General features: G+C 69.7%; 407 protein-coding genes, 1 tRNA gene, 3 pseudogenes and 1 riboswitch (2 of these 412 cut by a window edge). Of the genes and pseudogenes, 205 read left to right on the forward strand and 206 right to left on the reverse strand.

Translation table 11 applies throughout. The features are described 5' to 3' along the window. The 3 genes from ACQP2O_RS03325 to ACQP2O_RS03335 all read right to left on the reverse strand — a co-directional run. Nucleotides 1–249: the 5' portion of a hypothetical protein gene (locus ACQP2O_RS03325; RefSeq protein ID WP_433179730.1), read on the reverse strand. It extends 39 nt beyond the left edge of the window; the window shows 249 of its 288 coding nt (coding positions 1–249); its start codon is at nucleotides 247–249; its stop codon lies beyond the left edge, outside the window. Nucleotides 250–298: 49 nt separating this feature from the next. After that, nucleotides 299–841: a hypothetical protein gene (locus tag ACQP2O_RS03330; protein WP_433179732.1), complete on the reverse strand. Its 543-nt coding sequence runs from the start codon at nucleotides 839–841 to the stop codon at nucleotides 299–301. 171 nt (nucleotides 842–1012) lie between these two features. Continuing rightward, nucleotides 1013–1462, reverse strand: coding sequence for a hypothetical protein (locus ACQP2O_RS03335; protein ID WP_433179734.1), 450 nt, complete (start codon nucleotides 1460–1462; stop codon nucleotides 1013–1015). A 396-nt stretch (nucleotides 1463–1858) separates the two neighbouring features. Between ACQP2O_RS03335 and ACQP2O_RS03340 the strand changes: the two genes are divergently transcribed. Beyond that, nucleotides 1859–2719, forward strand: coding sequence for a hypothetical protein (locus ACQP2O_RS03340; RefSeq protein ID WP_433179736.1), 861 nt, complete (start codon nucleotides 1859–1861; stop codon nucleotides 2717–2719). A gap of 113 nt (nucleotides 2720–2832) precedes the next feature. Here the strand turns inward: ACQP2O_RS03340 and ACQP2O_RS03345 are convergent, their stop codons facing one another. The 3 genes from ACQP2O_RS03345 to ACQP2O_RS03355 form a co-directional block, all read right to left on the reverse strand. Beyond that, a complete protein-coding gene (locus ACQP2O_RS03345; protein WP_433179738.1) occupies nucleotides 2833–3054 on the reverse strand; it encodes a hypothetical protein in 222 nt (73 codons plus the stop codon). Nucleotides 3055–3113: 59 nt separating this feature from the next. Next, nucleotides 3114–3476 (reverse strand): helix-turn-helix domain-containing protein, encoded by a 363-nt coding sequence (locus ACQP2O_RS03350; RefSeq protein ID WP_433179739.1) that lies wholly within the window; start codon nucleotides 3474–3476, stop codon nucleotides 3114–3116. Between the two features lie 346 nt (nucleotides 3477–3822). Further along, nucleotides 3823–5031 (reverse strand): ROK family protein, encoded by a 1209-nt coding sequence (locus ACQP2O_RS03355; RefSeq protein WP_433179741.1) that lies wholly within the window; start codon nucleotides 5029–5031, stop codon nucleotides 3823–3825. 131 nt (nucleotides 5032–5162) lie between these two features. Between ACQP2O_RS03355 and ACQP2O_RS03360 the strand changes: the two genes are divergently transcribed. The 5 genes from ACQP2O_RS03360 (at nucleotide 5163) to ACQP2O_RS03380 (ending at nucleotide 9624) form a co-directional block, all read left to right on the forward strand. After that, a complete protein-coding gene (locus tag ACQP2O_RS03360) occupies nucleotides 5163–6194 on the forward strand; it encodes a substrate-binding domain-containing protein (protein WP_433179743.1) in 1032 nt (343 codons plus the stop codon). A 66-nt stretch (nucleotides 6195–6260) separates the two neighbouring features. Next, a complete protein-coding gene (locus ACQP2O_RS03365; protein ID WP_433179745.1) occupies nucleotides 6261–7235 on the forward strand; it encodes an ABC transporter permease in 975 nt (324 codons plus the stop codon). Further along, nucleotides 7232–8008: an ATP-binding cassette domain-containing protein gene (locus tag ACQP2O_RS03370; protein WP_433179747.1), complete on the forward strand. Its 777-nt coding sequence runs from the start codon at nucleotides 7232–7234 to the stop codon at nucleotides 8006–8008. Before ACQP2O_RS03365 ends, ACQP2O_RS03370 begins: the two co-directional genes overlap by 4 nt. A gap of 36 nt (nucleotides 8009–8044) precedes the next feature. After that, on the forward strand, nucleotides 8045–8929 hold the full coding sequence (locus ACQP2O_RS03375; RefSeq protein WP_433179749.1) for a sugar phosphate isomerase/epimerase family protein: 885 nt from the start codon (nucleotides 8045–8047) through the stop codon (nucleotides 8927–8929). Further along, nucleotides 8926–9624, forward strand: a complete 699-nt coding sequence (locus ACQP2O_RS03380) for a nucleoside/nucleotide kinase family protein (protein WP_433179751.1) — start codon at nucleotides 8926–8928, stop codon at nucleotides 9622–9624. The genes ACQP2O_RS03375 and ACQP2O_RS03380 overlap by 4 nt, the downstream gene beginning before the upstream one ends. A 76-nt stretch (nucleotides 9625–9700) precedes the next feature. On the opposite strand, the gene ACQP2O_RS03385 is transcribed toward ACQP2O_RS03380, so the two are convergent. After that, nucleotides 9701–10591: an SCO6745 family protein gene (locus tag ACQP2O_RS03385; RefSeq protein ID WP_433179753.1), complete on the reverse strand. Its 891-nt coding sequence runs from the start codon at nucleotides 10589–10591 to the stop codon at nucleotides 9701–9703. A gap of 81 nt (nucleotides 10592–10672) precedes the next feature. Here ACQP2O_RS03385 and ACQP2O_RS03390 point away from each other — a divergent pair, with 81 nt between their 5' ends. Beyond that, nucleotides 10673–11503, forward strand: a complete 831-nt coding sequence (locus tag ACQP2O_RS03390) for an NAD(P)H-binding protein (RefSeq protein WP_433179755.1) — start codon at nucleotides 10673–10675, stop codon at nucleotides 11501–11503. A gap of 93 nt (nucleotides 11504–11596) precedes the next feature. Here the strand turns inward: ACQP2O_RS03390 and ACQP2O_RS03395 are convergent, their stop codons facing one another. Together ACQP2O_RS03395 and ACQP2O_RS03400 are read right to left on the reverse strand one after the other, a co-directional pair. Next, on the reverse strand, nucleotides 11597–12538 hold the full coding sequence (locus ACQP2O_RS03395; RefSeq protein WP_433179757.1) for a hypothetical protein: 942 nt from the start codon (nucleotides 12536–12538) through the stop codon (nucleotides 11597–11599). Between the two features lie 74 nt (nucleotides 12539–12612). Then, the gene (locus ACQP2O_RS03400) at nucleotides 12613–13077 is read right to left on the reverse strand and encodes a protein-tyrosine phosphatase family protein (RefSeq protein WP_433179759.1); all 465 of its coding nucleotides are present in this window, start codon (nucleotides 13075–13077) and stop codon (nucleotides 12613–12615) included. Between the two features lie 197 nt (nucleotides 13078–13274). Here ACQP2O_RS03400 and ACQP2O_RS03405 point away from each other — a divergent pair, with 197 nt between their 5' ends. From ACQP2O_RS03405 to ACQP2O_RS03425, 5 genes are all read left to right on the forward strand, one after another. Further along, complete coding sequence (locus tag ACQP2O_RS03405; RefSeq protein WP_433179761.1) at nucleotides 13275–14246, forward strand: DUF5954 family protein; 972 nt, start codon at nucleotides 13275–13277, stop codon at nucleotides 14244–14246. 12 nt (nucleotides 14247–14258) lie between these two features. Beyond that, nucleotides 14259–16199, forward strand: a complete 1941-nt coding sequence (locus ACQP2O_RS03410) for a protein kinase domain-containing protein (RefSeq protein WP_433179763.1) — start codon at nucleotides 14259–14261, stop codon at nucleotides 16197–16199. 57 nt (nucleotides 16200–16256) lie between these two features. Continuing rightward, nucleotides 16257–17552: a VWA domain-containing protein gene (locus ACQP2O_RS03415; RefSeq protein WP_433179765.1), complete on the forward strand. Its 1296-nt coding sequence runs from the start codon at nucleotides 16257–16259 to the stop codon at nucleotides 17550–17552. 2 nt (nucleotides 17553–17554) lie between these two features. Further along, on the forward strand, nucleotides 17555–18364 hold the full coding sequence (locus ACQP2O_RS03420) for a hypothetical protein (RefSeq protein ID WP_433179766.1): 810 nt from the start codon (nucleotides 17555–17557) through the stop codon (nucleotides 18362–18364). Between the two features lie 115 nt (nucleotides 18365–18479). Further along, nucleotides 18480–19922 (forward strand): serine hydrolase, encoded by a 1443-nt coding sequence (locus ACQP2O_RS03425; RefSeq protein WP_433179768.1) that lies wholly within the window; start codon nucleotides 18480–18482, stop codon nucleotides 19920–19922. 105 nt (nucleotides 19923–20027) lie between these two features. On the opposite strand, the gene ACQP2O_RS03430 is transcribed toward ACQP2O_RS03425, so the two are convergent. Continuing rightward, nucleotides 20028–20723, reverse strand: a complete 696-nt coding sequence (locus ACQP2O_RS03430; protein ID WP_433179770.1) for a DUF998 domain-containing protein — start codon at nucleotides 20721–20723, stop codon at nucleotides 20028–20030. A 532-nt stretch (nucleotides 20724–21255) separates the two neighbouring features. Between ACQP2O_RS03430 and ACQP2O_RS03435 the strand changes: the two genes are divergently transcribed. After that, entirely contained in the window at nucleotides 21256–22977 is a 1722-nt protein-coding gene (locus ACQP2O_RS03435; protein WP_433179772.1) for an ABC transporter ATP-binding protein, read from the forward strand. A gap of 35 nt (nucleotides 22978–23012) precedes the next feature. Next, nucleotides 23013–24053 carry a trypsin-like serine peptidase gene (locus ACQP2O_RS03440; protein WP_433179774.1) on the forward strand — a complete coding sequence of 347 codons (1041 nt, stop codon included), beginning with the start codon at nucleotides 23013–23015 and terminating at the stop codon, nucleotides 24051–24053. A 53-nt stretch (nucleotides 24054–24106) separates the two neighbouring features. Here the strand turns inward: ACQP2O_RS03440 and ACQP2O_RS03445 are convergent, their stop codons facing one another. Both ACQP2O_RS03445 and ACQP2O_RS03450 read right to left on the reverse strand, forming a co-directional pair. Next, nucleotides 24107–24877 (reverse strand): L,D-transpeptidase, encoded by a 771-nt coding sequence (locus ACQP2O_RS03445; protein WP_433179776.1) that lies wholly within the window; start codon nucleotides 24875–24877, stop codon nucleotides 24107–24109. Nucleotides 24878–24968: 91 nt separating this feature from the next. Further along, nucleotides 24969–25502: a hypothetical protein gene (locus ACQP2O_RS03450; protein WP_433179778.1), complete on the reverse strand. Its 534-nt coding sequence runs from the start codon at nucleotides 25500–25502 to the stop codon at nucleotides 24969–24971. Nucleotides 25503–25917: 415 nt separating this feature from the next. On the opposite strand from ACQP2O_RS03450, the gene ACQP2O_RS03455 reads away from it, so the two are divergent. Then, a complete protein-coding gene (locus ACQP2O_RS03455) occupies nucleotides 25918–27201 on the forward strand; it encodes an alpha/beta hydrolase family protein (RefSeq protein WP_433179780.1) in 1284 nt (427 codons plus the stop codon). A gap of 36 nt (nucleotides 27202–27237) precedes the next feature. On the opposite strand, the gene ACQP2O_RS03460 is transcribed toward ACQP2O_RS03455, so the two are convergent. The 7 genes from ACQP2O_RS03460 to ACQP2O_RS03490 all read right to left on the reverse strand — a co-directional run bounded on the left by ACQP2O_RS03460 (nucleotide 27238) and on the right by ACQP2O_RS03490 (nucleotide 33702). Further along, nucleotides 27238–27681, reverse strand: coding sequence for a MarR family winged helix-turn-helix transcriptional regulator (locus tag ACQP2O_RS03460; RefSeq protein WP_433179782.1), 444 nt, complete (start codon nucleotides 27679–27681; stop codon nucleotides 27238–27240). Then, nucleotides 27678–28097, reverse strand: a complete 420-nt coding sequence (locus tag ACQP2O_RS03465) for an SRPBCC family protein (RefSeq protein WP_433179784.1) — start codon at nucleotides 28095–28097, stop codon at nucleotides 27678–27680. Before ACQP2O_RS03465 ends, ACQP2O_RS03460 begins: the two co-directional genes overlap by 4 nt. 144 nt (nucleotides 28098–28241) lie before the next feature. Further along, on the reverse strand, nucleotides 28242–30269 hold the full coding sequence (locus tag ACQP2O_RS03470) for a glycosyltransferase family 39 protein (protein WP_433179786.1): 2028 nt from the start codon (nucleotides 30267–30269) through the stop codon (nucleotides 28242–28244). Between the two features lie 36 nt (nucleotides 30270–30305). Continuing rightward, nucleotides 30306–31133, reverse strand: coding sequence for a dolichyl-phosphate beta-glucosyltransferase (locus ACQP2O_RS03475; RefSeq protein ID WP_433179788.1), 828 nt, complete (start codon nucleotides 31131–31133; stop codon nucleotides 30306–30308). A 130-nt stretch (nucleotides 31134–31263) separates the two neighbouring features. Then, nucleotides 31264–32523: an alginate lyase family protein gene (locus ACQP2O_RS03480; RefSeq protein ID WP_433179790.1), complete on the reverse strand. Its 1260-nt coding sequence runs from the start codon at nucleotides 32521–32523 to the stop codon at nucleotides 31264–31266. Between the two features lie 147 nt (nucleotides 32524–32670). Beyond that, complete coding sequence (locus ACQP2O_RS03485; protein WP_433179792.1) at nucleotides 32671–33144, reverse strand: carboxymuconolactone decarboxylase family protein; 474 nt, start codon at nucleotides 33142–33144, stop codon at nucleotides 32671–32673. A gap of 108 nt (nucleotides 33145–33252) precedes the next feature. Continuing rightward, nucleotides 33253–33702, reverse strand: coding sequence for a YfbM family protein (locus tag ACQP2O_RS03490; protein ID WP_433179794.1), 450 nt, complete (start codon nucleotides 33700–33702; stop codon nucleotides 33253–33255). A gap of 170 nt (nucleotides 33703–33872) precedes the next feature. Here ACQP2O_RS03490 and ACQP2O_RS03495 point away from each other — a divergent pair, with 170 nt between their 5' ends. Then, entirely contained in the window at nucleotides 33873–35060 is a 1188-nt protein-coding gene (locus ACQP2O_RS03495) for an FAD-dependent oxidoreductase (RefSeq protein WP_433179796.1), read from the forward strand. 47 nt (nucleotides 35061–35107) lie between these two features. Here ACQP2O_RS03495 and ACQP2O_RS03500 read toward each other — a convergent pair whose 3' ends face one another. From ACQP2O_RS03500 to ACQP2O_RS03525, 6 genes are all read right to left on the reverse strand, one after another. Further along, nucleotides 35108–35863 (reverse strand): hypothetical protein, encoded by a 756-nt coding sequence (locus tag ACQP2O_RS03500; RefSeq protein ID WP_433179798.1) that lies wholly within the window; start codon nucleotides 35861–35863, stop codon nucleotides 35108–35110. After that, entirely contained in the window at nucleotides 35860–36171 is a 312-nt protein-coding gene (locus tag ACQP2O_RS03505) for a PadR family transcriptional regulator (RefSeq protein WP_433179800.1), read from the reverse strand. The genes ACQP2O_RS03500 and ACQP2O_RS03505 overlap by 4 nt, the downstream gene beginning before the upstream one ends. A 129-nt stretch (nucleotides 36172–36300) precedes the next feature. Continuing rightward, on the reverse strand, nucleotides 36301–36624 hold the full coding sequence (locus tag ACQP2O_RS03510) for a type II toxin-antitoxin system PemK/MazF family toxin (protein ID WP_433179802.1): 324 nt from the start codon (nucleotides 36622–36624) through the stop codon (nucleotides 36301–36303). Continuing rightward, the gene (locus ACQP2O_RS03515) at nucleotides 36621–36890 is read right to left on the reverse strand and encodes a hypothetical protein (RefSeq protein WP_433179804.1); all 270 of its coding nucleotides are present in this window, start codon (nucleotides 36888–36890) and stop codon (nucleotides 36621–36623) included. The genes ACQP2O_RS03510 and ACQP2O_RS03515 overlap by 4 nt, the downstream gene beginning before the upstream one ends. Nucleotides 36891–36983: 93 nt before the next feature. Further along, a complete protein-coding gene (locus ACQP2O_RS03520; RefSeq protein ID WP_433179806.1) occupies nucleotides 36984–37589 on the reverse strand; it encodes a hypothetical protein in 606 nt (201 codons plus the stop codon). Nucleotides 37590–37602: 13 nt separating this feature from the next. Then, on the reverse strand, nucleotides 37603–37902 hold the full coding sequence (locus tag ACQP2O_RS03525) for a hypothetical protein (protein WP_433179808.1): 300 nt from the start codon (nucleotides 37900–37902) through the stop codon (nucleotides 37603–37605). 233 nt (nucleotides 37903–38135) lie between these two features. Between ACQP2O_RS03525 and ACQP2O_RS03530 the strand changes: the two genes are divergently transcribed. Further along, a complete protein-coding gene (locus ACQP2O_RS03530) occupies nucleotides 38136–41333 on the forward strand; it encodes a BTAD domain-containing putative transcriptional regulator (RefSeq protein WP_433179810.1) in 3198 nt (1065 codons plus the stop codon). Nucleotides 41334–41499: 166 nt separating this feature from the next. On the opposite strand, the gene ACQP2O_RS03535 is transcribed toward ACQP2O_RS03530, so the two are convergent. The 8 genes from ACQP2O_RS03535 to ACQP2O_RS03570 all read right to left on the reverse strand — a co-directional run bounded on the left by ACQP2O_RS03535 (nucleotide 41500) and on the right by ACQP2O_RS03570 (nucleotide 50421). Beyond that, on the reverse strand, nucleotides 41500–42897 hold the full coding sequence (locus tag ACQP2O_RS03535; RefSeq protein WP_433179812.1) for an aldehyde dehydrogenase (NADP(+)): 1398 nt from the start codon (nucleotides 42895–42897) through the stop codon (nucleotides 41500–41502). After that, nucleotides 42897–43853: a hypothetical protein gene (locus ACQP2O_RS03540; protein ID WP_360899014.1), complete on the reverse strand. Its 957-nt coding sequence runs from the start codon at nucleotides 43851–43853 to the stop codon at nucleotides 42897–42899. The genes ACQP2O_RS03535 and ACQP2O_RS03540 overlap by 1 nt, the downstream gene beginning before the upstream one ends. An 11-nt stretch (nucleotides 43854–43864) precedes the next feature. Continuing rightward, a complete protein-coding gene (locus ACQP2O_RS03545; protein WP_433179814.1) occupies nucleotides 43865–44869 on the reverse strand; it encodes a zinc-dependent alcohol dehydrogenase in 1005 nt (334 codons plus the stop codon). After that, a complete protein-coding gene (locus ACQP2O_RS03550) occupies nucleotides 44866–46023 on the reverse strand; it encodes a mandelate racemase/muconate lactonizing enzyme family protein (protein ID WP_433179815.1) in 1158 nt (385 codons plus the stop codon). The genes ACQP2O_RS03545 and ACQP2O_RS03550 overlap by 4 nt, the downstream gene beginning before the upstream one ends. A gap of 11 nt (nucleotides 46024–46034) precedes the next feature. Further along, nucleotides 46035–46898: a carbohydrate ABC transporter permease gene (locus tag ACQP2O_RS03555; RefSeq protein WP_433179817.1), complete on the reverse strand. Its 864-nt coding sequence runs from the start codon at nucleotides 46896–46898 to the stop codon at nucleotides 46035–46037. Next, the gene (locus tag ACQP2O_RS03560) at nucleotides 46895–47842 is read right to left on the reverse strand and encodes a carbohydrate ABC transporter permease (RefSeq protein ID WP_433179819.1); all 948 of its coding nucleotides are present in this window, start codon (nucleotides 47840–47842) and stop codon (nucleotides 46895–46897) included. The genes ACQP2O_RS03555 and ACQP2O_RS03560 overlap by 4 nt, the downstream gene beginning before the upstream one ends. A 78-nt stretch (nucleotides 47843–47920) precedes the next feature. Next, nucleotides 47921–49246 carry an ABC transporter substrate-binding protein gene (locus ACQP2O_RS03565; protein ID WP_433179821.1) on the reverse strand — a complete coding sequence of 442 codons (1326 nt, stop codon included), beginning with the start codon at nucleotides 49244–49246 and terminating at the stop codon, nucleotides 47921–47923. Between the two features lie 137 nt (nucleotides 49247–49383). Next, nucleotides 49384–50421: a LacI family DNA-binding transcriptional regulator gene (locus tag ACQP2O_RS03570; protein ID WP_433179823.1), complete on the reverse strand. Its 1038-nt coding sequence runs from the start codon at nucleotides 50419–50421 to the stop codon at nucleotides 49384–49386. A gap of 178 nt (nucleotides 50422–50599) precedes the next feature. On the opposite strand from ACQP2O_RS03570, the gene ACQP2O_RS03575 reads away from it, so the two are divergent. The 7 genes from ACQP2O_RS03575 to ACQP2O_RS03605 all read left to right on the forward strand — a co-directional run bounded on the left by ACQP2O_RS03575 (nucleotide 50600) and on the right by ACQP2O_RS03605 (nucleotide 59165). Beyond that, on the forward strand, nucleotides 50600–52105 hold the full coding sequence (locus tag ACQP2O_RS03575) for an alpha-N-arabinofuranosidase (RefSeq protein WP_433179825.1): 1506 nt from the start codon (nucleotides 50600–50602) through the stop codon (nucleotides 52103–52105). A 177-nt stretch (nucleotides 52106–52282) separates the two neighbouring features. Next, nucleotides 52283–53413 (forward strand): multiple monosaccharide ABC transporter substrate-binding protein, encoded by a 1131-nt coding sequence (gene chvE / locus ACQP2O_RS03580; RefSeq protein ID WP_433179827.1) that lies wholly within the window; start codon nucleotides 52283–52285, stop codon nucleotides 53411–53413. Nucleotides 53414–53478: 65 nt separating this feature from the next. Further along, on the forward strand, nucleotides 53479–55026 hold the full coding sequence (gene mmsA, locus ACQP2O_RS03585; RefSeq protein ID WP_433179829.1) for a multiple monosaccharide ABC transporter ATP-binding protein: 1548 nt from the start codon (nucleotides 53479–53481) through the stop codon (nucleotides 55024–55026). Beyond that, complete coding sequence (gene mmsB, locus ACQP2O_RS03590) at nucleotides 55023–56267, forward strand: multiple monosaccharide ABC transporter permease (protein WP_433179831.1); 1245 nt, start codon at nucleotides 55023–55025, stop codon at nucleotides 56265–56267. Before mmsA ends, mmsB begins: the two co-directional genes overlap by 4 nt. 98 nt (nucleotides 56268–56365) lie before the next feature. Beyond that, nucleotides 56366–57304, forward strand: a complete 939-nt coding sequence (locus ACQP2O_RS03595) for a LacI family DNA-binding transcriptional regulator (RefSeq protein WP_433190916.1) — start codon at nucleotides 56366–56368, stop codon at nucleotides 57302–57304. 27 nt (nucleotides 57305–57331) lie between these two features. Beyond that, a complete protein-coding gene (gene galT / locus ACQP2O_RS03600; RefSeq protein ID WP_433179833.1) occupies nucleotides 57332–58384 on the forward strand; it encodes a galactose-1-phosphate uridylyltransferase in 1053 nt (350 codons plus the stop codon). A 109-nt stretch (nucleotides 58385–58493) separates the two neighbouring features. Beyond that, a complete protein-coding gene (locus ACQP2O_RS03605; protein WP_433179835.1) occupies nucleotides 58494–59165 on the forward strand; it encodes a TIGR04222 domain-containing membrane protein in 672 nt (223 codons plus the stop codon). A gap of 4 nt (nucleotides 59166–59169) precedes the next feature. Here ACQP2O_RS03605 and ACQP2O_RS03610 read toward each other — a convergent pair whose 3' ends face one another. From ACQP2O_RS03610 to ACQP2O_RS03640, 7 genes are all read right to left on the reverse strand, one after another. Further along, the gene (locus tag ACQP2O_RS03610) at nucleotides 59170–60567 is read right to left on the reverse strand and encodes a S41 family peptidase (RefSeq protein ID WP_433179837.1); all 1398 of its coding nucleotides are present in this window, start codon (nucleotides 60565–60567) and stop codon (nucleotides 59170–59172) included. Nucleotides 60568–60680: 113 nt separating this feature from the next. After that, nucleotides 60681–61430 (reverse strand): SDR family NAD(P)-dependent oxidoreductase, encoded by a 750-nt coding sequence (locus ACQP2O_RS03615; RefSeq protein WP_433179839.1) that lies wholly within the window; start codon nucleotides 61428–61430, stop codon nucleotides 60681–60683. Between the two features lies 1 nt (nucleotide 61431). After that, the gene (locus ACQP2O_RS03620) at nucleotides 61432–61911 is read right to left on the reverse strand and encodes an SRPBCC family protein (protein WP_433179841.1); all 480 of its coding nucleotides are present in this window, start codon (nucleotides 61909–61911) and stop codon (nucleotides 61432–61434) included. Further along, nucleotides 61886–62281 (reverse strand): ArsR/SmtB family transcription factor, encoded by a 396-nt coding sequence (locus ACQP2O_RS03625; protein ID WP_433179843.1) that lies wholly within the window; start codon nucleotides 62279–62281, stop codon nucleotides 61886–61888. Before ACQP2O_RS03625 ends, ACQP2O_RS03620 begins: the two co-directional genes overlap by 26 nt. 77 nt (nucleotides 62282–62358) lie before the next feature. Beyond that, the gene (locus ACQP2O_RS03630; protein ID WP_433179845.1) at nucleotides 62359–63357 is read right to left on the reverse strand and encodes a DnaJ domain-containing protein; all 999 of its coding nucleotides are present in this window, start codon (nucleotides 63355–63357) and stop codon (nucleotides 62359–62361) included. Beyond that, complete coding sequence (locus ACQP2O_RS03635) at nucleotides 63354–64100, reverse strand: hypothetical protein (protein ID WP_433179847.1); 747 nt, start codon at nucleotides 64098–64100, stop codon at nucleotides 63354–63356. Before ACQP2O_RS03635 ends, ACQP2O_RS03630 begins: the two co-directional genes overlap by 4 nt. Before the next feature lie 174 nt (nucleotides 64101–64274). Beyond that, the gene (locus tag ACQP2O_RS03640) at nucleotides 64275–65087 is read right to left on the reverse strand and encodes an SAM-dependent methyltransferase (protein WP_433179849.1); all 813 of its coding nucleotides are present in this window, start codon (nucleotides 65085–65087) and stop codon (nucleotides 64275–64277) included. 200 nt (nucleotides 65088–65287) lie between these two features. Between ACQP2O_RS03640 and ACQP2O_RS03645 the strand changes: the two genes are divergently transcribed. Continuing rightward, the gene (locus tag ACQP2O_RS03645) at nucleotides 65288–66706 is read left to right on the forward strand and encodes a hypothetical protein (RefSeq protein WP_433179850.1); all 1419 of its coding nucleotides are present in this window, start codon (nucleotides 65288–65290) and stop codon (nucleotides 66704–66706) included. 118 nt (nucleotides 66707–66824) lie between these two features. Here ACQP2O_RS03645 and ACQP2O_RS03650 read toward each other — a convergent pair whose 3' ends face one another. Then, on the reverse strand, nucleotides 66825–68288 hold the full coding sequence (locus tag ACQP2O_RS03650) for an FG-GAP-like repeat-containing protein (protein WP_433179852.1): 1464 nt from the start codon (nucleotides 68286–68288) through the stop codon (nucleotides 66825–66827). A gap of 317 nt (nucleotides 68289–68605) precedes the next feature. Beyond that, on the reverse strand, nucleotides 68606–69442 hold the full coding sequence (locus ACQP2O_RS03655; protein WP_433179854.1) for a class I SAM-dependent methyltransferase: 837 nt from the start codon (nucleotides 69440–69442) through the stop codon (nucleotides 68606–68608). A gap of 80 nt (nucleotides 69443–69522) precedes the next feature. Between ACQP2O_RS03655 and ACQP2O_RS03660 the strand changes: the two genes are divergently transcribed. From ACQP2O_RS03660 to ACQP2O_RS03675, 4 genes are all read left to right on the forward strand, one after another. After that, nucleotides 69523–70155, forward strand: a complete 633-nt coding sequence (locus ACQP2O_RS03660; RefSeq protein WP_433179856.1) for a TetR/AcrR family transcriptional regulator — start codon at nucleotides 69523–69525, stop codon at nucleotides 70153–70155. Between the two features lie 131 nt (nucleotides 70156–70286). Continuing rightward, nucleotides 70287–73661, forward strand: coding sequence for a phosphodiester glycosidase family protein (locus ACQP2O_RS03665; protein WP_433179858.1), 3375 nt, complete (start codon nucleotides 70287–70289; stop codon nucleotides 73659–73661). A 500-nt stretch (nucleotides 73662–74161) separates the two neighbouring features. Beyond that, a complete protein-coding gene (locus tag ACQP2O_RS03670; RefSeq protein WP_433179860.1) occupies nucleotides 74162–74527 on the forward strand; it encodes a hypothetical protein in 366 nt (121 codons plus the stop codon). A 111-nt stretch (nucleotides 74528–74638) separates the two neighbouring features. Further along, a complete protein-coding gene (locus tag ACQP2O_RS03675) occupies nucleotides 74639–75268 on the forward strand; it encodes a GOLPH3/VPS74 family protein (RefSeq protein ID WP_433179862.1) in 630 nt (209 codons plus the stop codon). Nucleotides 75269–75670: 402 nt separating this feature from the next. On the opposite strand, the gene ACQP2O_RS03680 is transcribed toward ACQP2O_RS03675, so the two are convergent. Continuing rightward, complete coding sequence (locus ACQP2O_RS03680) at nucleotides 75671–76951, reverse strand: ankyrin repeat domain-containing protein (protein WP_433179863.1); 1281 nt, start codon at nucleotides 76949–76951, stop codon at nucleotides 75671–75673. Between the two features lie 99 nt (nucleotides 76952–77050). On the opposite strand from ACQP2O_RS03680, the gene ACQP2O_RS03685 reads away from it, so the two are divergent. Next, nucleotides 77051–78559, forward strand: a complete 1509-nt coding sequence (locus ACQP2O_RS03685; RefSeq protein WP_433179865.1) for a glycoside hydrolase family 76 protein — start codon at nucleotides 77051–77053, stop codon at nucleotides 78557–78559. Nucleotides 78560–78817: 258 nt separating this feature from the next. Next, nucleotides 78818–79468, forward strand: coding sequence for a choice-of-anchor C family protein (locus ACQP2O_RS03690; protein ID WP_433179867.1), 651 nt, complete (start codon nucleotides 78818–78820; stop codon nucleotides 79466–79468). A 69-nt stretch (nucleotides 79469–79537) separates the two neighbouring features. Here the strand turns inward: ACQP2O_RS03690 and ACQP2O_RS03695 are convergent, their stop codons facing one another. Continuing rightward, the gene (locus tag ACQP2O_RS03695) at nucleotides 79538–80824 is read right to left on the reverse strand and encodes an MFS transporter (RefSeq protein ID WP_433179868.1); all 1287 of its coding nucleotides are present in this window, start codon (nucleotides 80822–80824) and stop codon (nucleotides 79538–79540) included. Between ACQP2O_RS03695 and ACQP2O_RS03700 the strand changes: the two genes are divergently transcribed. After that, the gene (locus ACQP2O_RS03700) at nucleotides 80762–81271 is read left to right on the forward strand and encodes a TetR/AcrR family transcriptional regulator (protein WP_433190918.1); all 510 of its coding nucleotides are present in this window, start codon (nucleotides 80762–80764) and stop codon (nucleotides 81269–81271) included. The genes ACQP2O_RS03695 and ACQP2O_RS03700 overlap by 63 nt on opposite strands. Nucleotides 81272–81334: 63 nt before the next feature. Here the strand turns inward: ACQP2O_RS03700 and ACQP2O_RS03705 are convergent, their stop codons facing one another. Then, a complete protein-coding gene (locus ACQP2O_RS03705) occupies nucleotides 81335–81859 on the reverse strand; it encodes a hypothetical protein (RefSeq protein WP_433179870.1) in 525 nt (174 codons plus the stop codon). A gap of 377 nt (nucleotides 81860–82236) precedes the next feature. Here ACQP2O_RS03705 and ACQP2O_RS03710 point away from each other — a divergent pair, with 377 nt between their 5' ends. The 4 genes from ACQP2O_RS03710 (at nucleotide 82237) to ACQP2O_RS03725 (ending at nucleotide 85154) form a co-directional block, all read left to right on the forward strand. Beyond that, nucleotides 82237–82497: a hypothetical protein gene (locus tag ACQP2O_RS03710; RefSeq protein ID WP_433179872.1), complete on the forward strand. Its 261-nt coding sequence runs from the start codon at nucleotides 82237–82239 to the stop codon at nucleotides 82495–82497. Between the two features lies 1 nt (nucleotide 82498). Continuing rightward, the gene (locus ACQP2O_RS03715) at nucleotides 82499–82744 is read left to right on the forward strand and encodes a hypothetical protein (protein ID WP_433179874.1); all 246 of its coding nucleotides are present in this window, start codon (nucleotides 82499–82501) and stop codon (nucleotides 82742–82744) included. A gap of 114 nt (nucleotides 82745–82858) precedes the next feature. Further along, on the forward strand, nucleotides 82859–83257 hold the full coding sequence (locus tag ACQP2O_RS03720; protein WP_433179876.1) for a hypothetical protein: 399 nt from the start codon (nucleotides 82859–82861) through the stop codon (nucleotides 83255–83257). A gap of 184 nt (nucleotides 83258–83441) precedes the next feature. After that, nucleotides 83442–85154: a protein kinase domain-containing protein gene (locus ACQP2O_RS03725; protein WP_433179877.1), complete on the forward strand. Its 1713-nt coding sequence runs from the start codon at nucleotides 83442–83444 to the stop codon at nucleotides 85152–85154. Between the two features lie 47 nt (nucleotides 85155–85201). Here the strand turns inward: ACQP2O_RS03725 and ACQP2O_RS03730 are convergent, their stop codons facing one another. Further along, nucleotides 85202–85732, reverse strand: a complete 531-nt coding sequence (locus ACQP2O_RS03730; RefSeq protein WP_433179879.1) for a hypothetical protein — start codon at nucleotides 85730–85732, stop codon at nucleotides 85202–85204. A gap of 114 nt (nucleotides 85733–85846) precedes the next feature. Further along, the gene (locus ACQP2O_RS03735) at nucleotides 85847–86329 is read right to left on the reverse strand and encodes a cupin domain-containing protein (RefSeq protein WP_433190920.1); all 483 of its coding nucleotides are present in this window, start codon (nucleotides 86327–86329) and stop codon (nucleotides 85847–85849) included. Nucleotides 86330–86567: 238 nt separating this feature from the next. On the opposite strand from ACQP2O_RS03735, the gene ACQP2O_RS03740 reads away from it, so the two are divergent. Continuing rightward, complete coding sequence (locus ACQP2O_RS03740; RefSeq protein ID WP_433179881.1) at nucleotides 86568–87158, forward strand: HD domain-containing protein; 591 nt, start codon at nucleotides 86568–86570, stop codon at nucleotides 87156–87158. A gap of 45 nt (nucleotides 87159–87203) precedes the next feature. Here the strand turns inward: ACQP2O_RS03740 and ACQP2O_RS03745 are convergent, their stop codons facing one another. Beyond that, the gene (locus tag ACQP2O_RS03745) at nucleotides 87204–88151 is read right to left on the reverse strand and encodes an NADP-dependent oxidoreductase (protein ID WP_433179883.1); all 948 of its coding nucleotides are present in this window, start codon (nucleotides 88149–88151) and stop codon (nucleotides 87204–87206) included. Between the two features lie 104 nt (nucleotides 88152–88255). Here ACQP2O_RS03745 and ACQP2O_RS03750 point away from each other — a divergent pair, with 104 nt between their 5' ends. Continuing rightward, nucleotides 88256–88669, forward strand: coding sequence for a winged helix-turn-helix transcriptional regulator (locus ACQP2O_RS03750; protein WP_433179885.1), 414 nt, complete (start codon nucleotides 88256–88258; stop codon nucleotides 88667–88669). Nucleotides 88670–88719: 50 nt separating this feature from the next. Here the strand turns inward: ACQP2O_RS03750 and ACQP2O_RS03755 are convergent, their stop codons facing one another. Then, nucleotides 88720–90120: an MFS transporter gene (locus ACQP2O_RS03755; protein ID WP_433179887.1), complete on the reverse strand. Its 1401-nt coding sequence runs from the start codon at nucleotides 90118–90120 to the stop codon at nucleotides 88720–88722. Between the two features lie 255 nt (nucleotides 90121–90375). On the opposite strand from ACQP2O_RS03755, the gene ACQP2O_RS03760 reads away from it, so the two are divergent. From ACQP2O_RS03760 to ACQP2O_RS03780, 5 genes are all read left to right on the forward strand, one after another. After that, nucleotides 90376–90957 (forward strand): hypothetical protein, encoded by a 582-nt coding sequence (locus ACQP2O_RS03760; RefSeq protein ID WP_433179889.1) that lies wholly within the window; start codon nucleotides 90376–90378, stop codon nucleotides 90955–90957. Nucleotides 90958–92021: 1064 nt separating this feature from the next. Continuing rightward, on the forward strand, nucleotides 92022–92972 hold the full coding sequence (locus ACQP2O_RS03765) for a hypothetical protein (protein ID WP_433179891.1): 951 nt from the start codon (nucleotides 92022–92024) through the stop codon (nucleotides 92970–92972). A 304-nt stretch (nucleotides 92973–93276) separates the two neighbouring features. Further along, a complete protein-coding gene (locus ACQP2O_RS03770) occupies nucleotides 93277–94902 on the forward strand; it encodes a restriction endonuclease (protein WP_433179893.1) in 1626 nt (541 codons plus the stop codon). Between the two features lie 121 nt (nucleotides 94903–95023). After that, a complete protein-coding gene (locus ACQP2O_RS03775; protein ID WP_433179895.1) occupies nucleotides 95024–95155 on the forward strand; it encodes a hypothetical protein in 132 nt (43 codons plus the stop codon). Between the two features lie 168 nt (nucleotides 95156–95323). Next, nucleotides 95324–96475, forward strand: coding sequence for a hypothetical protein (locus ACQP2O_RS03780; RefSeq protein ID WP_433179897.1), 1152 nt, complete (start codon nucleotides 95324–95326; stop codon nucleotides 96473–96475). A 511-nt stretch (nucleotides 96476–96986) separates the two neighbouring features. Here the strand turns inward: ACQP2O_RS03780 and ACQP2O_RS03785 are convergent. After that, nucleotides 96987–98540 (reverse strand): DNA/RNA helicase domain-containing protein, encoded by a 1554-nt coding sequence (locus ACQP2O_RS03785; RefSeq protein WP_433179899.1) that lies wholly within the window; start codon nucleotides 98538–98540, stop codon nucleotides 96987–96989. A gap of 193 nt (nucleotides 98541–98733) precedes the next feature. Further along, a complete protein-coding gene (locus ACQP2O_RS03790) occupies nucleotides 98734–100821 on the reverse strand; it encodes an AIPR family protein (protein WP_433179901.1) in 2088 nt (695 codons plus the stop codon). 226 nt (nucleotides 100822–101047) lie between these two features. Between ACQP2O_RS03790 and ACQP2O_RS03795 the strand changes: the two genes are divergently transcribed. From ACQP2O_RS03795 to ACQP2O_RS03815, 5 genes are read left to right on the forward strand one after another with little or no spacing between them, the layout of a single operon-like run. After that, nucleotides 101048–104596, forward strand: coding sequence for a DEAD/DEAH box helicase family protein (locus tag ACQP2O_RS03795; protein WP_433179903.1), 3549 nt, complete (start codon nucleotides 101048–101050; stop codon nucleotides 104594–104596). Beyond that, nucleotides 104593–106029 (forward strand): restriction endonuclease subunit S, encoded by a 1437-nt coding sequence (locus tag ACQP2O_RS03800; RefSeq protein WP_433179905.1) that lies wholly within the window; start codon nucleotides 104593–104595, stop codon nucleotides 106027–106029. The genes ACQP2O_RS03795 and ACQP2O_RS03800 overlap by 4 nt, the downstream gene beginning before the upstream one ends. Before the next feature lie 2 nt (nucleotides 106030–106031). Beyond that, on the forward strand, nucleotides 106032–107513 hold the full coding sequence (locus ACQP2O_RS03805; protein WP_433190922.1) for an N-6 DNA methylase: 1482 nt from the start codon (nucleotides 106032–106034) through the stop codon (nucleotides 107511–107513). 42 nt (nucleotides 107514–107555) lie between these two features. Next, nucleotides 107556–109019 carry an HsdM family class I SAM-dependent methyltransferase gene (locus ACQP2O_RS03810; RefSeq protein ID WP_433179906.1) on the forward strand — a complete coding sequence of 488 codons (1464 nt, stop codon included), beginning with the start codon at nucleotides 107556–107558 and terminating at the stop codon, nucleotides 109017–109019. Continuing rightward, the gene (locus ACQP2O_RS03815; RefSeq protein ID WP_433179908.1) at nucleotides 109016–109654 is read left to right on the forward strand and encodes a hypothetical protein; all 639 of its coding nucleotides are present in this window, start codon (nucleotides 109016–109018) and stop codon (nucleotides 109652–109654) included. Before ACQP2O_RS03810 ends, ACQP2O_RS03815 begins: the two co-directional genes overlap by 4 nt. 516 nt (nucleotides 109655–110170) lie before the next feature. On the opposite strand, the gene ACQP2O_RS03820 is transcribed toward ACQP2O_RS03815, so the two are convergent. The 7 genes from ACQP2O_RS03820 to ACQP2O_RS03850 all read right to left on the reverse strand — a co-directional run bounded on the left by ACQP2O_RS03820 (nucleotide 110171) and on the right by ACQP2O_RS03850 (nucleotide 114656). Next, the gene (locus tag ACQP2O_RS03820) at nucleotides 110171–110902 is read right to left on the reverse strand and encodes a DUF6082 family protein (protein WP_433179910.1); all 732 of its coding nucleotides are present in this window, start codon (nucleotides 110900–110902) and stop codon (nucleotides 110171–110173) included. Between the two features lie 24 nt (nucleotides 110903–110926). Next, nucleotides 110927–111529, reverse strand: a complete 603-nt coding sequence (locus tag ACQP2O_RS03825) for a DUF6879 family protein (RefSeq protein WP_433179912.1) — start codon at nucleotides 111527–111529, stop codon at nucleotides 110927–110929. Next, complete coding sequence (locus tag ACQP2O_RS03830) at nucleotides 111522–111791, reverse strand: hypothetical protein (protein WP_433179914.1); 270 nt, start codon at nucleotides 111789–111791, stop codon at nucleotides 111522–111524. Before ACQP2O_RS03830 ends, ACQP2O_RS03825 begins: the two co-directional genes overlap by 8 nt. A gap of 247 nt (nucleotides 111792–112038) precedes the next feature. Next, entirely contained in the window at nucleotides 112039–112653 is a 615-nt protein-coding gene (locus tag ACQP2O_RS03835; protein ID WP_433179916.1) for an HNH endonuclease, read from the reverse strand. Continuing rightward, nucleotides 112650–113255, reverse strand: a complete 606-nt coding sequence (locus ACQP2O_RS03840; RefSeq protein WP_433179917.1) for a hypothetical protein — start codon at nucleotides 113253–113255, stop codon at nucleotides 112650–112652. Before ACQP2O_RS03840 ends, ACQP2O_RS03835 begins: the two co-directional genes overlap by 4 nt. A 166-nt stretch (nucleotides 113256–113421) precedes the next feature. Next, the gene (locus ACQP2O_RS03845; protein ID WP_433179919.1) at nucleotides 113422–114102 is read right to left on the reverse strand and encodes a hypothetical protein; all 681 of its coding nucleotides are present in this window, start codon (nucleotides 114100–114102) and stop codon (nucleotides 113422–113424) included. After that, nucleotides 114099–114656 (reverse strand): hypothetical protein, encoded by a 558-nt coding sequence (locus ACQP2O_RS03850; RefSeq protein ID WP_433179921.1) that lies wholly within the window; start codon nucleotides 114654–114656, stop codon nucleotides 114099–114101. Before ACQP2O_RS03850 ends, ACQP2O_RS03845 begins: the two co-directional genes overlap by 4 nt. Before the next feature lie 765 nt (nucleotides 114657–115421). Here ACQP2O_RS03850 and ACQP2O_RS03855 point away from each other — a divergent pair. Further along, entirely contained in the window at nucleotides 115422–117014 is a 1593-nt protein-coding gene (locus ACQP2O_RS03855) for a phosphodiester glycosidase family protein (RefSeq protein WP_433179923.1), read from the forward strand. A 121-nt stretch (nucleotides 117015–117135) separates the two neighbouring features. Here the strand turns inward: ACQP2O_RS03855 and ACQP2O_RS03860 are convergent, their stop codons facing one another. Continuing rightward, nucleotides 117136–119562, reverse strand: a complete 2427-nt coding sequence (locus tag ACQP2O_RS03860) for a lamin tail domain-containing protein (RefSeq protein ID WP_433179925.1) — start codon at nucleotides 119560–119562, stop codon at nucleotides 117136–117138. A gap of 325 nt (nucleotides 119563–119887) precedes the next feature. Continuing rightward, complete coding sequence (locus tag ACQP2O_RS03865; protein ID WP_433179927.1) at nucleotides 119888–120148, reverse strand: hypothetical protein; 261 nt, start codon at nucleotides 120146–120148, stop codon at nucleotides 119888–119890. 160 nt (nucleotides 120149–120308) lie between these two features. Here ACQP2O_RS03865 and ACQP2O_RS03870 point away from each other — a divergent pair, with 160 nt between their 5' ends. Continuing rightward, nucleotides 120309–120797: a hypothetical protein gene (locus tag ACQP2O_RS03870; RefSeq protein WP_433179929.1), complete on the forward strand. Its 489-nt coding sequence runs from the start codon at nucleotides 120309–120311 to the stop codon at nucleotides 120795–120797. 315 nt (nucleotides 120798–121112) lie between these two features. On the opposite strand, the gene ACQP2O_RS03875 is transcribed toward ACQP2O_RS03870, so the two are convergent. From ACQP2O_RS03875 to ACQP2O_RS03895, 5 genes are all read right to left on the reverse strand, one after another. After that, nucleotides 121113–122033: a hypothetical protein gene (locus ACQP2O_RS03875; RefSeq protein WP_433179931.1), complete on the reverse strand. Its 921-nt coding sequence runs from the start codon at nucleotides 122031–122033 to the stop codon at nucleotides 121113–121115. A gap of 50 nt (nucleotides 122034–122083) precedes the next feature. Further along, complete coding sequence (locus ACQP2O_RS03880; RefSeq protein ID WP_433179933.1) at nucleotides 122084–122992, reverse strand: hypothetical protein; 909 nt, start codon at nucleotides 122990–122992, stop codon at nucleotides 122084–122086. A gap of 15 nt (nucleotides 122993–123007) precedes the next feature. Further along, the gene (locus tag ACQP2O_RS03885) at nucleotides 123008–123358 is read right to left on the reverse strand and encodes a DUF6317 family protein (protein WP_433179935.1); all 351 of its coding nucleotides are present in this window, start codon (nucleotides 123356–123358) and stop codon (nucleotides 123008–123010) included. Next, nucleotides 123351–123779, reverse strand: a complete 429-nt coding sequence (locus ACQP2O_RS03890) for a hypothetical protein (protein WP_433179937.1) — start codon at nucleotides 123777–123779, stop codon at nucleotides 123351–123353. The genes ACQP2O_RS03885 and ACQP2O_RS03890 overlap by 8 nt, the downstream gene beginning before the upstream one ends. A gap of 366 nt (nucleotides 123780–124145) precedes the next feature. Further along, a complete protein-coding gene (locus tag ACQP2O_RS03895; RefSeq protein ID WP_433179939.1) occupies nucleotides 124146–124328 on the reverse strand; it encodes a hypothetical protein in 183 nt (60 codons plus the stop codon). 308 nt (nucleotides 124329–124636) lie between these two features. Between ACQP2O_RS03895 and ACQP2O_RS03900 the strand changes: the two genes are divergently transcribed. Beyond that, entirely contained in the window at nucleotides 124637–125857 is a 1221-nt protein-coding gene (locus tag ACQP2O_RS03900) for an exonuclease domain-containing protein (RefSeq protein WP_433179941.1), read from the forward strand. 19 nt (nucleotides 125858–125876) lie between these two features. Here ACQP2O_RS03900 and ACQP2O_RS03905 read toward each other — a convergent pair whose 3' ends face one another. The 4 genes from ACQP2O_RS03905 to ACQP2O_RS03920 all read right to left on the reverse strand — a co-directional run bounded on the left by ACQP2O_RS03905 (nucleotide 125877) and on the right by ACQP2O_RS03920 (nucleotide 129654). Then, on the reverse strand, nucleotides 125877–127568 hold the full coding sequence (locus ACQP2O_RS03905) for an ABC-three component system protein (protein ID WP_433179943.1): 1692 nt from the start codon (nucleotides 127566–127568) through the stop codon (nucleotides 125877–125879). Continuing rightward, the gene (locus ACQP2O_RS03910) at nucleotides 127558–127809 is read right to left on the reverse strand and encodes an ABC-three component system middle component 6 (protein ID WP_433179945.1); all 252 of its coding nucleotides are present in this window, start codon (nucleotides 127807–127809) and stop codon (nucleotides 127558–127560) included. The genes ACQP2O_RS03905 and ACQP2O_RS03910 overlap by 11 nt, the downstream gene beginning before the upstream one ends. Further along, complete coding sequence (locus ACQP2O_RS03915; protein WP_433179947.1) at nucleotides 127793–128782, reverse strand: ABC-three component system protein; 990 nt, start codon at nucleotides 128780–128782, stop codon at nucleotides 127793–127795. The genes ACQP2O_RS03910 and ACQP2O_RS03915 overlap by 17 nt, the downstream gene beginning before the upstream one ends. Nucleotides 128783–128943: 161 nt before the next feature. After that, nucleotides 128944–129654 (reverse strand): hypothetical protein, encoded by a 711-nt coding sequence (locus ACQP2O_RS03920; RefSeq protein WP_433179949.1) that lies wholly within the window; start codon nucleotides 129652–129654, stop codon nucleotides 128944–128946. A 283-nt stretch (nucleotides 129655–129937) separates the two neighbouring features. On the opposite strand from ACQP2O_RS03920, the gene ACQP2O_RS03925 reads away from it, so the two are divergent. Then, nucleotides 129938–131506 carry an alpha/beta fold hydrolase gene (locus ACQP2O_RS03925; RefSeq protein ID WP_433179951.1) on the forward strand — a complete coding sequence of 523 codons (1569 nt, stop codon included), beginning with the start codon at nucleotides 129938–129940 and terminating at the stop codon, nucleotides 131504–131506. 76 nt (nucleotides 131507–131582) lie between these two features. Here ACQP2O_RS03925 and ACQP2O_RS03930 read toward each other — a convergent pair whose 3' ends face one another. Beyond that, nucleotides 131583–133382: a hypothetical protein gene (locus ACQP2O_RS03930; protein WP_433179953.1), complete on the reverse strand. Its 1800-nt coding sequence runs from the start codon at nucleotides 133380–133382 to the stop codon at nucleotides 131583–131585. Between the two features lie 155 nt (nucleotides 133383–133537). Beyond that, complete coding sequence (locus ACQP2O_RS03935; protein WP_433179955.1) at nucleotides 133538–134155, reverse strand: hypothetical protein; 618 nt, start codon at nucleotides 134153–134155, stop codon at nucleotides 133538–133540. 240 nt (nucleotides 134156–134395) lie between these two features. Here ACQP2O_RS03935 and sigJ point away from each other — a divergent pair, with 240 nt between their 5' ends. The 5 genes from sigJ (at nucleotide 134396) to ACQP2O_RS03960 (ending at nucleotide 139380) form a co-directional block, all read left to right on the forward strand. After that, entirely contained in the window at nucleotides 134396–135289 is an 894-nt protein-coding gene (gene sigJ / locus ACQP2O_RS03940; RefSeq protein ID WP_433179956.1) for an RNA polymerase sigma factor SigJ, read from the forward strand. Between the two features lie 344 nt (nucleotides 135290–135633). Next, entirely contained in the window at nucleotides 135634–136764 is a 1131-nt protein-coding gene (locus tag ACQP2O_RS03945; protein WP_433179958.1) for an NAD(P)/FAD-dependent oxidoreductase, read from the forward strand. 320 nt (nucleotides 136765–137084) lie between these two features. Next, the gene (locus ACQP2O_RS03950; RefSeq protein ID WP_433179960.1) at nucleotides 137085–137816 is read left to right on the forward strand and encodes a hypothetical protein; all 732 of its coding nucleotides are present in this window, start codon (nucleotides 137085–137087) and stop codon (nucleotides 137814–137816) included. Further along, nucleotides 137816–138157: a YciI family protein gene (locus ACQP2O_RS03955; RefSeq protein ID WP_433179962.1), complete on the forward strand. Its 342-nt coding sequence runs from the start codon at nucleotides 137816–137818 to the stop codon at nucleotides 138155–138157. Before ACQP2O_RS03950 ends, ACQP2O_RS03955 begins: the two co-directional genes overlap by 1 nt. Nucleotides 138158–138207: 50 nt before the next feature. Beyond that, on the forward strand, nucleotides 138208–139380 hold the full coding sequence (locus ACQP2O_RS03960; RefSeq protein WP_433179964.1) for an RNA polymerase sigma factor: 1173 nt from the start codon (nucleotides 138208–138210) through the stop codon (nucleotides 139378–139380). A 105-nt stretch (nucleotides 139381–139485) separates the two neighbouring features. On the opposite strand, the gene ACQP2O_RS03965 is transcribed toward ACQP2O_RS03960, so the two are convergent. Then, nucleotides 139486–139971 carry a hypothetical protein gene (locus tag ACQP2O_RS03965; protein ID WP_433179966.1) on the reverse strand — a complete coding sequence of 162 codons (486 nt, stop codon included), beginning with the start codon at nucleotides 139969–139971 and terminating at the stop codon, nucleotides 139486–139488. Between the two features lie 297 nt (nucleotides 139972–140268). Here ACQP2O_RS03965 and ACQP2O_RS03970 point away from each other — a divergent pair, with 297 nt between their 5' ends. The 6 genes from ACQP2O_RS03970 (at nucleotide 140269) to ACQP2O_RS03995 (ending at nucleotide 146970) form a co-directional block, all read left to right on the forward strand. Then, nucleotides 140269–140682 carry a hypothetical protein gene (locus ACQP2O_RS03970; RefSeq protein WP_433179968.1) on the forward strand — a complete coding sequence of 138 codons (414 nt, stop codon included), beginning with the start codon at nucleotides 140269–140271 and terminating at the stop codon, nucleotides 140680–140682. A gap of 669 nt (nucleotides 140683–141351) precedes the next feature. Beyond that, nucleotides 141352–142806: a hypothetical protein gene (locus tag ACQP2O_RS03975; RefSeq protein WP_433179970.1), complete on the forward strand. Its 1455-nt coding sequence runs from the start codon at nucleotides 141352–141354 to the stop codon at nucleotides 142804–142806. A gap of 52 nt (nucleotides 142807–142858) precedes the next feature. Beyond that, nucleotides 142859–144007: a S8 family serine peptidase gene (locus ACQP2O_RS03980; protein ID WP_433179972.1), complete on the forward strand. Its 1149-nt coding sequence runs from the start codon at nucleotides 142859–142861 to the stop codon at nucleotides 144005–144007. A gap of 16 nt (nucleotides 144008–144023) precedes the next feature. After that, nucleotides 144024–144392 (forward strand): hypothetical protein, encoded by a 369-nt coding sequence (locus tag ACQP2O_RS03985; RefSeq protein ID WP_433179974.1) that lies wholly within the window; start codon nucleotides 144024–144026, stop codon nucleotides 144390–144392. Nucleotides 144393–144421: 29 nt separating this feature from the next. Next, complete coding sequence (locus tag ACQP2O_RS03990) at nucleotides 144422–145543, forward strand: hypothetical protein (protein WP_433179976.1); 1122 nt, start codon at nucleotides 144422–144424, stop codon at nucleotides 145541–145543. Between the two features lie 602 nt (nucleotides 145544–146145). Beyond that, entirely contained in the window at nucleotides 146146–146970 is an 825-nt protein-coding gene (locus ACQP2O_RS03995; RefSeq protein WP_433179978.1) for an NAD(P)H-binding protein, read from the forward strand. A gap of 466 nt (nucleotides 146971–147436) precedes the next feature. On the opposite strand, the gene ACQP2O_RS04000 is transcribed toward ACQP2O_RS03995, so the two are convergent. Beyond that, a complete protein-coding gene (locus ACQP2O_RS04000; protein WP_433179980.1) occupies nucleotides 147437–148069 on the reverse strand; it encodes an NYN domain-containing protein in 633 nt (210 codons plus the stop codon). 306 nt (nucleotides 148070–148375) lie between these two features. On the opposite strand from ACQP2O_RS04000, the gene ACQP2O_RS04005 reads away from it, so the two are divergent. Further along, entirely contained in the window at nucleotides 148376–149191 is an 816-nt protein-coding gene (locus ACQP2O_RS04005) for an SAM-dependent methyltransferase (protein ID WP_433179982.1), read from the forward strand. An 11-nt stretch (nucleotides 149192–149202) separates the two neighbouring features. Here ACQP2O_RS04005 and ACQP2O_RS04010 read toward each other — a convergent pair whose 3' ends face one another. Beyond that, on the reverse strand, nucleotides 149203–150048 hold the full coding sequence (locus tag ACQP2O_RS04010; protein WP_433179984.1) for an SAM-dependent methyltransferase: 846 nt from the start codon (nucleotides 150046–150048) through the stop codon (nucleotides 149203–149205). A 137-nt stretch (nucleotides 150049–150185) separates the two neighbouring features. Here ACQP2O_RS04010 and ACQP2O_RS04015 point away from each other — a divergent pair, with 137 nt between their 5' ends. Next, nucleotides 150186–151094 carry a helix-turn-helix domain-containing protein gene (locus ACQP2O_RS04015; protein ID WP_433179986.1) on the forward strand — a complete coding sequence of 303 codons (909 nt, stop codon included), beginning with the start codon at nucleotides 150186–150188 and terminating at the stop codon, nucleotides 151092–151094. Here ACQP2O_RS04015 and ACQP2O_RS04020 read toward each other — a convergent pair whose 3' ends face one another. Continuing rightward, a complete protein-coding gene (locus ACQP2O_RS04020) occupies nucleotides 151095–151541 on the reverse strand; it encodes a hypothetical protein (RefSeq protein ID WP_433179988.1) in 447 nt (148 codons plus the stop codon). 225 nt (nucleotides 151542–151766) lie between these two features. Between ACQP2O_RS04020 and pabB the strand changes: the two genes are divergently transcribed. From pabB to phoA, 4 genes are all read left to right on the forward strand, one after another. Next, the gene (gene pabB, locus ACQP2O_RS04025) at nucleotides 151767–154286 is read left to right on the forward strand and encodes an aminodeoxychorismate synthase component I (protein WP_433179990.1); all 2520 of its coding nucleotides are present in this window, start codon (nucleotides 151767–151769) and stop codon (nucleotides 154284–154286) included. 117 nt (nucleotides 154287–154403) lie between these two features. Beyond that, nucleotides 154404–157127, forward strand: coding sequence for a helix-turn-helix transcriptional regulator (locus tag ACQP2O_RS04030; RefSeq protein WP_433179992.1), 2724 nt, complete (start codon nucleotides 154404–154406; stop codon nucleotides 157125–157127). 548 nt (nucleotides 157128–157675) lie between these two features. Continuing rightward, complete coding sequence (locus tag ACQP2O_RS04035) at nucleotides 157676–158947, forward strand: serine/threonine-protein kinase (protein ID WP_433179994.1); 1272 nt, start codon at nucleotides 157676–157678, stop codon at nucleotides 158945–158947. A gap of 453 nt (nucleotides 158948–159400) precedes the next feature. Beyond that, nucleotides 159401–160759: an alkaline phosphatase gene (gene phoA / locus ACQP2O_RS04040; protein WP_433179995.1), complete on the forward strand. Its 1359-nt coding sequence runs from the start codon at nucleotides 159401–159403 to the stop codon at nucleotides 160757–160759. Between the two features lie 91 nt (nucleotides 160760–160850). Here phoA and ACQP2O_RS04045 read toward each other — a convergent pair whose 3' ends face one another. After that, nucleotides 160851–161645 (reverse strand): mechanosensitive ion channel family protein, encoded by a 795-nt coding sequence (locus ACQP2O_RS04045; RefSeq protein ID WP_433179997.1) that lies wholly within the window; start codon nucleotides 161643–161645, stop codon nucleotides 160851–160853. A gap of 155 nt (nucleotides 161646–161800) precedes the next feature. Between ACQP2O_RS04045 and ACQP2O_RS04050 the strand changes: the two genes are divergently transcribed. The 3 genes from ACQP2O_RS04050 to ACQP2O_RS04060 all read left to right on the forward strand — a co-directional run bounded on the left by ACQP2O_RS04050 (nucleotide 161801) and on the right by ACQP2O_RS04060 (nucleotide 166023). Beyond that, complete coding sequence (locus tag ACQP2O_RS04050) at nucleotides 161801–163009, forward strand: RNA-guided endonuclease InsQ/TnpB family protein (protein ID WP_433179999.1); 1209 nt, start codon at nucleotides 161801–161803, stop codon at nucleotides 163007–163009. 417 nt (nucleotides 163010–163426) lie between these two features. Further along, nucleotides 163427–164689 (forward strand): cytochrome P450, encoded by a 1263-nt coding sequence (locus ACQP2O_RS04055; protein WP_433180001.1) that lies wholly within the window; start codon nucleotides 163427–163429, stop codon nucleotides 164687–164689. 11 nt (nucleotides 164690–164700) lie between these two features. Beyond that, on the forward strand, nucleotides 164701–166023 hold the full coding sequence (locus ACQP2O_RS04060; RefSeq protein ID WP_433180003.1) for a GH39 family glycosyl hydrolase: 1323 nt from the start codon (nucleotides 164701–164703) through the stop codon (nucleotides 166021–166023). A 31-nt stretch (nucleotides 166024–166054) separates the two neighbouring features. Here ACQP2O_RS04060 and ACQP2O_RS04065 read toward each other — a convergent pair whose 3' ends face one another. From ACQP2O_RS04065 to ACQP2O_RS04115, 11 genes are all read right to left on the reverse strand, one after another. Beyond that, entirely contained in the window at nucleotides 166055–166594 is a 540-nt protein-coding gene (locus ACQP2O_RS04065; RefSeq protein WP_433180004.1) for a hypothetical protein, read from the reverse strand. A 193-nt stretch (nucleotides 166595–166787) separates the two neighbouring features. Beyond that, nucleotides 166788–167234 (reverse strand): hypothetical protein, encoded by a 447-nt coding sequence (locus ACQP2O_RS04070; RefSeq protein ID WP_433180006.1) that lies wholly within the window; start codon nucleotides 167232–167234, stop codon nucleotides 166788–166790. A 312-nt stretch (nucleotides 167235–167546) separates the two neighbouring features. Next, the gene (locus ACQP2O_RS04075; RefSeq protein WP_433180008.1) at nucleotides 167547–167903 is read right to left on the reverse strand and encodes a hypothetical protein; all 357 of its coding nucleotides are present in this window, start codon (nucleotides 167901–167903) and stop codon (nucleotides 167547–167549) included. Between the two features lie 43 nt (nucleotides 167904–167946). After that, the gene (locus ACQP2O_RS04080; protein ID WP_433180009.1) at nucleotides 167947–168498 is read right to left on the reverse strand and encodes a hypothetical protein; all 552 of its coding nucleotides are present in this window, start codon (nucleotides 168496–168498) and stop codon (nucleotides 167947–167949) included. 155 nt (nucleotides 168499–168653) lie between these two features. Then, nucleotides 168654–169037, reverse strand: coding sequence for a hypothetical protein (locus tag ACQP2O_RS04085; protein WP_433180011.1), 384 nt, complete (start codon nucleotides 169035–169037; stop codon nucleotides 168654–168656). Nucleotides 169038–169370: 333 nt separating this feature from the next. Then, entirely contained in the window at nucleotides 169371–169787 is a 417-nt protein-coding gene (locus ACQP2O_RS04090) for a hypothetical protein (protein WP_433180012.1), read from the reverse strand. Then, nucleotides 169784–173377, reverse strand: coding sequence for a hypothetical protein (locus ACQP2O_RS04095; protein WP_433180014.1), 3594 nt, complete (start codon nucleotides 173375–173377; stop codon nucleotides 169784–169786). Before ACQP2O_RS04095 ends, ACQP2O_RS04090 begins: the two co-directional genes overlap by 4 nt. Continuing rightward, the gene (locus tag ACQP2O_RS04100) at nucleotides 173374–174141 is read right to left on the reverse strand and encodes a polysaccharide deacetylase family protein (RefSeq protein WP_433180015.1); all 768 of its coding nucleotides are present in this window, start codon (nucleotides 174139–174141) and stop codon (nucleotides 173374–173376) included. The genes ACQP2O_RS04095 and ACQP2O_RS04100 overlap by 4 nt, the downstream gene beginning before the upstream one ends. Continuing rightward, complete coding sequence (locus ACQP2O_RS04105) at nucleotides 174134–175051, reverse strand: glycosyltransferase family 2 protein (protein ID WP_433180017.1); 918 nt, start codon at nucleotides 175049–175051, stop codon at nucleotides 174134–174136. The genes ACQP2O_RS04100 and ACQP2O_RS04105 overlap by 8 nt, the downstream gene beginning before the upstream one ends. Then, nucleotides 175048–176247, reverse strand: a complete 1200-nt coding sequence (locus tag ACQP2O_RS04110) for a GNAT family N-acetyltransferase (protein ID WP_433180019.1) — start codon at nucleotides 176245–176247, stop codon at nucleotides 175048–175050. Before ACQP2O_RS04110 ends, ACQP2O_RS04105 begins: the two co-directional genes overlap by 4 nt. Beyond that, the gene (locus tag ACQP2O_RS04115) at nucleotides 176244–177290 is read right to left on the reverse strand and encodes a glycosyltransferase family 2 protein (RefSeq protein ID WP_433180021.1); all 1047 of its coding nucleotides are present in this window, start codon (nucleotides 177288–177290) and stop codon (nucleotides 176244–176246) included. Before ACQP2O_RS04115 ends, ACQP2O_RS04110 begins: the two co-directional genes overlap by 4 nt. Nucleotides 177291–177641: 351 nt before the next feature. On the opposite strand from ACQP2O_RS04115, the gene ACQP2O_RS04120 reads away from it, so the two are divergent. Beyond that, complete coding sequence (locus ACQP2O_RS04120) at nucleotides 177642–178493, forward strand: HemK family protein methyltransferase (RefSeq protein ID WP_433180023.1); 852 nt, start codon at nucleotides 177642–177644, stop codon at nucleotides 178491–178493. A 13-nt stretch (nucleotides 178494–178506) separates the two neighbouring features. Here ACQP2O_RS04120 and ACQP2O_RS04125 read toward each other — a convergent pair whose 3' ends face one another. Beyond that, a complete protein-coding gene (locus ACQP2O_RS04125; protein WP_433180025.1) occupies nucleotides 178507–179457 on the reverse strand; it encodes a phosphotransferase family protein in 951 nt (316 codons plus the stop codon). A 261-nt stretch (nucleotides 179458–179718) separates the two neighbouring features. On the opposite strand from ACQP2O_RS04125, the gene ACQP2O_RS04130 reads away from it, so the two are divergent. Genes ACQP2O_RS04130 through ACQP2O_RS04140 form a run of 3 tightly spaced genes read left to right on the forward strand, consistent with a single transcriptional unit; the run spans nucleotide 179719 to nucleotide 182118 of the window. Beyond that, complete coding sequence (locus ACQP2O_RS04130; protein WP_433180027.1) at nucleotides 179719–180153, forward strand: SigE family RNA polymerase sigma factor; 435 nt, start codon at nucleotides 179719–179721, stop codon at nucleotides 180151–180153. Next, on the forward strand, nucleotides 180150–181265 hold the full coding sequence (locus ACQP2O_RS04135; RefSeq protein ID WP_433180029.1) for a hypothetical protein: 1116 nt from the start codon (nucleotides 180150–180152) through the stop codon (nucleotides 181263–181265). The genes ACQP2O_RS04130 and ACQP2O_RS04135 overlap by 4 nt, the downstream gene beginning before the upstream one ends. 49 nt (nucleotides 181266–181314) lie before the next feature. Then, nucleotides 181315–182118 (forward strand): oxygenase MpaB family protein, encoded by an 804-nt coding sequence (locus tag ACQP2O_RS04140; protein WP_433180030.1) that lies wholly within the window; start codon nucleotides 181315–181317, stop codon nucleotides 182116–182118. A gap of 2231 nt (nucleotides 182119–184349) precedes the next feature. Here the strand turns inward: ACQP2O_RS04140 and ACQP2O_RS04145 are convergent. The 3 genes from ACQP2O_RS04145 to ACQP2O_RS04155 form a co-directional block, all read right to left on the reverse strand. Next, nucleotides 184350–185114 carry a crotonase/enoyl-CoA hydratase family protein gene (locus tag ACQP2O_RS04145; RefSeq protein WP_433180032.1) on the reverse strand — a complete coding sequence of 255 codons (765 nt, stop codon included), beginning with the start codon at nucleotides 185112–185114 and terminating at the stop codon, nucleotides 184350–184352. 10 nt (nucleotides 185115–185124) lie between these two features. After that, nucleotides 185125–185898 carry an SDR family NAD(P)-dependent oxidoreductase gene (locus ACQP2O_RS04150; RefSeq protein WP_360887611.1) on the reverse strand — a complete coding sequence of 258 codons (774 nt, stop codon included), beginning with the start codon at nucleotides 185896–185898 and terminating at the stop codon, nucleotides 185125–185127. Between the two features lie 85 nt (nucleotides 185899–185983). Further along, nucleotides 185984–186478: a hypothetical protein gene (locus tag ACQP2O_RS04155; protein ID WP_433180033.1), complete on the reverse strand. Its 495-nt coding sequence runs from the start codon at nucleotides 186476–186478 to the stop codon at nucleotides 185984–185986. Nucleotides 186479–186556: 78 nt separating this feature from the next. Here ACQP2O_RS04155 and ACQP2O_RS04160 point away from each other — a divergent pair, with 78 nt between their 5' ends. Beyond that, nucleotides 186557–187234, forward strand: coding sequence for a response regulator transcription factor (locus ACQP2O_RS04160; protein ID WP_433180035.1), 678 nt, complete (start codon nucleotides 186557–186559; stop codon nucleotides 187232–187234). Continuing rightward, nucleotides 187231–188901 carry an ATP-binding protein gene (locus ACQP2O_RS04165; protein ID WP_433180037.1) on the forward strand — a complete coding sequence of 557 codons (1671 nt, stop codon included), beginning with the start codon at nucleotides 187231–187233 and terminating at the stop codon, nucleotides 188899–188901. Before ACQP2O_RS04160 ends, ACQP2O_RS04165 begins: the two co-directional genes overlap by 4 nt. Before the next feature lie 195 nt (nucleotides 188902–189096). On the opposite strand, the gene ACQP2O_RS04170 is transcribed toward ACQP2O_RS04165, so the two are convergent. Together ACQP2O_RS04170 and ACQP2O_RS04175 are read right to left on the reverse strand one after the other, a co-directional pair. After that, the gene (locus ACQP2O_RS04170) at nucleotides 189097–189675 is read right to left on the reverse strand and encodes an MBL fold metallo-hydrolase (protein WP_433180039.1); all 579 of its coding nucleotides are present in this window, start codon (nucleotides 189673–189675) and stop codon (nucleotides 189097–189099) included. Between the two features lie 177 nt (nucleotides 189676–189852). After that, entirely contained in the window at nucleotides 189853–190584 is a 732-nt protein-coding gene (locus tag ACQP2O_RS04175; RefSeq protein ID WP_433180040.1) for an SDR family oxidoreductase, read from the reverse strand. A gap of 343 nt (nucleotides 190585–190927) precedes the next feature. Here ACQP2O_RS04175 and ACQP2O_RS04180 point away from each other — a divergent pair, with 343 nt between their 5' ends. From ACQP2O_RS04180 to ACQP2O_RS04190, 3 genes are all read left to right on the forward strand, one after another. Next, nucleotides 190928–191776 (forward strand): LysR family transcriptional regulator, encoded by an 849-nt coding sequence (locus ACQP2O_RS04180; protein WP_433180042.1) that lies wholly within the window; start codon nucleotides 190928–190930, stop codon nucleotides 191774–191776. A 318-nt stretch (nucleotides 191777–192094) separates the two neighbouring features. Further along, nucleotides 192095–193045 carry a prolyl aminopeptidase gene (gene pip, locus ACQP2O_RS04185; RefSeq protein WP_433190924.1) on the forward strand — a complete coding sequence of 317 codons (951 nt, stop codon included), beginning with the start codon at nucleotides 192095–192097 and terminating at the stop codon, nucleotides 193043–193045. 183 nt (nucleotides 193046–193228) lie between these two features. Then, on the forward strand, nucleotides 193229–194662 hold the full coding sequence (locus ACQP2O_RS04190) for a glycoside hydrolase family 18 protein (RefSeq protein WP_433180044.1): 1434 nt from the start codon (nucleotides 193229–193231) through the stop codon (nucleotides 194660–194662). A gap of 127 nt (nucleotides 194663–194789) precedes the next feature. On the opposite strand, the gene ACQP2O_RS04195 is transcribed toward ACQP2O_RS04190, so the two are convergent. Continuing rightward, nucleotides 194790–195167 carry a MerR family transcriptional regulator gene (locus ACQP2O_RS04195; RefSeq protein WP_433180045.1) on the reverse strand — a complete coding sequence of 126 codons (378 nt, stop codon included), beginning with the start codon at nucleotides 195165–195167 and terminating at the stop codon, nucleotides 194790–194792. A gap of 114 nt (nucleotides 195168–195281) precedes the next feature. On the opposite strand from ACQP2O_RS04195, the gene ACQP2O_RS04200 reads away from it, so the two are divergent. Then, complete coding sequence (locus ACQP2O_RS04200; protein ID WP_433180047.1) at nucleotides 195282–196355, forward strand: alkene reductase; 1074 nt, start codon at nucleotides 195282–195284, stop codon at nucleotides 196353–196355. Between the two features lie 18 nt (nucleotides 196356–196373). Here the strand turns inward: ACQP2O_RS04200 and ACQP2O_RS04205 are convergent. Together ACQP2O_RS04205 and ACQP2O_RS04210 are read right to left on the reverse strand one after the other, a co-directional pair. Continuing rightward, nucleotides 196374–196790 (reverse strand): annotated as a pseudogene (locus tag ACQP2O_RS04205) (zinc-binding dehydrogenase); the annotation flags it as partial. Beyond that, nucleotides 196750–198390 carry a carboxylesterase/lipase family protein gene (locus ACQP2O_RS04210; RefSeq protein WP_433180049.1) on the reverse strand — a complete coding sequence of 547 codons (1641 nt, stop codon included), beginning with the start codon at nucleotides 198388–198390 and terminating at the stop codon, nucleotides 196750–196752. The gene ACQP2O_RS04210 and the pseudogene ACQP2O_RS04205, both read right to left, overlap by 41 nt. Before the next feature lie 362 nt (nucleotides 198391–198752). Between ACQP2O_RS04210 and arfB the strand changes: the two genes are divergently transcribed. Continuing rightward, nucleotides 198753–199181, forward strand: a complete 429-nt coding sequence (arfB, locus tag ACQP2O_RS04215; RefSeq protein WP_433180050.1) for an alternative ribosome rescue aminoacyl-tRNA hydrolase ArfB — start codon at nucleotides 198753–198755, stop codon at nucleotides 199179–199181. A 230-nt stretch (nucleotides 199182–199411) separates the two neighbouring features. Beyond that, nucleotides 199412–200869: a DHA2 family efflux MFS transporter permease subunit gene (locus ACQP2O_RS04220; RefSeq protein WP_433180052.1), complete on the forward strand. Its 1458-nt coding sequence runs from the start codon at nucleotides 199412–199414 to the stop codon at nucleotides 200867–200869. Nucleotides 200870–200977: 108 nt separating this feature from the next. Here ACQP2O_RS04220 and ACQP2O_RS04225 read toward each other — a convergent pair whose 3' ends face one another. The 3 genes from ACQP2O_RS04225 to ACQP2O_RS04235 form a co-directional block, all read right to left on the reverse strand. Next, on the reverse strand, nucleotides 200978–201310 hold the full coding sequence (locus ACQP2O_RS04225; RefSeq protein ID WP_433180054.1) for a chorismate mutase: 333 nt from the start codon (nucleotides 201308–201310) through the stop codon (nucleotides 200978–200980). Between the two features lie 195 nt (nucleotides 201311–201505). Continuing rightward, a complete protein-coding gene (def, locus tag ACQP2O_RS04230; protein WP_433180056.1) occupies nucleotides 201506–202036 on the reverse strand; it encodes a peptide deformylase in 531 nt (176 codons plus the stop codon). 58 nt (nucleotides 202037–202094) lie between these two features. Then, on the reverse strand, nucleotides 202095–202985 hold the full coding sequence (locus ACQP2O_RS04235; protein WP_433180058.1) for a DivIVA domain-containing protein: 891 nt from the start codon (nucleotides 202983–202985) through the stop codon (nucleotides 202095–202097). 278 nt (nucleotides 202986–203263) lie between these two features. Here ACQP2O_RS04235 and ACQP2O_RS04240 point away from each other — a divergent pair, with 278 nt between their 5' ends. Beyond that, on the forward strand, nucleotides 203264–203791 hold the full coding sequence (locus ACQP2O_RS04240; protein ID WP_433180060.1) for a gamma carbonic anhydrase family protein: 528 nt from the start codon (nucleotides 203264–203266) through the stop codon (nucleotides 203789–203791). A 255-nt stretch (nucleotides 203792–204046) separates the two neighbouring features. Here the strand turns inward: ACQP2O_RS04240 and ACQP2O_RS04245 are convergent, their stop codons facing one another. Together ACQP2O_RS04245 and ACQP2O_RS04250 are read right to left on the reverse strand one after the other, a co-directional pair. Beyond that, entirely contained in the window at nucleotides 204047–205213 is a 1167-nt protein-coding gene (locus tag ACQP2O_RS04245) for a CU044_5270 family protein (protein ID WP_433180061.1), read from the reverse strand. Then, a complete protein-coding gene (locus ACQP2O_RS04250) occupies nucleotides 205206–205790 on the reverse strand; it encodes an RNA polymerase sigma factor (RefSeq protein WP_433180063.1) in 585 nt (194 codons plus the stop codon). Before ACQP2O_RS04250 ends, ACQP2O_RS04245 begins: the two co-directional genes overlap by 8 nt. 184 nt (nucleotides 205791–205974) lie before the next feature. Here ACQP2O_RS04250 and ACQP2O_RS04255 point away from each other — a divergent pair, with 184 nt between their 5' ends. Together ACQP2O_RS04255 and ACQP2O_RS04260 are read left to right on the forward strand one after the other, a co-directional pair. Then, on the forward strand, nucleotides 205975–211272 hold the full coding sequence (locus tag ACQP2O_RS04255) for a hypothetical protein (protein ID WP_433180065.1): 5298 nt from the start codon (nucleotides 205975–205977) through the stop codon (nucleotides 211270–211272). A 132-nt stretch (nucleotides 211273–211404) separates the two neighbouring features. Then, nucleotides 211405–211563, forward strand: a complete 159-nt coding sequence (locus ACQP2O_RS04260; protein WP_433180066.1) for a hypothetical protein — start codon at nucleotides 211405–211407, stop codon at nucleotides 211561–211563. 97 nt (nucleotides 211564–211660) lie between these two features. Here the strand turns inward: ACQP2O_RS04260 and ACQP2O_RS04265 are convergent, their stop codons facing one another. Further along, nucleotides 211661–211942: a metal-sensitive transcriptional regulator gene (locus tag ACQP2O_RS04265; protein WP_433180068.1), complete on the reverse strand. Its 282-nt coding sequence runs from the start codon at nucleotides 211940–211942 to the stop codon at nucleotides 211661–211663. Between the two features lie 226 nt (nucleotides 211943–212168). Between ACQP2O_RS04265 and ACQP2O_RS04270 the strand changes: the two genes are divergently transcribed. Continuing rightward, nucleotides 212169–212786, forward strand: a complete 618-nt coding sequence (locus ACQP2O_RS04270; RefSeq protein ID WP_433180070.1) for a DUF47 domain-containing protein — start codon at nucleotides 212169–212171, stop codon at nucleotides 212784–212786. 34 nt (nucleotides 212787–212820) lie between these two features. Further along, nucleotides 212821–213852: an anion permease gene (locus ACQP2O_RS04275; RefSeq protein WP_433180072.1), complete on the forward strand. Its 1032-nt coding sequence runs from the start codon at nucleotides 212821–212823 to the stop codon at nucleotides 213850–213852. A gap of 78 nt (nucleotides 213853–213930) precedes the next feature. Here ACQP2O_RS04275 and pstB read toward each other — a convergent pair whose 3' ends face one another. The 5 genes from pstB to mshD form a co-directional block, all read right to left on the reverse strand. Beyond that, nucleotides 213931–214707, reverse strand: a complete 777-nt coding sequence (gene pstB, locus ACQP2O_RS04280; RefSeq protein WP_433180074.1) for a phosphate ABC transporter ATP-binding protein PstB — start codon at nucleotides 214705–214707, stop codon at nucleotides 213931–213933. Nucleotides 214708–214720: 13 nt separating this feature from the next. After that, entirely contained in the window at nucleotides 214721–215599 is an 879-nt protein-coding gene (gene pstA / locus ACQP2O_RS04285; RefSeq protein ID WP_433180075.1) for a phosphate ABC transporter permease PstA, read from the reverse strand. Further along, nucleotides 215596–216573: a phosphate ABC transporter permease subunit PstC gene (gene pstC, locus ACQP2O_RS04290; RefSeq protein WP_433180077.1), complete on the reverse strand. Its 978-nt coding sequence runs from the start codon at nucleotides 216571–216573 to the stop codon at nucleotides 215596–215598. Before pstC ends, pstA begins: the two co-directional genes overlap by 4 nt. 107 nt (nucleotides 216574–216680) lie before the next feature. Further along, nucleotides 216681–217781, reverse strand: a complete 1101-nt coding sequence (gene pstS / locus ACQP2O_RS04295) for a phosphate ABC transporter substrate-binding protein PstS (protein ID WP_433180079.1) — start codon at nucleotides 217779–217781, stop codon at nucleotides 216681–216683. Nucleotides 217782–217982: 201 nt separating this feature from the next. Then, a complete protein-coding gene (gene mshD / locus ACQP2O_RS04300) occupies nucleotides 217983–218879 on the reverse strand; it encodes a mycothiol synthase (protein ID WP_433190926.1) in 897 nt (298 codons plus the stop codon). Nucleotides 218880–218997: 118 nt separating this feature from the next. Here mshD and ACQP2O_RS04305 point away from each other — a divergent pair, with 118 nt between their 5' ends. After that, the gene (locus tag ACQP2O_RS04305; RefSeq protein ID WP_433180081.1) at nucleotides 218998–219792 is read left to right on the forward strand and encodes a hypothetical protein; all 795 of its coding nucleotides are present in this window, start codon (nucleotides 218998–219000) and stop codon (nucleotides 219790–219792) included. 51 nt (nucleotides 219793–219843) lie between these two features. Continuing rightward, a complete protein-coding gene (locus ACQP2O_RS04310; RefSeq protein ID WP_433180083.1) occupies nucleotides 219844–220161 on the forward strand; it encodes a hypothetical protein in 318 nt (105 codons plus the stop codon). Between the two features lie 82 nt (nucleotides 220162–220243). On the opposite strand, the gene ACQP2O_RS04315 is transcribed toward ACQP2O_RS04310, so the two are convergent. After that, nucleotides 220244–220954: a winged helix-turn-helix transcriptional regulator gene (locus tag ACQP2O_RS04315; RefSeq protein ID WP_360887521.1), complete on the reverse strand. Its 711-nt coding sequence runs from the start codon at nucleotides 220952–220954 to the stop codon at nucleotides 220244–220246. Between the two features lie 137 nt (nucleotides 220955–221091). Here ACQP2O_RS04315 and ACQP2O_RS04320 point away from each other — a divergent pair, with 137 nt between their 5' ends. The 9 genes from ACQP2O_RS04320 (at nucleotide 221092) to ACQP2O_RS04360 (ending at nucleotide 226021) form a co-directional block, all read left to right on the forward strand. Continuing rightward, nucleotides 221092–221346 (forward strand): MoaD/ThiS family protein, encoded by a 255-nt coding sequence (locus ACQP2O_RS04320; RefSeq protein WP_433180085.1) that lies wholly within the window; start codon nucleotides 221092–221094, stop codon nucleotides 221344–221346. Between the two features lie 108 nt (nucleotides 221347–221454). After that, the gene (locus ACQP2O_RS04325; protein ID WP_433180087.1) at nucleotides 221455–222159 is read left to right on the forward strand and encodes an LmeA family phospholipid-binding protein; all 705 of its coding nucleotides are present in this window, start codon (nucleotides 221455–221457) and stop codon (nucleotides 222157–222159) included. 34 nt (nucleotides 222160–222193) lie between these two features. Beyond that, nucleotides 222194–222709 (forward strand): sigma-70 family RNA polymerase sigma factor, encoded by a 516-nt coding sequence (locus tag ACQP2O_RS04330; RefSeq protein WP_360887961.1) that lies wholly within the window; start codon nucleotides 222194–222196, stop codon nucleotides 222707–222709. Then, on the forward strand, nucleotides 222706–223416 hold the full coding sequence (locus ACQP2O_RS04335; RefSeq protein ID WP_433180089.1) for a zf-HC2 domain-containing protein: 711 nt from the start codon (nucleotides 222706–222708) through the stop codon (nucleotides 223414–223416). Before ACQP2O_RS04330 ends, ACQP2O_RS04335 begins: the two co-directional genes overlap by 4 nt. A 205-nt stretch (nucleotides 223417–223621) precedes the next feature. Further along, the gene (locus ACQP2O_RS04340; protein ID WP_433180091.1) at nucleotides 223622–224038 is read left to right on the forward strand and encodes a thioredoxin family protein; all 417 of its coding nucleotides are present in this window, start codon (nucleotides 223622–223624) and stop codon (nucleotides 224036–224038) included. Between the two features lie 149 nt (nucleotides 224039–224187). After that, the gene (locus ACQP2O_RS04345) at nucleotides 224188–224271 is read left to right on the forward strand and encodes a putative leader peptide (RefSeq protein ID WP_364393238.1); all 84 of its coding nucleotides are present in this window, start codon (nucleotides 224188–224190) and stop codon (nucleotides 224269–224271) included. 55 nt (nucleotides 224272–224326) lie between these two features. Further along, complete coding sequence (locus ACQP2O_RS04350) at nucleotides 224327–224749, forward strand: DUF4395 domain-containing protein (RefSeq protein WP_433180093.1); 423 nt, start codon at nucleotides 224327–224329, stop codon at nucleotides 224747–224749. 82 nt (nucleotides 224750–224831) lie between these two features. Further along, nucleotides 224832–225671 carry a sulfurtransferase gene (locus ACQP2O_RS04355; RefSeq protein ID WP_433180095.1) on the forward strand — a complete coding sequence of 280 codons (840 nt, stop codon included), beginning with the start codon at nucleotides 224832–224834 and terminating at the stop codon, nucleotides 225669–225671. A gap of 41 nt (nucleotides 225672–225712) precedes the next feature. Then, on the forward strand, nucleotides 225713–226021 hold the full coding sequence (locus ACQP2O_RS04360; protein ID WP_433180097.1) for a DUF1416 domain-containing protein: 309 nt from the start codon (nucleotides 225713–225715) through the stop codon (nucleotides 226019–226021). Between the two features lie 57 nt (nucleotides 226022–226078). Here the strand turns inward: ACQP2O_RS04360 and ACQP2O_RS04365 are convergent, their stop codons facing one another. The 5 genes and pseudogenes from ACQP2O_RS04365 to ACQP2O_RS04385 form a co-directional block, all read right to left on the reverse strand. Continuing rightward, nucleotides 226079–226885 (reverse strand): hypothetical protein, encoded by an 807-nt coding sequence (locus tag ACQP2O_RS04365; protein ID WP_433180099.1) that lies wholly within the window; start codon nucleotides 226883–226885, stop codon nucleotides 226079–226081. Nucleotides 226886–226888: 3 nt separating this feature from the next. Continuing rightward, a complete protein-coding gene (locus ACQP2O_RS04370; RefSeq protein ID WP_433180100.1) occupies nucleotides 226889–227215 on the reverse strand; it encodes a hypothetical protein in 327 nt (108 codons plus the stop codon). A 36-nt stretch (nucleotides 227216–227251) separates the two neighbouring features. Further along, entirely contained in the window at nucleotides 227252–232561 is a 5310-nt protein-coding gene (locus tag ACQP2O_RS04375; protein WP_433180101.1) for a hypothetical protein, read from the reverse strand. A gap of 474 nt (nucleotides 232562–233035) precedes the next feature. Continuing rightward, on the reverse strand, nucleotides 233036–233263 hold the full coding sequence (locus ACQP2O_RS04380; RefSeq protein WP_433180103.1) for a hypothetical protein: 228 nt from the start codon (nucleotides 233261–233263) through the stop codon (nucleotides 233036–233038). Nucleotides 233264–233524: 261 nt separating this feature from the next. Continuing rightward, a pseudogene (locus tag ACQP2O_RS04385) lies at nucleotides 233525–233614 on the reverse strand (transposase); the annotation flags it as partial. Between the two features lie 204 nt (nucleotides 233615–233818). Here ACQP2O_RS04385 and ACQP2O_RS04390 point away from each other — a divergent pair. Next, nucleotides 233819–235999, forward strand: coding sequence for a WD40 repeat domain-containing protein (locus ACQP2O_RS04390; protein ID WP_433180105.1), 2181 nt, complete (start codon nucleotides 233819–233821; stop codon nucleotides 235997–235999). Between the two features lie 147 nt (nucleotides 236000–236146). Here the strand turns inward: ACQP2O_RS04390 and ACQP2O_RS04395 are convergent, their stop codons facing one another. From ACQP2O_RS04395 to ACQP2O_RS04415, 5 genes are all read right to left on the reverse strand, one after another. Further along, on the reverse strand, nucleotides 236147–236689 hold the full coding sequence (locus tag ACQP2O_RS04395) for a hypothetical protein (RefSeq protein ID WP_433180106.1): 543 nt from the start codon (nucleotides 236687–236689) through the stop codon (nucleotides 236147–236149). 28 nt (nucleotides 236690–236717) lie between these two features. After that, a complete protein-coding gene (locus ACQP2O_RS04400; RefSeq protein ID WP_433180107.1) occupies nucleotides 236718–246410 on the reverse strand; it encodes a hypothetical protein in 9693 nt (3230 codons plus the stop codon). Between the two features lie 71 nt (nucleotides 246411–246481). Further along, the gene (locus ACQP2O_RS04405) at nucleotides 246482–247108 is read right to left on the reverse strand and encodes a hypothetical protein (RefSeq protein WP_433180109.1); all 627 of its coding nucleotides are present in this window, start codon (nucleotides 247106–247108) and stop codon (nucleotides 246482–246484) included. Between the two features lie 3 nt (nucleotides 247109–247111). Then, nucleotides 247112–251065, reverse strand: a complete 3954-nt coding sequence (locus tag ACQP2O_RS04410) for a protein-glutamine glutaminase family protein (protein ID WP_433180110.1) — start codon at nucleotides 251063–251065, stop codon at nucleotides 247112–247114. Between the two features lie 129 nt (nucleotides 251066–251194). Further along, the gene (locus tag ACQP2O_RS04415) at nucleotides 251195–251476 is read right to left on the reverse strand and encodes a hypothetical protein (RefSeq protein ID WP_433180112.1); all 282 of its coding nucleotides are present in this window, start codon (nucleotides 251474–251476) and stop codon (nucleotides 251195–251197) included. Nucleotides 251477–251681: 205 nt separating this feature from the next. On the opposite strand from ACQP2O_RS04415, the gene ACQP2O_RS04420 reads away from it, so the two are divergent. After that, complete coding sequence (locus ACQP2O_RS04420) at nucleotides 251682–252998, forward strand: hypothetical protein (RefSeq protein WP_433180114.1); 1317 nt, start codon at nucleotides 251682–251684, stop codon at nucleotides 252996–252998. On the opposite strand, the gene ACQP2O_RS04425 is transcribed toward ACQP2O_RS04420, so the two are convergent. From ACQP2O_RS04425 to ACQP2O_RS04435, 3 genes are read right to left on the reverse strand one after another with little or no spacing between them, the layout of a single operon-like run. Further along, nucleotides 252916–253617 (reverse strand): hypothetical protein, encoded by a 702-nt coding sequence (locus ACQP2O_RS04425; protein ID WP_433180115.1) that lies wholly within the window; start codon nucleotides 253615–253617, stop codon nucleotides 252916–252918. The two genes, ACQP2O_RS04420 and ACQP2O_RS04425, sit on opposite strands and share 83 nt — an antisense overlap. Next, nucleotides 253614–254195 (reverse strand): hypothetical protein, encoded by a 582-nt coding sequence (locus ACQP2O_RS04430; protein WP_433180117.1) that lies wholly within the window; start codon nucleotides 254193–254195, stop codon nucleotides 253614–253616. The genes ACQP2O_RS04425 and ACQP2O_RS04430 overlap by 4 nt, the downstream gene beginning before the upstream one ends. Beyond that, complete coding sequence (locus ACQP2O_RS04435; protein ID WP_433180119.1) at nucleotides 254192–254794, reverse strand: hypothetical protein; 603 nt, start codon at nucleotides 254792–254794, stop codon at nucleotides 254192–254194. Before ACQP2O_RS04435 ends, ACQP2O_RS04430 begins: the two co-directional genes overlap by 4 nt. Nucleotides 254795–254906: 112 nt before the next feature. On the opposite strand from ACQP2O_RS04435, the gene ACQP2O_RS04440 reads away from it, so the two are divergent. The 4 genes from ACQP2O_RS04440 (at nucleotide 254907) to ACQP2O_RS04455 (ending at nucleotide 267269) form a co-directional block, all read left to right on the forward strand. Further along, the gene (locus ACQP2O_RS04440) at nucleotides 254907–256220 is read left to right on the forward strand and encodes a S8 family peptidase (RefSeq protein WP_433180120.1); all 1314 of its coding nucleotides are present in this window, start codon (nucleotides 254907–254909) and stop codon (nucleotides 256218–256220) included. Nucleotides 256221–257802: 1582 nt separating this feature from the next. Beyond that, nucleotides 257803–265962, forward strand: coding sequence for a hypothetical protein (locus ACQP2O_RS04445; protein ID WP_433180122.1), 8160 nt, complete (start codon nucleotides 257803–257805; stop codon nucleotides 265960–265962). A gap of 31 nt (nucleotides 265963–265993) precedes the next feature. Beyond that, the gene (locus ACQP2O_RS04450; RefSeq protein WP_433180124.1) at nucleotides 265994–266536 is read left to right on the forward strand and encodes a hypothetical protein; all 543 of its coding nucleotides are present in this window, start codon (nucleotides 265994–265996) and stop codon (nucleotides 266534–266536) included. 16 nt (nucleotides 266537–266552) lie between these two features. Beyond that, nucleotides 266553–267269 carry a hypothetical protein gene (locus ACQP2O_RS04455; protein WP_433180126.1) on the forward strand — a complete coding sequence of 239 codons (717 nt, stop codon included), beginning with the start codon at nucleotides 266553–266555 and terminating at the stop codon, nucleotides 267267–267269. A gap of 27 nt (nucleotides 267270–267296) precedes the next feature. Here the strand turns inward: ACQP2O_RS04455 and ACQP2O_RS04460 are convergent, their stop codons facing one another. Both ACQP2O_RS04460 and eccCa read right to left on the reverse strand, forming a co-directional pair. Continuing rightward, nucleotides 267297–267728, reverse strand: coding sequence for a YbaB/EbfC family nucleoid-associated protein (locus ACQP2O_RS04460; protein WP_433180128.1), 432 nt, complete (start codon nucleotides 267726–267728; stop codon nucleotides 267297–267299). 39 nt (nucleotides 267729–267767) lie between these two features. Beyond that, nucleotides 267768–271739, reverse strand: a complete 3972-nt coding sequence (gene eccCa, locus ACQP2O_RS04465; protein ID WP_433180130.1) for a type VII secretion protein EccCa — start codon at nucleotides 271737–271739, stop codon at nucleotides 267768–267770. 145 nt (nucleotides 271740–271884) lie between these two features. Between eccCa and eccD the strand changes: the two genes are divergently transcribed. From eccD to ACQP2O_RS04505, 8 genes are all read left to right on the forward strand, one after another. After that, a complete protein-coding gene (eccD, locus tag ACQP2O_RS04470; protein ID WP_433180132.1) occupies nucleotides 271885–273261 on the forward strand; it encodes a type VII secretion integral membrane protein EccD in 1377 nt (458 codons plus the stop codon). Nucleotides 273262–273272: 11 nt separating this feature from the next. Further along, nucleotides 273273–274679 (forward strand): type VII secretion protein EccB, encoded by a 1407-nt coding sequence (gene eccB, locus ACQP2O_RS04475; protein ID WP_433180134.1) that lies wholly within the window; start codon nucleotides 273273–273275, stop codon nucleotides 274677–274679. 383 nt (nucleotides 274680–275062) lie between these two features. Then, nucleotides 275063–275380 carry a WXG100 family type VII secretion target gene (locus ACQP2O_RS04480; RefSeq protein WP_433180136.1) on the forward strand — a complete coding sequence of 106 codons (318 nt, stop codon included), beginning with the start codon at nucleotides 275063–275065 and terminating at the stop codon, nucleotides 275378–275380. A 30-nt stretch (nucleotides 275381–275410) separates the two neighbouring features. Beyond that, nucleotides 275411–275701 (forward strand): WXG100 family type VII secretion target, encoded by a 291-nt coding sequence (locus ACQP2O_RS04485; RefSeq protein ID WP_433180138.1) that lies wholly within the window; start codon nucleotides 275411–275413, stop codon nucleotides 275699–275701. Between the two features lie 164 nt (nucleotides 275702–275865). Further along, nucleotides 275866–276300 carry a hypothetical protein gene (locus tag ACQP2O_RS04490; RefSeq protein ID WP_433180140.1) on the forward strand — a complete coding sequence of 145 codons (435 nt, stop codon included), beginning with the start codon at nucleotides 275866–275868 and terminating at the stop codon, nucleotides 276298–276300. 27 nt (nucleotides 276301–276327) lie between these two features. Next, the gene (locus tag ACQP2O_RS04495; RefSeq protein ID WP_433180142.1) at nucleotides 276328–277488 is read left to right on the forward strand and encodes a hypothetical protein; all 1161 of its coding nucleotides are present in this window, start codon (nucleotides 276328–276330) and stop codon (nucleotides 277486–277488) included. A 101-nt stretch (nucleotides 277489–277589) separates the two neighbouring features. Continuing rightward, a complete protein-coding gene (locus tag ACQP2O_RS04500) occupies nucleotides 277590–278921 on the forward strand; it encodes a S8 family serine peptidase (protein WP_433180144.1) in 1332 nt (443 codons plus the stop codon). Nucleotides 278922–279022: 101 nt separating this feature from the next. Next, nucleotides 279023–280138 carry a hypothetical protein gene (locus ACQP2O_RS04505; RefSeq protein WP_433180146.1) on the forward strand — a complete coding sequence of 372 codons (1116 nt, stop codon included), beginning with the start codon at nucleotides 279023–279025 and terminating at the stop codon, nucleotides 280136–280138. Here ACQP2O_RS04505 and ACQP2O_RS04510 read toward each other — a convergent pair. The 3 genes from ACQP2O_RS04510 to ACQP2O_RS04520 are packed head-to-tail and all read right to left on the reverse strand — an operon-like array spanning nucleotide 280092 to nucleotide 281769. Further along, nucleotides 280092–280550, reverse strand: a complete 459-nt coding sequence (locus ACQP2O_RS04510; protein ID WP_433180148.1) for a hypothetical protein — start codon at nucleotides 280548–280550, stop codon at nucleotides 280092–280094. The two genes, ACQP2O_RS04505 and ACQP2O_RS04510, sit on opposite strands and share 47 nt — an antisense overlap. Further along, on the reverse strand, nucleotides 280547–281167 hold the full coding sequence (locus tag ACQP2O_RS04515; protein WP_433180149.1) for a hypothetical protein: 621 nt from the start codon (nucleotides 281165–281167) through the stop codon (nucleotides 280547–280549). The genes ACQP2O_RS04510 and ACQP2O_RS04515 overlap by 4 nt, the downstream gene beginning before the upstream one ends. After that, on the reverse strand, nucleotides 281164–281769 hold the full coding sequence (locus tag ACQP2O_RS04520; protein WP_433180151.1) for a hypothetical protein: 606 nt from the start codon (nucleotides 281767–281769) through the stop codon (nucleotides 281164–281166). The genes ACQP2O_RS04515 and ACQP2O_RS04520 overlap by 4 nt, the downstream gene beginning before the upstream one ends. A 102-nt stretch (nucleotides 281770–281871) precedes the next feature. On the opposite strand from ACQP2O_RS04520, the gene ACQP2O_RS04525 reads away from it, so the two are divergent. From ACQP2O_RS04525 to ACQP2O_RS04565, 9 genes are all read left to right on the forward strand, one after another. Next, nucleotides 281872–282258, forward strand: a complete 387-nt coding sequence (locus ACQP2O_RS04525; RefSeq protein WP_433180153.1) for a hypothetical protein — start codon at nucleotides 281872–281874, stop codon at nucleotides 282256–282258. Between the two features lie 177 nt (nucleotides 282259–282435). Next, a complete protein-coding gene (locus tag ACQP2O_RS04530; RefSeq protein ID WP_433180155.1) occupies nucleotides 282436–284370 on the forward strand; it encodes a hypothetical protein in 1935 nt (644 codons plus the stop codon). A 300-nt stretch (nucleotides 284371–284670) separates the two neighbouring features. Next, the gene (locus ACQP2O_RS04535) at nucleotides 284671–284856 is read left to right on the forward strand and encodes a hypothetical protein (protein ID WP_433180157.1); all 186 of its coding nucleotides are present in this window, start codon (nucleotides 284671–284673) and stop codon (nucleotides 284854–284856) included. 643 nt (nucleotides 284857–285499) lie between these two features. After that, nucleotides 285500–292969, forward strand: a complete 7470-nt coding sequence (locus tag ACQP2O_RS04540; protein WP_433180159.1) for a hypothetical protein — start codon at nucleotides 285500–285502, stop codon at nucleotides 292967–292969. Between the two features lie 297 nt (nucleotides 292970–293266). Continuing rightward, the gene (locus ACQP2O_RS04545; protein ID WP_433180161.1) at nucleotides 293267–294250 is read left to right on the forward strand and encodes a phosphotriesterase family protein; all 984 of its coding nucleotides are present in this window, start codon (nucleotides 293267–293269) and stop codon (nucleotides 294248–294250) included. Beyond that, nucleotides 294250–295740, forward strand: coding sequence for a class I adenylate-forming enzyme family protein (locus ACQP2O_RS04550; RefSeq protein ID WP_433180163.1), 1491 nt, complete (start codon nucleotides 294250–294252; stop codon nucleotides 295738–295740). Before ACQP2O_RS04545 ends, ACQP2O_RS04550 begins: the two co-directional genes overlap by 1 nt. A gap of 56 nt (nucleotides 295741–295796) precedes the next feature. Beyond that, nucleotides 295797–298670, forward strand: coding sequence for an ATP-binding protein (locus ACQP2O_RS04555; protein WP_433180165.1), 2874 nt, complete (start codon nucleotides 295797–295799; stop codon nucleotides 298668–298670). Nucleotides 298671–298746: 76 nt separating this feature from the next. Continuing rightward, nucleotides 298747–300573 (forward strand): hypothetical protein, encoded by a 1827-nt coding sequence (locus tag ACQP2O_RS04560; RefSeq protein ID WP_433180167.1) that lies wholly within the window; start codon nucleotides 298747–298749, stop codon nucleotides 300571–300573. Nucleotides 300574–300584: 11 nt separating this feature from the next. Beyond that, nucleotides 300585–300920 (forward strand): DUF5955 family protein, encoded by a 336-nt coding sequence (locus ACQP2O_RS04565; protein WP_433180169.1) that lies wholly within the window; start codon nucleotides 300585–300587, stop codon nucleotides 300918–300920. A 7-nt stretch (nucleotides 300921–300927) separates the two neighbouring features. On the opposite strand, the gene ACQP2O_RS04570 is transcribed toward ACQP2O_RS04565, so the two are convergent. Next, entirely contained in the window at nucleotides 300928–302154 is a 1227-nt protein-coding gene (locus ACQP2O_RS04570) for a hypothetical protein (protein ID WP_433180171.1), read from the reverse strand. Between the two features lie 327 nt (nucleotides 302155–302481). Between ACQP2O_RS04570 and ACQP2O_RS04575 the strand changes: the two genes are divergently transcribed. The 3 genes from ACQP2O_RS04575 to ACQP2O_RS04585 all read left to right on the forward strand — a co-directional run bounded on the left by ACQP2O_RS04575 (nucleotide 302482) and on the right by ACQP2O_RS04585 (nucleotide 305111). Beyond that, nucleotides 302482–303045 carry a thermonuclease family protein gene (locus ACQP2O_RS04575; protein WP_433180173.1) on the forward strand — a complete coding sequence of 188 codons (564 nt, stop codon included), beginning with the start codon at nucleotides 302482–302484 and terminating at the stop codon, nucleotides 303043–303045. Nucleotides 303046–303119: 74 nt separating this feature from the next. After that, nucleotides 303120–303515 carry a VOC family protein gene (locus ACQP2O_RS04580; RefSeq protein ID WP_433180175.1) on the forward strand — a complete coding sequence of 132 codons (396 nt, stop codon included), beginning with the start codon at nucleotides 303120–303122 and terminating at the stop codon, nucleotides 303513–303515. 171 nt (nucleotides 303516–303686) lie between these two features. Further along, nucleotides 303687–305111, forward strand: coding sequence for a metallophosphoesterase (locus ACQP2O_RS04585; protein WP_433180177.1), 1425 nt, complete (start codon nucleotides 303687–303689; stop codon nucleotides 305109–305111). A 10-nt stretch (nucleotides 305112–305121) separates the two neighbouring features. Here the strand turns inward: ACQP2O_RS04585 and ACQP2O_RS04590 are convergent, their stop codons facing one another. The 4 genes from ACQP2O_RS04590 to ACQP2O_RS04605 form a co-directional block, all read right to left on the reverse strand. Further along, nucleotides 305122–305484, reverse strand: a complete 363-nt coding sequence (locus tag ACQP2O_RS04590; protein WP_360889327.1) for a DsrE family protein — start codon at nucleotides 305482–305484, stop codon at nucleotides 305122–305124. A 10-nt stretch (nucleotides 305485–305494) separates the two neighbouring features. Then, entirely contained in the window at nucleotides 305495–306145 is a 651-nt protein-coding gene (locus ACQP2O_RS04595; RefSeq protein WP_433180179.1) for a GIDE domain-containing protein, read from the reverse strand. Nucleotides 306146–306287: 142 nt separating this feature from the next. Then, nucleotides 306288–307067 (reverse strand): GIDE domain-containing protein, encoded by a 780-nt coding sequence (locus ACQP2O_RS04600; protein ID WP_433180181.1) that lies wholly within the window; start codon nucleotides 307065–307067, stop codon nucleotides 306288–306290. Nucleotides 307068–307076: 9 nt separating this feature from the next. Further along, nucleotides 307077–307802 carry a GIDE domain-containing protein gene (locus tag ACQP2O_RS04605; protein ID WP_433180183.1) on the reverse strand — a complete coding sequence of 242 codons (726 nt, stop codon included), beginning with the start codon at nucleotides 307800–307802 and terminating at the stop codon, nucleotides 307077–307079. Between the two features lie 87 nt (nucleotides 307803–307889). Between ACQP2O_RS04605 and ACQP2O_RS04610 the strand changes: the two genes are divergently transcribed. Further along, a complete protein-coding gene (locus tag ACQP2O_RS04610) occupies nucleotides 307890–308375 on the forward strand; it encodes an FABP family protein (RefSeq protein ID WP_433180185.1) in 486 nt (161 codons plus the stop codon). A gap of 36 nt (nucleotides 308376–308411) precedes the next feature. Here the strand turns inward: ACQP2O_RS04610 and ACQP2O_RS04615 are convergent, their stop codons facing one another. After that, complete coding sequence (locus ACQP2O_RS04615) at nucleotides 308412–308957, reverse strand: YciI family protein (protein ID WP_433180186.1); 546 nt, start codon at nucleotides 308955–308957, stop codon at nucleotides 308412–308414. 353 nt (nucleotides 308958–309310) lie between these two features. Between ACQP2O_RS04615 and ACQP2O_RS04620 the strand changes: the two genes are divergently transcribed. The 3 genes from ACQP2O_RS04620 (at nucleotide 309311) to ACQP2O_RS04630 (ending at nucleotide 311242) form a co-directional block, all read left to right on the forward strand. Next, nucleotides 309311–309727, forward strand: a complete 417-nt coding sequence (locus ACQP2O_RS04620; protein ID WP_360889313.1) for a Fur family transcriptional regulator — start codon at nucleotides 309311–309313, stop codon at nucleotides 309725–309727. 10 nt (nucleotides 309728–309737) lie between these two features. Continuing rightward, the gene (locus ACQP2O_RS04625) at nucleotides 309738–310700 is read left to right on the forward strand and encodes a YgfZ/GcvT domain-containing protein (protein ID WP_433180188.1); all 963 of its coding nucleotides are present in this window, start codon (nucleotides 309738–309740) and stop codon (nucleotides 310698–310700) included. A gap of 89 nt (nucleotides 310701–310789) precedes the next feature. Beyond that, nucleotides 310790–311242 (forward strand): hypothetical protein, encoded by a 453-nt coding sequence (locus ACQP2O_RS04630; protein ID WP_433180190.1) that lies wholly within the window; start codon nucleotides 310790–310792, stop codon nucleotides 311240–311242. Here ACQP2O_RS04630 and dtd read toward each other — a convergent pair. Then, on the reverse strand, nucleotides 311239–311676 hold the full coding sequence (dtd, locus tag ACQP2O_RS04635) for a D-aminoacyl-tRNA deacylase (RefSeq protein ID WP_433180192.1): 438 nt from the start codon (nucleotides 311674–311676) through the stop codon (nucleotides 311239–311241). The two genes, ACQP2O_RS04630 and dtd, sit on opposite strands and share 4 nt — an antisense overlap. Before the next feature lie 100 nt (nucleotides 311677–311776). Between dtd and ACQP2O_RS04640 the strand changes: the two genes are divergently transcribed. The 3 genes from ACQP2O_RS04640 to ACQP2O_RS04650 all read left to right on the forward strand — a co-directional run bounded on the left by ACQP2O_RS04640 (nucleotide 311777) and on the right by ACQP2O_RS04650 (nucleotide 313924). Beyond that, the gene (locus ACQP2O_RS04640) at nucleotides 311777–312601 is read left to right on the forward strand and encodes a 3-keto-5-aminohexanoate cleavage protein (RefSeq protein WP_433180194.1); all 825 of its coding nucleotides are present in this window, start codon (nucleotides 311777–311779) and stop codon (nucleotides 312599–312601) included. A 692-nt stretch (nucleotides 312602–313293) separates the two neighbouring features. After that, nucleotides 313294–313542 carry a hypothetical protein gene (locus ACQP2O_RS04645; protein WP_433180196.1) on the forward strand — a complete coding sequence of 83 codons (249 nt, stop codon included), beginning with the start codon at nucleotides 313294–313296 and terminating at the stop codon, nucleotides 313540–313542. 25 nt (nucleotides 313543–313567) lie between these two features. Continuing rightward, nucleotides 313568–313924, forward strand: a complete 357-nt coding sequence (locus ACQP2O_RS04650; RefSeq protein ID WP_433180198.1) for a YbaB/EbfC family nucleoid-associated protein — start codon at nucleotides 313568–313570, stop codon at nucleotides 313922–313924. Nucleotide 313925: 1 nt separating this feature from the next. On the opposite strand, the gene ACQP2O_RS04655 is transcribed toward ACQP2O_RS04650, so the two are convergent. Further along, the gene (locus ACQP2O_RS04655) at nucleotides 313926–314786 is read right to left on the reverse strand and encodes a hypothetical protein (RefSeq protein ID WP_433180200.1); all 861 of its coding nucleotides are present in this window, start codon (nucleotides 314784–314786) and stop codon (nucleotides 313926–313928) included. A 222-nt stretch (nucleotides 314787–315008) separates the two neighbouring features. Between ACQP2O_RS04655 and ACQP2O_RS04660 the strand changes: the two genes are divergently transcribed. Further along, nucleotides 315009–315929 carry an asparaginase gene (locus ACQP2O_RS04660; protein WP_433180202.1) on the forward strand — a complete coding sequence of 307 codons (921 nt, stop codon included), beginning with the start codon at nucleotides 315009–315011 and terminating at the stop codon, nucleotides 315927–315929. Here the strand turns inward: ACQP2O_RS04660 and ACQP2O_RS04665 are convergent. Continuing rightward, nucleotides 315926–317581: a DUF2207 domain-containing protein gene (locus ACQP2O_RS04665; RefSeq protein WP_433180204.1), complete on the reverse strand. Its 1656-nt coding sequence runs from the start codon at nucleotides 317579–317581 to the stop codon at nucleotides 315926–315928. The genes ACQP2O_RS04660 and ACQP2O_RS04665 overlap by 4 nt on opposite strands. Nucleotides 317582–317763: 182 nt before the next feature. Between ACQP2O_RS04665 and ACQP2O_RS04670 the strand changes: the two genes are divergently transcribed. The 5 genes from ACQP2O_RS04670 to ACQP2O_RS04690 all read left to right on the forward strand — a co-directional run bounded on the left by ACQP2O_RS04670 (nucleotide 317764) and on the right by ACQP2O_RS04690 (nucleotide 321343). Beyond that, complete coding sequence (locus ACQP2O_RS04670; RefSeq protein WP_433180205.1) at nucleotides 317764–318750, forward strand: neutral zinc metallopeptidase; 987 nt, start codon at nucleotides 317764–317766, stop codon at nucleotides 318748–318750. A 317-nt stretch (nucleotides 318751–319067) separates the two neighbouring features. After that, on the forward strand, nucleotides 319068–319913 hold the full coding sequence (locus ACQP2O_RS04675; RefSeq protein ID WP_433180207.1) for a neutral zinc metallopeptidase: 846 nt from the start codon (nucleotides 319068–319070) through the stop codon (nucleotides 319911–319913). A gap of 144 nt (nucleotides 319914–320057) precedes the next feature. Continuing rightward, nucleotides 320058–320444, forward strand: coding sequence for a helix-turn-helix domain-containing protein (locus ACQP2O_RS04680; RefSeq protein WP_433180209.1), 387 nt, complete (start codon nucleotides 320058–320060; stop codon nucleotides 320442–320444). 8 nt (nucleotides 320445–320452) lie between these two features. After that, nucleotides 320453–320836 (forward strand): hypothetical protein, encoded by a 384-nt coding sequence (locus ACQP2O_RS04685; protein WP_433180211.1) that lies wholly within the window; start codon nucleotides 320453–320455, stop codon nucleotides 320834–320836. A gap of 171 nt (nucleotides 320837–321007) precedes the next feature. Then, on the forward strand, nucleotides 321008–321343 hold the full coding sequence (locus ACQP2O_RS04690; RefSeq protein ID WP_360889273.1) for a DUF2516 family protein: 336 nt from the start codon (nucleotides 321008–321010) through the stop codon (nucleotides 321341–321343). A 12-nt stretch (nucleotides 321344–321355) separates the two neighbouring features. Here the strand turns inward: ACQP2O_RS04690 and ACQP2O_RS04695 are convergent, their stop codons facing one another. After that, nucleotides 321356–322081 carry an SGNH/GDSL hydrolase family protein gene (locus ACQP2O_RS04695; RefSeq protein ID WP_433180213.1) on the reverse strand — a complete coding sequence of 242 codons (726 nt, stop codon included), beginning with the start codon at nucleotides 322079–322081 and terminating at the stop codon, nucleotides 321356–321358. A gap of 50 nt (nucleotides 322082–322131) precedes the next feature. On the opposite strand from ACQP2O_RS04695, the gene ACQP2O_RS04700 reads away from it, so the two are divergent. Next, on the forward strand, nucleotides 322132–322860 hold the full coding sequence (locus tag ACQP2O_RS04700; RefSeq protein WP_433180214.1) for an alanyl-tRNA editing protein: 729 nt from the start codon (nucleotides 322132–322134) through the stop codon (nucleotides 322858–322860). 127 nt (nucleotides 322861–322987) lie between these two features. Here ACQP2O_RS04700 and ACQP2O_RS04705 read toward each other — a convergent pair whose 3' ends face one another. The 3 genes from ACQP2O_RS04705 to ACQP2O_RS04715 all read right to left on the reverse strand — a co-directional run bounded on the left by ACQP2O_RS04705 (nucleotide 322988) and on the right by ACQP2O_RS04715 (nucleotide 325672). After that, complete coding sequence (locus ACQP2O_RS04705; protein ID WP_433180216.1) at nucleotides 322988–324433, reverse strand: LamG-like jellyroll fold domain-containing protein; 1446 nt, start codon at nucleotides 324431–324433, stop codon at nucleotides 322988–322990. A 105-nt stretch (nucleotides 324434–324538) separates the two neighbouring features. Next, complete coding sequence (locus ACQP2O_RS04710) at nucleotides 324539–325132, reverse strand: hypothetical protein (RefSeq protein WP_433180218.1); 594 nt, start codon at nucleotides 325130–325132, stop codon at nucleotides 324539–324541. A gap of 180 nt (nucleotides 325133–325312) precedes the next feature. Continuing rightward, nucleotides 325313–325672: a hypothetical protein gene (locus ACQP2O_RS04715; protein ID WP_433180220.1), complete on the reverse strand. Its 360-nt coding sequence runs from the start codon at nucleotides 325670–325672 to the stop codon at nucleotides 325313–325315. 9 nt (nucleotides 325673–325681) lie between these two features. On the opposite strand from ACQP2O_RS04715, the gene ACQP2O_RS04720 reads away from it, so the two are divergent. Next, nucleotides 325682–325858, forward strand: coding sequence for a hypothetical protein (locus ACQP2O_RS04720; protein ID WP_433180222.1), 177 nt, complete (start codon nucleotides 325682–325684; stop codon nucleotides 325856–325858). A gap of 159 nt (nucleotides 325859–326017) precedes the next feature. On the opposite strand, the gene ACQP2O_RS04725 is transcribed toward ACQP2O_RS04720, so the two are convergent. Both ACQP2O_RS04725 and ACQP2O_RS04730 read right to left on the reverse strand, forming a co-directional pair. Further along, nucleotides 326018–327046 (reverse strand): ArsR family transcriptional regulator, encoded by a 1029-nt coding sequence (locus ACQP2O_RS04725; RefSeq protein WP_433180224.1) that lies wholly within the window; start codon nucleotides 327044–327046, stop codon nucleotides 326018–326020. 184 nt (nucleotides 327047–327230) lie between these two features. Next, a complete protein-coding gene (locus tag ACQP2O_RS04730) occupies nucleotides 327231–327851 on the reverse strand; it encodes a TetR family transcriptional regulator (protein WP_433180226.1) in 621 nt (206 codons plus the stop codon). A gap of 72 nt (nucleotides 327852–327923) precedes the next feature. On the opposite strand from ACQP2O_RS04730, the gene ACQP2O_RS04735 reads away from it, so the two are divergent. Further along, nucleotides 327924–330182, forward strand: coding sequence for an MMPL family transporter (locus ACQP2O_RS04735; RefSeq protein WP_433180228.1), 2259 nt, complete (start codon nucleotides 327924–327926; stop codon nucleotides 330180–330182). An 11-nt stretch (nucleotides 330183–330193) separates the two neighbouring features. On the opposite strand, the gene ACQP2O_RS04740 is transcribed toward ACQP2O_RS04735, so the two are convergent. Next, the gene (locus ACQP2O_RS04740; protein ID WP_433180229.1) at nucleotides 330194–331414 is read right to left on the reverse strand and encodes a cytochrome P450; all 1221 of its coding nucleotides are present in this window, start codon (nucleotides 331412–331414) and stop codon (nucleotides 330194–330196) included. Nucleotides 331415–331616: 202 nt separating this feature from the next. Here ACQP2O_RS04740 and ACQP2O_RS04745 point away from each other — a divergent pair, with 202 nt between their 5' ends. After that, nucleotides 331617–332762, forward strand: a complete 1146-nt coding sequence (locus ACQP2O_RS04745; RefSeq protein WP_433180231.1) for an epoxide hydrolase family protein — start codon at nucleotides 331617–331619, stop codon at nucleotides 332760–332762. A gap of 12 nt (nucleotides 332763–332774) precedes the next feature. Here ACQP2O_RS04745 and ACQP2O_RS04750 read toward each other — a convergent pair whose 3' ends face one another. Further along, entirely contained in the window at nucleotides 332775–333647 is an 873-nt protein-coding gene (locus tag ACQP2O_RS04750) for a polysaccharide deacetylase family protein (RefSeq protein ID WP_433180233.1), read from the reverse strand. A gap of 95 nt (nucleotides 333648–333742) precedes the next feature. Between ACQP2O_RS04750 and ACQP2O_RS04755 the strand changes: the two genes are divergently transcribed. After that, nucleotides 333743–334627, forward strand: a complete 885-nt coding sequence (locus ACQP2O_RS04755) for a LysR family transcriptional regulator (RefSeq protein ID WP_433190929.1) — start codon at nucleotides 333743–333745, stop codon at nucleotides 334625–334627. Nucleotides 334628–334775: 148 nt separating this feature from the next. Then, nucleotides 334776–335405 (forward strand): hypothetical protein, encoded by a 630-nt coding sequence (locus tag ACQP2O_RS04760; RefSeq protein WP_433180235.1) that lies wholly within the window; start codon nucleotides 334776–334778, stop codon nucleotides 335403–335405. A 107-nt stretch (nucleotides 335406–335512) separates the two neighbouring features. On the opposite strand, the gene ACQP2O_RS04765 is transcribed toward ACQP2O_RS04760, so the two are convergent. Continuing rightward, complete coding sequence (locus ACQP2O_RS04765; RefSeq protein WP_433180237.1) at nucleotides 335513–336430, reverse strand: NAD(P)H-binding protein; 918 nt, start codon at nucleotides 336428–336430, stop codon at nucleotides 335513–335515. Nucleotides 336431–336545: 115 nt separating this feature from the next. On the opposite strand from ACQP2O_RS04765, the gene ACQP2O_RS04770 reads away from it, so the two are divergent. After that, a complete protein-coding gene (locus ACQP2O_RS04770) occupies nucleotides 336546–337484 on the forward strand; it encodes a LysR family transcriptional regulator (RefSeq protein ID WP_433180239.1) in 939 nt (312 codons plus the stop codon). Between the two features lie 239 nt (nucleotides 337485–337723). On the opposite strand, the gene ACQP2O_RS04775 is transcribed toward ACQP2O_RS04770, so the two are convergent. The 3 genes from ACQP2O_RS04775 to ACQP2O_RS04785 form a co-directional block, all read right to left on the reverse strand. Further along, complete coding sequence (locus ACQP2O_RS04775; RefSeq protein ID WP_433180241.1) at nucleotides 337724–338509, reverse strand: hypothetical protein; 786 nt, start codon at nucleotides 338507–338509, stop codon at nucleotides 337724–337726. Continuing rightward, the gene (locus ACQP2O_RS04780; protein ID WP_433180242.1) at nucleotides 338506–339423 is read right to left on the reverse strand and encodes a DNA-processing protein DprA; all 918 of its coding nucleotides are present in this window, start codon (nucleotides 339421–339423) and stop codon (nucleotides 338506–338508) included. Before ACQP2O_RS04780 ends, ACQP2O_RS04775 begins: the two co-directional genes overlap by 4 nt. Before the next feature lie 149 nt (nucleotides 339424–339572). Next, nucleotides 339573–340097, reverse strand: a complete 525-nt coding sequence (locus tag ACQP2O_RS04785) for an ATP-binding protein (RefSeq protein ID WP_433190931.1) — start codon at nucleotides 340095–340097, stop codon at nucleotides 339573–339575. A 112-nt stretch (nucleotides 340098–340209) separates the two neighbouring features. Here ACQP2O_RS04785 and ACQP2O_RS04790 point away from each other — a divergent pair, with 112 nt between their 5' ends. From ACQP2O_RS04790 to ACQP2O_RS04800, 3 genes are all read left to right on the forward strand, one after another. Beyond that, nucleotides 340210–341019, forward strand: a complete 810-nt coding sequence (locus ACQP2O_RS04790; protein WP_433180243.1) for a helix-turn-helix domain-containing protein — start codon at nucleotides 340210–340212, stop codon at nucleotides 341017–341019. Between the two features lie 181 nt (nucleotides 341020–341200). After that, on the forward strand, nucleotides 341201–342040 hold the full coding sequence (locus ACQP2O_RS04795; RefSeq protein WP_433180245.1) for a sulfotransferase domain-containing protein: 840 nt from the start codon (nucleotides 341201–341203) through the stop codon (nucleotides 342038–342040). A gap of 23 nt (nucleotides 342041–342063) precedes the next feature. Next, nucleotides 342064–342516 (forward strand): MerR family transcriptional regulator, encoded by a 453-nt coding sequence (locus tag ACQP2O_RS04800; RefSeq protein ID WP_433180247.1) that lies wholly within the window; start codon nucleotides 342064–342066, stop codon nucleotides 342514–342516. A 6-nt stretch (nucleotides 342517–342522) separates the two neighbouring features. Here the strand turns inward: ACQP2O_RS04800 and ACQP2O_RS04805 are convergent, their stop codons facing one another. From ACQP2O_RS04805 to ACQP2O_RS04820, 4 genes are all read right to left on the reverse strand, one after another. Then, nucleotides 342523–345420, reverse strand: coding sequence for a type 2 lanthipeptide synthetase LanM family protein (locus ACQP2O_RS04805; RefSeq protein ID WP_433180249.1), 2898 nt, complete (start codon nucleotides 345418–345420; stop codon nucleotides 342523–342525). A 34-nt stretch (nucleotides 345421–345454) separates the two neighbouring features. Beyond that, complete coding sequence (locus tag ACQP2O_RS04810; RefSeq protein WP_433180251.1) at nucleotides 345455–345646, reverse strand: DUF6229 family protein; 192 nt, start codon at nucleotides 345644–345646, stop codon at nucleotides 345455–345457. Between the two features lie 273 nt (nucleotides 345647–345919). After that, nucleotides 345920–346837 carry a M56 family metallopeptidase gene (locus tag ACQP2O_RS04815; RefSeq protein ID WP_433180253.1) on the reverse strand — a complete coding sequence of 306 codons (918 nt, stop codon included), beginning with the start codon at nucleotides 346835–346837 and terminating at the stop codon, nucleotides 345920–345922. Nucleotides 346838–346842: 5 nt separating this feature from the next. Then, nucleotides 346843–347202 (reverse strand): BlaI/MecI/CopY family transcriptional regulator, encoded by a 360-nt coding sequence (locus ACQP2O_RS04820; protein WP_433180255.1) that lies wholly within the window; start codon nucleotides 347200–347202, stop codon nucleotides 346843–346845. Between the two features lie 231 nt (nucleotides 347203–347433). Here ACQP2O_RS04820 and alaS point away from each other — a divergent pair, with 231 nt between their 5' ends. Continuing rightward, nucleotides 347434–349974, forward strand: a complete 2541-nt coding sequence (alaS, locus tag ACQP2O_RS04825; protein WP_433180256.1) for an alanine--tRNA ligase — start codon at nucleotides 347434–347436, stop codon at nucleotides 349972–349974. A gap of 49 nt (nucleotides 349975–350023) precedes the next feature. On the opposite strand, the gene ACQP2O_RS04830 is transcribed toward alaS, so the two are convergent. The 4 genes from ACQP2O_RS04830 to ACQP2O_RS04845 all read right to left on the reverse strand — a co-directional run bounded on the left by ACQP2O_RS04830 (nucleotide 350024) and on the right by ACQP2O_RS04845 (nucleotide 354354). After that, nucleotides 350024–351595: a hypothetical protein gene (locus ACQP2O_RS04830; protein WP_433180257.1), complete on the reverse strand. Its 1572-nt coding sequence runs from the start codon at nucleotides 351593–351595 to the stop codon at nucleotides 350024–350026. 289 nt (nucleotides 351596–351884) lie between these two features. Continuing rightward, nucleotides 351885–352592, reverse strand: a complete 708-nt coding sequence (locus tag ACQP2O_RS04835; protein WP_433180259.1) for a hypothetical protein — start codon at nucleotides 352590–352592, stop codon at nucleotides 351885–351887. Between the two features lie 109 nt (nucleotides 352593–352701). Then, nucleotides 352702–353538: a class I SAM-dependent methyltransferase gene (locus tag ACQP2O_RS04840; RefSeq protein ID WP_433180261.1), complete on the reverse strand. Its 837-nt coding sequence runs from the start codon at nucleotides 353536–353538 to the stop codon at nucleotides 352702–352704. A 51-nt stretch (nucleotides 353539–353589) separates the two neighbouring features. Then, entirely contained in the window at nucleotides 353590–354354 is a 765-nt protein-coding gene (locus ACQP2O_RS04845) for an SDR family NAD(P)-dependent oxidoreductase (protein WP_433180263.1), read from the reverse strand. 92 nt (nucleotides 354355–354446) lie between these two features. Here ACQP2O_RS04845 and mshA point away from each other — a divergent pair, with 92 nt between their 5' ends. From mshA to ACQP2O_RS04865, 4 genes are all read left to right on the forward strand, one after another. Continuing rightward, nucleotides 354447–355703: a D-inositol-3-phosphate glycosyltransferase gene (gene mshA / locus ACQP2O_RS04850; RefSeq protein ID WP_433180264.1), complete on the forward strand. Its 1257-nt coding sequence runs from the start codon at nucleotides 354447–354449 to the stop codon at nucleotides 355701–355703. A gap of 11 nt (nucleotides 355704–355714) precedes the next feature. Then, a complete protein-coding gene (locus tag ACQP2O_RS04855) occupies nucleotides 355715–356242 on the forward strand; it encodes a YbjN domain-containing protein (RefSeq protein ID WP_433180266.1) in 528 nt (175 codons plus the stop codon). Between the two features lie 110 nt (nucleotides 356243–356352). Further along, nucleotides 356353–357168, forward strand: coding sequence for an SAM-dependent methyltransferase (locus tag ACQP2O_RS04860; RefSeq protein WP_433180267.1), 816 nt, complete (start codon nucleotides 356353–356355; stop codon nucleotides 357166–357168). A gap of 16 nt (nucleotides 357169–357184) precedes the next feature. Then, nucleotides 357185–357931: a phosphoglyceromutase gene (locus ACQP2O_RS04865; protein WP_433180268.1), complete on the forward strand. Its 747-nt coding sequence runs from the start codon at nucleotides 357185–357187 to the stop codon at nucleotides 357929–357931. Between the two features lie 65 nt (nucleotides 357932–357996). On the opposite strand, the gene phoU is transcribed toward ACQP2O_RS04865, so the two are convergent. Continuing rightward, complete coding sequence (gene phoU / locus ACQP2O_RS04870; protein WP_433180270.1) at nucleotides 357997–358659, reverse strand: phosphate signaling complex protein PhoU; 663 nt, start codon at nucleotides 358657–358659, stop codon at nucleotides 357997–357999. Between the two features lie 153 nt (nucleotides 358660–358812). Here phoU and ACQP2O_RS04875 point away from each other — a divergent pair, with 153 nt between their 5' ends. Then, entirely contained in the window at nucleotides 358813–359991 is a 1179-nt protein-coding gene (locus tag ACQP2O_RS04875; protein WP_433180271.1) for a sensor histidine kinase, read from the forward strand. Continuing rightward, a complete protein-coding gene (locus tag ACQP2O_RS04880) occupies nucleotides 359991–360677 on the forward strand; it encodes a response regulator (protein ID WP_433180273.1) in 687 nt (228 codons plus the stop codon). Before ACQP2O_RS04875 ends, ACQP2O_RS04880 begins: the two co-directional genes overlap by 1 nt. A 136-nt stretch (nucleotides 360678–360813) precedes the next feature. Here ACQP2O_RS04880 and ACQP2O_RS04885 read toward each other — a convergent pair whose 3' ends face one another. Continuing rightward, on the reverse strand, nucleotides 360814–361686 hold the full coding sequence (locus ACQP2O_RS04885) for a hypothetical protein (protein WP_433180275.1): 873 nt from the start codon (nucleotides 361684–361686) through the stop codon (nucleotides 360814–360816). 182 nt (nucleotides 361687–361868) lie between these two features. Continuing rightward, complete coding sequence (locus ACQP2O_RS04890) at nucleotides 361869–362588, reverse strand: hypothetical protein (protein WP_433180277.1); 720 nt, start codon at nucleotides 362586–362588, stop codon at nucleotides 361869–361871. Nucleotides 362589–362874: 286 nt separating this feature from the next. Here ACQP2O_RS04890 and ACQP2O_RS04895 point away from each other — a divergent pair, with 286 nt between their 5' ends. Both ACQP2O_RS04895 and ispF read left to right on the forward strand, forming a co-directional pair. Continuing rightward, nucleotides 362875–363357 carry a CarD family transcriptional regulator gene (locus ACQP2O_RS04895; protein WP_252778128.1) on the forward strand — a complete coding sequence of 161 codons (483 nt, stop codon included), beginning with the start codon at nucleotides 362875–362877 and terminating at the stop codon, nucleotides 363355–363357. A 25-nt stretch (nucleotides 363358–363382) separates the two neighbouring features. Next, a complete protein-coding gene (gene ispF, locus ACQP2O_RS04900) occupies nucleotides 363383–363844 on the forward strand; it encodes a 2-C-methyl-D-erythritol 2,4-cyclodiphosphate synthase (RefSeq protein WP_433180280.1) in 462 nt (153 codons plus the stop codon). Between the two features lie 327 nt (nucleotides 363845–364171). On the opposite strand, the gene fahA is transcribed toward ispF, so the two are convergent. Together fahA and ACQP2O_RS04910 are read right to left on the reverse strand one after the other, a co-directional pair. After that, the gene (gene fahA, locus ACQP2O_RS04905; RefSeq protein WP_433180282.1) at nucleotides 364172–365377 is read right to left on the reverse strand and encodes a fumarylacetoacetase; all 1206 of its coding nucleotides are present in this window, start codon (nucleotides 365375–365377) and stop codon (nucleotides 364172–364174) included. Between the two features lie 55 nt (nucleotides 365378–365432). Next, a complete protein-coding gene (locus tag ACQP2O_RS04910) occupies nucleotides 365433–366854 on the reverse strand; it encodes a DUF2637 domain-containing protein (protein WP_433180283.1) in 1422 nt (473 codons plus the stop codon). A gap of 175 nt (nucleotides 366855–367029) precedes the next feature. On the opposite strand from ACQP2O_RS04910, the gene cysS reads away from it, so the two are divergent. The 3 genes from cysS to rlmB all read left to right on the forward strand — a co-directional run bounded on the left by cysS (nucleotide 367030) and on the right by rlmB (nucleotide 370254). Further along, nucleotides 367030–368421 (forward strand): cysteine--tRNA ligase, encoded by a 1392-nt coding sequence (cysS, locus tag ACQP2O_RS04915; protein WP_433180285.1) that lies wholly within the window; start codon nucleotides 367030–367032, stop codon nucleotides 368419–368421. Nucleotides 368422–368585: 164 nt separating this feature from the next. Continuing rightward, nucleotides 368586–369287 carry a Clp protease N-terminal domain-containing protein gene (locus tag ACQP2O_RS04920; RefSeq protein ID WP_433180286.1) on the forward strand — a complete coding sequence of 234 codons (702 nt, stop codon included), beginning with the start codon at nucleotides 368586–368588 and terminating at the stop codon, nucleotides 369285–369287. Between the two features lie 49 nt (nucleotides 369288–369336). Next, nucleotides 369337–370254, forward strand: a complete 918-nt coding sequence (rlmB, locus tag ACQP2O_RS04925; RefSeq protein ID WP_433180288.1) for a 23S rRNA (guanosine(2251)-2'-O)-methyltransferase RlmB — start codon at nucleotides 369337–369339, stop codon at nucleotides 370252–370254. Here rlmB and ACQP2O_RS04930 read toward each other — a convergent pair. Next, nucleotides 370245–371159, reverse strand: coding sequence for an SDR family oxidoreductase (locus ACQP2O_RS04930; protein WP_433180290.1), 915 nt, complete (start codon nucleotides 371157–371159; stop codon nucleotides 370245–370247). The two genes, rlmB and ACQP2O_RS04930, sit on opposite strands and share 10 nt — an antisense overlap. Beyond that, on the reverse strand, nucleotides 371156–371770 hold the full coding sequence (locus tag ACQP2O_RS04935) for a TetR/AcrR family transcriptional regulator (protein ID WP_433180292.1): 615 nt from the start codon (nucleotides 371768–371770) through the stop codon (nucleotides 371156–371158). Before ACQP2O_RS04935 ends, ACQP2O_RS04930 begins: the two co-directional genes overlap by 4 nt. A gap of 134 nt (nucleotides 371771–371904) precedes the next feature. Here ACQP2O_RS04935 and ACQP2O_RS04940 point away from each other — a divergent pair. Beyond that, nucleotides 371905–371980 (forward strand) — tRNA-Thr (locus ACQP2O_RS04940). A gap of 296 nt (nucleotides 371981–372276) precedes the next feature. Here ACQP2O_RS04940 and ACQP2O_RS04945 read toward each other — a convergent pair. Together ACQP2O_RS04945 and ACQP2O_RS04950 are read right to left on the reverse strand one after the other, a co-directional pair. After that, complete coding sequence (locus ACQP2O_RS04945; RefSeq protein ID WP_433180293.1) at nucleotides 372277–372666, reverse strand: hypothetical protein; 390 nt, start codon at nucleotides 372664–372666, stop codon at nucleotides 372277–372279. Nucleotides 372667–372715: 49 nt separating this feature from the next. After that, complete coding sequence (locus ACQP2O_RS04950; RefSeq protein WP_433180294.1) at nucleotides 372716–373087, reverse strand: antibiotic biosynthesis monooxygenase family protein; 372 nt, start codon at nucleotides 373085–373087, stop codon at nucleotides 372716–372718. Nucleotides 373088–373441: 354 nt separating this feature from the next. Here ACQP2O_RS04950 and ACQP2O_RS04955 point away from each other — a divergent pair, with 354 nt between their 5' ends. Further along, the gene (locus ACQP2O_RS04955; RefSeq protein WP_433180296.1) at nucleotides 373442–374617 is read left to right on the forward strand and encodes an alpha/beta hydrolase family protein; all 1176 of its coding nucleotides are present in this window, start codon (nucleotides 373442–373444) and stop codon (nucleotides 374615–374617) included. Between the two features lie 71 nt (nucleotides 374618–374688). On the opposite strand, the gene ACQP2O_RS04960 is transcribed toward ACQP2O_RS04955, so the two are convergent. The 7 genes and pseudogenes from ACQP2O_RS04960 to ACQP2O_RS04990 all read right to left on the reverse strand — a co-directional run bounded on the left by ACQP2O_RS04960 (nucleotide 374689) and on the right by ACQP2O_RS04990 (nucleotide 381848). Continuing rightward, nucleotides 374689–376263 (reverse strand): protein kinase domain-containing protein, encoded by a 1575-nt coding sequence (locus ACQP2O_RS04960; protein WP_433180298.1) that lies wholly within the window; start codon nucleotides 376261–376263, stop codon nucleotides 374689–374691. Between the two features lie 9 nt (nucleotides 376264–376272). Further along, nucleotides 376273–377892, reverse strand: a complete 1620-nt coding sequence (locus ACQP2O_RS04965) for a serine/threonine-protein kinase (RefSeq protein ID WP_433180299.1) — start codon at nucleotides 377890–377892, stop codon at nucleotides 376273–376275. Between the two features lie 229 nt (nucleotides 377893–378121). After that, nucleotides 378122–378490, reverse strand: coding sequence for a DUF559 domain-containing protein (locus ACQP2O_RS04970; protein ID WP_433190933.1), 369 nt, complete (start codon nucleotides 378488–378490; stop codon nucleotides 378122–378124). Nucleotides 378491–378577: 87 nt separating this feature from the next. Beyond that, nucleotides 378578–379618 (reverse strand): annotated as a pseudogene (locus ACQP2O_RS04975) (zinc-ribbon domain-containing protein); the annotation flags it as partial. 49 nt (nucleotides 379619–379667) lie between these two features. Beyond that, nucleotides 379668–380258 (reverse strand): hypothetical protein, encoded by a 591-nt coding sequence (locus tag ACQP2O_RS04980; protein ID WP_433180301.1) that lies wholly within the window; start codon nucleotides 380256–380258, stop codon nucleotides 379668–379670. 328 nt (nucleotides 380259–380586) lie between these two features. Next, on the reverse strand, nucleotides 380587–381249 hold the full coding sequence (locus ACQP2O_RS04985) for a VC0807 family protein (RefSeq protein ID WP_433180303.1): 663 nt from the start codon (nucleotides 381247–381249) through the stop codon (nucleotides 380587–380589). After that, nucleotides 381246–381848: a TetR/AcrR family transcriptional regulator gene (locus ACQP2O_RS04990; protein ID WP_433180304.1), complete on the reverse strand. Its 603-nt coding sequence runs from the start codon at nucleotides 381846–381848 to the stop codon at nucleotides 381246–381248. Before ACQP2O_RS04990 ends, ACQP2O_RS04985 begins: the two co-directional genes overlap by 4 nt. 230 nt (nucleotides 381849–382078) lie before the next feature. Here ACQP2O_RS04990 and ACQP2O_RS04995 point away from each other — a divergent pair, with 230 nt between their 5' ends. Further along, nucleotides 382079–383587 carry a serine/threonine-protein kinase gene (locus tag ACQP2O_RS04995; RefSeq protein ID WP_433180306.1) on the forward strand — a complete coding sequence of 503 codons (1509 nt, stop codon included), beginning with the start codon at nucleotides 382079–382081 and terminating at the stop codon, nucleotides 383585–383587. Nucleotides 383588–383648: 61 nt separating this feature from the next. Next, nucleotides 383649–384041, forward strand: coding sequence for a VOC family protein (locus ACQP2O_RS05000; protein ID WP_433180308.1), 393 nt, complete (start codon nucleotides 383649–383651; stop codon nucleotides 384039–384041). Here the strand turns inward: ACQP2O_RS05000 and ACQP2O_RS05005 are convergent. Next, complete coding sequence (locus ACQP2O_RS05005) at nucleotides 383981–384706, reverse strand: helix-turn-helix domain-containing protein (protein ID WP_433180310.1); 726 nt, start codon at nucleotides 384704–384706, stop codon at nucleotides 383981–383983. The two genes, ACQP2O_RS05000 and ACQP2O_RS05005, sit on opposite strands and share 61 nt — an antisense overlap. A 212-nt stretch (nucleotides 384707–384918) precedes the next feature. Between ACQP2O_RS05005 and ACQP2O_RS05010 the strand changes: the two genes are divergently transcribed. Beyond that, nucleotides 384919–386178 (forward strand): epoxide hydrolase family protein, encoded by a 1260-nt coding sequence (locus tag ACQP2O_RS05010; RefSeq protein ID WP_433180311.1) that lies wholly within the window; start codon nucleotides 384919–384921, stop codon nucleotides 386176–386178. A 176-nt stretch (nucleotides 386179–386354) separates the two neighbouring features. Here the strand turns inward: ACQP2O_RS05010 and ACQP2O_RS05015 are convergent, their stop codons facing one another. The 6 genes from ACQP2O_RS05015 to ACQP2O_RS05040 form a co-directional block, all read right to left on the reverse strand. Next, nucleotides 386355–386819 carry a luciferase family protein gene (locus tag ACQP2O_RS05015; RefSeq protein ID WP_433180313.1) on the reverse strand — a complete coding sequence of 155 codons (465 nt, stop codon included), beginning with the start codon at nucleotides 386817–386819 and terminating at the stop codon, nucleotides 386355–386357. Nucleotides 386820–387044: 225 nt separating this feature from the next. After that, on the reverse strand, nucleotides 387045–387902 hold the full coding sequence (locus tag ACQP2O_RS05020) for a hypothetical protein (protein WP_433180315.1): 858 nt from the start codon (nucleotides 387900–387902) through the stop codon (nucleotides 387045–387047). After that, nucleotides 387844–388191 (reverse strand): hypothetical protein, encoded by a 348-nt coding sequence (locus ACQP2O_RS05025; RefSeq protein ID WP_433180317.1) that lies wholly within the window; start codon nucleotides 388189–388191, stop codon nucleotides 387844–387846. Before ACQP2O_RS05025 ends, ACQP2O_RS05020 begins: the two co-directional genes overlap by 59 nt. Then, nucleotides 388188–388727, reverse strand: coding sequence for a DUF4365 domain-containing protein (locus ACQP2O_RS05030; RefSeq protein ID WP_433180318.1), 540 nt, complete (start codon nucleotides 388725–388727; stop codon nucleotides 388188–388190). The genes ACQP2O_RS05025 and ACQP2O_RS05030 overlap by 4 nt, the downstream gene beginning before the upstream one ends. Nucleotides 388728–388968: 241 nt before the next feature. After that, entirely contained in the window at nucleotides 388969–389751 is a 783-nt protein-coding gene (locus ACQP2O_RS05035; protein WP_433180320.1) for a DUF4097 family beta strand repeat-containing protein, read from the reverse strand. A gap of 105 nt (nucleotides 389752–389856) precedes the next feature. Beyond that, nucleotides 389857–392127 (reverse strand): S8 family serine peptidase, encoded by a 2271-nt coding sequence (locus tag ACQP2O_RS05040; RefSeq protein ID WP_433180322.1) that lies wholly within the window; start codon nucleotides 392125–392127, stop codon nucleotides 389857–389859. Between the two features lie 334 nt (nucleotides 392128–392461). Here ACQP2O_RS05040 and ACQP2O_RS05045 point away from each other — a divergent pair, with 334 nt between their 5' ends. Continuing rightward, a complete protein-coding gene (locus ACQP2O_RS05045; RefSeq protein WP_433180323.1) occupies nucleotides 392462–392704 on the forward strand; it encodes an SHOCT domain-containing protein in 243 nt (80 codons plus the stop codon). A 29-nt stretch (nucleotides 392705–392733) separates the two neighbouring features. On the opposite strand, the gene ACQP2O_RS05050 is transcribed toward ACQP2O_RS05045, so the two are convergent. From ACQP2O_RS05050 to ACQP2O_RS05060, 3 genes are read right to left on the reverse strand one after another with little or no spacing between them, the layout of a single operon-like run. Next, a complete protein-coding gene (locus ACQP2O_RS05050; protein WP_433180325.1) occupies nucleotides 392734–393321 on the reverse strand; it encodes a MarR family winged helix-turn-helix transcriptional regulator in 588 nt (195 codons plus the stop codon). A gap of 47 nt (nucleotides 393322–393368) precedes the next feature. Next, the gene (locus ACQP2O_RS05055; protein ID WP_433180327.1) at nucleotides 393369–394583 is read right to left on the reverse strand and encodes a calcium:proton antiporter; all 1215 of its coding nucleotides are present in this window, start codon (nucleotides 394581–394583) and stop codon (nucleotides 393369–393371) included. Between the two features lie 51 nt (nucleotides 394584–394634). Then, nucleotides 394635–395453, reverse strand: coding sequence for an SAM hydrolase/SAM-dependent halogenase family protein (locus ACQP2O_RS05060; protein ID WP_433180328.1), 819 nt, complete (start codon nucleotides 395451–395453; stop codon nucleotides 394635–394637). A gap of 99 nt (nucleotides 395454–395552) precedes the next feature. Between ACQP2O_RS05060 and ACQP2O_RS05065 the strand changes: the two genes are divergently transcribed. From ACQP2O_RS05065 to ACQP2O_RS05075, 3 genes are all read left to right on the forward strand, one after another. Further along, a complete protein-coding gene (locus tag ACQP2O_RS05065) occupies nucleotides 395553–395852 on the forward strand; it encodes a DUF3263 domain-containing protein (RefSeq protein WP_433180330.1) in 300 nt (99 codons plus the stop codon). A 394-nt stretch (nucleotides 395853–396246) separates the two neighbouring features. Further along, on the forward strand, nucleotides 396247–397062 hold the full coding sequence (otsB, locus tag ACQP2O_RS05070; protein ID WP_433180332.1) for a trehalose-phosphatase: 816 nt from the start codon (nucleotides 396247–396249) through the stop codon (nucleotides 397060–397062). Nucleotides 397063–397144: 82 nt separating this feature from the next. Further along, nucleotides 397145–397558: a hypothetical protein gene (locus tag ACQP2O_RS05075; protein WP_433180333.1), complete on the forward strand. Its 414-nt coding sequence runs from the start codon at nucleotides 397145–397147 to the stop codon at nucleotides 397556–397558. 120 nt (nucleotides 397559–397678) lie between these two features. Here the strand turns inward: ACQP2O_RS05075 and ACQP2O_RS05080 are convergent, their stop codons facing one another. Then, nucleotides 397679–398230, reverse strand: a complete 552-nt coding sequence (locus ACQP2O_RS05080; protein WP_433180335.1) for a PadR family transcriptional regulator — start codon at nucleotides 398228–398230, stop codon at nucleotides 397679–397681. Nucleotides 398231–398271: 41 nt separating this feature from the next. After that, a complete protein-coding gene (locus ACQP2O_RS05085) occupies nucleotides 398272–400275 on the reverse strand; it encodes a protein kinase domain-containing protein (protein ID WP_433180337.1) in 2004 nt (667 codons plus the stop codon). Between ACQP2O_RS05085 and ACQP2O_RS05090 the strand changes: the two genes are divergently transcribed. Further along, nucleotides 400274–400825: an RNA polymerase sigma factor gene (locus tag ACQP2O_RS05090; protein WP_433180338.1), complete on the forward strand. Its 552-nt coding sequence runs from the start codon at nucleotides 400274–400276 to the stop codon at nucleotides 400823–400825. The genes ACQP2O_RS05085 and ACQP2O_RS05090 overlap by 2 nt on opposite strands. Here ACQP2O_RS05090 and ACQP2O_RS05095 read toward each other — a convergent pair. Further along, on the reverse strand, nucleotides 400816–402246 hold the full coding sequence (locus tag ACQP2O_RS05095) for an alpha,alpha-trehalose-phosphate synthase (UDP-forming) (protein ID WP_433180340.1): 1431 nt from the start codon (nucleotides 402244–402246) through the stop codon (nucleotides 400816–400818). The genes ACQP2O_RS05090 and ACQP2O_RS05095 overlap by 10 nt on opposite strands. A 213-nt stretch (nucleotides 402247–402459) precedes the next feature. Then, nucleotides 402460–402627, forward strand: a riboswitch (SAM riboswitch). Between the two features lie 15 nt (nucleotides 402628–402642). Between ACQP2O_RS05095 and thrC the strand changes: the two genes are divergently transcribed. From thrC to groL, 4 genes are all read left to right on the forward strand, one after another. Further along, a complete protein-coding gene (gene thrC / locus ACQP2O_RS05100) occupies nucleotides 402643–403887 on the forward strand; it encodes a threonine synthase (RefSeq protein WP_433180341.1) in 1245 nt (414 codons plus the stop codon). Continuing rightward, complete coding sequence (locus tag ACQP2O_RS05105) at nucleotides 403884–404162, forward strand: MoaD/ThiS family protein (RefSeq protein WP_433180342.1); 279 nt, start codon at nucleotides 403884–403886, stop codon at nucleotides 404160–404162. Before thrC ends, ACQP2O_RS05105 begins: the two co-directional genes overlap by 4 nt. Before the next feature lie 403 nt (nucleotides 404163–404565). Continuing rightward, nucleotides 404566–404766 carry a cold-shock protein gene (locus ACQP2O_RS05110; protein WP_360889047.1) on the forward strand — a complete coding sequence of 67 codons (201 nt, stop codon included), beginning with the start codon at nucleotides 404566–404568 and terminating at the stop codon, nucleotides 404764–404766. A gap of 432 nt (nucleotides 404767–405198) precedes the next feature. Then, a complete protein-coding gene (groL, locus tag ACQP2O_RS05115; protein ID WP_433180344.1) occupies nucleotides 405199–406830 on the forward strand; it encodes a chaperonin GroEL in 1632 nt (543 codons plus the stop codon). Between the two features lie 137 nt (nucleotides 406831–406967). Here the strand turns inward: groL and ACQP2O_RS05120 are convergent, their stop codons facing one another. Next, nucleotides 406968–407468 (reverse strand): HXXEE domain-containing protein, encoded by a 501-nt coding sequence (locus tag ACQP2O_RS05120; protein WP_433180346.1) that lies wholly within the window; start codon nucleotides 407466–407468, stop codon nucleotides 406968–406970. 59 nt (nucleotides 407469–407527) lie between these two features. Between ACQP2O_RS05120 and ACQP2O_RS05125 the strand changes: the two genes are divergently transcribed. From ACQP2O_RS05125 to ACQP2O_RS05135, 3 genes are all read left to right on the forward strand, one after another. Next, on the forward strand, nucleotides 407528–408100 hold the full coding sequence (locus tag ACQP2O_RS05125; RefSeq protein WP_433180348.1) for a TetR/AcrR family transcriptional regulator: 573 nt from the start codon (nucleotides 407528–407530) through the stop codon (nucleotides 408098–408100). A 34-nt stretch (nucleotides 408101–408134) separates the two neighbouring features. Continuing rightward, nucleotides 408135–408725 carry an LURP-one-related/scramblase family protein gene (locus ACQP2O_RS05130; RefSeq protein ID WP_360889035.1) on the forward strand — a complete coding sequence of 197 codons (591 nt, stop codon included), beginning with the start codon at nucleotides 408135–408137 and terminating at the stop codon, nucleotides 408723–408725. Nucleotides 408726–408806: 81 nt separating this feature from the next. Next, the gene (locus ACQP2O_RS05135; RefSeq protein ID WP_433190935.1) at nucleotides 408807–409718 is read left to right on the forward strand and encodes an EamA family transporter; all 912 of its coding nucleotides are present in this window, start codon (nucleotides 408807–408809) and stop codon (nucleotides 409716–409718) included. Nucleotides 409719–409728: 10 nt separating this feature from the next. On the opposite strand, the gene ACQP2O_RS05140 is transcribed toward ACQP2O_RS05135, so the two are convergent. Next, a complete protein-coding gene (locus ACQP2O_RS05140; protein WP_433180350.1) occupies nucleotides 409729–410427 on the reverse strand; it encodes a TetR/AcrR family transcriptional regulator in 699 nt (232 codons plus the stop codon). Nucleotides 410428–410546: 119 nt separating this feature from the next. Between ACQP2O_RS05140 and ACQP2O_RS05145 the strand changes: the two genes are divergently transcribed. Both ACQP2O_RS05145 and ACQP2O_RS05150 read left to right on the forward strand, forming a co-directional pair. Beyond that, the gene (locus ACQP2O_RS05145) at nucleotides 410547–410999 is read left to right on the forward strand and encodes a nitroreductase family deazaflavin-dependent oxidoreductase (protein WP_433180352.1); all 453 of its coding nucleotides are present in this window, start codon (nucleotides 410547–410549) and stop codon (nucleotides 410997–410999) included. Nucleotides 411000–411181: 182 nt separating this feature from the next. Beyond that, nucleotides 411182–412399, forward strand: coding sequence for an RNA-guided endonuclease InsQ/TnpB family protein (locus tag ACQP2O_RS05150; RefSeq protein ID WP_433180354.1), 1218 nt, complete (start codon nucleotides 411182–411184; stop codon nucleotides 412397–412399). A gap of 15 nt (nucleotides 412400–412414) precedes the next feature. On the opposite strand, the gene ACQP2O_RS05155 is transcribed toward ACQP2O_RS05150, so the two are convergent. The 3 genes from ACQP2O_RS05155 to ACQP2O_RS05165 all read right to left on the reverse strand — a co-directional run bounded on the left by ACQP2O_RS05155 (nucleotide 412415) and on the right by ACQP2O_RS05165 (nucleotide 415960). Beyond that, nucleotides 412415–414070: a DNA repair helicase XPB gene (locus tag ACQP2O_RS05155; RefSeq protein WP_433180355.1), complete on the reverse strand. Its 1656-nt coding sequence runs from the start codon at nucleotides 414068–414070 to the stop codon at nucleotides 412415–412417. 73 nt (nucleotides 414071–414143) lie between these two features. Continuing rightward, the gene (locus tag ACQP2O_RS05160) at nucleotides 414144–414599 is read right to left on the reverse strand and encodes a hypothetical protein (protein WP_433180357.1); all 456 of its coding nucleotides are present in this window, start codon (nucleotides 414597–414599) and stop codon (nucleotides 414144–414146) included. A gap of 74 nt (nucleotides 414600–414673) precedes the next feature. Continuing rightward, entirely contained in the window at nucleotides 414674–415960 is a 1287-nt protein-coding gene (locus ACQP2O_RS05165; protein ID WP_433180359.1) for an MFS transporter, read from the reverse strand. A gap of 77 nt (nucleotides 415961–416037) precedes the next feature. Here ACQP2O_RS05165 and ACQP2O_RS05170 point away from each other — a divergent pair, with 77 nt between their 5' ends. Next, complete coding sequence (locus ACQP2O_RS05170; RefSeq protein WP_433180362.1) at nucleotides 416038–416790, forward strand: AraC family transcriptional regulator; 753 nt, start codon at nucleotides 416038–416040, stop codon at nucleotides 416788–416790. A 66-nt stretch (nucleotides 416791–416856) separates the two neighbouring features. Further along, nucleotides 416857–417282: a pyridoxamine 5'-phosphate oxidase family protein gene (locus ACQP2O_RS05175; protein WP_433180364.1), complete on the forward strand. Its 426-nt coding sequence runs from the start codon at nucleotides 416857–416859 to the stop codon at nucleotides 417280–417282. 139 nt (nucleotides 417283–417421) lie between these two features. Here the strand turns inward: ACQP2O_RS05175 and ACQP2O_RS05180 are convergent, their stop codons facing one another. From ACQP2O_RS05180 to ACQP2O_RS05190, 3 genes are all read right to left on the reverse strand, one after another. Further along, nucleotides 417422–417997 (reverse strand): hypothetical protein, encoded by a 576-nt coding sequence (locus ACQP2O_RS05180; RefSeq protein ID WP_433180366.1) that lies wholly within the window; start codon nucleotides 417995–417997, stop codon nucleotides 417422–417424. A gap of 526 nt (nucleotides 417998–418523) precedes the next feature. Further along, on the reverse strand, nucleotides 418524–420866 hold the full coding sequence (locus ACQP2O_RS05185) for a helicase-associated domain-containing protein (protein WP_433180368.1): 2343 nt from the start codon (nucleotides 420864–420866) through the stop codon (nucleotides 418524–418526). A 176-nt stretch (nucleotides 420867–421042) separates the two neighbouring features. Beyond that, nucleotides 421043–422296 carry an MFS transporter gene (locus ACQP2O_RS05190; protein WP_433180370.1) on the reverse strand — a complete coding sequence of 418 codons (1254 nt, stop codon included), beginning with the start codon at nucleotides 422294–422296 and terminating at the stop codon, nucleotides 421043–421045. A gap of 254 nt (nucleotides 422297–422550) precedes the next feature. Between ACQP2O_RS05190 and ACQP2O_RS05195 the strand changes: the two genes are divergently transcribed. From ACQP2O_RS05195 to ACQP2O_RS05205, 3 genes are all read left to right on the forward strand, one after another. Further along, nucleotides 422551–423345, forward strand: a complete 795-nt coding sequence (locus ACQP2O_RS05195) for a MarR family winged helix-turn-helix transcriptional regulator (RefSeq protein WP_433180372.1) — start codon at nucleotides 422551–422553, stop codon at nucleotides 423343–423345. Then, nucleotides 423342–424166, forward strand: a complete 825-nt coding sequence (locus ACQP2O_RS05200; RefSeq protein ID WP_433180374.1) for an ABC transporter ATP-binding protein — start codon at nucleotides 423342–423344, stop codon at nucleotides 424164–424166. The genes ACQP2O_RS05195 and ACQP2O_RS05200 overlap by 4 nt, the downstream gene beginning before the upstream one ends. 76 nt (nucleotides 424167–424242) lie before the next feature. Further along, entirely contained in the window at nucleotides 424243–425058 is an 816-nt protein-coding gene (locus tag ACQP2O_RS05205) for an ABC transporter permease (protein ID WP_433180375.1), read from the forward strand. A gap of 132 nt (nucleotides 425059–425190) precedes the next feature. Here ACQP2O_RS05205 and ACQP2O_RS05210 read toward each other — a convergent pair whose 3' ends face one another. Both ACQP2O_RS05210 and ACQP2O_RS05215 read right to left on the reverse strand, forming a co-directional pair. Then, entirely contained in the window at nucleotides 425191–425808 is a 618-nt protein-coding gene (locus ACQP2O_RS05210) for a TetR/AcrR family transcriptional regulator (protein WP_433180376.1), read from the reverse strand. Nucleotides 425809–425914: 106 nt separating this feature from the next. Next, nucleotides 425915–426325 (reverse strand): hypothetical protein, encoded by a 411-nt coding sequence (locus tag ACQP2O_RS05215; RefSeq protein ID WP_433180378.1) that lies wholly within the window; start codon nucleotides 426323–426325, stop codon nucleotides 425915–425917. 242 nt (nucleotides 426326–426567) lie between these two features. Here ACQP2O_RS05215 and ACQP2O_RS05220 point away from each other — a divergent pair, with 242 nt between their 5' ends. Continuing rightward, the gene (locus tag ACQP2O_RS05220) at nucleotides 426568–427191 is read left to right on the forward strand and encodes an HAD family hydrolase (protein WP_433180380.1); all 624 of its coding nucleotides are present in this window, start codon (nucleotides 426568–426570) and stop codon (nucleotides 427189–427191) included. A 45-nt stretch (nucleotides 427192–427236) separates the two neighbouring features. Then, on the forward strand, nucleotides 427237–427623 hold the full coding sequence (locus ACQP2O_RS05225; RefSeq protein WP_360888983.1) for a cold-shock protein: 387 nt from the start codon (nucleotides 427237–427239) through the stop codon (nucleotides 427621–427623). 68 nt (nucleotides 427624–427691) lie between these two features. On the opposite strand, the gene ACQP2O_RS05230 is transcribed toward ACQP2O_RS05225, so the two are convergent. Beyond that, on the reverse strand, nucleotides 427692–429059 hold the full coding sequence (locus tag ACQP2O_RS05230) for an MFS transporter (protein ID WP_433180381.1): 1368 nt from the start codon (nucleotides 429057–429059) through the stop codon (nucleotides 427692–427694). Between the two features lie 60 nt (nucleotides 429060–429119). On the opposite strand from ACQP2O_RS05230, the gene ACQP2O_RS05235 reads away from it, so the two are divergent. The 3 genes from ACQP2O_RS05235 to ACQP2O_RS05245 all read left to right on the forward strand — a co-directional run bounded on the left by ACQP2O_RS05235 (nucleotide 429120) and on the right by ACQP2O_RS05245 (nucleotide 434305). Next, nucleotides 429120–429932, forward strand: a complete 813-nt coding sequence (locus ACQP2O_RS05235; protein WP_433180383.1) for a DUF3027 domain-containing protein — start codon at nucleotides 429120–429122, stop codon at nucleotides 429930–429932. Nucleotides 429933–430336: 404 nt separating this feature from the next. Continuing rightward, nucleotides 430337–433606, forward strand: a complete 3270-nt coding sequence (locus ACQP2O_RS05240) for a sacsin N-terminal ATP-binding-like domain-containing protein (RefSeq protein ID WP_433180385.1) — start codon at nucleotides 430337–430339, stop codon at nucleotides 433604–433606. Nucleotides 433607–433666: 60 nt separating this feature from the next. Then, a complete protein-coding gene (locus ACQP2O_RS05245; RefSeq protein WP_433180387.1) occupies nucleotides 433667–434305 on the forward strand; it encodes a LysE family translocator in 639 nt (212 codons plus the stop codon). 45 nt (nucleotides 434306–434350) lie between these two features. Here the strand turns inward: ACQP2O_RS05245 and ACQP2O_RS05250 are convergent, their stop codons facing one another. Continuing rightward, nucleotides 434351–434950, reverse strand: coding sequence for a TetR/AcrR family transcriptional regulator (locus ACQP2O_RS05250; protein WP_433180388.1), 600 nt, complete (start codon nucleotides 434948–434950; stop codon nucleotides 434351–434353). Nucleotides 434951–435033: 83 nt separating this feature from the next. Here ACQP2O_RS05250 and ACQP2O_RS05255 point away from each other — a divergent pair, with 83 nt between their 5' ends. The 3 genes from ACQP2O_RS05255 (at nucleotide 435034) to lepB (ending at nucleotide 438723) form a co-directional block, all read left to right on the forward strand. Further along, nucleotides 435034–435879, forward strand: coding sequence for an NAD(P)H-binding protein (locus ACQP2O_RS05255; protein ID WP_433180390.1), 846 nt, complete (start codon nucleotides 435034–435036; stop codon nucleotides 435877–435879). A 445-nt stretch (nucleotides 435880–436324) separates the two neighbouring features. Further along, nucleotides 436325–438259: an ABC transporter ATP-binding protein gene (locus tag ACQP2O_RS05260; protein WP_433180392.1), complete on the forward strand. Its 1935-nt coding sequence runs from the start codon at nucleotides 436325–436327 to the stop codon at nucleotides 438257–438259. After that, on the forward strand, nucleotides 438259–438723 hold the full coding sequence (gene lepB / locus ACQP2O_RS05265; protein ID WP_433180394.1) for a signal peptidase I: 465 nt from the start codon (nucleotides 438259–438261) through the stop codon (nucleotides 438721–438723). The genes ACQP2O_RS05260 and lepB overlap by 1 nt, the downstream gene beginning before the upstream one ends. Nucleotides 438724–438821: 98 nt before the next feature. Here lepB and ACQP2O_RS05270 read toward each other — a convergent pair whose 3' ends face one another. Further along, a complete protein-coding gene (locus ACQP2O_RS05270) occupies nucleotides 438822–438992 on the reverse strand; it encodes a hypothetical protein (RefSeq protein WP_433180396.1) in 171 nt (56 codons plus the stop codon). Nucleotides 438993–439191: 199 nt separating this feature from the next. Between ACQP2O_RS05270 and ACQP2O_RS05275 the strand changes: the two genes are divergently transcribed. Further along, nucleotides 439192–439737 carry a TlpA family protein disulfide reductase gene (locus ACQP2O_RS05275; RefSeq protein WP_433180398.1) on the forward strand — a complete coding sequence of 182 codons (546 nt, stop codon included), beginning with the start codon at nucleotides 439192–439194 and terminating at the stop codon, nucleotides 439735–439737. Nucleotides 439738–439773: 36 nt separating this feature from the next. On the opposite strand, the gene ACQP2O_RS05280 is transcribed toward ACQP2O_RS05275, so the two are convergent. Then, complete coding sequence (locus tag ACQP2O_RS05280; protein ID WP_433180400.1) at nucleotides 439774–440139, reverse strand: winged helix-turn-helix transcriptional regulator; 366 nt, start codon at nucleotides 440137–440139, stop codon at nucleotides 439774–439776. A gap of 56 nt (nucleotides 440140–440195) precedes the next feature. Between ACQP2O_RS05280 and ACQP2O_RS05285 the strand changes: the two genes are divergently transcribed. Next, nucleotides 440196–441029, forward strand: a complete 834-nt coding sequence (locus ACQP2O_RS05285; protein ID WP_433180402.1) for an MBL fold metallo-hydrolase — start codon at nucleotides 440196–440198, stop codon at nucleotides 441027–441029. Between the two features lie 82 nt (nucleotides 441030–441111). Here ACQP2O_RS05285 and ACQP2O_RS05290 read toward each other — a convergent pair whose 3' ends face one another. Then, nucleotides 441112–441369, reverse strand: coding sequence for a DUF2530 domain-containing protein (locus ACQP2O_RS05290; protein ID WP_433180404.1), 258 nt, complete (start codon nucleotides 441367–441369; stop codon nucleotides 441112–441114). 310 nt (nucleotides 441370–441679) lie between these two features. Here ACQP2O_RS05290 and ACQP2O_RS05295 point away from each other — a divergent pair, with 310 nt between their 5' ends. The 3 genes from ACQP2O_RS05295 to thpR all read left to right on the forward strand — a co-directional run bounded on the left by ACQP2O_RS05295 (nucleotide 441680) and on the right by thpR (nucleotide 444034). Beyond that, complete coding sequence (locus ACQP2O_RS05295; RefSeq protein ID WP_433180406.1) at nucleotides 441680–442114, forward strand: MarR family winged helix-turn-helix transcriptional regulator; 435 nt, start codon at nucleotides 441680–441682, stop codon at nucleotides 442112–442114. 2 nt (nucleotides 442115–442116) lie between these two features. Beyond that, entirely contained in the window at nucleotides 442117–443358 is a 1242-nt protein-coding gene (locus ACQP2O_RS05300; protein ID WP_433190937.1) for an MFS transporter, read from the forward strand. A 133-nt stretch (nucleotides 443359–443491) separates the two neighbouring features. Then, nucleotides 443492–444034 carry an RNA 2',3'-cyclic phosphodiesterase gene (thpR, locus tag ACQP2O_RS05305; protein ID WP_433180408.1) on the forward strand — a complete coding sequence of 181 codons (543 nt, stop codon included), beginning with the start codon at nucleotides 443492–443494 and terminating at the stop codon, nucleotides 444032–444034. 42 nt (nucleotides 444035–444076) lie between these two features. Here thpR and ACQP2O_RS05310 read toward each other — a convergent pair whose 3' ends face one another. The 3 genes from ACQP2O_RS05310 to ACQP2O_RS05320 all read right to left on the reverse strand — a co-directional run bounded on the left by ACQP2O_RS05310 (nucleotide 444077) and on the right by ACQP2O_RS05320 (nucleotide 446262). Then, nucleotides 444077–444922, reverse strand: a complete 846-nt coding sequence (locus tag ACQP2O_RS05310) for a phosphoribosylaminoimidazolesuccinocarboxamide synthase (RefSeq protein WP_433180410.1) — start codon at nucleotides 444920–444922, stop codon at nucleotides 444077–444079. Nucleotides 444923–445069: 147 nt separating this feature from the next. Next, on the reverse strand, nucleotides 445070–445810 hold the full coding sequence (locus tag ACQP2O_RS05315; protein WP_433180411.1) for an SDR family NAD(P)-dependent oxidoreductase: 741 nt from the start codon (nucleotides 445808–445810) through the stop codon (nucleotides 445070–445072). Nucleotides 445811–445818: 8 nt separating this feature from the next. After that, nucleotides 445819–446262 (reverse strand): nuclear transport factor 2 family protein, encoded by a 444-nt coding sequence (locus tag ACQP2O_RS05320; RefSeq protein ID WP_433180413.1) that lies wholly within the window; start codon nucleotides 446260–446262, stop codon nucleotides 445819–445821. A gap of 352 nt (nucleotides 446263–446614) precedes the next feature. Between ACQP2O_RS05320 and ACQP2O_RS05325 the strand changes: the two genes are divergently transcribed. Continuing rightward, complete coding sequence (locus ACQP2O_RS05325) at nucleotides 446615–447253, forward strand: hypothetical protein (RefSeq protein WP_433180415.1); 639 nt, start codon at nucleotides 446615–446617, stop codon at nucleotides 447251–447253. Nucleotides 447254–447508: 255 nt separating this feature from the next. Continuing rightward, complete coding sequence (gene secY, locus ACQP2O_RS05330; RefSeq protein ID WP_433180417.1) at nucleotides 447509–448807, forward strand: preprotein translocase subunit SecY; 1299 nt, start codon at nucleotides 447509–447511, stop codon at nucleotides 448805–448807. Between the two features lie 73 nt (nucleotides 448808–448880). Here secY and ACQP2O_RS05335 read toward each other — a convergent pair whose 3' ends face one another. Together ACQP2O_RS05335 and recD2 are read right to left on the reverse strand one after the other, a co-directional pair. Next, nucleotides 448881–450647: a hypothetical protein gene (locus ACQP2O_RS05335; protein WP_433180419.1), complete on the reverse strand. Its 1767-nt coding sequence runs from the start codon at nucleotides 450645–450647 to the stop codon at nucleotides 448881–448883. 157 nt (nucleotides 450648–450804) lie between these two features. Then, complete coding sequence (gene recD2 / locus ACQP2O_RS05340) at nucleotides 450805–453024, reverse strand: SF1B family DNA helicase RecD2 (RefSeq protein ID WP_433180420.1); 2220 nt, start codon at nucleotides 453022–453024, stop codon at nucleotides 450805–450807. A 168-nt stretch (nucleotides 453025–453192) separates the two neighbouring features. Between recD2 and ACQP2O_RS05345 the strand changes: the two genes are divergently transcribed. From ACQP2O_RS05345 to ACQP2O_RS05355, 3 genes are all read left to right on the forward strand, one after another. Continuing rightward, nucleotides 453193–454224, forward strand: coding sequence for a hypothetical protein (locus ACQP2O_RS05345; RefSeq protein ID WP_433180422.1), 1032 nt, complete (start codon nucleotides 453193–453195; stop codon nucleotides 454222–454224). 16 nt (nucleotides 454225–454240) lie between these two features. Next, nucleotides 454241–456196 (forward strand): hypothetical protein, encoded by a 1956-nt coding sequence (locus tag ACQP2O_RS05350; RefSeq protein ID WP_433180424.1) that lies wholly within the window; start codon nucleotides 454241–454243, stop codon nucleotides 456194–456196. A gap of 231 nt (nucleotides 456197–456427) precedes the next feature. Then, nucleotides 456428–457042, forward strand: a complete 615-nt coding sequence (locus ACQP2O_RS05355; RefSeq protein WP_433180426.1) for an SMI1/KNR4 family protein — start codon at nucleotides 456428–456430, stop codon at nucleotides 457040–457042. 554 nt (nucleotides 457043–457596) lie between these two features. Here the strand turns inward: ACQP2O_RS05355 and ACQP2O_RS05360 are convergent. Beyond that, nucleotides 457597–458001: a hypothetical protein gene (locus ACQP2O_RS05360; protein WP_433180427.1), complete on the reverse strand. Its 405-nt coding sequence runs from the start codon at nucleotides 457999–458001 to the stop codon at nucleotides 457597–457599. Between the two features lie 182 nt (nucleotides 458002–458183). Here ACQP2O_RS05360 and ACQP2O_RS05365 point away from each other — a divergent pair, with 182 nt between their 5' ends. Continuing rightward, complete coding sequence (locus tag ACQP2O_RS05365; RefSeq protein ID WP_433180429.1) at nucleotides 458184–459536, forward strand: hypothetical protein; 1353 nt, start codon at nucleotides 458184–458186, stop codon at nucleotides 459534–459536. A gap of 191 nt (nucleotides 459537–459727) precedes the next feature. Further along, entirely contained in the window at nucleotides 459728–460645 is a 918-nt protein-coding gene (locus ACQP2O_RS05370; protein ID WP_433180430.1) for a hypothetical protein, read from the forward strand. Nucleotides 460646–460699: 54 nt separating this feature from the next. On the opposite strand, the gene ACQP2O_RS05375 is transcribed toward ACQP2O_RS05370, so the two are convergent. Continuing rightward, a protein-coding gene (locus tag ACQP2O_RS05375; protein ID WP_433180432.1) for a Dyp-type peroxidase crosses the window boundary here: on the reverse strand, nucleotides 460700–461373 show its 3' portion. The gene runs 661 nt beyond the window's last position; 674 of the gene's 1335 nt are visible here — the last part of the coding sequence; its start codon lies off the right edge, out of view; it ends in the stop codon at nucleotides 460700–460702.

Consider the following 461373-nt stretch of genomic DNA (forward strand, 5'->3'; position numbering starts at 1 on the left):
GTCCCCGGCAATCTCGGAATCGGTCACGGACTGCTCACCCGGGCCGGGCAGCCGCTGGCGCGCACGACCTCCGACCTTCGTCCCGCTGATCCGCTGGCCGACCGAAGTGCGGTTCTGCCCCTTCAGTAATGCTTCCAGCCCACCCCCGACCACCACGAACGCGACCGTCGCCGCAGACCAGCGGGCGGCCCAGTGCTGGGTGAGCATTCCCGTGGTCACGTTCACGGCGGCGGCCACGGTCAGGCTCACCGTTCCGGTAATCCAGTGCTTGAGCCTCGAACCCACCGAAATGCGCCTCTCAGGCGAGATCGCCGTATCCCCCTGCGGACCACACGTGATGCCGGAAGTCACTGATCGGCATGAGCGTGCGTACGGGAAGGTCGAACCCGGCAGGAGATGCGACGAAGAACACTCCGTCGCAATGGCCGCAGTAGTAACCGAGATTCCACGCCTGACGGGCCTTGGGCAGGCCCTCTTCGACTCGCTTGTCGCGGCTCCGGTGAAGGACGAAGCTGCGCACGGCCACAACGGCTGCGAGTGCGAAGATCGCCGCTAAGAGAAAGAAGACCGTACGCGTCGTCGAACTCGTTTTGGCCGCGACCACCACCGAGATCACCGCGTCGGCGGCGTAGAACAACGCCCAGAGCGCCTGGCCGGCCGCACCTCCCGTGGCGGGAGCCGGCGTGAGCTCGCGCACGATCCGGCGCTCGCTGGTGACGTTGATGCTGCTCCGCGTCTTGGCCGCGAATGCGCGGACCTGCATGCCGCCGGTCACTCGCACGGTGCCGCTGTCGACGGTGCCTTTCGTGTCCGTGGTGCCAGTGCGCGGAAGTGAGCTCACCTTTGTCACGTGAGCGGTATCTCCGTGCTGCGGGCAACTCGTGTCCATGGCCTTGGGCGCCTTCCTCTCCGATGTCCAGCGCCGCCGATGTATTCAGGGGCTATGGATCACACACTGACGGCTCGCCCGCCGGATGGAAAGGGCCCTTCATGACCTCCGGTCAACCAACGATCAATCAATCAACGGACGTAAGCGGGTACGGCGGAAGATGGCCACCGCGCCGACGGCTGCGACCAGCGATACCAGCATGAGAGGCGCGCGTATCGCGTACTCGCGCATGACGCCGATGCTGTTCGCGTACGCGATCGTGGACGGGTGCCGCGGATCGTAGACGACGGCGAGCTTCTCACCGATGCGTGCGTACTTGCACCCGGAGAACTTTTCCACCTCTGGCGTGCCGTTGCTCCGGTCGACGAAGGTGATGTCGCAGGAGTTGCCCGTAGATCCCAGCACGTCGGCCGTGACCCGGACGCCGTGGTGTCGGAGCAGTTCGGCGTGCCGCAGGGCGTCGCGGATCGCGAGGGTCGGCAGTGTCACCGCGATGGCGGCGAAGACGAGACACCACAGCCAGTTGGCGGTGGAGCGACGGGTACGGATGTTTCCAGCCGGTCGTACGGCCATGGTGGTTCTCCCTGCGCCCTGCCCTTCCGGGACGGACCTACTCGGGTCCGTGGTCCGGAAGGCTCTCCACCGGCGCCGACCCCGAATCGCTCGTGACGCCACCGAGGACTAGGCTCCGTTCGGGCATCTGGAACGTGCCGCGTCTCGTTCCGACGCCGTGTCACCGTACCGCACCGCGGATGCGCCATTCGGGTGAGGAGACCTATGACCATTCCCCCTGACGGTCCCGGCGGTTACGGTGGCCCTTCCGACCCTGGAAACCGGGCACTTCGCCGAGGTCAGGGCGGGTTCGGTCCGCCGGACAACAGATATCAGCCGTCGATGCCCGGCCCACCCGTTCAGTCGGCGCCCGCGCGCGACCTCGGGCCGGCGCCGCGTCGCTCGCGGGTCGGATTGGTGACACAGTTCGTACTGCAGTTCATCTACATTCCGCTGTGGGTGCTGATAGCCGTCGGCCTGACCGTCCTGGCGATCTGGGCCGACAGCACCTCCAACGCCAATGTCGGCCCGCCGGGGGCCGTGTTCGGCTTTGCGAACGCCGCGATCTCCTGGCGGCGCTTCCGCGTCGAATGGAGCGGTCGCGCCACCGACTGGGAGCCGTTCACCGACGACTTGCTGACGGAGCGTTTCTCCCGCGGCGAGAAGAACAGCGGCTGGAGTGTGGCCACGCTGCCGCCGAACGGTGTCCGACGGGCCACCACGGACCTGCCCGTCCGCTACTACCGTGGCCTGAGCCCGGCCCAGGTCGAGCACCTGGCCCGCCTGCAAGGCTGGTCGGTGGACTGGGCGAGCGCCAAGTCGGCGCACAGGCTGTGCTTCTTCCGCCTCATGCCGCCTCCGGAGCAGGTCGGAGTCCCCCACCCCTATGGGCCATCGCCCGCACCCGGCATGCCGTGGGGCCCGCTGTCCTTCCGGGTGGCGATGCCGCTGCTCACCTGGGTCTTCATGCCGCGATTGCGCGCCCTGGAACTGCGCCGCAACCCCGACGCCTACCTCACGCACCTGCGGAAGTACCTCCCTGAGCGGTTCAAGACCGAACTGGCGCGGGACCCGCGCAAGAACTACCAGGCCGACGAGGCCGGCCGGATCCTGCGCCGGGTCAGCGTCAGCACCTGGCACTTCCGGGGCGCCGGCGCCCAGGCCGTGCTCCGGGTCGCCGCCGAACAGGGGTGGCAGCTCGACCACTCGTTCCCGGCCGAGCCGGGGACGACGCTGCACCTGTGTCGTTTGGACGACCTCGCCCGGCAGCGAAGCTGACGCCCTGGGGGAGTGGCACGATGTGCTCCATGCCGATTCGTCGGATCGGGACCGTGAACTTTGCTGATCGTCGTGGCGTCCAATCGGAAAAACCGGAAGGAGACCATGCGATGTCACACGACGGCGGCGGGTACAGCGGAGGCCATCACGGCGGGTTCGGTGGTCACCACCACGGCGGGTTCGGCGGCCATCATCACCACCACGGTGTCGACGGCAACGGTGGTCCAGGCGTTCCCTTCGTCAACGTCGGCGGCAGAAGGCGAAGCGATGTGCGTGGCGTCGTCATCTTCGTCGCCATCATGGCCGTGGCGGCTGCGGGATTGCTCATCGCTCACTCAGGCTGAGGCACCCCCGCCCAGTTCAACATCGCCCTGCGGCAACGATGGCATCGGCTTTACGGCTGGTCCGACGGTCCCTCGGCTTCCCTTCGCTGCTCGGGATCAAGGTGACGGTAGATCGTCGCGCGGCTCACTCCGAGGTTGGCGGCGATGTCGGCGACCGTGTTGACGCGCCTACCGTTCTTGTCGCGTTGCTCGTACATCTGTCGAACGATCGCTGTCTGCCGGTCGGTCATGGCCGCAGGCCGGCCACCACTACGACCGCGCCAGGCGAAGTACGCATCGCTGCCCTCCGGTAGGTAGATAAGCGCCAGGCCGGCGGCGGACGTGACCAGCGCAACGATGTACGTGACCACAAGATTCGCTGGTCCGAAAACGGCGAATACGTTGAGGACGCAGTTCAGCACGGCAAGGATCAAGAGCGCTATCCGGGCTCTGGGCCGGCCCCCACCCGCCCTTAGAGCGAACCACCCAAATGCAAGCAGCCAGATCGGGTACGTCACCGGCCCACCGACCTGATGGGTCGCATCCGCGTAGTTCACTGCGTAGGCGCACGCGGACACTCCGAGGAGAACAATGCCCGTAGTGACCCACCCAGGCCTGCGGACACGCACTCCGGCCGGCCTCGTCGATTCAGAATTGTCCCGGTCGTGCAGCGAACTGCTCATGAGGCCTCCCGAACCGCTTTGTGAGTGACCCGAACGCACCACCCACGAGATCGCACCACGCCATCATCCCGTGAAGAGCCGGGACCCGTCCCGACATTCACCCGGCCGCGCGTTCCACCAGTTCTTGGACACGCTGGGGCGTGTAGATGCCGTCGACGAGAAGCTCCGCCAGGCCGAGGATGCCGGCGCTGGGGTCGAGCTCACTGCGGACGATCTGCAGGTTGCGGGTGGCCAGGGGGAGTGAACGCCGGTAGACCACCTCGCGGATGCCGGCGAAGAGCTGCTCGTCGGTGTGGGCGAGCTGGCCGCCGATGGCGATGACGCGCGGGTTGAAGAGATTGACGGTGTCGGCTATCGCGCCGCCGAGGATGCGGGCCGCGCGCCGGGCGAGTCGTACGGCGACGAGATCGCCGCTGCGGATCAGTCGTACGGCGTCGTTGACCGTCGCCACCTCACGGCCGGCGTCCTGAAGGTCGCGGACGAGAGCCCAGCCCCCGGCATAGGCCTCGACACAGCCCGCGTTGCCGCATCGGCAGATCGGTGGCTCGGTGACGTCTTCGACGGTCACCTGGATATGACCGACATCACCGGCGGCGCCGTCCGCCCCCCGGTGGACCTGACCGCCGGCGATAAGGCCGGTGCCGACCCCCGTACCGATCTTGACCATGAGCAGGTGCGCCACATCGGGATAGCGCAGGCGCTGCTCGCCGACGGCCATCGCGTTGACGTCCTTGTCGACCAGGACCGGGCAGTCGTAGCGACGGATGAACCATCCGGGAATGTCGTAGCGGTCCCAGCCGGTCATGATGGGCGGGCTGACCACCCGGCCGGTGGCGAAGTCGACGGGGCCGGGAACGTCGATGCCCACGCCGAGCACGCTCTCTTCGGCGTGCTGGGTCTCCTTGAGCATCTCCGCGAAAAGCCCGTGCACCAGAGTGAGGATGGTCTCCGGACCGCTCGTCACGTCGGCGTCGGCCGCTCGCTCGGCGCGGACCGCGCCGCCGAGATCGCACAGGGCGGCGCGCAGCCCGGTCGCGCCGACGTCGGCCACCAGGAGCACACCGCGGTCCCGGTTGACGACGAACTGGCTGGCCGGTCGGCCTCGAGTGCGGGCCTCCTCCGGCGCCGGGACCAGCAGTCCCGCCGCGAGCAGGCTGTCGAGACGCTGGTTGACGGCCGTACGGGACAGTCCGCTGAGGCGCATAACGTCGGCTTTCGTCAGCCCTCCGCGGACGTCGCGGAACAGGCTGAACACCTCGCCGTGACTGACCCCCGCTCGTAGGGCAGCGACGTTATCTCCGCTCACGTGATCACCTTACCGACGCGCTCCTGGAGACAAAAGTATGGCATGTTTCGACTTCTAAAGTCGAAACGAGGGTTGTCGGGATCCCAAAGTGTCCGTATGTTCGTCACACTGAAGGCGAAAGGAGCGCTCCGATGCGAGTGCAGGAGACGGCAGGCCGCCGGATCGTCGCGGTGACGGCCGTTGCGACCGTCGGTGTACTGGGGCTTGGGGCCTGCGGTTCCAGCGGTTCCGGCGGTTCGGGTGGCGGCGCGAAGGTCGCCGCTGTGATCAAAGGTCTGGACAACCCGTTCTTCCAGACCATGAAGCAGGGGATCGACGAGCAGGCCCGGGCGGGCGGGGTCTCGACGACTGTGCAGGCAGCGAACGCGATCACCGACACGACGGGGCAGGCGGACAAGCTGAACGGTCTCGCCGGTCAGCCCTACTCCTGCTTCATCGTCAACCCGATCTCCGGCACCAATCTGGTGCAGGGGCTCGCCAAGATCGCCGCGCTCAAGAAGACGATCGTCAACATCGACAGCCCGATCGACGCCAAGGCGGCCAAGAGCGCGAAGGCGGCCCCGGCCACGTACATCGGCACCGACAACGTCCAGGCCGGGAAGATGGCCGGCGAGCAGATGGCCCGGATGGTCGGCTCCGGGGGCGACGTCGCCGTCGTCGGCGGCATCGCCGGAGACGTCACCAGCGGCGCGCGGATCACGGGATTCGGGCAGGGAATCGGCCCGAAACTGAAGGTCGTCCAGACCGTCGCCGCAGACTGGGATCGGCAGACCGCGCTCACTGCGGCGACCAACGTCCTGCGTGCCCACCCCAGCCTGAGCGGCTTCTTCGTCGCCAACGATGACATGGGGCTCGGTGTGGCGCGAGCCATCGCCAACGCCGGCAAGACCGGCAAGGTGAAGGTCATCAGCGTCGACGGCATCAAAGACGCCCTCCAAGCGGTCAAGAGCGGTTCTCTCGACGCCACCGTCGCGCAGTACCCGTACGCGATCGGCCTGATGGGCGTCGAGGCCTGCCAGGCCGCGGCCAAGGGCAAAAAGCTGCCCGCGGACGTCAAGGCCCCGGTCGAGCTGGTCACCAAGGCCGACGCCGACAAGGCCCTGGCCGTCACACCCAAGCCGTTCGGTTCGTACGACGATCCGTTCAAGGCACTCGGCAAGTAAGTGCGGCCCCGCGTCCCGGGCGAGAGCATTACACCCCGGGACGTCGTCGCGACAAGAAGGACGGAAATGGCAGACGCACAGCTCGCGGTGCCCGGCCGCGACGCCGGGTCCACGCGACTACGGGATATCGGCTTCTGGGCCGAGTGGGCGGCCCTCATCGGACTCGTCGTCCTCGTGGTCGTCTTCCAGAGCCTGAACTCCACATTCCTGAGCACCGGCAACGTGGAGTCGATGCTCGTGGCCGCCGCCATTCTGATCATTCTGGCGGTCGGTCAGACGTTCGTGATCACCACCGCCGGCATCGACCTGTCGGTCGCCTCCACCATGACCCTCGGCGCGGTCGTGTTCGGCCAGGCCTACACGAGCGGCTGGGGACTGCCGCTGTCCGTCGTCGTCGCCGTCGCCGCCTCGACCGTCGTCGGCCTGGTGAACGGAACGCTCATCGCCCGGGGGAAGATCGCCGACTTCATCGTCACGCTCGGGACGCTCTCGGCGGCCTCCGGGCTGGCGCTGATCCTGTCCAACGGCAAGCCGGTGACGATCGTGGACCCGTTCCTTCTGCGGCTGTCCACCGGCGGCCTGGGGATCTTCGGGTGGTCGTTCATCATCGCCGTCGTCGTCGCCGTCCTCGCGCACGTGGTGCTTTTTCACAGCCGCTTCGGCACACACGTGCTGGCGACCGGAGGGGCACCGGAATCGGCCACGGCCATGGGCATCAGCACCCGCCGGATCAAGATCGCCGTCTACACGATCTCCGGAGTCCTGGCCGGACTGGGCGCGATTCTGCTCGTGGCCAGGGTCGGCGCCGCCGAGCCCGCGGCCAACACCTCGTTTCTGCTCAACTCGGTCGCCGCCGTCGTGCTCGGTGGGGTCAGCCTCTTCGGCGGGCGCGGCACCATCACCGGCCCGGTCATCGGTGCGCTGCTGCTGACGGCACTGGTCAACGGGCTCACTCTGCTGGGGGTCTCCCAGTTCTACCAGCCCCTCGCCGTCGGCATCGTCGTGGTGCTGGCCGCACTCATGACGAGGTTCCAGCGATGACCGCTCAGCCAACGCCGGCCGGCACGGCCGGAGGCGTCCTGCTCGAATGCGAGAACGTCTCCCTGTCCTTCGGCAACGTCCACGCGCTCGTCGAGGTCTCCCTCACGCTGCGCCAAGGCGAGATCACCGCCCTGGTGGGCGACAACGGCGCGGGCAAGTCCACCCTGGTCCGCTGTATCTCCGGGATCCACCGGCCCGCCGGAGGTCGCGTTGCCCTCGACGGCCGTACGACCGCCTTCCGGTCCCCCGAGGACGCGCGCGAGGCCGGCATCGAGACCGTCCACCAGAATCTGGCGCTCGTGGAGGACCTCACCGTCTGGCAGAACCTGTTCCTCAACCGGGAACTCGTCCGGCGGCTGGGTCCGATCGCCATCCTCGATCGCAAGGCCATGCAGGCTCGCGCGCAGGAGATGGTGTCCACACTGGCGGTGAACGTCCCCGCGGTGCGGTCGCGCGTGCGGAGGCTGTCCGGCGGCCAGCGCCAGGCGGTGGCCATCTGCCGGGCGGCCGGCTTCAGCTCCCGGCTGGTCATCATGGACGAGCCGACGGCGGCCCTTGGCGTCCAGGAGACCGCCCGGGTCGAGGAACTCATCCTCAGACTCCGCGATGAGGGACACGCCATCCTGCTCATCAGTCACGACTTCGCTCAGGTCATGCGGCTCAGCCAGCAGGTATGGGTCATGCGCGCGGGCCGCTGCGTCGGCGGCCGCCGTACGGCCGACACGACGGGCGAGGAGATCGTCGCCCTCGTCACCGGTGCCAAGAGCCACTGATCCCACTCCGCCACCACCAGAAGGAACACAACCCGTATGACCGCGCAGACCACGCGAAACCCCATCGGCGTGCACGCCCTCGTCTGGGCCGGTGACACCTCGCCCTCATCGCTGGCCCATGCGATCGAGAAGACCAAGGCCACCGGTTTCGACCTGCTCGAGCTCTCGCTGCACGACTCGGTGAACCTCGACGTCGAGGCAGCGCGTGAGAGCCTACGGGCCGCGGGCCTGGGCGTGGCCTGCTCCCGTGGCCTGGCCTTCGACGCCGACATCTCAAGTGAGGACGGCGCGGTCGTCGAACGCGGCGAGAGACTACTGCAGGACTCCCTCGCCGTCACCGACCGGCTCGGTGGCACCCACTTCACCGGCGCGCTCTACAGCGCGCTCGGCAAATACGACAGGCCGCTCAGCGACGCGGGCCGCCGCAACGTGGTGGCCGTCCTGCGCCGGCTCGCGCAGGACGCCCGTCGGCGGGGCATGACCCTCGGCATCGAGATCTGCAACCGCTACGAGACCAACGTCGTCAACACCGCCCACGACGCGCTCGTCCTCGCCGACGACATCGGCGAGGACAACGTGCTCATCCACCTCGACACCTACCACATGAACATCGAGGAGGACGACCTAGTCCGGCCCGTGCACGAGGTCGGAGACAGGCTCGGCTACGTGCACATCGGCGAGAACCACCGCGGCTACCTCGGCTCCGGGCACCTGGACTTCACCTCGTTCTTCCACGCCTTGGCCGACGTCGGCTACCGGGGGCCCATCACATTCGAGTCCTTCTCCTCCGCCGTGGTGATGGCCGGACTGTCCAACGATCTGGCGATCTGGCGCAACCTCTGGTCGGACGGTGAGGACCTGGCACGGCATGCCCGCGGGTTCATCGCCGGTCACCTGGCCGCGGGCGGGGATCTCCGATGACGCTGGATGAGCTCACCACCCGCGCACGTTCGCTCCTGACGGGCGGCCATCGCGTCGTCCTGGGGATCGCCGGCCCCCCTGGGGCCGGAAAGACGACCTTCGCCGAGCATCTGGTCGGGCTGTTGCGCCGGACCCCGCCCGATGGAGCAGAGCCGGGCCAATGGGTGGCGCACGTGCCGATGGATGGCTTCCACCTCGCGGACGTCGAGCTCGATCGCTTGAGGCGGCGTGACCGTAAAGGCGCCCCGGATACCTTCGATGTCGCCGGTTACGCCGCGCTGCTCCGCCGGCTCCGCGCGGACGAGGATGAGGTCGTCTACGCGCCCGCGTTCGAACGGGACCTCGAGCAGCCGATCGCCGGCAGCATCCCCGTACCACGGGCCGCCCGGCTCATCGTCACCGAAGGGAACTACCTCCTGCTCGGCGACGGTCACTGGCCACGCGTACGGCGACAACTCGACGAGGTCTGGTACTGCGACCTCGACACGGACGAACGCCTACGCCGCCTCATCGCCCGCCACGAATGCTTCGGCAAGGACCACGAAGCGGCACTGGCCTGGGCGACGGGCACAGACCAACGCAACGCCGACCTCATCGCCGAGACCCGCCATCGTGCCGACCTCGTCATCCCCGACCCGGTCCTACGCGCGATCGACGATCGCGCCTTGAGAGCGGCAACGCCATCCGCTCCTTGACGTAGCGGTCCATCCTCGACGGCCGGACCGGACCGGGTTCACGCCGCGGGATCCGGGCCGTTCTATTCGGCGATGGTCACCATTTGGGGGGCTGGACGGTGGCGATGCCGAGCGTGTTGGTGCCGGGCAGGAGACCGGACAGGAGCGCGGCGGTGAGGATGGGGTTGTTCACGTCGACGAGCCGGTCGATCTCGGTCTCGCTCAGTGCCGTCCAGGCTCCGGCGGCGAGCCGGTCGGTGAGCCGTTCGACCTGGTCGCGGCCCTCGAGGCCGAGGTCGGTAGCCTTGCCGTCGGCGTCGATCCAGCCGCGCGACCGCAGCCGGTCCGCGGCCGCCTCCCACTGCTCGGAGGTCCACTGTCGGCTGTCGAAGGTCTCGACGGGGGCGGCGCCGATGGCGGCGAACGAGACCAGGGCCTCGCACGGGTCCAGGCCATTGGTGAGCAGCGCGGCGACATGTCCGTCGCCGCGCTGTTCGCGGATGATGGTGACCGCCTGCCACAGCACCAGGTGCGGCTCGTCGGGCCAGGGCAGGTCGGCGTTGCCCGCCGCCAGGGGCCGGCCGGCGGTGTCGGCGGCCTCGGCGACCCTGCGTACGAGCCGGGCGGCCTCCGCGAACCCGGCCGTGCCGATCTGGTCGCCCATCAGCCTGCGGAACAGCCGGTCGACCCCGCGCAGCCTGGCCGCGCGCACCTGCTCGGAGGTCGCGATGGTCCACGCGGGGGTGACGTGCTCGGTGACCATCTGCGGGCTGAAGCTGTAGAAGGCCGATGACACGCGTTCCGGGCCGGGCGCGCCGAGGGGCGCCGCGCGCAGCGGGAAGTAGGTCGGCCATCGGGTCGCCACGTCGTACCCGAGGGCCGCGAGTTCCTCGAACACTTCGGGCGCGTAGTAGACCAGCGCGTGAATCGGCTCGAACTGCTGCCACATCCGGCGTGCGGTCTGCAGGTAATAGGTGTCGGGCGTCATGGTGCACATCCTGGCTCACGGCGGCACGCGGTGTGGTCTCATGTGGATGATCTTGTCGACGGCGACCCATCGGAGGTCGAAATGATCTTGGTAACCGGAGCGACCGGCAATGTGGGCTCCGAACTGGTGAGTGCGCTCGCCGCTGGGGGACAGCGGGTCCGCGCCCTCGTCCGCGACCCGGGGAAGGCGGCGCTGCCGGCGGGCGTCGAGCCCGTCGTCGGAGACCTGAACCGGCCCGAGACCATGACGGACGCGCTGGCCGGGGTGAGCGCGGCCTTCCTGATGCCGGGATACGCGGACATGCCGGGCCTGCTGGCACGGGTCCGCGAGGCCGGGGCGGAGCGCGTGGTCCTGATGTCGGGCGGCTCGGCCGGAAGCGGGGACCTGAGCAACGCGGTGTCCCGCTACATGATCCTGTCCGAGCGGGCCGTCCGGGAGTCGGGCCTGCCGTGGACGTTCATCCGGCCTCGGGCGTTCATGTCCAACGCCCTTCGCTGGCTGCCCCAGCTCGCGGCCGGTGACGAGGTACGGGTCCCGTTCCCCACCGTGCGGGCCGCCGCCATCGACCCGTACGACATCGCGGCGGTCGCGGCGCGGGCGCTGGTGACCGGCGAGCACGAGGGCCGGATCCATGTGGTGTCGGGCCCGGAGTCGCTGCTGCCCGCGGATCAGATCGCCGTGCTGGCCAAGGTTCTCGACAGGGACCTGCGCTGCGTCGGCCTGACCGACGAGGAGGCTCGAACCGAGATGGAGGCGTCCATGCCGGTCGAGTACGTCGACGCCTTCTTCGACTTCTACGTCGGCGGCACGCTCGACGAGTCACCGGTCGAGCCGACCGTGCAGGAGGTGACCGGACGGCCGCCCCGTACCTTCGAGCAGTGGGCGCGGGCCCACGCCGACGCCTTCCGCTGATCCACCGAGCACCGCGCAGCCGGAACGAAACAACGGGGCCCGGCCGGGCACCGCCCCGCGCCGGGCGGATGCGGCCGGGCCCCGCGTGGACCGTCAGCGGAGCTTGTCGAACGTCACCGATCCGCCGAGGTTCTCGTCGTCGGTACCCCAGATCGCCTGGCCGCCGGGCAGCGCGACGATGCCCTCGACCTTACGATCGTCCTTCTTGGTGAACTTGCGCAGCGGCTTCAGGCTCGCCGTCTTCTTCAGGTGGAGTACGGGCGTGCGCCCTCCCTTGATGGTCAGTTTTCCGGCGTTGTAGACGGCCGAGCTGAACGGGCCGTTGTCGTCGTTCGGGTCCTGCGCCGACGACACCAGGACGGTGCCGTCGCTCAGCACCTTCAGGTCGCTGACGTGCCGGACCTCGTTCGCGCTCGGGAACGGCACGGCGAACTTGGCCTTGTCGGCGGTCGCGCCGATGTGCAGGCTCGCCTTGCCGACCGTCGCCGCAGCGGTGCGGACGACGGCCTTCTCGGAGTTCTTACCACGGGTCGCCCACACGGCGAAGATCTTGCCGACGGTGTTGCGGTACAGCGCGAAGCTCTCGTAGTTGTCGCCGCTCTTCCGGTCCGGAAGGGAGACGGGCGAGCCCTGGACCGTGGCCGTGCCGCCGGCGATCGCGACGTGGTACGCCGTGCCCTCACTGGCCAGCGCGATGTAGTGGTTCTTGCGTCCCGGGACGGCGTCGATCGCCTCCACGTCCTTGGGGAGAGGACCCTTCCAGGCCAAGGGGGTGACGACCGGGGCCTTGCCGGGCCTGAGCCGTACGGTGGAGATCCGGTTCTGTCCGTCCGCCTTGTTGTCGCGCACGATGACGACATCCGCCCGGTTGCGGCCGACGGGCGCGCCCGCGACGAGGGCCATGCCGCTCACGCCGCCGGTGATGTCCGTGCCGACGCGCTGCCAGGCCAGCGACTGCGCGGCCTGCGCGGGGAGGGCCGTCGCCAGGACGGCGCCGAACGCGGCGGTCGAAACGATCAGTTTGTTCATGATCACGAACGGGATGGTAGACGACCTGGTTTCCCTTTGTGTCGGGTTCGTGCCGTTCCGTGGTGAACGTCGGTCGAACGTCACGCGTCCGTTGCCGGACGCGATCCGCTTGACGTGGGCACGAAACGGGTGACGTAGCGGCGTTGCCAGGGCGTTTCGACGGCGCGCTTCGCGTAGTGCTCCCGGACGTACGCGACCGCCTCCTGGCCCGGTACCCCGTCCAGCACGGCGAGGCAGGCCAGCGCGGTCCCGGTCCGTCCGACCCCGCCGCCGCAGGCGATCTCGACGCGCTCGGTCTCGGCGCGCGTCCAGGCCTCGCGGAACGCGTCCACGGCGTCGGCGCGGTCGGACGGCAGCCGGAAGTCCGGCCAGCGCAGCCATCGCGTCTCCCAGGCGACGGACGGCGGTTCGTGGCCAAGGAGGTAGAGGCCGTACGTGGGCGCCGGTCCGTCCGGGAGCGGGCGGCGGAGTCCCCGGCCGCGGACGAGCCGGCCCGATGGCAGTCGGAGTACGCCCACGGCGGTGGGCTCCCACGTATTGATCATGGAACGAGAATAGCGTTCGCTTCTCCGGCTGGTGTCTCTTATCAGGTATTAAGCGGATATATTTCGCGAATCCGTCGTTTCTCGGAAAGGCTGCATTTTTGGGGCCAATGGCGGTGTGAGCTGCGGTGATGGAGCTGCTTTACCGCTGATTCGGCGAAATCGATGCGGGCCGCGGAATCTGCGGTAAGGATGGGGGCATGTCCTTTCCCTTAATGCCGGGGTTCGACCACATCAATGTGGTCGCCGACCTCGACCCGGTCGCCGCGATGCGGGACAGCGACCTCGGGGACCGCATCCGGATGTATCCCAAGCTCCTCCCCGCCGGTGCGCCCGACTTCGGGTACGCCGTGCAGCGGGGCACCGAATGGCGCATCGGCTGCGTCGGGGCGATGGATCCCGAAGGCGCCCGCTACAGTCTCGCCGCCGGCCTGCGCATCGAGGCGAAGGAGCGGGAGGAGGACCCGGAGGTCGCCCGCACGATGCGCGCGGTGGCCGATCGGCTCGACCCGGAGGACGGCAAGCAGCTTCCGAAGGACGAGTGGGAGATCGGTGACCGTCGTTTTCGCGTGATCCGGATCGAGAAGTTCACCCTCATCGGACGCCGGGTGATGGAGCCGCCGAGAGCGACCGACACCGACCCTCCGGACGAGGCGCGTTTCCTGGAGGACCACCTCATCGACCCGCCGGCGCCGGCGGGGCAGTGGGAGGCGCAACTGCGGTTGAACCTCGTCGGGCACCTGCCCATCCCCGGCACGGTGCCCGAGACGGTGGAGCTCGAGGCCCGCCACGCGATCCGCACCCATCCCGGTGTGGTCCTCCTCCCGCCCACCTTCACCGTCGTCGAGATCAAGGGGGACACCTGGGACCCTCTCACCGGCGCGGACGGTCCCGACCAGGCACGCACCCATCTGGCGAGGTACTTCAGCGAACTGCTGCCCCGGCTCCTGGAATTCCAGGGCGAGCCCGCCGAGCCCGAGGAGATCGCCGAGTGGGAGGACGCCGCGGAGCGGATCGAGGCGATGAGCGGGCCGGAGTTCGCCGTGCTGGACCGCAGGTTCCGCATCGTCCGCGTCTCGCGGATGCTCCGCGTCGGCAGGGACGGCCCGGAGGGGCCGCGCCCGTCCGACCAGGAGCGGTACGGCATGCACGGGACCCAGTCACGGTCCTGAGCATCCTCGCGCGTGCCGCCGCGGCCCGAGGTCGCGAATCACGGTGCGATCGCCGGTGGTGGCGCTACCTTGATCATCATGGAGTTCGTCTCGGCGCCGACCCTCGCGGAGTCCGTCGACAGGGATGGCCCGTTGCCGCCGGTCAGGGTCGCCGCGATCGGGCTCGCGTTGCTGGAGGTCCTGGACGAGGCACATCGAACCGGCGTCGTGCACGGTGACCTGAAACCCGCGAACGTCACGCTGCTGCCGGGCGACCGGATCGAGCTTGCCGACTTCGACCTCGCGCGGATCGCCGGCCACCCGGCCCCGACCCGCACCGGAACACTGTTCGGCTCACCCGCGTACATGGCGCCGGAACAGGTCCGGGGAGACCGCGGGGACGCCGCGACCGACTGGTGGGCGCTCGGCGCCACGCTGTACTACGCGGCCGAAGGCACGGCCGCGTTCGAACGCGACAGGTACGAGGCCTCCATCGCCGCCGTGCTGAACGAGTCGCCACCGCCACCGAGAAGGGCGGGCACCGACCTCGCCGCGTTGTTCTCCGCGCTGCTCGACAAGGATCCTTCGCAGCGCCCTGGATCGGCGTACATCCGTACGGTGCTCGAACGGGTCGCGTCGGGCGAGGCGACGTCCGAGCCGGCGCCGGAACCACCACTGGTGCCACCGCCCGCGTCGGAGTCGCTGACGACCGGGATCGGCCGGGCGATCGAGAACGTCATCCAGACCGGCGCCATGCCGGTACCGCGGGCGACCGTGACACGGAATGCGCCCGGACCGCCGCCCGGTGGCAGACGTGCCGTCCGCCGCAGCCTGCTCGCGGCGGGTGCGACCGCGCTGGTCGCCGTGGTCGTGCTCGGGGTCGGCGCGCCGCGTTGGCTCGCGCATGACCGCCACGGCGAGCGTCCGGCGGGCCGTCATGGCGCGTCTTTGCCTCCGGCGACCCGATACGGCGCGTCCGCGCCTTCGGCGTCCCGCCCGCCCTCCCCGGGCACCGCGATCCGCCGTTTCCAGGCGTGTCACGCTCGGCCGGCCGGTGTCACCTCGACGGCGGTGACGACCGTGAACGGCCATCCGGCGATCGTGGCCGGTTGCGGTGACGACACCGTGAAGGTGGCCGATCTCGAGACCGGCGCGCTCGGCCGCTCGTTCACCGCCCCTGGCGCGTTGAGCGTGCAGTCGGTCGCGGTGGGCGTCGTCGACGGCCGGCAGGTCGTCGTCGCGGGTACGCAACTGAGCGGCGACGGCAACGACTACATCCGGATGTGGGACCTGACGACCGGCTCCGAGACCGGAAAGACCTTCACCGGTCACACGAACGGCGTGACGTCGGTGGCGTTCGGCACGGTGAGCGGCCGGCAGGTCGTCGTCTCCGGCAGTTTCGACACGACCGTACAGACCTGGGATCCGGCCACCGGCAGGACCGTCGCTCCGCAACTCGACACCCACGCGGAGGTGATCTCGCTGGCGTTCGCCAGGCTGGAGGACGGCCGGCAGGTCGTCGCCGTGGGCGGTTACGGATCGGCTCTGCGGCTGTTCGACCGGACTTCGGGACGCCAGATCGGTGCCACCTTCACCGGGCACAGCGCCCATGGCAGTGAATACGTCACCTCCGTGGCGATCGGCGCCATCGGCGCACGTAAGGTCGTCGTCTCCGCCGGTGACGATTCGACGATCCAGGTCTCGGATCTGCTGACCGGTGAAAGGATCGGTGCCCCGACCCGGATGGCCGCCCACGCGGTCGCCGTCGCCTCCCTCGGCGGTCGGCAGGTGATCATCGCCGGCGGCACGGACCGCACCGTACGGCTGTGGGACCTCGCCACCGGAAAACCGGTCGGCGGCCCGTTCACCGGCGATTCCGTGGTCTCGTCGCTGACGACCACGACTCTCGACGGCAGGCTCGTCGCGGTCGCCGGGTACGAAGACGGCTCGGTGTCCGTCTGGAGTCTCGGCTGACCACCCGGGCCGATCTCCCGATTTAGTACGGCGATTGATGATCATTAGGATCCTCGGGTGATCATCAGAAGACGGTTCGCGGCCGGCCTGCTGTGCCTGCTGGCCGCCCTGGGGATGTTCGGTGTTCCACCCGCCTCCGCCGCCAAGGCCGGCGCCACCGAGCCGCCCAAGGTCGAGCTGGTCCTGGACGTCAGCGGCTCGATGCGGGCCAAGGACATCGACGGGCGAAGCCGGATCTCGGCGGCGCAGCAGTCCTTCGACGAAGTGGTGGACGCGCTGCCCGGCGAGACGCAGCTGGGCATCCGGGTGCTCGGATCCCGCTACCGCTACCCCGGCAGCCCCAAGACCGTCGGCTGCAAGGACACCCAGCAGATCAGCCCGGTCGGCCCCATGAACAAGACCGAGGCGAAGGCCGCGATCGCGACGCTGCGGCCCACCGGCTGGACCCCGATCGGGCTGGCCCTGCGGGCGGCGGCCAAGGACCTGGGCGCCGGGGAGACGACCCGGCGGATCGTCCTCATCACCGACGGCGAGGACACCTGCGCGCCGCCCGACCCGTGCGACGTCGCCCGCGAGCTCGCCGCGCAGGGCATCCACCTCGTCATCGACACGCTCGGCCTCAACCCGAACCAGAAGGTCCAGCAGCAGCTGACCTGCATCGCCAACGCGACCGGCGGAACGTACACCACCGTCCAGCACCAGCAGCAGCTCACCAGCCGGCTCAACCAGCTGGTCCGCCGCGCGGGCAGCACGTACCAGAAGACGCCACGGCAGGTGGCCGGGGGCGCGCAGTGCGCCAACGCCCCGGTGCTGTCGCCCGGTGTCTACACCGACCGCGAGCAGTTCGGCGAGCACCGCGTCTACCGGGTGCCCGTCTCCTCCGGGCAGGAACTGCGCGCCTCCGTGAGCGTCGCGCTCGACCGCAGGCTGAACCCGGACTACGGGGTGCTGCTGCGGGCGACGTCCCAGGACGGCCAGGAGCTCGTCCGTGGCACGGACGCGGGCAGCGGGCGTACCGACGTCCTGTCCACCGGCCTGCGCTGGTCCGACCAGCGCTCCGGCGAACCGTCCGGTCAGGACGCGTCCGCGTCGCCGTCCACGAGCGCGTCCCCGGCGGGCACCGTCTGCCTGGTGGTGAGCAACTCCTTCTCCGCGCCTCCCGGGGTACGGACGGCCCCCGGCATGCCGCTGGAGCTCACCGTCGACGTGGTGCCCTCCTCGCCCACGCCGAGCGGCCCGGACCTCGGCCGCGGCTGGCTCCTGCTCGTCGTGCTCGGCGTCGCCGGCCTGGTCGCCGGGCTGATCCTCGGCTGGCTCAACCGCTGGCGGATCGCCATCTGGAAGGAGAACTGACCGTGCGCGTAACGCCGCTTCTGACCCTTCCGGTCGCGACGGCCACGCTTGCGCTGGCCACCGCCGGGCCCGCCTTCGCCGGCGGCAAGGCGTCGCCCAAGCCCCACAAGACGATCGGCACCGCCGGGACGTCGTTCCTCACCGCGACCACCGTACGGCCCGGGCAGACCGCGCGGCTGTCGGCGTCGACCGGTGACTACCTGTACTGGCAGTTCGCCGCGGCGGCGGGTCAGACCGACCAGGTCGCCGTGACCGTCACGCTGCCGTCCGAGACGTCCCAGTCCGGGGCGGCGACCTGGACCGTCGACGTCTTCGACGGCCTGCGCCGCCGCCAGGCGTGCACCGAGGGCCCGCAGTCCGCCAACACGCAGCAGGGCACGGCCAAGATCGAACTGCACTGCGCGCTGCGGCAGATCCGCTCCTGGGCCGAGCCCTGGTCCAGCGACCCGCTGCCGGGCACCTACTACGTCCGGCTGTCGGCGGTCGGCCTGCCGGATCAGGGCGCCGGCCTGCCGGTCGACGTACGGCTGCGGATCACTGCGCGGAACGGGAACGCCGAGCCGTCCGGCGCGCACCTGAAGGCGCCGTTGGCCCCCGCGGTCAACCCGGGAAGCACCACGGCGCCGGAGGCGGCGCCCTCGGCGGAGCCGTCGGCCGTCAGTTCGGCGCCGAAGCCGCTGCAGCGCGCCAAGAGCTGGTTCTCCTGGCCGTCGACCCGGTGGTGGTGGACGATCGGCGGCGGCGTGCTCGCCGCGGCCCTGGGCGTCGCCGGCTACAGCCTGACCCGCCATCCCCGGCGCTGGTTCTCCTGATTCGCCGACCCGGGCGGGCGCGCTCGTACGGCTCGCTCGCCCGGGCGTTGTAACAAGATCGTCGAAATCCAGGTTTCGGTCATGGTCAAACGATCTCTTCGTTACCGTAATGATCATGCCAACATCTCGGATCTGGGGGCGGAGCCTTGTCGGTTTCGTCGCTGTCGGCGCGCTGATGGGATCGGCCTGCTCGCCGGCCCAGCCGGTCAAGTCCACGAGCGCCGACACCTCCGCCAAGTCGATCGCGACCACGCTGCAGCAGACGATGGACGGCCTGAAGTTCCAGGAGGTCCTCGACACGGCTCCGGTCACGACGAGTGCGCAGGCCCGTACGCTCAAGGCCCACTCCGTGGACAAGGACGCGCAGACGCCGAAACAGCGGGCCCGCCTGCTGGCCGCCGCCGACGACGCCAAGCCGATCTCCCAGCAGCCGCAGCTCGACGCCACGGTCATCGAGCTGGACAAGCACAACCGGCCCGTGTCGTCCGGCACGGTGCTGATGAGCCCGCAGTACCCGCACGGCAAGGTCGTGTCGGTCGACAAGAACTTCCACACCAGCGACGTGCGCTGGCGGCAGTGGGACGACTCCGGCTGGTACACCAACCACGCGCAGGGCACGATCGACGTGGTGCCGGGCCGGGAGAACGCCTCGACCGACTTCATGCTGCCCTACCCGGCCTCGGTCCTGAAGCTGATGATCAACTTCGGGGTGCTGCGGCTGGTCGACAAGGGCGTCATCAAGCTCGACGACACCTACAGCTACCAGCCGACGGCCACCAGCAGCCTGTGCGGCGGAGCCACCAGCAGCACCATCCGCCAGTACGTCGACGACTCGCTGACCTGGTCCTCTAACCCGGCCTCGTGCGCGTTGATGAAGATGCTGTGGGACCACAACGCCGTGGACGACCTGAACCAGACCTTCCAGGACCTGGGTCTGGAGACGCTCCAGGTCAAGGGGACCAACGCGGCCAACGGCGGGCACTGGAGCAACCCGGTGACGATGAGCTCCCTCGACACCGCCAAGCTGCTCACGCTCATCAACGGCGCGCCCGGCAAGGTCTGGACGGCCCCGAACGGCAAGGCCGTCACCCGGAACGTGCTCAGCGCCTCGTCGCGGGAGTTCTTCAAGAAGGAGCTCGGCGACCAGGGCATGAACGACGTGCTGTCCACCTCGAACTGGTGCGGCGCGGACTACCCGGCCCCCGGAATGCCGCAGGTCGTCCCGCAGCGGTGGATCGCCGCGGACGGCAGCGTGACGGTCGACGGTGACGCCTACCAGCACGACGTGCGGCCCTGCAACGCCAAGGCCGAGGTGACCTTCGCCCACAAGACCGGCCTGGTCAGCAACTCCGGCAGCGACGCCGGAATCGTCCGCAACCTGCCCGGCAAGAACGGCCGCAACTACATCATCGCGGTCTTCTCCAACCTCGGGAACCAGTACATCGACCCCAACCGCCCGCCGACGGCCCCGGGCGCCCACCCGGTCGCCTACAGCGAGAAGTACGCCCAGCTCGGCCTGGCCATCGACAAGTACGAGGCCGCGAGGCACGGCCGGTAGTACCCGGCACTGACCAAGCGGTATGACGGCCGCCGTGCGATCGCACGGCGGCCGTCCGGCATTCGAGCCGGCGAGGCACGCCCGCCATCTCATGGGTCATCGAGGTCAGCGATGCCGGGCGGCCTGCCTGACGGGCCAAGAATCACCTGTTCCGCGCAGAACGGCGATGGCCGTGATCACCAGCCATGCCTGCAGAGCGAAAACCGCAATGCGCTCTGTGCCGCCCATTCCAAGGCCGAGATAGGTGCGGTTGAAGTGGAGAATCGTCGCAGCGAAGGCGAGGGTTCCGAGGGCCAGGGTCGGCACCTGAAGGGCCCTGAGCGGTCCTCTGCGGAAGGCCGGCCCGGCGACGAGCAGACCGATGTTGCCCCCGCCCATGATGAACAGTGCACCGAGTATGTGCACGTTGAGGTCGACGTCGGCGGGGCGCACCCCCGCGAGGAGATATCCACACGCGCCGATGACGATCAGCACCCGCGCGCTCACCGATGCGAACCCCTTCCCCCAGCACCGGGCGGTCAGGAAGACGCCGAGGATGATGAGCAGTGCGGTGATCGCGCATGATGTGTCGAGCAGCGTGTGCAGCGGCGAACAGATATAGCGAACAGGCGGATTATCGGCGGCATCGGTGTTTTTGCAATAGACATTTCCCAGGTCGCTGATGTTGTTGTTTCGCAGACTGTACGGGGTATGCCACGCCAGCTGCGCCACGATGTTGGCGAGCGTGAATACCAGTGCGCCGGCGATCCAAGAGATGGCGCCGACTCGGATTGCGGCGCATCGGCGCGTCGTGAAGGTCATGACCGCGATGCAATCATCGACGCGCGCCGGCGCCATGAGTGCTGTCGCCCAATCTCAGGTAGGGCTGGCCACCATCTGATGCATAGCGTGAGGGGGAAGGTCTTGCCGCCCGGCGGCCGGGTCCGGACCAACACGGATCGGAAGGTTGATCAGGGCGTCTCGTGGGCCGAGGCGGCCCCGGGGGCGGGTGCGTGTCCGGTCTCAGGACGCGTCTCAGCCGGATCTTAATCGGTTCTCATGTTCGTCTTCAGGGACTCTCAATCGAGGCCTCTAATGTCTTTCTCGTAAGCGCCGAAGGGCGACGGAGAAAGAAAGGGCTTGGAAATGAGCTTCCGCAAGATCGTGCCGGTTCCCCCCAAGAAGAAGCCGGCTCCGAAGCCGCCGCGCAAGCACCACAAGAAGCACTGCAACCCGCATCCCGCGCCGCAGCCCAAGCGCTGACCAGCGTTAACGGGGGGTAGGGGAGTCGGCGGGCATGGCCTGCCGGCTCCCTTTTCTCGTGCCCTGAGAAGTGCTCTGAGAAGAGGGAAAAATGCATCGGACGCCCGTTGCGTCGAGTCCTTCCGGTGTCTCCGCGAAGGACGCGTTCCGTCGATTCTGGCCGTACACGCGAGGGATCCGCCGGTGGCTGGTCGTCGGCGCGCTGCTGCTGATTCTGTCGGCGGCCTGCGAGGTCGTCGCGATCTGGCTGTTCGGCGACATCACCGACCGCGTGCTGGCGGCCAAGGACCTGCATGCCTTCTGGACGCCGGCGCTGATCTGGCTGGAGGTCGCGGTCCTGACCGGCGTCGCGACCTTCGGCGGGAGCTACCTGACGGCCCTGGTCGGGGAGCGGTTCCTGCTGCGGCTGCGCGACGCCGTCTTCGCGCACATCCAGCGGCTGTCCCCGGACTTCCTCGACAACCGGCGGCTCGGCGACCTCATGGTCCGTCTCACGGGCGACATCGAGGCGATCGAGCAGTTCGTCGCGTCCGGCGTGATCCAGACCGTCACCGCGGCGGTCAGCGCCGTGTTCTTCGCGGGCGCGGCGCTGTACGTCCGCTGGGATCTGGCGCTGGTGTCGTTCGCCGTCGCGCCGCTGTTCTGGGTCGCCGTGCGGAACTTCACCTCACGCTTCCGGGACGCCGCCGTACGGGAGCGGGAGAGCAGTGGGGCGATCACGAGCGTGGTGGAGGAGAGCCTGTCGAATCAGGCGCTCGTCCAGGCGTACAACCGGGAGCGCGCCGAACGGGGACGGCTGCACCGGGAGGGGCTGTCCTGGCTGGAGGCCAAGATGGCCGAGACCCGGCTGGCGGCGCTGTACGAGCCGCTGGTGCAGGTCATCGAGACGGTCTGCGTGCTGGTGGTGCTCGGCTTCGGAGCGTGGGAGCTCACGGCCGACCGCGTCACGCTGGGCGGCCTGCTGTCCTTCGCCGCCTACCTCGGCTACCTCTACCCGCCGATCCAGAGCCTCGGCCACGTCAACCTGATCGCCTCGGAGGCGACCGCGAGCGCCGAGCGGATCGTCGAGCTGATGGAGACCCGGCCCGCGGTGGCCGACCGCCCGGCCGCCCGCACCCGGGCCGCGCGGCGCGGACGGGTGGCCTTCGACGACGTCACCTTCCGGTACCCCGGCGCCGACCGGCCCGCCCTCGCGAACCTGTCATTCCGCGCCGGCCCCGAGGAACTCGTCCTGCTGACCGGGCCGAGCGGGTCGGGCAAGTCCACGATCACCAAGCTGCTGCTGCGCTTCTACGACCCCGAGGCCGGGCGGATTCGCCTCGACGGCGTCGACATCCGCGAGTTGTCGCTGGCGACCCTGCGCGACACGGTGACCGTGCTACAGCAGGAGACCATGCTCTTCCCCGGCTCGGTGCGCGACAACATCGCGTACGGCCGGGCGGGCGCCACCGACGAGCAGATCGTCGCCGCCGCGCGCGCCGCGGACGCCCACGACTTCGTCAGCGCGCTGCCCGACGGCTACGACACCCTGGTCGGGCAGCGCGGCCGGCTGCTGTCCGGCGGGCAGCGTCAGCGGATCGCCATCGCGCGGGCGATGGTCCGGGACGCGCCGGTGCTGATCCTCGACGAACCGACCACGGGCCTGGACGCGCCGACCGCCCGCCGGGTGCTGGAGCCCCTGCGGCGGCTGATGGCCGGCCGTACGACCATCCTCATCACGCACGACCTGCACCTGGCCCCCGAGGCCGACAAGGTCGTCACCCTTCGCCCCATTTCGACCGTTGATGATCCACAACTCGCGCGTTTGTCATAAGCTGCCCGATCACATCCCCCTCGCAAGGAGTGTCATTGGGTTCCCCCCGACTCATGGGCGGCGTCACGGCGGTCGCGGTCCTCGGCACGGTCGTGTCCGGATGTTCCTCCGCCACCTCGGCGCGGCCGCAGTCCGCCACGGTGACGCGCTCGGGCCCCGCGGCGGTCCAGTACGCGGACGATGACGCGAAGGCCGCCGCGTACTGGACACCGGAGCGCATGAAGGCGGCGAAGCCGCTCGCGGACGAGGCCGGTTCGGCCGCCGAGCGAACGCTGAGCGCCACGGCGCAGCCCAAGGGCGGGGCGCCGGTGACCCTCGACCCGGTTCTGCCGTCGGCCGCAGCGACCCGGACCACCTCGGGCGGCGTCAGCGCGGCCGGGAAGAAGCAGGCCACGTGGAAGCGCGGCGGACTGGTCGCCAAGACGGCGGGCAAGCTGTTCGGCAAGGGTGACGGCGGCAGCGGCTTCGTCGCCTCGGCCAACGTCGTCACGAGCAAGGACGGCGACGTCGCCCTCACCGTCGCGCACGCCCTGCGCACTCCGACGGGCAAGTGGACGACGAACCTCGTCTTCGTGCCGGGCTACAAGAACGGCAAGGCACCGTACGGGAAGTTCGCCGTGCGGCGGGCGTTCGTCCCCGGCGAGTACATGAAGAAGGACAGTGCCGGGAAGTGGGTGAAGGACCGGCGGTACGACTTCGGGGCCATCGTCCTCAAGCCCCTGAAGAACCGTAAGATCCAGTCGGTCGTCGGCGGCCAGGGCATCGCCTTCAACACCCCGGACCGGCCCACCGGCTACCTGTTCGGCTACCCGGCCAACGGCAACAAGGGCCAGACCCTGCAGTACTGCAGCGGTGCCCAGGTCACGGACCCGACCGGCGTCATGCCCCACGGCATGGCCTGTGACATGAACGGCGGCTCCAGCGGCGGCCCCTGGCTCAAGAAGTTCAACGTGACCAAGGGCAGCGGCTACCAGATCTCCGTCCACGCGGCGCACACCCCGAAGAGCCTGATCAGCTATGGGCCGTACTTCGGCGCCAGCGTGCTGGCCACCTTCCGCGCCGCCGAGAAGGCGTGACCGGCTGAGCCGGCCGGGGCCCGCCGTCCGTGCGGCGGCCCCGGCGCCGGGGGTCAGGCGCTGATCTGCACCGGGGTGCCGAGCGGCAGCATCTTCGCCATCTTGGTGATGACGGGGTTGCCGACGCGGACGCAGCCGTGGCTGACGGAATTGCCCAGCGACTTCGGCTCGTTCGTGCCGTGGATACCGATGATCGGGTCCTGGCCCTCGAACTGGGTGAGCTTCGTCGAGTAGCCGTTCAGGCCGTAGGCGTACGGTCCGTACGCCCCCTTGGGGTTCGGGGCCTGGAGGAGTTCGGCGATGTAGTAGCGGCCGCCCGGGGTTGGGGTGTCGGCCTTCCCGATCGCGGCGGGCGTGTCGATGACCGCGCGCTTGCCCTGGTAGACCTTGACACGGTGCGCGCCCTGGAGGACCTGCACCCAGTAGCTCGTCTTCGTGGTCGTGACGTCCTTCTCGGCGATCCAGCCCTGGCTGCCGTTCGGCGGCACCGGCAGCATGACGTGCAGCCAGCCGGGCTTGCTGCCGATGACCAGGAAGACCCGGGTGACGCCGTCCGGGTTGGGGTTCTGCAGCCGCATGCTCGGCGACGCGTCCCCGGGATTCGAGAAGATCTCGACGGTCTTCGAACGCGCGGTGGCGATCGTGCTCGGCGCCTCGCCCAGCTTCGCCGGCTCCGCGTCGGCCGCCTGGGAGTTCGCGCCCGCCGGAGCGCTCTTGTCATTGTGGGCAGAGCCGCCGCCGCAGCCGGTCAGCGTGATACCGAGGGCGACGCCGATCGCGGCTGCCGCCCAGCGGGGCCCCGATACGGCCGAGCTGATGGACATCGGTTCGGCTCCTTAAGAAGGATCGTGACGTGGATGGTAGGCGGACGGCCCGGGAACGCGCCTTCCCGGGCCGTCTGCGAACGTTCGGTCGTCAGCCGGTGAACTTCGGCTGCGCCTTGACCGGCGTCGCCGGACGCGCCTCGCCCGAGGGAGCGGTGGTCGTCGGCGACGGCGTCGCGGGACGCGCCTTCGTCGGGGCCGGCTTCGGGGTGTGCTTCTTCGGCGGCGCCGGGTTGCCCGGCTTCGACGGCTTCGGGGCGCCGGCGCAGTGCTTCGCGCCGAACGCGCCGTGCCGCTGCCAGACGGGCAGGTCGCCTCGGTCGGGACGGTACGCCACGACCTTCACGATCGAGGCGTGGGTCGGCAGTGCCACGCTGCCGCCCGCCGGTGCCTGGATCTTGGTGGGGCTCTGGCCGCCCTTGTCGTCGGACCAGGTGAAGGGCACCGCGCCCCAGCGGTTGGGGTTGGTGACCATCCAGTTCGGCTGGCCACTGGTGCCGCACTTCGCCTCGAGCCGGAGCGCGGGGTCGCGGTCGTTGCAGGCCCACGCGGGGGAGGCGGTCATCGTCGTGACGAGCGCGGCCGCCGTACCGGCAAAGGTCAGTGTCGCCTTGTTCAGGCGCATGCAGGACCTCCAGTAATGGAAGTTAGGTCGATGTGCGCCGTGAGGCTCATCCATCAACGGCGCACGCGGCACACTATCGGTCAGATACCACCTATGTCTCATTTATCAACGATGCTTTACCTTTAATCCGGACATCGAGCTCTATCTCCGCTGGATCCCCTGTGACAGTGGCGTTGCAGCGCGTCACGAACCCGTCCTCACAAGCGCCGAATTGCTGCCATCAGCGGTTGACCAGGGGTTTTCTGCATGCTTTGTGATATGTCTGACTCTCGGTCAGAATGGACGCCCTCGTGACGGCGAGATGGCCGAAAGCGCCATGGGAGGTTACGCGGACCCGGTCAGGGGGTCTGGGTACACCGCCTCACTGGGGTCTACCGGCTGGGACGCGATCGGCCGCGTCCGTAGCGTCGGCGGCATGAGATCACTCGTCAGCCGGCGAGGCGTCGCCCTCGCCACGACCGTCTGCGCCGGACTCGCCCTCACGGGATCGGCGCTCACCCCGATCCGTGCGACCGCCGCGCCGGCGGGTGCCCGCCCGGCCGCCGAGGCCTTCGCTCCGGCCACCGACCGGGGCACGCTCGCCGCGCCGCCCGTACACCTCACGACCCTTTCGGCCGCCGAGGTGCGCACCGCGCTGGCCAAGGCCGGGTTCGAGCAGGACTCGGTCCGGTACGGCGTTGCGTTGTACCGCCTGCTCTACCGAACGGTGGACGCCGACGGCCGGCCGACCGTCGCCAGCGGTCTGATCGTCCTGCCGCGCAGCGGCGACCGCAGGCCGCGCATCGTGTCGTTCACCCACGGCACCCAGAGCTACAAGGAAGACGCCCCTTCGATCGGCAAGGACGACTTCTCGTCCTCGCCGGCGATGACGTTCGGCGCCGCGGGCTTCGCCGCCGTCACCCCGGACTACCTCGGGTTGGGCGAGGGGCCGGGCACTCACCCGTGGATGGACGTCCCGTCGGAGACCACCGCGTCACTGGACATGCTGCGTGCGGCCCGCGCCTTCATGGCCGGCCGGGGAATGGTCCCGCAGCGGCGGGTCCTGGTCACCGGGTTCTCCCAGGGCGCGTCGGCGGCACTCGGGCTCGCCCGGGCGCTCCAGGACGGCGCCGACCGCTGGTACCGCCTCGGCGCCGTCGCGCCGATCAGCGGCGGATACGCCTTCCGCGACGCCGAGCTCCCGGCGCTCCTCGCGGGTAAGGAGATCCCGCCGAAACTCGGCGTGGCCTACACGACCTACCTGCTCGTCTCCTGGAACCGCCTGCATCACCTCTACGACTCTCCCGGCGAGGTGTTCCAGGCGCCGTACGCCGGCAAGGTGGACCGGCTGTTCGACGGGACGACCCCGGGCCAGGAGATGCTCGCCGCGCTGCCCGGCAGCCTCGACGAACTCCTCACCTCGCGCGGCCGGGCCATGCTCGAACACCCGACCGGAGCGTTCGCGAAGGCGCTGCGCGTCGCCGACGGGACGTGCACGGGCTGGGTTCCGCGCGCGCCCATCCGCCTGTACTACGCCGCGGGCGACGAGCAGGCCGTCACCGCCAACACCGACCACTGCCGGGCGGCGTTCCGCGCGAGCGGAGTGAACCTGACGCCGATCGACCTCGGCCCGACCGACTACCAGGGTTCCCGTCACCTCGGGACGGCGGTGACCGGCACCGCGGCGATCGTCGACTGGTTCACCCGCCTGCCCGCCTGAGCCGTGCGCAGCCTCCGGCAGGTCGCGCCAGGGACGTCACGAGTCCGGCTCGTCCGGCGGCGCGGCCAGGGGGCGGAGGATTCCCAGCAGTGTCGCCGTGTCGGGCACCCGCTGGAAGAACTCCGTGTCGGCCGCCTCGACCGCGGTGATCGCCGCCTGGGCCGCCTCGGCGCCCCGCTCGGTGACCCGCAGTCTTCGGGCCCGGGTGTCGGCGGGGTCGACCTTCCGCTCCAGGAGGCCCTTCTCCTCGAGCTTGCGCAGCACCTGCGACGTCATCTTGATATCCGTGGCGGCACGCCGGGCGAGGGTCAGCTGGTTGGGCTCCTCGCCGTGGGTGTTCAGCCACCAGGTGGTGGCCAGCAGGACGAACTGCACATGGGTGAGGCCGAGTGGGGCCAGGGTGGCGGTCATCTCCCGCTGCCAGCGCAGCGTGACCTGCCAGAGCAGGAACCCGGGGCTGTCGTCGGGATGGGACGTCATCGGGCCTCGGCCAGCCGGACCAGGGCCGCGACGGTCTCGGGGAAGTCGCCGGTGATGGCCGGGCCGAGCTGCGGACCGACCTGGTCGGCGGCCGGTCCGTCGATCTCCGTGCGGTAGACGATCCGGCTCCGGCCGTCGGCGAGCGGCTCGACGCGGTGCACGGTCGTGACGGTGAAGTCGCCGGCGTCCATCTGGTCGACGAACAGCGCGTTCTCCTCCACCTGGACCAGCTTCAGCAGGACCGGCTCGTCTCCGTGGGGCGTCATGGTGATCTGTGAACCGACCGCGAAGGCACCGTCGATCTCCACCTTCTCGATGTCGGCGTTCCAGGACTGCCAGCCGGGCACGTCGGACCACAGCCTCCAGATCGCCTCTGGGGCCGCGACCGTCTCCGCGCTGTGCTGGTACTCCCACATGTCCGTACTCCGTTCGATGAGAGGGCGTGGTCGTAATTTAGTCTTCGCGCAGACTATCTGTCCACCCAGTATCTTCCGGAAAAGCCGCGGCCCGGTGTCCACAGGTTGTGGACACCGGGCCGCGGATCCGTACGGGCGAGCGCGTCAGCCGTTGTAGCGGTACAGCGTCTGGCCGCTGCCGGTCGAGCTCGACGTGCTGCCGCCGTACTCGGTGGCCTTGACGACCGTGAGGTTCTTCTTGATCCAATCGGTGACCGTCGTGTTCCCGCCTCGGTTGTCGCCGCCGAGGAGGACGTAGCGCAGCTTGCCCTCCGCGAGGTACTGCTTCAGCTTCGCGACCGTCATGGCCGGGTCGCTGCCGGTGAAACCGCCCATCGCGATGACCGGTTCACCGGTCTTCAGGATGATCGACGAGGCGCTCTGCGCGCTGGAGACCGCGACGAGCCAGGTCGCGCCGCCTCGATTCTTCTCCAGGTACGAGATCAGCGATGTGCTCACGTCACCGCCGGGCCCGCCGCGCGCTGCCATGCCGCCCGACGGCGCGCCGCCGCCCTGGGGCGCCCCACCACCCGTGGGGGGCTTCATGCCGGTGGGCATCGAACGGCCGCTCATCCGCGGCCCGCCGCCCATCCCGCCCATGCCGCCCGCGGTGGCCGGTCCGGCCGTCGGGTTGGTGCCGTTCTCGCCGGTTCCGCCGAACGCCGTCGTGGTGGCGTACGCGGCGGGCCCGGCCAGGGACCCGACCAGGCCGACGGCCGCCGCGCCCAGGGCGAGCCGGGTCCGGGTACGCGGCGCGAGGCGCGCGATCACGAGTCCGGCCACACCGGCGACCGTGGCCGCCGCGACCAGCCAGGCGACCCACGGGTGCCAGCTCGGCGTACGGCGCAGCACGACGAACGCCCACCCGCCGGTGACGGCGAACGCGAGCGGCAGCGCCCAGGACCAGCGGCGCGGGGCCTGGTACATCGCCACCGTGCCGGCCCCCACCAGTGCGGCCAGCGCGGGTGCCATGGCGGTCGAGTAGTACGGGTGGAAGGTGCCCTGCGCGAAGCTGAACACCGCGTAGTGCACGGCGAGCCAGCCGCCCCACAACAGCAGCCCCGAGCGGGCCCGGTCGGTGCGCGGCGCACGGCCGCGCAGGGCGACCGGCACGACGAGCGCGATGACGGCGAACGGGATCAGCCAGGAGATCTGCCCGGCCATGATCTGGTTGAAGAGCCGGCCGGCGCCGGACGTGCCGCCGAAGTTCGCGCCCTGGCCCGCACCGCTGCCGCCGGCCGAGGCGCCGAAGATCCGGCCGAGGCCGTTGTAGCCGATGACGAGGTCCCAGACCGTGTTGTTCGTGCTGCCGCCGATGTACGGGCGGTCGCTCGCCGGCCACCGGTCGACGATCAGCATCCACCAGGCGCTGGACACCGCGAGTGTCACCCCGGCGGCCGCCAGGTGACCGATGCGCCGGACCGTCGAGCCCTTCGCGCACAGCAGGTACACCAGCGCGAAGCCGGGCAGGACCAGGTAGGCCTGCATCATCTTGGTGTTGAACCCGAGCCCGACGAACGCCGCGCAAACCAGCAGCCGGCGCAGGCGGCCGGACTCCAGCGCCCGCTGCAGCGCCCACGCGGCGAGCACGAGCAGCAGGACGAGTAGCGTGTCGGGGTTGTTGTCGCGGTCGATCGCGACCGTGATCGGCGTCAGCGTCAGCACGAGCGCCGCGATCAGCGCCGCGCGGTACCCGAAGCTCCGGCGGACGGTGGCGTACAGCACGGCGACGGCGGCGACGCCCATGACGACCTGCGGGCCGACGAGGCTCCAGCCGTTGACGCCGATCACCCGCGCGACCAGTGCCGAAATCCACAGCGCCAGCGGCGGCTTGTCGACGGTGATGTAGTTGCCGGCGTCCAGGGATCCGAAGAAGAAGGCCTTCCAGCTGTGCGCCCCGGACAGGACGGCGGCGGAGTAGTAGGAGTTGCCGGACAGGGACCAGACCCGCCAGCCGTACAGGACCGCGGCCATTGCGAGGATCGCCCACAGCGCCGGGCGCGCCCAGCGCTCGAGCGGGTCCCGGTCGTACGGGCCGGGGGCGCGCTGCCGGTGCCGTGCGGCGGGATCGCGGGTCATCGGGGCGGCGGGCGGGGAGATGTGCGTCGTGGACGGGGGCATGTGCGTCGTCATCCGGGTGGGTCTTCCTGTGCGGAGGGAGGGTGGGGGTCAGGCCGCGGCGCGGACGGCGGCGGGCCGCCGCCGGGACGGCACCGGGGCGCGGAACTCCCCGCGCCGGAGGCGCCGGCGGACCCGGGCGATGCCGCGCAGGTCGTCCAGTGCCGTCTGGACGATGTCGACGCGGCTGTCGGGGTCGTCCACCCAGTCGACCGGGACCTCGTGGACGCGCAGGTCGCTGCGTTCGGCGAGCACGAGCAGTTCGGTGTCGAAGAACCATGCCTGGTCCTCGACGAGCGGCAGCAGCGCCTGGACGATCTCGGTACGGCCGGCCTTGAACCCGCACTGCGCGTCGGAGAATTTCGCGCGCAGCGTCGTACGCAGCAGGAGGTTGTAGCAGCGGGAGATGATCTCGCGCTTCGGCCCACGCTCGACGCGGGCGCCACGGGCCAGGCGGGAGCCGATCGACAGGTCGCTGTGCCCCGACACCAGCGGCATGACCAGGGGCAGGAACCCGTCGAGGTCGGTGGACAGGTCGACGTCCATGTACGCGACGACGTCGGCGTCGCTCATGCCCCACACGTGCCGCAGGGCGCGGCCCCGGCCCTTCTGGTCCAGGTGGACGGCGCGGACGTGCGGCAGGTCCTGGGTGAGCCGCATGGCGACGTCCCAGGTCCGGTCGGTGCTGGCGTTGTCGGCGATCGTGATGCGGAAGGCGTACGGGAACGTGCCGGTCAGGTAGGTGTGCAGCCGGCCGACGCTCTGGGCGAGGACGTGTTCCTCGTTGTAGACCGGGATGACGACCTCCACCAGGACGTGGGACGACCTGCGGAGGGGACGGACGGGCATGTCCTGCGCGGTGAGGGTGAAGTCGCTCATGGCATCCACGGTCGTGAATCGCCGTGTGAACGGGCTGACACGTCCATGAGGTCTGCGTGAGAGCTCGGCCGCGGTGATGCGGCCGAGCTCTCACACGGCCTTCATCAAGCCCCCGGAAAGATGAAAGCCCCTATCGGGTGAAGGCCAGCGTGCCGAAGCCGAGCTGGTCGAAGCCGCCGCTGTTCGGGCCGTAGTTCCCGCCGCCGCCCTCGGGGCGCACCTTGGCGGCCATCGCCTTGGTGAACGGCGCGTGCAGGCCGCGGCGGCGGACGTAGTGGTTGTAGACCATCGCCCAGATCGGGCGGACGATGCCGCGAGCGGAGGGCGACACCTCGGTCTGGGTCAGGGTGCGTCCATGCGTGTTCGCCGCCCCGGACTTCCAGGTGTACGGCGTGAACGGCACGTCGTGCCCGAGGTTGTACTTGGCGACGTACTCACAACCCTTGAGGAAGCGGTTGTCGTCGTAGCCGTACAGGTCGTACCCCTGGTTCCACGCCATCTCGCAGAACGTGCCCATGAGCCCGATCCCGAGCGTGGCGTGCCCCTGGTCGCGCCCGGCCTCCTGCCACTGGCCGAGACCGCCCGGGTGGAGGTACGGGACGGCGTGGCGGATGGACCCGTTCCCCGCACCCGACTTGAAGTAGGTCACCGCCTGCCGCACCTTGGCGTGGTCGTCGCAGAGGATCCCGATGGCCAGCACCGAGCACATCGCCGTCAGGTCCCAGTTCGCCCAGTAGTTCGTGATGAACGCGCCGTTGTGGTGCTTCAGGAAGTCGTCGTTCATCGGGTAGAAGACCTCGCGCATCATCTTCTGGAATCGCGCGAGGTCGAAGCCGGGGTAGCCGCGCATGAGCTCGGCGGCGTTCGCGAACTGGTAGCCGTAGATCCCGGCGGCCAGGAACCGGTCGGCGTTACCGCTCACGGCCTTCAGGGTCGCGGACCAGGCGTTCAGGATGTCGCGCGCCGCGTCGCCGTGCACGCGATCCCCGGTGATCTTCCAGCGCAGGGCGTTCTGGTAGGCGGCGTGGATGTCGTTGTAGAGGAGGACGTAGTTCTGCGGTGAGCCGCCGCGGTACACCGTCGCCTGGGGGCGCGCCTTCCAGCCGCTGCGGGAGTGGGAGTTCGCCTCGAGGACCTTCCAGCCCGCCTGCCACGGCGCGGCGCCCGCGCGTACCTTGGTCCGCATCCGCTTGAGGTCGGCGCTCGTATGCAGCAGCCCCGGGTGGGCGAACCGCTTCGCCGGGGCCTTGGCCAGCTTCGCGCCCACGTTGCCGGCCGACGCGTGTCCGCCGTCGAGCAGCCCGGCTCCCGCGACACCGGCCACGCCGGCGACCGCCAGCCCACCCGTCAGACCCAGCACGCTCCGCCGACTCATCCGGCTCTGCACCATGATGTCTCCTATGCGTGTCGATGCTCTCGCTCAGGAGACGAGCCGGCCGCCCGGCGATAACCGTTTTTGACAGCCCCCGCCGGATCTCCCGGCGGAGGCTGGACGGCAGTGCCCGGGGCGTGTGCCGCTGGTGCGGGCGGCCCCTCGTTATCCGAACTGGCCGGGCTGGTAGTCGCCGGCGGGCTGCTGGATGATGACGTTCCCGCGGTTGAAGGCGTTGATGAGGGCGATGGCGCACACCAGGGCCGCGAGCTGGTCCTCGTCGTAGTACTTGGCGGCATTGGCCCAGGCGTCGTCGGTGACGCCACCGGCGGCGTCGGCGAGGCGGGTGCCCTGTTCGGCCAGTTCCAGAGCGGCGCGCTCGGCGTCGGTGAAGACCGTGGCCTCCCGCCAGGCCGCGACCAGGTTGAGGCGCGTCGAGGTCTCCCCGGCATGCGCGGCGTCCTTGGTGTGCATGTCGACGCAGAAACCGCAGCCGTTGATCTGACTGGCGCGGAGCTTCACCAGCTCCTGCGTCGCGGCCGGCAGCGTCGAGTCCGCGAGCATCCTGTCCGCCGCGACGAGGTGCCTACCGAACTTCGCTGCGACCCTGTTGTGGAAGACGTCCAAGCGAGCACTCATGGCGCACTCCTGTGTCGTTGTTTCCGGTTACACCTCTTTCGACGAAACAGCTCGGCAACCTGTGACGTGGGGTGTCTCGCCACCTGCCGACCGGCGCGCATCGATGAATCAGCAGCTGAAGCTCCGGATCGCCGCGCCACCCGAGGCGGCTGTCGTATGGAAGAACTCGACCAGCGCCCGGTGGTGGTACTCCAGATAGTCGAGGCTGTCGTCATTCCAGACCCGGGGGTAGACGTCCTCCTCGGTCATCTTCTTCGGGTCGTAGTGACCGGCCAACGCCTCGAACGGCGTCGCACCGAGGGCCCGTGCGGTGTCGGCGACCATGTCGTCGTCCCAGCCGAAAAGGGTGCAGCCCTCATCGATGAGATGGCCGTCCTCGTACAGATCGACATCCACCTCGGCCGCGTCCAGCAGGAACTGGATGCCGGCCCAGGCCTTGTCGAGATAGCAGGACGGCAGACTCTCATCGAACAGATAGTCCTCCGCCCACTCCGGATCCGCGATCGCCCGGTCCAGCTCCTCCGAGGTCACTCGAGTGAACGAGAGGACCATGCTCATGAATCCACCACTCTCCGATCGGCCACCCGAATCGGAGCCGAGTGTTCCATGCCGCGCAGACACCCCTATAGGTCCATGTACTACAACGTGTAGTACTTTGGCGGTGCCAGCGGGCATCGCGTGAGCTTCGCCTCCACGAGGCGGGCGTTTCGGCTTGGAGGTGAGGGCCGGTGGCTGAGCGGCTGACGGCGATCGTGGTGGGCGGCGGAATCGCGGGGCTCGCCTCGGCCATCTCGCTCGCGCAGGCGGGTTGGGCGGTCACGGTGCTGGAGCGTGCACCGGCCTTCGGGGAGGTCGGTGCGGGCCTGGCCATCACCCACAACGGGATGAGCGCCCTGGAGGCCATCGGCGTCGGCGAGGCCGTAGGAGCCGCCGGGTATGAGACCGTCCCCGCGGGCTTTCAGGATCCGGGAGGCCGCTGGCTGCTGCGGATCCCCGACACACCGGACGTGCGGGCGACCACCACGATCTGGGGCATTCACCGGCAACGCCTGCACTCCGCCCTGCGGGAGGCGGCCGAGGCCGCCGACGGCGTCGAGTTGGTCACCGGCGCCGAGGTCACCGCCGTCCGGCCGGGTCACCCCACCGACGAGCCGGCCGCCGTCACCTGGCAGACCTCTGACGGGCGGCACACCGGCGAATCCGGCTTGGTCGTGGCCGCCGACGGCGTTCGCAGCGCCGTCCGGCAGCAGCTGTTCCCGAACGCCCACGCCCGCTACAGCGGCAGCACCAGCTGGCGGGCGGTCATCCCCGACACCACCACCTCCGACGGCCGCCTCTTCCAGGTGTGGGGACCGGGCACGGAGTTCGGCGCCGTCCGGCTCAGCGACCGCGAGATGTACTGGTACGGGTACTTCCGGCACCCCGAGGGAGCCTCCTTCGACGACGAGCCGGCCGCCGCCCGCGACCATTTCTCCGGATGGTCCGCGCAGGTCCAGGCCATCGTGGCGGCCACCGCCGCGGACCAACTGATGCGCCACGACGTCTACCACCTGCCCGGCGGGCTCGGCGGCTACATCCGCGGGCGGGTCGTCATGGTCGGCGACGCCGCGCACGCCATGCTGCCCACCGTGGGGCAGGGAGCGTCTTCCGCCCTCGAAGACGGCGTCTGCGTGGGCCGCCTCATCGCGGCACCGGTCGCCGCCGGCGGCGACCTGGCCGCCGCCCTGGCCGCCTTCGATCAGGCCCGCCGGCCACGCTGCCGCCAGATCGCCCGGCTGTCGGCCATCACCGCGAGGTTCGGCGCCGACCTCGGCGGCGGCCTGCGACAATCCGTCCGCAACACCCTGCTGAGGCTCACCCCAGCCGGGTCCCTCGCCAAAGCCGCCACACCGATCGTGAGCTGGACGGCCCCGTAACGACAGGGTCACCTCGGGCCGAAACGCCTGGCGGGCCTATTGGGCGTCTATGCCCTCTTCCGCCGTAGATCGTGGCCGGTGCTGATCGCCACGGTGGCCAGGAGGCCCAGCGCCAGGGTCTGGACGAGGGAGTCCGGGTGGGGTGCGGTCCTGAGGAGGGTCTGGCTCGCCGCGAGGGCCAGTCCGGTCCCGATGTGCAGAAGGGCCGTGGACAGCCGGCGCGTGGTCGGCAGGGTGGCGGTCTGGGAGACGCGGGCGACGAGGGTGCACAGGCGGAGCGCGGTGAACCCCAGGGTGAGCCAGTAGTAGGCGACCAGGGCGGCTTCGGCGAAGCCCGTGGCGTGCTCGGCCACGCCGCTCCACGCCGTCAGGACCATGGCCAGGGCCGCGATGCCCGGGGCGGCCAGGGTGCGGACCGCCACGGCGGTCAGGTGGCGGAGCGTTTCGCCGCGCAGCGGTGGAAGCGGCGCGGCGAGGACGATGCCGAGCAGGAGCGGTGCGAGCCACAGGCTCGTGGCGGGGTGGCGGACGTCGGCGGTCAGAGTGGTGGATGGTGCGACCGCGCGCACCAGCAGCCCGCTCGTGGCGATGATCGCGAACAGGGTGACGGTCAGGACGCGGCGGGTCTGGCCGGTGAACGTCTCGGGCCAGTCGCCCGGGTGGAGCCAGAGTCGCGCGGCCCCCGCGAGGGTGTCGGGCCAGGAGCGCACTCCCGACGCGGACACCTCGCGGCTGATGTCCGCACCCCATCGCTCGCGAACGGCCGGCGGGTAGAGCCCGGCCAAGAGCGTGGCCGCCCTCATGCCGGATTGATCCCGAGCGCGCGCAGGCCCGCGGCGGAGACGCGGGCCATCTGCTGGAGCTCGGTGCGCAGCAGGTCGCGGCCCGTGTCGGTGATCTGCATGGTGCGGTGGCGTTCCCCGGGTTCGGCCGGCTCGTCCGCGGGCCGGATCAGCTCGCGCGTCTCCAACCGGGACAGTGCTCCGTAGAGGCTGCCGGGTCCGAGCTTGCGCCCGGTGAGCTCTTCGATCGCGGTGTTGATGGCGTATCCGTGGCGCGGGCCGTCCGCGAGGACGGTGAGCACGAGCATCTGCGCGTCATTGCTGTGCATCGGTCTCCTTCCCGCCTCAGCATAGTACGAGGGGCGATGCTACATGTCGCGTAGTAGGGCGCGCCCCGGTAATGGGACAAATCGCCAGCTGTCCTGTCGAGGAGGTGGCGAAGGTGAGCCGCTGTGGCGTCAGTGCAGAAGACCCAAGTAACGCGACAGGCCATGCTCGACCTGCGCCATGTCATCCCGCGTGAGGTAGTCCACGAGTTCGCCGGTGACGTATGAGACGTCGATGGTGCGGACCTGATCGATCAGGATCTTGGTATCCCGCCCCGCGATGACGACCTCCGGCCTGAAGACCGACGCCTGGGCGCTGGTCGAGGTCGGGACAATGGTCACCGCGGACCAGGCGTTCTGCTCGATGCTGATGACGAGCCCGAGGCGTCGGCCCCGTTGTTCGTGGCCGCGTTTGGCATCGCCAAGGTCTACTGGGTAGACCGCTCCCCGGATCATGCGCGATCGTGCGACCTCGCCGGAACGGTGAGGTCGGTGCCGGTGATGCGGATGTTGCCGTCGGCGTCGTACTCCCATGCATCCGCTTCAGCGGAGAGGTCTTCGGTCCTCAGCCGGTGCATGTCCGCGCGGGCACGCTCCTCCCACGCCTCGCGGTCCAGCAGTCGCAGCGCGCGGCGGATGACGTCGCTGGTCTTCTCATCCTTGCGGCGGTTGGCCTCGATGACACGGAGGTCTTCTTCGGTGGGACGGAATCCGACACTCATGAACCTAATGTACAACAATCGTTGGACGCCGTGCCTGGCGTCCATGGCCGCGCAGGTGGGCCGGCGTCGCGGGCCGGCCCACCACCCCATCGTTCAGAGGTTCGCCAGGTGTTCGAAGCCCGCGAGGAGGATGAGGTTGTCGACCCAGTCATTCGGACGCCAGTTGCTGATCCACTTGGGGTTGTTCGGGTCGGTGAGCCCGGCGCCGTAGGACTTCAGGACGTCGTAGCTGTGGTTCATGCAGTTGTTGCCCCACAGGTAGTAGCCGCGGCCCTTGTTGGCCTGGCCCTGCAGGTCGGCGGCGTGCACTGAGCTGTCCGTCGTGTTCTTACAGGTGTACTGCTTGTAGTACCCGCCGGGATGCTCGCCGGCCTTCACGTTGCGGAAGGTGTCCAGGACCTTCTGCCAGGTGCCGTTGTCCTCCCACGCCCCGTTGTTCTGGCCGGGGTTGATCTTCTTGGAGTTCGGGCCGCCCTCCTCGCCTGGCTGACCCTCCGTCGCGCCGAAGAACCAGTGGTCCTTCGGCGGCTCCTGGAAGGCCCAGCCGACGTGGCCGTTTCCCTTGGCGCCCTGGGGGGCGAGGAAGACGCACACCCGGCCGTGGCCGAGGGCGTGGGCGGGCGCTGTAGAGGTGAGGGTGACGCCCGCGGCGAGGACCGCGGGGGCCACGGCGAGGGTGAGTTTCCGCATGAGTTTCATCTGCCGTCTCCGCTCAGGGCGTTGTGATCTTCCAGTCCTGGATCTGTATCGGCCCGCAACCGAGGGACAACTCTCCCCAGCCGTGGGTGACCGTGCTGGCGTGGCGTTCGATGCCGGGCCAGCACCAGATGTGCAGCGTCCAGGCCCCGTCACCGGAGCAGTAGCCGTGGATCCGGTTGTCGTGTTCGTACTGGGCGGTGCAGTCCAGGCTCGCGGCCCGGGTCGGGGCGGCGGCCTGGGCGGGAGCCGCCGCGGCGAGCGCCGTCAGCGCCGCTGCGGTGAACGTGCCGGCGAGCGCCGTTCGAGTGCGCATCCGATCCTCCTTGGGTCACCGCTGGGCCATCGCCCTGCGGTACGCCCCACTCTCCGGGCCCGGCGTTGAGGAAACCTTGAATCAATCTTGGCGTCCTCCTCGACAGCGTGGTCAGATAGCGTCAAGGCGGCTGGTTCGGCCGGGAGACCGCCGCAGGTGACGCCGGACCGGCGGGGGTGTCTGTGGAGTTCCAGGTTCTTGGCGCGGTCCGGGCGTACGCCGAAGGACGACCATTGGACCTCGGACATCCGCGACAGCGGTGTGTGCTCGCCGGGTTGATCATTGAGCCGGGTGTCGTCCAGCCGGTGGAGCGCCTGATGCGGCTGGTCTGGGGCGACCACCCGCCTGACTCCGCGCGCAACGTGCTGTACGGCTACGTGTCCCGGCTGAAGAAGCTCCTCGGCGCGTACGGCGTCACGCTGGCGCGTGGCACGGGTGGTTACGCGCTGGAGGTGCCCCGCGACGCCGTCGACCTGTACCGCTTCCGCGCCTTCGTCGCCGACGCCCGGCAGGCCGACGACCCCTCCATCGCGTACGCCCTGCTCCGCGAGGCATTCGGGCTCTGGCACGGTACGCCCTTCGCCGATCTGTCCAGCGACCGTCTGGACAATGTCCGGCAGGCCATCGAGCAGGAGCGCTTGGAAGCGCTGCGGCTGTGCCACGGGATCGAGCTCGATCTGGGGCGCCACGCCGAACTCCTCGGTGAACTGCGTGCGCTGACCACCGACCATCCGCTCGACGAGGCGGCCGTCGGCCAGCTGATGCTGGCGCTGTACCGCTGCGGACGGCAGGCCGACGCTCTGGCCGCGTACGAGCGGATCCAGCGGGCGCTGGCGAACGAACTCGGCGCCGACCCAGGTCCTGACCTGCGGCAACTGCATCAGCGGATCCTCCGACACGATCCGTCCCTCGCGCTCTCCGGGTCGGGCGGAAACCGCGTACGCAGGCCGACGCAGCTCCCGCACGGCGTGCGCGGCTTCGTGGGTCGGCAGGCGGAGCTCGGTCGCCTCGACGCGTTGGCGGACCGGCTGGGGAACGACTCCGGCCAGGGCATGGTCCTGGTCGGCGTCAGCGGAACGGCCGGTGTCGGCAAGACCTCCCTGGTCGTGCACTGGGCCGAGGCGGCGGCCGACCACTTCCCCGACGGCCAGCTCTTCGCCGACCTGAGGGGGTTCGATGCCGAGCAGGCGCCGCTGCCGCCGGGTGACGTGCTCGGGCAGTTTCTGCGCGCCCTTGGAGTACCGTCCAAGGACATTCCCGCCGACATCGGAGAACGCGCGAGTCTCTACCGGTCGGCGCTCGGCGGCCGTCGCGTCCTGGTCGTGCTCGACAACGCCGCGACGTCCGATCAGGTGCGCCCGCTGCTGCCGGGCGGCCGGTCCTGCACAACGGTGTTCACCAGCCGCAGACGGCTGTCGGGTCTGATCGCCAAGGACGGCGCTCACGAGTTCACGCTCGACGTGCTGGACCACCGGGAGTCGCTGAATCTTCTCTCGGGTCTGGCGGGTGAGCGGCGCGTTGCGGACGAGCCGGAGGCCGCGGACCAGGTGGTCTCCCGGTGTGCGCGACTCCCGCTCGCGCTGTCCATCGTGGGCGCGAAGCTCGCCGGCAACGACCGTGGCCGCCTGCGCGACACCGCACGGGAACTCGCCGCCGACGACCGGCTGAAGGCCATGGCGCTCGACGACGATCCGGGGGCCGCCGTCGACGCCGCCCTCGGGCTGTCCTATCAGGCGCTCCCGGAGGACTGCCGCCGCTACTTCCGGCTCATCGGGCTGGTGCCGGGCCCGGACTTCACCCCGCACGCCGTTGCGGCGCTGGTCGGAACGTCCCTCGCGGAGGCGTCGGCCGCGCTCGGCAGGCTCGCGGCGTACCATCTCGTCGAACAGCACATGCCGGACCGTTACCGCTTCCACGACCTGTTGCGGCTCTACGCCGTCGATCGGGCCACGGTCGACGAGTCCGCGTCCGTACGGGACGAGGCCGTCGGGCGGCTTTTCGAGTGGTACCTGCGGACCGCCGAGGCCGCGGTGCGCTTGTACGACATGCAGTTCGTACGGCTGCCGCGGGACGGTGGTGACCCCGTGCCGCCGACGCTGGACTTTCCCGACCGCCCGGCCGCCGTCGGGTGGCTCGACGCCGAACGCCCGAACCTGTTCGCGGCGATCCACCGCGCCGCCCGGTCCGGGCCGTACGCCCTGGCATGGCACCTCGTCGACACACTGCGCGGGTATTCCCGGCTCCGGCCGTGCGGCATCGAATGGCTCGCGGCGACCGAGGCCGGGCTGGAGGCGGCCGCACGACACGGCGAGGAGTCGGCGAGGGCGGCCATGCACCTCGGCGTGGCGGACGCGTCCGCGAACCTGGGCGACGAGGAACGCTCCCTCGAACACGACGGTCACGCGCTGGATCTCAGCCGCCGCGGCGGCTGGCTCGCGGGCGAGGTCACCGCGCTCGGCGGTCTCGGGCGGGTCCACTGGGCGCGCGGGAGCCTGCATCAGGCGCTGAAGTACCTCGACGAGGCCCTGGCGATCTATCGGGAGATCGGGCACCGCATCGGTGAGAGCGTGAGTCTGGGCAGCCTCGGCCGCGTCTACCACGATCTCGGCCGGGTGGAGACGGCCCACGCCACGTACACACAGGCGCAGGAGCTCAGCCGGCAGATCGGTGCGCAGGTCGGGGAGGCGCTGACCTCCATGTATCTCGGGGTGGCCGATGACTGGCTGGGCCGGCCCGAGCGGGCGCGGGAGCATTTCCACCGGTCGCTGACGGCGAGCCGCGAGATCGATTTCAGGGTGGGGGAGGCGTTGAGCCTGTCCCACCTGAGCGGCCTGGACGGCAGGGCGGGGCATTACGATCAGGCGGCACGCAACGCCCGTCAGGCGTTCGCCATTCTTCACGACACCGGCGATCAGCGGGTCGAGGCCGAATGCCTGAACGCGATAGCCGATCATCTGCCACCGGAGAGGTGTGAGGAGTCGAGCGCGTGCCACGCCAAGGCCCTGGCCATCGCGCGGCGGGTCCAGTACCGGCGAGGCGAGATCCAGGCACTGATCGGGATGGCCCACGGGGCGCTCCGCGCGGATCGGGTCGACCAGGCCCTGACCCATGGCTCGGAGGCGCTCGTCCTGGCCCGGCGGGACGATTACCGAGCTTTCGAAGGGGAGGCCCTTACGATCATCGCGGAGGCGTGGCGGCGATCGGGTGAGACGAAGCGGGCCGTCGAGGGCTGTCGGCGGGCCCTGGACATCCACCGTGGCACAGGCCTGCTGGGCGGCCAGGCGCGAACCCTGCGGATCCTCGGTGACGCCCTCGACACGATGAGAGGGCGGGCCGCCGCCGAACCCCTCTGGCGGGAGGCCCTCGCACTCTTCGAGAAATTCGCGCCGGTCGCCGCGGACGAGGTGCGCAGACTCCTGGCAGACGGCTGACCAGCTCCAGCCAGTGAGGCTCTAGCTGCACGCTCGGTCCTTCAGGACCCCCTTCAGGACCGAGAAGCTGACCTAACGATGCGCAGTTCTGAACGCCTGCGGCGACCTCGCCTGTGGCGAGGCCGCCGCGTACGGTCGGCGGGGTCACCCGCGCCGACCGCGCCGTTCAGCGGACGGTCGGCGGGAGTACCTCCTCGGGGAGGCCCTGGAAGGTGACCGGGACCTGGAAGCGACGGATCGCGGCCGTGCCGACGGACGTGTGCAGCACCGAGGTGGTGGCGGGCCAGGGGCCGCCATGCTGCATCGCGTGGTTGACCGCGACGCCGGTGGGCCAGCCGTTGTAGACGACGCGGCCGACGTGGTGGGCCAGTTCGGTGACGAGGTCGCGGGCTAGCTCGGCGTCGCCGGGCTCGGCGTGGACGGTCGCGGTGAGCGAGCCGGGCACGGCGGCGGCCGCGGCGTGCAGCTCCTCCTCCGACGAATACTCGATGATGATGGACGAGGGGCCGAAGCACTCCTCCGCCAGCTCCGGCCGGGCCGCGAACTCCTCCGCGCTCACCGCGAACAGGTGTGCGCCGGCGCTCTCGGCGATCGTGCGCGTCTCGCCCGCGATCCGCTCGACCCCGCTGCGGAACCCGTCCGTGATCTGCGGCGTGAGCAGCGCCGGTGCCGGTACGGCCTCGACCGCCTCGGCCAGGACGGACTCGAGCCCGTGCCCGGCCGGCAGGAACACGAGCCCCGGTTTCGTGCAGAACTGCCCGGACCCGAGCGTGAACGAGCCGACGTAGCCGCGCGCGATCTCCTCGCCCCGGGCGGCCACGGCCGCCTCGGTGATGAAGACCGGGTTGACGCTGCCCAGCTCACCGTAGAACGGGATCGGGTCCGGGCGGCTCACGGCGGCGTCGAACAGCGCCCGGCCGCCGCGTACCGAACCGGTGAACCCGGCGGCCTTGATGTTCGGGTCCTTGATGAGCGCCAGGCCCGCCTCGAACCCGTGCACGATCGCGAACGTTCCCGCCGGTGCGCCCGCCTTGGCGAGGGCCTCGGTGATGATCTCGGCCGTACGGACCGAGGTGCGCGGGTGGCCGGGGTGCGCCTTCACGATGACGGGGCAGCCCGCCGCCCACGCCGAGGCGGTGTCGCCGCCCGCGACGGAGAACGCGAAGGGGAAGTTGCTCGCGGCGTACACCGCGACGGGGCCGATCGGCAGCAGCGCCCGCACGAACCCGGGCTCGGCGGTGTCCCGCTGGAAGCCCTCGCCGCGTGCCTCTTCGGCCAGCAGCCGCAGCTGTCCGGTGGTCCGGCCGACCTCGCCGGTCAGGCGGGTCGAGCCGAGCGCGGTCTCCGCGTCGGCCAGCGGCACGAGTTCTTCCACGGCCGCGTCCAGCGCGTCCGCGACGGCCTCCAGCAGCGCGGCCCGCTCGGGCAGCGGCAGCGCGGCGAGCGGGCGGGCGGCGTTCGCCGCGGCCTGGGTCAGCTCGGCGACCGTCTCGGCGGAGGTCTCCTCCACACCGGGCTCGAGGCGGTCGCCGGTCCGGGGGTCGACTCCGTACAGCAGGGTCATCACAGGTCTCCGTCGGTGGGGAAGCGGTTCAGGTCACCGGGCAGGCGCGAACCCAGCGGGGACATGCCGCCGTCGGCGCCGAGGCGCTCGAGGATGTCGAGGGTGAGGCGGCCGCGGTGCACGCGCTCGCGGATCGCGTTGACGGCCAGGTCGCGCAGGTGGCGGCCGACCGGGTAGATGCCGGGGGTGTTGCGCAGGCCGAACTTCAGGTAGATCGGCGCGCCGCAGCGGATCAGCTCGGCCGCGTCGTAGAGGCGGACGAACCCGCCGAGGTCGTCGGGGGCCTCGACGTAGAAGTCCATCGGCGCGGCGCTCTGCGCCCGCAGCTCGGCGATCTGCCCGATGGTCAGGTCGCTGGGCACGTTGATGGAGTCGCCGCCGAGCTTCTCCCAGATGGCGTACGCGGCCGGGTTGACCGGTCCGACGAGCGCCGACACCTTGAGGGTGACGTCGGCGGGGATGACGCCGGCGGTGCGCAGCCGGTGCAGGGTCCACAGCACGCCCTCGTCGGCGACGAGCAGGCACTTCACGCCGAGCGCCACGGCGCGTTCGGCCTCCTCGACGCACTGGGCGAGCTGGTCACGGCCCCGGGCGCGCGGGCCCGATCCGCCGGAGGACGCCTTCACGCCCGCGCCGATGTCCCACGTGCCGCGCGGGCCGACGAACAGGCACAGCTCGATGTGCCGCTCCTCGCACGCCTTCACCATCTCGGTGATCTCGGCGTCGGTGAGCATCCAGACGCCGCTGCCCTGGCTGATGCGGTGGATCGGCACTTCGAAGCGGTCGATCTCCTCCAACGCGGCGGCCAGGACCTCCGGTCCCTCACAGGACGGCAGCTCCGTCCGCCAGCTCCCGCCGTCGGGGAACCGGGCCTCCGAACCGGCCGGGGCGGCACTGCGGGCGGGCATGCCCAACTGGTCGAGCAGGTGCTCGCCGGGGTACCGGGGAACGCTCATCACACAACTCCTTAAGGCTTCAGAATGATCTTGCCGACATCGTCGCCGCCCTGCCCGAGGAGTGCCACCGCGTCGGCGTACTCCTCGAGGGTGAACTCGTGGGTCACCAGCGGCCCGAGGTCGAGCAGGCCGGCGGTGAAGGCCCGTACGGCGTGCGCCCAGGCCACCGACGGGGCGCCGAACACGCTCGTCACGGTCAGCTGGCGTTCGACGATGTCCGAGGGGGAGAGCATCTCCGGGACCACGCCGGGGATGCCGGTCAGCACCAGCCGTCCGCCCCGGCGCAGCAGCCGGGCGGACGCCGCCGCCGAGTCGCGGGCGCCGGCGGTCTCCACGACCACGTCGAGGTCGAGCTCGCCGAGCTCGTCCGGGTGGAAGTACGCCGTGGCCCCGCCTGCCCGCGCGACGGGCTCCCGGCCGGCGCGAGGGTCACTGACCACCAGCTCGGCGGGGGAGGACGCGGCCAGCAGCTGGATCGTGAGCAGCCCGAGCGTGCCCGCGCCGACGACGCCGACCCGCTCCCCGGGCAGCGAAGCGGCCCGCAGCACGGCGGCGGCCGCGACCGCCGCCGGCTCGAGGAGCACGGCCGCGCGCAGGTCGGTGCCCGCTGGCAGCGTGTGCAGCAGGCGGGCGGGCACGATCAGGTGGTCGGCGAACGCGCCGGGCCGGGTGAACCCGATCTCGTCGTACCCGGCGAGGCACAGGTTGCCCTCGCCCGCGTGGCAGCGTTCGCAGACCTGGCAGCTCACGAAGCCCTCACCGACCGTCGGCCGGCCGACGAGAGCCGGGTCGACGCCGGGTCCGACCTCTTCGATCGTCCCTGACCACTCGTGGCCGGGGACGATCGGGAAGGTGGCGTACGCGTCGGGACGACCGCCCTCGTACAGCTCGCGGTCGCTGCCGCAGATGCCCGCCGCCGCGACGCGGACGAGCACCTCGCCCGGTCCGGGCGTCGGGACCTCTCCCTTGACCAGCCGGTAGCGTCCCGGCTGTTCCAGGAGTACGGATCGGCTCACTTGGACTCGGCCCCGTCACGCTTGTGCCAGTCCTCGGCGAACAGGTTGAAGTTGGCGCGCTGGCGGGGGAACTCGGCGAGCGCGTCCAGGTCCAGTTCGACGCCCAGGCCGGGGGCCTCGGGGAGCGAGAAGTACCCGTCGACGACTTCGGGCAGGCCGGGTGCCACGCCCTTGATCGCCGAGTCGGCGAAGTCGTTGAAGTGCTCCTGGATCTTGAAGTTGGGCGTGCAGGCGCCCAGGTGCAGGTTGGCGGCGGTCAGCACGGGGCCGCCGACGTTGTGCGGGGCGACCATGACGTAGTGCGTCTCGGCGGTGGCGGCGAGTTTGCGGGCCTCGCCGATGCCGCCGATGTGGCCGATGTCCGGCTGGATGATGTCGACGGACTGCTGCTCGAACAGCTCGCGGAACTCGATCCGGTCATGGATGCGCTCGCCGGTCGCGATCGGCAGGTCGGTGTGCGCGGAGACCTTGGCGAGGGCCTTGAGGTTCTCCGGCGGGCAGGGCTCCTCGATCCAACTCGGGTTGAACGGCGCGAGCAGGCCGGCCAGGCGGATCGCGGTGGCAGGGGAGAACCGGCCGTGCATCTCGACGAGCAACTCGGCCTCCTCCCCGATGGCGTCGCGGACCGCTTCGACGAGGCTGACGGCGCGCATCGTCTCGGCGTGGTCCAGCTCCATGGTGCCTGATCCGAACGGGTCGAACTTCAGCGCCTGGTAGCCGCGCTCGACGACCTTCTTCGCCGCCCCGTGGAACGCCTCGGGGGTGAGCTCGACGGTGTACCAGCCGTTGGCGTACGCCTTGATCTTGTCGCGGACCTTGCCGCCGAGCAGGCGCCACACCGGCTGGCCGAGGGCCTTGCCGACAATGTCCCAGCAGGCCATCTCCACGCATGCGATGCCGGACATGACGACCTCACCGGCGCGGCCGTAGTCGCCGTACTTCATCCGGTGGACGAGGTCCTCGATGTTGAACGGGTCCGAGCCGACGATGTGGTTCACCTCGGCCTCGGCCAGGTAGCCGATGAGGGCGTCGGTGTGGTTCAGCATCCGGGCCTCGCCCACACCGACGAGCCCCTCGTCGGTATGGACCTGCACGAACGTGAGATTGCGCCAGGGGGTGCCGGCGACATGTGTGGTTACACGGGTGATTCTCATAGAGGGTCTCCCTACTTGATACTGCCCAGCGTCAGGCCGCTTCGCCAATAACGCTGCAGGAACAGGAAAGCGATGATCAGCGGCACGATGGCCACCAGCGCCCCGGTCACCACGAGACTGAACAGGGAGCTGTCCCCGCTCTGGATCGTCGCGGACTCGTACCAGGTCTGCAGGCCCACGGTGAGCGGGAAGAGCTTGTCGTTGCTCAGCATCACCAGGGGCAGGAAGAAGTTGTTCCAGGTCGCCACCATCGAGAACAGCAGGACCGTGACCAGCGCGGGCCGCATGACGGGCAGCACGACCCGCAGGAAGGTCCGGATCTCGCCGGCGCCGTCCATCCGCGCGGCCTCCAGCAGCTCGTCGGGGACCGAGTCCTGGACGTACACGCGGACGAGGTAGACGCCGAACGGGTTCAGCAACGACGGGAGAATCACCGCCCAGACCGTATCGGTGAGCTGCACCTTGCTCAGCAGCAGGTACGTCGGGATCACCAGCGCGGTCGACGGCACCATGATCAGGCCGAGCAGCACGGCGAACATCGCCCGCCGGCCCGGGAAGGAGAACTTCGCGAACGCGTAGCCGGCCAGGGTGGCGATGACGGTGGCGCCGACCCCGCCCCCGACGGCGTAGAGCACGGAGTTGCCGAGCCAGTGCAGGTAGATGTGGTGGTCCCGGCCCCACAGCCCCCGCAGGTTCGTCGCGAACGACCCCGGCGAGGAGAACCAGAGGCCGGGCTTGGAGAACAGCTCGTCGCCCTTCTTGGTGGAGGACGCCACCAGCCACCAGAGCGGGATCAGGAAGTAGACGCACAGGGCGACCATGAACAGCTGCACGCCCGCGCGCCGCGGCCGGAGAGCGAGGGGGAGGGCACTCACGAGAGTCCACTCCTTTTGCGGGTGAGGAACAGGAACAGGTACGAGCCGACGAACACCACCGCGCCGAGCGCGAACGAGATCGCCGCCGAGTAGTTGAACTGCGAGTACTGGAAGGCCAGCGAGAACGAGTACAGGTTCGGGGTGTAGCTCGGCGAGATCGTCGGGGCGAGCGGACGCAGCACGCGCGGCTCGGTGAAGAACTGCAGGGCCCCGATCATGGAGAACACCACGCAGAGGATCAGCGCGGAGGAGATCATCGGGACCTTGATGCGCAGCGCCGTCCGCACCGGCCCGGCGCCGTCGACGAGCGCGGCCTCGTAGACCTCGCGCGGCATCCCCTGCAGCGCCGCGTACAGGATGATCATGTTGTAGCCGGCCCACTGCCAGGTCGCGACGTTGCCCAGCGAGGTCAGGATCAGGTTGCCGGACAGCAGGCTGCCGTGGAAAACGGAGTGCAGCGGGCCGAACGTCGGGCTGTAGAGGAAGCCCCACATCAGCGCGCCGATGACGGCCGGCACCGCGTACGGCATGAACATCGCCAGCCGGAAGAACTTCGCCAACTTGCCCGTGACGGCGTCCAGGATGAGCGCGCTCACCAGCGCCAGCGCCAGCATGACGGGGGTCTGCACGACCGCGAAGACGATGACGCGCTCGACGCCGTGCAGGAACTCCGGGTCGGTGAACGCCTTGCGGTAGTTCGCCAGCCCGGAGAAGTGGGTGCCTGCGGCGAGCGTCGACGTGTAGAGGCTCATCCGGAGCGCGTACGCCAGCGGCAGCAGCAGGAACGCCACGACGACGAGGCAGAACGGGCTGACGAACAGCAGCCCGATGAAGCGCTCACGCCGCCTTCGGCCGTCCGCGCGGCGGCGTGCCGGCGCGGGGGCGGCCTCGGCGGGCGAGGGCGAGGGCGGCGCGGGAGCCGCGACGGACTTCGCGTTGCTCACATGTGCTCCTCGGATCGGTGGAAGGCCGTGTCACGCGGTCGTCCGGGGCGGTCGCGCGGACCGCCCCGGACGGAGCCGTCAGTGAACGGTGAATCCCTGCTGCTTGGCGTAGGAGGTGACCTTGTTCTGCAGGCCGTCGAGCGCGCCCGGCCAGTCGGTCGAGCCCTTCTGCGCCTGGCCGACCTGGTCGACGAGCGTGTTGTACGCGTAGTCCTGGAACGGGCTCCAGTCGAACTGCCCGATGCCGTCCGAGGCCGGGACGAAGACCTGGTTGACCTTCTGGTCCCCGAAGAACGGGTAGGTCTTGTTGACGAAGTAGTCCCAGTGCAGGATCGACTTGGCCGTCGGGAACAGGAACGCCTGGTCGATGCCGATCTTCCACTGATCCTGGTGGGTGCCGAAGAGGTTCATCGCGACCTCGGTGGCCTCCTTGGGGTGCTTCGTCTGGTCCGTCACGGCGAACGTCGACCCACCCCAGTCGCCCTGGGCGTTACCGCCCGCGGTCCACTGCGGGATCGGGGCGGCCCGCCACTTGCCGGCCGTCGACTTCGCGACCCCGGCCAGGTAGCCGGGGCCCCAGCCGGCGGCGATGTACGTCGCGTACCGCCCGGTGGACAGGCCGTTGTAGAAGTTGGTCTCGCCGTACGGGACGGGCTCGGCCAGCTTCTGCTTGACCATGTCGCCCCAGTACTGCATGACCTGCTTGGACGCCGGGTCGTTGAGCTTGACGCCGACGTTGGGGAGCGTGGACGCCGAGTACTGGTACGGCTTGGAACCCGCCTGCCACATGAGGCCCTGCAGCCAGCCCGCCGCGGCCTCGTTGTTGCCGAACGCCGTCATGTACGCGTTCGGGTCCGCGGCCTTCAGCTTCTTGGCCTGAGCCTGGAACTCGGCCCAGGTCTTGGGCACGGTGAGGTGGTACTTGTCGAAGATGTCCTTGCGGTAGAGCATCGCCATCGGACCCGCGTCGACCGGGATCGCGTACACCTTGTCGCCGTCGCTGACCTCTTTCCAGGCCCAGTCGGCGTAGTCGTTGGCGGCCGCCTTGGCGCCGTACTTGCCCATGTCGACCAGGTGCCTGGTGATCTCGATGGTGGGGAGTTCCTGGAACTCGAGCATGACGACGTCCGGCGCGCCGTGCTTGGCGGCGAGCGCGGTCTTCAGCTTGGTGTACTCGTCCTGGCCGACCCCTGCCTGCACCGCGTCGACCTTGACATCGGTGTGGGTGTTGTTGAAGTTGGCGACGACCTTGTCGAAGTCGGGGTACCAGGCCCAGACCTTGATGTGCACCGGACCGGAGGTCTTGCTGTCGCCGCCTCCGCCGCCGCACGCGGCGGCGCCGAGGCCGAGGGCCAGACCGGCGGCGAGAACCGTGAGCGCGCGCCGCGTCCTGTTCCTGATCATTCTTCCTCCTGCAGTGCTGCTGAAGCCGGATGCGATCCGGCCGACGCCCCCGATGTCAGAGTTGTGTTAGCGCTATCATTCGGGGCCGTCCGGGAGGGCGGCCGAGCTGGACGATGAATCGACGGTGGACGGAACCGTCAGCCGGGGCGGCCCGTGCTCTGACGCACGATGAGCTCCGGTTCGACGGTGATCCGGCGGCCCTCCTCACGCGGGGCGCCGCCGATGCGTTCCAGCAGGAGCCGGAGCGCGTGCCGGCCGACCTGACCGAAGTCCTGGCCGACCGTCGTCAGGGGTGGGCTGAGGTACGCCGCCTCCGGGACGTCGTCGAAGCCGGCGATGCTGACGTCGTCGGGAATGCGGCGGCCCGCCTCGTGCAGGGCCCGGATCAGGCCCACCGCCATCTGGTCGTTGGCGGTGAAGACCGCGGTCACCGAGGGGTCGTCGGCCAGCCGTTTGCCGAACTCATAGCCGCTGCGCGGGCTCCAGTCGCCGAAGACGACCGGGGGGACCTCCCGTCCCGCGGCGCGAAGGGTGTCCTCCCACGCCTTCCGGCGGGCGCCCGCCTCCAGCCAGTCGCTCGGGCCGGCGAGATGCCGCACGGTCCGGTGACCCAGGTCGAGGAGGTGCCGGGTCGCCGCCGCCGCGCCCGCGTACTGGTCGACGGCGGCGACGGGGATGACCCCGCCGTCCCCGCCGCCCACGGCGACGACCGGCAGGCCGGTGGACACGTCCGCGAGCCCTTCGACCGACGCGACGTGCGGGGCGATGATGATGACGCCGTCGACGGACTGACCGCGCAGCCGGTCCACGGCCTCGGCCACGTTGCGTTGCGTCAGCGCGGCCAGGCTGGTGATGGTCACGCCGTACTCCGCGTCCCGGGCGGCCTGCTCGATGCCGAACAGCATCGACGCCGGGCCGTACAGGGTGGTGTCGAAGCCGACCACCCCGAGGACGCCGGACCGGCCCGTGGCGAGGACCCGGGCGGCCGAGTTGGGCCGGTAGCCGAGCTCGCGCACGGCGTCGAGGACGCGCAGCCGCGTCTCGGGCGCGACCCGTCCCGGTGAGTTCAGCACCCGCGACACCGTCATGGGCGAGACGCCGGCCAGTCTTGCCACGTCCGCCATGACGACGGTGCCCGAGCCTCGGCCGGTCGGCTTCACGAGATCGTCGCCCAAGGTCACCTCCCCATGGTCCCGGACGGGGACGAGGCCGGGCTGACCTCGTCATGTTTCCAGCAGGTTGCGAGGAGTGTTAGCGATAACCGTCCAGAAGTCAACCGTTGACGTGAACGCATGGTTAGCGTTAACACTGGCTCTCCTAGGCGTCACTGTCCGCGACCAAAGGAGGACGAGTGTGCTGACGGCACGCATGACGCTGGACCCCGCCTTCCGCGTGGCACCGGTCAACCGCCGGACCTTCGGGACGTTCGTCGAACACCTCGGCCGGTGCGTCTACACCGGCATCTACGAGCCCGACCACCCGAGCGCGGACGACGACGGATTCCGCACCGACGTCCTCGAGCTGACCAAGGAGCTCGGGGTGAGCACCGTCCGCTACCCCGGCGGCAACTTCGTGTCGGGGTACCGCTGGGAGGACGGCATCGGGCCGGCCGAGTCGCGGCCCGCGCGCCTCGACCTCGCCTGGCACAGCCTCGAGCCCAACCACTTCGGGATCGACGAGTTCATGCGCTGGGCGCGCAAGGCGGACGTCGAGCCGATGATGGCCGTCAACCTGGGCACCCGTGGCCTGCAGGAGGCGCTCGACCTGCTGGAGTACTGCAACATCCCGTCCGGGACCCGGCTGTCGGACCTGCGGATCGCGAACGGGGCGAAGGACCCGTACGGGATCGCGATGTGGTGCCTGGGCAACGAGATGGACGGGCCCTGGCAGATCGGGCACAAGACGGCTCGGGAGTACGGCCGGCTCGCCGCCGAGGTGGCGCGGGCGATGCGCATGGTCGACAAGAAGCTCGAGCTGGTCGCCTGCGGGAGCTCCAGCTCCAGCATGCCGACCTTCGGCGCGTGGGAGGCGACCGTGCTCGAGGAGGCGTACGAGCACGTCGACTACATCTCGTGCCACGCCTACTACGAAGAGCGCGACGGCGACCTCGGCAGCTTCCTGGCCAGCTCCGTCGACATGGACCACTTCATCGCGTCGGTCGTGGCCACCGCCGACCACGTCGGGGCCCGGCTGCGCAGCCGCAAGAAGATCAACCTGTCGTTCGACGAGTGGAACGTCTGGTACCTGAGCCGGTTCGAGTCCGAGGGCCCGCCGAGCGACTGGCCGGTGGCGCCGCCGCTGCTGGAGGACCGGTACCACCTGGCCGACGCCGTCGCCCTCGGCGGCCTGCTGATCTCGCTGCTGCGGCACAGCGACCGGGTCACCGCCGCCTGCCTGGCCCAGCTCGTGAACGTCATCGCGCCGATCGTGACCGAGCCCGGCGGCCGGGCGTGGCGGCAGACGACGTTCCATCCGTTCGCGCAGGCGTCCCGGCACGCCGCCGGAGAGGTGCTGCGCGTCGAGCCGGTCTGCCCGACGTACGAGACGGCCGCGTACGGCGAGGTGCCGGTGCTCGACGCCGTCGCGACCCGCGACGAGGAGACCGGCGAGACCGCGCTCTTCATGGTCAACCGGTCGGTCGACCAGAGCCTCACCGTCGACGTCGACGTCCGCGCGCTTGGCGCGATTGAACCGGGGGAGGCGAGCACCCTCGCCGACCCCGATCCGTACGCCCGGAACACCGCGGACGACCCGTTCCGCGTCGTCCCGCGGGCCAACCCGGAGATCCGGGTGGAGGGAGGCAGCCTGACCGTGGTGTTGCCGCCCGTCTCGTGGAACGTCATCCGGCTTCTGGGCTGACCTCTGAAGAAGTGAGCAACCCTCGTGATGTTACCGGTCACACACTTGGCGTTCAGACTGTTTCGAGACAGGCGCGTTGCCGAACTGTGTCTTGACACCCGAATTGTGACCGTTAACACTCCAGCAAAGCAGTCGTAACCAACCCGTCGTACCCCCCCGTCCCACCCAAGGTGAGATATGAAGATCACGAAGTTGGCCACGATGGCCACGGGCCTGTGCATGGCCCTCGCCATGACCGCCTGCGGCTCGAGCACGAAGTCCGTCGACAAGAAGGGCGGCTCCGGCGGCTCGACCAAGGGTGCGCTCATCGGCGTCACGATGCCGACCAAGTCCTCCGAGCGGTGGATCCACGACGGGGACAACCTCAAGTCCTCGCTGGAGAAGCTGGGCTACAAGGTCGACCTGCAGTACGCCGAGAACGACATCCCCACCCAGGTCAACCAGGTTGAGAACCAGATCACCCGGGGCGCCAAGCTTCTGATCATCGCCTCGATCGACAACAAGTCCCTCAGCACGCAGCTGCAGGAGGCGCACGACAAGCACATCCCGGTCATCGCCTACGACCGGCTGCTCCTCAAGTCGCCGAACGTCGACTACTACGCGACCTTCGACAACTACAAGGTCGGCGTCCTGCAGGCGACGGCCCTCCTCACCGGCCTCGGCCTGAAGAAGGAGGACGGCACCGACGGCACCGCCAAGGGCCCGTTCAACATCGAGCTCTTCGCCGGCTCGCCCGACGACAACAACTCGTCGTACTTCTTCAACGGCGCGATGGACACCCTGAAGCCCTACATCCAGAAGGGCACCCTGGTCGTCAAGAGCAAGGAGACGGACTTCAAGACCGTCGCGATCCTGCGCTGGGACCCGGCCACCGCGCAGAAGCGCATGGAGGACCTGATCACCAAGGCCTACGGCGGTGGCACCAAGGTCAACGGCGTGCTCTCCCCGTACGACGGTCTGTCGATCGGCATCCTGTCCGCCCTCAAGAGCGCCGGCTACGGCACCTCCGGCCAGCCGTACCCGGTCGTGACCGGCCAGGACGCCGAGCTCGCCTCGGTCAAGTCGATCCTCAAGGGTGAGCAGTACTCCACCGTCTACAAGGACACCCGCCAGCTCGCCGCGGTCACCGTCAAGATGGCCGACACCGCCCTCAAGGGCGGCACGCCCACGGTGAACAACACCAAGGACTACAACAACGGCGTCAAGGTCGTCCCGTCGATGCTGCTCCAGCCGGTTCTGATCTTCAAGGACAACGTCCAGAAGAACCTCGTCGACACCGGCTACTACACCCAGCAGCAGCTGCAGTAGCGGATCGAGGGCGGGCGGCGCCGACGGCGCCGCCCGCCCTTCCGGCGTGACACGAAGGGCACGACATGACCGACGACGCGATTCTGCGGATGAGCGGGATCACCAAGACGTTCCCCGGCGTCAAGGCGCTGCAGGACGTGAACCTGGTGGTGCGGCGCGGCGAGATCCACGCGATCTGCGGTGAGAACGGCGCAGGCAAGTCCACCTTGATGAAGGTGCTGTCGGGCGTCTACCCGCACGGCTCGTACGAGGGCGACATCCACTTCGACGGCGAGCTGTGCCGCTTCTCCGGCATCCGCGACAGCGAGAAGCACGGCATCGTCATCATCCACCAGGAGCTGGCGCTCAGCCCGTACCTGTCGATCGCCGAGAACATCTTCCTCGGCAACGAGACGGCCCACCGCGGCCTCATCGACTGGAACAAGACCAACGCCAAGGCCGCCGAGCTGCTCGACCGCGTCGGCCTGGACGAGAACCCCACCATCGCGGCGATGGAGATCGGGGTCGGCAAGCAGCAGCTCGTCGAGATCGCCAAGGCGCTGTCCAAGGACGTGAAGCTGCTGATCCTGGACGAGCCCACGGCGGCGCTGAACGACTCCGACTCAGCGCACCTGCTCGACCTGCTGCGCGGCCTGCGCGAGCAGGGCATCACCTGCGTGATCATCTCCCACAAACTCAACGAGATCAAGGCCGTCGCGGACTCGACCACGATCCTGCGCGACGGCCGCACGATCGAGACGCTCGACATGGAGAAGGACCTCGTCACCGAGGACCGCATCATCTCCGGGATGGTCGGCCGCGACCTCGAGCACCGCTACCCCGAGCACGAGTCGAACGTCGGCGAGGAGGTGCTGCGGATCGAGGACTGGACCGTGCGCAGTCCCACCCAGCACGATCGCCTGGTCGTGAACGGCGCCAACCTCACGCTGCGGCGCGGCGAGATCGTCGGCCTGGCCGGGCTCATGGGCGCCGGCCGTACGGAGCTGGCGATGAGCGTGTTCGGCCGCAGCTACGGCGTCGGGATCACCGGCCGCATCTACAAGGACGGCAAGGAGATCCGCGTCAAGTCGGTCGGCGACGCCATCAAGCACGGCATCGCGTACGCCACCGAGGACCGCAAGCGGTACGGCCTGAACCTCATCGAGGACATCAAGCGCAACATCTCCGTCGCGGCACTGCTCAAGCTCGCGAAGCGGGGCTGGGTCAACGACAACGAGGAGATCCAGGTCGCCGAGCGCTACCGCAAGAGCATGAACATCAAGGCGCCGAACGTCGCCGCGATCGCCGGCAAGCTCTCCGGCGGGAACCAGCAGAAGGTCGTGCTGTCCAAGTGGCTGTTCACCGACCCGGACGTGCTGATCCTCGACGAGCCCACCCGCGGCATCGACGTCGGCGCGAAGTACGAGATCTACTCGATCATCAATGAGATGGCCGACCAGGGCAAGGCCGTGCTGGTCATCTCCTCGGAGTTGCCCGAGCTGCTCGGCATCTGCGACCGCATCTACGCGATGTCGGCCGGGCGTATCACCGGTGAGGTCCCCCGCGAGGAGGCCACTCCGGAGCGGCTGATGCAGTACATGACCCGTTACGACGAGGAGCAGGTAGTTTCATGAGCAGCGTCGCACCGGCCCGCCCGGACAAGGGCGAGGCTTCGCCGCCGTCCCGCGGCGTGACCGACCGGATTTTCTCCGTCAACCTGCGGCAGAGCGGTATCTACGTCGCGTTCGCGCTGATCGTGGCGCTGTTCGCGGTCCTCACCCACGGGAACCTGCTCTCGCCGGAGAACATGTCCAACGTTCTCGTGCAGAACTCCTACGTCCTGATCCTCGCGATCGGGATGATCCTCATCATCATCGCGGGCCACATCGACCTGTCGGTCGGCTCGGTCGTGGCCGTCACCGGTGGGTTGTCCGCCGTGCTGATGGTCAACCACCACATGCCCTGGCCGCTCGCCGTCATCCTGACGCTCGTGGCGGGCGCGATCATCGGCGCGTGGCAGGGGTACTGGATCGCCTACTTCGAGATCCCGGCGTTCATCGTGACGCTCGCCGGCATGCTCATCTTCCGCGCCCTCACCCTCACCGTGCTGGGCAACCAGGGCATCGGCCCGTTCCCCGACCAGGTCCGGACGTTCGCCAACGGCTTCCTGCCCGGCTACTTCGGCAACGTCGGCCTCGGCCCGCTCGGCGGCGGCGACCTGTTCACCCTGATCGTCGGCGTGATCGCCGTGGTGGGCATCGTGCTCACCCAGTGGCGGGCCCGGCAGGGCCGCGCGGGGTACGGCCAGAAGGTCGACGCGCTGCCGCTGTTCATCGTGAAGATGGCCCTCGCGGCGTTCGTCGTGATGTTCATCGCCGTGCAGCTCTCGCGGTTCAAGAACATGCCGGTCGTGCTCATCGTGCTGACCGTTCTGGTCCTCGGCTACACCCTCGTCACCACCCGCGCGATCTTCGGCCGGCACATCTACGCCATCGGCGGCAACCTGCAGGCCGCCCGGCTGTCCGGCATCAAGACCAAGTCCGTGGTGTTCTGGCTGTTCGTCAACATGGGCGTGCTGGCCGCGCTGGCCGGCGTCATCTTCGCCGGACGGCTCAACCAGGCAGGCCCGACCGCCGGCACCAGCTTCGAACTCGACTCGATCGCGGCGGCGTTCATCGGCGGCGCGGCGGTGCAGGGCGGCGTCGGCAAGGTCGTCGGCGCCATCACCGGTGGTCTCATCATGGCCGTCATCAACAACGGCATGTCCCTCCTCGGCGCGCCGAGCGAGCGGGTCATGCTGATCAAGGGCCTGGTGCTGCTGGCCGCCGTGGCGTTCGACGTCTGGGCCAAGCGCCGCGCCGGCACCTCCCGGTGAACCTGGACGCACCATCCGAAGACCGGGGCGACGCGCGGGTCACGGCGCGCCCCGGGCTTCGGGACGTGGCCAAACTCGCCGGGGTGTCGCACCAGACCGTGTCCCGGGTCTTCAAGGATCACCCGAGGGTGAGCTCGGAGACCCGGGCCAAGGTCCTGGCCGCGGCCGCTCAACTGGACTTCCGGCCCAACGCCTTCGCCCGGGCCCTGGCCACCGGCCGCTCGCGCACACTCGGCGTGGTCAGCTTCGACGCCACCCTCTACGGGCCCGCGTCGATGATCAGCGAGATGGAGCGCTGCGCCCGCCAGGCCGACTACTTCACCAGCGTCATCGCGCTGCAGTCGGCCAGCCAGCGCTCGATCAGCGAGGCGGCCGAGCGGCTGCGCGGCCAGGGCGTGGACGGGCTCATCGTGATCCCCGGACACGTCCCGCTGACCCAGACCACCAAACACCTGCCCTCCGACATCCCCCTCGTGGTGATGGAGAGCGAGACGATCGTCCCGGCCGTCGGAGTCGACCAGTACTCCGGGCCGAAGGCGGCGACGCGCTACCTCCTCGACCTCGGGCACCGGACGGTCCACCACCTGCCCGGCCCGCCGTCGTGGCTGGAGGCGCGCGAGCGCCACCGCGGCTGGCGGGACGCGCTGCTCGAGGCCGGTGCGCCGATCCCGCCGACGCTTCCGGGCGACTGGAGCGCCGGATCCGGGTACGACCGGGGCCTGGCCCTGGCCGCCGACCCGGAGGTCACGGCGGTGTTCGCCTCCAACGATCAGAACGCCCTCGGCCTGCTGCGGGCCCTGTACGAGGCGGGCCGTCGCGTGCCGGACGACGTCAGCGTCATCGGCTTCGACGACATCCCCGAGGCGGCATATTTCATCCCGCCGCTCACCACCATCCGCCAGGACTTCGCTGCCGTCGGCCGGTCGAGCGTTAACCTGCTGCTCGAACAGATAGAGAGCGGCCGTCGCAGCGACAAGAAGATCATCATCTCCACCGAGCTGGTCAGCCGCAGCAGCGCCGGCCGGGCCCCCGCCTGACCCTTGGCTCCGCGAAAGGTAACCCCGATGTCCTCCGCCCACGCCGTCACCGCGTCCTCCCGCCGCACGTCCGTGCGGCTCGCGGACGGAAGAGAGATCATCTACTTCGACGACGTGCCCGGGCTGGACCGATCCACCCCCGACCGGCGGGACCTGCCCCCGTACGCGCCCGCCGCCGAACTGCGGTACGACGAACTGCAGGGCGAGGAGGTCCTCGTCGCCGCGCACCGGCAGAACCGCACCTACCAGCCCGCGCCCGGCGAGTGCCCCCTCTGCCCGTCCCGCGACGGACACCTGAGCGAGATCCCCGCCTCCGACTACCACGTCGTGTCGTTCGAGAACCGCTTCCCCTCCCTCGGCGGCCCGGCCGGCGGGCGCTGCGAGGTGCTGTGCTTCACCAGCGACCACGACGGCTCCTTCGCGACCCTGCCGCCGGAGCGGCTCGCCACCGTCGGCCGTGCCTGGGCCGACCGCACGACCGAGCTCGGGGAGCGGCCCGACGTGGAGTACGTCTTCCTCTTCGAGAACCGCGGCGCGGCGATCGGCGCGACCCTCCCGCACCCGCACGGCCAGATCTACGGGTTCCCGTACATCCCGCCGATCCCGCGCCGGATGCTGGCCGCCGCCGAGCGGTTCCGCGAGGAGCACGGCGGGTGCCTCATGTGCGACGTCGTCGCCCGCGAGGCCGCCGGTCCCCGCGTCGTCGCCGAGACCGACGGCTTCCTCGCGTACGTGCCGGAGGCCGCCCGCTGGCCCTACGAGGTGTACGTCGCCCCGCGCTCCTGCGTCCCCGACCTGCCCGCCCTCGACGCCGCCGCGCGCGACGAGCTCATGGGCCTGTACGCCGACGTGCTGCGCCGCTTCGACGCCCTCTACGAGCAGACGACGCCGTACATGGCCTGCTGGTACCAGGCCCCGGCGCGCACTTCACGCGACCTGGCACACCTGGCCGCCCGCATCTACACGCCGCAGCGCACCGCCGACAAGCTGAAGTTCCTCGCCACGAGCGAGACCGGCGGCGGCGCGTACATCAACGACGTACTCCCCGAGACCGCCGCCGCCCGCCTCCGCGAGCTCTAGTCGTAGGCGATTCACCCCGCCGTCGCCCGTCTGGTGGAACCGCGGCGCGGCGGGGGGCGTCAGATCGAATGTCGGGGGGCTCGACACGATCCCGCGTGTGAGGTGGCCCATGCCGGACCACGACCTGTCCCCGTACGAAATCGCCTATCTCTTCGGCGGAGCCGACCGCGTGGCGGTGGTCGCGCTGGTCGTCCTGCACGAGGGCGGCCGCATCCGGATCACACCCGACCGGCACCGCGTGTACGCCGAACGGCGCACCGCGCAGGACCCGATCGAGACGGTCGCGCTGGCCGTCATCCCGGACATCGGACGGGTGCTCGGCCTGACCCGGTTGTTGGTCGCCCTGTCCCCGGCCGTCGCGGAGGTCGGCTGGAGGTTGCGCGACGAGAGGCTTCTTCCCTCCTCGCGGCTCGGCGCGCTGTGGCAGTGGCGCCGGATCAGGCGCGGCCGGTCCCTGCGGCGTCGGCTGGCCGAGGCACCGCAGGGACTCGTGCGCGTCGCCGTCCAGGGAACGGCCGGGATCGCCGACGACGAGCTCCGGGAGATCTTCGAGACGCACGTGTACACGCTGCCGAAGCACTCACCGCTGACCAACCCGAAACGGGACAGGCCGGTCGACCCGCTGCATGGCCGCACCCCCATGAACCCGGCGACGTACGACTTCACGGGCGGCTTTGACGGCTCGGGCGGCTGGGACGTGGGCGGCTACGGACATGCCGGCGGCTCGGACGGGGGAGGCCACGGTCATACCGGCGGCTCGGACGGGGGCGGCGGTTGGTGAGCCGTCACCCGTGGGTCAGGAGGGCGATGGCGCGGTCGAAGGCGGAGTCGCGGCCCTTGGCGAGTTCCTCGTCGGTGAAGACCGGGGTGCGGACGTCCGGCGGGATGCCGGGGCCGTCGAAGGTCGTGCCCGCGCGGGTGAGGAACTCCTCGTCGGGCAGCCCGAAGGCCCAGCCGTTCGGGAGGTGCCGGTCGAGGATGTCGGAGAAGACGCCCTGGGTGTTCTCGCCGATCCGGACCGGCCGGGGGAGGCGGTCGATGAGGGCCTGGGTGAAGGTCTCGCCGGCGCTGACGGTGGAACCGCCGGTGAGCATCGCGACCGGTCCCCGGTAGAGCGGCGCGTGGGCGGGGCGCACCCGGATCGGCTGGGGGCGCGTGAACCCGGCCGGGTTCTCCGGGTCGTTGCGGACCCGCTTGGAGTACGCCGTGTAGGCGCGGCCGGTGAGGCGGGAGGCGATGCGCAGCCCGAGGACGTCCGACCCGCCGCCGTTGACGCGCAGGTCGATGATGAGCCCCCGGAGCCTGCCGGGGCCGGCCGTGCGGGCGGGGGTGAGGACGGCGTCGAGCGCGCGGTCCAGCTCGGCCGCGTTGGCGGCGTAGGTGTCGGCGTCGGTGTAGCCGCCGAAGCCGGAGATCCGCAGGTAGCCGAGTCGGCCGGGCAGGTCGGCGTAGGAGATCCGGCCCTTGGCGAAGTCCCGCAGCGGCGCGTCCCGCTTGGCGATGAAGGCCTTGATCTTGGCGTCGTAGTCCGGCGTGGGCATGATCGTGCCGGGCCGCAGGTGGTAGTAGGGCTTGCCCCCGGCGATGATGCCCGTGTGCGCGTCGTGCAGCGGCGTGATCATGGCGTCGAGGATCGACAGCAGGCGGTCGTCGGTGGTCCCGGCGGTCACCTGCGGGCGGTAGCGCCGCCGCACGGCGTCCCAGTCGATTCCCTTGGCGGCGAAGAACGGGTAGTTCTCGGCGAACGTCTGCCAGAACACGTCGAACGTCGTCCGCGGATCCTTCGGAACGGGCCGGCCGCACCGGGCCGGCAGCGCGGCCGTCCGGCGCAGTCCCCGGACGCCGGCCGACCCGTCGATGCTGAGGTGACCGCCTCGGCCGTCGCGCCACACGCGGATGACGTCGTCGTCCTTGTCGGTGAACGTGGCCCTGCCTCCCGGGCCGACCGGCCCGCTCTGCCGCGCGGTGAACCCGGGCAGGCAGCTCACCGCGGTCGTCTCGTATCCGCTCATCCGGCCGTGGTCGATGGACAGGACGGTGGCATACCCGTCCGTGGTCCAGACGCCGTCGACCGGCCCGGCCGTCGTCGCGGCCGTGGCCGGCGGCACGGCCGCCGCCAGCGTGAGGGCGACGGCGACGGCCGTGGCCGTGGTCCTGAGGGGGATCTTCCCGGGCTTCAGCACGGTGACGTTCCTTCGACTCGGCGATCAGGGCGCCGTCAGGTTAATGACGCGCCCTTCGCCGTTTCGTCACCCCGCAGAGCCGGATCCGGGGTCACCCTGGAGGATGACGAGGATCAGCCCGGGACCGAGCCGCACGTGATGTTGATCGCCGAGCCGGTGATCGTACGGGCCCGGTCGGAGGCGGCGAAGGCGGCGACGTTACCGACGTCCTCCAGGCTCGCCCCACGGCCGAGCATGGTCTTCCCGACGAGGTCACCGACGATCGCGTCCCGGCCCTCGAAATCCTCCGGCAGCGTCTCGGGCACCCCGCCGGTCTGCAGGGTGACGACGCGCACGCCGTACGGGCCGAGCTCGCAGGCCAGACTGAGCCGCAGGGACTCCAGCGCGCCGAACGCGACCAGCAGCCCGCCGAGGCGCGGCATCGGCGGGCCGTACCCGCCGAAGATCAGGATCGCGCCCGAGCGCTGCCGCATCATGTGACGCGCGGCGGCCCGCGCCGTCAGGAACGTCGTGCGGACCGCCGTGACGACCGGCCGCTCGAAGTCCGCCAGGGACATCTCGGCGAGCGGCGTGCCCTGGACGTCGCCGTGCGCGATGACGTTGAACGAGACGTCCAGGCCGCCGAACTTCGCCGCGACCTCATCGGCGTGCTCGTCGACCGCTCCTTCGTCGAGCGCGTCGAGCACCGCAGTCTCGGCCCGGCCGCCCGCCGCGCGGATCGGCTCGGCGACCGCCTCCAGCCTCGCCGCCGTCCGCCCGGCCAGGTGGACGCGCGCCCCCTCCCGGGCGAAGGCCCGCGCCACCGCGCCGCCGATCACCCCGCCGCCTCCGTAGATGACGGCGTTCTTCCGCTCGAGCAACATGTCAGCGGCCCTGGAGCTCGGCGAGGAGCTCCTCCAGGCGTTCGTCGGAGTCGCGGATGCCGTGCTCCGCCCCGGAGGCGATCATGCCGTCGCGGTCCTCCACCGACTGGAAGCTCGACACCGACCGCACCAGCGTCCGGCCGTCGACGTCCTCGAACGTCACCGTCTCCAGGGCGACGTGGCCGGGCACGCCCTCGTACTCGAAGGTCTGCACGATGCCGTCGATCGACGGCTCGCCGTGGAAGACGCCGTGGAACCCGTACTCGTTGCCGGCCGGGTCGATGCTGACGTAGCGCCAGCGGCCGCCGTCGCGCGGCTCGTGGTAGTCGAAGCGCATGGTCAGCTCGCGCGGACCGAGCCAGCGCACGATCAGCTCCGGGTCGGTGTACGCCCGGAACACCAGGGCGCACGGTGCCTCGAACTCTCGCGTGATGATGATCTGCGGGATGCCGGGCTCAGCGGTGATCTGCGTCTTGGCCATCGTCTTCTCCGTTCGTCGTGGTCGCGTCGGCGCGGCCGTTTCCTCCTTGGCCCTGCAGTGCCGCGAGCAGCTCGTCGAGCCGTTCGTGGCTCTCGTCCCAGAACCGCTGGTAGCGGGCCAGCCAGGTGGTCACCTCGCGGAGCGGCTCGGCCTCCAGATGGCTGAGCCGGGCCGTCGCGCGACGGGTCCGGGAGATGAGCCCGGCGGTCTCCAGCACCTTCAGGTGCCGGGAGATCGCCGGCTGGGACACGTCGAACGGCGCGGCCAGCTCGGCCACCGTCGCGTCCCCCTGGGTCAGCCGGGTCAGAATCGCGCGCCGCGTGGGATCCGCGAGCGCCGCGAACACGAGGCTGATCCGGTCGTCGGCCACTTCATAACCACCTTGTTTTAGAACGAGTAGGTTAATAATCGGTCCGCACTCCGGCTCTGTCAAGGGACCGAGGCGAGTCACTGCCGGGCGAGCACGCCGGACGCCGTGACCTTGTCGTTCTTGTCGTGGTAGACGACGTCGAGCTTGGCGCTCTTACGCCGGCCGAGACGCATGTCGCCGACGTCGCAGCCGGTCATCGACGACCCGAACACGGTCTTCACCGTCAACCGGTCGTGTTCGAAGGAGACCGGCACCGCCGTGCCGGCGCACTTGCCGTCGAGGTAGCGCACCTCGCCGTTCTTCTTGCCGGCGTGCAGCGTGACCTCGGCCTTCCAGCGCTGGTGCGTGCCGTTCTTCGTGGTGGCGTCCGTCACCGTGCCCTTCCACCGGCCCGCGAACTTCGCCGGCACGGCCACCGACGGCTGCGGCCCGCGATCGGGGAAGAACGCGGAGAGGATGAGGACCAACGCCCCGCCGAACCACACGACTCCCCAGGCCACCGAACACCCGATACCGAACCTGGACCGCCGTCGGCGCGCCGGCCGGACGAAGCGCGGACGCGGGGGAGCCGGAGGTGGCGAGGTGTCCCATGAGGGTGGGGGCGGGCCGTGGTCAGTGACACCCCATGGGGGCGGGGGTGGGTCGGGATCGGAGGTGCCCCATGGGCTCGCGGGCGGAGGCGGGCCGTGGTCGGCGGTGTCCCACGGGTCCGCGGAAGGGGGCGGACCGGCGTCGGCGTTCGCCCACGGGTCCTGGGGCGGCGGGGCGCCGGGCGTCGCATCAGCCCAGGGATCATCGATGATCTCCTCGGGTTCCGGCTCCGGTTCCGGCGGCGTCGAGCGGAAGGCGTCGTAGGCGGCGCGGCGGTGCTGCAGGACGTCGCGCGCGGCGTTCAGCAGGCGGATGCGCTCCTCGGCGGCCTTCTTCGCCCGCGCGTCCGCGACCACATCGGGATGCCCGGTCTTCGCCAGGCTGCGGTACGCGCGCCGGATCTCGTCCTGGGTCGCGTCCGGGTCGACCCCGAGCACGTCGTACGCGTCGTGCCCCGAGAGTTCGGCGAAGTCCGCGGGCCTCACTTGCCCATTCGGCGCGCCACCGAGGCCCGGTAGCACGTCAGCGACCAGTGCGCGGTCGCGTCGGAATGGCCGGCGGGGATCACCTTCGTGCCGGACGCGACGGTGACGTCCCGCGCCCCGGCCAGGCAGACCATGAACATGTTGAGCTGGTGCTCGAACCCCTCGTACGCCCAGTTGCAGCGCAGCACGCGCTGCCCCGAGGTGAACGGCGTCTGCAGCAGCTCCTGCGCGCGCGGCGGGAGGTTGCCGAGCAGCCCCCGGTCGGCGGAGTCGAGCCCGGCGATCTGCGCGGCCGTCGGCCTCGGCCCGGACCCCAGGGCGGGACCGGACCCGGGCGCGTACGGCGGCGGCCGGTGGTCCACGCGGACATGCCGCAGCGACCCGGGCTCGAACAGGAACCCGGAGATGGCGTAGACCGGGCGATGCTCGGTGTTGATCCGCGGCTCGGCGATGGTCAGGCCCCGGTCCCCGAACACCACGGCGTACGGCCGACCATCGAGGCTGGACGAGTCACGGCGGGCGAACCAGTCGATGACGCCGCCGGCGAGCTCCGTCAGGCGCTCCCGGGTGCGCCCGCCGATCATCTCCCAGCACTCCTGGCGGAGCTTCTCCCCGGAGTTCAGGCCCATCTCCCCGGCCTGATGCAGTGGAGCCGTGCCGGGCCGCGTGGGCTCCAGCCCGCCGCCGCGCCGCGTGAGCGGACGATCGTCGCCGGTCGGGACGATGGGAAACGACGAGTCCACGCGCCGAGCCTCCTGCCCCGTTCCTGCCGACGGCCGAACCCCATTATGTCGAGCCAGGCAAGCCGCTGTCCCGTCCGGAGCAGGCCATCGCGCAATCCATGGGTGCTCGCATCGACTTCCAGCACCCGGCCGCTCAGCGCCTGCGTGCGACTCCGAGCGCCCGGCGGGTTGGGCTCAGCGTTTGCGGCCCGTGGCGCAGAGCATCCAGACGGACTCGGCGTCCCGTACGGCGTCCGGGTCGTCGGGCCGCCACTTCGGCAGGTTGACCAGGCCGGGCTCGACCAGGTCGTATCCGTCGAAGAGCGTTTCGATCTCCGTGCGTGAGCGGAGGACGGCCGGGGAGGTGGCGCGCTTCTTGTAGACGTCCGCGGCCGACTCCGCGCCGTCGGTGTTGCGGTCCGGCGGCGTGATGTGGGACAGCGCCAGGTAGCTGCCCGGCACGGACACGTCCCGGAACGCCGCGACGAGTCCGTACGGGTCATCCTCGTCGGCGATGAAGTGCAGCACCGACATGAACAGGACGGCGACCGGCTCGTCGAACCGGATCAGCCGGCGCGTGTCCGGGTGGTCGAGGATCGGGCCGGGGGCGCGCATGTCGGCCTCGACCACGGCGGTGGTGCCGTCGTCGGGCAGCAGCGCCTTCGCGTGGGCGCGGACGATCGGGTCGTTGTCGACGTACACGACGCGGGAGCCGGGTGCGACGGCCTGCGCGACCTCGTGCACGTTGCCCTGGGTCGGCAGCCCGGTCCCGACGTCGATGAACTGCCGGATGCCCGCCTCGCCCGCGAGGAAGCGCACGGCCCGGCCGAGGAACGCGCGGTTCTCCCGCGCCAGCACGCGCACCTCGGGGGCGGCGGTCAGGACCTGCTCGGCGGCGTCCCGGTCGACGGCGAAATTGTCCTTGCCACCGAGGTAGTAGTCGTACATCCGGGCCGGGGTCGGCCGGTCCGTACGGAGGTCGTGAACCGGGACCTCCTCGTCGTCCATCACGGACTCCCTCGATTCCATGCACGTGCCGTCGCGGACAATGACCGCCAGTCAAGGTGCAACGAATGTGAAGATCGTTCTGTTCCCATCTTCGGCCCGGCGAGTGCTCGGCGATCACGGACGCGTCGCTTCGCCGGGACCCCTCCCGTAGACGAGGGGCGAACATCGGGTTCCCCCGTTCCGCGGTAGAGGAGACCGGGATGTCTTCCCCGACGTTCGCCGTACCGAAGCCCGAGCCGCCCGAGGCTCGGGTGCACGACCCGCTGGCCGTTGCCGTCGGCAATGCCTCCCTACTGGGCGTCGGCTATCTGATGCTGGGGCGGCGCAGGCTTGCCGTCGCCGCCGGGGTGGTCACCGTCGTCCTCTTCTCCGTACTCGTCTCGGTCGCCCGGCCGTGGTTCGAGGTCGTCATGCTCCTTTGGTGGGCGGCCGTCATCGTGCACGGATGGTTCCTGGCGGGCGGGCGTACCAACCGGGTCGCGGTGCGCAGGCAGCGCCTGGTCGCGCTCGGCGTCACGGGTTCGGTCCTGCTGGTCCTGGGGCTCCTTCGGTTCGACGCGACCGGGATCGAGCGGAGCGTCGCCGACGCCCGCGCCGACGGCGACTGTACGAAGGTGCTGACCGCCCAGCACAAGGTGTGGTTCGGCCACCGCATGGCCGACGCCCCGCTGACCGCCCGCGGCGACAAGATGGCGCAGGCGTGCCACCGGCTCCACACGGCCAGGGCCGACTTGACCGCCGGGTTGCTGACCGCTGACCCCCTTCGGCTGAAGGCGGGTTTCGGCATTCTGGCCGCGGTCCTCTCCGAGCCTGGCAACGACAGGACGGTCAGCGCGGTCCTGAACGGGTTCCTGAGCGGCCTGCCCACCAACAGCCACTGCCGGACCGCCTCGATCACCGATTGGCTCCGCCATCGGAGGCCGAGCCACAACGCGCTGGACCGGTCCGCCGACACCGCCACGCAGACCGCGCCCGCGGCGCTCGTCGCATGTGGTGACGACCTCATGGCGGCCAAGGACTGGACGAACGCACGGATGCGTTATCAGCAACTGCTCGACCAGTTCCCCGGCGACGAACGCACGGCCAAGGCCCGGGAGGGCGTCACGCAGGCCACGCTGAAGATCGAACTGGCGAACGTCCGCAGGCTTTTGGAGGGGGACACCGACGAGCAGCCCGAGTACTGCTCCAAGCCGGCGAAGTACAGCGGCGCCCCTCCGTACGGCGGGGGAACCAACCGCGCGCTGTTCTACGGCAACGACCATTACACGGACAAGCTTCCGTCGAGTTGGCGGACCACCGACCCCGCGCACGCCGTGTTGGTGGTCTGCGCGGACGACGAGGACAGCGGAAGCGCCGTGGAGACGTGCCCCTACCGGAGCAGATCCTCAGGGACCGTCAGCGACGTGACGTTCCACAAGATCGCGATTCCCGTGAAGGTCTACGAGCTGCGGACCGGAAGGCTCGTGGCCAAGCGCAAGGTGCAGATCGACGGCGAGAGCTGCCCCTCGACCATCTCGTACTCGGACTTCGGCGGCATCGACACCGGCCCGCCAGATCAGGATGTCACCCCGTCCAAGGCCGACGTGCGGGACGCCTTCAGCCCGCTGATCATCCGGTAACCGGCGGCGAGCGTCCCTGCTCGGCCACGAACCGGCGCCTTCAGGGACGGGAACGGGCGCGGCGCCTTCGCGGCGTCGCGCCCGTTCGACGTACGACCGGCTCGGCCGGCCTCGCGGATCAGCCCGCGGAGCCGTTCCAGCCTGTCGTGAGCTGCTGCCGGGCGGCGTACCCGGTCGCACGGCCCGGGTAGACGAACATGATGCCGGTGCTCGCCTCGACGCCCACCAGGTCGTTGACGCCGTCGCCGGTGATGTCCCCGGTCAGCGTCAGCGAGCGGATGCCGCCCCAGCCGGAGCCCAGCTGCTTGGCCGTCCCGAGGGAACGGGTTCCGCCCGGGTAGACCCAGAGGGTGCCGTCGGACTTGCGCACCGCGAGGAGGTCGGGCTTGTTGTCCCCGGTGATGTCGGTGACGCCGGTCAGCTTCTCCATGCCGGTCCAGCCGCTCGCCCGCAGCTGCACGCGGCCGCCCAGACCCTTCACCTTGCCTGGGTAGAGCCACAGCGCGCCGTCGCTCTTGCTCACGGCGATGAGGTCGGCCCGGCCGTCGCCGGTGAGGTCTCCCATGCCGGTGAGCTCGGTCATACCGTTCCAGCCGCTGTTGCCGATCTTGACCGGCGTACCGACGGCGTTCGTGGCGCCGGGGTAGACCCACAGGGTGCCGTCGCTCTTGCGGACGGCGACGAGGTCGGCCTTACCGTCGCCGGTGAGGTCGCCGATGCCGGTGAGCTGGGTCATGCCGTTCCAGCCGCTGCTGCCGATCAGCTTCCGCCCGGACGCGGCGAACTTCGGGCCGGGGTACAGCCACAGCTTCCCGGTCGCCTGGTCGACCGCGACGGCGTCGGCCGTGCTGTCGCCGGTCTGGTTGCCCAGCGTCGACAGGCCCACGTCGGTGCGGGCGGTGACCAGGAACATCCCACTCGGCTGCATGTCCGCGGCGAGGCTCTTCGCCGAGAGGGTGTGCGTCCCGCCGGTGGACTTCCACGGGTCGAAGACGGTGATCGTCCCGGCGGTGCGGTTGTAGCCGTACGCGACGATGGCGTGCCCGACCTTGCTGCCGCTCATCTTGGAGTTCCACGGCAGCTTCTCCATCCACACCCCGAGGACGGGGGCCCGCTTGAGCACGCCGACGTCGTAGGACACCTTCGCCATCAGGCTGGAGGCGGTGGAGGCGTCCGCGAAGCCGTACGAGTAGCCGAGCGGGTCGGCATAGGAGTTGAGCACCGGCCGCGCCTGGGCGCCCGTCGTGCCCTTGGTGGGGCTGGTGCCCATCTTCTTGGCCAGGGTCTCCTGGCTCACGCTGACACCGAACGTCGACAGGCTCATCGACGACGACGTCGGCACACAGTTCATGTTGGTCTTCTGGTACTGCCCCTTCAGGGACAGCTTCGCCGAGGCCGGAGCGGCGGCCGCCGCCGTCGCGGTGACCTGCGGCGCCATCGCCCGCGCGCCCGGCTTGGCGACGAGGTTCGCGCCCGGCGGAGGCTTCGGCGCGGCGTTCGCCACGTCCGTCAGTCCTCCGCCCGCCAGGATGAGGGCCGCCACCGAGCCCACCGGAAGCACCCGCCGGCGATAAGACCTCATGCAATCTCCTCACTTCACTGCCGGTTCGCCGCGTCCGGTGCGGAGGCGCCGCGACCGCAGAGGGGTCGGGGCCGCGCCGGTCGCGGCTGAGCCGGTCGGATACCGGCCGGGGTCTTGGACGGCGCCGCGCCGGGTACGGATCCACGGAATTCGGGGGAAGGGCGGCGCGCCACGGACAGGCCGGACGTCGAACGCCGGTCACTTCAAAACCGGGCGGACCTCTATAGATCGCCCGGAGGACCGGCAACCGGATCGTACCGGACATCGATCTTGTGTGGTGGGAAGGGCGGCAGACGGGGGAGTGTCATGCCGGATGCTCAGGGGCGGACGGCGCTCACCAGCCAGACGGCACCGGGGATGCGGATGCCCTCCGCCGTCGCGTACGCCGAGAGCCCGGCCCGCAGTTCTTCGCGCGTCCTTTCGACGACGGCCGGCTCGACCCCTTCCAGGTTGAAGCGGACCGGTCCCTGGCCGAGGATGAACTCCGCCGCGTCGGTGGCGTCGCTGCCGTAGTCCATCGGCGCCTCGACCCCCGTGACGCTCACGTCCGCGAATCCGGCCGCACCGAGCACCTCGTGGATGCGGGCCGGATCCACCAGGGAGCCCATCCCCCGCGCGGCGGGCGATGGACCGCGCATCAGCGGCCTCAGCGCCGCGGTGGCACGGGCGTAGGCGCTGTCGGGGGTGCCGCCCTGCGGACCCACGAACACGAGCCGCCCGCCCGGCCGAAGCCCTCGCCGGATGTTGGCGAACGCGGCGACCAGGTCGTCGAAGAACATCACCCCGCCGCGGCTGATCGCGGCGTCGAAGCCGCCGTCGGGGAAGTGATGGACCTGGGCGTCCCCCAGCTCGAACCGGACGTTGGTGATGCCCTGCTCCGCCGCGTCGGCCCGGGCGCGTTCCAGCATCGGCGCCGAGATGTCGACGCCGACGACGTGCCCACGGGACGCGCGGCGCGCCGCCACGAGCGTGATCTGGCCGGTACCGCAGCCGATGTCGAGGACGCGGTCGTCCTCGTCGATCGCGGCGGCTCGGAACAGCGCGTCGTTGAAGGCGGCGACCATCGCGTCGTAACGGGTGGCGTTCCGCGCCCAGTTGGCGCCTTCCCAGCCGTTCCACGCTTCCGCTTGCCGGGTGTTGGCCATGGCCTGCATGGGGTTTCCTCCTGTGCCGTCGGTGATGCACGTAACTAGAGCTGAACTCTAGAGTTGATATCTAGAGGTAAGCTATAGCCATGAGTCAGGTCAAGGGCGAGGACAAGCGGGCGCGGAAGGCCAAGGAGACGCGGGGGCGCATGCTGGAGGCCGCACGCGAGCTGTTCGTCCAGCGCGGATACGGCGCGACGTCGCTCCAGGAGATCGCCGACCGGGCCGGCGTCGCCGTGCAGACGATCTACTTCACGTTCGGCAACAAGCGCGTGCTGCTCAAAGAGCTGGTCGACGTGTCGATCGCGGGTGACCATGAGCCGATCGCGACGATGGACCGTCCGTGGTTCCAGGAGGCCCTCGCCGCCGAGACCGCCGACGCCCAGCTACGGCTTCATGTCCACGGCACGCGCGGAATTCTGGAGCGAGTGGCTCCGATCATCGAGATGCTGCGTGCTGCCACCTTGGCCGATCCGGGGATCGCCGAGCTATGGGACCAGGACGTCGACCCGAGATCGACCGTCCACACGGCGGTGGCCCGGGCACTGGTGACGAAACCGGGGATCCGTGACGGGGTCACGGCGGAGTACGCCGCCGACCTCCTGTTCGGTCTGCTCAGCCCGGAGCTCTATCTTCTGTTCGTCCGTGATCGAGGCTGGTCGCCCGACCAGTGGGAGCACTGGTCGCATGAGACCCTGAGTTGGCGGCTCGGCGCCAGGTGAGACGGTCCGCGGCTCGTCGCTTCCCGTGACACGGAAGATGTTCATCTGGGCGACTACGATCGGACAAGATCAGGGTTAGTGATCACCCGGTCGGCGCGCTAGCCTCCTGCGGCACCCCCACGGAGGACTCGATGCGCGTTCGATCCCTGCTGACCGCGGGCGCCCTCGCCTTGGGCGTTCTCGGCGCACCCGCTTGGAGCGTTCCGGCGCGGGCGGAGCAGCCGCCGCCCGTCCCGGCCCCCTCCTACCAGACCGCCGTGCCCGGCGAGTCGATCGAGGCCGACCGGGTCGACCAGCCGGTCGCCCCGGGGATCGTCCGCACCACCTTCGACACCTTCGGCCGTACCGGCTGGACGCGCGCCCACGTGCTCAGCGCCGACCTGCGGAACCACTCGGTCGGCGTCGACCTGGTCGGCCGCAAGATCAGCGAGGCCCGGCCGCTCGGGCAGGCCGCCGACGAGCAGCGCGCGGTCGCCGCCGTCAACGGCGACTACTTCGACATCACCGAGACCAACGCCGCCATCGGCCCCGAGATCCAGGGCGGCACCCTCCGCAAGGGCACGAACCAGCCGTCGACCGTCGCCGCGATCGGCACCGACGGCCTCGCCCGCCTCGCCGACCTGGCCATCCAGGGCACGGCCACCGTCGCCGGCGTCGAACGACCCCTCGCCGCGCTCAACTCCGCGAGCGCGCCCGCCGACGGCATCGACGCCTTCACCCCGCAGTGGGGGCCGGGCCTGCGCACCCTCATCCGCGACCCGGGCCCGTACACCGAGCTCATCGTCGCGGGCGGCAAGGTGACCGCGGTCAACGACCACCTCACCACGACGCCCGTCCCCGACGACGGCCTCGTGCTCCTCGGGCGCGGCGCCGCCGCCGGGCAGCTCGCCGCCGCCAAGCCGGGCGACGCGGCGGCGATCTCGTTCGCCCCGAACACGAAGCTGAAGATGGCGCTGGGCAGCGGCGCGGTGCTCGTCCGCGACGGCAAGGCGATCGACTTCCCGCCGAGCACCGGCAACGACGCGCTCAAGCCCCGCACCGCCATCGGCTGGAGCGACGGCGGCCGCCGGCTCCTCCTCGTCGCCATCGACGGGTCGTCGAGCTTCTCCAGCGGGCTGAGCTTCGACGACACGGCCCGGCTGATGGCCCGCCTCGGCGCCGGCGACGCGTACATGCTCGACGGCGGCGGCTCCACCGAGGCCGTCGCCCGCCGCCCCGGCGACGCGGGCGTCAGCGTCGTGGGCACCCCCTCCGACGGCAGCGAGCGGCCCGTGCCGAACGGCGTCGGCCTGTTCAGCCGCAAGGGCTCCGGCACGCTGCAAGGGCTGGACGTACGGCCGCGCGCCGACCGCGTCTTCCCCGGCCTGACCCGCGACGTCACGGCCGCCGGGTACGACGAGACGTACGCGGCCGTGCCGATCGGCGGGCGCCACGTCTCCTGGAGCGCCGGGCGGCTCGGCCGGGTGAGCGGCGGCGTCTTCCACGCCTCCGCCCCGGGCTCCGGCCGGCTGCGGGCCTTCGCCGGGTCCGCGCGCGGCGAGCACGACCTGCGCGTCCTCGGCCCGCTGCACCGGCTCGCCTTCACCCGCCGCGCCGCCACCCTGACGCCCGGCACGCCGATGGACCTCGGGCTCACCGGGTACGACGCCGACGGCTTCAGCGCGCCCGTCGCCCCACGCGACGTCACCCTCGGCTACGACCACAACGCGATCGACGTCACCGTCGAACCCGACGGCAACCTGAAGCTCACCGGCAAGCCCGGCGCGAACGGCACCGGCACGACCCTGACCGCGACCGTCCGCGGCGTCACCGCGAAACTCCCCGTGTCGGTCGGCCTCGTCGACAAGTCCATGGCGGAGTTCGAGCCGGACGAGAAGTGGAGCGCGTCGGCCGCCCGGGGCACCGCCAAGGTCGACACCGTGGAGGCCGCCGACCGCCCCGGCGCGCCCGCCGGCAACCACGCGCTGCGCCTCACGTACGACTTCACCGGCCAGCCCAGCACCTCCGCGGGCTACGCCGTCGTCCAGCCGACCCCGCTCACCCTGCCGAGCGGCGCGAGCGGCCTCGCCCTGTGGGTGAAGGGCGACGGCAAGGAGCACTGGCTGCGCGCGACCCTCCGCTCCCAAGGCACCACCAACGTGCCGTTCACCTTCGCGCTCAGCGTCGACTGGACCGGCTGGCGGCGCGTCAGCGGCACCCTGCCCGCCGGGTTCGCCACGCCGATCACACTGTCGAACATCTACGTCGTCGAGACCGCGCAGGACAAGAAGGACGCCGGGGAGCTGGAGTTCGACGCCCTCGCCGCCCAGGTCGGCCAGCAGCCCGACGACCGCGAGGCGCCCATTCCCGACCCGTACGTCCTGCAGCAACGCGGTGTCGGCGCCGATCGCTGGACGTACGCCGTCATGTCCGACCTGCACGTCAGTGCCGCCCTGGGCGCCGGCTCCTTCCCCGCCAAGCAGGCGGCCGCCGCCCTCGACCAGGCCGTCGCCGCCCGGCCCGACTTCATCCTCGTCAACGGCGACTTCGTCGACAGCGACAGCCCGGCGGACTTCGCGTTCGCTCAGCAGTTGCTGAAGGACCACGTCCCGTCGACGCTGCCGGTGTACTGGGTGCCGGGCAACCACGAGGCCGGCCTGGGCTCGGGCGGGCTCGACAACTTCGTCAGCGCGACCGGCCGCAAGACCCGGCAGGTGTTCGACCACAAGGGCACGCGGTTCATCCTGCTCGACTCCCACACCGGCAGCCTGCGCACCTCCGACTGGGACCAGATCCCGGCGCTCCAGGACGAGCTGAACAAGGCCGCCACGGACCGCTCCGTCACGGGCGTCGTGGTGCTCTTCCACCACCCGCCGCACGACCCGTCCGGCGCCGGGGACTCCCAGCTCACCGACCAGCTCGAGGCGGGCCTCGTCGAACGCTGGCTGGCGACGTTCAGGGAGGAGTCCGGCAAGCCGGTCGCGCTGTTCAACGGCCACGCCCACACCGCCGCCGTCACCCGCACGGACGGCGTGCTCGAGGTGAACACCCCGGCCGTCGGCAAGACCCCGTACAGCTCGCCGGACCAGGGCGGCTTCTTCGGCTGGATGCGCGTCGGCGTCGACCCGCACCCCGCACGTGTACGGGCCGGTCTGCCGAATCCCGGCACGCGCGGCTGGCTGGAGGCCGAGAGCCGCCCGCTCATCGACGGCATCGAACTGTCGGCGCCCGAGCACGTGCCCGCCGGCGGATCCGGGCAGGTCGCCGCGACCGGCGTGACGAGCGGCTTCGGGCTGAAGTTCCCGCTCCGCTACCCGGCCAGCGTGACGTGGAGCGGCGGCCCGGGCCTGGTGGTGACCTCGTCCCCGGACGAGGCCAAGGCCGCCCGCCACCGCCGCGACGTCCTGGCCATCCTCGACCCGGCCACCGGCACCCTGAGCGCCGTACGCCCGGGTACGGTGACGGTCACGGTCACCTCCGGCCCCCAGACCAAGTCCGCCACAGTGACCATCGACCCGAGCACCTGACCGCGCTCGGCGTCGGCCGACGGATCGGCGACCGTACGCCGGCCGTCGGCACGGGCGGCCCCGAAGCGCCTGCCTCCGTACTGTGGCGTACGGTACGCTCGCCGAGGACGTCGTCGACCGTCCGCCCCTGAACCGGCCCCTGCTCAGAGCCTGAATTTGGCAGCGTCCTGCAGATCGGCCGGTGTCGACACGAAGCGAGAGACAGACGAAATCGGATATCCGAAATATTACCTGACGGGTGCGACCGTAATCGGCAGATCGCTGGGTGGGGGTTCGTTATGGAGTTCGGCCCGGGTATGAACGCCTGCCCGGTCTGCGGAATGGTGGACCAGACCCAGCCGGTCCAGGGCATCATCACTTCTCAGACGTCGTATTCCCGCGCGTACAGCAGCTCGGGCCACCGCGCGTACGGCTCATCGAGCACGCCTCTCGCCCAACTGCTGAGCCTTCCGCAGCCACGGTCCCCGGGGTGCCTCCTCGGTGCGGGACTCATCGTCTCGGTGATCGGTGTCCCGCTGGCGGCGATGTTCGTGCTGTTCGCGTTGCACGCGCGCCATGACGATCCGGGACACCCCTCGGTTGGGATGTCGATCGCGGCGGCCATGTTCCTGACGGTCGCGCTGTGGCTCCCGGGACCCATCTGCCTCATCATCGGGCTCTCCCGCCAACGCGGATTGCGTCGTGGAGCGCCGCTTCGGGAAAAAGCGTGGCAGGTGTCGGCGGCCGCCCGTTACTGCTTCCGCGATCACGTGGTGTATCTGCCGGACGGTGCGCACGCTCCAGCGGAGTTCGCCCGGTCGTTGTTCTTCGACATCGCACAGCGCGCTCTCGACCAGCCGAGCGCGCCACCGCAACTCAGGCGGTGAGACCGGGCTCGTCGCGCAGCGGGATTCCCCTCTTCCGACCTTGATCGATTACCGGATAGGGTCATCCGATCACGAAGGGAAGCCGACGCGGCGTCACCGAAGGAGTCAAGAGTGGGCCACCTTCCACGGCCGTTGCCGCAGCGCCTCTTCCTGCTGGCCTACAGCCTGGACAAAGAACGGCTCACGTCGCGTTCGCAGCTCGGAGCCGTACTGCGCGCCGCTGCCCTCGCCGACCTGCTTCTCGACGGCCACATCACGGAGGAGGATGGCAGGCCGAAGGCGGTCGGCCGCGGGCCGGCCGGCGACCCGTTCCTCGACACGGTGCTCGACCAGATCACGGCGGTCGACGGGCCGAAGTCATGGCAGCACTGGATGCGAAAGACCGAGCGGAAGGCGATGCCGGCCGTCGCCGAGCAGCTTCGGGACGCGGGTCTGGTCACCGCCGAACCGCGGCGGTTGATCCCGGGCGACCGGTTCGAGCTACGAGACCGGCAGGTGCTCACGGAGTATCTGGCCACCGTGCAGGCCGCCCTGCGGCAACCGGCCTACCAGGCGGATCCGCGTGACACCGCCGCCCTCGCGCTGTCGATAGCGGGCGACTTCACGACGGTGGCGGGTCTGCGCGAGCGGCGGCGGCACAAGCCCCGCGTACGCGAGCTCATCGCCGAACCCGTCCCGCGGAACCTGCGCAGGATCATCATGGCGCGACGGATCGCGGCAGGCGCGGCCGGAGGCAGCTGATCGATGCCGCCGTCTCAGATGTCCTCCGAGACATGCTCGATGCAGAGCGCATCCCCATTTGCGATGGTGATGGCAAACTTCGCCCGCTCAGGCCTGCGGATGCGGATCTCCGTCTTGACGCCCGGCAGGGGAAGCCCCTCCCGGAGGCACTGGGCGCAAAAGAGGTGCATCGTGTTCCCTCCGTCGTGATCTCGGGTCGGGAGGTTAGCGCCCGGAGCACCTCGTCGTCAGGCCGAGTGGATACCAGCAGGCTCTGCGGCGACTCAGGTGCGAGCGGCAGCCGGTCACACCCGACCGGTATCGGTACGCCGTCGAGGCGCTTGAGCGCATCTGTCGCGCCGCCGCGGCGACCGGCAATCCGGCTGCCTGGACCTGAGGAGCCTTGATCAGATCACCGTGGCGTCATGAGTCCGATCGGGAGTGGAGGGCGCGGAGGCGTTCCACGACCGGCTCGTAATTGGGGAGCTTGCCGTTGGCGAGCCAGCGTTCGGCGAGGTCGAGGGCGGTGCGGCCGTCGCTGTCAGGGATGTCGCGGGCGCCGTGGCGGAGGATCTCGTCGACGAAGGCGACGAGGGTCTCGCTGGACACCTCGCGCTCGTAGTACCCGTAGAAGCCGAGCAGGGCGTGCAGGGCGCCGTCAGCGCTCGCCCCCGAGTCGAGCAGGAACCTCACCTCGTTCAGCCGGGTCTCCATGCTCGCGGTGGAGTAGTAGGGCAGGCTTCTCAGGAGCTCGGCGAGCGGAGAGCTCGCGAGGTGGGCGGCGTGGGCGCCGCGGTCGGTCAGGAAGCGGATCGTCTCCTCCGGGTAGGGGCGCGTCGCGATCGCGAGGTCGAGCAGCGTCGCACCCGTCAGGTCGCCCGCGTTCACCGGCGCCCCGGCCTCGACCAGCGTGCGGAGGATGCGCCGGTGGTCGGCGTCCTCGATACGCCCGGTGGCCGCTTTGACGGTCTCGCCGCCGACGAGAGCGGCGAAGTGCGGGGCGTTGCCGAATCCGGCCTGCAGGGCGGGGTCGGCCCCGGCCGCGAGCAGCGCTGCGACGGCGTCGGGACGGCGGCGCGCGACCGCGTGGTGGAGGGGGGACATACCGCGATCGTCGAGCGCGTTGACGTCCGCGCCGTCGGCGAGGGCGGCCGCGACGGCCGACGCGTCGTCCGCCTCCATAAGGGACCGGTCGGCGGGCGACGGCGAACCGGTCGGCTGGAGTTCGAGGACGGCGTAGGCCTCCTCCTGGTGCGGCGGGGCGGCGCTGGCGAGGAACACGAAGCGGGCGCCGGGGAAGAGGACAGGCGCCTTGCCGAGGTAATGATCGTTCCAGTGGTCGTCGGTCACGATGTCCATCGGCCCCATGTAGCCGAGCGCGGTGATGGCGAGCAGGCGTCGTCCCGCCGTCCGAATCCCGTCCAGTTCCTCCTCGTCTTCGTACTCGTCGAGGATCTCCTCGGTCGTGTCCTCGCCGAAGTCGCAGAACACGTTCGCCACATGGTCGAGCGCGTCGTACACCGACGAGGCCTCGCCGACCACCTCGGCGTGGAGCGGGTCGTCGTCATCGTCGAACTCATCGTCCAGCTCCGGCGAGGCCTCCTCGTCGTACAGAACGGCCGCGTAGCGCCCGTCGCAGAGCTCGGGCCGGAGCCGTTCGGAGTCGGCCTCGATCAGGCAGCGCAGCATCTCGTCGATGTCCATGGCGCCGAAGTGTGGCAGCCACCACCGACGCTCCACAGCGAAAGATCAACAGTCAATTTGACCATTGACGTGACCACAGGTGCGGATCAATAGTCGTTCATGTCGATCCCCCGCCCCGCTCCCGGTCCACGGAGTCCCGCCCGACCATCGATCCGCCACTTCGTCCGCCTGCTGGCGACCGCGTCACTCGTCGCCACGGCCATCCCCGCACTGGCCGGGACGAGCGTGGCCGCCGCGTCCATCTGCGACAAGTACTGCGACGGCCGCGACCCCGCCCAGTCCGCCGGCGACCGCGCTCCCGTCCAGGCCACCATCTACTCGCGGCAGATCGTCCTGCACCTCGACGACGACGCCGACGACATGGCCTGGGGCAGCATCGACAACGGCAACCCGGCCGACGAGGTGTGGCTGGACCGTTCGTTCGACGGCGGCCGGAGCTGGAGCCAGGGCAGCAAACTCGGCGACACGACCGTCCCCAGCGGCCAGCGCGGCTGGCGCACGCTCATGTACAACGTCGACGACTGGAACAACCGGGGCGTCGGCGCGGTACGCGCCTGCGGCAAGGCCGGCGACCGCGCCGAGGTCGCCTGCACCCCGTGGGCGCGTACGACCTGGAACGCCGGGAGCCGGTCGACCGCCGCGGCCACCGCGCTGATGATGTACTACGACAACGGCACCGGGCTGTGGACCACCACCAACTGGTGGAACTCCGCGAACGCGCTGACCGCGATCATCGACAACGTTCGGATCGCCGGAATGGGCAGCTACCAGTACGCGATCGCCGCCACGTACGACGCCAACCGCTCCGCGCAGGGCGGGAACTTCCGCAACGACTACCTCGACGACACCGGCTGGTGGGGCCTGGTCTGGGTGGACGCCTACGACCTGACCGGCGACAGCCGCTACCTGGACACCGCCCGCGCCGACGCGGACTGGATGACCTCCTACACCGACAGCACGTGCGGGGGCGGCGTCTGGTGGCGCACCCAGAAGGACTACAAGAACGCCATCGCCAACGAGCTGTACCTCCAGCTGACCGCCGCCCTGCACAACCGCATCCCCGGCGACACCGCGTACCTGAACCACGCGAAGCAGGAGTGGTCCTGGTTCAAGGCCTCCGGGATGATCAACTCCGCGAACCTGATCAACGACGGTCTCACCCTGTCGACCTGCAAGAACAACGGGCAGCCCGTCTACTCCTACAACCAGGGCGTCATCCTCAACGGCCTGGCCGAGCTGTACCGCGCCACCGGCGACTCCGGCCTGCTCACCGACGCGCGGCGGCTCGCCGACGCCTCCACGACCAACACGGCCCTCAACCCGAACGGGATCCTCGCCGACCCGGGTGAACCCCAGTCGAACGGCGGCGGCGACGGCCCGTCGTTCAAGGGCGTGTACGCGCGCGGGCTCGCCGTGCTCAACAAGGCCCTCGGCGACCACCCCTACACCGCCTACCTGAACCGGCAGGCGGACTCTGCTTACGCCCACGACCGGAACGCCCTCGACCAGTACGGCTACCACTGGGCGGGCCCGCTGGACTCGACGGACGCCGCCCGGCAGCAGAGCGCCCTGGACCTGATGAACGCCGCCGCTGCGAGCGGCGCGTGATCAGAATTCATTCGAATACTGGAAAATCACCTGAAGGAGGATGGGGAGCCTCGATATAGAAATTAAAAGCAATATTCGGCCGATCGATGCGGTGGCGATAAACGTGCGTGTCCTTTCTGGACGCGACGTCTATTCAATGATTCCTTTGGGACCGCTCGCTCATTACGAACGGTTGACGTCCGGTGTCGTGATGCGAGTCGGCGAATGGGTGCTGATCGCTCATTCGGTGCACATGGATCGCACGAACGAAGGAGAATCATGGCTATCGACGCAACCCCGGCCGACCGGTTCGCCTCCGACGCGCCGCGGCCTCGCGGTGGCCGGCCCACCGCGTGGCGGCGGCTCCGCGTGGGCGCCGGCCTGGCCGGCGCGCTGGCCGGGTCGGTCGCCTTCGCGGCCGCTCCGGCCAATGCGACATCCGGGCTGGCGGACGGCAGCTTCGAGTCCCCCGTGGTAAGGCCGGGCACCTTCCAGGACTTCGCCGCGGGACAGTTCATCGGACCATGGAGGGTGACCAACGGGAGCGTCGACCTGATCGGCGCCGGCTTCTGGCAGGCCGCGGACGGACGCCAGTCACTCGACCTGAGCGGCGGGTCCGCCGGCGGGGTGACCCAGACCTTCTCGACACGTCCGGGCGTCGTATACGAAGTGATCTACGCGCTGGCCGGAAATCCGGATGGGCCGCCGGCCGTGAAGACCGGACAGGTCTTCATCAACGGCGGCCTCGCGCAGAACTTCTCCTTCGACGTCACCGGTCACACCCGCGCCAATATGGGATATGTGACAAGGGCGGTCAGGTTCCGGGCGACCGGGGTCTCCACCACCGTCCAGTTCTCGAGTACGACGAACACGGCCTTCGGCCCGGTCATTGACGATGTGGCGGTCGACCGCTGCGGTTGCGGCGTGTAGGAAGCCATAGCCTCCGGGCATCGCCGGGCGCGAACAGCCGCCTGGCGATGCCCGGCCCGGCGCGCCTAATCAGGGCATGGGCGCATCCGTGTCCACAGCGCCGGTGGACTCCACATCCGGCGCAGCGGGCAGCGGGCGCGTACGGGCCCGGAGGAAGAGGCCGATGAGGCCGCACCCCGCGGCGATGGCCATGCCCGCGCGCATGCCGCCGAGCCGGTACCCGGACAGAGCCCAGGCGGTCGTCGCCAGCGCCGGGCCGAGGGAGAAGCCGAGCTGTCGGGCCAGACTCTGCGCGGCACCCGCGGTGCCGTGAAGCGCGCCCGGCGCGTTCGACATGACCATGGCGAAGTTGGGTCCCGCGAAGACGCCCGTTCCGATTCCGACGATCGCCAGCCGCCACCCCACGTCCACCGGGTGCCGGCCGGTGCCGAGCGGGACCAGCAGTGACGCCCCGACGGTGGTGATGAGAATGCCCGTCCACGCGACACCGGGCGCGTTCCACCGGTCGGCGAGGAACCCGCCGACCGGGCCGGAGACGACGTTCCCGACGGCGAGGGCGAGGACCGTCGTACCGGCGGTGGCGGCGGAGACGCCGAGCACTCGCTGGAGGTAGAAGGACGCCATGAACTCCACGAGCGAGATGGTCACCGCGTTCAGCAGCACCTGGCTCACCGGCGCCGCGACGCCCGGCGTCCGCGTCAGGGCCCGTACGGCCCGGCTGGAGGCGGACCGCCACCAGATCGCCACCGGAAACCCCGCGGTGGCGGTGAGCGCCAGCCAGGGCAGGCCGTGACCGGCTGAAAGCGACAGCCCGAGCAGCAGCGCGGCCGCGGCGACGCCCAGCACCGCCGTCTCGGACAGCAGCGTACGGTCCGGGGCGCCCAGCGGACCGTCGGGCCGCATCTGGACGAGCGCGATGACGATGACCAGGGCCCCGATCGGCAGGTTCAGGTAGAAGATCCATGGCCAGCCCCACGCCCCGACGATGAGGCCGCCGAGCGCCGGCCCGCTGACCGCGCCGAGCGGCCCGAGCGTCATGATCAGCGCACTCGCGCGCCCGGCCATCCCCGGCCGCACCGCACGCATCGCGATCACGGGGATGAGCGCGAACAGGATCCCGGCGAATCCCCCTTGGGCGACGCGCGCCGCCACCAGCCAGCCGAGCGCGGAAGCCGTACCGGCCGCCAGGCTGCTCAGCGTGAACCCGCCGATGCCGAAGAGCAGGGCGGCGCGCGGACCCGTACGGTCCAGCCAGCGCCCGGCCGGAAGCGTCAGGGCGATCAGCGGGAGCAGATAGCCGAGGACGACCCCGTCGCCGAACGCGCCGGCGTAACCCGCCGAGCGGTCTACCTGCATTTCACGTCGCGCGGAGACCTGCTCAGCGCGCTGTTCGACTACGTCAACGAGGTCGAGGACATCGAGGGTCGCTTCGCGCCCATCGGCGACGCACCCGACGCGGCCACCGCTCTGGAGGAGTTCGCCCGCCGCCACGCCGAGTACATGGCGCGCATCCTGCCGGTCTCCCGCGCCATCGAGCGCGCCGCCGGCACCGACCCCGACGCCGCCCGCCACTGGGAGACCGCCATGTACTGGCGGTACGAGACGAACCGCGCGCTCATTCGGCGACTCGACGAGGAAGGCGTGCTCGCGCCGGGCTGGACGGTCGACACCGCCACCGACATGCTGCTCGCCCTGATCTCCAACGGGGTGAGCGAGACGCTGCTCACCGACCGCGGCTGGACCCCCGAGCAGGCCGGCGAGCACATGGCCCGCCTGCTTCGCGCCACCTTCGTCGCCGGATAAGGCGACCGGCGACCGAATACATCAGGGTGACCGGGGAAGCGGACCGCGCCGACGGCATCGGTGTCAGCTGCAGACGAACTTCTCGCGAGGGCTGTTCACATAGTTCGACGCTGATCCGGCCTGATGGGTGACGATCGTCAGCCAGCCGTCGGTGATGAATCCGTGCTCTGTCGAGTGGCTGGGGCATTTGTAGGACGGGGTCAGGGTGATCCCAAGCCGGCATGGCTTCCAGCCCGCGTCCGCCCATTCGCCCTTCTGCACCCACTGACCGGTATAGGGAACCCACATCTGCAGCCGCGACTGGAGGTGGCAGGAGACGGGAGCCGGAGTGGTGCACCTGGTTATCTGAGACTTCCCGTGGATGTACCGATCTCTGGTGTGCAGCACGAAGGGTTGATGGGCGCTGAACCAGCAGCCCTCCACCGCTCTCACGTTCGCCGAGTCGGTGCCGGTGAATCCCTGCTCGGCGTTCGGCGGCGGGGTCGGCTCGTCCGGGCGCGGGATCGGTGTTCCGGAAGCGTACGCCGCCCCGACGAGGTTGCAGGTGAGCGCGATCGCGACCGGCCCTATCGACGTCCTGGCGAACACTATTCGTCCCCTTTCGCGGTCGTCTGTAATACTGCGGCGCGGCACCGGTGTCGCGTAGCCAGACTAATTCTCGCCGCATGAGTTGGAAGGCCGCATCGCCGGGACGAAGGAGAAATTAATTCTTCTGCAGGCATGAATGTCGTTAGCTGTCCAATGTTGGCCGCGTTCTGCAGTCCATCCTTACCGACCATGGGGATCTCCGTCACCGCGCGCCGGAAACGATCCGGGCCAGCGCCCGGGCGCCGGCCCGGATCTGAGGCGGGCACCGACGGTCCGGCGACCGGTTCCACTCGCTCGCCGCACAGCTCGGCGGTCCCCGAACGTCGTCGTCCGCACGGGGTACGCACGCCGCCCCCAATCGCACCCGGTTCGAACGTATGAGCGATCATGTCCAGGTGGCGGGCGAGTTGTACTTCTCGCCGGTCGTCCGACTCAGGAGGACCGGCCGGTACGTGTTCTTGCTGGCGTGGGAGCAGCATCCCCGAGGCGGGGCCTGGCGTGCGCGCGTGGCGTGGGTCGAGCGCCGGCCGGCGTCCTGGCGGGTCGGTGAAGGATGGGTGTCGGCCAAGGACGTGGAACCGGTAGAGGGCCAGGACTACCGACAGGTGCCGCGCCGGTATGAGGAACCCGACTTCTGATGTGTCCCTTCCCGGGCCCGGCCACTACCGGCTGCGGGCGCAAGCCCGCGGCCGCGACGCCGGGCAAGAAGTCGAGTTCATCGACGCCGACGAAGGCGAGGAAATGGCGGAACGGCACCTCTGCCAGAGCCGGCAGCGCGACCAGTGCCGACCCGCCGCGCGGCCGCCCATGACCGCGAGTTTTCGCGAGGGCATCCTGGCCGGGAGCGTGGCCGATGACGTAGGGACACCGGACTCCATGAAGTAGGGACTCTGGACTCTTCTCTGGCTCCCAGGCTTGCGATTACCCTCACCGGGGCGCACTCTTTCTCCTTGCGTAAGATTCGGTTTCTCGAATCGCTGGTCCTCTAGAAAGGAATTCATGCGTAGCATCAAATTCGCCGGAATCACTGCCGCGACCGGCTTCGCCTTGGCAATGCTGGCCGCGCCGAGCGCGCAGGCCGCTTCCACGGCTAAGGGTGTTTACCCATCGAAGGCGTCTGTCACGTGCGGTAAGGGCCGTGGCGGTAATAAGACTGTGAACTTCCACTGGAAGCGGGGCTCCCGCACCACGACGATCTACTTCAACAACCATTGCGCCAAGGGCAAGACGATCAAGGCGACCGTCGTTTATTTTGCGGGAAGCGTGGGACGGCCGGAGTGCTATCACCTGGATACCCACGGTCAGGCCACCGGAAGGAAAAAGTTCAAAAACCGTGGCGGTGATATGTATGTCTTTAGTGGCCGCTATGAAGATTGCTTTGCATGGCATAAAGCCTAGGCGACAGGTCTTCGCTCCGCGCTTGGGCGAGGATCGCTTTGATCTCGGCGGCGCATTCGGGATGTGCCGGTGCAATCCGCTGCGCGAGACGGTTGGATCGCGCGGTTCCGTCCTGGAATGATCGCGACAAGGCCGTACGATCGTCGGCGGCCTCGACGGACGGGGGCAGTTGACGATGCGACCTTTGCGGCCGGAGGACCCACGAGAGATCGGCTCCTATCGGCTGCTCGGTCGGCTCGGCGGCGGAGGCATGGGACAGGTCTTCCTCGGCCGTTCGCCAGGTGGGCGGCCGGTCGCGGTCAAAGTGCTGTTGCCGGGGCTGGCGGCCGACGACGGCTTTCGCCGCCGTTTCGACCAGGAGATCGAGGCGGCTCGCCGCGTCGGGGGCTTTCACACCGCTCCGGTCGTCGACGCCGACCCGACCGCTGCCCCTCCATGGCTGGTCACCGCGTACATTCCCGGCCCCTCGCTGCGGGAGGCGGTCGAAGCGTACGGGGCACTACCGCGGCGAGCGGTCCTGGCGCTGGGCGCCGGGCTGGCCGAAGGCCTGGCCGCGATCCACGCCTGTGGCCTGGTGCACCGGGACCTCAAGCCCGGCAACATCATCCTGGCCGCCGACGGTCCCCGGATCATCGACTTCGGCATCGCTCGCGCGATGGACGCCGCGAGGATCACGGCCGCCGGTGCGGCGCTCGGCACGCCGGGCTTCATGTCCCCCGAACAGATCCACGGCGACGGCGACCTCGGCCCCGCCTGCGACGTGTTCGCCTTGGGCTCCGTGCTGACGTTCGCCGCCACCGGCCGGGGACCCTTCGACGGGGGATCGGCGGCGTCGACCGGCTACCGGGTCCTCCACGCGGAGCCCGACCTGGACGCCGTGCCCCCGCCGGTCCGAGACCTGGTCGTCGCCTGCCTGGCCAAGGACCCGGCCGCTCGGCCCGCCGTCGCGGACGTCCTGCGCGAGCTGTCCCCATCGGTGGACACGTCCAGCAACTGGCTTCCCCCGGCGGTGGCGGCCATGATCGCGGAACGGAACGCCTCCATCGGCGCGGACGCGCCGCCTCCCGCCGAGCCGGGGACCCGGCCGCTCGACGAACCCCCAGCCGCACCCGCCGCCGAGATCCTTCCGCCCGCACCGTCCGAACCGAGCACCGCACGTCCCGAAGCATTCGCCCCGGGCACGATCGAGTGGACACCCGACCACGGCGTCGGGGGATGGGAGGCTCCGGGTCTCCCCGGGGCGGCCCCGTGGCAGGAACACCCACCGCTGAGCGGGCCGCCGCCGGCCTACCCACCGCTCTCCACACAGCCGACCTGGCCGGTCGAGACTCAGTCCCGGCCCTCCGGCGGAGCCGGAGCGAAACGCGCCGTGGTGGTGGTCGGGTCGGCGCTGGCGCTGCTGGCCGTGGCCGGCATCGTCGCGTTCGCCGCGACACGCGGCACCAAGGACTCCGGAGACCCGGGAGGCACTCCGAAGGGCGTGAGCGGAAGCGGAGCCGCCGGCCCGTCCACGCCGGGCAATCCGACGACCCCGCCAGGCGCCGCCGGCACAGCGGCCGTCGTCGGCACCTGGCAGGGCACCTACACCTGCGCACAGGGCCTGACCAACCTGCAATTGGTCATCGGGCCGTCGACGACGGACGGCGGGGTGGAGGCCACCTTCAACTTCTCCGCGAACCCCAGCAATCCGTCCGTCCCGTCCGGCTCGTACACCATGCAGGGGACCTTCGTCTCCCGGCACCTCGAGCTCCGCGGCGAGCGCTGGATCAACCGGCCGGGCGCGTACGAAATGGTCGGCCTCAGCGCCGACGTTCCCGAGGACCGCCCCTCCCGCATCTCGGGAAGCGTCGTCGCCGATACCGGCGGGTGCACGAGCTTCTCCGTCAACCGCAAATGAGCCGCCGACCGACACGTGAACGTGGCCGGGCGCGGGCGCGTCGCAGGCTAGGGCCGGCGAACCCGCAGGCGGGCCACGGGGAGCAGGCGTTCCTTCCTCATGTCGTACCTCTCATCGAGTGAGGCGCCCTTGACGAGGCGAGCCGCCGCCGTGGACTGCTCCGCCTCGCCGACCACCGGGAAGACGTCGGCGTCCATCTCCCGGATCATCACGCCGCCGACCTCCTCGTGGAGCCGGCGCACCTCCTCGGCGTCCGCCTCTCCGTCACCGACCACCGAGACGGCCGAACGCGTCGTACCCTCCTCGATCTCCACCGTGGCGCTCGTGGCAGCGCGCAGGTCGCCTACCCACCTCGCATCGGACAGACGGGCCGGCACGAGGAGGACGTAGTCGTCACCGTCGCGCAGGTACTGGACCGAGGGCGGATCGAGCTCGGGGACCCGACCGATTTCGGTGAGCCGCACGTGGGGCGGCCCGTCGAACCTGTGCAAGAGCACGCGTCCGCGGGACATCCGGAAGACCACTACGTTCGCCGCACCGATGACACGGATCAGGACGGCGTCCAAGGCGTACGTCACGAGCACCCTCCCCCATCGATGGGCCCGTACATCCACTCAGCACCTTAATCCGGCGGACGGCCCAGGGAGGCCCGGCTCGACATCCACATCACCGGTCGGGCCGGCCGACGTGTGTCACTTCTCCGGAAGGGGACCGATCAACTCGATGCCGTACTCGGCGCCCAGCGCCCGTACCTTCTCCGGCGTCATCGCGTCCGCCTCGATGAGGTCGTGCACGTCGCGGAAGAAGCCCTCAGGCCCACCGGGAATCATCATCGTCAGCTTGCGTCCGCCCTCCGGCCCCGCGCGCAGGCCGTGCACCAGCCCGCCGGGCACGTACGCCACCCCGCCGGCCTCGGCCGACAACCACTCGCCGGCGACGTAGAAGTCATAGCGGCCTTCGAGGATGTACCAGAGCTCGGCGAAGCCGTGCTGGTGCAGCGGCGTCGCGAAGCCGGGCGGGTCCATGCCCTCGACCATCCCGAGACCGCCACCGGTCGACTCCCCGGTGGCCTTCAGCCGCATGACGGAGCCATCGGGTGCCGCCGCCATCAGCCCTTCGCCCGGGGCCAGGACGTACGGGCGGAGCACCCGGCCTGTGTTCTCGTCGACGGCCATCGTCACGCGCCCACGAACTCGACCGTCGTCACACGGCCGTGGCAACGGGGGAGGGAAGCCAGAGCATGGCTTAGATGCCGATATGTCCGCATAAGACGATCTTGCCATGACCTGGGGGTTATTCGATCTTGGGCTGGGCCAACGAACGCCGAGGGGCGGGGCCGGGGGCGGACGGGCGGTCACGCGAGGCGGCCGCGATCTGGAAGCGAGGACGGAGACCGACGGCTACGGTGAGCGCGTGGCTTCGACCGCGCTGCAGCGTGCCCTCACCGAACCCGGCCCGGACCTACGCCCACTCCCTCGACGCGTCGAGGACCTGCTCCGCGAAACGGCCGCCCCGCCCCGGCTGGCCGCCCACCTGCGCGCCGTTCACGACGTCGCCCACCAGATCCTGGACTGGTTCGCCGAGCACTATGGCGCGGTCGCCGTCGACTGCGAGGCGGTCCTGTTCGGGGCGGCGACACATGACATCGGCAAGACCATCCACACCGATGAGCTGTCCGGTCCCGGATCAGCCCACGAGAAGGCGGGCCACCGCCTGCTGCTCGACCGCGGCGTCGACGAGCGCCTGGCCCGCTTCGCCCGCACCCATGCCGCCTGGACCGAACCCGGCATCGCGATCGAGGACCTGCTGGTGAGCCTCGCCGACAAGGTGTGGAAGGGCAAACGCGTCCCTGACCTGGAGCAGCGGGTGGTCGATCACCTGACGGCGGCGAGCGGCCAGGCCACCTGGCAGGCGTTCATCGACCTCGACGACCTCCTGACCGCCATCGCCACCGACGCCGACGGCCGCCTCGCCTTCCAATCGGCCCATCCGATCACCGGATGACAGCGGGCGGAGCCGACGTCTTCCGCCGGGCCGTACGCCGCGCGGTCATCCGACGGTCAGCACGATCTTGCCTTTGACGCGGCCGATCTCGCTGAGCTCGTGCGCCTTCGCGGCCTCCTCCAGGGGCAGGACCTGATCCACGAGGGCGCGGAGGGCACCGCGTTCGACCAGGTCGGTGACCTCACGTAGGTCGTCTCCGGAGGGTGTGAAGCCGAACTCGACGTAGCGCAGACCGCGAGCGCGGGCGACGTCGCGGGTCTCGGTCCGGTCGGGACCGGTGCCACGGACGTCGAGGAGAACGCCGTCCGGGGCGAGGGTCCGCAGCGACCGGGGCCCGTACTCGCCGCTGATCGGGTCGAGGACCACGTCGATGTCGCGGGCGGCGGTCGTGAAATCGGTGACGGTGTAGTCGATGAGCTCATCCGCGCCGAGCTCGCGCAGGAAGTCGTGCTTCTCGCGGCGGGCGGTGCCGATGACGTACGCGCCGCGGGCCTTCGCGATCTGCACGGCCAGGTGCCCGACGCCACCGGCCGCGGCATGGACGAGGACGCGCTGCCCCGCGCGGAGGCCGGCGATGCGGACGAGGGGCTGCCAGGCGGTGAGCACGGCGGTGGGCAGGGCGGCGGCGTGGACGAGGTCGAGGCTCGGCGGGGCGGGCGCGAGGGCCTGTTCCGGCGCGATGGCGTACTCGGCGTAGCTGCCGCTGGGCGGCAGCACCGCGCCGTACACCGAGTCGCCGGGCCGGAACCGTTCCACCTGGTCGCCGACGACCTCGACGGTTCCCGCCAGGTCGAGCCCGAGAGCGAAGGGCGGTTCGCCGAATCGACGCACGACCCCGGCGCGTCTCTTCCAGTCGGCCGGATTGACGCCGGCGGCCCGTACCCGCACGAGAACGTCCTGCGGGCCAGGGACGGGCCGGTCGGTCTCGATGACCTCCAGGACCTCCGGGCCGCCGAAGGACTGCAGGCTGATCGCGCGCATGCGTGTACTCATCTGGCCTTTCTCCTCCTCAGAGCGGCCTTTCCGGCCGCTCGTTCATCGTGGAGGAGGGCGGTACCTGTTGTGAAGTAGGCACCTGTTCGATATATAGGTACCTCATGGATACCGCCTCATCGGCTCGGTCCGACCTTCGCTTCACCTACCACCGCGACTGCCCCTCGCGGACGGTGATCGAGGTGCTGGCCAACAAGTGGGCGCTGTACGTCCTGGCCGTGCTGCGGCGTCAGGAGGGGCCCATGCGGTTCAACGAGCTGCGGCGCGTCCTGGACGGCGTCACGCAGAAGATGCTGACCCAGACGCTCCGGGCCCTGGAACGCGACGGGCTCGTCAGCCGCACCGTCTACCCGACCGTCCCGCTGCGCGTGGAGTACGGCCTGACACCGCTCGGGATCGAAGCCGGACGGCTGACCGGCGCGATCGCCGACTGGTCTTTGGAACACGCCCGGGAGATCCTCCGCGCCCGACGCGAGTTCGACGACCGCGCCGCCATGGAGCCGCAGCCGGTCCGCTGACGCTGCTCCGGAACGGCGGCCGACCCGGGGGCACGTCGTACGGGTCGCGGTCAGGCGGAGGCGCCGTCGACGGGCCGTTCCGGCTCGCCGTCGGCCGGGCGCGCGGCCTTCTCCAGACTGCGGCCGGTGCTGCGCGGCCCGAGCACCGCGACGTCCACGCACAACAGCACCAGGACGACCGCCGAACCGGTGAAGACCGCCCCGGCACCCAGGTTCTGGAGCGCGTGCAGCGCGACGAACGGCAGGACCGCCGACGTCGCCCGCGACAGGGAGTAGGCGATGCTGATCGCGCTGCTGCGGATGCCCGTCGGGAAGATCTCGGCCTGGTAGGAGTGGAAGGCGTTGGAGAACACGTTCGACGCGCAGGTCAGCACGAACCCACCGGCCACGATCAGCGCGGTGTCACGCGCGTACCCGAACACGAGCCCGGACGCGGCCATGACCAGCGCCGACCCGATGATCAACGTCTTGCGCTCGACGCGTTCAATGATGGGGATGGACAGCGCCGACCCCACCGGATAGCCGACGAAGCTGAGGGCCGCGTACCCCAGCGACTGCACGACATCGAACCCCTTGGCATGCAGGACCACCGGCGCAAGCGACCCGAACCCGTAATAGCCGACCGTCTGCAGCACCTGAAAGATCCACAGCATGACCGTGCGGCGCCGGTACTCACCGGCGAACATCTCCGCGAGACCGACCCGCGCGGCGGGCGCGTCCGTGTCCGGTTCCGCCGCCACCGGGGGCAGCGGGCCGTCCACGGTCGCCTCGACCCGGGCGACGATCTCGTCCGCCTCGGCCGTACGGCCCTGCGCGACGAGCCAGCGCGGTGACTCCGGCAGCCGGCCGCGCAGCACCCACACGATCAGAGCACCGAGCGCGCCGACGACCAGAAGCCACCGCCAGCCGTCGATGAGCAGATGCCGCCCCGCGACGAACCGGCCACCGAGGAACGCGGCGACGGGCACACCGCAGAAGCCGATGGTGTACGCCCAGGCGAGGTAGCGGCCACGGCCCCCGCGGGGCATGAACTCGCTGACGTACGTGTCGACGAGCGTCAACTCGGCACCGAGCGCCAGACCGCCGAGGAACCGCAGCACCAGGAACATGCCAAGGTCGGGCGCGAAGGCGGTAAGCAGGGACAGCAGCGAGTACAGGCCGAGGTTGACCAGGAACATCCGCCGCCGGCCGAACCGGTCCGCGGCCAGGCCCAGCCCGATCGCGCCGACGAACATCCCGGCGAACCCGGATGCGATCACCAGCGACTTACCGTTGGTGCCCAGGTGCCACTGCTCGGTCAGAACGGTGCCCAGCACCCCGCCGAGAAACACCTCATACAGGTCGAAGAAGGTCCCCAGACCCACCACGACGATCAGCATCCAGTGCCACCGCGTCACCGGCAGCCGATCGAGCCGCGCGGCGATGGAACGAGCGTCCGCGTCCAGGACCATGGGAGGACTCCTCACCTGTCAGGGGACGGGCGCATAAAACCACCCTGAGCGACGTCTCCGCCACGGTCTGTCCAAGATCTGAGACGTACGGTGAGGTCCGCCTTGCCGACCAGATGTCGGCCGATGACCGCCCGGAGGCGGCGAAGTAGCTGCATCAGCATTCGGATCGGCGAGGATCGGCGGTCGTCGTCGACGAACTCTGTTTGATATGTCTACCTCTGACCGAATTCGGCAGATCATTGTGGGAGTTCACGGATGGACTACGGCCCGGCGTCGAACGCCTGCCCGCTCTGCCACATGACGGACCAGACCCAACCAGGCCCGGGCATCGTCGCCTCCCAGACGGCGCACTCCAGCGCGTACGTCCGGGGCTACCGTGCGCACGGCACGTCGAGCACGTCCCTGGCGCAGCTGCTGGACCTCCCACGGCCGCGGCCTCCACGCGGCATGGTCACCACCGGTGTGATCCTCACGGTGATCGGCGTGCCGCTGGCGGCGCTGTTCCTGCTGGTCTCCTTGGCAGCACGCCACAGCTCGACGGATCCCGCCCCGGGATGGGCGTCCGCCATGGCGCCCCTGTTCATGACGATGCCGGTATGGCTGCCGGGCCTCGTCTGCCTCGTCGTCGGGTTCGCCCGCATGCGCGGCTTCCGCCGCGGAGCACCGCTCCGCGACCTGGCGTGGCAGGTATGGTCGACCGCCCGCTACTGCTTCCGCGACCACGCCGTTTTCCTGCCAGACGGCGCCCACGCTCGAGCGGAGTTCGCCCGCTCGCTCATCTTCGACAACGCCCAGCGCATCCTGACCGGATCCCACACGCCCGGCGTCAGGGCGTAAAAGCAAAGCGCGGTTCACCGCGCGGGTGCCGAGGTACGGCGGCCTTGCGTGAAGCGCTCGTCAATCCGGGTGCCATGCCGCAAGATGGCGACAGACGGGACTAGGGGACTTAAGGGACCGTCCGTGATCCTCGTCCGAGTGATCGAGGGTGGCCGCAGCCCCATTGTGCTGGTCGACGTGAAAAGAGACAGGCGATGTTCGAAGCGGTCCTCCGCGGTGCGTAGACGCTCCGCTGCGGCGATCCTTCTCGTGGCGACTGCGGCCCCGCTCGTGGCCTGCGGCCACGCGCAGAAGCCCTACGTGACCACCTGCCCATCGCCGAGGATGGTGTTCGTCGTCGGGAGCAGGAACATCGCGGCCAGCCATTGCGCTGACCAGTACCTCGTTCAGCCGACGGAGACCCTCCACGTCGGCCAGCGAATCAAAGCCGTTGCCCGCGCCGGCGAGGCGGTGCCCGTCAGCGACGACGAAAGAGTGCTCCGGGAAGTCTCTCGCAGCACTGACGGCCGGACTGCTGAGTACCAGGCACTTCGGCCCGGCAGCGCCGGACTCGACATCCACTACGGCCCGCCGTGTCCTCGTACTCAGGAAACGGATGAAGCGACCTCGCCCAGGTCTCCTGGGACGGACCTCTGTGCGCTGCTGCCGGTCCACGTTGTACCGGCGAATTGAGGACGACTCCGCGCAGTCATTTCGGCCAGGCCGCTCGATAAGCCCACCCGTCCGCTTCTGGCCAGGCGCCAATTCAGTGGATCTTGCGGACTAATGTGTTGATCGCGGATTTTGTCCTGATTCTGGCGGTACGGGGTTTCGATGCAATGCCAGGCAGGCGTGATCGCACGCGGACACGCGAGGGGGAACGGATGCGACGTGCTACGTGGAGAACGGTAAGCGGGGTTGCACTTTCGGTGGTCGGCCTGACGGCCGCGACTCCCGGACCGAAGGCGGGCGGAAGTAATGATGTCGCTTCAGAGTGCCGCCAGGTACCGGTAGTCGGAACGTACTACACGGACACCGCAGGAAGGCGTTCGGTGACGCCTTCGGCCAGTTCGTCTACTACCCGTGTGTACAACGTCTACGGCGGCCGCATGTCGGTCACCGCGCCGCCGAAGACCTGGAATCCGGTAATCGCATCCGACGCGGAGATTCAGCGCTACGGCCTGTATCCCCGGCCGAAATCAGCGACACAGCGTAAGCTGTGGGAACAGATGTATTCACACGTCTCGTCCTGGGTCGTCCCCGACATGTGCGCGACGAACGCCCACGCGACGGCCCCGAAATACCCGATCGATTCCCTCCCGATCTGGTCGGGGGCCGTGGCGAAGAAGGTCAAGGGCGCTCCGTCGTTCACCGGCGCCTCCTACGTATTCGACGAGCCGAAATTTGACGCAGTCTGCAAGCATGCATCCTCGTACAATCTCTGGTCGGGTCTGGGCGGACTCAAAAATGGCCGTCTGATGCAGAACGGTATAGATAACGCCGGCAAAGGGCTTAACGACGATTACGCCTGGTGGGAGGTGCTCAGCGAGGATCCGAAGAACAGTCTGCCGGAGATGGAGATCAAGAATTTCAAAGTCCGGGCCGGAGATCGGATCTTCGCCGGCACCAGCTACTACGCGCCGAAGAAGCAGGTCTCGTTCAACTTCTACAACTACCGTACGAAGAAGGCCGCGACTCTCGGCCCTTGGGGCGTGATCGACACCCCGAAGGGAAGCTACCTCGCATCGGCCTTCTACGACGGATCCACCGCAGAGCAGATCGTCGAGCGCACGACGGTCGGCAAGAAACCCGTGATGCTGCGCAAGCCGCATGGGGGATACAGCCACACCCACGAAGCCGGTTTCGCCAACGGGAAGCAGGACGGCGAGGATTTCGCGTTCAAGAACGTGTGGCAGTTCAACATGAGGGCCAACAGCAAGAAGCTATCGGAGCCGGTCCAGTTCATCTCCAAGGTGAAGAACGCCGGCACGTATCTGGCCCAGTGGAACAACAAGTGGGATTCCTGCGGCTCCTAGCTGACTGCCACAGACCATTCGGGTGGCTTCTCTGCCGGCGAACTTGGGCAGCCGCAGTCCCCTCCATGGCGAGCGAGTCGTCACCGTTGTCGTCCGTCCAACGACGCAGCCGTGACCCGTAGCCACTGTTCTCCACCGGTGAGGGCTGGTGCGCGCGTTGGTGCACGGCACCGTGGACTCGCATCGGCGAATGACCGATATCGGTCAGCCACCATCACTCCACGCTTGACCGAGTGAGATTACGGTCACAAGTCGTAACCGCTTCTCAAAGCGGTGCCAAGGTCGACGGGCCAGAGGGGGTCGCATGGCGAAGCGCCGGGGAGTGTGGACGGAGCTGCAACGGGAGCGGGCACGCAAGCAGCGTTTGGCGCAGCAGGCGTACCGTGCCTCCGTACAGGCGGCGAAGAAGGCGGAGCGAGAGCGCGAACAAGCCCAGCGAGCCGCTGCGCGACGTGCTGCCCAGAACGAGCGTGAGCGCAAACGGCTGTACATCGAAGACCGCAAGGCAGAGGCGGCCGACCAGGCCGCGGATCTTCGGGAGAGAATCGAGGAACTGGACTCGGTTCTCACTGCCGGGGTCCGGCGCCGTCCGGATGCGTCGTTCACGTCCTTGAAGCGCACCCACCAGCCCGCGCCCTTCGACTCGGGGGGATTCGACCGACCGATACCCCCACCGCAGTGGATCCCGCCACAGCCGCCAGGCGTAATAGGCGGCCTCTTGGGAGGTCGTGCTCGGTATGAGCGCGAGGAGGCGGCGGCCCGTCAAACATATGAGCGCCAGCGTGCCCAGCACGCCGCTGCCGAGGCCGATCGCCTCCGGCGACTCGAGGAACGACGACGAGCCTATGACCAACGGGTGGCCACGGAGTCCGAAGCCGTCCGCCGCCACAACGCCGAGATCGACGAGTTCGAACGAGACTTCCGCGCCGGCGACTCCGATGCCGTCGCCCGCTTCTTCACCCTGATCCTCGATTCATCGCCATACCCGGAAGGCTTTCCGCACCGCACACGGGCCATCTACCGCCCCGAGCCTCGTGAACTGGTGGTGGAGTACGAACTGCCGCCGCAGTCCGTCATCCCAGCCGAGCGCGACTACAAGTACGTGCAGAGCCGAGACGAGATCGACAAACTGGCACGGCCGGTCAAGGAGATCAAGGACCGGTACGCCCGCCTCATCGCCCAGATCGCGCTACGTACGCTCCACGAGGTATTCGCCGGCGACCCGGCCAAGATCGTCAAGGTTGCGTCGTTCAACGGACACGTCTCGACCACCGATCCCGCGACCGGACAACCCGTCCGGCCATGCCTGATCAGCGTCAGCGCGGAGAAGGATCTGTTCTCCGCGTTCCGGCTCGCCGACGTGGAGCCGGTGGCGTGCCTCAAGAAGCTGAACGCGCTGGTGTCCCAGCATCCGTACGACCTGGAGCCTGTACGGCCGGTCGTCGACTTCGAGGCGCTGCTGTCGCAGTACAAGTTCGTCGAAGGCATGGACGCCGTCGCCGGTCTGGACGCCCGCCGCGACCTCCTCGAGATGACGCCGACCGAGTTCGAGCACCTGGTCCGTCAACTGTTCGAGGCGATGGGCATGAAGTCATGGGCGACCCAGGCGTCCAAAGACGACGGTGTCGACGCCGTTGCCGTCAACGAGGATCCCGTCTTCGGCGGCCTGTGCGTCATCCAGGCCAAGCGCTACCGCAGCGCCGTCGGCGTCGAGCCCGTACGAGCGCTGGCCGGCGTGATGGAGGACAAGCACGCCACCAAAGGCATCATGGTCACGACCTCATGGGTGACCAAGGACGGTCACGCCTTCGCCGCACGTCACGGCCGTATCCAGATCATGGAGTGCGAGGAGATCAAGTACCTCTGCAAAGAGCACCTCGACCTCGACGTCTTGATCAGCCTCCCCAAGCCCCCGCCCAAGCGACGCTGACGCCTCTCATCCAGGAACTCACTGGGAGGCGTCCGCTCGTTGTCGACGCCGCCTAGCGCGCTGTCGCCAACCACAACACGGTGGGAGGTTCCTTCAGCCAGAACGTCGGCGGAGACCGGTGATGACCGAACCGAATGTCATCGACAACGCCGGTGCCGTCGCGTGCGGCAACATCATCGGCGGCGACCTGCGGCAGAACGTCACCGTCTACACCATTCCCGTCGTCGTGGATCAGCGGTCGACGGTCAGGTGACGCAGAGATGGGCCGACATCGAGATCTCCAGCACAGAACAGGTCGGCCAAGGTCACGGCGCCCGATCAATCCATCAATCAATAGATCAATGAAAGTCCCTTTCCTGTCGTGCTCCCTGCCCCAAAGATGAACAGACGCCGGATCACCCACAGGCAGGAAGAGAGTTCGATGAAACTCATCCGACGACGGAATTTCACCATGTCCGTATTGGCGGTAAGCATCGCAACCGCGCTGGTCGGCGCGGATCGCGTTCATGCCGCGCCAATTCCGGTACCCGGTGACGGGGGCAGTGTCTCCACGACCCTCGCCATCAACCAGGAGATCCCCGTCCTGGGCGGAACCACGTCCACCGACATCCAAACCGGGAGCGTCGAGCCAGGACAGGCCTACACGGTTCTGTGCTATCGCGACGGCGATACCGTGACGAACACGCAAACCAAGTCCAGCAGCCAGCGCTGGGCCCTAATCGCCGACCCCGCGAATCCCGCCACGTCGCTGGGCTACGTCCCCGCCATCGCGTTCAAATTCAACGACATCACCAATCAGGTCCCCGCCTGTATCGACACCTCTGTCGACGCGCCACCGAAACCCGAGCCCAAGCCCCCGAAAGAGAAATCACTGCTGAACGCTCTGCTGGCGTTCCCGCTCTTCTTCGCGTTCACCAAGAACGCTGTCAACCAGCAGACCCGGGCCGACTGCCTGAACCACCGGCCCAGCGGACTCACCAGCAAGGTCGAGAGCAACGGCGTTGGATGGAACGAATACACCACCGGCCCCGGCGGTCGGGCCGCCACGGCGACCGCGTGTCTGGACAGTACACACATAGCGGGTACTGGAGCCGCCGACGGCCTCGTTGTCGTCGGCCTGGCCGCGGCGCAGGCCAAAGCGATCTCGCAGAACACCGCCGCCGATCCGCCCGCTCCATGGGCCACTCCACGGACACGCGACGTCGCCCGCTGCCATCTGATCGCCGGAGCCAATAAGGGGAGCGTCGGAAGCCTCGGCGGGAACGGGAGTGAGCCGAGCAATTTCGTGCCCTGCTGGGGACAGCCGACCAATAACCCGGGAATGACCACCCCAGAAGAAGCCGTCCGCAGGTACGCGGGCGACACGGGTCCGGGAGAGGCCATCCTCTACGTGGTGAAGCCGCACTACGATACCTTCGCCAGCACAGTTCCGACTTCCATTACGATGGTCGCCTATCTCCAGTCCCCGGGCATGCCACCGCCGGGCAAGGAAGTGGTCTTCGAAATCGCCCCCAACGAAAAGGCGTTCACCACCGTCGGCAACCATCAAATAGTAATCAACCTGGGAGACTAGCTCAATTACCATGCGTTGGCCGGGCCGCTGAACTCCCGCTTTCATGGCGGGCCAGCGGCCGGCTGGCCACCTGCAGACGCGCAGCCCAAGGTCTGAGCGATCACCTCCGATGATACCTCTTTCTGCCAGTTGATGGGCCTATCCCTCGTCGAGCGTGGGGCCATGATCGCGCCCGTGTGGCTGCCCGGCCGCGAAGCCGAATGGCGCACGTGCCGCACCACGGTTCCCTGGCCGCACCAGTCGACTACGCAAGGATTCTCAGCAGAGCAGTTTCACCACCCAAAACTCAGGCGGCCAGGTCCAGGACGGTGAAGTCGACAAGTTCCTCGCGGGCCTGGAGGCGGTCGACCGGCAGCGCCTCATCGACAGCGTCGGCTACATCATGACCAACGTCGGCCGCCCCGACCTTGCCGACCAGCTAAGGCCTCATAGGGAAAGCCGGAGGGGCGATTCGGATGATCCTCCGGCTCTTCCATGAGGGGCCTACATGCCCCGTACTGCGGCCGGAAGATCATTCCCCGAGGTTCGCAGCGAGTAGGTCGGCGAGGAATTCCCGTGTCTCCGGATCGACCGCGTAGATCACGGTACCGACCATGCCGCGCGTCAGCAGCACCTTGTAGATGTTGCGGATGTGTCGCTCGTACTGCAGGTCGGTGACGGAACGCCGCTTGAAATCGGGATCCTTGTTGGCCTCCCGTACGGTGACCAGCCGGCCATTCCGGGCCACGATGTCGGGGCCGAGAATGACGCCCGACCAGTCGTACTCGAAGCCTTGCGCGGTGTAGACGCAGCCGACCTGCTCGAAGCCGCCGTCGAACGTCGCCCACAGCGCGCTCGGCGGCGCATCACCGACAGCTCGCTCGCCCTTGACGTTCCAGGGCCTGGCCCAGTCGCCGATCCGGACGTCGTCGACGAGACGACCGTCCACCGCATCGCTCCACGGCCAGCAGTAGCCGGCCGAGATCCGCGAGGAGTAGCCCTCCTCGAGCTTCTTCCGCAGGAGGTTCTCCATCTCCCACGGCGATTCGGCGAGACGGACCTCGAAGTGGTCATCACCGGTCCACTCCTCCGGGCCACCGGGCTCCAGATCGAGGAGGCGCAGCACCCAGTCCTCGTACTTGCGGCTGCCGCCGCAGCGGAACTGGCCGTCGAGCGGAACGTGGTGCACCCGGATCCCCAGCGAGGCGGCGTGTGACTTGATGGCCTCCACGGTGCCGATCTCGTTGGGCTTCACCACCTGGTGCTCGTCGAGCAGGAACACCGGCACCCGAGCGGCGGCGATCAGCTCGTCGACCTGCGGCCGCCCGGTCCGCTGCGTCGCCTTGGTGTATCGGTTCTCCGACGTCTCCCGGATACGGTGCGCCTCGTCGCAGATGAGCACGTCGAGGTCGTTCTTGTCGGCCTTCATGAAGCTGTTGAAGTACTTGAACATGTTCTGCACGCGGGAGGAGCCCTCGCCCACGTGGCGGCGCATCGTCTGCGTGAACGACCGCGACCCGGTCGCGTGCAGGACGGTGTGTCCCTGGCGGGAGAGGTCACCCAGCAGGGAGAGCGCGATGACGCTCTTTCCACTGCCCGGCCCACCCGTGACGATGACGACCTCTTTCGCATCGGATGTGCGGGCCTTGTGCACCGCGTGCTGCACGAGGTCGTACGCCAGCCGCTGCTCGGCGAGCAGCGTGAACTGCTCGCGGTCCTTGATCTCGGAGGCGGCCAGCTTCAGGAGCTGCTTCGACGGGCGTACCGCACTGTCGAACAACCGGTCCGCCGCGCCGGCCCCGCTCTGCGGAGCGAACTGCGCGCGCAGGTATTCGAGGAACGCGCCCCGGCGGGTCTTGGTGAACAGCCTGGTGCGCTCGGTGGTGGACAGTTCGAAGAGGTCCCGGACGTCGAGATCGGCGGCGTTGTGGAGATAGGCGACACCACGAACGGCGTCCGGATGCTCGCTCAACGAGCCGACGAAGTCGGCGATGTGCTCGCAGTAGCCCTGGACCTGCAGCAGCGGATGACCGAGCGGGCGGTGGAAGCCCTCGACCAGCACGAGGTGCTCGTCGTCCTCGTACATGTCGGCTTGGTTCCACTGCTTGAACTCGACGACATAGACATAGGCGTCGCCGCATCGCTCGGGATCCGCGCTGGGCTTCTATGTAAATCCCGCCTACTTCGACGAAACTGAGTGACCGACGCCATTGGAACGGACCCTTGAGAACGCTCTGGTTATGGACACATCGGATGCCAGCTTTCGTGGTATGCCAGCATCATTCCGCACCCTCCTCGAGCTCGAAGGTCGCCAACACCTCGTTCGCCAGCCACACGAGGTTCTCACCGCTGGGGATGGACCAGCGCGCCGTCCCTTGAACCGCCACGGGAGCGCCGTCCCAGCAGGCAAGCTTCCACATGGTCATGACGAGTCCGGTCGGCGAGTACTCCTTGCCGTCGGCCGCCCAGATCAGAGGCTTGGTCTTCTTGTTGGTCCAGGTGGCGATGCCTCGTTTGGGGTCAGCGTCAAGCCAGGGCCGCAAGGCTTCCTCTTCGGTTCCCCCGGGGGGATAGAAGAAGGTGAGCTGCGTACCCGCGGAGATACGGTTCGCCTGCACCAGCGTCGCGACCGTGTTCGGCTTCCGTGGCTTGGGCACGGTGACTTTGCGGTAGCCCACCGTCTCTGGCGCGAAGACCCCGCCTTCGAGGTCGTTCAGGACGAGACCGACGAGTTCGCGACCTCGCGCCTCGTTCGCGAATGTGCTGCGGATGTAAGAGCCGTCGGAGTACTGCGTGTCGATGTGGTGCGTGAGCAGGTCGACCACGGAAGCCACCAGTTCCGGGACCTCCTTGAGGAAGTCAGCCCACTCGGTTGGTCCGTCGTCGATGCGCGACAGACCGACATGCTGGAAGATCACATGGGCGAGCAGTAGATCGCCGTGTTCGGTCACGGAGGCCGCCCTGCTGAGCCGGCTCCTTCGGGTCTCATGCAGGGCCTCGCGGATGACCCGGTGCAGCTGCACTGTCCGCCAGATCTCTGCGGCACCGGGCGGGCGGCGGAACAACCGCGGGTAGATCCCGCCCTCGGGACGCCAAAGCTCGTCCGGATCAGCCTTGGCCTTGACCGAAAGAGCCGGGTCCCGGTGGGCGCAGAGCAGAGACATCCCTGCCTCGACGATCGAACAGCCGACCTCTCGCGGCGGGTCCATCTCTCCGCGCCGGAAGACATAGGTCATCTCAAGCGTCAGCTGGAAGTCGTCGCGGATCTCGGCCTGCACCGGGTCGAGCGCGACGAAGTCCCGCTGCTCCACATGGTTCTGGGTGTTGTTGGCCTTGGTGATTGCGGCGGCGAAGCCTTCGGGACCCGTCTTCATTGAAATGATCTTTACGCTGACCTGAGCGCCGACTCCAGCAGCGGGGGAGTGGCTTAGCGCCTCATGACACGAGGTGACGGTCTGCGCACCGTTGACCACGCTGGCGTTGCTGAGCGTCAGCGTCATCGGACTGCGCGGGTCGGCCCGGTTGAACGGAATCGCGTCGATCCCATCACAAAGGATCGTGATCCCGTTGTTGAAATACCAGAACGCCTCGGGGCGCTCGAGCAGCGTCCTGACGATCTGGCTGTTCACCGAAGTGAACCCGAGCCACTGGCGGATGTTCTGCGCGAACAGCCGACCTCCGTGCTCTTGATACCACTGTGCGACCTCCGCTGCTGAGACGCTGCCCTCGAACGCCTCATACGGGTCGGGCATCCGGTGCCATTGGGTCATCGGAACGCGCAATTCGACGGCGTCGGCGGCTTCGCTCCGGACCATCTGCCAGGCTTCCCTCGCTCCGACAACTCCGTAGTCGAGCGGCAGATCGTCGCCCAACCAGTTGTGCTCCCTCTTGGCGTCCTCGAAGACGTACTGGACGTGCTGCGAAAGCTTCGCCTCTCCCATCACCGCCACGAGCAGCGTGACCTGCGCTCTGGGGTGGTCCAGCGTCATATTGATCCGGTCGGCGAGCCTGCGGTACTTGTCACTCAACCGGTCGTACTGCTTATGACTGATCCGCTTGAACCCGTTGACCATCTTGAGCGCCTCGCCCTCCCCAACAGCGGCGGTCCCCTTGTCGCTCCACTTCGATTGGATCAGCCAGATCCTCGGCGCCCCATCCATGATCGCAACCGCGTCGATCCCGTAGTCGTTGAACCCGTCCACCACGAACGACGCCGCGGTCTCGGTGTCACACCCAGTCAGGCTCCGGGCGACGAGTGCGGCGAGGCCCCGCGACAGCAGGTTCTGCTCACGACTCCGCGCATCGTTGTTGGGTACATCGTCCAGCGGGATCAGCCCTTCGAACTCCCGCTTGATCGCCGCCGCCACCTGCCCCACCTGCCGAGGCCCGTCCACACTGACACCCTCCCGACCGCAGTTCTCCCCGTTGACTGGCACCCATCGGTGCCGTCTGCCCATGATGCCTTCCGGCGTTGGTCCACGCAGATCGTTTCCTGAAGAGCGTAGATCGACCACCGGAGTTCGGAATGTCGCTGCCGTGGCACATACTGTTCTCGGCGTTCGGTGTGGCTTTGATGATCGGCGAAGGGTACAGATGGACGAGCGGATCCGAGATCTCGCCCAGCGGTCGCCGAACTTCGGCTTCCTGCTGGACCATGAGCCGCTCCTGGTCCTCTACGGTGTCGGCGCCGAAGCAGCGATCTTCACCGATCCCAACGTGGCGATCTTCAAAGCCCGCCAGTTCGGCGAGGTCATGGCCACTGATCTCGTACGGCGGGGCCGTGTCCGGGCCGACGGTGATCGGCAAGTCGATCGGCTGAGGGCCCTGGACCGCGAGGGTTACCTGCACGGGGATGTCGGCAGGGCCTTCGACCAGATCCGAGGGTTGGGGAACCAAGCCGTCCATCAGAACCTCGCCGCCGAGAACAGCCCCGCAACCCAGCGGATGGCCTTCGAGGTCGTACGAGCGTGCTTCCGGCTCGGGGTCTGGTTCCACCGGCTGTTGAGTGGCACCCGGAACCAGATCGCCTTTGTGCCGCCTGAGCCACCGGCCGAGGCGCAGGCGGCGACCTCAGTCGACCGGGCCGAGCAGGAGGCGCTACGCGCCGAGTTCGAGAAGGCTCAGAAGGCGCTGGCCCAGGCACGGCTAACCTATGAGAAGACCGCCTCCAAAGAGCAGGCCGCCGAAGAAGCGCGGCGCAAGGCGGAAGCGGAGCTAGCCCAGGCCCGCGCGACGCAAGGCGACCTGATCGCGCTGGTCGAGGCGATGCGCGGCGAACTGACCGCGTTTCGCAGTCAGTTCGACAAGGCCAAGGCCACCACAACGCTTGAGCAGCGGGAGAAGCTGCTCGCCAACGCCGAGAACGCATCACGCGAGCCGCTGACTGAGGCGCAGGTTCGCGAACAGCTCGACCGAATGTTGATGGACGCGGGCTGGTCGGTGCAGAACCCGGGCGTTGGCCTGGACCTGTTCGCCGGCAAGGGCGTGGCCGTACGTGAGGTGACCACCAAGAAGGGCCGCGCCGACTACCTGCTCTACGTGGACCGCAAGCTGGCAGGCGTCATCGAGGCCAAACGTGAAGGCGCGGATCTGACGACGGCCGAGGAGCAGGCCGATGGTTACGCCGACAACCTGACCAGCGGTCAGCAGCGAGTCGCTTGGTTTCCGGCTTTGCCCTTTCGCTACTCCAGCGACGGCGGGGTGACCCGGTTCCGCAACACCCTGGACCCCGACTCACGGACCCGAGAAGTGTCCTTCTTCCACCGCCCTGAGACCGTCGCCCGCTGGATTCACGACGCTCGTACGGATCCACAGGCACCGACGTACCGGGCCAAGCTGCGGATGCGGATGCCTGAGCTGGTCACCGAAGGTCTGCGACCCGCACAGATCGACGCGGTCTGCGGTGTTGAGAAGTCGCTGGCAGCCGGCCGTGAGCGTGCTCTGATCCAGATGGCAACCGGCGCGGGCAAAACATACACCGCCGCGACGTTCTCCTACCGCTTGCTGAAATTCGCCAAGGCCGAGCGGATCCTGTTTCTGGTCGACCGCAACAACCTGGGCACCCAGGCGCGGAGCGAGTTCGAGAACTACACGACACCCGACGACGGCCGTAAGTTCACCGAGCTGTACAACGTGCAGCAACTGACTGGCGCGGACATGCTGGCCTCGTCCAAGGTCGTCGTCTCCACCATCCAGCGGCTCTATCTCGGTCTGTCAGGCAAGACGATCCCTCAGGGAGACGACGCCGAGCTCGACTCCTACGAGGTCGATGGGGACATCGACATCGCCTACAACGCCCAGTTCCCACCCGAGGCGTTCGACCTGATCATCGTGGATGAGTGCCATCGGTCCATCTACGGCAAATGGCGGAGTGTCCTGGAGTACTTCGACGCACCATTGGTCGGTCTGACCGCGACACCGGTGGCTCAGACGTTCGGGTTTTTCCACCAGAATCTGGTTAGCGAATACACCTATGAACAGGCCGTCGCCGACAACGTCAACGTCGACTTCAACGTCTACCGAATCAAAACCGAGATCTCCGAGTCCGGGGCACTCATCGAAGCCGGCACCACCGTCCCGGTGAAGGACCGCCGAACCCGCATCCAGCGCTATCAGGATCTGGACGACGACTTCCAGTACGGCAGCCGCGACGTCGGCTCTCGGGTCATGAGCCTCGGACAGTTGAAGACTGTCATCGAGACCTTCAGGGACCGCCTCTACACCGAGATCTTCGCCGAGCGGTCGCGACTCCTGCCGGAGAACCGGATGGTACCCAAGACCCTCATCTTCGCCAAGAACGACGACCACGCCGAAGAGATCGTCGACGCCGTCCGGGACGCGTTCGGTCGCGGGAACGAATTCTGCGCCAAGATCACACACAAGGCGAAGAGGCCGGCCGAGCTCTTGGCCGCCTTCCGGAACTCGGCATCCCTTCGGGTCGCGGTCACCGTCGACATGATTGCGACCGGGACCGATGTGAAGGCCCTAGAGTGCCTGATGTTCCTCCGGGATGTGCGGAGCTGGGCCTACTTCGAACAGATGAAGGGACGCGGAGCCCGGACGGTCCCACTCGCCGAGTTCCAGGCCGTCACCCCTGACATCGGGGAGAAGACCAGATTCGTCATCGTGGACGCCATCGGCGTCACCGAGAACCCCAAGGTCGACGCTGCGCCCCTTGACCGCGATCCGGCCAAGCAGGTCAGCCTGGAGAAGCTGCTCGCCAAGGTCGCCGCAGGGACCATCGATGACCAAGAGGTCTCCACCCTCGCATCGCGGCTTTCCAGGCTGGACAAGGATCTCGCCAACAGGCCAGACGAGAAGACCGAGATCGAACGGGTCGCGGGCGGGCCACTGCACAAGATCGTGCGCAGGCTTGTAGACGCCGTATCCGTGGACGGGCAGGAGGCCGCCAAGCTGAGCGGCGGTGAACCGGCGGTTCGCAAGCTCGTCAACGATGCGCTTCAACCGCTCTCCCGCAATCCCGAGCTTCGTAAGCGGTTGCTGGAGATCCGGCGGGCGATGGACATCCTTACCGACGAGGTCAATGCCGACCAGCTCCTCCACGCCGGCGCGGTCGTCGAGACGGCCGACGCCACCTCGATGGTAACGAGCTGGCGCGATTACCTTGCCGAAAATAGGGCAGAGATCGCCGCCTGGCACACTGCCTACGCCCAGCGGTCCGTGCCAGCCCGCGTGGTGTTCGACGAGCTCAAGGAGATCGCCGCACGAATCGCCCGGCCGCCCCGCCGGTGGACCCACGAGGCCTTGTGGAAGGCCTACGAGCAAGCCGGTCTCACCGCCTCCCGCAAGGGTGCCAAACATGGGGTCGCCGATTTGGTCTCCATCATCCGCTTCGAACTCGGCCTCGACTCCGAGCCGTTGCCATATGCCTCGCTGATCGAGGGCAGGTTCCGCAACTGGCTCACCCGCCAAGAACAAGCCGGTGCGAGATTCACCAATGATCAAGTGTGGTGGCTGGAGAACATCGCCCGGACGACCGCCATGACGGTACGCTTCGACAACGCCGACCTAGACCACGTGCCCTTCAGCAGCCGAGGCGGCACCGACGGCTTCCTCAAGGCGTTCGGTGACGACCGCGCCGTGACCATCCTCGACGAACTGGACCAGGAACTCACCGCATGACCGAACTGCCTGCAGGCTGGACATGGGCCACCGTCGGAGAACTCTGCGCAATCAACCCGCGGAACTTCACCACTACTCCTCGCGACGATGACCTTATTTCAAAAGTCCCAATGGCGGCAGTCGAGGCCGAGAGCGGACACCTGAACGGCTCTCAGCTAGTTCGGTACGGCGACGTCAAAAAGAAGTCACTCACGCCATTCGAGGAGAATGACGTACTTTTCGCCAAGGTTACACCTTGTATGGAGAACGGAAAAATAGCTCTAGCTGCCGGACTCAAGGGAGGCCGGGCCGTTGGAAGTACCGAGCTATTTGCGCTCCGCTCGTTTGGGGCAATCGAGCCAAAGTACTTGATGTATTTCCTAATTCAGCCTTCGGTGCGCAAAGCGGCAGAGCGTGCTATGACGGGGGCAGTCGGTCTGCGGCGTGTCCCGCGATCCCATCTTGAGTCATTGAGAATCCCGCTCCCATCAATTAACGAACAACGGCGCATCGTCGAAGTCCTCGAAGACCATCTCGCGCGCCTTGGTATAGCGCTGGCCGGCCTAAATTCCTCAATTAATCGTCTCTCCAGGTTTCGAGGGCAAATTACAGCGCTTGCTGGAACAGGCGGCCTTTCGTTGACTTCCGGCCGTCACGACGGATATATCAAAGACGGCGGTCTAGATGACGGACAGCTGCCCAAGATCGCAAAAGGGTGGCAATGGAAGCGCCTCGGCGAAATCGCTGAGGTTGTAGGTGGTGTGACGAAGGACTCGAAGAAACAGTTCGATCCCACGTATATAGACGTTCCGTATCTGCGAGTTGCCAATGTGCAGCGGGGAAGGATCGTCCTAGACGAGGTCTCGCACATTAGGGTGCCGAGATCGAAGCTCGACCATCTTAGACTGCAGTTCGGTGACGTGCTTCTGAACGAAGGCGGGGATCGCGATAAGTTGGGGCGAGGCTGGATTTGGGAGAATCAGATCCAGGATTGCATTCACCAGAATCATATATTTCGAGCCAGAGTCCACGAATCAGCTATTCATCCCAAGCTGCTCGCTTGGCACACGAACAGCTTCGGTAAGATCTGGTGCGATCGAAATGCAAAGCAAACGGTGAATCTCGCTTCGATTAGCCTAAAGAAGATCAAAATGCTTCCTGTCCCCGTCCCGCCGGAGGGGTTTGATCAAGAGCGTCTGATAGCAGAGGTCGAATCTCAACTTGCGGCCACCAGTCAGGTAGAAGAGGCTCTGGAAAGCGCAATCCGCCAGGGAGAGCGCCTTCGTATGAAGATCCTTGAAACGGCTTTCAGTGGTAACCTGATACCGCAAGATCCCGCCGACGAGCCCGTGTCAGCCTTGCTCGATCGGATCCGAGCCGAACGAGGAAACATCACGCAGGGCGGCCGGAGGCCGAAGAAGAGAACACGTCCCCAGAAAGAAACGTTGCTGTGACGATGACAGAATCGGCCGACCCGCAGGGGCTGGTCAATCGGCTGTGGAGCTATGCCGAGCTGTTGCGCCACAGCGGGGTTTCGACGTTGGACTACGTCGAGCAGTTGACATATCTGCTGTTCTTGAAGATGGCCGATGAGCGGAAAAACCGTCGGCTCAACGCTGAGACGATCGTGCCAGACGAGCTGGGCTGGCCGAGCTTGATGAACGTGTCGGCCGACGACCTGCTCGACCAGTATGAGGAGATCCTTGACAGACTGGGCAGGCGAAAGGGCATGCTCGGCGCGATCTTCAATGGTGCCAAGAACAAGATCCAGGAGCCGGCGGCCCTGGAGCGGCTGGTCAAGGACCTTATCGGGGCTCATCACTGGTCGAGCGAGGACACCGACATTAAGGGCGACGCCTACGAGGGCCTGCTCCAGCGTGGTGCCGAGGACAGGAAAACAGGGGCCGGGCAGTACTTCACGCCGAGGTCTGTCATCGACACAATGGTCGATTGCATCCTCCCCGGGCCGAAGGACACTGTCTTCGATCCGGCGTGCGGGACTGGAGGCTTCCTCATCGCGGCCCACGCACATGTTGAACGGGTGTACGGCACCGAGCTGGACGCGGACCGGCGCAGGGCGCTCAGTTCCGGGGCGATCCGTGGCGCTGAACTGGTCAGGGAAACCGCCCGTCTGGCCTCGATGAATATGCTGCTGCACGGAATCGGGCATGCCAACGGCGAACAGCTGATCACGGTCGGAGATTCGTTGGCCAAGCCACCCATGACTTACGTGGACGTCGTACTTGCAAACCCTCCTTTCGGAGTGGGTAGTGTGACAGGCGAGAACTACGCCAAATCACGTAGTGACTTCTGGACCGAGACCACCAACAAGCAGCTCAACTTCGTCCAGCACATCTTCACGATGCTGAAACTGAACGGCCGGGCAGCGGTCGTCCTGCCCGATAATGTGCTCTTCGATAGCGGCGCTGGCGAGACCATCCGCCGCCAGCTCTTGGACCGCTGCGACGTGCATACGCTACTGCGGCTGCCGACCGGGATCTTTTACGCTGGCGGTGTGAAGGCCAACGTCCTGTTCTTTGAGAAGAAAGCCGCCCGCGCTGATGGTGCTCCGGCGACCAAGCGGCTCTGGGTGTACGACTTCCGCACCGGCCAGCACTTCACCATGAAGCAGCGCCCGCTCAGGCGTGAGCACCTAGACGACTTCGTCAAGTGCTACCGGCCTGGCGAGCCGCGGGCTAACCGGTACGAGAGCGATCGTTTCAAGGCGTACGAGTACCAAGACCTTACCGCTCGCGACAAGGTCAACTTGGACCTGACCTTCCTCCAGGACGGGGCCGACGAGGTCCTGGAGGATCCGGATGTGATCGCCCAGGAGATCGTGGACGAACTGGAGAGCGCGCTGGCCGAGTTCTCCGCCATCACTGAGTCCCTCCAAGCGCTACGATCTTCTCGTGAGGAATCCGACATGTCTGAATAGTGATGCGCTCGGTCAGGGCCACACGCACTGGAACGTGCGGCCATGGCGGTGGGGATGACCAGCGGGCGAGGACTGTTCGAACCCCTCTGGAAATTCTACGATCAGTACCTCAGTACCAAGGCGTTCTCGGCCTTCGACTTCGCTGAACTAGTCACCTACCTGCTGTTCCTCAAACTTGATGACGAGCGTGGGTCCCGTCCTGCCGCGCTCGCGGTCCGGGTGGTGCCGAAAGGGCTCGGCTGGCCTTCGTTGGAGGGCAAGGCAGGGAAAGAGTTGGAGGACCAGTTCAACAAGACCCTTACAGAATGCGGCAAGTCCACCGCGGATCCCAGGATGGGGATCAGGAGGGCGATCTTCCACGAGGCCAGGTCGCCGGTCAGGAACCCGGCCAAGCTTGCCGAACTCATTAAGGACCATATCGGGGCACGTACCTGGAGCGACCATTTCACCAGCCTGCCGGACATGTATGGGCTGCTACTGGACCAGGCGAGCGGCAACTTCGAGATCAAGACAGGCCAGACATCCACCCCGGTCGCGCTGACGACTGCCGTTCTCGACTGCGTTCAGCCGAAGTCAACCGACACCGTCCTGGACCCGGCTTGCGGCCAGGGGGGCCTCCTGCTGGCGGCGTATGATGTCATGGCAACCGAAGGTGTCCCGTTCAGACTGACCGCGATCAAAGGTGCGGACCTTGACGAGCGGATGGTCCGGCTCGCGACCATGAACCTGCTTCTGCGGACCGGCATGCCCTTCACTGAACCGGCGCCAATCGAGAAGAAGGAGTCGCTGGAGGCTGCCGAGACCACGCTGCCCACGGTGGTCGTCTGCAACCCGCCGTTCCGGAGCACAGCCCCAGAGCCCGCTGCCCGAAGAGACTTCCGCGCCGTTACCTCCAAGTTTCCGCTCAGCTTCCTGCAGCACATTATGCGGGCACTTCCGCTTGGCGGCCGGGCCGCTGTCTTCGTACCCGATAACGTCTTGAACGGCGCTGGAAGCGAGAAGGCCGTACGGCAGTGGCTCTTCGAGCACTGCGACGTGCATACCTTGCTCCGCCTGCCGACCGGGGTCTTCGCCAGGGGTGTCGTTATGGCTAACGTACTGTTCTTCGACAAAGTACGGGTCCGCAGCGACGGACAACCTGCGACGAAAGAGCTGTGGGTCTACGACTTCCGGACCGGCCGTCACTTCGCGGCCAAGGAGAACCCTCTGGTACGGGCCGACCTCGACGACTTCGTCCAGTGCTTCCATGCCGACCAGCGGACACCGACCGATCATTTTAAGCGCTTCAGCTACGCCAAGCTGGAGAAACTTGACTTCAACCTTAACATTAGCTGTGTCTCCAAGGACTCTGTCCCCGACGAACTGCTGTCACCCCGGCAGCTCGCACTGGAGATCGCCGCGGAGCTACGGTCCGCGGCGGAGGAGTTCATTGCCCTCGCAGAGGCGCTGCCCTCGGAGGAAAATGACCCCACCCCCGAGGACGATAATCCCGAGGGGGACCAGTGACACCTGTCTTCCGGCAGTTCGCGGTGAACATCTCCTACGCGCACAACCTCATCACTGGAGGTAGAGCCCTCGAAGGTCTGCAGAGTGTCACTACTTCGGCCTTCGGCGACCTCAACGCCGCCGACCCGGCAGACCTGTACCGCGCGGCCTGGAGCCAAGCAGTCGCTGCACTGGACCACTGGCTGCACGAAGAGATCATCGAGCGGGCGGTCGAGCTAACCGATGATGGCAGCAACGCCCGCCCCAAGAAGCTGAACGCCCTCAAAATGCCGTGGAGCATGGTCGAGCGAAGTCACAAGGAAGAGATCAGAACCGTCTTCCGCGAGTTCCTCGAAGACGAGCTTCGCTTCCGCTCCTTTCACAGCACCGAGTCGATCACCCAAGGTATACAGCTCGTCAACCACTGGTCGCCATCACAGATCTGGAACAGGGTCGGCCAGCTCCGCGGCATGACGGCCGAGGCCGTCAAGTTTCGGCATGACAAGGAAGTCATCATGCGGCGCAACGACATCGCGCACCGCGCGGATCTCGCCCCCGTCCACGGTCGCCAGCCGATGGCTGCGGACGATGCCAAGGACGCCGTCGACTGGATCAACAAGCTGGCCGAAGCCTTGACCGTCGTACTCGATTCGTGAGCTCAGCCTCCCCCTGGTGCCAGCGAACGCGCTTTCCGGGCACCGTAGACAATCTCGTCGCACCATGGCAGCGTCGGAGCCCATGGTGCGGCGAGGACGAAGGTCGAACTCTTTGCCACCTCTCGACGGTCGGGCCGAAGCACGTATTCGGTCGACCGCTGCGTTGACGACCTGTTCGGTATTGCGGTTATCTGGTGCCCGCGTTGGCCAAAGGAGGCCGTCTCTGGAGCGGGGGAGGACACGGGCGTGGGCATCGACCGCACCAGCGGCGGTAGCGCCGACGAGCATGACGGTGCCGATCAGGGCAACGAACAGCCCGACCAGCCTGAGCGCCAGCCGACGCGCGGTCGGCCACAAGAGCAGGCAAAGCCCTCGCACGCCGACGAGGGACGGGCGGAGACGGAGGCTGGCCAGAGACCTCCGGTTGCTCTGCCAGGCGGTGGCGCCACCGCGACCATCAGTCGCCATGCATCGCGGTTGCTGCAGAGTCAGCCGAGATGCGGAGGCTTCCGGTGGTCAAGAGCGGTTGCGGAGGCTCCGATAGAGCAGTGCGCAAGCCGCACCGGCTGCTGCCCATAGCAGGCGCTCTTTCTTGCCGAGTGCACGCTGCGCCTCGGTCGTTCGAACCGGTGGGCTGGGCGTCGCCAGTGGTCGCGCTCGCTTGTACTCCTCGTCGAGGATCTCGTGAAAGCGTCGCTCGCGGCTGCTCGCCGACGTGGAGAGGCGGGCTTCTCGTGCGCTCTTCCAGTATTCGCGCCCGACGCGACCCTGGAACATCTCGTTCGCGATGGCGCGGAGGCGTGCTTCGGGAAGCGCTCTTGTCTCGAACGATAGCGACCATTCGGCAATGATCATGTTCGTGTAGAGCAGTTGCTTACGCGTTCTGGGATCATCAGGTGATGGCACGGGTCCCCAGCACTCGTCGAGGTCGGGGTCCTCCATCGCCATCTTGAGAAGGTCGCCAACGGCCTGGCGTCGAGTCTCTTCCCGAGCGAGCTTGGCCTCTCGTGCCTGATAGCTCAGCGTGACAACGATGCCGACAAGAGCGAGCACCGAGACGATCGCGGACGCCGCGCCGTATGTCTGGCCGATGAAGCTGAACCGCTCCCACTTGTTGGTGGCACCGTGGAAGATACCCAGCGCGATCGGGGAGACGCCGATCAGAGCGATGGCTGACAAGACGATGAGCAGCAGTACGACCGTGGTCAGCCCGCTTCTGATCCTGCGGTTACCGATTCGTTGGCGCATGCCGCTTAATTGTCGTTGTGGTCGCTATCTCGTTGGTAGCAGAGGCTCAACCTCGCGTGCGAAGTACTGCGGGAAGGGTTCCGCCAGTTTCCAGAGCGCCGCGATCTCTTCGATCACCTGACGGATGACGTCTGGGTCGTCGATGCGCCGAGCACCGCACGCCTTCCAGCCCTCGTCGTATCTGACGTGGTAAAGCGCGTGTTCGTCGACCAGGATTTCAGGTATCGGGGCGTCACGTTCCAGGTCGCGAACCTGCTCGGCGTTGAGAACGCGGATCGACGTACCTTCCTCGGCCAGAATCTTGAACCACTGCGTCTCCCACAGGAGATACCGTGACACCGGTCGCTCGACGATGCGCAGACGGCGAAGCTCGCTGCCCTGCCGCGCGTACTTCTCCGTCTCGCTGCGTGCGTCGGCCCGCTCGCTCTCGAACACGGTGAGCACCCGTGACCAGTCGCCGGCGAGGAAGGCCTGCCAGCTGGGATCGTCATCCGGTTCGTGGAAGTACTGGGAGCGCTCGAGCTTCCAGATCGGTCTGGTGACGTGCTCGCTCTCCCGGCGCCGCAGGTCATGGTAGGAGACGACGTCGAGCGTCTTCCCTGGTACTTCTCTTACGCGCTCAAGCATCCGGGATATCCGGTTTGGCGGCACTCAGCATGTTCCGAGGAATGACCACGAGGCGTTCGTCGGCGCCGATCCGGACATCCGGCGGCAAACGATCAGCAAATGCCGTCGTTACGTCGCGGCCAACGATTGCTATGTCGCCGTTGTCGAGTTCCCAGATGTCCGGGCAGTCGTTCGTGGTACGGCTGTTACCTAACTCGGCTGCGGTCTTACCGAGCCGACGTCTGAACTGCGCTTGCGGATCTACTTCCCATGGTCGGGGCACGATCTGCCTCCCTGGCGTGTGGCGGCACTTTCAAGAACTGTCGCAGGCCATGAGGAGCCGGACAAGCTTCTGCCTATGTCCCTCTGCTGCAGCGGCCGGGATGTCGGTTTGCGGCGTGCGGGGGTTCGAGGCGGCGGTTCGCGACTTACGAGTATTTTCCACGGATGGCTTGATGGCGGAGATTCCACCGGCTCGCGTTGCGCAGCCCTCTTGCTGGAGGCTCTGGAGTGCTGCCGTACGGGCGGTCTTACTCCCTGGACGTCTCGGTGGTGTTCCACCGGTCATGCAGATCGCGCGCTGTCCGCGCCAGCAGGGGTATGAGCCGGTGACGACTGCGGCCTCGTGTCTTGACCGCATGGCAGTCGGGGCATAGCGCGATCATCTGGATCGGGTGGTCACGGCCGCCATCGCTGATCTGGTCGACGTGATCGACCTCCAGGACCGGCTCTCCATGATCGTTGACGTCCGGAGCTGGGCGGCCACATTCCGGATTCTCGCAGCGACCTTGGCTGCGGATCAGGACCGCGCGACGGGCGAGGCTGAGGCGGATCAGGTCGCTGGCGATCCTGGTGCGGCGCCGCCCGTACGTTGCGGCCTCCTGGCGCGCGACCGAGTCGCACCAACGGGCGTATTCGGCTTTGGGATCGACCGTTGCACGGCCAAGAGTGTCCTCATCGGTGGCGACGTCTTGGTCGTACAGGCCGACGGCGGTGAGTAGTCCGCTCTCGTCGAAGTCGTCGAAGAACCGTGCTGCGATGGCCTCGACCATCTGGATTCGTGCGTGGCCGGATTCGCGGGCGAGAACATAGATTCGCTCTGGCAGGCCGCCGTCGGATGCATGTTCGGCGAACCAGGCCTTCACTGCGCTGTCTCCATGGGCGCGCGGGACGTCGGCCTGGCCAGGCAGGTCCCAGAGGCCCGCATGACGGAGGCGGCGATCGGGTAGTCGGGGCGGCCTTGGCGGCGTTCGCCGTCTCGGCGGTGCGTCTCCAGCAATGGGGTCAGTGCGGCGACGGTGTCGGCCCATCCCAGGAGGCGGTCGTGGCCGGCGCGGGCGCGGCCGATCGCCCACAAGAGGACGACGGCCCGTTTCAGCATCGGCTTGCCGCCGACCGAGGCGCGGCGCAGGTCGCCGACGGCCAACGTAATCTCGTCCATGGTCTGGAGGCCGATCGGGTCGGCGTCGGGCTCGCTGGTCACGTCGAAGCCGAGGCGCCGCAGAACCGTCACCGCGTGGCCGATACCGCCGGAGAACTCTTTCGCCGCCAGGGGAGACCGGCCAGGCAGGCGGCCGTGGGCGACTCCCGCGATGGCCTTGGAGTCGTAGCGCGCTCCTTCGTACCGGAGCCAGTACCGCCGGGAGGAGTCGAACCCGTACTTCTCCAGGAAGGCGTCCCGGCCCAGGCGGTCGAATTCGGCAATCGCGGCGAGGACTGCTTCGCGCGTGATGTCGGTGAGCGCCATGATCGCACCGTACGCCCGCTATGCGACAGATGTGGCGCCAGCAGGACGTCAGAGCGCAGCCCGCGTGTGCCTTGCCACGTAACTGACCCTGATGGAGACCCGGCGACGGGCCAGCGGGCACGATGGTTGTAGGAGCGAGTCCTTTGGAGAGGGACGTTGCTACCCTTCAAATCACCACTGACGGAGTGTGCTTACTTAGGAATTTCCTAAATGATTTTCGGATTTCCGCTTGCAGGTACTCTGTCTGTGAGGAGCTTGGAACGACGTCTCGCTCATAGCCGCGTTTTCGTGCAGCGAGGTATCTTACTATGCTCGGAGATCCGATATTGGAAACAAATAGTTCATCCTGGGTTCGAATGTCAGCCCGCAAACCCTCGAAATTCCGAGCGAGTCCGATGTCCAGAGTTGATGTATAGTACTTGCACTCAACGATAAGTAGACACTGGCTTCCGCGTGGCGCGATGCGCTGGACTCGACTTAGCTCAGCCTCTTCGGCCGGCAGGACTAGGACATCGCACTCGTGAAGAACGCCAGACGTTCCCTGAACGCGAACTCCGAGATGAACCTCGAGTGGAGGTGCGCCGTTGAACTCGATAAGGGCATGCGTGAAGGGTTGGCTGTCTCCATAGAGCTGACCCGGGCTAGTTCGAAAGACTAGCTTGTTAACTTTCGTGCCGTAAACATCTTCATAAGAAACGCTGGCACCGTTCCTGCTTGCAGTACTCACGATCAGCGAAAATATGTAACCCTCATATACATCTGATAGGTCAGCTGTCGATCTGTAGGGTGCTGAACCTATAGTAAGTAGACTCTTGATCTCGTCAAGAAGATCGCTGATCGTACTCAACCTCGCACCTCGCGAATTGCATCAGCCAGCAGGCCTCGGATTCGATTACGAGACTCTTGGGGTACTCGATCGTTCTTTATGGCAAGACTTTCGCGACGGCGGGCGCTTTCATCGGGTTCGAAGCTAGTATCCTCGACCTCCACTCTCATTCCTTCGTCGGTGTCTGGCGGAGTCGCCAACGTTTTAGTGATCTCACCTTCAATATCAGGAACCTCGATAAGAACTCGCCGGAGTGCGTCGAGGAGTAGTTCCAGTCGCTCTTGGTCTGTCATAGCTCGAGTTGTAATGACAAGCGTCCCTCGCTTGCGCGATGACTCATATTCGTCGCCGCTGAGCTGTTCACGATCAAGCGTTACGTATTCAGCCGCTGCGGCTCTAGGGCTCATAGGCTGGCGGTGAGGCCCCCCTCTTTGAGTCTGGCGACGGAGAATCCTCTCCTCAGGGACGCCAGCTGCGATAGCGGCATCAACCTCATCGAGCACCCACTCGAGACCAGTATCGGTCAAGGTATTTCGTATATCCTGCTCGGCGCGGCGCATCTCGAACTGGTTCACTTTTTCCTCCAAGTCTGAGCTATCTGGAGGGCAGCGAGCGCGCAAAACCTAGGAATAGCGACGCCGCTTCGCCCGACTGTTGCCCAACGAAGGTCAGATCGAAGGAGAGTCTAGTTCGTCAGCCCGGTACTGTCGCCTGAATCCGAGCTTCGCCTAAGTACTTGGCCACGGGTGGCCAGCGCAAGGTGCTCATTGCGACTACTCGGCTCGTTAGCGGCCTTGGCTGGCCGAGATGTCAAGAAGTCGAACACGTCAGCGTGGGCGGCTACGGTGGTTACCGTGACGAAGTGCCCTACAGGATCTATCCGGAACCGCGACGGTGACTCTGGTACTTCAGCGACACTTCGTGATCTGGCGGTGAGGGGAGTCTTCGCCTGTAATGGCATTATCGAGCGAGTTGTTGGCGTTGGCGCCATTGAGACCAGTGGATGATGCTGCTGATCGCACCGTGTGATTGGGATGACGAATGTGTTCAGCAGGCGGCGGATCTCCGGGACGGTCATCGGCTGAGTCCGGTTTCCGATGGCGGCCGTGGTGGCTGAGGTGAGTGCAGCCCGGTAGGCCAGGGCGAGCATCGCCAAGGTGATGAACCGGTGCCAGGCGGTCCAGGTCGTTCCCTCGGCTCGATGTACCGCGAAGCCGGCCCTCCCGCTGCAGCTTTAAGACGTAGTTCACCTGGTGGTGGGCTGTTCATTCCCCACCGAGAGGGCCGGAGCGGTCGACTATCCGGCGAATAATCCACATATGTCTACACGGAGGTCGTCCATGGCGCGTCCCAGATGGATTGTCGCGGGCATGGCCCTGCTCACCGCGTCCGCGACAGCGGTCGCCGGACCGGCGACGGCGGCCACGCCGTCGGGCGCGAACGCGCTGCCATGGAAATCAGCGACGGTGACGTGGACGTCCACGTCGCCCGTTCCAGGGGTGGAGGTCCGCACCGCGTCGGTCTTCGTACCGCAGGCGCGTCCCGTGTGGACCGTGACCGTGCAGGCTCCGGCCGTGAACCGGCTGACCGGTGCCGCTACCTGGGCGGAGCTTGGAGACGCCCAGTGGGCCGCCAAGACCGTCGCGCAGCTGGCCGCGGCGGGGATCGACGCACGCACCGAGCAGGTGCCGTGGCCCGCCTTCTCCGACACCCCACATGGCACCGAGGGGTACCGCGTGCGCGTCGGCGGGTTCGCCGCCCAGGCGGACGCACAGCGGCAGGCGGCTGCGGTCACCGCCGCCGGCCTGCACCCGGCCGTCGAATGGACCGGCTACGACGTCGACCAGGCGCCCGACCGGGAGAGCATCCACGTCGGCGTCGTGGACCCCGCGCGGTTCCACGGAAGCGTCGTCGCCAGCCACGGCAGCGCGGTCGCCGGGCGGGTGACGACATCCGCGCAGGCCCGCGCGGCCGGCTCCGTCCTCGCGGTCAACGGTGGCTTCTTCATCACCTCCGACGCCGACGGCGTCCAGGGGACGCAGTCGGGTCTCGCCGCCTACGGTGGCACTCTCGACGCCCAGTCCGCCGGCGCCCGGGCCGCGCTGATCCTGCAGAACGACGGCCACCGTAGCCGCGTCGCGAACCTCGTCTCGCGCGCGAGTGTCCGCGACGGCGCGGCGTCGTACGCGATCAATGGCATCAACCGGGTGCCGGGCAAGGTCCGTGACTGCGGTCGGCCGGGAGTGTCACCGACCGAACTGCCGCGTCAGGATTTCACCTGCACCAGCGCCGACGACCTCGTGCTGTTCACCCCTCACTTCGGGGCGAACCTGCCCACCGGGGCCGGCACGCAGGCCGTGCTCGACCACGGCGGCCGGGTGGTCGGCGTGGGGACGGGCGGCGGTACGGTCCCGGCCGGGGGATCGGTGCTCCAGGGGATCGGGACGGCCGCGACGTGGCTGAAGGCTCACGCTGTCGTCGGGCGGCGGCTGGCCGTCGACGAGCGGGTACGCGACTCCTCCGGGAAGGCCGTGCCGTTGGCCGGCAAGACCGGCATCGTGAGCGCCGGGCCGATTCTCGTACGCGACAGGCGCCTGGCGATCGACGCCGCCACTGAGGGGTTCGTGGATCCGGCGGATCTGTCCTTCGGCTACGCCTGGGCGGAACAACGCCAGCCCCGGACCCTCGCGGGCACGGACGCCCGGGGGCGGCTCATCCTCGTCACCGTCGACGGCCGCCAGCCGGGTGTCAGCGAAGGTGTGACGATCCAGGAGGCCGCCGAGCTGATGCGCGGGCTCGGCGCGGTGAACGCGCTGAACCTCGACGGCGGAGGGTCGACGGCGATGGCGGTCAACGGCGCTCTGGTGAACAAGCCGTCCGATGCAACCGGCGAACGCGCTGTCGGCGACACCGTGCAGGTTCTCCCGCGCTGATCCGTCCGAGCGCGTCACCTGCGTGACCACGATCGGCGACTGACCGAAGAGCGAAAGCAGCGGCGGTCACCTCGGCCTTGGAGCCGAGGTGACCGCCGCGTGCGTTACGAGGTCGGCCTGGTTACGGCTTCAGCCGTACGACCTGGGGGTCGTGGTCGCTCGTCTGGTTCGTGTACTCGGCGTTGACGTGGACCACCTGGTACTGCACGCCGTGCGTGCGCGGCGTCACCAGGATGTGGTCGAGCACCTCCGAGATACCGCTGTAAACGTAGGTGTACCGCTCGTTCACCGGGAGCGTGGCGATCAGGTCGGTCAGGATCGGCGTGCCGTGCCCGCTGGTGGACCCCGTCTTCAGCGCCGCGAGCGCGGGGCTGAACTGGTAGTCGTTCAGGTCGCCGAGCACGACCACGTCGGACTCCTTGTCCACCTTCAGGATCCGCTGGACGAAGGCGTGCACCGCCGTCGCCTGGGCTGCGCGCTGCACCGCCGACGACTGCGCCGGGTACTGATAGCGGCCGTCCGCGTTCTGGTCGCCGAGCTTGGAGGCGAAGTGGTTCGCGATGACGAACACCGGCTTGTTCCGGAACCGGAACTCGCCCGCGAGCGGCTTGCGGCTGGAGTTCCAGGCCGTGTTGGCCGGGTCGATCCGGCCCGGCGACAGCGTCAGGGCGGGCTTGCCCTTGAGCCTCTCGACGGACGTCGGGGTGGTCGAGCGGTCGACCGACGAGGCGCCCCGGTCGATGAACGACACGCGCGCCGGGTTGAACAGGTACACCACCCGGATGTTGCCGCCGGGCTGACCGCCGTCCTTGTCGTTCACCGGGTCGATCTCGCGCCAGTCGTACTTCGGGCCGCCCGCCGCGACGATCGCCGCGGTCAGCTTGGTCAGGGTCTTGTCGGCCGCGACCACGCCGTCGTCGGTGGCGCCGGTGTTGTCCTGTACTTCCTCGACCGCGATGATGTCGGGCTTGGCGAGGTTCTTCACGACTCCCTCGGCGAGCCGTGCGTACTTCGTGTCGGGGTCGCCGGGCGCGAGGTTCTCGACGTTGTACGTCGCGACCGCGAGCTGCTTGCTGCTCTGCGGTTTGGCGACGACGGGCGGCAGGTTCTTGTGCTGGACAGTGCCGACCTGCGTCGCGGCGATCGTGTAGCCGCCGAACTGGGAGTAGTCGACCGGGCCCGCGGTCGCGCCCTGGAGGACGTCGCCGACTGAGACGCCGGGGTTGCTGCCGTTCGCGGGCACGACCTCGATGCGGCCGGAGGGCACGGCGTTCTCGGCGAGGAGTTCGGTGCCACCGCGGTACGTCGTCGCTTGCGCCGGCTTCGTGGTGACGAACTGTTCACCGTAGCTGTTGGACGGGCCGATCACCCGGGCGTCGTCGACCTGCACCCGCATGCCCTCGCGCGACTCCCAGAAGTCGAGGGCCGAACGGGCCGGGTCGATCTGCGTCGACTCGATGTTGGCGCCGCCGAGGTCCGGGGCGTACTTGGCGGGGACCGTGTCCGGCTTGATGACCTCGGCCGCCGGCAGCGCGTTGCCGTGGGAGAGCACGGACGCGGTCGAGCCGCTGATCTCGGTCACCGACAGGTTGGAGGTCTTCTCGACCGTGTCGCCGCTGGACAGCGGGTAGTAGTCCTTGACGGTGCCCGAGACGAGCACGGAGTCGCCCACCGCCACGCCCGGCGAGGAGCTGTAGACGAAGATGCCCTCGCTGGTGGCCGGGCTCGCGTCCGGGGTCGGGTCTTGGATCCAGTAGCCCTTGCTGCTGCCCGCCGACCGGATCGCGGTGACGATGCCGGGCACGTTGGTGACCTTCTCACCGTTGTGCGGCGAGAGCCAGCTCGCGCCCTGGATGTCGTGGATGCGCAGCGGACCGGGCTCACCGCCGCCACCGCCGCCGCCTCCGCTCCCGGCGTTCGCGGCGCCGGGCGTCGGGTCGCCGGCGCCGAAGTCGGCGGAGTTGTCGTCGCTGTCCGCCTTGCTGCTTCGCTGTACGGAGGCGGTGTTGGACGCGCCCGCCGCCGGTGCCGTCTCGTTGAGCGCCGCGGTGCCGTAGCCGACGAGGTCGGCCGAGGCGCTCTGGCACGCCGCCGAGTCCGCGCAGGTCAGCGCGGTGGTGTCGTGGACCAGGGCGATCGTGCCGGCGGTGGCGGACATCGCGATGGTTCCGGTGGCCTGCGTCGCCGGCAGCGCCTGCGTACCGCCCGCGCCCTTCGCCTCACCGACGAGGTAGAAGCCGCCCGGCGCGATCGAGCCGCTCAGCGGGGTGACCTGCCAGGCGCCGGTCGCGCCGCCGGAGTGGTACTGGACCGACCAGCCGTCCAGGCTGACGGCCGCGTCGCTCCGGTTGGTGAGCTCGACGAAGTCGTTGGTGTAGGCGGCGCCGGAGTTCCCCCCGCCGCCGTACACCTCATTGACCACTACGGACGTCGCCGGTGTCGCGGACGCCGGTGAGTCGCCGACGGCGACCAGGGTGGCGAGCGCCAGGCCGCCGACCGCGGCACCCGCGATCGCCCTCGTACGGCCGGACAAGACATGGACGTGCAAAAGATCCTCCGATGACCGTTTTGTGTCGGCACCATAATGGTGGTGGAACGGCCGCGAGGAAATGGCGCGCGAGCGTATTTCTCGCGAACGGATCGTCGACTCTCGCCGGTGCGCACGAGCGTAGAGTCTTCGTCCGAAGAATCAGCCCGGAAACTATTCAACGCAAAGTGATCAGATGGTCACGGAAACGGCCGGTGGCGGCTGATTCCACCAAGTCGATGTCACGGGAATCGGTGGGTTCTGCCGACCCGGCGACGGACTCGACGGCGTGACCAGAAGCGGCCGAAGGCCGGACCCGGTCGGGGTCCGGCCCTCAGTCCTGGAGTCAACCCTCTGCGCGGATCTCCGCACCGACCTGATCGGTCAGCTTCCACCGGATCTCAGGACCAGGAGGGGCGGGCCAGAGGGTGATCTGGTGCTCCTCCACCATCTCCTCGTCGGCGGACGGGTCCACGAACCGCGCAGCCAGACGTACGGAGATCTCCGTCACCGACCAGGGCGGCCCGGCCGAGCCGTCGATCGCCCACCCCGAACTGCGGCGGCACGCACCGACCGTATTGACGATGGCCGCGACCGCCCTGGACACCCTGTGTGCGCGGCAACGACGTTGTGTGGCCTGGTGGCTGACCGGCGGCAACTACGCCGGCCTGGCCGTGGTCTGCTGCCCGAACCGAGATCCCCACGCGCGCGCTGACCGCTTGGCCGGCGTTGAACCCGGATGCCGAACGGGTGCGTAGGGTGGCGCCGTGACGGAGACAAAGGCCACGGGCTACGACTGCCTGTCATCTCGCCTGGTCCCGGAGATCGAGCTGCGGACGTTCCTGCTGGATTGTTTCGAGATCGCCGAGCACGAGTTGTTCCTTGGACATGCCGATCGCGTTGCCGACGATTTGGAGGACGTTCCGCGGGACGTGGTGTTCGCCGCGTTCTGCACGTACGAGCAACAGGTGTCCGGGCACTTCGCGATGAGCTTCGGTGTCGGCATCGAGGGCCGTCTTGTCGACCGGGTCGGCCGCCAGGAGTTCGCTGAACGGTTCGCCGCGCACTTCGATGTATACGTGCTGTACGGCGGTACCGAGCCGCGAGGACTGTGGACGGTGATCCTCCCGGACGGCAGCCTTCTCTGGGCCGACACGGAGGGGGACGACGACCGGTGCGTGCTCTATGTGGCCACCGCGCCAGTGCCAGGACTGCCCGAGGTCCGCGTGGACGAGAGTCTCTGGCAGCGCCAATGAGCCTCCGCCGGCTCCTGGTAGCTGAGAGTGTTGAAGTAACTCTGCAGTCTGATCACTGTGTCAGCAGGTTCTCAGGGAAGAGCAGGTCCAGGACGAGTTCGAGGGCCGATTCTTCTAGACGGAGATGTTGAGGGCGGTCATGGCGGGGGCCGTTCCGGGCCCAGATCGCGTCGACGGGTGGGCCGGTCTCAAACCGGGAGAAGGCGACGGTAATCCGGCTGTGGTCCTCGCCCGATGGGCCCGAGGAAGGCGTACGGAGAGCCACCCTGCACTCGATGAAGCGTCACCGAGTTACGGGCTCCCGTAGGCGCGCTTTCATCGCGCCAGCTTCGAGATGATCGCTCGCACCATCGATATGGCTTGATCACGACTCTGGCCATAGGGCAGCCGTGTTCCCTGCAGCGGACTGTGGCCCGCAGCACTCACCGGGTAGTCGGCCCCACGCCAGTTGATGATGATGCGTACGTTACGAAACCGGCACTCCACCACTGAGCCGCCTACATCATAAGTGGTCTCGTTCTGCTCCATGGCTGACGGAGACTTGAAGCGCTGCTGTATTACCGGAACTGAGAACGCGTCGTCCCCCAGGTTCCCCAAAGTCTCGAAGCGCCCCGTTTTCCCAGCGAAAATCTGGACAGAGCCTTCGGCTTCCGGGGGTGAATATCCAGCGCATCGCTCCTTGTTCTGCCCTGTACATCCGGCCTGATCAGATCTCAAGGCAGCGCTCGCCTTGTTATTGGACGAGTACCTGATGATTTCCATTCGCAAGGCGCGTGCGCTCGACTCGCTGAAGGTGCCCCATATGTAGAGCTGATCGTCGATATTGAAACCGGGCGGCGTATTGGCTCCCGGGCCTTCCCACCTGACTCCCGGCGGTACTGCGGCCTTGATGGTCGAATACAAAACCGGAAGTCCTAGGATCTGACCGGACTGCGCAAGACTGACCGTTCCAGGGCCCGGCGGAACGGCGAGAGCCGTCGACGTCGCCCGCGGTGATGCGTCACTCGATGGACGTGACGAGACATCGGGCCACAGCGCCCAGAGGAGCCCACCGCCAGCGAGGATCACCGCAGCGCCGGTCAGGGCCCATGCCCGCCTGCCTTTCGGCGGTCGGCGCGCCGCCGCGCCGGGCACACGATTGCGCGACGCGCCAGAGCCGCTATGTCGCGGTGCCTGTTCTTCCTCCTGCGGAGGCTCGAAGCCAGGTTTGCGTGAGGACGTGTCGTCCGACGTCATACGTTTCCCCTAGACCGGCTCGGCCACTAGGACAGCGCCCGTTCGGCATCCTAACCGGCCAACGCGGCTATTCCGATCTCGCCTCCGATATCCTCGATGACGGGCCCTACCGTACTCATGATACCTGGAAGGTTCTTTGCGCCCTTGAGGTCTCCGATGATCGTGCTGATCTTCTGGGCGTCTCCACCCACCTTTGAGACATCGCTGAGCGCCGACTTCAGGCTCTTTCCTGAGGTGCCGAGCTCACCCGCCTCCTTTTTCAGCTCGGCCTTGAGACGCGCGATCGCTACAGCATCGCTCTTCTGCTGATCAGCTGTCAGCAGGCCGTTCGGGTCGAGAGACCCGGGTTTGCCGCTTTCTCCGCTGTAGTAGTTCAGCCCGCTCATCAGGGCCGCTCCGAGGGCGACCAGCTCACTAGCGGCCTTGGAGCGCGCTCGCTGGGCGTTGATACGAGCCTTGTCGATCAATGCTTGAAGTTGGAGGTAAACGCTTGTCGGCGTTCCCGGGACCGTGGCGATCTCGGTGGCCTTACCGTCGGGCTCCACCTGCACGTAGCCCGCATTGACCCCCTTATCTACCTGCTGCTCCACCAGATACTCGGTCTTGGCAAGCCGCTCGGCCAACCTGTCGAGGACGCCGGCGATCGAGACGATGGCACGGTTCGTTCCGTTCATCATCACTGCGTCCTGCCCGAAACTTGCCTTGAACAGTGTCGCTGTTTCGCCGTGCCACCTCTCGTGGTCAGCGGCTATCAGCGAATCGACACATCGGGCAAGTGCCGAGACTTCAGTGTTACAGCCATCCGCAAATTTGTAGAGCTGGCTCGCCAGAGCTTGGATGCCCGCGAAATCTCCGGTGATGAAGTTCCCCCATGTCAGCGGGAGCGTCGGCCTAGCGGTGGGGGCGACAGCCTGCGGGAGCTTGCCGATCGGCGTTGGCTCCGGATCTGGATTATCCATTACGACGTGCCCCGATCAGGGATTGGGAGGGGTGGGGAACTTCGCGTTGGGAGCGATTTCAAGTACTGCGGTTTGTAGAATGATATTCGCATTGCTGGCATTCTCGGCGTCCTCGTATTTCTCGCCGGCGAGTAGCAGCTTGGCGCCGTGCTGATACATCGCTTGAGCGATCATCAGATGAAGTTCGCCTATCGTTCTTAGCGTTGTCTCGATCACCGAATTCGTTTGCGGATTTCCTGTATCAACCGGGTCGAATCCGGACATCGGCATGAGATTCTTGTAGTCAAGCGAGATCTGCTTGAACTTCCCACCGGTGTGTATCACGTCATCGATGAAAACGCTGTATCCATCTGATCTGTTAGTCATCGTCGTTCTCTCGCCATGCCTGCAGGTTGGCCTCCGTCCAGCGCGGCACGCCTTGCCTTAGCTCGGGATCGATCACAACACGCACCTTCGCCCCGGCCACCTGTACGAGCAGGTCGAGGGCGGCGATTCGGACATACGGCTGGTGGATTCCCAACTCCGCGACCAGTCGCTCCTTCGCGGTAAAGACTGCGAGCCCCGGCGAGCCGTCATCGAGTTGACGAAGTTCGAACCTGACGTGTTGTGTCTGCCCGCGCTCCGCGCGCCGGTATGGCCGGGTGGGAACGTAGACGAACGCGATAGCGTCGGCCGAGTTCGCGCCGTCCTCGCCCGAGTCTGGACTCTGCGTGTCCGTGTCCGGCCGTGTGGGAAGTGCGGCTGGCGGATCGTAGATGCCACCGGCCCCTTGCCGGGTGTTAGGCATGGCCCCCTGCCTTCGTCCGTCAGCCCCCGTCTGGTTCCCTGCCTGTCCAGAAAGCTCCGATATAGGGCATAGCTAATTGACGGTCAGTGCACGCAAACGTATCAGCCGATCGCTATATGCGTCAGCCCTTACAGGATTCGGTCCTTATGTGATCAGTCGCGGCCATTTCGAGATCATCGTCTGCGGCTAAGGCCGATGCAACACTTGGTCGTACCGACCGTGACGAACATGACGGAATTATGCGATTTGCTGATCCAAGTCGATCGTTGTTAGTCGGACCGGTCTGTCTCAGCACGATCTTCGCTGGCCGATGCTCGTACGTCCCCCGGGTTCGATGCCTCAGCACGGAACGGCCGGACAGGTCGGCTACCCGATGACCTCGGACGGCGCTAGGCTCATCGCCTTCGCGGACATGCTGCACGCATCGGTGCAGACGGCCGACCGGGTCTGGCCGATCGGGGCGAGCCGGCCACCGAGGCGTCCGCCGAAATCCGGCGCCGCATCCTTGGCCGGCTCGTCGACGAGCTGTCGATCGGCTTCGGTATCCATTTCGCCGACGTCCCATTCGGCGCGGCCCGCCGCCTCGGTGAGGCGTTCGCCTGGGAGTCTCTGGGCTAAGCCGAGACCGGCCCTATTCGGTCACGTCTCGGGATGTTTTCGGGTCGTCGACTTCCAGAATGGCCCTCGGGCCTCATCGAGGCTCGGATTCGCGCCCGAATATACATCTGGTATTCGCCGTATCGATATCGATATCCGACGAGAGTGTCGGTTACGGTGTAACCACCCTCGGGAGATGTGTGCGCTCAGGAGCGCACGGCGAATGAGTGCTCTGACGAAGCGCGAAGGATGGCGGGCTGATGGCGACAGCTCCGTACGGCTACGCGGTCGTCGATGTTGAGACGACCGGGTTGCGACCCGACTGGCAGGACCGGGTCATCGAGGTGGGCATCGTGCAGCTCGACGCCTCGGGGGACGTCACGGGTGAGTGGGCGACGCTCATCAACCCCGGGCGCGACCTGGGACCCCGCCGGATTCACCGGATCGTCGCCGCGGACATCCGGCACGCGCCCGTATTCGACGAGGTCGCGGGGACGATCGCCTCGCTCCTACGCGGGCGGGTCGGGGTCGCCCACAATCTGGCCTTCGACGCGCTGTTCATCTCGGGCGAGTTCGCCCGGCTCGGCTCCCCGGTTCCGCTCGCTTCTGAGGCGGGCGTGTGCACGATGAGGTGGGCGCCGCACTTCATGCCCGAGGCGCCGCGAAATCTGGCGGGATGCTGCGCGCTCGCCGATGTTCCGCTGAGCGGGCACCACGACGCGCTCGTCGACGCGCGTGCGGCGGCGGGGCTGCTCCGCCACTACCTCGCACTCGCCGAGGGGCGGGTTCCCTGGCCGGATCTGCTCGAGACCGCCGCGTCCGCGCCCTGGCCCGACCTGCCCAACTCAAATGCGCCCGCGGTAAGGCGCGGCGTTTCGGCCGAGCGGGACGGGCACTTCCTGGCCCGGATCCTCGACCGGATGCCACGGGTCCCCGAGCCCGCCGTGGCCGACTCCTACCTCGGCCTGCTCGACCGGGTGCTGCTCGATCGCCGGATCTCACCGACCCAGGCGGACGCGCTGGTGGAGTTCGCCGCCGCCGTCGGGCTGGGCCGCGCCGATCTCCATCGGCTGCATCACGATTATCTGGCCGCCCTCGCTCAGGCGGCTCTGGTCGACGGTGCCGTCACGCGGGCTCAGCGGGACGAACTCGTCCGCGTCGCCGCGCTCGTCGGGCTGCCACCCGGATCGGCGAGGCGGGCGCTGGAACGCGCCGCTGAGGGGAGGGCGCGCCCGTTCGACCGGTTCCGGCTGGAGCAGGGAGACCGGGTGGCGTTCACCGGCGAGGCGGAGCTCGGCCGGGACGTGCTGGAGGCGCGGGCCCGCTCGGCCGGGTACGTTCCGCATCCGCGCGTCACCAAGGAGGTGGCCCTGCTGGTGGCCGCCGACCCCGACACCCTCTCCCGCAAGGCACGCCGGGCGCGCATCTACGGCATCCCGATCGTGACGACCGGTACCTTCCTACAGCTGATCGGTCAGTAGCAGAAACCGCGCAGACCAGTCAGTAGCGGAAGCCGAACAGGCCGCCGTCCTCCCGTTCGTCGGTCATCTCGGCGCACACGTGAGGGTTCAGGCCGGGGTTCTCCCGGAGTGCGGCGTCGAGCCGGTCGGAGTCGAGGGCCGCGACGTACTGCAGCCCCTCCTCCTGGCACGTCTCCGCCGCGAGTCCGAGGGCCCTGGCGACGAGGCGCGCGTCGACGTGGTCGAAGAGATGGCTGTCGTGGACGAGGAAGTCGGGGCCGTGGCCGACGCGCTTCGCGATGACCGCCATGCAGAGGTCGAAGCAGAACAGCGCCATGGCCTGGACGTCGTGGGTGGCGTCGCCGCCGATGGTGGGCACGAACTTGTAGCCGGACTTCCGGGCCTCGATGGTCAGCGCCGCGGGCCGGCCGTCGCCGTAGAGGCGGTAGGCGTACCCGGCGTACAGGTGTGCGATGTCGACGATGTGGTCGCGCCGGTCGTGCAGATCCGCACTGATCTGCAAGGTGAGCTCGGCGGAGCGGAGCCGAAGGTGCCGGCTGGTGTTCTCCCAGCGGTCGACGATGGCGCGGCGTTCGACGAGCTCGCTCAATCGGCCGTCGATCACGGAGATCTGGCGTTGCAGCTCGCCGTACGTCTCGAACGCGCCGTCCGCCTCCAGCAGGCGCATCAGCTCGGCGCGTTCCCGGTCGAGGTCGGCCAGTTCCTGGCGTTCGCGCGAGGTCTCGCGCAACAGCCGGGCGCGCTCGGCCTGGAGGTAGCGGCGCCGGTTCGCGACGATCGAGTGATGGAACGCCCGGACCTCCTCGAAGCGGCGGGTGACGAGGTCGGGGAGTACGACGTTGACCTGGTCGAACACGTCGCGGACGAAGTCGTGGTCGGGAAGGCCCTGCTCGTCCTCGGAGATCGCCTTCTCGATGTCGTTGACGCTGCGTTCGATGACCACGAGGTGGTCGTTGATGCCGCGGATCCGTCTGCTGAGCTCGTCGACGCGCGTGCGGTGCTCGGCGTAGCGGTCCGCCGCGCGGAATTCCGCGATGTCGCTCGCGAGGGACTCCCGCTGGATCAGCAGGGTCCGGATCTGGGCGTCGAGGTCGTTGCCGCGGCCCAGGGTCATTCCCAGGATCGACTCTTTGGCGGCCTTCCGCAGCTCACGCAGGTTCCGGTCGGTCTCGCTCACCTCGCGGACCTTCGCCACCAGATCGACGTCGAGGCCGAACAGGTACGCGAGGGCGGGCTGCGTGTCGATCGCGCGCTGCTTGCGGTACGTCTCGGTCGGCGAGACGAACCCGCCCACTGTGACGTCCCGGACGTAGTAGGCGATGACCGAGCGGAAGGACGGTTCGTTGCCCCCGCCGGAGAGCCCGAACAACCCCGTACCGAGGCGGGAGCGCGCCTTCGCGAGCCTCAGGACCTCCTCGTCCAGCCGCACCGACCCGAGGTCGTCGCCGGTCCGTACGATCGTCGCGGGCCGGCCGGACAGGTCGAGGGTGAGGCCGAACTCCGCGCGGGCCAGGTCCGTACGGCGCAGCGGGTGTCCGGTGCGGATGTCGGAGCACAGTAGGAAGTCCAGGAGCCGGACAAAGCTCGTCTTGCCGACGGGATTCCTGCTGGTCCCGGCGTCGGGGGCCCGGTGCGCGACCGCGATGTTCAGGCCGTCGCCGAAGTGGGCCGTCTTGAACGCGGGCAGGTCGCTCGTGAGTTCACGCAGCACGGCTCTTCCTCATCAGTTCGCCGTCACGCTGATCGACGACGCCGATCGCGAAGAGGACATCGAGGGCCAGCGCGAACCACCAGAAGGGCAGCGCTGATTCGACGCCGCGAGCCGAACGCCATTCCTGCAGCCGATCCCATACCGCGCTGACGCTGCCCGGCTGGTCGAGCTGGACCAGAATCTGGGCACCGACCGCCAGCAGAGCCTGGTCGGCCGGTATGGATTTAGAAGGAAGCAGCACGCCGTTGCTCCTCGGGCGCCTCGAAGATCTCGCATTTTTCGAAGAAATGGGTGACGACCATGAGCGCCGCGCTGCGCTGCTGGGCCCTGTCGGGATAGCCGCCGGTTCCGAACGCCTCCTCGACGAGGTCGTCGCAGAGCGCGTGGAACACGGCGTCGGAGGAGTCGTAGACGGCGCGGTGACCCGCGAAACGCGCCTGGAGATTCTCCGACACCTGCGCCTGCTCACCGGGCGAGGCATAGGAGAAGTAGTAGTTCACATGGCCGGTGTGCACCTGGAATCGCTTGATCAATTCGGCGACCTCGGTGCCGAAGCCGTTGTGCTCGATCTTGCCGTAGACGACCTCGTGGATGGGGTTCAGATCCGGCCGCAGGCGGGTCCGGGCGAGGGACTCGACACAGCGCGCGATGTACGTCATTCCGGCGGGGTGATCGGACGGCGGCGAGCCGATGATCGTCGCGAGATGCCGCCGCGGCAGGAAAGCACAGTGGTTCCACAGGACCTGCGGCGGCCACACCTCGACGCGTACGGAGCCCTGGTACCGCTTCCGGAGCGCGATGACGGCGCGTGCCGCCATCTCGGGCAGCCCGTTCGCGTTGTTGTGCACGAACGCCCAGCGGTCCATGCTGTCACTCCAGTACTTCACGGCGGTGGCGAAATCGCTCTCCACCTTTTTCGTGACGTTCCGCTGATTCGGGTTGGTCGCGCCGTAGCAGGCCAGCATGAGCCCGCCGACCCATCCGTCGCAGCCCTTGTCGCCCCGTCCGGCCGGGTCGACCGCCATGAACTCGCCGGGATGTACCGCGTGCATCAGATCGTTGACGAACGCCTGCCATTCGAATCCGGTCTTCCTGACCGACAGAGACATGAACTGGCTGTGGAACCAAGCTCTGTCCTGATCGTCATTTGAGCTCATCGGTTCCTCGGAGAACACGAAAATAACACTGGTTTCGCATTCCATACTGCCTGCCACAACGTGTCCTTGATCAGGCGTTTTCCTCAATAGTAAGTGAACGCCGTACGGTCGTTGAGGCCTTCCGGATAACGGAATCCCGAACGCTATTAGGGTCGGGAACTATGGAGGATAAGGGAGGCCGTTATCCGCCCGCCGCCCTCTGTCCGGGGCCAGGTCGGTCAGCCGCCGATCGGTACCTCCGCCTGGTAGACCTCGCCGGTGGCCGGCACGGCCAGGGCCCACGACTTCAGCGAGCCGTGCCCCTCCCAGGGCAGGTGGTCGGAGATGCCGGTCAGCTGCTCGCTCGCGTCGCCGTTCAGCACGGTCACCTCGTTGATCGGGCCGTTCGGCATGCGGGCGCAGAAGGAGTACCACCAGATCGGCCGGTCCGGCAGCGCGTAGCCGCCGAAGAGCTGATCGGCCACGACGGCGGACGGCGGACGGTCCACGGCGGCCCGCTGTGTCGCCTGGCCCAGGCCGCCGAAGTCCCGTACGGCCAGCGGACCGTAGTGGATCCGCAGCGCCCGCTGTCCGTCGAACCGCAGGTCCGTGTGGACGTTGTGCGCGAGTTCGCTGCCGGGCAGGGCGAACGCCGCGAACACCGGGAACACGTTGTGCAGCCAGCCGTTGAGCGCGTCGGCGACCGGATGGATCCCGTCACGGGCCATGCCGACCGACTGGTCCCAGGCCGGGGTGTCATCCCACGCCGGGTGCCCGACCCCGACGGGCAGGCGGACGATGAGACCGTTCGGCTGGAGCTCCGGTGTGTCGACGGCCACGGTGAGCGCGGCGTCTGGGAGCCGGACGATCGGCCCGTCGAGATGGGCCGTTATCCCGTGGCCCTCGCGGAACATCCTGGCGAGCAACTCGGCCGTCGCTGATGCGTCCATGGGGTCCTTCCTCGCGATGTGAACGCGAAGTGAGACGTGACGACCGTTCGGCCGGGTTCCGGCGGAAGTGGCCGGGACTGGGCGACGGTGCCCCTCGTGTCCCTTCGGCAGGGAAAGACCAGGTCAGAGCTACTGGTACGCTGTGTCAAAATTTTTCCAGCCGTGTTCCGGTCACGCAAATAGTTGACCATCGCGGAGATGTGCCGCTCGTGAACGACCGCGCCGCCAGGGTGCCGTCAACGAGCCGGGCGTGTTCCACAAGATCCCCCTGAGGAGCATCCTCATGTCACGGCCCCCGTCGCAACACAAGATCGGCCGCGAGCGCCTGCTCGCGGCGGTCGGCGTGCCGATCATCGGCTCGGCCGCCCTGGTGACCCTCGCCCCGACCTCCGCGGTCGCGAGGCCCGCCTACGGCGCCGCCGGCATCACCTGGCAGGCCTGCTCGCGGTACGCCGGCGCCGGCTTCGAGGGCCCGCGCATGGATCGGATGCCCCGCGTCCGGCCGCTGATGGCCCGCCTGGAGTGCGGGACCCTGCGCGTTCCGCTGAACTATGACCAGCCGGACGGGCGGAAGATCAGCATCGCGGTGACCAGGCTGCCGGCCACCGACCCGGCGCATCGGCTGGGCAGCCTGGCGGTCAACCCCGGCGGCCCCGGCGCCAGCGGCTACCTGATGCCGATCAAGCTGATCAGGCGGAACCCGGCGAACGCGGGGCTGAACGAGCGGTACGACCTCATCGGTTTCGACCCCCGCGGAGTCGGCCGCAGCAGCAGGGTCGACTGCCCGGAACTGAGGCGCACGGTCGCACCGCCGCACGGGCCGCTGACCGAGCAGGCCGTCAGGCAGGCGTACGCGCGGCAGGTCGCGGCCAACCAGGCGTGCGCGAAACACGACCCGGCCTTCCTCTCTCACCTGACCACCGCCAACGTGGCGCGCGACCTCGATCAGATCCGCGCCGCGCTGGGGGAGACCACGATCAGCTACCTCGGCACCTCGTGGGGGACCGCGCTCGGCGCGAACTACCGCAGCCTGTTCCCGACCAGGGTGGCCCGGATGTGGCTGGACAGCGTGATGGGACCGGACTTCCGGCTGGACGCCTACGGGGACACCACCGCCCAGGCCAAGGAGCTGAACTTCTCGCGGCAGGCCGCGTGGATCGCGAAGCGGAACGCCAGGTACGGGCTCGGCACCACGCCCGAAACGGTCAAGGCCGCCGTACTGCGTCTGGAGCGCGCCTACGACGCCGACCCGAAGAGGTACGCTCACGCCTTCATCGACGGTGGCATGATCGCTCGCCTGGCATCCCAGGCGAGTGGGCACTGGGCACTGGCCGCGGAGGCGCTCAGGGCGCTGACGAATCCGCCCGGCCCCGTCGCGTCGCCCGCGCTGGCAAGGATCTTCGAGACGTTGAACCCGCCGGACGCGTCCGACGGGGACGACAACGTCATGTTCCGGGCGACGGTCTGTAACGAGGAGGCCGGGCGGCGTGACTTCGCCTCCGCGTGGGCCGCGTACCAGCGGCGCCTGGCCCGTTACCCGATCACCAGCCGGCACGCCGACCCTGTGCCCACCTGCGCGGGATGGCCTTTCCCCGTGCAGCGGTGGCCGCTGAAGGCCGGAGGCGGGTCGCTCCAGCTGTCCGCCCACCGGTACGAGACCACCACGCCGTACGTCTGGGCGAAGCAGATGCAGGCCCTGATCGGCGGGACGGTGCTGACCGTCGACGACGACGTCCACGCCTCCGCCGTCCAGGCCCCCGAGTGCGCGGCCCACATCGTGGCCTACTTCGACACCGGACGCCCCGACGCCGGCCGGTGCCCAGGTGCCCCGGAGCCGCCGGACGCCCCGTGAGGCCGTCGAACGCCGAGGCCGTGCCCGGTCCGACCGGGCACGGCCACCCGCTCGCCGCCGCCGAGGCGGCGGAGGATTAGGTCGCCGGGACCCCGCAGATGCGTACGAGCTCTCCCGCCGCCCATCGGATGGACGGGTGCTCGTCATCCCGCAGGTGAAGGAGTGAGGGGACCGCGGCCATGACCGCGTCGCGCTCCTCGCCGGGGCCGTCGGCGATGTCCGCGATGAGGAGCAGCAGGGTGTTGCGCGCCCCGTTCGTGGGGATGAGCATCCGTTCCACCAGGAACGGCACCGCGGGGGCGGCCGCGGCGATGGAATCGTGTTTGGAAACCAGGAGCTCGTAGAGCCTCTTGACCGCGGCCTGAGCGGCGTCCTCGTCGTCGGAGGCCACCTTGGCGATCAGGCCGGGGATCTCGTATCCGGGGCCGCGCTTCGTCCAGAGGGACGCCCAGTCGATCTCGTCGACCCGCAGCCGGAACCTGCGGGCCGGCCACAGCCGGTCCAGGTCGAGCCGGAGCGCCGCGGTGCCCTGGCCGGTGGTCACGTACAGCAGCCCGTCGGAGTCCAGGGCGAGGGCCTCGACGCCGGTACCGATCCGCAGGTCCGCGACATCCATGGAGCGCAGGTCCCAGACGCGCGTCAGCCCGTCCGCCCAGGCGGCGGCCAGGGCCGGGCCGGTCTCCAACTGCGTGGAGGTGAGCGCGGCGACGGGCGACCTTCGCCGGTCGAACGCCGCCCGTGAATTTTCGCGGCCGGGCACCCAGTGGCGGAGCACCCCATGGGCGTCGCCGCTCACGACGGCGCGGCCGCCGTACGTCGGCTGGAAGCAGGTGACGGCCGTCACGGGCGCGCGGTGCAGCACCTGGTCCACGGTCTCTGAGCCGTCGGCCGCCCAGACGTGGACGCGGCCGGTGGAGTCTCCCGCGACGGCCGTCGTCTCGTCCTGGTCGGCGGCGGCCGCCGTGCGCCCCGGCAGTTCGCCGAGCCCGGGGATGTCGGGGATGACCGTCACCGGTGGTGTGGCCGCGGTCGAGATGGCCGTCCAGCGGAGCCGGTCGTCCGTGCCGCCCTCGGTGAAGGACGCGGGGCCGAGATCCTCGACGGGAAGCGGCACCTCGCTCGGCTTCCCGAGCTCCTTGTCCGTCCAGCTGAGACCCAGGGTCTCCGCGACCTGGACGACGGCCTCGCGGGTCCGGCCCTGGATCACGATCGCGTAGTCGGCGCCCGGGCCCCGGCCGTGGCGGATGAGCGCGTCGGGAGCGCCGTAGGTGAGGGCGTCGGTGCCCATCTCCTGCCAGGGCAGCAGGCCCAGGTCCCGGTACGACGCCTGGAGCCGCTCGACGATCGCGGGGTCGTCGTCGACGACCGTACGGCGGACCCGCAGGGTCCAGCCGAAGTGCGCGGGGAGCCGTTCCATGGCCAGTTGCAGGAAGAACTCGGAGATGGAACGGCTCTGCACCACCCAGCCGTCATGGGTGTTGACCATGACCTTCGGGTCGGGAAGGCGCGCCTCGGAAGCGAGGTAACCCCACTGGTTGACGTACTGGTACTCGGCCATGATGACGCGGATCTCGTCATCCGGCGGATTCTCGACCGAGTCGGGCCCGGACGGCGGCCACTGCGAGTGCGTCCAGTACAGGCGTGGCCGGAAGGCGAAGGAGTTGACGGGGGAGTCCCACCATTCCACGAGCGCCGCCGGGATCGGATCCGACTCGTCGAGTTCGTATCCCGGCGCCTCGCCCTCTCGCGTCACGAGGGGTTCGCCGCCGGGATCCTCGTAGCCCCACTCGCGCTGCACCTCGTCGAGCAACTCCCAGCGCGTACGCTGCCGGGCGAGCCGTTCCGGGAACCGTCCGTAGTCGATGATCTCCGCCATGTGAGCATCCTAGGAACGTTCCATGGTAAAGATCGCAAAATCGCGGATTTTCCGGCGAGACCTTGGCCACTGGATGCGAGCCGCCCGCCGGAGCGCAGCGGCTCCGTGCCTGCGACGCGAGACCCGTTCCGGCCGGGCTCCGAGCGCGCGGAGGTTCAGCCGCGCCAGGGCGGCGCCGCGTGGAACGCCGGGTGCACCTCGATCGTCGGAGCCATGGTCTGCAGGAGCCGGCGGGCGCGGGACAGCGGATGCTGCGGGAAGTGCTGGTCCCACCACGGATCCTCGGACCAGTTGCGCGGGAGACCGCCCTGGACCTCGGGCGCGTACGGGTGCTGGGCCCAGTACCCCATCATCTCGTCGGGCGTACGGCCCTTCCCGTGTTCGGCCATGAAACGGTCGAACGCGGTCGCGTCGCGCATCCCGGTCACACCCTGTTCGACGCACAGGAATTTGAAGACCAGGCTGCGGTCGGCCCGCGGCAGGGTGAAGGACGCGATGTAGGCCACGCCGGGCCGGTCGGGCAGCGGCAGCTTGACGATCTGCTGGATCGTCGGGAGGCCGTGCAGGGTGACCAGGTCGAATTCGATCAGGCCTCCGCCGGAGGCGGCCGTGCGGGCGACAGTGTCGCGCCGAAGCTTGTCCAGGTCCTCCAGCGGCGCCGTCAGGTCGGGAGGGATGTCGAAGACGTGCAGCTCGGCGATGTCGCCGTCGGAGTTCTGGAAGGCACCGGGCTTCAGTTGCTCCCAGCCGGTCGGGTCGAAGCGTAGAGACATGAGGCGGCAGCTTAGCCAAAAGGGACATTCGACACTGATCCGACCCACTGCGCATCACGTCGCCATCCGGTCGCACGCGGAAGGTCGTCTCGTGCGGGCGGAAGGTCGTCTCGCGTGAGCGGAAGGTCGTCTTGCGCGAGCGGGAGGTCGTCTTGCGCGAGCGTGGGCATAGGGTTGCGAGACGTTCGCGTGTCGTGGAGAGGTCGGCTCACGACATGCTGATGCGACCTCTGGCGGATCATGGACAAGCTCGCTGAGTTCACGGAGAACAGGCCGCGGCTGTTCGGCCTGGCGTATCGGCTGCTCGGAGAGGCCGCCGAGGCCGAGGACGTCCTGCAGGACGCCTACCTGCGGTGGGAGGCGAGCGGGCCGGTCGAGGTTCCGGCGGCGTGGCTGACCAAGGTGGTCACGAACCTTTGCCTGAGCCGTCTCAACTCGGCGCGCGCCCGCCGGGAGAAGTACGTGGGTCCGTGGCTGCCCGAACCGGTGTTCACCGACGACGGCCGGCTCGGACCGCTCGAGACGGTCGAGCAGCGGGAGTCGCTCTCGCTCGGTGTGCTCGTACTCCTGGAGCGGCTGACGCCCGCCGAGCGGGCGGCGTTCGTGCTGCGGGAGGCGTTCGGCTACCGGCATGGGGACGTCGCCGACGTACTCGACATCGACGAGGCGCACGCCCGGCAGCTCTACCGGCGGGCCCGCGAGCACGTGGGCGAACACCGGCGGCGCTTCGCCGAACGCCCCGGGCAGCGCGAGGAGATCGTGCGCCGCTTCGTCGCCGCGGCCGGGGACGGCGACGTCGCCGGCCTGGAGCGGCTGCTCGCCGAGGACGTCATCGCCTGGTCGGACGGCGGAGGCAAGACCTCGGCCGCGCGGCGCCCGGTCGTGGGGCCGGCCGCCGTCGCGCGCCTGTACTGCGGGCTGGCCAACCACCCGCGCGCGGTCGACATCGAGGTATCGATCCAGGCGGTCAACGGCGAACCGGCGATCGTCGTGCACCAGGCGGGCGAGCTGTACCTGATCATCTCCCTCGACGTCGCCGGAGACCGGATCGTCGGCGTACGCGGCGTCCTCAACCCCGACAAGCTCGCGTACGCGTCGGCGCAGGAGACCCGAGCCGACCCCCGGCAGGTGTGAGCGACACCGTACGCGCAGCAGACCCCGGGTCGCGGTGGACGTGAGTGAGACCGTACGCGCAGCAGACCCCGGGTCGCGGTGGACGTGAGTGAGACCGTACGCGCAGCAGAGCTCGGGGCGCGGTAGGCGCGTCAGCGGCACCGTACGCGTGGCAGACCCCCCGGGGGGCAGGTGCGAGCGGCGCGGGACGCGCAGCAGGTCCCGCCTCGACGCGGTGCCGGGCGTGCGAGACGTGACCGTGGCGCGGCGGGTGTGAGCACGGTCACCAGGCGCGATCGTCACGAAACGGCACGGCTGCCGAGTCACCCCCTTGACGGCACATCGTCGACAGAGGGGAGCGTGAGATGACGGCGCGCATTCTGGTTCTCGGCGCGGGCTACGCGGGGCTGGTCGCGGCCGGGCTGATGGCGCGGCACCGGGACGCCCGGGTGACGTTGGTGAACGCGCGCGACCGGTTCGTGGAGCGCGTACGGCTGCACCAGGTCGCGACCGGTCAGCGGATACGGACGCGGCCGATCGTGGAACTGCTCGACGGTAAGCCCGTGGACTTCGTCGTCGGCCGGGTCACCGCGATCGACGCCGTGGGGCGCGAGGTCGAGCTGGCCGACGGGCGGCGGCTCGGCTACGACACCCTCGTCTACGCACTCGGCAGCAGCGGTTCCAACGCCGGCGCCGTGCCCGGGGCGGTCGAGCACGGCTACCCCCTCGCCACCGACGAGGACGCCGAACGGCTGCGGGAGCGGCTCGCCGGCGACGGCACGGTCGCGGTGGTCGGCGGCGGGCTGACCGGTATCGAGGCGGCGGCCGAGCTGGGAGAGACGCGACCGCGAGGGACGGTGCGGCTGGTGACCGCCGACCGGCTCGGCCCGGCGCTGTCCGAACGAGGCCGCAGGCACCTTCGGCGCGTCTTCGGCCGGCTCGGCGTGGACGTCCGGGAGAACACCCGGGTCGCCGAGGTTTGCGCGGACGGCCTGTCGCCGGCCGACGGTGAGAAGCTCCCGGCGGACATCGTCGTGTGGGCCGCCGGCTTCCGGGTATCCGTGCTGGCCCGTGACGCGGGGTTCGCGGTGGACGAGCAGGGGCGGATGGTCGTGGACTCGGCGTTGCGCTCGGTGTCGCATCCGGAGGTGTACGCGATCGGCGACGCGGCAGTCCTGCGGCGGCCGGACGGGCACGAGCTGCGGATGGCGTGTGCCACCGCGCTGCCGTCCGCCCGCCAGGTGGCGCGCGCGGTGGGCGCCGACCTGGCCGGGCGCGAGCCGGGCCCGTTCAAGTTCCGGTACGTCAACCAGTGCATCAGCCTGGGGCGGCGCGACGCCCTGGTGCAGTACGTCCGGGCCGACGACAGCCCGGTGGAACTCGTCCTCACCGGCCGGATCGCCGTCCTGTACAAGGAGGTGATCGTACGGGGGGCGTTCGCCGCGCAACGCCATCCCGCGATGGTCGTACTGACCCCCGGTGGCGGCCCATCCTGAGCCCGGATCGGCCGCGCCGCAGACCCGGCGCGGCCGACGCGGGAGTCGCCCGGCCGGTCGCGGCGCGGATGGATCGCGTCGCCCGTCGTCGGCCGGGCACGTTGGCGGCGTGGATGGATCGCGTCGCCTGTCGTCGGCCGGGCCTGTCGGCGGCGTGGATGGATCGCGTCGCCCGTCGCCCGTCGTCCGCCGGGCCCGTCGGCGGCGCGGTGGGTGGGCCGAATATTTTTCTGCCCGTTGTCGATTTCGGCGGGGGCCGCGTGTCGTGATTGATGACGGGAGCCGTTTGGCGGCTCGAGTGACACGCGAGGGAGACCGGAATGTCCAAGGACTTCGAGGTGTGCTGGGAGGGACGGCTGCCCGCCGCCCCCGAGGTGGTCTGGGACGCGATCACCGTGCACTGCGGCGGCTGGCTGTGGCCGATCGCGTACGAGCCGGGCGTCGGCGGCACCGAAGCGGGTCTGACGGCGGCCGGCGGGACGGTGACCACGTGGGAGCCGTCGCGGCACTTCGCCACGCGCGCGACCGACGGTACGGGGTTCAACGAGCTCGACTACCGGCTCGAGCCCAGCGGTACGGGCACCTACCTGCTGTACCGGCACCGCGGTGTGATGGGCGGAGACTACGCGCTGGAGCTCGACGCCTGCCGGCGGCACACGGCCTTCTACTACCACTCGCTCGGGCAGTACGTACGGCACTTCGCCGGCCGGGAGGCCGTGTACGGCACCGCCGAGGCACCCGAGATCTCCGCACACGGCGGGTTCGCGACGCTGCGGCGGGCCCTGGGCGTCGCGGACGACGTCGCCGTCGGGGACCGGGTACGGCTGACCCCGGTCGGCCCGGCGCCGATCGAGGGCGTCGTCGACTACGCGGACGAGACGTTCCTCGGCGTACGCGGGGCCGACGCGTTGTACCGCTTCTACGGGCGCGACGCCTGGAAGTGGCCGGTCGGCGTGGCACTCCACCTCTTCGCCGATGGCGGCGACGCGGCGGTCGGAGAGACTTGGCAGACCTGGCTGGACGGTGTCTTCGCGACCGAGGCGGTGGCGTGATGGCCCAGTACGCGGTGCTCATCTACGAACGTGAGACGTCCGCCGACCTCCCGCCGGAGGTCCTGCGGGAGCATGAACGTCTGCCGGAGCGCATCGCCGAGCAGGGCGGCCGGGTCGTCGCCGGGATGGCGCTCGAGCCGAGCGGGACGGCCACCGCGATCCGCGGGAGCCTGGTCACGGACGGCCCGTTCATCGAGACCAAGGAGGCGCTGGCCGGGGTGTTCGTCATCGAGGCCCGCGATCTGGACCACGCGCTGGCCCTGGCCCGGCTGACGCCGATCGTCAGCGGCGGTGTCGAGGTCAGGCCGCTGGTCGGTTTCCACGTACAGGAGGAGAGCTGAGCGACGTCGAACGGGCGGTCGCCGACGCGCACCGTCGCGAGTGGGCGTACGTGCTCGCCGCGACGGTGCGTACGACGCGCGACCTCGACGCCGCCGAGGAGGCCGTCCAGGACGCGTACATCCAGGCGCTGACCACCTGGGCACGCGACGGCGTGCCCGACCGGCCCGGCGCGTGGCTGACCACCGTCGCCCGACGGATCGCGCTCAACGCCCTCCGCCGCCGGCGGGCGTTGCAGGCCAGGCTTCCGCTGCTCGTGGAGGAGGAGAGCGATGAGATGCCCGACCCCGACACCATCCCCGACGACCGCCTACGGCTGATCTTCACGTGCTGCCATCCGGCACTGGCACCCGAGGCACAGATCGCGCTCACGCTGCGGCTGGTATGCGGGGTGACGACGGCGGACCTCGCGAAGGCGTTCCTCGTCGCCGAGGCGACGATGGCCGCCCGGCTCACGCGGGCCAAGAAGAAGATCACCGCAGCGCGCATCCCGTACGCCGTGCCGGCGGCCGGTGAGCTGCCCGCGCGTGTCGACGCGGTGCTCACCGTCATCCACCTGCTGTACGCCACCGGACACACCGCGCCCTCGGGGACCGACCTCGTCCGCGAAGAGCTCACCGGCCGAGCGCTCGACCTGGCCCGGATGCTGCGCCTGCTGCTCCCGGACGACGGCGAGGTCGCCGGCCTGCTGGCGTTGCTCCTCGCCCAGCATGCCCGCCGGGCCACGCGGACGGACGGGCAGGGCCGGCTGGTGCGCCTGGCGGACCAGGACCGCTCCCGATGGGACCGCGGGCTGATCGCCGAGGCGGACCGGCTCGTCGTCGGGGTGCTGCGGGCCGGTCCGCCGGGGCGTTTCACACTGCAGGCGGCGATCGCGGCGCTGCACGCCCAGGCCCCCGACTACGCGGGGACCGACTGGCCGCAGATCCTGACGCTGTACGACGAACTGCTGCGGATCTGGCCGTCCCCGGTCGTCGCGCTGAACCGGGCGGTGGCGGTCTCAATGGCCGACGGACCGCAGGCCGCGCTCGCCGAGGTGGAGGCGCTCGAACGCGACGGCCGGTTGGCCGGCTACCACTACCTGCCCGCCACGAAGGCGGATCTCCTGCACCGGCTCGGGCGCGACGAGGAGGCGGTCGAGCAGTACGAGGCGGCCCTCGCCCTCAGCGGCAACGCCGCCGAACGCGAGTTCCTCACCGAACGCATCCGGTCGGCCGGACACTGAACGCACGAAGCCCGATCGGCGTGGCATCGGCCAGCGGCCGTACGAAGGCCAGGCCGTCCGTACGGCGGGGCGACCGCGAATCCCGTCGCTCGGGTGTCGGCCGGGTCAGGGGATGACGTCGGCGCTGATGGTCGTGGTGGAGGTCCGGCAGGTGGACATCCGGCCGGTGATGCTCGCCTGGGCGGCCGAGTTACTGGCGCAGAGCCATCCCCGGACCGTCGCCACGCCGGCGCTGCCCTGCTTCGGAGTGTCCCTCCGGTAGTAGGTGCGGAAGACGGCCACCGCCGTCGCGCAGGCGACGCGCCCTTTCAGCACGCCGACCGCGGCCGTGGGGCCGTTGCCCGGGGGCTGGACCGTACCGCAGTTGGTCCTCGGGCCGGCGAGCTTCGGCTGGTGGGCGGAGCGCGACGGGGAGGCGGGCCGGTGCGACTTGGTATGAGTCGGGGTCGGAGTGATCGTGGGGCTCGCCGTGGGGCTCGCGATGGAGGACGACGGGGAGGCTTTCGGGGCGGCGCCGGGCTCGGAACCGTCGCGGCAGGCGTTCAAGGCGAGCAGAAGGAGCGGGAGGAGGACAAGGGCGCGACGATGCACAGGCGAGGACCCCCGGGGACGACTGCAAGATCGGGACAGTTTCCCAGACGCATCGTTTCTCGTCGGATCCGGGGCGTAGCGCGCTTCGTCGGTAGCGCGCGGCGAGGCAGAGCCCGATGGGTCCTCATCAGCCGGCGCATCTCTCCTCTTCCGGCCCGGTGGTGCGGCTTGCCCGAAGTCCGCCTGGAGGGTGATGAAACCATGGAAGAGCAGCTCAACAGCCTGATGTGGCACTGGGGAGACGCGGCGAGCGACGGGCAGCCGTCCTGGACGGTCGCTGCCGGGTGAGGGGGCCACGTGCACTTCCACGCGTACGCCTACCGCGGGCCCGGAGAAGCCGTCCAGACCTTCGACGCCGTACGGTCGCCGGGCGGCATCGGGTTCGAGACCTCGCCCGTCCCGCCCGAACGTACGTCCGCCTGGCTGGCCAAGCCCGCCCGCTTCATCAAGGCCACCTGGGACGATCCGGCGGAGGCCGTCGCCTGGCTGAAACGGCAGTACGCCGAGATCCAGCCGTCGCTCTCGCATCCCGAGTCGCAACGTCACGCCCCGGACGTACGGACCCTGGCCGCGACCGCCCTCGACACCCTCCAACGGGGCAACGATGTCGTCTGGGCCTGGTGGCTCACCGGCGGCAACTACATCGACATGGCCGTGGTGTGCTGCCCGAACCGCGACCTGGACACTCACTGTCCCCTTGGGCGCCGCTGATCGGCTGCATGCAGTGCGCGGGCCGGATCGGATCGGCTCGCGGAGTGGCCAGAAGCGGTTGGTAAAGGTTGCTTTACACTCTCTCGACTCCTAGTCAGGTTTCTTCTATCTTGCATGGGTTGCGCAGCCTTAGACGGGGGTCTGTCGCGTTGTCGCGTACACGCTGAGTAACGGCTATGTCGGCCGGTGGCGATGGCAGAAGCGAAGGGAACGGGGATGACGGGGAATCCGGATGACCGCCACGAACCGTTGGGGCTCCCCGGCTGGTGGCCTAAGGCCCGCGGGGAGGTTCGGTTCCCAACCGACGGAAGCCTGCCCACGGCAGCAAAGGCATTGGACGGACATCTGGACACCCTAAACGAGGCCATGAGGATACTGGCAGCTGAAGGGCTCGTCACTTCTGAGGATGTAGGGAACTGGGACGCCGGCCAAGAGTTGGCGCGAACGGTTAAGACCGCCCACGAGCACATCTTGGCGGTATATCGGGACTTCCAACGCCAACTCGCAGCGACGTCGCAACTGCTCGTGACGAATCACCGCCATCAAAATGATGCTGAGGAGGCATCATCCAAGGCGTCTCGGCGACTGGCCGGTGGCGAGCTTCCTTATTCTCAGCCAGATGTTCCGACGCAGCAGAGTGCGCCGTCCAAGGATTGAACGGGAACGGAAATGCTCGGTTCGAGGACATATACGATCAAGACGGGTGCGCAGCCGTCCGGGAATCCCGCCAACTACAACTATGTCCGGATAAAGACGCTGGTCGAAGCCACGAACCACGAGAAGGTGTCCACAGCCGGCGTGGCGTTCAACAACGCTGCGAAGCTCGTCGCCATGGCTGCTCACGAGCTGTATCTGGTCGGCACCAAGCTGTCAGAGAAGTGGGAGGGTGCCGATGCTGATGCGGCGCAGAAGGCGCTTGGACAACTGTACGCAACGGCGAATGAGTTGTTCGGGCGGAGCCAGCAGACCGGCTATGCGTTGCAGACATACGGCGCCGCATTGAAGCAGTTCAAAGGCCTTCAATGGCCGCAGTGGCCAGCTGATGACAGCCCGGTTCAGGACCAGCAGCGCCAGCAGGCTGCTGAGAAGGTGATGCAGGCCGTCAACAAACAGATCGCTGCGGCCTGGAGTTCCATGCCGGACAAGGTTCAGCAGAACCTGCCTGCCCTTGATGATAAACATCGAGGAACGCCCTACAACTCCGGTTCCCCCTCCCCTGGAGTAGGTGGAGGCGGCGGCGGTGCGCCGCGTGGCGTTACTCTGCCACAGTCACCGCACTCACCTGGATTGCCGCATTTGCCGCACGGAGGTGGAGACGGACTCCCCACAAACCCCGGCAGTGGGCACGGTACAGATCTCGCTGGTCTTCCATCGGCAGGCGGTGGGTTGGAGACTCCTTCGCCTTCGACCGGAGGTCCGTTGCCGCCGGGCCTGTCAGGTGGTGTCCCCCCATCCCCAGGAGGTGGTCTGACACCTGGAGGTATCGGCGGACCATCGCTGTATCCGGGCCCTGGTTCGATTCCTCGGATTGGTTCGGGTTCCAGCAGAGTCCCGTCGGAGGGACCCTCGTCCTCGGGCGTGAGCGGCGACAGCGCGGCGGCCCGCGCTGCTGCGATGGAAGACGCCGAGGCATCTCAAGCAGCACGCAATGAATTGACCGGGACTCAAATCGCGCCAGGTGGTGTGGCAGGGACGAAGGATACGGAACGTGAACGCACCACCTGGCTTGCCGAGGAAGAGGAGACCTGGGGAGCTGAAGCTGACGCTGTAGACCAGGTGCTGGGAATACCGTCGGCGGGCGGTTCCGCCGGCGAGGCGGAGACCGAACTGGACCGGAAGACGTGGTGTAACGAGGACCAGGAGATCTGGACCGGGGGAGAGGCGTTGCACTCCGGAACGATCGGTGAGGCACCGCCGCAGCGTGACGACGCCAATGCCGAGGACGTGACCGACGAACCCGACATCTTGGATCCCGAGCGGCTTCAAGAACTGCTGGACGTCATCGTCGCTGGAGATGAGGATATACCAGGCGGTTCGAAGAATACGGTCGGTACATCCACTGATCTCCTGGACGACCTGAATAGCGAAGGGGTCAACGACATCGACCGGTTGCTGAATGGCTAGGCGAGCTCTGACCTGGATTCGGCGCGCCCTCGCTGCAGCCGGCACGGTCACGGTGACCTTCACCACAGTGCCTATGGCCGGGGCGACTCCGCAGCCACGGAATGAGGAATGGTGGTTCTCCACCTGGGATATCCAGAAGAAGGTCTGGCCGCTTACGACCGGCCGGGGCATTACGGTCGCGGTGCTCGACACGGGGGTGAACGGGAAACTCCCCGATCTGGCGGATGTCGTTCTCCCCGGGACCGACCTGACGGGGCGGAAGGACGACGGCCGCATCGACTTCGACGCGGAGGGCGGTGGTCACGGCACCGGGATGACCGCTCTGATCTCGGCTCAGGGGCCGACGATGGTCGGAATAGCTCCAGGAGCCAAGATCCTTCCGGTCACCGTCTCCCGCGAACATGCGAACTACAGCAGCGGCGACGCTCAAGCAGATGGGATCCGGTATGCCGTCGACCACGGGGCCAAGGTGATCAGCATGTCCACCGGCGGCATAAGTCCTGATGGGCCGCTGGAGTGTGATTATTACCTTCAAAACGCCGTGGATTATGCGATCAAGCACGACGTGGTCTTGGTCGCCGCCGCAGGGAACGACGGGGACACTACCAACGCGCCGGCCTCTCCAGCGGCATGTCCGGGCGTCGTCGGCGTCGGTGCCGTCGACTATCAGGCGAGACCGTGGGTGAAGACCGCCCGACAGCCCTATGTTGTGGTCGCTGCGCCCGGGGTGGACACCGGGTCGATGGGTAGAGCCGGGGTGTTCAGCAACAGTTCCGGAACCAGCACATCGACCGCGCTGACTGCAGCAGCGGTGGCGCTGGTCCGGGCGAAGTTCCCGCAAATGTCGGGACGAGAGGTCGTCCAGCGGATCATCGCATCGGCGCTTGATACCGGGCCTCGCGGAGTCGATCTCCAGACCGGTTATGGCCTGCTCCGTCCGTACCACGCCCTCACCGACCGGGTGGCGGCCGACGCGCCGAACCCGGTCTACGATCGCTGGGACAAGGAACAGCGACAGAGCGGCATGACGATCACCCGTTCCCCCAAACCATCGGCCATCCATTCGGTCGTGGCGAAGCCGCACCGGAAATCCGGCGGCTCATCTTTGATTCTGTACACAGCGGCAGGACTCGTGATCCTGTCGCTGTTGGCCGGGGTCGGGGTGGTCGTCTTTCGCCACAAACGGGAGGTCCTCTCATGACGGTGGAAGGTGGGAGATGGGAAGGCAGAAGAAGTCACTGCCGCCGGGCTTCGGCGTAAAGATAAATCAGCTTCAGAAGAGGAGCAAGCAGGATCTGCGGAGGCAGGTCGCTTTCGCGGTTTTCTTCTTCACCGCGTTGTTCCTGGTGCCCGGCGTCGTGACTTTTACGAGTGGTGCATCGCCCGATCTTTCGATCCACAAGCTCCCCGCTTGGGGATTGTTGGTCGCCATTATTGGCCTGATGATTGGTGGCGACGTTCTCGCGGTGATGTCAATAAGCGGAGCCAGAGACGAGCAGCGCAAGAACCGTCTGTGTCTGGTCGCGTTCTGCCTGGTCGTGGCGGCATATCTGCTGATCGCGGTGTTCGCGTCCGTGTACACCTGAGACATGAGAGTTGGAGTAGGGGTATTTGGATGTCCACTCTTTCCGTACGGCCGGCTGATCTCGAGCACTATGGCGCCTTGGTCTCACGTGTCGGGGTCGCTGCGAAAAAAGCGCAATCGTATGTTGACGAACACGGTGCAGACTTCGGTGGCGCGTCTGGGCGCATTTGGTCTATTGTTTCCCGCTCACACGACGGCGCCATCAGTGCGGTGAACAAGATGCTTGGACATCTTGAAGAGATTGCCAACGAATCCAACGGCGGTCTGAAGCATGCGGCAAACTATTACCGGACGACAGAACATGCCACCGCTGCCAAGATTGATGCGACATATCCGGTGAAGCATCACGCATTGTCGGAGAAAGACCTCACTATGTCCCACTATGAGGATCTGACCGGCAATCCGCTTGCAACCCACAATTTTGTGGATACGAGCAATGCGCTCGCCGCCCTCGCGGAGCCCGATACTACGGAACTCGGGCCGTTCGAGAAGTTTGTTAATAATCCTGGCGGCGTCTTCGACTATCTTAGCCCATCGAATGCGGCGTGCAAGGTGATAGAACTCATCATCCATCACGACCCGATCGAGTGGTTCCTGGAGTGGTTTGATGGTGATTGGAAGAAGTGTTATGAGTGCGGAGGCGCCCTGGAAAATGTCGGGAAAATGATGGGAGTGACCTCCATCAATACGGTACATGGCGCTAACGAACTCCACAGCCTATGGCTGGGCAACACTGCTGACTCGGCATGGGATTACTTCGATGGATTGAGCGATGCGGTCAGCGAACAGCAAGAGGTGCTATCCAAGCTCGGCGAGAGATACAAGGTCACGGCCATGGGAATCTGCCGGCTCCAAGAGACGGCCGCCGGGATAATCAAGGGAATGATCGACGCAGCCCTGATCGCGTCGGCTGCGGCGGCGGGCGGCACGGTAACGGTAGAAACCGGAGCGGGACCTGCTATAGCTGGCATCATATCCGGTGTCGAGGCGGCGCGCATCTGGGAGATGTGGGAGCGCGCAAAGATGATTCCCGAGAAGGCAACTCAGGTCGGAAACAGCTTCGTGGGGTTTGCACAAACGGCCTCTTCGAAGACCGCTGACTTCGCCAAACATCCGCTTCCTAAGTCCGGATATAAGCCTCCCATGAAATAATGATCTAGAACGGAGCTTGTGTGCCATCTGGAAAGAACGACGCGCTGTGGGCAGAGTTGATGGACGTGGCGGGCGGAGACCCGGCACGCGCCGCACTTGTGAGATCGAGTCTTCGGAGCATTGCCGCCAGTCCTGCGCACAGTGCACTACGGGAGATGGCGCAAAATGTGCTGAGCGGACGTTCTGGATTTCGTGAGGCCGCGCTATCGGAGGCATACGGCCCGAATTTCACGAAGGCATTCCAGGTCTTCTGTTCGCACTATGAGCGATCTCCGGAGAGTAAGCGGCAAGAGATCGTAATCAAGGGGAACATTATTCTAGCGAAGATCAGAGAGCGGATATCCGAGGGTAAGGATTAAACGTTCTGGGGTGGCGCGAGGCGAGGGGTAACTGGACGCACGACACATGGTGCTACCTTTGCCGTCCAGAATGTCCGGGTAGGCGGACAGGAATAAGCGGACCACTTCGCCTGCCGGGAAGGGATGAACCGTTGCTGGCATCTCGTACGGCTCGGCAAGGTGGTGCGCGACGTTGACCTCAACTCTTGTTGAGGTCATACGGTCCTCCATGACGGCACGCGATCCGCGCTTGGGGGAAATCTCATGATCCTGGTCACTGGAGCGACCGGCAATGTCGGTCGGCACCTCGTCACTCGCCTGTCGGCGGCGGGTGTCCCGGTCCGTGCTCTCACCCGTGATCCCGAAGCGGCGGTCCTCCCCGAGGCCATCGCGGGGGATCTGGCTGATCCGGACAGCCTGGAGACGGCGCTCAAAGGTGCCGAGTCGGTGTTCCTCGTCTGGCCGTTCCTCACGACCGAGCAGGCGCCCGGCGTGCTCGAGGCGATCGGGCGGCACGCGCGCCACGTCGTCTACCTGTCCTCCCTCGGGGTGGACGACGACGCAGAGCGGCAAGCCGACCTGATCAATCAGTTCCATGCGAACATGGAGCGGCTCATCGAGACGAGCGGGCTGGAGTGGACCTTTCTGCGAGCGGGCACATTCGCCGCCAACGCCCTCGGCTGGGCCGAGCAGGTTCGCGCCGGAGACGTCGTCCGCTATCCCTTCGCCGGCGCCAAGGCGATCATCCATGAGGCCGACATCGCCGCTGCGGCGGCCCGTGCGCTGACCGAAGACGGGCACGTCGGCGCGAAGCACATCCTGACCGGGCCGGAGGCGCTGACCACGGCTGAGCGCGTTCAGGTGATCGGCGAGGCGATCGGCCGTACGCTGCGCTTCGAGAAGACTCCGGCCGAAGCGGCGCGGGCGCGGATGCTGGCCGACGGCTGGCCTCCCGCGCTCGTGGACGCCCTGCTGAGCGCGTCTGACGACCAGCCTGCCGTGGTCACCTCCACCGTCGAGGAGATCACTGGAGCACCGGCGCGAACGTTCCGCAACTGGGCCGTCGAACACGCCGACGCCTTCCGCTGAGCCCTCTTCCGATCGCCTCGTCGACGAGGCGGAACCGCTGGCCGCCCGTCTTCGCCTCCAGGGATGAACGTTGTCGGGGGTTGCGGGCCCGCGTCCGCCGCCTCACATCGCCGCGGCTTCTCGTCCGGGTAACCGCCTCTTCCCAATTCGGCGCGGGGGCGAGGAGGGCGGACGATCAGCTGCGGCCGAGGGCGCGGTACTCCCAGTCGGCGGCGCGCCAGGCGTTGGCGTCCAGGGTGTGTCGGCCGTCGACGAACCGGCGGTGCCGGACGACCTGGTGGAGGTTGCGGCTGCTTGGGCTTGGCCGCTTGAGGGCGGCCGGGCCGTAGGGTCTCCGGCCGCTCTTGCGCTGGTCACGAAGGGTGAGTTGACGAGTACCGTCCGATGCGCTTCAATAGGACCCATCGCCCCACTTGCCTAGGCGAGTGGGTCAGGCCCCGTCCTCATGGATGGGGCCTTGTCTTTTTCACCACTTTGTCGGGCGTTGCATCCGGCCTTGTCGATCCCACAGGGTGTCGGGGAATTGGCAGTCGCGAAGAGTGCTCGGGCGGATTTGACGGAAGAACGTCGGCGTGACCTGAAAGAGGGCGCCACTGCGTCTGTGTGGCGGATGTGGATTCGCGATGCCGATTCTGAGGTCAAGTTCATGGCGAACCATGCGGATCGGCTCCGCGAGGTCTGCGTCGTTTGTAATGATTACGGCGGTTTCGAAGTCGCTGCGGAACGCATCCGCGAGAAGATGAGTGGCGAGATTGACGTCTGAACCCTTTTCTTCCGTCTTTATCACTTCCACCGTTCGTGGGCCGTGCGCGGGAGGGTGCGCGAGGCGCATCCGCGTGGTCGTCTGCTGGAACCGCCCGAGGTGTACCTCCAGGTGCGGGATGGTGGCGAGCGCGCGCAGGTAGTACTGCTGCCGCTGGTGACATTGGGGGTCGTCCGGCCGGGGTGAGATCCGCGCGGTGAAGTAACGAATGCGATGTATCCGGTCATCCGGAAGGAGTCGTCGGGAAAGGGCATCAAGGTCGAGCCACTTGTACGGCGTCCCTTTGAGGCAGCCGTAGTAAAGATTGAACCCGTCGACGTAGACGTTGACTAACATGCGGTGATGGTATCGTCACCGAGCGTTAATTCGCACCTGTGTTCGGGATGGTCAAGGTGAGTCGGCTCGCGGGCGGCGGCAAAGCCCCCAAACCGGAAACATATTCGGATCTGTCGCTCAATCGGGCAAATCTCTGCGTCTCGGGATTGGCGGTGCGGATCGTGGTGGTCCGCGCCGCCGGATGAGTCGCTGAGTCGGCCGCGCGCGGTTGCGAGTGGCTCCGGGCCACCTGTGGCCGAATCACTCTCAGAGCTGCGACGGCGGGGTTACGTTGGCGGCGTCGACCCGACCGGCGGAGGAGTGACGATGTCCGATGAACGGCCCCCGGCGGCCGAGTCCCCGGTGCCCGAGATCGACACGACGGTGCCGCACTCGGCCAGGATCTTCGGGTACTGGCTGGGCGGGAAGGACAATTATCCGGTGGACCGGGCGGCCGGGGACCGGGTCCGGGAGCTGTTCCCGCAGATCGTCGACCTGGCGCGGGTCAGTCGGCAGTTCCTCGGCCGGGTCGTCCGTCACCTTGTCGCAGAGGAGGGGGTCCGGCAGATCCTCGACATCGGCTCGGGCCTGCCCACCGTCGACAACACCCATGAGGTGGCGCAGCGGGTGGCGCCTGAGACGCGGGTCGTGTACGTGGACAACGACCCGCTGGTGTTCGCGCACGCCCGGGCGCTGCTCGCCGGAGCGTCCGAGGGCACGGCCGAGTTCGTCCACGCCGACGTGCACGAACCGGAGGAGATCCTCAAGGCCGCGGCCCGGACGCTCGACTTCGACCGGCCCGTCGCGGTCGTCCTGATGGGCGTCCTCGCCCACGTGGCGGACTATGACGAGGCCCGGTCGATCGTACGGCGGCTGCTCGACCCTCTTCCGTCCGGCAGCCTCCTCGCGGTCCGGGACGGGACCGACACGGACGAGGCGTACGTCGAGGCCACCCGTCAGTACGCCGCGGGCGGCGCGGTCCCGTACAACCTTCGCAGTCCGGAGCGGATCGCCGGGTTCCTCGACGGTCTCGAACTCGTCGAGCCGGGGGTGGTGTCGTGCCCGCTGTGGCGGGCGGAGACGACGTCGCCGGTGCCGGTCGAGGAGGTGCCGGTGTACGGCGGTGTCGGCCGGAAGCCCTGACCGCCCTCCGCTCAGGGCTTGTGGCCCATGCCGCCGAGCGTCTCGACCCGCGGCGGAAGGCCGAACGGACTGTGCTCGGGACGCCACTGGGACACCGGCACCACGCCGGGCTCCAGGAGTTCCAGGCCGTCGAAGAAGCGGGTGATCTCCTCTGGCGAGCGGAGGTGGTACGGGATCGCGCCGCCGCTGTTGTAACGCTGGTGCGCCTCCCGGCGCTTCGGGTCGGTGTTCGTCCCGTCGTTGAGCACCAGGTAGCTGCCGGACGGCAGGGCGTCCAAGAGCCGCCGTGCGATCCCGTGCGGGTCCTCCGGGTCGTCGATGTGGCCCATGATGCCGAGCAGCATCAGTCCCACGGGACGGTCGAAGTCCAGCGTCGCGGCGGCGGCTTCCAGGATGCGGTCGGGGTCGCGCACGTCCGCGTCGATGTAGTCGGTGGCGCCCTCCGACGTGCTGGTGAGCAGGGCGCGGGCGTGCGCCAGTACGAGGGGGTCGTTGTCGACGTAGACGATCCGTGTCTCGGGGGCCACCCGCTGGGCGATCTCGTGGGTGTTGTCCACCGTCGGCAGGCCCGTGCCGATGTCGAGGAACTGCCGGATCCCGACCTCCCCCGCCAGGTGACGGACCGCGCGGGCGAGGAAGTGCCGGACGGCGCGGGCGGCGTCGACGATGCCCGGGAAGACCTCCCGGAACTCATCGCCGGCCTGGCGGTCGACGGGATAGTTGTCCTTCCCGCCGAGCCAGTAGTTCCAGATCCGGGCCGAGTGCGGCACGGTCGTGTCGATCTCGGGAGGGGCCTGCCGGTCGGGCGGCGACGGGGTGGTTCCGGGGGGCTGCGATGCGGGCGCTTCGTCGGTCACGGGGAAAACCTTTCCTCGATGCCGCGGGGAGGATGCCGTGGGGCAAACCGACCAATCCGGTTCGCACGGCCGAGGCTATCGTGAGAGGCTTCGAACGCGATCAGTGTCGGTGACGACTGTGGAGCGGAGAGGACGGCATGGTCACTGTCCCCCTCGGCGGTGGCGTGGCCGACAGCGCTCTGCTGGCCTACCGCCAGGCCGGTCCCACGGTGCTGCGGATGCTCGTCGGCGCCCAGCTGCGCCGGCTGCGCGAGGCTCAGGGTCTCACCTGTCAGAGCGCCGGAGCGGCGATCCACGCGTCGCACTCCAAGATCAGCCGCCTGGAGCTGGGACGGCGGGGTTTCAAGCAGCGCGACGTCGCCGAACTGCTCACCCTCTACGGCGTGGAGGACGAGGCCGAGCGCGCGACCCTGCTGACTCTCGCCGAACTGGCCACCGCGTCGCCGTGGTGGCGGGAGTACGCCGACGTCGTCCCCCGCTGGTTCGAGGACTATCTCGGGCTGGAGCAGGCCGCCAGCGTCATCCGCACCTACGAGGTGCAGTTCGTTCCCGGTCTGCTGCAGACGCCCGACTACGCCCGGGCCGTCGTCCGCCTCGCCCACGGCGACTACTCCGAGGCCACCATCGACCGTCGCGTCGCGCTACGGATGAAGCGGCAGCGGCTCCTGCTCGACCGGCCCAACCCGCCCAAACTCTGGGCCGTCATCGACGAGGCGGCGCTGCGCCGCCCCATCGGCGGCGCAGCGACCATGCGGGCCCAGCTCCAGCACCTCCTCGAGATCGCCGAGCTGCCCAACGTGACGATCGAGGTCATGCCGTTCAGCGCGGGCGGCCACGCCGCGGCCGGCGGCCCGATCACGCTGCTGCGCTTCCCCGAGGACGACATCCACGACGTCGTCTACCTCGAGCAGCTCACCAACGCCGTCTACGCCACGAAGACCACGGACGTCGACCACTACTGGCACGTCCTGAACCGCGTCGTCATCGAGGCCGAGCCGCCGAACGCGAGCGTCAAGATGCTCCAGCGGATCCTCCGCGAGACCTGATCAGGTCGACTTCCACTTCACGTTGCCGCGGACGTAGCCGGTGACGGAGTCGACCCATGAGCGGCCGGACTGGACCTTGAAGCAGGTGCCCTTCGCCAGCTTGTGCGGCTGGTTCAAGGTGTACCGGTGGTTCTTCGTCTTCAGCGTCACCCACTTGGTCAGGCCCACCTTGCTCTTGCAGGTGACCAGCCTGATCCCGATGCTCCCGCTGCCGGTCCGGGCGATCATGACGACCTGGAGAGTGCCCGGCTTGGTAACGGTGTAGACGTTCCTCGCCGTGCTCTTCTTGAAGGGGGCGGGGTGGAACGGGCCCCAGTTCCAATCTCCCACCGCCGTCGTGCCGACGGACTGGGTCGGAACGGCCGCCGAGGCGGAGGTAGCGGACAGGGCCACGGTGGCGGCACCGACGGCGATCGCCACGGCGGCGGACTTGAGGTACGGCATCATCGGCCTTTCACTCGGCGAATTGCTCGACTGATCGCGCATCCTCGCAGCGCATCATCGGCGGAGATAGAGGCTCAGAGCCCATTCACGGGGTGGTGAGATGGGGCGTCGGTCCTAACCGCTTACAGGGGAGATGACGGCCTGGACGCAGGCGCTGGCCGGTGGTCCGCCGGTGACCACGGTGCCGCCCGACATACCATGCGACTGAACGGGGGTTCCGGAGTCTCGATGCGAACACTGCTGATCGATAATTTCGACTCCTTCACCTTTAACCTCTTCCACCTGCTGGCCGAGGCGAACGGACGGCCGCCGGTGGTCGTGCACAACGATGTCGACTGGGCGACGCTGGACCCGCGCGACTTCGACAATGTCGTCATCTCGCCCGGCCCCGGACGTCCGGACCGCGAGCGGGACTTCGGGGTGTGCGCCCGCGCGATCCGTGAGTGGGACCTGCCCCTCCTCGGCGTGTGCCTCGGCCATCAGGGGATGTGCGAGCTGCTCGGCGGCACGGTCGAGCACGCTCCGGAGCCCGTGCACGGCCGGCCGTCCGCGATCCACCACACCGGGCGGGACGTGTTCACCGGGATCCCCTCGCCGTTCACGGCCGTGCGGTACCACTCGCTGGCCGTGACCTCGCTGCCGGAGGAGTTCGAGCCCGTCGCCTGGACGGCCGACGGCGTGCTCATGGGGGTACGCCACCGGACGCGGCCGCTGTGGGGCGTGCAGTTCCATCCCGAGTCGATCGGCACCGAGTACGGCCGCGAACTGCTCGCCAACTTCCGCGACCTCAGTGACCCTTCCCGGCCCGGGCCGGGTTCCCGGCCGGTCCCGGCGATCCTCGCCACGCCCCGGCCGGAGTCGGCTCCGGCGGATGCCCCATCCAGGTCCGAGTCCGTACCGGCGGACGCTGCCGTGCCCCGGCCGGAGCCGGGTCTGATGGATGCCGCCGCGCCGAGGCCGGAATCGGTTGCGGCGGATGCCGCCGTCTCCAGGTCCGAGCCGGTTCCGGTGGATGCCGCCGCGCCGAGGCCGGAATCGGTTCCGGTGGATGCCGCCGAGTCCAGGTCCGAGTCCGTTCCGAGGGACGCCGCCGTTCCTCGGCCTGAGGCGGCGGTTTCGAGAGACGCCGCCGCGCCTCCGTCCGCTTCGCCGTACCGGCTCGAGGTGCGGCGGCTCGACCGGGCGCCTGATCCGGAGACCGCCTACCGCGAGCTGTTCGCCGGCCGTCCGTGGAGTTTCTGGCTGGACGGTGCGGCCGGAGCCGACGTCGGGTCCCGCTTCTCGATCATGGGCGACGGCACCGGGCCGCTCGCGGAGTTCGTCACGTACCGGACGCGTGAGCGCACCGTACGCGTGCACCGCGCGGATCGGCCCGTCGAGCTCGCCCCCGGGCCGTTCCTCGACTACCTCGACGCCCGGCTCCGGGAGCGCGCCCTGCCTCCGGACGAGCGCCTGCCGTTCGACTTCGCCCTCGGCTACGTCGGCTACCTCGGCTACGAACTGAAGGCCGAGACCGGTGCCGCTGCCGTGTACGAGGCTCCGACGCCCGACGCCGCCCTGCTCTTCGCCGACCGCGCCGTCGTGATCGACCACGTGGAGGACTCCTGCTTCCTGCTATGCCTCGGCGAGGGCGACGACGACCCGCGGGCCGCCGCATGGCTCGACGCCACCGAGGCCCGGATCCGCCGCCTGCCCGCCGGAGGCGTACGCCGGCCGCCCGCACCTGACCTCGTGTCACCCCCAGCTGATCGCCTGCCGTTCGCAGCTGAGGTCGTGCCGCCCCCAGCCGATCGCCTGTCGTCCGCCGCTGACGTTGCACCGTCTCCAGCCGATCGCGTGTCGCCCGCGCCGGACCAAGTGCCCGCGCCGGGGCGAGTGCCGACCCTGCCGGGTCACGCGCCGGCCGTGCCGTACGCGCTGCGGCACGGTGAGGAGGCGTACCTCAAGCGGATCGCCGAGTGCCACCAGGAGATCCGCGATGGCGAGTCGTACGAGATCTGCCTGACCAACATGGCCGTCACGCGGGTGACCGTCGATCCGCTGCGAACGTACGGGTTCCTGCGCCGGATCAGCCCCGTGCCGTACGGCGCACTGCTGGACTTCCCGGGCGTCGCGGTGCTCAGCGCCTCCCCGGAACGCTTCCTGACCGTCGGGGCCGACCGGGTGGTCGAGTCCAAACCGATCAAGGGCACGCGGCCGCGCGGCACGACGCCGGAGGAGGACGCAGAGCTCCGCCGCGAACTGCGCGACAGCGCGAAGGACCGGGCGGAGAACCTGATGATCGTCGACCTGGTGCGCAACGACCTGGGCACCGTCTGCGAGGTCGGCTCGGTCCACGTCCCGCGCCTGTTCGCGGTCGAGTCGTACGCTCCGGTGCACCATCTGGTGTCGACCGTCCGGGGCACGTTGCGGCCGGGGGTCTCGGCGGTGGACTGCGTACGGGCGGCGTTCCCGGGCGGGTCGATGACCGGGGCGCCGAAGCTGCGCACCATGGAGATCATCGATCGGCTGGAGGAGGGGCCGCGCGGCGTGTACTCGGGGGTGCTCGGCTGGTTCTCCCTCAACGGCGCCGCGGACCTGGGCATGGTCATCCGTACGATCGTGATCACGCCCGAGGCGGTCGGTTTCGGAGTGGGCGGTGCGATCGTCGCGGCGTCCGACCCCGCTGCGGAGTTCGAAGAGACGCTGGTGAAGTCGCGGGCGATGGCCGCCGCACTCGGCTTGAGTATCGCCGTAGGTTCCGATTGAGTCATCGAGATCAGCTGTATGAGGCGAAATCGCACCATTTCCTATGACTGATCGTTAAGATCACAGCAACGGCCGTGACCTTTGAGTCCATGGGCGCGCCACTGCCGGGAGAGGTCGATGCTGTACGGACGTTCGGGCGAGCAGCGGGAGATCTCGCGACTCTTGGACTCGGCCCGATCCGGCCGAAGCGGGGCGCTGGTCCTGCGCGGCGCGGCGGGCATCGGCAAGTCGGTCCTGTTGACGCAGGCCGCCGCCGAGGCGACCCGGATGCGGGTGCTCCAGGTACGCGCGGTCGAGTCGGAGAGCGAGCTCCCGTTCGCCGCCCTGCAGCTCCTCCTGCGGCCCGTGCTCGACCGTGTCGACCGGCTGCCTCCCACGCAGGCCGAGGCGCTGCGCAGCGCGTTCGGGCTCGGCGAGGCGTCGATCCGCGACCGGTTCCTCATCGGCTTCGCGGTGCTGACCCTGCTGTCCGACCTCGGTGAGGACCGTCCCGTCCTCTGCCTGATCGACGACGCGCAGTGGCTCGACGGTGCCTCGACCGACGCTCTGACGTTCGCCGCACGGCGTCTGGAGGCCGACGCCGTCGCGATGATCTTCGCCGTACGGGACGACGCGCCCGCGCTGACCGGCGCCGACATTCCGGAGCTGCGGCTCGGCCGGCTCACCCCGCAGGCGGCCGAGGACCTGCTCGCCCAATACGCCGGGGACCTGGGCCCGCAGGTCCGTCAGCGCCTTCTCCAGGAGGCGGCCGGCAACCCGCTCGCGCTCATCGAACTGCCGAACATGCTCACCCCCGACCAGCGATCCGGCCGGCTGGGACCCCTCGCCGTCGCGGTCGACGGGGCGCCCCCGTCGAGCCGGGTGGAGGAGGCGTTCCAGCGGCAGATCAACGGCTTCCCCGAGGCGGCGCGGGACATGCTGCTCGTCGCCGCCGCGGACGACACCGGAGACGTCGCGGTGGTGCTGGGCGCGGCCGAGCGGCTCGGCGCCACCCCCGCCGACCTCGAGGCGGTGGAGCGGGCCGGCCTGCTCCACGTGTCGGCGACGGCGGTGGCCTTCCGGCACCCGCTGATCCGGGCGGCCGCCTACCAGTGCGCGCCGTACGCCCGGCGGGTCGCCGCGCACCGGGCGATCGCCGCCGTCCTGGAGCGGGCCGAGGACGCCGACCGGCGGGCGTGGCATCTGGCCGCCGCCGCGACCAGGCCGGACGACCAGGTCGCCGACGAACTGGAGAGCGTCGCCCGCCGGGCGCAGAAGCGCCAGGGCGCGGCAGTGGCGTCCGCGGCGTACGAACGCGCCGCTGAACTCACCTCGGACCCTCGCCTCGCGGCCTGCCGGCTGTCCGCCGCCGCGGAACTCGCGGTCCAGGCCGGGCAGTTCGGCCGGGCGACGGCCCTGGCCGACCAGGCCCTGCCGTTCGCCGACGACCCGAGGCCCCGCGCACGCATCGACCGCGTTCGCGCCTCGGTCGAATTCGAGCGGGGGTCTCTGGGCTGCGCCGGGCGCATCATGGTCGAGGGTGCCCGGCGGCTCGCGGCCTTCGACGCGACGGGCGCCGCCCACATGCTGCATCAGGCCGGCCGGAACGCGTCGTTCGCCGGCGACGCCGAACTCGCCCAGGCCGTCGTCGACGGCCTACGGGAGGTCGGCGAGGACACGGTCGCGCGCGGCATGAGCACGGTGGCGGCCGTGCTGGCGGACGAGGTCGTCGACGACCTCGGCCCGGTCCGGGACGCGGTCGCGTCCCTGCGCGCGGCGCCCGACGACAACATGGACCAGCGCCTGCTCGCCGTGTCCCTGAGCCTCATGGCGGGCGACGAGGTGACCGCCGCCGAACTGGCGGCCGCGGCCGTCACCCACTGCCGCGAACACGGCCTGATAGGAGTACTGCCGCAGGCGCTCGCACTGCTCGCCCAGTCCCACATGTTGCGCAGCCGCCTCGACGAGGCCGCCTCGGCCGCCGCCGAGGCGCTGGACGTCGCGCGCGACACCGGGCAGGCCCACCGTGTCGAGTACCTCGGCGGCGTCGTGGCCTGGCTGGCGGCGATCAAGGGCGACGACGAGCTCTGCGACCGGCTGGTCCGGGGCGCCGACGGGGCGGGCGAGGCCGGCCGGGTGATGGCGTCATGGGCGTCGGGCCTGCTGCACCTCGGCCGCCGCCGCACGTCGCCGGCCCTCGAACGGCTCGCCCTGATCTGGAACGGAGGCCGCCGGCACCAGACCGTCGCGCTGTACGCCGCCCCCGAGGTGATCGAGGCGGCGGCCCGCGCCGGACGGCCGGATCTCGCCGAGGAACCGATGTACCGGCTCGACCGCTGGGCCACCGCGATCGGGCGACCGTGGTCCGCGGCGGTGGTGGCCCGGTGCCGGGCACTCCTCGCCCCGGACGACGAGGCCGAGCGGTACTACGCGGAGGCGGTGCGCCTCTACGCGCATGAGGTGATCCCCGACCAGCCCTTCCAGCACGCCCGCGCCGAACTCCTCTACGGGGAGTGGCTCCGCCGGAAGCGGCGCCGCGCCGAGGCACGCGAACACCTCCGCGCGGCCTTCGAGATGTTCGACCACCTCGGTGCCGCGCCGTGGGTCGAGCGCGCCCGCGCCGAGCTTCGCGCCTCCGGCGAGGACGCCGTCTCCGCGACCCCCGGCCCGGCCGGCCTGCTCAGCCCACAGGAGAGCCAGGTCGTACGGCTGGCGGCGGCGGGCCTGTCGAACCGGGAGATCGGCGCCCAGCTGTTCCTGAGCCCGCGCACGGTCGGCAACCACCTGTACCGGGCGTTCCCCAAGCTCGGCGTCGGCTCGCGCAGCGAGCTGAGCGAACTGGACCTGAGCGCACTCGGCTGACGCGCGCCCCGCACTTAGGCGGGGGACCCGGAGTCCCAGCCGGAATTAGGTCCTGCGGCTCAAGCGCGGCTTAGTGAGGATCACTAACGTTTACGGCGAGGCGTCGGGTCATTCTTCCGGCGAGGTCACCGCCCCGCCCGGCGTCCGTCTGCTCATTCGCGCGGTCTCGGCGACTCAATCGGCGCGCGTCGGCCCGCCGGAGGATGAGTCGCCGGTACTCAGGAACTCCCGGCACCACCGTCGCTAACGTCGTCCTCGCAAGCGCAAATCCGAGGGCGGGGTCCCCAACTCGTGCCCTCGGAACAAGTCGGACGAAAGATCGCCGGGCTTCCCGGCACACGTCAGGGGCGCCCCGTACGATCGGGACGCCCCTGACGCGCGTTCGGGGAACCGTCGTGGCCAGGGATACGCCGGCGACGACCGTCGCGGACGCCGTCAGGGCGAAAACGACGGGCCGCCGGTGACCACGGGCGACACGCCTTGATGCCCCTCGCCTGGACTCGACCGCGTGATTCATGGTGGTCTGTGTCTGTATCGTGGCGCGAACGATGACTATGACATTCGGCCCCAGCACGGTCCTCGGCGACCGCTACCGGCTGGTCGAGCGCATCGCCGTCGGTGGGCAGGGCGAGGTCTGGCGCGCCGAGGACACCGCACTCGGTCGCCCGGTCGCGGTCAAGCTCCTGCGCGGCGAGTACGCCGACAGCGACGAGTTCCGCCACCGGTTCCGCCTGGAGGCGCAGAACGCCGCCGCCCTGTCCCACCCCGGCATCGCCCAGGTCTTCGACTACGACGAGGGCCGGGGCGACGAGCCGCCGTACCTCGTCATGGAGTACGTGGAGGGCGAGTCCCTCGCGGCGTCGATCGCCCGGGACGCGCCGATGGACCTCGACCGCGTGCTCGAGGTCATCGGCTCGGCGGCGGCCGCCCTGGCCGTGGCGCACGTCACCGGGCTCGTGCACCGTGACGTCAAGCCCGGGAACCTCCTGGTCGGCCGCGACGGCTCCATCAAGATCACCGACTTCGGCATCGCCCGCGCCGTGGACGCCATCCCGCTGACCCGGACCGGCATGCTCATGGGCACGCCGCTGTACCTGGCGCCCGAGCAGGCCGTGGGCAAGCAGGCGACGGCGGCCACCGACCTGTACGCGCTGGGCGTCATCGCGTACGAGATGCTCACCGGACGGCCGCCGTTCGAGGGGCCGCCGACCGCCGTGCTGCTCGCGCACCGCGACACCCCCCTCCCCGCCCTGCCTCCGTCCGTCCCGTCCGGTGTCCGCGACCTCGTCCTCGCACTGACGACGAAGGACCCGGCGATGCGACCCGCCGACGCGGTGTCCGTCGCCGACCGGGCCGCCCGGCTGCGAGCCGACCCCGGGGTGACGGTGGCGGGCGGAACCCGGCTGGACGGCGTTTCGATGCCGCCCGCGGCGGCACCGCCCCCGGGGATGGGGCCGTACGGCGGACCGGGGGATCCGGCCGGGCCCATGCACCCCGTCGGTGGGCCGGGGCATCCGGTCGGCGGCGCGACACAGGTCCTGTCCGTACCGGTGCCCGACGAGCCGGCCCGGCACCGCCGGGCACTTCCCTTGGCGGTCGGCGGTCTGGCGATCGCGTTGCTGGCCGGGGGAGTGGGATGGTTCGCCCGGCCGACGAGTCCGCACGGCCCGGCGACCCCGTCGTCCTCGGCGCCGGCCGCTCCCGTGGTCTCGCACCCGTCGTCCACCGCCCGGAAGCCCACCCCCCACAAGCGCGCTCAGCCAAAACACTCCAAACGCCCCGAAACGCACCGGAAGAAGAAGCACGGTAAGCATCACTGACCCGGCACCGACGGGACGCGGGGGCGCTGATCAGCGGTCTGCTTCCCGGTACGGCGTCTCCGGCCGTTCACCGACGTGGATGCCGCTTGTGCTCTTGATTCGTCCCCTGGCGTAGACGCCGCCGACGGTCTCGGCCCGGCCTCGGCATGGACGCCGCCGGCGGTCTCGGCCTGGCCCGGCATGGACGCCGCCGGCGGTCTCGGCCTGGCCCGGCATGGACGCCGCTGGCGGTCCCGGTCCGGCCCGGCGTGGACGCTGCTGGTGGTCTCGGTCCGTTCACCGGTGTGAACGCCGCTGGTGATCTCGGCCTGGCAACCCTCGCGGTGGCCAGGGGATTTCGCCTGCCGTTCATCCGTGCGTCACTCTACGCGGCCTGTGGTGCCATCCCGGCCTGATGGCGTATCCCTCGCAAGCAGCGGCTTTGCGATTTATTTGCTTAAGGGAGACCGTTACATGACCTCATCGTCGAGGCTGATCCGCCGGGGTGCCATCGCGGCGCTGGCCGTCGGTGCGCTGACCGCGGCGGCCATGCCGACCTTCGCGTCGGGCGGCGACCGTACCGACGCCGTCCGTTCCGCGATCAAGGGCGGCAAGGCCCGGAACGTCATCCTGCTCATCGGCGACGGCATGGGTGACTCGGAGATCACGATCGCCCGCAACTACGCCAAGGGCGCCGCCGGGCGGCTGGCCATTGACACCTTGCCGCTGACCGGCGAGTACACCACGTACGCCGTGAACAAGAGCGACCCGAGCAAGCCGGATTACGTCACCGACTCCGCCGCCAGCGGGACCGGCTGGGCCACCGGGCGCAAGTCCTACAACGGCGCGATCTCGGTGACGCCCGACGGCAAGCCGCAGGCGACCGTCCTGGAGCTGGCCAAGAAGGCCGGGTTCCGTACCGGCGACGTCAGCACGGCGGAGCTGGGCGACGCGACCCCGGCGGTCCTGGCCGCGCACGTCGCCGACCGGTCCTGCCAGGGCCCGGCCGACATGGCCAAGTGCCCGCAGGAGGACAAGGTGAACGGCGGGCCGGGCTCGATCGCCGAGCAGCAGGTGCAGACCGGCGCCGACGTCTACTTCGGCGGCGGCAAGGCCCGCTTCGCGCAGACGGTCAAGGCCGGGTCGTTCAAGGGCAAGACCGTCCTCGACCAGGCCGCCGCCGCGGGCTACAACGTCGTCACCGACGCCGCCGGCCTCGCCGCCGCGAAGCCGGACAAGAAGGTGCTCGGGCTGTTCGCCGACGGCAACATGCCGCTGGAGTGGACCGGTCCGCTCGCCAAGGTCGGCGGTACCGACCCCGCCAAGTGCACGCCGAACGCGCAGTTCAGCGGCCCGCACCTGCGCGACCTCGCCAACAAGGCGATCGGCCTCCTCGACGCGCAGTCGAAGAAGGGTAAGAAGGGCTTCTTCCTGCAGATCGAGGGCGCCTCGATCGACAAGCAGGACCACGCCGCGAACCCGTGCGGCCAGATCGGGGAGAACGTCGAGTTCGACCGGGCGGTGCAGGCTTCACTCGACTACGCCCGCCACCACAAGGACACCCTCGTGGTCGTCACGGCCGACCACGGGCACACCAGCCAGATCATCCCGCTCGAGGCCCAGAGCCCCGGCCAGACGGCGACGCTGATCACCGCGGACGGCAGCAACATGAAGATCAACTACGCGACCAACACCCCGGGCCAGTCGCAGGAGCACACCGGCACCGAGGTCCGGATCGCCGCTCAGGGCCCGCAGGCCGCGAACGTCGTCGGGGTCACCGACCAGACCGACCTGTTCGGCACGCTCACCCGAGCGCTCGACGTACGCCGCTGAGTCACGCTCACCCGAGCGCTCGACCTGCGCCGCTGAGTCACGCTCACCCAGCGCTCGACGTGCGCCGCTGAGTCACGTTCGCGAGGGCCGGTCACCGTGCGGTGGCCGGCCCTCCGCCATGACCCTGCGCCTCGCCCTCCGCACTCGCCCGTGCCCCGGCCTCCGCTCCGGCCACGGCCTCCGCTCCCACCACCGCGCCGGTGGCGGGGCCCGGGTCGGCCGCGGCGCCCGGGGCCACCGTCGTGTCGGGTTCGGCGGCGGTCGGTGGCCCGACGGCCGCGGAGAGGACCTGGGCGTTCGGCAGGTGGAACTCACCGTCGTCGGCCTTGAGCCGGACGTACGTCAGGCCGACCTCCATGACCGTGCCCTGGAACTCCCCGCCCAGGGGGCCGGACGACAGCCGTATCTCCTCGCCGACGACGAACGGCCTGGACAGCAGCAGGATGATGCCGGCGAAGAGGTTGGCGAGGGTCTGCTGGGCCGCGATCCCGACGAGTACGCCGGTCAGTGCGCCGCCGAGCACGAGCTGCCCGACGGGCAGGCCGAAGAGCTGCAGGGTGAGCACGAGAGTGGTCAGGCCGCCGACCAGGACCAGGACGAGCCGCACCATCGTGGCGTGGCTGGTGCCGATGCGGGGCAGCATGAGGTCTCGCACCCGGCCGGACAGCCCGAGCGTCGCGGAGAAGGCCAGCAGGCAGAACACCACCGCACAGCCGGCGGCGGCCAGCTGCCACGGCAGCCGCTGACCGGGGGTCCGGGTCTGCTGCCGGGCGAGGACCGACCCGGCCACCGCGAGCACGGCCAGCGCCGCGGCGATGATCGAACGCCACGGCCGTGCCCGGGTCCGCACCTTGGCCATCTGCTCGGCCAGATGTAGCTCGTTCACCTAGTTCTCCGAAGGATGTCCCGGCCTTCCTGCCGGGGAGGGATTCGGACTCCGCCAGGACAGTCCCGGCGTAGGCGGGACTGTCCTGGAACGGAGTTCACCGACATTCTGCCAATCGCCTTACAGGTCTGCATGTGATGCGTAAGGTGACGGTCATGCGGACGGCGTACAAGTGCCGGGCCTACCCGGACCCCGAACAAGCGGCGGTGTTCAGCCGCACGTTCGGGTGTGTGCGCCTGGTGTGGAACATGACCCTCGCCGAGCGTCATGCGGCGTATCACGAGCGGGGCGAGAGGACCTCCTACAAGCAGACCGATGCGACGTTGACCGGGTGGAAGAAGACCGAGGATCTGGCGTTTCTCTCGGAGGTGTCTTCGGTTCCGCTGCAGCAGACGCTGCGGCATCAGCACGCGGCGTTTGCGAACTTCTTCGCCGGCCGGGCGAAGTACCCGCGTTTCAAGACCCGCAGCTCGCGTCAGACCGCGCACTACACCCGCTCGGCGTTCCGCATGAAGAACGGCGAGCTGTTCATGGCCAAGACCACCACGCCACTGAGATTCGTGTGGTCCTTCGACGACGTCGACCCCGCCACGCTCAACCCGACCATGGTCGTCATCTCCCGGGATCCGGACGGCTGCTGGTACGTCACGTTCGCCATCGACACCGACGCCCCCGACCCCCTGGAGACCGCCGGGCACGCCATCGGAGTCGATCTCGGCATCAAGGACTTCGCGGTCACCTCGGATGGCGAACGCATCGCCAACCCCCGGCATCTGGAGCGCAAGGCCCGCAACCTCGCCCGCTACCAGCGGCGCATGGCCCGCTGCCAACGCGGCAGCATGAACCGGCGCAAAGCCAAGACCAAGGTCGCCCGCGCCCACCGCAAGGTCCGCAACGCCCGCGCCGACTTCCTGCACCGCACCAGCACCAACCTGATCCGCCGGGCCGACACCATCGTCATCGAAGACCTCGCGATCAAGAACATGGTCAAGAATCACGCGCTGGCGAGGGCGATCAGTGATGCGGGGTGGGGGGAGTTTCGGCGGCAGTTGGAGTACAAGGCCGAACGCGCTGGACGCACCCTCATCGTGATCGACCGCTGGTACCCCTCCTCCAAGACCTGCTCGGCCTGCGGGCACCTGCTCACCAAGCTGAGTCTTTCCACCCGGCACTGGACGTGTCCGGGCTGCCGCACCCGGCACGACCGGGACATCAACGCGGCCAAGAACATACTTGCGGCTGGTCGAGCCGTAGCCAGGGACAACCCTGGTGATGCCTGTGGAGCTGGTGTAAGACGGCAAGGGTCCTCCCTTCCGCATTCGGTGCTGAACCAGGAAACCCGCGCCGCGAGGCGCCCGGCGTAAGCCGGATCGGCCACAAGGCCGACGGGAATCCCCTTTCTTGAGGAGGGGAAGGAAGTCAACCACGACCACCTTCATGCGTACGAGGAGTAGAGTCCCGCCAACCGTACCGAGCGGGGCCCGAGTCTCCCCGAACCCCCGGGACGCAACGATCGCCACGCGGTCGGCGGAGCGGCGGGGAAGCCGGTGTCCGCCTGGAAGACCTCGACCCTTCAGGTCGACTACGTCTGCGTGTATCACTGAACCCGACGCGGGCCGCCTGTATCCGGCGAAAATGGAGCAATTCCGGCGAATTTCCACAGGTAACCGTAAGGCCGAGAAATTCCAGCCCACCGGCGGTGGCGCGATCCGGCCGCCGGGCCCAAAATTCCGCTTTCGCGGGTTAGCGTCAGGTGGCACGTGAACCGCGATGGGGGCCTCATGGGCGCGCGAACCCGGGCAGAGCAGCACGATATCGACCTCGCGGGACTGGACTTCTGGGCCCGTCCCGCCGAGGAGCGGTCGGCGGCATTCGCCCGGCTGCGGGCCCGCGACCGTCCCGTCTTCGTCACGGAACAGCGGGTGCCCTTCGTCCGCTCGGGCCGGGGCTTCTACGCGCTCGTCCGCCACGCCGACGTCGTACACGCCGGCCGCAACGCGAAGGTGTTCAGCAGCGAGCCCGCCGCGACCTCGCCCGAGCCGCCGCCGTGGATCGTCCTGCTCTTCGGGCGGCCCATGGTCAACATGGACGATCCGCGGCACGCCCGGCTCCGGCGGATCGTCTCGCGCGCCTTCACCCCACGTCGGCTGGAGCGCATCGACGAGCACATCGCCGCCACGGCCACGGCGATCGTCGACGACGTCCTCGAGCGTGGCTCGGGCGACTTCGTGGCCGACGTCGCCGCCCGCCTGCCGATCCGGGTGATCTCCGCGATGATGGGCATCCCCGAGCGGGACCACGCGAAGGTCGCCGCCTGCGTGGACGCCATGACGGAGTACTCCGGGGTCCGGGGAGACGTCGTACGGCTCCGTACGCTCCGCCTCCTCGCCGGCAACCTCAAGGCCATCATCGTCCTGCACCGCCTGGTCGCGCGCCTGGGCCGGGAGCGCCGCCGCAGACCGGCCGATGACCTGGTGTCGGCGCTCGTGAACGCGGACGTCGACGGCGAGCGGCTGTCGCTGCGCGAGCTGGGCGCGTTCTTCGACCTGCTGCTCGTCGCCGGGAACGAGACGACCCGGAACGCCCTCGCGCACGGGCTGAAACTGTTCACCGACCATCCGGGTCAGCGGGCGCTGCTCATGGCGGACTTCGACGGCCGGATCGGCGGGGCGATCGAGGAGATCGTCCGGTACGTCTCGCCGATCATTCAGTTCCGGCGCACGCTGACCTGCGACTACGAGATGAACGGCCAGTCCTACCGCGAAGGCGACAAGGTGGTGCTGTTCTACCTGTCGGCCAACCGGGACGAGAACGTGTTCGCGGACCCGGACGTCTTCGACATCCGCCGGGATCCCAACCCGCACGTCGGGTTCGGCGGCCCAGGACCGCACCTCTGCCTGGGCGCCAATCTCGCCCGGCGGGAGCTCACCGCGATGTTCCGGGAGCTCTTCACCCGCGTGCCCGGCATCAGGGCGACCGGCGAGCCGGAGCCGCTGCTCTCCGGCTTCGACAACGGCATCAAGCGGCTGCCGTACGAGATCTGAGGCGAATCGTCGTGGTCCTTCGCATGCGCCCGCCCATGCTGATCCTCTGCGTCACCGTCGCCGCGGCGTTGATCGCGACCCTCGGCTTCGCGGTCCGGCGCGCGGCGTCCTCGAACGACCGGCCGGAGGCGCGACCGGTCGGCGTCGTCGGGGCCCGCGGGATGACGGACTGGCCGGCATGGGGTTTCACGCACACGGACTACAGCGCCGACACGGGACCCGCCAGCGGCACCGCCGCGACCACGATCGCGCGGCAGCCCGTCGTGCAGAACCAGCACATCATGGGGTGGGGAGCGGGCAACCCGGAGCCGTCTCCCGGCGTCTTCGACTTCCGCTCGCTCGACCAGCGGATCGCCTTCATACGGAAGACCCACGGCGTTCCAGTGATCACCCTGTGCTGCGCGCCCGACTGGATGAAGGGCGGTCGGCCGGGCGCGACGGACTGGAGCAAACTGGAGGTCGCCCCGACGCCCGACCACTACCGCGACTACGCCGCACTGGCCGCCGCGGTCGCGCGGCGCTACCCGGACGTGCGCCACTTCCAGGTCTGGAACGAGCTCAAGGGCTTCTTCGACACGACGGCCGACCGCTGGAGGTACGAGGACTTCACCGACTTCTACAACGCGGTCTACGACGCCGTTAAGGCGGTCGACCCGCGCATCCAGGTCGGTGGTCCGTACATCCCGATGTACAGCTTCGTCCAAGGCCATCAGTCGTCGGTACGCGGCCCGTGGGGGAGCGTCGACCAGCGCGTCATCGACGCCGTCGACTACTGGCTGGCCCACAAGCACGGCGCCGACTTCATCGCGGTGGACGGGCCGACGGCCAGCGACGACCGCGACGTCTACCCCGACGAGGTGACCGCGCTGGGCAAGCTCACCGCGATCGACGAGTGGCTGCGGTCGAAGACGACGCTGCCGATCTGGTGGAGCGAGTTCTACGTCGAGCCGCAGAGCCTTCCGTGGGCCGAGAACAAGCGCATCGCCATCAACGCGGCGGCGCTCATCGAGTTCGCCCGGACCGGCGTCAGCACCGTCCTGTACTGGAACAACGAGGCCCAGGACGCTCGCTGCCAGGGCTGTCTGTGGATCAGCACGCTGGTGAGCACGGGCGGTGCGCCCGGGGGCATGCTCACCCTCCTCCAGAACTTCGCCCGCTGGTTCCCCGCCGGTACGGAACTGCTCGACGTGCGGCCGACCGACACACACGTCCGGGTGCTCGCCCAGCGGCACGAGGCGGTCGTCGTCAACGTGAGCGACCGCCGGGTCCGTACGCGGGTCGGTGGAGCCGAACTCACTCTCGCTCCGTACGAGGTCCGCTGGCTATCTCGGTAGCGGCCCGGCGATCGTCGTTCACGTGTCGCGCTCAGCGCCTGGCATGCCCGAAGCGGTGAGACGGGCGGAACCCCATGCCACCGTGCCCGAAGCGGTGGAACGGGCGGAACCCCATGCCACCATGCCGGAAGTGCCGGAAGTGGCGGCGGTGGAACGGCCGGAAGTGGCGGCGGTGGAAGGGCCGGAAGTGGTGGCGGTAGTACGGCCGGAAGTGATGACGGTAGTACGGCCGGTAGTGATGGCGGTAGTAGTGGTGCCGGTGATGCCGCCACCACCAGGGCCGGTGATAACGGTGATGCCGCCACCAACGTCGGTGGTGACGACGGAAGTGACGGCGGAAGTGGCGGTGCCGGAAGCGGTGGCGCCGGAAGTGGCGGCGACGGTTGTGATCGCTCGGCACCACGGTGCTCCCGGCGGCGGTCTGAGCCGGGCCGCTCGTCAGGCCACTCTGAGCGCTGGTGACGCCGCCTCTGGCGGGTACCGGCTGGGCCTCTGCGGGCGTTCCCGCGAACAGTACGCCTGCGGTCGCCGCGCTCACCAGGGCGAGGGCGGCGCTCTTCTTTGTCAGCACATCGAACTCCTTCCACTGAACGGGCCCTTTCGGAGCCGGTCGCGAATGAGGGTCGGAGTGGGAAGGGGCGCCGGAGTGGCCACTCCGGCGCCCCGTGCGGTGAACTGTCAACCCGTGCGGCTCAGGTGACGGCTATCCCGATGCCGACCGTCGCCGTCGCTAGCAGTTCGGCGACGTATCGGGCTGTTCTTGGTCAGTCGACGAACGCGAGGGCGTCACCGGCGCGGGCGAACACGTCGTCGCCGCGGATGATGGCCCGGGCACCGTCACGCCGGCCGCCGTCGAAGAACCGGCCGCGGCCGAGGAGGCCGTCGTCGCCGTCGCCGTCACGGAACCGGTTGTTGCGGAAGCAGCAGTCCCGGTCCCGGTCGAAGAAGCGGTGGCGGCGGAAGCGGAAGCGGAAACCATCGTTGCGGGCGACCGCGATGTTGTTGTTGCGGTTGTGGACGCGGACCCGGACGATGATCCGGTTTCTGTTCACGTTGACGTTCTTGTTGCGGTTGTGGGCGCTCACGCGGACGTGGTGGCGATGCCCGTGCCACGTGGGAACCTGGGCGGAGGCAGGCGAACCCGTGAGCAGGAGGCCGGCCGCGGTGGTAGCGACGACCAGACCGCCGGCGGCGCTTGTCTTCTTAAGCACGTCAACTCCTTGTTGCCGGAAATGGCTCGATGGCCAGCAGCGCCCGTTTTGAGCGCCATAGGCGTACTTTCCCGACAACGCTGTTGACATGGCAATCGAGCAGTAAGGTGCTTATAAAACGACGAAACCCCAGGGCAGGAGTAATCACTCCTGCCCTGGGGCTGGTCGTTCTGTCGGCGACTCTTTACCTAGTGGCTAATGCCATGATTTGTCCGAAAAGGCCGCTTATTGTGGTCAAAAGATTCGGTCGTTCACCGCACGCCATCGGTCCGAGTCGTCGACGTGCCTGCGTCGCTGGACGCCGGCGTCAGCTCACATGCCGGGCGCGCCAGGGGCCCCAGGCCCGCGGGTGGGCGGGTCGAACTGGAACTGCCGCTGGCGCTGTTGCTCGCGCTGCTGCTGGTTCTCGCGCTGGGCCTGGGCCTGGTCGTTCCGGGCGATCGCGATGTTGTTGTTGCGGTTCCGGATCCGGATGCGGATGCGGTTGAACAGCTCGTTCTCATTCGCGTTGAAGTTGCTGTGCCGGTGGAAGGCCCCGAAGCGGCTCGAGTGGCCCCCGCCGCCCCAGCCGCCCCAGGTGGGCGTGGCGGACGCCGGCGAGCCGCTGAGGAGCACGCCCGCAGCCGCGGCGATCACGAGACCGCCCAGCGTGTACGTCTTCTTCGACATCTCAATCTCCTGTCAGTGCTGAATCGGATGGTGTTGCGAGTCGTCAGGGCGTCTGCCACGAATCGGCCGCGGAGTCCTGATTGGAGCTCGCGCTCTGCCTCGGAGCGGTCCCGGGTGCCTGCTCCCGGACGGCGCTCGGCGCACCGGCCATCTGCGGACGGGCCGCCTGGACGGTCGGCGTGGCCGACGTGGTCGAGGGAGCGCTCGACGTGGTCGAGGGAGCGCTCGACGACGTCAAGGGAGCGCTCGCGGCGCCCGGCGCACCGGGGCTCCTCGTGGCCGTGCCTGGGTCCTCGAACTGCCGTTGCCGCTGCCGCTCGAGCTGCCGTTGCCGCTGCCGCTCGCGCTGCGCCTGGGCCTGTTCGTTCCGGGCGATCGCGATGTTGTTGTTGCGGTTGTAGATGAAGATCCGGATGAAGATGCGCGGACGGTTGTGGTTCAGCGCAATGTGCCGGTGACTGTGGAAGATGCGATGAGAGCTGTGGTGATGCCAGCCGGCCAGGTCGGCCTGGGCGTTCGCCGGCGAACCCGTCAGCAAGACGCCGGCGACTGCGGACGCCACCAAGCCGAGAGAGGCGCTTTTCATTTTCAGCACGCCGATCTCCTTTCGTCGTCTGGGAGAAGGGCGCCGGAGCGGTATCTCCGGCGCCCATTCCGGACCGGACGGGTAGGCGGCCGTCACCGCGTGGCTCGTCGAGCCATCGTCGTGTGATGCCGGCGTTCACCGCCCAGGATCAGACCCCGCTGGGCTCAGGCGCCGGGGGCGCCAGGGGCGGCCGGTGCGGCGCCCGGTACGGCGCCGGGCCGCGCCCCGTTCGCGGGCGGGTCGAACTGGAACTGCCGCTGCCGCTGGCGCTCAAGCTGCCGCTGGTTCTCGCGCTGGGCCTGGGCCTGGTCGTTGCGCGCGATCGCGATGTTGTTGTTCCGGTTCCGGATCCGCACGCGGATGCGGTTGAACAACTCGTTCTCATTCGCGTTGAAGTTGCGGTGGTGCGACCTGAAGCGGAAGTTGTGGCTGCTCCACCAGCCGCCGCCCCCGGTCTGAACCTGGGCGGACGACGGCGAACTGGTGAGAATCGCACCTGCGGCAGCGGCGATTGCCAGGCCGCTGATGGCGAACGTCTTCTTCAGCACGTCGGTCTCCTTATGTCGGAATGGCGCGATGGCCTTCACGAAACGGCGCTGCTCCCCGTGTTTCGGGTGGACGCCGTTGTTTGTAACATTCCCGCGCACTTTCTCGCGGAGCTAAGACCCGGGTAAGATGGCAATAAAGACCGAATCCAAAAAACCGGACTTAACGGTCGCTACCCCGCCTAGATCGACATCAGCCTCGAAATGCGTGAGGAAATCCTCAGGTCGAGCCCGGATCTGCTTCCGGAGTCCGCCCCGTACGGTGTGTCGCCGACGACGACACGCCGCCTCGGCACTAAGTTCAGGACCCCATGCCTACGCCCTGGGACACCGTCGTCAGCGGTCGAAGGCCCAGGACTCGTCGTCGTCATCGGAGCCGTCCGGCCCCGTCATCCGCATTTCCCTGGAATCCCGGTTATTCCGGCGACGTACGACGGCCAGGGTGAAAAGGGGTATACAGCCCACCGCGATGGCCATCAGCCCGCCGCGTGGCGACCAGATCGAGCAGGCCAGCATCACCTCGGCGACGGCGACGTTCAGGGCGATCGCGGCGGCACCGGACAAAATGCTCCGCGCCACCGGATCGAGCCCGGTGAGCAGCAGGGCCGTGCAGAAGGCCGGCGCCACGAAGGCGAATACCGGTACCAGCGCGTCGGCGGCCGGTGGCGCGTCCGGCAGGAACAGGGCGAGGGCGATCAGGCCGCCGATGAGGAATACGCTAGATGTCGCAAAAATCCGTCGCCTGCGCATCACGACCCCAATGTCAGAAAGCGCTCGATAATGACGGCTGCGAGGGTGATGACGAGAATAACGATCCATGGGGTGAATAGCCGGAGTCGTCGTTCCTCGCCGGGCGGGATCCGCAGGCGCACGACCTCCCGCGCGACCAGGAGCACGATCAGCAGGGGGAGAACGACGAGGCCGAGGGGGGTCCAGCTCGTCGAGCCGAACCGGAGGCGGCCCGCCGCCACCGGGGCGGGCGGCGAGCCGGGCGGCGGCGTCCGCAGTGCGTAGACGGTGGCGTCACCGTCGCGGAAGACCGGACGCAGCTGCGGCGCGGCGGCCAGCGTGGCTCGCATCCGGTCGGCGTACCCGGCGGGCAGGCCGTAGTTGTAGTGGTTGTACGCCTCGTTGGCCCGGGTGGTGATGAAGTAGCCGCCGGGTCGCTCGCGCAGCGCCGTGAGGATCCCGGAGATGTCGGCCGGATTCGCCGGAGCGCGCACGGCCGTGTAGTCGAAGCGCTCCATCGACCGCTCGCCCCACGGCATCATCGGGAAGTAGCCCGCGTCGTCGCGCGGATCCGCCTGCCATACGACATTGATCACGCCGGTCGGGCTCTGCCGCAGCATCGCCTCGAAGGCCCGCACCTCGCCCGGGCGTACCTGCTCGAACGTCTCATTGCCGAACCTGACGAACAGGAAGCCGCCCGCCAGCAGGAACCCGCAGACGGCGGCGGCGCAGACCGCGAGGGTACGGCGCGTCGCCGTGAACGTCGTCGGGAAGAACAGGTACGCCGCCAGAAGACAGGCGCCGGGGAGGACGAAGAAGTACACCCGCAGGGCGATCTCGCCGCCGTAGTTCTGCAGGCCCGCGGCGAGGAAGGGCGCCGCCAGCAGGACCAGCGCGACCCGGTCGTCGTGGCGGCGCAGCCGCCGCCGTACCGCCCCGGACACCGCGAGGAGCATGAGCACGGCGGCGATGAGGATCCGCACCAGCTGGATCGTCGCCAGGCTCTGGCTGCCGTTGCTCACCCGGCCGGCGACCCCGCCGGTCAGGTTGGACAGCAGCGCGCCCACGCCGGAGAACAGGTCGCCGATGTGTCCGGCCCAGTAGGCCGTCGCCATGAAACCGACCCAGCCGGCGACCATCACGGCGAGCAGGATCGGCAGACCCCGTGCCGTGCTCCGGCGGACGACCACCAGCGCGGCGCAGGTGAACAGGGTCACGAAGGGCGTGAGCTGATGGCTCGCGGTGGTCACCGCGAAGATCACCACGAGGAGCAGCACGAGGGCGGTGCGCGTACCGACGGGGACGTCGACCGGCGGCCGCTCGCCGGACGCCATCGGCCCGCGGACGAACGTCCGCACCCGGCTCTTCCGGGGCAGCCACGCGGCGGGCCGCACCGGCGGGCGGAACCAGTTCAGCAGCACCCCCATGAACAGCAGATAGAACAGGTAGGTGAAGCCCTGGGGGCTGAAGTAGTCCTGCCCGACCCAGTCCGCCACGACGAACAGCCACGCCGCGAACCAGCACGCGCGCCAGTTCGCGCGCATGACCCGCAGGATGAGGTACAGCGGCGCGAGGTACAGCAGCTGCGCGGCGACCGGCGCCCAGTGCAGGAGGGGCTCCAGGTCGCGCAGTCCGGCGGCCCGGGTCACGAAGGCGACGAACGCGAAGAACCCCGGCCAGCTGAACCTCGCGTCCAGCGCGTAGTCCGCCCTGCCCGTCCGCCCGATGTACTCGACGAATCCATAGTGCTGCCAGGCCGTCTCCGGCCGGGCGTACGGCTCCAGCGCCGGGGCGAGGCCGTGCAGGGCGACGACGATGCTCACGAGCTGCAGGAGCAGGAGCACCCGGCGCGGGCGGCCCAGCCACAGCGTGACGAAGAAGGCCGCGACGAGCAGGGCCGCGCCGACGAGGGTCGCGACCGGCAGCACCGAGATCAGCCCGTACCCGGTCAGGTGAGCGAGCCGCACGTGCCGCAGCGGGATCCAGTACAGCCCGAGCCCGGCCGCGAACAGCACCCAGGCCGGCCAGGACGCGGTCCGTGCGGCACGTCGCCGCCGGACGGCCCGCTTCGCCGGCCGGCGCGCGGCCTCCGGCGCGGGGGTCGCCTCCGATTCAGGCGTCGCGGTCGGTTCGGGCATGGCCTCCGGCGCCGCCGTCGTCGGCCCCGCGGCCTCCGGTTCGGGCGTCGTCTCCGGCGCCGGGATCGTCGTCGGTGCGTGCGTCACGGTCGCTGCGGCCGACGTGGTCGGCTCGGGCGTCGCGGTCGGCTCGGGTGTCGCCTCCGACACCGGCGTCGGGGTCGGGGTCGGCGCGGGTGCCGCGGTGCGGATCACCCGGAGCAGCGCCGGGGCCACGGCCAGCGCGAGTGCGACGCTGACCGAGAGCACGGCGTATCCGGGACCGGTCGTGCCGGGCAGCGCCAGGACCAGCGCCAGCACGCCGGCGAACCGCACCCCCTGCAGCACGGCGACCCGTCGGGTGCGCCGCCGCACCCGCAGCACGCCGATGTACACCTCGATCAGCGCCTTGGGCAGGGTGGAAAGGGCGAGCAGCCGCAGCAGCGGGGCGCCGTGCCGGGCGTAACCCGCACCGAACAGGGACAGCCCCATCGAGGCGCCGAACAGGAAGACCACGGTGACAGGCACGAGGATGAGCGTCATGCGCAGGAGCGCCGAGCGGCAGGCCGCGGCGAGGCCGCCCGCGTCGAACGCGCCCTCGACGGTGAGGGAGGTCGCCATGTTGACGGCGAGCACGTCCACGGTCGCGCCGAGCACCCATGCCAGGTAGAAGAACGCGTTCGTACTGGCGTCGAGGCGCGCGGCGACCACGACGGGGATGAGGTTGCACAGGGCGTAGTAGAACAGCGTTCCGGTGTAGTCGCCGGCGATGTAGCGGCCGATCTCCGCGCCCGTGGGGACCGGCCGGTCGCCCGCGGTCGCGGCGACGTGGCGGGGGATGAACCGCTGGTGGATCAGCGACTCGACCGGGATCAGCAGAAGGAGCGCGGACAGCACCCAGGAGATCGCGATCCCGTCCTCGGGCAGCGCCCCGGCCAGGACGACGAGCAGCACGAGCTTGAGGGCGGCGAACACCGTGTTCTTCCCGAGCACCCCGGTGGCGTGCCGCAGCCCGGTGAGCACCCCGTCCTGGGCGGTGAAGAGGCTCCACGAGACGACCGACGCGACGAAGAAGATCCCCGCGCCGAGCCCGGACAGGTGCGCGAACGACGGGCCCCACCACCGCAGCGTGAGCAGGAACCCGGCGGCCAGGGTGGCGGCGGCCGCGATGCCCGCGACGTACGTGCGCAGCACGAGCCGGCTCGTGCTCTGGCCCATCTCCGGGATGAACCGGATGAGGATGAAGTTGAGCGCCGTCAGGCCCCCGAGGAACATCATGGCCTGGTTCTGCGCGGACTGGCGGCCGACCTCGGCGGCGGGGTAGAAGTGCGCGGCGAGGAGCCAGTAGCCCAGCCCGAGCACGCCGGTGAGCCCACCATTGATCATCAGGGCGTACGCGTTGCGGAACAGCGGATTGGCCAGCTCGCTCCGCAGGGCCGCCATGGGCTCCAGTGTCGCCTCTTCCTCCGCCCGCGCAAGTGACTTCTGACGTGTCACACGGATCCTCGGAGGCGTCGAACGGCGTAGCGGGAGCGGCGGACCACGGCGTACCCCTTGGTCAGCGCGTGGTCGACCAGGAACCCCCGGCCTCGCAGGGCCCGCTCGAACGTAGTGAGGGATGTGCCGGCCCGGACGGTCAGCCGGGGCACGGCCAGCGTGTCGTCGTGCCCGGCCGCCAGGGCGTTCGCCACGGCGCAGGCCGCGCCGTACCCCGCCGCCCGGACCTCGCGCCGGACGCGCGCGCTGGAGTAGCCGTACGGATACGCCATCGTCGTCACGGCGCAGCCGAGCCGGTCCTCCAGGAGCCGCCTGCTCCGCAGCAGCTCCGTGCGCAGCACCGCGTCGCTGAGCTGGTCGAGCTCGGCGTGGCTGTGCCCGTGCCCGCCGACCTCCACCCCGCAGGACGTGATCTCCTCGGCCTGCCGCCAGCTGAGCATCCGGCCGAGCGGCCGCCCCGCGGCGTACGGCCCGGCGTCCCGGATCCAGCCCGTGGTGACGAACACCGTCGCGGAGAACCCGAACCGCTCGAGCAGCGGCAGCGCCCGCTCGTGGAAGTCGGCGTACCCGTCGTCGAAGGTGAGCACGACGGGCCGCCCGGTCGTGGGACGCCGCCGTACGAGCTCACCGAACGTGATGGGGGTGAAGCCGCCGTCCTTCAGGTAGGCGAGCTGCTCGGCGAACGCCTCCGGGCGCACCGCGAGCCGATCGGCCCCACCGATCGAGTGGTACATCAGAATGGGTACGGGGCGGGCGTCAGCCATGGGGCCTCCGGAAGGAGCCGGCCGCGTATCCGGACATGGTGAAGGCGAGCCCGGCGACGATCGCGCCCACACGCATGAGCCCGGCCGGGTCGCCGGCGGCGGCGGAGCGCATGCCGCGCCCGACGCCGCGCGGCAGCTCGACCAGGGCGTGCCGCCGTTCGCTGGCGAGCCCGTCGCCGACCCCGACGCTCTGCGTGACCATCGCCTTCGACAGTCCCTCGGCGTAGCAGCGGGTGCGGAAGTACGCGAAGCGCGCGCGTTCGCCGGGCACGCGGTGCCAGATGACCGCGCGGTCGTCGAACAGCAGCACCGTCTCCGGCGCGGCCTGGCGCAGACGGATGCAGAACTCGGTCTCCTCGCAGCCCAGCGGCCGTTTCCCCGGCGCCCGGCCGATGCCGCTGCGAAAGCCCCCGGCCACGTCGAACGCCGCGCGCCGGAACGAGGCGTTGCCGCCCATGAGGTTGCGGATCGGGCCGGCGGCCATCCCCCGGTACGTGCAGCCGACCACCCACGCGAATTCGTCGGGGAACCAGCGGGGCGCGTCGGACGGCCAGAGCGGCAGCGTACGGCCGCCGACCCCGGCGACGTCCGGTTCGGCGTACCCGGCGGCCAGCACGGACAGCCAGTCCGGGTCCGCCACCGCGTCGTCGTCGAGGAACGCGACCACGTCGCCGCGTGCCGCTGCCACACCGGTGTTCTTGCCGCCGGACAGCCCCTGCCGCCCGGTGTTGGGGATCACCCGGACGTCCGGGAGCGCTGCGCGGAGGCGTTCCCGCAGCGGCTCGTTGTGGTCGACGACGAGGATGATCTCGTGCGGCGCGAGCCGCTGCGCCCGTACGGACGCGACGGCGGCCAGGACGTCGTCCCAGCGCTGTTCGGTGTAGGCGCAGATGACCACGGAGATCTTCACGCCGCGCTCCCCTCTCCGGGCACGGGTCCGGGCCCACTCGTGCGGGGTTGTCCGGTCGCGCTCCCCTCCTCACTCTCTCTGCGGCCGGCTCGTCCCTCGCCGGCCACTCCGTTCGCTCGTCGGCTCGCCGCTCCGCCGGGGCGCAGCCGGGCGTACGCCCGCAGCACGCGGTCCGCGCCCGCGTACAGCGCCGGGTTGGCCAGCACGGCACTGCGCGCCCTGCGCATCGGGGCCTCCCGGACCCAGTGCAGCCCGGCGGCGGCCGAGACGCGGGCCGCGCGGCCCTCGGCGATCGGGAACTCGGCGTTCTTCAGCCAGTCCTTGTACTCCCGGCCGCCCCGCCCCATGGCGATCCAGCCGATCCCCGCGTCGGCCGCGGCCTCCGCCATCCGCAGATGGCCGATCATGCCGGGGGAGTACCGGCCGAACTCCACGTCGTACGCGGGGAACCAGCCGGCCATCACCGGCCCCGCCCGCAGGCCCAGGTGGGCCGAGACGGCGCGGTCCCCGGCGCGCAGCACGCTGAGCACCCCGACGCCCGTCGCGTGCAGGTGCTCGACCAGCGCCGTGATCCACGGCACGGCGAACCGGTCGGTGCGGCCCGTCCGGCGGTACTGGTCGGACTTCCACGCCATCAGGCGCCGCAGCTCCGCCGGGTCCCGCTCGTCGAACGTGTAACTCACCTCGCCGGTCTCGCGCCCGAGTTTGCGTTCCTTGTACCGGACGGTCTTGAGCGTCTTGGGCGAGCGTTTCCGCGCCTCGTCGGCGTACGCGGCGAAGCCTGCGGTCAGGTCCATCACCGGCTCGACACGCGTCTCCGCGTGGTACGGCGCGAACGCCGCCTGCTCGGCCAGCAGGTGATCGAACTCCCAGACCGACAGGCGGCAGGCACGCAGCAGCGCCCGCACGTCGAACTCCAGGTCCGGCGGCCCGACCAGGCCCTGGCAGTCCGTCAGGCCCGCGCCGATCGGCCGGCCCAGCCCGAGCGCGTGCCGCTCGTACGGCAGGAAACCCACGATCCGCGGCCCCTCGCTGAGCACGGCCACGCGCGCGTCGTCCCGGAAACGGCCCACGGCGAGGGCGAACTCCGGGGAGAGAAATGGATTGCCGAGAGCCGCGCCGGCGCCCTGGAGCGCGCGCCAGCGCGCCAGCTCCGGCTCCCCAAGCTCGTCCGGGCGTGCGATGTCGAACCTCACCCGGCGGCCCCCTCGACACCGGCCTGCTCCAGGCGGGCCTGCTCCAAGCGGGCCTGTTCCAGGGCGGATGGTTCGCGACCGGACAGGTCGGAGCCCGGCACGCCCCGGCCGGACCGGTCGAGGCCCGATACGCTCCGGCCGGTCCGCTCGAGGCCCGCCACTCCCTGCCCGGTCCGCTCGAGACCCGGCACGCCCTGGCCGGTCCGCTCGAGGCCCGATACGCCCCGGGCGGTTCGCTCGAGGCCCGGCAGGCTCCGGTCGGCCCGAACCCGCGCGTGCCGGCGGTTCACCGGCCCCCGGCGTCGCCGGACCATCGTGCGCAGCACCCGGAGGCCGTCGCGGCGGGCGTTCAGCTTCGAAACGCCCGACCTGCGGTCGAACTCATGGCTCGGCATCTCGGCGATGCGCAGCCCCGTGGTGATGGCGTTGACGCACAGCTCCGTCTCGATCTCGAACCCGTCGGCGGCCAAGCCCAGCCGGTCGACCACGGAGCGGCGTAATGCGATGAAGCCGTAGCACAGGTCCGTCCAGCGCACGCCGTACAGCATGTTGGCGAGCCTGGTCAGCCAGAGGTTCCCGGCGCGGCGCAGCCGGGTCAGGTCGTCGGAGCCCCCGCCGACGCAGTAGCGGGAGCCCTTGACGACGTCGAACCCGCAGCAGATCAGCGCGACGAACGCGTCGATCTCCTTGGGATCCATGCTCCCGTCGGCGTCGATGGCGACGATGACGTCGCTCGTCGCCGCCTGGAAGCCGGCCCGCATCGCCGCACCTTTCCCGGCGGGTGGCTGGCTGATGACGACGGCGTCCGGTCGCAGGCGCCGGGTGACGTCGGCGGTGCCGTCGGATGACTCGCCGTCGACGACGATGACCTCGTCCACCCCGGAGAGCCGGGGCAAGAGCCATCGCAGGTTGTCGGCTTCGTTGAGGGTGGGGATGACGGCGGTGACGGTCGGCCAGGACGCGCGGTGACGCGCCGCGTCCAGGTGATGCAGGAGCGCGCCGGAGCGTACGCCGGCGCGGTGCAGGGAGTCCGGCTCGTGCATGGTGGTGCCCCCGGTTTGGCAGGGGGTGCTCGGAGGGACTCGAGTCCGCCTGCCGAGGTCGATGACACCATCGATGGTCGACCGGACGGCGCGGAAATCCCTCCCCCGCCTGACGCACCCGGCCTACGTCAGCCGGACGGCTCCTCCGGGTGACGGAGCCGTCACCGAAGCCGTGTTCCGGAATCCGCGGTGGGCTGCGCGCGCGGCACCGGATAGGGTTGCCGTCTCCGGCAGTGTCCGCGTTCTGAGGAGGTGAGACCCATTCCCGCTGTGCAGGCAGGATGCTCTCACCAACCGGCCGTACGCTCCTGTTGAGAGCGAGAGCATCCTTCGGTTTCCCGAAAGGCTCTCATGTTGCTTTCCCCTTCTTCTCTTTCCACGGTCGTGGCCCGTCTCCGGGCCGCCGGATGCGTCTTCGCCGAGGACGAGGCACGGCTGTTGATCGAGACCGCGCGTACGCCGGATGACCTCGCCGCGATGGTGGACCGGCGCGTCGCCGGCCTGCCCCTTGAGTACGTGCTCGGCTGGGCGGAGTTCTGCGGGCTGCGCGTCGCCGTCGACCCGGGCGTGTTCGTGCCCCGGCGCCGTACCGAGTTCCTCGTCCGGCGGGCCGCCGCCCTCGCCCGCCCGGGGGCCGTCGTCGTCGACCTGTGCTGCGGCTCGGGAGCGCTCGGCGCGGCGCTGGCCACGATGCTCGGGGCGGCCGAGCCGTACACCGCCGCCGTCGATCCGGCCGGGGCACCCGCCTGTGGCGTCGATCGGGTCGAGGTGCACGCCGCCGATGTCGATCCGGCCGCCGTCGCCTGTGCCCGGCGAAACCTCGCCGCCGTCGGCGGCCGGGCGTACGAGGGTGACCTGTACGACCCGCTGCCGGCGACGCTGCGGGGCCGGGTCGACGTCCTGCTGGCCAACGTGCCGTACGTCCCCACCGAGGAGGTCGCCCTGCTGCCCGCCGAGGCCCGCGACCACGAGTTGCGGGTCGCGCTCGACGGCGGCGCGGACGGGCTGGACGTCCTCCGGCGGGTCACCGCCGAGGCGCGCGACTGGCTCGCGCCGGGCGGCGTGCTGCTGTCCGAGACGAGCGACCGGCAGGTGCCGGCCGCGCTGGAGGCCCTCGCCCGCGGCGGGCTGTCCGCCGAGGTGGCCGCCTGCGAGGAGACGGACGCGACGGTCGTCATCGGACGACTCGAGGCGGCCGGTTGACGGCGCGGCGGACTCAGGGCGCCTCGAGCGACCACCAGCGCGCGGCGAGAGCGTCGAGCGTGGGCACCGGTGGTTCGGGCATCTCCGTCAGGTACCAGGACAGGTCGCTGTAGCGGTGCAGGAGCGTGTACGCGAGCAGGCGACGCTGCAGCCTCACGTCGAGCCGGTCGTCGCCGTATCCGTACGCGGTGAGCAGGCGGCGCAGGAAGCGGGCGTCGCCGCGGGAGACGAACAGGCCCACCGAGACGAACTCGTACTCCCGGTCGCCCATCATGGCCGGTTCGAAGTCGTACAGGCCGGACAGCGACCATCCGCCGTCCGGCCCGGGGACGGCCAGCAGGTGCTCGCGCATGACCTCGGTGTGCAGCAGCACCGGTGGCGACTCCGGCAGCGGCACCGAGTCGAGGAAGTCCGAAATCTGCGCCGCCCAGCGCGGGTCGAGGCCTTGGGCGCGCTGGCGTTCGACGCAGCCATCCCGCCGGCCGGCGAGGAACTCCCGCCAATCCGGCGGCCCGAGAGCGGGGACGCGGATCGCGTGCAGGGCGGCGAGGGCGGTGCCGAGTTGTTCGGCGAGCCGGTCGCGGTCCCGTTGGCCGGTCCGCGGCCAGATCTCGGTCAGCGGTTCGCCGCGCAACCGCGTCATCAGCACATAACGCCAGTCCGCGAACTCGCCGGACTCCTCCACACGAGGAGTGGGCACCGGAAGCCGTCCGTTGATCGTGCGCAGCACACGATCCTCGATCTCCCAGTGCTCCCGGGCGGTCGGTGGATACAGCTTGAGCACGTACCGGTCGCCGACGGCGTAGACGGGCAGTGAGCCGTCCGGGAAGCGCGTGACCTCGACGTCGCCGTGCCCAAGGCGGCGGCACAGCGCCAAGACCCCCGGCCGGAGCCGAGCCTCGTCTCGGCGCACGGCCCTGAACTGCGCCTTGGTGGCCACCACGGGCAAGGAGTCGCTCGCCATCCGGCCAACGATACGGTCGGCCGGTCGACCCGATCGACCCTATTTCGTGCCGCCCGGCTTGGACGTTCCCTCAGCCGCGATGGGGCGGGCTGGTCGGGTGCGGTGCGGATTCCTCGGCGGGCACAGGCAACCTGGCGGCCACGACGGCGTCTCTGGGACATGAAAGCAGAAGCGGTGACTCACGTGGCACCACGCGCGAGGGACGTGGCGGATGCGGATGCCGCCGTCACGGCCCTGTATCGCGGTCATGCCCTGGGTCTGATGCGACTCGCATTGATCATGCTGGGCGACCGGCCGACCGCGGAGGACGTCGTGCAGGACGCCTTCCTCGGTCTGCACCGGCGCTGGGGGCATCTCCGTGACCGGGAGAACGCGCTGGCGTATGTCAGGTCCGCGGTCCTCAACAACTGCCGGTCGGCGCTGCGCCGCCGCCGGCTGACCCCGCGCGGGCGCCACGAGCCGCCGGTCTGGTCGGCGGAGGCCGCCGCGCTCGTCGGAGAGGAGCGGCGCGAGGTGATACGCGCTCTCCAGCGGCTTCCGGCCCGTCAGCGGGAGGCCCTGGTCCTGCGCTACTTCTGCGAGCTCACCGAAGAGGAGATCGCGCGCACCATGCGGGTCAGCCGCGGCACCGTCAAGTCCACGACGTCCCGGGCGCTGACCGCCCTGGCCCGCATTCTCGAGGAGGGGGAGCGATGAACACCATCGAGGAACGGCTGAAGGACTCGCTCGACGCCGTGGCGGAGACGCTGCCGGCCGAGGCGGTCCCGAACCTGCGACTGCCCACCCGTCGGCTCATCCTCTCCCGGCGGCTCGTACCCCTGATCGCGGCCGGTGCGGTCGCTGCGGCGACCGCCGGGGTGGCCGTCGCGCTGCCGGACGCGGCCCCCCGCCATCGGGCGCCTCAGGTGACGACGGTGCCGCCGCTGGGACAGGCCGCCATCCCGCCGCGTTACTACCTCGCCGCCGTCGTCCCGAACCGGATCGCCGTGCATGAGACGGCGAGCCGGCGGAAGGTCGCCCAGACGTCGATCGGGGGTGTCACGCGGCTGGCGGGGACGGGTGACGGCCGCACGTACTTCGCCATGACCGACCAGGGACCGCACCGGTTCTACCGAATCCGGATCACCGACAAGGGGAGGGTCGCCGAGACCACGCCCCTCCAGGTGAAGGTGGAGGCCGGCTCCGTGATCGGACTCGCGGCCTCCCGCGACGGCACGAAACTGGCCCTCGCGGTCCAGTTCGGCATGACGGGGAGATCACCGCATCCCGGCGCCAGGTACGGGGCGGTGGAAGTCGCCGACCTGACCACCGGTACGACGACGACGTGGCCCTCGCGCACGCCCGGGGTGGTGACATCCGTCGCCATGGACCCCACCGGGCGCACCGTCGCGTTCGACTGGCAGACGCTCAGCCGTGAACACGTTTCGCAGATCCGGGCGCTGGACGTGACGTCGAGCAACACCGACCTGCTGGCGAGCCGGATCGTGGTCCGCGGGGAGAGGATGGGCGTCGTCGGTGGACCGGTCGCCTTCAGCCCCGACGGACGCTCGATCGCCGCGATCGCCCAGACCGGGAATGGCGGCGTGCAGATCGTCCGGTATCCGGCGAATCCCGGCCCTCGCCCCCGCGTTCTGCTGTCGGGCAGGCCTGGCGGCTCTGGGGAGTTCCTGGTGCTCACCTTTGACCCGACGGGGACCAACCTGCTGCTCCAGGGCGGCGGATATCCGGTGAGCCTGCTCGCGAATGGAAAGGTCACCATGCTGGGCGACCGCAAGGACGCCGACGTGGAGGCGAGCGCCGCCTGGTGAGCGCGGAAGAGGGCTCGCCGCGACGCAAGTGATTACTTACAATGGCGGTATGGGCGATGGGTACTTCGATGACGGGGACCTGATCCGGGCGGTCGGCCGGGAGGGAGTGCTGATCGCGGCCGGGGGCGCCGCGTCACTCCTGCAGACCGCCCACCCGAAGATCGCGCAGGGCGTGTACGACCACAGCTACACCGCTCGGGACCCGCTGGGCCGGCTGCGCGGCACGATGCAGTGGGTGTACGCCGTGGAGTTCGGCACGCGGGAGGAGGCGGAGCGGCTGAGCTCGATCGTCCGCCGGATGCACGCCGGCGTGACCGGCGAGGACTATCGGGCCGACGACCCGGAGCTGCAGGTCTGGGTCGCCGCCACGCTCTTCGCCACCTCCGTCCACGCGTACCGGCTGCTCTTCCGGGAGCTCACCCGCGAGGAGCTCGAGACCTTCTACGAGCAGAACAAGCTCTTCGCGACGATCCTCGGCTGCCCGTACGAGATGATGCCGACGTCGTACGGGGAGTTCCGGGACTACTACGCGCGGACGCTCGCCTCGCTGCGGATCAACGACGCGTCGCGGGCGATCGCGCACCAGGTGATGCATCCCCGGCTGCCGGGCGGCCGGCTGAACGAGCCCGGCCTCGCGGCCATCCGCCTGCTCACGGCGGGGCTCATGCCGGATCCGATCAGGCGGCAGTACGGCTGGCGGTGGGACCGCGCCCGGCGCGTCCGCTTCCACCTGCTCGTCCGGTCGCTGCGGCTCGTCTACCCGCGGCTGCCGCTCCCGGTCCGCACGCTGCCGCGCGACTACTACCTGCACGAGCTGCGCCGCAGACTCGCCGGGCGTGTGAGTACCTGTTGACTTCCTGAGTGATGCGGGGGCGATCCTTTTCATCGCGAAGCGTCACTGTGCACCCTTCGGCGAAGGTTTTCCATGCCGGCTAACGGGTTGCGTATTCAGTCGCTGACGCTGATCCCCTTATTGAACTCTGCGGCGAACGGGGTGGCCGGATTTTTGGCCGGGCGGTGCGTGCACGCACCGCCCGGCCGGAGATCGATTTGCTGTCAACGCACCTGATACGACGAACAGACACCCAATTCTCGAGCCATACTTCGCTCCCAGCTTCTGAAAAGAAGCGCTTTCACGGTAACGGCCTGAGCGAGTGGTCGGCAGTAGCGAATCGGCAAGATCACGTAACGTCCCGGGAAAGGAATTTTGGTGGGTCCAGGGGCACCGGTAAGGGCTACGAGGCAATTACCGAGACCGCGTCTGCAGGACGCGGCCGTTGTTGCGGCCGGCTCGGCATCGTGACCCATCGCGCAACGTCGCAGACGTGGCTGCGCCTGGTCTCGATGGCGTCGTCGGGTATTCGCGACCGTGCAAATATCTGACCCGTCGCTGCATATAAGGCCCACTCTTCCCGGGTGGGCAGGGTGTATGGCAACTTCGGAATGTTGCCTCGCCCGTGCGTGATTCACCTCTTTTGTGAAGTAATATTCGTTACCTAAACATTAATTGAGTGATGCGCTTTGTGAAAGTCGGGCGGGTATCTACATCGCGCCATTGTCGGGCAATCAACGTAGCCTGATTTCGATTCGATGTGGGTGTCCAAATTGATTCATTACAAGAAAGAAAGGCCGGTCGGCGCCTGGTCTGGGCGACGCCATGTTGTCATGGCCGCGGCCTCGGCTTTCAGCGGCATGACCGTCGCCGTGCTATCGATGGGTCCGGCCGAGGCGGCACGTACGATTCCGGCGGTCTCTCCGGCCCTGCGTTTCGGCGTCGACCCGCTGTGCGACGGCGAGCATGCCGACCTCGCTCTGAACTGTTTGGAGGGGGCCGCCGCAGAAGTCCACAATGAGCTGGGCCGCGCCCAACACGGGGGCGGTGGGGCGAAAGCGATAATCAAGGACGTCCGGGCGAGGCGAGGTCCTCGGGGCCCTCGAGGTCGGCGCGGAGCAACCGGACCCACGGGCCCGACAGGGGCTACCGGGGCAACCGGCGCGACTGGACCCACGGGCCCCAGCGGAGCGACCGGGGCGACCGGAGCCACAGGTCCCACTGGAGCGACTGGGGCGACCGGCGCTGGACCGACGGGCCCCAGCGGAGCGACCGGGGCCACCGGGGCGACAGGCCCGACAGGGGCTACTGGACCGACGGGCGCTAGCGGGGCCACCGGGGCGACGGGCCCGACAGGGGCTACCGGCGCGACCGGCGCGACTGGACCGACGGGCCCCAGCGGAGCGGCCGGGGCGACCGGAGCCACAGGCCCGACCGGGGCGACTGGAGCCACTGGACCGACCGGGGCGACTGGGGCCACTGGACCGACGGGCCCCAGCGGAGCGACCGGGGCGACTGGCCCGACCGGGCCGACTGGGGCGACCGGACCGACAGGCGCGACCGGGGCGACCGGGCCCACGGGCCCGACCGGACCCACCGGCCCGACCGGAGCGACCGGTGCGACGGGGCCCACCGGGCCGGCGAAGTGCATCGACACGACGGTGCAGGGAAATTCGAAGTTCGTGCTGATCACCAGCAACAACCAGGTTCTAGGGCAAGAAGTCGTACTGACTCCGTCGCCCACGCCGGTGGGGCCGTTCGCGCCCGTCTCGAGCTTCGTCGGTACCAGCGCGGACTGCGTGTCAGCGACGACCATGGGCAACCAGATCCTCGTCACGGTGCGCACCACCAGCGGCTCGGTCCTCGAGTCGGAGTGCACGGCCAACCCGTCGGGGACCTTCCCGACTGCCTGCACGACTCCGATCGTGCTCGCCGCGGGACCCCTTCAGAGGTCCCGTCTTCATGGGGCGGCGGCCGCCGCGCCACCACTCCGGGCACCGCAATCGCCTGCGGCCCAGATGCCGCCGTCGACCGCAGGCCGGATGGCCGCGACGTCCGAACGAAGGAACTGGAGGCTGCGCCGAAACCGCTGAGCGCCTGCCTGCGCGGTGATGTCCTGGGCGCCCTCGGGCGGCGCCCAGGACGACCCGATCAGGCGCGATGACGCCGTGGGCGGCTTGGCCGCCCTGCCGTTGAGTGACTGAGACGCGCGTAGGGGGCGGGACCGGTCGGCCCCGCCCCCGACGCGACGGTCACTCGCCGGACCAGTTGGGCGCGCGCTTCTCGGCGAAGGCGGCGGCGCCCTCCATCGCGTCCTTGGACGCGAACACGGGGATGATGATCTCGCCCTGCCGGGCGAACTGCTCGTCGCTCGCCCAGTCGCGGGACTCGACGATGACGCGCTTGGTGGCGGCCAGGGCCAGGGGGGCGTTCGCCGCGACCTTGGCGGCCAGCTCCTTGGCGGCCTGCAGGGCCTGCCCGGGCTCGGTGACCCGATTGACCAGGCCGAGCTCGGCCAGCCGCGCGGCCGGGTAGTGGTCGCCGGTCAGCGCGATCTCCAGTGCGACGTGGTACGGGATCCGCTGCGGCAGCCGGAGCAGACCGCCCGCGCCGGCGACCAGGCCGCGCTTGACCTCCGGCAGCCCGAACTTCGACTCGGAGGACGCGACGATCATGTCGCAGGACAGTGCGAGCTCGAAGCCGCCCGCCAGGGCGTACCCCTCGACGGCGGCGATGATCGGCTTGGTCGGGGGCCGCTCGGTGATGCCGCCGAAGCCGCGGCCCCCTTTGGTCGGATCGTCACCGGTGAGGAACCCCTTGAGGTCCATGCCGGCGCTGAAGGTGCCGCCGGCGCCGGTGAGGACGTACGCGGAGACGTCCTTGCGGGCGTCGAACTCCTCGATCGCACTCGCGATGCCCTGGGCGACCGCGCCGTTGACGGCGTTCCTCGCCTCGGGCCGGTTGATCGTGATGACGGCGACGCCGCCGTCCACCTCGGTCAGGACCGCATCCGACATCGTCAGGACCTCACTTGGGCTGGAAGCGGATGCCGCCGTCGAAGCGGATGACTTCGGCGTTCACGTAGTCGTTCTCGACCAGGGAACGGACGAGGTGGGCGAACTCCGACGGCCGGCCCATGCGCTTGGGGAAGACGACCGGCGCGACGAGCTTCTTCTTGAACTCCTCGGCCGCATCGCCCTCGCCGTAGATCGGCGTGTCGATGATGCCCGGGCAGATGGTGTTGACGCGGACGCCGATGGCGGCCAGGTCGCGGGCGGCGGGCACGGTCATGCCGACGATGCCGCCCTTGGAGGAGGAGTAGGCGATCTGACCGGTCTGCCCTTCCAGAGCGGCGACCGAGGCGGTGTTGATGACGACGCCGCGGCTGCCGAACTCGTCCACCGGCTCGGTCTTGGCGATCGCGGCGGCACCGAGCCGCAGGCCGTTGAACGTACCGATCAGGTTGACCTCGATGACCTTCTTGTACGAGGCGAGGTCGTGGGGGGAGCCGTCCCGGTTCACGGTTCGTGTCGCCCAGCCGATGCCGGCGCTGTTCACCACGACGCGCAGCGGCGCGCCGGTGGCGACGGCCGCGTCGACGGCGGCCTGCACCTGCTGCTCGTCGGAGACGTCGACCTTGACGAAGACACCGCCGATCTCGTCGGCGATGGCCTTGCCCTTCTGCTCGTTGAGGTCGGCCACGACCACCTTGGCGCCGTGCGCCGCCAGGTCCCGCGCGGTCGCCTCACCGAGTCCGCTCGCGCCGCCCGTGACGATGGCGGCAACTCCGTTTACGTCCATAAGCAGGAGGCTACAGGAGAGACCAGAATCAGATTCGGGTGACGTTACTCACGCGTATCAAAATTCTTTCCCAGGGCCGGATCTCCTACTGATTCTCCACTTGAACGGAGGGCGGATGGCCGTTCCACGTGGCGAACAGTGAGGAGGTGGTCTCGCCCTTCGTGAAGTCCACCCGCAGCCACCCGGGCGCGTGCCAGGTCCGTACCTCCCACCCGGCGGCCGGTGTGGCGGAGACCAGCCGCGCCGACGTCGCGCCCATCGACAGCACGACCTGGCCGCCGTCGAGCGTGTAGCTGCGCGTGTCGGCGTGCGACGACGGGGAGGGCCTCGTACTCGACCGCGATGGCGTGGGACGTACGGTCCGCTTCGGCGTCGCCCGTACGGTGGGGCTCGGCTCCGCCGGAGAGGGCGGCGCGGTCGAGGTGGCCGACGACTCCGGCACGTGGTCGACGACCGAGCGCGCGGGCGGCGGCCCGAACACCGCGTTGTGCAGGACCGGGCGCGCGCCGAACCAGACCAGCAGCACCGCCAGTGAGGTCGCACCACCCCAGGCGGCCACGTACGTCATCGCCCGTCGCACCGCCCCATGGTGCCGCAATCGCCGTAGTTTGTTGCTATTTCGGCGCTTCTGCCGTGTCAGGGCTCTAAGGTGCCGGGCATGGCGAATGTGCTCGTGGTGGAGGACGACCAGTTCGTACGGTCGGCGCTGATCCGTGAGCTCACCGAGCGGGCCCACGTCGTCCGCAGCGCGGGCACCGCGCTGGACGCCCTGCGCGAGGTGACCCGCGCGGCGCCGGACGTCGTCGTCCTGGACCTGGGCCTGCCCGACCTCGACGGCGCGGAGGCGCTGAAGATGCTGCGCGGCGTGTCCGACGTCCCGGTCATCGTGGCGACCGCACGCGACGACGAGACCGAGATCGTACGGCTGCTGAACGCCGGAGCCGACGACTACCTGATCAAACCGTTCTCCGGCGAACACCTCAGCGCCCGTCTCGCCGCGGTGCTCCGGCGTTCCAAGCCGCCGTCCCAGGGGCGGCTGTGCGAGGTCGGCGGCCTCCGGGTCGACCTGGACCGGCGCGAGGCGTACCTCGACGACGTGCTCCTCGACCTGACACGCCGGGAGTTCGACCTGCTCGCCCACCTCGCGTCCCGCCCCGGCCACGTCGTCTCCCGCCGGGAGCTGCTCGCCGAGGTCTGGCAGCAGCCGTACGGCGACGACCAGACGATCGACGTGCACCTGTCCTGGCTGCGCCGCAAGCTCGGCGAGACGGCGTCCCGCCCGCGCTACCTGCACACGGTGCGTGGCGTGGGCGTCAAACTGATGGCGCCGCCGTGAGACGCTCCCTCGCGCTCGTGTCGGCGGCCGTCACGTCGATGGTCGCGCTGGCGTTCCTCATCCCGCTCGCGCTCATGGTCAAGGAGATCGCCCGGGACCGCGCACTCGCCGACGCCGAACGTCAGGCAGGGTCGCTCGCCCCGGCACTGGCCATCACGACCGACCGGACCGAGCTCGAACGCGCCGTCGCCAGCACGCAGGCTGGCGCGTCGGGCCGGATGGCGATCCACGTCCCCGCCGGGAGCCCGGCCGCGAACACGCCCGGCGACCTACCCCGTACGGGAACGGGGAAGGCGCCGCGTACGGGAACGGGGAAGGCGCCGCGTACGGGAGCGGGCGACGTACCGGGTACGGGAGCGGGGAAGGCGCCGCGTACGGGAGCGGGCGACGTACCGGGTACGGGAACGGGGAAGACGCCGCGTACGAGAGCAGGGAACGCATCGCGTACGGACACGGGGAACGAGCCGCGTACGAGAGTGGGGAAGACGCCGCGGACGGACACGGGCGACGCACCGCGTACGGGAGCGGGGGACGCGCCCCGCACGGGAGCGGCTGACGCACCGGGTACGGGAGTGGGGGGCCCGGCGACCGGGGGAGCGCGCGGGGCCGGGAGCACGGTGGGGACGTCGCATGCGCGGCAGGGCGACCTGGCGACCGCGACCGCGCGCGGCCGGGCCTTCTCCGCGCCCGCGCCCGGCGGTTACGTGCTGCTGCAGCCGGTCGCGCTGGACCAGGACCGCACGGCGATCGTCGAGGTGTACCTGCCCCGCCAGGACCTGGCGCGGGGAGTGCGGGCCGCCTGGATCACGCTCACCCTCGTGGCGGCCGTGCTCGTCGCCGGGTCCGTCGTCGTCGCGGACCGTCTCGGCTCCCGCGTGGTCGGCTCCGCACGGACCCTGGCCCGGGCCGCGACCGCGCTCGGCGGCGGTGATCTGCGTACCCGCATCGACCCGCAGGGACCGCCGGAACTGCGCGAGGCCGGCCGCGCGTTCAACACGATGGCCGACCGGGTCGAACAACTCCTCGCTGCCGAACGCGAACTGATCGCCGACCTCTCCCACCGCCTGCGCACCCCGCTCACCGCCATGCGGCTCAACGCGGCGGCGCTCGGCCCGGAACCCGCGGCCGAGCAGACGCGGCTCGCCGTCGCGCGCCTCGAGGAGGAGGTCGACAAGATCATCCGGTCGGCGCGCAAGCCGAAGGAGACGTCCCGCTGCGACGCCGCCGAGGTGCTCCGCGACCGGATGGCCTTCTGGTCCGCACTGGCCGAGGACCAGGAACGCGACTGCGAGCTGATCGGCGCGGAGCAATCAGTCGCCGTTCCGGTGCCGCGCGCCGAGCTGAGCGCCGTGCTGGACTCGCTCCTGGGCAACGTGTTCCGGCACACCCCGGAGGGCACGGCGTTCGCGGTGACCCTTCACGCGGGCGCCGGGCTGGTCGGCATCCTCGTCGCCGACGCGGGCCCGGGGATCACCGACCCCGAGGCTGCGCTGCGCCGGGGATCCAGCGGCGGCGGTTCCACCGGCCTGGGGCTCGACATCGCGCGCCGCATGGCCGAGGCGATCGGCGGCGACGTGCGGATCGACCGCTCGGCGCTCGGCGGGGCACAGGTCCAGATCTGGCTCCCCACAACCCCGAAACGACCCCGCCGGGGCCGGCGGTCGTAGGGGCTGCTTCATGAGCCTGTTGTCCGGCCGGGCCACGAACGGGCCTTGTGAAATAGCCCTTGGCGTCCGGGGTTGCTCCGCGCGGTGTGACCGCTGCCGGCGCGGCTCGTGAAACAGCCATTGGCGTCCAGCGTCGCTCCGCGCGGTGTGACCGCTGCCGGCACCGCTGAAACAGGCCCGAGTGTCCGGTGCTGCTCAGCGCGGCGTGGCCGCCGTCGGGTGGAAGGCCGGGCCGTGGCCCGGGACCACGACGTCGGCCAAGGCGAGGAGCCGGGCGCGGCCCGTGTGCAGGGCGTCGAGGTCGGTGGCGTAGTTGTCCCCGACCGACGCCGCGGTGTTCCACAGATGCGTGAACGCGACGAGGCCCTCCGGCGTGCCGACGAGCGTGGTGATGTCCTCCGGGGTGTGGCCGGGAGTACGGATGAGACGGACGGATGGGCTCAGCTCGTACCCATCGGCGTCCCGGTCCTCCCAGACATCGCCCTGGTAGATCGCCCAGTGATCGTGGAACCGGGCGGCCGGGAACAGCGCGGCGTTAAGGGTGTGATCCGGATGATGGTGGCTGAACACCACGTCGGTCACGTCGCCCGGCTCCACGCCCAGGGCCCGCAACGGGTCGAGGATCAGGCTCCGATCACGGACCATCCCGGGGTCGGTCACCACCAGCCGGTCCCCGTCCCGGACGAAGCCGACAGTGCTGGCCACGGTGCCGCCGACGTACCCGGTGTGCAGCAGGGCGTAGGTCGCGCTCGACTCGCGCGGACGATCGCTCATGGCCGCAGTATCCGCCGCGATGATCGTCGCCGCGAGCCGTTCGACGACCGGATGGGGCCAGGACTCCGGCCGGTCCGCCTTCGGCGACCGCGGCGACCGCGGCGGCCGAGCGTCTCATCGGGGCCGTCATCCGGGCGTCCGCCTGGCAGCAGGGCCGTCACCCGGGGCATCCGTCTGTTACCAGGGCACCACCCCGGCGTCCTCGAAGAAGCCGCCGGTCGGGCCGTCGTCGGCCAGGGTCGCGAGCCGGATCGCGATCGCCGCGCCCTGTTCGGGGGTGCGGACGCCGCGGTGGCCGTTGAGGTCGGTCGCGCAGAAGCCGGGGCAGGCGGCGTTGATCAGGATGTTCGTGTCGCGCAGTTCCTTGGCGTACTGGACGGTGACGGCGTTGAGGAACGTCTTCGACGGCGAGTACGCGGCCGAGATCGGGCCCGTCGCGAGGGGGTCGTCGGTATTGGACTGCCGGGTGAGGGAGCCGACGCCGCTGGACATGTTCACGATCCGCGGCGACGCCGAGCGGCGCAGCAGCGGCAGCATCGCGTTCGTGACGCGGATGACGCCGATCACGTTGGTCTCCACCACCGTCCGCATGGTCGCGGGGTCGACGCTGGTCGGCTCCTGCGGCATGCCGCCGGTCACGCCGGCGTTGTTGACGAGCACGTCGAGCCGGCCGGCGCGCTCCTCGACCAGCCTGGCGGCGGCGGTCACGCTCGCGTCGTCGGTCACGTCGAGCGGTACCCCGAACGCGTCGACGCCGGCCGCGCGCAGCTTCTCCACGGCGGCTTCCCGGCGCTCCTCGTCCCGGGCGCCGACGCCGACGCTCCAGCCGAGCGCGCCCAGGCCGACCGCGATCTCGTATCCGATTCCCTTGTTCGCGCCGGTGACCAGCGCGATCGTCTGTTCGCTCATGCATTTGATCCTGTCCGCGTCTCGGTGAGGGCTCCAACACCGCTTGGGTAACCGGCGATACCTCACCGGTATCACCGCAGGTCATCGCCTTTTCTCGTCGCCCCCGGTACAGCGTTGCGCTCCGGTTCTCCGTCACCCCGTGCAGCGTTGCGTCGCCCGTTCTCCGTCCCTCCGGTACAGCGCTGCGTCGCCGTTCTCCGTCACCCCCGTATAGCGTTCCGCCGCTGGCTTCCCCATCACCCCGTAACGCGCTCGGCCGCTGGTTTCTCCGCCGCCCTGACCTCGCTGCGCTGCTGGCTTTCGGGGGCGCGGCACGGGTCGTCCCGCCGGGTACCGTGGCGGCATGGAGACGCGGGAGTTGCGGTACTTCGTCGCCGTCGCCGAGGAGCTGCACTTCGGGCGGGCCGCGCAGCGACTCGGGATCGCGCAGCCGCCGCTGTCGCGGGCGATCCAGCAGCTCGAACGGCGGCTCGGGGTGGCGCTGCTGGAACGCAACAGCCGCGCCGTCACACTGACCGAGGCCGGGTCGGTGCTGCTGCGCGAGGGCCGGGCGGCCCTCGACGCGGTCGACGCCGCCGACCGCCGTACCCGCCGCGCTGCCCTCGCCGCGACCGGCGAACCCGGCCTGGTCCTCGTCACGAAGGCCGGGGCGTCCAGCGAACTGCTGTCGAAGCTGCTCGACACGTACGCCGCCGAGCCCGGCGCGGTCACCGTCGACGTGCTCCTGTGCGGGCCCGGCGAGCAGGAGCGGCTGCTGCGCGACGGGCGGGCCGACGTCGCGCTGCTGCACCGGCCGTTCGACTCGACGGTCGGGTTCGACACCGAGGAGCTGTGCACGGAGGGGCAGGTCGTGATCCTGCCGGCCGGGCACGACCTCGCCGGCCGGGCCCACCTGCGGATGACCGACGTCACCGCGCTGCCCGGTCTGCCGATGCCCCGCTGGCCCAACCCCGACGGCACGTACCCGGACGGTCCCGGTCCGCAGGTCCGGGACCATGCGCAGCTGGTCCAGCTGATCGCGCTCGGCCGGGCTTCGGCGGTCCTGCCGGAGAACTGCCGGGTCCATCTGCGCCGCGACGTCGCCGCTGTCCCGGTGCTGGACGCGCCGAGGGTGACGACGGTGATCGCGTGGCCGCCGCACAGCCGATCCCAGGCCCTCGCCGGGCTGGTCCGAGCCGCGACCCGCCTCTAGGACGGGCACGTGCGTCCGTGATCGGAACCGGACCATCGAGCGGAGCCTCGGTCCGGAGTCGGTGAACCGAGCGGGGCCAAGGTCTGGGATCTGGTGAACCTGGCGGGGCCAAGGTCTGGGATCCGGGGAACCTGGCGGAGCGTCGGTCGGGGTCCGAAGAACCCGGCGCGCCCAAGGCCCGGGGTCCGAGGAACCTGGCGGGGCCAAGGTCCGGGGAACCCGGCGGAGCCAAGGTCTGGGGTCCGGTGAACTGGGCGGAGCCTCGGTCTGGGATCGCGGGAACCGGGCGGAGCGCTGATCGTTGATCACCATATGGCGCTGAAAGAGCTCTATCCGGCGATCGATCCGTATGACTCGGGTCTGCTCGAGGTCGGGGACGGCAACCGGATCCACTGGGAGGTCTGCGGGAACCCCGCCGGGAAGCCCGCGGTCTTCCTGCACGGCGGTCCCGGCGGCGGACTCCTGCCCTGGTTCCGCCGCTTCTTCGATCCGGAGGCCTACCGGATCGTGCTCTTCGACCAGCGCAACTGCGGTGCCAGCCGGCCGAGCGCCGGGGACCCGCGGGTCTCGCTGGAGCACAATACGACTCCGCACCTGATCTCCGACATGGAACGGCTCCGCGAGCATCTGTCCATCGACCGCTGGCTGGTCTTCGGGGGAAGCTGGGGCAGTACCCTCGCCCTCGCCTACGCCCAGGCCCACCCCGACCGCGTCACCGAACTCGTGCTGCGGGGCATCTACCTCATCCGCCCGTCCGACGAGGCATGGTCGTTCACGTCGACGGGCGCCGCCAAGCTCTTTCCCGCCGAGTGGGAGGCGTTCCGCGACGCGATCCCCGTCGCCGAGCGAGACGACCTGTTCGCGGCGTACGGCCGCCGCATCGGCGACCCGGACCCCGCGGTGCACCTTCGCGCGGCCCGTACCTGGATGGCCTGGGAAATGTCGGCCAACACGCTGCTCCCCGTCGAGCCGCCGGCCCTCGACGACGACGCCGTCCTCGCCGCCGCCCGCATCCTGCATCACTACGTCGGCAACGGCGGCTTCCACCCCGAAGGTGGTCTGCTGGCGGGCATCGCTCGCATCCGGCACATTCCCGCCGTGATCGTCAATGGCCGCTACGACATCAAGACCCCTCCCGATCAGGCATGGGAGCTGCATCGGGCCTGGCCCGAGGCCGAGTTCCACATCGTCGAGGACGCGGGCCACGGCAGCACGGAGCCCGGGACCCGTCACCTACTGATCGACGCCACCGACCGCTTCCGTCCCTGAAGCCCCCGCGGAAGGACCTGGCGGTGCCGGATCGGCCACGCCGGGGGCGGCAGTCTTAGGCGCTTTTCAGCCGCCCCTTAAGGGCGCCTTAACGGCGGCCGCCGAGGGGTTCCACGGCCGTACGTTGGCACCGCCCTGCAGGCGCACGACCGTAGACCCCCGCTTCCCTGGAGGCACCCCCTCATGAGTCCACACCCCACGCGACGGCGGCGGACGAAGCTGCCGATCGTCCTCGGCCTCGCGGCCGTCCTGGGCGTCGGCGGCGTCGCCCTCGCGACCGGCGGTACGAGCACCGGTGGCCTCACCGCGGCCACCGGATCGGCCGACACCGCATCGGTCAAGGCCGCGTTCCGTTCCGTCTCATCGTGGGACTCCGGCTACACCGGTCAGTACACGCTGACCAACACCGGCACCGACACCGTGCACGGCTGGGACCTGTCCTTCGACCTTCCGGCCGGTGCCAAGATGACCAGCCTGTGGAACGGCGTCTCCCACCAGGACGGCAGCCACGTCACGGTCAAGAACGAGTCCTGGAACGGCGACATCGGACCAGGCCAGGCCCGGCAGGTCGGGTTCACGGTGGACGGCAAGGCCGCGTCGCCGACCGCCTGCAAGGTGAACGGAGACTCCTGCTCGGGCGGCGGCGCCCCCGCACCCTCGCCCACGCCGACCAAGACGCCGCCCACGACGGAACCTCCGACGAGCAACCCTCCGCCGTCCTCGTCCTCCGGCGGGTTCGCGCCGTACGTGGACGTGGGCCTCTACCCGCCGTACGACCTGCCCGGCGCGGCGTCGAAGACCGGCGTGAAGACGTTCAACCTGGCGTTCATCACGGCGGGCGGCGGGTGCACCCCGAAGTGGGGTGGCTCCCAGGCGCTCGGTGACAACGAGGTCGCCAAGAAGATCGACGCGCTGCGCGCGGCCGGCGGCGACGTCCGTGTCTCGTTCGGCGGCGCCAACGGCACCGAACTCGCCGGGGCCTGCGGTGACTCCGGCCAGCTCGCCTCCGCGTACAAGCAGGTCATCGACACGTTCAAGCTCAAGAAGGTCGACTTCGACGTCGAGGGCGCCGCCATCGCCGACCAGGCGGCCAACACCCGGCGCGCCCAGGCGATCGCGTCACTGCAGAAGCAGGTTTCGGGGCTGGAGGTGTCGTTCACGCTGCCGGTCCTGCCGTCCGGGCTCACCCAGGACGGCGTGAACCTGCTGAAGAGCGCCAAGCAGAACGGCGACTCGGTCTCGGCCGTCAACATCATGGCCATGGACTACGGCGACGGCCAGGCCCCGAACCCCAGCGGCAAGATGGGCGACTACGCCATCCAGGCGGCGACGTCCACCGAGACCCAGGTACGCGGCGCGCTGGGCGTGAGCGACGCGTGGAGCAAGATCGCCGTCACTCCGATGATCGGCGTGAACGACACGAACACCGAGGTGTTCACGGTCGCCGACGCCAAGAAGCTCGCGGCCTTCGCCAAGCAGAAGAACCTCGCCTGGCTCTCCATGTGGTCCGCCACCCGGGACAAGCCCTGCCCCGGCGGTCCCCAGCAGTGGGCGAGCGCGACCTGCAGCAGCATCGCCCAGAACGAGGGCGACTTCGCCAAGACCTTCAACGGCTGATCCTCTGAGCTCCCCGCTCACGTGGCGGGCCGTGCGGCGCGGCACGGCCCGCCACGTCATGCGTACGGGTGGACTAGGCGGTCATCCCCGGCCCGTCCGCACCGGCTCGCCTGGCGGCAGCGCCCGATCAGGGGGCCATCGCCGCCCGTAGGCACTCGCGATGCGCTCGGGCCGTGGCCATCAGCCCGTCCAGCGCGTCCCGGGTCCGGATGAGCTCGGTGATGTGCTCGGAGAGCCGGTCCCGTTCCTGCGCCATCCGCTCCAGCGCGGCGTCGGAATTCTCCTCGCTGGGCGAATCGACGCACGGGAGCAGTTCGGTGATCGTGCGGCTGGACAGACCCGCGGCGTACAACCGCTGGATGAACGTGACCCGCTCGACGTCGTGCTCTGTGTAATGCCGCTGCCCGCTGGCGCTGCGAGTGCTGGTGAGCAGCCCCTGCTCTTCGTAGTAGCGCAAGGACCGGACGCTGACTCCGGCCCGTGACGCGAGCTCCCCGATGCGCACGTCGCCTCCCGTTGTGAACCACGACACAAAGCTTGCCTCTGACGTCAATGTCAGGTTCTAGCGTAACCGCCGTACCCGAGATCCGGGTGCCACGGATCACGAAGGAGCCCCGACGTGACGACCCTTTTCAGCAACTATCGGCTCGGCGACCTGACGCTGCCCAATCGGGTGGTGATGGCCCCGATGACACGGGTACGGGCCGCCGCCGGCGGTCTGGCGACGCCGTCGATGGCGACGTACTACGCCCAGCGGGCGACGGCCGGCCTGATCGTGTCCGAGGGCGTGCAGCCGAGTCCGATCGGGCAGTCCAGCCCGGGTACGCCGGGGCTGCACACCGATGAGCAGGTCGCCGCATGGCGCCCCGTGACCGCCGCCGTGCACTCCAACGGCGGGCGGATCTTCGCCCAGCTCATGCACGGCGGACGGGTCTCGCACCCCGACACCATCGGCGTACGGCCGGTCGGCCCCTCGGCCGTCCCCGCCGTCGGCGACGTGTTCACCCCGACCGGACTCCGGCCCGCACCGACGCCACGCGCCCTGGACACCGCCGAGATCCCGGAGCACGCCCGGTCGTACGCCGAGGCCGCCCGCCGTGCCGTCGACGCCGGCTTCGACGGGGTGGAGCTGCACGGCGCCAACGGCTACCTGATCTCGCAGTTCCTCTCATCGAACGCCAATCTGCGCACGGACGGCTACGGGGGCTCGGTGAGCAACCGGATCCGGTTCGCCGTCGAAGCGGTGTCCGCGACCGTCGAGGCCGTCGGCGGGGCCAGGACCGGGATCCGCCTCTCCCCGGGCGCGACGTTCTGGGGCGTCGAGGAGAGCGACGTCCCCGAGCTCTACACCGCCCTGCTGACCGAACTGGCCCGCCTGAATCTCGCCTACGTCCATCTCGAGGCCACCGCCGACGAAGAGGTGCTGGTCGGCCTGCGCCGTGCGTGGCCGGGGACCCTCGTCATGAACCCGACGCTCCCGATGGGACCGAAGCAGGCCGGACGGGACGACGCCGACCACTGGCTCGGGCTGGGAGCCGACCTCATCAGCTTCGGCCGAGCCTTCATCGCAAATCCCGACCTGGTCGAACGGCTGCGCACCGGGCTCCCGCTCGCCCCCGTCGACGAGGCCACGTACTACCAGGGCGGCGACGCGGGCTACCTGACCTACCCGGCGTACCAGCACGCCGCCTGAAACGGTGACGACGACCTTGCCGAGCCCGCTGTTCGCCTCCACGTGCCGGTGCGCGTCGGCGATGTCGGCCAGGTCGAAGGTGGAGTCGATCACCGGGGCCAGGGCACCCGAACGCAGTCCCGCGTTGACGAACGCCTCGCCGCGGCGAAGGGCCGCGGGGTCGTCGGTGACGACGTTGAGGCCGAAGCCGAAGACGTTGAGCGGCCAGTTCATCGGCAAGGGCGCGGGCCGCGGGTCGAGCCACCCGTAGACGATCAGCATCCCGCCCCGCGCCACGGTCCGGGCGAGATCGGCCAGGCCCGGCCCGGCGATGGAGTCGAAGACCAGCCGGGCGCCGCCGCCCGCGCGGGCGGCGGACGGCGGCGTCGGTTGTCGTCGTGTGCCGGTCCCGGCCTCACCGGCTGATGGACGCCCAGAAGCCGCAACGGTGTTCATGGCCGAGCTCGACCGGCCGGATACCGCCGGTGCCGGGGGCGAGCGACAGGACCCGCTCCGCGTCTGGGCGGGTACGCGCCCACGTCGGCGCCCCGCCGCCGTTCGGGTCGCCGGTGCGGGCGAACCGTGTCCAGTACCCGATCATCTGATCGGACAGCCGGCGCTGCTCCGCCGTGAGCGGTCCGTGGAACTGCGCGTCGTCGAACAGATACTGCAGCTCTGAGGCGTGGAACGCGCCCGTCGGGAACCCCGGCGCGGGGGAGTCGGTGGCCCACGGTGCGTTCTCGTCGGCGAACTCGTACGCGTAGGTCGGCACCCGCGCGCTCAGCGCCCGGTCGGCCTGGCGTGCCGTGCACGCCCAGCTGTAGTCGGTCCAGACGGTGGCCACCGCCGTGCTCGCCGAGTCGTACTTCGCCACCGGGTAGGCGGCCAGGACCTTCGCCGCCTTCTCCTTGCCGAAGAAGCCCTCGATCTCGCTCCGGTAGTCCGCCTCGGTGGTCGTGTGCCCGGTGAAGTACTCGAGCCCGGCGACGAACGTCCGGTGCTCGTCGCGCGTGGTGCCGTGGATGACGGGCACCTTCGCGAACCGTCCCGTCGCCAGCGCCGTCGCCGGGTCGGTCGGCAGCACGCCGCCGCCGGACACCGGACCGAACCCCTGGCCGCCGTCTGAGGCGTCCAGCAGAGCCGGGACCGGCTTGCCGCGCAGGCAGGCCGCGACGTCCGCCGCGCCGGCGCAGCCGAGCTTCGCCGCGACCGACGCGCCCTGCCGTTCGGCGTCCGCCCGCGGCCGTACGATCCAGTTCCCGTCCTTGTACGGCCACTGGGTCGTGAGGGCGCAGGGGCCGCTCTGCGCGATGGCGCGCTGGAACAGCCCGGCCGAGGCCGGGGCGGCCAGATGCGAGCAGACGCTCATGCCCCCGGCGGACTCCCCGAACAGCGTCACCTCGCCCGGGTCCCCGCCGAACGCGCCGGCGTTCCGCCGGACCCAGCGCAGCGCCGCCTGCTGGTCCTCCAGCCCGAAGTCGCCCGACAGCCGCCCGCCCCGGTCCAGCGACGGGTGGGCGAGGAACCCGAAGACGCCCAGCCGGTAGTTCAGGGTGACGACGACCACGTTCCCCTTCGTCGCCAGGCGCTCGGCCCCGTACAGGTCGCCGGAGCCGGAGTAGAAGCCGCCCCCGTGAATCCACACCATCACCGGGAGCCGTCGCCCGGTGGTGCGCCGGGGTGTGGTGACGTTGAGGTACAGGCAATCCTCCGCCTCGCTCGGCGCGTCGCCGAGGAAGCCCGCCGTCTGCGCGCACGCGCTGCCGGGTCTCGTCGCGTCCCGCGTCCGCGTCCACGAGGTGACGGGTCGCGGCGAGGTCCAGCGCAGGGGTCCCACCGGCGGCGCGGCGTACGGGATGCCCTCGAACGACCGGTGGTCGGCCGCGACGACGCCCCGTACGGGCCCCTCCGCGGTCCGCACCACCGCGGCGTCATCGTTCCCGGCGGCCATCGCCGGCACCGCCGTCCCGGTGAGCGCGACGAGGCCGAGCCCGGCCGCACCCGCTACGGCGACCCTGCGTGCCCTCGGTCTCGCGCGGTCTCGTTGTTCCGACATGAACGCCACCTCCACAGTTCGCGATCGGCGTTCACGACTTTGCGGCAGGACGCCCGCGGAGTCAGTGGGCTTCGGTCCCGCTTCGCGGACGCCCTGCGGTCACCGTGACGGTGCACCCAACACCACCCCGGGGCGTGGCGCGCATCCCGACGTACACGCCATCGGCCAGAACAGAGAACGTGTGCGCGAGCCGGGGGCCGCCATCCGGGCCCGGCCGTCCGGAGGACGGGGACCGCGGCGATGCGGGAGCGCGCTCGTAAAACCGTGGCGATGCGGGAGCGCGCTCGTAAAACCGTGGCGATGGAAGAGCGCGCTCGTAAATCAGGCGACATGCACCATGCCCACCAGGGATAATCGGCAGTATGTCCGATCCCGTGCGTGTCCGCGGCTCGGTCGTCATCCCTGACGCCGAGTTGCGCTGGCGTTTCTCCCGTTCGTCGGGGCCGGGCGGGCAGCATGTCAACACCAGCGACACCGCCGCCGAGCTGTCCTTCGACGTGGCCGGGTCCGCCGCACTCCCGAAGCCGTACAAGGAACGCGCGTTGCAGCGCCTCGCCGGACGCCTCGTCGGGGGCGTCATCACGATCCGCGCCGAGGAGCACCGGTCGCAGCTGCGCAACCGTGAGGCGGCGAAGGCACGGCTGTCCGCCTTGCTCGCCGAGGCGACCGCCCCGCCGCCGAAGCCGCGCCGTCCCACCAAGCCGAGCCGCCGCGTCCACGAGCGCCGTCTGGAGAACAAGCGCCGCCGCGGCGATGTGAAGCGGGGTCGCTCCGGCCGCTTCGACGCCTGAAACCTCCGCTCCGTCGTCGGGCCGACACCGGCGATCCTGCCTGCGGATTCAACCCGATTGCCAGATTGTCGGTGCCACCCGGCATCATGGTCCGGCCAACCCAAAATCGCAGCTAGCCGCCCATGTGGGCGATTGATGATTGGAAGACCGAAGTGAGCACTCTGCCACCACCTGAGCTCGCGGAAGATTCACCGCAGGTATCCGCGCAGCCGGCCGGGCTTGACCGGGGCGTGCTCGCGGTCGCTATGGTCGTCGTCCTCGGCGCCATCATGTCGATCCTCGACGTGACCGTCGTCAACGTCGCGATCAGCCACCTTGCCGGCGCGTTCAAATCCCCGCTCTCCACCATCCAGTGGGTGGCCACCGGCTACACGCTCGCCCTGGCCACCGTCATCCCGCTCACGGGGTGGGCGTCGGCGAGATTCGGCACGAAGCGGCTGTACATGATCTCCATTGCGCTCTTCGTGGCCGGATCGGCGTTGGCCGGCATGGCGTGGTCGGCCGAGTCGCTGATCGCCTTCCGCGTCCTGCAGGGCCTCGGCGGCGGCATGATCATGCCGGCCGGCATGACGATCCTCACCCAGAAGGCCGGGCCGTCGCGGGTCGGCCAGGTGATGAGCGTCGTCGGGATCCCGATGCTGCTCGGGCCGATCGGCGGACCGATTCTGGGCGGCTGGCTGGTCGATGACGTCTCCTGGCGATGGATCTTCTTCATCAACCTGCCGATCGGCGTCCTCGCGCTGTTCCTCGCCGCGAAGATCCTCGACCGCGACACCCCGCGCCCGGGCGAACGCCTGGACATCCTGGGCCTCATCCTGCTGTCGCCCGGCCTGGCCTCGCTCATCTACGGCCTGGCCACGGGCGCGCAGCACAGCGACTTCGGCCGGACCGACGTCCTGATCACCACGATCGTCGGAGCGGTCCTGGTGGTGCTGTTCGCGGTCCGCGCGCTGACCGCCGCCAACCCGCTGATCGACCTGCGGCTGCTGAAGCGGCGCTCCGTCGCGGCGGCCTCGGGCACGATGACGCTGTTCATGTGCGCGTTCATGGGCGCGATGCTCCTGCTGCCGCTGTACTACCAGGCGGTGCGGCAGGAGACCGCCTTCTCCTCCGGCCTGCTGCTCGCCCCGCAGGGCATCGGCGCGATGTTCACCATGCCGGTGGGCGGCAAGCTCACCGACCGGATCGGCCCGGGCCGGGTCGTCCTGATCGGTCTGGTCGTCGTGGTCGCCTCCGTGGCCGGCTTCACCGCGGTCCTGCAGGCCGACACCTCGTACTGGGTGCTCGGCAGCGTGCTGTTCGTGATGGGGCTGGGCATGGGCATGACGATGATGCCGACCATGGCGGCCGCGATCCAGACGCTCGTGCATGACGAGGTGCCCAAGGCCAGCACCATGCTGAACATCATTCAGCAGGTGTCCGCCTCCATCGGCACGGCGCTGATGTCCGTCCTGCTCGCGAACGCCCTGTCCGACAAGCTCGGCGGCCCGGCGGGCGGCGGGCTGTCCTCGGCCCAGAAGGTTCCGCCGCAGATCATGCAGAAGATCGCCGGTCCGATGGCGGACGCCTTCCAGAGCACCTACTGGTGGGCGGTGGGCCTGCTGGCACTGGCGTTCATCCCGGCGCTGCTGCTGCCCCGCCGCAAGCCGACCGGCACCTCGGCGGACGCACCGATGCCGATGCACTGAGCCTCGCTCAGCGCACGTCCCGGCCCCACGGTCTCGAACCGTGGGGCCGTCGTCGTCTCCAACCCGAAGGCTCGACCACGGTCCCGCGGCCCTCGACGGCCACGTTCGCTAACCGGGCTGTTCGTGGCTATCGGTGTCCTCGATCCGTACGGAGTCGACCGGCGACGTGCCGAGGGTCGTCAGTTCCAGGTCGATGAAGGCGCCGATCATCGCGCGGTACGTGCGCTCGACCACGTCCGGCGTCGCGCCCAGGTCGGCGGCCGCTGCCCGTACCCGCTGGACGACCTGTTCCACGCGCTGCGGTGCTCGTACGGCGGAGGCGTCGGTCTTGAGGCGGCCGGCCCGGCGTACGAGGTTCTCCCGTTCGGCCAGCAGGGCGACGATCCGGCGGTCGAGTTCGTCGATCTCGGTACGGATCCCGTGGATCTCGTCGTGGGTCATGGAGAGGCTTGTCCTCTGGTCGGCTCCCGAGCGTGCGATCTCGGCCGACCTCCACCCAGACCTGCTCTGGAGCGGCGGTCTGGGAACGCGTGACGACAGGCCGCCTATGAGCGGCGCCACCAGGATGCGAGGCGAGTCATCACCCGCCGACCCTAGCAGGGCGATGATCTTCCGGGGAGTTCAGGTGACCCGGGATCAGCTCCAGTCGGCGGAGCGGACGGCGCGGAGAGCCGCCTTGCGCGCGTCGCCCTTCAGGGTGTCGACGTAGAGCCGGCCCTTGAGGTGGCCCATCTCGTGCTGGAGGCAGCGGGCGAAGTAGCCGGTGCCCTCGACTCGCAGCGGCTTGCCGGTCATGTCGACGCCTTCGACGACGGCGTGGGCGTGCCGCGGGGTCGGGAAGCGGAGGCCGGGCAGCGACAGGCAGCCCTCGTCGTCCTCGATGGTCGCGCCGTCGGTGTCGATCAGCACCGGGTTGACAACGTGGCCGACGTGGTTGCGGCCGGCGTCGTCGTCGCAGTCGTACACGAAGACCTGCAGGGAGACGCCGATCTGGTTGGCTGCCAGCCCCGCACCGTCGTTGGCGTACATCGACGCGAACATGTCGTCGATCAGCCGCCGCAGGTCGTCGTCGAAGGACCGCACCGGGTCGCATTCGGTGCGCAGCACGGGATCGCCCATGTAGCGGATCGGGCGGACGATACCCGCGTCGTCGCGTTGTCGTCTCACAGACTAGGACTGTAGATGATCAGGCCGGTGACCGGCCAACATCACCGGCCTGATCATTTCACTCCGCGGTCTGGTCGCCGGTGGCGGGGAAGACCTGCACGTTGCGTTCCTGGGGCGGTTGCTGCTGCGGCGGCTGCGGCTGGGCCGGGACCTGGGGCGGCGTCTGGGCCTGGTGGTGGCGCCCGGCCGGGGACTGCGGCGGCTCGGGACGGGCGGCGGGCGGCTCCTGCTCGCTCTGCGACCCGACGGCGTTGGCGACCATCTGCTCCAGCGGGCCGGCCTTCTCCTCCTGCTCGAGGAGCGTCACCAGCGTGTCGGTGATCTCGTTGAGCCGGGTCAGCGCCTGCGTGTGCTGCTTCGTCAGCTGGGAGAGCCGCTCGGTGGCGCCCTCGTTGATGACCGAGGAACGGCGCTCGGCGGTGGTGAGCGTACGTTCGGCCTCAGTGCGGGCGTCGGTGACCAGACTGTCCGCTTCGTTCTTGGCCGCGGACATGATGCGCTCGGACTCCTGCTGAGCCGCCGACAGCATGTGGCCGGCGTTCTCCTGGGCCTGGGCGATGGCGTGCTCGGACCTGCTCTGGGCCTCGTCGACCACGCGCTTGGCCTCGTGCTCGGCCTCCTGCTGGATGTGGGCGACCTTGCGCTCGGCCTCACTCAGCTTCGACTGGGCCTCTTCTTCGGCGAGGTTGATGATCTGGCGAAGCCGCTCGCTGAGGTCGTCGCCGGTGGGACGCCGGGCCTCGCGGACCTCGGACATCTCCCGGCGGGTGCGCTCGACCTCGTCGAGGGCGCGCGACAATCGTGCTTCGAGCTCGCGGATCTGGTTGCGGGTACGGGCGATGTATTCGTCGACCTGACGGCGGTTGTAGCCGCGCATGACGATCTCGAACGACTCTTCGCGGACTTCCTCGCGGAAGAGGTTCGGCAGGATCTCGGCTTCGTTGCTCATTGCCCTAGGGGGGTCGAAGGAACGTCTCTGACGACTCTCGGGGGTTCCCCTCTTTCGCGCAAGGGGAATGCGGCTACTCGCACGAATTCCCGGCCCATCGGTGCGGCAGCATGAGAGTCTTCCCAGGTTAAATACCGCAAAATGTCGCTTATGGGAAATATGACGCGCCGACGGGGCGGAGACAGCGTGGTATCGGGCGCGGGCGGCGCGGCATGGGCCGGGGCGGGGCGGTATCCGGTGCGGGGACGGTGGCGCGCCCGCTTCTAGACTTGGCGACCGTGACGGATTTCTTCCACGGCACGCTCGGCGAGCACCGGCCCGACATCCACCCGGAGGCGTGGGTGGCCCCGGGCGCCGTCGTCGTCGGCCGCGTACGGCTCGGCCGGGCGGCCAACGTCTGGTACGGCTCGGTGCTGCGCGGCGACGACGAGGACATCATCGTCGGCGAGGAGTGCAACATCCAGGACCTGTGCTGCCTGCACTGTGACGCGGGCATGCCCGCCGTCCTGGAGGACCGGGTCAGCCTCGGCCACAAGGCCATGGTCCACGGCGCGCACATCGAGACCGGCTCCCTGATCGGCATCGGGGCGATCGTGCTGAACGGCGCGCGGATCGGCGCCGGCACGCTGGTCGCGGCCGGCGCGGTCGTCGGGCCGGGCAAGAAGATCCCCTCCGGGGTGCTCGTCGCCGGGGTTCCGGGAAGGATCGTCCGGGAGCTGAACGACGACGACCGGGCGGTGCTCGCCCACACACCGGAGACGTACGTCCGCAAGGCGGCCCGGCACCGCGACGCCCACTGGGCCTGACACACTGCCGCACGGCGCGGGTCGCGGCCGTCGGGGCCCACGGTCGCTCGGCGGTCACGCGCCCATGCCGGTGGGCCGTGCGGACGAGAGAGCGAGCGGCCCGGAGCTGAGTGCGCGCGGGTGGATCGGAGCCCGGCGCGGCGGCGCGGGACGTGGGGAGTGCGGGCCGAGCGCAGTGCTAGTCGCGCGGGCCGGGGCACGTACGCCGGTGGCGTCCGGTCACCGGCCCGCGCGGTTCAACGGCCGTCCAGGGTTTCAGTCGCCGCGCTGCGCGCCGCGGGAGCCGGGGGGCGTCGCGTCCGTCCAGTCCTGCGTGAGCACGGCGGACGAGCTGTACAACGAGCCCGGCGCCAGCCCCGCCGTGCTGCCGGCCGGCTTGAGGACGATCAGTTCCTCGGCCAGCGCACGGCCGGTCGCGGTGTCAATGATCAGACGGTGCTGCAGCGTGCCGTTGCCCTTCGTCGGCTCGGTGACCGCGATGGCGGTGCCCGTACGGCCTTGGGCGTCCTTCACCGCGCCGATCGCCTTCACCATCTTGAGGTCCGCGAGCATCCGGAAGGCCGCGCCGCGGACCTTCGGCGTCACCGGCATGTCCATGATCAGGCCCTTGGCCACGGTGTACAGCCACAGGTCGGAGCCCATCGCCTCGCTGGACGACTCGGTGCCGTGCCCCTGGTACCACCGCGACAGCGACGCCTTCAGCCGCTTCGGGTCGGCCGGCAGCGCACGCAGGTCCTTCATGGTGACGTTGCGGCCGAGCCAGAACACCTTGTCCCCGTCGACGAGCGGCGCGCGGCTCACGGACACCTTGCCCGGCTGCGCCGGCATGACCATCTTGCCCTTGCCCTTGCCGTACGGCGTGGCGCTGAACGTGAAGCTCGTCGGAGACCCGGCCTTCTTCCAGGCCGCCACGTCCGCCGCGGTCGCCGGACGGGCGCCGAGCCGCTGCTCGCTCGCCACCTGGTCCTGCCGTACGGCGCTCGGCGTCCACTGCTCGCTGCGACCCTCCGAGAGGACGGTGTAGTCACCGGTGGGTGCGGCCACCCGGAAGTAGGACCGGCCCAGCGTCACCGAATGCCAGTACTTTCCGACCCGGTCCGGCTGGACGTCCGCCCTGCTCGCCGCCGCCAGCAGTACCGTGTGGGCGTTCAACGCGACCGTACGGGGCGGGGACCCGGTGCCGCCCGGCCGGTCGCCGGCCGGCCCGCCGGCCGATCCACCGGTCGTGGAGATCGCGACCGCCGCCGCGGCAGCGGCCGCCGTGAGGCCGAGGCCGCCCGTCAGCCACATCGTCCGGCCGGGACGCGTACGGGCGCGGGTGCGGGCCCCGTCCCGGAGCCGTTCGCGGCCCGCCGTGACGGCGTCCGCCGTCGGAGCCGGCTTGTCCAGCAGCGAGCGGACCATCCGCAGGTCCTCATCCATGGGGGAGCTCCTTCTCGAGTGCGGTGCGAAGCTTCTTCCGGGCCCGGTTGAGGCGCGAGCCGACGGTTCCGTACGGGATCTTGAGTGCCTGGGCGACCTCTTCGTGACCGAAGTCGGCCAAGGCGACCAGCAGCAGGACGTCCCGCTCCTTGCGGGTGAGCGCGGCGATCGCGCGGGCCAGCTGTGGCTGCAGGCCGGCCGCGGTCACCGCCGTGACGACCTGGTTCTCGTGGCCGTCGTCGGCGGGGGCCGCGGTCGCGCGGGCGAGGGTCTCGTAGTGCCGGGACTCGACGCGCCGGTGCTGGGCGACGAGCTTGGTGGCGATGCCGAACAGCCACGGCCGCAGCGCCCCACGCGCCGGGTCGAACCGCTCCCGCTTACGGAACGCCACGAGGAACGTCTCGGCCGCGATGTCATCCGCGGCCTGCGTGTCGAGCCGTCCCGCGACGTACCGGTGGACATCCCCGAAGTACCGGTCGTAGACGGCGGTGAACCGATCGGGATCTCGCCGGTACTCCCGTACGAGGTCGGCGTCGCTCAGCTGCCCGACCCCGTCGATGCCGGCCAGGCCGGTCACGTCTTGATCTCCGTCATGGGCGCCTTCCGGGCGAGGTGGTCAACGGTCACCTGTACTCCGCGCCTTCGCCCGATCGCTTTCGCTCCCGATCGAAGAATTCCGGTACGGCTTCCCGCCGTGGTCGCTCGAGAAAGGCCACGGCTGATGGTCGGGGCGGCCTTGGTATGCCGTTTACCATTGCATGGTGGTCTGGGGGCAGGCGTACGGCGAGAAGCCCTCGGCCGCCGCCCAGGATCCGTTCGCGGTGGTCGAGCGGGACACGCGTGCCATGGTGACGGCGGGCTGGTGGGCCACCACGCCGCCCCTCCAGCGGCAGAACCTCACCGCCGGGCGGATGCTCGTCCTGCCCGACGGCACATGGTGGCTGTTCGGAGCGTGGGCCCGCTGGTACCGCTGGCTCCCCGCCGACGGCCAGTGGCACCTGTGCCCGCCTCCCCGGCTGCCGATGACGCGGACGTCGGCGCGCCCCCTGGCACAAGGCATGGCGGTGCCCCGCATTCCGCCCCACCTGGTGCCCTCCGGCCCCGACTTCAGCCAGGAGCCGCCGCAGGCGCTGCCCTTCGTGGACGTCGACGTACGGCCCGAGGTGACGTCCCGCGTACGGGCGACCCTCGAGTCGGCGGCGGCGCTCCCACCCCACGACTACCCGCACTGGTGGGGCGCCTTCTCCTCGTCCACGCCGAGCACCGTCGCCGTCGGCTGGGGCGTGATGCTGTGGTCCGCCGCCGCGCCGGTGTTCTACTCCGGCCTCGACGCCCAGCTGCTCGACATCTGGTCGCCGTACCGCGCCCGGCCGCTGCCCGACGTCGACGGGCCTCGCTGGCTCACCCCGCCACCGCTGGAGTCCCTGGTCGGGCTGTACGCCGAGCGGCTGCGCGCCCACCGGGTGGACGCCGCCGTCGTGATCCTGCGCACGATGTGGGCGATGGCCAGCGCCCTGCGCCAGGACGCCCGCTTCCGTCCCCGCGCGGACGCGCTCCTCGCCGTCCTCGGATCCACCCTGCACAATCCCACGGTCGACTACTCCGCCCTGCCGTACGGCGACCAGGCGATCGTCCAGCAGTGGCTCACCCGATGCCCGCCCGTGCTGGCGCCGGCGCTGCGCATCGAGGCATCCGCCGGCGAACACTTCCGCAACGCCTTCTACGACCTCGCCCTCACCCTCGCCTCGATCGCCGGCGACCCGGCCGAACAGGGGTACGTCGAACCCCGCCTCATCGCGGCCGCGCTGCTGGCCGCCGACCTCGCGGTCGTCCGGCGCGACGTCGCCGCGCAGGTCATCGGCTGGCTCGACCCCGAGACCCGGCGCACGACCCAGGCGATCCTCACCGGCCCGGACCACCCCCTACGGCGCTTCTGGCCCCAGGACAAGCGGCTCCCGCCCCTCCTGCGGCACCGCGTCGAGAAGCTCCGCCCCAGCGCGCGGGGCGCACTCCTGGCCACGATGTACGCCCTGGACCTCGCCTGGTGCCGACTGGGCGGCGGCATCCCGGCCCGGCCGCGCGGCTTCCCCATCCCGGTCGCGATCCTGTCCGAGATCCTCGGCCCCGACCGCGCCCGCTCCGCCGCGCCCGCCGACCCGGCGACGCCGACACCCGGCGTCGCCCCGCTAGCCCGGCAGTACCCCGCCCGCCCAGCACCCGCCGCACCGCCCGCAGCCCCACCCGTCGCCCACCAGCCACCCACCGGCCCACCGGGCCAGGCCCCCACCTGGGCCCCACCACCCGCCGCGGCGGCCGCATCTGCCGGAACGATGGCCGATGCGGGCCCGCCGCAGGTGGTGTCTCCTGCGGCGGGGGCCGCTGGGACGGTGGCGGACGTCGGTCCGCCTCCGGTCGCTCGGCCTGCCGTCTCTGCGGGCGGGGACGCCGCGCCGTTGGGCGCTCGACCCGACGTCACGTCCGGGGAGGCGGACGCTGATTCGCGGTCGGCGGCGGGTCTTGCGGGGGCGATGGCCGATGCCGGTCCGCCACAGGCGGTCCCTCCTGCGGCGGCGGGATCTGCGGCGACGATGGCGGACGTCGGTCCCCCGGCGGCTCCGCCTGCCGCCGCGGCGGGCGGTACGAAGGATGCCGCGCCGTCGGGCGCTCGGCCTGGGGACGTGCCCGGGGAGGCGGACGCCGATTCGCGGCCGGGGGCGGGTCTTCCGGGGACGGGGGACGATGTCGGTCCGCCTCGGGTCGATCAGCCTGCCGCCTCCGCGAGCGGTATGACGGACGCCGAGGCGTCGAGCGTTCGTTCCGGTGACGCTTCCAGGGATGCGGACGCTGATCCGCAGTCGGCGGCGACAGGGGCTGCGGGGGCGATGGCGGACGTCGGTCCGGCGGCTCCGCCTGCCGCCGCGGCGGGCGATGTGACGGACGCTGCGTCGCCGAGCGCTTGGCCTGACGATGCGTCCGAGGCAGACGCTGATCCGGCGTCGGCTGGTGCCGGACCTGCGGAGGCGATGGCGGGTGCCGGTCCGGGGGCTCGGTCTGCCGTCGCGGCGGCCGATACGCCGGACTCTGCGCCGTCGAGCGCTCGGTCCGACGAAGCGTCCGGGGACGCGGACGTCGATCCGCCTCCGGGCGTTCGGCCTGCGGACTCGGCGGCCAGGGACGCTGTGCCGTCGAATGCTCACGCCGATGCCTCGTTCGGGACTGCCGATCCGCAGTCGGCGGATGCCGGATCTGCGGGGACGATGGCGGATGTCGGTCCGGAGGCTTGGTCTGCCGCCGAAGCGGACGGTACGAAGGACGCCGCGCCATCGAGTGCCCGGTCCGATGCCTCGTCCGGGACCGTGGATGCCGATCCGCAGCCGGCGGCGGCCGGTCCTCCAGGAACGATGGCCGACTTCGGTCCGTTTCCTGCCGCTCAGTCGGCAGCCTCGATGGGCGGTACGACGGACGCCGAGGCGTCGGGTACTCGGCTCGATGACGCACCTGGGGAGGGGGACGCGGAACTCCCGGCGGCCGCTTCGCCGGCCACGCAGGTGGGGGGTGCACCGGAGGAGTCCGGCCCCGCGTCGAGCGAGCCAGGGGCCGTGCCCGTGTCGCCGGCCACCCGGGCATGGGATCCGTCGGGCGAGCCTGGATCCGTGTCTGTGCCGCCGGCTACACGGGCGTGGGATCCGTCGGGTGAGCCGGCGGCTGCGTCCGCGTCGGGTGAGTCGGGTCCTGTGTCTGTGCCGCCGGCCACGCGGGCGTGGGATCCGTCGGGCGAGCCTGGGCCCGCGTCCGTGCCGTCGACCAGGGTTGTGTGGGAGCCGGAGAAGGTGGGGGAGGCCACCATGCTCGACGGGCCGTCCGGCTCACCCGACGCCACGTACATCGACGCTCCCAGTGGCGGCACTCGGGCGGACGCCGGAGGGATTCCGATGGTGGACCGGCCTCCGGCGTACTCCGGTCCTCCCGTGCCGCCGGGTCTTCCGGCGCCCTTCACGCCGCCCACGTCGGCGGGTGGTCCCGTGCCGCCCGCGCCGCTCATCCCGGCGGGCACTCCCGGTCCTCTCGTACCGCCGGGCCCGGGCGGCGTACCCCAAGGCCCGGGTGACATGCCGCCGCGCCCAGGTGATGCGCCCCGCCCGGGCGGCGCGTATCGACCCGAGGCCGATCCCGGCGACGTGGCACGGCCTGGCGGTGTGGCACAGCCCGGCGACGTGGCACGGCCCGGTGGCTCGGCGCGGCCCGGTGACGTGGCGCGTTCTGGTCAGGTGCCTCATCCTGGCGCGCCCGGTGCGCCGGGACCTCCGCGTACCCGGGTCCTCGGTGAGCAGGGACGTTCCGCGGAGCCGCCGGGTACCCGCATCCAGCCGGAGCGGCCGGGCACCAGAATCATGTCGCAGACGATGATGGGCGACCTCCTGGGCGCGCCGATGCCCGGGCGTCCGGTCGGTGACATCGAGCCGCCGCCCTCCGGTACGGTCCTGCCCGAGGTGACGGAGCGGTTCGGCATCCGTTTCGTCTCCGGCCAGGATGCCCTCGCCGGGTTGCTCGACGACGTGCGCCGCCGGGCGTCGTCCGGCGAGGAGACGAGTCCGGCGCTCCTGGTCGTCGGCGCCCCGCACAGCGGCCAGCGTCGGCTTGCCCGGCTCGTCGCCCGTACGCTCGCCGGCGCGGGCGTCGGCGACGGCTCCGTGCGGACCGTCGACGGCACCGATGCGCACGGTGACCCGGTGCGGGTCTTCGGCGCGTCGTCGGCGGGCGGGACTCCGTTGTTGTTCGAGTGGCTCGACGCGGCCCTGTCGCGGGCGTCCGATCCGGCGGCGTCGGCCTCCGCCGTCACGCGCTCCCGGGGGAACGGCGCGGCGCTGATCGCGACCTGCGAGCCGGGTGCGTACAAGCGGCTGACGGCCGACTTCCCGGAGTTGATCGGGATGTTCCGGGTGTTCCGGCTGCCGGATCTGTCCGACACCGAGACCCGGCTGGCCCTCGTCCACGTACTGGCGGACGAGCGGCGGGTGACGGTCAACGCGCCCGCGCTGCAGACCGTGAAGGCGGACCTGCCGCGGCTGAAGGGGTACGGCGACCTACTGAACGCCCGTCTGGTCGAGGCGTACCTCGACCGGGCGATCGCCCGGCACACCGACCGGTTCGGGGCGGCGTCCCGCGACCGTCTGGTGCTGACGCCGGAGGACTTCAGCGGCGTGGCCGAGGAGATCGAGCCGGCCCTGCGCGCCCCCGGGGACGTCGATGGCTTCCTGCGTTCCCTCGACGAGATGATCGGTCTGGACGAGGTGAAGCAGACCGTCGGCGACCTGGTCACCGAGGCGCGGCTCGCGGCGGAGCGGGCGGCGCAGGGACTGCCGTCCGGCAATCCGAGTCGTCACCTGGTCTTCCTGGGTCGGCCGGGCACGGGTAAGCGGACCGTGGCGGGGCTGATCGGCGGCGTGTACGCCGCGCTGAACCTCCTCGACTCCGGGCAGGTTGTCGTGTGCAGCGCCCGCGACCTCGCCGGTGCCGACGCGGCGGCGAAGGTCGCCGCCCAGGTCGACCGGGCGGTCGGCGGTGTGCTGCTCATCGAGGACGCGTCGCTGCTCGACCGGACGTCCGCGGCGGTGACGGCGCTGCTGCGGCACATGGAGGAGCGGCGCGACAAGTTCTTGGTGATCTGTTCCAGCGAGCCGGCCGAGATGGACGGCTTCCTGCTCGCCAACCCGGGGTTCCGGGCGGAGTTCGGGGCGATCGTGGAGTTCCGGGAGCCGACGGACCGGCAGCTCGTGAAGTTGTTCTCCCGTTTCGCCGAACGCGAGCTCTACCTGCTGGACGAGGAGCTCCGCGTCGAGCTGCTGGGGCGTTTCGGCGAGATGCGCGGGTCGCGGGGGTTCGCGTTCGCCGAGACGGTGCGGCGGCTGTTCGACGCGATCGTGGCGCGGCAGGCGGCGCGGCTGGCCGGAGCGCGCGTGGACGCCGCGACAGTGGCCCGGCTCACTGTGCGTGACCTGCCGGAATCACCGGCGGAGCGACTGTTGCAGCATCTCCACGAGGACCGTACCCGCCGGTAGCCCGAGGTGGCCCTTGACTCCTCGAGGACCACCTCGGTGGGTGGGCGCCGAATGGCCCTCTTGGGTCATGTCCCGGGACGGGCCGGGCGCGTAGCCTTTCCACAGGTGTGGGGACGAACGGAGGTGGACGCGATGCGCCAGAACCTCGATATGCGCGTCCATGACCGTGTCGCGTTGGATGAGATCGAGCTGTACTCCGAGATGCTCAGCGCCGTCGCGACGGCGGATCGGCCGTTGACGACCGATGAGATCGACATGGTGCTCGGGATCGGCCACAGCACACGGTTGTGAGCGACGTCATGGTCGGCGCACGCGGGGATGCGCCGACTGCTCACTTCGGGATCCAGCACGCACCGGCGCGCCTACGAGCGAATCACGCTGATCCGGCTCACGACTTGACGAGGCGCGCGATGGCCGCCGAGGCCTCCTTCACCTTCTCCTCGGCCGCCGGGCCGCCCTCATTGATCGCTTCGGCGACGCAGTGGCCGAGATGGTCCTCGAGCAGGCCCAGCGCGACGGACTGCAGCGCACGGGTGACGGCCGACACCTGGGTGAGGACGTCGATGCAGTACTCATCCTCGGATACCATCCGCTGGAGTCCGCGCACCTGACCCTCGATGCGGCGCAGGCGGACGAGGTAGGCGTCCTTGTCGTTCGTATACCCGTGCATACCGGCCACTGTATACCCCCTAGGGGTAGAGCTCCAAGTGATCGTTTGAGGCGTCCGTTGCCCGGGCACCAGGGGCACGTATGGCCCGTGGATCCGATGTATCGCCCGACGGAACGGGACCGCACGAGGCGTGTTGCGGTGAAGTAACAGGGGGGCGAAGGTTCGCTTTCCCGCTGGTAAGCCGTACCATCCTCAGCGGACTGTTCCCGCACTTCAGGAGAAGGACGTGCGATTCCGACTCACCCCGCGTGAGGACAGCTACTACGACATGTTCGCGGATTCCGCGAACAACTTGGTCACAGGGGCCAGGCTGCTCGTGGAGCTGATCAGCGAAGGGGCCGACCGTGAGGGGATCGCGGAGAAGATGCGCGCCTGCGAGCACGCCGGCGACGAGTTCACTCACGCGATCATGCGCCGGCTCAACGAGAGCTTCATCACGCCCTTCGATCGCGAGGACATCTACCGGCTCGCGTCGACGCTCGATGACGTCATGGACTTCATGGAGGCGGCGGCCGACCTCGTCCTGCTGTACAAGCTCGACGAGCTGCCCCGAGACGTCATCGCGCAGGTCGAAGTGCTCGAGCGCGCGGCCGAGCTGACCGCGGACGCCATGCCGCGGCTGCGCGGGCTGCGCGACCTCAGCGAGTACTGGATCGAGATCAACCGGCTGGAGAACCAGGGCGACCAGACCTACCGGCGGCTCCTGGCCGAGCTGTTCAGCGGCAAGTACGACGCGCTGACCGTCCTGAAGGTCAAGGAGGTCGTCGACCAGCTCGAGGCCGCCGCGGACGCGTTCGAGCACGTCGCGAACATCGTCGAGACGATCGCGGTCAAGGAATCGTGAGCATCGTGTCGTCAAAGCGGTCGACCACCATGCGATGTCCGTCCGTAACGAGGAAGGGAACGCCGGCGTGGAGTTGACGGCCCTCATCGTCGTCGTGGGCATCGCGCTGTTCTTCAACTACACGAACGGTTTCCACGACGCCGCGAACGCGATCGCCACCTCCGTCTCCACCCGGGCGCTCACCCCTCGAGCGGCCTTGGCGATGGCCGCCGTGATGAACCTCCTCGGAGCGTTCCTCGGCACCGGCGTCGCCAAGACGGTCGGCAGCGGCATCATCGACCCGCCCAAGGACATGCACGGTCTGTCGATCGTCGCCGCCGCGCTGATCGGCGCGATCGTCTGGAACCTCATCACCTGGTACTTCGGCCTGCCGTCCTCGTCCACGCACGGACTGGTCGGCGGCCTGATCGGGGCCGCCATGGCGGCGTCCACGACCGTGCTGTGGCACGGGGTGTTCTACAAGATCGTGCTGTGGATGGTGCTGTCGCCGCTGATCGGCCTGATCCTCGGCTACCTGATCATGGTGGCGATGTTGTGGATCTTCCGAAAGGCCACTCCCGGCAAGGTCGGCCGCCGGTTCCGCATCGCGCAGTCGCTGTCCGCCGCGGCCATGGCCCTCGGCCACGGTCTGCAGGACGCCCAGAAGACCATGGGCATCATCGTGCTCGCGCTGGTCACGACCGGCTATCAGGCGACCGGCGACTCCCACGTCCCGGTCTGGGTGATCCTGGTCTGCGCGGCCGTGCTCTCCTTCGGCACGTACGCCGGCGGCTGGCGCATCATGCGGACCCTCGGCCGCAAGGTGATCGAGCTCGACCCGCCGAAGGGCTTCGCCGCCGAGGCCACCGCGGCCAGCATCCTGTACGCGACCGCGTTCATCTGGCAGGCCCCGGTCTCCACGACTCACACGATCACCGCGGCCATCATGGGCGTCGGATCGACCAAACGCCTGTCGGCGGTCCGCTGGGGCGTCGCGGGCAACATCGTGATGGCGTGGGTCCTCACCATTCCCGCGGCGGGGATCGTCGCCGCGATCGCGTACTGGGTCATGCACCTGTTCGCCTGACTCCGGAAAGGGGTGACCGGCGGCACGACGGGCCGCCGGTCTGCGGGCGGGGCCGACGGCCCCGCCCTCGCCGTTCCATCAGCCGAAGCGACCGGTGATGTAGTCCTCCGTGGCCTTCTCGCCCGGGTTCGTGAAGATCTTGTTGGTCTCGTCGATCTCCACCATCCGGCCCGGCTTGCCCGGCCCGGCGAGGTTGAAGAAGGCCGTACGGTCGCTCACCCGCGCCGCCTGCTGCATGTTGTGGGTGACGATGACGATCGTGTACTGGTCCTTCAGGTTGGCGATGAGGTCCTCGATCGCCAGCGTGGAGATCGGGTCCAGCGCCGAGCACGGCTCGTCCATCAGGAGCACCTGCGGCTCGACCGCGATGGCGCGGGCGATGCACAGCCGCTGCTGCTGACCACCGGACAGGCCGGCTCCCGGACGGCCCAGCCGGTCTTTGACCTCGTTCCACAGGTTCGCGCCGCGCAGGGACTTCTCCACGACCTCGTCGAGCTGTCCCTTGCGGCGGACGCCGTTGAGCTTCAGGCCCGCGACGACGTTCTCGTAGATCGACATCGTGGGGAACGGGTTGGGGCGCTGGAACACCATGCCGATCACCCGGCGCACGGCGACGGGGTCGACGCCCGCTCCGTACAAATCGAGCTCGTCGAGCAGCACCTTGCCCTCGACGCGAGCACTGGGGATCACCTCGTGCATCCGGTTGAGGGTCCGCAGGAAGGTCGACTTGCCGCACCCGGAGGGGCCGATGAACGCGGTCACCGAGCGCGGTTCGATCGTCATCGAGATGTCCTCGATGGCCCGGGTCTTGCCGTAGTAGGCGTTCAGCCCGGAGACCTCGATCCGCTTGGCCATGTGGGGAGTACTCCTATCGGGTAACGGGCTTGCGGAGGCGGGCGATGAGGCGCGCCGCCAGGTTGAGCACCATGACGAAGAGGATCAGCGTGAGCGCACCGGCCCACGCCCGGTCGATGGCGACCTGCTGCGGCAGCTGGGCCTGGTCCCAGACGAACAGCGGGAGCGCCATCTGCGGGTCCTTGAACGGGTTGTTGTTGATCGCCGTGGTGACCCAGACCGTCACGAGCAGCGGCGCGGTCTCACCCATGACGCGGGCGACGGCCAGCATGACGCCGGTGATGATGCCGGTGAACGCCGTCGGCAGCACGACGAAGCAGATCGTCCGCCAGCGCGGCACGCCGAGCGCGTACGACGCCTCGCGCAGGTCGTTCGGGACGAGCTTGAGCATCTCCTCGGCGGCGCGCACGACCGTGGGCATCATGAGGATCGACAGGGCGATCGAACCGGCGAAGCCCATGTACTGGAAGCCGAGCAGCTTGATCCAGAAGGCGAAGATGAACAGGCCCGACACGATCGAGGGCACGCCCGTCATGACGTCCACGAAGAAGGTGACGACCTTGGCCAGTCTGCTGTTGCCGCCGTACTCGACGAGGTAGACGGCGGTCAGGATGCCGATGGGGATGGCGATGACGCTCGCCAGCCCAACCTGCTCGATGGTGCCGATGATCGCGTGGTACGCGCCGCCGCCGGCGTCGCGCGCGCCGATCGCGTTCATCGAGTGGCTGAAGAACGTCCCGTCGAACCGCTTGAGGCCGTTCTTGATGACCGTGTACAGGACGGTGACGAGCGGGATGACGGCCAGCGCGAAGGCGATGCAGACCAGGACAAGTGCGATCTTGTCCTTGAGCTTGCGGACCGCGGAGGGGCCGGAGAGGTTGACGGTGCTCACACGAACTCCTTCCGGCGGGCGATGACCGCGCGGGCGGCCATGTTGACGATCAGGGTGATGACGAAGAGCACCAGACCGGAGGCGATGAGCGCGCTCTGGCCGTTCGGTCCGGCCATACCGAAGGTCAGGGCGATGTTGGCCGCGAAGGTGGTGCCACCGGGCTTGAGGATGTGCAGGCTGATCCCCGCGGCGGAGCCCAGCACCATCGCCACGGCGATCGTCTCGCCGAGGGCGCGGCCGAGGCCGAGCATCGAGGCGCTGATCACGCCGGAGCGCCCGAACGGCAGGACCGCCATCCGGATCACCTCCCAGCGCGTCGCGCCCAGTGCGAGGGCCGCCTCGACGTTGGCCCGGGGCACCTGCAGGAAGACCTCACGGGTGATCGAGGAGATGATCGGCAGGATCATGATCGCCAGCACGATGCCGGCCGTCAGCAGGCATCGCCCGCCGATCGCGTCACCGCCGAAGAGGGGAATCCAGCCCGCGTTCGAGTGCAGGAAGTCGGCCACGTGGTTCATCTTGGGCACGAAGAACTGCAGTCCCCACAGGCCGTACACGATGCTGGGCACGGCCGCGAGCAGGTCCACGACGTAGCCGAGCCCGTCGGCCAGTCGCCGCGGGGCGTAGAACGCGATGAACAGGGCGATGCCGATCGCGACCGGCGTGGCGATGATGAGCGCGAGCAACGACGACAGGATGGTCCCGAACGTCAGCTGCGCGATGCCGAATTTGGCGGGTGCCGCATCCGGACTCCAGTCCTGCGACGTGATGAAGTTCGCCTTGTCGCTCTGCAGCGCGGGCAGGGCCTTCACGACCAGGAACGCCGCGATCGCCGCCATGATCGCGAGGAGCAGGATCCCGGAGCCCTTGGCGGACAGCCCGAACACCCGGTCTCCCAGGCGCCCGGTACTCAACTTGCGGCCTCTGCCGCCCAGAGCGCCAGTCGCGCCCTGCTCGAGGGTCTCGCTGGTCATCCGGCCTCCCGTGCCCACCGACTCACCCTGTCGTTCATAGAGATCTCTTCACTAACATGCGGCCGAGCCGGTACGGGTGACCCGCACCGGCTCGGCACTCTGATCGGTCAGGACAGGCCCTTCACGGCGGCCTGGACCTTGGTCAGGATCGCGTCGGGCAGTGGCGCGTAGCCGAGGCCACTCAGCACCGACTGGCCCTGCTGGCTAGAGGTGTAGGTGAGGTACGACTTGACGAACTTCGCCTGCTGGTCGGGAAGGCCCTTCTCGCAGACGATCTCGTAGGTCACCAGGACGATCGGGTAGCCGTCCTTGGTCTTGTAGTCGATCTTGAGGGCGAGGTCGTTGCCGGTGCCCGCGACCGTGGCGCCGCCCGCGCCCTTCGAGGCGGTGTCGGAGGAGACCTCGACGAACTGGCCCGAACCGTTGGCGATCTTCGCGGTCTGGAGCTTGCCGTTGGTCGCGTACGAGAGCTCCGCGTAGGAGATCGCGCCGTCGGTCTGCTTCACGACCGTGGAGACGCCGTCGGACTTGGTCGCGCCCTGGCCGCCGGGGGCGGTCCACTTCTTGCCACCCGCGAACTTCCAGATGTCCGGAGCGGTGGCGGTCAGGAACTTGGTGAAGTTGTCCGTCGTGCCGGAGTCGTCGGCGCGGTGCACCGTGCTGATCTTGGTGCTCGGGAGCTTCGCCTGCGGGTTGTCCTTCTTGATCGCGGCGTCGTCCCAGGTCTTGATCTTGCCGGCGAAGATGCTCGCCAGGGTGGTCGGCGACAGCTGCAGGCCGTCGACGCCCTTCAGGTTGTAGACGACCGCGATCGGGCCGACGACCATCGGCAGGTCAAGGGCCTTGCCGGTCTTGCAGCGAGCGTCGGCCGGGCCGTGCTCCTCGGGCTTCAGCGCCGAGTCGGAACCCGCGAAGGCCGCCTGGCCCTGCGTGAAGGCCTGGATGCCGGCGCCCGAACCGTTGGCGTTGTAGTTGAGGTTCGCCCCGGCGCAGTTCTGCTGGTAACCCTTGGTCCACTCGCTGATGGCGTTGGCCTGGGCGGTCGACCCGGCGGCGTTGACCTGGGTCTTCACGCAGTCACCGCTCGCGGCCGTGCCGCCACCGGTGCTGCTCTTGCCGCTGTTGTTATCCGTACCGCACGCGGTCAGCGCGAGCGCACCCGCAAGGGCTACGCCGCCAAGAGCGGCCAGCCGTGTGCTGTTGATCACCGAAGTTCTCCTCAAGGTTTAGTCGGGCGGGGCCCCGAGCTGTCCCCAGTCGGGGGGCACCGTCGATGCCCGACGCTAAGGAGGAGAGATGACCACTCACTCCGATCCAGATGAACGGAAGGTGAACGCGGTAGTGACTTCTCGCAAAAGAAGGGGTTCCTTGCGGCATCCGTATGGTTAACACGCCTGGATGCGGCCCCGTCAGAACCGATCGACGTCCGTGGCCGCGTTGGTGCGGGGCGCGGGGGCCGGGGAGCGGTACATCGCGTCGGTGGCGAAGTGCTCGAACCCGAGCCTCTCATAGAGGCTGGTCGCGGGTGTATTCGACTCGTCGGCGTAGAGCATGACCGTCGGCAGGCCCAGCGCCTTCAGGTGGTGCAGGCCCGCAAGGGTCAGCGCCCGGCCGAGCCCGAGTCCCTGCGCCGCCGGATCGACGCCGACGACGTAGACCTCGCCGACCCCTCCCTCGTGGACCTTGGTCCAGTGGAAGCCGATCAGCTCGCCGTCCCGTTCCGCGAGGAAGAACCCCTCCGGGGAGAACCACGGCTCGCGCTCGCGCCGCTCCAGATCCGCGCGGGTCCACGCGCCCTGCTCGGGATGGTCCGCGAAGGCGAGCGCGTTGACCCGGACCCACGCGTCCTCGTCCGCGCCCACGTCGAACGTGCGCAGCCGCACCCCATCCGGCCACGTCACCTCCGGCAGCGGCGTGTCGAGAGGCCGCCGCATTGTCCAGAGCGCCCGGAACCGTACGAAGCCGAGCGAACCGGCCAGCGCCACCGCACTCGGCAGCTCCCCGTGCGCCCAGACTCGCAGCGACCCGGCCCGCTCGAGCAACGCGGTGGCCAGCGCGCGGCCGTGCCCTCGTCGCCGGAAGGCGGGGTGGACCACGAACTCGGCGGCATCGCCGTCGAGGACGCCGACCCCGGCCAGTTCCTCGCCGTCGCGGGCGAGCACCGCGCCGCCGCCGTCACGCAGCCGCAACAGCGAACTCTCGCCGAGCGGCCGTACGCCATCGGCCTCGGCCGCCGCCTCCACGACCGCCAGCGCGGCCCTGACCTCGTCATCCGTCAGCAGTTCTCGTGCCATTACGTCCACGATCGGCAGCGTAACCCTCCGTCGCCTGACCCTCGATGTCAGAAGATCTGTCCGCACCCGTTCCATCGGGGGGTCATGGTGCCATACGATCGGGCCCTCACCTGCGCGGAAGGCGGTCGTCGTGGGCGATCCCGGACTCCCGATCATGGCCGGTGTGCTCGCCGTGCCCGTCGGAGTGCTGCTCCTCGTTCTCGTGCTCGCGATGATGGGGCGCCGCTGGGCGCTCGCCGGCCCGGACGAGGCGCTCGTGGCGGAGTACGACGCCGGGTACGAGGACGACGATCTCGAGCTCGAGCCCGCGCCGTCGCACCGACCGGCCTACGACCCGTACGCGGAGGCGGCCCCTGACCGCCACGGCTACGGCGAGCCGGCCCGCGACCCTTACGGATTCGCCCCTCAGGAAACGTACGCCGAGCCGCGCGACCCGTTTGGTACGCGCGCGGGCGACCCGTACGCCGAGCCCCACCCGTATGGCACGCACGCGAGCGATCCGTATTCCGAGCCGCGCGATCCGTATGGCACGCGCGAAAGCGACCCGTACGGATCGCCCGTACGTGAGCCGTACAGCGCCCCCGCGCGTGAGCCGTACGCATCGCCCCGGTCGGGATCGTCCGGCGTCTCCGACTGGGAGCCGTACGTCCCCGCCCAGCGACGCCCGCAGGAGCGGCCCTCTCAGCCCGAGTACGGCCTGGACGCCGATCAATACGGCGGGGGCTCGTCCTGGTCCACGGCGGACCCGTACGGCTCGTCTCAGGATCCGTACGGCTCCGCCCGCGACTCGTACGGGTCACCCGCCGCCTACGACGCCTACGACCGAGCGGCGTACGACGACCGACCCACGAACGGTGAGTCACGACATGCTCCGCCCGAAGACGACCGACGGGGCTTTCCCTACGGCCCGTACGGCTCCCGCTGAGCCCCACCGCCGGTACGAGCGATGTGACGGCGATCGCGACGAGGAAGGCAAATGATCCGCTTCGGCTTCGCACCTCTCGTGGTGTTCCTGGTAATCGTCGCGATCAAGATCGTCGTCGTCCTCCTGATCGTGCGACACAACAACCGGAAACGGCAGGCGGCCTCGGGAGCTCCGTACGGCCCCGGTACTCAGCAACCGTCCTTCCCACCGGGATACGGGCCGTACGGCCCGTCATCAAACCCGCCGGGCGGTCCGTACGCCCCGGCCGGATATTCCTCTCAGCAGCCGGGTGACCCGTACGGCGCGCCGTCGTCCCCACAGAACCCCGGTCCGTCGGCTGCCGGAAGCGGCTGGACGCAGCCGAGCTGACCGAGCGACGGCCCTGGCCGTCCTCACCGCCGCCGGAGACGCCCGGTCAGGACGCGCCGCGCTGACCCACACCGGGCCGGGCTCAGTGGTGGGCGGGCACCTCTTCCTCTGTGGGCGGCCGGTGGTCGGCGACGAAGCGGTAGCCGACGTTTCGCACCGTTCCAATGAGCGACTCGTACTCGGCGCCGAGCTTGGCCCGCAGGCGCCGGACGTGGACGTCCACGGTCCGGGTGCCGCCGAAGTAGTCGTAGCCCCAGACCTCCTGCAGCAGTTGGGCGCGGGTGAAGACCCGGCCTGGGTGCTGTGCGAGGTACTTGAGCAGCTCGAACTCCTTGAAGGTCAGGTCGAGCACGCGCCCGCGCAGCCGCGCGGTGTACGTCGCCTCGTCGATCGTCAGCTCGCCGCTGCGGATCTCCCCGGGCACGTCCTCGGGCTCGGCGGCGGCCACTCTTCCCAGCGCCAGCCGGATCCGCGCCTCGACCTCGGCCGGTCCGGCGGTCTGGAGGAAGACGTCGTCCAGCCCCCATTCCGGAGTGAGCGCGGCGAGTCCGCCTTCGGTGACGATCGCGATCAGTGGAGCGTCGAGACCGGTGGTGCGCAGGAGACGGCAGAGGCTCTTGGCCTGGGCGAGGTCCCGGCGCGCATCCACGAGCACCAGGTCGCACGGAGGCGCGTCGATGAGGGCCGAACCCTCCGCCGGCGCGACGCGAACGGAGTGCAAAAGCAGGCCCAGGGCGGGCAGGACCTCGTCAGAGGGTTCGAGCACGTTGGTCAGCAACAACAGGCTACTCATACGGCCTCCCGATCTGGCGGCCCCAAAAAGACGTCGAGGATCCGAGGGCGACGCTGCCCGGATCCCTAGTAGGCGAGGATATCGGACAGAGGGAAAGAGCTCACTACCGGAGTGGTGTAGACCACGGGAGAAAGAACATGGCGAAGGGCCTGATCAGGTACTGGGCCGCCGCTCGCGCGGCGGCGGGGACCGCGGAGGAGCCCTATGACGCCGCCACTCTGGCGGAGGCGCTGGCAGCCGCCTCGGCCGGGCGGGGGGCGGACTTCGAACGGGTGCTCGCCCGCAGTTCCTTCCTGGTGGACGGCGCTCCGGTCGGCACGAGGGACCCCGCTGGCATCGCGCTGCCAGAAGGCGGCACGGTCGAGGTCCTGCCCCCGTTCGCGGGCGGGTGAGGTGGTCCTCGCGACCGATCGGGGCCCCGGCCGATGTCACTATTCGGTGTGATTCGACGGAGGCCGCGCCCTCGATAGGGTGATCAGCAACCGCCGATCGGGAGAGACATGCGCAAAGCACTGGTGACCTGCCTGATTCTGCTGGTCGTGCTCGGCGGCGTCTTCGTCGCCGGCGACATCATCGGCCGCCGGGTGGCGCAGAACGAGATCGCCAAGAACGTCCGTGCGCAGTACACGCTCGACCACACCCCCAAGGTGTCCATCAAGGGCTTCCCGTTCCTCACCCAGGCGCTCGACGGTCGGTACGACGAGATCGACGTCAACGTCGGCGAGCTCACCGAGCAAGGGGTACGGCTCACCGACACGACGGTCGCGCTGAAGGGCGTCACCGCGCCGATGTCCGACGCGATGCACGGCGACGCCTCGAAGATGGTCGCCGACACCGCGACCTCCACGGCGACCATCGGCTACGACGACGTGAACAAGCAGGCGCCGAACCACATGAAGGTCTCGGCCAAGGGATCCGACCTGCAGGTACGCGGCCCGTACACCGTGCTGGGCGTCACGCAGACCGTCACCGCGACCGTGACGGTGCAACCCTCCGGCCGGAGCATCCGCGTGGTCCCGCAGACGGTCAAGGCGGGCGGCATGGCCGTGCCGGTCGGCCTCGTCCGGCAGGCGTTCACCTTCACGATGCCCGTCAAGGGCCTCCCGCTGGGCACACGGATCAGTGACGTCCAGGTCAAGCCCGAGGGCCTGCGCGTATCGACCACCGCACAGAACGTCAAACTTTCGAGCCTGAACGTCCACTGATCGGTGTGAACCTTCCGTCCCCGTCGTACGTGTTCTGAGTGTGGGACCGACTGCGGACGATCGGCTGCTGCGCGCACTGTACGCGGAGCACGGTGGGCCGCTTCTGGGCTACGTCCTGCGGCTGACCGGCGGCGACCGCCAGCAGGCCGAGGACATCGTCCAGGAGACGCTGCTCCGTGCCTGGCGTCATCCGGGCGCGCTGGTCGGCCGTCCCGTACGGCCCTGGCTGTTCACGGTCGCCCGCAACCTCGTCGTGGACGGGCACCGGGCGCGAAGATCCAGGCCGCCGGAGACCGGTGAGGAGGCACTCGCCGCCGTGCCGGCCGGCGACGACATCGACCGTGCCCTCGAGTCGTGGACGGTCGCCGAGGCGCTCGCGGACCTCAGCGTCGAGCACCGGGCCGTCCTGGTCGAGACGTACTACCGCGGACGTTCGGTCGCCGAGACGGCGGCGGTCCTCGGAATACCGCCCGGGACGGTCAAGTCACGGACGTACTACGCGCTGCGGGCGCTGAAGCTTGCATTGGAGGAACGGGGGTTGGCGCCATGATGCGGAACACCCAATGCGCCGATCTCAGAGCGTTGCTCGGGGTGTACGTCCTGGGCGCCATCGACCCGGCCGAACGCGCCGTGGTCGACGCCCACCTGAGCCACTGCCGTCGGTGCCGCGACGAACTGGCGGGCCTGGCGGGCCTGCCCGCCCTACTGGGCCGGGTGACCGAGGAGCAGATCGCGCAGGTCGCCGCTCCACCGCACGAACTGCTCGAGTCGATGCTCGGCCGCGCCGCCGGCGAGCATCGGGCCCGGGACCGCCGGAGCCGCAGGTGGCTGGCGGTGGCCGCGGCCGCCGCCGTGATCACGGGAGCGGCGGGGGTCGCGGGAGGCCTCCGGCTCGGCGCGGACCGGCCGGTCGCCACACCCACCCCCGGCTGGACGGCCACGCCCGGCCCGACGGTGGCCGGTGGCACGACCGTGCAGGGCAAGGACGCCGCGACGGGCGTCAGCGCGCGGATCACCATGTGGTCCAAGGAGTGGGGGACGGCCTTCACGGTCCGCCTGACCGGGGCGCCGGCGGGGTCCCGATGCCGGCTGGTCGCCGTCGACCGGAACGGGCAGCGGGACGTCGCGGGAGGCTGGCACGTGGAGTACGAGGGGCCCGCCGAGTTCGCCGGATCCTCCATGATCCCCCGAGACCGGATCGCCGCCGTGGAGGTCCGCACCGTCGACGGCAAACGGCTGCTCAGCGTGCCGGTCTGAGATCCGCAGGAATGCCCGGGGGACAGACCGAGGAGCGGGGGCGCGCAGACCCGTGAGAACGCGGCGACAGGCCGAGGATCGGGATCGCGGAGACCCGTGAGAACGCCCGGAGAAGAGCCGAGCCGTGGGACCGCAGGGACCGGAGACGGGCCGGGCGGCGAGGCCGCGGGAATGCCGGGGGCGGTGCGCGCCTTTGTGACAGGTGATGACAGGCGTATACGTCGCGGTGGCGGCGCTCATCCTTGCCATGGTGTTCGGCCTGATCTGGCGGCACCGCAATGGTGTGCTGCGCGCGCGGAAGGATGATGACGTGGAGCGTCTCGACGCCGCCGAGCTCGGTGCCGACCTCGGCGACCGGGCGACCCTGGTGCAGTTCTCCTCGGCCTTCTGCGCGCCCTGCCGCGCGACCCGGCGGGTCCTCGGCGAGGTGGCCGGCATGGTCGACGGCGTGGCGCACGTGGAGCTCGACGCGGAAGCCAACCTCGACCTCGTACGGCGCCTGAACGTCCTGCGCACCCCGACCGTCTTCGTACTCGACGGCTCCGGCCGGATCGTCCGCCGAGGCTCCGGCCTGCCTCGCAAGGCCGACATCATCGCCGCCGTCGGTGAGGCCGTCGCGTGAGGTCCGTCCCGAGCCCTTGGCGGCCCGCGGATTCAAGATCCTTCCGCTGGCGTCCGCGCAGGTCCTGGGGCGTCCTGGGGGAGTGTTTCACGTCTCGATGGTCGAGATGGGGTTTTACGAAGAGCGAGACGCCGCTTACCATCGTGTCCGTGCGTTCCTGGACAGAGCTGCTGACGAAGCGACGGGCGGTCGATTTCTGCCGCGTCGCCACCGCGCTCTGTCCTGCGGCCTGAGGCAGTTAGCCCGTCCAGCCCGTCGCACCACCGCAGTCACCAGGAGCATCAGCCGATGCAGGTCGACCCACGGGGTCAGCGTTTCGGCGCGACCCTCACCGCAATCGTCTTGATCGTCGTCCTTGTGAGCAGTAGTTGGTTGCTACTGGCGGCCCAGGCCGTCGTGTTCCTCGTCGGAGTCGTCTTCGGTCTCCGCAACGCCCCGTACGGCCTGATCTACCAGGCGCTCGTCCGACCCCGGCTCGGTGTTCCCCGTGAGCTCGAGCCGGAGGCGCCGCCGCGCTTCGCACAGGGAGTAGGAGCGGCGTTCGCCCTCATCGGGGTGTTCGGATACGTCGCGAAGGTTCCGGCGCTGGGTATGACCGCGACGGCGTTCGCACTCGTCGCGGCGGTCCTCAACGCCGCCTTCGGGTTCTGCCTGGGCTGTGAGGCTTATCTGCTGATCCGGCGGCTCGCTCCGAGGCGAGCCGCACCGTAGGCCGGGTTCTTTCCCAACAACACGGCCCCTGCCACGAACACCCGAAGAACGATCCGCCGACTCCACCAAGGAGGACCAACGCATGAGCCGCTCCGACGTCCTGGTCGATTCCGACTGGGTGCAGGCTCACCTCGACGACCCGGGTGTCGTCCTCGTCGAGGTCGACGAGGACACCAGCGCCTATGAGAAGGGCCACATCCGTGGCGCCGTCCGCATCGACTGGAGGACCGAACTCCAGGACCCGGTCCGCCGTGACTTCGTCGACAAGACCGGATTCGAGAACCTTCTCTCCGGGAAGGGCATCGCCGGCGACGACCTCGTGATCCTGTACGGGGGCAACAACAACTGGTTCGCCGCGTACGCGTACTGGTACTTCCGGCTGTACGGGCACCAGAACGTCAAGCTGCTCGACGGCGGCCGCAAGAAGTGGGAGCTGGACTCCCGGGAGCTCGTCGAGGCGGTCCCGTCGCGGCCGAAGACGGACTACGTCGCCCAGGAGCAGGACCTGACGATCCGCGCGTTCCGCGACGAGGTCGTCGACGCCATCAGCACGAAGAACCTCGTGGACGTCCGCTCGCCCGACGAGTTCTCCGGCAAGCTCCTCGCTCCCGCGCACCTGCCGCAGGAGCAGGCGCAGCGGGCCGGCCACGTCCCGACCGCGCGCAACATCCCGTGGTCGAAGGCGGCCAACGACGACGGCACCTTCAAGTCCGACGAGGAGCTCCAGAAGCTGTACGAAGAGGCCGGCGTCGACCTGTCGAAGCCGACCATCGCCTACTGCCGCATCGGTGAGCGCTCGTCGCACACCTGGTTCGCCCTGCACGAGCTGCTGGGCCTGCCCGACGTCAAGAACTACGACGGCTCCTGGACCGAGTACGGCTCGCTCGTGGGCGTGCCGATCGAGCTCGGCGACGCCAAGTAGCCGATCGTCGGCACAAGGACGCGCATCCCAAGGAGGAACAAATGAGCGACAGTTGCGGAGCTCCAGCCCAGACGGCGAGCCTGCCGGCCACGGTCGACCTGGCGAACGAAGCGGTCATCCAGGGCACGGTCGTACGCGAGGGCGCGCCGGTGCCCGGCGCCTACGCACGCCTGCTCGACGCGACCGGGGAGTTCACCGGTGAGGTCGTCACCAGCGACGAAGGGGTCTTCCGCTTCTTCGCCGCGCCCGGCGACTGGACGATCCGAGTGCTCGCCCCGGGCGGCGTCAGCCTCGACTCGCAGGTGACCGCCCAGATCGGCGAGGTCGCCAAGCTCGAGGTCGCCATCTAGCCACAGCGACCAAAGGTCCCGCCGTCACGCTCGCGTGGCGGCGGGATTTTTATCGTTCTAGGCCGGTTGGTCGCCCGAAGGCCGATCTCGTAGGCCACGCCGCATGCGCTCCAGGATTTCGAACTCCTCGGGCGTGAGGTTGGGTGCCACGTTGAGGGTGCCGTCGCCGCTCTTCAACGTGATCGGCGGTGGTGCCGGGTCGCCGGAGACGGTGAATGCGGGGGAACCGCCGCCGCCGGCGGCGTCGGCGGTCGGCGGCGCCTGCCGTTCGCCGCCCGATGAGCGATAGAGGTGTCTCAGCGCCCGTTCGGTCGAGGCGTCGTCGACCTCCGGGCAGTCGTATCGCGCGGCGGCGATGTGCGCGCGGAGTTCGGGGTCGGGTGCGAGGCCGTGGGTTTCCAGGTAGTAGGTGACCGTGTCGGTCCAGGTCCAGCTGCCGTCGGTCCGGAAGCTCAGCGGCACCACCTCGCCGCGGGAGCGGTCCACCCGGTCGATCTCGAGGGCGGTGGTGGACAGGATGGGACGGCCGGCCCTCAGGTAGTCCGCCAGCCGCCGACGCTCGGCGTCGTCGTCGACGACCGGGTGGTCGGCGTCGAAGTACGGCTCACCGGTCTCCGGGTCGGCACCGTCGAACGCCCGCGCGACGGGCACCGTCGCGACGATCTCGAGGTAGCCGTCGCTCCACCCGTGAAGCCCGTCGAACGCCTCCCGCGGGCCCCACCCGTAAACCTCCGACATCCGCTCGACCATCCGGCGGATACCTCGGGGAGCAGCGAGCAGCTCGCCGTCGGCCGTCAGCTCGATCGTCCCGATCTGACGGCCGTCGCGTACGTTCAGGACCGCGAGCACTTCTGGCGCTGCCATGGTCTAAGTATCGCCTCCTGCGCCATCCCGAGCATCGTTCCCCGGTTCGGCCGTGCCGCCTTCACGTTGCTGGCGAGCGTATTCCTCAGCCATCTCCTGGTACGGACGCATAGCCTCGGCGGCGAGCCGCTGGAACTCTTCTTCCTGCTCCGCGGTCGCCGACGCGTCCACGTGGTGCAACGCGTAGTCGGTGCCTCGTGGGCCCGGGCTGGCATGTTCGGTGTTGAACGGAGCGACGTCGCCGTACCGCCGTGCCCATTGCCGGTGCAGTTCCGCAAGACGGCTAAGGGCCTTCCTCCGTTCGCGTTCAAGCCTTTCCGGAGTGATCACGGCTTCTCACCTCCCGTACCTGTCCTCGGCCGGAGTTCATTCCCCATCCGTCCGTGGCTCGGGCGGTTCGAGGAAGCGGACGCCCGCCCATCCGGTACCGCGCAAGATCTCCTTGCCGTCCCAGGTCATGCGGCCGTCCGTATCGGGTCGTCGATTCTCCCAGCCCAGCCGGCTGATCTCGTACGCGGTGATCCTCCCGGGGGTCCCCCATGCCTCGGGAGTCGCCCGGTCGGCCATTGCCGCCCACTGCCGGAGTCCCTCGGGGGACATCCAGCCAGAGTCGACGTGATCGTTCACCGCCTCGACGACCCCTGGCAGGCCGCTCTCCGAGAAGGGGAGCCTGCTGTCGAAGTCGAATCCATACAGGACCCAGGCATATCCGCCGATGTCGATGTTGGCCCAGAGCGTGATCTCCGGAACATCCTGAGCGATGAGCAGGTTCTCCACCCGGTCCATCAGGTCGACGCCGATCCCGCGTCCTTGGTTATCCCCGTACAGCTCCACCAGGCCGATCTTCATGTAGGGATCCCGGTCCGGCTTGGCGTGGAACTCGAGTACCAGGACGCCTTGCGGCTGTCCGGCGCGATCGAAGAACTCGCCACTGATTATCGCCTGGTCGCCGAAGACACCGACCTCGTCGATCGAGAGACGCAGGCCGCTCGCCGGGTGTTCGAACGATAGGGCGTCATCAATCCACTGTCGGACGTCGGGGTGGACCGGGGACATGTCGGGCGTTGACTGCACGATGTCCCGCAGGTTGCCATCGTGCGGCAGGCCATCCGGGGGCAGGGCCTGCCGGATGGCGTCGGCGCGATCCCCCCATTCGGCGAATCGGTCCGGCTCCGCTGAGGTGCGATGAGCGGGCTCATCGCTCCTGCCGAGTTGGTGGTCGGTGACGCCGTCCTGGTCGGGAGAGCGCCCGTCAGTCTCGTCCGGCCGGAGGGCCGAGCCGCCGTCGACAGGGTCTTGGGGGCCCTTCGGCCTCGGTGGGGCTGCGGGCGCGGTCGGCCCGTCATCCCCGTCGTCTCGGTTCTCGTTGAACGGATCCGCGGAGTCACGAACCGGAGTGGAGTCTGGTCGGGCGGTCGGGAGGTCATCGGCGGCCCGCGGCTCGGCGGGGGCCTCATCGGAGGCCAGAAGAGAAGTCTCTCCCCGGGCGTTCTCCTCGATGTGCGCGAAACGGCGCATCATGCCGTCGTACCAGTCGTCTCCGTGTCCGAGCCGTTCGAATTCCGGACGTAGCGCTTCGAGCCGGCCCCTGATCAGCGCGGCATCGCTTGGGGACAGATCGTTGGGCTTCCAGTCGAATTCGTAGTGCCCCTCGCTGACTCTTTTCAGATCCGCGAAATGCGCGGAGAACGAGTTAGCGGTGGTGTCGACGTCTCTTCCGTGGAAGGCCAGATTGTGGTCGATTCCAAAGACGTCCCCATCGGTGATGATCCAGTTGCGGTTGTGTCGATCGGAGTTTTGGATCAGGAGGTCGAGGAGACCGAGGAGCTTGCCGCCACGGGTGTTCTGATAGCCGAGATGGTCCAAGTCCGAAGGGTCCCAGCTGGTCGGATGCTGGACGAACGCGGAGTCGCCCTCGATGTAGTCCATGTAAAGGACACGGTCGCTCTCCCGGTACACGCGTGGCACCGGCGCTTCGACGGCGCCACCGACCAGCGCGCCGAGTTCCTCGCGGTCGGCCTGATCCTCCCAGCCGACCCTCATCTCCTTGCGGACCGCGTGCGTCCCGTCGTTGAAGGTGACGAGCTCTACCTGTTTGGCCATCGTGGGGAAGTGACTCGAGGGGGTGTCGGCGTGGCCGAGGACCCTGGTGTGGGGATGGTCGATGCCGGTAGCGACGCTCTGGGCGAGTTCCTCGCGGCGCTGAGCGTGCGGGTCCGTGGCGGCCGGGGGCTCACCGTGCCCTGACGGCGCTCCGTCCTCGGGTGCGTTCCGGCGCAGCTCGTGCGGATGGGGCGGCGGCTCATCAGGACGAGCCGGCTGCGGTTCGCGCGGACCGGAGGGTGGCCCATCGGGACGGGTCGGCTGCGGTTCGCGCGGCAGGTCGGTGGTCGGGCCGTGCCCCGGTGTCTCGCCGCCCTCGCGCCCGCCGGGCGCCGGCTCGTGGCCCTGCGGAAGGACTCTGCCGTCTTCGGGAATGAAGATCCGCCACGCGCCCTCCGGAGGAAAGCGCATCGGAATGGGACGACCGTCGGCACCGACGCTCGGAGCGCTGACCTGCGGGCTGCCGTTCGAGTCGACCCACACCTCGTTGTCGGGAGCGATGACGATGCGGCCGGTCTCGTTGGCGATCTCCTGTGCCAGCGGACGCATCCCCTGCCCGCTGCGGCACCCCAGAGAGCGCAGGACAACCGGTCGGCCGTCACCGTCCGGGTGACCAGGTGCCTCGGCGAACCTGGGCTCGTGGCTCAGCAGGGTCGCGATGTCCCGGCCGGTCAGAGGCTCCGTGCCCGCTCGCCCGTTCGAGGAGTTCGCGTGCAGGTCGAGGGTGAAGACTCCGTCCACGGGGGTGGTCTGGTTCGCCGCCATCACCAGAGCCGCGTGCGACTGATCGTCCGGGTGGAAGTAGGCGACGCCTGCTGGGGTCTCCTCACGGGCGATGTCGTAGACATTCCGCAATCGCTGGTCCATGGGCTGCGGATGCATCGCGGTGTCCGGGTGCCCGGTGGTCCCCGGCAGCGGCGTGCCGTCCGACGGGAGCTCGGCGACGAAGATTCGATGGATCGGCTGGACGTTATCGTGCGCGCTGTCCAGGGGCAGTTCGATGTGCTCTTCGGCCAGGACGCGGAAGCGCGTTTCCGGCCTGAAGACGACCTGGTCGCGGCCGGTGAGGATCGAGACGTCGGCTCCGCTTCGAGAGTGGATCACAATCTCCACCGGGTGACCGTGGGCTGGAGTGTGAATCGAGGCCGTGTCCAGCATGCCGTGCATCGTCACGTCGGCGCCGGGGACCAACTCGGCCAGCCGGTCGGCCGGCAGCGACGTGTAGTGGTAGACAGTCTGTCGTTCGGCGGCCGGAAGGGCTCCCAGTCCCTCACTCGCGTCCCGGGCCCACGCCTGCGCCTCGGCGCGTACGTGGGGGTCGTCGCTGGCCAGCGCCTCGTTCAGGCGGCGGACGCCATCGTCGTCCAGGAGCCGCTCGACGGCGTCCCTCTGGTGCGGTGGAAGGTCTCCGAGGACATCGAAGCCGCCGTCGAGATCGTCCGCCCAGTGATCACCGACCTGATCGGTATGACCGGCACCGTCCGCCGAAATGGCAGGATCCGGCTCGCCGGCCGGCGTCGATCGCCGTAGGTCGGCGCCGCGTGGCCCGTGCTCGGCGGGCGTGATTCCTGGGCGGGTCTCGCCGGGGCGGGGGGTGTTGCCGGCCGGGTTCTCGGGGCGGCCGGGGGTGGTGGCGGTCCGGCTGTCGCGGTTCAGTATCTCGGCGATGCTCGGGCGTGTCGGTTCGCCGGGGCGGGCGGCGACGGGGCCGGTCTCGCCGGGTCGCGGCGGGAGCACGGCCGGGCCGGGTTGGCCTGGTGCGGCCTGCCCGCGGTCGGGGCCACTTGTGCCGCCCAGGTCACCGCCGTTGTTGCCGCTGGTGATCGGCCTGTCCTGGCCGCCCGTCAGCGGTGAGTCGGGCAGCCTGCCCGTGCCGCCGCCAGTGGGGGTTTCGGCTGTGGTAGCGCGCGAGTCGACGGGCCGGGGCTGGCCGCCCGTGGGTCCTTCACCTGGTCTTGTGGCGTTGCTGTTCTCGCTCGGCTTGGTGGCGTTGGGTTCCTCGCCGGGTTTGGTGCCGTTGCCGTTTTCGCCTGGCTTGGTGCCCTGTCCGGATCCTGGGCGGGTCTCGCCGGGGCGGGGGGTGTTGCCGGCCGGGTTCTCGGGGCGGCCGGGGGTGGTGGCGGTCCGGCTGTCGCGGTTCAGTATCTCGGCGATGCTCGGGCGTGTCGGTTCGCCGGGGCGGGCGGCGACGGGGCCGGTCTCGCCGGGTCGTGCCGGGAGCACGGCCGGGCCGGGTTGGCCTGGTGCGGCCTGCCCGCGGTCGGGGCCACTTGTGCCGCCCAGGTCACCGCCGTTGTTGCCGCTGGTGATCGGCCTGTCCTGGCCGCCCGTGAGCGGGGTGTCGGGCAGTCGGCCCGTACCGCCGCTGGGGGTTTCGTGGCTGCCGGCCAGTGCGGTGCCGTGCGGGCCGGTGCCGGTCGTGGCGCCGCTTTCGGTGGTGCCTCCGGGGGGCAGGGTGCGGCCGCCGCCTCCACCGCCACCAGGAGGGGGTGGATTGTCGTCGCGGTTGAGAGGTTTGTTCTGGGAGGTCTGCGGGTCCGGCGGCGACCCGCCGCCGGGTGCCGAGCCGTCGCCCTGCGAGCCGCCGCCGAACCGGCCCGCGACGTGTTGGCCGAGTTCTTTGGCGCCTCCGAATCCGGCCATGCCGAACCCGAACGCGGCCGCCTGACCGACATTCATGTGATTCGGATCGAAGATCGCCTGACTGGCCAGGTTCCCCGCGGTGCCGGTGGTGCCCGCGAACCCGAACCGGGCACCCACGCCCTTCATCCCCGGCGCGCCCATCCAATCGGCCAGCTTCGTCGTCAACGGATTGGCCTGCCGCGCCACCGCACGCCCCGCCAACCCCATCACCCCACCGGCGACCGCGCCCATCCCCACCGATTTACCGAACTCCCCCCAATTCCAGCCCTTCTGCACCCCCTCATGAATCCGGGCGTACTGACCGGCGGCGTCCATCCCCCCGCCGAACCAGGCACCCACCAGCGCACCGGACAACACCTGATGCTGACCCGCCCACACCGCGATCCGCTGCAGGAACGTCTTCAGCGCGAACCCTTCGGCCTCCGAAGCCCCGATCGCCGCGGCCTCTGAGGCACCGGCGGTGATCCACGACCAGGCGAACCCGATCGCCATCGTGATGACCACGAACGCACACGAAAGCTCGAACTGCAACCGCGCCGCCCGCTTCTGCGCCTGCAACCCCTCCACCCAGGAGGCCAGCCCCTGCAACGTCCCTTCCAGGAACCGCAGGCCCCCGAGCTCACCCCCACCCGACAACGCCTGAGCGAACGTCTTGAACTTGTCCGTCGCTTCACCGGCATTCAAGCTCGTCACCGCACCGGCGTGATCATCCAACTCACCCGCAGCCTGACCCACCGCATTCGCACACGCCGACAACGCCGACTGCATCCGAGCCAGGCCGTCCATGCTCCCGTCCGGCCACTGACATCCCCCGACCAGCATCTCCAGGAAGAACAAGCCCTGCTGCACGATCCCCGGCAGCTCATCGAACTCCCCGGCCACCCCGTTGAAATCAGCCTCCGGCCTCCGATACGGATCCTTGGCCGCCACCGCATCATGATCGGCGCCCTTCGGAATGTCCCCACCCACCGTGGACGCTGACTCCGCCAACTGGTACTGCTGACCGGCCACCACCAACATCCCACCGGTCGCCCGCACCAGATTCACCGCATCCTCAAGCGCCGCCAAACACCCATCCCGCGCCGCACCAAAACCCGCCGACCCCTCACTGCCCTTGAGAAACGCCTGACCAATGTCATCGTTACCCCAAGCCGCCCCCGCCCCCGACAACTCCGACACTAACGTGTCAACCGCCGACGCTAACGCGTCCGACAGCCCAGAAACCCCCCGACCCGACCTCACCCACGACTCGAAATTAGCTTCAAAACCCGTGGTCACTACACACCCCCGTCAAGCGAGCCCACAGGAGCAGCCGTTACCGGTCGACCTAAAACACCTCGGACGGACACGCCAAAAATCGCGGACCATGCCCGAGGAAACGCCCAGCTTTTCATTAGCCTCGCGCTACACCCGCATAGTGCTCGTGTGACCGTGAATAGTCCAGGTGTGCTCGGCCTGCTCGTGGTTCTCCACCATCGCCTGCAGGTCGGTAATGATCTTCATCTGGTCTTCACGGCAGGTCACCGTCGCGCTGACCTTGTCGAGTGCGCGGCGCATGTCCTTGGGCTGCTCGACCCGCCGGGAGTAATCCTCCATCAACTCTTCGGGCGACGTGCGAAGCACGGCTCTCATGTCCGCTCACCTCCGATCACATCGAAATGCCCTTGACCTTAAGACAGACTCGTCTGCCTCCCGATCGGTTCCCCTCTGTCTCCTTTGCCGGGGATTATTCGGATCTTTGTGGGCGGGCCGATGATCACTTCTAGTGGAGGGTGATGCGGTCGCCGTAGTAGAGCGACAGCGCATTCAGCGCTGCCTTCTAACCCGGGGTCTTGCCGGTCACGTTAGCCCGGCTCTTGTACGGGCTTTCGAATGACCAGCTAGAGCACCTTCAACGCGGCCTGTTCGGTCGGTCTTCACGACCGGGGCGTCGATCAGCACGACCGGGTAGACCGCATCGAGCGGGCGGGACTGCCATTGCGTCAGTTCTTCGGCGATGCGCCGCGAAGGAGGCGTTCGAGAAGCTCCAGGGGTGGAGCGACGGCTACATCCCGATCTGACGGCGATCGCGTACGTTCAGGACCGCGAGCACTTCTGGCGCTGCCATGGCTCAGGTGTCCATCTCTGGGAGGCCTGCATAGCATGACTATCGGCCCATCAGGTTCAGCAGCGGGGAAGTGTAACGGCATGGCGGTGTCCGACGTGGCGCAGGTCGACTATCGCTCGGGGGCTCTCGGCGATCGGTTCGGACGCTTCGAGCTGACGGTGCGCGCCGATGGCACGGCCGGGCTCGTGCATCACCACGTCACCGGGACGCGCGCCTGGACGGCACGTGTCGAGCCCGCGGTCTGGTCACGGTTGCTCGGCGCGCTCGACCGGTCCGGCTTCCCTGCGATCCCGGCGCGTCCGATCGTCCCCGGGGCGGCGCCTCGGGAGCTCCTGGTCGAACCGCTCGGCGAACTGATGGTCGGCTGGCACGATGTGGAGGAGGCCGGACTCACCGAGGTCTTCCGGATCCTGGACTCACTCGTCCGTCAGGTCGGCGACGGCGCCATCCGCTCCACAACCGACGATCTTCCGAGGGTGGTGCACTGGTCGGCCCCCGACTCCTCGCTGCCCGAACCGGTACGCGGGTCGTCCTCCGCCGCGGCGTTCGGCACCGTGGCCGGGCGGCCCGCCTGCGCCATCGGCGAGGAGGGCGGATTCAGTCTGCTCTCGGTCGAGGACCGGTCGTCTCTGGGTTCGTCCACCGTGAGCGACCTGTCGGTACGGGCGATGGCGCTCGGCACGGTCGAAGGCCATGACGTGGTCCTGGCCGCCGGAGACGACCGTGTGATCAGAGCATGGGACGCCCGGACGGGTGAAGTCCTGTACGCCCGGACCGGTCATCGCGGGGCGGTCACCGGCGTAACGGCCGCCCAGGTGGCGGGCCGTTCGGTCGTGTTGTCGGCCGGAACGGACGGCGACCTTCGAGTGTGGGCCGGTGACACCGCCGACGACCTGGGCGCCATCTCCGGCTGGGAAGGCGGATTCACGAGCATCTGCCACGCCCACGTCGCCGGTCTGGATCTGTTCGCCGCCGGAGGCGACGACGGCGTGGTCCGTGTCTGGAACGCCGCCGATGGCCAGTCCCTCCACACCCTGCGCGGCCACACGGGCTGGGTCAACGCCGTCGCCATGGTGAGCCTCGGCGACCAGGGCCTGCTCGCGTCCGGGGGAGCCGACCACATCGTACGACTGTGGGACCTGTCGGACGGCCGGGAGCTTCGCGCGTTCGAGGGCCACGGCGACAGCGTGACCGGTGTGGCGTTCGTCCTGCTGGACGGCCGTCCGGTGGTGGGATCCTGTGCGCTGGACGGGACCGTCCGAACGTGGGATGCGGTCACCGGCGAGGCTCTGGCGGAGCGATCCGCCGACGGTGATTGGCTCATCGCCATCGCCGCCGTCTCCGGCGACGGCCCACCGGCCTTCGTCACCGCCGGGATGGACGGCGGGATCCGGCTCTGGGAGATGAGGGACGGGCTCAGTCACGCCGCGATGTTGCCGGGAGAAGTGGTGCCGAGCGCCGTTGCCGCGGTCCGTACGGCCGATCGGACGATCATCGCGGCCGGCTGCACGGACGGCACGGTGAATCTGTGGAACGACGGCGCGCTCACCCGTACGCTTCCGCCGACCGACGGAACGATCACAGCGGTCGGCATCGGTCCCGGCGGGCTCCTCGTCGGAACGGACGACGGCACGGTGCGCGTTCACGACATCGGGACGGGCGACGAGTCGGCGGTGCCGACGCCGCACACCGCGCCGGTGCTGGCCTTGGCCTTCGCCGACGACATCCTGGTCTCCGGAGGGACGGACGCCGCCGTGCGCGTCTGGGACGGCGGATCCGGCGCACCGCGCGTCCGGCTCCTCGGCCACACCGAAGGCGTGGCCGCAGTCGCGGTCGGCCGCGTCGACGAACGCGTCGTCGTCGCCTCCGCCGGGTACGACCGGACCGTCCGGACCTGGGACGCCGCGACCGGCCGCCCGTTGCTGGTGATCCACGGGCACATGTACCCGGTGTACGCCCTGGCCTTCGGGGAGGGCATTCTCGCCTCGGCGAGCTATGACGGCGTCGTGCGAGTCTGGCACGCCGCCACCGGCGACCAGGTCGCGCTGCTGCCCGGCAACGACGGCCCGATCCGGGCGATGCGCTTCGCCGGCGACGACCTCGCGGTCGCCGCCGAGGACGGCGCGATCCGCGTGTGGCGGCTGCCCTCCGGCGAGCCGGTCGGTGAGGCGAAGGTGGAGCAGACGCCGCTTGCGGTGTCCTTCATCGACGGCCACTGGTACGTCGCCGGGGACCAGGGACTGACCGCTCTGGAGCTCTGACGGGACGGCGTCGCGCGGGTGCCCGGGCACCGTCGTTCCGGCTGCCCGGCTCGTTCCGCGGCGGCTCGAATCCCCAGTCGATCTCAACCGCGGTCGTCTGTTCGGAGCGCTGGGATGGAGGCCGCGGGAGGCGTTCGACGGGCTCCGCTAAGTATCGCCCTCGAATACCTGGGTCCGGTTCTGTGTACGACGGGCACCGACTCTGATGGATCCTGAGGCGTTAAGGCTGGTCAAAAGCGCCCAATCGCTACTCGGGTCGAGCCATATCTGCCGGTCCGCGGGTCCCTCCGGTCGAGTCAATGACCCGACCGGCTCGTAGAAGAAAGTGATCAGTACGAGTGGCACGGGCGCGTCCCATCGGGCCGGGCTGGGTGGCCGATCCCGGCGGCCGAGGATCACCGCCAGTTCCTCCTCCGAGCAGTCCGGTAGCCTGCCGACGGCCAGTTCCGCCTGCAGCCTGACCTGAACGTCGAGTGCCAAGCGGAGACGCGCCTCGGCGCGTTCGTCATCGTCGGTCAGCGCCGTGTAGCCGGGGATGAGCATCTCGATCAGTTCGACGATCTCATCCGCGTAGCCCCGGAGGGTGCCGCCCGCATAGATCATCTCGTAGGCGTACGGGCGACCATCCGCATTGGTCGGTGCGGTCGGAGGGGTGCCTACCGCGCCGGTGTTACGAAAACTGACTGCCATCAGAAGGGGTCCCCTTTTTCAGATGTCGTCACGCCCCGAGGGTCCACCGAGTAATGGCGAACAACGCCGTGGCCTGCTCCTTGTCGATGGTCCGGTGGAAGATGTCGTCCATCATCCGGCGGAAGGACAGACTCTCTGCCGGCCCGATGTCCTGGGGTTTTTCGGGGTACACGCCCAGCCTACGCTGGTCAAGGTGGGACCCCAGGGGATCGCGTAGCCCACCGTTGGGCGGCAGGAGACCGTTCGCCAGCCGGAAGGCCGCCTCGGTGATGCCCAACGACAACTTGACCCGGGTCTGGATCACCGCGGGATCGAGAGATCCATCCCACATGCGGAATTCGATGTGATCAGTTGCCTTTCCGCTCTTCATGCCGCTCATGTTCACGGCGAGACCGTGACCGTCATTAGGCGTGACCACCTGGCCGATCGAAGCGTAACCGCTCGTCAGTTGATCGTTCGGCCGGCAATACGTCATTCCGCGATGCCGATAGGCGTCTGGGTTCTGGGCGAGCCTGAACAGCGTGTCCATGTAGGAGTCGGTCATGTTCAGGACGCTGTGGTGATTTTCGACGATGTGGTCGTAGTCGTGGGTGCTGATATGAATATGGCCACCCGTCGAAAAGTCGACCTTTCCGCCATGGGACTGGACGACTTCGCAGATTTTGGCGATGGCATGCCACGTGGCCGGCTCATCGTACAGAATCGGTGACACGATCTCCCCGGCGACGCTGTCGTCGAGCTCGACTCGCCAGGTGTTACCGGCGTCGCTGTACCCTGCGGACTGAGCCGAGTGGTAATCATGCACGTCGGCGTCCAGAGCCAGACCGTGCGCATGAAGATCTCGTGCGATCGCCTCGAGCATAGGTCTGGATATGGCGGGTCCGCTGATCTCCAGTTCGAGCCCGAAGGCGCGGCCGCCGTTACGGGAGCCCAGACCGCCAGTGGCGTTCTCGTACATGTAGGGAATCGCTTGTTCGCCGCGCTCTGCGAGTGAGACGGCCCGCAGGTAATCTCGCTGGAACGCCTCGTGGTTCTTTGTGTAGGACACCTCCGGCTCATCCGGCCACCGTCCCCAGGCATCGGCACGTGCCTCCAGCGACCGGAGACGATCCGTCGCCATTTCCCGTTCCAGATCAGCGGCACCGTACCGAGTGAGAAGAGAAACCTCCTCACGGGCCCGCTGAGCGTCTGCGTCGGCCGCGATGCGGGACGCCTGCACCGCGTCACGTGCGTCGGTGGCCGCGGTATCGGTCGATGGATCACCTGGCACCGGCGACGTCGAATCCGTAAGGTCCGTCAAGGACCCGGCGGCGGCATCGGACGACCGATCCGCGGGAGCGTGTGCGCTCGGCTCCGTGTGCATCGACTCTTGGGACCGGACCAGTACATCGGCCAGTTCCGCTCGGGCGGTCGCCGTCTCCGGCGCGTATCCGCGTTGCTGAGCGTCGGTGAACATCTCCGCGAGACGACCGATCGAATAGTCCGCGCCCACGTCCTCGGCCAGACGCGCCAGCGGATCGACGACAAAGGGCCGGGATCCAGGCTCCGATCCGACGATCCTCGCCATCTCGCCCAGCGCCCGCGCCGCGGAGTCCGACAACTCCTCAGCGCCGTACCGCTCGGCGATCCGGATGCCGTCCCACAACGGATCGATCTCCCGCAGCCGGTCCAAGGTCGCGATGAGCGCGTCGCGATCGGTGGCTTCGGCCGGGCGGAGACCATGGCTCTGAGCCTCTTCGAACATGCGCAGCAGCCGCTCGTGCGAGTAGCCGAGGCCGAGATCATCCGCAAGGCGCAGCAGCTGGTCGACGGCCGGTGCCCGGTCGCCGCGAAGATGTGGGTCGACACCGACGATCTCATCAATCCGCCCTAGCGTGCGGGTCGTGTCACCATCGGCGTGCGACAGCGTGAGCCGCTCCGCGGCCACCAGTCCGTTCCAGAAGGTCGGATCGGAAGCGGCGAGCCTTGAGAGGACGGCCTCGAATTCCTGGCCGTCGGCGGCCCGAGCGGGGTCGAGGCCCTGCTTGTCGGCTTCGACGAAGGCAGTGGCGAAGGACTCGGCCAAGCGGCCGCCAGCGCCGGTCTGCGCGCCGAGATCCATCAGGGCCTCACCCGCTACGTGGTCATCGCTCCGAGTTCCCGATCCGTAGATCTCGTCCATTCGGCTCAGTGCACGCGCGACCGAGTCGCTGGGAGATGCGATCCTCAGCCGGTCGGCGATCACGAGTCCCTCCCACAGGCGTGGGTCGGATCGACGATGCGTGTCCAGCGCGGCCGGCAGTGAGTCCCGGTCGGTCGCCATGGCCGAACCACGATGCGCCCGTGCGTCATCGAACAGACGCGCGAGGACATCGAGCGAGGTACCCACGCCCAAGTCGTTGGACAGGCTCAGAAGAGGATCATCGCGCATGCCGTACCTGAACTCACCGCGTACGGAACCGAGGATTCCGTCGATCTCGCCGAGGGTCCGGAGGATGGCGTTGCTCCTGTCACCGAGCGACGGCAGGCCTTGCAACTCGTCGACGAGGGCCAACCCGTCCCAGAGATGCGGGTCCGCCGCCCGGTGGCGGTTCAACGCTTCCACCAGTCCGGCGCGGTCAGCGGCGCCGGCAGGGTCGAATCCCTGCGCCTGAGCATCGTCGAAGAGCCTTGCGAGGTCTCCGACGGACAGATCACTCAGTCCCACGGACGTGGCAACGTCCGTCAGGCCGTGGGCGACCGACATGTCATGCTGCGCATCCGCATCGAGGATGCGATTCATCCTGGCCAGCGCTCGGAGTTCGGGGTCGCTCGGATTGAGGACGAAGACGTCCGCAGCGACCCGTCTTCCTTCTTCCAACAGCCGTGCATCGTCCCGAGAGCCGCCTGGCGTCGGCCGCGTGTCGGTCGTCGGCCGAGCGAGCGGCTCGGACGACCCGTCGTACGGTTCGGTGGCAGAGCGCCTCTCGGTCGGCTCGTGGCCGCGCTGACCGTGTGGATCGGTGGTGGCCGCGTGCGGCCGGTCGGCGTCGTTCGGCTGCGGATCCGGGCCGTCCGCAGCCGGCGGTTCGTCGGCGTGCGGTCGCGCCGCCTGGGTGTTTAAAGGCCCCGCCGTGTCGCCGCCGCCGGGCTGATCGCCGGGAGATCCCGCATGATCCGCGGCACCGGCGAGGAGCGGCGTCTTGCCTTTGGCATGCCGCCCGATCTCGTCGAGTTCGCGCAGCATGTGGTCATGCCATTCGACCCGATCCCGTTCGACGAAATGCGGCCGGACCGATTGCACCTGTTCTTTCAGGAGCGCGATGTCCGCGGGATGGAAATCGTTGGGCAGCCAGCGGGCCGGGCCTGCACCGGTCTTCTCTATCAACGTGGAGAGGAAGGGGTGGAACCGGGTGTTCGGAACCTCGTCCGAGAACGACGCACGGCTGTGGTCGAAGCCGACCGGCGTACCGTCGTCGCGGACCATCCACCCGTTGCTGTTGCGCTCCATGTTGCCGGTGATCTTGTCGAGCACGCCGAGGAGGCGGCCGCCCAGCGTGTCCTGATACTGCCTGAGGCGTTTCGGCATGACCTCGATGCCGGGGTGCGCGACGCTCGCCAGCCGTCCGTCCAGGAACTCCAGGTAGACCTCCTGGGCGTTCTTTCGGAACGCGGCGGCGACGGGAGCCTTGATCGCCTGTCCCGTTATCGAGACGAGTTCCTCCTGATCCATCATCTCGATGTCGCCGCGCTTGCGGACACCATCGGTTCCGTCCTCGAACCAGACGTGGTCCGTGGACCATGCGTCCTTGCCGCCGAGCGGTTGGGTGAGGTCCTCCTTGACGCCGGACTCCACGCTTCGCCGCAATGAGTCCGCGTCACGTACCGAATGTGAAGCGGCGGACTCATCGATGTGGTCGCCGTGCGTGGGCTGCACGGGCTCATCGTGGCCCGGTCCGTCCGCAGTCGGCGGCTCGTCCCGAGGTCCGTGCCGCGGCTCGTCTCGAGGTCCGTGCGGCGGCTCGTCCGCAGGATGATCGGACCTGCCGGGATCGAACGGCTTGATCTCCGGGACGTTCCGTCCGGCGAGCGCGTCCCCGATGGCCTGTTCCAGGTCGTGGATCTCACCCTCGTCGAGCCGGAACAGCCGGATGTCGTCGACGGCACGCCGACGGAACTCCGGGTCGTCGACCAGATCCCTGATGACGTCGGTGACGGCGTGACCGCGCTCGTCCGGCGGAGCATCGTAGGCCTCGGCCAGCCGCCGGCCCGTCTCCGGATCGCCGGGCAGGTCCGAATGCATGCCCGTGTACGGGTCGTCCAGCGCGACGTCGGTGTTCGACGGGTCGAGTCGGCCGTCGTAGCCCGGATCGAGCAGGCGGTTCAGCGCGACATTGATGGCCTCCCACTTACGGGCCGCCGACTCCGGCGTGGTCGCATCGGTGTGGATCCACCGCTGGAGTTGGTCGGCGAAGTAGTGGCTCTGCCGCCAGTCGTCCGCGTTCCAGGGCCGCCATTCCCGGTCGCCCACGGAGTTCGACCGTCCGAGCCGATCCGGCAGGTTGTCCAGCTCACCGCCTTGCGTCAGGCGGTTGATCCGGTCCGAGGTCATGGACACGGCCGCCGGTTGCTCGACCGCGACGGCGCGCACCCGCTCACTGCCGGACTCGGGCAGCTCAGGGCCGAACAGCACCCGGCGCATCGTCCGCAGTGGGGCTTCCAAGGGGGCGTCGACACCGCGGAAGGTCGTGGGCTCGGAGCCGGGGGTGCCAAAGACGGGACGGTCACCACCGGCGTTCGCGGCCTCACCGCCTCCCGGCCCGGGAGCGTTGGTGTACTGCCACTCGTCCCAGTAGAGCTGCCAGCGCTCTCCCTTGTTTCCGCTGTATTCCCGGGCTTCGAAGTACACCGTGGGAGTGCCGAGCACAGCCGGAATCTCCAGAGCGCCACTCTCCATGCCGATCTGGATGACGTCGCGTTCGGCGTTGAAGTGGTGGAAGAAAAGCGCTTGCTCCCCATAGCTCAGGTCGTGGCGGTCGGCGTCCCAGTAGCGCACGAGGCTGTCGGCGTCCACCCCGTCGAGGACGCCATCGCGCTCCCAAGCGGCACGGAGCTCAGGCCGGCGGGCGAACAGGTCGTCGCCGAGCAGGAGGATCTGACGGTCCGGGTCCATCCGGCGCAGCGTCTCGATCGTCTGGCGGACGAACTCCGGCCGGGTGTCGAGGTGCGGGCCGTGACGTCCGCCCACGGCCTCCATCCGGCTGTCCCGGACCCACAGCATCGCGTACTTCCGGGGGCCGTCGTTCTCATGCCGCCCGTACAGGCCTTCGGCGACCTCACGCGCGCGGTTCTCGCGGATCTGCCCGCGCTCACCGGAGCCGCGGATCGAGTCCACGATGGCCTGCCGGGTCTCGACCGGCGTCGCGCGGACCGGGTCCAGCGCGTGGAGCGTCGCGCGGACGAAGCGGGACTCGGCGTACGGGCCTCGGCGGCCCTTGCCGTCGTGGGCCAGGACGACGCGCTCCGGGTCGACGCCGTGATCGTTGATCAGGCGATCACGAATGGCGAGAGCGTCGCGGAGCGGCTGGGCGTGCAGGTCAACGAGGTCATTGATCAGCTGTTCGGGGCTGTGGCCGCGGGTCGGCTCGCCGCGCATCCCATGCCAGGCGGCGACCGCGTTGGCCTGTTCGGTGGTCATGCCCTCCGGGACGGCGTCGAGGTGCATCAGGTGCGAGGCGCGCGCCTCGTACCGGTAGTTGTTGTACGTGCGGTTCGGCTGGTAGGCGATCTCGATGGTGGTGCCGCGATCGGCGAGCAGCGCGGCCGTGTGGATGAACAACTCGCCGCGCTGGTGCGTGTAGACCCGGAGGTTCTTCCGATCCAGGTTGGGCACCCGCGACGGCTTCTCACCGGAGTCCTTGAGCAGCTCCCGGACCTGCTCGAGCTTCTCGGGCACGGACAGGTCGGACCGCCCCTTGATATGGGCGATCTGAGACGCCAACTCCCCGTCGGCCAGCCTGTTCCACCGATCGATCTGCTCCTCGGTGGCGCGAATGTGCGAGTCGGGCGCACGGCCCTTTGCTTTGATCTCCCGGATCGCCGGCGGCTCCGGGCGCGCCGCTTCATCCGGTCTGGCGGCCGGCGGTGCCAGGCCTTTCTCCGCGTGGTCGGTGAGCATGTGGACGGCGTCGCGGGCGGCGGCGTGACCGTGCTCGGCGGCCAGGAGGTCCCCGGAGGCCCGGTGCAGCGCCTCGACAGGACTCTCGCCTGCCCGCCGGCCGCCCATCTCGTTGTTCAGGCGCTCGGCGAGCCGGGCCAGTCCGTCGATTTCCCGTGGTGTCGGTTCGCGACCCAGGGTCTGACGCGCCAGCTCATTGATCGAGTCGGCGCGGGGGAGGACGTCGCCCGGGCGGGCGCCGAGGACGTCCGCGAGATGGTTCAGCCGCTGGAGGTCCTCGCCTCGGAACGAATGGTCCGGTGCGGTCTCGTAGACCGTACGCGCGGCGTCCGCGAGCGCCTCGGTGTGGCGCAGTTCGGCGGCGGTCATCCGCTCGGTGGGAAGGTGGTCACCGAACACCGCGTGCATCCGGTCGAGCAGCCGAGCGTGCTCGAGATCGCTGCGCCCCTCCGGCGGGAACACGGGACGGCCCTCTTCGTCGACGCGACCAAGGAGATCGCGTACATGGTCGGGCACCTGGAGGGGGCCGTTCGCGCGGTCGGGCATCGCCCGCGGCTCTCCCGGAACGCCCTCGCGTGCCTCGCCGTGAACAGGCGGGAACGTCCGGTCGGTGAGGCCGTGGATCTGGGCGAGGTGACGATCCCGAAGGCCGACCGTTTCCGGAACCGGATGACCGTTGTGGTCCAGGACCACCGCGTGGTCCGCCCAGAACGTCTGGGCGCTGCCCATCATCGACGCGTCGCGGTGCGTGCCCTGCGCGGTCAGCGTCCGGCGGTCGGCACTCTGCGGAGAGGCATATTCGTCGACGAGATCGAGGTGGTGCCCGATCTCGTGGGCGAGAACGACCGGGTCCATGTCGGCGTACCACCGGAGCATGTTGGCGCGTTCGCCGCCGGCGGTCCCGTGGCCCGGCTTGAGTTGTACGACCTCGCCGGGTGGCAGGTCCGGCGCGTGCTCGAACTCCAGGCGTACGTGAAGCTGTGATCCGTCCTCCGGCCGGGCGCCGTCCGGCAGCCGATGCTGATGGTTGTAGAACAGGTCGACGGCGTCCATGGCGTTCGACTTGGCCCGCAGGACGTCTTCGGGACTCATCCGCGGATCCGCCTGATAGCGCACTTTGACCGTGTACTCGCTGACCATCCGTACGCTGCCGTCGGGCATCGTGATACCGATCCGTCGCAGGTCCACCTGCGAAGCGGCCTCGTACGGGTGGCGTTGACGGATGACAGGGGTCGGCTCGGCAGACGTACGCAGATGGGCCCACTGCGATGCGCGCGCCGCGTCAGCCGAGGTCAGCGTGTGCGCGTGCGTGCCTCCGAGGGCGGACGACTCTCTTTCGCCGTGGGCGCCGATCAGCGGCGGACGGGTGTCGGGGTTCAGATCCGGGCTGCGGGTGGAATGCACATGGTGCGGCGCGGCCGACGTACCGACGCCGTCGGCGTGCGGCCCCTCCAGACGCGCCCCGTGCTCCGCCGGGGACGCGTCCGCGGAGGGTGCGGTGGCGGGGCCGTGGTCGTTGTGCGGTGACGGGACGGCGTTGTCGGCCGGGCGCGACTGTCCCTCCGTTCGAGGCATCGGATGCTCGTTGCCGGCGAGGGCGGTGGGCCCGTCATCGGGTCTTGTGCCGCTGCCGGTTTCGCCCGGCCTTGGGCCCTTTCCGGATCCCGTGCCGGCTTCACCGGGCCGGGGGGCATTGCCGGTGGTTCCCTCGGGATGGCCGGGGGTGAGACCAGGCTGTCGCCCGGTCCGGCCATCGCCGTTCAATATTTCGGTGATTTTCGAGCCTGTCGGCTCATTCGGACGGGCGGCGCTGGGCCCGGTGTCGCCGGGTCGTGGCGGGAGCACGACGGGGCCGGCCTGGGGCGGCGTCGCCTGCCCGCGGTCGGAGCCACTCGCGCCGCCCACGTCACCGCCGGCGTTCCCGTCGTTGCCGCCGGCGATCGGTCGGCCCTGCCCACCCGTATCAAACGCGTGGCCCGTACCGCCGCCGGTGGGCGTGTCATGGCTGCCTGCCAGTGCGGTGCCATGCGGGCCGGTGCCGGTCGTGCCGCCGCTGTCGGTCGTGCCGCCGGAGGGCAGGGTGTGGCCTGCGCTCCCACCGGCCGTGCCCGGCTCCGGGCGGCCCCCACCGCCACCAGGAGGAGGTGGAGGGGGTGGATTGTCGTCGTGGTTGATGACCTTGTTCTGGGGGGCCTGCGGGTCCGACGGCGACCCGCCACCGGGTGGTGGCGGTGGCCCGTCGTCGCCACCGCGGAACCGGCCTGCCATATGTTGGCCGAGTTCCTTGGCACCCCCCAGCCCGGCCATGCCGAATCCGAACGCCGCCGCCTGCCCGACATTCATGTGGTCAGGGTCGAAGATCGCCTGACCCGCCAGGTTCCCCGCCGTACCGGTGGTGCCCGCGAACCCGAACCGGGCACCGACCCCCTTCATCCCCGGCGCGGCCATCCAATCGGCCAGTTTCGTCGTCAACGGATTGGCCTGCCGGGCAACAGCCCGACCCGCGACCCCCATCACCCCACCGGCGACCGCGCCCATCGCTACCGATTTGCCGAACTCCCCCCAATTCCAGCCCTTCTGCACTCCTTCGTGAATCCGCGCGTACTGCCCCGCCGCGTCCATCCCCGCACCGAACCAGGCACCCACCGCCGCAGCACTCAACACCTGATGCTGACCCGCCCACACCGCGATCCGCTGCAGAAAGGTCTTCAACGCGAAACCCTCAGCCTCCGACGCGCCGATCGCCGCCGCCTCCGAGGCACCCGCCGTGATCCACGACCAGGCGAACCCCATCAACATCGTGACCACGACGAACGCGCACGAGATCTCGAACTGCAGCCGCGCCGCCCGCTTCTGCGCCGCCAACCCCTCCACCGCCGACGCCAGCCCCTGCAACGTCCCCTCCAAGAACCGCAGCCCCCCGAACTCACCCCCACCCGACAACGCCTGAGCGAACGTCTTGAACTTGTCCGCCGCCTCACCCGCATTCAAACTCGTCACCGCACCCGCGTGATCATCCAACTCACCCGCAGCCTGACCCACCGCATCCGCACACGCACTCAACGCCGACTGCATCCGAGCCAGACCCGCCATATCCCCATCCGGCCACTGACACCCCCCCACCAACATCTCCAGGAAAAACAACCCCTGCTGCACCCACCCGGGCAGCTCGTCGAACTCCCCCACCGCACGATCAAAACCCGGCCGATCCCGCTTATACGGATCCCCCACCGCCCGCGCCCCATGATCGGCGCCCTTCGGAACATCGGCACCCACCGTCGACGCCGACTCCGCCAACTGATACTGCTGACCGGCCACCATCAACATCCCACCCGTGGCCCGCACCAGATTCACCGCATCCTCAAGCGCGTCCAAACACCCATCCCGCGCCGCACCAAAACCAGGCGACCCTTCGGATCCCTTCAACCACGCCTGACCGATGTCATCGTTACCCCACGCCGCCCCCACCGCAGCCAACTCCGACACCAACACATCCACCGCCGAAGCCAGGGTGTGCGACAACTCACCAAAACCCCGACCCGACTTCGCCCACGACGCGAAATGAGCGTCATAACCAACGGCCACCACTCACCCCCGGTCAGACGTTCGTCGGTCGATCTTTTTGCCCGCAGGGGAATATGCAGCCGACCGGCGCTTTACTCCGCATCAGTCTGAGTGGGCCAGAGTGGCTCCGCCTGACTGATCGCCGATCGATGGTATTCGGGCAGTCGGCTTTCGGCTGTGTAGACCTCGACCTGGGGAGTGGGTTCACCGGCGCGGACGAGCGCACTATGGAGATGATGCGTGACCACTGGGAGATCGGCGTCCGTCGTGGTCTCGGCAAGATAGATCCGGCGAGGGACCTGCAGGGCGGTCGGCGGGTACCGCCATACACGCGTGAGCGTGGTCACAGGGGAGTCCGCCGCAGCGTCGATCGCAGCCTGATCGACGGCGTCGGTGACACTCGGGCCAATGCCCCACGGGGGGACCGGAGCGAATCCCCATGGTGGAGGCTCAAGGCTCTGCCGGACTCCCGCCTCGACCAAAGACGGATCGACGCCATGGGCGGCCAGGAGGGACTGTAGCCGGGCGGCATCCTCGGCGCTGTAGGGAACGAGGCCGGCGCTGATGGCATCTCTGATCAGATATGCGACTCGATCGAGGCCACCTTCGGCGAGTGATTCACGCGCCTGGAAGAGGTCATTATCGGACAGCCAGCCCGCGAGCCGCAGGAGTACTTCATGCCATTCTACGCGGATGGCTGCGCCTGGTTCCTGAGACATCGATCACTCCCTTGAATTGGTCGACCCGGCGGGAGGACCTTCGGTCGAGGAGAGGATATCGTAGGCGCGTTTCGCGACGACGACTCTGAGTGGCATATCGAGCGTGCCGGCGATCGAGGTTACGTCGGGTGGCCAGGGCCTGCCCGCGCGAACGTCGTCGAGCAGCATACGGAACGCCGGATCGTTCCTCACGGTATCTGCGATCGCCTTCGCTGACGAGGAGATATGAAGCCACCCGTGCGCCGCCGCCGCCTGCCTGATGTGGTTGCCGAGTTCTCTGGCCTCGGAGACGCGCGCATAACCCTCTATCGTCTCCTGGTTCGTATGCGCATATCCGTCCGCTTCGTGGAGTGACCCGATAGGCTTTTGGTTCGGGTAGTAGATTTCCCGAGGAGTGGTGTACACCATCGCGGTATCGCTCCCCATGTGATTTCCCAGAAGCCCGTCGACGATATTGGCAGGTCCTTCTGGAAGTGGGCCGACGGTGTCGAATCGAACATAGTCGTTTCTGGTCACCCCCATGAGCCCGAGCCACTCATCGAGGCCAAGCGCGCCACGCCTCAGCGAGGGATCGATGACGACCTCGAAGACCTTGCCGCTGGGGCTCCGGACTTCTACGATCGGCGCGACATGATATCCCCAGCCGACATAGCCAGGCTTCCCCCATGCGGCGCCCCGGGCGCTGTCGGCCTGAACGGTGAGAAGTGAGCCGGGCCCCTGCCGTACGGCAAATATCTTCCTGGACGAATAGCCCCACTCCGCGAGCTTCTTCGCCATTCGGTGAGCGCGATCGTAGCAACCGTCCTCCGGGTGGCCGAATGGAATTCGCGCTTCCGTGCCTTGCCGGGTTCTGAATGTCTCCGTTGCCAGTTTGTCGTACAGGCCTTTGGCTTCCGAGATCGAGAGCACTCGGGTCTCGTGCTGTCCATCGCCCAGAAGGTGCGCTAGATACCCCGCTTCGGAGGATTGTCCGAATTTCTCATTTATGTGGCCTTTTAGTGGGCTATTGAAGTGATGCTGATAGTGCTGCTCAAGACCCCAGACGTCGTCTGGGCGGCGGCCGATGCGGTTGAGTAGTTCGCTGACCTTGGGCCCATCGGCTGCATTGATCGCATCATGAAGCTGTCGGGCGAAGTCGGCAGCCTGCTCCGGAGTGGTGATGGGGTCATTCCGCAGCCTTTGTGCCGTCGTCGGGTCGGGCAACAAGTGATCGACGTAGGGGTTAGGGTCGAAGGGCAGGCGGCCCTCCTGGTAGGCCCTCGTGATATCCGATCGTAGGTCGCGTCCGGTGGCCAGTCGGTAGGACTGGTCCAAGTGATGGGCGGCGACAGGATCTTGGCGCAGTTCATGGATTCGAGAGAGCAGGTCGGCGCCGTCGACGTGTCGGTCGCCCAATGCCGAGCGCACGTCCTCCGTGAGCCGGACCAGATCCACGGACGGTCGGCCATCCCGTTGCACGAGAGGTCCGGTCGGCCGAAGTTCGCTCAGGACCTGCGGAGGTACCTCAGGCGCCGGTACGGGGTCCGCGAAACCGGCACGACGAAGTTCCTCACTAATGAATGTCCGGTCCACAACGGTAGGCCGGGGAGGATGCTCCGGTGGTCGAACAGCAGGGCTGTGCGACTCGCTCGGGGACGAGTGATCGTCGCGCATCAGCCGAAGGCGAGGGTCCTGCGGCGTGTTCGCTTGATGATCGTCCGGTTTTCCGTTGAGCGCCTTTTCGATGGGGGAGGAGCCGGAGCGCTCGGAGGAAGTGCCCGTCCCATGACCATGACCGCTATGGCCGACTGGCACGCCGACGACTCCCGGCTCGCGGGCCTCGGGGCGTGGAGCGGTGTTCGCCGACGTGGTCGGCTCGGCGTTGTCGCCGCGTGGCGTAGCGGGCTCCGCCGCCGGGCGAGGCTGTCCCGCGGTCTGACCGGTAGGGCGGTCGTCGGTGGCGAATGGAGCGGGTTTCGCCCGGTCAGTGGACGAAGCACCGGGCTCGGCCGTGGTGGCACGCGAGTCGGCTGGCCGGGGCTGGCCGCCGGTGGGCCCCTCACCGGGTCTTGTGCCGCTGCCGCTTTCGCCCGGCCTCGGGCCCTCTCCGGTTCCCGGTCGGGGGCCGCCGCCGGTCGTTCCCTCGGGACGGCCAGAGGCAGTGCCAGGCTGTCGCCCGGTCCGGCTGTCGCCGTTCAACATCTCGGAGATGCTCGGGCGCGCCGACTCACCGGGGCGGGCGCCAGTGGGGCCGGCCTCGGGCGGTCGTACGGGGAACACGGCCGGGCCCGGCTGGCCCGACGTGGCCGGCCCGCGCTCGGAGCCGCCGGTGTACCCCTCATTGCCGCCGAGGACCGGCTTACTTTGCCCGCCCACGTTTGGCGACTCGGGCAGGTTGCTCGTCCCCCCGCTGGTGGGGGTTTCCGGCTTGCCGGCTGAGGCGAGGTCGGTGCCGTGCGTGCCGCTGGAGGGCGGGATGTGGCCCGCGTCGCCGCCGGTCGTGTCCGGGTACGGGTGGCCGGTTCCTCCGCTGGGGGGAGGCGGTTGCGGCCCGTCATCGCCGTGTGGTGCCCCTCCAGACGGGGGCGGGGGCGGGGGCCCGTCATCACCGCCACCGGTGGTGGACCCACGACCGTCGCTGCCGAAGCGGCCGGCAACGTGCTGGCCGAGTTCCTTGGCACCCCCCAAACCCGCCATGCCGAATCCGAACGCGGCCGCCTGACCGACATTCATGTGGTCAGGGTCGAAGATCGCCTGACTCGCCAGGTTCCCCGCGGTGCCGGTGGTACCGGCGAACCCGAACCGGGCGCCAACGCCCTTCATCCCCGGCGCGCGCATCCAATCGGCGAGCTTGGTCGTCAGCGGGTTGCTCTCACGGGCGACCGCACGCCCCGCCAACCCCATCACACCGCCGGCGACCGCGCCCATCCCCACCGATTTACCGAACTCCCCCCAATTCCAGCCCTTCTGCACCCCCTCATGAATCCGGGCGTACTGACCGGCGGCGTCCATCCCCCCGCCGAACCAGGCACCCACCAGCGCACCGGACAACACCTGATGCTGACCCGCCCACACCGCGATCCGCTGCAGGAACGTCTTCAGCGCGAACCCTTCGGCCTCCGAAGCCCCGATCGCCGCGGCCTCTGAGGCACCGGCGGTGATCCACGACCAGGCGAACCCGATCGCCATCGTGATGACCACGAACGCACACGAAAGCTCGAACTGCAACCGCGCCGCCCGCTTCTGCGCCTGCAACCCCTCCACCCAGGAGGCCAGCCCCTGCAACGTCCCTTCCAGGAACCGCAGGCCCCCGAGCTCACCCCCACCCGACAACGCCTGAGCGAACGTCTTGAACTTGTCCGTCGCTTCACCGGCATTCAAGCTCGTCACCGCACCGGCGTGATCATCCAACTCACCCGCAGCCTGACCCACCGCATTCGCACACGCCGACAACGCCGACTGCATCCGAGCCAGGCCGTCCATGCTCCCGTCCGGCCACTGACATCCCCCGACCAGCATCTCCAGGAAGAACAAGCCCTGCTGCACGATCCCCGGCAGCTCATCGAACTCCCCGGCCACCCCGTTGAAATCAGCCTCCGGCCTCCGATACGGATCCTTGGCCGCCACCGCATCATGATCGGCGCCCTTCGGAATGTCCCCACCCACCGTGGACGCCGACTCCGCCAACTGATACTGCTGACCGGCCACCACCAACATCCCACCGGTCGCCCGCACCAGATTCACCGCATCCTCAAGCGCCGCCAAACACCCATCCCGCGCCGCACCAAAACCCGCCGACCCCTCAGAACCCTTCAAAAACGCCTGACCAATGTCATCGTTACCCCACGCAGCACCCGCCCCCGACAACTCACCCACCAACGTGTCCACCGCCGTCGCCAACGAGTCGGACAACTCACCAAAACCCCGACCCGACTTCGTCCACGACTCGAAATGAGCTTCAAAACCGGTGGTCACCACGCACCCCCGTCACGCCAGACCAGCCCACACGCCAAAAGGCCGACCGTTGCCGGTCGACCTCGCACACCTCGTACAGACACGTCAGACCATGCCCGAGAACAAACACCCCTGCTTGTCATTCATCTGGCACTACACCCGCATAGTGCTCGCGTGACCGTGAATAGCCCTGGGGCGTTCGGCCTGCGCGTAGTTCTTCGCCATCGCCTGAAGGTCGGTCGTCATGCCCGCATCCCTTAGCGCAGCCGTCCAGCGTTCCGGCATGGACGGTGTCGTGATCTTCGCCAGGCCATCACGGCGGGTCGCCGTCGAGTCGCCCTCGTCGAGTGCGCGGCGCAGGTCCTTGAGTCGCTCGACCTGCCGGGAGTAATCCCTCATCAGCTCTTCGAGCGACGCGCGAAGCTCTGCTCTCATGCCCCTCCGATAATGTCGAAACGCTGGACCCTTAGACTCGTCAGCTGCGCGATCGGTTCCCCTTGTCCTCTTTGTCCCCATACGCGGCACGCCGAGCATAAGCTAGTCGCCTTCCCTCCCGCATCGTCTGCGGGCGGGCCGGTCGTGACGCTGAGACCACCATGAACGCCCCCGAGACCACCGTCAACGCCCCCCTGGATCCGCTGTGAACCCGGAATCGCAAGCCCTTCCATCGCCGAACCGCGGGCCGGGGCGGCGCTCGGTCCTCGCCACGTCGCCGGTGATCCTGCCGTGGGCCACGCTCCGGCTGGCCGGCCGGTTCGTGCTGCCGCTGGCGCTCTGGTACACGGTCGGTCAGGCGCTCCGGTACGCGCTGTTCTACAGCGGTTATCGGTTCGGGCTGCACAACGCCGTCGTGCCGGTCTTTGTGATGAGCTTCACCGTGATGGTCACCCTGTCGGTGACGGTGCTCATGGTCCACAGCGTCAAGGACGGCCTGCCCGCGGTCCGAGAGCACGAACTCGACGAGTCCCTCGCCTCATGGGCGGTGCAGGACGAAGAGACCATCGTCGACGCGCTGGCGCGTGCGTTGCTGCCCTTCATGATCTTCTACCTGGCCTGGAACTGGTTCGTCGACGACGCGCGGGCCTACGCGCAGAGCGTCACCGGCCGCGGCTTCGGAGAGCAGGGCTTCGGCGGGCAGATGGACGCCTTGAAGTCGATCGGCGCCCTCGAGCGTCACCTGTACATCGCGATCGCACTGACCGTCGCCTTCCTCATCGCCAAATTCGTCGCCGAGCGCGTGGTGGAACCGCGGTGGGCGCGGGCGGGCGGGGTGTTGATCGCCTTCTGTGAGGTCAACTGGACGCTGTTCGGCCTCTTCACGGTCAACCAGGCCCGGAACGCCGGCACCGGCTGGCTGCAGGGGCGGGTCGCGTGGGGATGGCTCGCCGACCTCACCGGCCCCCTGTTCGGCTGGGTGAGTGCGCTGTGGCCGTCCGTGAAGGAGGCGGTGCTCGGCTCCCTCGTATGGCTGGTGATCGCGGGAGTGATCCTCGGCGTCGACGCCGCCGAGGAGGCCGCGCTCGGCAGCGGCCGGCTGGCCCGGCGGATCATCGCGGCCAGCGGCATGGACAAGCCGCGCACACCGCTCGAGGTCCTCACCCGGGAGCTGCGCGACAAGTGGCTCCCGACCGTGTACGGGGTCCGGATGGTCATCCGAGCGGGGATACTCCCGTTCGGCGTCTTCTGCGCCCTGTTCACCGGCCTGGAGGTCGCCGCGGATCTGGCGCAGCGGGGCGTCTACGACCTGCTCGGCCCGCATCCGGTCGGCTGGTGGGAGGCGCGCCTGTCCATCGTCGACTTCGGTGTCGGCTTCGTCCATCAGGCGCTTCGCGTGTGCCTGCTGGCGGCGGCGTTCGACCTGGTGGTGGCCCGCGTCAATGCGCGAAAACGAGACCGTTCAGCGACTGGCCCGTCTGCGTCCTCGACTTCTGCGATATCGCCAGCAGCACGGAGCTGACCAGGGCGGCCGGTACGTCGGAGGTGACCGCGATCTGGGCGGTGCGCCCCGCGACCGGGTCCGGACCGAGCGGCGCCCCCGTCCACTCGTGCCCGGCGCCGTCCCGCAGGCGGTAAGCGGTCGCCTGGACGTCCTTGACCCCCTGGGCGTCGAGCGGCCGTACCTGGAGGATCAGTTTGATGTGCACGGCACCGGCCGGTGTCGTCGAGTCCCTCGCGGGTGTGGCCGTGTCCCGGCCGAGCATTCTCCACTGGGCGTGGCCGAGCACTCCGGTCTGGCCGAGCCGTACGGTCGTGTCGCGCTCCGGTGGCTGTATGTTCCTGGCCTGGTGACTGTCGTCGACCCATTGGACGGCGAGCAGGCCGGGTGCCAGGGCGAGCAGCACGGCCGCCTCGATCAGGCGCCGGCCGCGCCGTCCACCCTTCGCCCGTGATGCCACCGCCTCTTCGGAGGCGAGGGCCTGGAGCACGTCGGGCACCGTGTCCTCCAGCGGATCCCGCGTCCTGGGCGCGCGCGGATCCCGGACCGTGAACTCGTGCGGATCGCGGACGGTGTGCTCGTACGGGTCACGGGGTGCCCGCGAGCGCGCCGGTCGCTGATCGTACGGGTCGAACGTCATGTCGTCTTCAGGACGTAGTCGCGGGGAGCGCGGCCGATCAGGTCCGTCGCCTTTCGCGTGTCGATGCCCAGGTCCACATCGACCGAGGCGCTCAACTGGTTGAGCAGGTTGGACTCGCCGATGGTCAACCGCGCCCCGGCCAGCCGGTCCTTCGGGATCTCGAAGACGTACGACGCGGGACCCCAGAACATCGGTTCGTAGTTGCCGGAACGACCGGAGATGTCCGGGCGGCCGCTCTCGTCGTACGACACGCCACCGTGTGTGGTCAGCCGGACGTGCCCCGGCGTGAACGGCTTCTGATTGCTCTTGATCCGCAGGTAGACGATCACGAAGAGGCCGGGGCTGGGGACGGCCGTCCGGTTGAGGATGCTGTCCTTGACGATCGCGGTCGCCACGTCGACCCGGTCGACCTGGACGCTGAAGACGCGGTTGCCGACCACGGTGCCGATGCGGCCCCGGCTCACGATCGGGTCGAGCATCTTGGCGTCCTGGCGTGGCTTGACCCCGTGCAGCCACATGGCGGCGGCCATGAGCGCCACGGCGACGAGCCAGGAGACGGCCCTGATCACGATGTTCATGAGGTCGCCCCCGGCCGCACCGGAAGGGTCACCGTCGCGGTGACGGGCGAGGTGCTCGTGACGCTCCAGCTGATCTCGTTCGAGCTGAACGCCTGACCGTACTGCCACGCGCGCAGCGCAAGGGTGACGGACTGCGGCGTCGTCGTGTCCGGGAGCGGCCACACCAGCTGGACGACCACCGGGAGCCGCGGGTGGATCTCCGTGGTCGCGCCGCCGAGGAGGTCGCCGTTCGACTGCATCAGGTCCGCCTGCACGTATTTGCCGGGCTTGGGCTCGGCGACGACTCCGCTCAGGAACGAGCCCACGCCCCACGAGCGGTCTCCGGTGTTGGTCACGCGCGTCCGTACGATCAGTTTGTTATCGGCCTTGCCGAAACTCCCGATCTTGAACCGGCCCGCGCGGGCGTCGAGGACCTGCACCTTGAAGAGCCCCTGATCCACCGTCGCGCCGGGGGACACCGCGCTCGGTCCGCTCGGACGGGCGCCCAGGCCGCCGAACGCACCGGCCAGCGCGATCGTGACCACGATGACGCCGACGACGCTGAGCAGCACCGGCGGCCTGCGGCGCGGTGCGGTTTCGGAGCGATCGTGGTGGGCCACGAGGACTGATGCTAACGGGCCGTCTGCCCGGAATGACCGCGATCGGAACCTGTCGTCGCGTCGATCGTCTAAAGTGCGACTCTGGTCGGTGCGTTCCCGGGGGAGGCGGAACATGCGGGCGGTACGACTGGCGGGTCTCGCCGTCGCGGGTGCGCTGGCGCTCTCGGCGAGCGTATGCGCCCCGGCGGCTCTCGCGCTTCCCGACCGTGCCAAACCGTCGCCAACCGCCCATCCGAAGTCTCCGACCAAGTCGGCCACCAAGCCCACCCCCGCCCCGACGGTCACCAAGACCAAGACCAAGACGGCGACGCCCATCCCGCCCTGTCCCACCCCGCCGTCCTTCGCGGCGTCACGCGTTCAGCAGGTGCCGTGGGCGCAGTCGAGGCTCGACTTCACCAACGTCTGGAACATCACCCGGGGGAAGGGCGTCACGGTCGCCGTCGTCGACAGCGGTATCAGTCAGTCGCACCCGCAGTTGGCCGGCCGGGTCGTGAAGAGCATCGACCTCACCCACACCCACAACACCGACTGCTACGGCCACGGCACGGCGGTCGCCGGCATCATCGCGGCCCAGGACGAACGCAACAGCAAGTCGATGCCGTTCGTGGGCGTCGCCCCCGACGTCCAGCTGATCTCGATCAAGATTCAGAACCAAGAGCAGTCGGGCGACGACGGCACGCTGCTCGCCAAGGGCATCATCCGGGCCGTGGACGAAGGGGCGGACATCATCAACATCTCCGCCACCAACACCGACTATCCCCTTCTTCGGCAGGCGGTCGAGCACGCACGGAAGAAGGGCGTCCTGATCGTGGCCTCCGCGGGGAACACCGACCCGACCAAGAAGGCGAGCGAGCAGCGGGAATACCCCGCGTCGTACCCCGGCGTGCTCTCCGTCGGGGCCGTCGGGCCCGACGGTCCGTTGTCCGACTTCTCCAACACCACCTCGAGGGTGGACGTGTCCGCGCCCGGCGACAGCATCATCAGCACGGAGGGCGACGGCTACATCGGCGATCTTCGGGGCACGAGTTACTCCGCGCCGTACGTCACCGGCGTCGCGGCTCTGGTCAAGTCCGAGAAGCCGGACCTGACCCCGCCAGAGATCATCAGGCGCATCGTCGCCACCGCCGATGGCAGCATCGGGACCGGCAGCGGCGGCGGGATGGTCAACCCGCGTGAGGCGGTGACGGCGCTCATCAGCGACACGAGCGGTCCCTCCACGTCACCTCGGACGGGCGCCCAGCCGATCAACATCGGCGGTCCACCGCCGGTCGATCACCGGACCCGTGATCTCGGTGCGCTGATCGCGGTCTGCGCCATCGGCGGTGCGCTGCTGGTCGGGTTCGCGGGGGTCGTCGTGCCGCTCGGCGTGCGCCGGGGCTGGCGACCGGGCCGCGCCAAGCTCCCGCCCGACGACGACTCGACCTGACAGGGCGTTTCCCCGCCGCGAGATCATCGCCTTTCCGCGACCGTGCGCAGAGGTCAAGTCGTTCATCCAGGCGGTTCACGGCCGGTGGGAGACCGGGTCTAACTGGCCCTGGGTGAAATATCGGTGGCTTACCGTGACCGTGCCGCACCGAACTCGTCGTGCACATCGCCGTTACTTGATCGATTCACTTGCGACTTACCCATTGCCTCATAAATTCGGTGATGGTTTACTTGCCCGAAACGTAGTTAACCTCGTGGACATAATCTGCGAGGGAGTCGAGTGAGCCCGGACGGGGATCGGACCCGGTCCCACCGGCCGTTGGGTGGACGCGGGGTCCGGCCGAGGTGGTGATAGCGCAGGTGGCCATTGGCGAACGACCGCATACCCACGCCGACGACGCGGTAAACATCAGACCGAACGCATGACCCGGCGTGACTGGTCCTGGAAGTCCATCACCACTGGGCGGTCGAACGACACGGGCGATCGGTCCGTGGGGCGAAAGAAATCGCTGATCAGCGTAGGTGGCGCCACTTATGCGAACGATCCCGATCCTCGCCCATAAGCCTACGACGGCCGTCTGAGACGCAGCGAGAAGTTTCGCGACACGCCGGCGAGCTCCCGTTCGCAGCGGCGTGCCGCGCACGGTGGCTGCCGGGCGCGCCCTCTGCCGAGTTGGCCCGGTGCGACGAACGTCTGACAGGGGTGACTGTTGAGCGTCGGTCTTGATGTCAATTTCAAGTCGTGGGGGAAGTCGGGCCAGGGCGTTTCGGGGTTGTCGTACACGTTGGCCTCGGCGGTGGACACTTTGGTGTCGGAGTTGTCGGGGGCGGGGGCTGCGTGGGGGAACGATGACATTGGTCAGGCGTTTTTGAACGGCAGTGAGGGTTCTGCGGGGTTTGGTGCGGCGCGGGATGGGTGTTTGGACGCGCTTGAGGATGCGGTGAATTTGGTGCGGGCCACGGGTGGGATGTTGATGGTGGCCGGTCAGCAGTATCAGTTGGCGGAGTCGGCGTCGACGGTGGGTGCCGATGTTCCGAAGGGCGCCGATCACGGCGCGCAGTCGGTGGGGGATCCGTATAAGCGGGATACGCCGGGTTTTGATCGTGCGGTGGGGGAGTTCGATGAGCTGCCCGGGTGGGTGCAGCAGGGTTTGTTCTTTTTGGAGATGTTGGTGGGGGGGTGTCAGTGGCCGGACGGGGATATGGCGGGTCTGGCGCGGATGCAGTCGGCGTTGAGTGCGTGTGCGGATGCGGTGGGTCAGGCTGCGGGTGCGTTGGATGATCATGCCGGTGCGGTGACGAGTTTGAATGCCGGTGAGGCGACGGACAAGTTCAAGACGTTCGCCCAAGCCTTGTCGGGTGGGGGTGAGTTCGGGGGGCTGCGGTTCTTGGAGGGGACGTTGCAGGGGCTGGCGTCGGCAGTGGAGGGGCTGCAGGCGCAGAAGCGGGCGGCGCGGCTGCAGTTCGAGATTTCGTGTGCGTTCATCATTTTGACGATCGCGATCGGGTTCGCATGGTCGTTTTTCACCGCGGGTGCCTCAGAGGCGGTTGCGATGGCGGCGGCGCGGGCTGAGGGGTTTTCGTTGAAGTTGTTTCTTCAGCGGATCGCGGTGTGGGCGGGTCAGCATCAGGTTTTGTCCGCGGCGGCGGTGGGTGCCTGGTTCGGGGCGGGGATGGACGCCTCCGGCCAGTACGCCCGGATTCATGAGGGGGTGCAGAAGGGCTGGAATTGGGGGGAGTTCGGCAAGTCGGTGGGGATGGGCGCGGTCGCCGGCGGTGTGATGGGCCTCGCGGGGCGTGCGGTCGCCCGGCAGGCCAATCCGTTGACGACGAAGCTGGCGGATTGGATGGGCGCGCCGGGGATGAAGGGCGTGGGTGCCCGGTTCGGGTTCGCGGGCACCACCGGTACGGCGGGGAACCTGGCGAGTCAGGCGATCTTCGACCCGAATCACATGAATGTCGGTCAGGCGGCCGCGTTCGGGTTCGGCATGGCCGGCTTCGGGGCTGCCAAAGAGGCCGGCCAGTACACGGCGGGCAGGTTCGGCCGTGGCGGGTCCACCGATGGCGGTGGCGGGTCCACCACCGGTAGCGGTGATGACGGCCAGGTGCCCGTGCCTCCGGTTTCCGAGAGCGGCATTCCCAATGACCGCCCCACCTATCCCCACAAGTCCGAAACCGGTGTCGGCTACGACATCGAAGGCCAAGCCTACGACAACCCCAACCCCACCAACCCCAGTGGACCCGTCCACAACATCACCACCCTGCCCGAACACCCCACCGGTGGCACCGGTGGCACCGGCGGCACGCATGGCACCGACCTCGCGTCTGTCGGCAGGCAGGAATCCCCCGGCGGCGGGACGAGCAACCTGCCCGACTCACCGCTCACGGGCGGGCAGGGCAGGCTGATCACCGGCGGCGACACCGGGCACGGCGGCGGTGACGTGGGCGGCACCGGTGGTTCCGACCGCGGGCAGGCGCCGTCGGGCCAGCCCGGCCCGGCCGCGCTCCCGGCACGCCCCGGCGAGGCCGGTCCCGCCCGCCCCGGTGAGCCGGCGCGCCCGGGCATCGGCGAGGTGTTGAACCGCGATGGCAAGGCCGGGCCCCGGCCCGACGCCACCGGCCATCCCGAGGGAACGACCGGCAACGGCCCCCGGCCGGGCGAGACCGGCCCGGGATCCGGAGAGGGCCCGAGGCCGGGCGAAAACAGCAGCGGCACGAGACCCGATGAAGGTCCCACCGGCACCAGGCCGGACGACCCCACGGCCACCACGGGGCGGACGCCCCACGCGACGCACGACCCGGCTGGCATGGCACGGAACGCGATGGACGAGGCACGGCGGGCGGTCGCGCCGGACGCCCTGCCGCTACGGGACGGCGGCGTGCGGGTGACCGGCGCCGACGGCCGGTCGGTCCACCTGCCGTACGAACGCCTGCGCGAGGCGCAGGACCGGCTCACGGCCCGCGCGGCCGAAGGCGCCACGGGCGAGCGCCTGTGTGCCGAAGCGGCCAACTGGCTGGGCGCGGAGGTCGCCCGGGCGACCGGTGGGCACTCACTCGAAGGCGGGCTGGACGCGCTGCACCAGCTCGCCGAGCATTCCCCGGAGACGCGGCCGGTCGCTACTGAGCTGGCTCACGAAACGCTGTCGGCCCACCCGGAGCGGACGGACCTGGCCGCGACCTGGCCGACCGGCGAGACCAGGCCCGAGCCGAGCCCGGTGATGCGGCCGGGCATGCACGAGCCGGCGACGCAGACGATCGTCCACCAGGCGGAGGAACTGGCCTCCACTCTGTCCACCGCCACCGTGCCCGAGGGAGCCTCCTCGGCGCCGCGTACCGGGCCGGAGGGGAGCGCCCCCGGCGGCGTCCATTCGGCACCGGACGCGGCCGGGAGCACGGTGCCCGCACCGGCCCGGCCGGCGCACCTGAGTCCTCTGTCCATCGAGGAGATCGGGTCGGCGATCGCGGAGCTGAAGCCGTCGCATCTGGGCCGTGGAGTGACCGGCCTGGAGTGGAATCCGGACACGGCGACGCTGCGGGTGCGGACCGAGTCGGGCGCGGTGCACGAGTTCCACATGACCGTCGGCGATATGGACGGAGCGGCGGCGCGGACACGGATCGGCGCGGACGGCCGGACGCACGAGGTGACGTGTGCCCCGTGGATGATGTCGAAAGAGGCGGCGCAGGCCGCCCACCTGTCGCCCGAGCGGGTCGCCGAGGCCGCGGACGAACTGCCACGGGCGCTGCTGCACCAGACGACGGACACCCTGCAGCGGGTCTCGGCCGCCGAAGCGAGGGCCGAGCAGGGCATCATCCGCCGCTGCCTGAACGCGATCGGTCCGGGACGGCACGGGGACCGGTCGGCGTCGGGCTACAACCAGCATCGGTACCTCGCGGACAAGTGGCTGCACGCCACCGACCCGGTGGAGCAGGCGCACTACGTGCGGGAGATCAACGACCTGGCGCGCGACCTGAAGGCGAAGGGCAGTACTCCTCCATCGCCGCCGTGGGTCAGCGGAGCCGACGGCGTGCTGCCGGCGGAGCGGCCCGCCGCTCCCACGCCCGAGGCCGCCCGGCTCGCCGAGCTGACCGGCCAGGTCGACAAGATGCACGAAGCGTTGCAGAACGACGTCACGGCGCTGGAAGAACGGGTGGCCGAGCATCGAAGGCTGGCCGACGAGGCCGGCAAGGACGTGCAGTCCGCCTTCGACAAGGTCACCCAGTGCGCGACGGAACGCGACCACGCCGCGGCCACCCGCGCCACCGACGCGGTGGCCGACGGCCAGGCGGCGCTGGACCGGCAGGTGCGCCACACGAAGATGGCCGACGGGTATGAGAAGGCGCTGACGGAGGCACGGGACGCGAAGATCACCTACGATGCGGCACGCAGCTGCTTGAAACAGCTCGCGGACGGGCCGGACGCCTCCACCGCCCGGGTGACCGCGAACGCCGCCGTGATCCTCGTCAAGGACGGCGCGGAGGCGATGGCGTCGTACGGCCACGCGCTGGATAAGACCGCGCCGCCGGACGCAGCCCTGCCCGGCGCCAAGATCATGGGCCCGCTGGCCCATCGGGACAAGCTCACCGAGACCACCAATGAGGCCGTCGAAGCGGCCGGTTGCACGACCAAGTTCGCGCCCGACGCGCTGGAGAAGACCCTGCGCGCGAGCACCCATGATCTGCTGTCCGAAGGGGGAGTGCTGATTCCCCTGGACAAGCCGGGCGCGTTCGCGCGGATTAAGGCCCAGGTGACCGACCTGGTCGAGGTCACGCCGGCGATGAAGCCGGCCGAGACGATGAGCGGAGGATTCGCGGAGGGCGGCCACGGACACGGGGCGACCGCCGCGCACAACCAGACCACGGCGGTCTCCGTCGACTCGTCGAAGCTGGCCGCGCTGATCCCCGATGGCGTCCACCCGATCCTGGACGGCGCCAAGGGGGTGTTGAAGGTCTTCGGTCCCGGCGTCGAGGTCGACGTCGGCCGGGGCCGGTCGATCAGCGGGAACGGTCTGCAGGACGCGCGACCCGGAGCGGTCGTCGACATCAGGAACGGCGAGCTTCGGGTGCTGGACGGCCGGGTCAAGTACGACGTGTCGGTGATTCCGGGGCATGACGTCCCGGAGACGCCGGCCGCACACGTCACCGAGGGCACCCGCGACGACGCCCCGAGCATGCAGGTGCTGGTGTCCAACAGCTTCACCGGGCGGGACCTGCCGCACAGCGTCCAGCTTCCTCCCGGCGAGGGCACCGGGAAGATGCCCCACCACGCCACGGTCGAGCTGAACGGCCTGGAGAAGTGGCACGACGACGTCGTCGAGTCCCTCACCCACCAGGAGGTCGAACTCGACCCGGTCACCCGGGAGCAGCTGCGGACCATCCTGACCCAGGAGGCCAAGGAATATCTGCAGCCGATGGTCAACAAGGAGCACGGCGAGCTTCGCATCATCCCCGGCGGGGACCTGGCCCTGCGGATGAAGGCCGAGTTCGATCCGACGAAGTTCGTCGCGCTGCCCTCCAGCAAGGTGGACTTCCTGGAGAAGGTCGACGTCGGCTTCCTGGGCACGTCCGGGAACGAGTCGTTCAACGTGTCCAGGAAGGTCGGCGGCTCGATCCCGCTCCAGATCGACAAGCTGTGGGGCGGCCCCAAGGACCTGATGCCCGGGCCGCATGAGGTCAACGTGGGCCTCAGCGGGAAGCTGAACGGCGACCGCGGCGTCACGCACTCCGAGACGGTGAACGTCGGAGGCACCTCCGTGCCGGTGTCCGTGGAACGCACGGTGGCCGAGACCCAGCCCGAGCACTTCCAGCGGGGCGGGGTGGTGGTCAAGGCAGAGCTCTACTCGCTGTCGGAGAACCGGTCGCTGGGGAGCGTCTCGGCTGACCTCGACGGAGTGATCCGGATGTCCGCGAAGGACGCCGCCGAGGCCGGCCTGCCCGTCGACGCCGCGGCGGTCAAGGTCGACCCGTCCGGTGAGATCGTCCGTAACCCCGACGGCTCGGTGGCCACGCCGCACGACCACGGCCCGGTCGCCCCGTCGGAGCAGAAGGGCATACCGGTACACATCGGCAACGGCCCCGGTCAGCTGCGCGGTGCCGGTTTCGCGCTGGTCCGGGACATCACGGGCATCGGCGAAGCCGTGAACAAGGCGATGCCGAAGCTCCAGGAGCTGAACCTCGTGCCGAAACTGGACGGCGACGGGATGCCGAGCGCGCCGAAGCACCCCGACCAGATGGAGTTCCTGCACAAGCTCGCGACGGTCCGGAAGCTGGAGGACTTCCCCGAACGGTTCTTCGACCCGCACTACGACCAGCTCTGCCAGCGGGGCATGAAGTTCGAGCTGGCCGACGGCCACACGCTCACCGTGCGGCTGAACCAGCGCTTTGACGAGTTCACCGACCTCGGCCCGGACACGACCAGGAACCTCGTCGCGCTGAACATCGACTCCCAGTCGTTCAGCTCCAATGCCAGCGATTCGGTGGCCGCCTCCGGCGGCGGTGGCCTGTCCGCCTCGTGGAAGAACTTCGGCGATCACAAAGCCGGCTTCGACGCGAACGTCGGCGGCAGCGGCGGAGTGAATCGCGGCCACTCCACCGGCCGGACCGAGTCGGCCATGGTCAACCACGTCGGGCTCAAGGAGCTCAAGCAGCTCCGGCGCTTCGAGGGGCAGCACGAGGCCGTTGTGGAGATCCGGGACCGGAACGGCAAGCTGATCGACCAGTTCAGCGAGCACGGCAAGGCGGACATCGCGTGGCCGAGCGAGATCCTGCCGGACGCCCAGTCCCGACCGGCCGAGGTGGAGCGTCTCCGCTCGCCGGAGGGCCTGCAGCCGACGCCGGAGAAGCTGGTCGACAAGGCGTATGTCGAGCACGTCGACGCCGGTCGGCTGCTCGATGAGATCGACCGGAAGACGGGCGGCAAGCTGCGATCGGCCGACGGGAACGAGGCGTTCCTCAATTCCGCGAGTCTGCGCGGCGTCAAGGTCAAGCTGCTGGGGAGCGGATACGAGACCGGCGTCGTCGTCGATCCGCACGGCCTGCGGCCGCGCAGCTACACGATCAAGGTCGAGATGGACGGGCTGGGGCCGTCCAAGGCCATCGACGCACACGACTCGGTGAGCGGAGACATCAACCTGACCGTCGAGGGCACGTCGACCTCCTCGTCGCACACGAAGGGCGGGAACGTCGGCGGCTCGGCCGGCGGCGGCCACCACGGTGCCGACGGATCGAGCCTGGACGGCGGCGCGGACCTCTCCCGGTCCACGAGCACGACGACCGGACACTCGACGAACTCCTCTTCAGGGCTTGAGCGGCTGGACATCCAGGTCGGCAAGGACGTCGGCGTCCACACGACGGGACACATGAAGATCACCGTCACCGACGACCTCACCGGCAAGAGCTGGGATGCGTCGGGTGACGTGCCGATGCGGCTGGGGGCGCGCGAGGCGGACGTCCTCCAGATGCACCTGGACGACGAGTTCCACCTTCCGCTGGACCGCATGTCCGACGTCGTCGAACGGCTTCGCAACGGCAACCTCGAACTCGACCCGAACCTCGCCGTCAAGGTGGTCGGCCGGTACGCCGAGGACCTGGCGGCCGCCCATTCCGGAGCCGGGGAGCTGCCGCCGCTGGCCGGGGAGCACACGCCGGAGGTCCTCGGCGACGTGCTGGAGAAGGTCACGGGCGTCGGCCACAACCTGACCGACACGCCGACGGAGCACCATCTGAACGAGGTGGCCACCCACGCCAGGGATCTGGAGCTGGCACCGGTGGAAGTCGCGCTGCCCAAACCCAACGAGAAGGCGATGGGCCTGAGCCTGTACGACGACGTCGTCTTCGACAAACCCATCCACGAGGCGGTCCTGGAGGCGATCGAGCAGCGTTCACCCGGGTTGCTGGACCGGGACCCGACGCTGCGGCAGCGGCTGTCCGCCCTGTACGAAGGCGCCCGCTGGGAGGGCCCGAGCGACAACATGTTCGACCCGTGGGGGGCCAGAGACGATATGCGGGTGCAGGTGGACCCGACCGGCCGTACCGAGGTGCTGCCCATCAGCGTGAAGGCCGAGTGGGACGGCAGGCCGGTGCTGCACGGCAAGGTGCCCGGGAAGGTACCGATCTTCCAGGCGTACCGCTACGAGGGCCACGGCGAGAACATGAACGCCGGCCACACCATCAGCGGTGACGTCAACGCCACGGACGGCGGTGCGGCCGGCGGCTCGACCAACGGTTCGGTCGGGACCGCCCGCAACCGGTCGGTCGGCGTGTCCGTCGGGAAAGAGCTGATCAGGCTGAAGCGGACGATGTGGACGGACGCCGACGGCCCAGCGGCGAACGCCGCCAAGGAGGCGAACGATCCGGGCAAGCGCAGCCTGCTCGACGACAAGAAGGGCATGGCGCAGATCACGCACCCGATCAAGATCACGGTCACCGTCGACCAGGTGCCTCTGGAGCCGGGACAGGTGAAACCGCCGACCGGGGAACGCCCGGAACCCGTCACGGTCGAGGTGCACGGCACGGTGGGTCGCACACTGCCGGCGCGGATGCTCCGACCCGCCGACGAACCCGTCGCCCCCGCGGCCGAGCACGTGCCCGACCACCGGCCGCTCGAGATCGGCAACGACTTCGCCGTCGACCACGTGGAGCCCGAAGGGCCGTACCACGCCATGCGCGACAACTTCGTCGACCTCCTCGGCAAGGGATCGCAGTGGGAAGTCGATCGGCGGCTCCAGCACGACTGGTCGGCGCTGCAGCGGCAGGCCCGGGTCGAGCAGATGATGGGCCAGGACGGCTACCCGATCGACATCAAGGTCGGGCGGCACGAGGTGCAGGCCGTCGTGCGGATGGAGCTCTCGGACCCGCAGATCCGCGACATCGGCGGCGCCGAGATCAGCCAGGTCGACCGGCGGGAGTACACCGAGTCCTCCTCCGCGTCGCGGAGCGAGCTGCTGCCGCCGAGCCGCAGTGTCGGAGTCGGCGGCGAACTGGGCCTCGGGGTCAAGCAGTCCTCCGGCGCCCAGGCGTCCAGGTCCATCTCGGACGCCGGCGGCGCCCGGTACGAGCACAGCGTGTTCGCCACCACCAACGAGGCGCACAGCGGTGAGTTCGCCGGGAAATACAAGATCGCCTTCTATCGGGACGGCAAGTTCGTGCACGAGGCCGTGGCGCACGGCGCCGTCCATCTGACGGTCGCCGGGCATGAGCTCGCGGCCGCGCAGGCCCGGCAGGAGGCGGTACCGCCGCCCGAGCTCCCGGGCGACGGCGCGCCGGCCGTGGGACCGGGCCGGCGCGAAGCCGGCAACGGCCGCTGGGAGCCCGTCCAGTTCGACCCGGCGGATCCGGAGGCGCCGCTACGGGCGGCACTCATGCGGGCCCGCCTGGACGACACGGAGGTCCGGATCGAGGTGACCGGCGACGGCGACGAGCCACACCGCTACATCGCCGCGCCGGACGGCACGCTGCGCACGGAGGGCGCCACCTGGTCCGACGGAGGATTCGCCCAGGCGTTCGCCCGGCTGCACCCGGCCCTGTCGGTCGTCGCGAGGGACCACGGGATCGACCTGCGCCCGGTGTTCAACCGGTCCGCCGAGGGCACCTTCGCCGACCGGGTGCGGGCCGAGCTCACCGCACGGGGTATCCCGATCCCGGCGGAGGCCGACGCAGTGGCATCCGGCTCAGGCGGTCCGGCAAGCCCAGGTCGGGGTGAGGTGACCGGCGAGGGCGGTATCGCGCCGATCAGCGGCGGCGCGTGAGCCCGCTGCCGGTCTAGGAGGGAGTACGACGATGCCGTTCGCGATAGCGCGGACCCGGGACGAGGCGCACCTGTACCTCGACCTGCACCCGTGCGAGGACTGTGGGTCGGTGGACACCGCCTGGGACAGCGCGCTGGTCGACGTCGGCGGCGAACTGGCCAACCGGTACGCCGGCACATGTGCGGGGTGCGGCCGGTCGCGCGAGTACCTGTTCGGCCTGCCCGCGCGGGAGGTCGCGCCGGTCGGCTTCCCGACGTTCGGCGGTCCGGAGCCGTCGCAGGTGGTGGATGCGGGACAATGGCTCTGGGTGGCCGACCTGTCCGCGGAGGGGGCGGCTGCGGAAGACCCGGAGGAGGCGCGAGGGACGCTGGCCGTCGCGATCGCCGCCGTGGAGGAGATCCTCAAGTTCATCGGCGCCGATGCCGAGCGAGCGCCGGAGCGGGCGTTCTGGTCGGAGACCGGGCGGCGGGTCCGCGACCAGGACCCGGCCCGGTTCACGCGCATGCGGCTGGTCGAGCTCCGGGAGGACCTCTCCCGGCGAGCGGCCGGTGGCCCCGGTACGGCACGCGGCTGAGGAGTGGGCTGAGACGTTGCGATACGCGAGGACCCTGGTCGAGGCGTACCTGTACTTCGACCTCGCGGCGGCCGAGTCCGGCGCGGCCGGCGACGTACGGGCGCGGACGACGCTGACCGAGGGCCAGGACGCCTGGACGCTTCGCTTCGGCGGCGCGGACGACGCCGGCCAGGGCGATGACGCCGACCAGGCCGGTCAAGGGGGCAACCGGATTCTTGACGCCCTCCAGGGCGATGACGCCGACCAGGCCGGTCAAAGTCAGGGCAACCGGATTCTTGACGCCCTCCAGGGCCATGACGCGGGCCGGGACCGGTCGGCACCGATCGAGGTGCGGGTGCGCCACTCCACCGAGGAGGCGGCGCGACGCCGGGGCCTGCGGTTCGGCTCGGACACCTCCGAGCTGATCGACGCCGGTCAGTGGATCCAGCTCAGCACCGTCTACGCGCGGCGGGCGTTGCGGGACGGCATCGCGTACGCCCAGGACCCGTCGGAGGAACGCCACCGCGCCGTGGTGGCCGACTGGGAGTTCGCCCGGGACACGGCGATCGAGGCCGCGAAGCACCTGCCGGAGGACGCCGACGAGATCCCCGACGAGGCGATCTGGACACCGCTGGGCGCCGAGACTCGCCGCGCGGCCCCGGATCGCTTCACGCGCGACCGGCTGGACCGGGACATCGCGTTCTACCAGCAGAGCCTGGAGGACGCCCGCCGCCAACGCGGCGGAGCCGCCTGACCGTATCGCGTGCCCGACCCACCGGGGTCAGGAGTTGCGCTTGAAGATGTCCTCGAACAGGCCCATGGCCTTGGACATGGCCTCCTTGGGGGACCCGGGCCCGTCCGGACCCCCGGCGCCCCACTCCTCGGCCAGCTTCGCGGGGTCCCCGAACGCCGGCTTCATCAGCTCGTTGGTCTGGGCGGTGAGGTCCTGGAACGCCTTGCCGGCGGCCTCGAGGACGGCCTCGGCGAGGACTTCGGAGCCGAGCTTCATGGCCCGCGGGTCGATCTGCACGCTCTTCAGGGCGCCACCAGGCGCGACCTCGACGACCACCTTGCCATCCGCGGCCTCACCCCGTCCGCGTGTCTCGGCGAGTTTCTCCCGCAGCTCCGCGAACCGTTCGGCCTGCTCGGTGAGCTGCTTGCGAATGCCTTCCATACCCTTGCTCGCGTCGACGGCTCCCTCATAGGGCGTCATGCGACTCCTTCCTCTCGGCGCGGCGCGGCGTGGTGGATCTCAGGAGTTATCCGTCTCCAGGTGGGCGGTCTGGATGAGCCGGTGCCCGGTCCGGCGTTCGACGAAGGTGCCGCGGCCGGGCGGCAGCGGCCTGGGCCGCACGTCGAACAGCGCGCCTTCGTCCTTGTTGCCGGACATGATAAGCGCGGGCGAGGCCATGTCCTTCAGCCGCTGGATGACCGGGTCGTACAGCGCCCGGCCCGCGCCACCCATGTTGCGCCCGAGGACGATGTGCAGACCGATGTCACGGGCCTGAGGGATCAGATCGGCGAGCGGCTGCAGCGGGTTGCCCGACGGGGTCGCGACGAGTTCGTAGTCGTCGATGACGATGAACAGGTCCGTGCCGGTCCACCAGGAGCGGTTCCGCAGCTGGTCGGGGGTCAGGTCCGCCGGCGGGAGCCTCTTGATCAGCGCGCCGTGGACGTCCTTGATCAGCTGTGTCGCGGCCGTCGACGACGCCGCGTAGCCGATGCGGTGCTCGGTCTCCGCGGCGTCCAGGAGGGACCGCCGGAAGTCGAGGAAGACGAGCCGCGCCTCCTGCGGCGAGTAGCGCTCGACGATCGAGTCGGCGATGATCCGCAGTAGGTTCGACTTGCCGCACTCGTTGTCCCCGAACACGACGAAGTGGGGGTCCGCGTCGAAGTCGAGCAGCACCGGACCCAGGTTGTCCTCGTCGATGCCGATCGGCACGCGGCGGCCCGTCTCCTGCGCGCTCGGCAGGGCCGCCGGCGGCAGCGACGCGGGCAGCATCCGCACCTGCGGGGCGGTGGGACCCTGCCAGGACCCCGCCACCGCCTCCACCAGCTTGTGCACCCCGTCGGAGAGGTCCTCGGTCGTGGACCGGCCGTCGGCCCTGGGCAGCGCGGCGAGGAAGTGCAGGCCCTCCCGGGTGATGCCACGTCCCGGGCGCCCTTCGGGGACGTTCGCGGCCATCTTCCGGTCGAACTCGGACTCGTACGGGTCGCCGAGCCGCAACTCCATCCGCGACCCGAACAGGTCACGGATGTTCATCCGGAACTCCGACCACTTGTTGGTGGCCGCGACGACGTGGATGCCGTAGCCCAGCCCGCGCGCGGCCAGATCGGTGACGGTCGACTCGACCTGCTCGAAGTCCTGGCGGACGATGAGCCAGTTGTCGACGACGAGGAAGACGTCGCCGAAGCCGTCACCGGGGATCTGGCCGGACGCGCGCATCCGGCGGTAGGTGGCGATGCCGTCGATGCCGCGTTCGGCGAAGTAGCGTTCGCGCTCCTCCAGCAGCCCGGCGACCTCGGCCACCGTCCGGCGTACGCGGTCGCCGTCGAGACGCGTCGCCACGCCGCCCACGTGCGGCAGGCCGTCGAGCGCGGCGAGGGTGCCGCCGCCGAAGTCCAGGCAGTAGAACTGCACCTCCTGCGGGGTGTGCATCAGCGCCAGCGACGTGACGATCGTGCGCAGCACGGTCGACTTGCCGCTCTGCGGCGCGCCGACGACGCCGATATGGCCGGCGGCCCCGGACACGTCCAGCCACATCGGGTCGCGGCGCTGGTCGAAGGGGCGGTCGACGATGCCGACCGCCGCGTGCAACCGGCCGCGGCCGTCCCATCCCGCCGTGGTGTAGCCGTGCTCGGGCGTCACCTGCAGGTTGGGCAGCATCTGGTCGAGCGTGGACGACTCGTCCAGCGGGGGCAGCCAGATCTCGTGCGCCGGGGGACCCTGACCGGCCAGGCGCCGGACCACGATGTCGAAGAGGGTGTCCTGGTTCTTCTCGTCCTGCTCCGGCTTGGCCTGCTGGGGATCCTCAATGATCTTCGGACGGATGTAGTCCGGCACGAAGGGCACGATCTGCTGGACCACGCGTGGGCCGGTCTCCTGACGACCGGCGTGGCCGTCCGGGTTGTACGCCCCGGAGACGTACGCCGCCTTGAACCGGATCATGGCCTCGGTACCGATCTTCAGGTAACCGTTACCGGGTGCCTGTGGCAGTTCGTACGCGTCGGGCACGCCCAGCACGACCCGGGACTCCATCGCCGAGAACGTCCGCAGGCCGATGCGGTACGACAGGTGGACGTCCAGGCCGCGGAGCTTGCCCTCCTCCAGGCGTTGCGAGGCCAGCAGCAGGTGCACGCCGAGCGACCGGCCGAGGCGGCCGATCATCACGAACAGCTCGGCGAACTCGGGCTTGGCGCTCAGCAGTTCGGAGAACTCGTCGAGGACGACGAACAGCGTCGGCATGGGCGTGAGCTGCGCGCCCTGCTCCCGGGCCTTCTCGTAGTCGCGCAACGAGGCGTAGTTCCCGGCGGCCCGCAGCCACTCCTGGCGCCGCACCATCTCGCCGTGCAGCGCGTCGTACATTCGGTCGACCAGGGGGAGCTCGTCCTCCAGGTTGGTGATGATGGCCGAGACGTGCTTCAGACCGTCCATGCCGAGGAACGTCGCGCCGCCCTTGAAGTCGACGAGCACGAAGTTGAGCACCTCGGACGAGTGCGTCATCGCGAGCCCGAGGACGAGCGTGCGCAGGAACTCGGACTTACCTGAACCGGTGGCGCCGATGCACAGGCCGTGCGGGCCGAAGCCGCCCTGCGCGGCCTCCTTGATGTCGAGCTCGACGGGGCGTCCATCGACGTCCACACCGACGGGCACGCGCAACCGGTTGCGGGGCGCGCGCGACCGCCACGTGACCTGGGGATCGACGCTGTAGGGATCCTCGACTCCGAGCAGCGACGTCAGGTTCATGCTGCCGGACAGCGCGTCGTACTCCTCGCCCGCTGCCTCGCTGGCCCGCAGCGGCGCGAGCTGACGGGCCAGACCCTCCGCCTGCACAAGGCTGAATTGGTCCGGTTTGCCGATCGCGGTGGGCACATCCTTGCCCGTACGGTCACGGTTGAGCATCTGCATCTGGTCGGGCGTGATGTTCAGCCGCAGCATCGTGTTGTCCGAGGTGGGGCTCACCGAGCCCGTGAGGTCGATCACGCAGACGCCATCGATGCCGTCCGCCCCGATCTGGGAGTCGGGAGTGACCATTCCGCCGTCCACGATGACGATGTGGTACGGCAGGTCGTCCTGGGTCAGGCCGGGGCTGAACCTCGGCCGGTCCTTCACCTCCTGGCCGAGCAGTGACTCCAGCTCCGACAGGCTGCGGGTGATCAGCCGGACCGGGCCGGCCGCGTCGTTCTCGCTCGGATGCATGGAGTGCGGCAACCACTTGACCCATTCCCAGTGCGCCATGCGCTCCGGTGACGCGCACACGCAGATCCGCACGTCGTCGGGGGAGTGGAACGACGCGATCTGGGCGATCATCGCGCGGATGAGGCCGCGGGTGGTCTCCGGCTCTCCCATCGCCTGGATCCGGGCGAACGACGCCAGCGAGACCGCGACCGGCAGCTCGGGAACGGTCGAGTGGGCGCGTACGAACCTGCGCAGCGCACCCGCCGTCATCGGCTCCAGGTCCTCGACCGGCTTCGTCTCGGGCACGATCAGCTGCACGGCGAGCTGCTGCGGGCCCGTCCCGACGCGGACGTTGGCGAAGTCCCCGTCCCGCGCGCGGCGTTCCCACAGCCGGGCGCTCATCACGAGGGACCACAGTGAGTCAGGGGCGGGGCTGTTCCACTCGAGCGCCTCGCGCTGCTGCTTGGCGGCCCGGCGCACCTTCCGGCGCGTCTGCGCGAGGTAGCGGTAGTAGTCGCGGCGCTCGCCGTTCAGCTTGAACTTGCGGTCACCGGCTCCGCGGCCCATCTGGCCCAGCATCATGCCGCCCATGGCGAGGGCCATGCCACCGCTGCTGACCAGCGACAACGGATTCGTGACGCCGCCGGCCGCGACCATCAGGCCGCTCATCCCCGCCATCGCGGCCATCGGCAGGTACATCATGACGGCCTGGAATCCGCCGCTGGTCACCTCGGGGATCTCGGGCGGGGATTCGAGCAGGATCTCGCCCTTGGGCATGGGCGGAGCGGGCCGCCTTTCCTGACGGCGTACCAAGATCGTACTCAACTGGTGCCTCCGCGGCCGTTACGCTGCTGTGGCCAGATTTTGTAAGTATTTCGGGGTCATCCTATGAAGAGTGTGACGCATAGGTAGCCCGAGCCGTGTAGCCGAAGAGGATGGAAGACCGGTGAGCTCGACGGCAGGAACGGAATTGAGCCGGGTCACGATCGTCGCCCCGCACAGACGGATCGACCTTTCGCTGCCGGCGGACGTCCCGCTGGCGCACATGCTGCCGACGCTGCTGCGCGTGGCCGGCGCGAACCTGGCGGACGCCGGTCTGGCCCACTCCGGCTGGGTGCTTCAGCGCCTCGACGACGCGCCCTTCGAGCCGGGGCGTTCGCTGTCCCAACTCGGGATCCGCGACGGTGAGGTGCTGTACCTCCGGCCGGGGATGGCACAGATCCCGGAGATGTCCTTCGACGACGTCGCCGACGTCATCGCCACGGGGATCAAGGACCGCTCCGACCGGTGGCGGCCGCACAGCACGCGCAACTACGGCCTCGGCGCGGCGGGGGCCGCGCTCGCCGTCGGCGTCCTCGCCGTCGCGCTGTCGGGCCCGCCGTGGACCGCCCCGACGATCGCCGCCGGCATCGTCGCGCTCCTGCTGCTCATCGGTGGCCTGGCCGTGTCCCGTGCGTTCGGCGACTCGGGCGCCGGCGCCATCCTCGGCTACGCCGCCGTGCCGTACGCCTTCCTCGCCGGCCTGCTGGCACCGGCCCGGCGCGGCATCGAGCTGACGCAGGTCGGCGCCCCGCACCTCCTGGCGGCCTTCGGCGCGGCCATGCTGGTCGCGGCCATCGCGGCGTTCGTGGTCGCCGACGGGGTGCCCGTCTTCCTCGGCATCGCCATCGCCGCCGCCATGGGCGCCATCGGCAGCGGCCTCGCCTACGCCTTCCCGAGCCTCCCGGCGCCCGGCATGGCGGGGACGGTCGCCGCCGTGGTGATGGCGTTCACCGCCCTGATCCCCATGCTGTCGTTCCGTCTCGCCCGGCTGCCGCTGCCGCCCGTGCCGACGAGCGCCGAGGACCTGCGACGCGACACCCAACTGGTCGAAGGCCGCGCCGTGCTCAAGCGCACGGTCGCGGCCGACAGGTACGCCACCGGCCTGGTCGCCGCCGTCGCCCTCGTCGCCATGGGCGGCATGCTCTTCCTCGCCTCCTCCGACAAGTGGTCCGGCCCGACGACGGCGGCGGCCATGGCGGTCTCGCTGCTGCTGCGCGCCCGGATCTTCCGCGGACGTGGCCAGCGCGTGTGGATGCTGACCGCGGGCCTGGTCGGGCTCGGGGCCCTCGACATCGGCCTGGCCCTCCGCGGCGACCAGGTGAGCACGCTCGCGGGCGTACTGCTCCCGCTCCTCGTTCTCGCCGGCGTCGTCGTGGGCATGGCCATGTGGCTGCCCGCCCACCGGCCGACACCGTTCTGGGGGCGCGCGGGCGACATCGTCGACATGATCCTGATCATCTCTCTGATCCCGCTGGCGCTGGCCGCACTCGACATCTACTCCACGATCCGCGGCCTCAAGGGCTGAAAGGGTTATCGATGCAGACCCGGCGCGATCTCTACCAGGCCCACAAGCTGATGATGCAGCGGGTCGGTCTGGCGCTGCTGCAGGGGGAGCCGGACGTCTCCGAGTCGCCGATGCGGCGGCTGTCGGTGGCGGCGTTCTCGGGTGCCATGGTCGCCGTCCTCCTCGCCGCCGTCTTCGGTGTCATGGGATTCATCTCCCCGGGCGGGGCAAAGGGCCTCGACCAGGGCGGCATGGTCATCATCGAGCGCGAGACCGGCACGAAGTACGTCTACGACACGAACGGCAAGCGGATGCTGCCGGTGCTCAATTTCGCCTCGGCGAAACTCGCTCTGAACTCCAGCAGCACCCAGCAACGCGTGGTGTCGCGGAAGTCCCTGGCGAAGTTCACCCGCGGCCCGATGATCGGCATCCCCGGCGCGCCCGACTCCCTCCCCGACCCCGACCACCTGGTCAAGAAGCCGTGGTCGGTCTGCGTCCGCAACGGTACGACGACGGCCGGCGGCACCCGTCCGGTGACCAGCCTCGTCGCCGGCACGAACGTCGGCGGCAACTTCATCGGCGTCGACCAGGCGGTGGTCGTTCAGGTGTCGGGCCAGCCGTACGTCATCTGGCACAACCAGCGGATGCACATGACGCTGCCGCCGGACCAGGCGAGCAGCGTCACCAAGGTCCAACCGGCCGAGGTCTCGCGGGCCTGGCTGAACACCGTCGACCCGGGGACGGATTTCGCCGCTCCACCGGTGGGGAACCGCGGTCAGGACGTGTCCGGCGTCGGCAGCGTCGGCCAGGTCTTCAAGGTGCCCTCGGGCGCCTATTACGTCCTGTTGTCGGATGGCTTCGCGCAGGTCTCCGGGACGCAGGCCATCCTGCTCCTCGCGGAGCCCGACACGAAGAGACAGGCCTACCACGGTCAGGCGGCCGTCGCCCGTGACACCGACTTCGGCACGGTGACGTCGAAGCCGTCGAGCCAGCACCTGCTGGACAGCCGGCTGCCGCCGGCCCTCCCGGACTTCGTGCCGTGGGATCCCTCGGAGCCGCTCTGCGCGGTCTACTCCGACACGGACAAGGGCTCGACCTCCGCCCGGCTCGCGATCGGCGGCTCGCTGCCGAACATCCAGGCACCGACCGCCGAGCAGGGCACGACCGTGGACCAGGTCATCCTTCCGCCGGGTGGCGCCGCGCTCGTCGGTCTGCTTCCCGGACCGAACCAGCTCAACTCGATCAACTCCTGGTACGTCGTCAACGACGCAGGCGTCTGCTTCCCCTTGTCGTCGAAGGACACCGCTGACAAGCTCGGCTACAAGGTGGCGAACGCCGCACCGATCCCCAAGAGCGTGCTGCAGCTGATGCCGACCGGGCCGACCCTCGATCCGACCAAGGCGCGGCAGCCCGCGCCGGCACCTAAGGCGAACGGTTGAGGATGGACATTCGACGCCTAATCGGGTTTAGACGCAGCACCGCTCAGGACGGTTCCATGTCGGCGAACGTGATTATCGCCATGCCGTCTCGACGGTTCTGAAAGATGTTCGGATCCAGACTGTAGTCGCAGGTCAGAGGGTCGTTGGTCGGTCGTCGCCCATTCGTTGGCGTGCTGTAACCGGGCGATAACATTATTCGCCAATGGCCGGGTCGACTGGATTTTCGTATGTTGCTGGACAGATCGCGACAAGCGCCGTAAGATTGGCCGCGAATTAGGGTAACGGGGTGTTCTCTAAGCCGATCGTTCTTCCCGCTCGGGTGGCGCGTCGCGGTGGTGGGACGCTGAGTACCGCACGTAGCCGATCACATGGAGGTGACGACTGTGGCGCAGGAGTCGGCACAGAATCGCGCGGCGATGAGGGTGGCAGCCGGTCACATCGACGACATCGCCAGCCAGATCAAGGGCCAGCAGATCAACCTCAACGGCCACAAGGACGCCGTCCTCGTGGGCTGGAGGGGCGATGCCGCGGGTGCCTTCGGCGCCGCGTTCACCGCCTTCGATGAGGACATGACGAAGGTGCTCACCACGCTGAACCGCCTTCACGAGAGCCTGGTCCACAACGAGATCAACTACCAGAAGAACGAAGAGTCTCAGAAAGAGGCCGTTAACAACATCCACCAGTTCATCAACGGCTTCTGACGGATCTGAGACTGGCGGAAGGGGACCCTGATGTCCGATGAGTTCACCCAAGTAAACTTCGGCGCGCTCAACACCGGTGAGCAGGATTTCGTCGCCGTCCACAACGCCGTGGTGGGCCTGCTGGAGGAGCTCGACACGCAGCTCCAGCAGAACCTGGCACAGTGGTCCGGTGACGCGCAGGGCCAGTACCACACCGCCAAGGCGCAGTGGACGGCCGCAGCGAACCACATGACGACGGCCATGAACAAGCTGGCCGCGGTCATCGGCACGGCGCACGAGAACTACACGGCGGTCGAGGCGGCCAACGCCAAGATGTGGTAACCGCCTCGACCGTGTTCGAGTGCGAGACGTCATGATGATGGCCCCGGTCGGCACCACGCGACCGGGGCCATCGTCGCCTGGTGACGGGAACCGGATCGCCACAGGGACCGTCATAACGAACAGCTGATGTAACGCCGGCCGACGTGGCCGGCAGGAGGTTCATCGTGGCACCTAAGGACAATGGCGGCGGAGACAACCTCCCGTCTCCGGACCTTCCCCAGGTGGGCAAGGACATCAATACGAACAGGTCGAAGCTGCACGATGTGTGGAAAGCCCTTCAGGGTGACCTGGACGACGTGAACAAGCATTCCACAAAGGGCTCTCTCTTCGACTTCCAGTCACTGGACGGGTCCACCGCGAAGGGCCTGCTGACCCAGCAGGACCTGGGTGAATACCCCGCCGCGACCGGCGTCTACAACACGACAAAGACGGCCTATAGCACTGTTGGTGACGTTTACGGTCAGTTCCTGGATGCGTACCAGGAGATGATCAAAACGATCAAGCGGGCGGCAGGTAACTACGACGACACTGAAGCCGCCAACGCGCAGAGTGCCCGAAACGCCCAAACCACGACGAATAACGCCCCCAAGGCGTCTTAGTCTCAGACCAGGGAAGGGATGACGACGATGGCGTCGCAGGATCGGGACATTCGGCAGGAAGCCCAGGCCGGGAGCTGGGGTCACTCCAGCTGGAACTTCTGGGACAACGACTACGAGGGCCTCCTGAAGATCGTCCGGGCGATGAAGCCGACCCGGGTGAACACTGCGGGCACGGCCTACAGCGACGTCGCCTCCCGGATGGCCACCAGCATCGAGCTCATCTACAAGCAGGCCGGCGTCCTGGCGGAGAACTGGAACTCCGACTCGACCGACGCGGGCATGAAGCAGCTGCAGAAGCTGTACGACCAGGCCCGCGAGATCCACGACAAGAGCTTCACGACCGGCTCCGCGCTGACGGACCACGCGAAGATGCAGAAAAGCTGGCAGGACAGCCTCGGTGACGAGCACTGGTACGGCGTGTCCATCGGTACCGGTGGCACGAGCGTCGGTGACTGGCTGGACGGCGACAGCTCCATGGGCCGGAAGCTGATGCAGAAGCTCCAGGATCAGACGGTTCAGTCCAACAACAACTTCCCGAGTGACATCCGGCAGGACATGCCGACGGCGACCGACGCCTCGCCGTTCGACCCCAGCAAATACAACGGTGGTCCGAACGGCGGTCCGAACGGCGGTCCGAACGGGGGGCCGACCGGTGGGCACATGCCAACTGGCGGAAACCTGCCTAATGGCGGACATCCGCCCAACGGCGGAAACCTCCCTAACGGTGGTCACCTGCCTAATGGCGGAAACCCGCCCAACGGTGGTCATCTGCCCAACGGTGGTCACCTGCCTAATGGCGGAAACCTTCCCAACGGTGGTCATCTGCCCAACGGCGGTCATCTCCCCGGCGGAAACGGTACGAACCTGGCCGGCCTTCCGGGCGGTGGTCCGGGCGGCGGTGGCCTCCCGAACGGCACCGGCCTCGGCGGCGACCCGTTCGGCGGAACCGGTGGTGGGCTCGGCCCCGGAACGATGGGTGCCGGCACTCTCGCCAACGGTGCCCTCGGCACTGGAGCCGGCGCGAACGGTCTGGCCAATGCCGGCCGCATGGGCGCCGGCGGCATGATGCCGCCCATGCACCCCGGCCACGGTCAGGGAGAGAAGGAGCGCGAGCGCGCGACCTGGCTGACCGAGGACGAGGACGTCTGGGGCGGAGACGGCGACGCCGTACCGGGACAGATCGGCTGAGCGTCCCCACGTGAGGCGCAATCCGTGATGGGCGGGCGGAGCGATGGCTCCGTCCGCCCACGCGGCTGTTCTGAGACCGTCAAGTCAATCGAGGTGAGTCAGTGCGACGGCTGATCCGATCCACGCTCGCGGCAGCGCTGGTGTCGCTGACGGCCCTGGGCGTGGGCCCCACGGCGGCCGCAGCGTCCTACCCGGCCCCGCTGGAGAACGAGTGGTGGTTCACCACCTGGGAGCTCCAGCAGAAGGTCTGGCCGGTCAGCCAGGGCGACGGCGTCACCGTCGCCGTGATCGACTCGGGCGTGCAGGCCGACCTCCCGGAACTCCGCGGCGTCGTACTCCCCGGATCGGATTCGACGGGCGGCGGTGACGGCCGCACCGACAGCGAGACCGGTCCGACGGGGGGCCACGGCACCGCCATGGCGGCTCTGATCGCGGCACAGGGCGGGCCGACGCGCTTTCTGGGCGCCGCACCTCGATCGAAGATCCTTCCGGTGGACATTCACACGTCGAGCGCGGCGATCGCGCCGGGGATCCGGTTCGCGGTGGATCACGGCGCCAAGGTGATCAACATCTCGCAGACGGTACCGGGCCAATGCCCGGATGTACTGCAGCGCGCCGTGGGCTACGCCATCGACCATGACGTCGTGGTGGTCGCCGCGGCCGGTAACGACGGGCAGGCCGACAACCCGTCGGAATACCCGGCCAACTGCGCCGGCGTGCTCGCGGTCGGGGGAGTCTCGGTCTCCGGTCAGAATTTCGTTCCCTTCGCGAAGACCGAGCGGCAGCCCTATGTCGCCGTCGCCGCGCCTGCCGGCCAGGTCGGCAGTGTGCTGAAGGACGGCCAGTTCCACACCTCCGAAGGCGGCACCAGTAGCGCGGCCGCCCTGACGTCGGCGACGGTCGCCCTTGTACGGGCGAAGCACCCGGACATGCACGCGCGTGAGGTCGTTCAGCGCATCGTCGCGTCCTGCCTCGACGTCGCGCCGTCGGGCCGGGATGACAGGACCGGATACGGCCTGCTCCGGCCGATGCACGCGCTGTCCGACACCGTGTCGAAGGACGCGCCCAACCCGGTCTTCGCCGCGTACGAGAAGTGGAAGTCGGGGCAGGGGGGCAGCACCGGCCAGAGCCCGGGGAGCGAGCCCACCAAGACGCCGAGCAGCCGCCGATCGGCCACCGAGCTCACATTGATGGCCCTGATCCCGATCATCCTGATCGCCGCGGTCGTAGCCCTCATCGTCCGCGCGCGGCGCGGCCGCACCCGGAGGCCTGCCCCCACGCCGGGCCCCTCCGAACAGGCTCGGTACCAGGATCCGCGTCACGGACCGCCGCCGTCATTCGGGCCGACGGAGACGCAGGAGCCGCCGCGCGACGGATCGAGGCCGACCTTCGAGCCGCCGGATCACGGACCACCCGCCGGACACGGCCGGTAGCGGCGAACGGCGCTCGGAACGTGGACGGGCCGCCTATCCACAGCGAAGAGCAAGCCGGGGTGCCGCCTCAGGTGGACACCCGATCCGTCCGAGGCGTTGTCATGCTCCCCGTGACCTCGGTGCGCATGGCCGGTCGCCATGTGGTGCCGCTCGCGGCCTGGTTCAGCGCGGGATACCTCGCCCGTTACCTGCTGACGTGGGCCGGTGTCGTGGTCGGTCATGGGCAGTACGAGCAGTGGCGCCGGATGGCGGCGACTCTTGTCTTCACCGCGCTCGTCACCGTGACACTCGCCACCGTGATCGGGATGCTGTGGACCATCCGGCGGCCGGACGACGAGTCGTTCGCCGACGCGGTCGGCCGGGCGTTGTTCCCATTCGTCGTCATCTACACGGCGTGGGGGATGTACACGGACGACGTGCGGCTGTTCAGCCGGGTCGATGTCGAGCACAATCTGCACAGTGCCACGCACGGTGCGGTGGCCGGTCAGGCGCTGTTCATCTCCGACGTGTGGATCGCCCTCTTGGGCGCGGCCGTCGCCTGGTCGCTCAGGCTTCTGCTCGAGCGTCGCCGCGAAGATCGGTGGGCCGGGCCGGTGCTCGCCTACACCGAGACGGCGTTCAACCTCTTCGCGGTGTCGTCCGTGTTCCTGCTCGCGGGGAAGGCCGCCGACTGGGTGACCGGTCGGCGGTTCTGGCCGGCCGGCCTGGACACGCATGGCCCGGCGATCGGGTTCGGGCTGGGCACACTCGCCCTTCCGCTCGTGTGGTTCGCGATGGCCGCGGCGGTCGAGGGAATCGGCGTCGAACCGGACGACCATCGGGCGGCGCTCGAGGGCACCCGGCTGCACCGGCTGGCCGTGGCCGGCGATCGCCACCGGGTGCTGGTCGGCCTGACGAGCGGTCTGCGCGAACGCTGGGTGCCGCTGCTGCACGCGACGCGTCTGATCCTGCGGGCGGGAGCACCTGCTCTCGGCCTGTTCTGCCTCTGTTACGTCACGGTGGACGCGGCGGTCGCGTACGGCTTCCGCGGAGTGCTGTACCTGATCGGCCCCGACCACGACCCGGCGGCCTGGAAGCCGATCCTGGTCCCGCTGGAGTTCACCCGCGAGCTGCTGAGGAACATCCTGCACGTCGCACTGCTCGCGGCGGCCGTCGATCTCATCCGGTCGGTCAGCGACGAAACCGAAGCACCGGAACCGGCCGCGGCGCCGGCTTGAGCGGGGAGTGACGCACCTCGGGTTCGACCTGGTCCGCGACGCCGGCCGGAACGTCGCCGCGCAGAGTCATCGTCTCGGCGTGCCCAGGCCGGCTGAAAGCGCCGCTCAGGTCCTCCCGGAGCATCCAGCGCCGGCCGCTTCGATCCCGTACGTCGACGACGACTTCCAGGTTCGACACGCCGTCCTGGTCGAGCGGGGTCTTGGCCAGCCGTACACGGACGCCGGTCGCCGTACGACCGAGGCTCAGCAGTCGCCAGGAGGCGTGGTCGAGGACCCCGGAGCCACCCGGCGGCACGGTCGTCACCGCCTCCCGCACGCGATGCCGGTCGTAGTAGCGAAGCTGCTCCCACAGAGGGGCGCCGACGGCGAGCGGCAGGAGGACCGCGAGCGCGACGGCGGCGCGGGCGGTCACGTGCCGGCTCTGGGGATGGTCGCCCGCTCGGGGGCGTCCGCGACCAGGTGCCGCGCACGTGCCTCTCCGATGCGCAGGGCGATCTCCGCCTGCGCGGTCAACTCGAAGCCGTAGGGCGGGAAACCGCCCGGCGGATCCTTCTCGTTCACCGGGCGGTCGGAGACCACGAGTGTGGATCCGGCCAGTTCGGACGGGGGGACCTCGAAGACCAACGGGCCCCGCCGCCAGAGCCCCGGGCCGAGGATGACGCCGCTCAGCGGATCGCCGTTCTGGGCGATCACGTTCTTGACGCTCTCCCGGTATTCGTAGCCGTTCCGCGTCCGCAGGTACGCGGTCGCCAGCCGCGCCGGAACGCGCCGGATCGTCGCGGCGGCGGTGACGATGACGAAGACACCGTCGGGCCGGAGGACCTCCTGCCCGTCGGGTGTCGCCGATCGGGCGACCGTGACGCCGTCCACCCGTACCGTGAACGCACCTGCGGTGACCGGAGCACCGGAGTGCCCGGTGGAGGCCAGCGGAGCGTACCGGTGGTCGTAGTCGTCCGGTGTGTGCGCCTTCATCCATCCGGCGACGAGCACCAGCGCGAGCCCGAGGAGGATCGCCGCGACGCGTCTCACAGACCCTCCCGGCGGAGCGGCAACGGCACGGCGAACTCGGCGGCCTGGCGGCTCTTCGGATCGGCGGGCTTGCGCGACACCCACTCGACATGGCCGTAGAAGAAGTCCTCCCGGTGGTCGTACCGCCACAACGCGAGACGGGCGTGGAAGCCCGGCGGGGGCACGGTGCCACGGGGCAGGACGTACCTCAGGACGACCGTGACGGGCACGCGCGGCGGCAGCATGTTCACGTCCGCCCCCTGGCTGGTCGCCTGGGCCATGACCGCGGTGACCGCGGGCCCACCGGCGGACTCCAGGGACAGGGCGTTGATCGTGAAGTCGTCGAGCAGTGCCGACCTGCGCTCCTTGCTCTTCACCCGCAGCGTGACGAGGAGCGAGACCACACTGCCGTGTGCGGGACGGCGGAGGACGGCATCGTCCACCGTGACCTCGTAAGCACCGAGATCGACCGCGGTCGCGGGCCGTCGGATCCGCGGTCGGGGAGCCGCGCGCAGACCGCCGGTCGCCCACAGGCCGATGAGCAGCACGACGGCCAGAGCGACGGATATGGTCCACAACAGCGGACGCGTCGCGATCTGTCCCGAAGGCCGCGAAATCGGCACGGCCGTGAGGCTACCGAAATTGTCCGTCGGGGGTCAGGATGACCGACAAGGCGGTGAGCGGAGTGATCGACCGGAGCTCCGGTCCGCGAGGAGGGTACGCGAATGGTCCATCACAGTGCGATGTTCTCGCTGATCCGGCTCGCCATATACCTGGTCATCTTCGGCGTGGTCGCAGTGATCGGCCTGATCGCTCGGGCGTCGAGGCGACGCAGCATGGCCCAGTACAGTCACGTTCCGCAGCAGACGTGGCAGCAGCCGGGGCCGCCTCCCGGGGCGCCGTACGGTTCCTGGGGCGGCCAACCGCAGCCGCCGTACCCCGGGCAGCCGCCGGCCCAGGGGTACGGGCAGGGATACGGAGACCCGGCAGGCCCCGGATACGGGCCTCAGCCGCCACCTGGGCCGGGAGGGCAGCCGTACGGCCCCGGCGGGCCTCCGCCCCAAGGCCCGAGCGGGCAGCCGCCGCAGAACCCGCCGTACGGCTCCTGGTGACCGCTCGACGGGGACGGCGCGCGTCCGCGCGAAGCGCGCTCCTCCGGTCGTACGATCAGTGATCGTCGGTGTCGTGGGGCTCTGGTCGGCCGGTGGCATGCCGGCCGGTTGAAACAGACCCCCGTTTCAGGCGAAGCTTTCTACGCTTGCCGCAGGAACACTCAAGGAACACGGGGCGTGGTCGATGTGACAGCTCGCGAAACCCGGTTACTGCAACCGGGCCGCGTGTACGTCGGCTGGCGTTACGCGCAGGTACACGACGACCCCGGGCCGCCGCCGAAGCGTCCGACTCCGCCCGAGGTCGAGATCGTCACGCCCGAATGGGTGATGCCGAAGCAGCGGGAGGACAACCTCTTCAACCGCCCTCTCAAGACCGTGATCGGCGCGGCGGGGGTCGGTGCCCTGCTGTTCGTGCTGCTCGGAGCCACCGGCATTCTGCCGTGGGCGTTCGCCGCGGCCGGGCTGGTGGCGTGCGGAGTGGTCGCCGCCATCATCGGCTACCCCATCTGGCAGGGCGAGAAGTCCTTGCGCGCCAAGGCGGTGGAGGAGAGGGAGCGTTTGGAGCACCGGCGTGAGGAGCGCCGGCGCCAACTCGAGGCCGCCCACGCCGAACACGCCCGCGCGTACCGGGAGTGGCAGCACCGCCGAGAGGCGTTCGAGTCGCAGCACGAGTGGTACGCCGTGACGTTGCCGCAGGGCGTCGACCGGGTGGACGTCGCCGGCGGCACGCTGGAGGGCTGGTCGGCGATGGTGACCATGATGGGCGCGGCGCGGCTCGCGGCGGGTTCTCAGGTCACCGTCCTGGACCTGTCCGAGGGCGCGGTCGCCCGGGAGCTCGCCGAGCTCGGCAACGACCAGGGCGAGCGGCCGCAGGTGTGGGTGCTGCCGAGCGACCTGCCGCAGCTGGACCTGACCCATGGCCTCGGTTCTGAGGAACTGGCCGACGTGCTCTCGCTCGTGGTGAGTGTGAGCGAAGAGCAGGGCAGCGCTCGGGACCTGTCCTTCGACAACGCCATCCTCGAACGCGTCCTCGGCGTCTTCGGCGGACGCGCGCCGATCCCGCGGATCACCGCGGCGCTGCGCGCGCTCGCACAGGTCGGCGACCCACGCGATGACCTTCGCGCCGGTCTCCTCACCGATGAGCAGCTCTCGAAGATCACGACGATGTTCGGCCGCGGTGCCGCGGACCGTGTCGTGATCGAGCGTGCCTGGGCGCTGGAGTCGCAGCTGCGCAAGCTGGAGAAGCTCGGATCGAGCCCGACACTGATGCCGCCCAGCCGGCTCCGCGTCATCGCGACCGACCGCCGCGCCGGGGTGCTCACCAACCGCGTCCTAGGCACGTACGTCACGGCGGCGCTGACGCATGTGCTGCGCAACTCCTCCCAGGGAGAGCCGTGGGAGCACACCCTGCTGGTGTGCGGCGCGGAGAAGCTTCGCGGCGACGTCATCGACCGGCTGATCGACTCGTGCGAGGCGACCTCGACGGGGCTGGTGCTGATGTACCGGTCGATCGGACCGCACGTGAAGGAGCGACTCGGCCGCGGTCATGCCGCCGTGGGCTTCATGCGCCTCGGCAACGCGGAGGACGCCCGCATCGCGGCGGAGCACATCGGCGTGGAGCAGAAGCTGGAGGTCGCCGAGCTCACCGAGAAGGTCGGTGACGCCGTGAGCCTCGACAAGGACGACTCGTACGTCAGCACGGTCGGCCCGTCGGCTCCGCTGCCGGTGTTCAACGGCAACGAGCCCACGGACGCGGCGCTTCCCGACGGGATCGGCCGCGCCACCGCGTGGGGGGAGAGCACGTCTGCCGCCGCCGAGGCGGGGAAGGGCGCACGCGAGCTCGCCGTGGAGCCGCAGGAACTGCAGCAGCTCCCGCCCACCGCGATGATCTTCACGCACGCGGAGACGTCTGGACGGCGCATCCTCGTCGTCGACGCCAATCCGGGCATCATGACGCTTCCCACGGCCAACATCCAGGAGTACGAAGAGGCCACGGACCCGTCGCGGGCCCGCCACGCCAAGCCGGACGTCATGCCCGACGACGGTGCGCGCCCCGCCCCCAACCTGGGCCCGCCGCCGGAGCGCCTCGACTTCCGTAAGAAGAAGCGTTAGGCCACCCGCCGACGTCCGCGCCTCCGCCGGAGGCTGAGCGGGTCCGTCGAGATCGCCGCGTCATTCCCCACGCCCGCGGGTGGCTCGCCGCGGATGGTGTGGCGGCAGCTGAACTTTTGCTGAACGGTCGGCCGCCGTACGCCGAACGCCGCCTCCCTTCGGGTTGCCGTACGTGGTGTCTTCGCAGGTCACAACCCTCGATGACCAGCCTGTTCCGATGAGCGCCATGCGTTGACAGATCATCCGGTATCGGGACGATGGTCTAGGGAGATCATCAGGGGATCTGGAGTCGGGGACAGAATGCAGACGCCCGCGCAGGACGTCATCGTCAACCATCGAGAACGGCTCAAGGAGCCTCGGCGGCTGCGGCACGGCACCCGCGACACGACCGCGATCGCTCGGACACACGCCGGCATCTCCGTCACGATCGGTGCACGTGCCGAGGCGCGCGGCATTCGCTTCGACCCTCCGCTTTCCACGGCATGAACGCCCGGCAGCCGGCCGTACGGCGATGTCCCTACGGAATTTCATCGTGGGGTGAGTCGTGAGCGTTGGTCTTGACGTCAATTTCAAGTCGTGGGGGAAGTCGGGTCAGGGTTTTTCGGAGTTGTCGTACACGCTGGCTTCGGCGGTGGACACTTTGGTGTCGGAGTTGTCGGGGGCGGGGGCTGCGTGGGGGAACGACGACATTGGTCAGGCGTTTCTGAACGGCAGTGAGGGTTCTCCGGGGTTTGGTGCGGCGCGGGATGGGTGTTTGGACGCGCTTGAGGATGCGGTGAATCTGGTGCGGGCTACCGGTGGGATGTTGAAGGTGGCCGGTCAGCAGTATCAGTTGGCGGAGTCGGCGTCGACGGTGGGTGGGGATATTCCGGCGGGTGCGGATCATGGGGCGCGGGCGGTGGGGGATCCGTATAAGCGGGATCGGCCGGGTTTTGATCGTGCGGTGGGTGAGTTCGACGAGCTGCCGGAGATCGTGCAAAAAGGCTTGTTCTTCCTGGAGATGCTGGTGGGGGGGTGCCAGTGGCCGGACGGGAGTATGGACGGGCTGGCTCGGATGCAGTCGGCGTTGTCGGCGTGTGCGGATGCGGTGGGTCAGGCTGCGGGTGCGTTGGATGATCATGCCGGTGCGGTGACGAGTTTGAATGCCGGTGAGGCCACCGACAAGTTCAAGACGTTCGCCCAAGCCCTGTCGGGTGGGGGTGAGTTCGGGGGCCTGCGGTTCTTGGAGGGGACGTTGCAGGGGCTGGCCTCCTGGGTGGAGGGGTTGCAGGCGCAGAAGCGGGCGGCGCGGTTGCAGTTCGAGCTTTCGTGTGCGTTCGTGGTGATCACGATGGCGATCGGGTTCGCGTGGTCGTTTTTCACTGCGGGTGCCTCGGAGGCGGTGGCGTTGGCCTCGTCGCAGGCTGAGGGGTTTTCGTTGAAGTTGTTTCTTCAGCGGATCGCGGTGTGGGCGGGTCAGCATCAGGTGCTCAGTGCGGCGGCGGTGGGTGCCTGGTTCGGCGGGGGGATGGACGCCGCCGGGCAGTATGCGCGGATTCATGAGGGGGTGCAGAAGGGCTGGAATTGGGGTGAGTTCGGCAAATCGGTGGGGATGGGTGCGGTTGCTGGTGGGGTGATGGGGTTGGCGGGGCGTGCGGTGGCGCGGCAGGCCAATCCGTTGACGACGAAGCTGGCGGATTGGATGGGCGCGCCGGGGATGAAGGGCGTGGGTGCCCGGTTCGGGTTCGCGGGCACGACGGGTACGGCGGGGAACCTGGCGGGTCAGGCGATCTTCGACCCGAATCACATGAATGTCGGTCAGGCGGCCGCGTTCGGGTTCGGGATGGCCGGATTCGGGGCCGCCAAGGAACTGGGCCAGCATGCCGCGGGGCGGTTCGGCGGCGGCTCGAACGATGGCGGTTCGAACAGCGGTGGTTCGAACGATGGCGGTTCGAACGATGGCGGCTCGAACAGTGGTGGTTCGAACGGCGACGGCTCGGTGCCCGTGCCTCCGGTTCCCGAAAGCGGCGGCCCGCACGGCACCACACTGGCCGGCAGCCACGAAACCCCCACCGGCGGCGGGACGGACCTTTCGGGTCTCGCGGCCGGGAACGGGCGCCCCGCGGAATCGCCCGGCGGCACCCAGGCTCCGCCCGCCTCGCAGCCTCTGGCCGCCGGCACAGGGGCCGACGGCGTGGGTACCGGCGCAGCGCGCGGGCCCGACGGCACCTCGACCGTAGGGATCCAGCCGGGTGCTTCGGGCTCTCGGCCGGCGCTCCCATCGCGTCCGGGTGAGCCGGTGGTCCGCGGCACCGGGCAGGCCGAACCGTCGGCGGCGGGCACCGGCCGCCGTGACATCGGCTCCCTCCTGAACGGAAACGGTTCCGAGCAGTCTCGTCCGGCGAATGCGGCCACGGGCACCTCCGGTCGGGGAACGACCGAGCTCGACAGACTGCTGAACCACTCACCCGAACAGACGGAGGCCGGGCCGGGAGATGCGGCCCAGCCGACAGTCGGTTCGACGCCGGACGGTCCTCCCGCGCACGCGGAGCCGGGTGGCCGACCCACGGAGCCGGATCCGCTGCTGCAGCCTGAACAGTACGGGGACACGGCACGGACGATCACGCAGCGGGTCGAACAGCTCGACGCCGACTCCTCGTCGACGACGGCGTCGGCTCCGCCGGACTCTCACGCGCCGCAGACCTCGCACCCCGCCGGAACCCCGGGCAGGGAGGCGACGGCCACGCCGCACGCGGAGGCGACCGCGCAGGCGGGCAGGCTCGCCGATTCCCTGCGGCGAGACGCCGGGGTTCTCCAGGAACGCGTGGCCGCCCACGAGGCGCTGGCGCGAGAGGCGGGAGCGAAGGCCGAAGCCGCCCTCAATGACTCGCTGACGGCGTTGGCGGAGGGCGGTCACGGGGCCCGGGAACGTAGCGACCAGGCACTCGCCGAGAGCAAGGCCGCACTGCGCGACCAGGCACGTCACACGGACGACGCCGCGTCCTGCCGGAAGACGCTGGAGAAGGCCCGTGAGGCGCAGATCGGCTACGACGCGCTGCGGAACTCCCTCCAACACGCCGCCACGAATGAGCACCCCTCGGAGTTCGAGGCGCAGGTGGCCGCCGGCACGGCCAGAAGGCTCGCCGAGAACGCGCAGGATCGACTTGCGGCCTACAACGACGCGAGGTCTGAGACGCCGGCGCCACATCCGTCGCAGAACACCGACCACGGCGCGCATCGAGACGGCACGGCGCCGGAGGGCACCCGCCTGTCGACCGAGCCCGCGGAGGCCGGCCGAAACGAGCCCACTGGTACGGCGCAGACCTCGCACGCCGATCCGCCCAAGCCGGTCGAGGAACCGCGAAGCGAGCCGACCACGCAACCGCGCACCGAGCCGGCTGGCGAGCCGCGTCCCGAGCCGACCGCGAAGCCGCGCACTGCGCCGACCGCGAAGCCCCGTACCGAGCCGACCGGCGAGCCGCGTACCGAGCCGCCTGCGGAGCCGCGTACGGAGGCGCCTGCGGAGCCGCGTACCGAGGCGCCTGCGGAGCCGCGTACCGAGCCGCCTGCGGAGCCGCGTACCGAGTCGACCGGTGAGCCGCGTACCGAGGCGGAAGGGCCATCGCCGGTCCCGCGCGGCGAGGCGGGGGAGCCGACCGGGGAGTCCTCTGCCGCGCACCCCGATACGTCCGAACCGACCGGGGAGTCCTCGGGGCACGCGGGATCGTCCGAGACCACCGCGCCGCGTACCGAGACCGGTGACGGGGAGCCTTCCGCGGAGCCGCGGCCCGAGATCCATCCGCCTCGGTACACCGACTACGGCGCGCTCGGAGACGGGACGGGGGTGGAGGGTGCCCGCCTGCCGATCGATCCGGCGGAGGCCGCGCGGCAGTGGGCCGCGGGCCTCCCCGACTATCTCCCCCCGAAGGTCCGGGCCGAGGTCGAGGCATACGTCCGCGACCTACTGAGCGATCCCAACCCCGACCGCTGGACCGACGTTCTGCAGGACGGCATCGCGTTCGAGTCGCACGGACACGTGGTGTGGATCAAGCCAAGGCTCGACACGTACACGCATGTGGAGACGCCTGAAGGCGCGCGTCACTACACGGTGTCCTTCGGCGGCTCGGGCGCGGGAGCGAAGGAGGGCGCGCGCGTCCATCGGGACGAGGCCGGTGGTGTCGTCGAGTTCTTGGACAACTCCGACGGACTGGAGAGGGTCAGCTTCCCGGGGCCGAACGTGGGCAAGGTCTCGGGTCACGCGCACGGCTCGTCGACGGAGGTCATGGCCGGTCACAAGTCGGTGGCGTTCAAGCACGACTTCTTCGACTGGACGGTTCGCATCGAGGCCCACGTCAATGGGGCCGATCGGGGGTACGGCGGCGTCGCTCCCGACCTGCGCCTGACCGTTCCCTTCCCGGAGCAGTTCCACCGCGAGGGGCCGTCCGTCGGCACCAGTGACCGGCCTCCGGCGCCGCGTCACATGGTGACGTCGGACCGGGCGCCTTCGGTGCGCAACCACGACGTGGTCGTCACCGCCGTCCAGACCGACAAACTGGTGACGGAGTTCCAGCGCCAGGCGTTGCAGGCGGGCATGTCGCCCAAGCGGATCGCGGAGATCGTCAACCGTGATCTCAACGGTCACCTCGGTCAGCAGATCCTGCTGAACCGTAGCCGGGACCTGTTGAACGGTGAGCTGCCGACCCCGGACGGCACCGTCAGATCGCGCGTTCTGCGTCTCGAGCGGCTGCCCGACAGCGACACGCCGATCCGCCAGGCGGTGCTGCGCGACGACCAGGGCCTGCTGACCACGACCAACGACTCCCACCAGTTCGGCCACAAGTGGGGCTTCAACTTCGGGTTGAAGCTCGGTATGGACAACCCGGCGGCGAAGTTCTTCGCCCGGATCGGCGGCAGCTACCAGGGCGGCAAGAACCACGTCGTCTCGTACTCGCACACGACTCTCCCGAAGATCACGCTGGTGCAGAAGGCCGATGTCGCCCGGTACCACGCGATCGTCCGGATGGAGGTCGAGACCCGGTTCGGCAGCTTCCCGGTCGACGTGCCGATGGAGCTGGCCGTGCGGGAGAACGACGCCGCTCGGTTCGAGACGGACCTTCTCGGCGGCGTCAAGACCGAGGGTCTCCTTCCCCCGGGCTCCGGCGAGCACGCCACCGCCCCGCAGGGGGAGACGCCTCGTACGGGCGACCCGGCGACGGGAGGCCAGGGCCACCAGGTGCCACCGGGCCACGCCGTGCCCGACCGCCTGGGAGGCGAGGCCGGCACGGGAACCTCCCCGGTTCCCCACGGGGGCGAGACCGGCAAGCAGGGCCCGTCGCCCCACGAGAGCGGCGAGCAAGGCCCGTCGCCCCGCGAGACCGGCGAGCAGGGCCCGCCGCCCCACGAGAGCGAGACCGGCAAGAGCCCGGATGAGGCGCCGGGCCACGGGCTCCCCGTCCACGCCGATCCGGCGAAGTCCCTGCCCGTCGCGCCGCACGAGCCGCACCCCGCGGAGCCGGCGCACCTCGCGGCGGGTCGCGGGGCCGGGATGGGCAAGCTGACCGGTCTCCGGGGCGCCGAGCGCGTCGTCACGGAGCTGCGCCACGAGATCGACACGGCACTGCCCGACCTCCCGGAGCGTGTACGGCGCCAGCTCGCGCTGGATCTGGAGGCGCGGTTCGGCCGTTCGGCCATGGAGGGCCGTACGCTCGCCGACCTGCTGCACGGCGACACGCACACGATCAAGGTCGGCAAGCACACGATCGAGATCGCCCACCGGGCCCAGCTGGGCGAACGCCGGAACGTCGAAGAGTTCGACATGACGGTGAACGACCGGAAGCTCGCCGGCTCGGGGACGGCGGTCGGACAGAGCCGGCATTCCGGCGCCGGCGCGGAGGTCGCCGGGAACGTCCGGTTCCAGGTGGGGGAGGTCGGGGTCGACGCTCCCAAGGTCTCCCTGCACGCCGGCGGGGGCAAGTCGAAGTCGGTGACCTTCCTGGGCGGCAACACGGAGTACCGCCGGACCGAGACCGACGGGCCCGTCACCGAGATCACCAAGGAGATGCGGCACCACGTACGGCTGCGGGTGAACGACGGGCGGAAGCAGCTCACCGACCAGTCCTGGGCGGTGAGCGGCGACGACGTCTCCGCTCGCGTCGTGGTCCCGCAGGAGCACGCGCCGGCGGCCACGGTCACGCCGGATGAGGTCGCGAAGGTCGGCCGGGTCGAGCGGGTGGACACGCTCCCCGACGACCACATCGACTTCGCGGGCCAGACCACCGGCGTCTTCCCGAGCTTCGGGGCCTCGCACGACCTTCCGTTCGAGGTGGCGCGGGCCGAGGCGGAGGCGAACGGCCGGCCGGCGCCGACCGACTTCCTGGATGTTCCACCGGAGATCCTGCAGGCCACCCGGCCGTCGGCGCTGGAGGCGCACCTCGCCGACCTGACCTCACGGGACGGCTGGCGGATCCAGGTGACCCAGCCGGACGGCAGCACGCGCGGCATGACGCTGCGGGCGCACTTCGGCACGCCGGAGCATGCCACGGCGCGGACGGGCATCGAGATCGAGCACTACCGGGCCGCGAACTCCCGGATGAAGGACGCGACGAGCACGGACCTCCGCGCCGAAGGCGAGCTGAAGGTCGGCGGCCGGGGCAAGGTCCACTTGGGCGGCGTCGAGGTCAAGGGCGTCGGCGAGGTCGGCGGGATGGGCGAGGTCGGCCGCCGGACCGGCAGCAGCGACTACACCGGCGCGAGCGACGTGATCCGGGGCACCTACAGCAGCGACGGGCTGACGCACTCTTTCAGCGGCTCGGACCTGTACCTGTCGGTCACCCCGGACGCGCCGGCCGGGCACCACGCGCAGACCGTTCACCTGCGCGTGAATGACGGCGCGGACTTCATGATGCCGGACCGGATCGCCCAGGATCACCACCTGGCGACCGCGCCGGACGTCCACGGCCAGGAGGGCGACCCCGTCGTGCCCCAGCCGGTGAGCGAACCGCGGACCTACCGGCCCGACCTCGCCATCACCTCCGCGCACGTCGAGCGCTTCGACGGCCAGGCGGTGCTGCCGAAGGTCGAGGGAATGCTCGAATCCCGCGGCCTCCTGCCCGAGGGCGGCCCGGCGAGGGAGATGCTCCGCAACGCGTTCGGCGAACCGGCCCTGGCCGCGAACCTGGCATCCCTGCGCAGGGGCGTCGTCCAGTGGTACCCGGTCGAGTCGGCCTACGGCTTCACCCGGCACGTGGGCATCCGCGTCCGGGCGGAGCTGGAAGGCGGAGCGCACACGGCCGAACGCCCGGACCTCAGCCACATGGCGCGTGTTCAGGGGCTCAGCGGATCCGAGACGTCCCATGGGCAGGGCTCCGGCCACGGCCTCAAGGGCCTCGTGCGAGGCATGGCCGAGGGTGAGTCGGGCTCCAGCCGCGGAGGCCAGGTCGGGGGCGGACGGGTCCACCGGTCCGAGACCGAGCACAGCGACGGCACCGGAGTGAAGGACATCGACCGGCGCCAGACACGTGAGGGCTCGCAGGAGTTCACGCACGGACTCAAGTACGAGATCGAGATCGTCGAGACTAAGGACCCGCCGCACGGCCTCGAACACGGCATCAACGCGATCCGGCGCGGCGCGGACGCGGTCGCGCGGCTGACCGGCAACGACGCCGCCGCGCGATACTTCGAACGCGTCCAGTCGGCCGGGAGCGAGAGCGCCACTGTGGGAGGCAGCGTTCGGCTGGTCGTCCCCGACCACCTCACCACGGTGGCAGGCGAGGGCGAGCACGTGTCCGGATGGGCGCCGGTCAGCGGAGAGTTCCCGCGATGGCAGACGCACACGGGGCCGACGGAGGTCAACGGGACCCTCGGCGACATGGTCGGCCGCATCTCCTTCCCCGGGGCGGAGGTCGTGCACGAGTACGCCCCGCTGGCGGCGTTGCCGCCGGAACGCCGCGGACCGACGCCCGCGGAGACCGACCGGCCCAACGGGTTCGAGCTGAGCAGGCCGCAGGGCATGAAGCTGTGGAAGCAGACCGAGCCGGCGACGATGATGTCGCAGGTCACGTCGCTGCTCGACCACTCGTACACGGTGGACGGCCTGCGGCCGGGCGAGAAGATCACCGTGGGCATGAACGTCACCGCGCTGAAGGAGGACGCCCAGGCGCTGCTCAAGCGGCGGGAGTACTCCCAGACCGCGACCAACCAGCGGGACGGCGGAGTGCACGGGACGGACTCCAGCGTGCGAGGCGGAGGGTCGGGCGGCACCTCCGGCGGCCACGGCCTCATGGTCTCCCACGGTCAGGGGAAGGGCTCGTCCGTCGCGCACGAGGCGGACAACGTCAACATCCGCGAACGCAACATCGAGGTCACCGACCAGAACATCATGTACGGCGCCGACGTCGTCCTGGTGTTCCACCGGGAGGGGGCCCCGGACCTGCTCGTCGACGTCGCGGACGCGCTGCACATCAGGCTCACCGCGGACGACGCCGCCGAGCTGGAGCGCCGCCACCCCGGCCTGGTCCACCGGCCCGCGAGCATCGAGAACCCACCGCCGACCGCCCCGGGCTTCCCGACGGCGCCCGCACGGGAGCCGGAACCGGTGGAGCGTCCGCAGGAGGGCGAGTAAGTGAGCGCGTCGAAGTGATCGCGGTGGCCGACTATGGCCGCGATGCCGCCGTGTGCGGCGGCTGGAGTCGCCGATCCATGGCGTCTACAGTTCTCGATCACCGGTCCCACCGAAGCCGGATGTCGGTGGGGCCGGTTACCGCGCCGCGCTCTCCGCTGGTGGCGGCATTCCATGCCCGGCCCGACCGGCCGCCGGCACCTTTCCGAACGCTCCTCGTAGTCCATTGACGGCGCTCCGGTGTCGGCCGTACGTTGGCCGATACCGACTGGTCGGTATGTACGCCATGGGAGGCCCTCCATGCCCACTGTCGAGACCGTTCGCGGCACCGTCGACGTCTCCGCGCTCGGCCGGACGCTGATGCACGAGCACGTCTTCGTGCTCGCCGCCGAGCACGTGCAGAACTACGGCGCCGCGGCCTGGTGGGACGAGGAGGAACGCGTCCAGGACGCGGTCGCCAAGCTGCGGGCGGCAGTGGCCAAGGGGATCACCACGATCGTCGACCCGACGGTGTGGGGCCTCGGGCGGTACATCCCGCGCGTCCAGCGGATCGCCGAGCAGGTGCCGGAGCTCAACATCGTCGTCGCCACCGGCCTGTACTCCTACGACGAGGTCCCGCATCAGTACGAGCACCGGGGGCCGGGCCTCCTGGTCGACATGCCCGAGCCGATGGTCGAGGACTTCACGCGCGACATCGTCGAGGGCATCGCGGGCACCGGCGTGAAGGCGGCCTTCCTCAAGTGCGTGGTCGAGGCGAAGGGCCTCACGCCCGGCGTCGAGCGCATCGCCCGCGCCGTCGCCCGTACTCACCGCGAGACGGGCGCGCCGATCACCGTGCACACCTCCAGCCCGGCGCAGGCCGGGCGCCTCGCCGTGGACCTGTTCGCGAAGGAGGGCGTCGACCTGTCCAAGGTGGTCATCGGGCACGCCGGCGACACCAACGACCTCGACTACCTGATGGAGCTGGCCGACACCGGCGCGATCCTCGGCATGGACCGGTTCGGGCTCGACGTCTACAACTCGACGCCGGACCGCGTCCGGACGATCGCGGCCCTGTGCGAACGGGGTTACGCCGACCGGATGGTGCTCAGCCACGACGCGAGCTGCTTCATCGACTACTGGGCCGGCGCCCACGACCAGGTGCGGTCCACGATGCCGAACTGGCAGTTCGAGCACATCAGCGACGAGGTGCTGCCCGCGCTCCGCGAGCTGGGCGTCTCGGACGCGCAGCTCGACCAGATGCTCGTCGGCAACCCACGGCGTTACTTCACCCGGGGGATCTGATGTTCGACGCCTCGGGAGTGGTGCGCGGCTCCGACGGGATCGCCCGGTACACCGGCCTGCCCGACAGCGTCGTCCACATGCTGCGGGCGACCGTCGACGCGAACCCGGACCGGGAGGCCGTCGTCGAGACCGGCGGCGGCCCGCGGCTGACGTATCAGGCGCTGTGGGACCGCGCGGCCCGGGTGGCCGGCGGTCTGCGGGCGGCCGGTGTCGGCCGCGGCGACCGCGTCGCGATCCGGTACGGCAACGGCGTCGACTGGGTGCTGGCCTTCTTCGGCGCGCAACTGGCCGGGGCGATCGCCGTCCCGGTGAACACGCGGTTCGCCGAGGAGGAGGCGCGCTACGTCATCGACGACAGCGGCGCGGCGTACGTCGCCGAGGGCCCGCTCCCGGACGGCACCCCGTACGCGGTCGAGGACCTGCGGCCCGACGACCCGGCGGCGATCTTCTACACCAGCGGCACGACGGGCTTCCCGAAGGGCGCGGTGACCACGCACGCCAACTTCCTGTCCAACTGCGAGAGCTGCCGCCGCGCGAAGCGGATCCAGAGCGGCGACCCGACGCGGAACCTCGTGTCCGTGCCGCTGTTCCACGTGACCGGATGCAACAGCCAGCTGCTCCTCACCTGCCATCTGGGCGGCACGACGGTGATCATGCCGAAGTTCGAGGTGCGCCCGTTCCTGGCGGCGATCGAGGAGGAGCGCATCGACGTCCTCACGAGCGTCCCGGCGATCTACTGGCTGGCCGTCAACGACGCGGCGTTCCGCGCGACCGACGTCTCGACGGTGCGCTACCTGTCGTACGGCGGGGCGCCGATCGCCCCGGACCTGGTCGGCCGGATCAAGGACGCCTTCCCCGCCGCACGGGTCGGCAACGGCTTCGGGCTCAGCGAGACCTCCAGCCTGACGACGTACCTGCCGCACGAGTACGCGGCGGCGCACGCGGACTCGGTCGGCTTCGCGGTGCCGGTGTGCGACCTGCGTCTCGACCTGCTCGACGGCGAACAGGAGGCCGGTGAGCTCCTCGTACGGGGCCCGAACGTCGTCGCCGGCTACTGGAACAAGCCCGAGGCCACCGCCGCGGCGTTCGTGGACGGCTGGCTGCACACGGGCGACATCGCCCGCATCGACGCCGAGGGGCTGGTCCACATCGTGGACCGGGCGAAGGACATGATCAACCGGGGCGGGGAGAACGTCTACAGCGTCGAGGTGGAGAACGCCCTGGCCGGGGCGCCCGGCGTGTTCGACGCGGCGGTCGTCGGCGTGCCCGACGAGGTGATGGGCGAGAAGGTCGGCGCGGTCATCGTCCCGATGCCGGGCACCGACCTCGACGTGAACGCAGTGCTGGCCCACCTGCGCGAGCGGCTGGCCGACTTTAAGGTCCCTCAGTACATCGCCGTACGGACCGACCCGCTCCCGCGCAATCCCGGCGGCAAGCTGCTCAAGCGTCGCGTCCGCGACCAGACCAAGTGGGGCGGCCCCCTGCGCTGAGCGCCGCGTCGGCTGATCCTCTGGCATGGCGGGCGCGGCCCTGAAATCCTGCTCGGGTGGCAGGTGTGATCGGGGGACTCCAAGGGCCGTGGTACCGCATTCAGGCGATCCTCTCGCCCGCGCACGCGGCGTCGGCGGAGTGGGACTTCGTCACGGTGCTGCCGGCCGTGCTGTCGGCCGCGCAGGGCCGGCGGCCCTTCGTCGTGGGGTGGATGTCACGGGGCGGCGGCGCGCCGCTCCAGCTCATCACCAACGCCGGGCCGCTGCACCTCACGCACGACCGGCAGCAGGGGCTGCTGTTCCCGCACGGCGCGCGTGGCGTACCGATCGGTGACGAGTGGCTGGACGACGCCGCCGCGATGACGTGGACGCGCTGCCCGGCGAGGCTGGCGCCGCCGCTGGCCTCCTCGCGGGCCGGCACCGGGCCGGGCCTGTTCGAGTCGACGCTGGTGACGCTGATGGATCGGCCGTTCGGCTGGCTCGTCATCGCCGACCAGTGCGGCGAGCAGGTGCTGCGCGACCAGGTCACCGACCTGCAGTACGAGCTGCAGATGCGGCGCCGGGGCGACGACGAGCTCGCCGTCGAACGCCTGGAGCGTCGGCTGGCCGAGCTCGACGCGTTCCAGGAGGCGGGGCTGTGGAACGTCCGGGTTCTGGCCGGCGCGGAGTCGGTCCAGGCCCTGGAGCAGATCGCGCCGGTGCTCGTCGGGTCGGTGGAGATGAGCCACCACCCGTACCGGCTCCGCTCCGGTGAGCGCGCCGTGCGCTTCCACGAGTCACTGCACGTCGACACGCAGGACCAGGATCTGCGGTCGCCGTTCGTCGCGACGGCGGGCGCCCTCTCCGCGCTCGCCGGCCTGCCGCGCCGCGAGGTGCCGGGGCTGCGGGTGCTCGACGCCGGCTACTTCGACGTCACCTCCGAGGTCGGCGGGGAGGAGGCCGCGGCCGGGGTCGCCCTCGGCGCGATCCTTGACGGCCAGGACCGGCAGGTCGGGATGTTCACGGTGCCGCTGCAGACCGTCAACCGCCACGTCTTCGTCACCGGGTCGACCGGGTCGGGCAAGTCGCAGACCGTCCGCCACCTGCTCGAGCAGCTCACCCGCAGCGGCATCCCCTGGCTGGCCATCGAGCCGGCCAAGTCCGAGTACGCCGCGATGTCCGGTCGTGTCGGCGCGCCGGTCACCGTCATCAACCCGTCCGACCCGGCGGCCGTGCCCCTCTCGGTCAACCCGCTCGCGCCCGAGCCCGGGTATCCCGTGCAGGCGCACATCGACATGGTGCGGGCGCTGTTCCAGGCGGCGTTCGACGCCGAGGAGCCCTTCCCGCAGATCATGTCGCAGGCGCTCCAGCGGGTGTACGAGGCGAACGGCTGGGACGTCGTCACCGGTCGGGGTCGCCCCGGATCCCCGATCGAGCCCGCCATCCCCACCCTCGAACAGCTGCAGAACGCCGCCCTCGACGTGATCGGCGACGTCGGCTACGGCAAGGAGCTGATGGCCGACGTGAAGGGCTTCGTCGACGTACGGCTCCGGTCCCTGCGCATCGGCTCGGCGGGCCGGTTCTTCCAGGGCGGTCACCCCGCCGACATCGAGGGGCTGCTGAGCCGCAACATCGTGCTCGCCGTCGAGGACGTCGCCAACGACGAGGACAAGGCGTTCCTCATGGGAACGCTGATCATCCGGATCGTCGAGCACCTGCGGCTGCGCGCCCGCCGCGGACGGACCCCGCGCGGCCTCGGGCACGTCATCGTCATCGAGGAGGCGCACCGGCTGCTGCGCAACCGCGGCGAGAACAGCGCGGGCGCGCACGCGGTCGAGCTGTTCGCCGGGATGCTCGCCGAGATTCGCGCGTACGGCGAGGGCATCGTCGTGGCCGAGCAGATCCCCACCAAACTCGTCCCCGACGTCGTCAAGAACACCGCGCTCAAGGTCGTGCACCGGCTGCCCGCGTACGACGACCGGCACATCGTCGGGGCCGCCATGAACCTCGACGACCAGCAGTCCCGCGAGGTCGTCTCCCTGCCGCCGGGCGTGGCCGCGGTCTTCGCGGACGGGATGGACCGCCCGGTGCGGGTTCGCGTCCCGCTCGGCGAGGACCGCGAGCGCGCGCTGCCCGGCCCGGTCCCGCCGATCGCCGGCCGCCGGTCGGCCGCGTGCGGCTGCGAGTGCCGTGACGGCCGGGCGTGTTCGCTGTACGAGCTGCGCGAGGCCGACCTGCTCGCCTCGGCGGCCGCGTGGGCGTGGCTGCGGGTCTGGGCCGACGCGCTGGTCCTCGCCTACGTCGTCGACCGCCCGACGCCGGCCGTGCCGGCCGACCTTCGCCGGGAATGGGCGGCGCAGCCCGCGCGCCTGCGCGAGTGCATGCTCGCGACAGTGCTGGACCGCGCGGTCGGCCGCCGCTCGGAGGCACTGCGCACCGCGTACGCTCCGGAGAAGCTCACCGCGACCGTGGCCGGTGCGGCGGATCGCCTGCTCGGCGGGGAGCCCGGCCTGACGGGCGTCCGGCCGGGCGCCGAATGGGTGATCCCACAGCTGCGCTGGCTGCACGAGATGGACCGGTTGTTTCCGTCCGGCCAGGGTGTGCCGGACAAGTACGCGCCCGCTCCGCCGCTGGACTACGAGCTGCCGGGGCTGCGGGAGCCCGCCGAGCCGCTGTTCGGCCACCGCGTCCGCGCCCTGCGCCGGCACCCTCTGTCGATGGCGCTGGAGGCGAACCGGCCCATCGCCCGTACGGCGATCCTGGGCGCCGACGACGACGCCGAGTTCGACCGCGACCTCGCGGTGGTGGCGGTCGGCGTCGACGCCGACGAACGGCTGCGGCACGTCGCCGACACGATGCGGGCGGCGTGGCTGCCGCACGTGCTCTCCTGGCCGGAACACCTCATCGACGGCCTCGCCGACCCGGACGGACCGCCGCCTTTCGCCGGCTGACTCCCGATGTCACGATCGGAGATCAACTCCGGGCTTCGGTCGATACCGGGAGTCGTCGGACGTTTACCATCCCCGCATGGTTGCGGAGTCGGTGCGGACCGAGAGCCATTTCCAGCATGCGCGACGGGCCGCGATACCCGGGGTGATGAGCACCGCGACCCGGTATCTCTGCGCAGCCGCCTACCTCGACGAGGGCTTCTGCCGGAAGGTCATCGGCGAGCTGGTCGACCCCGAACACCGCGCCGTCGTCCCGTCGTACGGCTTCGACGTCGGGCCGGTCATCACGCACGCCGTCCGGGCCCGCCGGCTGCAACTCATCCGCGATCTCGTGATCTGGGCGGTCCTGATCGGGTGCGCGGTCATCAGCCCGTTCGCGGCGTCGACCTTCTTCTGGACGGCGGTGCCGTTCGCCGTGGCCCGGCTCGTGCCCTGGCGGCGGTTCGGCTGGCGCCGGCGCTTCCAGGTCGCCTGGGCGCTGGTGGTGCTCTACTTCCTGTTCTGGCTGATCAGCGTGCTCGCCTTCGTCGTCTGGGCCTACATCGCGGCACAGAACTCGGGGTACTCGCCGCAGAACGGCGGGCCGCTGCCCCTGCCGACGGGCCTCTGGGGCAACCCGTGGCTGTACGTCTCGTGCACCGTCCTGCTCTGGATCGCGATGCTGGTCATCCCGTTCGGCTGGCAGGTGCTGGTCTTCTGGATGATGCGGACGGACCTCGCCCCTGGTGCCCGGACCCCGCAGCTGGACGTCCTCACGCCTCGCGCGCGGCGCCATGCGGAGCGGCTGGTCGACGCCCAGGTCGGCAACGTCACGCTGTACTCCGGCGACAACCCCTTCATCGGGTCGGGGGCGCCCGACTCCCCGTGGGCCAGGGCGTGGTCGATCGTCGTGGAACTCGACCGGCCCGCCACGCCGGACACGACGGCGAAGACCGTCGACCCGGTCGCGCTGCACGAGCACGTGCGCCGGCGGCTCATGGCCATGAGCGAGGAATGGCCGGCCGCCGACGGCGATCGACCGGACCGGTCCGACCCGCGCCGGCGTCTCCCGCCGAACGAACGGATCGCCGGGCTCAACATCGACTACCACGTCGTGGCGCGCGGCGACTGCACGCAGTACCCGCGCGCGTCCGAGCCCGGTTTCAACGTGCCGGACTACGCCGGGCATCCCCTGATCGACGGATCGGTGGGCATGCCGTACTCCAAGGCCACGGACGCATGCCGGGAGTCGATCGTCAGGCACCCGCAGGGCGGCGTCCGCTGCTATCAGCGCGTCACCATCGGAGCGGAGGGCCAGGCGGTCCGGGACGCGGCCGACCGGGTCATCGCGCCCGCCGAGGATCAGGACATCGTCGTGTCGGTGTTCATCTACCTCGCGGTGGAAGGGCACATGCTCTACGCGCAGTTCGTGGCCGACGTGCTGCCGCCCATTCGCCGCGAGTACCACCTGATCGACCACCTGGCCTCGTGCACCGACGCCTCGCTCATCGCGATGGCGATACGGCGTCGCTGGCTCTCCGTGCTGAGCGACGGCGTCATCGGGCCGTTCCGGGCGATCCGCACGCTCGGCCAGATGGCGGCCGCCCGGCTCCAGGACGACCAGCACCCCGAGCGGCTCACCGCGTACGACTACGGCGCCCGGCTGAGCGTGCGGGAACTGGCCGCCGAGGACACGCTCCCGACGTACCTTCAGGTCCTCGACGCGCACAAGTACTCCCGGCTCGTCGAGCGGCGCCTGAACGAGGCCGTGCTCGACCACCTGCAGAGCCGGGACATCGACGTGTCGGCCTACCGCATGCAGGCCAACCAGATCATCGAGCAGAGCGTGATGATCAACGGCGGCAACTACGGGCCGATCAACACCGGGTCCGGCTCGCAGGACAACCGCGGCATCACGATCACGTAGGAAAGGGCGGCATGGGCGACTTCTCCATCAGCGGCGGTAACTACGGGCCGATCAACACCGGCTCGGGATCACAGGACAACCGCGGCATGACCATCGGCTCGGCGGAGTCCGCCGACGCCTTGGTGCGCCTGGAGCGGCTGCTCGACGAGCACGCGCCCCGGCTCGAGGAGGGAGACGAGGCCCGCGACGACCTCGCCGACGTACGCGAGCAGGCCGGCAAGGACAAGCCGGACAAGCGCCGACTGACCGACACCCTCAAACGCCTGTCCGAACGCGTCGCGGCCGTCGGCGCGCTGGCCACCGCGGTGAAAGAGGTCGCCGACAAGCTCGGCGTTCACCTGCCCTGACGACGTCCTACAACTCGCCCCACGCGTAGACGGGCAGTCCCTGGCTCTGCGCGATGGGGCTCCACAGGGCGACCACACGCCGTTTGGCGGGGCCCGCCTTGTCGTTGGCGGCGATGGCGGCGTCGTGGTTCGCGGACTGCGGGGGTTCGCCCCCGCCGCATCCCGCGGCCTGCGTCTCCTGGGCCCAGGCCACATACGCCTTGTCCGCGTCCAGGGAACTCGAGTAGGCGTCGATCATCGCCTGCTTCAGGTCCGCGCCACCGGGCAGCTGGTCCGTCGGAACCTGCCGGGCTTGTGCCAGTTCGTTCTGCCGTTCCTGGACGACCTGCTGGAACGCCGGGGCCGCCGAGACGAGGTCGTCGCAGGTCGCCATGCTGACGGACAGCCTGTCGTGCGCGGCCTTGCCCGCCTGCAGGATCACGTTGACGGCGGCGGCCTGGGCCGCGGCGCCCTTGGCCGCGGGGCCCGACGGTGAGTCACCGGCCTGCGGTGTGTCGAGCTGCGTTCCGGTCGATTGAAGCGCGCTGGGCTCGGGGCCGGTACGGTGCTTCGGCGCCGGATGAGAGCCGGTGGACAGATCGACGACGAGTGCCAGGCCGACCGCCGTCACGGTGACGAGGCCGGCGGCCACCAGCGGGATCATCCACCGCCTCCGCGTGCTCCCATCCGGGGTCTTGCGGTGCCCGTGCCGTTCCCCCTGCGAGGCTGCGTCGTGGGCGGTCGGCGGAGCCCCCCAGTGCCGGAGGCCGTCGTCGTCGAAGTAGGCCGTGCCCGGAGAGAGATAGGCCGTGTCCGACGACAGGCCCGGGTCGCCGCCGCCTTGGAGGAATTCCGCTGCCTGCGCCGCCATGCGCTCCTCGGTGGGGGCCTCGAACGGCGCGGTCGAGGCGTCGAGAGGCGTCTCGACCGGCCCGTATCCGACGGTCTCCCCGTGCCGCGGCTGGAAGGGCCCTCGCTCCGATTGCGGCGTCTCATACCTCGGGGGCGGGGCATCGAGTTCTGGAGGTGGGGCCTCCAGCCCTGAGAGCGGGTTCTCCAGCCGGATCGGCCAGGCCTCCTGCCCGGCCGGCGGGACCTCCGCTTCCGGAGGTGAGGTCCCCTGTCCGGCCGGCGGGGCGGCCGCTCCCAGGGATGAGGTCTCCTGTCCGGCCGGCGGGGAGACCGCTCCAGAGGGTGAGGTCTCCTGCCCGGACGGTGAGGTCTCCTGCTCAGGCGGTGGAGAGGTCTCCTGCACCGGCGGCGGTGGTGGGACCGCCGGGAGCGACGCCCCGCAGCGGGTACAGGTCGGACGCCCCGAAGGCGTATGGCTGTCGCATGCCGGACACTTCATGCACTGCCCCTTTCCTCGGGAGATTCTGCCGACTCACGAGATCACGTGTGGATCGTTGTAGGACACGCCTCCATCACGAAGCGGGGACGGCGAAATCCGTGGGCGTGCGAAATCCACGGTGAAGAGCCGCGGGCGAGACCGGCGAATCGGAGCGAAGACCCCTGTGCCCAGGGACTTCACCGAGTTCGCAAGGAATGATAACTGTCGGTGCCGGATCGGATACTTCACGTCATGTGGAGATGGGCTCTCGCCGGAGCGGTGATGCTGACGGCGATCTGTGGCGTCTTCGTGTGGGACACCGGGCGCCTGCCGGGGGGCGGCGCGGCGCGAGACGCCGGCCGGCCTTCGGGGAGCGACGCCGCGGTGAGTGCGGCCGGACCGGAGCCGCCACCGGAGGCGCGGACCGCTCTCGTGGTGCGGGTCGTCGACGGCGACACCGTTCTGCTGCGGATCGGCGGCCGGGGGCTGCGCGTCAGGCTCATCGGAGTGGACGCCCCCGAGACCTGGGCGCGCCGAGACTGCTACGGCGCCGAGGCGGCCCGCGCGCTGCGTCGGCTGGTCCCCGTCGGCTCCGCGGTGCGCGTCATCGGTGATCGCGAGCCGTATGACCGCTTCGGCCGACGGCTCCTCCACCTGTGGACGAGCCGCGGTCGCCTCGTCAGCGCGGCACTGGTCCGAGCCGGATTCGCCCGCGCGCTGGCCATCCCGCCCGACACCCGATACGCCCCGCTTCTGGATGCGGCCGAGACCGCCGCTCGCCGGTCCGGCGCCGGTCTCTGGCGGGCATGCCGATGAGTCGGGGAAGAGCGGGAACTTTCTCCGTACTCTGTACGTCGTATGCTGTACGGAGTTCGGATGAAAGGATTTCCATGCAGGTCACCTCTTCGGCTGTCTCGCTGACCGTCGACGACGTCGCGGCGTCCGCCACCTTCCTGACCACCCACTTCGGCTACAAGGAGGTGATGGCCGCCGAGGGATTCGCCTCGCTCAACCGCGACGACGCCGCCATGGACGTGATCTTCCTGCGGCGGGGGATCGAGGTACTCCCGGAGGGATTCCGGGACCGGCATGCGGCCGGGGTCATCATCGCGCTGGTGGTCACCGACCTGGCGGCCGAAGAGGCGCGCCTCCGCGCCGCGGGCGTCGCCATCACCATGCCCCTGCGAGAAGAGCCCTGGGGAGAGCGGCTGTTCCAGGTCACCGATCCGAACGGTGTGATCGTTCAACTGGTCGAGTGGGTCACTCCGAGCGGGCAGGGCCACTGACCGAGACTTCCACAGGCTGTGGAAAACCCTGGGGGCTCTGCGCATGCGGCACCGTACGGTGCCCGCGTGCGGAGCCCTCCCGGAAGGGGCGGTGGCCGGGTGTGGCCTGACTCTGGTGTTGTGGCTGTGGCGCTATGGACGTGATCTTCGCGGCGGCCTAGCGTCCGGCTCATGTTCTGCTGCCGGCCCGGCCGTCGCGAACTGCTGCGCCTGAGCGCGATCGTCTCCGGGTTCTCCCTCATGTCGATGGTCGGGGAAGGTCGGTCGTTCGCGTCCGACGTCCGGCCGGTCAACCTCGAACTCGTCACCCTCACCGAGACCAGCGCGATCTTCACCTGGTACACCGGCGTGGCCGGCACCGACGACGGGCTGGGGCGGATGCGCCCCGCCCCGGCGGACGGGGAGATCCTCTGGGGCACGCGCCCGGACCGGCTGACCCGTACGGTGGGCGGCGCGGCGCACACGCCGTACCACTACATCGAGGTCACCGGCCTGGAGCCGGGCCGGACGTACTACTACCAGGCGCGGTCGCGGGGCCGGACGGCGTCGCCGACCCCCGTGGCGGGAGCCGCCGGGACGCCGCTGACCGGCGGCACCTTCTCCTTCACGACACCGCAGCCGCCGCCCGGCCGCTTCCTGTTCTCCATCGCGCTCTGCAACGACCTGCACCTGGGCGAGACCGTCGCGGGGCTGATCGGCGGGCTGCCGATCAAGGGCATCTCCCAGATTCCCGGTCGACCGCCGTACCCGGAGATCATGGCGAAGGCGCTCGTGAAGGACGCGCGGCATCGCGGCGCGACCTACCTCTTCGCGGCCGGCGACGTGTCCTCGGAGGCGGTGCCGGGCGACCTCGGCACGGCCAAGGGCATCCTCGACGGCTTCGGCGCCTACCGCCGCGACTACTTCGTCGCACGCGGCAATCACGACCGCGCGCACGACGGCCCCGCGTACGCCTCCTGCAGGGTCGGCGAGTGGCAGGGGCATGACTGCTTCCGCGACGCGTTCTCCGACGGGCCGACGTACTTCACCCACGACCTCGGCGGCCTGCGGATCATCGGGCTGGACACCTACGACAAGCCGGGCAACGGTGGAGACGCGGGCGGCCTGTCGCGTGAGCAGTTCGCCTGGTTCGAGACGGAGCTGAAGGAGCACAAGGATCAGCCGACGATCGTCTTCGGCCACCATCCGCTGCTGTCCCTCGACGATCCGCTGGCGGTGAGCGGCGGCACCTCGCTGGAGGTCGGCCAGACCGCGTCGATCATGGCGGCGTACGAGCGGACGCCCGGGGTCTTCCTGCACCACGCGGGCCACACGCACCGGAACAAGCGCACGGTGCTGCCCGGCAGCCGGCACGTGACCCAGCAGGAGGTGGGCGCGGTCAAAGAGTATCCCGGCGGGTTCAACCTGCTGCGCGTGCACAGCGGCGGGTACGCACTGAACTTCTACAAGACCCGTGACGACCTCGCCAGGGAGTGGAGCGAGCGCAGCCGGCAGGAGATCAACGGGCTGTGGCCGCAGTTCTCGTTCGGCCCGTCGGTCGCGGACCGCAACAGTGTTACCGCCCGCGACCTGTCCGGCGTCCGGGTGGCCCGGTGACCGCTGCGGCTCAGTAGACGAGGGCCTGGACGCCTTCGGTGGTGACCTCTTCGACGAAGGTCGGGGCACCCGCGATGCGGATGCCGGGCAGCACCTCATCGTCGGTAATGTCCCGGCGCGCCGCGCACTGCGTACAGACCGTGATCCGGCCGGCCGACAGCACGATGCCGAGCAGGTCCTCCAGCGGGGTCGCGTGCGGCAGCTCGAACTCCTTGGCCCGGCCGGGAAGCGCGAACCAGGAGGATTCGCCGGTCAGCCACAGAGATACGCTGACGCCGCTGGCCACGGCGGCCGCGGCGACCGTGAACGCCTGGTTGCAACGCTCAGGTGCCTCGGCGCCCGCCGTCACCTTGATGACGAGTGATCGTGCCATATCCGGCACACTAGTCCTCCGGGCTGGAAACCGGCACGGTCCTTGAGATGATCAGTGGCCGCAGCGCGCTCTTGGCAAGGACAAGGTCCCCCAGTTCGGTACGGGCCGGGCCGACGACGCGCAGCGGCTCCCCGTCGGTGATCACACGCTCCTCGACGACGAAACCGATCGTCCGCTCCCGGTGCCGCGGACGGGGAGGGGCGCCCAGCAGGGCCGCCAGGCGCGCGATCAGCGGGCCGTGCGGCGAGTCCTCGAACTCCGCGAACGCCGGCTCGCCCAGCTCCAGCTCGGCACCGTGCGCGTCGACGCGTACGGCGGCCGTGTCACCGCTCACGTACAGCGGCCCGCTGAGCTGCTCGGCGACCTTGACGTGGCGGACCACCCTGGTCGGGCCGAGCGGGCCTGGCCGCCACGCCCAGTACCGCTCGAGCACGGTCACGGCGTACCAGACGCAGGACACCCCGGACAGCGGCGCCGTCACCGTGCCGCCCGGACCGGTGACCGCGTGCCCGGCGACCTCGCGTGCCGCCCCGGGGGCGTTGTCGACGAGGGGCTCGGCCTTGTCCATCGCCCGCCGTCTGCGCGCCTTGCCGATCGTCTTGGCCATCGCGTCGGCGCCCGCCTCGACGCCCGCCGTGATCAATGACATCAGCGCGTACAACGGTCCTCCTCGAGAATAGGAAGATCAGACGCGATGCGGGACCGATCGGTTCACCGTGATCGCGAATCGGATCAGGTTACCGCCGATTAAACGCGGTGCACGCGGGGCGCGTCGCGCCGTCGAGCACTTCTGGGAAGCCCCCCTACGTGATCAGGCGGACCAGGTGACCGCCCGGGTCGGCGTGCATCAGCTCGAGCACGAGCCAGACCAGGCCGGCGGCGAGCAACACGCCTCCCAGGACGTAGCCCCAGATGAGATCGACCCGGAGGCTCGTCGACAGCTGTTCCTCCGAGCGCGTCGAGATGATGAACGGGCCGGTGTCGGGCCGGCGCATGACGAGCCGTCCGTCCTCGGCCATCGCCGCTCCGAGGACGTACAGCGGCTGGCCCGGGGCAACGATCCACTCCTCGTAGCGGTGGCCCAAGACGTTGCTGAAGTTGACCCGGAAGCTCAGACCGAACAGGTTGACGTCGCGGCCGGCGCGTTCGTAGTGCGACAGGGACTGCGGGGGCTCGTCGACCTCCTCGCCGGTGTGGACCAGGAGAATCTCCCCCGCGGCGTCGCGCACGGCGAAGGGCGCCCCGTGGACCTGGTCATGCACGGTCCGCTCCCGCGTCGTCGTCTCGGTCCTGCCGTCGCGCGTCTCGGTGTCCTGGTAGCGGACCGTCACCGTCGACCGGTGCCAGACGCACGGCTGCTGCGAGAACGGTGCCCGGACCGGTCCCTCGGGACCGGGCACGGCCGTCCCCTTGACCTCACAGACGACGGGCTCGTCGTACTCGGCGATCTCGGCACAGGTGACGGTCGGCGCCGCACGCATCGCGTTGCGCTTGCGCTGCTGGACGTACGCCTCGAAGAGGAATCGTACGCCGCTTGCGGCGAGGACCAGGGGAATCAGGAAGCGAATGAGAAAGTCGATCAAGGCGTCGCCTCACCCGTGGATCAGTTTGATCGCGAACCAGGCCAGGCCGCCGGCGAAGACCGCGCCGCCCGCGACATAGCCGAAGATGAACTTGAGCCGCAGGGACGACGACAGCTGTTCCTCCGAGCGCGTCGAGATGATGAACGGGTCGGCGTCGGGCCGGCGCATGCGGAGCCGGCCGCCCTCGGCCATCGCCGCTCCGAGGACGTACATCGACTGGCCCTGCGGGATGATCCACTCCTCGTAGCGGTGGCCTTTCACGTTGCTGAAGTTGACGCGCAGGCGCAGCCCGAACAGGTTGACGTCGCTCCCCGCCGGCTCGTAGTGCGACAAGGACTGCTCGGCGCCGTCCACCCGCTCACCGTCGTGCAAAACGACGATCTCCCCGGTGGCGTCCCGGACGCCGAAGGGGGCCCCGTGGGTCTCGTCGTGCACGGTCCGCTCGCGCGTCGTCGTCCGGCGCTCGCCGTCCCGGTACTCGTGGTGCTCATAGCGGACCGTCACCTTCGTCCGATGCCACACGCACGGCTGCCCGGAGAACGGCGCCTTGACGGGGCCCGCGCGTCCGGGCACGGCCGTCCCTTTGACCTCGCAGGTGACAGGCGAGTCGTACTCGGCGATCTCGGCGCAGCTGCGGGTCGGCGTCGCGTGCATCGCGTCGTGTTTGCGCTGCTGGAGGTACGCCCATACGCCGATCAGCAGGCCGAACAGGACAACGATCAAGGGAATGAACACGCGAGAACCTCCAGGGGGCGATTCGGACATTGCCCTGCGGTCGACGAGGTGTCGTCGTCCGGGCCGGGCCCGCTACGCTGGCCGAACATGGAACCTGAGCTGCATCCCAACCTCGAGCCGTTGGCGTTCCTTCTCGGAGACTGGGAGGGGGCGGGGGTCGGCGGCTACCCGACCGTCGAGAGCTTCCGCTTCGGACAAGAGCTCTCCTTCAGCCACAACGGTAAGCCGTACTTGATCTACACGAGCCGTACATGGCGGTTGGACGATGAAGGCAACCTCGCGGCTCCCCTCGCGCGGGAGAGCGGTTACTGGCGCGCGCACCCCGGCGGAAAGATCGAGTTGGTGCTCGCGCACCCGACGGGAATCGCCGAGATCTACGTGGGGCAGGCGGGGTTCAACCGGGTCGAGCTGATCACGGACGTCGTGGCGCGCACCGAGACCGCGAAGGAGTACACCGCCGGCAAGCGGCTGTACGGGCTGATCGGCGAGGACCTGGGTTACGCGTACGACATGGCGGCGGAGGGCCAGAGCCTCCAGTCCCACCTGTCGGCGCAGCTGAAACGCGTGTCCTGAGCGGTTCGGCGGACGCGGACGTGGACGACGCCGGCGTTACCGGCGTCCGCCGAACTCCCACTCGTGGACCTCGATGTCGGCGTACCGGTCCGAGGCCAGGATGGCGCGTGCCGCCTCCGGATCCGGTGCCCTGACCAGCGCCGCCGTACCCAGCCAGGTGGCGCCGTCGTCGGACAGCAGTGGCCCGTAGGCGATCAGCTCGTCCTGGTCGGACGGAACGGCGAGGTCGGCGTCCCTGTCCGGGCCGAGGCCGAGCACCAGGAACCGGCTGCCGCCGGTCCGGCCACCGGGGAACTCCCACATCGTGCGGCCCAGCAGGTTGCGCCACCGGCGCAGCAGCACGTCCCGGTACACACCCGCCTGGTGGTTCGGCTCGTCGAAGGCGAACGCGCGGGCGGCGGCGGCATCGGGCAGGTCGACGATGTGCACGCTGCCGGTGGGCGTGTCATCCGCCAGGAAGGTCGGGCCGCGGGCGATCAACTCTTTTTCGTACCGGTCCATGTAGGACCAGTGCTCTTCCACCAGCTCGTGGCGCAGCGCTTCGGAGCCGGGCCGGTCGCGGTGGTAGCAGAAGAACTCCATGCCCCGCAGTCTTCGTGTCGTTGGGAGAAAAGGAACGACCCCCGGGCTGCTCCTGCTGGTGCAGGGGTCGACAGGACTGGGTCGACCGGCCACGGGGGTCGGGTGTCTGCCTGGTATTCGCCGGCCGCGTCCTCGGCCGGTCTACCTCACCCGCGTCGGGGCGGGGTTGAGGCGGGACTGCGGCTAACGGACAGCCACCTCACGAGTCCTCGTACTATGCATACTTTCGGACCACCTCCTTTCCCGCTTAGCCCGAACGTTAGATCAGCGGCCACGGACGAGGCAAGGGGATTTTTGGCGGTCCGTTCCGGGAGACCCCCGCAGGACGCCCGACGGGACATAAACTCGGGCTCGTGGCGGAACCATGGCACGAGGAGCTGAGAGCGCGGGGCTACCGGGTGACCCCGCAGCGCCAGCTCGTGCTGGAGGCGGTCACCGCGCTGCGTCATGCGACCCCGGAGGAGATCTGCACCGAGGTGCAGCGGACCGCGCGCGGCGTCAACATCTCCACGATCTACCGGACGCTGGAGCTGCTCGAAGAGCTCGGGCTGGTCAAGCACACCCATCTGGGGCACAAACCGCCGACCTACCATCTCGCCAGCGAGGCCGACCACGTCCACCTGGTCTGCCGGGGGTGCGGTGAGGTCTACGACGTGACCCCGACCGTCGCGAAGGGCCTCGTCGACGTCCTGGAGCAGGAGTACGGCTTCGAGACCGACGTGCAGCACCTCACGGTCTACGGCCGCTGCCGCGACTGCCGGACGACGTAGGCTTGCGGTCATGGACAGCCCGCTGCTGAGCACGCCCGGGGCCGTACCGGCCGATTCGCCGGACGAAGGGGTCGCCGCGCACTACGGCGAGCCGTTCGCCGAGCAACGCGCCCTCGCGTCCGGGGCGGCGATCGTCGACCGGAGCAACCGCGGCGTCGTACGGATCGCCGGGGCGGATCGCCTGCAGTTCCTGCACAGCCTGATGAGCCAGCACCTGCAGTCCCTGCCGCCGCACACGCCGACCGAGGCGCTGCTGCTCAGCCCGCACGGCCACGTCGAGCACCACCTCGCCCTGGTGGACGACGGCGAGGCGGTGTGGGCGCACGTCGAGCCGGGCACGGCGCCGGAGCTCGCGCGCTTCCTCGACTCGATGCGGTTCATGATGCGCGTCGAGGTCACCGACGAGTCCGACGCGTACGCCGTCGTCACGCTCACCGGCGCCGAGCCGCCCGCGGACGCCCTGGTGACGACCGACGGCCTGATCGTGCCCCGCAAGGAGCTCGACCGCGACTGGCAGGCGCGCCCGGCCGGGCTGTGGGCGTACGAAGCGCTGCGCATCGCCGCGCACCGGCCCCGGTTCGGGCTCGACACCGACCACCGGACCATCCCGCACGAGGCCGGCTGGATCGACGTCGCCGTGCACCTCGACAAGGGCTGCTACCGCGGCCAGGAGACGGTGGCGCGGGTCCACAACCTCGGCCGCCCGCCGCGGCGGCTGGTGTTCCTGCACCTCGACGGGAGCGTCGACCGGCTGCCGGCACACGGCGAGCCGATCGAGGCCGGCGGCCGTACGGTCGGGTTCGTCGGCTCGGCGGCCCGCCACTACGAGCTGGGCCCGATCGCTCTCGGCCTGGTCAAGCGCAACGTGCCGATCGACGAGCCGCTGCTGGCCGGCGGGGTCGCGGCCGCGCAGGAGGTCATCGTCGACCCTGACACCGGAGCCAACGCCAAAATCGATCTTCGACGCCGATAAGCCGACAAACACCCGAACCTGGATCGCGATGGGCGGCGCTCATGGGAAGGTTTTCTCCGTCGGAAGAGGACGCGACGAGGAAAGAGAACATGGGGCGACGGCGGCGGCGAGTGCGGGAACCCGCCTACGCCTGGTGGATCGGGTTCGGCGTGCTGCTCCTGGCCGCCGTGTTCCTGACGTCGTGGCGGCTCGCGCTCATCGCGCTGCTGGGGTGGTGCCTGTATGAGTTCTCGCTGGTGCCGACGGTCTGCCGGGTGATGACCCGGCAGGGGTTCGCCTGCCACGAGCCGATCCGGGGGCGGCTGTTCGCCTGCTCCGCGGCACACCAGCAGGTCAAGAACGACGCTCTGTGGAGCGCGGTCCGGCTGCCGAACCCGTTCCGGCGGGAGTCGGTACCGGACCCGAACCGCGACACCGGGGTCGTCGTCTACTCGCCGAGCGTCCGCGCCCGCCTGGCGGAGAACGACCGCAACGTCCTGGCCCTCGCCGCCGCGGGCACGGTCGTCACCGTCATCTTCGCCGTGCTCGGCCTGAGCTCTTAGACCTCAAGGATGAGCGTGATCGGCCCGTCGTTGATGAGGGCGACCTTCATGTCGGCGCCGAAGACGCCGGTCTCCACGTGGGCGCCGAGGCGGCGCAGCTCCGCGACGACCTCGTCGACGAGCGGCTCGGCGACGGGGCCGGGCGCGGCCGCGATCCAGGACGGCCGGCGGCCCTTGCGCGTGTCGCCGTAGAGGGTGAACTGGCTGATCACGAGCAGCGGCGCGCCGAGGTCGGAGCAGGACGCCTCGGGACCCTCGGCGCCGTCGAACACCCGAAGCCCCCACAGCTTGGCCGCGAGCTTCTTCGCCTGCTCCGGGGTGTCGTCGTGCGTCACCCCGACGAGGGCCAGCAGGCCCGGTTCGTCGATCGCACCCACGACGCGACCCTCGACGGTCACGCTCGCCTGACTCACACGCTGGACGACTGCTCGCACGCCACCGCATTCTGCCGCACGCGGCACCCGCCGGATGAACGCACCCCTTTGCGAAAGATCTTCTCGCCAAATCGGCCTTCGACTTGAAATCATGCTGTCCATGGCCAGAACGCTGATAACAGTTGCGCCGACCGGGGCGGAGGCCGAGAAGGCCAAGGCTCCGGCGCTCCCCGTCACGCTCGACGAGCTCGTCCAGACGGCCAAGGAGTGCGAGGCCGCCGGCGCCGCCGTGATCCACGTCCACATCCGCGACGACGAGGCCCGGCCCACGCTCGACCTCGCGCGCCTGCGCGACACGGTCGCCGCCCTGCGCGCGAGCACGAACCTCATCGTGCAGTTGTCCACGGGCGGCGCGGTCACCGACCCGTACGGGCACCGGCTGCGGGTCCTCGACGCCGAGCCGGACGCCTGCTCGCTCACCTGTGGCACCGTCAACTTCGGCGACGACGTCTTCATGAACCCCTGGTCGTTCATGGCCGAGCTCTATCGGCTGACGCAGGAGCGGGAGGTCGTGCCGGAGTTCGAGCTGTTCGACCTCGGCCAGGTCGCGTCCCTGCACCGGCTGCTGGACACGTACGGTCCGCCGTTCGGCGGCCGGGTGCACTGCGACCTGGTCATGGGCGTGCCGGGCGGGATGCCGGGGGACGCGCGGACGCTGGTCGCCGCGGTGGAGGCGCTGCCCGCCGGGGCCACGTGGTCGGCGACGGGCATCGGCCGGACGACCCTGCCGGTGATGTACGCCGCTCTGTCGGCCGGGGGTCATCTGCGGGTGGGCATGGAGGACACCCTGAGCTACGCCAAGGGGCGGCCGGTCACGGCCAACGCGCAGCTCGTGGAGCGCGCGGCCACCTTGGCGCGGACCGCCCAGCGTGACCCGATGCCGCCCGATGAGGCGCGGACGTTCCTGGGCGTGAAGGACCGCTGAGACCGCCGGAGGTCCTCGGCTGACCCGTCTCCGAGCTGTGACACGGGCAACTCGTGAATCGAATACGGAGATCGTTCGCGGTTTGGTAGCTTTTGAGGTTATCTGTCGGAAACCGAGCTGTAGGTGGCCCGGTCGTCGATGTTCAGCCTCTGTTAACCATCGACGCGTTGGGGGTAGATTCCCGATAATAGCGATAGGATTTATATGAAAGCTTCGGTGAACTCCTGTGAAGTGACGCCTTGACCACGCAGAACATCCCCACGTCCACTCCGTCCTCCAGTCCTAGCCCGACTCCAACGCCGACCCCAACCGGGTCCCCGTCTCCGTCCCCGAGCGGCAGCCCGTCTCCGAGCCCGAGTGGTAGTCCGAGCCCGTCCCCGAGCGGTAGCCCGTCTCCGTCTCCGAGTGGCAGCCCGAGCCCGTCTCCGTCTCCGAGCGGCAGCCCGTCTCCGAGCCCGAGTGGCAGCCCGAGCCCGTCTCCGAGCCCGAGTGGTAGTCCGAGCCCGTCCCCGAGCGGCAGCCCGAGCCCGTCCCCGTCCCCGAGCGGCAGCCCGTCTCCGCCCCCAGCGCTGCCCGGGCGGTCATCCCTGGGAACGGGTAAAGACCTGAAGTTCCACGCGGATCAGGCCCTGAGCCTGGCTAAGGCGCTGGACGCCGACGGTGAAGTCACGCTCCCGCGCACGCTGAATTCCTTGCTGAACCAGATCGATGGCCTAGGCGACATCTGCGGCTCTGACAGCGAAGGCCGGAAAGCAGCGTCCGATTTCCAGAACGCCCGCGACAAGTTCACCACCTATGCCGGCGCCCTCGCCGACGGCTATGTCGGGGTGGCGACGCGGCTGTGCGAGATGGCGGCGAATGTCGCGGTCGCCGACTGGAACAGTATCGCCGCGCTGCCGAAGGTGGACCAGAGCGTCCCGATCGCCATGCCCACGATATGACGAGCCAACAGCACATGGAGACACGATGACCCGCGATGACGATGCGCCAGGCCTCAGCGATGAGCTCAAGAGAATGGTGCAGGAGTTCGGGGCGAGGGTTCAGCCGCTTGAAGAACTGCAGCACGAGGTCGCAGGGATTCGGGGAAGAGGCGAGGCGGCGGGCGGACTCGTGAAGGTCGAGGCCCTGCCGGGCGGCGGTCTGACCAGCCTGGTCATTGAATCGCGGGCGTTGCGGCTGGGCTCGGAGGCGCTGGCCGAAGCGATTCTGGAGGCCGTGAACCAGGCCTCCGGCGACGCCACCCGTGCCATGAGCGAGCTGGTGAACGGGACGACGTCGCCTATCTTCGCCGAAGCCCGACGGCTTCTCGAAGAAAGGCGGTAGGTCACTTCGGGTGAACGATGCCTTCCCGAAGTTGGCCGGTGGGGACGATGAACTTCGTAATCTCCTGCTGCCAGGTCGGCAGCAGGCTCGCCGGGTCATTGATGATGGCCGACGGGTTGTTCATGGCGTTCGAGGAGATCGTAAAGGCGTTCGATCCTGTGATGTACCAGAAGTAATGCTGGAAGACGGGATTCTGCGGGAGCAGCTTGCCGAGCGGCCCGAAGTTCGCCGCGTCCGCCTGGTAGAAGATCATCACGCCGACGAAGTCCTTCAGGAAGGTCATCGCGGTGTCCTTCAGGGTCACCGGCTTTCCGGTGATCGTGTTGGCCAGATCGTGGAGCGCGGTATCGATCACCGAGTAGAAGAGGCTGCCGACAACGGCGCGGAGCAGTCTTACCAGCAGCGTCACCTCCTCTTTCCTGATCGCGCGACGGACGAGCCAGGCGATGGCGCCACCAACCTCCGGCCAGGCATTGAAGAGGATGAATTCCGCCCAGGACTCGGCGGCCATGACCAGGATCACGAGTTGCACGTGCTCGAGCGCGTCGGCGTAGTCGTCGTATGCCTTGGCGACGAGCCGTGCATAGTTCGCGACCTGCGGCGGATAGGGCTTCAGATGGTCGTTCCAGTACCGCTCGAAGGCATCGATGCCGTGACCGGAGTTTTCCCTCATCACCTTGGCGAGCAGGGGCTCGACATCGGTGAGGCTGCTCTCCACCGCCTCGGCGATCTGGCGCCACAGCACAGCGGCCTGACGGGCCTTCTCCGGATCGCCGTCAGGCCACTCGGACAGGAGCGTGAACATGGTGAAAGCGCTGATGCCCATGCCGCCCAGTCCGAACATCAGTTTGTTGTTGACCATCGTCCTTGCACCCCCGAGTCCCGGCCAGACGCCGGAATTTATCAACCGTCGATGATCACTGCAAGATCTTTCCGGTAGGAAAAGTGGGAATCCGCACCCGCGCCGGGTCTCGCGTAGGGTGTCGGTGCAGGCAAGGCCGCCGTCGGCGTCGCTCTGCAGCCCGATCCGAGGTCGTCCACGACCAGCCGGCAGTGGCCGACCGTCGACCCCCGAAGAGAGTAGATGCACCCCGTCCTCGTCGAAGTGGAACGTTCCGGTTTTGTGGAGTCCCGGCACCGCGGTTCGGTGGCGGCCCTGGCCGCCGACGGCTCCCCGGCACTACGCATCGGATCCCCGGACGACCCGGTCTTCCCCCGGTCGGCGAACAAGCCGATGCAGGCGGTGGCGATGGCCCGCAGTGGCCTCGCCCTCGAGGGGGAACTGCTCGCGCTGTCGTCGGCCAGCCACTCCGGTGAGGACTTTCACGTGGAGGGCGCTCACAAGATCCTCACCGACGCGGGGCTCACGCCGGAGGCTCTCCAGTGCCCGCCCCAGTGGCCACTGGACCCGGACGTCGCCGTCCGCGCCGAGAAGTCACGGCTGCGGATGAACTGCTCCGGCAAGCACGCCGCCATGCTCGCCACCTGCGTCCTCAACGGCTGGCCGACGGAGTCGTACCTGGAGTTCGGCCACCCGCTGCAGCTGGCGGTACGGGACACGGTCGAGGAGCTCACCGGTGAGCGGATCACCGCGATCGGCGTGGACGGGTGCGGCGCGCCGCTGTTCGCCGTCTCGCTGACCGGGGTGGCGCGGGCGCTGCGCGCGCTCGTCATCGCCGAGCCCGGCACGCCGGAGCGGCGGCTCGCGGACGCGATGCGCGCCCACCCGGAGTGGACCTCGGGTACCCACCGCGACGAGTACCGGCTCATGACCGCCGTGCCGGGCCTGCTGGTCAAGTGCGGGGCCGAGGGCGTCGACGCCTTCGCGCTCGCGGACGGCCGCGCCGGCGCCATCAAGATCGACGATGGGGCGATGCGCGCCCGGACCCCGGTGACCGTGGCGACGCTGCGCGCCCTCGGCGCCGAGGTCCCCGACGAGCTCGCCACCGTGCCCCTGCACGGCGGCGACGCGATCGTCGGCGAGATCCGCGCGGTGAATATCTAAGAGAGGCTGCGGAACTGGCGGGACGCGGAGATCGCGCCGGACGTGGCGAGCGTGAAGGTGCGCATCGACTCGGCGAAGTTCGACAGGTCCCACTCGGCCGGTCCCTCGTACCAGTAGAGGTTGTCCGAGGGACCGTCGTTGCCCGCGCCGACGTCGGCGACCGTCTGCGCCCAGCGCTGGACGACGTCGAACACGACCGCGTACGGCAGGTAGTGCGAGAACAGCGCCACCCGGTGACCGGCCGGTGTGTCCGGCAGCTCGCCGCGGAACAGGTGCGCCCGGAAGCCCAGCGTGTGCGCCAGTACGGTCGCGCCCCGCGAGGTCTTGGCGGGCATGTACTGGCCGCCGACGGCCAGCGCCGCGCCGGCGATGATGACCGCCAGGCCGATCAGGGCGAGGTTCGTGTAGACGGCCAGCAGGATGGTCCCGACGACCCCGAGGCCGGCCAGCACCATGCCGATCGTGGTCCAGCGGGTGCGCTCGGAGTCGGGCCGGCGGGCGAACCAGCCCTGCCGGACGACGTCCACGTACAGGGCCTTGCGCACCGCCGCGAGCTGGTCGGCGAAGGTGCCGCCGAGCTCGGACAGCCGGACGACGTCGCGCCCGGTGAACAGGGCGTCGTAGAGGATCCGCTCGTACGGGAGAAGGTCGTCGGCTGGGCGGTCCATCCGGCGTAGCTGCCAGTCGAGGCCGTGCGTCTCGCGGGGCAGCTCCTCGATCAGGACGTAGCCGCGTACGGCCAGGTCGATGATGGTCGCGGTGACGTCGACGACGTCCGCCTGCTCGTCGATGAGCGTGCCGATCTGGCCGGGCCGTACGCCGTCCGGTGGGGCGAAGCCCGTCGAGTCGAGGGGGGCCTGGTCGCCCTCGGCCGCCTTCTTGTTGACGATGCGCCCGTCTCTGCCCCGCGTGACGTACAGCAGCGCCACCCCGCTGAGCAGCAGGACGAGCAGGCCGAGCAGGGTGCCGCCGGTGACCCCGTTGACGGTGAAGGCGGTGGCCACCGTGTGCCGCTCGTCGATGATCGGCTTGCCGGAGGTCGTGCCCGGCGGGTACCCGATCATGACCGTGACGTAGTCGCCCGGCTGGAGGTCCTGCTGCCGGAAGTCGGCCAGCGTGTGGGTGTGGTTGGTGAAGAACTGCGTGCAGCCGACGGTGCTCTCCGGCTCCCCGGCGAAGCAGTTGAGGTTCTGGACGACGGCGCTGGACTCGATGGTCACCCGGGTCTGCGTGACCGGGACGTGCCAGCCGCCCGCGGCCGTCCAGGTGAGCTGCTCGCCGGTGCGCAGCGCGGTGAGCGTGCCCTTGACCGTGTAGGACAGCTGGGCCGTCCGCCGGCCCGTGCCGCCGCCACCGGCGACCTGGAGCACCGCGTGGTCGCCCTGGTTCTTGAGCGTGCCGCCCCGGACGTCGCCGACGTCGAACCGGCGGTCCTGCCGATCGTCGAGGTGCTTGCGGCGGATGAGGGTACGCGCGGGCGCGTCCCCGTCGTAGACGACCGTCTCCTTGACCTGGAGCGTCCCGTCCGGCGCCACCGTGATCGCGACGGTGTCCTTGACGACCTGTCCCGACGCCGCCGACGCGGAGGCCGCGCCGACGAAGAGTCCTGCGGCGACGAGGGGGGCGGTCAGAAGCCGCGTGCGAACCCGCATGGGCGCACAGCGTACCGGTGAACCGCCGACCGAACGTGACCTGCTGATGTGACGATCATGAACCGATCGGTGGTCATTGCCGTACAAGTGATCGAGTTTTCGACGGTATGCGATGATTCTTGCTCCGGTCGTCCCTCCTGCGTGGAGCCGGCGTGCCGGTCCCAGGGGAGGAACGGACAGCAGTGCAAGGTCCCTATCGGCGGCGCCCGCCGGACGGCCCGGAGCCGCAGGGCCCGCCGTCCCGCCTGTGGCGTCGGCCGGCACGGGACATCGGCTACCTGCCACCGCGCCGCCCGCACCGGCGGCGCAGCGCGGCCGGCACGATCGTCGGCGCGCTCGGCGGCGTCGCCGGGCTGTGCACGGTCGCGATCGTCGCCTACTCGCTGGCCGGCCCGGACCGGCCCGCGGCGGGTGCCGGCACCACCCAAGCACCGCCGAACGCGGGTAGCAGGCAGGCCGCGTTCGCCGGCCCGCTCTACCGCAGCGGAGCGCTCGACCCGGTCGGCTGCGCGCTCCCGCCGATCCGGCAGCACGACGAGGACTCGATGCGGGTCTTCCTCGACCGGCTGTCGGACTGCCTGGACAACGCGTGGCGGCGGCAGTTCGCCAAGGTGGGTCTGGCCGGCTTCGCAGCCCCGAGCCGGGTGTTCTGGAGCGAATCGGGCAGCAGCCCGTGCGGGTCGTACCCGGCTCCCGGCGCCGCCGCGTTCTACTGCCCGGCCAACGACACGATGTACGTCGGCCTCGGTGACGTCGTGGAGACCGCGGGCGACGAGCCGGTGTCGCACTACGCGGTGTACGCGCGGGTGATCGCGCACGAGTACGGCCACCACGTGCAGGAGGACGCGGGCATCCTCGAGTACGGCCACCGGCTGATGGCCGGCTCGGCCGCCGAGGCCCGCGACGAGACGAGCCGCCGGATCGAGTTGCAGGCGCAGTGCTTCGCGGGCGCGTTCCTGTCGGCCCAGCGCGACAGCCTCCCCATGACGTCCTCGCAGTACCGGGCGGTGCTGGCCGACGCGCGAGCGCGCGGCGACGACGGCCAGCCGGACGGCCGGCGCGACCACGGCTCCGGGGCCGACTACGCGGGCTGGGTGGCCCGCGGCTACACGCAGCGCGTCCTGTCGTCCTGCAACACGTGGACGGCCACCCCCGCGGACGTTTCCTGACAGGAGGAGAGTGAATGGCTGGACCGGGCTCATGGGGACCCCCGCCCCAGGGACACGGTCGGGGATACGGCCCGCCTCCGGGCCAGGGCCAGGGATATGGCCAGGGATACGGCCGGCCCCAGGGACAAGGCCAGGGATATGGCCAGTCCCAGGGATACGGCCAGGGATATGGCGCGCCGCAGGGCTACGGTCCTTCGTACGGTCCGCCGCAGGGTCCGCCGCCCCGGCCGCCGTACGGCCCCGGGCAGGGCGGGCCTCACTACGCGGGTCCCGGTTACGGCTACCGGCCACCGCCCCGGCGGCGGAGCGGCGGAGGCGTGCGCGGCATCGGCGTGCTCGGCCTCCTCGCCATCATCGGGGTGGTCGGCGCGGTGGCCTCGAAGGTGATCACCAGGCCGGGGTACACGCCGAACCGGCCGCCGGTCAGCGCACCCTCCGCACCGGGCCAGAACGCCGCGACCAGCACGCTGTACAAGGTCGGCCGGCTGCCCTCGGACGGTTGCCAGGGCCGGCAGATCACCCAGGGCGACTCGCGGTCGTTCCGGCTGTTCCTCGACGGGACGACCGACTGCCTGGACCACGCCTGGGGCCAGGGCTTCGCGCACGCCGGCATGCGGTTCACCGCGCCGCACCGGGTGTTCTGGTCCACGGGGGGCCAGAGCCCCTGCGGGACCTACCCATCGCCGGGCGTCGCCGCGTTCTACTGCCCGTCCAACCAGTCGATGTACATCGGCGTCACCGACGCCCAGAAGGCGGCGGGCGGCCTGCCGGTGCGCTACAACGTGGCGTACGCCCGGGAGATCGCCCACGAGTACGGCCACGCGATCCAGGACCAGTCCGGCATCCTCCAGTACGCCCAGCAGGCGAGGTCCGAGGCGACGAGCACCACGGCCCGCAACGCCGTCACCAAGCGCAGCGAACTGCAGGCCCAGTGCCTGTCCGGGCTGTTCCTGGGCTCGGTGCGCTCGACGTTCCCCGTCACGCCCGACCAGTGGGCGATGGCCCTGAAGGACTCGTACGAGCGCGGTGACGACGGGCGCCCTCTCGACGAGCGGGACCACGGCACGGACGCGCACTACCGCGGCTGGGTCCAGATCGGCTACAACCGCGGCACCACGTCGGCCTGCAACACCTGGGCGGCCCCGTCCGGCTCGGTGAACTGACCGGTCCCCGGCCCCGGCCGGGGACCGTCTCCGCCGCGCCGTCAAGCCCTCTGGCGCACGGCGAACTCGCGATGTGACTCGTTTCACCGCGAAGTGCTTGCAACTGCGCTTGCAATAGCAAGCACGGCGGCGCACAGTGGATACATGGCGACTTCCAAAGTCGGCTCCATCGGGGAGTACATCAAAGAGCAGCGCAAGCGGGCCAAGGTCTCGCTGCGCCAGCTGGCCGAGGTCACGGGCGTTTCGAACCCCTACCTCAGCCAGATCGAGCGTGGGCTGCGCAAGCCGAGCGCGGAGATCCTGCAGCAGATCGCCAAGGGTCTGCGCATCTCCGCCGAAGCCCTGTACGTGCAAGCAGGGATCCTCGACGAGCGAGAGGCCGACACGGACGTCCAGGCCGCGATCAGGGCGGACGCGGACCTGTCGGAACGCCAGAAGCAGGTGCTGCTCGACATCTACGAGTCGTTCCGCCGGGAGAACGAGTCCAGTGGGAAAGCCGCCACCGAAGCCACCTCATCAACCGAAGGGTGAACCCAGACATGCCGAACATCACCGATAAGCTGCGCGACTCCAAGGCCTTCTACGTCGCCGCGGGCGCCGGCGACCTCGCCGTCGAGAAGATCCGCGAGGTGCCGGAGCGGATCAACCGCCTCCAGGAGCGGACGGACCCGAAGGACCTGGGCGGCGTCGCGCTCGGCTACGCGGCCCGGGTCGGCGGCCGGGCCGCCGAGGTCGTCGACGAGCTCGCCGAGCGCGGGAAGAAGATCGTGAGCCGGGGCGAGCGGCAGAAGTCCACGCAGCAGCTGGAGGAGTCCGCCAAGTCCACGGTCCGTAAGGCCAAGACGGCCGCCGGCTCCGCCAAGGAGACCACCAGGACGGCCGGCAAGGCCGCGACCGACGCTTCCAAGACGGTCGGCAACTGACCATCGGGAGCGTGCGTGTGCCGGGAGCCCGGGCGGATGTATCCGCCCGGGCTCCCGTATTTCCGGCCGCGACCATCGGCACGACCCCGACGGAACGCATACGCTGGGGCCGTACGTGATGACATTCGACGCGGCGCTCGTACGACGCCGCCCTGGTACAGGGGGTTGATCGTGCTAGGTCCAGCCCAGAGTTTTGTCGGCAATCTTTTCTGGGTCGTGGCCATCGCCGCCTTCATCGTCGAGGTCTGGGCGTTCGTCGACGCCGTACGTCGGCCGGCGGGGGCCTACTCGGCCGCGGGGAAGCTCACGAAACAGCTGTGGCTGATCATCCTTGGGGTCGCGCTGTTGTTCGGCCTGGCCGGCGCGGTCAGGTTCGTCTCGATCATCCAGATGCTGCCGGTCATCGGCTTCATCGCCGCCGCCGTCTACCTCGCCGACGTGCGGCCCGCTGTGCGGCAGTACGGCCGCGGCGGCTCGTCCTCCTCGGGCCCGTACGGCCCCTGGTGAGCCGCCGGCCGGTCAGGGCCGGTCGAGCCCCCGTTTGCGAAGGTCGGCGACGAGCCGGTCGGCGATGTGACGGGCGCCCGCGGCGGTGGGGTGGGTGCCGTCGGGCAGGATGTACTGCGGTGCGTTGCCGGTGCCCAGGTCGTGGTCGCCGGTGATCCACTGTTCGCTCAGTGGGTCGATGTACGGCACCTTCGACTCCGCGGCGACGCTGCCCAGGGCGTCCCGGATGGCCGTGACCTCCTTGGGCGGGCTGCCGCCGCCCCACATCGGGCCGATGAGGAGGAGCCGCGCCGTCGCCCAGCGCTGGTGCACCGTGCCCAGCAGCTGCCGGGCCGCCTCGCCGACGTCCGCCGCCGGATGCCGCCGGTCGTTGTGGCCGCCAGAGACGATCACCAGGTCGGGTGCCGGGCGCCAGGCGAGCTGCTCGGTGAACAGCCGCGCGAAGTCCTTGCCGACCTTGCCCTTGGCGATGAACCCGGTCTGCCGGTAGCCGCCGATGATGACCTGCCAGCCCAGGGTCCGGGCGGTCTCGGCGGCGTACGTCTGCTCCGGTATCTGTCCCACCTTGCCGGCGGTGTAGCTGTCGCCCAGGAACATGACGACGGGCGCGTGCGCCGCGTGCTGTTTCGGCGCGCGGGACGGGCCGTCGGCGCGCGCCCGGCGTTCCGTACCGCCGCAGCCCGCGAGCGCGAGGAGGGCGACGGCCGTGGCGACACAACGTACGGCGCGTCGTCTCAATCCCGCTCCTTGAGGTCGGCGCCCGAAATGGACGTCCTAAGCTGATCTCCATGACGACCACGCACCGGACGCAGCGGCTTGAGCTGACCGACCAGACGCTGCGCGAGTGGGAAGCGGTCGTGCTCGATTCGGGACCCGGGGGGATCGTCCTCGACCGCTCGGCATTTTATCCGGGTGGAGGCGGCCAGCCGCCGGATCACGGGGTTTTGCTCTGGCAGGGCGTGCAGACGCGGATCGTCGGCGTCCGCAAGGGCGACGATCTTCACCTCCTTCCCCACGAGGACGACCCGATTCCGCCGGTCGGCACGGCCGTGCGCGGTGCGGTCGAGGATGAGCGGCGGACGAGCCTGATGCGGACCCACTCCGGTCTGCACATCCTGTGCGGCGTCGTCTTCCGCGACTACGGATGTCTCGTCACGGGCGGAAACATGGAGCCCGGGGCCGCAAGGATGGATTTCAACCTCCCCGAGGTCCCGGCCGGGTTCAAGGAGGCCGTCGAGGCCGCCTGCAACACCGAGATCCAGGCGGACCGGCGCATCGACGTCAAGACCTTGCCGCGCGCCGAGGCGTTCGCGATCCCCGACATCATCCGGACGGCGACCAATCTGGTACCGCCGGAGGTGGAGGACGTCCGCATCGTCGACATCGTCGGGCTGGACACCCAGGCCGACGGCGGCACCCACGTCGCGTCCACCCGGCAGGTCGGCCGTCTCCAGGTCGCCAAGATCGAGAACAAGGGCCGAGGCTTCCGGCGCGTCCGCGTCAAGATCCTCGACTGAGCGGTCGCCGCCCTGGGGATTCGACCACGCTCTGAACCGTTGCCCGGCGGTCGCCGCTGCGCGAGAGTTCCACCGTCGGGCTTTCACCGGAGGTTCGTGGTCATGCGCGGGGCTCCGTCGGTGTGCGTCAGGATCGTTGGGCGGCGACCTGCCGGACCTGTCTTCGCGACAGGGGCACGCCGAACACGCGGACGTCGTCGACGGCGCCCTGCCAGCCGTCGATCAGCGAGCCCTTGAACAGGGCGCGGCCGATGTCGAGCGGGCCGCTCGCGCGGGTGATGGTCGTACGTTTCCGGCAGGAGCCGCGCTCGCCGTCCACATAGAGGCAGAGCTGCCGTTCGGCGGGATCGAAGACCGCCGCGAGATGCGTCCACCGCCCTGGGGCGGGGCGGCGACCGCCGAAGGCGGTGTCGTCGCCGTTCGCCCATCCGCTGCCGCGGTCGGGGACCATGAAGGCCCAGTCGGTGTGCTCCGCGTCGTAGGCGAGCAGAACCACGTCGGGCGCGGCACCCTCTTCGTGCACGGCGACCACCGTGCCGGAACGGCTGGGGTCCTCCAGGAGCGCCCACGCCGTGATCGTGAAGGGCGCGTCGGTACGGATGACGGGTCCGCGGGCGACCGCGTGACCGTTCCCGCCGAGGCTGAGCGCATGGCCGGGCGGCGCCGTCGTACGGGTGGCGTCGCCGCTGATCCGCAGGTTCATGCCGTGGCCGGAGGCATCCAGCGCGGTCCGCCCGCCGGTCTCCTCGAATCGCCACCAGCCGACCGGCGTCGGCGGCGGTGGCGCCGCCGGCGCGACGGTGCGGGCCGAGGGACGCGGTGGCTCGTCCGGTATGGCGCGCGACGAGGCACTGATCACGAGGACCAGGAGACTCGACGCGAGCACGCCGACGCGGGCCAGCGGACCCGTGCGCCGCCCGGCGGGTCGCGAGCGGACCAGGGCGCCGTCCGTGCGCCTGGCCGGGTCCGCGTCGGGCTCCGAGGCGGCCGCGTCCGGGTGCGCGGTCGGACGAGGCCGCGAGGCGCCGGCCGGAGCCGCCGAGAGTTCTTCGGGGAACCTGGCGGCGTCGTCAGAGGCGACCGCCGGTGCTTCGCCGGGCGGCCGGATGTCGTCGGGAGAGAGCGCCTGTGGTCGGCCGGTGAGCCGGGCGTCGTCGGGAGGGACTGCCGCTGGTTCGCCGGGACGCCGGGCGGCGTCCTCGGCGGGAGCATCGGGCGCGACCGGGGATGGTCCCGTGTCGTCGGCGAGTGGGGACGGCTCCGCCGTGGGGCGGGAGTCGGAGTGGGCGCCGACGGCGAGGGCGCGTCGGACCGCCACCCATGCCGCGACCGTCTCGTCAAGACAGCCACACGCCCTTACGAATCCCTTGACCAGCTCTTCCCGGGGGAGCGACTCACGTTTGAGAGCGGAGGCGATCGTGCTGTGCGGCAGGACGTATCCGTGCTTCGCCGCCTCTTTCTCCAGCTCACGGTAGGTCAGGCCGGACCATGCCTTGAGCCGCCGTAGCTGTGCGACGAAATCCGTAGCAGTGTGCGCGTCATGAGGAACCGGGGCGGAACTCTCCAAAGACACGGAAGAGAACTTACCTCGTACGACCGCGTCAAGTGGCCTGTTGGGGCAGGTCGACGAAGGCGGGGCTGCCCGGATACTCCGGGCAGCCCCGCCATGCTGAGCCGCTTACTTCACGTGCTTGTAGCGGATGCCGTAGTACCCGCCGGCCTTCAGCTGCTTCCAGGACTTGAAGGCCCGGTTGGCCTTGGTGCCCGTTTGGTTCTCCTGGAGGACCCAGACACCCTTCGACGTCCGCTTTTCGACGAGAGCCACGTGACCGGCCTCGCTCTCCGGGTTATGGGTGACCGCGTCGCCCGGCAGGATTTTCTTCTTCCAGTTCTTGATGGGCGAGCTGTACCGCTTGCCGATCAGGGTGCCGGTCCATTCCTGGTTGCTGCGCAGACCCCACGCCATCGACACGAACCCGGAGCAGTCCTGCCGGTAGGAACCCTTGCTGTCGCAGTGCCACTTCTTCTTCGAGTACCAGACCTTGCCGATCCAGGTCTTGCCGCGCGCGACGATCTGTGCGCGCGTCAGATGCAGATCTTTCTTGGGTTGGGGAGTCTTGCATTTACTGGCAGCGTCGATGGACGCCTGGTCCGTCGGCGTCGTGACGTTGGTGCGGTGGCTCGCGGCGTTCGCGGTGCTCGCGCCGGCGACGCCGACCAGTGCCACGGCCGCCAACTGGATGGGGATGAGCGTTTTGATGGAGGGCTTCATCGTTCCCCGTTTCGTCTCGGGAGGGGCGAACAGTGAAGAGCGTTGCGGAGTCCTGAGTCGACCCACAAGAGTTTCGAGCAGGCGTAAAAGGGATCGAAGTCAGAGGGGCGTGCCGGTACGAAAGGAGGTTCCGCAGGCTCTTTGGAGTGTTGTTTTTGATCACGATCTAAAGCATTGTCGCTATTCGCTGTGATTCGCCAGGCTCTGGAGTGCGCGGGACATCGCGGCGGGGCCGAGTTTCGCGAAGGCTGAAAGGCTCGCTTTTGGTCTCGGTTGGACTCGGTCGCGCTCGGACCATGACGATTCCAGGGAGGAATCAATGCGTAAGCAGATCGTGGGGCTGCTCGGCGCGGCCTCGATCGCCTCGACGGCGATGATCGCCGCGGCCCCGATGGCCGATGCCTCCACCTCGGCCAAGCTGGTCAGTTGCGGTAAGGCCGGCAAGGTCACGAAGAAGATGTGCACGCTGTACAAGAAGGCGAACACGGTCTCGTCTACGGAAAGATCGGCGAAAAGGCTAAGAAGGACGACAAGACTCACGGCACGAAGATGATGAAGTGGCTGGTGAAGAACCACGCCAAGTACTCCATCGACCACGTCATCTGGCAGGGCATCATCTACTCGCCGAACGGCAACTGGCTCGGCCACCCGGACAAGCATTGCAAGAAGCACTCCGGCGCCACGACTTGCCACCGGGACCACGTGCACGTGGCGGTCAGGCCGTAAGGCCCTCGGTCGACGGGCGGCCGTGGAGATCCCTGAGACCGCCCGGCACCGTGGCTCATTTCAGAAACGTGAGCGGGGCTGTCCGGACACCTCGGACAGCCCCGCTTTCCTATAGGTGCCTGATTCACTTGGCGATCGTTCACATGGCATTGACGCCGATCACATTGCCTGTCGGCTCAACCGTTCGGACACCATAGGGCGCTGCCGGCTGATCGGCGCTCCTGGGGACGACGTAAGCAGGGTCAGCCCGAGATCTGTGATCTCGTGGCAGACGGAGTAGCCGTCGCGTCGGGTGGTGATGAGGCCGGCCTCCCGGAGCACCTTGGTGTGATGGCTCACCGAGGCGGGGGAGATGCCGGCGGCCTTGGCGATGTCCGTCGTACTGCACCCGGCCATGCTCGTCTTGAGCACGGTGGTCCGCGTGCGGCCGAGCAGTCCTTCCAGGGGCTCCCCGCGAGTCTCCTCGTCGGTGTCGACCTTCTCCAGCCACGTGCGTCGGCTGACGGGAAAGACGAGCAGGGGCGGCCGCTCGGGATCCCGGAGGGTGATCGGGTGGTGGCGGCAGAAGAACGACGGGAGGAGGACCAGGCCGCGTCCGTTCAAGGTGATGTCCTGGTCGACGTAGTCGTCGACCTGAAGCACCGGGTGCTCCCAGCGGGCGTGCGGGTGGAGCGTGCCCAAGGCGCGTTCCACGCCGTGGTCGGCCAGCGTCTGGACGAGGCGCAGGCGCTCGGCCTCGATGTCGCGCGTGATCTGCCTCCAGTGGGGCGCCAGCGCGAGGGTGAAGAACCTCTGCAGGTCGTGGGCCACTCGCCGGACGGCCGCCGTGGTATCGAGCGACCGCGCGATGTAGGGCTTACGGCCGTGCCGTGCGAATTCGGTGAAGTCGCGGGCCAGCTGATCCGGGGTGGTGGCCAGGACCTTCTGTAGTCCCTCATTCAGGGTGGCCGTTCCGCGCGTGGGGGTGATGAAGTCGGCGGAGTAGCCACGCGGTGGCGCGATCTCGAATAGCGGGGAAAGTGATTGTGGCATCAGGGGACGGGTGCGCCGCCGCCATCCGTCCAACGCGATTTCCTCGTTGCGTTCCTGGATCGCGTGCAGACTCAGCAGGATTTCCCAGAGCACGTCCGCCGATGGGGCAACGGTGGTGCGGGCGAGATCCTCTGGCTCGAAGTGGATCCGCAGCATTGACAGCCCTCCGCGTCGATATTGAGCCCTTGTTCGGTTGACGCCACTAGATCTATAGAAGCGCCGTGCCGTGGGGCAAGACTGAGGCTGTTCGACCCTGTTCGAATCCGTTCGAGGGTGCGCTGACGAGGCGGAACACCGCGCATTAGATCGATTTTCAACGTGCCAGAGTCCGTGGCTCGCTTCACGGCACGGGCCGGGTGAGGGCGGGGACGGACCCGAGGCCGTGCTCGACGATGGCCAGGGCGCGGTCGACCGCCTCGCGGGTGGCCTCCGGGTCGTATCCCTGGGCGCGGCAGTGGGCGATGACGGCGTTCATGCCGCCGACGAGCGCACCGGCGATCACGATGGCGTCGATCTCGCCGATGTCCGGGGAGAGCTCGGTCAGCCGTTCGACGACGTGCTGCTCGAGGTCGTGCATCCGCTTGAGGGCCCGCGCCTGGAGGGAGGGACGCTCGAGGATGAGCTGGATCTGGACCGCGCCGTACTCCCCGTGTGCGGCGGCGATCGCGTCGCTCATCTCGAAGACGATGCGGCGCATGGACTCCAGGGGAGTCTCGCCCGCGGGCCGGCGCGCGACGCCCTCCCGTACCTCGGCCAGGCGCTCGTCGATCTCCGCGAAGACGACGTCCTCCTTGGACGGGAAGTAGCTGAAGAACGTCCGCGGGGACACGTCGGCGGCCTCGGTGATGTCCGCGATCGTCGTCTCCTCGTAGCCGCGCTCGGCGAACAGGCGGAGGGCGGCTTCCGCGATCGCCCGCCGGGTCTTCAGCTTCTTCCGCTCCCGCAGGCCCATGTGATCCATCTCACCAATATATACAGTCGCTGCGACTTTGCAGGCGTTGCAAAGTTTCACCTCTCGTGCTGTTCTGTGGCTATGTCGGGGATTCTGGGGAGACTGGGGCGGTTCTGTGCCCGCCACGCGCGGTGGGTGATCCTGGTCTGGCTCGCCGTCGCGGTCGGCACCGGAGTCCTCGGAGCCGCCCGGGGCGGCACCTTCGTGCAGCAGGATCGCCTCCCCGGCACCGAGACCCAGCGCTCCATCGACCTGCTCCGCAAGAACTTCGCCGAGGTCACCGGGCCGACGGCCACGATCGTCTTCCACCCGCAACAGGGCGTCTCCATGTCCGACTGGCGCGTCGCGCTCCAGGTCGGAAAGGCCATCCAGCAGGTCGGCACGCTGCCCCGCGTCGCCATGGCGGAGAACCCCTACGGCGGCACCGGCGGCACCAAGGGCGCGAACGCCGTCGTCGCCGTCGCGCACTTCAAGGGCACCGCCCGCGACCTCTCCCTGGACGACCTGCACGCCCTCGAAGAGGCGACGGAGCCGGCCCGGCAGGCCGGCGTCGAGGTGGAATTCGGCGGCATCGTCACGACGATTCTCAACCAGCCGAAGGCGGGTCCCAAGGAGGGCATCGGCGTCGTCCTCGCCCTCGGCGTGCTGCTGGCCGCGTTCGGGTCGTTCCTCGCGGCCGGCGTGCCGATCGTCGTGTCCCTGTGCGCGATGGCGGTGGCGTACTCCCTCATCCATGTCGGCGCGTCGATCTGGCAGGTCCACCCGACCGCGCCCATGGTCGCGGCCATGCTCGGCCTCGGCGCGGGCATCGACTACGCGCTGTTCGTCGTCACACGCCACCGGCAACAACTCGCCGAGGGCATGGGCGTGGAGGAGTCGGTCGGCGAGGCGCTGGCGACCTCCGGGCACGCCGTCGTGTTCGCGGGCGGCACGGTCCTGTTCGCGATCTGCGGCCTGTGGTTCTCCGGCATCACCTTCGTCGGCATCATCGGACTCGCGACGGCGACGGCCGTGGCCTTCATGGTCACAGCGGCTCTCACGCTGCTCCCCGCCGTGCTCGGCGTCCTCGGCACGAACATCGACCGCTACCGGCTGCCCCGCATCCGGCCCGACCGCTCGACGCACCGCTGGGAGCGCTGGGGCCGCCACGTCGACCGGCACGCCTGGCCGTACGCGATCGCGGCGACGCTCGTGCTGCTCTTCCTCGCGCTACCGGTGCTCAGCCTGCGCTTCGGCATCATGTCCGACAGCACACTGCCGCACTCCACCAGCGCCCGTCGTGCGTACGACGTGACGGCGAAGGAGTTCGGACCCGGCTGGTACAGCCCGTTCGTGGTCGTCGCCACCGTCCCGAGCCCCGCGCGTCCGCCGCAGGCGGACGAGAACACCAGGACCGCCAAGGGCTGGACGGCCCTGCGCCAGGAGCCGGGCGGACGGCTGGCCGTCAGCCCGGACGACAAGCCGACGCCGAACCCGGAGGCCCGCCGCCTGGGCGATGACCTGCGGCGCGGCCTTCAGAAGGCGCCCGGCGTCGCCTCCGTCGACGACCCGGTCGTCATCGGCGACAGCGTCACGATCCAGGTCGCGCCCACCACGCCGCCGCAGGCCGCCGCGACCGCCGACCTCGTACGGCGGCTGCGGACGTCGGTGATCCCGCCGACCGTGGCCCGCCATCCGGGAGCACGCGCCTACCTGGGCGGGGCGTCGCCGGCGATCATCGACATGGCGACGATCGTCAAGCAGCGCATGCCGTACGTCATGATCATCGTCGTCGTGGTCGCGCTGGTGCTGCTCGTCATCGCGTTCCGCTCGATCATCGTGCCGATCAAGGCCGCGCTGATGAACATGCTGTCCATCGGCGCGGCGTACGGCGTGGTGGTGGCCGTCTTCCAGTGGGGCTGGGGCATCGACCTGATCGGTCTCGACCAGCCGACGCCGATCGTGTCGTTCGTGCCGCTGTTCATGTTCGCGCTGCTGTTCGGCCTGTCGATGGACTACGAGGTCTTCCTGCTGTCCCGGATCCGCGAGGAGTACCTCCGCACCGGCGACCCGCACGGCAGCGTCGTCACCGGCATCGCCTCGACCGCCCGGCTCATCACCTCGGCCGCGCTCATCATGATCTGCGTGTTCCTGAGCTTCCTGCCGCAGCCGGACTCGATGGTCAAGATGATGGGCCTCGGCCTGGCCGCCGCGGTCGCCGTGGACGCCACGGTCGTCCGCCTCGTGCTGGTCCCGGCCCTGATGAGCCTCCTCGGCCACGCCAACTGGTGGTTCCCGGGCCGCCGCCGTCCGCCCCCGCCACCCGTACGCCCCGAGGAACGCGCCCTCGAACACGCGTGACCGCCGGGCCCTCAGGCCGGGGTGAACCTCGCCGGGAGTGCCGACAGGCCGCGGAACAGCGGCGACGGCCGCCAGGTCAGCGCATCGGCCGGCACCGTGAGGAACACGTCCGGGAGCCGGTCGAGCAGGACCTCGATCGCGGCCTCGGCGATGACCTCGGCGATCTGCTGGGCCGCGTACGGGCACCGGTGCGAGCCATGGCTGAACGACATGTACGCCTGGTTGCCGATCGAGGTCAGGGGGTCCATCCGTACGAGCGGGTCATGGTTGGCCGCGGCCAGGCCGAGGATGAGCAGGTCGCCCTTGCGGAGTTGCCGGCCGCCCAACTGGACGTCGCAGGCGGCGAACCGGCCCGGGAAGTTCTGGGTCGGCGTGTCCTCCCAGAGCACCTCGTTGAGTGCCTGGCCGACGCTCCGGCGTCCGCCGAACAAGGTCGTCCCGAAGCGGTCGTCGGTGAGCAGCAGCCGCAGGGTGTTGCCGATCCAGTACGCGGTGGGCAACTGCCCGGCGTTCATCAGGTGGAGCAGATCCTCGGCGATCTCCTCGTCGGTGAGCCCGGCCGGGTGCGCCAGCAGCCGTGACGTGACATCGGAGGCGGGGTTCTCCCGTCGGAACCGCACCAGCCGTTGCACCTTCTCGCGGACGCGCCCGTAGGCCTCGTTCGCGCCCTCGCCCGCGGCGTGCGTCGTATAGACCTCACGGACCAGGTCGGCGGTCTCCGCCTCCGGCACGCCGATCATCCGGGCCACGACGGGCAGCGGCACTCCATCGGCGTACTGCGCGATCAGGTCGGCCTCACCGCTCCCGGCGAACGCGTCGATGAGCCGATCGGCGACCTGCTGGGCCTCCGTCCGCAAGGTGAACTGGTCGACATCGGCGAGCGCGGCGTCGAGCGCCCCGGAACGCCGCTCATGCTCGGCGCCCTCGGTGAACATCATGGTGGGCTGGTAGCCGATGAGCGGGAGCAGCGGCCAGTCGGCCGGGACCCGATCCCAGGCGTTCCAGCGCCGTGAGTCGCGCCCGAAGATCTGCGGATTCCCCGTGACGTACTGCACCTCGCGGTAGCCCAGCACCAACCACGCGGGCACGTCGCCGTCGAGCAGGACCGGAGCCACCGGGCCGTGCGCGCGCCGCATCTCGGCATAGAGGTCAGCGGACTTCCGCTGGAACTCCGGCCCGTACAGCGGGATCCGGGATCCGGCGAGCGGATCCTGGGACGACGGGTTCGTCATCGGGCACTCCTTGGCGTTACCGAGAGGCATCAGCGACACAGCGATCCACACGGCGGGGTGACCGGGACAATAACCGCTTTTCGGACTCTTTGGGTGGTGCTGAGTGTTTGGTCCGTTTCCGACTTTCAGTCACGGCACGGGTCAGCCGAGTGGCCCGTTCCACGGCCGGTGATCTGTCACCGCTCCGGACCATGCTGAGCACATGACACACGAGCCGTTCACGATCGCCATCGCGCAGGAGGTCCTCGATGACCTTCGCCACCGCCTGGATCGCACCCGGTTCGCCGAGCCGACCCCGGGCGCACCGTGGGCGGCGGGCACCGATCCGCACTATCTGCGGGAGCTGGTGGACTACTGGGCGCGCGGCTTCGACTGGCGAGCGCGTGAAGCAGAACTCAACGCACTGCCCCATCGGCTGGCCGACATCGACGGCACGCCCGTCCACTATGTCCACGTCAGGGGAGTGCGCGCTCCGGGCGCGGCTCCGCCGCCGGCGCTCGTGTTGACCCACGGCTGGCCCAGCAGCTTCGTGGAAATGCTGCCGCTGGTGCCGTTGCTCACCGACCCGGGCCGCCACGGCGCGGATCCAGGCAACGCGTTCGACGTGGTCATTCCCTCGCTGCCGGGGCACCTGTTCTCCGGGACCCCAGAGGGCCCGATCACCCGTCCGCTCATCGCCGGGCTGTGGGTCAGGCTGATGTCCGAGCTGGGGTACGAGCGGTTCGGCGCCCACGGTGGTGACATCGGCGCCGATGTCACCAACTGGCTGGCGATCGAGCATGCCGACCGGCTGATCGGCATCCACACGATCCACCCGAAGCTGCCCACCGAGCCCGACCCGCAGCGGCCGCTCTCAGCGGCCGAACAGGCCTATCTGGATCTGCGGGCCGTCGAGGACGAGGAGGACGGCGGCTACAGCGCCATGCAGATCACCCGCCCCGACACGCTCACCGCGGCCCTGCTCGACTCCCCGGCGGGCCTGGCCGCCTGGATCGTCGACAAATACCGCGCGTGGGGCGACTGTGGCGGCGACGTCGAGTCGCGGTTCTCCAAGGACCTGCTCCTCACCATCGTCACGCTCTACTGGGCGACCGGTTCGATCGGCACCTCGTTCCGCACGTATCACGACTACCCGCTCAACCCGCCGCGACCGCTGATCCACGTACCGACGGCCGTCACCCTCAGCACCGAGGACGCCACCTACCCGCGGGAGCTCGCGGAGCGCAGCTACACCGACATCCGGCAGTGGCGTGACGCCGATGCCGGCGGGCACTTCATGCCGCTGGAGGAGCCCGAGACGGTCGCCGAACAGATACGCGCGTTCTTCCGGTCCCTGCGGGAGTCGTAGGTTCGGAGCTCGTCAGGTGTGCTGGGGCATCGTGGTCCGGTAGTGCTCGGCGATCTCGTCGCTGGTGGTCAGCCACACGTCGGGCTGTGCGGCGAGGTAGGCCAGCGCCTGGTCGAGGTACTTCGCGCGGAACGCCTGGCCGATCACGAACGGGTGCAGGGCCAGCGCCATCACCCGGCCGCTGTCCTGTGAGTCCGCGCGCAGCTGCTCGTACTGGTCCCGCACCACCTGGACGAACTCCGGTCCGGTGGTGCCCTTGCCGAAGAGGCCCAGGTCGTTCAGCTCCACGGTGTACGGGACACTGATCATCCCGGGCACGTTCAACGGGTAGGGCTGGTCGTCGTTGGTCCAGTCCAGCACGTACGTGAGGCCGAGTTCGGCGAGCAGGGCCGGGGTGTCGAACGTCTCGGTCAGTCCCGGTCCCATCCAGCCGCGCGGCCGACGGCCGGTCGCCCCGGCGATGGTGTCGACGACCTCGGAGAGCACGGCGCGTTCCTCGTCGCGCGTCATGCCGGTGTGCAGGATCGAGTTGGTCCGCCCGTGCGCGAGCCACACCCAGTCCCGCTCCACGCCGGCCTTGACGATCTGCGGGTAGTGGTGGACGACGTCGGAGTTCAGCAGCACGCTGGCCCGGACACCGTGCCGGTCGAGGCTCTCCAGGACACGCCAGATGCCGACGCGGGGGCCGTAGTCGCGCCAGCCGTAGTTGAGCGCGTCGGGAACCAGCTCGGCGGTCCCGGGCCAGATGCTGGTGGAGGGGCGGTCGACCAGGAAGTGCTCGACGTTGAGTCCGACGTAGACGGCGACCCTCGCGCCGCCGGGCCAGCTGATCGGAGAGCGCTCGGTGATGGGGCTGTAGTCGTACAGTTCATTGGCAGATCGCATGGTCCAACGATCGGGTGTGCGGCGAGCCGGAACGAGATCGTTGTTCTCACCGATCGGTGCGCGCGACTCACCGATGGAGGGGATGGCTCGCGGTGATGGAGCGGCACGAGATCGAGGCGTTCCTGACGCTGGCCGAGGAGCTCCAATTCCGGCGCGCCGCGGAACGGCTCGGGCTGGCCCAGGGCCGGGTCAGCCAGATCATCAAGCAACTCGAACGACGCCTGGGCGTGACGCTGTTCGACCGTACGAGCCGCCGGGTCGCGCTGACCCCGGCCGGGCAGCGCCTCCACGACGACCTGGCCCCGGCCTACCGGCAGATCCAGGAGGCGGTGGCCCGGACGATCGCGTACGGCAAGGGCGTGACGGGGACGCTGCGCGTCGGCTTCTCCTCGCAGTGGGCGGGCGACGCGGTGCTCGAAGCCGCCGATGTTTTCCGCCGCCGCCACCCCGACTGCGCCGTACAGGTCCAGGAGGTTCAGCTCACCGACCCGTTCGGGCCGATGCGCGCGGGTGAACTGGACCTGCAGCTCACCGAGTTCCCCGTGCGCGAACCGGACCTGGTCGCCGGCCCGGTGATCTTTTCAGAACCGCGCGCTCTCATCGTCCCCGCGCGCCATCCTTTCGCCCGTCGCGAGTCGGTGTTCCTGGAGGACCTCGCCCGCACCTCGCTGGTGGCCATGTCGGGCGCCATCCCGGACTACTGGCTCGACCACCACTATCCGCGCGAGACACCCGAGGGACGAGCCATCGCCCGCAGCGCCTCCGCCGTCTACTGGGCCGAGGTCCTCTCACTCGTCGCCACGGGCCGTGGAGTCTCGCCCGCCGCCCTGCGCGCCGCGCAGTACAACGGACGCCCCGGCATCGTCTTCGTCCCGTTCCGCGACGCGCCACCCATCGAGTACGGACTGATCTGGCCGCGCAGCGGCCACACGGCACGCGTCCGCGCCTTCGCCGAGATACTCCGCCAGATCCCGACCTGACCGTACGAGCCGGCGAGCCCGCATGCCGGGTTGCTCGCGATCTCCCCCGGGCGGGGGACCCGGCTCCCCTTCGTCGGTGACGAGTACGGCCGTGCGGACTGCGATCTTCGGAATCGATGGACAGCCGCCACCGAAGGGGACCGACCGGATGACCACTCTCAGCCAAGCGTCTTGGGGGACGCGGCTGCGCGCCGCCTGGGCGGCCGCTCATGCTTCCGTGGCAGGGGTGCCGCGCTGGGCACGGATCGCCGCCTACGCCATCCCGTTCACCGTGCTGCCGTCCAGCCTCTGGCGGGTGGCGGCCGTCACCTTCCACGCGCCGATCGCCCATGGCGAGCAGGGCAGCGGCGAGCTGCCTTCGTGGCTGCCGATGGAGCTCTACGTCGTCGTACTCTCGATCTTCTCGGAGCTCCTGGCCTTCACCGCCGTCGGGCTGATCTCCACGTGGGGGGAGGTCTTCCCGCGTTGGGTACCGGGCCTACGCGGCCGGAAGGTGCCGGTACTCGCCGCCGTCATCCCGGCCTCCATCGGCGCGGGGATCCTTACGTTCATGTGGACCTCGGCGATGGCCGCCGTATCCCTCGGGCGTAACGTGCACGGCCGTCCGCTCGCCGCCGACTTCCCGCTGAATCTCTACGACTGGAAGGGCCTGCTCGCCGTCGCCGCCTACGTGCCGCTGCTGCTGTGGGGACCGCTGCTGGCAGCGGTCACCGTGGCGTACTGGAAACGCCGACGCCGTACCCCGCGGCTTAAGCCGGCTCGGGCAGGGGGCGTCTAGAAGATCGCCGGCGCCTCAAATGTGCCTACGGCCGCAGTACGCCGTTCCACCTGAACTGCCGGCCGGTGCTTCCCAGCATGAACGCGGTGACCGGCGGTGCGGTTCGGTCAGTGGGCATCGACTGCCTCCGGTGTGGCGAGGACGGCGGGCTTGAGAGTCTGCGCGCACCATTCCGTGAATCCGGTGGCCGGGCCCGCCTCCGGCGAGCGCTCGACGCCCGAGTCCAGGCCCTGGTCCTTGGCGCGCTTCATGTCGACGATGCCCTCGACGAACGCCTCGTTGAGGCCGTAGCCGAGCAGGGTGGACCGCAGCTCGTCGAGCGGCCGGCGCCGGTAGCGGACCGGACGGCCCAGCTCCTCGGTCATGATGCCGGCCAGGTCGTTGGGCGACAGGTCCTGCGGGCCGAGCACCGGAACACTCCCGACGCCGGTCCAGGAGCGGTCCAGCAGCAGCCCGGCCGCCGTCGCGGCGATGTCGGCGACGGCCACCAGCGGGGCCGGACGGTCCGCGGTGACGGTGTCGGTGAAGACGCCGTTCTCGCGGATCGAGTCGGCCTCCTCCAGCAGGTTCTCGAAGAAGGACGGGCAGGCCAGGGCGCGGTAGGCGACGCCGGAGTCGGCGATCAGGTCGTCCATGGCCAGGGAGGCGGTGACCAGCCCGGCCCGGGCGGCCTGCGGGGTGCCGCGGCCGAGCGCCGAGACGCCGACGACATGGCCGACGCCGTGGGCGGCGAACGCCCGCGCGGCCGGGCGGGTGAAGCCGCTCCACACCTCGTCGGGCGGGGCCGAGGCGTCCGGCGGCACCAGCCAGAAAACGGCATCGGCCCCGGCGAAGGCGCGCTCGACGGTCGCGGCGTCGCTGTGCGAGCCGGTGACCACCTCGACTCGTCCGCGCACGGCGTCGGGGAGCCGGGCCGGATCGCGGACCACGACGCGCAACTCCTCTCCGCGCGCGGGCGCGGCCTCGACCAGCAGCGACAGCAGCCGCCGGCCGATGTTCCCGGTGGGGGCGGTAATGACGATCATGAAAACCTCGCGGTCGGTGTCGGATCGGTACAGCCCCTTCAGCGTGCAGACCCGAACCGCATTGCCACAATGGGAACTTCAGCATCCAATCATTGCCCGAAACGGAATAATGTCGGTGAGCAGCCCAGACCCGAACCTCGACGCCAACCTCGCCGTCGCCCTCGACGCCCTGCTGACCGAGCAGAGCGTCACCCGTGCCGCCGCGCGGCTGCGCACCTCCCCCGCCGCGATGAGCCGCACCCTGGCCCGGCTGCGCCGGGTGCTCCAGGACCCGCTACTGGTGCGGGCCGGACAGGCGATGGTGCCCACACCCCGCGCCGAGGCGCTGCGGGACGAGGCCGCCGCGGTGGTACGCCGGCTGGAGGCATTGCTCACCCCGAGCGGCGGGATCGACCCCGCCGCACTGCGGCGCACCTTCACCGTCCAGGCCGCGGACCTCGTCGGCACGGCACTGGCGCCGGGTCTGCTCGGGCTGGCCCGGCGCCAGGCGCCGGGCGTCTCGCTGCGGGTGCTGGCCGAGGAGTGGGAGGCGGGCCCCGCGCTGCGCGAGGGCCGGATCGACCTGGAGATCGGGGTCATCGACCACGTCGACCCGGAGACCCGAGTAGAAGAGCTGGTCACGCTGCGGATGGCGGCCGGCGTCAGGGCCGGGCACCCGCTCGCCGAAGGAACCCTGACACCCGCGAGGCTGGCCGCGGCCGAGCACGTGGCGGTCAGCCGCCGGGGCCGCTTCACCGGCCCGCTGGACGCGGCCTTGGCCGAGCAAGGGCTCAGCCGGCGGGTCAGCACCGTCCTGCCCGGACACCTGGCGGCGATGGCGCTGGCCGCAGTCGGCGACGTGGTCTGCCTGGTACCGACCGCGCTGCCGGGCGAGCCCCCTTCACCACTCAGCGACGCGGCACACGCGCTGGGACTGCGCCTGCTGGAAATCCCACTGCCGCTGCCACCACTGACGATCGGCATGGCCTGGCACCCGCGCCACACCGCCGACGGGGCCCACCAGTGGCTGCGCGGCGCCGTGCGCCGGGTGCTCCGTCCGGCCCGGGAGGACTAGCCCACGACGCGGGTCCGCGCATGCCCCGGCGTGTGCCCGCCGCAGGACGGATGTCGGCAATTCAGGCGAATCGCTCGGGCGGGCCGAGGCTGTGCTGTCAGGGCCGTTTATTGAAGCTCAACGATGTTCAGTTTCAGTAAACGCCCATGGCGCGAGGTGCCTGGGGGCAGGGATGACGTACCCCGCCGCTCAAGTCGGCTCGGGAAAGGGGTGGCGAGAAGATTGCCAGCCTCCGGGCCTCAAACGTAGGTGGTCGCCCGGTCATGTCGGCCTTCGAAATCGGGGCAGGTCTCCCCGGTCCATGGGCAGAACAGCGGGTCGAAATCCCTGTCTGCCAGGTCGACGAGGAATTTGCGGTTGTCGGCGAAGCCCTCGTTGATCCATCGCGCGACGACGAGCACTGAGACCCGGGCGGCGCCCGCTCTCCGCAGGGCGAGCGCGGCCGACTGAGCGTGGCCGCCTCGCGCCCAGGTGTCGTCCATCACAAGCACATGCGAACCACGGGGAAGGAGGCCGTGAGCTGTGTAGTGATCAGGGTTCACCGATCTGGGGTCGGCGACGTTCGGCGAGGCGACGAGGGGAATCTCCGTTCCTGGCGCCGTGCCTTTGACCAACTGGTGGAGAGGGTGTTCTCCTGATCTCGCGGGCAACGAGGGCACGGTCGTCCAGTGCGTCACCGGGGCGTTGAGGAGGACGCCGGCGCATCCTGTGTGCGTGGACAGGGCAAGGATTAGAAGCATCGCCACGATGCGGCGGTGCTCTTCGACGGGTGGCTTCGCCTTGTAACCCCGCATGATGTAGCCGGACTGGCGAAGACCCACGGCGTAGGTCAGCGGCGCGACGGCATCTGCTAACCCGGCGTGGACCCGGTGCGCGTTGCAGGAGAAGCAGCACCTGAAACCGTCGACCGGCGTCGTGCAGACGGCGCACGTGACGTTGGCCTGGCGTAGCGGATTCCGGAGGTAACCGCCTGCCGCCGACACGAGGGCAGTCCGGAGACGGGCTTCTGCCTCGGGAGTGATCATGTCTGTGCGGACACCAGTCTCAGCAACTCGGCGTCGACCCGCGCACCCTCCGTGATCAATTCTTCGATGACCGACAGGACGGCGCTGGGTCGCTCGGCGACATGTACGCCGGGACGGCCGACCAGTGCCTTCGCCCAGTCGTTCCGCTCGACGACCAATTCGGTGAGAATCACCGGGCGGCCATGCTCCACGGCCAAGCGCGCCTGGATACGAGCGCCGCTCTGCTCACCCGCTTCGACCACCACTGTGGCGATCCCGTAGCCCGACATGGTGGCGTTTCTCATCGGGAAGTTGGATTTCTGGGGCGGAGCATCCGGCCAGAACTGTGACAGCAGGAGGCCATGTGATGCGATCTCCTCGTGCAACGCCCGATTCGCAGCCGGATATGTCTTGTTGATGCCCGTACCGATGACGGCGACGGTGCGACCATCGGCATCGAGAGCTGCGCGGTGCGCGGCTGTGTCGATCCCGAGGGCCAGCCCCGCAAGGACGGTTACATTGCGGGCGGCCAGTTCTTGTGCGAGGTGGGCGGCGATGCGGAGCCCGCGGTCGGATGCCTGGCGAGAGCCGACGACGGACACCGCGACCTCATCGGGCAGCAGGGTTCCGCGGGCGAAGAGCACCGGCGGCGCCTGATGAATGCCGCGCAGCCGCGAGGGATATTCGGCATCGAGGATCGTCAGCAGCCGATGCCCCTGGCTTGCCCACCGGCCAATGTCCTCGGCGGCTGAGCCTAGGGGATCGTCTTCGCCTGGCAGAGCCATCAGCGTCGCCGGTACGGTCGCGTCCCATACCTGCAGGGCGCTGCCCGCCTCGAGCACGTCGGCAGTGATCTCCGACCAGCTCATGCCGCCGGGGCGTGCGCGCAGCAGCGCGACAAGCGCTGCTCGTTCCCCGTGCATGGCCCCGTCCATGTCGCCAGGGTACGAGAGTGATCTTGGCATATCCACACTCCACCCCCTACGACCACACATATGTTCGAAATTATCAGCCTGGAGGGGCGTGGGCACCGGCGTACGGTCGAGATGACGCCGGCCTGGCTTCTCTCGAGCCACGTCCGCTTTCACTCGCGACGGGCCGATTCCAATTCGGCCGTAGTCACGGTGACGCCGGGAGCGGGGATGAGAGCGTGGACGGTTTTGTCGATCTGGGTGTAGGTGATCCAGCGGGCTGCGGCGTACGTGTCGACGATCCCCAGGCCCCAGCCGTTCGCCGGCGCGGGGTTCGCCGAAAAGGGGCGTGGGTCGGGGTCGGTGACGTAGAGGTGCACGTGGCGGTCGGTGGCGAGGATCCCGAGTCGCAGGGGGAGGTCGTGGGGCTCCCAGCGGCGGACCTCGGCGGCGGCGCGCCGGGCGTTCGTGACGAGTTCGGAGACGACCAGCACGATGTCGTCCGCGTGGCCGGGATCGGTGACGTGGTCCGCGATGACGTCGGCGGCGAACCGTCTGGCCTTGGCGACCGATGCGCGGCTGACGTTCAGCGCGATCCAGGACGGCCGGAGGACCGCCGGAGTGGGCGTCATGGAGGCCAGCGGGTCCGTGCGGACGCCCGGCAGGTCCGTCGCGAATTGAAATGCGTCGAAGGTCATTTTCGTCACCCATCGCTCTTCTCTCGCCACTTTCCGTGTTCGTCGGACAGCATGCGCCTCGCCTGGCTACGTTGACTAGGCGAGCTAGCGAGATTCAACAAAAGGAGTCACGGTGCGCTACCGCAGCGGATTCGACCCGGACGGCAATCTGTGGGACTTAATCGCTTTCGACCTCAGGAGACAGCGCCAAGAACGCGACATATCTCTCGCCGTCGTTGGTGAGGTCATCGGTCGGGACCGATCTCTGGTCGCCTACGTTGAATGCGGCAAAACCAAGCTCCAGGAGAAGCACGCGGTCAAGATCGATGATGCCTGGCGCACCGGCGGTCTCTACAGTCGCCTCGTCAAGTTCGCCAAGCTCGGACATGACGTCAGCTGGTCCGCGAGCTACTTGGAACTGGAAGCCGACGCTGGCGAACTCCGTAGTTGGGATCTTGGCTGGATACCCGGCCTCTTCCAGACCGAAGGCTACGCACGCGCTATGTTCGACGCGGCGGGCACTGACGGGGCGGAAGCGGGCGCCAAGGCTCGAGTCGAGAGACAGCAATGCCTGAACCGCACTCCTCCGCCCTGGGTGTGGGCGCTCATCGACGAGCGCGTCATAACCCAGCCGGTCGGCTCTTCCGAGATCATGTGCGAGCAACTCGCCCATCTGATCGAGTTGGCGAAACGTCCGCACGTCAGCGTGCGAGTGGTGCCGCAGTCCGTCGGCGCCCACGCTGGTCGGGACGGATCCTTCAAAATCATGACCATCGGGGGAGTGGATTCGGTTTACACGATCGCCCCTGGCGGCGGGCGGCTCATACAGGACACAACCGAGACAAATTCCTACCGAGTGTGGTTCGATCTCATCGGCGACGTCGCGTTGCCCAAGAACGCCTCGTTGGATCTGATCGTAGAAGCGATGGAGCGATTCTCATGACGACCTGGCGAAAGTCCAGTCGCAGCGAGAGCACCACCACGCAGGGCGACTGCGTCGAGGTGGCTGAGCTGATCCGTACTGACGAGCGCGGCTGAGCGAGTAGTTGGCGCCCTTTCGTTACCACTCGCTGGATGACGACAGCAGTCGCTGGGACGGGTTCCCGTTTCGGGACGGCGACATTGTGATCAGCACCCGGTCCAGGAGCGGTACGACCTGGACGCAGATGATCTGTGCGCTGCTGATCTTCCAGACTCCCGACCTGCCCGCTCCGCTGGGGCGATTGTCGCCGTGGCTGGACCACCTGACCATGCCGCGTGACGAGGTGTTCGCGCTGCTCGCCGCGCAGCAACACCGCCGGTTCATCAAGACGCACACGCCGTTGGACGGGATCCCGATCGATCCTCGCGTCACATACATCGTGACGGCCCGACATCCGCTCGACCTGGCGGTGTCGCTCTACCACCACATCACGAACATCGACATCGCCCGGATGTCGGAACTGACCGGCAATCAGCTGCCCACCGATCCGACGGCACAGCGCAAGACACTGCACGACTGGCTGCTCTCCTGGATCGGCCACGACACGGACCCCCGGCAGAACCTGGATTCACTGCCCGGCGTCATGTTTCACCTGGGCGACGCCTGGGCCAGGCGCGGCGACCCCAACGTGCTGCTGATCCACTATGACGACCTGTCCCGCGATCTCGAAGGACAGATGCGCAGGCTCGCGGAACACCTGGAGATAGCGGTGCCCGAACCTGCCTGGCCCGGGCTCGTACAGGCGGCGACCTTCGAGCGGATGCGGGCCGGTGCTGACCGGTTCGCCCCTGACGCCGGGATCATCAAGAGCACCACGTCGTTCTTCCGCCGGGGGCGGTCCGGCGCCGCCGAAGAGGTTCTCACCGACGATGAGATCGCCGGATATCGCGCCCGCGTGGCGTCGATGGCGCCGCCGGACCTTCTCGCCTGGCTCCACGCGCCGGGCGGCCGTGAGCCGGGCGACTTCCCCAAGGCCGGATGATCACGGGAGTTAGGATTTAGAGCGTGCTCGAAGTCAAGCAGCAGCCGGAATCCGAATCCGATCACTCCATCCCGCGGACGGGCCTGAGCATCGCCGAGGCCGCTCGCCGCACCGGAGTCAGCGTGCACACGCTCCGCTACTACGAACGCGCCGGCCTGGTCGTCACCCCCGTCGAACGCAACCACAGCGGCCGGCGGCGCTACCACCGGCTCGACCTCCAGTGGATCACCATCTGCACGAAACTGCGGGCCACCGGCATGCCGATCAAGACCATCCGCCGCTACGCCCAGCTCGTATCCGACGGGTCCGGTAACGAGCAGGAACGGCTTGCTCTGCTGGAGGCCCACCGCGCCGAGGTGACCGCCAAGCTCGCTGAGATACAGGAGAACCTCCGGCTCATCGACCACAAGATCGACACCTACCGAGGCAGTCTCGCCGTCGGCGACGCCGACCGACTCTGGGCGCCCACCCGCTGAGCGGCACTAACGCGACTCGCCGCTGGAGCCATCGTGCTCGGCCGAGTCCAGGGTCAGGATCGAGGGCAGGCCGCTGTCCGGGTGCAGTCGCAGCAACTGGTAGGCCATGCCGCCTCGGCCGGCGAGCATGCCCGGGGAGTACGCGTCGCGGGCCAGTCCGCTGGCCGGGCCGTTGTCCTCCAGGCTGGTGACGACCCGGGCGTCGAGCCCGGTACGGTCCAGCCCGGCCGGGGCGCGGTCGAGTGCCAGGGCGTGGTCGAACAGCTCCCAGCAGCCCAGGTCGCCGTGGCACAGGGTGTGGTTCCAGTCGAAGCCGCGCCGGGCGGCCGGCTCGACCGCGCGCCCCACGAGGGCGTCCGCGCCGTCCCAGCCGCGCCGTGCCAGGTCGGCGGCGCTGATCCCGATGCCGACGGCGCCGTGGCACCAGGCGGCCGAGGCCACCTTCTCCTCGGGTTCGCGCAGGTCGAGCCAGCCGTCGACGGTCGGGTCGTAGAGCGACTCCTCGAAGGAGAACGCGGCCCGTGCCGCGTCGGCGAATCGCGTTTCGCCGGTCGTCAGGGCGAGACGGGCCAGTGCCCACCCGATGCCGGTCGCGCCGTGGGCGAACCCGCCCAGGCCGTCCGGCCAGCGCTGGGAGGGCCAGCACAGGGTTCCCGCCTTCCACCGGGCGCCCGCGATGATCCGGTCGCCGATGATGACGGCATGGCGCGTCCAGTCGTCCTCACCGGTCACGGCGGCGAGTTGCAGCAGCGGGACGATCGCCCCGGCCATTCCGGTCAGCACGTCGAACCGGTCCTCGGCCGTGACCGCCTTGGGCAGCAGCGCGGCGAGCGCGCGGGCGCGGTCCAGGCCGTCCGGGCCGGCCGCGCCCCAGGCGTGCAGGGTCAGCCACGCCCAGATCTGCGAGCCGAGTCCGATGTACCCGCCGGGCGGCGGCGGGCGCAACCGGGTCTCCTCCAGGCGGAGGGCGGTGTCCTTGTCCTCTGCCGCGCGTACGGTGCGCAGCACGGCGTCGAGCAGCCCGGCCACACCGTCGACGTCATCGGCGCGGCCGGCGGTGTTCTCCCGCTGATACGCGGCGAGCAAGACGGCCACTCCGGTCAGGCCGCCGTAGACGTCCGGGCCCAGCGGTTGCACGGCCCAGCCCGCCGGGCCGAGCACCGGCGCGATCCACGTCACGGTGCCGTCCTCGGCGCGGAGCGCGGCGTCGCGAAGCTCGCGGATCAGCGCCGCCACGACCCGGCGTCGCCTGCGGTCCAGGTCGTCGCGGCGCGGCCGTTCCACCCGCATCCCCGGATCGCCCGGCAGCCAGCCGTCGTTGAGGTACGCGCTGACCAGCGTCGCCCGGATGACGTCGCGCTCCAGCCGGAGGTCGGCGGTGCGCCACCGCTGTAGCGCGGCCGCCACGAGGTCCTGTTCGGGCAGGTACGACGTGCCGCGCGGGCCGTCCAGCCGCCCGCGACGGGGCGTGGTGGCGAAGAACGGCACGTCCCCGTCGAACAGGTCGGCCACTTCCGCGGCGACGACCTCCGGATCGCCCGGCGCACCGGGAACGTGCCTGGCCATCGCGGTCAGCAGTTCGGTGGCGCGGTCCGCGGCGGCATCGGGGTCGTGCAGCGACACCGGATGCCACAGCATTCGACCCAGCTCGGTGTACGCCTCGGTGGAGCGCAGGACCACGCGGATCGGGCAGTCGGCGAAGCGGGCGAGCAGTGGTTCCAGGGCGCCCGCCCGGTCGATCGACCGCAACATCTCCGTCGTCTCGGCGAAGCCGTCGAGGACGCGTTGCCAGTGGTCGGCCAGCACCGGTTCCGGGCTGGGGTGGCTCGCACCGATCGTCGGCTCGACCGGTCGGGTTCCGATCCGTGCCTGGTCGCTGCCGGCGTCCACGATGGCCGGCAGTTCGGTGATCGGCTGCTCGCCGGGGAGCGATCCCGCCGCGGAGGCGTCCACGCCCCGCCAGCCCAGGGCGGTCCCCCGGTTGGGCAGCATCCCGGTCCGCAGCACGGTCGTGCCGACCAGCGCGCGCGCCCGGTCGGGCGCGAGCCCGAGCCCGGACGGAGGGATCGGGTGCACCGGCGTGAACAGCGTCTCGCAGTCCACGACGACCGGCGCCGGTCCGCAGGCGATGACGTTCTCGGCGTGCAGGTCGCTGCCGCCGAGCAGCCGCATCATGCCCAGCCAGTGGCCGATGCCACGGTAGAACGCGGACAGCTCCGCGACATCCGCGCAGTATCGGTGGGTCACGAACTCGGCCCAGCCGTACCCGTCGCGCGGCACGACCCGAGGGACCCGGATCCGCGTTCCCTCCGGGACGTCGCGGAACACCTCGGCCAGCATCTCGGCGAGCACCGCGTCCACGCTCACCGGCCGCGGCTTGTACACGACCGTGCCGGCGTCGAACTCCAGGAGGGCGACCGTGTGACCGCCCCGGTGGCTGTCCCCGGCGCCGAAGGTGACGCGAGACAGCGGCCCGGGTTCCGCGCCGAGCAGCCGCGCCGTCGCGTCCCGGTCGGCGGCCAGCCGACGGGCCAGCGCCAGCGCCGCGGCGCACCGCCTCGACAGCACCGTACGGAGCCGGGCGGGGAGCGGCGGGTAGTGCCCGGACAGGGACTCCCAGTACCGCGGAGACGACGACATCTCCGCGAATTCGGCCCAGCGCGCCGCGGGATCACCGGCCGTGAGGCGGCCGGTGATCCGTGCGGCGTTCAGCTCCAGAATCAGGACGCGGGCGACCTTACGATGAGCCGTCTCGTACAGCGCCGCCGCGGTGCCGTCCCGGATCGCGGTCCGCTCGGACTCGGCCAGGCCGGGGACGGATCCGAGTCGTTCCCACAGTCCGTCCAGGGCCGGCTCGACCAGGCAGTTCAGCGATCGTACGAAGTCACCGGCAGCAGGGCTCACGTCAGGGCTCACCGTCCGCGTCCAGTAGCGAGCTTCAGCAGCAGGGGTGGGTGTGCGAGGCGCTGCACGCGCTGCAGATGCCCGTGTAGCTCGTCTCCGCCTCGATGAGGTCCGCTTCCGCGAACGTGCCGGCCGCGAAGAGCGGTCCGGCGGGGTTGTCGTCTCCGGCGGTGGTCCGCCACTTCTCGGCGGTCCGTTCGGCGATCTCGGCTTCCTTGACGGTCATGCCATACCTCCGGCGCGTCCATTGGGCGATCAATGATTGATCACCTAATGCGGCTCATCGTGGCACCGGCGGAATAGAACACGAACTGACCGTTTGGTCCCGCAGTCGTCCCCCGCAGTTACGTTTCCATGTCGGAACGACTATACGGCGCGGTAACGAATCACCCTAAGAGTGGGCCGCTTAATGGGGCCGCCGCGCATTTAGCGCGTCACAAATGCCGGAAATGGATCGTTACGTTGCGTCGCCCGGCCGCGGATCCGGTGCCGCCGGGCGTCAGGCCGGGATGGCGTAGAGGATCAGAGGGAGGACGGCGACGAGGGTCGCGCCGGCCAGCATGGCGCCGCGCAGCGGGCGCGGGAACGGCGCCGGGGCCAGCAGCCGCCGGACCCGTACGAGAATCGGGCTGGTCTCGTCGGCCGTGTCGATGCCGGTGACGCCGAGGGTGCCGGCCGGGGTCGGGGCCGGGCGGGCGGCCGCGAACCGCAGCAGGGCCGTCGCGAGCTCCTTGGCCGGGCGGTGGCGGCGGGCGCGGTCGTCGGCGGCCATCTCGACGAGTAGCTCCACCGCGTCGAGGGTGCGGCCGACGATGCGCGCCTGCGGGAAGATCCGGCGCAGCGACGTGAAGGGCAGCAGGACGAGGTCGTGGCGTTCGCGGACGTGCGCGCGCTCATGGTCGAGCACAGCGGCCAGCTCGTACGGGCCGAGGATCTCCAGCGTGCCGGCGCTGACGACGACCTTGGACGAGCGTACGCCGGGGACGCAGTAGGCGGCCGCCGCCGGGTGGTCGAGCACGAGCGTGCCGGGCATCTCGGGGTCGCCGTGTGCCACGAGGGCGAGCAGGGCCCGGTGCCGCCGCCGCGCGCGGACGACTCCGGCGACCGCGACGAGCAGCATGGCGATGAGAACGAGCATGAAGGTCAGACCGGCGGCGACCGAGGCGATCCGGATCGGCGACAGGGCCTGCGGGTCGGCGAAGAAACGGATGACGCCGCCGACGACGCCCTCGCCGTACGGCGCGACGCCGAGGCCGAGCAGGGTACCGATGGAGGCCAGGCCCCAGGCCAGGCCAAGAGCCTGCCAGAGAACGATCGCGGTGCGCGGCGTCCGCCACGTCCAGCGGGCGCGCGTCAGCCGGTGCGCGCCGAACGCGCTCGCGGCTGCCACCAGGGCGAGTAGGGCCGTGCCGGTCATCCCGGTTATGTCCCTTCCACCTCGTCGAGCACGCGGCGCATCAGCTCGACCTCGTCACCGGAGACCGAGCGCGCGAAGTGCGCCAGCGCGGCATCGCGGTCACCGGTCATGTTGAGCGCGCCCAGCATGAGCTCGGCGACGTACGCCTCTTTCGTTGCCACCGGACGGTAGCGCCAGGCACGTCCTTCCCTCTCACGAACCAGAAAACCTTTTTTGGCCAGCCGGTCCAGGACCGTCATGACCGTGGTGTGCGCGAGGTCGCGGTCGTCGGCGAGCGCCCGGCCGACCTCACGGGCGGTCGCGCCGTTCTCCCGCTCCCACAGGACTTCCATGACCGTACGTTCGAGCTCTCCGAGACCCTTCACGCGATGCATCCTATCGTCCGTAGTACTACAGTCAGTAGTACTACTGTATGTAGGTCTTCGGCTCGCGAAAACCGATTGTGCGGTCCGGGCCGCGTGGGTACGGTCCGGGACATGGATCTTCACGAGGTGGGGCGGCGAGCTAGCCGCGCCGAGCCGGGGGACGGGTAGTCCCGGCCCGGCCCGGCTCGGCGTGTGCGTGTCATCGTCCCGCCGACCTCGTGAGGCTCTTTCATGCGATCCACCGAGATCCGTTCCGTCTTCCTCGATTTCTTCACCGCGCGCGGGCATCGCCGCGTGCCCGCGAGCTCACTGGTCTCGCCCGATCCCGAGTTGCTGCTGACCAACGCGGGGATGAACCAGTTCAAGCCGTACTACCTCGGCCGGAGCGTTCCGGACTTCCGCCGGGCGACCACGCTGCAGAAGTGCGTGCGCACCGTCGACGTGGACAACGTCGGCCGTACCGCCCGGCACGTCACGTTCTTCGAGATGCTCGGCAACTTCTCCTTCGGCGACTACTTCAAGGAGGAGACGGTCGCGTGGGCGTGGGAGCTGATCACCGAAGGGTTCGGCCTGCCGCGCGACCGGCTGTGGATCACCGTCTACGAGGACGACGACGAGGCCGAGCGCCTGTGGCGGAGGCTCGGGGTGCCCGGCGAGCGCATTCAGCGGCTCGGTAAAGAGGACAACTACTGGTCGATGGGCATGGCGGGCCCGTGCGGGCCGAGCTCGGAGATCCACTACGACCGTGGTCCGGCGTACGGTCCCGACGGCGGCCCCGTGTCGAGCGGCGAACGCTACCTGGAGCTGTGGAACCTCGTCTTCATGCAGGACGTTCGCGACGAGGACTTCCGTATTGTCGGGGAGCTTCCGGCCAAGAGCATCGACACCGGTCTCGGCGTGGACCGGCTCGCGCTCGTGCTGCAGGACGTGCCCGACATCTTCCACACCGACCTGATGCTCCCGGTACTGGAGACGGTGCGGGACCTGTCGGGTGGCGGCGACGACACCTCGCTGAAGATCGTCGCGGACCACGCGCGGGCGGCGGCGTTCCTCATCGCGGATGGGGTCCTGCCCTCGGGCGACGGGCGCGGGTACGTCCTGCGGCGGCTGCTGCGGCGGGCGATCCGGCACGCGCGGCTCCTGGGCGTCGAGGACGCGGTCCTGCCGACCGTGACCGGCGCGGTGGTGGACCTGCACGGTACGACCTGGCCGGAGCTCGAGACGGCGCGCCCGCTGATCGAGAAGGTGGTGAGCGCCGAGGAGGACGGCTTCGCGCGCACGCTGCGACAGGGGTCGCGGATCCTCGACACCGCGATCCGGGAGCGCCGGTTGTCGCCGCGGCTGGCGTTCGACCTGCACGACACGTACGGCTTCCCGTTCGACCTGACGGTGGACGCGGCGCGGGCGGCGGGGCTCACCGTCGACGAGAACGCGTTCGGCGCGCTGCTGGAGGAACGCCGCCGGCGCAGCCGGTCCGGCCGTACGGAGCCGGGCCGTGGGCCGCGGGCGGAGACCAGGACCGAGTTCGTCGGGTACGACGCGACGCGTGCGGAGGCGCGGCTGCGCACGATCCTCCGCGACGGGGTGGAGGTTCCGGCGGCGGTCGAGGGCGAGGAGGTCGAGGTGATCCTCGATCGGAGCCCGTTCTACGCGGAGGCGGGCGGCCAGGTCGGCGACCGGGGCCGCATCCGTACGGCGTCCGGCGCGGTCCTCGCCGTGACGGACACCCGGCCGGGCCACGTACACGTCGCGCGGGTCGAGTCGGGCGAGGTCGTGCCGGGAGAGGTCGAGGCGATCGTGGACGCCGAGCGGCGGGCGGCGGTCGCGCGGTCCCATACGGCGACGCACGTCCTGCACGCGATGCTGCGCCGGGTGCTCGGCGAGCACGCGGCCCAGCGGGGGTCGCTCGTCGACGCGGGACGGCTGCGGTTCGACTTCACGCACTTCGAGCCGCTCGCGCCCGAGCGGCTACGGGAGGTGCAGACCCTGGTCAACGAGCATCTGCTCGACGACCCGGAGGTCCGGGTGTGGCACGCGGACCGGGCGCAGGCGGAGGCGGCCGGGGCGATGGCGCTGTTCGGCGAGACGTACGGGGAGCACGTGCGGGTCGTCGACATCGGCGACTTCTCCCGCGAGCTGTGCGGCGGCACCCACGTCGGCCACGGATCGCAGGCGGGACCGGTGGACCTGCTCGGCGAGTCCTCGATCGGTTCCGGCGTGCGCCGGATCGAGGCGCTGACCGGCGTGGACGCGCTGCGGCACCAGGACCACGAGCGTGCGCTGCTCACCGAGCTCGCCGACCTCCTGCGGGTGCGCCCGGAGAAGGCGCCCGGGCGGCTGCGGCAGCGGCTGACCGAACTCGCGGAGGCGCGCCGCGTGCTGGAACGGCACCGGCGAGAGGAGCTGACGGCCGAGGCGGTACGCCTGACGGGGCTCGCCAAGCGCGTCGGCCAGGGCTGGCTGGTCGTCCAGCGGGTCTCCGGCGTGGACGCGGACGAACTGCGGCCGCTCGCGGCGGACGTCCTCGAACGCCGCGGCGGCGTGGTGGTGCTCGGCGCCGAGATCGGCGGCCGGGCGGTGATGGTCGCGGCGGTCAGCCCGGACCTCGGCGCACCGGCGCGTACGGTCCTGGCGTCCGCGGCGACCGCGATCGGCGGCGGCGCGGGCGGCAAGGGCACCGTCGCGAACGCGGGCGGCCGGCGCGCCGGACGACTGGACGAGGCCCTGCGGCTCGCGGCGAGCTCGGCGCGCGATCTACTCGGTGGCGGCTGAGACTGGCAGCGTCGGTCCGGGTCGGGCCGCCGACTGGCGATTGTTCTTGTCATTCCGATGGTGGTGAAAAATGGAGGAGAGCCGTGGATCGCCCGAGGAGTTCGCGGGCGCGATTCAGATCGCCTGCGGCTGCGGCTGCAGCCACCTCGCGCATCTCCCGCCAGGCCTGCGCCTGGAAATCGGCGTCGGCAAAAATGGAATCGGTGAGCTTTAGATCCCCCGAGGCGGCCATGGCGGAAACCAGCTCCAGCAGGTCCTGCAGTGTATGCGTGGGCCAATCCGAGATCTGATCCCTGCGTTGAAGGAAACGGTCGACAGTGTCGATCATTCGCAGCGTGAGTGTCGGGTCGTGGGACTGTCTGGAGAGCCTTTGATTAAGAGTGAAGATTTCATACATGGCCGCGAGGTCGTTACCAGTTACCTCAAGCATGCGATCATGGCGGGATTGGTCCATCGCCAGGTCGGCCATGCGTTGCACGTCCCCGATGCTGTTCAAGAGTCGGTAATAGCCGCGCAGGAAATATTCCGGAGTCTCGGCGGGCCAGCCCTGATCGCGGTAACCATCTGCCCAGGTGTGCAACCGTTGCCGGTATCCGGCGAGTCGGGCTTCGCCCAAATAGGCGACGGCTGCGTTTTGGATTTCCTCATGCGCCAGCACGTACACCACGGGCCCGGTCTCTGCCTGCCATCGACTGGCCCGTGTCGAGAAAGTGCGTCCTGATACGGCCGATAGGTGGTCGTCGATTTCAATCTCCGGCCACCCTGTCAGCGCGGCCAGATCTGCGCTGCTCAGGCCACCGCCAGCGGCAGCGACCAATCCCAAGAGGTCTTGTTCGGCGGGTGTACCGTGCAACAACTCCTTAAGCTCGCGCTGCGCATCGGCTTTGATCGCGTGGGCGTAGGGCGAGGGAGCAAGCCTCCGCACCACGCCGGGACCTCGCAGTGGATGTCCGTCAGGGACGTCGGCAGGGACGGGTGGGTTCGGGCGGCCTGCGATCACCACCCGGACTCCGTCTGGCAGGACCGCAGGAAGCATGGCGGCGATGCTGTGCGCGTCCGGGCCGGTCGTCACTCCTCGATCCTCATCCAATCCGTCGACGACCAACACCACTCGCTGTCTTTGGTCGGCGCAGCGGTGTGCGGCATCCTCGAGCATGGCGAGCAGGTGCGCTTCACGCGTCGCCTCCGTCAGGAACACGGGCATCGGTCGCCCGGCGACGTCGGTCAACTGCTCCAGGACCACGTCGACGAAGGCGTGCCGGTCGCTTTGGCCTGCCCATCGAGCGGTGATGAAGAACGACACCACTCGGACACCTTCAGGAGGGTTCAGTACGAACCACGCCATCAACGCCGACTTGCCGGACCACGCCGGTGCTTGCCACCACATCCATTGAGGGCCGACCTCGGCTGTGCAGAACTCCGTCAACTCCGCTAGTTCTGGCTCGCGTCCGACCAAATCCGGCGGAGCGATGCGCCGTACCTGCTGGAGATAAGCCGACCGCGCCACCGGCGTCGACACGGTATTGACCGTGAGGTCCCGCCCGGCGACGTAGGCGTCCTGCCCGGCGTTGACATCCTGACGCCGGACCCGCTCGTTCGGCGGAGGAGCCTCTGCTGACACGGCGTCTGGTCACCCCGTTTCGGATCGCTCGCTCACTCCGGAAACGGCGTCCGTCGCCGCTATCAGCGGCACGGCCTCGGACACCGCCGCCAGGTTCATCCGGCACACCGTTCACTGGACCACATCTGTCGGTCCAGCCTAGAACGCGCGGTTCTCCGAAAAGCAGCATGAATGGCCGTACAACTTCTGACCGGTTCGACCTCGAGCGCGCGTCGCCACCGTGACGGCACGGGCCGCTCAGGGTCCTCCTGCGAGGGCGCCGCGAGCGGCCCGGTCGCGTTTTGACATGTCAGGCGTGGCCGCCCATGACGTGCGGGGCGCGCAGCCGTACGGTCGGCAGGTGTTCGCGGACCAGCAGGCCGCTGGCGGCCAGCATCCAGAGCGCCGCGAGGACGCCGGGGACGTACGTCTCCAGCCATCCGCCGGGCACCAGAACGCCTCCGGTGATTCCCAGCGTGAAGGCGGCGAGCAACTGGAGCAGCGCGACGATTCCGGCGAACCACGCCATCCACATGGGAAAGACATGCGTGCGGGCGATGGCCACGGCGGTGGCGGCCAGCGTCAGTGCGACGGCGATCCCGGCCACCGTCCCCACGATGGTCATGGTGGCGTACGGCGCGGGCGAGAACAGCAGCAGCGCCCGGTACTCGGTCATGGCATAGGTCATCCCGGCGAACACCGAGATGGCCATGAAGGCGATCGCGGAGACGAGGATGAACCCCGCGAGGACGACGGTGGGGGCGTCGCTCTTGTCGTCCGCGCGCCGGAACGCCGTGGACAGGGCCGCGCCGAACCACAGGAACAGGGAGATGGCGATGGCGTACAGGATGGTGCCCCACATGATCTGAGCCCGGTGACCGGCCAGGTACATGGCGACCACCCCGGCGGCGTTCGTGAGCTGTGGCATGCCGCCCATCACGATCCGGCCGACCACCGCGAAGATCACCGCACCGATGCCGGCCAGACCGCCCCATCGCATCTCATGGCCTTCGCCCATCAGAATCATCTCCTCGGTGGAAGTGACCAGTACTCCAACGGTCGTCCGCCCGAAATGCCGTTTCTATGGCGAAAGGTGGTTTTTACCGCAAAGACGGCATCAAGAAGATCTATTGCGGGGCGACGGCCGACCAGGGGAGGGTGACCTCGCCGAGCCTCCACCGGGCCCGGCCCCCGAACGGCGGCGTCGTGACCACCGGATGGTCACGGGTGAGGAGCTCCACCGCCGTCACCCAGCGCTGTCGCGGCCCGAACACCGACTGCGGCGCGGCGGCCGCCCACGCGCGGTCGAACGCGGTCAGCAGTTCGTGGACCCGCTCGCCGGGGACGTTCCGGTGGATCAGCGTCTTGGGGAGCCGCTCGGCGAGCTGGGACGGATGCGACAGCGTCGGGAGGTGTGCCGCGAACGTGATCGTCCGCGGCACGGACACGCCCGGTCGACCTCCCGAACGGATGTGGGCCGTGGTCTCCAGGGCCACCCAGGCGGCCCGGCGGCCGATCTCCCCGCACGTGCCCTCGACGAGAACGCCATCGGGGGACAGCCCGGCGCACAGCCGATCCCACGCCGCCCAGGCCTCGTCCTCCCCGTACTGGCGCAGCACGTTGAACGCCCGGATCAGCGTCGGCGGCCGGTCCACGGGCAGTTCGAAACCGCCGAGCCGGAACGACAGCCCCTCGCGTTCGCGCGGTTTCGCCGCGGCGACCCGGGCCGCATCGATCTCGACGCCGACGACCTCGACCCGCGGATGCACCGCCCGCAGCCGTCCGAACAGCTCGGCCGTCGTGATCGGCGATGCCCCGAACCCGAGGTCCACGACGAGGGGCCGGTCGGCCCGCCGCAGCAGCGGGCCGTGGACCGAGGCGATCCAGCGGTCGGCGCGGCGGAGCCGGTTGGGCGCGGTCGTGCCGCGGGTGATGACGCCTTCGGGCCGTGGGGGACGGGGCACGCACCAAGTGTGCGGTCCCCGGCGGACCGCCGCGACCAGACGATCAGGTGATCAGACTCTGTGCACCTTGTGGGCGGCCGCCTGGGCGCGCGGCTTGACGTCGATCCGGTCGATGTTGACGTGCGACGGGCGGGTGACGGCCCAGCCGATGCAGTCGGCGACGTCCTCCGCGGTCAGCGGGTCGGCCACGCCCTCGTACGTCTTCTCGGCCTTCTCCTCATCTCCCTTGAACCGGACGAGGGAGAACTCGTCCGTCCGGACCATCCCCGGCGCCACCTCGGTGACGCGCACCGGCTTGTCGTACAGCTCCAGGCGGAGCGTGTCGTTGACGGCGGCGGCCCCGTGCTTGGCCGCGGTGTACCCGGCCCCGCCCTCGTAGACGACGTGCCCGGCCAGCGAGGTGATGTTCACGATGTGGCCGTCGCCGCTGTCGATGAGCTTGGGCAGCAGCGCCTTGGTGACCCGCATCAGCCCGAGGACGTTCGTCTCGAACATCCACTGCCAGTCGGCCGGGTCCGTCTCGGCGACCGGGTCCAGGCCGGCCGCCCCGCCGGCGTTGTTGACGAGGACGTGGCACTGCCGCAGCGACGCCGCGAAGGTGTCGACCGACTCCTGGGACGTCACGTCCAGGGCCACCACCGCGACGGCGTTCCGCCGCCCCGCAGGGTCGGCGCTCTCGATCTCCGCCTTGAGCTTTTCCAGGCGGTCGACGCGGCGCGCGGCGAGGACGACGTCGAACCCCTCGGCCGCGAGCCGGCGGGCCGTGGCCGCTCCGATTCCGCTGCTTGCTCCGGTGACTACTGCTGTTCTCCGCACGATCGACATCCTCTCAGGCGCATGGCGTACACCCCCGGGCCGGGGGAATGCGGTGATGTGGCCGATAAGTTGTTGTAACGGAGGTGGTGTCCGTGTCGGGTCTGGCCCGGGTCGCGACGATCAGTGTTCACACATCGCCGTTGGAACAGCCGGGGACCGGGGACGCCGGCGGGATGAACGTCTACATCGTCGAGGTCGCCAAACGCATGGCGGAACGCGGTGTCGAGGTCGACGTCTTCACCCGGCACACCTCACGGGCCCTCCCGCCGGTCGTCGAACTGGTGCCCGGCGTGAACGTCCGGCACGTCGCCGCCGGTCCGTTCGAGGACCTCGACAAGTCCGAACTGCCCGGCCACATGTGCGCGTTCACCTCCGAACTGCTGCGCATCGAGGCGGCGCACGACCCCGGCCACTACGACATCATCCACTCCCACTACTGGCTGTCCGGCCAGGCGGGGTGGGCCGCGCGACAGCGCTGGGGCGTCCCGCTCGTCCACTCCATGCACACCCTCGCGAAGGTCAAGAACACTTCGCTGGCCACCGGTGACACGCCCGAACCCCTCGGCCGCGTACTCGGCGAGCAGCAGGTCGTCGACTCCGCCGACCGGCTCGTGGCCAACACCGCCGAAGAGGCCCGGGAGCTCGCCTCGCTGTACGACGCCGACCCCGGCCAGGTCGCCACCGTCGCCCCCGGAGCGGACCTGTCCCGGTTCACCCCGCGGGACGGGGCACGGCACCGCCTGGGACTCCGTACGGACGCCGTCATCCTCCTGTTCGTCGGCCGCATCCAGCCGCTGAAGGCGCCCGACGTCCTCATCCACGCCGCCGCCCGCATGCTCGAGGACGACCCGAGCCTCCGCGACCGGCTGCTCGTCGCCGTCGTCGGCGGGCCCAGCGGGTCGGCGCGCTCCCGCCCGGAGGAACTGCGGAGCCTCGCGGCCCGGCTCGGCGTCGCCGACGTGGTCCGCTTCGAACCGCCCTGCCCCCAGGACGAACTGGCCGACTGGTACCGGGCCGCGGACGTCACCGTCGTCCCCTCCCACAGTGAGTCGTTCGGCCTGGTCGCCGTCGAGTCGCAGGCGTGCGGCACCCCGGTGGTCGCCGCATCGGTCGGCGGCCTGCGCATCGCCGTACGGGACGGCGGGTCCGGGGTCCTGATCGACGGCCACGACCCCGCCGACTACGCTCGCGTGCTGCACGGCCTGATCGGCACGCCGGGCCGGCTGCGCGCGATGTCGGACGCGGCCGTCCGCCACGCCAGGGGCTTCGGCTGGGACGCCACGGCCGACCGGCTCCTGGAGGTGTACGCCGAGGCCGTCGAGGCACGGACCATGGCCGTCTCCGCGTAAGGGAGGGCACGATGAACGCCGACGAGGCGCTCAAGGCGATCCTGGACGAGCAGGGGCTGGAGTACGAGCGTCCACGCCCCGGGGCGTACCTCGTGAAGCTCCCCGGCAAGCACAAGCTGGCGACGATGACCTGGCTCATCGCCGGCGACCACAGCCTGCACGTCGAGGCGTTCTTCTGCCGGCAGCCCGACGAGAACCACGAGGAGTTCTACCGCTGGCTGCTGCGCAAGAACGGCGGGATGTACGGCGTCGGGTTCACGCTCGACCCGGTCGGCGACGTCTACCTGGTGGGACGGCTTCCGCTCTCGGCGGTGACGCCCGAGGAGGTGGACCGGATCCTCGGCTGCGTGCTGACCTACTCTGACGACAATTTCGACCGCGCGTTGGAGCTCGGGTTCGCCGAGTCCATCCGGCGCGAGTGGGACTGGCGCGTGAAGCGCGGCGAGAGCGTGGCCAACCTGCGGCCGTTCGCCCGGATCCTGCCCGACGCGGCCGGTGGCGGCGCGGACCCCGTCCCCTCCGGCCCTGCCCTGGGCTGAGACTCTAACGAGAACAGATTCTAGTTTGATGTGCATATTGCGCACCATTGGTGGCTTTAAGTAGCTAAACTACCTGGCGTTGCGGGCGTACCGTACGGAGGGGGCGTGGAGTGACGGATCGGGACGATTCGGATTCAAAGAGCGTCGATCTGAGCACCCCCAACGCCGCCCGGATGTACGACTACTACCTAGGCGGGAAGGACAACCTGGCGCCCGACCGCGCCGCCGCCGAGATGGTCCTGCAGATCGCACCCGAGATCCGGATCGCCGCCCAGCAGAACCGCGCCTTCCTCGGCCGGGCCGTGCGCCACCTCGCCGAGGCGGGCATCCGGCAGTTCCTCGATGTGGGCACCGGGCTGCCGACCCAGAACAACGTCCACGAGGTCGCCCACCGCACCGCCCCCGAGGCCCAGGTCGTCTACGTCGACAACGACCCGGTCGTCCTCGCGCACGGCCGCGCGATCCTCGCCGGATCCAAGAACGTCGACATCCTCCAGGCCGACCTCCGGCAGCCCGAGGACATCCTGGGCAGCCCCGAGGTACGCGATCGCCTGGACTTCGACCGGCCGTTCGCGATCCTGCTCGTGGCGATCGTGCACTTCCTCCAGGACTCCGACGGCCCCGAGGAGATCGTCGCGCGGTTCCGGGACGCCCTGCCGCCGGGCGGGTACCTCGTGCTGAGCCACGTCTGCGGGGACGCCCTCCCGGACGCCGTCGCGCCCGTCATGGAGATCTACCGGCGTTCCTCCACCCCGATCATCACGCGCAGCACCGAGCGGATCCGCGGATTCTTCGGCGACCTGGAACTGGTCGACCCCGGGCTCGCCAACGTCTCGGCGTGGCGCCCCGAGACGGTGGAGGCCAAGCGGATCACCGAGAGGTACCCGCAGGGGTACTTCCTGGCGGGAGTCGCCCGCAAGCCCTGAGCTAGGCTCCTTTCCCATGGCGACATTGGTACTTCTCAGGCACGGCGAGAGCGTGTGGAACGCCGAAGGCCTGTTCACGGGCTGGGTGGACGTCGATCTGTCCGAGAAGGGGGAAGAAGAGGCGGTCACCGGCGGTGAGCTGCTACTCGACGCCGACATCCGGCTCGACGTGGTTCACACCTCGGTGCTCAAGCGGGCGATCCGTACGTCCAACATCGCGCTGGACGCCGCCGAGCAGCTGTGGATCCCCGTACGACGCTCCTGGCGGCTCAACGAGCGCCACTACGGGGCCCTGCAGGGCAAGAACAAGGCGCAGACGCGCGAGGAGTACGGCGACGAGCAGTTCATGACCTGGCGCCGGTCGTACGACACGCCTCCGCCGCCGATCGCCGACGACGACCCCCTGTCCCAGATCAACGACCCGCGGTACGCCCTCCTGCCCTCGGAGCTGATCCCGCGGACCGAGTGCCTGGCCGACGTGGTCGACCGCCTGCTGCCGTACTGGTACGACGCGATCGTCCCGGACCTCGCGGCGGGCCGCACGGTGCTGATCGCCGCGCACGGCAACTCGCTGCGCGCCCTGGTCAAGCACCTCGACGACATCTCCGACGAGGACATCGCCGGGCTCAACATCCCCACCGGCATCCCGCTGCTGTACGAGCTGGACGGCGACTTCGAGCCGCTCAAGAAGGGCGGGGAGTACCTCGACCCGGAGGCCGCCAAGGAGTCCATCGCGGCCGTCGCCAACCAGGGCAAGAAGTAGATCCTTTCCGGAAAGCACAGATCCCGGCAGCGGACTCGCTGCCGGGATCCGTTCGTTCGCGGCGATTATTCGGCGAGCTCGATGTTTTCCGCGTGCTCGCCGGTGACCAGGTAGACGACGTTCTCCGCCACGTGGACGGCGTGGTCGGCGAACCGCTCGAAGTAGCGGCCGGCCAGGGAGATGTCCACCGCCGGCTCGACCCCGTGCTTCCACTTCGGCGACAGCAGCGCGTCGAACAGCTTCCGGTGCAGCCGGTCCATCTGGTCGTCGTCGGTGTCGAGCTCGAGGCCCATCTCGACGTCGTGCGAGGCGATGACGCTGCCGGCCTTGGCGATCATGCGTTCGGCGATCTGGCCCATCTCCAGGACGGTGGCCTGCAGCTCCGGCGGGATGGCCGAGTCGGGGTGACGGCGGCGGGCGGTCTTGGCGAGGTGAACGGCGAGGTCGCCCATGCGCTCGATGTCACCGGCCATCCGCAGCGCGGCGATCAGCATGCGCAGGTCGCGGGCGACCGGCTGCTGCCGCGCCATCAGGTCGAAGACCGTCTCCTCGATCTCGGTCTCGAGCTTGTTGACCTGCTCGTCAGTGCTGATGACCTCTTCGGCGAGCCGCAGATCGGCGTCGAGCAGAGCCGTGCTGGCCCGCGTCATCGCCGATCGCACCAGCCGCGTCATCTCCACGAGCTTGTCGGAGAGCCCGTCGAGCTCCTCGTGGTAGGCGTCTCGCATAAAGATCCTTTATTCAGACGTGGTTATCCAGTTGGCAGCATCGTCGGATGCTGTGAACGGTTGTGTAGTCACAGGTTAACTTTTGACGAACGTCCTTGCGGCGTCGCAGCTCCGCGGGGCGACCTAGCCAGAGTGCCGCCTACGATCCAAGATGTGAATGTGGAGGTTGTCGCCGGCCTGGCGGGTGCCGTCGGGCTCGTAACCGGCCTGGTGGCAGGGCTGGCCGTCCGTGCCAGCGAGCGTGCCCAGCGGCCGGTGGATGCCCCCACCCCGCTGTCGAGCCTGCCGAGCGGTGTGGCGTCCGTGCTGAGCGTGCTCCCGTCCTCGGCCGTGGTCATCGACGGGGACGACCGCGTCCTGCGCGCCAGTTCGGCGGCGCGGGCGTTCGGTCTCGTCAGCGGTGATCGGCTGCTCGTCGACGAGCTCATCGCCATGGCGCGGCTCGTCCGCCGCGACGGTGAGATCCGCGAAGAGGAGATCGAGGTCGTCCACGGGCGCCGGGAGGGCCGCTGGTTCTCGGTCCGCGTCGCGCCGATGGGATCACACGGCCTCGTCCTCGTCCTCGCCGAGGACCTGACCGAGTTCCGCCGCGTCGAGGCGGTCCGGCGCGACTTCGTGGCCAACGTGAGCCACGAGCTGAAGACGCCGGTCGGCGCCCTGTCCCTGCTGTCCGAGGCGGTCGAGGACGCCGCCGAGGACCCGGAGGCCATTCGCCGCTTCTCGAAGCGCATGCAGCACGAGTCCGCGCGCCTGACCAACGTCATCCAGGACCTCATCACGCTCACCCGCCTGCAGGGCGGCGAGACCGTCGAGCGGCCCCGGACGATCAACCTCGACGACGTCATCCACGAGGCCGTCGACCGTTGTCGGCTCAAGGCGGAGCCCAAGGAGATCACCCTCGCCATCGGCGGCCGCGACGACCTGAAGGCGTACGGCGACGAAGAGCTCCTCACCACCGCGGTCCGCAACCTGATCGACAACGCCATCGCCTACAGCCCCGAACGCACGAGAGTCGTCGTGTGCACCCGGCTGGCCGACGAGAACCACATCGAGATCAGCGTCACCGACCAGGGCATCGGGATCCCCGAGGCCGACCTCGAGCGCATCTTCGAGCGCTTCTACCGGGTCGACCCCGCGCGATCCCGGCAGACCGGTGGCACCGGCCTCGGGCTCGCCATCGTCAAGCACGTCACGACCCGGCATCGGGGGGATGTGAACGTCTGGAGCAAGGAGGGATCCGGCTCGACCTTCACCATCCGCCTTCCGCTGCCCTCCGCCTCCGCACCCGCGAAGGAAATCACTGAGCAAGACACCGTACGGGAGGCCCCCTAGTGACCCGAGTGCTCGTCGTGGAAGACGAGGAGTCGTTCAGCGACGCGCTGTCGTACATGCTGCGCAAGGAGGGTTTCGAAGTCGCCGTCGCGGCGACCGGGCCGGACGCCCTGGAGTCCTTCGACCGCTCCGGCGCCGACCTCGTGCTGCTCGACCTGATGCTGCCCGGGCTCCCCGGCACCGAGGTGTGCAGAGAACTGCGCACCAAGTCGAACGTCCCCGTGATCATGCTCACGGCCAAGGACAGCGAGGTCGACAAGGTCGTCGGGCTGGAGCTCGGCGCGGACGACTACGTGACGAAGCCCTTCTCCTCCCGTGAACTGGTCGCCCGAATCCGCGCGGTGCTGCGCCGCAGAGGCGACGGCGAGGAACTGGCCCCCGCGACACTGGAGGCCGGACCGGTCCGCATGGACGTCGAGCGGCACGTCGTCACCGTCTCCGGCACCGAGGTGCCGCTGCCGCTCAAGGAGTTCGAACTCCTCGAGGTGCTGCTGCGCAACGCCGGACGCGTGCTGACCCGCATGCAGCTGATCGACCGCGTGTGGGGCGCCGACTACGTCGGCGACACCAAGACGCTCGACGTCCACATCAAGCGGCTCAGGGCGAAGATCGAGCCCGCCCCGTCGACGCCGCGGTTCATCATCACCGTGCGCGGGCTCGGCTACAAGTTCGAGCCCGACGAGTAAGCAGGCACGAGCCGGGCGTCTCCGCGGCGAAGCCGCCGGAGACGCCCGTTCTCGGGAGCCCTTGCCCTCAGAGGCGTCTGGCAACGCGAAAGCCCGCCGCTCCGGTACGGAGTCGGCGGGCTTGATGCTTCGCGTCTCAGGCGGACGGGCTCGCGGCGGGCTTCTTGACCTTCGCGTGCTTGCCCGACTTGGCGGCCGGGGTGGCGGAGCCCGCCGGGGCGGCCCCGCCTGCGGTCGGGCTCGCGGCCGCGCCCGGGCTGGTGCTCGCGCCGGGGTTCGGCGTGCCGGCCGGGGCGCTCGGAGCGCTCGGCGCCGGCGGGTAGGTCGCGTAGTAGCCGGCCCGCGGGACGACGGGGACGTCGATCGTGAGGGCGCCGGCCTGCTGGAAGTGCAGGGTCAGCCGGATCGACTCACCGCCCGTGAGCTCCTTGGCGAGGCCCTTGAGGACCACGCTCGGCGTCGCCCCCGCGGCGGTGCCGCCCGTGCTCGGAGTCTTCGGCGTGCCGCCCGGCACCGGGGAGCCCGCGGTCGGGGCGCCGGTCGGCGTCGTGCCCGGCTTGACCGGGGCCTTCTTGGCGCCCTTGGTCGGCGTGCCGCTCGGAGAGGCACTCGGAGTCGACACGCTGGGCGGCTGCTCGCCGGTGGCCTGGGGGTTCGTGGAGATCAGCTGATTCGGCGGCAGGTCCAGCCCGCCGTTCGCGATCTCGACCGACTGGGCCGTGCCCGCGGCCTCGACGCCGACGAGCTTGTCCGCCGAGGTGCCCTTGACGACGATCCACGCGTAGAACGGCGCGGAAGCGCCCACCGGCAGTCGCTGGCCGGGCTCGGGACCGAGCACGAAGGCGTTGCGGACGTCGACCCGGCCCACGGAGGCGTTGACGCCCTCGGTCAGGCGGGTCGGCAGCACCGACTGCGGATGCTGGCCGGCGGCGCAGGCGGACACCATCGGCGCGACGGCGAGGGCGCCGGCGATGGCCATGGCGACGGCCCGGCGGCGGTTGCGGCTCACGGCGTCGTTCTCTCCTTGGACAGGACTTGGGTCTTCCGAGGCGCGCGGAACGCCCGAATGTGAAGCGTAGCGAGGGTACCCCCGCGGGCCCGACAGGGGGCCGGTTTCGCGGGTGCCCGAAGATCGGGGAGTCCACGCGCGGAGCGCCATCGCCCGTACGGGGGAGCCCGCCGTACGACGGCTTATGGGGTACGCAGCGTCCTCAGGTCCGGGGTGAGGTCCCGGGTCGGCTGGACGCCGCGGATCACATCGCGGACGATCCTATCCGGGCGGACGAGCACCGCCGTCAGCCCCGCCGCCCGATAGGCCGTCGACAGCAGGCGATCGGGATCCTCCGCGGGAATGGCGTCACCTCGGGACACCGTGTCGGCGAGCCGCCGTACGTCGTCCGCGTCCCGGCCGGCGCGGCCGTCCGCGATCAACCAGGTCTGGAACCCCTGGGCCACGGCCTGCTGGGCGAGGCGCGTGACGGTGGCGTCGCAGTGGCAGTCGCGCGGCACGATCAGGACGAGGCCGGCCACGTTGATCAGTGTGTCGACCGGCATCTTCTGGCCGTTCACGGTCAGGTTCCCCGTGGGCAGCGCGCCGCCGGCGTCTCCCGGGCGGTGCCGCACCACGCCGGTCGGGGGGACCTGGATGGCGTGGTCGGTTGGTCGGGGCGAGACGACCGTCATCAGCACTCCGCTGATGAGGGCGACGAGGACGGCGCTGGCGATGAAGGGGGCGGCGATCCCGTAGCGGGTGAACGGGCGGGCGAGCCTGTGCCACCGCTCGCGGCGGCGGCGTTGCCGCAGCTCGCGGTGGTATGCGATCACATCGCGGTCGAGCTCCCGCGCATCGTCCGGGACGACGATGTCGACCTTGGGAAGCCCATAGTCGTCAGGGTCGCCGTCAAGCCCCACGCCACACCTACCTTCTCGGACCGCTGCCGGCCCCACCCCGGGTCGGCGCCCCCCGTGCACAGGGGATCACCGGCCCGTGTCGGCTCGTCCATCTCCAGTATGAGCCGCTTCCGGCGCTGTGTGAGCGGTGTGGCCCAATCCAATCCTCATAGCCGGGTGTTACACCGAATTCCAGCTTTGTCAATACCCTAATTACCCCGCTGACCTGCGTATATGTCCGGATGGTCGGTTCAGCAGGTCCCTGCAGCGTGCTACCCTTATCCATAGCGGAAGGGGTACTTGTCACATGACTTTCAAGGTCGGCGACACTGTCGTCTACCCCCACCATGGGGCTGCTCGGATCGAAGCCATCGAGACTCGTGCCATCAAAGGTCAGGACAAGACCTACCTGGTCCTGAAGGTCGATAAGGGCGATCTCACCGTTCGCGTTCCCGCGGAGAACGCCGAGCTGGTCGGCGTCCGCGACGTCGTGGGCCAGGAGGGGCTGGAGAAGGTGTTCGAGGTGCTTCGCGCACCTTACACCGAAGAGCCCACGAACTGGTCGAGGCGCTACAAGGCGAACCTCGAGAAGCTCGCGTCCGGCGACGTCAACAAGGTCGCCGAGGTTGTCCGGGACCTGTGGCGGCGTGACAAGGAGCGCGGCCTCTCGGCCGGTGAGAAGCGCATGCTGGCCAAGGCGCGGCAGATACTGGTCAGCGAGCTGGCGCTGGCCGAGAAGACCAACGAGGACAAGGCCGAGGCCCTCCTCGACGAGGTCTTGGCCAACTAACGCCTTGGCGACTCGGTTTCCACGGGTGGGCGTCGGAGTCGACGTCCACCCGTTCGCTTCTGGTCGCCCGCTACGGGTGGCCGGTCTGGACTGGCCCGGTCAGGGCGACGGCCTCGACGGGCACTCGGACGGCGACGTCGCGGCGCACGCGGCCTGCGACGCGCTCCTGTCCGCCGCCGGTCTCGGTGATCTCGGTGCGATCTTCGGCACCAGTGACCCGCGCTGGGCGGGAGCCTCCGGAGTGGATCTCCTGCGGGAGGTCGAACGCCGGATCACGGCCGCGGGGCACACCATCGGCAACGTCTCCATCCAGGTCATCGGGGTTCGTCCGCGGGTCGGCCCGCGGCGCGCCGAGGCGGAGAAGGCCCTGAGCGAGGCGCTGGGAGGCGCCCCGGTCAGCGTGTCCGGCACCACGACGGACGGCCTGGGCCTCACCGGCCGCGGCGAGGGGCTGGCCGCCATCGCGACCGCCCTCGTCCTCGTCTGACCACCGACGGCACGGCGCCGCCGCTACTCGACGGGGCTCGGCCGTGCGACGGCCGCCGCCCCCGATGGAGCCACTGGCGGTGCGGCACCCCCGGCCTCGACAGGCTGGGTCGTGCCACGGTCACCGAACCCGACGGAGCCACCGGCGGTACGGCACCCTCGACAGGCTGGGCTGCGGCGCGGTCGCCGATCTCGGCGGAGTTCGGCAGGCCATCGGCGGTGCGGCACCCCCGGCCTCGACAGGCTCGGTCGTGCCACGGTCACCGACCCCGGACGGAGTCAGCAGGCCACCGGTGGGCTGGGGCGGGGTCGCCGGCATCGACGGAGCTCAGCAGATCACCGGCAGCACGGTGCCGGTCACCTCGCCGAACCCGATCGGGACGCCGTCGGGCCCGGCGGCGGTCGCCTGGATCCGTACGGTGTCGCCGTCCTCCAGGAAGGCCCGGCGCTGCCCGTCGGGGAGCACCAGCGGGTCCCGGCCGTCCCAGGTGAGCTCGATCAGGCTGCCGCGTTCGTGCCGTGTCGGTCCGGAGACCGTTCCGGAGGCCATCAGGTCGCCGGTGCGCAGCGCGGCGCCGTTCACGGTGGCGTGGGCGAGCTGCTGCGGCGCGGTCCAGTACATCCTCGCGAACGGCGGGCGGCTCACGACGTGACCGTTGAGCTCGATCTGGAGCGTCATCTCCAGGCCCCAGGGCTCCTCGGTACGCAGGTACGGCAACGGCTCCGGACTCTGGGTCGGCGGGCCCGTACGGGCGCTCTCCAGGGCCGCCACGGGCACGACCCAGGGGGAGATCGACGTCGCGAAGGACTTGCCGAGGAACGGCCCGAGCGGCTGGTACTCCCACGCCTGGATGTCCCGGGCGCTCCAGTCGTTGACGAGCACGAAGCCGAACACGTGGTCGCGGAACCCGGCCGTCGGCACCGGCCGGCCGAGCGCCGAGGGCACGCCCACGACGAAGCCGACCTCCGCCTCGACGTCCAGCTTGACCGTCGGGCCGAACACCGGGCCGTCATCGCCCCGGCGCTGCCCGCAGGGCCGTACGATCGGCGTTCCCGACGGCACCACCGTGCCGGCCCGGCCGTGGTACCCGATCGGGAGGTGCAGCCAGTTCGGGGGGAGCGGATCCGCGCCCGGCCGGAAGATCTGGCTGACGTTCGTGGCGTGGTCGCGCGAGGAGTAGAAGTCGACGTAGTCGGCCACGTCGAACGGCAGGCGAGGTTCGGCCTCGCTCTGCGGCACGAGATGCGGCTCGACCTGCGCGCGGTACGCCGCGTCGGTGAGCAGCGTGGTCAGGCGGTCCCGGGTCGCCTGCCAGACCGCGCGCCCGGCGGCCATGAAGGTGTTCAGCGTCCCGGAGGCGAACCACCGCCGGTCGGCGAGCAGCCCCGCCGCCGCCAGCGCGGCCAGGTCCAGCACGTGGTCGCCGATGGCCACACCCACGCGCGGCAGCTCCCCGCGCCGGGAGAACACGCCGTACGGGAGGTTGTGCACCCCGAATCCGCTGCCGTCGGGAACGGGAACCCAGGTCTCCATGATCCATACCTTCCCAGGTCCGAGCGGATTCGATCCCGAAGGATCCGGCGTGCGCTCAGTCGCGGGGCGGCGTCGGCGAGCTGCGGAACTTGCTGGACGGCGGGGTCATGTCCTCGTCCCGTTGGGGCGCCCCCGGGGCGGCCGGCCAGGAGGCGTCGTCCTGCTCCGCCCACGACTGGGCGTCGCCGGCGTCCGGGTCCTCGGCCCGGTCCTCGGCGTACGCGTCCTCCTCCTCACCCGCCTGCGCCGCGTCGGCCACACCGGCGATCGGGATGCCGTCCGGGTCGGTGTCCGCCAGCCTGATGCCGTCGGGCTGGGTGTCGCCGAGCGACCGTCCTTTCTTAGGCGGCCCGACGAGCCGTACATCGGTCGGCAGCGAGGTCCGGGCCACCCAGCGCGGCGGGGGCTTCTCCTGCTCAGGGTCCACGGGCGTCTCGTTCACGGGCACGTTCACCTCCGGGTCGGGATCGGCCTTGGCCGGGTCCGTGTCCGTCCGGGACACGGTCTCGGAGTCCCAGGGGTCCTCCGTCATGGATACCGCGCCGGAGCCTCGGGCGTCGTCCGCCAGAGGTACGGTTCCGGAGCCTCGGGTGTCGTCCGTGAGGGGTACGGTTCCGGAGCCTTGGATGTCGTCCGTGAGGGGTACGGCCCCGAAGTCCCGGGCGTTCGCGGTCCCCGAGCCCTCGGCGTCGGGTGCCGTGGCGGGGGACAGAGCGGGACCGGGCTGCCACGCGCGGTCCGCCTGCCGTTCCAGCTCCGGCGAGAGCAGCGGACCGTCCCGAAACGCCGCCGGCTCCAGGTCGGTCCCGGCGTCGGGCTCGGAAGCGGTTCCGGGAGACTCGGAAGCGGGTCCGAGCGCGCGTGGTGCCGCGGGACGCGGCAGCGGGCGGGTGTCGGAGGGCTCCTCGTCGAAGAGGCCCGGAATGAGCGCTCGCCGGGTGTCGGTCGGCTCGGCGTGGGTGTCCGTCGGCTCGGCGTCCGGCGAGGCGGCCGTGGCCGACGGGGAGTCCGGGACCGGCGGGGCGGTGGCGTCGCGCCGACGGCCCCGTACGACCTGCTTGATCATGGACAGCCACAGCCATACGGCGATCGCGAGGATCACCCAGGGGGCTGCCGCGACCCCGCCCGACAGCCATGGGCGCGACAGGTGGCGATAGCCGTGGACGGCGCGCTCGACCTCCGCGGCGCCGGCGCCGGCGATGAGCGCCAGCAGGAGCAGCCACCGGACGGCGCGCGCCCACCAGCGGGACCGGCGCGCGGTGAGGATCGACAGGATCACGACGACGATCAGTCCGTCGAGCACGCCGGGGTACAGGTACGCCCAGTGGCGCGCGGCGCCACCCTGGACGGCGAGCGCCCGCAGGTCGTCATAGGAGAGCACGAACGTCGCACCGGCCAGCGCCGCGACGCCGAGGCCGCCTGCGGCCGTCAGCAGCCGCCGCTGCGCCGTGGAGTACGGGGCGGGGGAGTCAGTCATAGCAGGGAAACCAACCATCGGCTCGGAGGTTCCCCTATCTTGACCGGATCAACGCGTCCGTGCTCTTATCGCCGTGCCGCGTGTCGCCCGGGGACGGTCGCGGAGCCGTACATGATCGGGCGAGCCTTGCGATTCCGGTGCCGGGAGCGGACGGGTATCGAATAGCCTCTAACGCGTGAGCCTGCGCCTCTACGACACCGGTACCCGTAGCATCCGCGAATTCGTCCCGCTCGAGGCGGGCCGGGCGGGGATCTACGTCTGTGGTGCCACGCCGCAGGCCGCCCCGCACATCGGGCACATGCGCTCCGGCGTCATCTACGACCTCGTGGTCCGCTGGCTGAGCGCCTCCGGCTACGACGTCACCTTCGTCCGGAACATCACCGACGTCGACGACAAGATCATCCGGGTCGCCGCCGAGACCGGTGCGCCGTGGTTCGCGGTGGCCGAGGCCAACCAGCGGGTCTTCGGCCGCGGCTACGACGCCCTCGGCTGCCTGCCGCCGACCATCGAGCCCCGTGCGACCGGGCACGTCCCCGAGATGATCGTGCTGATGCGCCGCCTCATCGAGGCGGGCCACGCCTACACCGTCGAGGGCGACGTCTACTTCGACGTCGCGTCCTGGGCCGATCGCTACGGCGCGCTGTCCAACCAGCGCCTCGAGAACATGCGGCCGGCCGGTGACACGCCCAACGAGGCGGCCAAGCACGACGCCCGCGACTTCGCGCTGTGGAAGGGCGCCAAACCGGGCGAGCCTAGCTGGGAGACGCCCTGGGGGCCGGGCCGCCCCGGCTGGCACCTCGAGTGCTCCGCGATGGCGACCAAGTACCTCGGGCCGATCTTCGACATCCACGGCGGCGGAGTCGACCTGATCTTCCCCCACCATGAGAACGAGCTCGCGCAGTCGACCGCCGCCGGTGACGGGTTCGCCCGGTATTGGCTGCACAACGGCCTGCTCACGGTGAACGGCGAGAAGATGAGCAAGTCCGTCGGCAACGTCGTGCTGCTGACGGATCTCCTCGACCGGGCCCGCCCGGTCGAGGTCCGTTACTACCTCGCCGCCGCCCACTACCGCTCGATCATCGACTACTCCGACGAGGCCCTGCGCGACGCCGCGCTGGCGTACCAGCGCGTCGAGGGATTCGTGACACGAGCCGTGGAGCTCACCGGACGCGTCGAGCCCGGCACGCCGCCCGCCCCGTTCGTCGACGCGATGAACGACGACCTCGGTGTTCCGCAGGCCCTGGCCGTCGTCCACGAGGCCGTCCGCGATGGCAACACCGCGCTCGCCGCCGGCGACAAGGACGCCGTGACCCGCGTCCTGGGCGAGGTGCGCGCGATGCTCGACATCCTCGGCCTCGACCCGTTGTCGGAGCAGTGGGAGGGCACCGGCGGCGACCTTCGCGAGGTCGTCGACGCGCTCGTGTCGGTGGCCCTCGAACAGCGGCAGGCGGCCCGGTCCCGCAAGGACTACGCCGCGGCCGACGCCATCCGCGACGGCCTGACCGCCGCGGGGATCCTGATCGAGGACACCCCGCGAGGCACCCGCTGGGAGCTCAAGCGCTCCTGAGCCACCCCGGCAGACAGCCGCGTACGGGGCGGTCTACGGACGGGGTTCCGATGGGGTCCCTCGATCCGGTTGCGGGGCGGCGCTCCGGGGGACGTACCGGTCGAGAAGTCCGACGGGTCCGAGCGGCCGCCCCGGCCGGGGCCCTGCCTGCCGAGGTGGTGCACGTGTTCGAGCGGTTCGCCGATACCGCACGCCGTGTCGTCGTTCACGCCCAGGAGGAGGCCCGCTCGCTCGAGCACGGCCATATCGGGACCGAGCATCTCCTTCTCGGTCTGCTGCGCGGTGACACGGACGGGGCCGTACGGGCCCTCGCCGCCGCGGGCGTCGACCTCGACACCACCCGTCGCGACGTGGAGGCCATCGCCGGACGGGGGTCACGGGAGCCCGAGAGCGACATCCCGTTCACACGACGGGCCAAGAAGGTCCTCGAGCTGTCCCTGCGCGAGGCACTGCAACTCGGCGACGACTACATCGGCAGCGAGCACATCCTCCTCGGCCTCATGCGCGAGACCGACGGGGTCGGCGCTCGGGTCCTGCAGCGGCGCGGCGTCGACGTGGCCGAACTGCGGAGCGCCGTCATCCTGGACCTGCAGAGCCGCCGGACGGGTCGCCCTCAGCCCTCACCCCGGGAGGCGGCGGGCCGCGAGGCCCCGGTCGGCGACCGGCCCGTCGAGACGGGTCCGGCGGGGGAACCGCCGCTCGAGACGGGTCCGGCGGGGGAACGGCCGGCCGAGACGGGTTCGGCCGGCGAACGGCCGATCGAGGCCGCGATCGAGGCCGTCGGAGAGCGGCTGACCGCCATCGAACACCGGCTGGAGCGTATCGAGCGGCTCCTGCGGGACGGTTCGGGTCCCGGAGCCGCGTAGAGTCTGTGCCGGGGCGACAGATCGCCCGGTGCACCAGCGGAGGGCGAGGATGTCGAAGCGTCGCAAGAAGGGGCCGAGTCACACACTGAAGGCCGAGGATCGGCACTGGTACGGCAAACGCCAGACCGCCCGCGCAGCCAAGTCGGCGACACGCACCGGCACCGCCACCACCGCCGGCACCCGGCGTACGCCCTCGTCGTCCCCCACGGAGCGGCCGGCCCGGCGATTCTCGCCGGAGGGCCCGGAGCTGGTCACCGGCCGTAACCCGGTCGTCGAGGCGCTGCGAGCCGGCATCCCGGCCAGCGCCCTGTACGTCATGACCGGGGCGTCGGACGACCGCGTCCGCGAGTCCATCAAGCTCGCCACCGACGCCGGTGTCCCGCTGCTGGAGGCGGGCAAGGCCGAGCTCGACCGGATGACCGATCGGGCCGTGCACCAGGGCATCGTCCTCCAGGTCCCCGAATACCGTTACGCGCACCCCGACGACCTGCTGCGCCGTGGCACCCCTCCGCTCGTCGTCGCCCTCGACGGAGTCACCGACCCGCGCAACCTGGGGGCGATCGTCCGGTCGGCGGCGGCGTTCGGCGCGCATGGTGTGCTCGTGCCCGAGCGCCGGGCGGCGGGAGTGACCGCCGGGGCCTGGAAGACCTCCGCGGGCACCCTCGCCTCGGTCCCGGTCGCCCGCGCCACCAACCTCGTACGCGCGCTGAAGAGCTACCAGAGTGCCGGTCTGTTCGTCGCCGGGCTGGATGCCCGCGGCGCGGTCGGCGTCGGCGATCTGGAGGCCGCGAGCGGTCCGCTCGTACTGGTCGTGGGCTCAGAGGGCAAGGGCCTGTCGCGGTTGGTCGCCGAGACGTGCGACCTGGTGGTCAACATCCCGATGGGCCCGAGCGCCGAGTCTCTCAACGCCGGCGTCGCCGGGGGCATCGCCATGTACGAGATCGCCCGCCGTCGCTCTCAGCGGTAGTCCGTGACCGGGGCGTCCTTCTTGTCGCCGAAGTAGACCTCTTCGAAGAACCGGCTCGCCTCCGGCTGCGAGCCGTCGAGGTCGGTGAAGCCGTAGTGCTTGGCCAGTACCCCGGACGACAGCGCCTTGCCGGACCAGCGGGCCACGTCCGGGTCGGCGGCCAGCGCGGCCACCGCCCGCCCGATGTAGCGGGGCGACTCCGCGATCGCGAACCACTTGTCCTTCGCGATCCCGTCCCGCCAGGTCTCCTCGGTGACCCCGAAGTGCTCGAGCATCTCCTCCGAGCGCAGGAACCCGGGCGTCAGCGACAGTGACGTGACGCCGTGCGGGGCCAGCTCCTCGTGCAGCATCTTGCCGAGCCGCGTGATCGCCACCTTCACCAGATCGAAGAACATCGATCCCCGATAGCGGTCGTTGAACATGTCATCCCCGTCGGTGATCTCCACGACCAGGCCACGGCCCCGCCGTACGAGCAGCGGGAGGACCGTGTGGAGCGTGATCAGGTGGGTCTCCAATCCGTTGCGGACCGCCTGCAGGCCCTTGTCCAGGTCGTGCTCCCACAGCGGCGCCCACTCGATCCACTGGTCACCGCCCCACGTGTCATCGACGAGCACGTCCAGGCGGCCGTCCTGTTCTTCCTCGATCCGGCGGACCACCGCCCGTACGTCCGCCGGCACCATGTGGTCGCACCGCACCGCGATGCCCTGGCCGCCCGCCTCCGTCACCAGCTCGGCGGTCTCCTCGATCGTCTCCGTACGGCCAAGCGGGCTGCGCGACTCCCGCGTGCTGCGGCCGGTGACGTACACCGTCGCGCCGGCCGCCCCCAACTCGACCGCCATGCCCCGCCCGGCACCCCGGGTACCCCCGGTGACCAGTGCGACGTGTCCCCTCAGTGGACCGGTCACATGCCCTCCTCGATCGCTCCTGCGTCTGAACCGTGACACCAGCCGGCCAGGACCGCGCCGACGTCGGCGCGCATCCGGTCGCACAGACCACCGGCCGGCCGCGCCGACCAGTGCAGCGTGGTCCCGTCGGCGACCGCGGTGAGAATCCGGGCGGCCGCCGGTACGAGCGGTGCGCCCGGGAGCCGTCCCTCGCGCACCGCCCGCTCGAGCAACGGGACGAGCCCTTCCTCCAGGGCCGCGTACAGCTCCGCCAGCAGCCCGCGCAGCTCCTCATCGGCCAGATCGACGGCCAACTGCGCCAGATTGTTGGGGGCCGTCTCGGGATCGTCCAGCGGCGCGAAGGCCCGGACCAACACGTCGATCACCGCGGTGACCGGATCGCCGGCCTCCTCCACCGCCACGCGCATACCATGCCGTGTGCTCTCGACCGCCGTCCGGCTCATCGCGACCAGCAGCCCATGCTTGGACGTGAACCGCTGCGCCACCGTCCCGACGGCGACCCCCGCCTCCCGAGCCACGTCCGCCAGCGTGAACCCCGGCCCCAGCCGGCTGATGACCACCCCGGCGGCGGCCAGCAGACGTTCATCCGTGATCTTCCTCGGCCGTGCCACGTCATTATTGAACCACGGTTCATTAATGCTCCGCCAGCGCCCGGTGACCCGACGCGACCGGAGAGTCCGACCCGCGAGCGCGTCTGAGTCGCGGCGTATACGCGCTATCGTGGTGACGCTGCAGAAGCAGCGCCGCCTCCGTAGCTCAGCTGGCAGAGCGTCCGCCTTGTAAGCGGCAGGTCGCCGGTTCGAATCCGGCCGGAGGCTCCACCCCTGAGCAGGAAAAACGCCCCGCCTCTGATCACAGAGACGGGGCGTGAGTGTCTAACCGGGTGACTGCGCTTCCGGCTCGGCGGGGAAGGTGGCGTCCACGGCGCGGGCGCCCTCCTACGTGATGTCGTAGGGCGTCGTGCAGGTCTGGTGCGTTCCACGTGCAGTGGGCTCAGGCGGCGTCGCGCCATACCCAGACTGGTAATGCTTGTGCCCACGAGGTACGTCACGTAGAGATCGTTCTTCCATCCGACTTGCCAACCGAAGTCTAGGTTTCTCGGAGACCGTGGGGGTTTCTAGCTGTCAGGGATCGGTTCGGCAAGGGCCGACCGAGCGGCGGGTGCCGGGAAGGGGTCGGCGAAGTACTGAGTCTCGTGCGTCACCAGACGATCGCCGAACTCCATGATGCTGACCGTGTAGGTGGGCGCCCCGTCATAAGTGATGATGCACTCGCTTACCCACAGGTCGTCGGCGCCGGAAATCCGCAGGACGGTGAAGTGGCGTTCGGCCGGGTGCCCGCCGCGCTGCGCCTGGATCCTCGATCGGCCGCGGAAACGTTCCCCTGACTGCGGGTAGTCGAGGATCGCGTCCGTTGCGTAGATCGCGTGCTCGGTGTCGATGTCTCCGCGCTCGGAGGCCGCCCAGTGTTGCTCTATCCCGGCCCGGGTCCTGGCGTCGTGATCCATTGCGCTGCTCACCCCGCCCTGGTGTGAGGACTACGGGACGATAATGACCTTACCCATCCTCCCCGCCTCGGCGGCCGAGGTCAGGAGGGGGAAGTTCGACCACGACGCGATAGGCGGCAGGTTCTGAGGTGATGTGGAGGCCAGGATCGTCGAACATGCGTCGCAGCGAGGCAAGCCACTCGGGATTGGCGGTGGCTTTGTCGAGCGCGGTGCCCGAGCTCCAGTCGGCGATGTGGACGAACCGCGCCTCAGGTGCGTCGGCGAGCGTCCTGTGCAGGCGGGAGCGAAGAAAGCCGGGTTGAGTCGACATGATCCGGGCGTTCTCCCGGTACACATCGACGAAATACTCGGCTTCGTCCGCTGGCACTGTGTAGTTCTTGATCAAGGTGATCGGCTCATCAACGCCGGTGTTCGACTCCAAGGATTGACTCATGCCGATAAAGACCGGATACGTCCCGAGCTTGTGACGTTGAGGTGGTCGTAGGGCGTCATGCAGGTCTGATGTGTGGTCGGCGAGGACGGTGATGACCCCGCCGAGGTGGTGGTAGCCGGTGGCACGAGAGATGCCGTGGTCACGGGTCAGCGTGGTGACGTCGGAACCAACATGGGTCCGGGATCCCGTCTCGCCACCGGTAGCCGGTCTTCCGGCCGATCCCGACCTGACGGTATGCCTCGACAGGTCCTTCTCCGGGAGGATGCCGTACTCCTCTTGGCGCGATCAGATCGTTCGGAGTGGGGACGCCGGCTGCGGTGGTCGCGTTCTAGCGTCGTCGCCGTGATCAGAATCCGTCGTACTGCCGCAGCCGCCGCCCTCGCGCTCGTCCTGCCGCTGCCCGTCGTCGCAGCGGGTCAGGCGATGGCCGCCCCCATGTCAGCACCATTCATCGCCGCGTCCTCGAACCCGAACCTCCATGCGGACCTGCCAAGCCCGACAGGTCCGCACGCGGTCGGCCGCGAGATCCTGCACTTCGTTGACGAGCATCGCCGGGACCCCTGGGTGCCGTCCGCAGGCCCGCGGCAGCTGATGGTGTCCCTGTACTACCCCGCCAGACCCGGCACGGGCGGGCCGGCTCCGTACATGACCACCGAGGCAGCCCGGCTCATGCTGCAGATGAAGCTTCCGGGCACCACCATCCCTGCCGAGGCGGTCAGCCGGACCCGCACCTGGGCGCACTCCGGCGCGCGCCCGGAGCACGGCAGGTTCCCGCTGGTGCTGCTCTCGCCCGGTTTCACCATGCCGCGTACTGAGCTGACGAGTCTCGCCGAGGATCTGGCAAGCCGCGGGTACGTCGTCGCGCTCGTCGACCATACCTACGAGAATTCCGGCACGACCTTCCCCGACGGACGGACGCTCACCTGCGCCATCTGCGACAAGCCTCCCGCGGGCGGTTCCGGGGTCGTGGCGGAGAGCCGGGCGAAGGACATCTCTTTCGTGATCGACGAGCTGACGGGCCGCCGCCATCCTCGCCGGTGGTACGCCCAAATGATCGACGCCGGGCGGATCGGCATGGCCGGGCATTCCCTCGGCGGCGCCGCCGCGGTTCCGACCATGGCCACCGACAAGCGAGTACGGGCCGGGGTGAACCTGGACGGCACCATGGACGCGCCGGTCCCCGCCGCCGGCCTCGGCGGTCGCCCGTTCATGCTGGTCGGCCACGACATGGGCGGCGTGGTGGATCCCACCTGGGCGAGCGCCTGGGCGAAGCTGGACGGCTGGAAGCGGTGGCTGACGGTCTCGGGTTCTAATCACGGCAGTTTCACCGATGTGCCGATCCTCGCCGAGAAGCTGGGCATCCCCGAGCCTCCCGGTACGACGATCTCCGCTCATCGGTCGGTGCAGATCACCCGTGCCTACGTCGGGGCGTTCTTCGACCTGCACCTGCGCGGTATCCGCGAGCCGGTCCTCGACGGCCCATCCGCCGCCTTCCCGGAGGTCGAGGTCCGCCGCTGATGGAGCGCCTCAACGACCCGAATCGCTCAGCCGGTCCCGCTGTAGGGCCGAGGGCATTCTTGATCGCTCCCTCACGACGCCAGCGGACGGATCGTGTTGACGATCTGCCGCAGTGTCTTGTCGTTCACGGTCCCTGGACCGGTGCTGTTGGAGAAGACGTAGAAGGTGACCGACACACCCTGCCGGGAGGCGAATGTGGCGACGTACAGCGTTCCGCCGTTCGGTTTGCACGCGGTCCCGTTGCCGCCCTTCGTCTTGGTGACGACCTTTTGCAGCACTGCCTTGAGGCCGCCGATCGTCGGGTGCTCCGCCATCGGTGCCTCCGTCCGGGGAAGCACGCCTCCGAGTTGGTAAGCGAAGTTCGCCCATTGGAGCGCGTCGTGGGCGGCGGCCACCTCAAGGGTCTCCATCTGACCTGATGAGGCCGAGATGATGCCCGCGCCACCGAGCAGTCCCGACTGGACGATCGAGCAGGTCTTCTGGCTGATGTCGGCGACGCCGTTCGAACCGACGACGGTATTCCCGCTGGCGTCGGCGAGGCCCACACCCGTGCTCGGAGCTTCGACCTTCCAACCCGGCGGGACGTTGTACACCACGCCGTAGTCGGGAGCGGACACGACCTGCCAGCCTGGGACCTGCGGTGGCGATTTCGGGCTGACACCGGGCGGTGCCGGGGCGCCCGCGGTGGACTTGCCGGCTACTGGGCGTGACGGCGCTTTGGCGGCCGAATCGCCGTGTACGAAATACCCACCGGCCCCCGCGGCCACCACGAGCACGGCGGCTCCCGCGATCTCCGCCAATAGACGCCCACGGCTGCTCTTGCTCTTGCTCGCGGCCACGGTCGGCGCACCGTCGTTGACCGTCGAGTCCAACCCCGGGGGATTCGCCAGTGGCCAACTGGCGGTGTGCTGAGGGGCGGGCCCCATCGACTCGCGGAGTACCGCGAGGGCGGCGGCTGCGCTCTGCGGTCGTGCGGCAGGGTCCTCGGCCAGGAGATCCAGCACCAGACGGTCGAGGTGCGGCGGCACATCGGCCCGGCGGGACGCCGGTGGTACGGGGGGCGACTCTGCCGGCGGTGCGCCCGTCAGCAGTTCATAGAGGACGCGCCCGAGGGCGTACAGATCCACACGGGGATCGGCGGTGTCCGTCCGCATTACGCCGACGCCCAGGTTGCAGAGCTTCACGTCCCCGTTGTCGAGGAGGAACAGATCGGCGGACGTGAGGCCACCGTGAACGACGCTCTGGGCATGCACGGCCGTCATGGCGTCGAGGGACTGCTCGGCCACCCTGGTGACCTGCCCGACGGGCAGTCCGCCGCCCTGCGCGGCCAGGACGGTCTTCAGGTCCCGCCCTTCGAAATACTCGGTTACGAGGAACACCGGGGGCTCGGCGGTCCCGATGTCCAACATCGCCTCGACCGCGGGATGCCGTACCGTCGCCGCCTTCTCGGCCTGAAGACGGAACGCGGCGACGCCTGCCTGGTCGGTGGCGGCCGGTGCGGCGAAGGCCTTGACGGTGACCGTCCGGTTCAGCCGAAGGTCGAACCCGCGCCATACCTCACCGGCCCCGAGGTCGCCGATCGCCGCGTCGAGACGGTACCGCCCGGAAAGGATCTGACCGGGTTGCTGTCCCAAGGTGTTCCGCACGATCGTCCCTCATTGCTTCCAGTAAACGCCCTGGTTGTCGCCAAGGCCGTAGGGTTTCTCCCACCACTGAACGGCGGTGATGTCCCGCCCCTTGGGGGCCAGGATGACCGTGCAGGTGTCGTAACGGGCTCCATGATGGAACCCGCCGTCGTTGATGACGACTGCGCGACACTGGCTGGGGAAGTCCTTTGGATCCTCCGACGTGATGGTGTTGTCGACGGAGATGCCCGTGGAGTCGACCCCGATCATCTGGTTGGCGGGATTGAAGTCCAGGTAGGGGTCATCGGGTCCGAGATTGGTCACCGTGAAATGGGCGTAGTACGGGGTCGTGTCCCTGTCCGAACGCGACAGTTTCAGGCCGGCCAGGTCGGCCTTGGAACCCTTGACGAGCGAGGTCACGGTCACCCCTACCGCATCCGTATGCATCCCTTGGGCGACAGGCACGATGGCCATCTGACCGATCTGCTTCTGGTCACCGGGTCTGGCCTGACCAGGCACCGTTCCACCGACCGGCTTGAGCATCGGGAGTCCGCTGGAGGACGGATGCGTCGTCGTCTTCGACTTCGCGCCGTCGCCACCGAAGCCGTTCGGCAGCGCGAAGACCCCGGCTCCGACCAGCGCCGCCGCCCCGAGCACACCACCGACGACGGCGACGACGCGCTTCCGGCTCTTCGGCGTCTTGATGACAGAGGACGTGGCGCCCGTCGTCGTCCCCAGGGATTGATCCACGGTAGGCGGCTGCGGACGCAGGTACGGCGGCGGACCAGCGGGAGGAACGGCGGTGTGCCCGGACCAACGCAGGAAGTCCCGTACGGCGGCGGCGCTGACGGGCCGGTGGTCGGGCGACTTGGCCAGCAGGTCCAGGACCAGCCGTTCGAGATGAACGGGGATGTCCGGACGGTGTGAACGCAACGGCAGCGGCGCCTCGTTGAGGTGCTTGTACATGATCGCGGCGAGTCCCGAGTCGCCGTCCGCGTCGAACGCGGGCCTCCCCGTGAACAGCTCGTACAGCACCCCGCCGAGCGCATAGAGGTCGGCGCGATAGTCGGCCGGCTCACCGAGGAACTCCTCTGGAGCCATGTAGCGAGGCGTGCCGATCAGCCCGCCGGTGGCTGTCAGCGTCGTACGGTCGGCCAGCCGGGCGATGCCGAAGTCACAGATCTTCACCCGGCCGTCCTGCTGGAGAAACAGGTTCGCCGGCTTGATGTCCCGGTGGACGACACCGCGTGCGTGCGCCACCGCGAGTGCATCGGTGATCTGCTCCGCCAGTCCCACGACCTGGTCGATCGGCAGCCCGCCGGGATTCGTCGCGACGACCCGGGTCAGGTCGGATCCCTGGAGGAGCTCCATCACGAGGAACATCACGGGACCATGGGTGTCGATGTCGAAGACCGCGCAGATGCCCGGATGCTGCAGACCGGCGGCGGATTCGGCCTCCCGGCGGAACCGCGCGACCCCGTTCTCGTCCTGCGCCGCCTGCGACGGGAGGATTTTGATCGCGATCGGCCGGTTCAGGCCGAGGTCGACCCCGCGCCATACCTGCCCCATGGCGCCCGCGCCGATGGGGGCGTCCAATCGGTACCGCTCGGCCAGTAGTAGCCCAGCCTCCAGGCTCAGCTCACCCGGCAACGCGACTCCCCGAACGATCTTCAAACGGCTGCCCGACATTCCACCACGAAGAGCATTGAAGGTGAAACCCGCTGTGGAAAATGCGCGGAATCCGGCGACGGCGTCGACGGATCGGTCGGGACTCCGCCCAGGTCGGCGGGGGAGCGACCCAAGCTCCGGGCGTACTATAAACCCGTCGGTGTTCCTTACCCTCGGTTCGATGAGCGTGTCCAGCAGACGAAGGATGCGCCTAGTGGATGATCTGGCCTACCGTCGTCCAGTCCGTGGTGGTGGCCTTCTGAGCGGCGGCCAGTGTCACTGTGCCGGAGCATACGGCCTTGTACAGAACCTGGAGGACATGCTCACGCGCGATTCTGCCAGCGGCCGTGGGTTGCTCACGCGTCGGCAGTTTCGGGATCTGGACATCATCAGCGTGTAGCGGCTCCAGCGGCGCTTCCCGAAGACGCACGACAATCCATCCGCTGTTGCGCAGCCTCGTCGCCTTGCGCTTGTCGTGCGCATCGCGACCACGGTGCCAGTAGGAGCCGTCGAACTCGACGATCAGCTTCAGGCCGGCCTCGACCATGTCGCAGTGGAGCCAGCGGCCACGATCCTGCACGCTAAGAGGAGTGAGCCCAGGGAGAGCTAGTTGCAGTTCCTCGCGGAGTCGCGTCTCTTGCGCCGACGTGGTGCGAGGCACACACCCAGGGCAGCCGGATCCGCCGTTGATGCGAGCGTTGGGCGGAGTCCGCCACTCATGCCCAAGCATGCAACGCCACCAGACATCGCGATGGCTGTTCGGGGTGACCTGGTAGGGACGAAGCTCCCTGTTGCGGGTCGGATGCCACTGCGCAGAGACATCGGGGTATAGGGAAGCGAGGTCGTTTCCGTATCCGACCTTCTTGCCTGCACAGTACGGGCAACCACTGCCATGCCGACGGCTCAGCGGCCTTGTCTGATACGCGTGGCCGACGGGGCACTCCCACCAGGCCATGATCTTGCTGCCTGGGTTGAGACTTTCTGGCGTAAGGTCGCCATTCAGGCTCGGATGCCAATCTGCGGCAAGGTGCGGGTGAATGTCCGCAAAAGAGCACCCTGGGCGGGCTCGCCGCTTCTCTTCTTCGGTCGCACGCCTACCGCATGCGGGACAACCGGCTCCTAGGTTTCGGCTTCCAACCGCAGCTTGCCACTCATGGCCACAGGTTCGACAACGCCACCAGACCTTTTGGTCTACTCCGGCAAGGATTTCGGTCGGGGTTATCGGAAGGTTCTTCGTTGGGTGCCATTCTTCGGCGAGATCGGGATTCTTGAGATCCAGAGCCCTGCACCGCCAGCACGGTCCCTTGCCTGCGACCCGCTCCCTTACGGCTGCCTGCCACTCGTGTCCCTCGCTGCATCGCCACCAGACGGAAGCATGGGATCCGGCGATGACGTTCGCGGGACCATCGGGGTGATTGCGTGTGGGATGCCACTGAGTCGCGATCTCAGGGCTTATTGTCGCCAACGATTTGTCCGGCGGCACGACCCGAGGGCAAGCCAGGCATCCCTGCCCTGCCCACTTGTTCCTAACCGGCGCCTGGTACTCGTGTCCCGCAGAGCACCGCCACCAAACGACGCGCTTCGACTGCGCCCCTACGCGCCACGGCGTCAGATTGCCGTTGCGAATCGGATGCCATTCGCTGACAACACCCGGACACTTCTCGGCGAGCGAGCAGCCGACCGGGACGGATAGCGAGTAGTTCGGCACATGCCAATCTTCTCACAAGATATGTTCGATTGAAGCCATTCGATAGCTCCTAGCCGGTAGCCCGAAGCGCTGTTGTCCAGTCCGCCAAGATGGCTTTCTGCGCCGCTGCCAGAGTCACAGCCCCAGCACAGACGCGCTTGTAAAGCTCAAACTCGACACGATCCTTGGGGTTCGGATTTCCGGGTTCGGGCCACAGGTTGTGCGGGTCGGTCGGGTTGCCGCCGAGGCTGAGCGGCAGGAAATGATCTTCCTCGTAGGATCGCGGGTTGGTGTCGCTGTAGCCGTACTCGCGGATCTGCTGCCGCTTCAACGCGTCGGTGTAGGCGACGGGTGGGCGGATCGTCTTGGTGTAGCCGGCGACACAGATCGTGTTGTGAATGGTCGCCTGGGTCACGGCGGGGTTGAGGGCGCCAGGGGTGCAGTGCGGGTCCGGGTGGGTGGTGGCCGGGTCGAGGCTGGAGGCGTGACAAGACCCGGGCGCGAGGGTGCTGGTCGGTTCCGGAACGGCGGTGTCGGTTGGCGTCCCCGCGGATTGCGGGGAGCCGGTCCGGTCGCGGTGCGATGAGACCTGCGAGGCGGTGGAGCTGCAGCCGGCCAGCAGCAGGCACGTGGCAATGGCGGCCGTGATGGAGCGACGCATGAGAGGGACCTCCCAAATCGGGAATATCCATCATGCAGCCAGATGAGCGATTGAGTCGGATAAATAGCTGGAATCAGACGTATCCACGCAGGAGGTTCTATCGGGCGGGTAATCGCGGTCGCGCGTTTCCGTAGACCCCGCCTGACCTGGCCAGGGATCGGTCGCCCAGTGCGTGGGATATAGACGGGATCGCGGTGCCTTCGAACGGCCGGCGGTGTGCCGTTAGCGCTGGTCAAGGGGAGCGACAAAAGACGACGACAGGCGAACGCCCCGCCTCGTGGAGACGGGGCGTGAGTGTCCGACCGGCCGCTCGCCCGTGACCCGGACGTCAGGCTTCCAGGTCCTCCTTGCGGATGTACCAGACGTGCCAGGCGATCAGGCAGGCCAGCACGGCGAACCACACCACGGTGGTGACCAAGGAGATGAGGTCGATCGGCAAGGTGTAGACGAGCACGATGTGCGCCACCGCATTGGCCAGCAGCACGGCGCCCCAGACGGCCGTGTCGATGCGCAGCCCGCGCCGGAACCGGGCGTCGGTGTCCCAGCGGGCCGCCCACGCGGCCGCACCCTCGGCACCGCGCTTGATCTCGGCGATCGTACGGCCGAGCGTCAGCTGGGCGGGCCTGCCGACGCCGACCGTGACCAGCATCCAGGCGCCGAACAGGCCGCCCAGCGCGGCGGTCCAGCCCTCCCGGATCGCGAGGCTGCGCGGGTCGTCCGACAACAGGCCGAGCGCGACGGAGAGCACCAGGACACTCAACGTGACCAGGGCGAGGAGGTCGATCCGGCGGTTGCGCACGATGGTCCACACCGCGTACGGCGCGGCCACCAGGACGCCGGCCATCAGCGCCCACCACTGGCTCACGCCGGCGGCGCGCAGACCATAGAACAGCGCCATCGGCACGACCACCTCGAACACGACGGTCAGCACGTTGGCGCGGATCACCCGGCGCAGGCCCACGTCGGGCGCGGTCTTCTCGTCGATCATCATGCGGATTCCCCTTCGGGGTCGGCTGCGGTCGCCCGCACGTAGAGGTCGGCGAGCTCGCGACCGATGCGGGCGAGCTCGGTGGGTTCGGGTGCGGCGGCGGTCGCGCGGACGACGACGGCGTCGAGACCACTGATGAAGGCGATCGCCGTGGTCCGCGTGTCGAGGGGACGGAAGACGCCCGCCGCCTGCCCGGTGCGCAGGTGCTCCTCGACCATGGCGAGACGTCCGTTGACGGCGGCGCTCTGCGAGCCGGCGTTCTTCACGATGTCGATCAGCGCCCGGACCTCGGCGGGGTGCTCGCCGACGAGCGCGATGTTCGACTCGACGTAGGCGCGCAGCTGCGCGATGTGGCCCTCGGCGGCGTCGATGTGCGGCTGCATGAACGCCCCGGTGACCTTCTCGATCTCGGCGACGCACGCCGCGAGCAGATCGTCCTTTCCGGCGAAGTGGTAGCTGATCATGCCGGTGCTCGACAGGCCGGCGTGCTTCGCGATCCGGCTGAACGACGCCTTGGCGTAGCCGACCTCGGCGATCACCTCGATCGCCGCCGTCACGATCTGGGCGCGCCTGCCTGACTCGGTGAACGTTCTTGCTCGCATGAGCAAAATTTAGCTCGCTCGAGCAAATCCTGCAAGCCGTTGGTTCAAGGACGCGAGTGGGTGGGCGCTCCTCGGCAGTGTCGGCCTGGTCCGCTCAGCGTGTCCCGACTCGCCTCGCTCGAGGGGTCTCGGTAAGCCGAGAGGCCGGCTCTGACGTCACGGCCGTGATCCCAGCCTCTTTATAGACATAAGCGTTTTTTTGCTGCCGATCGGTCAGTATGATCCCCCTCGTGCGCACCGATCCTGACGAGCTCTTGGCCGGGCGGTATCGGCTGCTCGACGAAATCGGCCGAGGTGGGATGGGTGTCGTCTGGCGGGCCTCGGACACCGATCTCGACCGTACGGTCGCGATCAAGGAGTTGCGGCTCCCCGACGGCGTCGACGACGGTGAACGGGCCACCTTCTACGCGCGCTTGGAACGGGAGGCCAGGGCCGCCGCGCGGCTGAAACACCCCGGGATCGTCACGGTCCACGACCGGCTCACCGTCGGCGACCGGCCGTGGATCGTCATGGAGTACGTCGAAGGCGGATCCCTTCATGATCTCCTCGGCGAACACGAGCGGCTGGAGGTCAATGCCGTCGCCGCTCTCGGGGTGAAGATGCTGACGGCGCTGCGGGCCGCGCATGCCGCCGGGGTCGTGCACCGCGATGTCAAACCCGCCAACGTCCTGTTGGAGGGCGACCGCGTCGTCCTCACCGACTTCGGCATCGCCACCCTCGAAGGCGACAGCACGCTCACCCGGTCCGGAGCGATTCTCGGGACACCGGCGTTCATGGCCCCCGAACAGGTCCGGGGACAGGACGCCACCCCGGAGACCGACCTGTGGTCGCTCGGGGCCACCCTGTACGCGGCCGTGGAAGGGCAGGTGCCGTTCGGCGGAGCGAGCACCGGCGGGATCTTCGTGGCCATCGCCACCGAGGACCCGCACCCGTTCGTCCACGCCGGACCGCTCGCGGCCGTCCTCACGGGGCTCCTCGACAAGGACCCGGCGCAGCGGCTGAACGCCGACGACACCCACCGGCTCCTCACCGAAGTCAGCCGCGGCGCCGCACCCCTGCCGACACGGGTGGCCCCTCCACCGCCCCCGCACGTACCGGTGTCACCGCTCCCGCACGTACCGGTCTCACCGCCCGTGCCGCCTCCGATGCCACTGCTGCCCACACGGCCTGCGGCCGGGCCGGCCGGCACTCTGCCGCCGAGACCTTTTCTGTACGCCGGGGCGGCGGCCGGGGTGATCGTCGCTGCCCTTGTGGGCACGTTGGTGCTGTGGCCGGACTCCGGGTCCGGCAAAGCCGGCGGCGCGCCGGTCCCCGCCGTTGCCACGACACCGGCCTCGTCGCCTCCGGCGTACACGCCGCCGGCCCCGGCCCCTGCCACCAGCTACCCGGTCGCCCCGGCGCACACACCGATGAGCGCCGTCGCCATCAACCGGGTGTTCAAGAAGTACATGAACAGCCTCGCCGACCACGACATGACGAACCTGCGAGCGGCGTGCTGTCCACGGCTGCGTTCCACCCTGCTCGGGTTCGCGCTCAACGGCTATTACGTCGGCCGATGGAAGATGAAGCCGTACACCATCCCCCCGGGCGCGGACCAGCTCAGTGTCGAGGCCAATTTCACCCAGGAGGACCCCGACACCGGGAACAGCGCCGGCGACATCGACAACCAATGGATCATCGAACGGGAGTCCGACGGCCGGTACTTCGTGTGCGGGTGGCTCAACTACAGGGGACAGTAGCGAGCCACGGATGTCCGATCCGTTCATGCCGGCGGGGACCGTCGTGTCTAGCGTGTGGGGCATGACGAATCCCAGACTCGCGGTGATCTCCATCATCACGGACGACATGCCGGCCGCCATCGCCTTCTACGAATCGTGCGGGCTCCAGCTGAGCGGCGGAGGCCCGAACGAGCCGCACTCGGAGTTCGGCGGTGCGGGCATCAAGGTCATGCTCGACACCCGCGAGGTGGTCACGGGCATAGACCCGCACTGGAAGCCGCCGAGCGGCGGACACGCGATGGCGCTGGCGTTCGACTGCGGGACGCCCGACGACGTGGATGCCACGTTCGACCGGATGGTCGCGGCGGGAGCAGGGGTCGGCAAGAAGCCGTGGGACGCGTTCTGGGGACAGCGCTATGCCGTCATCACCGATCCCGACGGCAACCCCGTGGATCTGTTCGCGGCGTTGGGCTGAGGCTCATCGAGCGCCTGCTGGTCCCTCCACAGGTGGGACGCGTCGGCGTAGCCGGCGTCGGCGGCCGCCCCCGCGCGGGTGTGGCCGGCTGACAAGAGACGATCGGCCTTCCGCAGTCGAAGCACGCGCTGCAGGTGCTTGGCGCCGTAGCCGTACCACTGCCCGGCAAGCCGCTGGAGTTGCCGGGAAGAGTAGCCGGTTCGGTCGGCGACCTGGGCGATGGACAGCCCCGAACTCAAGTCGGCGGCCACGCGGACGGGGCGTTGGTCGATCATGAGGTCGGCCACGGCGCCGGCGGCGAGGTCGACCAACGCGACGGCCGGGTGCTCGGCGGCGGCCAGCCGCGTCTCCCACCGCCGAGCGCCGAGCCCGATCACGGCGTCGAGGCTGACGACGCTGTCGGCCAACTGGTCCGCTCCGGTCCGCAGCAGTTGCGGGAGGACTCCCGGCCAGAACCTCAGCCCGACCATGCATCCCGCTTGGCCCGGCGCGAAGACACGAGCGTGCGAATCGGCGCCCGCGATCAGCAGCGTCTCACCGGTCCACAGCAAGTCCATGCAGCCGTCCGGGACGATGACGGACTCGTCACCGGTGAAGGCGTTGCGCCAGATCGTCCCGTGCGCAGCCGGCGCCGCACGCTCCTCGTACCGTCTCGCGCCTGTCACAAGACAAGAACCTAGCCGAGGCCGCACGCTGAGCCGGTGGGAAGTCTCGCTCCGCGGCCGGCCGCATCGCCTCCGACGCGGCAGGTGCATCAGAAATTTAAATAAGTTGCTGATATAGTTTCCCGTGTCCGCCCTGGTCCGGGTGGGTGCGCGGGGGCGACCGACGTCTCCACGCGTCTCGACGGCTTCGGCCGGCGCGGTTGGAGGAAGCGATGACGAGCCAGGAGACCACCCGATCACGCGGTGCCGAGGCCCGGCCGTTTCCGCTGGAGCCGAAGCCGATCCACGTGGCCGACGACGTGCTCACCGACCTACGGCGGCGCCTTGAACTGACCCGGCTGCCGGTCGACGCGGGCAACGACGACTGGTACTACGGCGTGAACCGCGCGTACCTGCAGGAACTCGTCGACTACTGGCGCACCGGCTACGACTGGCGTACGGCCGAGGCCGCGATTAACGCCTACGAGCACTACCGCGTCGAGGTCGACGGCGTGCCGGTCCACTTCATGCGCAGGCCCGGCGTCGGGCCGAACCCGACACCGTTGATCCTCACGCACGGCTGGCCCTGGACGTTCTGGCACTGGTCCAAGGTCGTCGACCCGCTGGCCGACCCGGGAGCGTACGGCGGCGACCCGGCCGAGGCGTTCGACGTGATCGTCCCCTCGCTGCCCGGATTCGGGTTCTCCACGCCGCTGCCGGACGACCCGGACATGAACTTCTGGAAGATCGCCGAGCTCTGGCATGTCCTCATGACCCGGATTCTCGGCCACGACAAGTACGCCGCCGCGGGCTGCGACGTCGGAGCCCTGATCACCGGCCAGCTCGGACACAAGTACCCCGATGAGCTGTACGCCATCCACATCGGCTCCGGCCGGAAGCTCGACATGTTCAACGGCGACCGGGCGTGGGACTTCAGCGGCGGCCTGCCCATCCCCGACGGCCTGCCCGCCGAGGTCCGCGACCGGATCGTCGCGCTCGAGAGGCGGTTCGCCGTCCACCTCGCCGCGCACATGCTCGCGCCGAGCACGCTCGCGCACGGATTGTCCGACTCACCCGCCGGGATGCTCGCCTGGATCCTCGAGCGCTGGGTGAAGTGGAGCGACAACGGCGGCGACATCGAGACCGTCTTCAGCAAGGACGACCTGCTCACCCACGCCATGATCTTCTGGGTGAACAACGCGATCGGCACCTCGATCCGCACCTACGCCAACAACAACCGCTACCCGTGGACCCCGTCTCACGACCGGCGACCGGTCATCGAGGCACCCACCGGCATCACCTTCGTCGGCTACGAGAACCCGCCCGGCGTCAGCACCGACCAGCGGGTCCAGAACTTCCTCGACAGCGACCGCGCCGACTGGTACCACCACGTCAACCTCACCGTGCACGACCGCGGCGGTCACTTCATCCCCTGGGAGATACCGGACGAGTGGGTCGATGACCTGCGGCGTACGTTCCGCGGCCGCCGATAGCCGACCGGCGTCCACGAGCCACCCGATCGCGGCGGGTACGGGCCATCGGGGGCGACGGCACCGAACGCCGTCATCGCGAGATAGCCGGTGATCTCCTGCGATCTGCGCGACCGGTCCGCGACGGGCTCACGGACTGGTGAGAGCGGCGCTTCCCAGGACGGCGTGCGGGCGGCGGCTCAGCGTGAGCGGAGGCGAGGCTCCCGGAGGTCCTCCGGCACGACGGCCGGCCAGCGGCCCAGCATCGCGTCCTTGACCTCGGCCCGGGCCATCGTCATGCACCTGCCGGCCCGTTCGGCGCGCTCGTCCTGCCGTCTGGCGGTGTTCGCCTTGATGGCGACACTGGCCAGCGAGGTGAACAGGTCGACGTCGCTGTCACCGTCGAGCTGCACCCGGATCCAGTCCCCGCCGGGGGTCATCTGCACCCGACCGGACTCCAACAGGGGGCGGCGGAGACGCCCGATGACCGCCCAGGTCAGCCGCAGCTCCAAGGCCCCGTCGGCGTGCAGGTGCGCGAGCTGACGACCGCCGACGTTCAGCGCCGTCCCGAGACCGCAGGTAGCCCGTCCGCTGCGCACCCCGGGCCACGATGCCACCCGCGCCATCGCGCGGTCGGCGTACGACGTGGTCTCAACCCTCTTCACCCGCATAGGAGCATGTTTCACCCTGGAGGGTCGTGATCGGTAGTCCTGTGGCAAAAGACACGTTGTGGGACGGATGCCTCACAGTCATCCACTGTTCAAGTGAAGCCTTGGCGGTACGACGCTCGCGTACGGGGGTGTCCCGGCCTATCGGCGCTCGGAAGCGCCGGCGACTCTCGGCGCTCGCGTCCGTCGACGTGTACGCGGGCTACTTGCAGGAGCGGTTCGTCAGCGAGGGCTGCCACCGAGGTGATGCTTCAGGAAACTCGTGTCCAGCTCTATCCGTCCCTGCAACCGCCAGCTGCGGCGCTGAAATACGAGATCACCGGTCACCGTCAGCGGGATCTTTGCGCTGTAGGCCCGAATTGCCCACTCGTGGTCTTCCGCGCTCAGTGTCATGTGGACGTTTCGCAGTCGACCGTTGACCTCTGTCGCGATGGTGATCGCTCCACTGTCGGCCTCGCCGGTGTCGTCCTCGCGCGACAGTGAGCGCACAACGCCTACGAGCGTCACTCGCCGAGGAGGCTCTTCCTGCCGTATGAGCCGCTCGCGGACCCGACTGAGCGCGCTCACGGCGGCGTGCTCCAAGATGATCGGTTCTCGGCCGACTTTCGGCTTGCGCTCCGTGGCCGCCCATTCGAAAGACAGGTCCAAGGTTCTGATGTCCTCTGGCTGGGTGAGGTCCTCCAAGGACTCCACGAGAACGGCGCTCAACCCCCATCGCGAGGGTTCTAGGGGTACGTCGACGCGGCGGCCGACAGCCAGATCGCGGGTTGTCTCCAGGCCTAGGGCCAAGGTCTCCATCACGTGGCGAGAGAAGACGCCCGCCTGCTGATCGTTGGTCACCGCGGTAGGCCGAGTGAGTGGGGGGTCGCCCAATCGCGAGACGACTGTGAAGACGAAACTTCCGCGCTTCGTGTGGCCGAGCCTGACATCCTCCTCCAGGAAGTCGCTGACCGTTGCTGGGCGGCGGCCCTGATGGGAGCGGTCCGGATTGGCTGCGGTCGTTGCGGCAGCCTTCAGCATCTTATGGATCGCTTCGAGTGCGGCTCCGGCCTGCCGAAACGGTATCGTTCCGTCGGACATCGGTCGCGATGATTCGCTCCTGGAGCTTGGCGGCGTCCCAGTCGTTTATTCCACCGATGGTGCGCAGCGCGTCGTAGAAGCGTTGCCCGAAGTCCTCGTAGTCGGTGGCTAGGGGCAGCATGATGCGGGCCTTGAGCGTGCCGCTGTCGGCAAGGCTCCAGATCTCCTTGATCTGGTCCTGCCGTGACTCGAGCTGCCAGCGCTCAGCGGCGAGGTATTGAGAGACAGCCGCAGGGGTCAGCATCGAGGCGATCTCGCGGTAGGTGGCTTCCTGCGCGAATGGGCTCACCAGTCGCCTCCCTCGCCGATGGATTTCATTATGTCGAGTAGTTGTGATACATCGAACAGGTTACTACGCGGTAGATGCACAGTTTTGCTGGCGCAGTCGTCACTGATTGTGCCCAGTTCTGTGGCGCTCTGCCAGTACATGCAGCTTCGGGCGATTAGGCGATCTTCGTCCTGATCAAGCCATTTGTTAAGATCTTCGTGAACTGCCGGTATTCCCAGGTAGGCGGGTATGTAACGCTTGCGATTTGTTAAATTCAGGAACGGTTTGCGCTCCAACTGCCATGCCAGATGGTCATGGCTCAACAGGTCGGTCTGAGAGGTGCACTTCAGCTGTAGCTCGAACTGTGGGGCGTAATACCGTTCATAGCCGGCAGATGAGACTACGGTCACGTCGACGCCGTCGTAATCCGTCTTGTGATCCTTGAGAGAACATCCTGCCGCAGCCGTGACCATGTGCAGGTAGGCCAAGCTCAGTTGCTGCTTCATCTCGTTCGGCGGAAGACCGTCGGGAGGGATGCTCTGCGATCCGCTACTCACTCTGTCACCGCCCGTTCCGGCATGCATACTCCCCTTGCTGACGCATTGCGCACCTCGGGCGGGAACGTTACCTGGCCCTCGCGTGGGCCGGTAAGGGATTCGGTTGAATCTTTCGCAGGGAGCCGATCTCTGCTGGTTATTGAGTTTTGGTATGCACCAATTTCCCGATTAGGGGGACGAGTAAGTCAGGTGCGTGCCATAGGGACAAAGGCCCGTACGGGACGGTCGTTCGGGAGCAGGGTCAGGCGCGCTCGGCGGTCAGGCTGCCCGAGTCGGTGCGCAGGTACAGTCGGCGCGGGGCGGACGGGTCGTGGGGAACCGACGAGACCCTCCTGCTGCCGCTGTCGCTGTTCGCCTCCACGTCGTACGGGCCGCCGGGGACCGTGACGTGGAGCGATCCGGAGTCGGTGGTCGCGCGTACGTTGGTGGGCGCGGCGGCGAATTCCAGCCGGAGGCTGCCGGAGTCGGACGACGCTCGTACGGTCGGGGATCGCAGGTCGATGGCGCGGACCGATCCCGACTCGGACGCGAGGTCCAGCGTGCCCCACAGGTCCTCGACCGCGACCGAACCGGAGTCGCTGTGGGCGCGCACCGCGCCTTTGACGGAGCGGACCTTGACGGACCCCGAGTCGCTCTCCGCGTCGACGGTCGCGACTCCGCTGATGTCGAGTTTGCCGCTGTCGGCGCGGGCCCGGACGGTGACGGAGGCGGGGACGGTCAGCTCGTAGTCGACGCTGCAGCGCGAGCAGTCCTTGGTGAACGTCAGGGTCCCGTTGTCGAGCCGCTGTCCGGGATGCGGGGTGCCGTCCTGGTAGTGGACGGTCCGGTGGATCCGCACTCCGGAGCCGCCCGTGGTGATGGTCACGCGGCCGTCGTCCCCGTTCACGTCCACGACCTTCACCGGTCCGCTGATGTCGGCGTCGGCGGTCAGTTCGTGGCGGTAGCCGGCGAAGTGCACGCCGACGCCGCACCCAGGGAGGACGGCGACGGCGAGCAGGGAAAGAGCCAGGCCACGTTTTCTCACGGACGAGCTCCTCCAGGTCGGTTGCACCGCACGCTACTGGAACGCGGCGCTGGACCCTATGGGGGCGACAGGCGTGACGCGGGTGGGGTTATCCCCCCTACGCCATCACGTCTCGGACTTATCGTCGGGTTCAGCGGGAGGCGGGTCCGCGGTCTCACTCGCGGAGCTCCACGACGTGGACCAGCCCGAACCGGTCTCCCCGCCGAGTAGCGGAGACCCCCAGTTGCGGGTGTCCTCCTTCAGCCGGTCGAACCCGCGGCGGATGCTCTCCCAGCTCTCCTCCGCGAGCGGTGTGCCGACGTCGGAGGACGAGTCGATCGGCGCGTCGCTCAGCGGGTCGGGGGCGCCGCCGGACCGGACGTCCGGGCCGACCGCGGGCGACGGATCGCTCGACGCCGTGGCACCGCTCAGCGGCGTACGGGACGCGGGGGCGGACCGACCCGGCTCGGACCCGGAGGGGGCGTTGGCGGCCACCGGTCCGCCGGCCGCCGGGAACGCCTCGGTGCGTGCCTCCGGCCCGGCCGCCGACGGACCGGAGGGCAAAGGAACGGACCAGGCCGCGTTCTCGTCGGGCGGTGGCACGCCGGGACCTCCGCGACGGGGCGGCTCTGCGGCGGCGGGACCGGCGGCTGGCATCGGTCCGGTCGGGGGCTCGGCGGGCGGCCGGTCGGCGGCGAAGGGTGATGGTCCGGTGGGGGATCGATCGCCGACGGGGGAGGAAGGCGACGGCCTGGCCGGGTCGCCGAACCCGGTGTCGGGGAACGAGGCGTCCGACGATGGCTGCTGCCAGGGTGACGGCTCCTCCGGACGCCGGGACCGCGGCGAGGCGTCGGTCTCGCCTCGCCGCCACGCGGAGGCGTCCGTGGAGCGTTCCGGCGCCGAGTCGGACGCGAGGGGTTCCCATGAGGACGATGGTTCGGTCGGCCGAGGCTCCCAGGGAGACGGCCGCTCGGCCGGTCGGGGCTCCCACGGCGAGGAGGGCTCGTCCGAGCGTGGCTCCCAGGGCGAGGGGCCTGGGGGCCGGCTCTGCCGTGGGGAGCGCCCGGTCGAGCGCGGTTGCCATGGGTCGGACTCGGCGGGTGAGGCGGCGGCGACCGGTGCGAGGGTCTCCTCCTCCTCGGCGGCCCGGTCGGCGGCGAGACGCCGGCGGCGCTGCCGCCAGCCCAGGATGAGGCTGAGGACGAGCAGGGTGCCGCCGCCGCTCAGGACGGCGACGAGCATGAGATCGGGCCCGCCCTTCGCCGAGGACCCGGTGGGAGCGGGCGTGGTGGACGAGTCCGGCTGCTTCACGCCGGCGCCCCCGTGCTCGGCCTTGTTGATGCGGGCGGCCGTGCGCAGCGTGCCCAGCGCGTCGGCCACGCCGGTGCCGATCGCGGTGTTGCGGCCGTCGGCCGGACGGTGCGTCGTGCCCTCCTCGAGCGTCTGCTTGACCTCGTCCGGCGTGAGGCGGGGGTAACGGGCCTTGACCAGGGCGCTCATACCGGCCACGAGAGCCGCGGACGAACTGGTCCCGGTGCCGAGGACGTAGCCGTGCCCTGAGACGTCGGCGCTGACGATCTCGACGCCGGGTGCCGAGACCGACACGTACGTGTGGCGGTTCGTGAACTTGGTCGGTTTGAAAGCGCGGTCGACGGCGCCGACGGCGATCACTCCGGGGTAGGCGGCCGGGTAGTTGCGCCGATTTCCCGTGGCGCCGTCGTTGCCGGAAGAGGCCACGAGCACGACGCCCTTGCCGAGCGCGTACTTGATCGCCGTCTCTTCGAGCGGGTTGCCGTTGTAGAAGAGCTTGCCGCCGCCGAGCGACATGCTGATGACCTGCGCGCCGTGGTCGGTGGCGTACCGGATGCCCTTGGCGATGGCGTCGCGCGAGTGGGCGACCTGCGCGTGGTCGTCCCGCATCGGGTCGTTCAGTTCCCAGGTGACCCGGATGGAGAGGATCTTCGCCTCCGGCGCCACGCCCATGATCCCCGCGTTGCCGCCGGCGCCGTGCCCGTGGCCCGCGATGAGACTGGCCATCTCGGTGCCGTGGCGGCCCCAGTAGCGGTTGCCCGGTTTGCGGGCGTGCCCGGTGAAGTCGGGGCCGTCGACCACGCGGCCGGTGAGGTCCGGCTGGTGGCCGTCCACACCGGTGTCGAGCACGGCCACGGTCACGCCGTCGCCCCGTGAGTACTTCCACGCACGCGGAAGGTGAAGAGCGCCCAGTGTCCACTGCTGGCCGCGGTACAGGTCCACCGTGGCCGTACGGCCTGCCGGGCGGGCCGGCCGGCCCGGCACGGCCGACTGGGCAGCCGGGACGGACAACACCGCGACGGCGGCGCTGACCAGCAGCGCGGAGACGAGGCGAGGAAAGGTGCGGCGGGGCTCGGATACGGGCACCGGTTTCCTCCCCGGTATCGGCGGCGGGCGTCATTCTGCCACGGAGGAATGGGGAACGCTCTCGCGATCGATGCCATTTCGGTGCGCTTGGGACGCAACGCGTCACGGAGCGTGGCGGAAATGCCAGGTCGGGGGCGCGTGCCGGTCCGGGTACCTTTCTCGTCGCGAGAAGGACGCCGGGCCCGGTCTCCGCTGGTCCGCGAGCTGTGCGTCGTGCGCCCTTCCCCGGCGACCGGCCTGATCCCGAGCCGGTTCCGTCTGCTCCACCCGGCGTACGCCGGAAGCCTCCCGCCGTATGACGACCACCAGGGAGACCCGGGCGCACGATCGGGGCATGGAAACGATGATCCTCGCCGGGCACGGTCCCTGGCACCACGAAGGCGGCCCTGGCTGGTGGCCCGTCATCCCTCTCGCGTTCGGTCTCTTCTGGCTGCTAGTCCTCGGCGGAGGCGGCTACCTGCTCTGGCGGCGTACGAAGTCGCCGGCGAAGGCGGAGTCCGTCCTCGCCGAGCGCTACGCGCGGGGCGAGATCGACGAGGAGGAGTACCGCGAGCGGCTGGCCGTCCTGCGCTCCTGACTCCCGTCAGAATCCGGCGGCGGCTCGGCTCACCGGGGTGTGGTCTCGTGGGGCCGTTCGGTGCCTGGAGCCGTGGGGGCGTCCTCGAGCTGGTCGGCGGGCGAGCCGGCCGCCTCGAGGAGCCTGCCGGCTCCCGTCTGGTCGATGGGGATGCTCGCCGCGGCGTCGCTGAAACGCCGCAGAAGGCGGGCGAACTGGATGCGCTCCTCCGGGGCCCAGTCGGCGACGAGCTGGCGAATGAAGTTCCGCCGGAACTCATCGGCCATCTGCTTGATCCGCCGACCGGCGTCGGTCAGCTGAAGGTGGGCGCGCCGGGCGTCGACGGGGGATGCCTGGCGGGAGACGAACCCCCCGTCGATGGCGTGGCCGACGAGCCGGCTCGCGGTCGACGGGTCGACATCGAGGTGCTCGGCGACGGCACCGACGGTGACGTCACCGTGCTCCTCGCTCTGTCGGCAGATGGCGTAGATCACCATCAGGTTGGACAGCTGGATGCCCTGTCCCTGCTCACATTCCTCACGGAGCCGCCGTAGCAGCTGCGGTTTGATCCACAGCCTGCGCAGCTGGAAGGCGGCCTGCTCGATCTCCGCGACGCTCGCGTCGATGTCGGTACCCACACCGTCACAGTAATTGAGCCCGTGCTCCGAGCCCGCATCCAACGAGATCATCCCCACCAGAACGCCGTGGCGATGATTCCGTACAGCACCATCAGCGTCGCGCCCTCAAGCCAGTTCGACTCTCCGTCGAGCACCACCAGAACGGTGATCACCACGGCCATGATCAGGACTGCGATCAGCAGCGGGGAGAGCACCAGGGTGAACGACGCGCCGACCAGCGGGGAGAGCAGGACGAGCGCGGGGGCGACGACCAGGGCGATCTGCAGCGGACTCTGGAGGATGACCGACAGGGCGTGGTCGGACTGGTTCTTGAGGGCGAACTGGATGCCGACGACGTTCTCGACGGCGTTTCCGGCGATCGCCACGATGACGAGACCGGCGAACGCCTGGGAGATGCCGAGGGCGTCCATGGCGGGCTCCAGGGCGGCCACGAACCAGTCGGAGACGAACGCCGCGCCGACTCCGGTCAGCGCCAGCATGATCAGGGAGACGGGCAGGGGCCACGACGACCCGTGGGACGAGCCCTCCGCGTCGCCGGCCTTCGCGGTCACGGCCGCGTCGACCTTCTCCGCGGTCTCGACGGTGCCACCGACGGCCTGAGCCGCCGGGGCGCCGCCGACGGCCGCAGCCGTCTCTCCGGCCCCGCCGACGGCCGGAGCCGTCGCCCCGGCGGGCGCCTCATTGGACTTCTGCCGCTTGATCGCACTGGGGAGCGAGGCCACGAACAGTCCCAGCAGCAGGATCGACACCACGACGGACAGGTCGCGTTCGTGCAGGGCCGCTTTCGTCGCATGAGAGCCGAGCGCCGCGGTCAGGGACGGGACCAGCAGCGCCGCCACCGACAGCGTGAGCAGCATCGAGAGCGTACGGGCGGCGTCGCTGCCGAACTTCTGCGGCCCGTGCTTGACGCCTCCGAGCAGGAACGCCAGGCCCAGCACGAGCAGGACGTTAGCGAGGATGGAGCCGACGATCGTGGCTGTCGCGACGCCGTACAGCTTCTTCTGCAGCGCGAACAGGACGACGAACAACTCGGGGAGGTTCCCCAGCGCGCTCTGGACGACCCCGGTCGCGCCCGCACCGAGATGCTCGGCCAGGTTCTCGACGCTACGGCCGACCAGGGTGGCCAGGAGCGCGAGCGCGAGCGCCGCGACCACGAAGGGGACGACGGTCCCGCCGATCTTGCCGAAATGCGTGACGCCGGCCGCGATGGCCGCCACCGCAGTGACGATCATCAGGCGCCAGTCCGAGCGCGAAAAAACCATGGGGGAGATCATGCCGCAATCGGACCTGCGGTTTTGACGGTTTGTTGACCTTTAGTGCATCGATGGGGCGGTGACGGAGACGCGGACGTGCGCCCCCGGCGGCAGGCCCAGGCGCTGGGCGGCGTTTCCGGAGTTCACTGCGAGAGCGAGGCATCCCGCGGAGTCGACGTAGGCCACCAGCTCCCCGGGCGGCGCCGCGGCGAACGTCTCGCCGTACGGCACGGTGAGGGTGCGGCGCCCGAGCGTCATGGTCAACGACGTGCCGCTCACCGCGCCGATCCGGTGCAGGTCGTCGGCGGTCACGGAGAGCTGGACGTTCCCGAACCGGTCGACGGTCAGCACCTCGCCGTCGGCGGTGCCCTCCTGGACGCGGCGCGTCGGCCGGGGAAGCATCACGAGGTCGGCGGCGTCGAACTCCGTGCCGACCGCCGCGACGTCCAGCCCCGCCGCGAGGTGGGCCGCCACCGGCGAGAACATGTCCCGGCCGTGGAACGTGGCCGACAGGGGCTCGAGCCACAGCTTGGAGTTGGTCAGCTCGAACGCCCGCGCTCCGCTGTCGGGCAGCGACCACGACAGCAGCCCGTTGTCCGGCCCGACGAAGATCCGGTCGCCCGCGGCGACCGCGACCGCCCGCCGCGACGTGCCCACGCCGGGATCGACGATCGCCACGTGCACGCCATCGGGGAGGTACGGCACGGTCTGGGCGAGGATCGCCGCACCACGGCGCACGTCACCGGGAGGGACGAGGTGGGTGATGTCGACGATGCGGGTGCTCGGAGAGATGCGTGAGATGACTCCGTGACAGGCGGCGACGAAGCCGTCCTCCAGCCCGTAGTCGGTCAGCAGCGTTACGCAGTTGGTGAGCGCCACGGTTGAAGAGTACGTCGAGGCCGGTCCCGGAGAACACCGCCAACCAGCCGCCGATCACGCGTAGCATGACAGCCCCCCGACCCGTACAGAGGGGACCTGATGCAACCGGCGAACGCCCGGGGCGATGGCCCTGACAAAGACAAAGACGGCCGCCTGACCCAGCGCGACCGGGAGATCCTCGACTTCGAACGACAATGGTGGAAGCACGCGGGCGCGAAGGAACAGGCGATCCGCGAGCTGTTCGACATGTCGTCGACCCGCTACTACCAGCTCCTCAACCAGCTGATCGACCGGCCCGAGGCCCTGGAGCACGACCCCATGCTCGTGAAGCGGCTCCGCCGGCAGCGATCCGCGCGGCAGCGCCAGCGGGCCGCGCGCCGGCTCGGCATCCGGACCTGACCGCCCGAAGCGGCCCGGAGGGCCGACCTTCCGGGTGTATCGCGTTCACGGTGACCTCGATACCCGCCTCGCGCAGCGCCTTGGGTGGGTCTGGTCGTTCGGCTTCGGTGCCGTCGAGGGGCCGCCGTTCGTCGTCGGAGAGTTCGCGCTTCGGTGGCGTCGAGGGGCCGGCGGATGGTGCGCGGGTCGCCATCGCGACGGCGGCCGGCTGATCGGGTGCCTCGGCGGCCGTGGGCGGTGGGTGATCCGGCGTGGATTGATCCGCGACCGGGACGGCCGTACGGGCGGCGGCCGTCGGCGGCGCGTCGTAAAGTGGCGTGACCGGCCGATGACGGACCGTACGCCGCCGTAACCGGCCGCGACGGGATCGCCAACCGAACGAGAGGGACGATCGATGAGCGCCGCCTCCCTGGAAGCACAGACGACCGCCGGAGCCGAGGGCCTGTCCGCGATCCGTGCCCGCCCGCGGCAGGCGCTGATCGGCTTCGATTTCGACGGAACACTCTCGCCCATCGTCGACGACCCGGCGGAGGCGCGCGCTCACCCCGGTGTCGCGCCGGCGCTGCGCCGGCTGGCGCCGCTCGTCGGCACGATCGCCGTCATCACGGGCCGTCCGGCCGCGACCGCCGTCGAGCGCGGCGGGTTCGAGGGCATTGAGAACCTCCTGGTCCTCGGCCAGTACGGCCGGGAGCGCTGGGAGAACGGCGTCCTGGAGGTTCCGGAGCCGCCGCCCGGGGTCGCGGAGGTCCGCGCCAAGCTTCCCCAGATCCTCCAGAACGCCCCGGAAGGCGTCACGATCGAGGACAAGGGGCTCGCGCTGGCGGTGCACACCCGGCGCGCCGCCGAGCCGCAGGTCGCCCTGGATCGGCTGCGCAGCATCGTCGCGGCCCTGGCCGAGCGCACCGGCCTCGCCGTCGAGCCGGGCCGCTTCGTGCTGGAGCTGCGCCCGCCCGGCATGGACAAGGGCGGGGCGCTTCGGGCGCTGGTCGCCGAGCGCGGCGCTTCGTCCGTGCTGTTCGGCGGCGATGACCTCGGGGACCTCGCGGCGTTCGACGCGATCGAGGCGCTGCGCAAGGAGGGCGTCCCCGGCGTCAAGGTGTGCAGTTCCTCCGACGAGGTCACCGCCGTGGCCGAGCGCGCGGATCTCGTGGTCGACGGCCCGGCGGGTGTGGCCAGTGTGATCGAATCGCTCGCGAGCGAATTGGCGTAACGGTAGAGTCGTCGCCCCAACCGTCCGACAACGGACGAAATGCCCGATTCCGGGTATAGGTGACGACCGAAAGGGTAGCCCGGTGGCCATTCGCAAGGAGACCATCAAACAGCAGGCCAGTGAAATGGTGGTCCAGGCCATGCAGCCCGGCGACCAGATCGTCAGCGGCGTGTACGCCATCACCGGCCCGAGCCCGTGGCTGATGAACCAGCTCGGCCTGCTCGGCCAGTTCTTCATCGACTACTACTTCGTCGCCGTCACCCGCCAGCAGGTCATCTTCGTCAAGATGAACCGCATGACGAACCGGCCCAAGGAGATCTCCTACGCCGTTCCGCTCCAGGCCGTCCAGATCTCCGACTACAAGCGCAGCGCGCTGTGGAGCTCGTTCCGCTACGCCGTGCCGAACGCGCCCAAGCCGATCCGGCTCAACGTCCACCGCATCTGGCGGCAGGAGCTCGACGCCCTGGTCAACGCGTTCGGCGTGCCGGCCGCCTGACCTCGCGACCGCGCGTATGCGCGCCTCCGGCCAGGCCCGGCAGGCGATCGCCCGATGAGAACGCCTCTGGACGGCCCGTGGCCGACCGGAGGCGTTTTCTCGTGCTGTGTGATGCCGAGGTCAGTCCTCGTCGTCGGCGAGGATGCCGTACAGGCGGCGCCGCGCGTCGTTGATGACCTCGAGGGCGCGTTCGCGCTGGTCCTCGTTGCCGGCGTGCATGACCTGCCGGATCGCCATCATCAGCTGGCCCATCGCGGTGTGGACGTGCGTGGCGGCGGCCCCGGCGTCCTCGGTGATCTCCGCCCACGGCGGCGTCCGCCCGGCCGACTCGGCCTCACCGCGGCCGGCGTCCGTCAGCGCGAACAGCCGCTTGCCGGACGACTCCTGCCCGGAGATGAGCCCTTCGTCCTCCAGCAGCTGCAGCGTCGGGTACACCGACCCCGGGCTGGGCCGCCAGATCCCGCCCGTGCGGGTCGCCAGCTCCTGGATCATCTCGTAGCCGTGCATGGGGCGCTCGGCCAGCAGCGCGAGGATCGCGGCCCGCACGTTGCCGCGTTTCGTACGGCGCCCGCCGCGCCCGCCGCGGCCGCGCGGACCGAACCCGGGCCCGAAGCCCGGCCCCCAGTCACCGAACGCCGCGCGTTCCTCACGGTGCCGTGATCCTCTGCGCATGACCTCTCCCGACGATGTTCGACGATATATCGTACGGTCGGTCAGCCCTTGGTCTGGATGCTGTCCAGGATCTTCTTGGTCAGGTCGGGCGGTCCGGCCAGCTTCACGCGCACCCACATCGCGTACTTCCCGCTCGCGTCCTTCAGGCCCACCTCGTTGATCGTGATCGTGCCGCAGTGCCACGGGTTGATCTGCCCGCTCAGCGTGCCGTGGTGGTACGGCTGCGCGGCGCCGGCGGTGCACTTGAGGCGATGCCGCCCCAGACCGGGCGGCGGCAGGGTGGCGTTCAGGTCGTGGGTGAGCCCCGCGAAGACGCCCGGCGTCGGGACGTCGTCCTTGACGAACTGGGCGTAGTCGGGGGTGGCGCGCAGCGCGGGCGCGTTCGCTCGGTCCGTCACCGCGATCGGCCAGGTGGTGTGATCGGTCTGCAGCTTCCAGGTCGGCGGCACGCGGATGCTCAGGCGGTGCGTCACGTCGGTCACCGTGACGAGGCCGTCCCCGGGCTTGCCGTGTGACTTCGAGGAACCGGTGAGCTTGCCGATCGCGAAGGCGCCCCCACCGCCGACGACCAGCACTGCGGCGAGGCCGGCGACGACGATCAACCGCTTGCGGCTCGCCGGGCCGGCGGGTGTTCTGCCGCCCGTGCCACCGGAGCGGTGCGACCCGGACGTCTTGGGGCCGGTGCCGCGAGGCCCTCCGATCGGCAGGTCGACGACCGTGTCGTTGCCGACGTCGGCCGGAGGCGGCGTGTTGATCGTCCGGTCCCGCGCGTTCTCGTACGGCGGCGCCGAACCCGGATCCTCCACCGGCGGGACCCGGACCGTACGGTCCGACGGCCCCGTGGAACCGGGGGCGCCCGGGATCGGGTGGACGTAGAGCGTCCCCCCCGGCACCGGACCGTCCTCCGGGTGGCCTGCGGAGGGGTCGTCCGGGATCGGAGTGACCCGGACCGTACGGTCCGGCGGAGGCCCGCCGCCCGGGCCGTCCGTGGAGGCGTCCGGGATCGGGGGGACGTCGAACGTACGGTCCGGCGGTGGCCCGCCCTCCGGGCCGGGGTCGTCCGGGATCGGGTGGCCGCGGAGCGTACCCCCCGCCGGGCCGCCGGGCGACACGCCCGGGGTCCATCCACCGCCCGATCCGGAGTCCGCCGTCGTCGCCATGTCGCCGGTCTCGGGATCGTCGCGCAGCGTGGCGTCGTCGACGGACATCAGCGGGACGCTCAGGGCGGCCGCGAACGCCTCGGCGGACGGCCAGCGGCGCTCCCGATCGCCTTCCAGGGCCCGCATCACGATCTCGTCGACGGCCGGGGGGAGACCGGGCCGCGCCGCGCTCGGCGGAGCCTCCACCGGCGCCGGACCCGGGGCATCGCCGGTGAGGAGGTGGAACGTCAGCGCGCCCAGCCCGTACACGTCGGCCCGGACGTCGAGGCCGCCGCCGAAGCGGGCCTGTTCGGGCGACATGTAGCCCGGGGTGCCCACCGGCATCGTGAACGCCCCGGAGGCGTGCGCGAGCGCCTTGGCGAGCCCGAGGTCGGCGATGAGCAGGCGTTCGCCGCCATCGGTGGTCGACTGGAACAGGACGTTCGACGGCTTGAGATCACGGTGGATCACGCCGAGCCGGTTGATGACCTCCACCCCGTGGGAGATCTCGATGGCCAGCCGCAGCGCCTCGGAGATCGGGATCTCCCGCGCCCGCATCCGGTCCGCGAGCGTGCCACGGTCGGCGTACGACATGACGAAGTAGGGCCGGCCGTCCTCCAACTCCCCGATGTCGTGCACGCGCACCAGGCGTTCGGAGTCGGCGCGGCGCAGGATCTTGGCCTCTTCCAGGAAGCGACTTCGTACGTCGAGGTCGTCGATTAGCCCCCCGGCCAGCACCTTCACGGCCACGGGGGCATCGAGCAACTCGTCTCGGGCCAGCCAAACGGAAGCGAATGCTCCGGACCCAAGAACACGATCGATTCGGTAACGGCCGACGGCGGAAGGCATGGACACCCCCGTATCATGCCCAATATCGGGGCTATAGCGAGGGCGAGGCGGCTTCATGGCGTACGACGAGCGGACCGAAGAACTGGCGGAGCGGGCCGCTAAAGGTGACTCAGCGGCGTTGAACGAACTACTTAGAGTCATCGAATCTGACGTTTTGCGTCACTGCTCCCGGTTTCTCCCGTGCCGGCAGGACGCCGAGGAGGCGTGCCAGGACGCGCTCATGCAGGTCGCGCGCAACATCGGGCGGTTCGAGGGCCGTTCGCGGTTCAGCACGTGGCTGCACGTCGTCGTGGCCAACTCCGCGCGCTCGACGTACCGCTCGCTCAAGCGCCGGTCGGTGGAGCAGGCGGGCGAGCTGCCCCAGCAGCGCCCGGACCCGCACCGTACGAGCGTCATCGCCGGTTCGCGCGTGGACATCCTCGAGGCGATGGAGGATCTGGAGCGTCGCAAGCCGGACCTCATCGAGGCCCTGGTGCTGCGCGACGTGTCCCAGCTGGAGTACAGCGAGATCGCCCAGCAGCTCAACCTGCCCCTGGGCACGGTGAAGTCCCGGATCCACGAGGCGCGCAAGCAGTTCCGGCAGTCGCTCGGCGACGACTACAGCTGACCGTCCAGGGCGGCGAGCTGGGCGCCGAACCACTCCTGGGGAGGCAGGGTCGTCGCGGCGGCGGTCAGCCGGGCGCAGCGCTCGGCGCGCTCGTCGGGCGGCATGAGCAGCGCCTGGTTCAGCGCCTCGGCGGTCTGTGACACGTCGAACGGGTTGATCATCAGGGCGTCGTCGTCCATCTCGGCGGCGGCCCCGGCCTCTCGGGACAGCACGAGGGCGCAGCCCCGCTCCGACAGCACCGGCCCTTCCTTGGCGACGAGGTTCATGCCGTCCCGGATCGGGTTGACCAGGAGGACGTCGGCCAGGCCGTACGCCGCCAGAGAGCGTGGATAGTCGTCGTTGACCTGCAGGATCAGCGGCTCCCACGTGCCGTCCCCGAACTCGTCGGAGATCTCGGCGGCGATCCGCTGCACTGCGGCGGTGTACTCGCGGTACTCCGGCAGGTCGTGGCGGGAGGGGTAGGCGAAGGCCAGGTGCACCACCCGGCCGTGCCACTCCGGGTGCTTGGCGAGCAGCTCGCGGTAGGCCGCGAGCCCCCGCACGATGTTCTTGGACAGCTCCGTACGGTCGATCCGCACGATGAGTCGGCGGTCGCCGACCTGCTCGCGCAGGGCCTTCTTGCGGGCCTGCACATCGGGTTCGGCGGCGCGTGCCCGGAGGGAGTCGCCGTCGATCCCCAGCCCGTGCACGCCGATGCGGGTGACGCGACCGGCGTGGGTGACGGTGCGCGCCACCGGGTCGACCTTCGCCTGCAGGACGGCGGCGCAGCAGTCGATGAACGCGTCGGCCCAGCGCTGGGCGTGGAACCCGGCGTGGTCGGCGCCGAGGATGCCCTCGAGGACCTCCCGCCCGATGTCGTCCGGCAGCAGGCGGTAGTACTCCGGCGGGGCCCACGGCGTGTGCGCGAAGTGGACGATCTTCAGGTCGGGGCGGCGCTCGCGCAGCATCCCGGGGGCGAGCGTCAGGTGGTAGTCCTGGATCGCGACCTTCGCGCCCGGCCGCGCGTCCCGGGCCAGCGCGTCGGCGAACGCCGCGTTGTACGCCTCGTAGGACTGCCAGTCCCGCCGGGACCGCGCGTCGAAGTGCGGCGTGTTCGGGCTGTCGTACAGCATGTGATGGACGAACCAGAGTGTGGAATTGGCCACGGCGTTGTAGGCGCGGTGGAAGGTGCCGGCCGGGATGTCCAGCATTCGGACGGCGCCGGCGCCGTAGGCGTCCAGCCGGCCGTCCTCCACGCGGCGGGCCGCGGCGCGGTCGGCGTCCGACAGCGCCGCGCAGACCCACAGGATGTCACCGCCCAGACCCGCCAGGGCCGAGACGAGACCGCCGCCGCCACGCCGCATGGACAGCGTGCCGTCGTCGGCGAGCGCGAAGGACACCGGACCGCGGTTGGAAGCGACGAGGACCTGCGAGTCACCCATGAAGGGAGCGTAACCGGCCGGGGTTGAGGAGGGTCGAAGAAGGTCGAATGGTGGGCGGTTCGGGACGTCGTCCCGCCGATACGTCGTCGCGTGACCGGGCCTCTCGTGGCGCTTCGCGGCCCGGCGTACGGCTCCGGCGGTGTCTCGCGACCTGAGACGCGCTTGGCGGGGAACCGGTCAGTCACGTATACAAGTCAACAGACAACTTCATAAAGCTCATCCAGAGGGGTGGAGGGACCGGCCCGTTGAAGCCCCGGCAACCCTCCCGGATATGCGGTTACCCGCGTGCTTCGCACGCGTCCGACTCGCGCTGACAGCGAGGCCGCCCGGGACAGGTGCCAACTCCGGCTCGTGACCAAGGTGGCACGGGAAAGATGAGGAGAGAGGCCTCGCTCCATGTCGCAGTCCGCTGCCCGCAATCTCGGCCCCGCGACCGCACTGACGTGCCGTGAATGCGGTGAATCCTACGATCTGGGCCCTCGCTACGCCTGCGAGCTCTGTTTCGGCCCACTGGAAGTCTCCTACGATCTCGCCGGCGTGACCCGGGAGCAGATCGAGTCCGGCCCGCGCAACATCTGGCGCTACCGCGGCCTGCTGCCCGTTCCGTCGAACGTCGTCGACACGCCCAACACCGAGCCCGGCTTCACCCGCCTCGTACGCGCCGACAACCTCGCCGAGTCGCTGGGGCTGCGGTCGCTGTGGGTCAAGGACGACAGCGGCAACCCGACCCACTCGTTCAAGGACCGGGTCGTGGCGGTGGCGCTGGCCGCCGCCCGTGAGCTCGGTTTCAAGGTCCTGGCCTGCCCGTCCACCGGCAACCTCGCCAACGCGGTCGCCGCCGCGGCGGCGCGTGCCGGCATCCGCAGCGCCGTGTTCGTGCCGTCCGACCTCGAACGCCAGAAGATCGTCACGACGGCGGTGTACGGCGGGACGTTCGTCACCGTCGACGGCAACTACGACGACGTCAACCGGCTGGCCTCGGAGCTCGCGGGCGAGCAGGAGGACTGGGCGTTCGTCAACGTCAACGTCCGGCCGTACTACGCCGAGGGCTCGAAGACCATCGGGTACGAGATCGCCGAGCAGCTCGGCTGGCGGCTGCCCGAGCAGATCGTCATCCCGATCGCGTCCGGCTCCCAGCTCACGAAGATCGACAAGGCCTTCCAGGAGTTCATCAAGCTGGGCCTCGTCGAGGACCGGCCGTACAAGATCTTCGGAGCGCAGGCGACCGGCTGCTCGCCCGTCTCGGCGGCCTTCAAGGCGGGGCTCGACGTCGTCCAGCCCGTCAAGCCGGCCACGATCGCCAAGTCCCTCGCGATCGGCAACCCCGCCGACGGGCCGTACGTCCTCGACGCCGTACGCCGCACCGGCGGGGCCATCGAGGACGTCTCCGACGAAGAGGTCGTCGACAGCATCGCGCTGCTCGCCCGCACCGAGGGCATCTTCGGCGAGACGGCGGGCGGTGTCACGCTGGGCGCCCTCCGTAAGCTGCTGGCCGGCGGCGCACTCGACCCGGAAGCCGAGACCGTCTTCATCAACTCCGGCGACGGTCTCAAGACCCTGGACGCGGTGGCCCCGGTCGCCGTGCCGTCCGCGAACATCGCTCCGACCATCGAGGCATTCCGAAAGGCAGGTCTGGCGTGAGCTCGATCAGTGTCCGCATCCCGACGATCCTCCGGAGCTACACCGGAGGTGAGGCCGAGGTGAAGGCGACGGGCTCGACCGTGCGCGAGGTCGTCGCCGACCTGGAGACCAACTACTCCGGCATCGCGGCGCGCATCCTCGACGACAACGGCAAGATCCGGCGGTTCGTCAACGTCTACGTGGGCGAGGAGGACGTGCGGTTCGCCGACGGGCTCGACACGCCGACGCCGGACGGTGTCCAGATCTCCATCATCCCGGCCGTCGCCGGCGGCTGAGCCCTTCGCGGGGTGACGCCCCGTGGTCAGGACGTATCCGCGATCCCCGGTGGTCGCCGAGTCTACGGATTCGGTGACCACCGGGGATCGTGCGTTCGGCAGCCGAAACGACCGAGGTAGAGGCTCCCACTCCGCTCTGCCGCGCGGTAATTCGGGCTCACGTATACGGATTTATCGGTAGGCGTCGCGAGTTCCGTCTGCGGGATTCTCTTTTTGACCGACATCGGCCGCGCGCACTTCTCGGGTAAAGGCTGTTCCACGGACGGTAGCCGTGTGTAGGGTCGGCGATGGCCGCCGCAGCCGAGTCGGCGGGCGATCGGCGGGTTCCGCAGTGGTCCGGCGGGCTCGAATCAGTGGCCGTGGCCAATGGTCACGGGAATTGCCCTGGTGGGAGTTGTTAGGAATGGCGCAAGGCACCGTCAAATGGTTCAACGCGGACAAAGGCTACGGCTTCATCGCGGTCGACGGTGGCAGGGATGTGTTCGTGCACTACTCGGCCATCCAGTCGGATGGCTACCGCAGCCTCGAGCAGGGGCAGCGGGTCGAGTTCGAGATCACACAGAGCGACCGGGGTCCCCAGGCGGACGCCGTGCGGGCGCTCTGAGTCCCATAGCCCGACGGAGGCCCGGCGCTTCGGCGCCGGGCCTCCGGCCGTCCGAACGCCTCCCCCGCTCGGCCCGCCGGCCGTGAGCGGCCCGCTCCGGCCGTCGCCGTGCGGGTCTCCGGGCTCCCAGTTGTACGCGCGGTCGAGGCCCTGGCGTAACCCCGCAGACCTGGCGTTATAGCGTGCTGGGGGAGGGTGCCGGCGCGAAATGGCGAGAAGTTCACCCTGGTGAGAGGGGACCGCGCTTGCACTCTCGGGGGCAGAGTGCTAAACAAGCGGTTGGCACTCTACTCTTGAGAGTGCCAACGAAGTGATCGAGGCGATGAGGCCTCGTGCCCGGCGACGGCATGGAAGTCGTCGGACGGGGTCGTCCGTCGCGGGCGTCGACTCGATCCAGTGATAGCCACCCCGTTCCGGGAGGATCTGGAGCTTATGGCTGCAAAGATGATCGCGTTCGACGAGGACGCGCGACGCGGCCTCGAGCGCGGCATGAACCAGCTTGCCGACGCCGTGAAGGTGACCCTCGGTCCCAAGGGCCGCAACGTCGTTCTGGAGAAGAAGTGGGGCGCCCCCACGATCACCAACGACGGTGTATCCATCGCCAAGGAGATCGAGCTCGAGGACCCGTGGGAGAAGATCGGGGCCGAGCTCGTCAAAGAGGTCGCGAAGAAGACCGACGACGTAGCCGGTGACGGCACCACCACGGCCACCGTGCTGGCCCAGGCGCTGGTCCGCGAGGGCCTGCGCAACGTGGCCGCCGGCGCCAACCCGATGTCCCTGAAGCGGGGCATCGAGTCCGCCGTGGAGCGCGTCAGCGAGGAGCTCTCCAAGATCGCGAAGGACGTGGAGACCAAGGAGCAGATCGCTTCCACGGCCTCCATCTCCGCGGGCGACACCTCGATCGGCGAGATGATCGCCGAGGCGATGGACAAGGTCGGCAAGGAAGGCGTCATCACGGTCGAGGAGAGCCAGACCTTCGGTCTGGAGCTCGAGCTGACCGAGGGCATGCGCTTCGACAAGGGCTACGTGTCGCACTACTTCGTGACCGACCCGGAGCGTATGGAGGCCGTCTTCGACGACCCCTACATCCTCATCGTCAGCTCGAAGATCTCGGCCAACAAGGACCTCGTGCCGGTTCTCGAGCAGGTCATGCAGGGCGGCAAGCCGCTCGTCATCATCGCTGAGGACGTCGAGGGCGAGGCTCTGGCCACCCTGGTCGTCAACAAGATCCGCGGTGTCTTCAAGTCCGTCGCCATCAAGGCCCCGGGCTTCGGCGACCGCCGCAAGGCCATGCTGCAGGACATCGCGATCCTGACCGGTGGCCAGGTCATCAGCGAGGACATCGGCCTCAAGCTGGAGAACACCACGCTCGACATGCTCGGCCAGGCCAAGCGCATCGTGGTGACCAAGGACGAGACCACCATCGTCGATGGCGCCGGCAACCCCGACGACATCGCGGGCCGCGTCAACGAGATCCGCGCGGAGATCGAGAACTCCGACTCCGACTACGACCGCGAGAAGCTCCAGGAGCGCCTCGCCAAGCTGGCCGGCGGCGTCGCCGTCATCAAGGCCGGCGCGGCCACCGAGGTCGAGCTCAAGGAGCGCAAGCACCGCATCGAGGACGCCGTTCGCAACGCGAAGGCGGCCGTCGAGGAGGGCATCGTCCCCGGCGGTGGTGTCGCGCTGCTGCAGGCGAGCGCCAAGGCGTTCGACAAGATCGAGCTCGAGGGCGACGAGGCGACCGGTGCGTCGATCGTCAAGCGCGCCCTGGAAGAGCCGCTGAAGCAGATCGCGGTCAACGCCGGCCTCGAGGGCGGCGTGGTGGCCGAGAAGGTCCGCAACCTCGAGCCGGGTCAGGGCCTCAACGCCGCGACCGGCGACTACGTCAACATGTTCGACGCGGGCATCATCGACCCCGCGAAGGTGACGCGTTCGGCGCTGCAGAACGCCGCGTCCATCGCGGCGCTGTTCCTCACCACCGAGGCGGTCATCGCCGAGAAGCCGGAGAAGGAGAAGGCTCCGGCCGGCGACCCCTCCGGCGGCATGGGCGGCATGGACTTCTGAGTCCACTCGCTCAAGGGGCGGTCCTGTGTGCTGGGACCGCCCCTTTCGCATGCCCGCGCCGTCGCACGGAGCGCCCTGAGTGCCGGGACCGGCGGTGTGGCCCGGAGCCGTGGTCCGTCGCGAGTCCGTCCGGAACGTCAGTCGTTGTCTCGGCCGGAGGCCGCGCGAGCGGTGGCGACGGCGAGGGGAGCGCAGGCGAGGATGCCGAGCGCGACCGGAATCGTGCGGCGCAGGCCGTGCCGGGAGATCGCGCCCTCCCGTACGGCGCTCCGCAGCACCGCGACCCCGATCGGCAGGTTGAGGCCCACGGCGGTGACGAGGCCGGGCGCGTAGCCGCGCGCGACGACGGCGGCGGGCACGTGGGGGAGCGCCACGTTGAGCAGTATCACCCCGGCCATGCCCGCGGGCAGGTACGGCTTCCAGGCGGCGGGCCGGCCCGTCGTCCCGACGGCGACCGCCGCCACGCCGAGCCCGGAGATCACCGTCATGAGCCCGTTGAGGGCGCCCTGGTCGAGCCGGCCCGCTTGGTCGAGCCGGCCCGCGAGACTCGGGAAACGGCGCATGGTGAGCGCCTCCTCGGTGTTGTGCAGCGCGAACGCGCCCGCCAGCGCCCAGGACCACCTCTTCCATCCGGCCATGACCATCTCCCTAACGAAACTGTGAGTAGCGTAAATAGCGTTCGGCATAATACGCAACTGTGAGTATCGGAAGGCCGCGGGACGCGGCTCGCGACCGCGCGATCCTGTCGGCGACGCTGGAACTCCTGGCCGAGGGCGGCTACCCCGCCCTCCGCGTCGACGACGTCGCCCGGCGCGCGGGAGTGGCCAAGACGACGATCTACCGTCGCTGGCCCTCGAAGGGTGAGATGGTCCTCGACGCGGTCGCCGCGCAGCTCGGGGACCGGTCGGTCGAGGAGACCGGCGACCCGCTGGCGGACCTGCGGCGGCTGCTCGAGGTGACGTACGAGCGGCTCGCCGAGACCGTCGCCGGCCGGGCCCTCCCGGCCCTCTCGGCCGAGCTCATGGCCGATCATGCCCTCGCCGAGGAGTACCGGAGGCGCTTCGTCCACCCGCTGCGGGACCGCGCGCGGACGCTCATCCGGCGGGCGGTCGACCAGGGGAGGCTACGCGGTGATGTGGACCCGGAACTGCTGATGGACGCCGTCGTCGGGCCGGCGCTGTATCGGCCGATCGCCCTCGGTGTCCCGGCCCCGGCCGCGTCGGCCTCGGCGATTTTCGACCTGGTGATCAGCGGAGCGGGCCATTCGTAAGCGTACGGAAGGTAAAAAACGTAAGCTTCTGCCCGTGGATCTCTTCAACTCCCCTGTTCTGCTCGTTGAGCAGCCTAAAAAAGTGTTCGCGGTCGAGTCGAAGTACACCGTCTTCAACGCCCAGGGCCAACCGGTCGCGATCGTCGGCGAGCCGAACCTGTCCGGGGGCAAGAAGGCGATGCGCTTCATGTTCTCGGATCTTTCGAACAACACGCGGCACACCCTGCACGTGATGCGCCCCGACGGCGCGCCGATGCTGATCATCGACAAGCCGTTCGCCCTGGCGACGCCGAAGGTGAAGATCACCTGGCCGAACGGCCAGCCGATCGGCGCCATCCAATGCCATTTCGGGCTCAAGCCGCGCTTCACGATGCTGGACCCGCAGGATCGCCAGATCGGCGAGATCCGCGGTGACTTCTTCGCCTGGGACTTCCGGGTCACCGACTGGCAGGGCGTCGAGGTCGCTCAGGTCAACAAGCAGTGGGAGGGCCTCGCCGCCGCCTGGTTCACGACGGCCGACCGCTACGCCGTCCAGATCCCGTACCAGCTGCCCGACCCGCTCCGCACCCTCGTCATCTCCACGGCCATCACCATCGACGTGGTCCTGCGAGAGAACAAGAAGTAACCGTAAGTCGGCCGACCGTTTGAAATCCTGAATCCGGCCCACCTGTCGACCGCATGATCATCGAGAATCCCTCTCGTGATCATGCGGAAGGCCGTCTCGTGGTCTTACTTCGTCGGCTCGGCGCTGTCCAGCTACCTTGGTCCGGCGCTCACGGTGGTGATGTTCGCGCGGCTCGCCCCGACCGGCACCGCGGCGCTCCGCATCTGGACCGGTGCTCTCGTGCTCGCCGTGTGGCGGCGCCCGTGGCGGACCCTGCGGGCCGCCGGCCCGGCCGGACGCCGCGTGATCGTGGCGTGGGGCGCCGTCCTCGGTCTGCTCAATCTCGCCTTCTATCAGGCGATCGCGATCCTGCCGCTGGGCACCGTGGCCGCGATCGAGTTCCTCCCGGTGATCGTCCTCGCGACGTTCGGCGCCCGTACTCCGCGGAACATCGCCGCGGTGCTCGCCGTCACCGCGGGCGTCGTGGTGCTGACCGACGCCCGGCTGACCGGGGCACCGCTCGGGTTCCTCTTCGCCTTCGTCGACGCGCTGACGTTCGCGCTCTACATCGTGGTCGCCCACCGGGCCGCACGGCGGCTGCCCGGACGGCTCGGCGGAATCGACGGGCTGGCGGCGGCGATGCTGGTCGCCTGCGTGGTCACCGCGCCGTTCGCGGTACGGGACGTCCTGCCGGCGCTCGCCGGCCCGCGCCCTCTCGCCGCCGCACTCGGCGTGGGCGTCGCCTCGGTCCTGCCGTACGTCTGTGACCAGCTGGCGATGGCCCGGATGGCGCGCTCGACGTACGCTCTGCTGCTCGCGCTGTTGCCCGCGACGGCCACAGTGGTCGGCGCGGTGGTGCTCCGGCAGTCACCCTCGCTCCTCGAGATCGCGGGACTGGCGGCCGTCATGCTCGGCGTCGCCGTCCACGAGCACGGCCCGGACGCCGAGACGCCACCCGAGGAACAGGCGATCGAAGAGGTCGCGCCCGCTTCGCCCGACCTGGTCGGCTCATAGCCGGGCACCCCTAGGGGAGGCCGAGTAGGTCGGCCATGCGGTCGACGGTGTGGTCGAAGAAGGCGTCGGCGGGGTCGAGGGCGTTGGCGTACTGGCCGAACAGTTCGAACGACACCATGCCGAACAGCTGCGTCCAGGCCACCGCGCCTCGGACGAGCAGGTGGCCGGGGATGTTCGGTCCGATGAAGGCGGCGATGCGGGTGGCCTGCTCGGTGAGGGCCGGTGGCAGGGGGTCCTCGCCGTCCGGGGCGGCCAGTGCGCCGGCCTCGTAGGCGTCGCGGATGACGGCCATGATGGCGATGGGTATGCGCGTGGCCGGCGCGATCGTCGTCTCGGGGGCCGCGTACCCGGGCACTGGTGAGCCGTAGACCAGCGCGTACTCGTGGGGATGTGCGGTCGCCCAGGCGCGTACCGTCCGGCAGATCGCCTGCCAGCGGGCGCGGAGGCCGGCCGGGGCCGCGGTCCGGTCGGCGGCCTCCACCTCGTCGGCGAGCGCCGAGTACGCGTCGATGATCAGTGCGGTGAGCAGGTCGTCGCGGCTGGCGAAGTAGCGGTACAGGGCCGAGGAGACCATGCCGAGCTCGCGGGCCACGGCGCGCAGCGACAGCCCCTGTGCGCCGGAGACAGCCAGCTGGCGGCGGGCCTCGTTCTTGATCTCCTGGGTCAGTTCGGCCCTCGCTCGCTCGCGGGCGGTACGACTCGCGCTCATGGGCACAGTCTTGCAGGGATGAGATCGGCGCACAAATTCGAGAGCAGTGCTCTTGCTTTGCGGACATCCGCTGATGCACACTGCTCTTAAGCGAGAGCACTGCTCACAAAGGAGTCGAGATGACCGCCGCCGCCACCGAACCCCGTCACGTCCAGGCAGCCGGGTTCGAGATCTACTTCAACAAGTTCGTGCACTTCCTGACGCGGAAGGGGATCAGCCTCTTCGGGACGCGGGTCCTCGCCGTCCGGGGTCGTACCAGCGGGGAGTGGCGCACCACCCCGGTCAACCTGCTGACCCACGACGGCACGCGCTATCTGGTCGCCCCGCGCGGCCACACCCAGTGGGTGCGCAACATCCGTGTCGCCGGCGGGGGCGAGCTTCGCCTGGGCCGCCGGGTCGAGTCGTTCACCGTGACCGAGTTGCCGGACGACCAGAAGCTCCCGCTACTGCGCAACTATCTTCGGCGGTGGGGCTGGGAGGTTGCCCGGTTCTTCGAAGAAGACATCAAGAACGCCGACGATGAGCGGCTCAAGGCGATCGCGTCCACCGTCCCGATCTTCCGCGTCGACTGAGTCCGATCTTCTCGCCGGTACGGCGTCGGCGTCGATGTGTTGGTGGAGCCGTGCTCCGTGAGGAAGGCCTTGCGGGTGGGCACTATGGCCCCAGTTGACTCTGTCGCGAGCGGCGACGGTAAGGCCGATGAGGCCAGCAACGCACACATGGCGACAATTGAGTAATGATACAGTCACGGACTGTGAAACTGGCGGTGCAGGTGAAGCTGTTGGTAATGCCTGAGCAGGCGGCAGCGCTGGCAGCAACCCTGCATGCCTGCAACGGCGCCGCCGGGCAGGCCTCACGGATCGCGTTCGAGCGGAGGGTTTTCTCTCGGATCCGGTTGCAGAAGCTGGCGTACACGGAGCTGAAGGCACAGGGGTTGTCGGCGCAGCCAGCGTTACATGTGATCCGCAAGGTCGCCGACGCGTACACAGCGCTGCACACTCAGATTCAGGCCGGCATCCTCGGCAAGGAAGGATCTGCCCGCCGCACCAAGGCCCAGACGGAACCGATCCGCTTCCGCCGAGATGCTGCCCAGCCATTCGATGATCGGTGTTTGTCGTGGCAGATGGACGCCCGCACGGTGTCGATCTGGACGGTGCACGGCCGGTGCAAGAATGTCGCGTTCACGGGCGAGCCGTCGCAACTGAAGATCCTGTCCGAGTACCGCAAGGGCGAGAGCGACCTGGTGCACCGGGACGGAAAGTGGTTCCTGCTCGCGACCTGCGAGATTCCTGAGGCGGAGCTGAATGCCAGCCCCACCGACTGGATCGGGGTTGACCGTGGGATCGCCAATCTCGCCACGACCAGCGATGGGGACAACCATCAGGGGCGTGGGCTGGAGCGGTATCGGCGGCGGATGGCCTGGGTGCGGGCTGAGTTGCAGGCCAAGGGCACCAAGTCCGCCAAACGCAAGCTCAAGCGGCGGGCGCGCCGGGAATCGCGCCACGCCGCACACGTGAATCATAAGATCGCTAAGACGGTGGTGGCCGATGCCCAACGCACCGGTCGCGGCATCGCCCTGGAAGACCTCCAGGGGATCCGTGACCGGGTACGGCTGACGCGGCACCAGCGGGCCACCCTCTCCTCCTGGCCGTTCCACCAACTGGGTGAGTTCATCGCCTACAAGGCCCGCCGCAAAGGCGTGCCCGTCTTGGTGGTGGATCCGGCCTACACCTCCCAGAGATGCCCGCGCTGCGGGCACGTCTCCCGCAAGAACCGTCCCTGCCGGGACGACTTTTGCTGCGTGGTCTGCGGGCTCGCTGGCCCGGCCGACCACATCGCCGCCGTGAACGTGCGCGTACGAGCACGGACGGCGTGGGCGTTCGTCAACACGCCGAATGCGGCCGTGTCACCGTCTCCGGGTCAGGGACAGTCACGAGCCGCAAAACCACCCTCTCCCGGGTTAGGTAGTTGACGCGGTGGGGCTGGGTCAGATCTCCTCGTCGGAGGAGTAGACGGCGTCGGCGTCGACGATGCGGTAGGCGTAGCCCTGCTCGGCGAGGAAGCGCTGCCGGTGGGCGGCGTAGTCCTGGTCGAGGGTGTCGCGGGCGACGACCGAGTAGAACCGCGCGCCCTTGCCCGACGCCTTCGGGCGCAGGACGCGGCCGAGCCGCTGCGCCTCCTCCTGGCGCGACCCGAACGTCCCCGAGACCTGGATGGCCACCGAGGCCTCGGGCAGGTCGATGGAGAAGTTGGCGACCTTCGAGACGATCAGGACGGACAGCTCGCCGCTGCGGAAGGCGTCGAACAGCCGCTCCCGCTCCTTGATCTTCGTCTCGCCCTTGATCACCGGCGCGTCGAGGCGCTCGCCGAGCTCGTCGAGCTGGTCGATGTACTGGCCGATGACGAGCAGCTGCTCGCCGCGGTGGCGCTCGACGAGGGCCTCCACGACCGAGGTCTTGGTCGCCGTCGTCGAGCAGAAACGGTAGCGCTCCTCCTGCTCGGCGGTCGCGTAGGCGAGGCGCTCGGAGTCGGTGAGCGTCACCCGGACCTCGACGCAGTCGGCCGGGGCGATCCAGCCCTGGGCCTCCATCTCCTTCCACGGCGCGTCGTACCGCTTCGGGCCGATGAGGGAGAACACGTCGCCTTCGCGGCCGTCCTCGCGGACGAGCGTCGCGGTCAGGCCGAGCCGCCGGCGGGTCTGCAGGTCGGCGGTCATCCGGAAGATCGGCGCGGGCAGCAGGTGCACCTCGTCGTACAGGACGAGGCCCCAGTCGCGGGCGTCGAAGAGCTCCAGGTGGGAGTAGACGCCCTTCCGCCGGGTGGTCATGATCTGGTACGTCGCGATCGTCACCGGCCGGATCTCCTTCTTGGTGCCGGTGTACTCCCCGATCTCCTCCTCGGTCAGCGAGGTGCGGCGCAGCAGCTCCTGTTTCCACTGGTGCGCCGACACGGTGTTGGTGACGAGGATCAGCGTGGTGGCGGACGCGTGGGCCATCGCGGCGGCGCCCACGATCGTCTTGCCCGCGCCGCAGGGCAGCACGACGACGCCCGAGCCACCGTGCCAGAACGACTCGGCGGCGTCGCGCTGGTAGGTCCGCAGCTCCCAGCCGTTCTCCTCCAGGCTGATCGGGTGGGCCTCGCCGTCGACGTACCCGGCGAGGTCCTCGGCCGGCCAGCCCAGCTTGAGCAGGGTCTGCTTGAGCGTGCCCCGCTCGCTGGGGTGCACGGCCACGGTGTCGTCGTCGACGCGCTGACCGAACATCGCCTTGAGCTTCTTGGCCCGCAGCACCTCTTCGAGCACCGCGCGGTCCGACGAGGCCAGCACCAGCCCGTACGTCGGGTGTTTCTCCAGCCGCAGCCGGCCGTACCGGCCCATCGTGTCGGTGACGTCGACGAGCAGCGCGTGCGGCACGGGGTAACGCGCGTAGGTGATGAGCGCGTCGATCACCTGCTCGGCGTCGTGGCCCGCGGCGCGGGCGTTCCAGAGCGCGAGCGGGGTGATCCGGTACGTGTGGACGTGCTCGGGCGCCCGCTCCAGTTCGGCGAACGGCGCGATCGCCTTGCGGCATTCGTTCGCCAGGTCGTGGTCGACCTCGAGCAGCAGGGTCTTGTCGGACTGGACGATGAGCGGGCCGTCGGTCACGGGATGCCTTTCTGGGGTGGAACCTCAGTGTCCAACAGTCGGAGCCCCCAAAAGGCTTCCCGCGCGTGATCGGTCAGTACGTGCCGCTGGTGCTCGACGAGTGGTTGGCGAACGTGCCGATGCTGTACAGCACCACGAACAGGATGATGACCAGCACGATATTGAGGACGACGCAGACCCACGACCACAAGGTCAGCTGCTTGGCGGACTCCGGGTCGGTGTTGTTCCGGTTCATGGCCATCGCGGCGAGGATGATGCCGGGCAGCCAGGCGATCCCGCCGCAGCAGAGCAGCGCGGAGATGATGTTGCAGACGAGCGCCCCGACCGTGCTCCCGTTGGAGCCGCTGCTCGGTGCGCCCGGCGGCCCGTAGTAGCCGTAACCCTGCTGCTGCCCGTAGGCGTTCTGCTGGGCGTACGGGTCCTGCCAGCCGGGCTGGGCGTTCTGCCAGCCCTGCTGGCCATAGGGGTCCTGCCCGTACGGGTTCTGGCCACCTTGACCGTACTGCCCATACGGGTCCTGCCATGTCACGGTGAGCCCCCAGGTCGACAATCCAAGGATGTAAACGGCACGCCAAGCATGACGGATAAGTACGACTCATCCGATCACCGTTTGGTTCCATCTTGCCGTCCCGAAAGTCGATTGTCCGAGGGACTTTCCGGTTCGACGAGAAACAGGCCCAGTACGAGGGCGGCGACGGGGACCGCGCCCAGGCTCAGGAAGACCCCCTGCGGGCCGTACGCCTCGGCGATGAGGCCGAACACCGGGGAGATCAGGCCGCCGACGCTGACTCCCAGGCCCAGCGTGACCCCGGCCGCCGTTCCCGGCCGTGTCGGCAGGTAGTCCTGGCCGAGCTTGACGAGCACCGCGAACGGGATGTTCAGCGCGACGCCGCTGAACACGGCGAACAGCAGGGGAACGACCGGGCCCGGGGCCAGGCGGAGCCCGACCAGAGCGGGGATCGCCACCGCGCCGCCGATCTGCACGGTCCGGACCAGGCCGATCCGGTCGGCGACGCGGCCGCCGAGCAGGGTGCCGGCGACGCCCCCGACGAGGAAGCACGCCAGTGCGGCGCCCGCGAGCACGCGTGAGGAGTGCAGGTGCCGGATCCAGTACAGCTCGATGAAGGTGTTGACGCCGAAGAAGGCCACGGACCGCACGATCTCGATGCCGGTCAGCACGAGGAACGGCGGCCAGCGGTCCGTTCCCGTCCGTGCCGCGGCGGACGCGGTCCCGGCCCGTCGCCGCCCGTGCCGGAGGAGGACGAAGGCGATCAACAGGGCGGGCGGGATGAACAGCGCGCTCGCCCCGACGCCCATCGACACCAGCGCGGGCGTCGCCAGGACCGGAGCGAGGAAGAACCCGACACTGCCGCCCGCGGCGAACAGGCTCATCGCGGTGGTGCTGTCGCCGGCCGTCTCCCGAGCCCCTTTCCCGGCGGCCGGATGGAACATCGCCACGCCCAGCCCGGAGATCAGGATCAGGCTCCAGACGAGGGCGTAGGAGTTCACCAGTCCGGACAGCCCGAACCCGAGCCCGGCGACCGCCACGCCCACGGCGGCCAGCCGGCCGAGTCCCTTCCGGTCCACGGCCACGCCGATGAACGGCTGAGGCACCGAACTGCCCAGCGTGGCGGCGAGGGTCAGCCCGGAGGCGGCCACGTAGCCGTAGTGACGGTCCAGCACGAAGTACGGCACGCTCGCGGGGACCAGCCCCTGATACAGGTCGTCGACCGCGTGCGCGACCGCCCACACCCACATCCGCCGCAACGCCGAGGACGGCACGGTCGGCTCCGGCGTGGTCGGCTTGGTCGGCCCGAGGGCGTCGGCCGCTTCGCTCACGGTCTCCGTACGGGGCGCTCCGTCGCCGACACGGGTCCCTTCGGTGGTCATGATCGAGGTCCTGAGTGACACATGTGCTCAGGATCGGGTCCGGTACGGGGAGCGGGCTTCCGGTACTCTGCCAACAAATGTCGGTAACCCGCCAACATCTCACCGGCCCGACGCGCAAGTCGTTGCAGCACGGCGCCTGGATCGACTGGCACGACCACGCCCGGCACCAGCTCGTCCATCCGAGCCGGGGCGTGCTGCAGGTCTCCACGAGCGCGGGCTCATGGGTCGTCCCTCCACACCGCGCCGTGTGGATCCCCGCCGCCGTGGCCCACTCCCACCAGGCGCACGGCCCCACGCAGATGCGGACCCTCGTCTTCGACGCCCGGGTCAACCCGCTCGGGCTCGACGCGCCCACCGTCCTGGCGGTGACCCCGCTGATGCGCGAAGTGATCATCGCGCTCAGCGACGACGACGGACTGACCACCCGCCGGCGGCGCAACCTCGAGGCGGTCGCCCTCGACCAGCTGCGCCGCGTCGAGGCACTCCCGCTGTGCCTGCCGACACCGGCCGACCCCCGGCTCCGCGACGTGGCGGGAATCCTGACCGCCGACCCCACTGACCAGCGCTCCCTCGCCGAACTCGGGCGGGCCGTGGGCGCGGGCGAACGCACGCTCAGTCGGCTCTTCCGGGAACAGACGGGGATGACCTTCCCGCAGTGGCGCACCCAACTGCGGCTGCACCACTCCCTCACACTCCTCGCCACCGGAACGTCGGTCACCACCGTCGCGGCCGCCAGCGGCTTCCGCAGCCCCAGCGCGTACATCGAGTCGTTCCGCCACGCCTTCGGCGTCACCCCCGGCCGGTACGCGGGCGGCGCCGACCCGCGCTGACTCTTTGCCGCCCTACGGGTTGGCGATGGGCGCGGCCCGGTTACGCATCACGGAGTGACGCAGGTGATGAGTGTCGGGGAGCGCGAGGCGTTCCTCGCGGGAGTACGGCTCGGCGTGCTGAGTGTGACCGAGAGCGGCGGAGACCGGGCGCCGGTGACCGTGCCGATGTGGTATGCCTACGAGCCCGGTGGCGAGCTGTACTTCATCACCGGGGCGAAGAGCCGTAAGGCCGAGCTGATCCAGGAGGCCGGCCGGGTCACGCTGTGCGTGCACAACGACGACCCGCCCTACCGGTACGTGACCGTGGAGGGGCCGGTCACCGCCGTCGACGAACCGGCCGGGGAGGCCGAGCGTGCCGCGCTGGCCCACCGTTATCTGGGGCCGGAACTCGGCGAGCGGTATCTCCAGAGCACCAGCGGAGAGGGCCTCACGCTGATCCGGATGCGTCCCGTGCATTGGTCGAGCGCCGACTTCGGCAAGCGCGGGGGATGATCTGCCGCGCGTTTCTTCGCCGCGAGGATATGGGCGTGAAATGGGAAGGGCCGAGGGGCCGTATTCGGGGGTCGATGGCCCCTCGACCCATTTCGCCGTGGTGAGCTGATGGATCCGGCATCAGCCTGTCCTGGGCGCGCTAACGGACGTTCTTGTAACGGCGCGCCGAGAAGGTGGCCGCATAGGAGGCCGACCAGGTGTGCTGGCCCGCCTTGGCGCCTGGGTGGGGTTCCTCCCACACGATCGGGCGGCCCCCGCTCGCCCAGCCCATGAAGATCGCGACGTGGCCCTTCGACGTGCTCTGCGGGTCGTGGGTCAGCACGTCACCGTACCGGAGCGATTTCTTGGAGATGGCGCGGGAAAAGCTAAGGAGGCTTCCGGTCCATTGGGACGTGTGCAGCCCCCAGGCCATCGAGACGTAGCCGGAGCAGTCCTGCCGGTAGCGGCCGTAGCCGTTGCAGTAGTAGCGGCTCTGGGAGTACGAGACCTTGCCGAGCCAGCTGTGGGCACGGGTCTTGATCTGGGCTCGGGTCAGGTGCAGGTTGCTGCGGGGGTTGCCCTTGCACGCCTGGGCTGTGACGTCCGTGGCCGTCACGGCGGCCGGGGCTTTCGCGGTGGCCGGGGCGGCGACGGCGGCGTGTGCGGTCGCCATTCCGGTCAGGGCAAGGCCGGCCGTCATCGTCGTCGCTGCCAGGGTCTTTACGGTAATGCGCATCTGAACTCCCGTTGTGGAGAGATGACTATGGGCATTACGGTCGGCCGACCGATGGGAACCCTGCCTTCTGTGATGTACGAGTCGCAAGGGCAAAAGAGTGACATTTGTGTGCGCTCGGTGACATTCGCGGATTGATCATGGAATATCGGCGCTGAATGCCGGTGACCGGAAACGGCCACGGCCGCCGGGTTTCGGCGCAGAATAAGCCGTTGACCTCGGCACGGGCGGTGCTGTGAGTCAGGGCGAGCCGTCGACCTCGGCGCGGGCGGTGTTGCGGGTTGAGACGAGCTGTTGACGTTGGCGCGCTCAGGTGTTGCGGGTCAGGACGAGGTGGTGACGTCGGCGTAGCGGGTGCTGTGAGCTAGGGCGAGCTGTCGACCTCGGCGCGGGCGGTGTTGCAGGTTAAGGCGAGCTGTTGACGTCGGCGCGCCTAGGTGATGTGGGTCAGGGCGAGGTGGTGACGTCGGGGTGGCCGGAGCAGTGGGCGAGGACGAGCTGCCGAGTTCGACGACGTCGGTGCTGCGGGTCAGGGCGAGCCGTCGACCTCGGCGACGCCGGTGATGCGGTGCAGGGCGAAGCGCTGTACGGCGGCCCGCGTCGCGTCGTACGCGGTGAGGAACCCGCCCTCCACGCGAGCCGGCTCGATGATGCGGCTGGACGCCTGCCCCTGCTGGTCGAGGTAGCCGATCCACACGCGGGCGCCCCGATCGGCCGCCTGCCGGAGCTGCTTGACCATGGCCATGGCCGGGGAGCGCGGCGGCGCGCCGCTCGGGACGGCGGCCCGCGCGGCGCTCTCGCCCGCCCGGAGCGCGCGGACGGCCGCCGTCACGACCGACGGATCCGGGCCGGCCACGCCGACCAGGGAGTGGTGCGCCGGTTCGTACGTGCCGTGCGTGGTCTCGGCCCGGCGCGCGTCGAGGCGGGTGACGACGACGGAGCCCTCCGGCGACTCGGCCACCGGCGCGTACCCCAGCGCGCGCAGGGACTCCAGCAGCTCGCCGCGGGAGATCCGGGAGGCCAGGACCGTCGGCGCGAGCCGGTGCAGCCGCAGCTGGTCCGAGCGCCGGTCCGCGAGGATCTCGTCGAGCACGGCCGGGTCGTCGCAGCGGACGTACGCCGAGGCGACGCCGACCCGCAACCGGCCGTGCCGGCGGGCGACGTCCTCGATGAGGTAGGTCAACGGCTGCGGCAGGTCGGTGGCCGAATGCCGCTTGAGCAGGTCGATCAGCTCGGCCGCGCCGCGACCAGCGTCGAGCGCCCGGCGTACCGACTCCGGGGTGAAGCGGTAGACGGTGGCGCCGCCGGTGGACTCGACGTCGGCGGCGAGCGCGAGCTCGCGGGCCAGGTCGCTGACGAGCGGGCCCGGGGCGACCGCCGTCAGGTCGGCCTGGATGAGCACGTGGTCGACCGGTTCGGGCAGTACGGCGGCGAGCGCCTTGGCCGCGTCGCCGCCCGAGAGGAGCGCCCGGGCGTGGCCGGACAGGGCGCCGAGCCCGGTGATACCGAGCACCTCGGCCTCGCGAAGGGTCCAGCCGACGAGGCGTTCGCGCAGGGTGCCGCCGCGGCGCGGCTGCTGCCACGTGAGGTAGGCGAAGACGTCGTCCGCCCTGGGCGCGGTCCCCGGCTCGGCGTCGCCGAGCGCGCCGAGCACCGAGCGCCGCACCTGCGGGGCGCTCACCCGTACGGCCTCGTCGGACAGCGCGTTGATGAGCCGGTCGCGGTCGTCGCGCTCGCCCGCGAGGCCGGATGCCCGGTCGGTCAGCAGCCAGGCATTGGCCAGGTCGGTCCAGCGGCGCTCGACGTCCCGCAGCCGCCACAGGTCGTACGCCTGGGTCGGCAGCCACTCCGCGCCCGCCGGGCCGTCGTGGTCGCCGTCGCGGGCGAGCAGCCCGGCGGCGTACGCCACCTCGATGAGCAGCGCGGCCGTCCACTCGGGCACGTCGAGCCGGCCGGCGGTGGCGCGCAGGTCGCGGATGCCGAGGCCGCCGCCGCGCAGCACGCCGGGCGGGTCGACGCCCCAGTGGTCGAGCAGGTCCTCGATCGTGCGCACGAACGTGAACGCCTGGCCGCCGGCGGTGCGATCCACGAGCGACCGCGGGCGCGCGGTGCCGTCGAGGGGCGGCGGTGCCGTCCGCAACTCGGCGAAGACGCGGCCGCCGCGCAGGTGCAGCCCGACCTCGCGGGGCAGGGTCACGGTGCGGTCGTCGGTCGCGGCCAGCAGGCCGCGCGCGAGAAGGCGCTCGATGGGGGAGGCGGCCGTGGCGAGGCTGACGGGCCGGCGGGCGCCGTCGACCCGGCCGACAGGCGGCCCCCACGCGAGCCGGTCGAGCGCGGCCCTCGCCTCTGGGCCCGCGTCCTCGATCAAGGCGGCGATCCGGCCCGGGATGTCGTCGACCGACTCCAGACCGAGGTCGCCGAGCAGCTCCGCCAGCCGGTCGGAGGGATAGGAGGCGAACGCCTCCCGGAGCGACGGGCCGAGTCCGGCCGGGTGCGGAATGACCTGCCGCCCGCCCGGCACCACCCGGAGGGCCTCGTCCTCGCCCCACACCAGGGCCAGGGTGCGCAGCCGGTCCACGGTCTCCCGGATCCGGGCGCCGGCCTCGGCGGCCGGCTCGGCGGAGACGGCCGTCACGAGGTCGTCGTAGGGGATGGGCGTGGGCAGGACCAGCAGCGCCTCGAAGACGTTCAGCGCGAGCCGGTCGAGGCGGTCGAGCGCCCGCGACACGGCGGATGCCGCGGACGCCCGGGCGGCCAGCGCTCCCATGTCGGCGGGCACGGGAGTGATCAACTCGGGGCGAGCCGCGAACAGGGCGCGCAGACCGTCGTCGTCGCGCGCCCGCAGCCAGTCGGCGTAGGTCTCCGTGCTCACGACGACAACGGTATTCGCGGATGGCGACCTGATGGTCCCGCACGGGTACGGAATCGACGCCGCGCGTGATCGCGGCCAGGGCGTGTCCGACGAATCCCGTTCGTGGCGAGCGGCGTCCAGGCGTCGTCCGGGCGTCGCGCAGCCGAACAGCGGATTTGTCAGACACGCCCTGAGCGTCAGGGCGCCGTCCCGACCCCTGCCTCGGCCAGGCGGCCGGCGGGGAGCCGGCCACTCCTGTTCACGAAGGTCAGCGCGGTCGCCGAGAAAACGCCGAGGAGCAGCAGCACGAGCCACGGCAGGCCCGCCACGTTCAGGGCGCGCGACAGGCCCATCGCGGCGGCGCTGAGCAGGTTGCCGAAGACGGAGCCGACTCCGGACAGCAGGTTGTTGACGCTGTAGTACGTCCCGATCCCGCGGTCGCCGGCGAGGTCGGCGATGGTGGCCATCTCGAACGGGAAGACCATCATCATGCCGACGGACAGGATCGCCGCGCACAGCATGATGGGGAGCAGGCGGATGAGCGGACCGCCGTGCGCGGGCGGCAACATCAACGGGACGAACGCGACACCCATGATGATCAGGCCGCGCACCATGACCTGGCCGGGTGTCCAGCGCCGCTCGCACCACTGCGTGAGGCGTACCTGTCCCGCGAGACCGAGCAGGGCCGACAGGACGAACAGGGCCGTGATGCCGGTGCGGCCTCCGGACACGTGGCGTACCTCGATCGGCAGGCCGAACGAGAGCTGGTAGACGAGCGAGTACGACGCGAACATCGTCGCGGCGAAGGCGAGGAACACGCGGTCGCCGAGCGCCTCCCGCCACTCGGCCCAGAGCGGACGCGCCGAGCCCGCGTGGACGCCGGCACAGGAGGGCAGCACCCGCCACTGCACCAGCGTGAGGACGACGAAGACCCCGGCCGCCGCCATGCACAGCGTTTCGAACCCCGAGTCGACCAGCAGGATTCCGGCGATCGGGCCGATGAGCAGCCCGACCCGGCGGCAGACGCTCGTCAGGGCGAACGCCTCGACCTTCCGCTCGCCTTCCACCTGGGCGAGGTACGCGCGCCTGGCGGGGATGAACAGCGCGCGGGCGAGCCCGCTGAACAGCGCTGCCCCGATCAGCCACGGCACGGCGGTGGACAGGCCGAACAGCGCGCAGCCCAGGGCCTCGAGCGCGCATCCGACCACGAGCACCGGCTTGTAGCCGATACGGTCGCCGAGCGTGCCGACGACGGCGAACAGGCCCTCGCTGAAGTGGCGCAGCCCCAGGAGGATGCCGACGAGCCAGACCGCCAGCCCGACCCGGTGCGTCAGGTGGTCGGCGAGGTACGGCGCGAGCATGAGGAGCCCGGCCGTCTCACCGCTCTCGTTGACCAGCAGGATCTTGGCGGGGCGGCTCATGGACATGAACCCCCGCACCGTGGCGATCACTGTTCTTCCCCTCGTACGGACATGGTGCTCCGTTCGGACTGCGTGGGCGGGCCGTCGGGGGGATGGAACTGCGGCGTGGGCTCCTCGGCGCGCGTGATGGCCGACCACACTATGGAGCAGCTTCTTTACCGTCCGTGACGAGTGGCGAAGTGGAGGGAGCGTCCTTTCCTGGCCGCCAATCCTCACTGGCCACTACAGCCACGTCGGTCCCAGGGGAAATGATTACCTCTGCTTAAGAGGTAATATCCGGAATTATGGGCAGCGATGGCGTTCGGCTGGGCGGCGACCTCATGGACGTGACCATGGCGATGCGCCGCCTCGTACGGCGCAGGCTGCGCGGAGTGACACCACCGCCGGACCTGCGCCCGGCCCAGGTCGAGCTGATGCTGGTCGTCGACCGCAACCCCGGGGTGAGCGTGGCGGCGGCCGCGCGCGAGCTCCGGCTGGCCGACAACACGGTGAGCACCCTGGTCAACCAGCTGATCCGGGCCGGGATGCTGCGCAGGGAGACCGACCCGGACGACCGACGGGCCGCCCGGCTGGAGCTCACGGGCGCGGCACGCCGGCGCATCGCCGACTGGCGGGACCGTAGGGCCCACCTCGTCGGGGCACGGCTCGACGAACTGTCCGACGAGGACCGGGCGTCGATCGCCGCGGCGCTGCCCGCCCTGCGCCGACTGCTCGCCCGACTGGCGGAGCCGGCGGACGGCGCCGCCGGCCGCACGGCCGGCCCGTTCACGGAGCCGGCCGACGTGGGCCGCCCGGCGGCGACATCCGCGTTGCTGTCCGACGACGAGGCCGACCGCCCGGCCGCTCCGGACAACGCCGGCGGTCGTCCGGCCGCGTCGGACGGCGCAGCAGGCTGCCAAACCGTTTCAGGCAATGCCGTTGGTCGCCCGGCGGCGTCATCTGCGCTGCCGCGCGACGACGAGGCCGATCGCTCGGCCGCGTCGGACGGCGCAGCAGGCCGCCAGGCCGTTTCAGACGACGCCGTCGGTCCCTCGGCGGCGTCATCCGTGCACGCGTCTTCAGACGGGGGTGACAAATGAGCGACGGGAGCGAACCGGCGGACCGGCTCGCGGTGGTGTGCCGGGGGCTGCGGCACGCGTTCGGTGGCAACGTCGCGGTCGACGGCGTCGACCTGGAGGTGGCCGAGGGTGAGGTCTTCGGCCTGCTCGGCCCGAACGGGGCGGGCAAGACCACGACGATCCGGCTGATCACCACTCTGCTGCCCGCCACGCCGGGCATGGTGGAGGTGTTCGGGCTCGACGTGGCACGCCATCGGATGGCCGTGCGCCGGGCGATCGGCTACCTGCCCCAGCAACTGTCCGCCGACGCCGCGCTGACCGGCCTGGAGAACGTCGAGCTCTTCGCCCGGCTGTTCGACGTGCCGCGCCGCCATCGCCGGGAACGAGTTGAGGAGGTCCTGTCCGCGGTCGGGCTCGCCGACGCGGCCGACCGGCGCGCGCAGACGTACTCCGGGGGGATGATCCGGCGGCTCGAACTCGCTCAGGCCCTCGTCAGCGCCCCGCGCCTGCTCATCCTCGACGAGCCGACCATCGGCCTGGACCCGGTCGCGCGCGACGGGGTCTGGGAGCGCATCCAGGAGGTTCGGCACGCCACCGGGATGACCGTTCTGGTGACCACCCACTACATGGACGAGGCCGACCAGCACTGCGGCCGGATCGCGCTCATGCACCGGGGCCGGATCCAGGCCCTCGGTACCCCGACCGAACTCAAGTCCGGGCTGGAACCCGGTGCCACCCTGGAGGAGGTGTTCCGTGCCTACACCGGAGACCGGCTCGACGAGCCGGGACACGGATTCCGCGACACGCGCCGCACCCGGCGCACGGCCGGCCGACTCGGCTGAGCCCGCGACCTCGGGGCCACCGGTCGGCTCGGCTGAGCCCGTGACCTCGGGACCGTCCGTCGGCTCGGCTGACCCTGTGGCCTCCCGGCCGCTGGTCGGCTTGGTCGAGCCGTCGGCCCGCCGGGCGGCTTGGCGCCTGCCGCTCGCGCGGGTGACCGCGATGTGCATCGTCGAGCTGCAGAAGATGCGGCACGACCGGACGGAGCTCTACACCCGCGCGATCCAGCCCGCGCTGTGGATGCTGATCTTCGGGGAGACGTTCTCCAGGATCCGGGCCATCCCCACCGGGCACGTGCCGTACCTGGACTACCTGGCACCGGGCATCCTCGCTCAGTCCGCCCTCTTCATCGCGATCTTCTACGGCATCCAGATCATCTGGGAGCGCGACGCGGGCGTGCTGGCCAAGCTGCTCGTCACGCCGACCCCGCGGGCGGCGCTGGTCACCGGAAAGGCGTTCGCCGCGGGAGTGCGCTCCCTGGCCCAGGCCGTGGCCATCATGATCCTTTCCGCGCTGCTCGGTGTGGCGCTGACCGTCAACCCGGTGCGCTGGCTCGGGGTCGTGGTGGTCGTGATGCTCGGCACCGCGTTCTTCTCGTGCCTGTCGATGACCATCGCCGGTATCGCCATCTCCCGGGACCGGCTGATGGGCATCGGGCAGGCGATCACGATGCCGTTGTTCTTCGGGTCGAACGCGCTGTACCCGGTGAACATCATGCCGGGGTGGCTGCGCGCCATCAGCCGCGTCAACCCGCTGAGCTACGAGGTCGACGCCCTGCGCAACCTGCTGATCGGCACGCCGGGGCATCTCCCTCTCGACATCGGGGTGCTCGTGGTGGCCGCGGCGGCCGGGATCGCGGCCTCGTCGGCGTTGCTGGGCCGGCTCGTCCGCTGAGCGGGGCCCGGCGGCAGCGGACCGACCGGCGGCTGAGTGGATCGCTTGGCCGCCGGTCGGTCCGCCGCGGCCGATTCGGGGATCTGCCTGGCCGCTATCGGCCGACGACCACTGCCGAACCGGCCGGGCCTGCTACTGGACGGCTTCGGCGGCCGTGCCGACCAGGCCCATGGCGAGGCGGGACCAGCCGTTGATGAAGCGCTCTTCGTCGATGCGGTTGGGCGCAGCGTAGAGGGCGTCCTGGGCGAGCCAGTAGTTGACGATCGCCCCGCCGAGGGTCAGGGCGATGGCGTCCCAGTCTTCGTCGATTCCGGCCATCTCCGGCTGGCGGGCCAGCCACTTGCCGAACAGGTCGTAGAGAGGGTTGGCGATGCCCTCGCGCATCTCGGCGACGAGGTTGGGGAACTTGTCCAGGTCGCGGAAGAGGACCCGGATGAGGTCGGCCTCCTCCCGCATCTTGGCGAGGCCCGCCGACGCGGCCGCGCTCAGCCGGTCGGCCAGCGGCCGGTCCTGGATGTCGACCGACCGCTCGAAGATCGTGGCGATCTGCTCGGAGGTGCGGGCGATGTGCTCGCGTACGGCGGCGGCCAGAACCTCCTCCTTGGAGCGGAAGTGGCGATAGAGCCCACCGGCACCTGGGGACAGGCCCGCCGCGGCCTCGATCTCCGCCACGGATGTCGCGGCGTAGCCCCGTTCGGCGAACAGCCGGAGCGCCTCGGCGACGATCCGTTCTCGGGTAGATCTTTGCATTTTCGTGTGCTCCTCCGAGAAAGAGCGTAAGCCATGGAACGGTCGCCCGTTGTCGTACGGATTCGTCATCTCACAGGGCGTGACAGTGCGCGTACGGAGGCGACGGTCAGCGAATCCTCCGGATCAGCCCGGCGGCCACCCTTCCGGCGATGAGGTACACGGCGGCGGCGATCCCGTAGTTGACGAGCACCGCCACGCGTTCGTCCTTGGGCGTGAACATGTCCCGGAACTCCCACGCGAATCCCTGCGCCCGGTCGTTCACCGTCCGAACGATCGGGTTGGCGGGATTGGCGGAGAACACGACGAAGGCGATGTGCAGGGACAACACCACCGCGACGACCGTCGCGGCGACCGCGACCACGGTGGCCGCGACGCCTGCGGCTCTGGCCAGACCGCTGCGGAGCGGATCGCCGTTCGGACGGTGTCGACCGGCCTGCGGAACGGTCCGGTCGGCGGAGGACTCGTCTCGGCCGGAATCCTGGACGACATTTCCGGACTTACTACGCCATCTCGCCATTTTCTTTTCTTACTCTCGAGATCGATTTTCCGTCTGTACGGTTCGAGGGGTGGCCGCTGGGTATATCCGCATCACGTAACCGCAGTTATGGGCTTGCAATTAATGCGAGCCCGACCGGTGACCAGATCAATAGATCCAGATTTCGCGCAGACTCCGCGCCCTCCCACTCGGATCCCGTCGCATCGCCACTACCGGGAGGGCGCGGGCACGCGTGCTTCGGCATGGTACGTACCCTAAGGCGCGTGCTCGCTGTGGGATTCGATCTGGACATGACCCTTGCCGACACCCGTACGGGGATCGCCGCCGCCTTCGAGAGGCTGTCGGCGGAGACCGGGGTGCCCATCGACACGGCCGCCGTGACCTCGCGCCTCGGCCCGCCGCTGGAGACCGAACTCGCCTACTGGTTCCCGCCCGAGGACGTCGCGGAGTTGGCCGCGCGGTACCGCGCCTTCTACGGCGAGGTCGCCGTTCCCCGTACGTCCCCCATGCCCGGTGCGAGCGCGGCCGTCGACGCCGTACGGGCCTGGGGCGGGCGCGTCATCGTCGTCACCGCCAAGAACCAGCGCGACGCCGAGGCGACCGTCCGGTTCCTCGGCCTGAACGTCAACGCCGTGGCCGGTGGGCTGTTCGGCGCCGGGAAGGGCTCGGCGCTGACGGAGTTCGGCGCGACGGCGTACGCCGGGGACCACGTCGCCGACATCGACGCCGCCCGGGCGGCGGGCGCCCGCAGTGTCGCGATCGCCACCGGCCCGTACGATTCGGAGGCGCTGCGGGCCTACGGAGCCGATATCGTGTTGCCCGATTTGCGGAGTTTCCCGGACACTTTGCATGAACTGATCAACCCTGGTTCCGCATCGAGGCAATAGCCTTGATGTGACCCGCCCGGACAAGAGCTAGCAACGAGGTCCCCTGTGCCCACTGGCAAGGTCAAGTGGTACGACGCCGACAAGGGATTCGGCTTCCTCACCCGCGATGACGGTGGTGAGGTGTTCGTTCATTCCTCCGCGCTGCCCGGCGGCGTGACCTCGCTCAAACCCGGGCAGCGCGTCGAGTTCGGGGTCGTCGAGGGCCGCAAGGGACAGCAGGCGCTGAGCGTTCGCACGCTCGACAACCCGCCGTCGGTGGTCAAGGGCAAGCGCAAGAAGCCCGACGAGATGGTGGAGATCGTCGAGGACCTCATCAAGCTCCTCGATGGCATCTCCACCACCTATCGTCGGGGCAAGCACCCCGAAGGCAAGATCGCCAAGAAGATCGGTGAGGTGCTGCGCGCGGTCGCGGACGACCTCGACCCGCAGTAGGGCCCGTCTCAAAGCCCCGCTGTCCTACTGCGTGGCGCTACGGACGGGGGCTTTGAGACGGGCCCTAGTCACGCGGTGGTGTCGGCGACGCTCGGCTCGCCCTCGGCGGCGCGCTCGCGGCGTCGTACGGCACGGCGGCTCCTGGACCGGGACGCCAGCGTGAGCAGGGAGAGCGCGAGCGCGCCGGCCACCGCGGCGAGGGCGAGGTGGCCGTTCGAGGCGACGATCGACATGCCGAGCCCGGTCAGCCCGCCGACCACCCAGACGAGTTGGTGCACCGTCTCCGTCACCGCGAACGTCGACGACCGCACCTCCTCGCCGATCTCCCGCTGCACGATCGCGTCCAGGCCGAGCTTGCCCAGCGACTGACCGAGCGCGCCGACGAACGCCACCACGAGCGCGGCGATGAGGCCGAAGAACGCCGCGCACACCGCCGCCGTCACCGTCGCGGTCGCCAGCGTGCCGAACACGATCGCGCGCGGCGCCCGCGCCTTGACCAGCGCGCCCAGGCCGGTTCCGGCCAGGCCGCCCGCGCCGGCGGAGGCCGCCAGCAGGCCCAGCGCGATGTTGGGCGAGACCGGCTGGACGAACCCCTTGGTCCGCAGCAGGAACGCCAGATAGAGGATCAAGAACCCGGCGAACGCCCGCAGGGCCGCGTTGGCGAGCATCGCCTCCCCGACCACCGGCCCGACCCGCAGCAGAGTCCGCCAGCGGCCCCGGCCGTCCGTACGGGCTCCCTCCGGGGCGCCCGTGTCGGGCGTGTCGACGTGGGACGGCAGCCGCATGGCGGAGATCGCGCCGATCATGAAGACGACCGTCGCGACGCGCAGCGCCCAGCCGGCGTTCGTGACGGCGACCAGACCCGCCCCGAGCGGCGCCATGATCGACGCGGCGACCAGGCCGGTGAACGACGCGCGGGCGTTCGCGGTGACCAGGGCGAGGCCGTCGGGCAGCACCTGCGGCGTGACGGCACTGCGCGACACCCCGAACGCCTTCGACAGCACCAGCGCCCCGAACGCCGCGGGCATCAGCGTCACCGGATCCTTGTGCAGGACCGCCCCGGCCATCCCCCAGCACAGCAGGCCGCGCGCCAGCATCGTGCCCGCGATCGCGATGCGCCGCGCGTGGCGCATGTGGTCGAGCACCGGCCCGATCAGGGGCGCGACCAGCGCGAACGGCGCCATCGTCACCAAGAGGTAAAGGGCGACCTGGCCACGCGCCTGCTGAACGTCAAGGTTGAAGAACATCGTGCCCGCCAGCGCCACCGCGATCAGCGCGTCCCCGGCGCTGTTCAGCGCGCCCAGCTCGATCAGGGCGCCCAGCCCGCTGCCGCCCGCGCCCCCGGCGTGCGTGGCCCGACGGGTCGCCCGCCCGGCCTTCTGGGCCACCCCGCGCATCGACCGCCCCATGCCGCGCGTACGTGACCACAAACTCATGCCGTCAAGTCTGCCTCTTTGCGGCGAACCCATGCCCATTGATGAGCGACAATCGTGTATGTGAGTCCTGTGCGTTCCACCAGTCCGGCCGCCACCAGGCGGAGCCGTACCCCTGTGATCGACGCCATCGCCGCCGAGGCCGTCGATCTGGCACGCGCGGCGGCCGAGGAGACGTCCCGGCCGGAGTTCGTCGGCGAGCACCTCGGAATGCTCCCCGAGGCGGAACGGGTCGTCACCCACTACTTCGCCTGCCTCGACCCGGCCTACCGCGGCTGGCGCTGGGCCGTCTCGGTCGTCCGCGCCTCCCGCGCCAAACACGCCACCGTCAGCGAGAGCGTGCTGCTGCCCGGCGACGACGCCATGCTCTCTCCCGACTGGGTGCCGTGGAGCGACCGGCTGCGCCCCGGCGACCTCGGTCCCGGCGACCTGCTGCCGACGACGGCCGACGACCCACGCTTGGCGCCCGGATTCACGAGTACGGAGGAGATCGACGTCGAGCTCGGCTGGGAGCTGGGCCTCGGCAAGGCCCGCGTGCTGTCCGCCGAGGGCCGCGACGACGCCGCCGGCCGGTGGTACGGCGGGGAGTCCGGCCCGGAGGCGCCGGTCGCCCGCTCCGCACCGGCACAGTGCGCGACCTGCGGCTTCTTCGTGCCGCTCGCGGGCTCCCTGCAGCAGGTCTTCGGCGTGTGCGCCAACGAGTACGCCCCCGACGACGGCAAGGTCGTCTCCGTCGACCACGGATGCGGTGCCCACTCCGAGGCCGTGGTGGCGCCGCCCTCGGCCGAGGTCGCGCCCCCCATCGTCGACGAGATGGGCTACGACGTGGTGCCGTCGGCGACCCTGACCGACGAGGAGGCCCTCGGCCACAGCTGACCGTCCCAGGAGGTCGGTCCGGGCCGGGAGGTCGATCGGGCGCGGCCTGGGAGGTCGGTCGGGTTCAGGCCGGGAGGTCGGTCGGGTTCAGGTTGGTCGGGACGGATTAGTCGGGCGGATTCGCCGAGTGCAATCGGTCGGGAAAGCTCGCGAGGTCGGTTGGGGCAGGCACTCGGGGTCGGCCGGGTGCGGGCACGCGGGGTCGGCCCGCGCACCGCATCCCCGGCCGGTCGCCGCGCTCGACGCGGCGGCGGGTTCGCGAGCGCGGTCGACTGGCCGCGCGCAGGGCGTCGGGAAGGTCCGGCACCAGTGGATGAGGCACAAGACGCGGCGGCGGGTTCGTGAGTGTGGCCGACCGGCGCGCACGGCATCGGGACGGTCCGGCAGCAGTGGAGAGGTACGAGATGGACGACCCGTTCGGCACTGCGGCGATCCGTGCTCGGGTGCTGGATGCCTGGGCAGCGTCGCCGGCGCGGTTCCGCGAGGACGCCAACGCCGAAGAGGATCTCGCGCGAGGTGGCTACCGCGACCGGGTGATCGTCGAGCTGGCGCAGAACGCCGCCGACGCGGCCGCCCGCGCCGGTGTTCCCGGCCGGATCCGGTTCATACTGCGTGACGGCGTGCTGAGCGCCGCCAACGTCGGCGCGCCGCTGGACGCGGCCGGGGTCGAGGCGCTGAGCACGCTGCGGGCCTCCGCCAAACGCGACGAGGCACACGCGGTCGGCCGGTTCGGCGTCGGTTTCGCCGCCGTCGTCGCGGTCAGCGACGACCCGTCCATCGTCTCCGGCGGGGCAGCGGTCGCCTGGTCGGCTGAACGCACCCGCGAGGCAGTGGCGCGGATCCTCGGGGCCGCTGCCGAGCTGGACCGGCGCGGCGGCCACGTGCCGGTCCTACGCCTGCCTTTCGCCGCACCCGCCACACCGCTCCCAGAGACCGCGTCTGCCGCGTCGGCTCCGGAAGCTGCGTCTGCCGGGTTGGCTCCCGAGGCCGCGCCCGCTGGGCCGGTTCCGGGGGCCGCGTCTGCCGAGTCGGATCAGGAAGCTGCGTCTGCCGGGTCGGTTCCCGAGGCCGCGCCCGCTGGGTCGGTTTCGGAAGTTGTGTCTGCCGGGCCGAGCCCGGTGGTCGCGTCTGCCGGGTCGATTCCGGAGGTGGCGTCTGCTGGGTCGGCTCCGGAGGCGGCGCCCGCTGCGGTTCCGGAGGGGTACGACTCGCTTGTCCGGCTGCCGTTGCGCGACGCGGACGCCGAGACGCTGGTCCGGCGGCTGCTCGCCGAGACCGGCCCGGCTCTGCTCCTGTCCCTGCCCGCCCTCGCCGAGATCGCCATCGAGGTCGACGGCGAGGTCCGTACGCTGCACGCGACCTGGGACCCGCCGGCCGAAGGGGCCGCGACCGGCTCGGTGACCGTGAACGGCACGACCTGGCGCACCGCCGAGGCCCACGGCGAGGTCGCGGCGGACCTGCTGGCGGACCGGCCGGTCGAGGAGCGCCCCTACTGGCAGGTGCGCTGGGCCGTCGCCGACGAGCCGCTGCCCGACGACGTGCCGGCCGTGATCCACGCGCCGACGCCGAGCGACGAGCCGCTCGGCCTGCCGGCGCTGCTCATCGCGTCGTTCCCGCTCGCCCCCGACCGGCGGCACGTCGCCCCCGGACCGCTGACCGACTTCCTCATCGAGCGGGCGGCCGAGGCGTACACCGCGCTGCTGCCGCCGGACCCGCGCCTCCTCGACCTGGTGCCCGGCCCGGTCGCCAAGGGCGAACTGGACGCCCGGCTCCGCCGCGCGATCCTCACCCGCCTCCCCGACCTGCCGCTCCTGCCGACCATCCCCGAGACCCGCGGGCCGGACCTCGGCGAGCACGTGCCCGAGGCGGACCCTGCCCGCTCCGAAAACGAGTCGGACATCGCCTGGACCGACGTCGAGACACCGTGGAGCGATGAACCGGTTCGGGTTCGGGGGCGGGACGCCGTTGTCGTGGATGGTCCGGCGGCGCTCACTGATGTGCTCGCGGAGGTCGTTCCCGGTCTGCTGCCCGTCGGCTGGCCGGCCCGCCATCCGGCCCTGGCCGCGCTCGGCGTCCGCCGGCTGAGCGTCGCGGACGTCGCCGATGTACTCGCCGGGCTGGACCGCGAGCCCGCGTGGTGGCGGCGCCTGTACGCCGCGCTGGACGGTGCCGACCGTGACGCGCTCGCCGGGTTGCCCGTGCCCCTCGCCGACGGCCGCACCGTACGCGGGCCGCGTGGCCTGCTCGTCACCGACCCTGAGGGGCTCGACGCCCTCGGCCTGCGCGTCGTCCACCCGGAGGCCGCGCACTCGCTGCTGCTCCGGCTCGGTGCCGTCGAGGCCGGCCCGCGCGCCGTCCTCACCGATGCGGCGACGCGCGGGGCGGTCGCCGCGTCGTACGACGAGGAGGACCCGGAGCCGATCTGGCACGCCGTGCTCACCCTCGTCGCCCGCGCCCACCTGCGGCCGGGGGAGGAGCCGTGGCTGGCCGAGCTCGCGCTGCCCGGCGACGACGGCGAGCCGTACCCGGCCGGTGAGCTGCTGCTGCCGGGCGCGCCGCTGGCGCTGGCCGAGGTGATGGCCGACGACGCGCCGTTCGGCGTCGTGGACGCCGACCTGGTCGAGCGGTACGGCGCGGAGGTGCTCGAGGCCGCCGGGGTACTGCGGACGTTCGCGCTCGTCCGGTCCGAGGATGTCATCGAGCCGGAGTTCCACCTTGATGGCGAGGAGGAGTGGGCGGAATCGTTCGACGCCGGGTACGTCATCCCGGAGTTCACGGCAGTGCGCGACCTGGAGTTCGTCGCCGACTGGCGGGAGGCGCTCCGCCTCCTGGCCGAGCCGGACCTTCGCGCCGCCGTCGTCGAACCCGTCCGCGTCGTCCTCGCCGACGGCCGCCACGTGGACGTCCCCTCGTACACCGCGTGGTGGCTGCGCCGGCACCCCGTCCTGGACGGCCACCGGCCCGAGTCACTGTGCGTGGGTGAGGACCTGGCCGACCTGTACGACGCGGCCCCGGCGGACCTGGACCCGCGCTTCGCCGTGGCGCTCGGCGTACGGACCACGGTCGACGCGCTGCTCGCCGAGCCCGACGGCCCGGCCGAGCTCCTCGACCGCCTCGCCGACCCGGCCCGTACGGTGTCCCGTGAGCGGCTGCGGGACCTGTGGGCCGCGCTGGCCCGTACGGACCTGAACGTCGAGCCGCCGGACCACGTACGGGCGCTGGTGGACGGCGAGCCGGAGGTCGTCCCGGCCGAGGACGCCATCGTCGTCGACCGCCCCGACCTGCTGCCGCTGCTGCGCGGCCAGCCGCTGCTGTTCGTCCCGCCGCATGTGGCGGACGCGCTCGAGCTCTCGCTGGGCGGCGAAGAGGTCCCCGGCGTCGTCGCGTCGGCGGGCGAGGAGCGCCCGGTGCCCGCGGTGGCGCGGGCGGTCCTCGCCGAGGCACCGGAGACGTACGTCCACCATGAGCGCCTGGTCGTGGACGGTCAGGAGGTCGCCTGGTGGTACGCCGACGGCACCGTCCACGCGAGCGGCCCGGCAGGCCTGGCCCGGGGGCTGGCGTGGGCGTGCGACCGCTGGCCCGACCGCCTGCTCGCCGAGGCCGCCCTCCGCGACCCGGAGCACCTGCCGGACCTCCTCGCCGAGGACGACCTGGGCGCGTCTTCGGCTTCGTAGGGGCCTGCCCGGCTGAGAAATGGCTGGCGGGCCGGACCATCTCCGTGCTTGCATGACCGCATGGTGTCCACCGACCGCTTGGTCGCTTTCGCGGCCATGTCCTTCCTGCTCATCGTGATTCCCGGTCCCAGCGTGCTCTTCGTGATCGGGCGGGCGCTGGCGCAGGGGCGCCGCGCCGCACTGACCTCAGTCGTGGGGAACGCGCTCGGCGCCTACGTGCTCATCGTGGCCGTGGCACTGGGGATCGGGTCCATCGTGGAGCGCTCCGTCCTCGTCTTCACGGTGCTCAAGCTGGCGGGCGCCGCCTACCTGGTGTACCTCGGCGTGAAGGCGTGGCGGGCGCGCGGTTCGCTGCGGGCCGCGTTCGCGGACGGCGGGCCGACGCATGGCGGCCTGCGCACGCTCTGGGAGGGGTTCGCGGTCGGTGTGTCGAACCCCAAGACCATCGTGTTCTTCGCGGCCGTGCTGCCGCAGTTCGTCGATCGTGGTCAGGGGCATGTCGCGGTTCAGATGCTCGTGCTCGGGCTGGTCTTCGACGTCATCGCGCTCACCTCGGACACGGTGTGGGGTCTGGTCGCGTCCACGGCAAGGGATTGGTTCGCCCGCTCGCCGCAGCGCCTCGCCGCGGTCGGCGGGGCCGGTGGGCTCGCGATGATCGGCCTCGGCGTCGCCGTCGCCGCGACCGGACGAAAAGACTGAGATCCACCCTGGAGATATCGCTGCCCGACCCCGCCGAATCAGGCCTCAGGACGCGTCGCCGGCGGTCAGGGTGTCGAGCCAGCGGATCAGGCGGTCGCCTTCGCGGGTCACGATGTCGGGGTCGCGCAGGGCGTTGGCCAGGAGCGACATGCCCTGGTAGCCCGCGACGAGCGTGACGGCGAGGTCGCCGGGGTCGGGGAGGCCGAGCGCGCGGAACTGGTGTTCCACCCAGTCCAGCAGCACGCGGATGACGCGGCCCGCCTCCTGGTCGAGGGTGCCGTCGGCGCGTTTGTCGAGTTCGGCGGCGAGGGTGCCGGTGGGGCAGCCGTACCGGGCGGCGGTGTCGCGTTGGCCCACCCACGCGTCGACCAGGGCCTTGAGGCGGTCGAGGGGGTCGGGGAGTTTGTCGAGCTCGGTGGTGAGCTCGCCCAGGGTCCCCTCGTGTTCGGACAGGGCGGCCTGGACCAGTTCGTCCTTGGTCTTGAAGTAGTAGTAGACGTTCCCGACGGGGACGTCGGCGGTCTTGGCGATGTCGGCGATCGTGGTGCGCTCGACCCCTTGCCGGTGGAGGACCTGAGCGGCCGCCGCCGTCAGACGGCGGCGCTTGTCCGTTCCGCGCACCCGAGACTTCGTTGAGTCAGTCACCCAACTAACTATAGACAGTCGCCCTGGGAGTCGTGCTACCGTCTTACTTAGTCAGCCGACTAACTAACTCTGAGGAGATCGATATGATCGTGGTGACAGGCGCGACCGGCAACGTGGGCCGATCGCTCGTGCGGGTCCTCGCGGCGGCCGGGGAGCAGGTGCTGGCGACGTCCCGAGGGATCGCGGAAACCGATGTGCCGCAGGGTGTCCGGCACCGGCGGGCGGACCTGGCCGACCCGGAGAGCCTCCGCCCCGTCTTCGACGGCGCCGACGCCCTGTTCCTGCAGAACGGCGGCGCCAGCGCGCACCTGCTCAGCACCCCGGACATCCTCGACGTCGCCAAGGCCGGCGGCGTCACGCGCGTGGTGTTGCTGTCCTCCCTGGGCGTGGCGACCCGGCCGGAGTCGCCCTCCCACGGAATGCTCGGGAGGTCCATCGAGGACGCCGTCCGGCAATCCGGCATGGACTGGACGATCCTGCGCCCCGGCGGCTTCGACTCCAACGCCTATGCCTGGGTCGAACCGGTCCGTGCTCAGCGGACCGTCGCCGCGCCGTTCGCCGAGGTCGGCCTGCCGACCATCGACCCGGACGACATCGCCGAGGTCGCCGCCGCGGTCCTGCGCCAGGACGGCCACGCCGGAGAGGTCTACGAGCTCACCGGCCCCGCCCTCGTCACGCCCCGGCAGCAGGCCGAGGCCATCGGCGCCGCGATCGGCGAGCCGATCCGGTTCGTCGAGCAGACTCGCGACGAGGCTCGTACGCAGATGCTGCGGTTCATGCCCGAGCCGGTGGCCGAGACCACCCTCACCATCCTCGGTGAGCCCACCCTGGCCGAACTGCGCGTCAGCCCCGACGTGGAGCGGGTCCTCGGTCGCGCACCCCGTACCTTCGCCGTCTGGGCCGACCGTAACGCCGCCGCTTTTCGCTGACCGCGGTCGGCGCCGTCCGAGAGCGTCACCGCGTCAGCGCGTACGCCACGTGCGGCGGCCAGGCGGGGGTGCGGTGACGTTCGAGGATATTTATGCCGTGGACGCACGTTATGCAATTAACGTCCGAATCAGTTGTCGGAAAACGTCGGAGAAGCCGGTTGTCGAACCTCCTCGTGGATTGCGCCGAACCGGGACCTGAGGCCCTTGTGGACCGCGCCAAACCGGGACTTCCGGCCCTTGTCGTTCGGCGAGGCAGCACCGTAGGTTTCGGCTGTCCATTTAGTGAGATCTTCGGGGATCGCAGGTGACACGGACGATTGCGGCAATGAGCGACGGGCTGCTCGTCGCGGCGTTGACCACCCGATGACCCGAGGTCGTCGATGAAGCGCAGTGATCAACCGTTCGGTGGCCACCGGCGTGACCGCATGCCATCCGCCGTGGTGGCATGTCGGTGACGCGCACCGCTCCGGCGCCGGACGAGGACTCGGCGGCCGACGTCAGTGCCGACCGCGAAGGGAATCCGATCAGGGGCGGCCGGTTGCGCCTGCGCGCCGTCACCTCGGCGATGGGGCTGCAGTTCCGGGCCGCTCCGATTGGCGGGTGGCTGCTCCTGGCCGTGACGACCGTCTCTGGCGTCGGGCCCGCCGTCATGGCGTGGCTCGCCAAGCTGATGTTCGACGAACTCGGGCGCGGTGGCCACGCCGACGCGGGGCGAGCGGTCGCGTTGGGCGTGGCGATGGCGACGACCGGCGCTCTCATCGCGGTCCTCGCGCAGGTGAGCGGATACCTCGACGAACTGGTCCGACAGCGCCTCGTGGTGACGATCGAGCGCCGGCTCTTCGCCAAGGTCAACGAGTTCCGGGGGTTGCGCAGGTTCGAGGATCCGGAGTTCCACGACCGGCTGAGGCTGGCCCAGCAGGCGTCCCAGGACGCGCCGCACAACATCACGACCTTCGGTCAGCAGGTCGTCCAGGCCGTCGCCTCGATCGGGGGCTTTCTCGGCGTGATGCTCGCGGTATGGCCTCCGATGGCGGCACTGCTGCTCGCCTCGGGCGTCGCCGCGCTGATCTCACGGCTCGCGATCGCCCGCCGTCAGGTGGAGGTCTCCGAAGCCGTGTCGGCCAAGTACCGGCGCCGGCTGTTCTATCGCTCACTGCTCACCGAGCCTCGCGCGGCGAAGGAGATACGTCTCTTCGGCCTGGGCGGCTTTCTTCACGGGCGGCTGGTGAACGCCATCTCCGGAGCCACGGAGGCGGAACTGGCGGTCGTGCGCCGCAGCACGCTGGTCCAGTCCGGATTCGCCCTGCTCAACGGAGTGGTGACGGGCTTCGGCATCCTCGTGGTCGTCGCCGGAGCGGCTCACCAGCGCTTCACCGTCGGCGACGTCACCCTGTTCATCGCCGCGGTGGCGGGGGTGCAGGGAGCGTTCACCGGTGTCGTCCTCCAGGCGGGGATGGCGGCCGAGGCGGTCCGGCTGTTCGACCACTATGTCGGCCTGATGGCCGACCGCGACGACCTCGTGACGGGTCACGCGCCGGCACCGCCCCTGCGCGGGGGGCTGGAGCTCCGCGACGTGTGGTTCCGGTACGACCAGAACGGCCCGTGGGTGCTGCGTGGTGTCGACCTGACGCTTCCGGCGGGCTCGTCGCTGGGGCTGGTCGGCGTCAACGGCGCGGGCAAGAGCACCCTCGTCAAGCTCCTGTGCCGGCTCTACGACCCGGAGCGCGGGGCGATCCTGTGGGACGGCGTCGACCTGCGGGACATGGACGTCGACGCCCTGCGCCGCCGCATCGGCGCGACGTTCCAGGACTACATGACCTATGACCTCACCGCGCACGAGAACATCGGTCTCGGCGACCTGCCCCGCGCCGAGGACGGCGATCGTGTCCGTACGGCGGCCCGGCTGGCCGGAATCGACGCCACGCTGCGACGCCTGCCGCACGGCTACGACACTCAGCTGAGCCGCGTCCACCTCGACGAAGAGGACGACAGTACGGGCGTGACGCTGTCCGGTGGGCAGTGGCAGCGCGTCGCCCTGGCCCGCTCGCTGATGCGTTCCGACGCGGACCTGCTGATCCTCGACGAGCCCAGCTCGGGGCTGGACCCCGAGGCCGAGCACCAGATCCACCGTGCGCTCGCCGAGCACCGCGCCGGCCGGACCAGCCTGCTCATCTCGCATCGGCTCAGCGCGCTACGTGACGCCGACCTCATCGCGGTTCTCCAGGACGGACGGGTGGCCGAACTCGGGAGCCATGACGACCTGATGGATCTGGACGGCGGATACGCCAGGCTCTTCGGCCTTCAGGCCGCGGGTTACCAACCCGCGGGCGCTTCTCGGCCCGCGCACGGCGCGAATGACCGAAACGGGGAGAGTCTGTGATGCCTTTCGAGAACACGGTGACCCGCCGGCCGTACGGCATGCCCGTCGTCGCCGGCCTGACGACGGTGCTCTGCGGTACCGCCGTCGCGATCGCCCTTCGATCGCTTCATGCGCGATTGGCGCTGGTCCGGGTGGTGGGAAGCAGCATGGCGCCCACCTTCGCCGACGGTGACCGTCTGCTGGTGCGCCGCACCGTACGACCTCGGCGTGGGGACGTGGTGGTCTTTCGCAATCCCGCCACGAAGGGCGAGCCCGATCCGCCGTGGTTGGTGAAGCGGGTTTCGGCCGCTCCCGGAGATCGAGTGCCGGAGGAGGTGCTCGCCGTGGTCGGTGCGGCCCACGGGGCGGTGGTGCCGCTCGACTGTCTCGTCGTGCGCGGCGACGCGGAGCGGAGCCTGGACTCCCGGCAGTTGGGTTATATCTCCGCGGCCACAGTCCTGGGGACGGTGCTACGGCCCCTGTGAGAACAGCCGCATTGATCGTGGAACGGAACAGGCGGCCCCCCATTAGCGAATGCTTTCCGAGGAGCCGCCCTGGCAGCCGGTTTATCGGCTATCGCCGACTAGCAGCGGTTGGTGTCCTTGGTGCAGATGCCATTGCAGTTGTGGTAGTACTTGTACCCACCCTTGCAATAGCAGTATTCGCCGTGCTCCGGGACGCACGCGCCGGCCGACTGCTCCTTGAGAACCGCACTCAGCAGCCTGTCGCTGACCGCACCGAACATACGAGACATCTGCAACCTCCTAAAAAGGTCGGGAATCCGTTAGGTGCAATCTATGTCGTTTCGCGGACCAAGATCAAGTCTTGCGCGTGAATTAATTTTGAGTTACCCATGGATGTGGCTGGTCGTTTATTCGTTGCATTGAACGACAGCGGTCGGTAATTGATTTAATCGGTATTGTATATTTGAAACTCGCCTCGGAGAGTCATCCATGCCCTACGTAGTCGCGGCACTGATCATCCTCACCGTGGTCTGCCTGTTGAACCTCCTGCTGACGTTCGGCATCATCCGTCGGCTCCGCGGGCAGAGCGGCGGGCATCATGACGTGCCCGAGGACCTGACCCTGCCGGCGGGTGCGGTCGTGCCGGAGTTCACCGCCACCACCACGGCCGGCGGCGCGGTCTCGCGGTCGACCGTGAGCGGCGGTGTCATCGCGTTCTTCTCGCCCGGCTGCGGCGCCTGCGAAAAGCAGCTACCGCGCTTCACCGACCTCGCGCGCACGCTCGCCGGAGACGAGGACACGCCCGTCCTCGCCGTACTCCACGGCACGATGGAGGAGACCCGGGATCAACTCGCCGCACTGTCACCGGTCGTCGAGGTCGTCGTCGAAGAACCGGACGACCCCATCGGTACCGCCTTCGCCGTGACCGGCTACCCGTCATTCGTGGTGATCGACGCGGACGGGAAGATCGCGGCGACGTCTTACACGCTGGACCGACTCCCGCTCCCGATCGTCTCCGCCGCGCGAGCCGAATAGGTCGACGGCGGGGCCGACCGCCAGAGGTCGGCGCCGTCAGGGGACGTCGCCGCGCCCCCAGGACCACAACGCCTCCAGCACCGGGGCCAGGGCCCGGCCCCGGTCCGTCAGCGCGTACGTCACGCGCGGCGGCCAGGCCGGGATGCGGTGACGTTCGAGGACGCCCGCCTCGGTCAGCTGCGCCAGCCGTTCGGAGAGGACCTTGTCCGACAGGCCCGTGAGGGCGGCGGCGAGCCGGGAATAGCTCAGCTCATCGGAGCGCAGGAACTCGCGGAGGATCAGCGGGGTCCAGCGCCCCCGGAGTGCGGCGAGGGCGACCTCGACGGGGCAGTCCGGATGCGGCTCGGGCGTCGGGCCGGAACAGACGTCCAGTAGCCCGTGACCAACGCCTTGGTGAGTCACGAGTGCGCCTCCTAGCGTCCTGCCGGACGGTGCTCGGCGAAGAGTGAGGAACGGTCATGCGCGTACATCATCTCGACTGCGGATCCCTCCGTGTGATCGCGCCGGTCGGCGAGGACCTGCCGCCCGCGCGGGCGGTCTGCCACTGCCTGCTCATCGAGACGGACGCCGACGGCCTGGTCCTGGTGGACAGCGGCTTCGGCGGTGAGGACACGGTGAGTCCCGGCGAGAGGCTCGGCGCGGACTTCCTCACCTTCGCCGAGCCGGTCCTCGACCCGGCCCAGCCGGCGGTCCGGCAGGTCGCCCGGCTGGGCTTCGACCCCGCGGACGTACGCCACATCGTGCTCACCCACCTGCACCGGGACCACACGGGCGGCCTCCCCGACTTCCCGTACGCCACGGTCCATCTGCACGAGGAGGAGTACCGGGCCGTGACCGATCCGGCCGCCGAGCACCATCGGGCGAGCGTCGAGCGCTTCATGCCGGCGCATCGGGCGCACGGCCCGCGCCTGACCCCGGCCAGGAGCCACCCGGGCGACTCCTGGCCGGGGATCGAGAACGTCGCTCGCCTGGAAGGCCTGGCGGCGGACATCCTGCTGGTGCCGCTCTTCGGGCACACGCCGGGGCACAGCGGCGTGGCCGTACGATCCGGCGACCGTTGGCTGCTCAACGCGGGCGACGCCTACTTCTACCACCGCGAACTCGAAGCCGACCCGCCCGTATCCCATCCCGAGCTGGACCTGATCCAGCAGAACGCCCAGGTCGATCCGGAAGCCCGGCTCGACGGCCTGCATCGGCTGCGCGCCCTGCACCGCGAACACGGCGACGAGGTCGACATCTTCTGCGCCCACGACCCCTGGGAGTTCCAGAGATACGACTCGGCCCGTAGATAAAGCTCTATTGCCGTGCGGATGGTGTCGGACAAAGCATGACGACCACCGACGACTGGGCCGTCGGCCTGCTCCGGTGCCGGCGTCAGCCGGTCGCGTGGTCGGCGGCGTGCCTTTGGGCGGCGGCTTCGCGGGACCGCTGGAGGCGCGGGATGTACCAGCAGCCGAAGACGCCCATCGCGAAGCCGACCACGCAGACCCAGCGCCACCAGTGGTCGCGAGCGGGGAGCGGGATGAGCAGGAGCACGATGAAGGCAACGGCGAACGCCGCCGCGCCGACGGCCGAGGTCAGGACGTCGTTGGTCTTGATGGGCTCCGTGACATGACGTCGCTCGCGACTCATGGAATCAGCGTAGCCGCCCCAGGTGGTCGGCGAAGTCCGGGGCGGTGGCGTCGTTTCGGGGCGGTATGGGCGCGGGCCGGGAAATTCGTCGGTCTGCGCAGGTCCCCGGGGGTGTCGCGCGGGGATGGGGTGCGTTACCTTCCGGGGCAAGTGCTCGCCGGAGGGTTCGTCGACGGCCGGGCTCGGTGATCGGTGGCACGCGGTGCCGTTCTCCGGGAGGAGGGTCAGAGTCGTACGCATTGCTAACGACCTTGCGGAATACGAGTCGCACGCGTATCGTTAGCAAGAGTAATGACTCATGCTAAAGAACATGCCAACATCGCAGACCAGAAGTCGTGCGGGCCTGGCAGCGGCCCTGCGCGTCTCCGTAAGCAGGCTGTCACGACGAATGCGCGCTCAGGCGGGACAGTCGCTGAGCGTCACCCAGCTCGCCGCGCTCGGCGCGGTCTCGCGGCACGCCGCGATGACGCCGGGGGAGCTGGCCGAGCACGAGAAGGTACAACCCCCCTCGATGACCCGAGTGATCGCCGCGCTGGAGGAGCGGGGCCTGCTGACACGCAACCCGCATCCGACGGATCGGCGGCAGGTCATCCTGAGCGTGACGGAGGAGGGCGAGAAGCTCCTGAAGGAGGAGCGGCGTCGCAAGGAGGCGTGGCTGGCCCAGCGGCTGGCGGAGCTGACCCCCGAGGAGAGGGAGATCCTGCGTCAGGCGGCGCCGATCCTGGAGCGCCTGAGCAAGGTCTGAGCCTGTTCCGGTCGCTGCGCAACCGCAACTACCGGCTGTTCGCGGCCGGTCAGGTCGTCTCCAACACCGGCACGTGGATGCAGCGGGTCGCGCAGGACTGGCTGGTCCTCGACCTCACCCACGGCAGCGGAGCGGCGCTCGGCATCACGACGGGCTTGCAGTTCCTGCCGCTGCTGTTGTTCGGCCTGTACGGCGGCGTGCTGGCCGACCGATACCGCAAGCGGCGCGTGCTCATGGTCACCCAGGCGGTGATGGGCGCGCTCGCGCTGGTGCTCGGCCTGCTCGCGGTCACCGGCAGCGCCCAGGTGTGGCACGTGTACGCGCTGGCCTTCGGCCTCGGCGTGGCCACGGTGGTGGACAACCCGACCCGGCAGACGTTCGCGGTGGAGATGGTCGGGCGCGCCGACCTGTCCAACGCCATCGCGCTGAACAGCGCGATCTTCAACATGGCGCGGATCCTCGGCCCGGCGGTCGCCGGCGTGCTGATCGCCGCCATCGGCACCGCCCCGGTCTTCCTCGTCAACGCCGGGTCGTACGGCGCCGTGCTGCTCGGGCTCTACCTGATGCGCGAGGACGAGCTGAATCTCCGGGAACCCGTCCCCCGGGCGAAGGGCCAACTGCGCGAAGGGCTGCGGTACGTCCGGCAGCGCCGCGACCTGGTCATGGTGCTCACGCTGGTGCTGTTCGTCGCCGCGTTCGGCATGAACTTCCAGATGACGACCGCGCTGATGAGCCGCCAGGTCTTCCACAGCGGCGCGTCCTCGTTCGGCCTCGCCTCGACCATGCTGGCCGTCGGTGCGCTGTCGGGTTCGCTGCTGGCCGCGCGCCGCAAGAACCTGAGAATGCGGCTGCTGTTCGCCGCCGCGACGGTCTTCGGCGTCCTGGAGATCGCGAGCGGTCTGATGCCGGACTACGTGTCCTTCGTCGTGCTGCTGGTGCCCACGGGCATCGCGCTGCTGACGTTCAACACGGCCGCCAACGCGGTCATGCAGCTGAGCGTGCCGTCGGAGATGCGCGGCCGGGTCATGGGCCTGTACATGCTCGTGTTCGCGGGCAGCTCCCCGATCGGCTCGCCGCTCATCGGCTGGCTGGCGGAGGTCTTCGGGCCGCGATCGAGCATGATCATCGGTGGCGTCGTGTCCCTCGCCGCCGTCTTCGGAGTCGTCGCCGTCATGGCACCGGGCCCAGCCCGCGACGCCCTACGGGCAGGCAGGCTCCGGGCACTGCTCGCGACGACGCGGTGACGGCCTGGACGTCGGTCGGGCTGATCGGCCTGGATGTTGGTCGGGCTGATCGGTCGGGGCGGGGTCGCGGCTGAGAGGCCGGCCTTTCGTCGGCGGGTCGGCCGGACGGTCCGTGAGTGAGAGGCTGGCATGTGTGAGGCTTTTCGTCGCGCTCATGCCGCCGGAGACCGTGCTCGACGAGGTCGAGGCCGCGTTCCGCCCCCACCGCGCCGCGCATCCGGACCTGCGCTGGACGCGCCGGGCGTCGTGGCACGTGACGCTGGCGTTCTACGGCGAGGTGGACGATCGGGTCGTGCCGCGCCTGCTGCCCCGGCTCGAACGCGCCGCCGGCCGGCATCCGCACCGTACGGTGATGTTCGCCGGCGCGGGCGCCTTTCCGCGCCCCGCGTCCGCCCGGGTGCTGTGGACCGGTCTCGAGTCCGATCTGCGGCGTCTCGCCGACTCGTGCGTGGCCGCGGCCCGCAGGGAAGGCGTCGACGCGGACGAACACAAGCGCTTTCACCCCCATCTCACGCTGGCCCGCGCCCGCGAACCGTTCGACCTGCGGCCGCTCGTGGCCGAGGCCGACACCTTCGAAGGCAGCCTCTGGACCGTCGGCGAGATCCACCTCGTCCGTAGCCATCTCGGCGGTGAGGCACCACGCTACGAGACCCTAGCGGCGTGGCCCCTCGCATGAGCCGTGCCGCGATGGCAGGACGAGAACCGCGTCACAACACGATCAGTTTCGCCCCGGCCGCCAGGGTGAGCCGGTGATGCGCTCGTACAGCTCGATGTAGCGGGCTTGGCTGGCCGCGACGATGTCGTCCGGGATCGGTGGGCCCGGCGGGGTGCGGTCCCAGTCGGTGACCGTCGCCGACCAGTCGCGGACGAACTGCTTGTCCAGCGAGTGCTGCGCCCGGCCGGGCTCCCAGGCGTCGGCGGGCCAGAACCGGGAGGAGTCCGAGGTCAGCAGCTCGTCGGCGAGGACCAGCGTGCCGTCCGGCGCCCGGCCGAACTCCAGCTTCGTGTCGGCGATGATGATGCCGCGCTCGGCGGCCAGCGCCGCCCCCCGACGGTAGATCTCCAGGGTCGCGTCGCGGAGGCGTTCGGCGGTCTCCGCGCCGATCTCCCGCGCGACCTCGTCGAAGGTGATGAACTCGTCGTGCCCGGTCGCCGCCTTGGTCGTCGGCGTGAACACCGGCTCCGGCAGCCGGGACGCCTCGACGAGGCCCGGCGGCAGCGGCACCCCGGAGACCGTCCCCTGCTTCTGGTACTCCTTGAGACCAAGGCCGGTGAGGTAACCGCGGGCGATGAACTCGACCGGCAGCATCTCCAGGCGGCGGCAGCGGATCGCCCGTCCCGCCCACTCGGCCGGCACGTCGTCGGCGGAGATCACATGGTTGGGCATGACGTCGGCGAGCTGCTCGAACCACCACAGCGACAGCCGCGTGAGGATCTTCCCCTTGTCCGGGATCGGCGTCGGGAGCACGACGTCGTACACGCTCACCCGGTCGGTCGCGACGAGGATCAGATCGTCGCCGTCCGCGTAGACGTCGCGGACCTTGCCCGAATGCACCAGCTCCATGTGTTCTCGCAATCTCACGCCCACGGCCCCGCTCGGGCCCGACTCACCGCTACTGAGAACGTACCGGTCGCGCAGGTGAGCGGCCCGAGCGGGGATGGAGTGGCGCACGACGGGGACCGCGACGGAGCGACGCGTCGTCGCCGGGCGTCAGGCGGCGTGGCCGCCGTCGATGGCGAACGCGGCGCCGGTGACGTAGCCGGCCTCGTCACCGGCGAGGTAGGCCACCACGCCGGCGACCTCGTCGGGCGTGCCGAAGCGGCCGACGGCGGCGAGCGCCCGCTGCCCCTCGGCGAACGGGCCGTCCGCCGGGTTCATGTCGGTGTCGACGGCACCGCAGTTCAGGACGTTCACCGTGATGCCGCGCCCGCCCAGCTCACGCGCCAGGCCCTTCGTGAGGCCGAGCAGGGCGGACTTGCTCATGGTGTACACGCTCATGCCCGGGAAGGGCACGTGCGAGGTCAGACCGCTGCCGATGCTGATGATCCGGCCGCCGTCGCCGAGGTGCCGCGCCGCCGCCTGCGACGCGAGGAATACGCCCCGCACGTTGACGGCCAGCGTCTGGTCGACCTGCTCCAGGGACAGGTCCTCGAGCGGGCCGAGCACACCGATGCCGGCGTTGTTCACCAGGATGTCGAGCCGGCCGAGGTCCGCCGCGACGCGGTCGACCGCGCCCACGACCGCCTGCGGGTCCGCCGCGTCGGCCTGGACGGCCATCCCACGCCGGCCGGTCGCCTCGATCTTCGTGACCACCTGCTGGGCCTGCTCGTCGGAGTTCACGTACGTGATCGCGACGTCGGCGCCCTCAGAGGCCAGCCGGTAGGCGATCGCCGCGCCGATGCCGCGGCTGCCGCCGGTGACCAGAGCGACCTTGCCGTTAAGACGGGACATGCTCATCCTCATTTCTCGGGAGTGGGACGGGTCAGGGTGTCGTTGACGGCCGCGGTGTCCCAGTAGAAGGGCCGGAACTCGGTGATGCGGCCGTCCCGGACCGTGATCTGCTGGAGCACCGTCGTCTCGATCGACCGGCCGGTGGCGCGAGCGGTCAGGCGTCCGTGGTTGGAGACGATGACGGTGTCGCCGTCCACCCACTGCCGGCGTTCGAGGAACTCCAGCGACCGCCAGGCCTCGCTCATCGCCGCCATGAACCGCTCCATGCCGTCGTGGCCGCGCCACACGCCGCCGTACGGCAGCGTCGGTGCCTGGTGCATCACGACGTCGGGCGCGAGATGCGCGGCCATGCCGCCGAAGTCGGCGACGCCCGGCCCGCCCGCCGTGATGTAGGCGGCCTCCGCGGCGAAGAACGCGTCGAGCACGGTGAGGACGTCGTCGCGACCGCTCATCGGCATCCGGACCCTTTCTCATCACGTCGGCGTCGCGGCCGGCGCACCCCCGTGGTGCACCGATCTCGCGCCGCCGCCTCATGAACCCCGCCCGGCCGGGATCGGTTGCACCCGGCGGCCGGACTCGTCGCCGAAGAGCGGGCGCGGAGCTCGGCGGAGGCGGCCTCACCAGTGATGATGTGCCGCGAAGCGGCAGGTTCCGTGGTTCCTGCGCGCGCATTGTGCGTGTCCGGGCGCCTGGGTGAAACGTGGACGGTGTGCGGCGACGCGGTCTATCGTGATCAATGACCGGCCGGGGGCGTACAGGCCGCCGGTCGGGACAGGACGGGTCGGACGGTCGGCGGGGGTGGGCGTGAAGAGCCGCACCTTGCTCCGGGGACGGCTGCTGACACTGCTCGCCGGATTCTTCGGCTTCGTCATGACCGCCGTCCTGGCGGCGATCCCGGGCACCGCCGTCGCCGACGTCATCCGCGTGGGCAGCGGCGAGACCGCCAACGCCGCCGGAACCGGTGGCTCGGCGGCGACCGTCGCCGCCCTCGACCGGAGCTCCGGACGTTCCCGCGCGGCTCCGGCCGGCACCCCCCACGTTCCGCGCCGACTCGCATCGGCGTTCGTCCGCACGGTGGGGGCCGGCGCCTTCGCCGTTCCGCGAGGGTCCGCTGCGGCGGACGCGATCGAGAGGCCGTCGTTCGGGACGGCGGCCGCCCACCCCGTCGCGGATGGCGCCTGCGCCGGGCGGACGGCAGCAGTCCACCTGGTCGCGGATCGCATCGGTGCGGGGCGCGGGACCGTCGCGTCACGTTTCCTGGCCGGTGACGAACCCGCGGCCGACCGGGCCGGTCCGGGCCCCGCCATACCGGCGGCATCCGTGGATCACATCCGGATGTCCCGGCGTGTGGCCGCCGTCGTCGCGGCGCACTCGGTGGCGCCGCCGGCCGTCTTCACCTCCGCGGTCAGCCTCCGCGGGCCTCCTTCCCACACGGGTTCCTGACGTTCCCGTTCGTCGTCCGTGGCGTCCTCGTGAGCGCCGCGGCGTTCCCGTGTGGAGGCATGTCATCTCTCGTATCACCGCGCGGCGGGCACATTCGGTGCTCGCCCGATCACGCGCATTCTCGTACTCGGATCCGTCCGCCCGTCGTATCGGCCGCGGGTCGGTCGTTCTCCCCGGCCGCGGGTCGGCTGTTCCCTTCGGTTCTGGGGTGGCCGTCGCCGTCGGTCGCGGGCCGGCCGTTCGCTGGGAGAGCGGATGCTGACCGCTCTCGTCCGGGCCTGCCGGACTCCTGACCTGCGTCGGAAACTGCTGTTCACGCTCGGCATCGTCGTCGTGTTCCGGCTCGGCCAGAACCTGCCCGCGCCGGGCGTCGACGTGTCGGCCGTCAAGGCGTGCGCGCAGGCCGCCGCCCACGGCGGCCGGGCCGACGTCTTCAGCATGATCAACCTGTTCAGCGGGGGAGCGCTGCTCAAGCTCTCGGTCATGGCGCTGGGCATCTACCCGTACGTCACCGCGAGCATCATCCTGCAGTTGCTGACGGTGGTGATCCCGCGTCTGGAGGCCCTCAAGAAGGAGGGGCAGGCCGGCACCACCAAGATCACTCAGTACACCCGCTACCTCACGGTCGCGCTGGCGATCCTCCAGGGCGCGACCGTCGTGGCGATGGCGGCGTCCGGCAACCTCTTCCCCGGCTGCGGGCAGCGGATCCTGGGCGACCCCGGGATGCTGACCGTCGTCACGATGGTGGCCTGCATGGTCGCCGGTACCGCCGTCATCATGTGGCTGGGCGAGCTGATCACCGAGCGGGGCATCGGCAACGGCATGTCCATCCTGATCTTCACGCAGGTGGTCGCCGTCTTCCCGACCGAGTTCTGGAACATCTACACCAGGAAGGGCGGGTTCACCTTCGCGCTGGTGACGGCGACGAGCCTCGCGGTGATGGCCGGGGTCGTCTTCGTCGAACAGGCCCAGCGGCGCATCCCCGTGCAGTACGCCAAACGGGTGGTCGGCCGGCGCGCGTACGGCGGTACGTCCACCTACATCCCGCTGAAGGTCAACCAGGCCGGAGTCATCCCGGCGATCTTCGCCTCATCGATGCTGTCCGTTCCGGCGCTGGCGGCTGAGCTCTGGCCTCGGAACACCTTCCTCAACCGCACCCTGGCCCCGCTCACCCGGCAGGACGATCCCTGGCACATGGTCACCCTGTTCGGGCTGATCGTGTTCTTCACCTACTTCTACGTCGCGATCACCTTCAACCCGACCGAGATCGCCGACAACATGAAGAAGTACGGCGGGTTCGTCCCCGGGATCCGCCCGGGGCGGCCCACCGCCGGGTACCTCGACTACGTGCTCACCCGGATCACCGCGCCCGGGGCCCTCTACCTGGGGTTGATCTCGCTCATCCCGATGGTCGCGCTGTCGCTGTTCGGCGCCACGCAGGACTTCCCGTTCGGCGGGACCAGCCTCCTGATCGTCGTCGGCGTCGCGCTGGACACCGTGAAGCAGATCGAGAGCCGGCTGCAGCAGCACAACTACGAGGGGTTCCTCCAGTAGGGCGGACGCTCGGTGAAGGGGCCGAACGGGGCATGTTCCCGGCTCCTTCACCGAGCGTCGTGCGCCCCATCCGCTACTGGCGGCGGAGGGCACGGGTGATCGCGGTGGCGATCGTCGTGGCGAGGATCCAGCCGACGATGGTCAGGCCGTACATCAGCCACTGCGACCAACCGGGCAGCGGGGCGTACGCCTTCCGCTGCCCGAGGTCGATGATCGGCAGCAGCAGGTCCAGCGTGTAGATGAACGCGTTGAACGACGGTGCCTTACCGGGCTCCGCCGCGATCGGGTGCCGCGCGTGGAAGGCGACCGTCCCGATGATCAGCATCACCGCGAGCCAGCCCGCTGCCCGCCACGGCCGGTAGCCGTACCCGACCGTCGCGTCCTGCAGGTATCCCCAGACCTTGATCGGCAGGGGGAGGCCCATTCGGCGGCGACGTTCCTTCGCCAGTAGCACGTTCCGGGCATAGGCGTCGTTGCCCGTGTGGCGGTAGGTCTCGGCCAGTTGCTCGTACGGCTGGGGACGGAAACCGGGGGGCGTCCTGTCGAGCCAGGCCAGCCCCGTGTCCACACTGGTGGACGGTGCGATCGCGTTGTAGGTGAGGCCGTCCAGCCGCAACGTGCCGGGCAGCGCGCCCGGCGCGTACTCCAGCAGGCCCAGCTGCGCGTACCGGAGATCCACGGTGCCGCTCGGCGGGACGGCCGGACGCAGGATCAGCTCGCGGGCCGTGAGCCACCAGCACCCCAGACTCAACGCCGACTGGTCCTCGAAACAGGCGTGGGAGAAGTCCAGCGGGCCGGTGATGCGCGCTCCCGACAGCCGGACGCTGCCTTTGACGGTGAAGCCGTCGCGGCAGTACATCCCGTCCGCCGCGAGCCCGCTGGCGTGCAGGCCGATGCGGTGGGGATTGAGGATCCGCGCGCCGTCGAGGATGAGCGGACCGATGATCCGAGCGTTGAGCAGGTGCAGCTCGCCGTGGGCGGTGAAATCGCCGGTGCAGCGCATCTCGCCCTGCACGGTGAGCCGGGCCCCGCGCAGCGCGTACCCACCCGGGTTGCTCAGGCGGGCTCCGTCGAGGTTCAGCCGGCCTTCGATCGTCGCACCGTCCACGTCGATCGACCCGTCCGCGGAGAACGCGTTCCGGGCGAGGAAATCCCCGCCGACGACGATCCGGGGAGCCGCGAGCGCGCACGCCTTCGGATTGGAGAGCGTGGCCCCATCGAAGTCGATGCTGTCGCCGATGCGGGCACCGGGGAAGCGGATCTCGCCGTTCGCGTGGAAGCCGTCGCGGCACAGCAGATCGGCATCCACCTGGAGCCGATCCGCTTCGAAGACCGGGCGGCCCGGACCGCCGCCGGGATCGCCGAGCCGCGCTCCGTTCATGAACAGCGCCCCGCGGATGCGCGTGGCGATGAGGCGGACCGTCTCGTCGATCACGGTGTCGGTCAGCAGCAGGTGACCGTCGATGAACGCCGTCGACGCGTGAAGTCCCTCACGAAGGTGTGATCCACGCAGGTCGATCTCCCGTGACCGCACGCCGTGGAAGTCGAGCAGGCCGGTGATGTGGCAGGAACGCAGGCTCAGCGGGTGGGTCACCGAGGCGAACCTGAGGTCGAGGGCGCCCACGATGCGCGCTCCGGTGATCCGTATCGCCGGAACGCCGGCCCGGCTCGGTGGCGTGGCACTGACGAGGAAGTGTCGGATCACCTCCGCTCGGATCGTCCGGCCGGGTCCCCAGGTGGCGCCGCGTCCCGGGTCTCCGCTTCCCAACGTCAGGCGTTTACCGGTGGAGAACGCCTCTGCCAGCTTTCGCTCCGAGACGGTCAGTTGCTTGATCCGCACGAACACCTCCACTCCAGTGATGTCCCGGAGAACGGGATATGTCGCATGAGTGGCCGGGATCGGCCGTCGATGAAGCACTGCCGGTTCGTGGCTCCGCACACCGTCCGCTTCTGACCTCAGCCGGTGCGGCCTCGCCACACCGTTCCGCCGCCGGCGCTCAACCGCGCAGGCGGTGGTCGAGGGCGGTGTGGCGGCGTCCGGCGCCGGCCGTGCGGACGGCGGCGGCCAGGGCCCTGGGGGAGCCGGCCAGCACGACGAGCTTCTTGGCGCGGGTGACGGCGGTGTACAGCAGGTTGCGCTGCAGCATCATCCACGAGCTCGTCGTCAGCGGAATGACGACGGCGGGGTACTCGCTGCCCTGCGAGCGGTGGATCGTCACGGCGTACGCGTGGGCGAGCTCGTCCAGCTCGGCGAAGTCGTAGTCGACGCTCTCGTCCTCGTCGGTGAGCACGGTCAGCGTCTGCTCCTCCAGCGACATGCCGGTGACCACGCCCACCGTGCCGTTGAAGATTCCGGCGGCGCCCTTGTCGTAGTTGTTGCGCAGCTGGGTGACCTTGTCGCCGACGCGGAACACCCGCCCGCCGTAGCGGCGCTCGGCCTTCCCCTCGTGGTGCGGCGTGAGCGCCTCCTGCAGGAGCGTGTTGAGGTTCCCCGCGCCGGCCGGGCCACGGTGCATCGGGGCGAGCACCTGGACGTCGCGGCGCGGGTCGAGGCCGAATTTGCGCGGGATCCGCTGCGCCACGATCTCGACGGTCAGCTCCGCGGTGGGCTCGGCCTCCTCGCACGGGAACAGGAAGAAGTCCGGGAAACCCCGCGTCCGCGGCGACTGTCCCGCGTTGATCCGGTGGGCGTTGACCACGATCCCGGACTGCTGAGCCTGCCGGAAGATCTTGGTCAGGCGTACGCGGGGGATCACGTCGGCGGCCAGCAGGTCGCGCAGCACCTCCCCGGCGCCGACGGACGGGAGCTGGTCGACGTCGCCGACGAGCAGCAGGTGCGCGCCGCGCGGAACGGCCTTGACCAGCTTGTTCGCGAGGATGACGTCGACCATGGAGGACTCGTCGACGACGACGAGGTCGGCGTCGAGCGGGTTGTCGCGGTCGAACTTCGGGTCGCCGCCGGGCTGCAACTGCAGCAGCCGGTGCACCGTCGCGGCCTCGTGACCGGTCAGCTCGGCCAGCCGCTTCGCCGCCCGCCCCGTGGGCGCGACCAGCACGACCTTGGACTGTTTGGCCCGCGCCAGCTCGACGATGGAGCGCACCGTGAAGCTCTTCCCGCAGCCGGGCCCGCCGGTGAGCACCGCGACCTTTTCGGTCAGCGCCAGGCGTACGGCCTCCTCCTGCTCGGGGGCCAGGTCCATTCCGGTCCGCTTTCGCAGCCAGCCGAGGGCCTTGTCCCAGTCGACGCCCTGGAAGGCGGACAGGCGATCCTCGCCGACGCCCAGGAGGTCCAGCAGCCCGGTCGCCAGCGAGCGTTCGGCGCGGTGGAACGGCACCAGGTACACCGCCGGCACCTCGCCCTCACCGGCCGCCACGCGCTCCCGGACGATCTCCTCCGCGGCGACCGCCTCCTCCAGGCAGGGACCGACGAGCTCGCGCGGCACCTCCAGGATCTTCGTCGCCTCGGTGAGCAGGTTGGGCTCGGGCAGGTAGCAGTGCCCGTCGTCGGCCGCCTCCGACAGGGTGTACTGCAGCCCCGCCTTGATCCGCTCAGGGCTGTCGTGCGGGATGCCGACCGCCTGCGCGATCGTGTCGGCGGTCTTGAACCCGATGCCCCACACGTCGGCGGCCAGCCGGTACGGCTCCTTCCGCACCACCGAGATCGACTCGTCGCCGTACTGCTTGTAGATCCGCACTGCCAGCGACGTCGACACGCCGTGCCCTTGCAGGAAGACCATCACCTCCTTGATGGCCTTCTGCTCCTCCCAGGCGGCGGCGATGCGGTTGGACCGCTTCGGGCCCAGCCCGTACACCTCGACCAGGCGCTCGGGCTCCTCCTCGATCACGCGCAGGATGTCGGTGCCGAAGTGCTCGACCATCCGGTCGGCCATCACCGGGCCGATGCCCTTGATCAGCCCGGAGCCGAGATACTTGCGGATGCCCTGCACGGTGGCGGGCAGCACGGTCGTGTACGAGTGCGCCTCGAACTGCCGGCCGTACTTCGGATGCGACGTCCACCGCCCGGTCAGCCGCAGGCTCTCGCCGACCTGCGCGCCGAGCAGCGCTCCCACGACCGTGAGCAGCTCCGAACCGGTCCGGTCGGTGGCGACCCGCGCGACGGTGTACCCGGTCTCCTCGCTGGCGAAGGTGATCCGCTCGAGCACGGCCTCCAAGACCCGCGTCCCGGGAGGGGAAGACGCCGCCTGTGGCTCCGACACGTGGCCATACTGCCCGAGATCAGGGAGGCGGAGACAGCTGGGACTGGGGGCTGCGCGATTCTCGTGCGGGAGCGCATAGGCTCGGCTTGTGAATCGTGCTCCTCGATGGCTGTTGCCGACCGTGCTGGCGGCGCTCGTCTTCGCCGTCGTCCTCGGCACGCTCCTCCATTGAGGCGGCTGAGCCGGGGCGGGTCACCCGGTCGATCGGCGCCGGTCAAGGCGCGTACGTTCGCCGCTCTCCTGGCCGTCGGTGGCCCGCTGGTGTGGGCGGTGCCCGCCAGGGCGGCGGCGCCCGTACGGGCCCTCGCCGAGGGCGCGAAGGAGCTCTGCACGATCGACGACCCGCGCATCGACGAGTCCAGCGGGCTGGGTGCGAGCCGGCGCCATCCCGGGATCGTCTACACGTTCAACGACTCGGGCGGCTCTAATCAGCTGTTCGCGCTGGGGATCGACGACTGCCGGGTCCGGGCGGCGATCACGCTCGGCGGGGCGCACAACCGCGACTGGGAGGCGATGGCGGTCGGCGCGGACGGCTACCTCTACGTCGGTGACATCGGCGACAACCTCAAGGATCAGCCGTACTCCACCGTCTACCGCATCCCCGAGCCGAAGACGATCCGTAACCAGACGGTGCCCGCCACGAGGTACCGGATCAAGTTCGAGGACGGGTCGCACAACGCCGAGACACTCATGGTCGACCCGCGCACGAGCCGGATCTACATCGCGAGCAAGGAGTTCGGTGGATCGCTGTACGAGGGGCCGAAGAAACTGAGCACCAGCGGCTACAACGTCATGCACCAGGTCGGTGACACCCCGCTGTACTCGACGGATGGGGCGTTCGCGCCGGACGGGCGCTCCTTCGTCGTCCGCGGCTACTGGGACGCCGAGATCTACACCGCGCCCGGCAAGGAACTCACCGGCGTCAAGGTCCCGGACCAGAAGCTCGGCGAGGGCATCGCGTACACCGCCGACGGCCGGTCGTTGCTGTTCAGCGGCGAGGGCGTACGGCAGCCGCTGTGGCAGGAGCCGGTTCCGAAGGAGGCGCTGCCGTCGCCCACGCCGACCTCGAAGCACCGGACGACACCGGCCGGCGGGACCGGCGACGGAATGCACAAGGGCCGCACGATGCTGGGCGTAGTGATCGTCGGGGCGCTCGCCCTGGCCGGTGTTGTGGTGTTCGCTCGCAGACGAGCGTCATGACGAATGGGACGCTGACATGTCACGATCTGTTCTCGTGGACCTCGAGCTGATCGGCCTTCGGGCCCCCGCGCGGCGGTCGCGCCCCGTCGCGCCCGGCCTGTTCGCGCTGCTGTCCCTGCTGGTGGCCCTTCTCCCCATCCCGCAGCCCGGCGTGTGGCTGGGGGCCGTCGTCGCCTGCAACCTCATGCCGTGGCTGCTCGGCCTGCGGTCGCACCGCACCGGTGTCTGGCGGCTGTCCGAGGCGGGCCTCGAACGCCTCGGACCCGACGGCTCGGTGGAGGAGGCGTACGAGCGGGACCGGATCGAGGAGTTCACGGTCACCGCGGACGACGAGGTCTTGACGATCTTCCACAAGTTCGGGTCGACCGCCGCGGGCACCCTCACCGAGATGGGCTTCGACCCGCTCACGTTCTACATGACGGCCCGCAGGCTCGGGATCACCACCCACGTCATCGACGGCGACCGCTCGGTCTTCGACGATGGCGACCTGCCGTCGGAGGAGGACGCGCCGCGCGCCCTCGGCCGCCGTGCCGAGCAGCGCCTGCGCGACCAGGAGGCGACCCTGCTGGCCGTCGCCCACGAACCCCACCCCGCCGCGCTGACCGCGCCGACGACCCTGGACACCGCGGTGACCGGGCGGCGGCGCTCGGTCGCGCTCGGGATCCTCCTCTCGCTGCTCGCCCTCACGATGCTCGTCCGGTCCGCCTTCGACGGCGGCCTCGGGTTCGGCGACCGGCTCATGGGCGGCCTGTGGGCGGTCGTCGGCGCGGTCGCGGTCCTCGGCGCGCGCCGCCGCCGGCTGACGGGCGCGCCGCTGTCCTGGTCGATCAGCCCCAACGAACTGCGCGTCCGGCACGCCACGGTCGCCGAGTGGCGGGTGCGCGCCGACCATGTCGCCGCCGTCGTCGTCGGCCCGGGCACGGCCGTCGACCCGGTGACGGGCCGGCTGACCGGACGGCACACCGTCGTCACGGTGTTCGGCCATCGCTTGCAGGTGCTGGCGCGTCTCCCCGCCGAGGGCCTGGACGCCTTCCAGCTCACGCACGCCCTCAACGAACGCGGCTACCAGGTCGTCACACCCGAGCAGGGGGTACGGCGGCCGTCCCAGTACGGCCTCGCAGGGCTGCCGGACATCTTCGCCCGGGTGCCCGGCGGACGCCTCGTCGTCGACGAGGACGGCATCGGCTGGGCCGACGGAGCCGGCGACGTCATCCTGCGGATGCCCCGCGAACGCATCGGCGGCATGGAACTCCTGACCGTCGACGGCCACGCCTGGCTGCGGATGTACGACGACGACGGCGACGAGTTCCTCGCCGCGCCGCTGTCGATGCTCCGCATCTCCCGTACGGACCTGCGCGAGGCCGCCCGCCGGATGCAGCTGCCGATCACCGACGCCGAGTACGACGCGTACGTCAACGCCGCCTTCCACGGCTCCATGACCCGCATCGAGGGGGCCCTCGAACCGTCCCCGGCCCTCACCGAGCCGGAGACGAAGACCCTGCCGCCGGTGCAGCTGGACGTGCCCCGGCGTACCCGCGTGCTGGCGTACGCCGTCACCGCGACGCTCTGCGAACTGGTCGCGGTGCTCGGATCGATCTGGCTACGCGGCGACCTCGGGGGCTTCTGGACCGCGCTGTCGTGGGCCGCGCCGACCGGGCTCGTCCTCGGGCTCGCGGGCACCTGGCTGTACGACCGCAACCGGCCGCAACTGCGCATCTCCTCGTCCGGGATCTCGTCGGTGACACGGCTGGGGCGTACGGAGTGGAGCGTTACACGGCAGGCGCTCGGCGGCGTGGGCATCGACGAGTCCGAGGCGCCGAGACTGGTGGTGTGGAGCCCGGTGGGCCGGGTCCTGCGGCGAGTGTCGTTCCCGCCGGACCTGGCCGAGCTGCGCCGCGCCTGCGAACGCCACGGCCTGCCCTGGGGCCCGCCCGACGCCGGCCACGGCGCCGCCCCGCCCCCGGAGCTGTGACCGGACAGGCCGATCAGGCGCCGTCCATGCCGAATGAGTCGTGGATCGCCCGCGCCTCGACCGCCACGACGTGGAAATCGACCACGCGTTCGGCGATGGCGCGCGCCCGTTCCTGAACGTATGTGGCACACCAGGACCCACCAGGGCGCGAAAGCGCTGGTCGTGGCCGCCATCGTGCGTTTGCCCCTGCCGCGGCGTGTTGTCAGTGCGGCCTCGTACGCTCTCGGGAACGTGATCGAAGGGATGGTCGTGGAAGACTCGACGGGTATATCAGCGCTGGCCAAGGTCCTGCCTCCGGATCTCGGCGCGGACGAGGAGATCGACTGGTCGGCGGCCGAGGCGCGGTGGGGCACGCGGTTCCCGCGTGACTACATGGCCTTCATGTCCATCTACGGCGCCGGCTCCTTCGCCGAGGTCGGCATCCTCATGCCGTTGCCCAAGGAGTACATCCAGTGGGACCCCGGCACCTTCGAGGAGGAGACGGAGAACGCTCGTGACACCTGGGAGATGCTGGGCGGCCAAGAAGGCCTCGACATCGACCCGGACGACATCCTCGCCTGGGGCATCACCTCGGGCCCCGACATCTTGTGCTGGCTGACCACCGACTCCGACCCCGACAACTGGCCCGTCCTGGTCTGTGGCCGACACACCCGGGACGACTTCACTCTCTTTCCCTGCGGCATGGTCGAATTCCTCCGCAGGCTGCTCCTAGACGAGTACGACCCCTACCCCCTCAGCATCGTCCGCGGCCCCTCTCCGCGCTACGTGCACTGGCTTGAACAACAGAAACGCCGGAAGGCGGGCTTGGACCGCTACTCCGGTGAACCACGATCAACCCACCATTAGGGTCCGTCACGACCGTGCTGGTCACAGCCGGGTGAGATCCACTGCCGATAGACGTCCTAAGGCCAGTCCGCGGGCGGCCGGACGTAGGTGCCCTTGCCGGGGACCGTCCTCAGGTATCCGAGCCGTTCGAGATGCGACAGTGCCCGGTGGACGGCCCGCTGTTCGATCCGGAGTATCGGGGCGAGCTCGTCGCTGGAGAGGATCTTCCGGCCGGGCGGCCAGTCCGCCGCAGCGGATGCGGTCCCGCATGGTCTCCGCCGCTCGGCGGGCGTTCACGTCGTCCACGAAGCCGTCCACCGAACGCCCTGGCGTCCTCGCGGCCAACTCGATCTCACCGATCCGTTGCAGCAGCCGGGACACGGACGCCTCATCGATGACCACCGGGTCGGTGCTGATCGCGGAGAACGCGGTGAAGGCCTGCCGCCAGGCCGACCAGATGATGACCCACCCGCCGTACGTGCTCTGCAGGCTCGTCGCGACCGCTTCCGAGTGGAGATTCCGGCCTGCGCCACCCGATGCGCGGGAGCGTCGCCGGGTACGGTCCGTCGAGCGCGTCACCGGTCCTCCCGCGGCGCGGAGCGGGGCGGCTCGCCGGCGACGCGGAGGACGCGAGTGATCTTCTCGGCCGCCTGGAAGATGTCGTCCGCCGCGCAGAGCGGCTCGTACTCCGGCGGCGAATCGCAGGTCGGGCCGGACCACTGCCAGAACCACATCAGCCGCCCGTCGCCGTCGGCACCGCACATCACGGTCTGGCGCAGGCCGGGATTCAGGGCTTTCGCGTGGTGGTCGCCGTCCGGCGGGTCACCGGCGGGATTGCTCGCCAGCACCCAGGCGCCACGGGACACGCGGGCACGCAGACCGCGGGCGGTCAACGCCGCCGTCAGGCGTTCGGTGAGCTGCGACGTACGCGCCTCGACGGATGCCGGGGTCACCGGACCCACGGCGGGAGAACTCGGCATCGGGCGTCAACCTTTCGTGTCATTGCCGCTGCGCGGGTGGGATCGCCGATCGATCCGGCGCAGGCGTCGGTGACGTTGAGTGAAGCCGCTGCGGAGACACCGGAATAAGACAGATACTGACCGACAGGACTCGGACACTGTGCGTGTCCGGGTATGTCGGGGGCGAGCCGGAGGATGGGGTCGTGGCCGGTGACGAGACGCCGCGGTGGGCGGCACGGTTACGAGCGGAGCGAGAGCGGCGTTCGTGGAACAAACACGAGATGGCTCGCCGGCTGCACAAGGCCGTCGGTCAACCGTATCCGCCCGTCAACTCGCTGGTCCGGCAGATCCTCGGCTGGGAGAAGGGCGAACACTTCCCCCGCGACTGGACGGCGGCGTACGCCACGGCGTTCGAGATGACCGAGGCGGAGCTGTTCGGACTTTCTTCGCATTTGGGCCTGGCCGGGAGCGGCGATGGCGGCGCACCCTCGGAGTCGAGGGAGGTGGACCCCACGAAGCGCCGCGACGCCTTGCGACTCGGCCTCGCCGCCACCGTCGCGCCAGCCGTGCTGGGGGAGGCCGCCTCCGAGGCGATGGAGTTCACCCGGATCGCCGGAGCCTCTGCGGTCGGGCCCGGGACCTTCGACCACCTCCAGGCGGCCGTCGCCGCCATCGACCGGTCGTACACGACCGAGCCGCCCGGCGAGGTCTTCGCCGTCGCCCGCGCCTACCGCGCCCGCGTCCAGGAGCTGATTCAGGGCCCGCACACGCTCAAGCAGGGGCGTGAGCTGTACGTCTGGGCCGCCTGGCTGTCCGAACTGCTCGCCTGGCTCGCCCACGACCTGGGTCATCCGCTGACCGCCGAGACGTACGCGATCGACTGCTACGAACACGCCGACCAGGCCGGCCACGACGAACTCTGTGCCTGGGCCGCCGACGCCCTCGCCTCGATCGCCACCTACACCGACCGCCCCGACCGGGCCGTCGCCGCAGCCCGCAGAGGCATCACCAGGGCCCCCGGCGGTCACCCCATCGCCGTCCGCCTGCGGGCCAAGGCCGCCCGGGCTCACGCCCGTCTCGGCCAACGGGCCGAGTGCGAGGACCTGCTCCGAGGAGCCGAAGAACTGCACGACCGCCTGCCCGCCCGGCCGCCCCACCGCTTCGGCGCGGAAACCGGCCCACTCGCCGAGTATGCCGTGACGGCCTATCCCGCCTCGGCGTTCATCTGGCTTGAGGACTACGAGCAGGCGAGACGTCATGCGGAACGCGCGGTGGCCGTTCACGCGTCGGCGTCGTCGACGGACCCGTCTCCCGGCCACGTGGCCATCGCACGAATCGATCTGGGGATCGCACTGTGTCACCTCGGCGCTCCGGATGCGGCCGCCGCAGCCGGTGCAACCGCACTCGAATCGTCGCGCGTCTTCGAATCACTGCGCGCTCGTGCCGGGGACCTGGACGCCGCGCTGACGGCCCGCTACGCCGAGACGGGGTTCGCGCGGGACTTCCACGAGCGATACCTCGAGCTGAGGCGGGTGTCGTCCAGGCATTCGACCTGATCACGGGTATCTACTGCGCGCTATCGGCAGTCGATACCAATGATCATTAAAGGTGTGATTCTCCAGTCTCACGGTGCTCGCTCCTGTAGCTTCCTTGATCATCAATGCGTGTGATCGTTGGCCGCCCGTGCCCGATGTGAGGCGACGGGCCTACTCGAGATGGGGATGGTCTCGCCGTGCGGTCGTGGATCTTGGGCACTGCAGGTGGCGTCGCGCTGATCACCGGAATCGGCGTGTGCATCGGTCTCGGCCAGACGTCGGGCGGAGCTCATGCCGGGCTCGAGGCGTCGAAGGCCGGGCTGACGCCCGGCTTTCCGAATGCCCGGAACACTGGGGTACCGGCCGGTACTCACCTCAAGTCGCATACCGGGAATCTGACCATCAGGAAAGACGGGACCGTCATCAAGGGTTGGAAACTGCACGGTTCCCTCGACATCTACGCCAAGAACGTCACCATCGTGGACTCCGAGATCACATCGGCCAACTGGTGGGGTGTGAACCTCAGAGGGAGCGGGACCGGCCTCAGGGTCCTGCACTCCACGATCACCGGGGTGAAGGGCAAGGGACCGGACAACGGAGGTGAGGACTACGCGGTCTCGAACATGGGATCGGGCACGGTGGAGGTCGGCTTCGACAACGTCTCGAAGTTCGGCGACGCGCTGTCCATGGGCCACGGGCAGATCCACGACAACTATGTCCACGGCCTACAGGCGTTCCGCAACCTCTCACACACCTACCAGCACACCGACGCTGTGATATCCGACGGCAGCGACAAGCGGGGCCTGGTCGTCCGTCACAACACGCTGCTCAACTGGATGCCCGCCTCCAAGGGCGCCAGTGCCGCCGTCGGCCTGTTCGCCGACGACGGGCCCGTCACCAACACGGTCATCGACCACAACCTCATCGCCGGTGGCGCCTACGCCCTCTACGCCGGAGGCGCGGGATCGGCCAAGGTGAAGATCACGAACAACCTGTTCTCCACTCGGTACTGGCCCAAGTGCGGCTACTACGGACCGGTCGCCTACTGGAACCCCAAGGGCGCCGGAAACGTGTGGTCGGGGAACAAGTGGGCCGACGGCCCACGGGCAGGACGCGCGGTCGTGGCCTGACGGTGACGGCCGTAGGCGACGTGCCTCAACTCTCAGTGGCTCTTGGTCGTGCCTTCAGCTGTGGAGATCACCGAGCCAGCTCAAGGCGTTCAGCCCGGGAAGGAAGCAGTATTCGCCGCCGCGGGTGATGACGAAGCGGGGCAGCGCTCGCAGGCGCCGTCGCAGTGGCCGCTGAGGGATGGTGAAGTCGTCGGGGCCGTCGCTGGAGCCGATGAGAGGATCGCGTGCGTTGCCCGCGCCGAAGAAGACGCCGTCGTTCATCCATTCGGACTGGACGAACTCGAACTGCCGGCCCAGGTGGGCTCCGATGAAGGCGAACATCAGACCTCGGTCGGCCCCGTCATCCTCCAGCATCCCGTCGGGTAGTGGCGGTCCGTAGGCGGTGCCGCGCCGGATCATCCGGTGCAGCCTCGGCTCTCCGGCCACCGCTGCGTCGCGGGGGTTGCCACGGCGGATGTGGCAGCCGCCGGGGGTGATGAACCCCGCCGGGTCGTCGTGTTCGTACAGGAAGGCGTTGTTGCGGCGAGGGTCGGCGCCCAGGACGGGATCATCGCACGAGGGGCTGAGCGCCAGCGGAGCGCCGCCGCGCCAGCGGCCCATGATCTTGGCGGCCAGTAGCTCCTCGTCCTCGGGTCCGGTGGCGTTGTCCTTCAGGTAGCGGCGGAAGGCCGCGACGCGCTGGTGGAGTTTGCGGAAGGCCGCGTAGGTGCCGTTGCGGCCCAGGATCT

It is taken from the genome of Actinoallomurus sp. CA-150999, from assembly GCF_050942425.1.
Taxonomy (GTDB): domain Bacteria; phylum Actinomycetota; class Actinomycetes; order Streptosporangiales; family Streptosporangiaceae; genus Actinoallomurus.

Coding starts and splice junctions, on each gene's coding strand:
- ACQP2O_RS03955 (WP_433179962.1), top strand. CDS start 137,816: ATGGCCCAGTACGCGGTGCTCATCTACGAACGTGAGACGTCCGCCGAC.
- arfB (WP_433180050.1), top strand. CDS start 198,753: ATGTCCGATCCCGTGCGTGTCCGCGGCTCGGTCGTCATCCCTGACGCC.
- ACQP2O_RS03770 (WP_433179893.1), top strand. CDS start 93,277: ATGGCGAAGCGCCGGGGAGTGTGGACGGAGCTGCAACGGGAGCGGGCA.
- ACQP2O_RS04750 (WP_433180233.1), bottom strand. CDS start 333,647: ATGCGATCTGCCAATGAACTGTACGACTACAGCCCCATCACCGAGCGC.
- ACQP2O_RS05120 (WP_433180346.1), bottom strand. CDS start 407,468: ATGGCCGGATGGAAGAGGTGGTCCTGGGCGCTGGCGGGCGCGTTCGCG.
- rlmB (WP_433180288.1), top strand. CDS start 369,337: ATGTCGAAGCGTCGCAAGAAGGGGCCGAGTCACACACTGAAGGCCGAG.
- ACQP2O_RS03525 (WP_433179808.1), bottom strand. CDS start 37,902: ATGCGCACTCGAACGGCGCTCGCCGGCACGTTCACCGCAGCGGCGCTG.
- ACQP2O_RS04815 (WP_433180253.1), bottom strand. CDS start 346,837: ATGACCGGCACGGCCCTACTCGCCCTGGTGGCAGCCGCGAGCGCGTTC.
- ACQP2O_RS03695 (WP_433179868.1), bottom strand. CDS start 80,824: ATGCAGGTAGACCGCTCGGCGGGTTACGCCGGCGCGTTCGGCGACGGG.
- ACQP2O_RS04115 (WP_433180021.1), bottom strand. CDS start 177,290: ATGCACGAGCCGGACTCCCTGCACCGCGCCGGCGTACGCTCCGGCGCG.
- ACQP2O_RS04430 (WP_433180117.1), bottom strand. CDS start 254,195: ATGAACATCGTGATCAGGGCCGTCTCCTGGCTCGTCGCCGTGGCGCTC.
- ACQP2O_RS04315 (WP_360887521.1), bottom strand. CDS start 220,954: ATGAGTAGCCTGTTGTTGCTGACCAACGTGCTCGAACCCTCTGACGAG.
- ACQP2O_RS03945 (WP_433179958.1), top strand. CDS start 135,634: ATGACGGCGCGCATTCTGGTTCTCGGCGCGGGCTACGCGGGGCTGGTC.
- ACQP2O_RS04075 (WP_433180008.1), bottom strand. CDS start 167,903: ATGTCGAAGAAGACGTACACGCTGGGCGGTCTCGTGATCGCCGCGGCT.
- ACQP2O_RS05295 (WP_433180406.1), top strand. CDS start 441,680: ATGCCAACATCGCAGACCAGAAGTCGTGCGGGCCTGGCAGCGGCCCTG.
- ACQP2O_RS05360 (WP_433180427.1), bottom strand. CDS start 458,001: ATGCCGAGTTCTCCCGCCGTGGGTCCGGTGACCCCGGCATCCGTCGAG.
- ACQP2O_RS03650 (WP_433179852.1), bottom strand. CDS start 68,288: ATGAGGTCTTATCGCCGGCGGGTGCTTCCGGTGGGCTCGGTGGCGGCC.
- ACQP2O_RS04245 (WP_433180061.1), bottom strand. CDS start 205,213: ATGGATGAGGACCTGCGGATGGTCCGCTCGCTGCTGGACAAGCCGGCT.
- ACQP2O_RS04590 (WP_360889327.1), bottom strand. CDS start 305,484: ATGGCACGATCACTCGTCATCAAGGTGACGGCGGGCGCCGAGGCACCT.
- ACQP2O_RS04740 (WP_433180229.1), bottom strand. CDS start 331,414: ATGACGAACCCGTCGTCCCAGGATCCGCTCGCCGGATCCCGGATCCCG.
- galT (WP_433179833.1), top strand. CDS start 57,332: ATGTCCTCCGCCCACGCCGTCACCGCGTCCTCCCGCCGCACGTCCGTG.
- thrC (WP_433180341.1), top strand. CDS start 402,643: ATGTCGCAGTCCGCTGCCCGCAATCTCGGCCCCGCGACCGCACTGACG.
- ACQP2O_RS03465 (WP_433179784.1), bottom strand. CDS start 28,097: ATGTGGGAGTACCAGCACAGCGCGGAGACGGTCGCGGCCCCAGAGGCG.
- ACQP2O_RS03535 (WP_433179812.1), bottom strand. CDS start 42,897: ATGACCCTGCTGTACGGAGTCGACCCCCGGACCGGCGACCGCCTCGAG.
- ACQP2O_RS03380 (WP_433179751.1), top strand. CDS start 8,926: ATGACGCTGGATGAGCTCACCACCCGCGCACGTTCGCTCCTGACGGGC.
- ACQP2O_RS04775 (WP_433180241.1), bottom strand. CDS start 338,509: ATGATCACTCCCGAGGCAGAAGCCCGTCTCCGGACTGCCCTCGTGTCG.
- ACQP2O_RS04335 (WP_433180089.1), top strand. CDS start 222,706: ATGATGCGGAACACCCAATGCGCCGATCTCAGAGCGTTGCTCGGGGTG.
- ACQP2O_RS05170 (WP_433180362.1), top strand. CDS start 416,038: ATGTCGGTAACCCGCCAACATCTCACCGGCCCGACGCGCAAGTCGTTG.
- ACQP2O_RS04015 (WP_433179986.1), top strand. CDS start 150,186: ATGGTCACTGTCCCCCTCGGCGGTGGCGTGGCCGACAGCGCTCTGCTG.
- ACQP2O_RS03665 (WP_433179858.1), top strand. CDS start 70,287: ATGCGCGTTCGATCCCTGCTGACCGCGGGCGCCCTCGCCTTGGGCGTT.
- ACQP2O_RS05240 (WP_433180385.1), top strand. CDS start 430,337: ATGGACGACCCGTTCGGCACTGCGGCGATCCGTGCTCGGGTGCTGGAT.
- ACQP2O_RS04895 (WP_252778128.1), top strand. CDS start 362,875: ATGACTTTCAAGGTCGGCGACACTGTCGTCTACCCCCACCATGGGGCT.
- ACQP2O_RS03680 (WP_433179863.1), bottom strand. CDS start 76,951: ATGGACATCGACGAGATGCTGCGCTGCCTGATCGAGGCCGACTCCGAA.
- ACQP2O_RS04745 (WP_433180231.1), top strand. CDS start 331,617: ATGACACACGAGCCGTTCACGATCGCCATCGCGCAGGAGGTCCTCGAT.
- groL (WP_433180344.1), top strand. CDS start 405,199: ATGGCTGCAAAGATGATCGCGTTCGACGAGGACGCGCGACGCGGCCTC.
- ACQP2O_RS03840 (WP_433179917.1), bottom strand. CDS start 113,255: ATGGCGCTCACCGACATCACGCGCGAAGCAGTCCTCGCCGCGATTGCC.
- ACQP2O_RS05095 (WP_433180340.1), bottom strand. CDS start 402,246: ATGGGTGACTCGCAGGTCCTCGTCGCTTCCAACCGCGGTCCGGTGTCC.
- ACQP2O_RS04685 (WP_433180211.1), top strand. CDS start 320,453: ATGCCGAACATCACCGATAAGCTGCGCGACTCCAAGGCCTTCTACGTC.
- ACQP2O_RS05165 (WP_433180359.1), bottom strand. CDS start 415,960: ATGACCACCGAAGGGACCCGTGTCGGCGACGGAGCGCCCCGTACGGAG.
- ACQP2O_RS04020 (WP_433179988.1), bottom strand. CDS start 151,541: ATGATGCCGTACCTCAAGTCCGCCGCCGTGGCGATCGCCGTCGGTGCC.
- ACQP2O_RS04680 (WP_433180209.1), top strand. CDS start 320,058: ATGGCGACTTCCAAAGTCGGCTCCATCGGGGAGTACATCAAAGAGCAG.
- ACQP2O_RS03930 (WP_433179953.1), bottom strand. CDS start 133,382: ATGGCGGAGATCATCGACTACGGACGGTTCCCGGAACGGCTCGCCCGG.
- ACQP2O_RS04650 (WP_433180198.1), top strand. CDS start 313,568: ATGACCCGCGATGACGATGCGCCAGGCCTCAGCGATGAGCTCAAGAGA.
- ACQP2O_RS04175 (WP_433180040.1), bottom strand. CDS start 190,584: ATGAGCGAACAGACGATCGCGCTGGTCACCGGCGCGAACAAGGGAATC.
- ACQP2O_RS03720 (WP_433179876.1), top strand. CDS start 82,859: ATGCGTAGCATCAAATTCGCCGGAATCACTGCCGCGACCGGCTTCGCC.
- ACQP2O_RS04700 (WP_433180214.1), top strand. CDS start 322,132: ATGACGACCACGCACCGGACGCAGCGGCTTGAGCTGACCGACCAGACG.
- ACQP2O_RS03445 (WP_433179776.1), bottom strand. CDS start 24,877: ATGTCCATCAGCTCGGCCGTATCGGGGCCCCGCTGGGCGGCAGCCGCG.
- ACQP2O_RS05135 (WP_433190935.1), top strand. CDS start 408,807: ATGCGGAAGGCCGTCTCGTGGTCTTACTTCGTCGGCTCGGCGCTGTCC.
- ACQP2O_RS04310 (WP_433180083.1), top strand. CDS start 219,844: ATGATCCGCTTCGGCTTCGCACCTCTCGTGGTGTTCCTGGTAATCGTC.
- ACQP2O_RS05210 (WP_433180376.1), bottom strand. CDS start 425,808: ATGCAAAGATCTACCCGAGAACGGATCGTCGCCGAGGCGCTCCGGCTG.
- ACQP2O_RS05020 (WP_433180315.1), bottom strand. CDS start 387,902: ATGTCCGACGGAACGATACCGTTTCGGCAGGCCGGAGCCGCACTCGAA.
- ACQP2O_RS04985 (WP_433180303.1), bottom strand. CDS start 381,249: ATGATGATCGACGAGAAGACCGCGCCCGACGTGGGCCTGCGCCGGGTG.
- ACQP2O_RS04365 (WP_433180099.1), bottom strand. CDS start 226,885: ATGGCAGCGCCAGAAGTGCTCGCGGTCCTGAACGTACGCGACGGCCGT.
- pstC (WP_433180077.1), bottom strand. CDS start 216,573: ATGACCAGCGAGACCCTCGAGCAGGGCGCGACTGGCGCTCTGGGCGGC.
- ACQP2O_RS03400 (WP_433179759.1), bottom strand. CDS start 13,077: ATGATCAATACGTGGGAGCCCACCGCCGTGGGCGTACTCCGACTGCCA.
- ACQP2O_RS03660 (WP_433179856.1), top strand. CDS start 69,523: ATGAGTCAGGTCAAGGGCGAGGACAAGCGGGCGCGGAAGGCCAAGGAG.
- ACQP2O_RS03875 (WP_433179931.1), bottom strand. CDS start 122,033: ATGACGTCGGACGACACGTCCTCACGCAAACCTGGCTTCGAGCCTCCG.
- ACQP2O_RS04730 (WP_433180226.1), bottom strand. CDS start 327,851: ATGGATCACATGGGCCTGCGGGAGCGGAAGAAGCTGAAGACCCGGCGG.
- ACQP2O_RS03795 (WP_433179903.1), top strand. CDS start 101,048: ATGGACGAGCGGATCCGAGATCTCGCCCAGCGGTCGCCGAACTTCGGC.
- ACQP2O_RS03685 (WP_433179865.1), top strand. CDS start 77,051: ATGTCGATCCCCCGCCCCGCTCCCGGTCCACGGAGTCCCGCCCGACCA.
- ACQP2O_RS03805 (WP_433190922.1), top strand. CDS start 106,032: ATGACAGAATCGGCCGACCCGCAGGGGCTGGTCAATCGGCTGTGGAGC.
- ACQP2O_RS04340 (WP_433180091.1), top strand. CDS start 223,622: ATGACAGGCGTATACGTCGCGGTGGCGGCGCTCATCCTTGCCATGGTG.
- ACQP2O_RS03880 (WP_433179933.1), bottom strand. CDS start 122,992: ATGGATAATCCAGATCCGGAGCCAACGCCGATCGGCAAGCTCCCGCAG.
- ACQP2O_RS03475 (WP_433179788.1), bottom strand. CDS start 31,133: ATGAGCGACTTCACCCTCACCGCGCAGGACATGCCCGTCCGTCCCCTC.
- ACQP2O_RS04005 (WP_433179982.1), top strand. CDS start 148,376: ATGTCCGATGAACGGCCCCCGGCGGCCGAGTCCCCGGTGCCCGAGATC.
- ACQP2O_RS04565 (WP_433180169.1), top strand. CDS start 300,585: ATGGGCGACTTCTCCATCAGCGGCGGTAACTACGGGCCGATCAACACC.
- chvE (WP_433179827.1), top strand. CDS start 52,283: ATGAAGATCACGAAGTTGGCCACGATGGCCACGGGCCTGTGCATGGCC.
- ACQP2O_RS05140 (WP_433180350.1), bottom strand. CDS start 410,427: ATGAGCGCGAGTCGTACCGCCCGCGAGCGAGCGAGGGCCGAACTGACC.
- ACQP2O_RS03645 (WP_433179850.1), top strand. CDS start 65,288: ATGTCTTCCCCGACGTTCGCCGTACCGAAGCCCGAGCCGCCCGAGGCT.
- ACQP2O_RS04395 (WP_433180106.1), bottom strand. CDS start 236,689: ATGGCAGTCAGTTTTCGTAACACCGGCGCGGTAGGCACCCCTCCGACC.
- ACQP2O_RS04625 (WP_433180188.1), top strand. CDS start 309,738: ATGGACAGCCCGCTGCTGAGCACGCCCGGGGCCGTACCGGCCGATTCG.
- ACQP2O_RS04390 (WP_433180105.1), top strand. CDS start 233,819: ATGGCGGTGTCCGACGTGGCGCAGGTCGACTATCGCTCGGGGGCTCTC.
- ACQP2O_RS03460 (WP_433179782.1), bottom strand. CDS start 27,681: ATGACGTCCCATCCCGACGACAGCCCCGGGTTCCTGCTCTGGCAGGTC.
- ACQP2O_RS05230 (WP_433180381.1), bottom strand. CDS start 429,059: ATGAGTTTGTGGTCACGTACGCGCGGCATGGGGCGGTCGATGCGCGGG.
- ACQP2O_RS04665 (WP_433180204.1), bottom strand. CDS start 317,581: ATGCGGGTTCGCACGCGGCTTCTGACCGCCCCCCTCGTCGCCGCAGGA.
- ACQP2O_RS04190 (WP_433180044.1), top strand. CDS start 193,229: ATGAGTCCACACCCCACGCGACGGCGGCGGACGAAGCTGCCGATCGTC.
- ACQP2O_RS04460 (WP_433180128.1), bottom strand. CDS start 267,728: ATGACGCCCTATGAGGGAGCCGTCGACGCGAGCAAGGGTATGGAAGGC.
- ACQP2O_RS04910 (WP_433180283.1), bottom strand. CDS start 366,854: ATGACTGACTCCCCCGCCCCGTACTCCACGGCGCAGCGGCGGCTGCTG.
- ACQP2O_RS04855 (WP_433180266.1), top strand. CDS start 355,715: ATGAACGCCGACGAGGCGCTCAAGGCGATCCTGGACGAGCAGGGGCTG.
- ACQP2O_RS03710 (WP_433179872.1), top strand. CDS start 82,237: ATGAGCGATCATGTCCAGGTGGCGGGCGAGTTGTACTTCTCGCCGGTC.
- ACQP2O_RS05090 (WP_433180338.1), top strand. CDS start 400,274: ATGGCGTACGACGAGCGGACCGAAGAACTGGCGGAGCGGGCCGCTAAA.
- ACQP2O_RS04150 (WP_360887611.1), bottom strand. CDS start 185,898: ATGGACGTAAACGGAGTTGCCGCCATCGTCACGGGCGGCGCGAGCGGA.
- ACQP2O_RS04225 (WP_433180054.1), bottom strand. CDS start 201,310: ATGACCCACGACGAGATCCACGGGATCCGTACCGAGATCGACGAACTC.
- ACQP2O_RS03825 (WP_433179912.1), bottom strand. CDS start 111,529: ATGCTTGAGCGCGTAAGAGAAGTACCAGGGAAGACGCTCGACGTCGTC.
- ACQP2O_RS04550 (WP_433180163.1), top strand. CDS start 294,250: ATGTTCGACGCCTCGGGAGTGGTGCGCGGCTCCGACGGGATCGCCCGG.
- ACQP2O_RS04440 (WP_433180120.1), top strand. CDS start 254,907: ATGCGGGCGGTACGACTGGCGGGTCTCGCCGTCGCGGGTGCGCTGGCG.
- ACQP2O_RS03890 (WP_433179937.1), bottom strand. CDS start 123,779: ATGCCTAACACCCGGCAAGGGGCCGGTGGCATCTACGATCCGCCAGCC.
- ACQP2O_RS04425 (WP_433180115.1), bottom strand. CDS start 253,617: ATGACGTTCGACCCGTACGATCAGCGACCGGCGCGCTCGCGGGCACCC.
- eccB (WP_433180134.1), top strand. CDS start 273,273: ATGCAGACCCGGCGCGATCTCTACCAGGCCCACAAGCTGATGATGCAG.
- ACQP2O_RS03365 (WP_433179745.1), top strand. CDS start 6,261: ATGGCAGACGCACAGCTCGCGGTGCCCGGCCGCGACGCCGGGTCCACG.
- ACQP2O_RS03885 (WP_433179935.1), bottom strand. CDS start 123,358: ATGACTAACAGATCAGATGGATACAGCGTTTTCATCGATGACGTGATA.
- ACQP2O_RS04495 (WP_433180142.1), top strand. CDS start 276,328: ATGGCGTCGCAGGATCGGGACATTCGGCAGGAAGCCCAGGCCGGGAGC.
- ACQP2O_RS04610 (WP_433180185.1), top strand. CDS start 307,890: ATGGAACCTGAGCTGCATCCCAACCTCGAGCCGTTGGCGTTCCTTCTC.
- mmsB (WP_433179831.1), top strand. CDS start 55,023: ATGAGCAGCGTCGCACCGGCCCGCCCGGACAAGGGCGAGGCTTCGCCG.
- fahA (WP_433180282.1), bottom strand. CDS start 365,377: ATGGAGACCTGGGTTCCCGTTCCCGACGGCAGCGGATTCGGGGTGCAC.
- ACQP2O_RS03335 (WP_433179734.1), bottom strand. CDS start 1,462: ATGGCCGTACGACCGGCTGGAAACATCCGTACCCGTCGCTCCACCGCC.
- ACQP2O_RS03480 (WP_433179790.1), bottom strand. CDS start 32,523: ATGGTGCAGAGCCGGATGAGTCGGCGGAGCGTGCTGGGTCTGACGGGT.
- ACQP2O_RS05065 (WP_433180330.1), top strand. CDS start 395,553: ATGCAACCGGCGAACGCCCGGGGCGATGGCCCTGACAAAGACAAAGAC.
- ACQP2O_RS03735 (WP_433190920.1), bottom strand. CDS start 86,329: ATGGCCGTCGACGAGAACACAGGCCGGGTGCTCCGCCCGTACGTCCTG.
- ACQP2O_RS03370 (WP_433179747.1), top strand. CDS start 7,232: ATGACCGCTCAGCCAACGCCGGCCGGCACGGCCGGAGGCGTCCTGCTC.
- ACQP2O_RS04450 (WP_433180124.1), top strand. CDS start 265,994: ATGCCGTTCGCGATAGCGCGGACCCGGGACGAGGCGCACCTGTACCTC.
- pabB (WP_433179990.1), top strand. CDS start 151,767: ATGCGAACACTGCTGATCGATAATTTCGACTCCTTCACCTTTAACCTC.
- ACQP2O_RS04160 (WP_433180035.1), top strand. CDS start 186,557: ATGGCGAATGTGCTCGTGGTGGAGGACGACCAGTTCGTACGGTCGGCG.
- ACQP2O_RS03640 (WP_433179849.1), bottom strand. CDS start 65,087: ATGGACGACGAGGAGGTCCCGGTTCACGACCTCCGTACGGACCGGCCG.
- ACQP2O_RS04120 (WP_433180023.1), top strand. CDS start 177,642: ATGTTGCTTTCCCCTTCTTCTCTTTCCACGGTCGTGGCCCGTCTCCGG.
- ACQP2O_RS03375 (WP_433179749.1), top strand. CDS start 8,045: ATGACCGCGCAGACCACGCGAAACCCCATCGGCGTGCACGCCCTCGTC.
- ACQP2O_RS03855 (WP_433179923.1), top strand. CDS start 115,422: ATGGCGCGTCCCAGATGGATTGTCGCGGGCATGGCCCTGCTCACCGCG.
- ACQP2O_RS04325 (WP_433180087.1), top strand. CDS start 221,455: ATGCGCAAAGCACTGGTGACCTGCCTGATTCTGCTGGTCGTGCTCGGC.
- ACQP2O_RS03780 (WP_433179897.1), top strand. CDS start 95,324: ATGAAACTCATCCGACGACGGAATTTCACCATGTCCGTATTGGCGGTA.
- ACQP2O_RS03895 (WP_433179939.1), bottom strand. CDS start 124,328: ATGGATACCGAAGCCGATCGACAGCTCGTCGACGAGCCGGCCAAGGAT.
- ACQP2O_RS03935 (WP_433179955.1), bottom strand. CDS start 134,155: ATGTCTCTACGCTTCGACCCGACCGGCTGGGAGCAACTGAAGCCCGGT.
- ACQP2O_RS05085 (WP_433180337.1), bottom strand. CDS start 400,275: ATGAAGCCGCCTCGCCCTCGCTATAGCCCCGATATTGGGCATGATACG.
- ACQP2O_RS04720 (WP_433180222.1), top strand. CDS start 325,682: ATGATGAAGTGGCTGGTGAAGAACCACGCCAAGTACTCCATCGACCAC.
- ACQP2O_RS03755 (WP_433179887.1), bottom strand. CDS start 90,120: ATGGTCCTGGACGCGGACGCTCGTTCCATCGCCGCGCGGCTCGATCGG.
- ACQP2O_RS04405 (WP_433180109.1), bottom strand. CDS start 247,108: ATGTCTCAGGAACCAGGCGCAGCCATCCGCGTAGAATGGCATGAAGTA.
- ACQP2O_RS03520 (WP_433179806.1), bottom strand. CDS start 37,589: ATGAAACTCATGCGGAAACTCACCCTCGCCGTGGCCCCCGCGGTCCTC.
- pstB (WP_433180074.1), bottom strand. CDS start 214,707: ATGGCCAAGCGGATCGAGGTCTCCGGGCTGAACGCCTACTACGGCAAG.
- ACQP2O_RS05175 (WP_433180364.1), top strand. CDS start 416,857: ATGAGTGTCGGGGAGCGCGAGGCGTTCCTCGCGGGAGTACGGCTCGGC.
- ACQP2O_RS04415 (WP_433180112.1), bottom strand. CDS start 251,476: ATGAGAGCAGAGCTTCGCGCGTCGCTCGAAGAGCTGATGAGGGATTAC.
- ACQP2O_RS04640 (WP_433180194.1), top strand. CDS start 311,777: ATGGCCAGAACGCTGATAACAGTTGCGCCGACCGGGGCGGAGGCCGAG.
- sigJ (WP_433179956.1), top strand. CDS start 134,396: ATGGACAAGCTCGCTGAGTTCACGGAGAACAGGCCGCGGCTGTTCGGC.
- ACQP2O_RS03920 (WP_433179949.1), bottom strand. CDS start 129,654: ATGGACGCATCAGCGACGGCCGAGTTGCTCGCCAGGATGTTCCGCGAG.
- ACQP2O_RS03615 (WP_433179839.1), bottom strand. CDS start 61,430: ATGTTGCTCGAGCGGAAGAACGCCGTCATCTACGGAGGCGGCGGGGTG.
- ACQP2O_RS03435 (WP_433179772.1), top strand. CDS start 21,256: ATGCATCGGACGCCCGTTGCGTCGAGTCCTTCCGGTGTCTCCGCGAAG.
- ACQP2O_RS04780 (WP_433180242.1), bottom strand. CDS start 339,423: ATGGACGGGGCCATGCACGGGGAACGAGCAGCGCTTGTCGCGCTGCTG.
- ACQP2O_RS03450 (WP_433179778.1), bottom strand. CDS start 25,502: ATGCGCCTGAACAAGGCGACACTGACCTTTGCCGGTACGGCGGCCGCG.
- ACQP2O_RS04125 (WP_433180025.1), bottom strand. CDS start 179,457: ATGGCGAGCGACTCCTTGCCCGTGGTGGCCACCAAGGCGCAGTTCAGG.
- ACQP2O_RS05260 (WP_433180392.1), top strand. CDS start 436,325: ATGTCGGTGACGCGCACCGCTCCGGCGCCGGACGAGGACTCGGCGGCC.
- ACQP2O_RS04630 (WP_433180190.1), top strand. CDS start 310,790: ATGGGGCGACGGCGGCGGCGAGTGCGGGAACCCGCCTACGCCTGGTGG.
- ACQP2O_RS05195 (WP_433180372.1), top strand. CDS start 422,551: ATGGGCAGCGATGGCGTTCGGCTGGGCGGCGACCTCATGGACGTGACC.
- ACQP2O_RS03455 (WP_433179780.1), top strand. CDS start 25,918: ATGAGATCACTCGTCAGCCGGCGAGGCGTCGCCCTCGCCACGACCGTC.
- ACQP2O_RS04140 (WP_433180030.1), top strand. CDS start 181,315: ATGGGCGATGGGTACTTCGATGACGGGGACCTGATCCGGGCGGTCGGC.
- ACQP2O_RS04000 (WP_433179980.1), bottom strand. CDS start 148,069: ATGTTAGTCAACGTCTACGTCGACGGGTTCAATCTTTACTACGGCTGC.
- ACQP2O_RS03810 (WP_433179906.1), top strand. CDS start 107,556: ATGGCGGTGGGGATGACCAGCGGGCGAGGACTGTTCGAACCCCTCTGG.
- ACQP2O_RS03360 (WP_433179743.1), top strand. CDS start 5,163: ATGCGAGTGCAGGAGACGGCAGGCCGCCGGATCGTCGCGGTGACGGCC.
- ACQP2O_RS04710 (WP_433180218.1), bottom strand. CDS start 325,132: ATGAAGCCCTCCATCAAAACGCTCATCCCCATCCAGTTGGCGGCCGTG.
- ACQP2O_RS03750 (WP_433179885.1), top strand. CDS start 88,256: ATGGATACCGCCTCATCGGCTCGGTCCGACCTTCGCTTCACCTACCAC.
- ACQP2O_RS03540 (WP_360899014.1), bottom strand. CDS start 43,853: ATGAGCGTTCCCCGGTACCCCGGCGAGCACCTGCTCGACCAGTTGGGC.
- ACQP2O_RS05310 (WP_433180410.1), bottom strand. CDS start 444,922: ATGGAGCTGGTGCATTCGGGCAAGGTCCGCGACGTCTACGCGGACGGC.
- ACQP2O_RS05055 (WP_433180327.1), bottom strand. CDS start 394,583: ATGGTTTTTTCGCGCTCGGACTGGCGCCTGATGATCGTCACTGCGGTG.
- ACQP2O_RS04585 (WP_433180177.1), top strand. CDS start 303,687: ATGTTCTGCTGCCGGCCCGGCCGTCGCGAACTGCTGCGCCTGAGCGCG.
- ACQP2O_RS03690 (WP_433179867.1), top strand. CDS start 78,818: ATGGCTATCGACGCAACCCCGGCCGACCGGTTCGCCTCCGACGCGCCG.
- ACQP2O_RS03800 (WP_433179905.1), top strand. CDS start 104,593: ATGACCGAACTGCCTGCAGGCTGGACATGGGCCACCGTCGGAGAACTC.
- ACQP2O_RS04660 (WP_433180202.1), top strand. CDS start 315,009: ATGCACCCCGTCCTCGTCGAAGTGGAACGTTCCGGTTTTGTGGAGTCC.
- mmsA (WP_433179829.1), top strand. CDS start 53,479: ATGACCGACGACGCGATTCTGCGGATGAGCGGGATCACCAAGACGTTC.
- ACQP2O_RS05315 (WP_433180411.1), bottom strand. CDS start 445,810: ATGTCCCGTCTTAACGGCAAGGTCGCTCTGGTCACCGGCGGCAGCCGC.
- ACQP2O_RS05045 (WP_433180323.1), top strand. CDS start 392,462: ATGGAAACGATGATCCTCGCCGGGCACGGTCCCTGGCACCACGAAGGC.
- ACQP2O_RS05215 (WP_433180378.1), bottom strand. CDS start 426,325: ATGGCGAGATGGCGTAGTAAGTCCGGAAATGTCGTCCAGGATTCCGGC.
- ACQP2O_RS03620 (WP_433179841.1), bottom strand. CDS start 61,911: ATGGCCAAGACGCAGATCACCGCTGAGCCCGGCATCCCGCAGATCATC.
- ACQP2O_RS04320 (WP_433180085.1), top strand. CDS start 221,092: ATGGCGAAGGGCCTGATCAGGTACTGGGCCGCCGCTCGCGCGGCGGCG.
- ACQP2O_RS05285 (WP_433180402.1), top strand. CDS start 440,196: ATGCGCGTACATCATCTCGACTGCGGATCCCTCCGTGTGATCGCGCCG.
- ACQP2O_RS04275 (WP_433180072.1), top strand. CDS start 212,821: ATGTCCGTCCGTAACGAGGAAGGGAACGCCGGCGTGGAGTTGACGGCC.
- ACQP2O_RS04575 (WP_433180173.1), top strand. CDS start 302,482: ATGTGGAGATGGGCTCTCGCCGGAGCGGTGATGCTGACGGCGATCTGT.
- alaS (WP_433180256.1), top strand. CDS start 347,434: ATGCGATCCACCGAGATCCGTTCCGTCTTCCTCGATTTCTTCACCGCG.
- ACQP2O_RS04170 (WP_433180039.1), bottom strand. CDS start 189,675: ATGAGCGATCGTCCGCGCGAGTCGAGCGCGACCTACGCCCTGCTGCAC.
- ACQP2O_RS04030 (WP_433179992.1), top strand. CDS start 154,404: ATGCTGTACGGACGTTCGGGCGAGCAGCGGGAGATCTCGCGACTCTTG.
- ACQP2O_RS04535 (WP_433180157.1), top strand. CDS start 284,671: ATGCAGACGCCCGCGCAGGACGTCATCGTCAACCATCGAGAACGGCTC.
- ACQP2O_RS03490 (WP_433179794.1), bottom strand. CDS start 33,702: ATGAGCATGGTCCTCTCGTTCACTCGAGTGACCTCGGAGGAGCTGGAC.
- ACQP2O_RS05110 (WP_360889047.1), top strand. CDS start 404,566: ATGGCGCAAGGCACCGTCAAATGGTTCAACGCGGACAAAGGCTACGGC.
- lepB (WP_433180394.1), top strand. CDS start 438,259: ATGCCTTTCGAGAACACGGTGACCCGCCGGCCGTACGGCATGCCCGTC.
- ACQP2O_RS03760 (WP_433179889.1), top strand. CDS start 90,376: ATGGACTACGGCCCGGCGTCGAACGCCTGCCCGCTCTGCCACATGACG.
- ACQP2O_RS03405 (WP_433179761.1), top strand. CDS start 13,275: ATGTCCTTTCCCTTAATGCCGGGGTTCGACCACATCAATGTGGTCGCC.
- ACQP2O_RS03925 (WP_433179951.1), top strand. CDS start 129,938: ATGTCACGGCCCCCGTCGCAACACAAGATCGGCCGCGAGCGCCTGCTC.
- ACQP2O_RS05350 (WP_433180424.1), top strand. CDS start 454,241: ATGTCACGATCTGTTCTCGTGGACCTCGAGCTGATCGGCCTTCGGGCC.
- ACQP2O_RS05270 (WP_433180396.1), bottom strand. CDS start 438,992: ATGTCTCGTATGTTCGGTGCGGTCAGCGACAGGCTGCTGAGTGCGGTT.
- ACQP2O_RS05145 (WP_433180352.1), top strand. CDS start 410,547: ATGACCGCCGCCGCCACCGAACCCCGTCACGTCCAGGCAGCCGGGTTC.
- ACQP2O_RS03985 (WP_433179974.1), top strand. CDS start 144,024: ATGGGAAGGCAGAAGAAGTCACTGCCGCCGGGCTTCGGCGTAAAGATA.
- ACQP2O_RS04360 (WP_433180097.1), top strand. CDS start 225,713: ATGAGCGACAGTTGCGGAGCTCCAGCCCAGACGGCGAGCCTGCCGGCC.
- ACQP2O_RS04265 (WP_433180068.1), bottom strand. CDS start 211,942: ATGCACGGGTATACGAACGACAAGGACGCCTACCTCGTCCGCCTGCGC.
- ACQP2O_RS04560 (WP_433180167.1), top strand. CDS start 298,747: ATGGTTGCGGAGTCGGTGCGGACCGAGAGCCATTTCCAGCATGCGCGA.
- ACQP2O_RS04945 (WP_433180293.1), bottom strand. CDS start 372,666: ATGGATCACGACGCCAGGACCCGGGCCGGGATAGAGCAACACTGGGCG.
- ACQP2O_RS04055 (WP_433180001.1), top strand. CDS start 163,427: ATGGGCGCGCGAACCCGGGCAGAGCAGCACGATATCGACCTCGCGGGA.
- ACQP2O_RS03485 (WP_433179792.1), bottom strand. CDS start 33,144: ATGAGTGCTCGCTTGGACGTCTTCCACAACAGGGTCGCAGCGAAGTTC.
- ACQP2O_RS04485 (WP_433180138.1), top strand. CDS start 275,411: ATGTCCGATGAGTTCACCCAAGTAAACTTCGGCGCGCTCAACACCGGT.
- ACQP2O_RS04035 (WP_433179994.1), top strand. CDS start 157,676: ATGACTATGACATTCGGCCCCAGCACGGTCCTCGGCGACCGCTACCGG.
- ACQP2O_RS04810 (WP_433180251.1), bottom strand. CDS start 345,646: ATGACCGTCAAGGAAGCCGAGATCGCCGAACGGACCGCCGAGAAGTGG.
- ACQP2O_RS03655 (WP_433179854.1), bottom strand. CDS start 69,442: ATGCAGGCCATGGCCAACACCCGGCAAGCGGAAGCGTGGAACGGCTGG.
- ACQP2O_RS03425 (WP_433179768.1), top strand. CDS start 18,480: ATGCCAACATCTCGGATCTGGGGGCGGAGCCTTGTCGGTTTCGTCGCT.
- ACQP2O_RS05080 (WP_433180335.1), bottom strand. CDS start 398,230: ATGCGCAGAGGATCACGGCACCGTGAGGAACGCGCGGCGTTCGGTGAC.
- ACQP2O_RS04180 (WP_433180042.1), top strand. CDS start 190,928: ATGGAGACGCGGGAGTTGCGGTACTTCGTCGCCGTCGCCGAGGAGCTG.
- ACQP2O_RS05000 (WP_433180308.1), top strand. CDS start 383,649: ATGACGAATCCCAGACTCGCGGTGATCTCCATCATCACGGACGACATG.
- ACQP2O_RS03500 (WP_433179798.1), bottom strand. CDS start 35,863: ATGAGGGCGGCCACGCTCTTGGCCGGGCTCTACCCGCCGGCCGTTCGC.
- ACQP2O_RS04505 (WP_433180146.1), top strand. CDS start 279,023: ATGCTCCCCGTGACCTCGGTGCGCATGGCCGGTCGCCATGTGGTGCCG.
- ACQP2O_RS03510 (WP_433179802.1), bottom strand. CDS start 36,624: ATGATCCGGGGAGCGGTCTACCCAGTAGACCTTGGCGATGCCAAACGC.
- ACQP2O_RS03775 (WP_433179895.1), top strand. CDS start 95,024: ATGACCGAACCGAATGTCATCGACAACGCCGGTGCCGTCGCGTGCGGC.
- phoU (WP_433180270.1), bottom strand. CDS start 358,659: ATGCGAGACGCCTACCACGAGGAGCTCGACGGGCTCTCCGACAAGCTC.
- ACQP2O_RS03470 (WP_433179786.1), bottom strand. CDS start 30,269: ATGACGACGCACATGCCCCCGTCCACGACGCACATCTCCCCGCCCGCC.
- ACQP2O_RS05275 (WP_433180398.1), top strand. CDS start 439,192: ATGCCCTACGTAGTCGCGGCACTGATCATCCTCACCGTGGTCTGCCTG.
- ACQP2O_RS05245 (WP_433180387.1), top strand. CDS start 433,667: ATGGTGTCCACCGACCGCTTGGTCGCTTTCGCGGCCATGTCCTTCCTG.
- ACQP2O_RS03430 (WP_433179770.1), bottom strand. CDS start 20,723: ATGACCTTCACGACGCGCCGATGCGCCGCAATCCGAGTCGGCGCCATC.
- ACQP2O_RS05200 (WP_433180374.1), top strand. CDS start 423,342: ATGAGCGACGGGAGCGAACCGGCGGACCGGCTCGCGGTGGTGTGCCGG.
- ACQP2O_RS03950 (WP_433179960.1), top strand. CDS start 137,085: ATGTCCAAGGACTTCGAGGTGTGCTGGGAGGGACGGCTGCCCGCCGCC.
- ACQP2O_RS04990 (WP_433180304.1), bottom strand. CDS start 381,848: ATGCGAGCAAGAACGTTCACCGAGTCAGGCAGGCGCGCCCAGATCGTG.
- ACQP2O_RS03385 (WP_433179753.1), bottom strand. CDS start 10,591: ATGACGCCCGACACCTATTACCTGCAGACCGCACGCCGGATGTGGCAG.
- ACQP2O_RS04260 (WP_433180066.1), top strand. CDS start 211,405: ATGCGCCAGAACCTCGATATGCGCGTCCATGACCGTGTCGCGTTGGAT.
- ACQP2O_RS05010 (WP_433180311.1), top strand. CDS start 384,919: ATGACGAGCCAGGAGACCACCCGATCACGCGGTGCCGAGGCCCGGCCG.
- ACQP2O_RS03900 (WP_433179941.1), top strand. CDS start 124,637: ATGGCGACAGCTCCGTACGGCTACGCGGTCGTCGATGTTGAGACGACC.
- ACQP2O_RS04980 (WP_433180301.1), bottom strand. CDS start 380,258: ATGCGTCGCTCCATCACGGCCGCCATTGCCACGTGCCTGCTGCTGGCC.
- otsB (WP_433180332.1), top strand. CDS start 396,247: ATGAGCGCCGCCTCCCTGGAAGCACAGACGACCGCCGGAGCCGAGGGC.
- ACQP2O_RS04835 (WP_433180259.1), bottom strand. CDS start 352,592: ATGGGCGAAGGCCATGAGATGCGATGGGGCGGTCTGGCCGGCATCGGT.
- ACQP2O_RS04545 (WP_433180161.1), top strand. CDS start 293,267: ATGCCCACTGTCGAGACCGTTCGCGGCACCGTCGACGTCTCCGCGCTC.
- ACQP2O_RS04050 (WP_433179999.1), top strand. CDS start 161,801: ATGCGGACGGCGTACAAGTGCCGGGCCTACCCGGACCCCGAACAAGCG.
- ACQP2O_RS04130 (WP_433180027.1), top strand. CDS start 179,719: ATGCGACTCGCATTGATCATGCTGGGCGACCGGCCGACCGCGGAGGAC.
- ACQP2O_RS05180 (WP_433180366.1), bottom strand. CDS start 417,997: ATGCGCATTACCGTAAAGACCCTGGCAGCGACGACGATGACGGCCGGC.
- ACQP2O_RS03550 (WP_433179815.1), bottom strand. CDS start 46,023: ATGAGAATCACCCGTGTAACCACACATGTCGCCGGCACCCCCTGGCGC.
- ACQP2O_RS04100 (WP_433180015.1), bottom strand. CDS start 174,141: ATGGCTGACGCCCGCCCCGTACCCATTCTGATGTACCACTCGATCGGT.
- ACQP2O_RS04350 (WP_433180093.1), top strand. CDS start 224,327: ATGCAGGTCGACCCACGGGGTCAGCGTTTCGGCGCGACCCTCACCGCA.
- ACQP2O_RS03975 (WP_433179970.1), top strand. CDS start 141,352: ATGCTCGGTTCGAGGACATATACGATCAAGACGGGTGCGCAGCCGTCC.
- ACQP2O_RS04355 (WP_433180095.1), top strand. CDS start 224,832: ATGAGCCGCTCCGACGTCCTGGTCGATTCCGACTGGGTGCAGGCTCAC.
- ACQP2O_RS03565 (WP_433179821.1), bottom strand. CDS start 49,246: ATGATCAGGAACAGGACGCGGCGCGCGCTCACGGTTCTCGCCGCCGGT.
- ACQP2O_RS04580 (WP_433180175.1), top strand. CDS start 303,120: ATGCAGGTCACCTCTTCGGCTGTCTCGCTGACCGTCGACGACGTCGCG.
- secY (WP_433180417.1), top strand. CDS start 447,509: ATGCTGACCGCTCTCGTCCGGGCCTGCCGGACTCCTGACCTGCGTCGG.
- ACQP2O_RS04615 (WP_433180186.1), bottom strand. CDS start 308,957: ATGGAGTTCTTCTGCTACCACCGCGACCGGCCCGGCTCCGAAGCGCTG.
- ACQP2O_RS04725 (WP_433180224.1), bottom strand. CDS start 327,046: ATGCTGCGGATCCACTTCGAGCCAGAGGATCTCGCCCGCACCACCGTT.
- ACQP2O_RS04235 (WP_433180058.1), bottom strand. CDS start 202,985: ATGAGCAACGAAGCCGAGATCCTGCCGAACCTCTTCCGCGAGGAAGTC.
- ACQP2O_RS03785 (WP_433179899.1), bottom strand. CDS start 98,540: ATGTACGAGGACGACGAGCACCTCGTGCTGGTCGAGGGCTTCCACCGC.
- ACQP2O_RS03995 (WP_433179978.1), top strand. CDS start 146,146: ATGATCCTGGTCACTGGAGCGACCGGCAATGTCGGTCGGCACCTCGTC.
- ACQP2O_RS04210 (WP_433180049.1), bottom strand. CDS start 198,390: ATGTCGGAACAACGAGACCGCGCGAGACCGAGGGCACGCAGGGTCGCC.
- ACQP2O_RS05255 (WP_433180390.1), top strand. CDS start 435,034: ATGATCGTGGTGACAGGCGCGACCGGCAACGTGGGCCGATCGCTCGTG.
- ACQP2O_RS04785 (WP_433190931.1), bottom strand. CDS start 340,097: ATGACCTTCGACGCATTTCAATTCGCGACGGACCTGCCGGGCGTCCGC.
- ACQP2O_RS03515 (WP_433179804.1), bottom strand. CDS start 36,890: ATGAGTGTCGGATTCCGTCCCACCGAAGAAGACCTCCGTGTCATCGAG.
- ACQP2O_RS03390 (WP_433179755.1), top strand. CDS start 10,673: ATGATCTTGGTAACCGGAGCGACCGGCAATGTGGGCTCCGAACTGGTG.
- ACQP2O_RS04380 (WP_433180103.1), bottom strand. CDS start 233,263: ATGAGAGCCGTGCTTCGCACGTCGCCCGAAGAGTTGATGGAGGATTAC.
- ACQP2O_RS03820 (WP_433179910.1), bottom strand. CDS start 110,902: ATGCGCCAACGAATCGGTAACCGCAGGATCAGAAGCGGGCTGACCACG.
- ACQP2O_RS04865 (WP_433180268.1), top strand. CDS start 357,185: ATGGCGACATTGGTACTTCTCAGGCACGGCGAGAGCGTGTGGAACGCC.
- ACQP2O_RS03605 (WP_433179835.1), top strand. CDS start 58,494: ATGCCGGACCACGACCTGTCCCCGTACGAAATCGCCTATCTCTTCGGC.
- ACQP2O_RS04525 (WP_433180153.1), top strand. CDS start 281,872: ATGGTCCATCACAGTGCGATGTTCTCGCTGATCCGGCTCGCCATATAC.
- ACQP2O_RS04145 (WP_433180032.1), bottom strand. CDS start 185,114: ATGTCGGATGCGGTCCTGACCGAGGTGGACGGCGGCGTCGCCGTCATC.
- ACQP2O_RS04755 (WP_433190929.1), top strand. CDS start 333,743: ATGGAGCGGCACGAGATCGAGGCGTTCCTGACGCTGGCCGAGGAGCTC.
- ACQP2O_RS04760 (WP_433180235.1), top strand. CDS start 334,776: ATGACCACTCTCAGCCAAGCGTCTTGGGGGACGCGGCTGCGCGCCGCC.
- ACQP2O_RS03990 (WP_433179976.1), top strand. CDS start 144,422: ATGTCCACTCTTTCCGTACGGCCGGCTGATCTCGAGCACTATGGCGCC.
- ACQP2O_RS04765 (WP_433180237.1), bottom strand. CDS start 336,430: ATGATCGTCATTACCGCCCCCACCGGGAACATCGGCCGGCGGCTGCTG.
- ACQP2O_RS04735 (WP_433180228.1), top strand. CDS start 327,924: ATGTCGGGGATTCTGGGGAGACTGGGGCGGTTCTGTGCCCGCCACGCG.
- ACQP2O_RS04655 (WP_433180200.1), bottom strand. CDS start 314,786: ATGGTCAACAACAAACTGATGTTCGGACTGGGCGGCATGGGCATCAGC.
- phoA (WP_433179995.1), top strand. CDS start 159,401: ATGACCTCATCGTCGAGGCTGATCCGCCGGGGTGCCATCGCGGCGCTG.
- ACQP2O_RS04135 (WP_433180029.1), top strand. CDS start 180,150: ATGAACACCATCGAGGAACGGCTGAAGGACTCGCTCGACGCCGTGGCG.
- ACQP2O_RS05320 (WP_433180413.1), bottom strand. CDS start 446,262: ATGAGCGGTCGCGACGACGTCCTCACCGTGCTCGACGCGTTCTTCGCC.
- ACQP2O_RS03505 (WP_433179800.1), bottom strand. CDS start 36,171: ATGCACAGCAATGACGCGCAGATGCTCGTGCTCACCGTCCTCGCGGAC.
- ACQP2O_RS05290 (WP_433180404.1), bottom strand. CDS start 441,369: ATGAGTCGCGAGCGACGTCATGTCACGGAGCCCATCAAGACCAACGAC.
- ACQP2O_RS03745 (WP_433179883.1), bottom strand. CDS start 88,151: ATGAGTACACGCATGCGCGCGATCAGCCTGCAGTCCTTCGGCGGCCCG.